The organism is Sneathiella sedimenti (assembly GCF_017313765.1).
Lineage (GTDB): Bacteria > Pseudomonadota > Alphaproteobacteria > Sneathiellales > Sneathiellaceae > Sneathiella > Sneathiella sedimenti.
Window position 1 is genome coordinate 57672 of sequence record NZ_JAFLNC010000002.1, and the last position, 461373, is coordinate 519044.

Consider the following 461373-nt stretch of genomic DNA (forward strand, 5'->3'; position numbering starts at 1 on the left):
CGAATGAACATGCTGCCGAGCTATTCGATATGTTGGCACAAACACCGGAGTTGTTTACGCGCCTTGAAAGTGCCGTACGTATTCGCGATCGGCGCTGGAACCTGGAATTCAAGAATGACGTAACAGTTCTACTTCCTGAAAAAGGGGCATCGCATGCCTGGAAGCAGCTCTATCAGATACAGAATGAGCAGAGGATTCTTGACAAGGATGTGGTCTCCATCGATTTGCGCGGAAAGGACCGCATGTATGTGCGCCTGAAGGATGAGGCGGCGAAACTTCGCCGTCTGGCGGGGAACGATACATGATCACCTGTTGGAAAAGCTGGACAGAACGAAAGACGGAGCGAGTGAAAAGGTAATGGCAGCGGGACGAAATGGACCATTGGCAGCACTGGATGTCGGCTCGACGAAAGTATGTTGTTTCGTCGCGACGGAAGAGGCTGGGCGTCTTCGGGTCACCGGTATCGGTCATCAGGTCTCCCGAGGTTTGCGGGCAGGCGGCATTACCAATATGGAAATGGCGGAAGAAGCCATTCGTTCCGCCGTTGATGCCGCAGAGCGCATGGCGGGAGAAACCGTAAGAGAGGTTTTTCTGGGAGTTTCGGCCGGTAAGCCGGCGTCGCAAACGGTAGATGTCGAGATGTCGATCGGCGGACAGGAAATTACCGAGAAGGACCTGCAGCGCACCTTGAAGGAAGCCCGTGCCAGCTATCAGCCCGAAGGACGCACCGTTATTCATGCGCTGCCCGTCGGCTATACCGTGGATGGGAACCGTGGCATTCGCGATCCGCGCGGGATGTATGGGGAAAGTCTCGGCGTCAGCATGCATATGGTTTCCCTGCAAAACAGCCATATGCGCAATATCGCCAACTGTGTTGAACGTTGTCATCTGGGGGTGGCGGGCATGGTTTCCGCGCCCTATGCCTCAGGCCTCGCCAGCCTGGTCGAAGATGAAATGGATCTTGGGGTAACCGTGATCGATATGGGCGGTGGCTCGACCTCCTTCGCCGTCTTCTATGATGGAGAAATGGTTTATAACGAGGTGATACCGGTCGGCGGCGGTCACGTCAGCAATGATATCGCGCGGGGATTGTCCACCACGCTTGCCAATGCGGAGCGGATGAAGACGCTCTATGGAAATGCCCTTGCGAGCCCGGCAGATGAAAAGGAAATCATCGATGTCCCGCTGATCGGGGAAATGGACCATGACGTCGCCAATCATGTGCCACGATCCATGCTCGTCGGCATCATCAAACCCCGCCTCGAAGAGATATTGGAACTGGTGAATGACCGGTTGACCGCCTCCGGGTTCAATAAGGTTGCCGGACGCCGTGCGGTGTTGTGCGGTGGCGCGGCGCAGCTATCCGGCGTGCAGGAACTCACGGCCCGTGTCCTCGATAAGCAGGTGCGCATGGGTAAACCTATCCGTGTTAAAGGACTCGCCGATGCGACGGACGGACCGGCCTTTACGACAGTTGCCGGATTACTGTCTTACGCCGTGCGCGAAAGATTCGATGAGGGCATCAAGATGTCGGTGGCGGAAAAGCCGCCGAAAAACCGACTTTTGCGGGTTGGAAACTGGTTCAAGGAGAATTTTTAGGCAGGAAAATGCAGAAAAATTGTCAATATAGTGAGAAGTAGGGTTTCATTAACCACAATATTTGGTATTAATTAGCTGTTCGTCAGCGTAGTAGAGGAGGAGAGTACCGTGACTATCAATTTGTCAGTGCCGGAGCAAACAGAGCTAAAACCGAAAATACTGGTATTAGGCGTTGGAGGGGCTGGCGGTAACGCGGTGAACAACATGATTAGCTCGGAGCTTCAAGGGGTGGAGTTCGTTGTCGCCAACACAGACGCGCAGGCCTTGAAGCAGAGTTTGGCGGAGCGCAGAATTCAACTTGGAGCTGAGCTGACCGAAGGGCTTGGCGCCGGATCAAAACCTCATATTGGCGCCGGAGCAGCGGAAGAAGCGCTCGACGAAATCATCGGCCATCTTGAAGGCGTGCATATGTGTTTCATCACGGCTGGTATGGGTGGTGGTACAGGAACAGGCGCGGCGCCAGTTGTGGCACGGGCGGCCCGTGAAAAAGGTATTCTGACGGTTGGCGTTGTCACAAAACCCTTCCAGTTTGAAGGCAATCACCGGATGCGGATTGCGGAAGCGGGTATCGAGGAGTTGCAGCGTTATGTGGATACGCTGATCATTATCCCGAACCAGAATCTCTTCCGAATTGCCAATGAGAAAACGACTTTCGCCGATGCGTTCAATATGGCCGATGAAGTCCTTCATTCCGGCGTTCGCGGCGTCACCGACCTGATGGTCATGCCGGGCCTGATCAATCTTGACTTTGCGGACGTGAACACGGTCATGAATGAGATGGGCAAGGCAATGATGGGCACGGGTGAGGCGAGCGGTGAAAACCGTGCGATCGAAGCAGCCGAGGCGGCCATCTCCAACCCGCTGCTTGATGATGTCTCCATGAAAGGCGCCCGGGGCGTTCTGATCAATATCACGGGCGGCATGGACCTCACCCTGTATGAACTGGATGAAGCCGCCAACCGGATCCGCAGTGAAGTCGACCCGGAAGCGAACATCATCGTCGGCTCTACTTTCGATACGGAGATGGAAGGCAGCATGCGGGTTTCCGTCGTTGCGACAGGTATCGATGCTTTGGAGGCTCAAAAAGCCAATTCTCCAAATGTAACGTCACTCCTTTCCGTGAAGGGTGAAAGCAGAGCCGCATCTTTCTCGGCCTCTGGCTCTAGCGATTCCGCACCCATGGTACCGGCAGCCGCAGATATTTCTGCATCCGGATTTGGCGCGACGGTACCTGGCGGCAACTTCTCTGGTCAGCCAGTGGCTCAGGCGGGAGATGCTAACTCTTCTTCGGAAAACCTTGAAATGGGGTCCACCTCATCGGATGCCGGTTATGTGAGTGGCAATCTTGCCGTTGATCAGGAGCGTGACCTTCTCTCCGATATTGATGAAGAGATGGAAGAAAGCGATCAGGGACCATCTGAAACGCAAGGGAAAGACAGCCCCTTCAAGGCACCTCCGGCGATTAAAGTCGATAAGAGCCCGGAAAAACTGGTAAATCCTGATGCGCACCATGCCTTGGCCGATGCGGCGGATCCAAAGTCCAAAAAACGCGGACCGAGCCTGTTTGAGCGGATGACCGGTGTCAGCCGGACCTTCCGGAAGGAAACGGCCCGGGAAGAAACACCGGCTCCGGTTCGCAAGGAACCGACAAGCGAACGGGTGGCACCAACTCCTGCCGCGCCCGCCCCGCAAAGCCCGACTGTTCGCAAGGAAGTCACGTCTTCGGTGAAGATTGACCAGAAACAGGAAGACGAGGACCTTCTCGATATCCCGGCTTTCCTTCGCCGGCAGGCAAACTAGGCGACTAGGTACTGAAAAAAAGAAAGGCGTGAAACCAATTGGTTTCACGCCTTTTATATGCGGTGGTCTCCCACCAGTAACATGTCTGTATTTTAATCCGTGTCGAGGGGAGAAGAGGTTTCGGAGTTAGAAACAGTCGCAGCCGTGACAAGGTTTCGCACCCATTGATGTGCTTGCCATATGAGCGCGCAAGCTCCTCAGTGCGTCTGCTATCAAAACCAAGATGCTATATCTGTATCTGACCATCGTCCTATTCCTCTAAAAGTCGCGATCACGAGACGATATTATAACGTCTTGACTCACTCTCCAAGAAAAAGAGGTGTGCGCAGCGTCACAGCCCAGTAACTTAAGGTAACTTACTTGCCATGCTAGGGCCATTTCACCTCAGGTGGCAGGGACATCAGAATGGCTTCCGTATTGCCCCCGGTCTTGAGGCCGAAAGTCGTTCCTCTGTCATATAGAAGGTTGAATTCGACATAACGCCCGCGCCGAACAAGCTGGTGTTCACGCTGTTCGGCTGTCCAGTCCCTATTCATATGACGGCGTACAATTTCCGGGTAGATATCGCGAAAGGCCCGGCCAACATCCTGGGTAAAGGCGAAATCCTTTTCCCAGTCGGTTTCCAGACGGTCATAGAAAATTCCGCCGACGCCGCGCGCCTCGTCGCGATGGGGCAGGAAGAAATAGTCATCGCACCATTTCTTGAAACGCGGATAGTAATCCGGATCATGGCGATCACAGGCTGTTTTTAATGCGGCGTGAAAGTCCTGTGTGTCTTGTACATCAGGATACATGGGGGTCAGGTCGGCTCCCCCACCGAACCAGTGGTTGGCGGTCACGATATGGCGGGTGTTCATATGTACAGCGGGAACCAGAGGTGACTGCATATGGGCGACAAGGGATATGCCGCTTGCCCAGAACGAGCCATCAGTCTCGGTGCCTGGAATGGATTTCCTGAATTCCTCGGAAAACTGGCCATGAACCGTCGAAATATTGACGCCCACTTTTTCGAACACCCGGCCTTTCATTACGGACATCTCTCCGCTGCCACCCCCGGCACGATCCCACTTCGTGACCTCGAACTGCCCCGGTTCCCGGTCGCTGAGTTGGCCCGATAATTCTTGCTCCAGCGCCTCGAAGCTTGCCCGTATTTCATCGCGCAAGGAACGAAACCATTCAGTGGCACGTTTTTTTTGAGAATCTGTCACACTATCTGTCATGAACTTACCGTCTTTAAAGAGAAGGGGAAGGTTTGGGAAAGCCCGCTGTCTGGCGAAGTGCTTCACCAAGTACCATAGCTGCGGAAAGCGCGACATTGATCGAACGCAATCCTTCTGTCATCGGGATCAGGAGCCGATGGTCCGCAGCATCATGGACGGTTTCGGGTACGCCGGCGCTCTCCCGTCCCACCAAAAGAATATCCGATTCTGTGAATGTAAAATCTGTGTAGGTAATATCTGCTTTTGTTGACAGTAAAATGAGGCGTTTTCCGCTTTTGTGCCGTGTGAACTCCTGCCAGGAAACATGGCGCGTAACATCAGCCGCAGCGGCATAATCCATCACGGCTCTTTTAAGGTCTTTCGCCCCGAATGGAAAGCCGCAAGGCTCGATAATATCGACCGGAACGCCAAGGCAGGCGCCCAATCTGAGCAGGGTTCCCACGTTGGGGGCTATATCTGGTTGGTAAAGTGCAAGTCGCATCTTGCTGTTGTAATGGGAGTGTTGTAACAAATACAGAAAAAATGCGCGCTTTATTGTCGCATTCGGCACGTTCGGGCTGGACATGTCGGCATTATGATGACAAAAAGCGGGCGCGGTAAAATTATTTTTATAGGCTTTGGGGAAAGTAAATGACGACAACCACCCCTGAAGAAGAGAACGGCGTAAAGCGCCGTGATTTTCTTTATATTGCTGCAGGCGGCCTTGGTGCCGTGGGGACGGCAGCGGCCATCTGGCCCTTTATTTCGCAAATGAACCCATCTGCGGATGTTCTTGCGCTGTCAACAACGGAAGTTGATCTTGATGGCATTGAAACCGGATCTGAAGTCACTGTCGTTTGGCAGGGCAAGCCGGTTTTTGTGAGGCATCGGACAGAAGAGGATATCGAGAGGGCCGAAGATGTCGACCTCGCCGATTTACCCGATCCACAACCTGATTCCGAGCGGGTAATCAATCCCGAATGGCTGATTATGGTCGGTATCTGCACTCATCTGGGCTGTGTCCCGCTTAAAGGGCAAGGTGATTTCGGGGGATGGTTCTGTCCCTGTCATGGATCGCATTACGATACGTCAGGACGTATCCGTAAGGGCCCGGCACCAGCGAATCTGGTCATTCCGCCTTACGAGTTCCTGAACGACAGCAATATCAAGATCGGGTAGGGGGCCCCAAGATGTCTTTTGAACCTAAAAATCCCGCTGTGAAGTGGTTAGAGGATCGGTTGCCGATTACAGGGATGCTTCATCATGCCCTGTATGAGTATCCGACACCTAAAAACCTGAGCTACTGGTGGACATTCGGCTCTCTGGCAGGCGTTATGCTGGTTGTTCAGATTGTCACCGGCATTGTTCTTGCCATGCATTACACGCCGCATGTGGACCTGGCCTTTACCAGCGTCGAACATATCATGCGCGACGTGAACTATGGTTGGCTGATCCGGTATATGCATGCCAATGGCGCCTCGATGTTCTTCATCGTCGTCTATCTCCATATTTTCCGGGGCCTATACTACGGTTCCTATAAGGCGCCGCGGGAACTCTTGTGGTGGCTTGGTCTGGTCATCTTCCTGTTGATGATGGCCACTGCCTTCATGGGGTACGTGCTTCCCTGGGGACAGATGAGCTTCTGGGGTGCAACGGTTATCACCAATCTGTTCAGCGCAATTCCGGTTGTGGGGGACAGCATTGTGACCTGGTTGTGGGGTGGTTTCGCGGTGGATAACCCAACGTTAAACCGGTTCTTCAGCCTCCATTATCTGCTGCCTTTTGTGATTGTCGGGATCGTCATCCTGCATATCTGGGCGCTGCATACCAACGGTTCCAACAACCCGACTGGTCTGGACCTGAAGAGCAAGCAGGACAGCATTCCGTTCCATCCTTATTATACGGTTAAGGATCTTTACGGGCTGGCGATCTTCCTGATTTTCTTCTCTGCCTTCCTGTTCTTCGCGCCAAACTATCTTGGGCACCCGGACAACTATATCCCGGCCAACCCGCTGGTTACGCCGGCGCATATCGTGCCCGAATGGTATTTCCTGCCCTTCTATGCAATCCTGCGTGCGGTTCCGGACAAGCTCGGTGGTGTTATGTTGATGTTCGGTGCGATCGCGGTTCTGTTTGCGCTTCCCTGGCTTGATAAAAGCCGGATCCGCTCCGCCCGCTTCCGTCCGATCTACAAGCAGCTCTTCTGGGTGTTTGTCGCGGATTGTATTTTGCTTACCTATATCGGTGGAAAGCCGCCGGAAGGGGCCTTCATCATCTGGGGTCGGATCGCGACGATTTATTACTTCGTTCACATCCTGATCTTGCTGCCACTGGTCGGCCTGTTTGAAAAGCCGAAACCTCTGCCTGCAAGTATCTCGGAGGATGTCCTGTCCAAGAAGCCCGCGAGTGAGGAGGCGGCCAATGCTTAAATTATTGACGTCTTTGAGCATTGCGGCTCTGGTTTCCCTGGCAAGCCTGGGTTCGGCCCAGGCTGCAGGGGATGCGGTTGAACTGAAATCCGTGGACTGGAAGCATGGCGGGATTTTCGGGACATACGATCGTGCATCCGCGCAGCGTGGCCTGCAGGTGTACCGCGAAGTCTGTGCCGGGTGTCATGGCCTTGGCTTGGTCGCATTCCGCACGCTTTCAGACCTTGGCTTCAGTGAAGAGGAAATCAAGGCGATTGCCGCGGAGTCCGAGTATCAGGATGGTCCTGACGGTGACGGCGAAATGTTTGATCGGCCGGGTAAGCCGTCAGACAGCTTTCCATCCCCGTTCCCGAACGAACAGGCGGCCCGTGCGTCCAATGGTGGTGCCTATCCGCCGGACCTCTCGCTGATGAGCAAGGCGCGCCCGAACGGAGATGATTATCTGTATTCATTGCTGACCGGGTACGAGGATGCGCCTGCTGATTTCAACCTAGCGGAAGGTATGGCTTACAACGCATACTTCCCGGGACATCAGATTGCCATGCCGTCTCCACTATCGGCGGACGCAGTTGAATATTCCGACGGCACACCGGCAACCGTGGACCAGATGGCGAAAGACGTGACCGTGTTTCTGGCCTGGGCAGCGGAACCCAAATTGGAGCAACGCAAGAGCATCGGCCTTCGGGTCATCCTGTTCCTGCTTATCCTGGCGGGTGTCTTCTACGCGGTGAAGCGGAAAGTCTGGTCAGACGTTCACTAGAATATTGAATATTTAAGAAAAAGGGCGCTTGTCGAAGCGCCCTTTTTTTATGGCATGTCATTAATTTCAAGGCTAAGTTTCCGCCAGTATCTAGTTGGAGGATGGAATGAGTTTATCAAGCGACAAGCCGGTTATCGGTGTGATCGGCGGAAGTGGTGTCTATGAGCTCGACGGGCTACAGGATACCCGTTGGAAATCGGTGGAGAGCCCATTCGGGGCGCCATCAGACGACCTGCTTTTTGGTACGCTCGATGGCACTCAAATGGTCTTTCTTCCCCGTCATGGAAGGGGGCATCGCATTCCGCCGGCTGAGGTAAACTATAGGGCCAATATAGATGCGCTCAAGCGCTCCGGGGTGACGGAGATTATTTCCGTGAGCGCCTGCGGTTCTTTTGAGGAAGAGCTCGCACCCGGCACCTTTGTGATTGTCGATCAGTTCATAGACCGGACAATTGACCGCAAGAAAAGCTTCTTTGGCACTGGACTTGTCGCCCATATCAGCATGGCGCGTCCGGTATGTTCCCGGCTTGGCGATGCATTGGAAGAAACCGCGCGGGCAAACGGGATTCCTGTCCACAGGGGAGGGACCTATCTGGCGATGGAGGGGCCGCAATTCTCGAGCCTTGCCGAATCCGAACTCTACCGAAGCTGGGGGTGCCAGGTCATCGGCATGACCAATATGCCCGAAGCCAAGCTCGCCCGAGAGGCGGAAATGTGTTACGCGACCGTCGCCATGGTAACCGATTATGATTGCTGGCACACAGAACATGACGCCGTCGATGTTACAACTGTCATCGAGGTGTTGATGAAAAACGCGGACAATGCGCGGCACCTTGTTAAGACAGTGGCCCCCAGTTTAAGCACCCGACAGGCTTCCTGTCCCGCCGGATGCCATCATGCGCTTGATAACGCCCTGATAACCGCGCCCGAGGCGCGTGACCCTGAAATCATGAAGAAACTTGCGGCTGTGGCAGGCCGTGTACTTTAGGCGAGAGGCCATTATGGATATAAAATCTGTCATTCGGACCATTCCTGATTACCCGAAAAAGGGAATCCTGTTCCGTGATATCACTACCCTATGGCAGGATGCCGGCGGCTTTCGGCACGTCGTGGACCAGCTGGTCTGGCCCTATGCCGGCGTCAGGATCGACAAGGTGGCGGGGATTGAAGCACGGGGATTTGTTCTTGGCGGTGCCATCGCCCACCAACTGAGCGTCGGTTTCGTTCCCGTTCGGAAAAAGGGCAAGCTGCCAGGTGCGGTCATCAGCGAGGAGTATGAGCTGGAATATGGGACCGATACCGTAGAAATTCATCAGGATGCCATAAAAGAAGGCGAGAATATACTGCTCGTTGACGACCTGATCGCGACGGGGGGGACGGCGGAGGCCGCCATCAATCTCATCCGACAGGCAGGGGGTGCCGTGATAGGTGCGGCCTTTGTGATTGACCTTCCGGATATCGGGGGTGCCAAACGAATAGCCGCAATGGGGGTTAGTGTCCGTACCCTCTGTGAGTTCGAAGGGCATTAATCATGCCTGTCGAGCGATGGCAAGATGACACCTACCTATTTCACCTATTCCTTCGGTGCTAATGTTGTACAATTTTAGAATGTAAGTTAGCCCTTAGTCATACAATTTTTGATTTTGAAGATGACTTCTCTTGTGCTGGCGGTAATAAATGTTGCAATCTGGGTTTAGAAGGCTGGAAAATTGGGTGAAAAATTCTAGAACCCATGTATTTCGATGGCTAGTAATCAGCTCGGTGCGGCTTTCTTGATAGGCGAAGTGTACGACGTACGGCGTAAAAGAGTTCATAGCCGATCATACAAAAAAATCGGAGTAGGGAATGCTACATAACATAACCGGAATTGATCATGTTTTGGTCGGGGTGGAAAAGCTTGAGGACGCCCGCGCGACTTACGAAAAACTTGGCTTTACGCCAACGCCAAGAGGATCGCATATCGGGTGGGGAACGGCAAATTACTGCATTATGTTTGACGAGGATTATATCGAGCTCCTTGGCATCGTGGATCCCTCCCTTGAGACCAATGGCCTTGACGTTGCCCTTGCAGAACGAGGTGAGGGGTTGCTCGGTGTAGCGCTGGCCAGCGACGATCCGGAAGCTGCCCATCAGTCACTTACTGAGGACGGGTTGGAACCATCCGAGATGTTAACGCTGAAACGCAAACTGGAACTGCCTGACGGAGATGTCCTGCCGGAGTTCACGCTGATCCGGCTTACATCGTCTGCGGGATTGACCGCCAAAAACCTTTTTATCTGCCATCACCTGACGCCGGAACTGGTACGTCAGCCTGACTGGATCAGCCATCCAAATGGCGCAAAATATATCAATTCTGTTGTTGTGGTGGTTGAAAACCCCGGCAATCTGGCTCCCTATTATCAGCGGCTGTGTGGGTCCATCAATGTTACCCTGACCGATAATACGCTAACTGTGCGCTTTGGGCGCGGGAGCCTGATTTTTGTAAACGACCGGGATATTGACCTGTTGTTTCCCGGATTGACAATTGCGGACGAAATGCCGGCCCTGCCGCATTTGATTGCCATGACAATCGCGGTTGATGATCTGGATCAGACCGCAGAGTTGCTAACTAAGAATGGTATCGCGCCGCAGAAAATTGCGAATGGCACCCTCCGGGTAAACCCCGCGAAAGCCTGCGGCCTATTGTTGGAATTTACAGCGGGATAGGCCGGGATCACGCCAGGAATTCAAGTGTGCGGTCAAGGGCGAGCTTGGCGGACGTCGCGTCATAGCTTGCACGATGATCGCAATTAAATCCGTGGCCGGCGGAATAGACATAGACGGGTATATCTGGCCGTTTCGCCTTTACCTCCTCGACAGCGGACATCGGGATTGACGCGTCCGCATCCCCGAAATGCAGAATGATAGGCACCTTCGGTTCTTCCTCGATAGTTTGAGGAATCTGTCCGCCATAGTAGCCTACTGCCCTGTTGATAGAGGAGAGGCGACAAGCAGCAAGGTAGGAGAGGCTGCCACCCCAACAATACCCGATCACGGCGGTATCACCGGCATCTGCTATGGCCTTTGCGGCCGCATCCACATCGGCAAGCGCATCGTCTTGGGTGACCTGCTTCATATATCCGAGACCCTGCTGAATATCGGACTGCTCGTAACCAAGGGTGATATTCGGGGCAACCCGGTCGAAGAGGGCAGGGGCTATCGCGACATAGCCCAGCTTGGCGTAACCGTCGCAGACCTCCTTGATGTGGCTGTTGACGCCAAATATCTCTTGCAGGATTACCACGCCGCCCTTTGGCTTGCCTGTTGGAATGACCTTATAGGCAGAACATTTATGGCCATCTGCGGCGGTCAGCTCAATTATTTCACCCATGATATCTCCGTTAGTTTTTTGTGACAGGCTCAACAATAAGAAGGGTCCCATCCACACCGGTTACGTTAACCACCTGTCCGGCCTCCATATCCGGCCCCTCAACTGACCACTGGGTGTCGTCCACATGGATTTTACCCCGGCCATTCTGAATGGGTTCTGTTAGGGTAAAATGACGACCGACATACTGGACGCCGCGTTGGTTGAGCGTAATGTTATCTTCAACGCCAGGGTGTTTCTTCAGGAACAGCCGCGAAACGGCGATGCTGCCGATGGCGATGACCGCGAAAAGTATCCATTGATACTCCCATCGCATATCTGGAACAATCCAGGCGATAACGCCAACGACGCCCGCGGATATCCCAAGCCAGAGGAAGATTGTACTGGGCGCAAATACCTCCAGGATAACAAGCACCAGACCGAGTATCCACCAGGACCAGAACTCAAGGCTACCAAGCCATGTTATGATTTGTTCCAGCATTATCTTTACTCAACCGTCGGGACAGAACCACTTGAACGGCGTGATCCGTTTCCGTCACTGTCCTTGCCAAAGACTTCTTTCGCAATGGCTCCGATCCCGCCGAGCGACCCGATCAGCGCGCTTGCCTCCATTGGCATAAGGACAACTTTTGAATTACGGGCCATGCCGATTTCTTTCATTGCTTCCGTATATTTCTGGGCAATAAAGTAATTGATCGATTGGATATCGCCTGCCGCGATCGCTTCAGATACATCATGGGTTGCCTTGGCTTCAGCCTCGGCCAGGCGCTCGCGGGCTTCAGCATCACGGAACGCTGCCTCTCTCCTGCCTTCCGCCTCCAGAATTGCGGCTTTCTTTTCTCCTTCCGCTTTCAGGATTTCTGACTGACGCACGCCTTCGGCTTCCAGAATAACAGCGCGTTTCAGGCGCTCTGCCTTCATCTGTCGTCCCATCGCCTCAACAAGGTCAATCGGCGGCGTGATGTCTTTGATTTCAACACGGGTAACCTTAAGGCCCCAGGGTGTGGATGCCTGGTCAATGACATTGAGAAGGCGAACGTTAATTGCATCGCGCTGACTCAGGGCTTCATCGAGGTCCATTGAGCCCAATACTGTTCTGAGGTTGGTTTGCGCCAAATTCTGAATAGCGCGCTCCAGGTCCCGAACTTCATAGGCGGACTTTGCCGCATCCAGAACCTGATAGAAAAGGACACCATCGACCTGCACCATAGCGTTATCACGGGAAATAACTTCTTGAGTCGGAATATCCAGAACCTGCTCCATCATATTGATCCTGCCGCCAATACGATCGATGAAAGGGAGGATGAGGCCAAGGCCCGGGTGCAGGCTTCGGGTATAACGGCCAAAGCGCTCAATGGTATATTGATAGCCTTGCGGGACGATGGTGACGCCCATAAAGACGATGACAATGGCCAGCAGAACCAGAACGACAACGAATATCGCGAAGCCAGACAAGAAAAAATCCATTTCACTACCCCTTGGATTGCCGGATTAATAACAGGCTTGTCGGACTATATAATGTAAAGTCGTTAGGCCTAAGTTAAAAATCCACCGGGCAGCGAAATCTGGGCGGCTTTATTCGGGCCGTGTCTTCACCATACCGATGGATTTCATGCTGAGGACGACGTCGTCATTCTGATTGTATAGCTTAACATCAGCGCGAACTATCCCCATGTCGGGCCGGGATTCGGACCTTCTGGTCTCGATGACGGTAGATTTATAGTAGAGGCTATCACCAGGCCGGACAGGCCGGATCCAACGCAAATCATCGAAACCCGGTGAACCGAGGCCAGCGCGATTATTCGTCATATTGTCAACGAGGAGTCGCATCAAGTTAGACCCGGTATGCCAGCCTGAAGCGATCAAGCCACCGTAGATGCTCTTTTTTGCGGCTTCTTCATCAAGGTGAAAAGGCTGCGGGTCATATTTACGGGCGAAGTCAATAATTTCCTCTTTCGTGACAGTCCTGCTATGCGAGGTTGTTTCGTCGCCAACAGCAATATCCTCGAAATAAATCTTGGTCATTGGGAGGCCTCCGTCGCGGAGTTTTCTGGATTTCGAAGGAACATGCCGCTCGAAATCATGGTCATCTTGGTATCGCCCTTCTGATTAAGGACGGTATGGGAAAATTTGACAAACCCGAGTTCCGGGCGACTTTTCGGCAGGCTGCGGTCAAGCACCTCCGCTTTTACATAAAGGGTTTCGCCGGGACGGACGGGCTGCTTCCAGCGAAGCTGCTCTATCCCCGGGGATCCCATGGAGGCGGAGTCGATGAGGTAGTTATCCACCATCATCCTCATGCACATCGAGCCTGTGTGCCATCCGCTGGCAATTAGGCCACCGAAAAAGTGCTCTTTTGCAGCCTCTTTATCAATGTGAAAAGATTGCGGATCGAACTCGGTCGCGAATTCTATGACTTCTTCTTCGGTCACTTCATATCCGCCGAATTCCATCACCATTCCGACGGTAAAATCTTCCCAGTATCGCATTGCTTTTTCACCTTCTGATCTTGTCACGATCGGTCATGCATTTATTGCTTCTTCAAGGTTTGGGGATGTTCCTAATTGGCAAATCTGAAATGTAGGACATCGCCATCGACGACGATATATTCCTTCCCCTCGAGCCGCATGAGGCCAGCTTCCTTCGCGCCACTTTCGCCGCCATGCTCCACATAGGCAGAATAAGCGATGGTTTCCGCGCGAATAAAGCCTTTTTCAAAATCCGTATGAATAACACCTGCCGCTTGCGGCGCCTTTGTCCCCTTAGTTAGCGTCCAGGCCCGGCATTCCTTCGGCCCGACCGTGAAATAGGTTATCAGGTCAAGTAATTCATAGCCCGCCCGAATAATACGGCCGAGGCCGGTTTCACTCAGTCCGAGATCCGAGAGAAATTCAGCTCGCTCTTCGGCGTCAAGCTGCGCCACTTCCGCCTCAATTGCCGCCGAGATCACGACGGTTCCCGCCTGTTCCGTAGCCGCCTTTTCGGCAACCTTGTCTGAGTAGGCGTTGCCCGTTGCGGCGCTTCCTTCATCAACATTGCAAACATAGAGAACCGGCTTCTGTGTCAGCAGTTGCAGACCACGGAACGGCTTTACCTCGTCATCGGAAAGCTCGACCATTCTGGCCGGATTACCCTCCCGCAAGGCCGCCAGCGCACGATCGATCAGTTCCGCCTGCTTTTTAGCCTCCTTGTCGCCGCCCCGGATTTTCTTGACCAGCGCTTCCGTGCGTTTCTCAAGACTTTCCAGATCGGCCAGCATCAACTCGGTCTCGATTGTTTCAATGTCAGAGAGCGGATCTATCTTGCCGTCTACGTGGGTAATGTCGTCATCCTCGAAGCAACGGACTACCTGGATAATGGCGTCCACCTCGCGAATATGCGCTAGAAATTTATTTCCGAGACCTTCCCCGCTTGCCGCACCGCGTACAAGCCCGGCGATATCGACGAAGGTCAGCTGTGTCGGGATTATTTCCTTAGACTTCGCGAGCCCGGCTAATTTCACCAGCCGATCGTCGGGGACGGGAACCTGACCAAGGTTCGGCTCAATCGTGCAGAAGGGATAGTTCTCTGCTGCGGCCTGAGCCGTTTGAGTGAGGGCATTGAACAGGGTTGACTTGCCGACATTGGGAAGGCCAACAATTCCACATTTAAACCCCATACTCAGTTTCCTTCTTTTTTATCCGCGCGTTCTTTTTTCGGCGGCGCGATGTCGAGGGCAATCTTGTTCATAAAGCTTGATGTATCTCCGCTCACGATGAGTTCCGTGTGACGTGCGATACTGTCGGTGATCTTTTCCACAACGGGCAATTCAGCCTTTGCAAAATCCTTGAGAACATGGCCGGAGACCAGGTGTTTTTCACCCGGGTGACCCACGCCTAGCCGAACTCTGCAAAAATCCGCGCCCATATGATCGATGATGGAACGAATGCCGTTATTTCCGCCATGCCCGCCGCCCGTTTTCACCCGGACTTTGCCAAGCGGTAAATCCAGCTCGTCATGGAAGACGATGATTTTCTCGAGAGGAATTTTGTAAAACCGCGCCGCTTCGCCGACGGATTGTCCGGACAGATTCATGTAGGTCGTGGGTTTTAGCGCAAGAATTTTCGTTCCGCCAATATTTCCCTCAGCGACCAGTCCCTGAAATCGAACGCGTTCCGGCATAAAGGAATGGCGGCGGACAATCTCATCCACCGCCATATATCCAAAATTATGCCGGTTGCCTGCATATCCCTTACCGGGATTCCCAAGGCCAACCAGCAAAATCATCATACCATCCCGATTAGTCTTCGGAAGACTCGGCTTCTTCGCCTGTATCCTCAGCATCTGCGTCGGCTTCACCGGCTTCTGCGCCTTCTTCCTCATCAGACGGTTCTGGCTCTACAGTCGGTGCGGCGATCGTTGCAATCGTGAAATCGCGATCCGTAATCGTCGGCTGCGTTCCCGCAGGCAGAGTTACCTCGGAAATATGAACACTGTCACCAATGTCAAAGTTCAGAAGGTCAATCTCAAGCGCTTCCGGTATATTGCCTGCCGGCACCATCATTTCAACTTCATGACGAACGATGTTCAGAACACCGCCGCGTTTCAGGCCAACGCATTCTTCTTCATTGAGGAAGCGAACGGCAACCATGACGGCAATCTGAGATTTGGCGGAAACGCGGAGGAAGTCCACGTGGACCGGCGTATCCTTGATCGGGTGAAGTTGCATGTCACGAGGCAGCACATTGTGCTTGGTCGATCCGACCTGCACGGTGAAGACTGTTGACAGGAAGCCACCGTGATTGATGGTCTTCACCAGTTCTTTAGTTTCCAGGGAAATGGAAATAGGGTCTTTTTTGTCACCATAGATGACGGCGGGTGTCCGTCCGTCACGACGCAATGCCCGAGAGGTCCCCTTTCCGACCCGGTCACGCGTTTCTGCAATTAGTACTGCATTTTCGCTCATTGTATATCTCCTACGTAACGAGCAACACCGGGACAAACCCGGTGCTAAAATGACGCGTGCCTCCAGGGGTGCCCGCGCCGCTGAATGCCTGATCGATTAGTCGAACAGGCTGGAAACTGACGTTTCCTTCGAAATTCTGTACATCGCTTCGCCAATCAGCGGAGCGACGGAAATCTGCCGCATCTTTTTGGACGCGCGGAACGCTTCCGTCTCCATGATGCTGTCGGTTGTAACCATCTCGTCCAGAGCAGAGTCGTTAATACGCGCAATCGCGCCTCCCGACAGGACACCATGGGTCACATAACCGGAAACACTTTTTGCGCCTTTTTCCATGAGTGCTTTGGCAGCATTGCAGAGCGTTCCAGCACTATCGACAATATCATCAACCAGGATGCACCGCTGATTCTTGACATCACCGATAATATTCATCACTTCAGATACACCCGCTTTTTCCCGGCGCTTATCCACGATTGCAAGGTCTGCGTCAAGTCTTTTGGCGTAGGCGCGGGCCCGAACAACACCGCCGACATCGGGAGAGACAATGGTGATATCGCTTCCTTTGCCGTAATGTTTCTCGATATCCGGAACGATTACCGGAGCAGAGAAGAGGTTATCAGTTGGAATATCAAAGAAACCCTGGATTTGCCCGGCGTGCAGATCCATGGTGAGAACCCTGTCCGCACCTGCGGTTGTAATGAGATTGGCGACCAGCTTCGCAGAGATGGGAGTCCGTGGTCCCGGCTTCCTGTCTTGCCGAGCATACCCAAAATAGGGCAGGACGGCCGTGATTCGCGATGCAGATGCTCTTTTCAGCGCATCAATGCAGACCAGGAGCTCCATCAAATGGTCGTTCGCGGGAAAAGAGGTCGGCTGAACCACGAAGACATCCTCGCCGCGCACATTTTCATGAATTTCAACAAAGACTTCCATGTCCGAAAATCGTCGAACATCTGCATCTGTGAGGGGGAGCTTCAGGTAGCCTGTAATGGCTTCCGCCAAAGGTCGATTGCCATTTCCCGAAAGCACTTTCATAGGGGCGGTCCTTTAGTCAGTAGAGGGCTTTTTCCAGTTAAAACACACTGCCCCTCGCGCGAAAATGAACGAGTTGGCGTCGGCGGGCGGAACTTACCAAGGGCCTCAAGTCCTGTAAACGCTTTAAACGCTCTTTTTTAACGGAAATTGAAAAATAACGTCATGATTTTGACTTAAAATAGTCTGGCTCACTTTTTTTCAGGAGGTCATAGACACCCCCGGCGCCTCCGCGGGCCGCCAGACGGGCAACATCGCCCCAAGCGCCGTTTAATGATCCGGCCCTGATTCTGTTGCGTTGCCGGATCTGGCCGACCTGTTCACCGTTGCGTCGTTCCAGGCTCCAGACAAGCTCGATGACCTGTGTCTCAAACTTGGGAGGTGTGATTTCTGCGCGCCCGCGGACAATAAAGTTCGCACCGGTTTCTGTCGGCAAAACATCAAGGCCCAGCCGGACAAGCTCATCCTGAATTGCCGCCGCCAGACTTTCGGAACCATCTCCGGGGGCGCCTTCAACAATCGGAACGAAGATAACGGGCTTGTTAAGGGTGGCGAAATTAATGCCATCACCGCCAAGCAGCTTGTCAATGTCGCTGGCAGATTTGATCGCGAGCATTTCAATTGTTTCCGGTGTTATATCCGCCGGATTTTCCGTCCCGGAAAGCTTTTCGAGAGTATAGAGGCCGGTATCGCGCTTTTGTGGGTCGAAAATCGCCCAGTTAAGATAGCGGCCGTCTTGCGTTTCTATAATGTTTCCCTGGACATAATAACGGTTCGGCACTGCGGTGCCGGGGAAGGCGGCAATGCCAAGTTCCTGCAGTTTCGTCGCAATAGCTTTCTCAATGCCCGCGGGACCGTCTTTTATCGGTTCTACATATAATGCTGCGCGGGGGCCGGGTGCAGCTCGCCAGGAAGACTTGGCTTCTGGTTGAAACGGCCGCTCCAGCGGCTGACAGCCGACAAGAACAATCGCCCATATCAACATCAAGGCCTTAATGACGAAACTATATCGCACAGGTTGCAAGCACTCCCAGCAGACAAATCACGATAAAGATGACCATATACGGCATTTTACCCTTCTTTCACAAGTGCGTTAGCTGTTCAGGGCGATGGCAGAAAGCTGCCGACCGTAATCAGCTTCCCCTCTTTTTACCATACGCCGGTAGCTGAAAAACAGGTCTTCCTCTGTGCAGGTGTCATTCCCGAGCAGGTCAATGCCGCCGATCTCAAGCTTCTCAAGTTCTGCCTTCACGAACCCGGTCAGATCAAACATGTGCCGCCCGGGAGTATCAGAGGGAACAAAAAACTTTCTTGCGGCAGCATCGCGCTTGAGAAAAGGTTCGGGGAATTCAGGGCCGACTTCATACGACTTCTGGGCGATTGCCGGACCGATCGCGGCCCGGATATTTTGTTTTCTCGCGCCGAGACTCGTCATTATATCAATCACAGATGCGCTGATATTGCCAAGTGCGCCCTTCCATCCAGAGTGTGCAGCGCCGATCACAGCATTTTCAGTATCCGCAAACAGGACCGGTACGCAATCCGCGGTTAAGATGCCAAGCGCAAGCCCGGGAACATTCGTCACCATGGCATCCGCCTTCGGCCGTGTGGCAAAGTCTGTTTGGTCCTCAATGACGAGGACCTCGGTACTATGAATCTGGTAAACAGTTCTCAGGGCATCAGCCGGTTTGCCGATCATGGCCATGGCCCGCGACCGGTTTTCGTTCACATGTGCCGGATCGTCCTGCGAGCCAGGTCCGCAATTGAGACCCCTGTAAAGCCCTTCGGATACGCCACCGTCCCGCGTAAAGAAACCATGTGCAAGAGAGTCATCTTCCAAAATACGGCTTTTCAGCATGTTAGCTCCCGAACCCTTCTGTTGAGGCGGACATATTATGGGATAAAGCCATGACTTTGAAAAGCGTTCCCATTTCGGACGCACTGGTCAGGCGGCGAAGCTGTGCGTCGAGCTTTTTCTTCTGCGCGTCGTCAGCCTTTTGGCGGAGCATGTGATGACGGGCCTCTATGCCGAGACGCTCCAGAAAACGTCCCTGTGACGTTGGGCCCTGAATCGTGATGCCTTGGGTAGCCGCAATTTTCTTTAAAATTGCAAACTTGACATGGGCTGTCAAATCCGCTTCGCCGGGGTTGTTTAAGGGATCAACATGTCCATGACCTTTGACTGCTTGAAAACTATCGCCAAGGATTGTGTCGGCAGCGCCATAATCAACTATCAGTGCCGCACCGCCATTCACGGAGAGAAGCTTGCTCAGTCGCCCAATGATTTCTTCACCGTCCGGGCAGGTCTCCAGAATATCGCCATCTGCGCAGGCGGGCACAAGGTCGAGAGACGTTGTCTCCGGTGACAGGGAAAAGGCGAATCCGTTATCGGCCGTTGATACGAGGCGTTCACGCCAGACGCCGTCCTGGTAGCAATATTGATGTATGGGAAGAGCGTCAAAAAACTCATTGGCAATCAAAATGATCGGCATGTCCTCAAGATCGGGGAACGTGTCATGCCAACAAACTTCATGATCAGATAAAGAGGTTGCCTGTTTAGCTCTTAGGCGAGGACTGTTTTCGACCAGCTGAATTTGTGCCGCCGCTAAAAAGGCGGGCGCGACGCGGGCGCTTCTCAATATATCCGCCATCAGGGTACCGTTGCCGGGACCGAGCTCCACCAAATTGAATTTGGCCGGGCTGCCAAGCTTGATCCAGGCATCGACCGCCCATAAACCGATGAGTTCGCCAAACATCTGGCTTATCTCTGGCGCGGTAATGAAATCACCCTGTTCCCCGAACGGCTCCTGTCGGGAATAATATCCGAACTCCGGATGGCTCAGCGACAGTTTCATGAAGTCGTAAAGCGAAATCGAGCCGGACTTCTCAATCATTGCCGCCAGGGTCTTACCTAGTTTGTTCATACGGCTTTGCGGGACGGGCGGAGCATGAAATACAGGCCAACAATCAGAATCGGCAGGGAAAGCAGCTGGCCCATCGTCAACCCGCCGATGAGGAAACCAAGGTAGGCATCCGGTTCACGGAAGAACTCGACGATGCTGCGGGCTATTGCGTATCCCGCGAAGAAGAGACCCATAATGAAGCCTGGCTTTTCCGCGTAGCGGGTCTTGCGGAAAACAAGCAGGATTACGAATAACACCGCTCCTTCAAGGATTGCTTCATATAGCTGGCTGGGGTGACGGGGCAAATCGCCACCGCCCGGGAAAATCATCCCCCAGGGGGCGTCCGTGGTCCGGCCATAAAGTTCGCCATTGATAAAATTGGCGATCCGCCCGAAGAAAAGCCCAACCGGCACAACCGTCGCCAAAAGGTCCCCGAACTCCAAAATAACAATTTTTTGAAAACGGCAATAAAGTATCGTTGCCAGGACGACGCCCAGAAAACCGCCATGAAACGACATGCCGCCCTGCCAGACCATGAAAATTTCCGCAGGGTTACTGATATAATAGTCCGGTTTGTAAAACAGGACGTAGCCAAGGCGCCCGCCAAGAATAACGCCCAGGGTCGCCCAGATCAGGAAATCATCAACCTGCTTCGAGGAAATGCGCGAATTCTCCGACCCGGCAAGCCGCATCATAAGGCGCCAGCCGATGATCAGGCCAGCAACGTAGGCGAGGGCGTACCAGCGTATGGCAAATGGCCCAATCTGAAAGATGACGGGGTCGATTTCGGGAAACGCGATCGCCGAGAAAAGGGTCGATAATATCATGCGGGCTACTATATAAAGTTCTTTAAAACATTCGCAAGCAAATCAAGGCAAAGAGGTTGCTTTCACCTCTGGCTGTCGCCATTATGGCTCTAGTAACTACAAGGATCCAACGCGATGCAGACGAACTCACGGCTTTTTGATGATCTGGCCCGCCTTGCGACAGGCGCTCTCGGAACAGCCCAGGGCGTAAAAACAGAGTGGGAAAACCTCTTTCACCAACGTATGGAACGCTTCATCAGCGAAATGGATCTTGTCCCGCGGGAGGAGTTTGACGCCGTCAAGGCAATGGCCACTCTGGCGCGGGAAGAAAACGACGCGTTAAAGGAGCGCCTTGCTGCGCTTGAGAAAAAGCTTGAAGATCTGACCAAGGCGCCCCGAACCCGCAAGGCGGCACCAGCGAAAGCTAAATCGAGCCCATCTGAAAAGTAGGTATTCAAGCGGCAGGAAACTGCAATTAACCCACATTTATCCACAAGAAATATACCCCTCAGGCATATTCTTTGTTGCGCCGCAACTCAAGGCAGACTACGCTAGATTTATGGTGCTGTGAAACTTGTAGCACCATATATGGCCTGTAGTAGATTTCCTTACCGGCTGAGCTTTGAGGTCAGCAACAGGGCGCCAGCCGGCGGGATGGTTCTGAAAGGAATGCCTCCATGACGTCCTTGTACCTCACGCGCGAAGAACTCGAAGATTCAAATCCCCTCGATCTCATAGAAAGTATCATCGCCGACAACGATTGGTCGTTTGATCGTCAGGGCAACAATGAACTTACTGTCGGTGTGGAGGGGAGCTGGTGCCAGTATCATCTCTGGTTTTCCTGGCGGTCTGATCTTCGGGCCATACATTTCTCCTGCGCCTATGACGTCAAGATACCTGAACGGCAATATGGATCTGTTTATGAACTGTTGGCGCGTGTGAATGAGCGTATGCCGGTTGGTCACTTTGACACCTGGCGGGAAGAGGGGATGATCCTGTTCCGTCATTCGTTGTTGCTAAGCGGTGCCTGTGTTGTCACAAACGAGCAAATTCAGACACTTGTCGAGATCGGTATGAGTGAGCTCGAAAAATTCTATCCAGCAATCCAGTTTTGTCTATGGGGCGGGAAAACCCCCGAAGACGCCATCGAGGCGGCAATGTTTGAAACGATGGGAGAGGCGTAAGAATGACCCTTTCCCTGTTGCTTGTCGGTTCCGGCAAGATGGGGCAGGCGATGCTGGGTGGCTGGATCGAGAACAAGATCGATCCGGCCAATATCATTGTCGTTGATCCTGATCTAAAGAACTTGAAAGTCGCGTCAGAACTTGGCTGCCGGGGCATCAGGGCTGCGTCCGAAATCCCGGGAGATTTTGAACCCGATGTCGTGGTCCTTGCCGTCAAGCCCCAGATAATATCGGATGTTCTGCCGACATTTCGGGCGTTTGCCGAAAAGGGCAGTCTGGTTGTGTCGATCGCGGCGGGAACTAGGATAGCGACGTTTGAGGCGACGTTTGGTGAAACAGCTGCCGTTATCCGGGCGATGCCAAATACGCCTGCTGCTGTTCATCAGGGGATGATTGTCTGTTGTCCCAATGAGAATGTCTCTGAGGCGCAGAGGGCACATTGTGATCGCCTTATGCAGGCCATAGGATCCGTTGCCTGGATTGACGATGAAGCATTGATGGATGCGGTAACCGGTCTTTCTGGATCGGGACCTGCCTATGTTTTCTACATGATCGAGGCGATGACCGCCGCTGGTGTAAAGGCGGGCTTGCCCGAGCCTCTGGCTGTCCAGCTTGCACAGGAGACCGTAGCCGGGGCAGGGGCTCTTGCGCGCCAATCCGGGGAGACCGCCGCCCAGCTTCGCAAGAATGTGACGAGCCCGAATGGCACGACGGCAGCGGGACTGGAAATACTGATGAACGAAAAGAGCGGTCTTGCTCCTCTACTGGAAAAGACGGTTGCGGCGGCTACCGCCAGGTCCAAAGAACTGGGGTAAATGGTTCAGTATTTAATTTATACTCTTTAAAGTTGCATTAAGTATATTATATACCTTCTATTCTCTCGAGGAGGATAGAGCCATGAACGATAAAACTGATTCCCAACAGTCAGATGCACCCACGGTTGCTGGAGGGCTGATTATTCCTGACCTCAGCGCAATCACAACAATGCAGAATGACAATATGCAGAAGATGACAGCAGCCGTGCAGGCCGCTTCCCAAGGGCTGCAGGACATCGTCGCAGCGCAACGCACGACCTTGCAACAGACGATCGGGAATTTGCAGAAGTCGCTTAACAGTTCTGTCGGTACGGCGAAGATAGGGCAGGACGCTACGCCGGATATACAGCCCGAGATCGACAACCTTAATCTAACTGTTGATAATTTGAGCAAGGCAGCGGATACGCTGACATCTTCGACCAGCAAGTCTTTCGATGCCATCAACAAGTCAATGGAGCAATCGCTCGCAACGATCGAGCAGGTAGCCCAAAAATTTTCTTCCGGTGGATGATTTTCCCGTCTATTTGCAATAGCATCTTTGAAACCAAGGAGATGCGACGAACATGTCAGAACTGATTACTTTTGATGATTTCATGAAAGTGGATATTCGGGTGGGAAAAGTGCTGGAGGCGACAGAGTTTCCGGAGGCACGCAAACCCGCCTATAAGTTAAAGATCGATTTTGGGGATGAGATAGGCATCCGGAAAAGCTCGGCACAGATAACGGTTCTCTACAATCCGGAAGAACTTGTAGGCCGCCGGGTGATGGCAGTGGTGAATTTTCCACCGCGGCAAATCGGCCCTTTCATGTCGGAGGTACTGGTATTGGGGTTCAGTGATGAGGAAGGGAATATCTCTCTTGCGGCCCCTGATCACGACGTTCCTGTCGGGGGCCGACTTCACTGATTTGAGAAACCTTGGTATGTACAGATGGCAGATGAAAATAATGACGAGATGCCGGTCCCGCCGGATCTGACATCGCTGTTTCAGCAACAGACACAACAGATAAACGAGGCTTGTGAGAATGCGAGCCAGGCTTTTGCCGTGTTTAAATCCCGCGATTCAGCCGTCGCCAGCCTGACACAAAGCCTGAACAGTGAAGTCAACGAGGTTTTTATGATGGCGGCGGCCGCAAAAACACCGCAGCTTGCCATGGCCACCATACCGCCAGTCCTTGCCCTCGCCAACATGACGTTTGCGAAAGTGCCGGTCACCGACCAGAAAACGGTCAGTGAAATTCAGCAGGCTTTTGCCCCTTTTGGGAAATAATTTTGCCCTAAAGCGGCAGTCGGATCTCAATCCGCAATCCCCCAACAGGAGAGTCGCCGAGTGAAATCTGTCCACCATGTCCATGGATGACATCACGGGCGATTGTCATTCCAAGGCCGCTACCGCCGGTTTCCATGTTGCGGGACGGGTCGAGGCGAAAGAACGGCCGGAACACATCTTTTCGTTTCTTTTCCGGGATGCCCGGGCCGTCATCATCAATGAGGATGATCATTTCCGTATCGCTCGCCTTGACGGTGATCCATATCTCCGTTGCGTAGCGCGCCGCATTGCTTATCAGGTTCGTAATGCAACGCTTGAAACTGCTGGGCCTTATTTCGGCGTGAAGGTTCTTTGGTGCTTCCAGTGATACAGCGGTCCCTTGGCGGCGCGCATTCATGACGGTATCCTGAAAAAGCTCCGTTATATTCGTTTCCTCAACCGCCTCGGCTTCTTGTCCGCGCGCAAAGGCCAGATATCCCTCGACCATTTTTTCCATATCGGCGACATCGCCTTCAAGACTGGCCTTGCTTTCATCGCTTTCCGGCATCATGGCGAGTTGCAGTTTCATGCGGGTCAGCGGTGTGCGTAGGTCATGACTTACGCCCGCGAGCATTTCTGTCCGCTGGGTAATCTGGCGAAGGATCCGATGTTTCATAACGTGAAAGGCGCGGGAGGCGGAGCGGATCTCCTGCGCGCCGCTCGGCTTGAAGTCTTCAACAAACTGCCCTTTACCGAATTGCTCCGCGGCGGTCGCCAATTGGCGGATCGGGCGCATCTGGTTGCGCAGGAAGAGGAGCGCGACTCCCAGCAGGACGAGGGAAATCGCGACCATCCACATCACAAATATATATGTCGTCGTGGAAAACAGCCGTTTGTCGCGAACGATAACCTGCAAAACCCCGTCCGGAAGCTGGATCAGGAGAATAACGGATTCGAGTTTCTTGTTGGTTGAAATATTAAAGGGTCGGGCGGGCAGGCTTTCCTTTAGCGCATTCACGAGATGGCTTTCCAGAAATCCATAGTTTTGTTGTTTGTCGCTGCCTTCTGGAAGCTGCGCACCCTCCTCGATACTCACGGCGAGGCGCATTTGCCCGCGCGCGATGTTCAGGATATCCGCCTCTGCCGTCGCACCGGGAAACCTATCGCGGAGAGAAATGACCGCCGCCACATCACCGGCAACGCCTTGAGCAAGGCGCCGCGCGACGTCATCCCAATGACGTTCATAAAAAATATAGGTGACCAGGATTTGTAGCAGCAGGATTGGCAATACAACGATCAGGATCGACCGGCCGAAAAGCGTCCGGGGCATCAGGTTCTTGATAAAACCCGCGGTGATCTGGTGGTAAATTTCCCGTATTATGGTTAGTCCGCCCATAAAACATATCCTTCGCCGCGCACGGTTTGTAGATGTCTGGGAGATTTCGGATCCTCTTCAATCTTCCGACGAAGACGCGTGATTTGGACATCGACAGCCCGGCCCTGGCTGCCGCTGGATACAGATAGGTCTTCACGGCTTATCGGAACGCCCGGCATCGCCGCGAGCGATTTCAAAAGGAGGGATTCACCGGACGTCAGATTGATGACCTTGCCATCCTTCAGCAATTCGCCGCGCTCCAGGTTGAAGGTAAAGGCCCCAAACTGCAACTCCTTCAGCTTTTCAGTTTTTGATCGCCGGAGAATGGCGTCAATACGCAGCAAAAGCTCCCGTGGTTCGAAGGGTTTGCTGAGATAGTCATCCACGCCGACTTCCAGCCCGAGAATGCGATCGTCCGCGTCCCCCATTGCCGTCAGCATCAATATGGGCATTTCCCGGCTCACACCCGAGCTTGCACGCATGCGGCGCACGAGGTCGAGACCATCGCCGCCCGGCATCATGCGGTCGAGTACGATCAGGTCAAAGAAAAACCCGATCATTTTTTCCTCGGCGGTTTCGGCGCTGGTCGCCGTTGAAATGCGGTACCCATTATCCATAAGATACTTTTTCAGGAGGGATAACAGCCGGGTATCGTCATCCACCACCAGAATATGAGGGGCGTTGTCCATCACCATGGGCTATCCGTTGCGCCTCTCTGTCATGTTTTCAATATCCGGTTCAACACTGTATCGCGATTTGTTTCGTCGATCAGGCCCGTAAGCACCTTTCGATAGCCGGCCACAGCTTCGCCTCCGGCCTCGCGAAAGGCATTGGCCACGAGTTCTCGCTGCACACGGCTTACTTTCTGCTCAAGCATCCGCCCTTCCTCTGTCAGATAGAGGCACCGTTGGCGCCGATCTTCCTCTCCTTGTCGCTGCTCAACAAATCCGCGTTTGATAAGATTGCTGAGAACGCGGTTCAGGCTTTGTTTCGTGATTCGCAATATATCGAGCAATTCTGACACCGTCATGCCCTCGTTGCGACCGACAAAGTGAATTACCCGGTGATGCGCCCGGCCAAAATTATAGTCTTTCAGGATCTCGTCTGGGCCCGCAGTGAAGTCGCGATAGGCAAAAAACAGGAGTTCTATCGCCTGGCGAAGCTCTTCCTCGCGAAGAAAAAGAGGATTATTTACCGATTTTACGTCAGTCATGTTGACATATATTTCTTATAATGTTACAAAATCACCATTCGATCCGACACAATCGAACTTATTTGTGGGAATATACGATATTATAATAACGCAAGGTGCTTCAAAATGGATACCTCCTCTTTTGCCGATCGTGATGGCTTTATCTGGTTGAATGGTAAACTCGTACCATGGCGGGATGCAAACATCCATGTCCTTACACATGGATTGCATTATGCCAGCAGTGTGTTTGAAGGGGAACGGGTCTATGAAGGCGAGATTTTCAAACTCGAAGAGCATACGGACCGCCTGATCGAATCCGCTCGCATTCTTGGCTTCACGCCGGAACAGACTGCAGAGGAAATCAACGAAGCATCGCGCCAAACAGTGTTGGCCAACAAGATTGTTGATGGATATGTCCGTCCGGTTGCCTGGCGGGGGTCTGAGATGATGGGCGTTTCTGCGCAAAACAATCGGATCAATCTGGCCATCGCAGCCTGGGTCTGGCCAAGCTATTTCTCACCCGAAGCCCGCATGAAAGGCATTCGGCTGAAACTGTCCAACTGGAAACGTCCGTCGCCCGAAACGATTCCGACAAAATCGAAGGCCGCTGGCCTTTACATGATTTGCACGCTCAGCAAGCACCAGGCGGAGGCCGAAGGTTTTGACGATGCGCTGATGCTTGACTATCGCGGCCGTATTGCCGAAGCGACGGGTGCAAATATCTTTTTTGTCAAAGGCGGCGAACTGCACACACCGACACCGGATTGCTTCCTGGACGGTATCACGCGGCGGACAGTAATCGATCTGGCAAAGGCACGAGGCATTAATGTTATTGAACGCGCGATCATGCCTGAGGAAATGGCTGATTTTGAGGAGTGCTTCCTCACGGGCACAGCGGCCGAGGTAACACCGGTCAGCAGCATCGACAAATATCAGTTTACGCCTGGTGATATCTGCGCACAGTTGATCAAGGACTATGATAGCTGCGTTCGCAGAAAAATTGCCGCATAATCCTGACAAAATAAGCTATACTGATTACCCGTCTTAACCATGTTAAGGCGGGTATTTTGATTTTTGCGTAATTTCGTCTAAAATGGCGCCAATATTCAGAGAAATTGATTAATCCGTAGAATTATCGGGGCACTAGATCATTATGAAGGCGACTCGTTTTTCACTGGCATTTGGGCTGGTTCTTCTCAACGCACAGGTTGTTCAGGCAAATTTTGAAAAAGGGCAGGAGGCCCTTGACCAGAATAATGCTTTGGCAGCGATTGAAGAATGGCAGCCGGTGGCAAAGCGCGGCGATGCGCGGGCGCAATTCGCACTGGGGCAAATTTTCGAAAAGGGAACCGAGGGAGTCGAGCCAGATCTGGTAGAGGCTTATACCTGGTTCAAGCTTGCCGCCGCACAGGGACATAAAGAGGCAGGTGAGACGATTGAACGGCTGCGCGCTATAATGTCTACGGATGACTTGCGCGATGCACAGGCGCGATCTTTTGCGGCGCTGGGATTCTGGTATCGCGATTTCACCGGTCAGGATGAAGCCGCTTTTCAGGAGGCTAAGGCGGCTGCAGTAGTACCTGAGCAATCGCCGTCTGTTACAGAGGAGACACTTGCCGAGCAACGGGCTGCCGCGCAGCGGGAGTTGATTGCACAACGCAAAGCGGAAGCGGAAGCGAAAGAGAAGGCGCTGGAAGAAAGTCGTCAAGCAGCCATCCTTGCGGCTCAGGTGGCGGCGGAAGAGGCAAAACGCCAGGCCGTAATCCGGGATAAAAAGATTGAAGAACAACGGAGCGCCATTGCTCAGAAGGACGCCCAGCAAAGCCAGTCCAGTCTTGATGAGGCAAAGGCCCGCCTTGCGGACCTGATGGCGAAACAGCAGGGCGGAGCTGCGGCGACAGGCGGATCCGCAATTGCAGCGCCAGTCGCGCTAGCGGCAACAGTTCCAAAGCCTGATGAGAAACCGCTGGCTCCTGAAACCAATATCGCCAGTACTCCTGTTTCTCCGGAGGCGACGGAGGTTATCGCCGCACCAAAAGTAACGCCAGCCCCACAGCAAGCGGCGCTTGCTGCGACTTCAGATGATGTTAAAAACCCGGTTACGGACAAGTCAGCGGAATCACCGCTAACGCAAACGAAGTTAGAGACTCTGACAGCGCTTAAATCGCTTGACGGGCTGAACAAGGAAGCGGTTGAGGAAATTTTCGAGCAGGCAAAAATTGCGGACCTGAACAATGCGGAAGCTCAATCCGAAATCGAGCGCTCGCTGGTTCGAATTGAGGCGCTGAAATGGTCACTTATTTCGGGCGCCAAGGGTGATAATGCCGCACCAAAACTGAACAAGGTTCTGATGTCCAAAATGTCACCGGTTCAGATCGCGGAGGCGAACCGCCTTGCGGGTGAATGGCTGATCGAAAGACAGAAGCAACTCTGATCCAAGAGGAAATTGTGCGTGTGACCTAGGCGTTGGTGGTCCAGCGTTTCGCGGCCTTCACATCGCTTTCGCGTTCCTTCACCCAGCTCGTGTCGCCATCTGCAGTCATTTCCTGTTTCCAGAATGGCGCTTTTGTCTTTAGCCAATCCATCAGAAAATGCGCCGCCTCGAACGCGTCATGGCGATGGGGGGACGCCGTAACCACCAGCACAATGGGTTCCCCGAGTGCCATCTCCCCATACCGGTGAATGATCAGGCTGGCTTGCAGGTCCCAGCGACTTCTCGCTTCTTTCTCAATCTTGGCAAGCTCCCGTTCCGTCATGCCGGGGTAATGCTCCAGACTGAGGCCGGTCACGTCATTTCCATCATTGATATCGCGGACAAGGCCAGTAAAGCTGACAACCGCGCCTATATCGGTCCGGCCGGTCGTCAGGGCCTCAATTTCCTCACCGATGTCGAAAATGTCGCGTTGGACACGGATCATGCTATCCTCCTGTCACCGGCGGAAAGAACGCTATTTCATCTTCTTTTCCAAGCGTGGTATTGCCGGTAATATACTCCTGATTTACCGCAATCCTGACGACCTCAAGGTCGCTGAAGACCTCCGCAAATGCCGGGCCGCGCGTTTTCATCCAGCGGACAAGACTGTCGGTATCACGGCAGTCCTCGGACCAGGAAATCGTCTCCTCCGTCATCTGCAATTTCGTTTTCAGCCAGGCAAAATAGAGAATTTTCATTTCATCAGCTCCGAATAGGGGAGAAATGTGACGAGATCCCCTTTCTCTATATAGGTGACATCATCCCCGATTTCGATCAAGCCATTTGCCCACACTGCGGACGAGAGAATGCCAGAGCCTTCTGTCGGGTATTTCTCCACTCTTCCGACACCGGTGCCAGAGAGACGATAGCGCCCCCGCAGCCATTCCGTCCGTCCGGGCTTCTTTTTCATGCCGAAATCCGCGGGAACCTTGAAGGAAAGGGGGGGCTCTAACGCAGCGCCGCTCAGGATTTTGATCAAAGGGCGGACAAACATTAAGGTGCAAACAAGGGCAGCGATAGGATTTCCAGGCAATCCGACAAAAGCGGTATTCCCGATCTGGCCAAGGGCCAGCGGTCGACCCGGCTTGATGGCAATACGCCAGAAATGCAAATGACCAATTTCACCAAGCGCCGATTTGACGTGATCCTCATCCCCCATGGAGACACCACCGGAAGTCAGCACCAGGTCATGGTCTCTTGCGGCGTTATCGAGGGCGGTACGGACAGTGTGAAGTCTGTCTTTGAGGATACCAAGATCAGTAACCGTGCATCCAAGCTTGGCTAGCAGACTGTTAAGGATCAATCGATTGCTGTCAAAGATGCTTGTAACGGAGCCCGGCTCCCCAGGGTTGGTCAATTCGTCCCCTGTAGAGAAAAGCGCCACCTTCAGTCGTCTGAAGACCTTCACTGAGCCCAGCCCGACTGAGGCAAGATAACCAAGTTCCTGTGGGCGAAGTGACGTGCCTTTTTCCAGAAGTACCTGGCCCTCCCGAATATCTTCTCCCATTTTGCGACAGTTTGCGCCGGTCTTCAGTCCGGCCGGCAGGATAACCTGATTTCCGTTTCGTGACACATCTTCTGCCATGGCGACGGTATCAAGCCCCTCCGGCATTATCGCGCCTGTGAGTATCTTGACAGCGGCATCGATCTCGGGCGTACCTACCCAGGGATGTCCCGCCTTGCTTTGCCCGACGATGTTGCGGGGCTTGTCAGGGGCTACTTCATAATCTGAGAATCGAAAGGCGTATCCATCAACGGCGGAGTTATCTGCTGGGGGCACATTGCGGGGGGCGATGATATCCTCTGCAAGGATACGGCCTTCGGACTCAAACAGGGTGACTTTCTCGGTGCGAACGATGGGCGCTGCGGCCGTCGAGATTTTTTCAAGCGCCTCTGTCGCGCTGATCATCTCTGATGCATTTGCAAAGCAATCGTTAGCCAGCCGTTCCATGAGCCGCCACCTCCAGATTGAAAAACTGAATAATAAACTCCGCGATGGCGTTTTCATCATTCAAGTCGAGAACAGGGACCGGTGTCATGAAAGAACGATCGGGCGTCGCGATCGCAATGATGCTGTTATCAGACGTGACTCTCGGCTCGGTACCACTTTCCGGGCGCCAGACCTCTATTTTTGGGAAATCCTCCGACTTGAATCCCTCGACCAGCAGAATATCAACGGGTGCCATCTTGGAGATGAGATCGTCAAGGCGTGCTTCTCCGCTGTCGTCGTTTTCATGCATCAGCGCCCAGCGGGTTGAAGACGAAATGAGCACTTCTGCGGCTCCGGCTTCCCGATGCCGATAGGAGTCCTTGCCCGGCCTGTCGATATCGAACTTGTGGTGGGCATGCTTGATTGTTGAAACCGTAAATCCTCGCGCGATCAGTGCCGGAATCAACCGGACAAGCAGGGTCGTCTTGCCGTTACCGCTCCAGCCTGAAATGCCAATTATATTCATGCGTCAATTGCCCAAATCCGCGTGATTATGAACCTTCTTCCATCATATGTTTCAGGCCGAGACGCAAATAGTCGTACCCGGTCCAAACCGTGAGGGATCCGGCGATCCAGAGTAAAACCTGGCCAACGAGAATGGCGTCGAACTGTCCCTCGACTGCCGGGCCGCCCAACAGGAAGCAGATCGCGAAAATCTGGGCAGTTGTTTTCCACTTCGCAAGTTTGCTGACCGGCATGCCGACACGCAGTTCCGCCAGATACTCACGCAATCCCGATACCAGAATTTCCCGGCATAAAATAATCGTCGCGGGAATTAGGTCCCATTCGCCAATGCGCCCGATCCCGACCAGAACGAGCAACACTGACGCAACAAGCAGTTTATCCGCGACAGGGTCCATAAACCGCCCCAAATTGGATGTTTGCCGATAGCGCCGCGCGAAATATCCGTCGAGGAAATCCGTTATCCCGGCCGCAATAAAAAGGCCAAGCGGCACCCAGCTTCCCAAATTTCCGGGCAGGTAAAGAGACGCCAGCAGCAGAGGAATGACAACGATACGAGAAAGTGTCAGTAAGTTAGGTAAGCTTGAGAGCATGGGTTATGTGACGCAGACGGCTGGTGAAAAAAACAGTATAGGCACCCGGCACGGTGAATTAAAGAGCAGAAATCAGCTTTCTTCATGGAAAAACTGATAGATGGTTTCCGCGGTCGTCCTGGAAATGCCTTCTACCGCCTGCAGATCGCTCAACGCGGCCTGTTCGACCCCTTTGGCGGAGCCAAACCGGTTGAGAAGGGCCTTCTTGCGTTTGGCGCCGATCCCGGGAATTTCATCCAGCGGAGAACGACCAATTGCGCGCGATCGTTTCGCCCGGTGCGTCGATATCGCGAAATGATGCACCTCGTCACGGAGCCTTTGCAGGAAATAGAGCGTAGGGTCCTTTTCGGGCAGGGAGAAGGGAGGTTTCCCGGTCATAAAGAACCGCTCCCGTCCGGCGTTCCGGTCAGGACCCTTGGCGATTCCGACCAGGGCGACATCAGTAACGCCAAGTTCATCAAATACCTCCTGCACGACGCTAAGCTGCCCCTGACCACCATCGATGAGGATCAGGTCCGGCCATTGTTCGCGCGATCCGGAAACGGAGGGGCCAGCCTTGTCCGGGTCCTCCTTTTGAAGGCGGGAGAACCGTCGCGTCAGGACTTCCCGCATCATGCCGTAGTCGTCCCCGGGCGCGAGGGCCGTGTTCTTGATATTGAACTTGCGGTAGGCCTTCTTCTCGAACCCTTCCGGTCCGGCGACCACCATCGCGCCAACAGAGTTCGTGCCTGAAATATGGCTGTTGTCATAGACCTCGATCCGTGAGGGCGGTTCCGCAAGCCCAAAGGCCGCCGCAACGCCCTCCAGATGTTTTCGCTGGGTCGCATTTTCCGCCATCCGTCGTGACAGTGCTCCCTTTGCATTCAGAAGCGCATGCTCGACCATTTCCCGCTTCGCACCCCGCTTGGGCGTTTCTATTTTGACGACGCGCTCAGAGGCGATTGACAAAGCCTCCCCGATAAGGTCGGCGTCCGGCAGCGAATGGCTTGTCCAGATACGCCGGGGCGCGCTGCGCCCATCGTAGAATTGGCCGATGAAAGCGCTCAGGACATCGGATGGATCGTCGTCCTTGTTGTGGGTCGGGTAGTGGGCGCGATTGCCGAAATTTTGCCCTGACCGGAGAAAAAATACCTGGACGCAGGTCTGCCCGCCCTCCTGATAGGCAGCGATGACATCGACCTCGTCGACACCCGGCAGGTTAATCGTCTGCTTCGACTGGATATGGGCCATTGCTTTCAACCGGTCGCGGAGGACAGCAGCTTGTTCGAAATCAAGCTTGTCGCTCGCGGTCTGCATCCGTCCTGCCAGTTTTTCCTGCAACATATGGCTCTTGCCCGACAGGAAGCTTCTCGCTTCGTCCACAACATCGAGATAATCCTCGGGGCTGATAAGTCCGACACAGGGTCCGGAGCAGCGCTTGATCTGATATTGCAGGCACGGGCGGGTGCGGTTCTGGAATTCCGAGTCCGAACAGGAGCGAAGCGGGAACAGCCGCTGAAACGTCGCCAAGGTTTCATTTACGGCGCCAGCGGATGCAAAGGGTCCGTAGTATTCGCCCTTGCGCGACCGCGCGCCGCGATGCTTGGTGATTTGCGGCCACTCGTGATCGCCGGTGATCAGGATATAGGGAAATGATTTGTCATCCCGCAGGATAATATTATAGCGCGGCTTCAGGTTCTTGATCAGGTTGGCTTCAAGAAGCAGCGCCTCGACCTCTGTATGTGTTGAGACAAATTCCATGGAGCGGGTAAGCGAGACCATGCGCATAATGCGTGTCGACTGGCCGGTCATCTTCACATAAGAGCTGACACGGTTTTTCAGGTTCTTGGCCTTGCCGACATAAAGAACCTGACCCGCGGAATCAATCATCCGGTAGACCCCCGGAGACGTCGGCAGGTTTTTTAGAAATCGCTCGATCACTGTTGCACCGCGGCGGAACGGTGATTCGCTATTGTTGTCGGTCGATTCTGGGCTTTGGTGCATCATTAATACTTATTGGTTCGCAAAAAGCAGTGATAGTTTAGTGGATGGACTTAAAACGATTTTCAGTAAAATACTCTAACCCCCTTATTCGTAAGAGACATTAGAGATCAAAAAAATCCCCTCTAATATTAGATGTTACAGTTTTTTTACACTATCCACGATTCCTGTGGAAAACTTTGTGAATAAGCCTCTGACTTACCGCTGCAGGGCATGGTAAACCTAGACTTTAACGACACTGCCTAATTTTTAGGCAAATTTGTAACTACATGAATTATATAGTATTTTTAAAAGTCAAGCCAGAGGTTCCAGGAAAATCGTAATTATTTTCGGGTATCCTAGGGGAACTGGCGGGTTTGCGTTGGAATGTGCACAACTATTGCTGAGATTTCGTCAAATTTTACGATTTTTATGTTTTCTTCGCCGGACTTAGGGTTTTCCTCGGATAATTTCAACGCCAACGCTGGAGGTGTTTTTTATGGCGTTGAGTTTTTCAACTTTCACCTGAACCAGCTTTACCCTTTCATTGTCGAGGCAAATTGCGGCAACTTTCTCGGCGAGCGTCTCAACAAGGTTTACATGCTCATTTTTCGCCATGCTGGTGATATGATTCGAGATTGTTTCGTAGCAAACCACATTCTTGTAATTGTCTGCGAGCGGGGTCGCGGAGTCCGTAACGGTCATCTCGATATTAAAGCGGACGGGTTGCGGTGTGGATTTTTCATGTGTGTAAACACCAATCAGCATGTCCACCATAAGGTCGCTGATAAAAACCTTATGCGTTGTGGTCGGCCGGGTCATTTCCCCGGGGTGCAGAACATTGGCTGTGGTTGGTTTATTCATACACGCCTTCTTTCGCCTCGCTTTGATATATTGGTAAATGCTGGCCGCCATCAAGTGAAACAAACTCTCCTGTCATCGATTTCGCCGCCATGATAAATTTGACTGCGAGGGCAATTTCCTCAGGAGTCGGACCATAGCCTAGGGGAACGGATTCTTGCTGCTGTTTGAATTGCGCCGCGGTCTGTCTCGTATTTGCCAGCGTAGGGCCGGGACCAATGGCATTGACCCGGATATGAGGCGCGAGCGCCATTGCAGTTGTTTGCGTCAAGGTCCAGAGACCGGTCTTGCTTAATGTGTAGGACATGAACTCCGGGCGCAGGTTAAAAACCCGCTGGTCGGCGATATTGACGATATTGCCCTGCACATTCTGGGGAAGTTGCTGGGCAAAGCTCTGGGTGAGCAGCATCGGCGCGAGTAAGTTCGTGTTGAGATGCGTATGGAAGCTTTCAGCGGTTGCATCCGCAATCGTGTCTTTCTCAAACACAGCAGCATTGTTTACCAGGCAATGTAACGGCCCAAGGGCCTTGACCGCTGAAGGAATGATTTTGGCAACATCGGTTGCGTCCGCAAGGTCAGCTTTGACCAGGACGACGCTCGCTCCAGCTGCAGAAATCTCTTCCTTTAAGGTTTCAGCTTCCGTTGCTGATTGGTGGTAATGCAGGGCAATGCCCCAGCCGTCATCGGCAAAGGCTTTGGCGATGGCGCGGCCGATACGTCGGCTCGCTCCCGTAATTAAGACGTTATTTGGCATTCACGCGATGTTCCGATTTTATTTTCTTAGTGCACCGGTGCGGCATAGACGCCAGACATACCATAAAACTGCGCCGTGATATAGGCGACATAGGCAAAGCAAAACGCCCCGCCCATAACCCGGCCGATGGGTTTTTTGGATATGAAAATCGGGATCATGAGGAGGGAAACGAACAGCATGATCCAGAGGTCAAAATGCAAGACCTGCGCGGGTGCCTGCATCGGCTCAACCATCGCGGTCACACCGATGATTCCGGTGATGTTAAACAGGTTCGAACCAAGAACATTACCGATGGCAACATCCCCATGACGGCGAAACGCCGCAATGATCGATGTGGCGAGCTCTGGGAGGGAGGTGCCGAGGGCAACCAGCGTAAGCCCGATGATTTCGTCGGAAACGCCGGCAATCCGTGCGATCATTTCTGCTCCCTGCACAAGCAAGTGGGATCCAAGTATCAGGCCGAAAAGTCCCATCAGAACAAACAGGATGCTGACATAAATATTTTTCGGCATATTCTGTTCGTATTCTTCCAACGCCTCTTCGGCGCCTTCGTCCCCCTCTTTGCGTGCGCGGAAATACGATCTCAGGACAACGGCCGCGAGGACGCCTACGAGTAATGCGCCCTGCCATAGCTGGATAGTACCGTTCCAGGCCAGAACCATAAAGAGGATGGAGGCAGACACCATAATAAGGCTGTCGCGCAATGCCGAGCGCGTGTCGCAGATCAGCGGGTAGATCAGGGCAGGAACGCCTAAGACCAGCAGGATATTGGCTATGTTACTGCCAATCACGTTGCCGAAGGCAATTCCGGGTACACCATCGATAGCGGCCTGAATACATACGACCAATTCCGGCGCAGATGTGCCGAATGCAATTACCGTAAAACCGATAACCAGCTTGGACACGCCCATCTGTTCGGCCAGGGCAACCGAGCCCCGGACAAGAAGTTCACCGCAAACCAGAAGGATTACCAGACCAGCAGCTACTTGTAGGTACATCATAAAGGGTTAACACCCCGGGACCAATTTCCCGTTACACTCATCCCGTCACCACTGTTCCTTGAAGACATCAGGTTGTTATATAGACATGGCGGGGTATCAGTAAAAGAGCTAATGGCACTAAATTCGTGTCTTTTCCGGATGGAATACCGGTTTGTTCCGGGGTATGACCGCTATGTCGCGGATAATTCGGGTATTCGCCGTCAATATTTCCGCTCGATGGCGTATCCTTTTTGCGTGAGCAGGGAGAGAACTCCCTCTTCTCCCGGAAGATGGAGGGCGCCAATCCCGACAAATACATTCCCCTGCGCCAATTCAGGCAGCATCCGTTCCACCATATGGCGGTTTCTGATGTAAATTAGATCCGTTGTCATGATCTTGTTAAGGGCGGCACTCATGCCGGTAAGGGTTTCCTCTAGATCACAGGCAATCCATCCGGTATTGCCCGCCAGATAATAGCTCGTCATTTTTTCGAGTTCTTCATCAATCTCCGAATGCTCCGTCATCGCCTGATCCAGATATTCAAGTTGAACGTTTGCGGGCATCGAATCGAAGATATCCAGCTGCTCCTTATTGCTTTCCAGGGCAATCACGCGCTTACCCGCTATTCGCGCTGACTTCTCAAGTTCCTTATCGAGCAGGGTCAGGGAGCGCCCGGATTCTCCTGCGTTGGGGACGGGCTGGCTGATAATCGTCGCGGCTGCCCAGACCTTGAGCCTGTCAAGTGTCGCAGGCGCCACGCCGTAGGGCGCGACCAGCCCTGCAAGCCGGTTGAAACGACTGGTGCCGATGAGTTCCTTCAGGCTTTCCCCCGGCTTAAGCAGAAGCTGTTGTTGATTGCGGGCAAGCTCGTCATCTTTGAGGGAGGTTTCGAAAATCGCCGTGCTGGAGGCAATAAAAACCTGCATGACGGCGCCGGGCAGATAAAGAATTCGGGGGTCCCGAGAATGCATGGTGCCAAAAATATAGCTTGGCGGGACACCTTCCCGGGAGACTTTCCAGAGTCGCCCTTCATCGAAAGGGCGGTCGGTGCAATTTTCCGGCGGAAGAGGTTTGGCAAGGCCTTGCAATGACAGCCCCTGCGATAGAACCAGAAAAATAAGGCCCAGGAAAAGCCTTGAAAGCATTGTCATTATAAGCCTCGTCGATTGCCAGCATTGCGGATTACCCCTAGACTATCACAACGTTCAGAATTTTCACGAAATAGCCGAAATAGGGGACAGGTTATTGATGGTATACGGATTTTCCCGGAAATTTTTCCTGCGAGTATTGCTGGCGCTAGTGCCGGCTTTTGTTTCTGTACCGGTCGTCCATGCGGCGGAAGACGATGTTGTTGTTTTTGCCGCGGCCAGTACTTCAGATGCCGTGTCCGCGCTCGGGTCTGCATTTGAAAAGCGGACCGGATTTCCGGTGATTGCCTCTTTCGCGGGGAGTGGAACACTCGCGCGGCAGATTAACGAGGGGGCGCCTGCCGATGTCTTCATTTCCGCGAATGTGTCATGGATGGCCTATCTGGATAAATCGGCATTGCTCGAACAGGGAAGCTTGGTGACAATCGCGTCCAATAATCTGACGCTAGTGGCGTCCAAGGATGCCAAAATCCCAGACCCCTTCAATATCGAGAACCTCCCAATTCTCCTTGGGGCGGGGCGGCTGGCAATCGGTAATCCGGCGCATGTCCCGGCAGGCACGTATGCGAAGGCGGCGCTGGAGACCCTTGGGTTATGGGATAAGGTAAAGGAAAATCTTGTTCTGCTGCCCAATGTCCGGGCGGTTCTGGCCTTGGTTGATCGGGGAGAGGCACCGTTCGCCATTATTTACGAAACGGATTTGCGGCTCGCCAAAAATACTCAGCTCGCCGCTGTTTTTCCGGCCGATTCCCATCCGCCAATCTCATATGCCATGGCAAAAATCAAAGGAAATGACGGCCATTCAACCGATCTTTTTTATAAATTTGTTCAATCCCGAGAGGGACAGGAAATTCTTCGTCAACACGGCTTTCTCGTGTTCGAGAACTAGCCTCTAACGGGACCGGCCTCCAAGGACATGGCCGTTGCCGGCCCGTCCTTTGCTTGATCGTCCTTGAGGTCGACCACTGTTCGGGCCACCGATGCCGAGCTCGCGGTCCTGCAGCTTCTTGATCTCGTCGCGAATGCGGGCGGCCTCTTCAAACTCCAGGTTCTCGGCAGCGGTGCGCATTGTCTTCTCAAGCGATTCAATATGCGCTTCAAGGTTATGGCCGATCATATGGCTCGCGTCGTCGAGACCCAGGTCAACATTATAATGATCCTGTTCATAGACGCTCTGCATGACATCGCCGATATTCTTCCGGATCGACATCGGGGTGATCCCATGCTCCGCGTTAAAGGCTTCCTGCTTGTCTTTGCGTCGTTTGGTCTCATCGAGCGCGAACTGCATACTTTTCGTTATCTTGTCCGCATAGAGAATGACGCGACCATCCACATTTCGTGCTGCACGGCCAATTGTCTGGATCAATGAGGTGGCGGATCGCAGGAACCCTTCCTTGTCCGCATCAAGAATGGCGACGAGCGCGCATTCGGGGATGTCCAGACCTTCACGAAGAAGGTTGATCCCGACCAGTACGTCAAAGGTGCCAAGTCGGAGGTCGCGGATAATCTCTATGCGTTCCAGCGTATCGATATCCGAATGGAGATACCGGACCTTGATCCCATTCTCATGGAAATACTCGGTCAGGTCCTCCGCCATTTTCTTGGTCAGTGTCGTGACCAGTACGCGCTCCCCTTTTGCGGCGCAGAGTTTACATTCGCGCATCAGGTCGTCCACCTGTTGATCGACAGGGCGGATGATGCAGTCCGGGTCCGTCAATCCTGTGGGGCGGATGACCTGCTCGACGAAGGCGCCGCCTGTTCGTTCCAACTCCCAGGGGCCGGGAGTGGCGGAAACAAAAACAGTCTGCGGTCGCATGGCCTCCCATTCCTCGAACTTGAGGGGCCGGTTATCCATGCAGGACGGCAGGCGGAAGCCATAATCCGAAAGGGTCGATTTGCGCCGAAAGTCGCCTTTGTACATGGCGCCGATCTGGCTGACGGTGACATGGCTTTCATCTACCATCAGCATCGCGTTGTCCGGCAAATATTCAAACAGGGTCGGCGGAGGCTGCCCCGGTCCACGGCCGGAGAGATAACGGGAGTAGTTCTCGATACCCGCGCAGGCGCCTGTGGCTTCCATCATTTCCAGATCGAACATCGTGCGTTGTTCGAGGCGTTGCGCCTCAAGGAGCTTGTTCTGCGCCTCGAACTCGACCAAACGTGACTTCAATTCCCGCTTAATCTGTGCCTGCGCCTGCTTTAAGGTCGGTTTTGGAGTCACATAATGGCTGTTTGCATAGACGCGTACTTCCGACAGGCTGCCCGCTTTCTCACCCGTCAGGGGGTCAAACTCGGTGATGCTTTCCAGTTCATCGCCGAAAAGGGACAGGCGCCAGGCGCGATCCTCCAAATGGGCCGGGAAAATTTCAATGGTGTCGCCGCGCACTCGGAAGGTGCCGCGGGTGAAGCTCGCATCGTTGCGCCGGTATTGAATTTCCACCAGCTGCCGTAGCAGGTTTTGACGATCGAATTCCTTGCCGACTTTCAGATCGAGCGTCATCTCGCTATAGGTCTCGACGGAGCCGATACCATAAATGCAGGAGACAGACGCAACAATGATAACGTCATCGCGCTCCAGGAGGGCGCGCGTGGCGGAGTGGCGAAGGCGGTCAATCTGCTCATTCACCGAGGCGTCTTTTTCAATATAGGTATCTGTCCGCGCGACATAGGCTTCTGGCTGATAATAGTCATAGTAGGAGACGAAATACTCGACAGCGTTGTTCGGAAAGAATGCCTTCATCTCACCATAGAGCTGCGCGGCCAGCGTCTTGTTATGAGCGAGAATGAGGGTAGGACGCTGCACTTTCTCAATGACCTTGGCCATCGTGAAGGTTTTACCGGAGCCAGTTACGCCGAGAAGAACCTGATCTTTTTCATGCTGCCTGATGCCCTCGACAAGGCTTTTGATAGCCTCGGGTTGATCACCGGCCGGTTCATATTCCGAGACAACCTCGAAGGCGATGCCACCTTCAGATTTCTCGGGCCGGAGAGGACGGTGCGGAATGAAGGGCGCCGAGGCGTCTTCCAATCCGGATGTTTCATTTTTGTTCTCAATCTGCATAGATTGGTTATAGGGTGCTTGCCCTGAAATTTCCATCTATATCTGAGTCAGCTTATGAAATTTTGAGGAATGAGGCCGCAGCCGATATCGGGGGCCTGAGGGGTGCCACCCGGACGTCCTTGGACAGGGGGAAGGGGACAATTCCGGGCGGCGGCTTGTCAGGGTTATGACTGCCAGAAAGACTTTGTGGTTTCCGTTTTTACGTCTAAATCGGAAAGTCCCATGTCGGTCAAAAATACTTTGTCCAGATCGGCAAGCTGGTGCCGCATGCTTTCCCGTTCCTGCCATTTAAAGATCGTTGCGATAAGGGTACCCATGATCCCGCTAGCGCCAACATGTTCTTTAACGGGGGCTAAGTGCAGCTTTCCGCCGTTTACATATGTTTTTGTTGCCATCTCTCTACTCCTTCACTTATGTGGAGATACCAACTTGCGGGCTTCTCCGGCTGTTCTGATGGAGTATATTTGTCAATTTTCGGACTTGATTACAAACGACAAATTCTAATAGTATGAGTTAGTTTTTCTAATCTGAAACGGGATATCATCATGCGCCTTCCTCCCCTAAAGGCATTGCGCAGCTTTGAGGCCGCGGCCCGGCATCTAAGCTTTTCCAAAGCAGCGGAAGAGCTGTTCGTGACTCCTGCCGCCGTAAGCCATCAGGTCAAGGCGCTGGAGGAATGGCTCGGTGTAACTTTATTCAAGCGATTAAACAGGGCGGTTATCCTGACGAATGAAGGACAGAACTTTGTCGTCAGCGTCCGAAACGGACTTGAGATAATTGGGGCGGCTGCCGAGAAGATCATGCGCCAGGATGCCTCCGGAGCGTTACATGTGGATACGCTGCCGTCATTTGCGGCGCGGTGGCTCCTGCCGCGCCTCAGCCGGTTTCGCGACGCCCACCCCGATATCGACGTCCGGCTCTCCGCGTCTGACCATCTTACGGATTTCAACCGTGAGGACGTGGATGTTGTCATCCGGTATGGCCATGGGAATTATCCCGGTCTTCGGGTGGACAAGATCCTGACTGAGGAGGTGATGTTCCCGGTTTGCAGTCCGAGTCTTCTTGAGGGGACGCACCCTTTACGTACGCCGGACGACCTGAAACATCATACTCTGCTGCATGATGATATGCGGATTGACTGGCAGGCCTGGCTCGCCATGGCGGGGGTGACGGATGTTGATCCCAAACGCGGGCCCAGTTTCAACGACAGCTCCATGCTGCTAACGGCGGCAATGGAGGGGCAAGGGGTGGCGCTTGGCCGGAGTACGCTCGCCGCGGATGATCTTCTTGCCGGTCGTCTGGTCCAGCCCTTTGACGTTCAGCCGATGAAAGCCCACCACGCCTATTACATTGTATGCCCGGAAGAGGTTGCGGACCGGCCGCGCATTGTCGCCTTCCGAAACTGGATACTGGAGGAGGCGTCGGTTAGTTCGGGGCGCTTTGAATCCCGTACGGAAATGACGAACTGAGAGATTCTCAACTTGATTCACTGATAATTTTCTGTAGCCCGGCGCCCCTTCAGGGTGATGTGCGATTATGACGACCACATCGTCGGTTTGACCCGGAACCCATCATCCTCACTGCGTTCATTTCATAATCGCCAATTCATGCCCATATCACTGAAGACAACAAAAACATAGGGAACAGGTTTCGCTTTCGGGTTTAGCGAATAATTAGCTTCTCCTGTTGAAAAACGGGTGGTCTCGGGGCGGAATAAGCGCTATAGACCAATTGGTTGTGGGCGCGAGGTTGCGCCTTGAATTTACCCTAGCCGAGAGAGATGGGAAGTTATGTCTATTATTGCGGAAAGTCTGGGACGCATTAAACCCTCAGTTACTATTGCTGTGACCACCAAAGCCGCCGAGCTCAAGGCAGCCGGCCGTGATGTGATTGGTCTTGGTGCGGGAGAGCCGGATTTTGATACGCCCGACAATATCAAGGAAGCGGCAATTCGAGCAATTAATGAGGGCAAGACGAAATATACGGCTGTGGATGGCATTCCGGAGCTGAAAAAGGCGATCTGCGAGAAATTCAAGCGTGACAATGGCCTCGATTATGAACCTTCGCAGGTGACAGTGGGGACCGGCGGCAAGCAGATCATCTATAACGCGCTGATCGCAACACTGAACCCAGGCGATGAAGTCCTGATCCCGGCACCCTACTGGGTATCCTACCCGGATATGGTTCTGTTGGGCGGGGGTGAGCCGGTTTTTGTGCCGACCACGGCCGCAAACGGTTTCAAGATGCAACCTGCGGATCTGGAAGCGGCGATTACGCCGAAGACGAAATGGCTGATTTTCAATTCGCCTTCCAACCCTTCTGGCGCAGGGTACAGCCATGATGAACTGAAAGCGCTGACCGATGTCCTGCTGCGTCATCCGCAAGTCTGGATCCTGACGGATGACATGTATGAACATCTGGTCTATGACGACTTCAAATTTGTCACCCCGGCGGAAGTGGAACCGGCGCTTTATCAGCGGACCCTGACCATGAACGGGGTTTCCAAATCCTACGCAATGACAGGATGGCGCATTGGGTATGGCGCGGGACCGGTTGAGTTGATCAAGGCAATGGCAAAGGTCCAGTCGCAAAGCACATCCAATCCTTGTTCAATCAGTCAGTACGCGGCTGTTGAGGCTCTAAATGGACCGCAGGATTTTATTGCGGAGCGGGCGAAGGTCTTTGAAGAACGGCGTGATCTTGTCGTTGGCATGCTCAACCAGGCGACTGGTTTAAGTTGTCCGATGCCCGAGGGTGCTTTTTATGTTTATCCGTCCTGTACTGGTTGTATCGGCAAGAAAACACCTGAGGGCAAGGTGATAGAGAACGACTTCGATTTCGTCTCGGCGCTGCTTGAAACAGAGGGCGTGGCAGTGGTGCATGGTGAGGCATTCGGCCTGTCGCCGCATTTCCGTGTTTCCTACGCCACCTCGACCGAGGCATTGACGGAAGCCTGTGAACGAATTCAGCGGTTCTGCGCCAGCCTGAGTTAGTCTGCAGTAAATATCTTCGAAAAGGCGGCCGATGATTCGGCCGCCTTTTTTTATGGCCTCGAGAAAGAAGAAAAAAATTAATGGCCGGGCCCGCAATTCTGCGCACTCCCGCGTCTTTGCAAAATTTTTCCTTGCGCCATTCAGGGCGGAGGAAGAACATTAGATTTATCTAACAAAGAAAGGAGGCACGTCATGGTCGTAGACAAGCCAAAGGGGCCTCGCAGCGTCGCGCTGGTAGGCCCCTATTCGAGCGGGAAAACAACTCTTCTGGAAGCCATTCTGCATATCTGCAATGAAACGGACAGAAAAGGAAGCGTGACGGCAGGTACATCTTGTGGAGACAGTTCCAAGGAGGCTCGGGAACGACAAATGGGCGTCGAGGTTAATGCCGCTCATGCCCAGTATCTGGGCGATGAATTCACGATATTGGATTGCCCCGGATCAATCGAGTTTTTCCAGGAAACGGAGAATGCACTCCTCGGGGTGGATGCCGCAGTCGTCGTATGTGAACCGGAGAGCGAACGCGCTTTAACGCTGTCGCCACTGTTGAAAAGCCTGCAGGAAAGAGGGCTGCCAACCTTTATCTTCGTGAATAAAATGGATAAGGCCTATGGCTCTGTCCAAGATCTGTTTAACTCCCTCCAGGCCGTGTCCGACCGCGCGCTCGTCCTGCGACAGGTGCCCATTTTCAGGGAAAATATAATCACCGGCTATGTCGATCTCGCCTCCGAACGGGCGTATGTATACAAAGAGGGGGAGGCATCCCGCATTATTGACCTGCCGCCCGAAATGGCGGAAGAAGAGGGAAATTCGCGGTTTGAGATGCTCGAAAAGCTGGCCGATTTTGATGATCACCTGATGGAAGAGCTGCTCGAGGATATCGAGCCGGAGCGAGAGGAAATATATTCGCTATTGCAGAATGATCTCCGCGAAGGGTTGGTGACTCCGGTTTTCCTTGGCTCTGCGGAAAATGAAAATGGCGTTCGCCGCCTCTTGAAAGCCTTGCGGCATGAAGTGCCAGAGGCCTCTGTCGCCGCGGCCCGTGCTGGATATGGTGACGAGTCAGATGCAGCGGTCGCACAGATTATTAAAACCTATATGTCCGCGCAAGGCGGCAAGCTTTCTCTCGCCCGAATCTGGTCGGGCAAAATTAATGATGGAGACAGCTTTGCTGTGGGACGAATAGGGGGTCTGTTCCGGTTGCAGGGTGGAAAGTATGACAAGTTGGAGAGCGCAGGAGCCGGGGAGATCGTGGCTTTCGGGCGTTTGGAAGCCGCGCAAACCGGTGACATCCTTCTGGCGGATAAAACGATCAGTTTGCTGCCGGATGCGGTTCTTGAACCGGTGTACAGCATAGCACTGGTGCCGGAAAATCGCGATGACGAGGTTAAGCTTTCGAGCGTCCTTAGTAAAATTCTCGAGGAGGACCCGTCGCTGAAACTGGAGCATAAGCAGGAGACACAGGAATTGCTGCTTCTGGGACAGGGAGAAATCCATCTCAACGTCGCCCTTGACAGGATGCGCAACAAATACGGTCTTGATGTCAAGGCGCGCCGCCCGAAAGTGGCCTATAAGGAGGCGATCCGGAAGGCGGCAAAACAACATGCCCGCTACAAGAAGCAAAGTGGTGGTCATGGACAGTTTGGTGACGTCCATATCGAGATCAAGCCGTTGCCCCGAGGGTCAGGGTTTAACTTCGAGGAGAAAATTGTCGGAGGATCGGTCCCGCGCCAGTATATTCCGGCTGTCGAGCATGGAGTGAAAGAGTACCTAGCCGAAGGCCCGCTCGGGTTTCCTGTGGTCGATGTGGCGGTGACTTTGTTCGATGGACAGTTTCACTCGGTCGATAGTTCCGAAAATTCCTTCCGCTCGGCCGCACGGATTGCCATGAGCGAAGGGATGCCCAAATGCGACCCGGTCCTGCTTGAGCCAATTTACAAGGTGGAGCTCTCCATGCCGTCGGAATATACATCGAAGGTCAACAGCATCGTCAGCGGTCGCCGCGGCCAGATCCTCGGATTTGACGCACGCGACGGATGGGACGGATGGGACATCCTTGTAGCGATGATCCCGGAATCTGAGGTGCATGATCTGATCGTTGATTTGCGGTCCGCTACACTCGGGGTGGGAACCTATCGCAGCGAGTTTGATCATCTTCAGGAGTTGACCGGCCATAATGCGGAGAAAGTGCTCCAAAACCGGGGTTGAAAAATAGCGTCGAGGAAACTCACAGACTGTTGACTTGTACTTGAAGCTGCGACGCCCGATTATTTCCTGTAATCTAAATTACGGAAGGAATCGGGCGCGTGTTGATTAAAATTCCAAAAAACTGGGAACTCCCTGAATCAAAGGCAACGCCGGAAAATGTTTATTTGAACCGGCGAACTGTTCTGAAGGGGATGGCCGGCGCCGGCTTGATTGCCTCTATTGGTTCGAACGCCGCCTTTCGTGAAGCATTTGCCGCAGGCGCCGCTGACCCGAGCGCAAGTCTTTACCCTGTCCCGCGCAATGACCTTTACAAAGTTTCCCGGGCGCTGACTCCCGAGAAAATTGCGACGACCTATAACAACTTTTATGAATTCGGGTCACACAAGGAGATATATGTAGCTGCTCAAGCGCTCGAGATTCGTCCCTGGACCGTGAAAATTGACGGCATGGTCGAAAAAGAGATGGAGATAGACATCGACGATCTTCTTGCAAAGATGCCTCTGGAAGAGCGGATCTATCGGCACCGCTGCGTGGAGGGGTGGTCGATGGTGGTGCCCTGGAGCGGGTTTCCAATGAAAGAGCTCGTCAAGCTGGCGGCGCCTACGTCTGGCGCAAAATATGTTGTCATGCAAACCTTCCAGGATAAATCCGTTGCCCCCGGTCAGCGGCAGTTCTGGTATCCCTGGCCCTATACCGATGGATTGACAATTGAGGAGGCGACGAATGACCTCACTTTCCTGGTGACCGGACTGTACGGAAAACCCCTGCCGAAGCAGAACGGCTCGCCCTTACGTTTGGCGGCACCGTGGAAATACGGCTTTAAACAAGTGAAATCAATTGTCCGTTTCTCCTTTACCGACAAACGTCCCGAGACATTTTGGGAAACACTGATCAGCAATGAATATGGGTTCTGGGCGAATATTAACCCGGAGGTGCCTCATCCCCGATGGTCACAGGCAGAGGAGCGGGATATTGGCACCGGCGAAAAGATTCCGACCCTCCTTTACAATGGCTACGGTGAGTATGTCTCCGATATGTATAAGGACATGAAGGGCGAACGCCTCTTTATGTGATCAAGCTTTCCATTTTGGGCGAGAAAGAAATTTCCGGTCGCGGCGGTTTGCGAGAGCCGTCGGTTCTGCTATCAATGGAGAACCTATGAGATTGGAATAATTCAAAACGACGCCAAGGAGGGCAATGCCATATGGCCAATGAAGGGTATCACGAGCCGATCGAGGAGCTTTCTGATGAAACACGGGATATGCATAGAGCGATCACCTCTTTGATGGAAGAACTCGAGGCCGTTGACTGGTATAACCAACGGGTCGATGCGTGCAAGGATGAAGAGCTGAAAAAAATTCTTGCCCATAACCGCGATGAAGAAAAAGAACATGCGGCGATGGTCCTTGAGTGGATTCGCCGAAGAGACCAGACCCTGGATAAGGAGCTTCGGGACTACCTCTTTAAGGACGGCAGTATCGGTCATCATGACTGAGTGTTGAGGGTAAAAAAAATGCCGGCCATGTGAATGGCCGGCAAGTCTGACAGGGAGGTACATCTAGCGAATAGATGTAAAGGGACAAGCAGGATAGGGAGGAAACCTCTCGCCCCTTGCCGGCAAATGCCAGCACCCAGATGATATATATTTCAATATCATCTTTTTTTTATATTGGGATTTTCCCCCCGATGTGAATACGTAAAACTACATATTGGGAAAGTTTTTCAAATCTGTTGCAAAAAAAAGACCGGCCTCAATGAAGAGGCCGGCTTAGTCTAACAGGGAGGTATTGCCTTTCGGCAACACAGATTACATGTGATTGGGAGGAATACATGTAATCAATATCAGCAGGGAGCTGATATAAAGTTAATGCTGCATCGCAACATCATGTAGTATAGATAGCCATTACTGCCCCTGATTTCCACCTATAATATTGCAGCGCACCCATGCAAAAAGTGCATAGCTCAAAAAATTCCTGTTGGAGGTGCTGAATCCTCTCACAGCGCTTATAGCGATAATTTTATTAAAAAAAATGCCGGCCAAATTAATGGCCGGCAAGTCTAACAGGGAGGTAATATGTCAAGAAGACATAAGTATTGCAAAAATCAGGGAGGAGATCTTGCAACATCACTCAGGTTCAACACCTTCATGAAAACGATTATTGCAATGCAACATCGTCTGCGGTCTTTCTATAAAATTAAGCGGTGTTAGAAAAGATCAATCTCGTCAATGCTACTATGCGCGACCTGCATAGCTATGCCAGTGATCCGCTAAAAAGAGTACTCATTGACTTTCTGAATAAGAAAATCACGAAAAATGGTCACTCTCTTGGATTTGCGCAATTCTTCCGGATAAACGTAATAGGAATCAAATGTCGGACCCCCAAGTTCAGGCAGGATACGTATGACGTTGCTATGGCCGTGGACGATATAGTCGGGCAGGCTGGCGATGCCTAGGCCGCTTTGCACGGCAAGCAGCAACCCATAGACATTGTTGACCTTGAAAACCGGCTCCTTCGTCCGGCCGGCCTTGTTCAGTTCCTTCAGTAACCAGTTCACATTGGAGATATTGGAAGGCGCTTCATCACCGTAAGTAATCAGGTTGCTATCAAGAACATCTTCCACACTCGTGGGTGTGCCATGCTTCTTCAGGTAGTCCGGAGAGGCATAGACATGATGGTTGACGGTCATCAATTTACGCTGGATGAGATCCGGCTGGACGGGTGCTCGCAGCCGAATGGCAATGTCGGCTTCCCGCATGCCCAGATCGAGCTCACGATCGGCAAGGATCAGATTTACAGTAATTTCCGGATATAGCTCAATGAACTCCCGAACGCGCGGCGTCAGCCAGTTGGCTCCGAGACCGACCGTTGCGGTTACTCTCAATTCCCCCGAAGGCTTTTCGTGTGCATCCATCAACTGGGCTTCCGTCATCGCCAGTTTTGCAAAGACCTCATGAGCCGTCTGAAAAAGCAGTTCGCCCTGCTCAGTCAGGAGGAGGCCCCGGGCATGGCGATGGAAGAGGGCGACCTTGAGGCTTTCCTCCAGAGCGCTGACCTGGCGGCTGACGGCGGATTGGCTAAGATGCAGCGTATCGCCGGCGCGTGTAAAGCTGCCGGCTTCAGCGACCGCATGGAATATGCGTAATTTGTCCCAATCCATATTGCTGCTCGCAGCCGCATCACGGTCTATCCGTCAGATGGCCTTGCGATCTCCCTATTCGGCGGCTTCCGCCGAGGCACTTTCATTCTCCGCAATAAATTTCTCCGCTTCCAGTGCCGCCATGCAGCCGGTACCTGCGGCGGTAACGGCTTGACGGTAAATTTTATCCTGGACGTCGCCACAGGCGAATATACCCGGAATATTTGTCGCGGTGGAATCGGGCGCGGTAATCAGATAACCTTCGTCATCCATGTCGAGCTTGCCTTTAAACAGCTCCGTGTTCGGTGAATGGCCGATGGCGATAAAGACGCCATGAACGGAAAGATCCTGTGTCGCGCCCGTTTTGACATTGCGAAGCCGTGCACCGGTTACGCCAAAGGGATCTGCTTCGCCGAGAATCTCTTCGAGGACATGGTCCCAGATAATCTCGATCTTTGGGTTCTTCTTCAGCCGTTCAATCAGAATTTTTTCCGCGCGTAGTTCGTCTCTACGATGAACCAGGGTCACTTTATCGGCGTGATTGGTAAGGTAGATGGCTTCCTCCACAGCAGTGTTGCCACCGCCGATGACCAAGACTTCCTTGCCACGATAGAAAAAGCCGTCGCAGGTTGCACAGGCGGAAACGCCAAAGCCCATGTATTTTTGCTCAGTCGGCAGGCCAAGCCATTTCGCAGCGGCACCGGTCGCTATAACAACAGACTGGGCAACATATTTGTTGCCTGAATCCGCGGTCGCAACAAATGGGCGTCGGTTGACATCCAGATCGACAATGTAGTCGTTGAAAATACGCGTGCCGACGTTGCGGGCCTGTGCCTCCATCTGCTCCATCAGCCACGGACCCTGTATGGCGTCCGCAAATCCCGGATAGTTTTCCACATCTGTGGTGATCGTCAGCTGGCCACCCGGCTGTAATCCATGGACAAGAATCGGGTCAAGGGACGCACGCGCCGCGTATATCGCTGCTGTATCCCCGGCAGGGCCGGAGCCGATGATAAGAACTTCCGTGTGGTGAATTTCCGCCATGTCGAACTCCGGGATAGATTCGCTCTCGTATCTAAGGTACAGGGTTATTTATATCCTGCGGAGAGGCCATGCAAGGGCCAGTAATAACTTTGGCCATTATGTCGCGGATTTTTGCCGTTTACCGTTGCGAAAAGTGCAGTTTCAGAAATTTCTCGACATTCCGGGCAATTTTCTGTGTCTCAAGGAGCGGAGGGTAGTTCCATTGTTCCAGCTTTCCGGTAAAGGGGCGGGTATATCCCTTCTCTCGCATGCTCTGATGAAAATGGTTGAACTTGGAATTGCCGCCCGGCAGATCGAAAATATGAACGGGTTTTCCCATAGAGCAGGCCTCGCAGACCATATTGACGGAATCACCCGTCACAATCAGTGCATCCGCGAGCGCGAGATAGCCAAAATACGGATTTTCACCTTCTCCGGTCCATAATTGATGCGGTACTCCCTCAAGCGCCGATTTAAGGATCGCTTCATTGTCAGTGCCAGTTCTCCGTGATGTGGTGACAAGAAAGCTGCAGCCGGTATCCCGATGCAATGCAGCCAGCTTATTGGCGAGATCGCGCATGACGTCTTCCGTCATATCGTAACAACGATTGCTCCCGCCGACGAGGACCGTGACACGCGGCTTGGCAAGATGCGCAACCTGATCTTCGAATTTCTCTCCTGCTTCATGCAGTTTTTCACGAGTGATCCGTCCAAGTGCGCCGAGACAGACAAGAACGTTCTCCCCCCGCAGCTTGTCATGTTCCGGCACGATCACCAGATCGAAATTCCCGGCATCGCAATTGGGTGTCTGGATATGAATGGTGAATGTTTTATCGCCACTTGCCTTTTTTATCGCCAAACTTAACGGGATCGACTGCCGCCCGCAGGTAATCAGAATATCCGGCCAGGGGGGCGTCAATAAATCTCCGCCCTTGTCGAGAGTTTTGAGAGGATTGATCCAAAGATATGGCGGTAACCAGCGCCAGGGCTTCGTGGTCTTGATTCTTTTGACTTTAAAATCAAGGCCTAAGGCTTCGGCAAGGCCGATGCACTGGATTTCCATGCCCGCGCTGCCGTCGGTGACAACCCAGCAGGAGGCGTGTCTTATTTTGTTGTCCGCGCTCATTTTGTTGGCATAGGCCCTGTGTCCGGCATGGGTCAAGTGTTTTGGTGCGGCGTTGGGTAATTTTCTTACTCTTTTGGCACGGTCCCTGCTTCTATCGCTTGGCGTCGCGCATTCTTTGTAATAATATTGCGCGCAACAGATAGTCGGAGGACATAATGCAACGCGTAAAGCTGGACGAAATCGATCGCCGTATTCTGCATGATTTGCAGGAAGATGGACGTATCACCAATGTAGAACTGGCGAAAAATGCCGGCATTTCCGCGCCTCCCTGCCTCAGGCGGGTACGGGCACTTGAAGAAGCCGGATATATTGAAGGCTATCATGCGCAACTGAACGCGGAGCATCTCGGTTTCGGGGTCACGGTATTTGCGCTTGTCGGGTTACAAAGCCAGGCGGAAACCGATCTTTCCGCTTTTGAGGGGCTGGTCAAGACATGGCCTCTGGTTCGGGAATGCTTCATGCTGGCCGGCGAAAATGATTTTATTCTGAAAGTCGTTGCGAAGGACTGGGATACCTACCAGCATTTTCTGACCCATGATCTGACAGCGGCACCTAATGTAGAGCATGTGAAGACGTCGCTCGGTATTCGGGTGTCGAAATTCCTTCCCGGAGTACCGGTAGAACTCGGTGATGACCGGAACGCGGCTGGCGGCGCCTAAACGACAATCTGGTACATACAGCTTTAGAAAAAGATTGGGAGACTCTTTTGACTAATAATCCATATCAGGCTGATCTCGATAGCAATCCGGCAAATTACGAACCGCTCACACCCTTGACGTTTTTGGCCCGGTCCGCGGAAGTGTATCCCGAAAAGACGGCAATCATTCATGGTGACCTCTCCTACAGCTACAGGGAATTTTATGCCCGTGCGCGCCAACTTGCGAGTGCACTTACAAAGCGGGGAATCGGGGAGGGGGACACGGTGTCGATGATGGCGCCGAATATCCCGTCGGTTCTAGAGGCACATTATGGCGTGCCCATGACGGGCGCCGTCCTCAATACGCTGAATACGCGTCTTGATGCGCAGTCGCTTGCGTTTATCCTGGATCATGCAGAGTGCAAACTGCTTTTGACGGATCGGGAGTATTCCTCCCTGATCAAGGAGGCTTTGTCGCTAACCAAGGTTAAGCCCATTGTAATTGATATTGACGATTCTCTCGCCGAGGGCGGTGAGTTGATTGGGGATATGGAATATGAGACTTTCCTTGCGACAGGAGATTCGGAATTCGACTGGCAGGAACCGGTGGATGAATGGCAGGCGATTTCACTGAATTATACCTCCGGGACCACCGGCGATCCCAAGGGAGTAGTCTATCATCATCGCGGCGCTTATCTCTCGGCGATGGGGAATGCAGTTTCCTGGAGCTTGCCGAAGCATCCGGTATATCTCTGGACCCTTCCGATGTTCCATTGCAACGGCTGGTGCTTCCCCTGGACATTGACGGCGGTTGGCGGCACCCATGTTTGTCTTCGAAAGATTGAGGCAAGCGCCATCTACAATGAGATGCAGCGATGCCAGGTCGATCATATGTGCGGTGCGCCGATCATTCTATCGATGCTGATTAATGCGTCGGATGAAGACAAGGCCAAGGCACCCTCCGGCGTGAAGTTCATGGTCGCCGCTGCGCCACCACCGGCGACAGTTCTTGCCGAAATGGACAGCATGGGATTCGATGTCACCCATGTGTACGGCCTGACGGAAACCTATGGCCCGTCTGTTCTCTGCGACTGGAACTCGGACTGGAACACGAAACCCGTGGAGGATCGGGCTGCGCTCAAGGCGCGCCAGGGCGTCCGCTATCATGCGCTGGCCGGTCTTGAAGTGATGGACCCCGAAACAATGACGCCGGTGCCACGCGATGGAGCCACTATGGGCGAGGTGATGCTGCGCGGTAATCTGATCATGAAGGGTTACCTAAAGAACCCCAAGACCACTCAGGCGTCCTTTAAAGACGGCTGGTTTCATTCCGGGGATCTTGGAGTCATTCATGAAGACGGGTATCTGGAGCTCCGGGACCGCTCCAAGGACATTATAATCTCAGGCGGCGAGAATATATCCACCATTGAAGTCGAAGGCGTGCTTTACAAGCATCCGGCTGTTCTGGAAGCAGCGGTGGTCGCGCGCCCTGATGAGAAATGGGGAGAAACGCCCTGTGCCTTTGTAACCTTGCGCAAGGGGAAAACCGTTTCTGAGAAGGAAATCATCCAGTTCTGCCGTGAGAATATGGCCCACTTCAAATGCCCGAAAACGGTCGTGTTTGAGGAACTGCCAAAAACATCCACCGGGAAAGTGCAGAAATTTGTTCTGCGTGAAAGGGCGAGGAATATCTAATCCATTTTTGCGATTAAACTCGGTTATCAAAATTTTAACCAAGAATAGGTCATATTGATCGCCAGATCCTGGTTTGGAGGGCATTAGTGTGACCCATTATTTGGTAACAGAAGAAAATCCTGAGGGTAAAAAACTCGAGGAAGTACTTTCAATGATCCGAAAGGATATCCTGGAGCGTTGTGGCTTGATCACAGATGATCAACGCGCCGAGGCAAAGGCGGTATTGAATAACAATATGCGGATCCTGAACCTACTGACGGATGCGGTATTGCTGGCAGAAGACAGCACTAACATACTTGATAAGGCATTTGGGCCAAGCCAGGCGTCAAAGGGCGGGCCGCCACGCATCGGACACCTGTAAGAACATTGAAATTACATCAGAATTAGTTGAGGGGGCTGCCATATCTGGCGCCCCCTCTATTTTTTGCCTCAACCTGTCAGACTTGCTTCTGATGTGGCGAATTAAAACTCTGAAATCGTAAAAGAGTCAAGAGTCTATGTTACAATTTTATAAAACACGGTTGGGGCATTCGCCAAAAAAAGAGCCGCCCTTTGAAAGGCGGCCCAAGTCAACAGGGAGGCGTCATAAAGACTGGAAAAGGGATCCCAGCCTTACGCAGCCCAAGACGGGCTACAGCTACCAACTTAACCATCATTTCTTAAATTACAATTAACGAATATATGATTTTAGGCATTTTATCCCAAAATACTCAATGATTCGCCTTTTAAGAGAATCGGGTGGCGCGTTATAACCCCTAGGTTTTGAAAAATCCCGCTGCGGCGTTCTGGGCGGCCTCTTTTTTGGCGATAATTTCTTTTGTTTTCTCAATTTCTTCATTTAGCGCAGCAATATATTCATGAAGATCTGCGATCGACATACTGTCGAAATTTACCGGATTTTTCCCAAGTGCGGGTTTGTCATCATCATCACTTGTCATCGTCATATTCCTCAATATGCTAGGCAACCATTTCGACAAGAATAATGAATCGTATCGTGACTGTCTGCGACTTTGCGCGGAACCGCCCTAAAAATACTGGAGAGTAAAATGACAAACATACCCGAGACTATGACAGCCATCGAAATCAAGGAGTTTGGTGGGCCGGAAGGGCTGGTGCCAGCAAGCCGCCCGGTTCCCAAGCCGGGTCATGATGAAATACTGATCAAGGTTGCCGCCGCGGGTGTGAATCGGCCGGACGTCCTTCAGCGTAAGGGAGGTTACGCGCCGCCTCCTGGTGCGTCAGATATTCCGGGTCTTGAAGTCTCCGGAACCGTCGCCGCGCTGGGCGCTGGGGTTACGAGATATAAAGTGGGCGATCAACTTTGTGCCCTCGTCGCGGGCGGCGGCTATGCGGAATACTGTGTCGCCCCGGAAGCGCAATGCCTGGATATCCCGCAAGGGTTTGATTTGGTGCAGGCCGCCGCGATTCCGGAAACCTTCTTCACTGTCTGGACGAATGTCTTCGACCGCGGCCGGCTGACCGGCGGAGAGACTTTTCTGGTGCATGGCGGGGCAAGCGGTATCGGTACAACGGCGATTCAGCTCGCCAAAGCTTTCGGCGCACGCGTATTCACCACAGCATCAACAGATGAAAAATGCCGTGCCGTGGAGAAGCTTGGCGCTGAACGCGGAATCAACTATAAAACCGAGGATTTCGTCTCGGTCGTTAAAGACCTCACTGACGGTAAGGGCGTTGATCTGGTCCTCGACATGGTGGGCGGAGATTATATCCAGCGCAACATTTCGGCGCTCGCGGTGGAAGGACGCCTTGTTTATATCGCCTTCCTCGGAGGCGCGGAGGTCAAGGTGAATTTCGCACCGATGATGTTGAAGCGGCTCACCATTACCGGGTCAACCCTGCGCCCGCAGTCCGTTCAGGCAAAAGCGGATATCGGCGAGCGGCTGAAGGCGAAAGTATGGCCACTGTTGTCTTCAGGTGCTGTTAAACCGGTAATGGACAGCACTTTTCCGTTGGCGGATGCGGCTGCGGCCCACCATCGCATCGACGACTCGTCCCATATCGGGAAAATCGTTTTGAAGGTTTAGGTGTAGACTTTGGGGCCGTTTTTCGCCATATACATACAAGAAATACATATAGGTTCGAATATTCAGTAATCGGACCGAAAAGGAGACTATATGGTAACGCCATTATTGCCAAAGGCGACGGCTGTTTGGCTCATTGACAATACATCTTTGTCATTTGGACAAATCGCGGATTTTTGCGGCCTGCATTCACTGGAAGTTCAGGGAATAGCTGATGGCGAGGTTGCTGTGGGTATCGTCGGGCTTGACCCGGTTGCCAACGGGCAGCTCACGCAGGAAGAGATCGATCGATGCCAAGGGGATCCGGCAGCGCGTCTTGAAATAAGCAAGCCTACAGGCGACGTCCCGCAGCCCCGCAGACGGGGAGGGCGCTATACGCCCGTTTCCCGTCGTGGTGATCGTCCGGATGCGATTTCCTGGCTGATCAAGTTCCATCCGGAGCTTACCGATGCACAGATTTCGAAGCTGGTTGGAACAACGAAGACGACAATTAACGCCGTGCGTGACCGGAGTCACTGGAATTCCCAGAACATCCGCCCCCGGGATCCCGTCAGCCTCGGTATCTGCACGCAGCTTGAACTGGATGAGGCTGTTAAAAAGTCCGCTCATCGCCGCACAGATGAAGACCGTGGTAAATTGATGGAAGAGGTTGCGGCGGCTGTTGCTGCAGAGGCGGCGGCTGTTCCGCTTACGCCATATGAGTTGAAGAAACAGCAGGTCCAGAAAGAAGAAGCCTATGATCCGCGTGCGGAAGCTGAGGCCGTATTCGGTAAATCTACTGCCAAGAAAAAGGAAGATGACGACAATAGGGCAGATACGGCAAGGAAACTTGACGATCTGTTTAAATCGTCCTCAGACGACTGATTAACAACCAGTGATAAAGATAGCCCGCGGAAATTATATTTCTCGCGGGCTTTTTGATGTCGCCTTTACCAGATGCGGCGCTTTGTCTCGCTTGTAGCTATTGACATCCTGACCTCACAGTTGTTTTTCTAGACTCAAATAATACAAATTCCGGGAGGCATTCAATGGCCAGCTATGAAGAAGATTACAGGCAGTCCTTGCAAGATCCAGAGACATTTTGGGCAACCGCTGCGCAGGAGATCAGCTGGAGCAAACCCTGGGATCGCGTGCTGAATTCGGATAATCCGCCCTTTTATCGCTGGTTCGAAGGGGCGGAGATGAATACCTGCTACAATTGTCTCGACCGGCATGTCGAAGATGGGCGCGGGGATCAGGACGCTCTGATTTACGACAGCCCGATGACCGGGCAGGTCAAGAAATTTACTTATCGGGAACTAACTGAAACGGTCGCGCGATTTGCTGGTGCGCTGGCAGGCCTGGGTATTACCAAAGGCGACCGGGTACTGCTTTATTTGCCGATGGTCCCTGAGGCCCTGGTCGCCATGCTGGCCTGTGCACGGATTGGGGCCATTCATTCCGTTGTTTTTGGCGGGTTTGCGCCCAAGGAACTGGCAACACGCATTGATGACGCCAAACCGGTTGCGATAATTGCGGCTTCCTGCGGATTGGAGCCGAACCGCACCATTGCCTATAAGCCCCTGATCGATGAGGCTATTGATATGTCGGTTCATAAACCGGCCAATTGCATTATCCTGCAGCGACCGGAATGCGAAGCGGAAATGAAGGAAGGGCGGGATCACGACTGGCGCGCGCTGGAAGCCGGGGCAGAACCTGCACCCTGTGTAGCTGTTGCGGCGACCGATCCGCTTTATATTCTCTATACCTCCGGCACAACCGGGGTCCCCAAAGGGGTGGTTCGCGATAATGGCGGGCATGCTGTCGCGCTTCGCTGGTCCATGAAGTATGTGTATGATATCGAGCCAGGAGAGGTTTTCTGGGCGGCATCTGACGTTGGTTGGGTGGTCGGCCATTCCTACATTGTCTATGCGCCGCTCCTGCATGGATGCACGACTATCCTGTTTGAGGGAAAGCCGATTGGAACACCGGATGCAGGTACCTTCTGGCGGGTGATCCAGGACCATAAAGTAAAAGCCCTTTTTACGGCGCCGACAGCGTTTCGCGCCATCCGGCAACAGGATCCTGATGGAAAATTCATCGCCAAATATGATCTGAGCAATTTCGTTACCTTGTTTCTCGCGGGAGAGCGGGCGGACCCCGACACGATTAGCTGGGCGCAAGATCAGCTTAAAGTTCCGGTCATCGATCATTGGTGGCAGACGGAAACCGGGTGGGCCATCGGCGCGAACTGCATGGGGTACGGCATGAAGCCGGTCAAGCTCGGCAGTCCGACATTTCCGGTCCCGGGCTATGATATCCGGATTATCAATGAAGCTGACGGTAAAACCGAAATGAAGCGCGGCGAAATTGGCGTGATCGCCGTTAAACTGCCGCTGCCACCCGGTTCATTGCCGACGCTCTGGCAGAATGACGAGGGGTATGTCAAAGCCTATATGGCGGAAATTCCGGGCTACTACAAGACGGGAGACGCGGGCTATATAGACGAGGATGGATATCTGTTTATCATGGCGCGAACCGACGACATTATCAATGTTGCAGGCCATCGCCTCTCCACTGGTGGCATGGAGGAAGTTCTCGCCAGTCACCGTGACGTGGCGGAATGTGCGGTGATGGGAGTCCACGATAACTTGAAAGGGCAGGTCCCTATGGGGTTCGTCGTCCTGAATGCCGGCGTAAATCGTCCTGAGGGGGATATCCAGAAAGAACTGGTAGCCCTTGTGCGGGAGAAGATAGGTCCTGTAGCGGCCTTCAAGCTTGCCCTTGTCGTTAAGCGGCTTCCCAAAACACGCTCAGGAAAAATCCTGCGCGGGGTTATGCGGAAAATTGCGGACGGTGAGACATACACGGCACCGGCCACGATTGATGATCCGGAAGTCCTGACAGAAATTGCGGATGCCCTTGCGAAAGTCGGATATCCAGCGGCAAGTTAGACGCGGGAGACTGGGGCGTTATTTTGGTTTTGCCTCTGCCAGAGCGGCGATGATAGGTGCGGCATTCGGGTCCGTGTCATTCTTGATCCGCTTTGCGGCTACGTAGGCCAGCAAATCCAGGTGAACCCGGATGAGGGCCAGGTTTAATTTCGATAATTCGATGTCATCGCTCGTCAGTGTGCAAATGCCTTCGCCAATAGTTCCCATTATCGGATAATCGAACGACCCGCCCATACCCTTCAGGTCATGACCCTGACGAAAGAGCGCTTCTTGCTCCGCTATTCCGCCCTTGCCTTTTTCAAGCTTGCTCAAGGCGGTGTCGATAATTTCAATCACGGCTGGGATGCTCGCAAGATATTGCTCCGTAAGGGCTGCCATTTTCTTGCCCATACGCTTTTCCATTTCTTCAAGGGTCAGTCCTCCCGATTTATCAACTTTAGTCTTTAAAGTGAACTTCGGGTGATGAATTTCATACCCCTCCATTTGGACAATTTTTGTCATAGGTAACCTCTAGTCGTGCAATTCTTCAGGATTGGAAATGTCAATTTTGTCATGTTATTTTCGTCTTTCCATGCCTTCATAACCACGCATCGCACGACGACGATCCGGACCTATGAATTCAGATGCCTTAATAAATACGCGAGGATTTTCAACCATCCAGACCAATCGGTCATAAAGCGACCCGACAGAAACCGGTTTTGCCAGGAATTCGGTTGCGCCTGCATCTCGTGCTTCGACGACATTACTCAGCTTGGTTTGACCCGATACTACCAGGATCGGCGTATATGCATCCACTCCGCGTTCACCCTGGCGGATACGACGTATCAAATCCAAACCATTCTCGGGGTTTAGCGACAGGTCCAATATTACAATATCGGCCGGATCTTCAAGCATTTTCGCTAAACAGCTTTTTGCATCATAGCAACCCCTCGCATTTACAATATTCATCGCGAGCAAAATGCTTTTCATGAGCATATGCATGTTTCTGTTATCATCGACAAAGATAACGCTGAGATTTCTGAAATTGTAATAATTCGTCATCAGTTCAACTTAACATCGCTTTTTCGCACTAATTACTGTTATTGTTAGACATTAATCAAAAATCCCTAATTTTTCTTAAAGTAAACATTAAGGATTAGTAACACCTTGAAGGCAGCGTATTGATTTGTTGCTGATGCAGGAAATACTTCAAACAAATGGTAAAAATATGCCTAAAGCCATCGATATAAATACTGTCCTCAATACATTGACCCCGCTTCGCAATCGCGATCTCGATACATCGGAAGAAGAAGCGAGTGCAGCCTTCGCCAATCTCCACAGTTTCAATAATGGCGCCGTTTTTACGGGTAGTTTTGATGGCGTCAGCCAATGGGAGCGGCATCGCGGAGGAGATGAACTTGTTCACATCCTCAAAGGTGAAACCAGTCTGACAATTCTGTCTGCCAAGTCGGAAGATATACTCAACTTGAAAGAAGGAATGATGACTGTTGTCCCACAGGGGTGCTGGCATCGATTTCATGCACCGGACGGCGTTACGGTTCTAACAGTAACACCACAGCCGACAGACCATTCCACAGAGAAAGATCCGCGCTAATATTTACGTTCTTTTCTGGAAGAGATCACCCATGGCGCCAGGCGCCACGGGCCGCTGTATTGGGGGAGGCTAACTAGCCTACATAGCTGACGTCGATTACTTCATAGGCCTTGGAACCGCCGGGTGTCATCACCTCGATGCTGTCGCCCTGTTCCTTGCCGATAAGAGCGCGCGCAAGCGGCGCCGATATGGAGAGACGGCCTTCTTCGATATTACTTTCGTCTTCACCAACGATCTGGTAGCTCGTCTCTTCATCGGTATCTTCGTCCGCCAGTAAAATCGTCGCGCCGAATTTGATTTGGCGTCCGGAAATGGATGACACATCAATAACTTCTGCGCGGCCAAGCTTATCCTGCAGTTCAGCGATGCGGCCTTCAATATGAGATTGCTGCTCCTTAGCCGCATGATACTCTGCGTTTTCGGACAAATCTCCATGCTCGCGCGCTGTCGAGATCGCTTGGATCACGGCCGGGCGCGCGGTCGATTTCAATTCCTTCAATTCTTGTTCAAGCCGCGCATATCCCGCAGCCGTCATTGGTAGTCTTTCCATTTGAAATCTCAATTACGTAGTTTGCCAATCGCAAAAGGTGCTTTGACTAAAGTCTCATACAAAGCTTGTCAAGGAATTAAGAATAAGATTGAAGGGATTTAACTTCAAGGGTGCCTGTTATAATTTTCTCAATTGCCTGAACCGTTGCATTGGCACCGGCGACTGTTGTTGAATAAGGAGTCTTCATAATCAGGGCCGTATGACGAATATCGTAACTGTCACGAAGTGCCTGTGCCCCTTCGGTCGTATTGAAGACAAGGGCGATATCGCCATTCTTCATGGTATCAACGATATTCGGCCGGCCCTCCATAACCTTGTTCACGCGCGTCACCTCAAGGCCCTCATCGGCCAGGTATTTTGCGGTCCCACCGGTGGAGACAATTTTAAAGCCGAGGTCTATCAGTTTGGCGACCGCATTCTTTATCGGTCCCTTGTCGAGATCCTTGACCGAGACGAAAACCGTGCCTTCAGTTGGCAATTTAACCCCGGCGGCGATCTGGGATTTCAAGAAGGCCGCGCCAAAATCCGTATCGATTCCCATGACTTCGCCCGTGGAACGCATCTCCGGCCCAAGCACAACATCAACGCCCGGAAAGCGGGAGAAAGGGAACACGGCTTCCTTGACCGTTACATGGTTAAGTTTGCGGTACTCAAGATTGAAGGTGCCAAGGCTTTCCCCCGCCATAACGCGCGCCGCGATCTTGGCAATGGGGTAGTTGATGCTCTTGGCGACAAAGGGGACAGTACGACTCGCGCGCGGATTGACTTCCAGAATATATATGACGTCGTCCTTGATCGCGAACTGGACATTCATCAAGCCAACGACATTGAGGGCAATTGCCAATGCCTCGGTTTGCCGCTTGATCTCCTCAATGAGCTGATCCGATAGAGTATGCGGCGGGAGCGCACAAGCGCTGTCTCCCGAATGAATGCCGGCTTCCTCGATATGCTCCATGATGCCGGCGACATAAACCGTTTTGCCGTCGCTGAGGCAGTCGACATCAACTTCGATTGCATTCTGAAGATATCCGTCAACCAGAACCGGGTCGTCACCGGACACAATTACCGCTTCGCGCATGTAACGATCAAGAGATTCCCCGTCACGCACGATTTCCATGCCGCGGCCGCCGAGAACGTACGAGGGGCGAACAACAACCGGGAATCCGATCCTTTGTGCAATATCGAATGCCTCAGGTACGGAGCGGGCAATGCCGTTCTCTGGTTGCTTGAGGTCGAGCTTGTGGAGAAGCTGCTGGAATCTCTCGCGATCTTCCGCGAGATCAATGGCGTCGGGAGATGTGCCGAGAATGGGTACCCCGGCAGCTTCCAGTCCTGCTGCTAATTTAAGCGGGGTCTGGCCGCCGAACTGAACAATGACGCCGTGGAGCGTACCATTTGACTGTTCCTTGCGGATGATCGCGAGGGTGTCTTCAACCGTTAAAGGCTCAAAATACAGCCGGTCCGACGTATCGTAATCGGTGGAAACCGTTTCCGGGTTGCAGTTGACCATGATTGTTTCATAGCCAGCCTCTGATAGGGCATAGGCAGCATGAACACAGCAGTAATCGAACTCGATACCCTGACCGATGCGATTGGGGCCGCCTCCCAGAATAACGACTTTTTTGGAGTCAGTCGGCTCGGCTTCGCAAACTGCCTCATCCCATTCGTTCCCTTCATATGTCGAATACATATAAGGGGTCTGGGACGGGAATTCGCCAGCGCAGGTATCGATGCGTTTATAGACCGGCTCAATGCCAAATTTCTGGCGGGCGGCAAGTACTAGCTCTTCGCGCGTTCCTGCAAGTTCGGCAAGGCGATGGTCGCTGAATCCCATGGATTTCAGTTTAAGGAGACCGCCCTTGGTTGTAGGAATGCCGTTTGCCCGCACAGCATTTTCCATTTCGACAATGGACTGGATTTGGGCAAGGAACCAGGGTTCGTACTTGCTGGCCGCCTTAACTTCCTCCAAGGTCAGCCCTTCACGGAAGGCCTGCGCGATATTCAGAAGGCGCTCTGGTGTCGGCTGGGCAAGAATGGCCTGGATGCGTTGCTTATCGGCATGGCGCTCGCCGGGGCCCGCGAAATTCTGTTCATTAAGGCCGGTCAAGCCGGTTTCCAGCGACCGCAGGGCTTTTTGCAGGCTTTCCTGGAATGTCCGCCCAATCGCCATGGCCTCACCCACGGATTTCATGGCCGTGCCGAGCTTTGCTTCGGCGCCGGCAAATTTCTCGAAGGTGAAGCGCGGTATCTTGGTGACCACATAGTCGATAGTTGGCTCAAACGATGCAGGCGTGACACCTGTGATGTCGTTGTCGAGTTCATCGAGCGTATAGCCGACGGCCAACTTCGCCGCGATCTTTGCAATTGGAAAGCCGGTCGCCTTGGAGGCCAGCGCGCTGGACCGGGAGACACGGGGGTTCATCTCGATAATAATCAGACGGCCATTTTCGGGATTGACCGCAAACTGCACATTGGAGCCGCCAGTCTCCACGCCGATTTCACGCAGCACGGCAATCGAGGCATTCCGCATGATCTGGTATTCTTTATCGGTCAGGGTCAGCGCCGGGGCGACCGTGATGGAATCGCCCGTATGTACGCCCATCGGATCGACATTCTCGATGGAACAGATGATGATGCAGTTATCCGCCTTGTCGCGGACAACCTCCATCTCGTATTCCTTCCAGCCAACGATACTTTCCTCGACCAGCACTTCCGTGGTGGGAGAGGCATCGAGACCGCCGGTCACGATTTCCTCGAACTCTTCACGGTTATAGGCAATCCCGCCGCCAGTACCGCCCATGGTATAGGAGGGGCGGATGATGCAGGGGAGCTTTACCTCCTCCAGTACCTTCCAGGCTTCTTCAAGAGTATGAGCGACGGCGCTTTTTGGCATGTCGAGGCCGATTTTCAGCATGGCGGTCCGGAACTGGTCGCGGTCCTCCGCTTTGGCGATGGCTTCTCTGTTGGCGCCGATCAGCTGGACGCCATACCGCTCAAGTGCCCCATTTTCGGCGAGCGCCAAGGCTGTATTCAGCGCGGTCTGTCCGCCCATGGTCGGCAGAATGGCGTCCGGCCGCTCTTTCTCGATGATTTTCTCAACGATTTCCGGGGTGATCGGTTCCACATAGGTGGCATCGGCCAGACCCGGATCGGTCATGATTGTCGCCGGGTTGGAGTTCACCAGAATGACGCGGTAGCCTTCTTCTTTCAGGGCCTTGCAGGCCTGAGTGCCGGAATAGTCAAATTCGCAGGCCTGGCCAATAATAATGGGCCCGGCGCCGATGATCAGGATGGATTGAATATCGGTACGTTTAGGCATTTTTTCTATCGACCAGATCTATAAACCGTTTGAAAAGATATTGGCTGTCCTGCGGCCCAGGGCTCGCTTCCGGATGGTATTGCACCGAAAAGACCGGCTTGCCATCAATCTGGAGCCCCTCGACAACACCGTCGAACAGGGATTTATGGGTTTCCGTCACCCCGTCGGGCAGGCTTTCACGCGTGACAACGAAGCCATGGTTTTGAGAGGTGATTTCAACCTTGCCGGTGGTCAGGTCCTTGACCGGCTGGTTGGCGCCGCGGTGCCCCTGATGCATCTTCATGGTTTTTGCGCCCAGTGCGAGGGCCAACATTTGATGACCGAGACAGATGCCAAATGTGGGGACGCCGCTATCGACACATTGCCGAATTACAGGTACCGCATATTCCCCGGTCGCAGCCGGGTCGCCGGGGCCGTTCGCCAGGAAAATTCCGTCGGGTTTCAGTGCCATGATTTCATCATAGGTCGCGGTTGCGGGCACGACCGTAATGCGACAGCCAAGGTCCGCGAGACAGCGGAGTATATTGCGCTTGACCCCGTAGTCGACGGCAACAATATGGCGCTTGGGTGTTTCCTGCTTACCGTAACCGCTTTGTATCTGCCAGCTCGCTTCCGTCCATTCATAGGGCTCCTTGCAGGATACTTCCTTTGCAAGATCCATCCCTTCAAGACCGGGCCAGCTCGCGGCTTTTTCCTTTAGGGCGGCAATGTCGAACTGACCATCCTTGCGATGGGCAATAACGCCATTGGGGGCGCCGGATTTGCGGATAAAATGAGTAAGGCGGCGCGTATCGACACCGGAGATGCCGACGAGGTTCCGGGTTTTCAGCCAATCGTCTAGCGGCCCGACGGCTCTCCAGTTGGCTGGATCCGTAATGTTGGCGCGGATAATCAATCCATTCGCGGCAATGCCGGAAGTTTCGATATCCTCGTCATTGAAACCGACGTTCCCGATATGGGGAAAGGTAAAGGTGATTAACTGTCCGGCGAAGGAGGGGTCAGTAAGGCTTTCCTGATAGCCTGTCATCGACGTGTTGAAACAGACTTCTCCGACTGTGTCACCTTCGGCCCCGATGCCGAAGCCGTGAAATACGGTGCCATCACCCAGCACAAGGACTGCTGTCGCCGTCCGTTCGCTGTTCAGGTCGACCGCGTCTCTGTTGTTTTCATAAGACATGATAATAGGGACCCTCTTGCGGTATTTCCGCTGAGCCGAAATTTCTCTGGCCTGGTAGCTGAATATTGCGCTGGAACATAAGCAGTTTGTGTGGGCGCGTCAAGTTTTTCGGCGTAAAAAATATTGTTTAAAATCAATAACTTAGCAATAAAAATTGGTTTGCCATAAACATAAGTTTCGGCTAGTATGGCGGCTTTCTTCAATATAGATTCGGATATTAATGTTACGAAACGAAATAAAAGAGTCGCTAAAAGAAGCAATGAAATCAAAGGATAAGAGACGGATTTCAACGTTGCGTCTTATCCTTGCGACTTTGCAGGACCGGGACCTCGCCGCGCGGGATAAAGGCGCGGAAGAGGGAATCACGGATGATGAAATTCTGCAGATGCTGACGACCATGGTTCGTCAGCGGAAGGACTCTATTGCAGCTTATGAAAAGGGCGGGCGGGTTGACCTCGCCAATTCTGAGCAAGAAGAAATCGACATCATTTCTGATTACCTTCCGAAGCAATTCGACGAGGCAGAAACCCGTGCGGCGGTTGAGGCTGTCATTGCGGACATTGGCGCGAATGGCCTTAAGGATATGGGGCGCACAATGGCTGAGTTGAAAACCCGGCATGCTGGTCAGATGGACTTTTCCAAAGCGAGCGCTATCGTAAAGGATACGCTCGGCGCTTGAGCCTGCCGGAAGTTTTTAACGGTAATTATTATTTAATAGTTTAACCGGTTAAATTATTAAATTGGGTTGGACGAAGAAATGGCCTTTCCGCCACATTTCATGGAAGAACTCAAGGCGCGCGTCAGTCTTGCGGATTTGATTGGGCGCCGGACAAAGCTGACAAAGAAGGGGCGTGAACATTCCGGCCTCTGCCCGTTTCATAACGAAAAAACCCCGTCCTTCACGGTCAATGAGGAAAAGGGCTTCTATCACTGCTTCGGTTGCGGTGCCAACGGCGACTTGATCGAGTTTGTAAAGCAGACGGAAGGGGTGGCTTTTCCGGAGGCGGTAGAACGGCTTGCGGCGCTTGCCGGCCTCGAGATGCCGGTTGAACGACCGGAGGAGAAAGCCCGTCAGCAACGCGCGGCAACCCTGCATGACGCCATGGAGCTTGCCGGCAAATGGTTTTCCTCTCAACTGGCTGGACAGGCGGGGGCATCTGCGCGGGCGTATCTCTCCCGCCGCCAGGTGTCCGAGGCGGCGGTGGCCTCCTTTCGGTTGGGTTATGCGTCGAACAGCCGGACTGCCTTGAAAGAAGCACTGATCGCCCGCGGCGTGACTGAGTCAACGCTGATCGAGGGCGGGCTTATCATCAAGCCCGACGATGGCCGCGAGAGCTATGACCGATTTCGCGATCGCCTGATGTTTCCCATCACCGATCAGCGGGGTCGCATTATCGCCTTTGGCGGCCGGGCGCTCGGTGATGCGCCGGCAAAGTATCTCAATTCCCCGGAAACACCGCTTTTTCATAAGGGGCATGTTCTTTACAATATGGCGTTGGCGCGCCAGAAGGCATATGACACCGGGACGATTATCGTTGCCGAAGGTTATATGGACGTGATTGCCTTAAGTGAGGCAGGGTTCACCCAATCGGTCGCGCCATTGGGAACAGCCATTACGGAGGATCAGCTGCAAATCTTGTGGAAGATGGCAGCGGAACCTATTTTGTGCCTGGATGGGGATACAGCGGGGTGGCGAGCCGCCTTGCGGACGTCCGAACGCGCACTGCCGCTATTAAAGCCCGGTCATTCATTAAGATTTGCACTCCTGCCAGCGGGACTAGATCCTGACGATCTAATCCGCAAGGAAGGGGCAGGAGCGATAAAAGACATTCTGGACAAGGCCCTGCCGCTTTCGGAAATCCTTTGGCGCAAGGAGACGGACGGCCGTTCCGTTGATACGCCGGAACGGAAAGCCGCCCTTGAAAAGGCTTTATACGGATTGTGCGATGAAATGCGCGATCCGGCCGTGCAGGGACATTATCGTAATTTTTTCAAGGACAAACTCTGGCAGGCTTTTCGACGCAAGCAGGAGGTTTCGGGACGGCCGGCTAACGGACGTTCAGACCATACCCGATTCGGCCGATTCGCGAATCGGTCGCGTGATTCGCAAAAATTGCCGTCCACCTCGCTTCGAAAGCCGTCCGTGCCGGATGGCGGCCGACGCGAGGAATTAATCCTGCTAACCGTGGTAAACCACCCGAAAATAATAGAAAATCACTTTGACACATTGGCGTCCCTGCAGCTTTCCAGCCCTCAACTTGACAGAGTGCGGCGGGCGATAATAGATATTGCAACGGTCGAATCATCACTTGACTATTCAGGCATGGCGCACCATCTAGCTAAGCGTAATTTGTCTGGACAGATAACGAGATTGCAAGGGCCGACAACAAAGTCACTGGACTGGTTCGTCGACCCTGCTGCGGCTTATGAGGACGCGCTGAACGCCTGGTTGCATATTGTGGCCCGCCACAAGTTAGAGGCGCTGCAGAAAGAACTTGAAGCAGCAGAACGTCAATTGGGAGAAAATGCGACAGCGGAAAATCTTGATCGATTGAAGATGGCGAAAAAAGCATTGGAGGATGCGTCGGGTAACGAGGCAAATCTTGACGGTTTCGGATTTGCGTCCGGCCGCAATACAATTGTTTAGACAAGCAAGATCCATTCGGACTCGCAGTGCGGGGCGGATACACCGGAATATTTCAGGAGTTAAATTTTATGGCGACAAAGAGTGCGGAAGCCGTTGATACGTCGGATCAGGGTGACGAAAGTCCCGATAGCCCACTAATTGATGCCTCGCAAGCAGCCGTTAAGAAGATGCTCGCGAAAGCGAAGGACAAAGGATATGTGACCTTCGACGAATTGAATGCGGTTCTGCCTCAGGACCAGATGTCGTCGGAGCAGATCGAGGACACGATGTCACTGCTTTCTGAAATGGGTATCAATGTTGTCGAAAACGACGAGGAGGGCTCGGATGACGCGCCTGCCGAAACGGCGGAAGATGATGACAGCGATGACGAAGTCGAGGAAAAAGCTGTAAAAGAGACGCCGGAAAAACCCGCGTCAACGGCTGGCGACCGCACGGACGATCCTGTCCGGATGTACTTGCGTGAAATGGGCACGGTGGAATTGCTCTCGCGCGAAGGCGAAATTGCCATCGCAAAACGGATCGAGGCAGGTCGCGGCAAGCTTATCGGCGCCATTTGTGAAAGCCCGCTTACCATCCGCGCCATTCTGAACTGGCGCGAATTGATGCTTCAGGAAAAACTTCTGCTTCGTGACGTGATCGACCTTGATGCGACATACGGCGCGGGAGCGGCCGCTGAAAAGGCACTGCAGGAAGGGTTCAGCGAAGATAGCGAGGACGACGACCTTCCAGCCAAGGGCCTGAGCGATGACGAAGAAGACTCTGATTCTGACGCCGAGGAGAGTGAGGGCGACAGCGAGGAGGAAGATGGCGAGGAAGGCAGCAGCCGGGACAAAGAGGATGACGACGAGGATGACGCCGAAGAGAACACGATGTCACTCGCGGCTCTTGAAGAGACTCTGAAGCCGGAAGTTTTCGAGCGCTTCGACGAAATCGCCAAGACATACAAAAAACTGCACAAGCTTCAGGAGGCCCGTCTGACGGCGGCGCTTGAAAATGAGGCTGTCCCCAGTTCACAGGAAAAGAAGTACGATAAGCTGAAACTTGAGCTGGTGAAGCTCATGGATGACGTCCATCTTACCAATAACCGGATCGAGGCGCTGGTTGACCAGCTGTACGGTATCAACCGCAGACTGATGAGCCTGGAAGGCAAGCTGTTGCGCCTTGCCGAACGTCACAAGGTTTCGCGCGCGAGTTTCCTCGAGAATTATTTCGGAAATGAACTTGACCCGGGCTGGGTCGACAAAATGGGAACCCTCAAGGCAAAGGGATGGAAAGATTTTGTCGTCAATGAGACGACTAATATTAGCGAAATCAGGAGCGAGATCATCAAGATCAGCTCTGAATTCGGCATGCCGATGAATGAATTCCGCCGCATTGTGAGTACGGTGCAGCAGGGCGAGCGGGAGGCAAGCCGGGCCAAGAAGGAAATGGTCGAAGCCAATCTTCGACTGGTTATCTCGATTGCCAAGAAATATACCAACCGTGGCCTGCAATTCCTCGACCTCATCCAGGAAGGGAATATCGGCCTGATGAAGGCGGTGGATAAGTTCGAGTATCGTCGCGGCTACAAATTCTCGACCTATGCGACCTGGTGGATTAGGCAAGCGATTACACGCTCAATCGCCGATCAGGCCCGCACCATCCGTATTCCAGTGCATATGATCGAGACGATCAACAAGCTGGTCCGGACGTCACGGCAGATGCTGCATGAAATCGGGCGCGAGCCGACACCGGAAGAACTGGCGGTCAAGCTCGGGATGCCGCTTGAAAAAGTCCGTAAGGTCATGAAGATCGCCAAGGAACCGATCAGTCTGGAAACGCCCATCGGGGATGAAGAGGACAGCCATCTCGGTGATTTCATTCAGGACGAAAATGCGGTGCAGCCGCTGGATGCGGCGATCCAGTCTAACCTGCGGGAAACGACAACCCGGGTCCTGGCATCGCTGACCCCGCGGGAAGAGCGTGTCTTGCGTATGCGTTTTGGTATCGGCATGAACACCGATCATACACTGGAGGAGGTCGGGCAGCAGTTTTCTGTTACCCGTGAACGTATCCGCCAGATTGAGGCAAAGGCACTTCGCAAGTTGAAGCATCCGAGCCGTTCCCGCAAACTGAGAAGCTTCCTTGATACCTGATTGAATGCGGACGCTCCGATAAAATTGGCGAAATTTCATTTCGCCAATTGCGTCCCTTTTCCGAACAGGCTAAATAGTCACGGATAAACGCTCTTCACGTCAGTTTCTATGGCGGAACATAATTCGGGCCTGTAGCTCAGCTGGTTAGAGCCGTCCGCTCATAACGGACTGGTCGTAGGTTCAAGTCCTACCGGGCCCACCACTCATTCATTGGCGAACCTGGATCAAGTCCAGGTTCGCCAATGAACCCCGCAGAACCGGGGCTTTTGAGGTTATGCTCTGATCTCAGAGAAGCTTGGAGTGACTCCATAAGACCGCAAATTCCCATTCGTCTCTGACGCCCTGTTTCAGGGTCCAGTTCATGGGATATTACGATGGACTATTGATGGAACCCGAGCCGTTTCCGCTGCTCATTCCAATCAGTTGGAAGAGGACTTATTCTGTTGAGATATTTAACATTCAACCTCTCCGGCAGATGACCGTTTAGAATATCCTCAATGATAGAGGCCGCCAGGAAGGCGAGGGGCAATGTCACATTAATTTCCTGTAGGCGCGAAGAAGCCGAAGTAGCAATATTTATGCAGTGGTACTTGCAGAATCCCAGACGGCAAATGCTTCAGCGCGACATTCCTTGAAATGAGACCGATTGATTAAGTGACGTTGTAGATAGAAATTGTTGTAAGTCGCTGAGTGAATATTGAGGAATTTCTGAGTCGATCCTGGTGATTTATACTTTTACATTTTTCGCTTTTTTCGCCGCACCGCGAGATGAGAGTTTTCCGCTCGATTGTTCGACCATTTGTTATCAATATGCTTGTCAGTTAAGCCAAGTTCTCGGAAGGCCTTGTGATAGGACTTCGGCTTATCTGTGACGATTTGTGTAGGCGCAAAACCTCGTTTCTTGAGTAGTTTGCGCATCAGCTTCAAGGCTGATTTCGTATTCCGCTTTGATTGTACGAGGAAATCCAAGACCTCTCCTTCACTATCAACAGCGCGCCAAAGCCAATATCGCTTTCCTCTAATAATGATGACCATTTCGTCCAAATGCCAGATATCATTGGGAGTAGGGCGGCAAGATCTCAGGTTTCTGGCGATTGGTTCGCCGAACTTCAGAAACCATCTTCTATCTGTTTCGTAGGAAATATCCAGACCACGTTAGGCCAAAAGATCTTCAATTTCCCGATAGCTCAGCGTAAATCGGGCATACAGCCAAACAGCATGTTGAATGATATGAGATGGAAATCGGTGCCGGGAATAGGAGATCTTTTGCATTAACTGAGATTAGCGCAGCATTAAATTACTCACCACAAAGTTAATGTGACAACACCGAAATACTACTACCAGCATATTAGTAAACATCGAGGTTTTTCGTCTAGAAAGTTAGTGTGACATCACCAAAAATGTGACAACGCGCAAGCTTGGTCACTGACACTAACGAATCTCAAAAAGGCTGCGTTTATTGCACTCGGCGATAATTGTTTCGCTTGACTCCATACCCATTAGTAGGTACGTAATAAACCAACTAGTAGGTATGGAGTCAATGACTGACGATTTTCATCCATCCAAGACGAAGCTGCTAGACGCGGCGCTGCAGGTCATCCGCGCAAAGGGGTATTCAACGACGCGGATCGAGGACATCTGCGCGGCGGCGGGGGTAACCAAGGGCAGCTTCTTCCATCACTTCAAGAGCAAGGAAGATCTGGCGCTGGCGGCGGCGGATTACTGGTCCTCGACGACCGCGGAGTTATTCGCCGGCGCGCCCTATCACGATCATGCCGACCCGCTCGACCGCGTGCTCGCTTATGTGGAGTTCCGCAAGTCGCTACTACAGGGCACGGTCGAGGAATTCACCTGTCTCGTTGGAACCATGGTGCAGGAGACCTTTGCGACCGACCCAGCGATCCGCGACGCTTGCGACGCCAGCATCTCGGGACATGCCGCGACCCTGGAAGACGACATCGCGGCGGCGATGACGCTCTACGGTGTCAAGGCGGACTGGACCGCGAAAAGTCTCGCGCTCCACACCCAGGCGGTGCTCCAGGGCGCCTTCATCCTCGCCAAGGCGAAGGGCGGACCCGCCGTTGCCATCGACAGTGTCGATCATCTGAAACGCTACATCAAATTGTTGTTCACGGCGGACAGCACGGCGGAACCTTCAGGATGACCTCCCGACCCAAACCTATCATTACCGTCTTCGAACGTTCGCCCGATGAAGGCAGGGGATTGGCGCGTGACATGCGCGTGCGCTGGGCGCTGGAGGAAGTCGGCCAGCCCTACGAAGTCCGTCCCGTCTCATTTGCCGCCATGAAGGAACCCGCCCACCGGACTCTTCATCCCTTCGGGCAGATCCCGACTTTCGAGGAAGGTGATCTCTGCCTTTTCGAGACGGGCGCGATCGTGTTCCACATCGCGAATAGCTACGCCGGCCTCCTTCCGGACGAAGCGAATGCAAGAGCACGCGCGATCACCTGGATGTTTGCGGCACTCAGTACGATCGAGCCGGTGATTGTCGACCGCGAAGTGGTCCACTATCTCGAACGGGATGAAACTTGGTTCGAGCGGCGCCTGCATACTGTCGAGGATCGTATCCGCGCAAAGCTGACCGATCTATCACGGTGTCTCGGCGATGCAGACTGGCTCGACGGTATGTTCAGCGCCGGCGATCTGATGACGGCCGATGTTCTACGCCGATTGGATGGATCGGGAATGCTCGAAGAACATCCCAACCTCTCGGCTTTCGTCGCTCGTGCCGAAGCGCGCCCGGCTTTCAGGCGGGCGTTCGAGGCACAACGCGCTTTCTTCAATGCCGCTGTATCGGTTTGAGCCATGGCAAGCCCTCACGACCACACATCAACACCAAAGGAGACATCAGAAATGGAACCGACAATATACCTGTTCTTCAAAGGGAACTGCCTTGAGGCGATGTCCCGCTATGCCGAAGTTCTCGGCGGCGAGATCATCGGAGTTTTCCGCAATGGCGACGTTCCTGATCCCGAAAGCCGCATGCCCGGCAGCGACGATATTGTGATGCATATGGCTATGAAGCTCGGCAGCACCACTGTGATGGCTTCCGACAATAGCGAAGAAATGTATGACAAGCCGCAGGGCTTCCGCGTTTCCATCGCACCGTCATCGCGCGCCGAATTCGACCGTATCTATGCCGCACTTGCGAAGGACGCTCAATCCGTCGAGATGGAACCGGGCGAGACATTCTGGGCCGAGCGATTTGCCATGTTCACCGACAGATACGGCACACCCTGGATGCTGAGTTTCGACGGCGCCAAGGCTCAGAACTGAAGGAGAAACCAGATGACGGAACTTGCTACATGTCTGTGGTTCGACCATGGCGAAGCACGCAAAGCCGCTGAATTTTATGCGGTGACATTTCCTGACAGCTATGTCGGCCGGATAAACTCGGCGCCCGGCGATTTTCCGGGCGGTCGGGAAGGGAGTGAACTGACCGTCGAATTTACCGTCCTGGGGCGTACATTTGTCGGGCTGAATGGCGGCCCTATTTTCACGCCGAATGAATCGGTCAGCTTCATGATTATCACCGAAAATCAGGAACAGACCGACCGCTACTGGAACGCAGTCATTACCAACGGTGGTATGGCGAGCGAATGCGGCTGGTGCAAGGACCGTTGGGGTTATTCCTGGCAGATTACGCCAAGACGGCTCATTGACCTGACGACCAGCGCCGACCGCGCACAGGCCAAGCGCGCCTTTAATGCGATGATGAAGATGCAGAAGATTGATATCGCAGCGCTCGACGCTGCGGTCGAAGAAAACTGAAGGAGATATGACATGAGTTACATCGACGGTTTCGTGATCGCTGTGCCGACCGCGAACAAGCAGAAATTTATCACCCGCGCCGAAATGGGCGACAGCGTTTTTGTTGACCTCGGCGCAACGCGAGTCACGGAATGCTGGGGTGATGATCTGCCGGTTGGCAAAGTCACGGATTTCCGCAAGGCCGTGCAGGCCAGAGACGATGAAACGGTCGTCTTTTCCTGGATCGAATGGCCCGACAAGGAAACCCGTGATGCGGCCATGAAAACGATGACCGGCTGGATGGAAAATCCGGAAAAGGGCGATCCGCGCATGAACCCGGAAAAGAATCCGATGCCGTTTGACGGTATGCGGCTGATCTATGGTGGCTTCACGCCGCTGGTCGTCGTCGGAAACAATGCGCAAGGAAAGGAGAAGTAACATGCTCGGCACCGTAACTTTGCACCGCGTTTTCACCGCCAAGCCAGAGAAGGTCTATCGCGCCTTTCTTGAGCCAGACGCGGTGGCAAGCTGGCTCCCACCTTTTGGTTTCACCTGTACAGTGCATGGGCATTGTCAGAGGAAAATCGCTGAGTAATAAAAGGGGGTAAGGTGTTGCCATTTAGGCGGCAAGCTGGCGCCATTCGGCAAGGCCCGCTTCACGTTTGAGCTTGAAGTTTTGACGACTTTGGAGATGACGTTCCTGATTTAAATGGTTGTGGACGGACGAATGAATTGAGACGAATTTTTGTAATGATTTTGTACTTCGGAATTTGGTCATTGCCCGCTCTCGTCGCCGGAAAGGTTGATGCGAATTTTCCGCTCGATTATTGAGCCAACGTCCAGTCTCTTGGCGGACTTCGTTACCAATCACTTTCATTGCTGCGCCGTAGGAACGGAGCTTATCTGTTACAATGATCTTTGGTGAACCATATCGCTTCATGGTTTTCTTCAAAAACCTCATCGCAGCCCTGCGATCCCGCCACTTCGTGACGAAAGCTTCTAGAACTTCTCCTTCGTTATCAACGGCGCGCCATAGATAATGCAATTCACCGTCGATCCGTACGAAAACCTCATTCAGATGCCATCTCTATTGTGGTGTGTTATGGAGGGAGGTAGCGCGGGTTTTTCTGATTTCTGCTGTAAATATTGGCCCGAACCGATTCCACCAAACGCGAACCGTTTCATAGCTAACATCGATGCCTCGTTCATGCAGAAGGTCTTCGACCTGACGTAATGACAATGGATATCGGACATACATCATGACGGCAAGGCGAATGATCTCGGGCGAATTCTTGAAATAACGGAATGGATTTTTCATAAGATGATCGTAGATTCCGGATCATCCTCGCTCAAGCCATTTTCCTCTGACAAAGCCACAGAGAAGCATTCAAACTTCAGAGAAATGCTGCACTGGCGTAGTGGCAGCAACTTAGTGCGGCATAACGGTATCACTTTTGTGCCATTTTATGCCATACAGAGACGACGTAGCATTCATCTGACAGCACCCTTTGAACTGATCCGGTCAGTCCCGGTTTCTTGATTTCAGAAAAAGGGCCAGTTGTCTGTCGTGACGGCTGATGGCAGATCGTCGGTCGTCATTCAGCCAGGCAGGCCATCTTGCGCCCTCGCCCGTTGGCTGATCCCCGACAACCGTGACCCGTTGAATGACGCGTTCTTCGGAAAAATCGTTCAACACATAATGCTGGGTGCACCGATTATCCCAGATTCCGATGGCGCCTTCCGACCAGCGGTATCGCACCGTGAAACGCGGATTCTGCACCCAGCCTGTCAGAAAGTCGAGTAAGACTGCACTTTCTGGCGCATTCATTTCGACGATACGCCGGGTAAAATGCTCATTCACATAGAGCGCTTTCCGGCCCGTTTCGGGGTGAATTCTGACGACCGGATGAATGGCCATCTGTTCGGGGTGATTATGCGGTAGCGCATCATGCAGTGCTGTCAATCCGGCACATAATTCTTGGATCGGCGGGGATAACGCATCGAACGCGGCACAAAGGTTTGCCCACATCGTATCGCCCCCGGTTGCGGGACATTTGACCATGTTCAGAATGGACATCAAAGACGGTTGTTCCTGAAATGTCAGGTCCGTGTGCCACTCATCGGCTACGCCGCCATTGCTTGCCGCCAGTTCAAAAACTTCCGGATGATCCAGATACGGGTTTTTCAGGTTTGGATGCCCCTCCAGTTTGCCGAAATGACGCCCAAGGGCGACGTGATCCTCAACAGAGAGATTTTGCTGCGGAAAAAACAGCACCATATGCTCGGCCAACAGACGCCGTATTTCCGCAATATCGTTGCTACTAACAGTCGCCAGATCGATGCCCTGTACTTCTGCGCCCAATGCACCGGACAGTCGGTTGATATCCCAGTTTTTCATGTCAGCCTCGATTTTTTTGTTTAATTGTAACCCCAATCCGCTGATTTGATAAATGTTTCTTTTCGTTGTTAAGGTTTGTGCATTCCTGAATTTAACGTTCGCTGTCCCCCGTCAGCAGACCTTTTCCGGCCCAACGTAATTGCTCTATTATGTTCCTGTAGTGGAAGTTTACAGAGTTCAAATTTCTCTAGCATACAAGACCACAAACGACCCCTAGGGGAAATTTGAGTGGTCGTTAGCTGACAACGCCCGTCAGCTCGTTACCTGAAAAGCATCGCATAATTCCTTTTTTTTATTTTAATCATTTTACTGTGACAACGCCCACCAGCAGTTTCTAGAGTGATGACTGATAAACTGTTCCCTGTTCTCGAAAATTATTTCCCTGATAGGAACTTAATTTTCCCTGATAATTTTCTTGCGGAAATTGAAGAAACATTAATAAAAATAGGGAGTTACCTCGGAGACACGGCTGATTTTGGGTCAAAATCGCCAAAAATCCCTGTTTTTTCCCTGTTAAACAGGGAAATTTGCAGAGACAGGTTCGCATGAGACTGCTACCTCCACCACTTATTCATAGGCGAACCTGGATCCAGTCCGGGTTCGCCCCTGAATCCCGCAGAACCAGGCCTTTCGGAGTTACCCGGGTATTGAAGGAATCGGCGCGGGTTGTTCGGATTTCTTCCCCAAACACTGGCCCGAACCGACGCCTCACGACGCACACCGTGTTATAGCAAATATCCGCACATTGTTGATTGGGAGGTTTTCGACCTAAAGCAATGACAGGCGACATTTTCAAGTGAAGCCTTGAAATGGTGGAAGGGATTTTTCATCGAAAAATCAGGAATTCAGACTGCTTATTACTCAAGATTTATGACTGGCAACACCAGGGTGTGCCGATAATTCACTGCATTATTTATGAGCATTTCAGTCTAGTAATTAATCAATAATCGCGTAATAGCAGTGACTTAAATGATAATTTCTATAAAAATGTAACTACTATAGTAGTAAATACGACATTGGCATGCTTCTTGCTGTGTTTTCCGGGATTGGCCGGCTGTCGCCGAGCTGACACTGGAAGGCATTTATCAGGAAGGATGGAGAAAATGGTGAAGGGGTTTTTAAATCGTCTCAAGTTGGCGACCGCCGCGGTGGGCGTGGTCACTCTCGGCTTGGTGACGCAAGGTGTAGCGGCGGATGGTGTTGTAAAGATCGGTGCTCCCTTGGCGCTTTCCGGTGGTCTCGCGGCGGAAGGGGCAAAACAGAAGCTCGCATATGATCTGTGGCTTGCGCGGGTTAATGCGGATAGCGGCATCAATGTCGGTGGCGTGAAGATGCCGGTGGAGCTGATCACTTATGACTATCAGACCGACGGCAAGCGGGCCAGCCAGCTGGCCGAGAAGCTGATTATTGATGATAAGGTTGACTTTTTAACCGCTCCATTCGGGTCCGGGCATTCCAAGATCACCGCTGGGGTGGCGGAACGATACGGCATTCCAATTATTGCAGTGGCATCTTCCGAGCCAGTCCATAACCAGGGCTTCAAGAACCTCTTTGGAACCCTCGCACCATCTGGTGGCCTAATTGACGGCATGCTGGATTTGTTCCTGAAAAAGAAACCAGACACAAAGAAAATCGCCATCTACGGCCGAGATGACGTTTTTCCAAAAATCATGGCGACCCTGATGTCGAAGGGGGCGACCGCACGCGGCCTTGAGGTCGTTTATGAGGAGCTGTACCCGGTCGGAACGCTGGATCACGCGACGGCTACGGTAGGTATGCGCTCCGCCGAGCCGGACTGGATTTATGTCACCGGATATACAGAAGATCTGGTGCTGGTCCGCAAGCAGATGGCAGAGCAGGGCGCCAGCGCGCCAATCATTACGATGATTACCGGCCCGGCATATCGTGAGTTTGTCGAAAACCTTGGTCCGCTTGCGGAAAACATCACGAGCGCAACATGGTGGCATTATTCCGCTGCCTATACCGGCGACGATGTGTTCGGTACGACACAGGCGTTCTATGATGCGGTTAAAGACGCCTCTGGTGAAGAGCCGGACTATGTTCACGCATCCTCTGCCGCTGCTATGATCGCCCTGCAAAAAGCAATTGAAACAGCAGGATCCCTGGACAGGGATGCGGTTCGCAAAGCACTTCAAGAGCTTAAAATCCAGACGTTCTATGGTCCCATAAGTTTTCGTGAAGACGGCCTGAACGATAACCGCAATCTTCCCATTATCCAGATTCAGGATGGCAAGCCAGTTATTTTGGCTCCTGCTGATCTTACAACGTCGGAAATGCGGTTGAACTAGTATCTCGAGATCAAGGATTACAATAATGAGTGGATACCTGACACCAGAGGAAGTGGCGGCTTTCGAGCGTGATGGATACTTTATGAAGAAGCGAGCAATTTCAGAAGCCCATGCGTTGGATTGCCGCCGCCGACTTGAGGCGATGGAAGAGAGCCTTCAGGAGGAATGCAACAAGCGCATGAAAATCAAAGCGCATGTTGTCTCCCCCTGGATGGTCGATTTGGCGCGTAACCCGATTATTCTGGATGCGGTTGAATCGCTTCTCGGTCCAAATATCATGCTATTTGGCTCTTCCATGTTTGCAAAGGCCGCGCAGAGCGACAGGTTCGTGTCCTGGCATCAGGATTCAGCCTACTATGGTTTATCGCCGAATGACTCGGTGACGGTCTGGCTTGCCTTTACGCCCAGTAATAAGGGAAATGGGGGGCTTCGCGTACTTCCAGGATCGCAGCAAGGCGATAATATGGAGCATGACGAAACCTATGACCCCAAGAACCTTCTTGCAAAAGGTCAGACAATTCGTGGCGTGGATGACGATAGAGCCGTTTATCTGGAATTGGAGCCGGGTGAGTTTTCCATCCATCATGTCAAGACAGCCCATGGCAGCCTTGGTAATTTTTCCGATGATCGCCGGATCGGATTGGCATTTTTCTATATCGGAGCTCATGTGGACTCTACACTCGGGCGACGCACCGCACTGCAGGTTCGCGGAGAGGATCAGTTTAATTACTGGGATGAGGATCCACTGCCACGCTATGACATGGATCCGGTCACCCTCGATTTCCTCACCAATATGTGGACGCAGTACCAAAGCAAGGAGGTCCAGCAAGCAGCGAAGGCTGGTAAACTCTAACTGCTTTTTACAGGGCATTTAATTGAATTAATTGCGCAAAACTTCCAATCAGAAGTACAGCGCTAAGCAACTACATAGCTGGATACGTTTATTCGGTGTTTGGGAAAAGTGGGCGGGTCGTACGACAGAAAACCGCCCACTTTTTTTGTGCGAAATTCGATTTCCTCCATCCCGACTTTCGTTGCTCATTTCATGATCATGCGAACAAAAAATGGCTAAAAATTAGACAAATTTCAATGCCTTAAAACCTCCTGTCTTAAAATTTCGGTTATGATAGTTGTAGTTACGACTTTGGCATATCTCTTGCTAGTTCTTGGGCGAGACACTGCCTTGGACACCGCCGTCCGGGGATTTATTAGGTAAGAAAGAAAGGGATGGTTATGGAAATGACACTCAAAAGAAGTTTGACGGTCGCCGCCGTGGCAATGGGTATGGCGATGGCCGGAAGCATGAGCGTCGCCGCTGCGGATGATGATACGCTGGTGATCGGTGCGCCCCTGGCCTTGACGGGTGGCTTGGCCGATGAAGGGAAGAAGCAGAAGGACGTCTGGAAGCTGTGGCTCGATAAAATCAATGCAGCCGGTGGTATCGATGTGGCCGGCAAGAAAATGCAGGTCAAATTCGTTGAATATGACTATCAGACGGATGGCAAACGCGCCGGACAGCTGGCTGAAAAACTGATTACCGATGATGGTGTGGATGTTCTGATGGCGCCTTTCGGCTCCGGTCACACGAAAATCATTGCCGCCGTGGCAGAACGTTATCAGGTCCCGATGCTGGCCTGCGTTGCTTCCTCCGTTTCCGTTTATGACCAGGGATTTAAATATCTCTTTGGAACCTTGGCGCCCAATACTGGCATGACGGAATCCATGGTCGAATTCTTTAAGGAGAAAAATCCAGACCTGAAGAAGGTCGCGGTTTATGGCCGGGATGACGTGTTCCCGAAATCCATGGCAACGGCCTTGGCGAACTCAGCAGAAACTGGCGGCCTCGATGTTGTGTATAACGAACTTTACGCCGTTGGTACAATGGATCACTCAGCGGCTATTTCTGCCATAAAATCGGCGGACCCGGATTGGGTTTACATGACCGGCTATACGCAGGACCTGATCCTGGGTCGCAAGCAGCTGGCTGATATGGGCGTAAGCGCCCCGATCGTCACCATGGTGACGGGGCCGGCCTATCGTGAATTCACTGAAGGCCTGGGGAAACTGGCCGACGGGATCACAAGTTCGACCTGGTGGCATCACTCAACAGCCTACACCGATGCAGTTGGGGCATGGAGCTCCACCGCTGATTTCTATGAAGACTTCACAGCCGCGTATAAATCTGATCCGGATTATATAGCTGCGTCATGTGCCGCAGCGGCGGACGTTCTTGTGAATGCTGTTAAGGTCGCGGGTTCCAAGGATAAACAGGCGGTGCGCGATGCTTTGGCAGCAACGGATATCCTGACATTCTATGGCCCAATTGACTTTGGCGACAACGGAATGAATCAGGGCCGGGAAATGCCCATCATTCAGGTGCAGGGAGAAGACATTAAAGTTCTCTACCCCGAGTCAATCGTGAACGCTGACATGAAAATGATCAAGTAAGCCTCGTCCAAATCTGACCGGTCGGGTAACGGAAAAGAAACCCCGACCGGTCTCACGACACAGTAATTTACTTCGCCCACCTGCGAGCATTTCTGGGAAACAATCACAGTGGACATCATACAAATACTACTCAACGGCATTGTACTGGGATCACTCTACGCCTGTATCGCCATCGGCTTTTCGCTGGTCTGGGGCGTGTTGAATATCATCAATATGCTGCATGGGTCTTTCATCATTCTCGGTGGATACCTCGCGTTTTTTGCGTGGCAATATTCGCACATAAACCCCATTTTCCTGCTGCCTATCATCGCCACGTTGCTGTTCGGCCTGGGTTACCTTTTACAATATTTTTTCATCAACAAGGTTGTCATGTCACCTGTGCTGACGACCCTGACGCTGACCTTTGGTCTCGACATGATCCTCTACAATCTGATGACCGTCTTTTTCACAGCCACTCCGCGAAGGGTAACCCTAGACCTCGGGTCATTGAACCTGGGGGATATGTACCTTCCCGTTGACCGTTTGATGGGCATGGGGCTGGCGCTGCTCCTGACCGGCTTGCTTTTCCTGGTGATGCGGGCGTCAAAAATCGGTCGGGCAATCGTCGCCGTCCGCATGGACCGGCAGGCCGCCACTTTGATGGGCATTCGCGTGAATAACGTTTATGCCATCACCTTTGGAATAGGGGCTTTCATGGCCGGTGCCGCGGGGGTCATCTTTTCCTTGGTTTTCCCGATCACGACGAACCTGACCGGCACCTTCCTTGGCAAGGCCTTTGTCATCTGCGTGATTGGCGGCCTTGGCAGTGTGCCCGGCGCCTTGATCGGCGGGATAGCCTTGGGCCTCATTGAGAGCTTCGCCGGCTACACGATCGGCCCGCAAAACGCGACGACGGTTGGCTTTGTCCTCATGTTATTTCTTTTGATTGTCCGGCCAACAGGTCTTGTTGGCGTTAAGGGATACGAGTAATGAAACAGTTCCTTTATTTTGGCGCCTTCGCGCTCTGGATCGTGATGATTGCGGCCACACCACTGTTGGCTGACAATTACACAATCCGGGTTGCTATCTCCATTGCCATGTTCTCGGCAATGGCGGTTTCCTGGAATTTTATCGGTGGCTTTACCGGTTATCCCTCCTTCTCGACGGCGGCCTTTTTCGGCCTTGGATGCTATGCTGGCGCCCTGGCGCAGCGGAACGGTGTTCCCTTGGTCCTGGCCTGGGTCTTTGCGACATTGTTTGTGGCAGTCTTTGCCGCGATGCTGGGGGCGATTATCCTGCGCCTGAAGGGGCATTATTTTGCTATCGGCTCTATCGCGATTGTCGACCTGACACGTTTGATAACTTCATCATGGGGAAGCTTGACAGGGGGCGGCGATGGATTGAATGTCCCGCTTTTGCAAGGCAATCCGCAGGAGGTTTCGGCACTTGTCCTGTACGTCATGCTGACCATTTTGATTATTGCCTTCCTGACGTCCATCTATGTGGATCGATCGCGGCTTGGCTTCGGGCTTAAATGCATCAGCCAGAATGAAGACGCGGCGGACATGGTCGGGGTCAATACGACCTCCTTCAAGATCGTTGCCTATACCTTGTCGGCCGTGTTCTGCGGTGCGATTGGGGCGGTCTATGCCTCCTGGGTGGGTTATATCGACCCAACTGACAGTTTCTCCATCCTGCTGACCCTGAAAGTGCCGGTTATGGTGTTGCTGGGCGGCGCAGGCACGTTGCTTGGTCCGGTTTTGGGCGCCGGCGTGTTCGTTCTGCTGGAAGAAGTCTTCTGGGCCAACTTCCTTGAATGGAACCGGGCGATCCTCGGTGGGATTATCGTATTCCTGATCTTCTTCCTGCCCAACGGTTTGCTGAAAATCCAGTATCGCGATCTGTTCAAAAAGCTGATGGACAAAATAGGTGATGCCCCCAAACAAGTGGAGAAGAGTTCATGACTGAAATTCTGAGACTGGAGAATGTCAGCAAAAGTTTTGGCGGTAACCTTGCAGTCAATGACGTCTCATTTAGCCTTGAGGAAGGCGAGATCATTGGCCTGATCGGTCCTAACGGTGCTGGCAAAACTACATTGGTCAACCTGATAACAGGCGTACACCCCCTTACCTCCGGCAAAGTGATTTTCGCGGGTGAGGATGTGAGTAATCAACAGGCATATCAGGCAGCAAGGCGAGGGCTGGCAAGAACTTTTCAAATTGTACAACCTTTTCCCAATATGACGGTTCTTGAGAATGTTGCCGCAGGCGCCTTGTTTGGCGGGGGTACCGGCTCGGTTCAGGAGGCTATGGCTTTGGCTCATGACGAATTGAAGTTCGTTGGCTTGGCTGCTGTTGCCGATACGCCGGCATCGTCACTGGCATTGCCCAACCGGAAGCGACTGGAACTTGCAAAGAGTCTGGCAATGCGTCCGAAGTTTCTTTTGCTGGACGAGGTCAATGCAGGCCTAAATGCCTCTGAAATTGACGGTGCTCTCGAATTGATCCGCAAGATCGCGGCAAGGGGGGTTACAATCCTGATTATCGAGCATCTGATGAAGGTCGTGCTGTCAATTTCCCAAAGAATTCTGGTGTTGCATCATGGGGAGCTGATCGCGCAAGGGGATCCGCGAACGGTCATTGAAGATCCTCAAGTGGTAGAAGCCTATCTGGGTTCCAAATTTGCAGCGCGCGTTAAAGCGGAGTCTCATCATGTCTGAGTCATTTCTTGAAGTTAATGGCGTTCAAGCCGGTTACGGTGACGTGCGCGTTCTGTGGGACATTTCCCTTTCGGTCAACAAGGGAGAAATTGCTTGTATCGTCGGCTCCAACGGAGCCGGCAAGACAACTCTGCTCAACACTATTTCCGGGATTGTAAAACCGACAGCGGGCAGTATCAAGCTGGAAGGGAAAGAGCTCGTTGGCGCACAGCCGGACGAAGTTTTGAGCACTGGCATCGCACATGTTCCGGAGGGGCGTCGTTTGTTCAAAGGGCTTTCGGTACAGGATAACCTGATGCTCGGGGCCTATTTGCGCAACGACCGGGAAGCGATCAAGGAAGATCTGGAGTTTGTCTATGAAATCTTTCCGAGATTGAAAGAACGGGCGACACAGGATGCAACGACAATGTCCGGCGGAGAACAGCAAATGTGCGCCATCGGACGGGGCATCATGTCCAGACCGCGCCTGTTGATGATCGACGAACTGTCTCTTGGGTTGGCGCCGCGACTTGTCGACCGTTTGAGCGAAACCCTGCTGGAAATCAATAAGGCCGGTCTCACCATCCTTCTGGTGGAGCAGGATGTGATGACAGCGTTTGAGATTGCGCAGCATGGCTTTGTTATCGAGACGGGTCGTGTTTCCATTTCCGACACGACAGAGGCCCTCGGCGATAATCCGAAGATCAAGGAAGCCTATATGGGAATTTAAGGATGATCGGTGTCAATTGTTTCGGCAATTGGCACCCATCCCTCGTCGGCGCGTTCAAACAGCGGCGCAGCAATAACACTTCTGACCTTGCTCGCCATTCCCGGCATTGCACTTTCCAGTTTGCTTTTCCACAAAACGCCCTGGCGCATCGCAACGAGTATTCCCACCACGTCACAATCAATGCGTTGAAGGAGCTTCAGAACAGATACGATGGTAGATCCGCTGGAAATAGCATCATCCACGATGACAACGCGTTTTTTCTTCAGCCGCGGCAGCATATTTGGGTCCAGGAAGATTTTCTTCGTCTTGTCCGGGCTGGTAATGGAATGAACCGGTTCCGCGAACTCATCTGCGTACCAGAATTTGCGGGAATACCCGAGGGGAATGAAGTTCTGCTGGCCAAGCCCATCGGCAATCATGGGTGCAAAGGCGAGACCCAGTGTCGGCAGGCCGACAATCTGGTCAGGGTCAAAGGACTTCGCGATCTCCACCATCGCTGCCGACAAGGAGTTTATGACCGGAAAACTTGCCTGATTGGCGATAAGGGAAGCAACGGCGCGATCCCCTTCGGGCAATTTGCGCAAGGGCAGCAACAACGCGCGTCCATCGGGCAGGGGGGCGGGGTACCCATACTGATACGGAGGCTCCTGTGGTATTTTTGGATCACCGGCGGGGATCAGTTCCTGCCAAAAGCCGGTTGTCGGCATGATATAGTCGGAAGAATTCGGCGGCTGTTGAGTCATCTGTAAAACTCTTCGTTAGGACATCGCGATAAAATGAAAAAAGAGACAGTTGAATGGCGAACAGTCGCTTCGATTGAGGACATAGCCGCCGATCGGCCCTTGGAGATTATCATCGATGAAACCTTCCTTCTCCTCGTGAAAGTAAAAGGCGACATCAAGACCTATCAGGGCTTGTGCCCCCATCAGTTTGCCAAACTATCCATGGGTACAATTTCCGAAGGTTTTATACATTGTCCGCGTCATAAAGCATGTTTTGATGCTTACAACGGCAAGTGTGGGCCCGGTTGGCAACTACCAGCGCTCCGCCAGTATCATATCCGTGTGGACGCAGGGGAGGTGGCCATTGCATATCCTCTGTCGGTGATATCTCCCGGTAGTGAATGAATTAGCCCTCCGGCCAGGGAGACACACCGCGCCCGATCAGGCCAGTCGTTCCGGTTCTCTCCACCATACCCAGATTGACCCCCAGGCATGTCCGGGGTCGCGTCAAGTCCAGACCGACCATTATGCTTTTATCCGACAGGGCAGGATGCGGGCCGATGAACGGGGCATGGGCGGCGGGGCTGAAAAAATCGGGATGAACATGGTCGCGATATCCTTCGGCCAGACTAGGCGTAGACCGGAGACAAGCCGCCCCAAAGCCAAGGGCGTCGATGACGGCACTATCGCCAATCGCGGGCAAGGCTTTGGCCATTTCCTGACCTTCGAATTTGACGCCCACGGGCGGTAGCGCCGGACGGGTAATCCAACTGTCTGGATTTGATGCCAGCTTATAGCCCATCTCCAAACCGTTACCGCCACAGGCAACAACCATATCACTATCGGCAATAGCCGCGCCGGCGCCAATCATCAGAGACGAAGCCGCCATAATGATATTCAGGGCGAACTGACCCGCCGACGCGAGATAATCGTTTGTTTCCGCATCATCGGTATCTGGAAACAGGGTGCGCACCTTTTCTTGCGCGGCGGCAACCTGACCATGCAGATCATCGCCATTTTTTAAACCGTGATCCAGTATCGGCAGCAACGCTATGGGCGTCGTGATCATGTCCGCCAGTTTCGGGCCAATATGTGTCGACAGACGGCGGAGCAGGGCAAGCCCCTCCGGATGCCCGTTTCCAAGCCGGAGCGCATAAGGCGCGGGCCCATCATTCAAGGGAGAAAAGCGGCGATTGCCGGGAGCAGCCTGATCCACAACTTCCAGACAATAAACACTGGGACCGACGATAAAGGCCAAGGGTGTCACCACGTCGAAATCCTGCGCTGGACGAAGGTGAAGATCGCCATTTTGTAGCTTGGCGAATACGTCTTCCTCGGATGTTGCCCAGCCTTCAAGGCTTGCCGTCGCGACAATCGAATGACGCATGGGTTTGGGTATATTATTAAAATCAGAGAAGGGAGGGCCAGCATGCAGCAAGGTCCGATCCGGCAACGTCGGGATAAGTTCTGCAAGTTTGGCAATACGCTGTAATATGGGTTCAACCGCAATCAGTTTTTGATAGGATTTCTGCGTGGTCGCAGAGGATTTTGAGATGCTCTCTGCACTTCTGTCGCCAGACGTCACAAACGGGATTTTTTGGTCACCGTTAGGCGTGTTCGCATTGATTATCTGGGTCATCATTTCGATAAGGCGAGTACGGTCCTCCGGTGCGAGGCTTTCAACTGTCCGTTCATGCGCGCGTTGCGCCTTTTCATCGAGAATATCGAGGATATGCTCCCCTTCTTCGGTAAGCGAGGTGAGGCGAACGCGTCTGTCGCTGTTGGAAACGCGACGCTTTATGAGACCCCGTCGTTTCAAACGATCCAGAATATCCGTCATGTTGGTCTTATCGATCGCAACGGCCTTGGCCAAAGTCGTTTGGTCCATGGCGCCGCCTTGCTGAAGCGCCGACAAGACAGAATACATCACTGGTGTAATGTTCTGATCACCGCATTCCAGCGCAAAAAGGGCCGTATGAATTTGATGTAATCGTCTAATCAGAACTCCCGGCCGCGATGTCAGGGATCCATTACGCCAAGGATCGGAGGAGGCAGTTTGTGTATTGTCATGGGTCATGAAATCGGCCGTTGCATTGTCATCATTGTCATTTTTTTCTTTAAGAGTGAAACAAAGTTAGCGAAACCTCAAGGTCCTTTTTATCCAGCCCATGAACACTGACGCCATCAGAGACAGGCCATTCAGATTGCGGGGCTGCGTTTCGTGGGGATCCTCCCCCTTGGCAAGGGCTTCGATTGAGGCGGCAACCTGATCCAGAATGCGATCTGCAATCTCTGCGACGAGCGCGGGCCGACTGAATTGTGAAAGCGGACCCGTCAGTTTGTAGACCATATCCAGTGTAAGTTCCGATCCCTTTTCCGGAAGGCCGGTCATTTTGAAATCAAGCATCCCATCCAGTTGCGAACGGCTGAGCCCATCCTTGCCACGACCGATAACATGACCGGACTTCTCGGCCTCATTCAGGTCCATCCTGGCGGTTCCGGCAAAGGCAGCCTTGATCGGGCCCATGGAAACGGCGCATTTTCCCTGCAACAGGTTGCCGTCCGTGATGCTGTCGAGTTGGCCGCCCGGAATGCAAGATACGATCTTTTCCGGGTCGGACACAATGGCCCAGATGTCAGACGCAGAGACATTGAAACGTATCGTTCGTGAGAGAGAGGGTGCACCCGCAAGGGACGACTTCGCTGGTATGCTGGCTGGGACGTTTCTTTCTGCCGCAGCAGGAGACGCAACGCCTGAAGCGGTCCCGATTGACCCAGCGGCACTTTTCTCGGTTTTCTGCGGGGTTCTTGCGTGAGGTTGCACTTTGGCCGCCGGAGGATTGTTTTCCAAAACATCCATAATCGCGGCCACAATGCCGGCATATCCTGTACAACGGCATAAATTGCCCGAGAGTTCCTTGCGGACACGTTCCGCATCCGCATCGGGCAGTCGCCTGACAATATCATAACCCGTCACCAGCATTCCGGGCGTGCAATAACCACATTGAAGGCCATGGTGTCGTTTGAATGCATCGCGCAGTGCTTTCATCAAGGGATCATCATCAAACCCTTCTACGCTTCGAACCTCGGCACCCTTGCAGGATGCAGCGAGAGTAATACAGGATCGTGTCGGACGTCCGTCAACAAATACGGTACAGGCGCCGCAAACGCCCTGTTCGCATCCCAGATGAGTCCCGCTCAGGAGCAGATCTTCCCGCAAAAAATCAGCCAGATGGGTCCGGGGTTCCGTGAGCTCGGAAACTGGCGCCCCATTGACGACAAGGTCGACTGTCGTTTCGGTCATGCTGAAAACTCCTTGGCTACTTTTATCTGCTCGAGGGCTCTGGAAAGCGCAACTGCATGGAGATGAAGCGCCGTTGCAGGCTGATCCGGAATTGCCACCGACAGGGCTTCCATCGGGGATTTGCTTCCGTCGAGAATAGTTTCGGGGTTCGAGATCAACGCGGGCTGACGGCCCAGTGCTCCAATGGTAATGCGGGTACGATTGTTTGCCGGGTCAATAAGTATAGCTGCGCTGGCTTTTGCAAATTCCCCGACTTGCCGAGTGTATTTCCAATAAGACCAGCGCGCGCCTTGACCCGGTTTCGGTACATCTATCGCCGTCAGAATGTCCTCTGGACCCAGCGCAGTGCTATAGGGGCCAGTGATGAATTCCTCCATCGGAATTGTGCGCAGTGTTGCGTCTGGGGCAGCCCCTTTTACAACAGCCATTGCACAAAGCCCGGTCATTACGATCACCCAGTCCGCTGCGGGATCCGCATGGGCAAGACTGCCACCAATTGTTCCGCGATTTCGGACGGCCCGATAGGCAATATTGGCTGCTGCATTACGCATCCAGTGACCTGTCGGGTCCGGAACCTCCCCGTCCTCAATTTCCGCATGGGTAACGGCGGCGCCAAATCGGACATAATTTTCATGTTCCTCAACTGCGCGTAATTCCGGCACTCGGGAGATATCAACCAGTCCGGCTGGTCGGGTCAATCGCAAGTTCAACATCGGCCCCAAAGATTGGTTTCCGGATACCAGCTTGTTCTGTCCCCCAAGAAGGGCGCTCTGGGCGTCGGAAAGGGATTGTGCAACCGCAAAGTCAAACAGTGCTGGCTTCATGCTACGTCTCCTTCAGTTGTTTTGGAGAATTCTGCCTGAGCAATTGCTGACAACACCCGCTCCGGCGTCATGGGAACCTCCGCTACTTCCGCTCCGATGAAGGAAAGGGCATCATTAACGGCATTTGCAATTGCCGCCGGCGGACCAATTGCCCCGCTTTCTCCAATACCTTTCTGACCAAACCTGCTCAGAGGGGAAGGGGTTTCCATATGCTCAATCCGGATGTTCGGCAGATCGGAGGCGAGCGGCAAATGATAATCCGCAAGGGTTGAGGCTAGCGGCTGGCCGGAGGCATCAAAGCACATCTCCTCGAACAGGGCCGTACCGATTCCCTGTGCGGCGCCGCCATAGACCTGACCATCCACAACCATCGGGTTGATCATCGTGCCGGCATCCTCAACAATGACATAGTCGAGCAATCGGATATGACCTAGATCCATATCAACCTCGACCTTCACCGCATGGCAGGCATAGGAAAAGGTGCCCGTATCCTTGGTGGTTTTATAACCTGCGACGACATCCAGACCTCTTGGATCGACATCATCGGGTAGTAACTGGGGTTTGAGGTACCAGGTTCGGGCTACCTCCTCAATACTGATGGTGCTCCTACCGGCAGATGCCATACCACCTTCGAGTTTGATATCCGCAGGATCAGCCTGCATTAAATGTCCCGCGATTTTACGGATACGCTCCCCCAGCAACTCACAGGCCGACCCGACCGCCCCGCCTGCCATGACAATGCAACGCGATCCCCAGGTGCCGGTGGAGTAGGGGGTATAAGCCGTATCCCCGTGAACAAGTTTGATTTTTTCCGGGTCAATTCCTATTTCAGTATTGGCGATTTGGGCCAGGGTGGTTTCCAGACTCTGACCGTGGCTGTGAACCCCAACCCGTAATTCAAGTCCACCGTCAGGCGTCAGACGGGCAGTGGCCTGCTCAAACCCCGGGACCATCGGAATTCCCCAGCCGTGATAGACTGAAGTTCCGTGTGCTCCTTGTTCGCAAAATATTGACAGACCGACGCCGATCCGGGTGCGTCCGGTTTGGCCCTTTTGCTCTTTGCGGATGCCGTCCAAATCGATTGCGGTAACAGCGCGTTTCAAGGCCTCTGGATAATCGCCACTATCGAAGAATTTGTTGGTTATATTGGTAAAGGGCATCTGTTCCGGCTGCACGAGATTGCGGGCTCGAATGGCTTCGGGCGTAATCTTTAACTCTCTTGCGATACCGTCCAGCAAAACCTCCAATGCAAAACACACCCCGGTCCGGGCGACGCCCCTAAAGGGTAGGATGGGCGGTTTGTTGGTTGCAACTGACCAGGTCTTGCAACGAAATCCCTTCATAACATAGGGGCCCGGTAATATGCTGGCGACCTGCGCAGCCTCAAGGCAGGCAGAGAAAGGATAGCTGGAATAAGCGCCGGAATCGACGATGGCCGTACAGTCCACAGCCAGCAATTCACCATCCGCTTTTGCATAGCCTGTAATTTCATAGCTATGTTCCCGGCAATTGGCTCCCGCGATCAAATGTTCACGCCGATCCTCAATCCATCGGATTGGGCGGTCGAGCTTCATGGCGAGGTAACAGGCGCAAACCTCTTCGGCAAGCAGGATGCCTTTATAACCGAATCCGCCCCCCACATCCGGCGCAATCACCCGAATTTGGCCATGATCCATATTCAGGCAATCCGCAAGGCCAGTGCGCACAATATGGGGCATTTGCGTTGCGGAGTAGAGAGTAAGGAGTTCCAGGTTCCTGTCCCAGACCGCGATAAGGCCGCGCCCTTCAATGGGCGCCATACATTGCCGTGCTGTCTTGAAGCTGCGCTTGATAATAACGTCAGCCTCTGCGATAGCCGCCTCAAAATTGATATCGGCGTTGCTTTCAAGGAAGGAATTTTCCTCCCAATCCTCATGCAGCAAGGGGCTCTCCTTGTCACGAGCTTTGGTCATGTCATGGACCGCCGGCAATTCATCAAAGACAACATCGATTTTTTCTGCCAGGTCTTCGGCTTTTGCTCTGCTATCGGCAAGACAGGCTGCAATTGGCTCGCCTACATGGCGAACTTTCTCATCTGCCAGTATGGGCTGGGTTGAAGGGCGAAAACCCGGCAGCCCGGATACGGCTCGAATCCCGGATACGCCGTCAAGATCCCGGCCAAAAAACACCCAGCTGTCCGTCTGGTCCGGTTTCGCTTGGGAGATTATTCGGGCGTGAGCAAGCGGGCTCCTTAAAAAGGCCAACTCCAGCATGCCCGGCATCCGTATATCGGCAACATAGCGCCCCTTGCCATTCAAATAGCGATCATCTTCTTTTCGCATAAGGCGTGCGCCGATACCCTTGCTGCGCTCTTTGACATCCTGACCGTCCGCCATATCAACCTTTCCCTTGCAAAAACCGGCACCCAACTGCCTAGAATTAACGCGATGCCCTGACGGGAGAGAGATGTCGGAGATCTTCTCAAACCCACAGATATTGCATTGCACAAAATCACATTAACGGAATTTAAAAAATAATTGTAGATATTATTTTAGCTATTACAACTTTTTTTCTTTTCCCATTATGCGCCGCGGGATATATTCCCTTTAACGCGTTGTCACAAAGTAAAAGGAAGCCATCGATGAGCAACATGAAACCCCTTGATGTCGTGCTGGAGAACGGCACATTAATTGATCCGGCAACTGGATTGAGCGGACAATATGACATCGGGATTCAGGACGGCATCATCACGGCAGTGAGCGAAAGCCTCAAATCCGTAGCGGCGGAAGAGCGGATGGATGTCACCGATCATCATGTCATTCCCGGAATGATCGACACCCACGCTCATGTGTATGAACATGTGACCGGAAAATTCGGTTTGTCACCCGATTTAGTCGGGGTCTATTCCGGCGTGACGACTCTGATCGATCAGGGTGGGCCGAGTTGCATGACGATAGGGGGTTTCCGCAAATTTATCGCGGAACCTTCGGCGAGCCGCGTCCTTGCCTTTATTTCAGCCTATCTTGTCGGCGGCCTTGAGGGTCATTTGTATCCTGATCTCTATGGACCGAACGGTGTCAATGCCGAGCATACTATCTCTGTGGCAAAGAAAAACCTCGATATCGTCAAAGGGATAAAAGCCCATGCGGAAATTGGCGGCCAGTCGCGTTGGGGCATGGAAGTCATCAAGATCGGACAGGAAATCGCGACCGCTGTTAATCTCCCGCTCTATATCCATCTAGGTCAGCTTTGGCCGACAGCCGACAGCGCGCCAATCCCGTCATCAGAGGAGCTTATTAGAGAATTGCTGCCGATCATGAAGGAAGGGGATGTGCTGGCGCATCCATTCACCCGTCATCCCGGAGGATTTGTTTCCGATGAAGGGGAGATCCATCCGATTTTGCTCGAAGCTGTGAAGCAGAAACAGATTCTGGTGGATGTCGGGCATGGCTCGCATTTCAGTTTTGAAGTCGCCCGCCGCATTCTGGATGCCGGTATCATACCTTATACGCTCGGAGCGGATATGCATGGCTATAATGTCGCTATTCCCGACGCTGCCGATAAATCTGAACGCGCTGCAAATCCGTTTTCCGGCGTTGCGCCGTTTAACCTGACGATTGCCATGTCGGAGCTCTTGCATCTCGGTGTTGCATTAGAACAAGTCATTGAGATGGTTACCTCTCATCCAGCAAAATTACTGCGAATGGAAGATGAACTCGGCAGCATTGCCGTGGGTCGAGAAGCGGATATCTCGGTCCTGAAAATTGAAACAGGACGCTTCAAGCTATCTGACAACAGCGGAGAAAGCGTGATCGCGGAAAAACTCATCAGGCCGACATTTTGCTTGCGTGCCGGTAAAAGATTTGATGCGACTTCAGTCTTTGTGCCTGAAGCTATTGTGGCATAAAACGGGTTCCAGCGCAGTGTTATGTGTCGGGCCCGTTACAACAATACGGAGGAGCGCGGCCCCTGGGTAGTCTAACCATCGGAACACTACTCAGAGGAACGGGCTTGATGGTCTGGCGCCGCTAATCCGCGTGGAGGAAATTTCGCCAGCCGCCATATTTGGTAATATCGGTGGCGCCTTCCAGGCCAGCGGGTTCGCAGATAAATCCATTAACTGTCGTCCCATCGGAAAGCAATACCGAGCCAATTCCCAGTGGCGACGGAATACCACGAAGGAATTCACCGAATTTCCTAGCGGGAATTGCCCAGATTTCCAGATCGATCATATTTCCAGTCTTCTCACGCATGAGGCCGGGGCGAAACGGCGGGCCGCCGGCAAGACTGTAGAGCCGATAATTCGGCGCGGTCTTTGCCTTCTTAAGAAACCGACCGCCAAGACTAACGAGTTCACCATTCAACGGTAAGCCGGACATATGTGCGCCGACCGCTGCGAGACAGATTTCATTCTCGGAAGTGACGGATTTGATCTCTGGAGGTAACAGTAGTGGCCAGTTAGTTGCGCCGAGACGAACCTCTGAGCGATAGTGCAGAAGCGCGGCAAGGCTGGCAACAAGTGAATCCTTGCCGGCTTTGGCGAGAAGTGTGACGCTTCCAGGTCGTCCATCTGTGCGGGCGGCGACAGGAACAGCAATCCCACAAAGATCGAGAAGATTTACGAAATTGGTATAGGTGCCAAGCCGCGCATTTGGCCCGATAGGGTCTTCTTCGAGATCCGCAAGCGAATAGAATGTCGGGATTGACGGGACGCAGAACATATCCACGGACTCGATGAGAGGGGCGACGATACGCTTCAGTTCCTGGAGCCTATACATTCCAAGAAATGCATCGGCCGCCGATAGATCATTCGCCTTGTTTATTATTGCCCGCGTTACAGGATGTACGGCTTCGGGATTTTCTTGCAGAAGATTGGCGATGACGGTGAAACGCTCCGCCACCCAGGCTCCTTCGTAGAGCATGTTCGCCACATCGTAGAAGGGGGTAAAATCAATCTCGACAATGTCACCGCCAAGCGCCCCGATGGAGACAATTGCGTCGTCGAACGAAGCGGACTGAATCGCATCACCGAAGAACTCTCGTGTTTCTCTTGTTGGTACACCAACGCGAAATGCCGGGGGTACTTCCTGCAGATCATTGACAGGCAATTCGCGTGAATAGGCATCACGCGGATCATACACGCTTGCCACCTGAAAGGCACGATAGGCATCCTCAACTGTCAGCGCGAAAATAGAAATTGTATCAAGGGTCCTGCAGGCAGGAACGACACCAGAAGCCGAGAGTGCGCCAAGGGTCGGTTTAAGGCCAACAATGTTATTCAGGGCGGCGGGTACCCGCCCGGAACCTGCTGTATCGGTGCCAAGTGAGAAGCTTACCAGCCCCCGGGCGACAGCCACGCTGGATCCCGAGCTTGATCCGCCGGGAACGATTTTCGGATCAACTGCATTTTTGGGCGGTGGGTAAGGTGAGCGAATACCCACCAGACCGGTCGCAAACTGATCAAGATTAGTCTTGCCAACCAGGATCGCTCCGGCCTTTCTAAGCTGGGCGACGACAAAGGCATCGGCATCGGCCTTATAATCATAAGCAGGACAGGCCGCTGTCGTCGGCATGTCGCCAACATCTATGTTGTCCTTGACGGCAAAGGGAATACCCCACAACGGTTTTGTAATCGGATTGAACGTACCGAGCTTTTTAGCGTCTTCCTGTGCCATATCAGGGTCGATCAACTGCAGGAAAATGCCGGGATCAGCCGCCTCCTCTATGCGTCGATAGCATTCGGAAATTATTTCGGATACATGCATTCCATTGCCATAGGCGCGGTGCAGGCTGGTTATATCAAAAGGTATATCAATCATCGGATTTAACACTTTCCGAAATTATCTCAGGGTCCTCGACAAAAACGACAGGCTGTTGCCATTGAATTAGAACGACGCAGCCTTCGTCGGACCAGACGGTATGTTCGCTGTCGTTGGGATTGGCTACATAAGTTCCTTTGGTATAGTGACCGTTCACATCGGATTGCGATCCATCCAGGACGAGAATGGTCTCCAAACCGGCATGGCGGTGCCTTGGAACCTTTGCGCCAGGTGCGTATTTCAGCAGGGCAACCCCTGGTTCGCCCTCAAGCAGCCAGCAGATTTCGACGCCTGGCTGAAAGGGTTCAAAAACATAATCTTTCCACCTGTCCGGAACGAGATCACTGAATATGGCTGGTTTAGTCACTCATTGCCTCCAACACTGTATCTGGTGCCGCCGTGCGACGTCATTGCCGCGACTGGCGCTGAAGCCGCCGGGTTTGACAGAGCTTCGATGCATATCAAGCGGAAAGTGAAGCGGTTCTGCATTGTGGATTTCATGCGTGATGGCCCGCCATGTATCGGCCGATCTCACCAACGTCAGCTTGTGCCGCAAGGGTCTCATAGGCAAGGCGACCCTCGGACATCACGATGATCCGGTCGGACAACTCGAGGATTTCATCGAGATCCTCGCTCATCAGCAACACCGCCGATCCAGAATTGCGCGCTGTGATAATACGAGAGCGGATTTCCGCCACGGCTGAGAAATCGAGCCCGAAACAGGGGTTTGAGATAACCAGAAGATCAACCTGTCCGGTAAGTTCTCGTGCCAGCACAGCGCGTTGGACATTACCGCCGGAGAGAGAGGAAATGAGGCTGTCCAATGAAGTTGTTTTTACCTTAAAAGCGGACACCAGGTCGGCCGCCCTATTTCGGATTTCTCGGTTATTGATCCAGAAGCGTGTACTGCCGCCATTTTTAACATCGAAATAGCGAAAGCCGATATTTTCTGCGACCGTCATATTGGCCACACAGGCATTGCGCAGAGGTTCTTCAGGCAATACGCGCACGCATAATTCCCGCGCTTCGGTGCGTGTCGCGGAATAGGATAACCCTTTAATTGAAATCGACCCTTCAGAATATTTTCGTTGACCGTTGAGGATCTCCATTAATTCCATCTGGCCGTTTCCGGAGATGCCGGCAATGCCGACGATTTCACCCGCACAGACATCAAGCTTGTCAATTTCGATCGACTTCAGACCAGACCGGTCGATGGCGCGGATACCCGAAACAGATAGAATTTTATGACCAGGCGATCCGGTTCTGTCGGAATTGCGTTCGGGCAGGTCTGCGCCGACCATCATTGACGCCATTTGATCCGTCGAGAGGTCACTGACTTTTCCGCCGCCGACCATGACGCCCCGACGTAGAACGGATACTTCGTCTGCGAACATTGTTACTTCCCGGAACTTATGGGAGATCATCAGGACGCTGATCTTCCCGGCCTTGCAAAGATTGCGCACCAGTCCGAGGACCTCATCAGCCTCGGCGGGCGTAAGAACCGAGGTCGGTTCGTCCAGGATCAGGAAGCGTCGGCCGAGATAAAGTTGTTTCAGAATTTCCAGTTTCTGCTTTTCTCCGGCAGCGAGACTCATTACCGGCTGATCGAGCGGGACCTTGAAGGGCATGGTGTTCAGAAAGTCGGCCAAGGCCTCGCGTTCTTTGCGCCAGTCTATGATGGCAGGCGCGTCATCGCGGCTGATGACAAGGTTTTCCGCCGCGGTCAAGGATGGAACAAGGGTGAAATGCTGATAGACCATCCCAAGACCGATGGCATGTGCCGCACGTGGGTCGGGTATCTCCACTTCATGATTATTGACCATAAGCTGGCCTTTGGTGGCGTGGTAAAATCCCATGATGCATTTGACCAGGGTAGATTTTCCGGCGCCATTCTCACCGAGCAGGGCATGGAAGCTGCCGGGCTTCACCTTGATCGACACGTCATCAAGGGCGGTGAAATTGCCAAACTGCATTGTCATGCCGACGGTTTCAATACCGATCGCATCGTCTGCTTTTACTTTATCGCCGGTCATGGCAATTGACTCACGAAAGTAGCGCTGTTGGAAACTGTGCCAAAAACGCCCCCCTGCATCTTGACCATTTTAACCGCGGCGGCGTGGTTGCCGGGGTCAGTCGCGGCGCAGCAATCCTCCAACAGCAGGCATTCAAACCCCCGGTCGTTGGCTTCGCGCATTGTCGTATGGACGCAGACATCGGTTGTGATACCCGTAAGTACCAGATTCTCGATCCCGCGGACCCGTAACATCAACTCAAGATCCGTGGCGCAGAAGGATCCCTTGCCAGGCTTGTCGATAATTGCTTCAGCAGGTTGCGGCGCCAGTTCATCAATGATTTCCCAGCCAGGCTCGCCTCGAACAAGGATCTTGCCGCAAGGACCCGGATCGCCGATACCCGCGCCAATTTGCCGGGATCGCCAACGCTTGTTGTCAGGAAGGTCGGCAAGGTCAGGTCGGTGGCCTTCCCGGGTGTGGAAGATATGATACCCCTTGGCGCGCATGGCGCTGAGGACGTTGGAAATGGGCTCAATCGGTGCTCTCGTCAGACTAAGATCATATCCCATCTGGTCGACATATCCGCCGACGCCGCAGAAGTCGGTCTGCATGTCGATGATAATTAAGGCTGTATTGTCGGGCCTCAGGTCGCCATTGTAGGGCCAGGGATAAGGATCTGCGTCTATAGTACTCATTCAATCACCTCCAATATTGATCCCGCTTTTGTCGTCTGCTTGCTCATTCCTGCCGCTATTTCGTTATGCTTAGTTCTGCAGGCGCACCGGTCATGGTTTTCGCGGCCGAGCTCGTAAAGATCATGACAACAAGCGTCAGCACATAAGGGGCGGCGTAGAAAAGATAATAACCTTGCGTCACTCCAACTGATTGCAGGGCTGGTCCCAATGCGCCCGCGCCACCAAAAAGGAGGGCTGCCCAGAAGCAGTAGATCGGGTTCCAGCGGGCAAAGATCACGAGCGCCACCGCCATCAGGCCTTGTCCGGACGAGATGCCCTCGTTCCAGCTTCCCGGATAATAAAGGGAAAGATAGGCACCGCCGACGCCGGCAAACGCACCACCGGCCGCAGTTGACAGAAGTTTCACTACGTTCGGACGCAGACCCATAGCGCGGGCGGCATCGGTGCTATCGCCAACAACGCGAATGCGCAGTCCGATTTTCGTATTTCGCAGCATCCACCAAAGCCCGAGCGAGGCAGCGATCCCGATCAGGAACAGGATATTCACCTTTAGCGCGGCTTGAACCTGTGGGTAATCCGACCAAAAGCCGAAACTGATTGCAGGCAAATCCGGTGCGACGGGCTGGATAAATGATTTGCCGAAAAAGAAGGCAAGACCCATTCCGAACAGCATCAACGCTATCCCGATGGCAATATCGTTGACTTTCGGAAGGCTGCAAATCCAGCCATGCAGGAGCCCGAAAATCGTGCCCGCGATCATCGCTGCCAGGACGCCCAGCCAGGGCGACCCGGTTTCATAAGCGATTGCATAAGCGGACATGGCGCCGAACACGAGCGTTCCTTCCAGCCCCAGATTGATCCGCCCGGACCGTTCCGTCAGACACTCTCCGAGGCTGACAAAAAGAAACGGGGTGGAGACGCGGATTGCGCCGCCGATAATTGCGAGAGGCACGCCCCACAGGCCGATATCTTCTCCCATTACGACCTCCATCCATCCGGATCAAAAATCCGGAGTTTTCCGTAAAAAGTTTCGCTGATCAGGATCGCAATGAAAATAAATCCCTGCATGACCAGGACGGTGGCATCCGGCAAATCCATGCGCCGCTGAATAAGGCCGCTGGACGCCTCGATACCACCGAGAAGGATGGCAACAGGAATAATCGCCAAAGGATTCTGCCGCGCGAGAAAGGCGATCAGGATGCCTGTATACCCAAACCCAGCAGCAATCGAGGCATTGGCCGCACCCTGCACAGCAGAAACCTCGAACATGCCCGCCAATCCTCCGAATGCGCCCCCTAGCGCCGTAAAGCCGACAATGAGCTTGCCGACGGGAAGCCCCTGGATCTGGGCCGCGCGCACATTTCCGCCAGCAATCCGCGCGGCAAATCCCCAGCTTGTCTTCTCGATGAGTATCCAGGAAAATACACAGGCGATGATCCCGGCTGCGAGGCCCCAATGGACATCCATTCCCGGCAAACTGCCTACCCGCAGATGTTCGGCAAGCGGCAGTGTCGACGGCTTGTTCAGGCTGGCCGGGTCACGAAGTGGGCCTTCGACAAGCTGGTTCATGATGGCAATAGCGATATAGGCCATTAGCAGGCTTGAGATGGTTTCATTGACGCCACGATAATGCCGCATGGCGCCGACTGCGCCAATCCAGACGGCGCCCGCCAACGCGCCGGCGGCCATCATTGTGGGGATCGCCAGAAGGGCGGGGGCATTCATCAACAGGGATGCACACGCACCTGTCGCGACACCGCCCAGAACGATTGCCCCTTCGCCACCGATAATGACCAGCCCGAGCCGTGCGGGCAGGGCGACGCACAGCGCCGCGAGCAGAAGCGGCGCGGAACGGGACAACGTGTTTTGCCAGGAGAAGGCTGTCCCGAAACCCGCTTTATAAATCAATTGGTAGAATTCAATCGGTGATTTGCCGACAACGAGCAGAAAGAGGCTGAAAGCGAGCAACCCACATAACAGGGCCGCGATCGGAATAACCACCCCCTCCGACCGCCGAACCGCTTTGGATAAGGGACCGGACGCCGCAGTTATGGGTAATTGAGCCAATGATTGCTCGGCCATTGCTCTGCCCGCCTAGTTGGTGGATCCGATGACGCCTTCAACGAGGTAGTTCATGCTTTCGAGCGCAACATCTGTTTCTACAAAGGATTGGCCTGCTGTAGCGATGACATTTCCTTTGTTGTCATTCAGCGGTCCCTTGATAGCCGCAAAGCCGCCCTTGAGGATTTCGGCTTGTGTTTCCTCAAATTGCTTGCGTCCGGCCTCTGGGACGGCAGGGCCGAGAGGGCTCATCTTGATAAAGCCTTCCTTAAGGCCGCCGCGGATGAAGTTATCGATGGTGCCGCCGTCCTTCATCGTATTCACCATATCCGTATAGACCTTTGCCCAGTTCCACTCTGCGCCGGTCAGATATTTATCCGGTGCGAGCGAGCTTTGGTTCGCGTGATAGCCGCAGACAAAGGCACCACGGCCAGCCGCCGTTTCCATAACCACCTTCGGTCCGTCGACATGGCAAGTGATGACATCTGCGCCCTGGTCTGCCAGGGCATTGGTCGCTTCCGCCTCCTTGACGGCGAGGGACCATTCCCCGGTGAAAATAACCTGACAGGTGATAGTCGGATCGACGGCCCGTGCTCCCAGCAGGAAGGAGTTGATATTGAGAAGAACCTGCGGGATCGGTTTCGCGGCAACAAAGCCAATTTTTTTGGTTTTCGTCGCGTGACCCGCGGCGATGCCATTCAGATATTGCCCCATGCCAATATAACCGAAATAGGAGCCGACATTCATGGGATGCTTGTCCGCCTGCCACATACCGCCAGCATGTTCAAAACGGACATCGGGATATTTCTTGGCCATAGTGAGAATATGCGGGTCGAAATAACCAAACGATGTTGGGAATATGAGAGAAGCACTGTCGAAATTGATCATCGACTCCATGGTTTTCTGGACGCTGACGTCTTCCGGAACATTTTCCTCTTCAACAACAGTTACACCTTCAATTGCCTTGACGGCGGCTGCGCCCTCCGCATGGGCCTGATTATAACCATAGTCATCCTTTGCGCCGACATAGATAAAGCCGACGGTCAAGTCGGCGGCAAAGGCCCGGTTCACCGGAAGGATTGAGCTCATTGTGGCCAAGCCGGCAAGACCGACCGTTGATTTTAGAAGGTTACGACGGGAGGTTTTGTTTTGGATGCTCATGGAATTTCTCCTGATATTGAGCGATCTGAAATTTTGAGTGCAGGGCGGGTCAACTGCTCTAAATCCAGCGCCGGAGCACAATCTTTCATCTCTGATAAATCTAATTTTGCAGGTGCGAGCGTCTCTGTCTTCTGCTATAAATTCATCAAGATGCTGCAAAAAATGCAGCAGTAGTTGCTCCGGGAGGGGCGTTTATGAAGCATCTGACCACAATACGTTATATCGATACAGTCGCCCGTGTCGGGTCGATCCGAAAGGCGGCAGACGTACTGGCGATAACGTCTACGGCTCTGAATCGCCGCATCCTGGCCATAGAAGAGGAGCTTGGCGTTCCTATTTTCGAGCGGCTGCCGCGTGGCGTACGGCTTAATAGCGCCGGGGAAATTCTCGTCCATCATATTCGCAATCAGCTCTCGGACATGGAACGGGTCAGGTCACAAATCGCCGATCTCTCAGGTATCCGGCGGGGGCATGTATCGATTGCCTGCAGTCAGGCTTTGCTTCCCTATTTCCTTCCGCAACAAATTGCCACTTACAGAAAAGAGCATCCGGCGGTGACATTTGGCGTTTACTTGCGTGACAGGGCCGCGGCCGAGCAGGCGCTTGTCGATCATACCGCCGACCTCGCGTTAGTGTTCGAACCCGTAAGGCTCGCGGAGTTTCAGACAATTCTTACCGTTCGTCAGCAAGTCTATGGTGTGATGTCCGATAGCCATCCGCTTGCCAGCCATGAAACACTGAGACTGCGGGACTGCCTTCAACACCCCATTGCCTTGCCGACCAATCCCTATGGTGTGAGGTATTTGTTGGAACTCGCGCTCGTGGATTCGCCCATTGTCTTGAATCCAGTTATTGAATCGGACAGTTTCGAGTTCCTGCGCAATCATACGCAGGCCGAAGGTGTCATATCGTTCCAGATTCCGATTGGCTTGCCGATGGAAGATATACCCAAAGGGTCTGTCGCGCGCCCGATTGACCTTCGTGATGTGCCTACTGGGCTGATTTATATTGGCCAGCTACGCGGCCGTACATTGCCTGTTGCCGTGGCGCGTTTCGCCGATCAAATAACCAAGTCACTTCAACTTCGCTACGAATAATGTGACCGGTCTTTCCATATTTATCCCCTGAAAATTTAGTCTGATGCATTTTTTGCAGCATTGGTGAAAAAAAATAGCAGCATACTGCACCGCTATATCCTGTTGTAGTGCTCCTTGAGTAATGGTCGCATGGAATTCTGTTCCCGCAGGCCGCTATACAAAAGACCTTGAGCTTAAAATCGACATGAGTTCTATCCAGGAGACGAAGCATGCGAAGAAGAGATTTTCTTAAAACAATGGGCGCCGCAGGTGGTGCCGCCGTCATTCCCTTTCTTAGATTTTTACCGGCCGAAGCGGCGGGGAGGGACGATACGCTTGTCGTCGTGAGCGGAAACGGTCCGAACAGCATGGATATTCAGCGTAAAGGCACAAACCGGCCAAGTTACCAGATCGCTGTCAATCTGTACGACCGATTAGTCGGGTATTCGACGAAGACGCTGGCCAATGGCACCTTGATGTATGACTATTCCAAATTGGAGCCGGAAGCCGCGGAATCATGGGTTGTATCGCCGGACGGAATGACGATTACCTTCAAGATGCGTAAGGGCGCAACCTTCTGGGACGGTGCCCCGATTACCGCCTATGACGTGAAGTGGTCGTTTGACAGGGCTGTAAGCCTTGGTGGTTTCCCGACAGTGCAGATGAAAGCCGGTTCGCTAGAAAAGCCTGAGCAGTTTGAAGCTATCGATGCGGATACTTTTGTCATTAAGCTGACGCGCCCGGATAAGATGACGCTGCCCGATCTGGGCGTGCCGGTGCCGATTATTTTTAACTCCGAGCTCGCAAAAAAACACGCGACGGCCGACGATCCCTGGGCAACCGAATATTTACATCGCACACCTGCAGGCAGTGGCGCCTTTATGCTGGAGCGCTGGGATCCAGGCCAGCAGGTAGTGTATAAGCGATTTGAGGAATGGAAAAACGGTGAGCTACCCGGCATATCGCGCGTGATTATCCGCGAAATCCCATCGGCCTCGACGCGCCGCGCGTTGCTTGAAAAAGGCGATGCGGATGTCTCCCTTGAAATGCCGCCAAAAGATTTCGCGGAACTAAATGCGTCCGGTAAGTACACAATCACCGGTGTGCCAATCGAAAACTCCATGATCTCCATCGGTCTGAATTTGAATTTTGAGCCTTTCGCCAACAAACTGGTCCGCCAGGCAATTGCCTACTCAGTGCCCTACGACCAGATTTTCAAGCAGGCAGCTTTTGAACGCGGAATTCCGTTATGGGGCGGCAAGTCCCTGACACCGGCGACAATCGAATGGCCACAACCGTTTCCGTATAATACGGATTACGACAAGGCGAAGGCTCTGTTGAAGGAAGCCGGTTATGAGCAGGGGTTTGAAGTCCCCCTATCTTTTAATCTTGGTCTCGCGCAATGGTCAGAGCCCATGTGTCTGCTGCTTCAGGAAAGTCTTGAGAAAGTTGGAATCAAGGCAACGATCGAGAAGATTCCGGGCGCAAACTGGCGAACGGCGGCATTGGTCGAAAAGAAACTGCCAATGCACATCAAGGACTTTGGCGGCTGGCTGAACTATCCAGACTATTATTCATTCTGGGTTTATCAGAAGGATCGGCTATTCAACTCGATGAATTACTCCAATCCGGAAGTCGAGAAAATTACGGATGCCACTTTGAAAATGGAAGTGAGTGATCCGCAATATGAGCCGAATATTAAAAAGCTCCTGAGTATCTTCTTTGAAGATGTTCCGTTGATCCCGGTATACCAGCCTTATCTTGACGTCGCGATGCAGAAAAACATCACGGGCTATGAGTATTATGCTCACCGGCAGCTTGATTGCCGCTCGTTCAACAAGGCGAGCGTATAAAGATCGTCGTTTAAATACCGTCAAGGCCGTGGGTTGGAAATATGAAACGCAGTGACAAGCTCCGCATAATCTTTGGACGCCTTATTCAGGCTATACCTTCGATAATTGGTATTATCATTGTGACCTTCATCCTGACCCGCGCCTTGCCAGGCGATCCGGCGGTGTATTTTGCAGGTCCTGCGGCTACCGAGAAGTCCATACAGGAAATCAGAACATCTCTCGGCTTAGACAAAAGTATGCTTGAACAGTTCTGGATTTACGCGAGCAATCTTGCCCGCGGAGACCTTGGCGTGTCGGTCAGCACAGGGCTGTCGGTCAAGGAGGAGTTAATCAGGCGGCTGCCAGCCTCCCTGGAGCTCACCTTTCTGGCCCTCCTGTTTTCGATTGGTGTGGCCCTTCCGCTCGGAATAGCGGCGGCGACACGGCCCAATAGCTGGGTTGACCAGTTTTGCCGGATTGTGGTGACCGCCGGCGTTTCCCTGCCGGTCTTTTTCACCGGCCTGTTTATGGTTTATCTGTTCTACTATATTCTCGGAATTGCTCCGGCTCCGTTAGGGCGCCTGGATATCATATACCTGTCACCTCCGTCGATAACCGGTTTTTATACTATCGATGCTCTACTTGACGGTGATTTCGAGACTTTTGGCGCGGCCCTGTCGCAAATGATACTTCCCGCCATTACGTTGGGCATTTTTACCCTCGCACCGCTCGCCCGGATGACCCGCGGCGCGATGCTGCAGGTTCTGTCGTCTGACTTTATTCGAACGGCACGCGCCTCAGGTCTCAAGCGCTCGACTGTTTTGTATACCTATGCGTTCCGAAATGCATTACTCCCCATCCTGACGACGTTGGGGATGGTGTTCTCCTTTATGCTGGGATCGAATGTTCTGGTGGAAAAAGTCTTTGCCTGGCCGGGCATCGGTTCCTTCGCCATTGAAGCATTGATCGTGTCCGACTATGCGGCGGTGCAGGGGTTTGTACTGGCAATGGCAATTCTTTATGTCCTGCTCAACCTAACGATCGATATCGTCTATACGCTGGTGGATCCACGCGTCGGCCTTGAAAGCTAAACCTCTACGATGAAAGAATTTATTAAACACCTCCGCTACGTTCTTACCGAGAATCCGGTAACTCTGATTGCGGGAGCCATGTTTGTACTGTTGATTATCGCCGCCGTTATCGGCCCATCAATCGTTCCATATGATCCGATGGCGAGCAACGCGTCGCAAAGTTTGAAAGCTCCTTCCTGGGACCATTGGTTCGGTACGGATCAACTGGGCCGGGATGTCTTCAGCCGGATCGTTGTCGCGACCCGTCTTGATCTCTCTATTGCCGTTTCGGCGGTCGCGATCTCCTTTATTTTCGGGAGTATTTTAGGGTCACTTGCCGGCTTCTTCGGGGGCTGGGTGGACCGTATTGTCGGCCGGATCACGGATACGATTATGGCCTTTCCTCTCTTCGTGCTTGCCATGGGGATCGTCGCGGCACTTGGCAATAGTGTGGAAAATATTGTTTACGCTACAGCTATCATCAACCTGCCATTTTACGCCCGGGTGTCGCGTACAGAGGTCAATGTCCGTCGCTCCGCGGATTTTGTGCTGGCGGCGCGCCTTGCCGGAAATTCGTCGCTCCGTCTGCTTGCCACGCATATATATCCGAACACCCTGCCGCCGTTGATGGTGCAGGTCTCGCTGAACATGGGGTGGGCGATCCTGAATGCGGCTGGCTTGTCCTTTATCGGGCTTGGCGTTCGTCCTCCAACCGCGGAATGGGGGATTATGGTCGCGGAGGGCGCCGGATACATCGTTTCAGGCGAGTGGTGGCTCGCTATCTTCCCGGGTCTTGCCCTGATGCTGGCTGTATTCACGTTTAACCTGCTTGGAGATGGATTGCGCGACCTTATCGATCCAAGGCGACGGACATGACGGAGAAAAAAATGTCGAATACCTTTCCCCTTCTGGATATCAAAAATCTGTCTGTCGAATTCCGTACCCGAAGTGGCGTTGTAAAGGCTCTTGAGGATGTCTCTCTGGAGGTGTTTCGCGGCGAGATTGTCGGTATCGTTGGTGAGAGTGGATCAGGTAAATCTGTTTCGGCACTCACGGCGATGGGAATTCTTGATCCTGCCGGCCATGTCACTGCGGGTTCGATTTCGCTCGGTGGGCTGGATGTCCTTGGTGCCGGTGAAGCAGTGTTGCAGACGATGCGAGGTCAACAGGCGTCGATGATTTTTCAAAGTCCCCGAACGTCTCTTAATCCCATCCGCACTGTAGGCAAGCAAATAGGCGATGTGCTGCACCGCCATAATATGGCTGACCGGCAGAACCTCCGCGAAAAAGTGATTAAGTCTCTGAAAACGGTGCGTATTCCCGATCCCGACCGCCGCTTCGATGCCTATCCTTTCGAGTTGTCGGGCGGTATGTGTCAGCGGATCATGATCGCTATGGCGCTGGCCTGCAGCCCGGAGCTGCTGATCGCGGACGAGCCGACGACCGGACTTGATGTCACGACGCAGGCGGCAATCATGGATTTGATCCGGGATCTATCGCGGGAACGAAATATGGCGACAGTTTTGATAACCCATGACCTGGCAATGGCGGCGGACTATTGCGACAGGATTATTGTCATGCATGCGGGCCATGTTGTGGAAAGCGGCTCCTCTCATGACCTGTTCACGTCGCCGCGTCATCCCTACACGGCCAAGCTCATGAAAGCGACGCCACACGGAGGCGGCAATCTGGACGATATTGCGTCAATCCCGGGCGGGTTGCCGGACCTGCGTGGCGTGCTCCCGCCTTGCCGCTTTTCGGGTCGCTGCGAAAGACATGAGGCAATCTGCGACTCATCCGCCATGATTAGCAAAGAAGTTTCGCCAAATCATTTCGTCAACTGTCAGAGGCCGCTATGAGCGCATTGCTGGAAGTATTTGACCTTAAAAAGTACTATACGCTTGGCGGCAAGGGCCTTTCCGATGGCTCCTTAGTATCGTGGATTAGAAACCGGTTCACCAATGCACCGAAAGATACCCAAGTGCTTCATGCGGTTGATGGTGTGAATTTTGTGATTTCCAAGGGCGAGAGTCTGGGTCTGGTCGGTGAATCCGGCTGTGGAAAATCGACATTGGTGGGCATGCTGGCCAGGCTTTCCGATAGCACGAGCGGATCAATCAAATTTGCAGGCAAGGATATCGGCTCGGTGCGGGCGAAACAGTTTCATGCTGAGCCTGAAAGAAGTGAGCTACAAATAGTTTTTCAGGATCCTCACGAAAGTCTGAACCCACGCTTTACGGCCTTTGATACCATTGCGGAACCGCTTCGCCGGTTGGCGGGCCTATCAAGCAAAGCGGAACTGCGGGCGCGTGTTGAGGCCGTTGCGACGCAGGTCGATCTTCCTCTGCAGTTGCTCGGCAGGTTTCCACACCAGCTTTCCGGTGGGCAGAAGGCGCGGGTGAATATCGCCCGGGCGATCGCCCTGTCTCCCAAATTGCTTATTCTCGATGAACCGACTTCCGCACTGGATGTCTCGGTTCAGGCTGTCATCCTGAAACTACTGGTGCGGCTGAAGCAGGAGCTCGGCATGAGTTATCTGTTCGTGTCACATGACCTTAACGTCGTGCGGTTGCTCTGTGACCGTGTAATTGTCATGTATCTGGGGCAGATTGTAGAGGAAGGGCCAGCAGAAGATATTTTCACAAAGCCATTGCACCCCTATACACGGGCTCTGACTTCAGCCATTCCCGGTCACAACAAAGAGGATGCCTCTGCGTTTCGCCTGGAAGGGGATCCGCTCAGTCCCGTCGATCCGAATCCGAATGCTTGCCGCTTCTACGGGCGATGCCCGAATGGCAGCGAACTCTGCATCAAAGCGGCACCACCGAAATTTTCATCGAGTTCTGATCATTATGCGGTTTGTCACTTCCCTGTGCAGCCACATTAGTTTCCAGTGGGGGAAATTCTCAGCGATACTTTAGAGCCAGCCCACTTGCATTCGTCCATTTGAACAACGCGAACACACCTATCGTTGACGTCGTCATAGCAGTTCCAGTTCGCTAAATTGCCGCCCGTTTATTTCAGTTTTCGGAATAGCTGGTGTAAATATCTGCATTATTGTTTTTTCATTTATTATCGCTGTTCTTTACAAGCGTGCATGTCAGTTTCAAAAGCAGCCAAGACGTTGCATTTTGACTGTGTAGGAAAGTTCAAAATTTCCCGTAAACATCACTTATACGCCCAAAAAAATACCGATTTTCAAGGCGGCGATTTAAGCGGCATTATTGAGTTCAAAAAGCCTGTGTTTCCGGAAATTCCGCATGACTACAATTTTTAGTTAATCACGCACGCGCAAGCCATTCAGGAAGATAGTGAGAAAACTCTCCCCGATCTCGGCGTAGGATTCACTGTTCCCGTTCAATCGCCAATGCGGCACCCAGTTGAAGGCACCGAAAAGAGCAGCCGTTGCAGTTCTGGGCTCGCACGGTGCGATTGAGCCGTCTTCAATACCTTTTTGCAGTAGGTCCCGCACAGCATGATCGAGCTTGCGCCGTCCGTCCCGAAGAAGCTTCTGGCTCTCTTTGGAAAGGACCGTATCCTTTGATAAAACTAGGCAGGCGCCGAAATCGTTGGAGAGCAATTCCATATAGTGCGTCATGATCATTGCAATGCGATCGAGGGGAGGGAGGTCATTGTTCTGGCTATTCGCCATGGTTTCCTGCATGAATTCAAGTGCCAGCCGATTGCACTCAAAGAGTATATCGTCTTTGTTCTTCACGTAATAATACAGCGTTCTTTTGGACACATTAAGTTCTGAAGCTATATCGTCCAGCGACGTCCTGTCGAAACCATGTTCATTGAATAATCTGGCGCCGGTTCGCAAAACAGCCATACGCTTTTGCTCCCGGAGATCATCCTGGTCAAATGTCACCTCGCTCCAAATATCCGATGCCATCTTTTGCGCCCTTACTTACTGTCTCAGGTCTCATCTAAACGACGTCTGTAGCATATGCAAGCTGCCACAGACAGGAGTATATATCATATAAATTGACATGTAACCCACTAGTGGGATACATATAGAAAACGAATATATAGGGCCGAAAACAGAGAAGAGAAAAAAACTATGGCAAATAAAATTGTGGTTGCGGGCGTCGGAATGACGCCGTTCGTAAAACCGGGCCAGAATGAGCCTTATACCGTCATGGGCGCTAAGGCGATTAACATGGCGCTTGCGGACGCCGGTATCGATTATGATAAAATTCAGCAGGCCTATGCGGGCTATGTTTATGGCGATAGCACCTGCGGTCAGAGAGTCCTGTATGAAGTCGGGATGTCCGGTATTCCGATTGTTAATGTAAATAACAACTGCTCGACCGGATCGTCTGCCCTTTTCCTGGCGCGTCAGGCGGTTGAATCTGGTGTGGTTGATTGTGCGCTGGCAGTCGGTTTCGAACAGATGACGCCAGGCGCCCTAGCCGACGTCTGGACAGATCGTCCAAGCCCTCTGGGTAAGTTCAATAGCATGACCGATGAACTGACACAGGATTTTACCTCGCCAATGGCGATCAAGATGTTTGGAGGGGCTGGCCTCGAGCATCAGAGGAAATACGGTACCAAGGGCGAAACTTTCGCCAAGATCCGGGCCAAGGCGAGCAGTCATGCGGTTCACAATGAGAAGGCCATATTCCGCAAGGAAATAACTGTCGAAGATGTGATGGAATCGCCGAGAATGACCACTCTTCTGACGCGTCTGCAATGCTGCCCGCCGACGTGTGGGGCGGGTGCCGCTATCGTTTGTTCCGAAGCATTCGCAAAAAAGCATGGCATTGACACCGGTGTCGTGATTGCCGGCCAGGCCATGACGACCGATTTCAGTTCTACATTCGACATGAACGACATGATGCGTATTGTTGGGTATGATATGACGGCCGCGGCCGCCCAGAAGGTTTATGAACAATCGGGAGTGGGACCTGAGGATGTCGATGTCGCAGAACTCCATGACTGCTTCACTGCAAATGAGCTCATCACTTACGAAGGTCTCGGTTTTGCGCCGGAAGGCGGTGCGGAGAAATTTATCTGGGATGCGGACAATACCTATGGCGGTCAGGTGGTGACAAATCCGTCCGGTGGATTGCTGTCAAAAGGACATCCGCTTGGCGCGACGGGGCTTGCCCAGTGTTATGAGCTCGTCAATCAGCTACGCGGAAATTCCGGAAAGAGACAGGTAGAGGGAGCCAAAATCGCCCTTCAACACAACCTTGGTCTTGGGGGAGCTTGCGTTGTAACCCTTTACCAGGCGGCTTAATTCCTTTTTCCACGGCATGTCTTGCGATAGCAAGGCATGCCATCAGTCTTTTTCGCAAGAGAAAATGAATATAAGTTTCCTAGGAATGGATATCCTGGATTATCTTTCATAATCATCGAGAAAAAATGTTTTATCCTTCCAGACTACTTCGAGCTGGCGTTGGTTTTTCTCGTTCATCATCGCATATGCCGTATAGGCATATCCTTTCGCGTTTTCGAATCCAACTTTTTGATAGGCCTGTTTCAGATAAGCTCTTTGGGTATCAATCACGCCGCGCCAGGCCGCACGACCTTTTTTCGTTAGATACAGATGTCGGCTGCGGCGATCTTTAAGGTCCTCTTTCTGCGTTATAAAGCCGTCCGCGATCAAGGTTTTGATGATCGGGCTAATTGATTGTTGGGTAATATTCAGAAAAGCAAGCACCTCCCTAACCGTCGCCCCGGGCTTACGCTGGATCACGTAAAGCACTCGGAAATGCGGACGGCGGAGGCCGATGGATTTGAGGTGTTCGTCTCCTACCTCAAGCATACTATTGTATCCTAGATACATGACCGAAAATAGCCAATGCGCGTGATCCTCCGGGCAAAGGTCGTCTTCATCCAATGACATACTGGCGCATACTCCTTAAACTGGGGGGGGCCGCTACGCTTGAGTGGCCCCATGTTATATCTATACGTTCTGTACCCGATGATAACCGTACATATCATACCTTACACAAAATCGAAAAAGTCTGTTGGCCAGTCCCTGACTTTCGAGGTGTAGTGTCGACTAAAAGAAATGGTTAAGCCAATTAATAGAATCATTGGCATACGAACCGGGTGCAATCCTCTAAAAGCGGTTTTATAACAGTATGACTTATTAGGTCAATTTCATTGTTATATTTTCTGGCCCAGTAATGACGACCGGAAGTCGGTTGCTCATGCAATTAGAGAGTCAAGTAAAAATATACTCTTATAAATAGTATATAATTTGACTTTACTGAGGTCAATATCTTCCGAAGAAAAGCCTCTCGTCATATATAACAAACAATTTGACTTAAACAGGTTAGCTGTTATATAATTTCAGGTATCTGAGGGGTCGTGCTGTGAAAAACGCATGCGCGATAAATATCAAGAAAATCGGACGGCGAAATCAGTCCGCAAACGAACCTTCTGTGTTCTTAAGGGAGACGTCATGAATATTGTTAAATCTACGATTCTAACGGCTGCTTGCGCTGCCGTGCTCGCTTTTACGGGCAGCAACTACGCAATGGCTGATGAGCCGGAATCCTTTAAAATTGGCGCTGTATTGCCATTTTCTGGGCCTTACGGAATTATTGGCAAGGGTATGAAACAGGGTGCCGAGCTTGCGATTGAGATGCGCGGCGGCAAGGTTCTCGGTAAACCTGTCGAGGTAACATGGGAAGATAGTGAAACGAAGCCGCAGCCGGCTGTTCAAAAAGCGACTCGCTTGATTTCCTCCGGGGCGCAAATGATTTTTGGGGCGGCGAGTTCCGCGTCAACAGCAGCATTGCAGGGTATTACAGAGCAGCGTAAAATTCCGCTTCTCGTGACCATTTCAGCGGATGACAAAATTACCCGTAAAAATGGTTATCGCTATACTTTTCGGACATCCAATACGCTCGGTATGGAGATCCGTATGGCGCTGGAATTCACCAAGGCAGCAGGCTTGAAGAAGGTCTATGGTGTCGGTGCCGACTATGCCGTGACCCGGGATGGTTGGGATGCTTATAAGGCTGCTGCGGAAGCGGCTGGCGTTGAGATTGTCGGTGTTGATTATCCCCCGCTCGGAAATCGTGACTATTCGGTCATCATCGATAAAATCTCTAAAACGGACGCTGATGGTGTCATCCTGATTGTAACCGGTAGTGACGGTGTTACCTTCCTTAAGCAGGCGGGTCAGGCCGGCCTTGGGAAAAACAAGGTCCTGTTCGGCCCGGTCTTGCAAGATGAGGTTCTTGCTGCGGCAGTTGGTCCCGACGCAATCGGGGCGGCTTCTGGTGTGCGGTATCACTACTCCCTGGATAATCCCGCTAACAAAGCATTTGTTGAAGCCTATCGCGCGAAATATAACGAATGGCCAGACAGCTTCGCCGGTGAGGCATTTGATGGCATGAGCTGGTTCCTTGATGCAGTGGACAGCACCAACTCCTGGGACCGGGAAGAATGGGTTAAAGCCTTTGAGGGAAGCGTCCGCGAAAATTCTGTCGAGGGCAGAAAAGAAATGCGGGCCTGTGATCATCAGGCGCTGCAGGTTGGTCTCTGGGGTGTCGTGGAAAAAGGCGAGGCGCCTTACCCTGATCTCAAGATGAAGATCACCAATATATTCCAGCCTGAGGTTCTCTTCCCGGAATGTGAAGAATAGGCGGACTTAAATAACGGGCGGTCGTGGGCTTGCCACGGCCGCTTTTATTTCCATTCCAGGTTAGGTGATACGGCTATGTCTACGATCGTGATAGGCCTGTCCATGGGTATGCTGCTGTTCCTGCTGGCGGCGGGGTTAACCCTTATTTTCGGCATGCTGCGTGTAATCAATTTTGCTCATGGATCGCTATATATGCTCGGCGCATATCTCGCTTTCCAGATGGTGAATGTTACAGGTAACTTCTGGGCGGGATTGGTCGCGGCCCCTATCATTGCGGCTGCTATCGGTGCGTTGATGGAGCGTGTCGCCCTTCGGCCAGTTTATAACCGAGATCATGTCTATCAGCTGTTGTTAACCTTTGGCTTTATTCTGGTGCTGGATGAAGCTGTTCGGATTATCTGGGGGCTGGAATACAAGCAGATGTATCCACCGGAATTATTCGCCGGCGCAATAGAGATGTTTGGCAGTTCGGTCCCGAGCTATCGCCTGTTTATTATCGGCTTTGGCGCCGCTGTCTCGGCGGCCCTGTTTTTCATTCTGGACCGCAGCCGGTACGGAATGATTATCCGCGCGGCCAGCGGCGATCCCGAAATGGTACGGACCCTAGGTATCAATGTTTCTTTGGTTCGTACGGGGGTTTTCTCCTTCGGCGCTGGCCTCGCGGCCCTTGGCGGTGCGGTTGCCGGACCCTTGTTCCCGATTGAGCTAGGCATGGGTTTCAATATCATCATCGACAGTTTTATTGTCGTGATCATTGGCGGCCTTGGGAATATTCGCGGAGCTGTATTGGCGGCACTCCTGATCGGGATGACTCGTGCGCTCGGCTATAGCTATGCGCCGAGCTGGGTCGATTTTCTTACCTTTATTCTGTTGATTGGAACACTCATCCTCCGGCCGGAAGGATTGTTCAGTCGCAAGGGGCGTACGGCATGAACGCGCAACGCTTAATGGCACTGATCGTCGCCATCGTAATTTCTGTGCCCTTGATGTTTCCGGAAGGGCACAGCATTGGCATGGTGAACGCCATACTCATTTGGTCGATATTCGCCATCGGGTTTGACTTGGTATTTGGTGTTGCCGGGATGCTCTCCTTCGGGCACGCGGCATTCTTCGGGGTCGGCGCCTATACCCTTTCCCTGCTGACAATGCGCATGGGATGGGATTTCCTTCCGGCACTAGGTGCGGCAGGCGTGATCGGTGGTGCATTGGCGTTGGTATTCAGCTATTTCGCGATCCGGGTGTCAGGGTTGTTCTTCGCACTTCTTACGCTCGCCCTGTCTCAGTTGATCTATATCATGGCGGGAACGAAGTTGCGAATGCTGACCGGTGGCGTCGACGGTATCGCGGGTGTGCCTCGTCCGGACCTGTTTGGTATCGATTTCTATGATGATGGCAATTATTACTTCTTTTTGCTGGCGCTCTTTGTCCTTGCGCTGTTGATCTCCGGTCTTATCCGTATTTCGCCACTGGGCCAGGCTCTGAAGGCAATTAAATCCAACGAAGTAAGGGCGGAGCAGATCGGTTTCAATGTCCAGCGACTGCAACGTTCGGTGTTCACGATTTCCGGCATTTATGCCGGGGTGAGCGGAGGCTTGCTTGCGTCACTGATTTTCTATGTCGGCCCGCAAATGCTGCACTGGAGCACGTCCGGGGACGTCGTGATCATGGTGCTGCTGGGCGGTATGGGCACCTTGTTTGGGCCCATTCTCGGCGTTGCCATCTTCGAGATCATGCGCGAATGGCTGTCGACCCAGACCTCTCACTGGTACGGCATTCTCGGCCTTATCTTCATCATTTCAACAATTGGAATGCCGAAGGGTATTGCGGGACTGATTCAACAGCTTTGGAACCGTATCATGCCGGGAGGGAAGTCATGAGCGGCATAGCTGAAAATAAATCCATACTGCGCTGTGAGGAAATCGAAGTTTCCTACGGCGCGTTCAAGGCCGTCACCAATGTCACTTATGAGTTTAAGCCCGGTTTTCTTTATGGCCTGATTGGCCCCAATGGTGCCGGGAAAACAACATTGATGAATGCGCTTTCGGGGCGTGCTCAGCTCAGCAAGGGACGCGTGTTTCTCAATGACCAGGAGATAACTGGTCAGTCGCCTCATGCACGCACATGGGCAGGGCTGGGCCGGAGTTTCCAGATCACACAGATTTTTGCCGAAATGACGGTCTTTGAGAATCTGCGACTTGCGGCACAGGCCCACCGTTTCAGGCTACAACCTTTTTGGCGACCGGTTGGCAAATTCAAGGAAATTGCCAATGACGCGGAACGTGTCCTTTCCGAGATCGGTCTGGAAGGGTTTGGGCATGTCAACGCCGGGAGCCTTTCGCATGGGGATCAGCGTGCACTCGAAATAGGTCTGGCACTGCTTAGTGAGCCGAAAGTTCTGCTGCTGGATGAGCCTCTCGCCGGAGTTGGACATGATGTTGCGGAGAAGGCTGTTGAATTGATCCGCAAGGTATCGCAAGGCCGGACTGTCTTGCTGATTGAGCATAACATGGATGTGGTTATGGAAATTTCCGACGAGATCATTGTCATGCTCGCGGGTGAGATTCTGGCATCTGGCGAGGCCGAAACGATCAAGCGTGATCCGCGCGTCCGCACAGCTTATCTGGGAGAGGAAGAATGAGCCTTCTGGAAATGCAGAATTGCGATGTATTCTACGGCAAGGCACAGGCGCTGCATGACGTCTCGATCACGGTGGGTGAGGGGGAAATCGTCTCCCTCATCGGTCGCAATGGCGCTGGTAAAAGTACATTGTTGAAGGCGATCATGGGGTTGAACCCGATCGCCTCCGGCAAGCGTATGTATGACGGCCGGGATGCAACCAGGGTTTCCACTGAAATGCTGGGTCGTTCGGGCATTGCCTTCGTGCCGGAGGACCGGCGGATATTTGCAACATTAAGCGTTGATGAAAACTTACGCATCGCAACGGTGATGGGCCGGAAAGGCGCATGGAACCTAGAGCGCGTATATGAACTGTTCCCGCGCCTGAAGGAGCGGATGACATCGCGCGGCGACACATTATCTGGAGGGGAGCAGCAAATGCTGGCCGTTGGGCGCGGCCTGCTGACCAATCCGAAACTGTTGCTGATGGACGAGCCGACAGAAGGTCTTGCGCCGCTTGTTGTCGAGGATCTTATCAAGGCCATGGCTTTGATCAATGCTGAGGGCGTGGCAATTCTTCTTGTAGAACAGAATTTGAAGGTGCCGCTCAAATTGGCGACACGACAGTACCTGATCGACAACGGGCATATCCGCTGGTCCGGCAAGACGGAAGACCTCTTGGCGGAACGGGAGAAAATCGAAGGACTTATAAGTCTCTAAAATTGGGAGTTAGACATATGTCAGACGCATATATCATCGGCATCGGAATGACGCAGTTTGGTAAGTTTTTGAACCGCTCCGTCAAGGATATGACGAGAGAGGTGGTTGCCGAGGCGCTGGAAGACGCCGGGTTGGACCGAGACAGCATTCAAGCAGCCTATTTTGCCAATGCCTCCCAGGCGGCAGTTGAGGCGCAGTATTTGGTGCCAGGGCAGATTGCCCTGCGATCTGCTGGATTCGAGGGGATTCCGATTACCAATATCGAGAATGCCTGCGCCAGTGCGAGTACTGCCCTCAACTCAGCCTGTGCCTTTGTCCAGTCAGGGCAGGGCGATATTGCGTTGGCAATCGGAACAGACAAGATGAACTCGACCGACCGAGCGCGATCCTTCGCTGTATTCGATGGCGGTTGGGACGTCCATACGGCAGACGAGTCTATTGCCCGGTTACAGGCTATGTCTAAAGACTTGCCGTTGCCGCCAGAAGCGGAAGACAATGGTGGACAACGCAGCGTCTTTATGGACGTCTACGCATCACTGGCGCGTAATCATATGAACGCATTCGGCATTACACAGGCCCAGATTGCGGCCGCCTGTGCAAAAAATCATACGCATTCCCAATATAACCCCAAGGCGCAATATCAGAACAAGATGACAGTGGAAGAAGTTCTGCAGGACCGGCCCGTTGCCTGGCCGCTGACACTTGCCATGTGCGCCCCGATCAGTGATGGCGCGGCAGCGGCTATTGTGGTTTCGGAAGAGAAAGCGCGCCAGCTTGGCTTGGGACGTGCCGTAAGGATCGCGGCGTCTGTCCTCCGGTCGGGCACCAACCGCAAGCATGACGAATTCAACAAGCAGATCACCCATCTGGCCGCAAATGCTGCCTATGAAAAGGCGGGCCTGTCCCCGAAAGATATGGACGTAGCCGAAGTCCATGATGCAACGGCTTTTGCGGAGCTGCTTCAGGTTGAAGCCTTGGGATTCTGTGAGTTTGGGGAAGGCGGTCGCCTGTCCGAAGAGGGTCATACAACGGTTGGCGGTCGCATTCCTGTTAATCCCTCCGGGGGGCTGGAATCCCGCGGGCATCCCATCGGGGCAACCGGCCTTGCGCAGGTTTATGAACTCGTCAAGCAGCTGCGCGGGGAGGCGGGCCCTCGTCAGGTGGATGGGGCGCGGACAGCCATCGCTGAAAACGGCGGCGGATTCCTTGGCTATGAGGAGGCCGCCGCCTGCATCACCATTCTGCAGAAGAATTAATAGACGACGGGAGAGAATTTCATGCGTGTAATTGATTACTTCGATCGCGGCGTTGCGCTGGACCCGGAAAGGATCTGCCTGAAAGACAGCAGCATTTCGCGCAGCTATGCGGAGGTGCAGGAACGCAACTACAGGATCGCCAATGCGCTGATCCGTCTGGGTGTGAAGCCTCAGGTGAAAGGCGCAGTTTTTAGTTCCAACGCCGTGCCGGCATTTGAATGTTGCCTAGGTATGTTACGCGCGGCCGTCGTATGGGTCCCACTCAACGCGAAAAATGAAGTCAAGGAAAACGCCTATATCCTTGATAACTGTGATGTTGAAGTTCTTTTCTATCATAGTGAGTTTGAAGAAAAAGCGGGTGAGTTCGCCAAACTCTGTCCGAAAATTAAGTATTTTGTCTGTATCGATAAGTCGGGTGGTCGCGGCGTTTATCTGGAAGACTGGATAAACGGCGAGGAGAGCACCGATCCGGACATCGCAAGCGATCAGGATACATTAGCTTCTATCTTTTCATCCGGTGGAACTACGGGCCTTCCAAAGGGTGTGCTCTGGACCAACCGTATATGGGATGCCATGATTACGGCCTTCTATACTACGATGCCGATGAAGAAGCCGCCGGTTCATCTGGTTGTTGCCCCGATGTCCCATGCGGCGGGTGTGCTTGCCATTCTCTCTATGGCGAATGGCGGAACTCAGGTCATCCTGCCGCAGTTTGATGCGGAAATGGTTGCGAAGACAATCGAGAGCGAAGGAGTCACGCATCTCTTCCTGCCGCCGACGGCGATCTATATGCTGCTGGCTCATCCGGACGTGAAAAAATATGACTACAGCAGCCTGGAGCATTTCATCTATGCGGCGGCGCCGATGTCAGTCGACAAGCTGAAGGAATGTCTGGAAATTTTTGGTCCGGTCATGAGCCAGTCTTTCGGGCAGGCCGAGGCCCCCATGTTCTGCACTTATCTTTCACCTCAAGATCATCTCGTAATAGGCAGTAATACAAAGGAAAAGCGTCTGGCAAGTTGCGGACGCCAAACCCTGCAAACCCGTGTCCGGATCATGGATGATGAAGGCAATCTTCTGCCGCCGAATGAACGCGGGGAAATTGTCGTTCAGGGCAATCTGGTTATGACGGGCTATTACAAGAACCCCGAAGCGACGGAAGAGGTCTCCACCTTCGGTTGGCACCATACCGGCGATATCGGCTATATCGATGAAGACGGGTATGTCTACATTGTCGACCGCAAGAAGGACATGATCATCACCGGTGGATTCAACGTCTACCCGAGTGAAATCGAGCAGGTGATCTGGGGCCACCCTTCCGTTCAGGATTGTGCCGTCATTGGTGCCCCCGATGAAAAATGGGGCGAGGCGGTAAAGGCGGTGATTGAGCTGAAACCAGGCTGCACACTAGAGGAAGAGGAGATTATCAGCCTCTGTAAGAAAACCCTTGGCAGTGTGAAGGCACCGAAGTCCGTTGAAATCTGGAAAAGCCTCCCCCGGACACCGGTTGGAAAAGTGCGCAAGAAAGATATTCGTGCGAGCTTCTGGACCGATAAAGAGCGGGCAATCTAGCCTCCCGAAGTGAGGGGCTGACGGTCGAAACATATGACCCTGAAACAGCAATAATAACTGGGGACGTAATGTAATGAATATTTCAGATTTTCTATCGCGTGTAGCACGGGTTTATGGCGATAAACCCGCCGTCTCCCTCGGGACGACACAGCTCCATACCTACAGCGAGTTTGCCGATCGTGTACAAGGCCTCGCGGGGGCTCTTCGCGGTGAGCTTGGGCTGGGCGTGGGGGATCGGGTTGGTCTCGCCATGTTGAACACGCCGCAGTATCTGGAAATTCTGGTGGCCTGCTGGCATGCGGGACTATGTGTCGTCCCCATGAATTCCAAACTCCACCCCAAGGAATTTGCCTATATTATTGATAATGCAGGCGTAAAAGTTTGCTTCGTCACTGGAAATCTGATTGACGGTATCAGCGAGTCTTTGGAAGCGATCGACGGGTTTGAGCGGATGTTATGCGTAAATGACGATGCATATGAAGCTCTGCTAAGACACCCCCCGATTGAGATGGTGGATGTCTCAGAGACGGACCCTGCCTGGATCTTCTATACAAGCGGAACGACGGGGCAACCGAAAGGGGCGACGCTCACACACCGGACTTTACTGGGTATGACACTCAGATATTACGCGGACGTCGATCAGCTTTCCCCGGAGGATACCTATTTTCACACGGCCCCGATGTCTCATGCGGATGGATTATATGCCATTCCACATCTAATCAAGGCGTCGCACCATGTCGTGCCGGAAAGTGGCGGTTTCGACGTAGAGGAAATTTTCGGGCTTCTTGAAACCTACAAAAATGCGACCTTCATGGCGGCACCGACAATGCTGACGCGGATGACGAACCATCCGAAGGCAGGCTCTGCCAAGTCTGAGAATATCAAGACAATCTACTACGGTGGCGCGCCGATGTATCTGGAGGATACCAAACGCGCCCTTGCGACATTTGGGCCCTGCCTGATCCAGATTTTCGGTCAGGGTGAGTCCCCGAATACGGGAACCAGTCTTAGCAAGGAACTTCACGCCGATAACAATAACCCGAAATATGAAAAGCGCCTCTCCAGCGTTGGTCTGCCACGCACAGGTGTGGAGGTCCGAATTGTCGATGAGGAGGACAATGAAGTTCCGACCGGAGAAATTGGCGAGATTGTCTTAAAGAGTGATGTCGTCATGGCGGGGTATTGGAACAATTCGGAGGCAACAAGCCAGGCGATCCGGGATGGATGGCTTCATACCGGGGATATAGGGTTTTTGGATGAAGATGGATTTCTCACCCTGAAAGACCGTTCGAAGGATATGATCATCAGCGGTGGGACTAACATATACCCCCGAGAAATTGAAGAAGTCCTGCTCATGGACAGCCGGCTGGATGAAGTCTCGGTGGTCGGGCGGCCGGAGCCAGACTGGGGAGAAGAAGTTGTCGCCTTTGTTGTCCTGAGGGAAGGGGCCTCGGCTACTCCGGAGGAGTTAGAAGAGCTCTGCCTGAACCATATTGCCAGGTTCAAGCGGCCGAAGGAGTATTTCTTCGTTGATGAATTGCCGAAAAGTAACTACGGAAAAATCCTGAAAACCGAACTCAGGAAACAGTTACTGGAAAAATGATCTTTCGCGTTTATTCGCCTTTAAACACCGCCGGTCGCTTTTCCAGAAATGCGGCGACCCCTTCTTTTGAGTCATATTTTTCCCGTAACTCCGCATTTACTTCCAGTTCCCGGCGAAACTGTGTCTTGAAATCGTTATGGGCACTTTCATCAACGGTCTTGCGGGTCATCTCAAGCGCGTAGGTAGGGCCACTCGCCAACTTGGCGGCGAGAGCCCTTGCCTCGTCCATGAGCTTGTCATCGTCATAGACGTCACTGACAAGACCCCAATCGAAGGCCTGATCTGCGGAGACAGGTTCATTGGTCATCATCATTCTCAATGCCCGTGCCCTGCCGATGGCCTGCGGCAACAGATAGGTTGACCCAAGATCAGGGCTGAGACCGATCCGGCTGAATACCTGGATGAATTTTGCCGATTTGCCGGCTATCAGAATGTCCCCGGCGAGCGCGAGAGAGAAGCCGCCACCGGCGGCTGCTCCGTTGACAGCAGTGATAACAGGCACCCGACAGATGCGGATGGCATTGATCGCGTCGAAATAGCAACCGGTGTATAATTCGACAATATCGCTTCCCTCGGGGGGGCGGTTGCGCAGATCCTGACCCGCACAGAAGCCGCGCCCGGAGCCCGTGAGGATAAGCGCGCGGATGCTCTTATCCTCGTCGATAATTTTCAACGCGTCCTGGATTTCATACATCAGCTCGAAGGTCATGGCGTTTAATGCCTCTGGCCTGTTCAAGGTGAGTGTTGCAACACTATTATCGACTTCAAAAATAATATTCTTGAAATTTTCCATCTTTGAACTCCGGAAACGTTGACGGTTATCGGGGGCGACCGGTTACGACTGTTGTGTGACCTTCTCTTCTATGAACTGACTGATTTCCGTTTCGGAATAGCCCGCTTCGCGAAGAATGTCGCTGCTTTGTTCCCCGAGGTGGGGGGGCAAGCTGCGAATGGTTGACGGCGTTTTTGAAAACCGGATAGGCGGGTCAACCATGCGCAAAGTACCCTCGGTCGGATGCTGTTCAAGGCGCCAGAAGCCCGTTGCATTCAATTGTTCGTCTTCCAGCAGCATTTCCTTTGTCATGACCGTTTGAACAGGAATATTCCGGGCGTCTAACTCTCGTTGCCACTCCGCGGAGGACCGGGTTGCAATAATATCAGCGAGCAGGCCATATATTTCCTGGGAATGGTCGACACGGGAGGCATGGCTTTCAAATCTGGGATCATTCTTGAGGTCGTCTCGTCCTGCGACGTCAAAGAGGTCCTGCCAGTTGCGGTCCGTGTAAGGCAGAACAGCGAGATATCCGTCCGTGGTTGCATAGGGTTTGCGCATGGTGTTCAGCAGTCGTTCGTATCCCATCTTGGCGATGGGGGGCTCGAAACAGGCGCCGTACAGATGTTCAACCATAACAAAATCGACCAGGGCCTCGAACATGGGCACTTCTATCGCCTGGCCGCCGCCGCCGCGCTCGCGACTTACGAGGCCGGCCAATATCGCCGATACAAGATTGAGCGAGGAGGCTTTGTCGGCAATGATCGTGGGCACATAGCGCGGTTGATCAGAGGTGATTGTCAAAAGGTCGGCGAGGCCAGACGCCGCCTGAATGATGTCATCATAGGCCGGCTTGTCCGCCATCGGGCCACCAGCCCTGAATCCATACGCGGCACAATAAACCAGATCGGGAAATTCATCCTTGAACTTGTCATATTCCAGACCAAGCTTTTTTGCGACTTTCGGACGTAGATTATGAACAAAGACGTCGGCGGTCTTGATCACCTTGAACAAGGCTTCGCGGCCAGACTCCTTGGTGAGGTCCAGAACAATGCTGCGCTTGTTGCGGTTCGTCGCGAGATACAGCGAGCCCATTCCGGGATTTTTTCTAGGTCCGGTATGGCGCGTTGTGTCGCCAGACGGCGTCTCCACCTTGATCACATCCGCTCCCATGTCGCCCAGCATCTGAGTGGCCCATGGACCTAGTATTACAGTGGTCAGTTCAACCACGCGTATACCGTCTAATACACCCGCCATTTCCTTGTAACATCCTTTTTATTATCCGCGTTACCGCGGTGTTTTTCTATAAGGCCGGGCTTATATGCGCCCGTAAAATATTGAGGCGACACAGGTCTACCCTGATGCCGCCCCGAATTAGCTAGTTCCTTGCTTTGATCTGCTCTGCGAGTGTTACCACATTTCGCGCCTGTTTCAAATGCGGCATATCCAGCATTTTCCCATCAAGACCAACAGTGCCAAGTCCCGGGTTCTGCTCAAAAACGTCAATGACTTTCTGGGCATAGGCGATGTCTTCATCCGACGGTGTGAAGGCGTCGTTGATGATTTCGCATTGCGCGGGATGAATGGCAATTTTGCCGATGAACCCCGACCGGCGATCCCGCAGGCAGTCTGCCTTTAACGCATCGAGTGCACGGTAATCAACAAAGACAACCCCGACCGGCTGGACATTAATGGCGCGCGCTGTCGCAAGGCAGAAGGATTTTGCGAGCAGGAACGGATCATCATACTCACCCGTTGTCGGATTGCGATTATCGCTGGCACCAAGAGCAGCAGCGAGATCTTCGCCGCCCCAGGTCATGCCGATCAGTCGGTCGCTGACATTGTCGAGGTAGGTGTGGAAGGTGAGTAGCGACGCGGCGGTTTCCGTGGCGACACACAGTATCTTCGTGGAACCCGGTTCAATGCCTTCGCGAACTTCCAAAACCGACAGGTATTTATCAAGCGTATTTACCTCTTCGGCCGAATATACCTTGGGAAGGACAATACCATTCGGCTTGCCTGGCATGACGGCTGTCAGGTCTGGCAGGGATAGCGGATTATCGAGGGGATTAATTCGCACCCAAAGCTGTTGACGCGACCGTTCCGTATTGGCTTTCAGAAAATCGCATACCATTCCCCGAGCGATTTCCTGCCGGTTATCGGCAACGGAATCCTCGAGGTCCAGAATGAGGGCATCTGCCGGATTTTCAAGACCCTTGCTGAGTTTTCGTTCGTTATCTCCTGGCACGAACAGCCATGACCGGATGATCATACCGGTTTCTTCTTCATGAGGCCCGTCCGCACAACATAGGCGACTTCCTCATCCCGCTGGTTGATGCCGATATGCTCGAACACCACGAGCCCGGTCGTCGGCCGGGACGCGCTCTCGCGCATTTCTTTGATGCGGGTAACCACGCGAATGGTGTCGCCATGGAAAACCGGGTTCTTGAACCGTATATCCGTCATGCCCAGATTTCCGAGCGTGGTTCCCAGGGTGGTGTCGGCCACTGTTACGCCAATGACCAGTCCCAATGTAAACAGGCTGTTGACGATCCGCTGACCGTACATGGTCTCCTTGCTATATTCCTCGTCAAGGTGAAGCGGTTGGGGGTTATGGGTCATGGCGCAGAACATGACGTTATCCATTTCCGTAACAGTTCTCCGCAGTGGGTGTTCAAATTCCATTCCTGGTTTGAATTCTTCGTAATAAAGACCTGACATGGTTCTTACTTTCTCCTGTTGAATTTAAATTTGTTAGTTTGTTGGGAGTGCAGTGATGCCCTTGTTTAAAAGGGATGAAATTTTCTCTTCGCTGTAGCCAATTTCGGCCAGTACTTCTGCGCTGTGCTCTCCAAGGCGCGGCGCTGGCCGCGTTGCGGAGGGCTGGGTTTCCGACCATTGACTAGGAACTTCCATGTCCAATAGTTTTCCTTCGCTTGGATGATCAATTGATTTGAAGAAATTTGTAGCTTTCAAATGCGGATCTTCCAGCAGGGTGTCCGGCGTATGCAATGGCATCGCCGGAATATCTGCATCATCGAAGAGTTTCAGCCATTCAGCAGTTGTACGGGTCGCAATTAACTTGGCCAGCTCCGCGTATATTTCTTTTATGTTTTCCGTGCGGGTGGTCATCGATTTAAAGCGTGGGTCGGCGTCGAGTTCAGCCTCCCGACCCAGCGCCTGATAGAATGAGCGCCAGTGACGATCGGTATAGATCATAACGCAGACATAGCTGTCCTTCGTCTGATACGGACGACGATCCGGGTTAATCATCCTGTCGTAACCGAGCGGTCCAATCGGTGGATCGAACGTATGTCCGGCCAGGTGGTCGGCGAGGACAAAGCTCGCCATAAATTCAAACATCGGCATATCAATTTGCTGACCCTTGCCCGTGCGGCTCTGATAGTAAAGGGCCGCGTTGATCTGGCCGACGGCCCACAGGCCGACCCCGCGATCGACAAGAGCTGTCGGCGCATAGGTCGGTTCGCTTCCATCCGCCATATGCGAGAGCCAGGGAATGGAAACAGCGCCCTGGATAAGATCATCAAAGGCTGGCTTCCTTTCGTACGGGCCGCCCTGTCCATACCCAAAAAGGCCTGCAAAAATAATACGCGGATTAACCTTTGCAACGCTCTCGTAAGAAAGGCCAAGGCGCGCCATCACCTGTGGGCGGCGATTATAGACCAGCACATCTGCATCCCGCATCAGATCAAGCGCGGCTGTCAAACCTTCCGGTTGTTTGAGGTCCAGAAGAATGCTGCGTTTGCTGCGATTGCAATTTAGAAAGATTGGCCCCATTTCCGAATGTCGAGAGGGGCCGATACCCCGGACAGGATCACCGCCCGGAGCCTCGATTTTTATGACATCTGCTCCCATATCGCCCAGAATCTGGGTTGTATAGGGAGCCATCAGCATATTGGACAGGTCAATAACCCTGACGCCGTCGAGTGGCCTGGTCATGAGGAAACTCCTTCGAGGATTATTTACAAAGCCGGAAAACAGGCAAGGATTGGTTTCCTTCGGTTTTCCGGAAAGTGACTTCGACAGCCTTGCCGATTTTGACGTCGTCGAAATCACTTTCAACAATGTTCGACATCATCGTTATCCCTTCATCAAGGGTCACATAGGCCATGACATAAGGAATCTCCGACCGTCGCATGATGGAATAGCTGTAAATCTTGCCTTTGCCGCTTGCTTCATACCATTCCGTATCGCTGCTCGAGCAAACAGGACAGATGGCGCGCGGGTAAAAATGGGTCTTGCCGCAGGAGTTGCATTTTTTCATTAGCAGCTTGCCATTTTTTGCCCCTTCCCAGTAGCGTTCGGTCTCCATGTTGATATCGGGGTCTTTATAAACTCTTTCCTGCTGGCTCATGCGTCGTTCCTTCCCAAAATAACGGTTCCTGCGCCTGTGCGCGTTGAGATCTGTCCGCCTGTGCCATGGGCGAGGGCGAGGGTGCAGTCTGGGACCTGGACCCTGGGGTGGGCTTCGCCGCGCAGTTGCCGGACAGCCTCGATTACCTTGGTCATGCCGCCGCGGTTACTCGGATGGTTGTTGCATAGACCGCCACCGTCTGTATTGAAGGGGAGTTTGCCGACACCGGAAATCAGGTTCCCGTCGGATACAAATTTACCACCCTGGCCTTTTTCGCAAAAGCCGAGATCTTCTATGGTTTCCAGAACCGTAATCGTAAAGCTGTCGTAGATTGAGGCATAATCGATATCTGCCGGCTTTACGTTGGCTTCGGCAAACGCAATCGGGCCGGATTTGGCGGCACCGGTATAGGTCAGGTCAAAATTGCCGCCGTTCAGGTGTTTTACCGCCTCGCCATGTCCAAGTACCTTAACGCAGCGATCCCCAAGAGATTTTGCGATTTCCGGGCTGACGACAATCAATGCGCCACCCCCATCACTGATAACGCAGCAGTCAAGACGGTGGAGCGGATCGGAAATCATGGGCGAGTTGACAACATCTTCCACGGTTACTACATCGCGCAACATGGCGTGCTCGTTATGCTGCGCATGATGAGAGGCAGCAACCTTTATCCAGGCAAGTTGTTCGCTGGTCGTTCCATATTCATACATGTGCCGCATCGCCGCCATGCCGTACATATTGGTTATGACCGGTGCATAAGGGATTTCAAATCCGCGCTCCGGCAATTCACCACCGCGATCCCGCGCGCCGAGCGTCGTGAGGCCTTCCGCCCGTGGCCGTCCGGCAAGGGTGATCAGGGCCACATTGCATTTGCCGGCGGCAATCGCTTCGACCGCATGTCCGACATGGACAACATAGGAGGACCCGCCTGTTTCGGTGGTATCCGTATAGGTTATGTTCAGGCCCATATACTCGGCCATTGACATGCCGCCCAAGCCGGGCGCATCTCCATCACAGAAATATCCGTCAACATCGTCTTTCGTCAGGCCCGCGTCTTTCAGCGCGCCAATGGCGACTTCGGCATGCAATTGGGGAATTGTCTTGTCGACTGCCTTGCGGGTTGGGTGCTCATATATACCCGCAATATAGGCCTTGCTCATTCGGCTCATGTTTTAACCTCTGTTTTTGTTTTATTTTAGGTCGTGGCTACTATTTCAGTATGATTTCGGGAGGTCCAGCGCATTTTCTGCAAGATAACTCAGAATTAGCTGCGGACTAATTGGCGCAAGGCGATGTATCAGGGATTCACGCAAATATCTTTCAACGTGAAATTCCTTGGCATATCCCATTCCACCGTGGGTCATGACGGCGTTTGTACATGATTTAAAGGTAGCTTCCGCCGCAAGATATTTTGCTGCGTTGGCCTGAAGGCCGCATTCCTTCCCCTCGTCATACATATTCGCTGCCTGGAAGGCCATGAGGTTAGCCGCTTCCAGTTCCGCCCAGGATTCGGCAAGGGGGTGCTGGATTGACTGGTTCATGCCAATTGGCCGTCCGAAAACCACGCGATCACGGGCATATTGCGCAGCTTTCTTGAGTGCCGCGCGCCCCAATCCAACCATAGAGGCGGCTATCAGGATTCTTTCTGCGTTCAATCCGTGCAGAAGGTACCGAAAACCCTTGCCTTCCTCACCAACCAGATGTTCTTTCGGGATACGGAGGCCGTCGATAAACATTTGATTGGAATCGACGCATTTCCGGCCCATTTTGTCGATAGGGCGAATTTCGACATAATCGCGATCAAGATCGGTATAGAAAAGGGAGAGACCATCTATGGGCCGTTCCGTTTCTTCTTCCCTTTTTGTCCGGGCAATGAGCAGCATTTTGTTGGCGCGAAGGGCAGTCGACGTCCAGATTTTCTCCCCCTTGACGACATAATCCTTCCCGTCCCAAACGGCGCGGGTTTTTAGTCTCGTCGTATCAAGGCCGGTGTTCGGTTCGGTCACAGCAAAACATGCGACGTCCTCCCGCTTGATGATAGGGGGCAGCCATTTTTGCTTCTGTTCTTCCGTGCCGAAAACCACGACGGGATTAAGACCGAAAATACCGATAATGAGCGCGGCAAAACCGGCATTCGCGGCGCCCGATTCCGTGATTGCCTGCGCCATGACTGCCGCATCCGCGATACCAAGTCCGCTGCCGCCGTATTTCTCCGGCATGGCAATCCCCATGAAGCCCTCATCAACAATAGCCTGACAGAACTCCTCGGGAAATTCTCCGTCCGTATCCCGTTGGAGCCAGTAATCATCTCCAAACGGCTTGCATATTCGTGCAATACTTTCCTTGATTTGCTCTTGTTCTGGTGTAAGTGCGAAACTCATTTCCTGTCCTTATATTTATTGTTTTTATTAGATCCGACGCGAGTGGGAGACTGCTTAAGACTATATTTCCAATTACGTCGGTAACGTTGAATCTATCGGAACGCCGCCGGTCGCAACTGTGCATTCCTTCGCCGCCCGAATTACAAGTTTTTCATTTTGTGCGGCGTTGGCGCGCATGCGCTCTGACGGTCCCGCGATTAATATTGCCGCGATAACCTCGCCTGTATTTGAGTAGATCGGTCCTGCCAGACCGCTGGATCCGTGAACTTGTTCATCCGATGTTCTGGCGATGCCTTCCTGCCGGATTTTCTCAAGTGCCGCCTTGATCTCGGACTTGCCGGTAAGCGTGGTCTCGGTATAGCGCTTGCGTTTATGTGAGCGCAGATAGGTCTCCAGCCGTTCGGACTCAAAAAACGCTAAAAGAAGCTTTCCCCCAACGGTACAATAAAGTTCGCGATTTTCCCCGATAGGGACGGAATAACGTATGGAATTTGTGCTTTCCACCTTATCAAGATAGGTCACCATATCGCCTTCATGGTTTAACGCCGCGATTACTGCCGTTTCCCCAGTTTCCCGCGCAAGGTCAACTAGAGTAGGGCGCGCCAGTTTCAGAAATTCCCGGCCTGAAACGGCTCGCATCGCGAGTGTAATGAACCGAGGGCCAAGATAGTATCGGCCGTTCTCATCACGGCTGACGCATCCCTCCTCGGTTAAGCCGGCGAGGAGGCCGACAAGGCTTGTTTTCGGTGCAGAGGCGGAAATAGCCAATTGAGACAGTGTCGCACCTGTATCCATGGAGGCGAGTGATTCGAGAATTGAAAATATCCGTCCTACCGACTGCGGACCGCCCCGTGACGCCGATTTTTCGGGCTTTCTGTTCTGGCCGTCAGGCGCCATATTTCAATTCTCCGTATAAGAGGCAGGCATAGAAGTATGACCCTGTGCCTGCCTCGAGATTCAACTAAACGCCAATCGTGTAACCGCCATTGACGGACAGATGCTGACCAGTGATATAGCTGGCAGCGGGCGAGAGCAGGAAGCAAACAGGTTGCGACACCTCGTCCGGCGTCGAGAAACGGCCCATGGGAACTTGTGCCATTACACCATCGCGGAATTTGTCCGAGCGGATCGTTTCGGTCATTTCAGTTTCGACGACACCGAAGCAAATCGTATTGACGCGGATCTGTTTTGCCGACCATTCACGTGCAGCGCTCATCGTCAGGCCCATAACACCTGATTTTGCGGCCCCGTAGTTGATTTGCCCGATAGTCCCGCGACGTCCTGCGTCGGAAGAAATATTGACGATCGAAGCAGGGCTCGTATCGCCATCCATCGCTCTTTGATACATGTGCCGACCTACGGCCTGCAAACAATAGAAGACGCCAGACAAGTTAACGTCGATAACCTGCTGCCAGGTCTCGATCGGCATTTTGGTGGCCATAGCAGCGCGGACAATGCCGGCATTATTGACGAGCCCATGGATTGCGCCATTGCGTGCGACCGCTTTTTCCACCATGTCCTGAACAAATCCCGGATCAGCAACGGAGCCGACGTAAACCTCCGCCTTGTCGCTTCCCAATTCATCGGCGATTGCATTCACCTTGTCTCCCTGCAGGTCGACCAAAATCGCCTTGCCACCGAGATCAACGACGAGTCTGGCAACGGCCTCGCCAATTCCCTGACCTGCACCGGTCACGATCACGTTCTGGTTTTCAAGTGACATTGGGTTTATCATTATTTTTCTTCTCCATTTATTGAAAAGCCTGTCGGCGCCGCCGATGCAATAGGCCATCTGAGTTTTGGCGATTATATTCATATGCGTAATGAATACGTATATCGATACAAACATAATGTGCGCCTGTCAATATCATTACGTTGGAATTTTGTACGGGCCGCCGCTGATCTCTCGCCAGTTAATTGAAGGATTTCAATCAAAAAAGCGGATTGACAGTTTAGATATATCAAATATTATATTCGCATAAATATATTATATACGCATATACGAACAAAAAAGATAGATAAATAAGTGCGTACTATTATAAGAAAAGGTGAGTAAACATGATCCCGCAAAAAGTTATCGATTACAGTTTTCCGGATACCGAGGTCAGTTATACAGAGCGTGACGTCATACTTTACGCTCTCGGTGTAAATGTTGGCTTGGATCCGATGAACGAGCGGGAGCTGAAATATCTTTTTGAGGACGGGCTGCAGGCATTGCCTTCCTATTCAATGGTCTTGGGGCACCCGGGATTCTGGCTGCGTGATCCCGCCTTGGAAGTTGATTGGGTCAAACTTTTGCATGCAGAGCAATTCCTCAGCATATCCCGGCCGTTGCCTGCAAAAGGAACGGTACTGGCCAGTCACAAAGTGCTGGGAATTACGGACAAAGGCGAGGGTAGGGGCGCCATTGTTTACTACGAGAAGCTGCTGTGTGATGCGAAAACCAAGGAAGAATTATGCCGCGTGACAACGGGTGTATTCTGTCGTGGAGATGGCGGCTGCGGGGATTATGGAGAGACGCCTGATGCCTTGGCGTCGCTGCCCGAGCAATCACCTGAAATCTCAGTGAGTAAAACCACCGACCTGCGGTCGGCGCTGATTTATCGCCTGAGCGGAGATTACAACCCCTTGCATATTATGCCCGATATCGCGCGTCAGGCGGGATACGACCGACCAATCCTGCATGGCTTGTGCAGCATGGGTATCGTCGGACTGATTTTGCAGGAAACGGTTGGCAAATCCGACCCGGCCCTTTTTGGCGGGTATGCCTGTCGATTTAGCAGGCCCGTCTTTCCGGGCGATACGCTGCGGGTCGATATCTGGCCTGATGATCAGGGGGGACGTTTTCGCGTTGTTGTTGAAGATCGAAACGAGGTTGTCCTTGATCGCGGTCATTTTAGTCTCAGGGCTCCTTAGGTCCTGACCAGTGAAAAGGAGAAAACACGCGTCGCCGTCGTGAATTTGTAGAAAGGAGCCCTGCCGTGATGGGCGACAAAGCCGGTGAAAAAAGCGAACGCAATATCAAAATTTTTTGTTGAAATCGGCAATAAAGCCGAAACTGAAGTCTAACAATAGGGGAGAAAAATGAATTATATAAGTAACTTAAAGACGCTCGTTTGTGCGGGGTTATTGACTGTAGCGGTTGCATTGCCGGCGAGTGCCACCAGAGTCCTGACATGGACCGATGGCAGTCCAAATCGTGGTACGCGTGCGGAAGCGGCGCAATGGTTTGCGGACGAGTTGGAAAAGCGCACCAATGGTGAACTGAAAATCGAATTTCATTGGGGCGGCGCGCTTCTGAAGCCAAAAGCTGCGGTCAAGGGTATCGGTGCGGGCGCTGCGGACATGGGGTTGGTGCTGGGTGTATATAACCCCAAACTGCATCAGGCCTATATTCTTGGCGATCTACCGACAGCTTATTCGGATCCGTGGGTGAGCACCCGTGCCATTTACGATCTGGTGCATCAGAACGAGGATATGCAGGCGGAATTCGCCAATTCGAACCTGCAATATATTACCAACGTGACCTCGACCGAAATTCAACTGATTTGTAAGGACAAGCCTGTCAAGACATTGGACGACGTCAAGGGGTTGAAGATCCGCGGTATTGGCGTCTATGGCAAGATTTTCAACGATTTTGGCGCGACGAATGTGGCAATGCCTGTTTATGAATCATATCAGGCGATTGACACAGGTCTTGTGAATTGTACGCAGATTTATGGCTATGCTATTCCGGCGTTCAAACTTCAGGAAGTTGCAAAAGATATTACCAAGCTTGATTGGGGTGCCTTGCTTGGTCTTGCCTATGTCATGAACAAGGATACCTATAACAGCCTGACCCCTGAGCAGCAGAAAATCATCAATGAACTCGGCGCTGAATCCATTGATTATTACGTTGAAAAAATGATGCTGGACAACGATGTCCTGACTAACAATCCAAACTCTGAAATTGATGGAACCAAAGTAAATATCTATGAGTTCTCGGATGCGGATAAAGCGCGCCTTCTGGAAGCGACCAATAAATATCTCGAGGAATGGCAGAAAAGTGCGACTGAAGCGGGGATCGATGCCGTCGCTTTGCAAAGTCAGTTTCATGACCTTCTGAAGAAGTATGACGACGAGCGGAAAGCCAAGGGCTATCCATGGAACCGCTAACCGGGAACTCCCCGGAGAGGCCGGGGCCTTGGATTTTGCAGAAACTGGAGGGGGTACTTGTAACCCTCTCCATCTGCTGCATTCTCGGCATTTGTGCCATTATCAACATCACCATTTTCGGTCGGTTTCTGTTCGGCGTCTCGATCCCCGATGATGTGATCATGGTGCGGGAGTTGATGATTGGCGCTGTGGTTCTGCCGCTCGCCTATGTCGCGGCGGAGCGAGCACATATCATGGTGGAGGTATTTACCAGCCATATGCCCGATCGTTGGCAACCGGGTCTGAACCTTCTGAGCTCGCTGGTCGGGAGCTTGATGCTCCTTCCCATCCTGTACGGAGGCTATCTCGACTTTGATAGCGTGACTTCTGACGGCGCCTATTTTTTTGGTGAGCTGAATTTGCCCGAATGGCCAGGGCGCCTGATTTTCCTGGTTGGTTATATCGTGTTTGTTTTGCGGCTGTTTGTGTTGACAGGCAAGGACGCCATGACCGTCGTCCGATCCTTTACGCACTCATCGTCTCCGCCTTCCGAAGAAAGCTAATTTCCCATGGATCCGTCAACTATTGGCCTGTTCGGCTTTATTATCACCCTTGTGCTTATCTGCCTGCGCGTGCCTATCGGATTTGCCCTCGCCGGCCTTGCCATCATCTGCACATATCTGTTCTTCGGGTTTAAGTCCGGCGATGAATTTCAGGCAGCAAAGGCGGTTTATCCGACGCTGGCGCTCATTTCCTCGAATGTGTTCGAGTTTCTGCATTCCTATCCGTTGAGCATGGTGCCCTTGTTTATCGCGCTCGGCCATATCGCCTACCACGCCGAGATTACCACGGATATCTACTATGCGGTGCGTGTCTGGCTGGCGCGGGTCCCGGGCGGACTTGCCATGGCCTCCGCAATCGGCTGTACAGGCTTTTCGGCCATCACCGGATCCAGCCTAGCCTGTGCGTCGGCGATGGGGCGGATTTGTATCCCGGAAATGATGCGCTTCAACTATAGCCCGCAGCTCGCCACCTCGACGGTGGCGATTGGCGGCACCCTCGGGGCGCTGATACCACCGAGTATCCTGTTCATCATGTACGGCCTGTTTACCGAGCAATCGATCAACAAGCTGTTTCTGGCGGGTATCATTCCCGGTCTCTTGTCACTAGGTGGTATCCTCACGGTCGTTTTTGTCTGGTCCAAGCTGAAGCCGCAGGATGCACCGACCGCCGACACGACCTATACGGCGCGTGAACGCTGGCGGGCGACCTTTCGGGCCTGGCCGGCCTTCTCGCTTTTCCTGATAATCATTGGCGGGATCTATGGCGGGATCTTTACCGCGACGGAAGCCGCAGCAGTTTCGATGTTTATCGCGTTGGCGTATGGAGTTCTGGCGCGCAAGCTGTCCTGGGCGCATTTCCTGCAAGCGATGAAGGACACAGCGGTGCAAAGTGCGACCATCTTCTTTATCGCTGTCTGTGCCAAGATGTTTGTCGCCTTTGTTTCCCTGACGGGCCTGACCCACGACCTCATCAGCCTCATTGAGTATTACCAGATGTCGGACTGGGCCATTCTCATAATGATTGCCTTGATCTATCTGGTGATGGGGATGTTCCTGGATCCGCTGGGAATCATGCTGTTGACCTTGCCGTTTGTCATCCCGTTGATTGAGGGAATGGGCTATGACCTGATCTGGTTCGGCGTTGTTGTTGTCAAGCTGCTGGAAATAGGTCTGATCACGCCACCTGTGGGCCTCAATGTCTTTATTATCAATAGTGTCGTCAACAATACCATACCGGTACACACCATATTCCGGGGCGTCATCAATTTCCTCGCCATGGACATCGTTGTCTTCGCGTTGATCCTGGCGTTCCCCATCCTCTCCCTATTTCTTCCAAATTCGCTATAGGCGCGGGAGCAACAGTAATGTCACGATAGTTTGCAACCTCTAAATTTTTTCGTTCTTATGATTGAGCTGAAAGCCATTCATTTTCGGCTCGATTATCAGCTGGCTTTCGATCATCATGCTTATCAGTACACACTGGGATTTGGGTAGTCTTGTGATAGGATTTCAGGTGTTTGAAATGGAGTAGTGAACGAAGCGATCTAATAAAAAGGTTGTAGTAATGGAGAATGAAAAGAAATTTCCCCCGCCGAAGATCGACACGCCGAGCGCATGGTATGGACATGAAATGGCGAAGAATACGGATATCTGGCTCACGGATCTCTCATCAATCGAGGTGTCGGAACTAGAAGATGCTGCTGAACGCTTTCAGGCACGTAATCTTGATCTGGTGCAGATATCGCCGGACAATTTCCCGCTTCCTCAGTTAGGGCCGAAATTGGCGCGATTGCGCAATGACTTGATGCATGGCATTGGCTTTGAACTTCTGCGTGGCCTGCCGGTGCAACAATACAGCCAGAAAATGGCGGCAACTATATTCTGCGGCATAGGATCCTATCTCGGCGCGGCGAGGTCGCAAAATGCCGCTGGTCATATCCTCGGCCATGTGCGGGATGTCGGCAGGGATATTAATGATGCCGGGACGCGGATTTACCAAACATCAAAGCGTCAGACATTTCACACGGACTCAACGGATGTCGTTGGTCTTATGTGCCTCCGTACGGCGAAGGAGGGAGGGCTTTCTCAACTGGTCAGCACAGCGACGATCTATAATGAGATGCAGCGGCAAAGACCGGATTTAGCCGCAGAGATGTTTAAACCTGTGGCAACTGATCGCCGAGGGGAGGTCCCTCCAGGCGAGAAACCCTATTTTGAAATTCCGGTTCTGAACTGGTGTCAGGGATACTTGACAGGTCTTTACCAACGGCAATATGTCAACAGTGCCCAGCGGTTTCCAGACGCGCCCCGGCTTACCGGCAAGCAGGTGGAGGCCCTTGATTTTTTTGATTCTCTTGCAAATGATCCTGAGCTTCATCTCTCGATGCAGCTGCAACCGGGAGATATGCAGTTCGTTTATAACCATGCACTTATGCATGATCGGACGGCGTTCGTCGACTGGCCTGAACAGGATAAAAAGCGCCACTTGCTGCGGTTATGGCTGTCGCTGCCGGGCGACCGACCACTGCCGGACTGTTTCCGGCAACGCTATGGCACTATCGAGATTGGCAATCGTGGCGGCATTATTGTTGAGGGAACGAAGCTGAATGTTCCGCTGGACGCATAGACAGGGCCTTGCTTAGGAAATGGCGGCAGTTCAAATGCGCGTCAATTGAAATCCATTGAGGGAATAGTTAAATGCCTTGTTAAAGGTTTGGTCTTTTCAAACCGTGGTGTTCTCTTGATGTTTGGAGGCCTTGATGAATGTGCTGAAAATTGCCGCTTTCTCTGATGGAGCTAAAGGCGGAAATCCAGCGGGAGTTGCCCTGAGCGATACGCTTCCCGCCCCGGAAAAAATGCAGGAGAGCGCTGCGGAAGTGGGGTTTTCAGAAACGGCTTTTGCGGCGCTGGAAAAGGATCAAAAAACATGGCGGGTCCGGTATTTTTCACCGGAATCTGAGGTGCCGTTTTGCGGTCACGCGACAATAGCGCTCGGGGCGGCACTGGCGGAAAAATTCGGTCCGGGAAAATATATGCTACGCCTTAATGACGCTGAAATTAGCGTCGAGGGGGAGAAATTGGAGGGTCGTTATGCTGCGGCCTTGCAGTCTCCGCCAACGAGAAGCGATCCATTGGGGCAATCGGAAATAGAGGCGACATTGGCTCTATTCGGATACTCTCACGACCAGCTGGATGACAGTATCCCGCCCGCGCGCATTCACGGTGGAGCAGATCATTATGTTTTCGCCCTTAAAAACCGGGATGATCTAAGGTCCATGAATTATGACCTGGATTCTGGTCGGCAGTTTATGAGAAGCCGGGATTTGATCACCATTATGCTTTTATGGCGCGAGGACGAAACAACCTTTCATGTCCGTAACGCGTTTGCCTCAGGCGGCGTGCTGGAGGATCCCGCGACCGGGGCGGCCGCGGCGGCGTTTTCCGGATACTTGAGGGACATTGCCTGGCCGCATGGTGGCAAGATAAACATCATACAGGGGGAAGATATGGGCGCCCGTTCCTTGATAACCGCTGAAATTGGCGATGAAGCCGGGAGTTCAATACGGGTCTCGGGAATGACCCGTAAGATGGATGATTGACAGGCTGCTCAAGCATCCCTGCATGTTCCTCTGTTAAGAAAGAAGGTCACGGCCCTGATAATGGCAACATCAGTCAGGAATGCGGAACAAGGTATTTTTTGAACTCATTCAGGTCCGGTTCCACGCCAAGACCGGGACTTTCTCTCAAGGTTGCCATGCCGTTGGAGCCCGATAGCATATCGCCAACAAGATCGGTACGAAGCGGGTTCAGGTTGGCATCTACTTCGAGCAGGCCATCGCCGCCCGCCGCCGCCAGAGCGTGAGCCGAGGCAACAAGACCGATGCCGCCGCCAAGATAATGTGGACAATAGCGGGCACCGGAGGCAATTATCCGCCGGGCCAGCGGGACGCATTTCGACAGGCCGCCCCATTTTGCAAGGTCCGGCTGAATCACGGAGAGGGCTTTGTGAGCAATCGCTGCATCGAAGACGTCATCGCCAGCCATGTTCTCACCGCCAGCCAACGGCATGGGCGCGACGCTTTCTAGCTGAGCCCATTCCTTTTCGCGTCTGTCAGCGGGAATGGCCTCTTCAAGCCAAGAAAGGCCATACTCCTCAAAACTGCTTGCGGCATAACAGGCTTCCTCGATGTTCCATGCCTGGTTCGCGTCGGTCATCAACTGCCTGTCAGGCCCCAGGAGATCCCGAAGTGTTCTTAAATTCCGATGGTCGAGTTCCAGTCCAAACCCAACCTTCAATTTGATTGCCGTATAGCCGTCATTTAGTGCTGCTTCTGCCAGCCGTTCCGGCCTGTCCGGGCTCAAGCCACTTGCGTAGATCGGAACCTGGTTTCGATCGCCACCCAGCCTTTTCCAGATCGGCAGGCCGTCCTTCTTGGCGGCTAAATCGTGCAGCGCGATATCAAGGCCCGCGATACATTGTGCAATTGGCCCGGCTTCCCCGGTTTGTATTGCAAGAATTCGTGTTAAACCGGTTAATTTATTAAAAGCGGATTCGGTGTCGTGAAATGTTTCGCGTAATAGTATCGGAGCAAAAACATCATCGACAAGCCGCGCGCGATGTTCCGCACCGACATTCGGAAAGTTGCACCATATCTCGCCCCAACCGGTGACGCCATCTGCATCACGGAGGCGGATAAGTACCATTGGCCGATCCCGCATTGTGCCGAAGGAGGTAACGACTGGTTCAGTAAGCGGGTAGCGAAAAACGAAGCACTCAACTGTCTTGATATCGATCATGGTTTCATATCCATGTCGAAGCGGATACAGTCCGCGCGGTAGATGACATCAGCAAGGTAAACAATTTCATTGTCTTCTTTCGTTAGAAGCCGCCGGACTTTGGCGACTGGATCTCCTATCGGGTATTCGAGTAGTTCAGCCGTTTCAATATCGCATTTTCCGATGGTCACCCGTTGCCGGGCGTTGGCGATATTCAGATTTTCCAAACTGTAAAGAACCGGGAGGACGAGTTGTGTGCGAAACTTTTCTTCTGCCCGTCTGAACACCGTCTCTTCGATGTAGAGGGAAATGATGCAGTATTTCATGTCCGAACGCATATGCGTGCGTTTCAGATGGTAATAAGAGGGGGCGAGAAGACCTTCCTCTTCCGAAATACTGGGCTGGATAAGGCCTTCCTCTATATTCTCGACATTTGGTTTATCGCCTTTGTAAATGTCGATCAGATCGGCCATTGTCGTCTCGACGCGCAATGGTCGCCGGGCAATCGCCTTCTGTGTCACGACCGTTCCACGTCCTCGTTCGGGCAGTAACAATCCTTCGTCACGCAGCAACCTGACGGCTTCTCTTATCGTAACACGGGCAACGGAAAACTCCGCCATCAGGCTATCGAGGGAGGGGAGAATGTCGCCGGGTTTCCATGTGCCGTCATATACCCGTTGCCGGAAAATTTCGGCCACCTGATGGTAAAGTGGAATGGCTCCCGTTCGAGAAAGTGGCGTATGTCGATTTTGTTCGGAGTTATCCATTTTTACCGTGTACCCTGACCCAGAACTGGAAGCTTTCTGTATATAGTTACTTGCCCAATTTGTCACTATATAGTACTAACTTATTAAAGGTCTATCTTTAGGATGTTTAAAGTGGACGGTTAGACGAAAAAATTGAGATTTCCGGCTTCTCCGATGCATATAGTCAGACGGGTGACGGCCAACCTTTCACGCCTTGAAAACCCAATTCTTATTATGAAAGCTTGAAATATGTCATACGAAGAACTTGCGCTGCTGATCGACGGGCGCTGGACACAGGGAACCTCCGGCAAGACGGAGACAGTAGTAAACCCGTCAACAAATGAAGCGTTGGGGGAGTTACCGCTCGCCTCCATTGCCGACCTGGATGAAGCGCTTGAGGCCAGTCAAAAAGGCTTTGACGTTTGGCGGAAAACGCCGGCCATTCAGCGGCAGACGATTATGGAGAAAACGGCGCGTCTGCTCGAGGAACGGATGGACGTCATCGCCGCCAACCTCACCCGCGAGATGGGGAAGCCTCTTAAGGAAGCGAGGATGGAACTTGGCGCGGCGATAGATGTGCTGCGCTGGTACGGGGAAGAGGGAAAGCGCGTCTACGGCCGCGTTGTTCCGTCGCGCATCACAGGCATGCGGCAGACAGTGAAGAAAGAACCTATCGGACCGGTTATTGCGTTTGTGGCGTGGAACTTCCCGGCCATCAATGTGATGCGTAAGGTGGCCGGCGCTATCGGCGCGGGATGTTCCATCACCATCAAGGCCAGCGAGGAGACTCCGGGCACCTGTATTGCGATCGGGCGGGCGTTTATGGACGCCGGACTGCCGGCGGGCGTCTTGAATATTGTCTTTGGCGATCCGGCAACCATATCCTCTCATCTTTGCGCGTCCGACATTCCGAGGAAACTGTCTTTCACCGGAAGCGTTCCGATTGGCAAGCATTTGCAGAAGCTGGCGGCCGACAAAATGATGCGCTGCACGATGGAACTGGGCGGACATGCCCCTGTCCTGGTATTCAGTGACGCGGACATCGACGCGGCTGTACGCAATTGCGTGGCCGGAAAATATCGCAATGCCGGTCAGGTCTGCGTCTCTCCCACACGGTTTCTTGTGCAGGAAGCTGTCTACGATAAATTCGCGACTGCCTTTCGGGATCAGGCGTCGAAACTTGTCGTCGGTGATGGACTTGCCGAGAAAACGGATATGGGCCCGCTCATTGCGGAGAGGCGGATTGAGGTCATGGAAAATTTCATGGCGGATGCGTTATCAAACGGCAGCAGCTTGCTGACCGGAGGTGAACGTCTTTCCAATAGCGGAAGTTTCTTCGCACCGACTGTTTTAGGAGACGTCACCGACGACGCCCTGATCATGAATGAGGAGCCTTTCGGACCCATCGCGCCTATTTCGAGATTTTCCACACTTGATGAGGCAATCGAACGAGCAAACCGTCTACCGTTCGGCCTGGCGGCCTATGCGTTCACCAAGAACGCAAAGACAGCAGCGGCATTAAGCTCGGAAATTCAGTCGGGCATGCTGGCGATCAATTCCCTGATGGTGGCGTCGGCCGAAACGCCGTTCGGCGGCATAAAGGACAGCGGCTATGGATCGGAAGGGTCGATTGAGGGAATGGAGACATTCCTGACGACACGTTTCGTAACTGAAATATTCTAACGTGATTAGCCCGGCAGGGGATGCCGGGCTAAAAATTCCTCGATAACCGCGTCGTCAATCTCGACAATGTTTTCGGGTGCTGGATATTCTCCGGACCTGATATCCGCCGCAAATTCCGAAAACGCGGCGATACGTTCCTTTTGCATATCCTGCCGCATTTTGTGAAAATCCCGGTAGATTTTGGCGTGGCGCGGGAAGGGACCTGGACCATCCCCCAGAATGTCCTGCGCGAACAGGAACTGAACATCGCCACCGTCACCGGATCCCAGGGATACGGTCACAAGGGACGTACGTTTTGTAAGCTCGCTCAGGATACGATGCGGAATGACTTCGCATTCAACCGACCACGCACCGGCTTGCTCCAGATTCTTGAAATCATTAAAAATACTTTCCGCTTCTGCGACAGTCTTGCCGACTGCCCTCAGCCCACCTGTCCAGGTGCTGCGCCGCGGTACCAATCCGGCATGTCCCTGTACAGGAATCCCCGCTTTTGCCATTGCTTCAATGAATTTCAGACTCCACGCGCAGTAAATGCCATCTCCGCCACCTTCCATGGCCTCAAAGCCAATTCGAAGGGCCTCCTGTTCACTCGTGCAGAGGGTCAGGGGCATGCAGAATGTGGTGAAGGTGCGCGGCGCGGCGTTACAAATCGCAAAGGATTCCCTCGGATCGAGAGGGTTCCAGCGAACATTGATCAGGTCGATGCCTGCAGCTTCGGCGGCCGCGGCCTCATCCGGCGTGAAGGCAAGGATTTGGGTCAGTTGCTTCTTGCCTTTCAGGTCCCGGATGTCCCGCACCGTATAGTTACGGAGGCAGACGTCGCCTGCCATTGTGACAACGCGCTTTAGGTCTTGGGGCGGACTGGACGTCTCACTTTGCTTTTCCATTGCGCTCTGTTTGTCCTTTCATTTATTGGGGGAATGCGGCTCAACGAAGCAGATTGGGTAGCCACAGGCTGATTTGCGGCAGCAACGTGATCACCACCAGCATGGCAAGCAAACCGAAGATGAAGGGAAGGACAGCGACAATCATCTTCTCGATCTTGATATTCGCAATCTGCGATGCGACGAAAAGATTGACCCCGAGAGGTGGTGTCAAGAAAGCGATTTCGATATTCAGGATCAGAATGATCCCAAAGTGAACCGGATCAATGCCGAAGGACAAAATCAGAGGGACCAGCACCGGACCCAGAATGATGATGGCAGACAGTGTTTCCATGAAACAACCGATGACAAGCAACAGGATATTGATCATCAGCAGGATAATCAGTGGATTTTCTGTGGCTTGTGAAAAGATCTCGACAAGGGTCTGCGGTATCCGCTCTAGTGTGATGACACGCGCAAACAGCGTTGAACTGGCAACCACGATCATAAGTGCGCCGGAGATGACATGTGTTCTCTCGAATGCTTCCTTCAGCTTTCGCAGAGTGAGGGTCCTGTATATGACGCCACCGACGAACAGGGCGTAGACAACCGCAACTACTGAGGCTTCGACCGGGGTGAAAATGCCCGTATAAATCCCGCCGAGGATAATAAACGGCATGGCAAGGGCCGCTTTACCCTCCCACAGGGTTTTCCAGATGCTTTGCTTTTCTTCTTCCGATTGGATGACGGGCTTAATACCGTGATATCGCGCGACGCCATAGGCGATCCCGGCCAGAACAATGCCGACCATGATTCCGGGTATCACGCCGGCGATAAACAGGTCGCGGATCGAGGTGTTGGCGATGATCCCATACAGGATGAGCGGATTGCTTGGCGGGATCAGGACACCCAGCGTTCCACCTGTCGCGGCAGTTGCGGCGGCGTAGGAGGGGGGGTATCTATCACGGATCATGGCGGGGATCAGGATCGCGCCGATGGCAGCGGTGGCACCCGGCCCGGATCCAGAAATCGCTGCAAAAAACATGCAGGAGAAAATGGTGACGATTCCAAGGCTGCCCGCGACATGGCCAATCATCTGACGGAAAATGCGGACAATCTGCTGGGTAATCCCACCCTGTTCCATCAGGTTACCGGCAAATATAAAGGCCGGAATGGCCAGTAGCGGAAATTTATCCAGACCGTTCAGAATGCTTTGGGCCGCAACCTCCACCGGAGTTCCGAGCACAAAGGCGCAGGCGAAGCCGACAAGACCCAGAGACACATAAATGGGGACGCCAAGGATGAGGAGGGCGGGAAAGGCGAAGGAAAGTATAAGCTCAACTGGCGTCACGATGTGATCTCCCCGGAACTAGGTGCTTGAAGGGCAGGAGGGTCAACAAACCGAGAAAGAATTGTGAATATGATAGCAGCGGAAAAGCCGATCGCGGGGGCCAAGAACAAGATATTTTCGTTGAAATTGAGAGTCGGGGACAAATTGGGGTAGCGGAAGCCCTCGATTAGATTCTCAATTGAATACCAGGTGAAAAGGACGTCGAAGGCAAGCACCGCACACCATTGCAGTTGCGAGACGATCCAACGGCTGCCCCGTCCCAACTTGGCGATCAATTCAGAGAAGAATTCGACCCGCAGATGCGCACCAGTTTGCGTCGCATAGCTGGCGGCGACGAAGATCATGGCAATAAAGGAGAACCGGGCGAGTTCTTCCGTCCAGTCGAGTTGCCAACGCATTTGTCGGGCAAGAACCTGAAAGAACAGGCTGCCAACCATGATGGTCAGGGTGATGTGGGCGGCCCAAAGTTGCGTTTGCCTGAGGAACTTGAAAATAGGGCCTGTAATGTTCGTGGTGCGCATGCCTGCCTCTTTAGCACGAAAATGTCGGGCCTCCCATACGGGAGGCCCATTGAGTATTTATCTCTTGTAACGTTATCCTCGTTACTTCATTTTCGCGCGGTATTCCTCAATGATCGCAACCGCTTTATTGGCGACCATTTCTCCATCCGGACCAATATTCTGATAGTAATCAGGCCAGATTTTGCGGGCCTTCTCAACCCACTCGGTCTCGTCCTCGATATCTGTTACGACGACATTTTGCTCTTTTGCTTTTTCCCACCAATGAGCCTCATCGATAGGCTGCCACCAGCGGATATAGTCGGTGGCTTCCTTGCCCGCGCGCAGAATTGCCTCCTGATGCTCTTTGGAGAGACCCTGGAACCAGCGTTCCGACACGATAATCGGGTGGGTGAGGATGGTATAATGGAAGCGGGTCATCCGGTTGATAACTTCGTAAAACTTCATTCCGATAACGTCGGTTACCGGATTGTCGCCACCGTCAACCACACCCTGTTGCAACGCGTTGTAAAGCTCTGTCCAGCCGAGTGGGACAGGATTGGCACCCCAAGCCTTATAGGTAGCAATCATCACAGGATTCGGCGGAACCCGCATTTTGAATTTGGCGAGATCTTCAGGTTTTTCGATCGGGTCGTCCGATTTATAGAAGAAAGCACGCCAGCCGCTATTCTCCCAGCCGACGATTCTGACACCTGCTTCTTCAATTACACGCGGCACCAGAAAAGGCGTCAAGTTGTCTTGAAGGTAGTTAACCTCTTCGGTGCTGGTTGCGATGTAAGGCAGGATAAAGACATTCAGGCTTGGTGCCATCGTTGCCAGGTTGTTTGTCGCCGGCAAGGAGACATGTATCTGTCCCTGACGGGTCTGCTTCGCCATTTCGCGTTCGCCGCCCAATTGGCCGCCCGGGAAAATTTCCCCGCGGATTTCATTGTTCGTATATATGGCAACAAGTTCAGTAAAGCGTTTTAGGGTCGCCGTGTGCGAACTCCATTCCATATTCACAGTGTGGGCGACTACCATTTTTATCTGGCCGTCCTTTTCTGGCAGGTTCTTGTACGTATACGGATTTTCTTCCGCATGTACAACCGGTGCTACCAGCATGGCCAGCGCAACGGCTACTCCCGAAAATAACAAACGTTTCATTTTTTTCTCTCCCTCTAGATTAATTGATTATTGTTTTTATTGGTACGCATGTACCGGCGAGGATACGCCGGATTTCGCTACTTACTGGGTATTGCAGATGTCATTTTTACCGCACTTGTCTGTTCCCTTGACGAGATAGAGACGCCGCTTGGAAAGATCCGGCACACCCATTTCCTCTACTTGCCTGCGGGCAAGCTCACGGTCAAAATGAGAGGTTGCGGGCATATAGCGGAAAACCAGCCCGCCGCGCCGTCGTCCGGAATTGTTGGGCTCGGCGCCGTGAACCAGATTGACGTCGTGGATTGAAAATTCCCCCGGCTTCAGAATGACATCTCTTGGAGGTTCAAAATCATACTTGCTGATATCAAGGGACTGGTTGAGGACTATCTTGTCACTGTCATCGCGGTCATGGTCATACAGAACCTGATCCTTGTGTGAACCTGGAATTACGCGCATGCAGCCGTTATCCACATTCACATCATCAATGGCGATCCAGGCTGTCACCGTCGCCAAGGGACGAATAGGCCAGTAATGACCATCCTGATGCCAGGGCGTCGCCTTTCCGCCAACACCTTTTTTGGCAAAGAGCGCCGAGCCCCAGACAATTATATCGGGGCCGATCAGGTCGGAAACGATATCGAGGATTTCCGGTGACTTTGCGTATTTGAGCCAGCCTTCGTCCTGATCGATGAGATTAGCCGCGTAATCCTGATCGATGCCAGGCTGGCGGGCGAAGAAAGTTTCCATCGCCTCATTTAGCTCTGCCACGGTTTCGGCCGACAGCTTCTTGGGCGAGGTTATCTGCCCATCTTCGTAGTACTTTGATATTTCAGCCGGCGTGAGCATTGATGTCTCCCTGTACAAATTTTGGCCGTTGTATATCCGGCTTTTGTTGTTGAGCGCCTTGCAGAACGAGTTCTGCGCCCTTTTCACCGATCATGAGCGAGGCGGCATTCGTATTCGCTGAGGTTACCTTGGGCATGATGGACGCATCAATTACCCGCAATCCTTCGACACCCCGCACCCTGAGTTCAGGATCGACCACCGCCAAGTCATCCGATCCCGCACGGCAGGTGCCGGTACAGTGGAAAACCGTGCCACCATGGTGCCGGGCAAAGTCAAGCAGTTCCTGATCTGTCGTGAGGTTGGCACCCGGGAGGATTTCCTTGTCCCACAGGGGCTTGAAGGCAGCCTGTTGATAAATTTCCCGTAACATCTTGATCCCGGCAACAATTGTCTTGCGATCAAGATCCTCCTTTAGATAATTCGGGGTAATCCGGGGAGAGGCGAATGGATCATTTGACTGTATATCGACGCGGCCTCGGGAAAGCGGATGGCATTGCCACACGGATGCCGTGAAGCCTGAAAACTTATGGAGTGGGTCGCCGGGCTTATCGACCGATAGGGGCATGACGTTAAATTGTATGTCGGGGCGTTTTCCATCCGAATATTCGGTGCAGGCCGCACCGCCGACTTGCCCCGCACCAACTGTCAGTGGGCCTGTTCCCTTGAACAACCATTCAAGGCCCATGGCCGCTAGGCTGATCGGATTGCGAACTGCGTCATTCAGGGATTGCGGATTGTTTAGGCGGACAATGGTCCGCGCCTGATAGTGATCCTGTAAATTGCCACCGACGTCCGGCGCATCCACTTCGACCTTGATGCCGTGTTGCTGAAGTAGATCGGCTGGGCCTATCCCGGATAGCTGGAGTAGCTGGGGTGATTGTAATGCACCGGCTGATAAAATGACCTCGCGATCTGTTTCCGCTGAGTGCTTCTCGTCATTATTCACCCATTCGACACCTGTTGCCCGCCCATTATAAATTTCTATGCGAGTGACCTGCGCGCCCGTGATCACCGTCAAGTTCGGCCTGGATAGAATTGGGTGCAGGAAGGCGACGGCTGAACTCTCCCGCCACCTTTTGCCGATGCTTAACTGGTAGTTTCCGACGCCGTAGGTCGATGCGCCATTGAAATCCTTGTTCAATGGCAGCCCAAGCTGTTGTGCGGCCTCAACCCATGCCTGGCAACTGGGATTGTCGTTGCGCAAATTTGAGACAGATAAATCTCCCTCATTTCCCCGGTACTGGTCGGGTTCAGCTGAATTATTCTCAAGCCGTCGGAAGTAAGGGAGGACTGAATTATATGCCCATCCCGTTGCGCCGAGCTTTTCCCAGTCGTCGAAATCATCCGCCTGCCCACGAATGAATATCAGGCCATTTATAGAGCTGGAACCGCCGATGACTCGTCCACGAGGCCAGATAATCCGGCGGCCTGCCGTACCTTCATCCGGTTCGGTCGGGAACTGTCTGGAATACCGTTGATCCAGCATCGATTTGAAATAACCGACCGGTAGACGGAGCCAGAAATTACGATCCCATCCTCCTGCCTCGAGCAATAGCACGCGGCAGTTCGGGTCCGCAGATAGCCGGTTGGCAAGGACGCACCCCGCCGAGCCGGCACCAACAATGATGAAATCATAACGTTCTACGCGCACAAGCCATTCTTCCTTCACATGGCATGAAAAAGCACCGCTAACCTGAAATCAGTGCTATTCGATTTAGTTATTGAACGGGTTGCGACATTCGATACGGCATTGCTGCAGTTGTTTGGTTATTTATAATATCACTAACGTCCTATATATAGGATGTTAGAAATTAGTGCCTTTGTCAACACCCTAGATGGGTTAGTAATCCAGCCCTTCGTCGGGAGCGGGATTCCCGCCTCAATCGCCGAAATTTCATTCATGATAAAATCTCTTGAGCGGGCTTTATCTGTATTGAACGGTAAGGTCGCTGTGCCTGCCGAGCCATTACCTCCTGACACAAAATACCAAGATGTTTCTGTGTGCGTTCACGAGTCCTTTGCCGGATAAGCTCATGGTTTTTCTGGGTAAATGTCCCTGACGTCCTCGTGAAATATAAGATATTGAAATATGATATATCAAATGACATAATTCACGACATGGCCGGTTAGGATGTGGCACACCAGGTCAGAGGAACAAACGTCACACATGCTCAGGAAGGATGCGATATGATAAGAAGTTCGATTTTTGCTGTTACGGTAGCGTTATGCTTTGGAACTGGTGGGGCGGCCAATGCGGCAGATCTGCTTGACGAAATTAAGGATCGCGGAGAATTGGTCTGCGGCACCCTGAACTACATCGCGGGAGTTGGCTTCCTCGATGACAAGGGGGAATGGAGTGGTTTTGACGTTGATTTCTGCAAGGCGGCAGGGGCGGCAATTCTTGGGGATCCAAAAAAAGTTAGATTTGTTGCAACAACCGGTGCGCAAAAATTTCCGGCCCTGCAATCAGGAGAAATCGACATCCTGTCCCGTAGTGTAACGGAAACCATTTCACGCGATACGACTCTCGGCTTCAGCTTTATCGGTCCCAATCATATGACCGGTCAGGGATTTATGGTCCATAAAGACACAGGTGTGACCGATGTTAAGCAGCTGGACGGTGCGTCGGTCTGTGTGCTTGCGGGCACCACAACCGAGCGGTATTTGGCCGACTGGTTCAAGGCAAACGGAATGTCATTCCAGCCTGTGGCTGCGGAGAACAGCGATCAGATGTACTCGATGTATTTTGACAAGCGGTGCGATGCGGTGACGATGGAACCACCCTATCTTGCTATCCGCCGTGCACGGGCCGCAAGTCCGGATGATCATGTGATTCTGGAGACACTTATTGCCAAATCATTTGAGGCTCCGGTTATCCGTGAAGGATCGCCCAAGTTTTTCAAGGTTTTGCAATGGATGCATTATGGAATGATCACTGCGGAAGAGCTCGGCATTACCCAGGCAAATGTTGATGAGGTCGCAAAGACGTCGACAAACCCTGTCGTGCTGCGCTTTCTCGGCGTTGAAGGGACGATTGGATCTGACATGGGCGTGCCTAACGACTGGATGGTCAAGGTCATCAAGGCTGTGGGTAACTATGGAGAATTCTACAACAACACTCTTGGCAAGAATTCCCACCTGCAGGTTCCGCGTGGTATGAATGCGCTTTGGCGTGATGGTGGCGCAATGGTCGCTCCTGGCTGGCAATGAGATCAGGCCCAGCCTTTCAAGACGTACCCGGGAGGGTACGTCTTGCACGCTTTGTTACTCGGCGGGAATTTCAGTCGCAGGCGCTGTTCATTGTCATAGCGGTTCTGTTGGTTTGGGGAGCAATTCAGGTCGCTGCCGATAATCTGGCGGAATCCTCCGGAAAGTCCGGATTTGCATTTCTGTGGCAGAAGGCTTCCTTCGAATTGGGGGAAAGCCTGATTCCCTACAGCGCCGGAGACACCTATTTCAAGGCCTTTGTCGTGGGCGTTTTGAACACGTTGAAGGTGGCTGCGCTTGGTATTGTTCTTTCAACATTTATTGGGTTGATCATTGCCCTGGGACAGCTTTCAAAAAGCGTGGTGATTGCGCGCTTGTGCCGTGGATATGTAGAAGTTGTGCGAAATGTCCCGTTGCTGCTGCAGCTTTTGTTTTGGCATACGTTTCTGTTGCGTGGTTTGCCGACGGTACGGCAGGCCCTGTCACCGGTTGACGGGGTTTATCTTACCAACCGCGGGCTTTATCTGCTGTCCCCGGTGGCGGAACCGTCCTTCTGGATTGTGATGCTGGCATTGGCAGGCGGGATTGCTCTTGCGGTTGGATTATGGTTCTGGCATCGCAAGACAAACGCCGCTTTCCGCCTGTGGCCATGGGGCCTGACTATCGCGGTATTGCCGGCCCTCCTGGCAGCCTATGTCGCGGGGGCGCCAATCACTTGGGAGATTCCACGGCTAACCGGTTTTAACTTTACCGGAGGGATGACGATCTCCCCGGAGTTTACCGCAATGTTGTTAGGGTTGAGCATTTACACGGGTGCGTTCAATGCGGAGATTATCCGCGCCGGTATTCTGGGCGTATCGAAAGGTCAAGTCGAAGCCGGCCTCTCCTTGGGCCTCCATCCGGGGCAGGTGATGCGGAAAATCGTCCTGCCGCAAGCGCTGCGCATTATTATTCCGCCTATCTCAAACTCCTATCTCAACCTTACCAAGGAGAGTTCCCTTGGTGTGGCGATCGGCTATCCCGAAGTAGTGCGAGTGGCCAATATCACGCTCGCTGAAACCAGCCAGTCACTGGAATGTGTTTCGATTATTATGCTCATTTATCTGATCCTCAGTCTGATCACATCGCTGATCCTGAATGTCATGAACGCCCAGACGTCGAGAGAGGAGCGATAATGTCGGAAGTTGTCTTACATCGACTCCCCTGGTGGCGAAGGCTGACCGCAGAACTGACCAAGTCGCCGGTATCGGCAGTCTTGAACATTGCTGCTTTGGTTGTATTTGTATTGATCGCAATCCCATTGGTTAACTGGGCCTTGATCGATGCGGTCTGGACGGGAGAGTCCGGGGACAGCTGTCCGCCAGGTTCCGGCGCATGTTGGGCTTTTATCGGCAGTAAGCTTCGGCTTATCCTGTTCGGGCGTTTTCCATATGATGAACAGTGGCGCGCCTTTGCAGGGACTGTTATTCTGGTCGCGCTGGTTGTGATCTCCCTTAATCCGGTGTTTTGGCGCAAATGGCTGCTGCCGGTCTGGATTGCCGGGCTTCTCTCCTACGGAATTCTGATGTGGGGAGGGGTTTTCGGGTTAAGCTTTGTGGAAAGCTCTCTATGGGGTGGATTGCCACTTACTATTTTGCTGACTGTTTTCGGTGTGGGATTCGGACTGGTGATCTCGGTGCCGATCGCCTTGGGACGACAATCAAAGCTGCCGGTCTTTCGACTGTCTGCGATTGTCTTTGTCGAGGCCGTCCGTGGTGTCCCATTAATCAGCGTCCTGTTTATGGCTTCCGTGTTGTTACCACTGATTATCCCTGACGGCTTTACGCCGGATGGTCTTGGCCGGGTGTTGATCGGGCTTGTTTTATTTCTTGCGGCGTATATGGCAGAGGTCCTGCGCGGCGGCCTTCAGGCGATCCCGAAAGGCCAATATGAGGCCTGCAGGTCCCTGGGAATTGCCTATTGGCCGATGATGCTGAAGGTCATCTTGCCACAAGCGTTCGAAACGGTATTGCCGGCAATGGTCAATCTTTTTATCGGGGCACTGAAAGGAACGTCACTGGTTGTTATCGTTGCCATGATGGATCTGCTCGGGGCGGCTCAGGCGGCACTCGCGGACCCGAAATGGATCGGGTTTTATGTCGAGACATATGTTTTTGCCGGCATAATTTATGCGCTAATGTGCGGAAGCATTTCGTGGTACGGGCGCCAGACCGAACGCTCCCTTCGTGAAATGCGGGAACAATCGAATGACCGGCGATAAAGAGGACAAGTTATAATGGTTTTGCAAACCGACAATCCAAAGGCAGACCCGGCGACCAAGGACTTGCTTGGCGTGGTGGACCGTGGTCCGTCCCTGACCGACCAGGTGTATGAAAAGCTGAGGCGCGGATTACTGATGGGTGTCTGGAGCCCCGGGGAAAAGCTGACTGCCCGAAAGCTGAGCAGGGACCTGGGTGTCAGTTTGACGCCTGCGCGTGAAGCGATTATGCGCCTCGTGAATGAAGGGGCGCTGGATGTATCGGAGAAACGGACATTCTCCACTGTTGACCTTAATTGTGAGCAATACAAGGAAGTCATGCGGCTTCGAGGTGCACTTGAACCGATCGCGATCGAGCTGGCCACACCACTGTTTTCAGAAGAGGAAATCACCCGCCTGATTGACCTGAACGAGCAGATGAAGGCGATGATCAGCGAAGAACGGTACAATGATGCCTTGCAGATCGATTCCGAATTTCACCTGTCGATTTGCGACCGCGCGGAACAGCCGCTCATGCGGAGTATTATCGATACCCTGTGGTTGCGGGCCGGACCGACACGAAACCGCTTGTCCTACAGCTATCGCAAACGCCTGATCGGGTATGAAAATCATAAACGTATAATTGCCGCCATCCAGTTGCGCGATGCCGCCGCCGCCGCCGCTGCGATAGAGCGCGATCTTTCCGAAGGCGCCGCTGTCATTGTTGCTGTGTTGAGTGGTGACCAGCCGGATAGCTAGCTTTCGACCCTTCCCATCCAGACGCTCAGTTTTTGAAAGGAATTCCCATGACAAATACAAGAAACGCATTTCCTAAAGGCGGCCGTGACTGGCCGGATCTTCAGCGTGATATTCGGGCACGTTGCGCTGATGATATTGACTGGCAGCATGGGCGAACTCCGTTATTTGTTTTTCGAAATGATCAGGAAACTTACGAAATTGGCCGGGAAGCCTTTTTTGAGTGCTTCAGCGAAAACGCCTTGGGCCGGAAAAGGGCATTCTTTGGAATTGGGTCCATGGAAAAGGAGGTTCTGGATTTCGGCCTCGATTTGTTCAGCGCTCCGGAAAGTGGCACAGGCGCGTTTACGTCTGGAGGAACAGAAAGCATTTTCATCGCCATCAAGGCCGCCCGCGAAGCGCATCGGGCCCGCAATCCGTCTCAGCGTGGTGACGTCTTGAACCTCGTCGTACCGATCACCGTTCATCCAGCTTTCGACAAGGCGGCGGAGGCGATGGACCTTGAAATGCTGCGGGCACCGCTCCGGGCTGATAAAAGGGTCGATCCAGCTGAAATGAAAAAGCTTATAAATGACCGGACGATTGCGATGGTCGGTTCGGCGCCCTGTTTTCCCCATGGGGTCATTGATCCGATCGATGAATTGAGCGCTATTGCCTTGGATGCGGGTATCTGGTTGCATGTGGATGCCTGTGTTGGCGGCTGGATTGCGCCCTTCTTTACGCGGATCGGGCGGCCAACCCCGCATTTTGATTTCCGGTTTGAGGGTGTTCGGTCCATTTCGGCGGACTTGCATAAATTCGGGTTCTGCCCGAAGCCGGCCTCGACAGTGTTTTACCGAGATGCGGCAGATCTTGAACGGGCGACGTTTAAATCCAATTCCTGGCCGAACGGGCCGTTTGAAACCCCTACTCTCGTTGGCACCAGGCCGGGCGGCGCGGTCGCGGGGGCCTGGGCGGTGCTCAATCATCTGGGTATAGAAGGCTATGAGGATGCCGCGCGGCGTCTGGCCAAGATGACGGATCAGTATTGCGAGGGGATTTGCGCCATCGAAGGGATGGAGCTGTTGGCCAAGCCCGATCTCTCGATCATCAATTACGGATCAACCGAGGTCGATATTTTTGTTGTTTCCGAGAATATGATGAACCGCGGATGGCTTTCCGGCCTGACCCGCGAACCCAAGGGCATGCATGCGATGATGTCCCTTTTGCATGACGGGGCTCGCGAGGAATTCCTGAAAGACTTGCGGGAATGTGTGGATCTGGCACGTAAATCCCCGAATGCTGAGGCCAAGATTCAGGCCAAGTATTGATTTCTGGCGGCGATGTCTTGGGCATCGCCGCTTCCCTCGACGCTGATGTGTATGCTTGTGGTGGCAATGTAACCGGATCGCGTTGCTCACCTTCTTTTTACATTATTTATACGGCAACAGCTTTTGACTCTTTGTGTGATCTTGTATAAGAACAAAACAGGAACACATAAGAGGATGCCATGCGGTATGAAACATTAAGAGAGCAGATTATTGCGTTGGAGCTGGGGCGAAGCGAACGCCAGCTTTTGCCTCTCGGGCTGGCCGCGATTGACGGTGCATTGCAAGGAGGGCTGGATCTAGGGGCCATACATGAAGTCACAGGTCCGGCGGCTGTTTTTTTTACTCAATTGATTATGCGGCATAAAGGAGGAGGGGCGTTCTGGCTGACAACCAGAAGCCCGAATGAGGAATATTACCCGCCGGGGATGGCGCAATATGGCGGCCGACCGGAAGATTTCATCGCGATCTGCCTGCCGGACACACGGGACTTGCTGAAGGTTGCCTATGAAGTATTGGCGGCAAATGTGGCGGGCTGTGTGCTGCTTGAGGTGCCAAAGCCGCTCACCCAGACGCAAATGCGAAAACTTCAGATTGCCGTGCAGAATACGGACACCCTGGGCCTTGTTACCAGGCTCGCTCATGCGGGGATGGCCTCCCCAGAGCAGGAAGGTTCATGTGGGTCCGCAATCACCCGCTGGTATGTGACGGTTGTGGACTGGTCCCATGAGAAAACGCAGATCGAGTTATATCTGGTAAAGAATCGACGCGGGTCTCCGTGTCGCTGGATCGTGGAGATTGACCATGCAACGCATGATTTGCATCTGGTTTCCGTTTCTTGAAAGTGAAAGACTGATCCGGCAAAACCATGATCTTGCACAGAGACCGTTTGCCCTGATCATGCGGGAGGCAAACCGTGCCTTCGTATCGGCATTGAGCCGGAATGCGGAAAATATGGGGTTTGCGCCGGGCATGAGCCTGGCTGATGTGCGCGCCGCCGCTCCCGATATGCTCTACTATGATGCAGACCCGATGCAGGATATCCGGTGCCTGCAGGGACTATTGCGCTGGACAAGCCGGTTTACGCCCCGTGTTTCGCGTGGTGGCGGACATAACCTGTATCTGGATATCGCCGGCGCGAGTCATCTGTTTGGTGGCGAAGACGCCCTTCTGGATACACTGGAAACACAGCTGAACGACTTTGGGTTTGCGGCCCGTCTTGCTTTGGCGGACAGTAAGGCCGCCGCCTGGGGGTTTGCCCATTTCGGGAAGAGTAAAAGCAATATTACCGCCGAGAAATTACAGGACGCAGCAAACGACCTGCCGGTCGAGGCACTACGGCTGTCCTATGCCTCCACTGCTCTCTGCCAGAGGCTGGGGTTGAGAAAAATCAGGGATTTGAGGGCGTTGCCCCGCGTGACCCTGACCAACAGGATTGGTCTGGAAGGAATAAACCGGCTTGACCATTTCTTTGGGCGCCGCGCTGAGGTGACAGAGTTTGCGCGTTATAAAAAGAGATTGATGGAAGAGGCGCAGTTTTTTGATCCTCTGGCGACAAATGCCGGTGTGGAGGCCGCGTTGGAAGAGCTGCTTGAAAAGTTATGTCATCGCCTGTCCGGGATGCAGCAGGGAATTCGCAAGGCGCGGCTGCAGTTGGAACGGGTTGACCATGGAACCATGTCTTTCTCCATTCAACTCACACGGCCGAGCATTGATGTAAACCTTTTGAAGCGACTGTTCCTGCATCATTTTGACCAGATTGACGTCGGGTTCGGCATAGATCGGCTGATCCTGATTGCGGAGCAGGCGGCACCGCTCACCCTGCATCAACTTTCCCTGGAAAATTCTAAAGTCCAGAACCGGGAACAGGATATGGAGCGTTTGATTACTGAACTGTCGAACATGGTCGGCTACCGGTATATTCATCGGTTCTTTCCGGCGGACAGCCATATCCCGGAGCGCGCCTTCAGTCGGGAGGCGGCGCTTTATGCATCCAGATCTCAACGCTGGATACGGTCATCCGGCAAACGACCACTTCGGATCCTGAAAAAGCCGGTCTCTGTTCTCCTGCATGACGGTATTGAAAAGAAGGCACCTGAAACGGTTTTCTGGCATGGCCATAAATGTCATCTGACGCCGCTGTCGGGGCCGGAGCGGATAGAGCCGGACTGGTGGCGGAATGACCCTGACTGGCGGAACGGGCCCCGTGATTACTGGTGGGCAAAGACACACTTCGGGGCGTTGTTCTGGCTTTACCGGGTGACCGATGGAATGAAGACACAATGGTTTGTTCATGGGTTGGGGAGTTAACCAATGCTCCGCTTTGCCGAACTGCATACAACAACAAATTTCACCTTTTTGGAAGGGGCCTCCCATCCGGAGGATTATGTCCGTCGGGCGAAGGAGCTGGATTTGGAAGCGGTCGCCATTACGGATAGCAATTCTCTCGCGGGTGTTGTCCGGGCCTATGCGGAAGCGAAAAAAATTGGCCAGCGGATTATTGTCGGCGCGGAACTGCTTTTGTCTGACGGGCAATGTCTGGTTGCCCTGCCGACAGACCGGAATGCTTATGGACGGCTGTGCCGTCTGATAAGCTGCGGGCGGCGGCGGGCCGAAAAGAGCCAGTGCCTGATCCACAAGGAAGATGTGCTGGAATGGGCGGAAGGGATGATTTTCATCTTGCAGCCACCGGAGGAAATCGACGGTCATTTCGAAGAATGTTTGCGCTACTGGGTTGCTGAATTGGGATCAGCCCTGTATCTGGCGGCAGAGAATTTACTGTTGGGCCATGATGAGTTGAGGCTGGCCCGACTGCATGAAGTCGCGCAGGCGCATAAGGTGCCGCTTGTTGCCAGCAATCATGCCGTGATGCATAGGCCGGAAAATCGCCCGGTCGCGGATATTCTGACCTGTATCCGTGAGCATTGCACCATTGATGAGGCCGGCACCCGCCTGCAGAAGAATGCGGAACGACATCTTAAAAGCACGGAAGAAATGCTGGAGCTTTTTACCGGATATGAGGAGGCAGTCCGCCAGAGCCAGCAAATCAGCCAGAAAATCAGCTTTTCCCTGGATGAGCTGAAATATGAGTATCCGGAAGAAGTGTCAAACGGGCAGGATCCGCAAACGGAACTGGAACGGCTTGTCATCCATCGGTTGCCCGCCCGATACCCGGCGCATTTATTCCCACACGGCGTTCCGGAGAAGGTAGCAGAGCTTATTCAGCGGGAGTTGTCTGTTATCAAGGAACTAAACTACGCCCCCTATTTCCTGACCATTTATGACATTGTCAAATTTGCGACGGAACAGGGAATCCTGTGTCAGGGAAGGGGCTCCGCGGCCAATTCGGTGGTTTGTTATATTCTGGGTATTACCTCCGTTTCGCCGGAACGGCTTGATATGGTGTTTGAGCGGTTCGTTTCCGTCGAGCGTAACGAGCCGCCGGATATTGATGTAGATTTCGAGCATGAGCGCCGTGAAGAGGTCATCCAGTATATCTATGAGAAATATGGCCGGCACCGCGCCGGTTTGTCGGCAACGGTGATCTGCTATCGTGCCCGTTCGGCCATTCGCGAAGTGGGCAAGGCGCTCGGCCTGTCGCAGGATACCTTGGCTTCCATGACGAGCCTTGTCTGGGGCTGGTCAATGTCGGACCGGGGTACAAGCCGCGCCCAGATAAAGGCGGCGGGCCTTGACCCGGATGACAGGCGACTGGCGCTTTGTGCGGAGTTGAGCCAGAAGATCATGGGCTATCCCCGTCATCTGTCCCAGCATGTGGGCGGCTTTATCATTACCAAGTCACGCCTTGACGAAATTGTCCCCGTCGAAAATGCGGCAATGGAAAACCGCACCGTTATTGAATGGGATAAGGATGACATCGATACATTGGGAATTTTGAAAGTTGATGTGCTGGGGTTGGGCATGCTGTCCTGCATTCGTCGGGCTTTTGCGCTATTGAAGAGCCATTACGGCATTTCCCACACGCTGGCCTCTCTGCCCGAGGGAGATACGGCGGTCTATGATATGCTGTGCAAGGCCGATAGCGTTGGGGTCTTTCAGGTGGAAAGCCGGGCCCAGATGTCCTTCCTGCCACGCATGAAACCGCGCAATTTTTATGATCTGGTGATTGAGGTTGCGATTGTCCGCCCCGGACCTATTCAGGGCGACATGGTGCATCCTTATATCCGCCGGAGGAATGGGGAGGAAAAAGCGGTTTATCCCTCAAAAGAACTTGAAGGTGTTTTGGGCAAGACACTTGGTGTGCCGCTTTTTCAGGAGCAGGCCATGCGGATTGCCATTGTCGGTGCCGGGTTCAGCCCCGGTGAGGCCGATCAGTTGCGTCGTGCCATGGCGACTTTCCGCAAGATGGGCACGATTAATTCATTCCGGGACAAGTTTATCCGGGGGATGGAAAGGAATGGCTATGATACTGAGTTTGCAGAACGATGCTTCAAGCAGATTGAGGGATTCGGTGAATATGGCTTCCCCGAAAGTCATGCGGCGTCATTCGCGTTACTTGTGTATGCCTCGGCCTGGCTGAAATGCCATCATCCGGATGTCTTTGCCTGCGCTTTGCTCAATTCCCAGCCGATGGGGTTTTATGCACCTGCACAGATTATCCGTGATGCCCGCGAGCATGGGGTGACGGTGAAGCCAGCAGACGTCAATTACTCGGCGTGGGACAGCATCCTGGAACCAGGAGAGAGCGGGTTGGTGCTGCGTCTGGGTCTGCGTCAGGTCAAAGGCATGAATGAGGGGGACGCGGACTGGATCGTTGCGGCAAGGCAGAACGGATATGTTACCGTGCGTGATTTATGGTTGAGGGCCGGCGTGAAGCCTGCGGTTCTCAAACGGCTGGCGGATGCGGACGCCTTTTCTTCCCTTCATCTGGATCGACGGGAAGCGCTGTGGCAGGCCAGCGGGATCAAGGGCGAGAAACCGTTGCCATTGTTTTCATATGCGAGAGAAGATGAGCAGGGGATGGAACCAGATGTAATTTTGCCAGAAATGCATGTCGGTGAGAATGTGTTGCAGGACTATCGTTCTCTTCGACTGAGCCTGCGGGATCACCCGATCAAGCTTCTCCGGCCGCAGTTTCCAGGCACAATGAAATCCAAATCCCTGCTGTCAGTTTCAGATAAGCAGCGCGTGAGTGTAGTGGGTCTTGTTCTCGCCCGTCAGCGACCAGGCACGTCCAAAGGGGTGGTTTTCATGACGCTCGAAGATGAGGATGGCAGCATTAATATTGTCGTCTGGCGCAAGGTATGTGAACGGTACCGACGAGCGGTGATGACCGGACGGCTGGTTCAGATTTCCGGGGTAATTGAACGCAAAGATATTGTGACCCACCTGATTGCAGATCGCATTACGGACTATTCATCCTATCTGGAAAAACTGGGTGATGAGAATTTCCTCAAAAAAGCATCCAGAGCCGAACCGGTGAAGAATCGCCCGGTGAGCCTGCATAAACACCCGCGTGATATGATAAAAGCCCTGTTTCCTTCAAGGGATTTTCATTAATCTGGAACACCGCTACTGTTTCTTGAGAAAAACAACGCCCGTCAATAATTTTATCAACCAACCAGTTGGATGATATTGACAAAATTTAGATTTATAAGTTAGCTTTGTGAAACGGTTAGGGGCAACAACAAAACATAACTGCGATAGGGGTAAACTGTGGCACCATTGCTTGAAGTAGACAGCCCGGCTCTGTTGATCGTTGATATGCAAAATGATTTCGTGCGTCCCGGCGCTCCCTTGGAAGTACCGGATGCCCGGACAACAATCGCGCCGCATCAATCTCTCATTTCCGCATTTCGTTCCGCCAAGCGCCCGATTTTTTACACCAAATTCCTTTCCACACCCTACAGGTCGCTGCTCTGGAACTGGTCCCCGGAATGTGAAGAAGACACGAAATGTTGCTGGAAAGGTCATCAACGGCTCTATGAAGATCGAAACGAGCCTCTTGAATGTACCGACATCATCAGTGAAATTTATCCAGAGGCCGGGGATCATATTATCGAGAAGTTCGGCTATGGCGCCTTCCATGGCACAGCCTTGGCAGACATGCTTCACTCGCTGGATATAAAATCGGTCATCGTCACCGGTACAGTCACACAAATATGTGTCGAGGAAACAGCCCGGGAATCCTTTCACCATGGCTTCAAAACGGTCATGGTTACGGATGCCGTTTCATCATTTGCCCCGAATCTGCAGGCCGCTACACTGGAAAATTTCGCCATGAAATTTGGCTGGGTCGCCACCGCCGAAGATGTACTGACACGGATGAAACATGCGTAGCCCGTTCACATCCTTACTCAGCAGCAAATACGGGATAATTGTCCTGTTGGGACTGACGGTGCTGTTCGCCTTTATATTCGTGCCGGAGTTCGGGACGGTAAATAACCTTACCAACATTGCCATCCAGTCCGCGCCGCTGGCGATCCTGGCAATTGGCCAGACGGTCGTTATCATTGCCGGCCTTATCGACCTCTCGGTCGGTATGCTGCTCGGCCTTATCGTCGTCATCATCGCAGACCTTATGCAAGGGGAGTCAAGCATGACGGTCGTTGCCATTCTGGCCGCCCTTGGACTGGGTGGTGGTGTCGGGATGATCAACGGCCTGCTCAATAACCTGCTTCGTATTCATCCGCTCATATTGACATTCGGGATGCTCAGCATCCTGCAAGGCTTGATCTTCGTTTATACGGACAGGAGTGTAGGGCAGGTATCGTCCGAGTTTTCCTGGATGGCTAACGGGACAGTCATAGGGGTGCCGTTTGCCATCATCTTGCTGATGTTTGTCGCGCTCCTCACTTCATTCCTGTTGTATAAAACACGCCTTGGCGCCCATATCTTTGCGGTCGGCGGCGGGGAAGAACAGGCCCGTCGCGCGGGCATCATGACGGGGCGGGTCAAGATTTGGGCCTTCATTATTTCCGGGGTATCCGCGGGCGTGGCCGGTATGCTGGTCGCGGGACGTCTCGGGACCGGATATCCCAATGCAGGTGTCGGATATGAACTTGACGCCATTGTTGCCGTTGTTTTGGGAGGCACCTCACTCGCTGGCGGCCGCGGCAGCATACTCGGGACCATTGCGGCGGTTTTTGTTCTCGGTGTTGCCAGCAACATATTGAATCTTATGGAAATATCGTCCTTTGTTCAGATTTTCGTTAAGGGTCTGATCGTCGTCATTGCCATACTCCTCAACCAGCCAAAAAGGATTATCGCGTCATGAGCGACAGAATGGGCGCCGAGATAGATGGGGTTCAGACGAAAATCTGGCGATGGGCCAGTTCCAACGCAATCTGGGTCGTTCTGGCCTTGCTGTTCGCGATTGCGGCGCTTCTTTCTGATGCATTTCTGCGCCCTGTCTATATTTTCAATGTCGTCCGTCAGGCGGCGCCGGTCGGGATTGCTGCTATCGGGGTGACCCTGGTGATGATCCTCGGGGGGGTTGATCTGTCGGTCGGGGCGGTTATTTCCCTGACGGCTGTCTTAACGGCTGTACTGATGGATGGCCAGGTAGCAAACATTCCTCTCGCCGTGACGGTCGCCCTCGCGGCCGGGGCCTGTATCGGTGGGATCAACGGGACCCTGATTGCCTATAACCGCATTTCGCCGTTCATTCTGACACTTGGAATGGCAGTCGTGGTGACGGGCATGACACAAATCTATTCCGGGGGAACAGCGCGAGGGATCGTCTCTCCTGGGTTCCGGGAATTCTTCAACTACAGGATTGGCGGAATCGTCCCCGTTCTTGCGCTCACCTTTCTTGGACTCGCGCTGCTGGGCGTAAGGTTACAGCAAACAACAAAATTCTGTCGCAATCTTTATCTTATCGGGAGTAACCCTCAGGCCGCGGAGCTTTCCGGGCTGCCCGTCAAAAGAATAACCATTTTCGCCTACGCCCTTTCCGGTCTGATGGGGGCAATGGCGGGCATCGCACTGCTGGCCCGTTCAGGGGTTTCGAGCACATTTGCTGGCCGCGGGCTGGAGTTTGATGTACTGGCCGCGGTCATCCTCGGCGGCACCACATTCCAAGGCGGCCGTGGCGGGATTGGCGGCACGATTGCCGCTGTATTTGTTCTGTTGATTGCGTTCAATTTAGTCAACATCGTTGGGCTTGATTACAACGCTCAACTTATCGTCAAGGGCGCCATAATCATTATCGCGTCTTCAGCATACATCTACTTTAAAAAAGTGCGCTAGGTATGCAGTGCACGTAACACAATAAGGGGAAGGCAATGAGAAAACTTATCACATTTGTCGGAAGCACCTTGGTCGCGATCGGGCTGTTGTCTGGTATGACAGTAGCTGCTGATGATGCCCGGGTTATGCAGGAAAAGCAGGCCGCCGAGATGGTTGATACGACTGCATATAAAAAGGATGGGCCCTACAAAATTGGTGTTGCTGCCGGATATATGGGCAACTCCTGGGTTGTGTTCACACTTCAGCATATCCGGTATGAGGCCTCGCTTCATGATGAAATTACCGAAGTGCTGGTAACGGACGCGGCCTTTAATCCGACCAAGCAGGTTGCGGATATCGAGGACCTGATCAGCAAGGGCGTTGACCTGATCCTGTATTGGCCGGTTGATGACAAGGCGATTGAAGGTGCGCTTCAAAAAGCGAAAGAAAAGGGCATCCCGACTATCAATACCGGTGGGGGTTTTGTCGACAGCCCGTCGGTGACGGCAAGTGTCTTCATCGATCAGTGGAACCTCGGAGAAATGGTGGCGCGTCGTCTATTCCAGGATATGGGCGGAAAGGGCAAGATTTTTGCCATGCTTCCCATTGCCGGAACGACAGCGGCGGTTGACCAACTCGCGGCACTTAAAGAAGTTATGAAGGAGTATCCAGATATCGAGCTGTTGACGGCCGAATATGGTGACTGGAACCGGGCGAAAGCCAAGCAGATTACTGAAAATCTCCTACAGAAATATCCTGAGATTGACGGTGTGTTCTCTCCGGCCGGACAGATGTCTATCGGTGTGGCCGAGGCGTTTGACGAAGCTGGCCGGCTCGGCGAAGTCGTTATGTCACCGGGAGATGAGTATAATGGCTGGCTGAAATGGGTTCGCGCAAATAACCAGGGCGGCGCCGTTACCTTCCCGACACGGGTTGGTCAGGAATCGCTGCGTCTGGGGATGCGGATTCTGCGTGGCGAAAGTGTCCGTAAGGGCATGAAGGTTCCGTCAGAATATATCTCACCGGGTGCGGCGGGTGTTTATGCGGAAATGGATCGTCCGGATGACTGGTGGGCCAGCGAGCTACCGGAAGAATGGAAACCGCAATAAGCGAGTAAAGCGCACACAAAGGGACGAATATGTTGCTTGAAATCAAAGGATTGACGAAGCGATTCCCTGGTGTGTTGGCACTGGAGGGCGTGGATTTTACTGCCGAGGCAGGCGAAGTCCACGCTCTTGTCGGTGCCAATGGTGCCGGAAAAAGCACCTTGATGAACCTGTTGTCCGGTGTCTTCCGGCCGACTGAAGGCGAAATAGCGATCGATGGTAAATCTGTCCAGCTCTCGTCACCAGGCGTGGCTGTCAGTTGCGGCGTCAGCACGGTTTACCAGGAATTCAGCTCGATCCCGCAATTAACGGTCGCCCAGAACATCTTTCTGGGGCGGGAACCATGCGGGAAATCCGGTATACTCAGTCATAAAAAGATGTGCGCAGACGCTCGCGCTATACTGGATAAATATAATCTTGGGCTGGATGAAACGAGTTTGGTCGAGGAATTGTCCGTCGCCAATTTGCAATTGGTTGAAATTGCACGGGCTCTGTCAGTGGAGTCCCGAATTCTCATTCTTGACGAGCCTACAGCGGTTCTATCGCTTCCCGAACAGGAAAATCTTTTCCGGATTATTGAACAGCTGAAACAGCAGGGAATGCTGATCCTCTATGTATCGCATCGCATGGAGGAAATATTCTCAATTTCCGATCGGGTTACCGTCCTGCGCGATGGCAGAAAAATTGATACTGTTCGGACGGCGGATATCTCGCCGGCGGATATCATCCGGATGATGATCGGTCATGATATAATCCAGTCCTCCGGCCTCGCCGCGGCGGCAGGGGGAGAGCCTATTCTGGAGGTCAAGTTTAAGGACAGCCGTCGTGGTTTCAAGGTCATAAAGGGCGAGATCCTTGGCGTCGCCGGCCTTGTCGGGGCAGGGCGCACCCGTCTCGCGCGGAAGCTTATCGGGCTTGAAGGCAATGATGAAATGGACATCATTCTGCACGGGAAGAAAGTTAATCCCGGTTCGCCGCAAGACGCTATTCAGCACGGCATTGTTTATCTGACCGAGAACAGGAAATATGACGGCCTGTTCGCCAACCTTTCGGTTCTAAAGAATACGACGGCGTCCGCACTGGAAAGATTTTCCTCGTTCGGCTTCCTGCAGCAGAAGAATGAAAGAGAGGCCGGCACCGAGATACTCGATCGGCTGCATCTTGTCGCAAGCTCTGTTGACGTTCCGATTAACGAACTTAGCGGGGGAAACCAGCAAAAGGCGATTTTCGGCCGTGCCTTGCTTTGTAATCCCAGTGTCCTGATATGCGATGAGCCGACCCGGGGGGTCGACGTCGGCGCCAAGGAAGAAATCTATCAATTGCTGGTCGGGCTCGCCGAACAGGGGGTTGCTATTATATTTATATCGTCTGAAATGAAGGAACTGTTTGCCGCGGCGCATCGCTTGCTGGTTCTGCATGAAGGTGACATCGTTGAGGATTTGCCGACCGATCAGCTGACCGAAGAGAAAGTGCTTCAGGCGGCCACCGGCACACTGAACTGAACATGACTGATTTATATTTTGAAGGGTCCGAAATGACTGAGGGTATCAAGCTGAAACTGGCTGTCGTGCAAATGGATTGCGCCGTTAGAGATGTCACGTCGAATTTGCAGAAAATTGACAGGTTCGCGCAGACAGCGGGCGCGCAGAATGTCAATCTCGCCATATTCCCCGAGTGTGCGACAACAGGGTATTTTATCTCCGAGGATCTGGCGGATCTTGCAGAGCCAACAGATGGACCCACGGATCAGAAGCTTTCTGAAATCGCGGCCAGGGCTGGCATTCATCTTGCGGTGGGGACGGTCGTTGCAGACGGTGGTAAGTTTTATAACGCGCAGGTAATTTTCTCGCCTTCCGGGAAACGGTTGGCCACATATTACAAGGCGCATTTATTCTCGACGGAACGTCTCTCTTATGAGCTTGGAAATACCCCGACAGTTGTCGATACCGATCTGGGGCGTATCGGCATGACGATTTGCTATGACATGATTTTTCCGGACTACTTTCGAACCCTCGTCAATAAGGGGGCGGAGATCGTGATTAACAGCACGAACTGGATCGGCGACTCTTACCAGCAGGATGTCTGGGGTTGGAGTGGGGTGACGACGCAAGGTATGGCGGCCACAAGAGCGTTGGAGAACGGCGTGATCGTTGCGATGGCCAACCGTACAGGTAACGAGATGGGTTTTGACAGCCTCGGCCATTCCTGCATTATCGCCCCTTCTGGCCATATCCTGGCCTCGATACCCAAGGGCGAAGATATCGCCATAGCAGATATTGATTTTAAGGGTGAAGACCTGGAGAAATGGCGCTCGATCGCGACCTATCGCCTGGACCGGCGACCGGAGCTCTACGACTGATATGCTTTCGCTGTACATCATAATTTTCTGACCACCTGCTGTCCCGACCTTTGACAATTTCCGGTATGAGGCGGCTACTGCCCGCGCATATACCTCGCAAAAATATTCTCGCTCAGACACTGCTATTCACCTAGAATTGAATAATCCGGGAACCTTTCCGTTTGCCTGTCGTCTAACAGGGCAAAAAGGAATGATTGATATGCCCCTGAAGCACGCTGAATTTGAAATGCTGGATGATGTCGAACTCGCACGCTATGCGGCAGCTCGAAACCCGCATGCGGTACGCACGATTACCACCCGCAATAACCAGCGACTGTTTCGAACGGCATGGAGCGTCCTTCGCAATCATGCGGATGCGGAAGAGGTGGTCCAGGAGGCTTACTTGAAAGCGTTTAATTCTCTTGAAACGTTCAATGGCAACTCGAGCCTGTCGACGTGGCTTACCCGTATTGTTTTCAACGCGGCAATAGATCGGAGGCGAGCCATACAGCGTCGTCATACCGAATATCTGCAGCAGGATATCGCCATATTGGAAGAATATCAGGCGCGATATGAGGCACAGTCTAGTCCTCGATCGCCGGAATCCGAGCTGCTACGCAAGCAGTTTTCCGAACTCCTGAAATCTGTCATTGCGCGCTTGCCTGACGAATTTCGCTCGGTCTTTGTTCTTCGGGATATCGAAGGATTGTCTGTAGCCGAAACGGCCGACGTGCTGCAGATAAAGGAAGCCACTGTCAAGTCGCGGCTTTTTAGAGCCCGCCGCGAACTTCGCAAGCACCTGGAACTCAAGTTCGAGACCATTGCCTCTGATGCAATCGCCTTCGCCGGTGCTGACTGTGATGCCATGACCAACCGTGTTCTAGCTGCCCTTAATATCTAGTTTCAACCCCCTACCAAGGAGTATTTCGATGTCAAATAACAGTATGATTCTGTCTTCCCGCCGCGCATTTCTCGGTGCAACTGGTAAAACATTGTCGGCGACGGCTCTCGCCATGGTTGTAGGAAGTAATATAAAAACGGCTGCCGCCGCCGATGCGTCGCAGGATATTGAAATTCTAAACGCGGCCATTGCCCTGGAGCATGAAGGCATTGCTGCCTATCAGATTGCCGCGACCAGTGGACTTTTGGACCCAGCCGTGGTCGATATCGGTGTAACATTTCAGGGGCATCACAAGGGCCATCGGGATGTCCTGGTGAAAGCTGTGGAAACGCTTGGCGGTAAGCCCGCGGAAGAAAAATCCCTTGGCGCCTATGCCGCAGATCTAAAGGCCTCTAGCCTTAAAAATCAGGTAGATGTGCTGCGTCTTGCCTTGGACCTGGAGCGTGGCGCGGCGAATGCCTATCTCGGACTGATCCCCTCTCTAGGCCCGGATTATCACCAGGTCGCCGCTCAAATGGCCGGAGATGAGGCTTTCCACGCGGCCATACTGGCGAATGCACTCGGTCAGCCTATCCCCAAGGCGGCGTTAATGTTCGGCTAAGTCAGCATTTCTTTCGATTAGACTTAAACATGAAAAAACTTTCAAATGTCATCCTGTGTTTCTCTGTGGTTCTGATATCCAGTAGCGTGGTTGCGAAAGATTCAGTCAACTCCTCCGGCCGAGAGATAACTCAGGTGACATCACAAGGAGACAGCGTTCCCCCTTACGCTGTCTCCGAACAACTCGTTGTCAAGGGCGAGGAGCTATACAAACGCCGTTGCGGCGGATGCCACTCCCTTGACAATAACCGGATCGGCCCCCGACATCGCGATGTATATGGGCGCAAGGCCGGTACTGTTGCGGATTATAAGTACAGTAAGGCACTCAGAAATCTGGATGTGATCTGGACGGATCAAACACTGGATGAATGGCTGGTAAACCCAACCGCCTTCGCAAAGGGAACCTCCATGGGGTTCCGCCTGAAAAAGGCCGATGAAAGACACGCCATTATTGAATATCTGAAATTCCTGTCATCTGCGTCGTCCGCCAACGCACAATAGGGGAGTGTGTCTGAAAGGGGTATCAGATCCTTTTAGCCCGACCTTCCCGGATGGTAATATAGGTCGTTGCCGCGATAATCATGCCGCCGCCAATCCAGAGGAAAATCCCCGGAACTTCTCCGAAGGCAAAAAAGGCAATCACGGAAATCCAGATCAGTCGGGAAAACTCGACAGGAAGAACAACCTGTGCCTCTCCAAATTTGAGTGCGTTCGCCATCGCGAACTGCCCGGCGCCACCCATGAGGCCAATCGCGATTAACCAGGCGAAATCATAAAGGGAAGGCGTGGTCCAGAAGAAGAGGGCCGGTATCAAGACAATCGGCGCCATAACCAGGGACATATAGGCCGTGATCGTTTCCGCGGATTCGGTGCGCCCTAAATCCTTGATGATCATCATGCAAACCGCCCAGCCGAACGCAGCGCCCAGGGTTACGATACTTTCGATCCCGATATCGGCGAATCCGGGACGGAGAATTACTATTGTGCCTAAAAACCCGACAAAAATCGCCGTCCAGCGGTTCAGGCCGACCTTTTCCTTGAAAATAAAGACGGCCAGAATAATTCCGAAAAGGGTCGCAGAAAAGCCGAGCGCTGTAACCTGTGCCAAGGGTCCAATCGAGAGGGCGTAAAAGAAACCCAGCATACAGCCCGCATTGACCACACCGCGAAGGCAAAGCATCGGTAATCTCTTGGTTTTCAGAACAGTGAAGCCGTGTCGATAGAAAAAAGGCGCCAGGGCAAAAAGGCCAAAGACCAGACGAAAAAAAGCGGTCTCGAACGGATGGACATTCTCCGAAACATGGCGGACCCCTGCATGCATTCCTGACATTGATATGGTGTAGATGAGCATCCACATAATTCCCGTCAGATTGTTTTTATGTTTCTCTGCGGCGCTGAGGTTGGATACTGTCACTGGACTGAACTCTCGGAGTGTTGGACTTGTTTGGTGTCGATAGCTGCAGATGGACCTTACAGCTACGTCATTTTCTGGGGGCGCTGAAATTCTTGTGCTTGTAACGGAATGACTGTCTAAAGTAGACCCAAGGTTAAACGGTCAGGTGATATAATAAATCGTTTTTTATCGGCTGTCCGAATTAACCTGCAAGACAATGCAAGAAAATGACGACGGCCAAAAACGCCATTTTGTTTCCCGGTTAAACTGCCGACTTCAGGAATCCAGCTTGGAGAACGCGTCCGAGAAAAAGCTTTCTGCACCAAAGTTTCCCGATTTTAACGCGAGTGCTATGTCTTGACCGTTGGATGTCGTATATGTCCAGGGTACGCCCGGGGCGATTTCATCTCCAATAGTCAGTTCGCTAACGCCGAGTGCCTTGACCACGGCGCCAGATGTTTCCCCTCCGGCAATAACAAATCGACGTCTGCCGTGATTTCTTGCATCAATAGCTAATTGTGCGAATGCGCTTTCGATGATTTCACCCGCCTTTTCAACGCCGAGTTTCTCCTGAGCCAGACGCACTTCGTCCGGTTCTGCTGTCGCATAGATCATTGGTGTGGAGGTTTTTGAGCGTGACGCTAACCAGTCGCGAGCTTGTTGCGGGCCGCTATCGGCAAGGTCCAGCGGTGACAGCTGAAAACAGTCTGCTTTCCTTGAAAAGGCCGCGACCTGCTTCCGTGTCATGGAAGAGCAGCTGCCGGAAAGGACAATCATGCCTCCTTCAATAAAGGGTGTGGATCTTGTCTCCGTGTCCTCCGACAACAGCCCATCGGCGGCATAAAGGGCGGGTAAAGGCATTGCCACGGCGCTGCCCCCTGTCATGAGGGGCATGTTACGACAGGCTTCGGCGATTGTGAGAAGATCGTCATTGGTCACGGCGTCAATAACAACATGAGCAATGCCATCTTTCTTCAGCTCGTTCAGCCGTGTTTGCAGGGAATTGTAACCTTGCGCAACGCAATGCCGGTTCGCCAGCCCGATAGGACGGGTCGTTTGAGGCGCCAACAACCGCATGAGATTGCTGTCTCGCATCGGGGTCAGCGGATGATCCTTCATCGGGCTTTCCGCCAAAGGTAACTCCCCTACAAACAAATTGCCCATGAAAACGGACCGGCCATTTTCCGGAAAAGCGGGGCAGTAGATGGTTTGATCTGTATTGAGGTCAGCCATCAAGGCTTCCGCCACAGGGCCGATATTGCCTTTATCCGTGCTGTCGAAAGTGGAGCAGTATTTCCAGAAAAAGCGCGTGGCGCCCGCCTTCTGCAACCATGCGAGTGCGGCGCCTGCCTCTGTAACGGCCTGATCAACGGGGGATGTCCGGGATTTTAACGCGATGACCTCGAATGCGGCAGTATTCTCCGGCGGGGAAGCAGGTGTGCCGATCCGTAAATTGACCTTGTATCCGGAGCGAGCCAGCAACCCTGCTAGATCCGACGCGCCGGTAAAATCGTCGGCAATACATCCTAAAACAGTTCCCAATTTTCTCCCCGTTTATTTGCCTAAACTGCGGTGCCCGAAGAAGATACTAGCAGTTTTTATTCAAACGCAGTCCTAAAATATTCCGGGATACTTTTTGTCTAAGTACCTGATCATTATACGAGAAAATATACATCCGTAGATGTGCGGGTCAAAGTGTAGGCGATCAAGAATTGAAGTAATTATATTTCGTATTTAACCGGTTAAATATTGTTAAAAAGAATTCAGCTTCATGGTTTAGAAGTCTGATCTTGTCGCGCCTTCCTGCATTCCGCCAATGCAATTTTCAGGTTTTTTCGTTCTTCAAATTCCTCCGTGACATCCCGCATGACTGCCGCAACGCCGATCAGTTTTCCGGAGTCATCAGATAGGCCCAGAATTGAGAACTGGGTTGAAAAGCGTTGCCCGTCCTTTCGGATCGCCGGGACTGACAGAAGGTCGCCCGCGCCATATTTGGTTTTGCCGGTTTTCATGGTTTCCGAGTAACCATCCCAATGCCTTTTGCGAAGGTTTGTTGGAATGATGATGTCAAGTGACTGTCCGATTGCCTCCGTAGCAGAAAATCCAAATAGTCGGGTCGCACCAGAATTCCAGAACCGGATGATACCGTCTGCATCGGACACGACGATTGCATCGGAGATATTTTGAACGAGCGTTTCCGGAAAGTTTTGAAGATCCATTTCAAGTACCCGAGAGGTTTGAGGTTCTGTTAGCAATAATGCTGGTTCTTTTTGTGCCATATCCTTGTTAATACGACGGGACTGCAACTTCAAGTGGTGCGCTATGTGGGCGGTCATTTTAATGGCGGTGCGGTACTTCCACGGATAGTTAAAGATGCGTTGGCCAATGAAGAATGAAGCAGATTTGTTGGCTTTTCTGATTCAATATGGTGCAGGAACCATAGCCCGCAAGTCGTAGCCAAATCCTCGATAGGCATACATATGGTTGTAAGACCCGGACCCCACCATTTGAACTCGGGATTATCGCCAAATCCCACTATGGAAATATCCTCCGGCGCAGACACGCCCCTTTGATGCAGGATTTCAAGGATAGCCTGCGTGACCCGGATCGTCCCTGTTATAAGAGCTGTGGGCGGCTCGGGACGGTTCAGGAGATCAATGACGGCGGTGGCGCCATATTGTGCCGAAGAGGGAGGTCCAAAAACTTCGATCGCGTTGTCAAAATCAACGCCCATTTCCGTAAAGGCGCGTCGAAACCCGGCCCTGCGTGCGTTCCCCGTCGATAGATCGCGCGACCCGCCAATGTAAGCGATACGTTGGTGCCCCAGATTGAGAAGGTGTTTTGTTCCCTCGCACAGGCAGTCTTCATCATTGATGCCGAACCATGCTGATTTATAGGAGTTGACACGACGCAGCAGCTGAACGTGGGGGAAGTTATTCAGCAGGTCACGGGTTTCCCGCTTCGGATTTGCGGTCGGGACAATGACAATTCCGGCGGCCCGCGCACTGATAAGCTCTGTTACATGGCGTGCCTCGGTTTCGGGATCGTTTGCAATCGAGAGGGCAAGTTGATATCCGTTTGAACTGCAGCATTCCGAGAGAGCCTCGGCAATAGTGGCATAAAAATAATTTCGGATGTCCGGCAGCATCAGGCCGATCAGATTGCTTTTTGCGCCACGCATTTGCCGGGCGGGCAGATTGCCGACATAACCGAGCTGGCCCGCGACCTCCCTCACGCGTGATTTTGTTTTTGCGCTTATCCTTGGATCGTCCGCCAGCGCGCGCCCGACAGTTGATACGGAAACCCCGGCTTTCTCTGCTACTTCTCTGGCTGTCGCCAATTTATAAGGTTGCTTCATATGTGTAGAAATTTGATCCAAAATCAGGCTGAATTTTAAAATAGCTTACTCAAGTAATAGGAAAATTAGCAAACTCTGTTTAAGATTGGCTTTCCTGTTGCTATCCTCCGGCAATTTTCCTCAATAACGTTAAGGCTTCTATCAAGAGTCTGCGGGGTAAGCCAAGCGATATGCGGTGTCATGACAACATTAGGGCATTTTGCCAGCATGCCTGGATTTGTCATAGGCTCGTGCCCAAACACATCCAGACCCGCGCCGGCAAGATGGCCGGAATTCAGCGCACCCGCAAGCGCTGCTTCGTCGACAAGCTCCCCTCTCGCTGTATTAACCAGTATAGCACCGGGTTTCATTTTTTGTATTGCCTCGGCATCAATAAGGTGGTGCGTTTCGGGCGTTGCCGGAACATGGAGGGAGAGGATATCGCTCGTCCGCAGTAATTCTTTGAATGGTAACGGCGATGCGATCGCATTAGGTCGGACAGTCCGGCTCCAATACTGAACCTTTGCCCCGAGTGCCGTAAGCTGTAATGCCAACCGCTCCGCAACAGCACCATAACCAACGAGACCTATGACACTGCCGTTGATCTCTCCAAGTGCCTCTGATTGGCTAGGCGGCAATTGCCACCCTTTTCCCTGTCGTGTCACCGTGTCGAACATGGGAATGCGGCGCAAAGTGGCCAGCATAAGGGAAAGCGTATGTTCCGCTACGGCGGCCGTGTTGGTTCCGGGCATATTGGCAACCGCGATGCCGGCCTTCCGGGCGGCTTCCAGGTCGATTGTATTGACGCCAACACCGATTTTTTGAATAAGTTTTAGCTTCGGGGCCATGGCGATCATTTGTGCGGTCACCGGCTTCAGGACATGCAGGAATACATCGCAATCGCGGATTTCACGCTGAAACCCCATCTCATCTGTTTCATCAATGACGACGATCTCCACGCCGTCGACAGAGGCAAGTTGAGCCTTCAGTCTTACAGTGGCGGAAAACTGCAACAATGCTTTCACGGGATGTTAGTCCTCTACAGGTTGAGAGTCAGGGGAGGGAGTAAAAACCAATCCGTCTCTACCGGCAAATTTGGCGCGGGATCCCAAGGATTCTTCGATCCTCAAGACTTCATTCCACTTTGCCATGCGCTCGGATCGTGAAAAGGAACCAACCTTGAATTGCCCTGCGTCCCATCCTGTCGCGAGATGAGCAATAATCACATCTTCCGACTCGCCGGAACGGGCAGAGACAATCGCCCCCAGGCCGTTGGCTTTCGCAGCCTCAAGGGCCTCGCGCGTTTCTGTTATGGTCCCGGCCTGGTTAGGCTTGATGAGAACGGCCGTCAGCGCCTTATCTTTCGCAGCCTTAACCACCCGGGCTGCATTGGTGACAAGATAGTCATCCCCGATGATCTGACATTTCGATCCGTATAGGCGCGTGAAAGTCTGGAATCCTTTCGTGTCATTCTCACCGAGCGGATCTTCAACCGATAGTATCGGATAATTGTCCAACCAGTTTCCAAGAATTGCGATCCATTCGTCTGTGTCATATTGCTTGTTTCCGAGCGCGAGTGTGTAAACGCTATTCTCTTCAAATTCGGATGCGGCAACATCAAGGGATATCCCGATATCGACGCCGGGCTTGAAACCGGCCCTCTCTATCGAGACCACAAGGCTTTCCAGAACTTCCTCGTTCGATCGGAAGGCGGGCCAGTATCCGCCTTCGTCGGCGACGCCCTGCAGGCTTCCCCGTTCTTTCATAAGCAGGCCAGCGTGACGATATACTTCCGCCGTCCAATCGAGAGCTTCCGCAAAGGACGATGCACCCGGACACATGATCATAAAATCCTGTATGTCCACCCGTCTTGCCGCATGGGCGCCGCCGCCAAAAATCTGAATTTCCGGAAGAGGCATGCGAATGTCACTTTCCTGAGCCAGAAATTTCCAGAGCGGGGTTTTGTCGGCCGCGGCGCGGGCTTGCAGGACGGCCATTGAAGTCGCAACAATTGCGTTGCCACCCAGTCTGCTGCGATTTGGTGTCCCGTCTAGCGTTGTCATGGCGCGATCGACTTCTTCCTGATTATCGGCATCCAACCCTGAAATCCTGGGGCCGACTTCCTCATTGACCGCCGCGACGGCCCGTCGCACATCGAGACCCCCGAAGGCATGGCCCCCATCACGGAGATCAACCGCTTCACCGCTTCCCATGGAGGCGCCGGCCGGGGCAATCGCCCGTCCGCGCGCACCGCAACAAAGCTGAACGTCAACCTCAACTGTTGGTCTACCGCGTGAGTCCCAGACCCGTCGTCCAAGAACAGAAGCAATCGTCGTATCAATCATTCGCTAAATTCCTTGCCCATGAGTTTTTGAACTCAGAGAGCTGACTCGTCGTCGTTTTAATGAAGGGGAGGGCCGTATTTCTCACAAGATCTTTGGCATCCTCAGACTGAATGTATTCAACAGGAGATTTGCCATCAATTCGGGCAAGAAACAGAGCGGGAAGCAATCTTGCTGTGCGCGCTTCAAGGTCCTTTACGGGCTCCCAATCGACTTTAGTAAAATAGGCAGTGTGGAGTGCGTCGAACGACGCGAGAAGCGCATCCTTCTTCTTTGGCACATGGACACACTTCAACAGCATGTGGTTCAAACAGAACGCAAGATCAAATGCAGGCTCCCCATACCAAGCACATTCCGCGTCGAGAAAAATAGGTCCGGCTGTCTCAACCAGAATATTCTTTGGGCTGACATCTCCGTGTACGAGTGCACGCTTGGCAGAGAGAGTATCCGACGCGAGCTGGAGAAGCTGTTCCGATACCGACGGCTGGGCTTTTGCTGTTGCCTTCAGGTAGGGCTCGACCCTGAGTGCGTCAAACGTTTCTGGCACCATAAATTTACTTGCGATCATGGCGGAATTAGCTGTCGCCTGATGTATCTTGCCGAGTGTTTCCCCGACTTTCGCGGCAAAGTAAATGTCCACGTCGCCACGCATCAACTGGTCTTTCCACGTCGGGCAATCCAGAAACTCCATGATGAACATTTTGGCGTCCGGTTCACAGTAAAGAATTTTCGGAACGGCATTCGGTGTGATTCCCGCAACTTCCCGGATCCAGTTGACCTCATTTACATTACGTGAGAGGGGGGCCTCCCAATGCTGCGACACTCTCAATTCCGGTAGCGCCTGCTTGAGAACAAATATTCGTGACTCCGTGTCTATTCTCCATATGTCTGAAGAGATACCTCCGGTGAGTTTTTCTGCCCGAATATTTGACTCATCGGTAATCAGTTTGCTGCGCGACAGGAATTGCCGGGTTTCTGTATCAAGCATTTGAATTTCCACTCCCCACTAGAACATTGTTTTTGGAAGAAGAAGAGATATGTCGGGAAACACGATTATCAGATAGAGGACAACCAGGTCCGCCAAAATGAAAATTGCAGCCCCTTTAAATATCTGGTTCAGATCAACACTATCACCAACAACCGACTTGATAACGAAAACATTTATGCCGACAGGGGGTGTTACTAATCCGACTTCGATCAATTTCACGATAACAATACCAAACCAGATCAAGTCATAACCAAGCGATTCAATGATGGGGACCGCAAGCGGAAGAGTCAGTAGAAGGATGCCGATCGCATCCAGGAAGGTTCCGAGGACGAGGTAGAGAACACAGATCATCAGCATAACGAGAGCCGGGGAGAAGTTCTGTTCGGTTGTCCAGATGACAAGGTCGCTTGCGATATTCGTAATGCCCACAAAGGAGACCATCAGCTTTGCACCGATGGCGAGCACAAAAATAATGGCGCATTGATAGGCCGTTTCCTGCAGAGCCTCTAAAAACGCCTCCAGAGACAGTCGTTTCAGCAAAAACCCGATAATGATAGCAATGGCGGCCGCGACTGCGGCTGATTCCGTTGCCGTGAGGAAACCGCTGTAAATTCCACCAATTACCACCACGGCAATCAGGGTAATTGGCCACATATTGAGGACGGCCTTTATCTGTTCGCTCGAGGTGCTGGTGATATGGTTCTCTGGAGCTGCGTTCGGCTTTATCCGGACCCACAGGAAAATAGTCACCACATACGCCAGCACACTGATGGCGCCGGGAATAATGCCTGCAACGAAAAGCTTCCCGATGGACTGCTCTGTAAAGACGCCGTAAATGACAAGCACCAGCGATGGCGGGATCAGGGAGCCGAGGGTGCCACCGGCGGCCACCGAGGCGGTCGCAAGAGACTTGCTGTATCCGAACTTTAGCATTTCTGGAACCGCAATTCTGCCCATCGCCGAAGCGCAGGCCATGCTGGATCCGGAGATTGAGGAGAAGCCGGCGCAACCGACGACGGAAGCAATCGCCAACCCGCCCGGCAACCGGGGAAGCAAAATGCGGATGGCGTAAAAGAGGTCCGTGGTGAAACGGGCACGATGCGCAACATGTCCCAACACGATGAACAGGGGGACCATCGTAAAGGTATAGGTTTTGATAAATGAAAATGGGTCCGTCCCGAGAAATGCCTGAACTGGGCGTAAGGCTCGGCCAGGGTTAAAGGGCTGTCCGGCGGGCCAGGCAAAGATCAGGAACATGCCGATAATGGCGACGGTGCATAAAGCAAATGCAATCGGTACACGCAGGAAAAGCAGGATCAGCAGCCCTACCAAGACGGCAATCGCAAGTGTAGTCGGGTCCATTTTTATTTTAACCTTTCTGGGACAGTTTCTCGGCTACGAGAGATGTTCGGAGGGTTGCTGGATTTCGGGGGCTTTTTTCAATCCAAGGTCTTCGCAAAGATTCATGAGGAGACGCAGGCAAAATAAGGCCAGGGCGATCACGAATACCAGCTTCGCGGGCCAGACCGGGAGGGCCAGTTCCCCTTCATAATATTGGCCGCTATCCAGATCTTTGAGGACGCCAATCCAGACACACCATAGAATGGCCGAGAAAATCAACAGGGCGAGCAAATGCGCAAACGCGCTCAAGGGTTTGAGGAACTGCTGCGGCAGCCAGGATGTGAAGACCTCCACCTCAATATGACCCCGCCGCGCCGTCGCATAGGCGAAGGGAAGGGCGACAATCACTGGCATGAGGTTTTCGGCCAGAACCACATCATCCGGGATCGGCCAGTTAAAGAAAGTTCGGCCCAGAACGGAGATGCAAATGAGGGCAAGGAGAATAACAATCGTCAGCATGGAGAACTTGAGAAATACCTGCTCAACACAGCCAACTGCTCGTTCGACAGGCGTGTTGCCTGCCGAACGACCGCTAAATCTGAAGCGAATCATCAATTGGTGCCTTTATTTGCTTCCCAAGGATAACCGTTTTTATCGAAATCAGCCTGATATTTTTCTATAAGAGCCTGATATTCATCCGCTACTTCCCGGGCGGGAAGCCCTTTCGCATTGACGGATTCAATCCACTCATCAGCAAGGCTGGCACCGTGTTTTTTGATCTGATCGAGCATTCCAGCAGGAGGGGCCGAGTAAATCACCTGATACTCTTTTTCATCACTGGAAAGCTTAGCCTTCGCTGAACCGACACGTGCAAGATGATCCGAAACAACCCGTGCATTTAGGTCATCGGCGACTTCCCGGATCAGCTTTCTTTGGTCTTCGGTCAAGTCGCCCCAGAGGTCCTTGTTCATAATGATGCCATAGGCCATGACCAGACCAAAATCGAGTTCAACGACATATTTGGCCACTTCGTACTGACGGAAGCCTTCAATCGCGAGATGATAGATCTGGTTACAGTCAACAAGACCTGTTGAAAGAGCCTGATAGACCTCCGTCTGTGGCATGGCAATCGTGGTTGCGCCCATACGCTTCAGCACGTCTGTGTAGGGTCCGCCCGTTCGAATTTTCAGGTCTTTCAGCTGATCAAGGGATGTAAGCGGGGCCTTGCAAATCAATTGAACAGCACCGGCATTGAAATTCCCGATATATTCAAGATTATTCTTCGCAAACTGCTGCTTAACGGCATCGTTGGTAGTCGCGAGTTCATAAATCGCCTGCTGGGCAACCCATAGGTTTGACGGGCCGACAAGCTGGTTTCCGACTTCATACAGATCCAATAAGCCAGGCGTATAGGAGGATACTATTGTCCCCATATCTGCGAGACCAGCGCCAACAACCCGGGGCACGTCCGCCGGGGCACCAAGTGATCCACCCCAGTGAATATCCAGTCGGATGTCGCCATTAGAACGGGTTTCTAGCTGATCTTTAAACCAGTTCATGTTGTCACCCATGCCGCCTCTATTGGCGCCAAAATGTGCGTACCGGATCGTTATCGGATCAGCTGTGGCCGCAGGGGCAAATGCTGTAAGCGTTACCGCGGCGCTGGCAATTCCTGCCGCCAGGCACAATGCCCGGTAAGAATTTTTCAATGACAAATCAATTTTCATCTGTAGTCCCCGTTAGTAGTTGATTATTTTTATGCAATTGTTAGCATAACAAAAAATTAGTTGTCAATCCGCTTTCCGGCCAAATATTAAGCCTAAAGCTATGAATATGGTCGCTGAAAAGAGGAACTGATTGACAAAACCAGATTAAGATGCATAAAAAATGCAAACGAAAGCATAATAATCGGGAGATATAAGAATGCATGCATCCACGCGCTATGCCCTTTGCACTATTCAAACAGACGAAGGTGCAACACCGGCAATTACAGTGGCCGGCAAGGTCTGGAAACTAAGCAAGGTCGCGCCGCAACTTGACCTTGAATCTAACGGCTTGATGAACCTGTTCGCGGATTGGGGGGCAAGTAAAAGTTTTCTGGCGCGTCTTGCTGATGATTTGGGTGCCGGCAAGCATGGGGGTGGAATTGAGGGGGCAGACCTGATCTATCTTACGCCTTTGCAATACCCGCCCAAAATCATATGCGCAGGCACCAATTATATCGACCATATTGAAGCGGTTGGATATTCAAGCTTCAGTAAGGAAGAGAATATACCTGCCATGTTTATGAAACCTCCGAGGACGGCTCTTGTCGGTGCCGGGAAGACTGTCAGATGTCCGACAGGTTCCAGCCAGTTTGACTGGGAGATCGAGCTCGGTGTCGTCATTGGAAAAACAGTTCCCGCAGGGTCGTCGATATCCAAAGATCTGGATATGGTGGCAGGCTATATGACTACATTGGACATGTCCGCGCGTGATTTTCAGCGCAATCCCAAGCATTTTGCAAAATCCGATTTGTTTTTAGGGAAGGCCTTCGATTCCAGCTGTCCGGCGGGTCCCTATTTTGTGTCGGCCGAGTTTATCGAAGATCCGCAAAATCTGTCGATGCAGCTTTGGCGCAATGGCAAGATCGAGCAGGATTCGAGCACTTCAAAAATGATCTGGTCGGTGTTCGAGTTGCTGGAGATTGCGACCAAGAACGTCACCCTAGAGCCTGGTGATCTCATTCTGACGGGTACGCCGGCCGGTACGGGCATCGAAAGCGGTGTGTATGCCAATGTCGGTGACGTTATCGAGGCTGAGATCGAGAATCTCGGGCGTCTCAAGGTCGAAATTTATTAAATCGAATGGATTAGTTCCTGATATGGAGAACATGATGAATCAGTCGCATGGCTGGGGGCCGGAGGGCGCGCGCGCCGCATTAAATATAACATTTGATAATTTGGGGGCCGTTGCCGAGGAAGAAATCGGTCTTCCCTCGATGATGGGTGAGGGGGGTGTTCACGCATCGATCGAGGTGCTGCCAGACCTGCTGCGGATCTTGAATGGGGTTAAGGTCACCTATTTCATCGAAGGCTGGAATTGTGGTGCCCATCCCGAAGAAATCAAATCGATTTGTCAGGCGGGTCATGAAGTAGCTGTGCATGGTTGGCGTCATGAAAACTGGGCGAACACGGCGGTTTCGACAAGGAAAGATGCGCTGAAGAAGGCTGTCGACGCATTTACGGCAATGGGTGTCGATGTGGCTGGATTTCGGCCGCCCGGGGGTAAGATTGATCTGGCGGAGCTAAAGGCTGAATGTCAGGCGGTCGGCTTGAGCTATGCGTCTCCATTGGGCGCGATTGGGGACGACAGGAACGATGGCGAGTTTATAACCTTTCCCTTCGCATGGCAGCATGTCGACGCATATATGCTCAATCCCGATCTCGGGGCACTGCGACAAACTTTCGGGGATCCGGAAGAGCCCTATAGCCTTGAACAGTGGGGCACGCTGATTGAAGAGCTTCTTGAAAAAATTAAGCAGGACGGCACACACGCAACCCTGATCTTTCACCCCTTCATGTTAAAGCAAAGCGAAAAAGCGCTGGAAATATTTGCGAAGCTAGTGAAGTCAGTGCGAGCGGATGATGATATCTGGACGCCCACATGCGGGGAACTGGCGGCCTGGATGCGGCGAAGTCAAGCAGCATAGCAAACTGATGCGAGGGCTTAAATCGCAGCTGCGGATCGAAAATTGTTGGATATGACAACCTGACCGTATGCTAGTACCGCAAAAAAAAGGCCAGCCGAATTTACTCCGGCTGGCCTTCTCTCGTTCAATGGTTTTGTTTTTTAATTGGCGGTCATCTTGATGTTTTTATCGAGATATTCATTCGTATAGGATTCTGCCGGATCAAACGGCTTTTCGACGCCGAAATAGGTTTCGATCAAATCATAGGTTTTCTGAATGCGATCCCCACTGAAAAAGCCGAGTCCCTCTGTCGTTGTGGTCTCGTCAGCCATGAGTTCCTTAACACGTGTCCATTGATCATCCATGGCTTCTTTATTCAGGCCGCTGGCCACATCCATGAGTGACTTGATGCATGGATCCGGGTTTTCGACGCAGGCATGAAAGGCGCGTTGGGTAACGGCGGCAAATTTCGCGACGACTTCCGGGTTTTCTTTCATATAGGAAGTGTTGACGATGAAAGAGTTGCCGTAAGGGTTAATGCCGACCTCGCTCCAGCGAAGGGAGGCTAGGTCATCGCCAAATGCAGCCAATTTCGCATCATGACCATTGTAGAATTCACTGATGATATCAACGCGGTCTGCGGCGAGGGAGGGGTTCTTCGCAGGCGGCGCAAGATTAACGAAGCTGACAGACCCATCTTCCAGTCCGACCGCTTTTGCAAAGGCTGGCCAAAGAACACGGGCCGCATCACCTGGAGGATTCCCCAATGTATGGCCCGCGAAATCCTTCGGGCCTTTCATGCCGGATGACTTCTTCCAGTAAAGGGTCAGGGGAGAGTTGGCGTAAAGCACCATGATTGCTGTAAGGTCGGCGCCCTTGGATTTGGCGACAAAGGCAGTGCCAAGTTCCGCTATCCCGAATTCAGAAGCGCCTGTCCCGACTGTCTGCGCCGCAAGGCCGGAGCCCTTTCCGCTATTTACCTTCAGGTCGATGCCGGCATCGGCATACCAGCCCTGATCAAGCGCATAATAAATTGGCGCATGATCTGCGCCTGGTGTCCAGTTAAGGATAAGACTTGCTTCTTCAGCAAAGCTGGCTGTCGCCGACAGGCTCAGCATGGCGGCGCCGGCGAACCAGGCTCCTAAAAGCTTCTTCATAACTCCCTCCTGTAAATTGAAAGATGTATTGACTTTTTCTAATTAATCTTTAGCCACCTGCTAAGATCAATTATATTTTCTACGGTCGATATAAGTTGTCAGATGGCGCAATAATGTTATCTATGTCATAATATAAGTCAATATATATCCAACTGGTTGGTTGATTTAGAGGGAAAATGGGCAGAGTCTCGACGAAGCAAAATGAGAAGCCGTTGGCAGGTGAAAAACAACCGAAGAAGCGTGTACCGGGCGCCGCACGACGCAAGCTGCTGGCCGCTGGTCGGAAGGAATTCGCCAATCGTGGGTTTGAGGGCGCCCGTGTTGATGAGATTGCAAAACGTGCAGGTGTGAACAAGCAGCTCGTCTATCACCACTTCGGAAACAAGGACGAGCTTTATCGTCATGTGCTTGAGAGCATTTACCAGGATATCCGCAAGCGGGAACTGGCGCTTAAACTGGATACTCTTCCCCCGCTCGAGGCGATAAAGAAGCTGGTTGAGTTTTCCTTTGATCATACGGCGAAGAACAGGGATTTTGCGTCAATTCTGATTGATGAGAATGTCCATAAGGGTCGCCATATGAAGGAGATCCAGGATTTGGAATCCTTGCATTCGCCCTTGATCGCTGCGATTAGCCAGATATTGGAAAGAGGGGAGAAGGAGGGGTTGTTCCGCAGCGGGCTTAATCCGGAACAGCTGTATATCTCCATCGCCGCCCTCGGCTTCTTCTACTTCAGTAATATTTATACATTGTCCGCAATTTTTGGGCATAAACTTGATGCGCGCGAGAATATCGCAGAGAGAAAAGCGCATGTCGTCAAGTTGATTACGGACGCGATCGTCAAGTGATGGAATGCGGGAAGCGACAGCCTTGATGTAAGCGACTAAGCCCTGACGTTCTGATATTGACAGCAGATATTTTTATGTTCAATAATCAACCAACTGTTTGGATGATATTACAGGTTGGCATAGGAAATATAGATGAGCGGACGAATGGAAAGTGCGACCCCGAAACCAGATGCCGAAGATAATATTGCCAGCGAACAACCTTCCGCTTCCTGGTTAGGCAAGCGGTGGTCGCAACTCGTTTCCAATCTGCCGAGATATTCCGTTGTCGTGTTTGTCCATATCCTCGTTATCGTGCTTTGGTATGCGGTAACGGCAACCGGCCTTGTTCATAAACTGATATTGCCGTCGCCGGGCGAAACCTTGTCGACCCTCACCCAACCGCAATATCAATGGATGGAAAATACGTTCGTCACCGCGTGGGAGATCGTGGCGGGTTATTGTTTGGCGGTGGTTGTTGGTGTCTTGCTCGCCCTGATGTTTTCCTGGTTCCGTAGTCTGCAGACAACATTATTTCCCTTGTTCGTGACCTTCAGCATGATCCCGAAAATCGCCTTGGGTCCGCTTCTGATCGTCTGGTTCGGTTATGGGATTGGAACGAACATATTCTTCGCGTTCATCTTATCATTCTTCCCGATCCTGATAACATCGGGGCGGGGTCTGCGGGAGGTGGAGCCGGATCTTCTCGATCTGGTTCGGGCGCTTAAGGGAACGCGCTGGCAGATTTTCCGGAAAATCCAGCTGCCGGGCGCTATGCCGTATATTTTCTCGTCCATGAAGGTGGGCGCTATCCTGGCGCTCGCCGGCGCTATCGTGGGTGAATTTGTAGCTTCTAGTCAGGGTCTTGGCTATTTGATGATTCAGGTTCAGTCGACGCTCGATACAGCGGCCATGTTCATGGCGGTGATATTGTTGAGTGTATTGGGGATTGGTCTTTTCGGGCTGGTTACCCTGCTTGAGTATATTTTTGTGCCAAGTGATGCCCGTCTGGACAATAAGACTTAAGGCCTGGGCGGCTAGTAAGTGTTCGCCGAAAAAGATGCCGGAGTTTGCAAAATGGGACGTAAAAAATTACCTGGGCAAAGGATCGGTGAATGACCGAAGAACTCGCCTTTAAATCCGCGCAAAGCCTTTCACGCTCATTTCGTTCTGGTGAGCTTTCGCCGATTGAGGTCGTGGAGAATCTTTTCTCTCGGATTGAAATGCTGGAGCCGATCCTCAACGCTTTTTGTGTGCTTGATCGGGATGCGGCAATGACAGCCGCCCGGGCTTCGGAGAAAAGATGGGCGATGGGCCGGCCATTAAGCCCCCTTGATGGAATTCCGGTCTCCGTAAAGGACATTATCCTCACCAAGGGGTGGCCGACCCTGCGGGGGTCTCTGACAATCGACCCGGATCAGGCCTGGGATGTCGATGGTCCGGCCGTAGCGCGCCTGCGTGAAGCCGGCGCGGTTATATTCGGCAAGACAACGACGCCTGAGTTTGCGTCCAAGCCGGTCACGAATAGCGCCTTGACCGGCATTACGCGAAACCCCTGGAATCCTGCTCTTACCCCGGGCGGATCGAGTGGTGGCGCGGCGGCGGCGGTGGCGTCCGGTCTGGGGCCGCTGGCGCTCGCCACGGATGCGGGGGGATCGATCAGGATACCGGCCAGCCTTTGTGGCGTGTTCGGCCATAAACCCAGTGGCGGCCGTGTACCGATGTTTCCGCCGACCCCTTACGCAAGTCTTGCCGGGTTCGGCCCGATTACGCGTACTGTCGGTGATGCGGCAATGATGTTGAGTGTGATTTCCCGTCCTGACCCCAGGGATTTCGGCAGCTTGCCCTATGACCCGGTTACCTATGAGGTTGAACTTGAACGCGCTGATCTTTCGACACTGAGAATTGCCTATAGCCCTACATTGGGCTACGCAAATGTGGATGCGGAAGTGGAAGGCGTCGTCCGAAAGGCAGTCGGTCTGCTTAAAGATGCCGGCACCCGGGTTGACGAGATTGACAAGGTCATGAACAGCCCGATCGAGTTGCTGGAGCGCCTGAAAAGAGGGTTCGCCGATTACGCCTTTCGTCATCTGGGGCCGGAGAAACTGGCAATGGTCGATCCGCAAATTGCCGCGGAGATTGAGGCGGCGCGGGGTGCAGATCTTGCTGAGCATTTTGACGCGGAAATGGAGCGTGCGGAACTGCATCGGCAAATGGCGGAATTTCACCAGACCTATGACATATTACTCTCTCCTGCTATTTCCGCTCAGGCTTTTCCCGCAGAATTGGATGCTCCAGAGGGTAGCGGTCGGTATGGCTGGATACCTTTTACGTCGCCCTTCAACTTGACGCGGCAGCCTGCTGCTTCAATCCCGTGCGGCTTTTCTGCGACGGGAATGCCGATCGGGATGCAGATTGTCGGACCGCAGTTTGCAGACAAGACGGTTCTGCAGGCGGCGCGGTTGTTTGAGAAAATTTTACCCTGGGCTGAGTTCAGGCCAGGTTTTGGAAAGTGAGATATTGAAACATGCAACTTGCAGTCAGGGTTCCCTATGAATGATGTAGAGGCATTGCGGTTTGATACTTTGACTCCGGCGGACATGCAGGGTGTCTTTGCGTTGTCGGAAGAGGCTGGGTGGACGCAGGTGGCTGATGACTGGGCGCTGATGATGAAGCAGGGTTCCTGCATCGGTTATCGCGATCCGTCGGGTCGACCGATTGCATCTGGCGTCGCCTTGCCGATGGACGATCAAATCGGCTGGGTCAGTATGGTGCTGGTAACAAAAAGCTGGCAGCGAAAGGGGCTGGCGACAAAGATTGTTGAAAAATGCTGCGAATGGCTAGAGGGGCAGGGAATTATTCCCTTGCTCGACGCTACCCCCGACGGCAGAACAGTCTATTCGCAGATGGGATTTCAGGATCAGCTTGCTATCACGCGGTGGCGAGTTGATACAGAAGTCCGTGGCAATGAAGCGTCGGTCGGCCCGGCACGAGCGGATGACCTGATCTGGATCGCCGACTATGACGAAGAAGTCTTTGGCGCGCGTCGAACACCTATACTCGGCGACCTGATAATGCGTGGACCCGCCTATGCCGCTGACGGCAATGCTGGATTTTTGCTTGGACGAGAGGGGCGGGGCGTTACCCAAATTGGTCCTCTTTCTGCAGAGAGCCTGTCGATTGCAATTAACCTTCTGGATGCTGCATTAGCGTCCCTCTCAGGTGCCGTTACGATTGATGCGTTTGATGCGCAGGCCGAGTTCACGGATCACCTCGCCGCACGGGGGTTCAAGGCGCAGCGAAGTTTCACCCGGATGATACGCGGACCTGTCAGAATAATCGGAGATGCTTCGCGCGCGTTTGCTGCTGCAGGTCCGGAGCTTGGGTGAGCCATGAAGGTTCTGAAGGGTAAAGTGATACTAGTTAAGCGAGGGAGTGGCGCTCTGGCCTGGGTGACTTCCTTCAACCTCCGCGCAGGGATATTTTCCCGCCAGTTATTGTAAATTCTTGAATTGAAAGCAGAAAGTATGACAACGGATACGATAATTAACCTTTCCGGTATCAAGAAAATCTACCGTACCAAGGAAAAGGAAACCATAGCCGTCTCCGACGTCAGTATGCAGATCAATACGGGTGACTTTATCTCTCTGGTCGGTCCGTCCGGTTGCGGTAAATCGACGATCCTGAAGATCATTGCCGACCTCATTCCCGCAGAAGGCGGGTCAATAGAAATTGGCAATGCAAATCGGCAGATAGACCGAAGCCGGGATATTGGCATGGTGTTTCAGCAAGCCCTGCTCCTGAAGTGGCGAAAAATTATCGACAACGTTCTATTGCCCGCCGAAATTCTCGGGCTGCCGATGAAGGAGGCGCGGGGGCGAGCGAAAGATCTTCTCGAGATGGTCGGTCTCCGGGGGTTTGAAGATGTCTATCCTTACGAGCTGTCCGGCGGTATGCAGCAACGCGCGGCAATTGCCCGATCTCTTGTGCATGATCCGGAAATTATTCTGATGGATGAACCGTTTGGTGCGCTTGATGCGCTCACTCGAGAGAAAATGAATACGGAACTTCACCAGATTTGGCGAAAATCGGGCAAGACGGTGCTTTTTGTCACTCACAGTATTCAGGAGGCCGTATTTCTCGGAACCCATTGCGCGGTTCTAACAGCGGGGCCGGCACGAATGGCCTCCTATTTTCCGATCGAGCTTGCGGTGCCGCGTCAAATTGCAATTAAGACCGAGCCGGAATTCGGTGCCTATACCCGAAAAATTTACGACCTGCTCGGTGTCGAATAGCCTCTCCATCTGCGGCTATTCTGCTTGTTTTATACAGCGTAGATTGGCTTTGACATAACGCTGGATGCCGTCCAGTAGCGGGCGGTACCGGCTGTTCGCCAGGAAAATCAGAGCTTGTGCCGAGTGGTTGTTTGCCGCAATCACGCGGTTTCCTGTGTCGATGACAAATACCTTCCCAGATTATATTTTCCCCAGCTGAAATGGCGGGAATGGGCATATGATTTACATAATCCCACTCTTTTTGCGCTTATTTAAGGGTGTAAATGGGCTGCCCATATTTGGCGACAAAATTGCCTAAAATATTGTTGACAATATTATCGGCAATGAATAACGTTCCTTCAACAGGGAAACAAAATCAGCAAAATTTGAAAATTTATGACGAAAAGAAATGTCACTAAACTAACGACGGTTACGTCCGGTCCTAAGTCCGGCGGTTCGGATACTGACAGGCTTGTCGATGAGTTGCGCCGACGTATCGTGACCAATCAAATGCCGCCCGGTTCACGCATTCGGGAAAATGAACTATCGGAAGAATTCGGCGTCTCCCGTTCCCGCGTTCGCGACGCGTTCGGAATTCTGGAAGAGCGGGGACTTATCGAGCGAATTCCGAATAAAGGCGCCGTCGTCATGCGCCTGGAAGCGGACAGTTTCCTCGAACTATTTGACGTTCGTGAGGTGCTGGAAGGGTTGATGGTGCGTCTAGCGACGCAAAATACCGAGCCTGAGTATTGGGATGACCTGATCAATCTATTCGGTGCGGATTTGGAAAAGGCTGTCGAGAATAATGATTTCAACGCCTATATGGCGGCGATTGCGCAGTTCCGCCAAACCTGCATCGAGGCAGCCGGTAGTGGCACCTTGCGCGGTTTGCTGGATGACATTTATGACCGCGTTCTGAGTATGACACGCCGCCTGATGCTGGTGCCCGGACGTGCGAGCGAAGGGTTCCGGCAGCATCAGGGAATCCTCCGGGCCATGCAGGAAGGCGATGCGGAAAAGGCCGAGCGCCTCAAACGAGAGAATATTCGAAGCGCGCGTCAATGGTTCCTTAAATACAACGACTTCCTCCTCTAACGATAGATCTGAGTATGACGGCCAAGAATAAAAACAAGAATGCCGGTGCCGGTCCTTTGAAGGGCATACGGGTCATAGAGTTGGGGTCGACCGTCGCCGGGCCATTTTGTGCGCGCCTGATGGCGGACTTCGGCGCCGATGTTATCAAGGTTGAACAGCCGGAAGGAGACGCGGTCCGGTCCATGGGCACACGACGCGACGGCCATTCTCTGTATGGCGCATCGATCTTTCGCAACAAACGACTTGTATCCGTCAACATGCGGCAGGAAGAGGGACGCCAGCTCGTCCGGCAGCTCTGCCTTGGGGCGGATATTGTTGTGGAAAATTTCCGCCCCGGTACACTCGAGCGCTGGGGTCTTGGTTATGAAGATTTGTCTGAAAAGAACCCGGGATTGGTCCTGGTGCGTATCAGTGGTTTTGGACAGACCGGGCCCTATAGCAGCCGAAGCGGATACGGGGTAGTTGGTGAGGCGGTCAGTGGACTTAGGGAGATAACTGGCGATCCCGACAGACCACCACCTCGCGTAGCAACGTCTCTCACGGATTATATAACCGGCCTGTATGGGGCGTTCGGTGCGATGATGGCGCTGGTGGAGCGCAATCGTACCGGCCTTGGGCAGGTCGTGGATTCCGCCTTGTATGAATCCGCTTTCAGTTTCATGGAGCCTCATGTCCCCGCCTATCAGCAGATGGGAATCATTGCGCAGCGCGCCGGTTCCCGCCTGCCGGGAAATACACCAAACTCGATCTATCCTACGGGCGATAAGCGATTTGTCGTTATCGCGGCCGCGTCCGATCCTGTTTTCCGGCGGCTCGCAAGCGTTATCGGTAAACCGGGATTGGCGGAAGACCCGAAATTTGTGACCGCAGTCGCTCGTGCAGAAAATGAAGATGATTGTGATGGCTTCATCACAGAGTGGACCCGGTCCAAATCGGTCGAAGAAATAGAAACCGAACTGCTGGCCGCCAATGTTCCCGCCGCGCGTATCTACACGATGGAAGATATTTTCGACGATCCGCAATTTCAGGCGCGGGACATGCTTGTCGATGTAGAGGACCCGACGCTTGGGGATATCACGGTGGCAGGGGTGGTGCCGAAACTTTCGGGCACCCCGGGAGAGATTTGGCGGGCCGGCGCTCAATGCGGAGAGGATACCAATGAGGTACTCGCTAAAGAGCTCGGCCTTTCACCGGATCAAATCAGTCAACTTGAGAGCAGGTCGATAATAAAGGGTCTGCAAAAGGCGCATGGCCAGACAAAAAGCAAAAACAAGAACCTGAAACAGCCAGCCGGAGCGTCGAAATGAACCAGAGTCAACTCCCTGAAACACTAGAGGAAAAGCTAGAGCAGCTGGGGCAGCGAGAAGAAACCGCACGTCAGATGGGCGGAAAAGACAAGATCGCCCGGCGGACGGCGGCGGGTATCATGAATGCGCGCAGCCGTATCGACGCGCTGCTTGACCCGGGAACCTTCTCGGAAACCGGATTGCTTGGCGTCTCCACTGTCTATGAAGAAGACCGTGATAAAACGCCGGCGGATGGCAAGGTGGCAGGGTTCGGTCTGATCGATAACAGGCGGGTGGGCGTTGTCTCCAACGATTTCACCGTTAAGGGCGCGTCGTCCAGCATGACCAATATGAAGAAGATCGGACATGTAAAACGGACGGCAACGGATCGGGGATTTCCGCTCATTTTCCTCGGTGAATCCTCAGGTGCGCGGATGCCGGACAATATGGGGTCTGAGGGTATGGGTACGATGCTCGGCAACGATCCGCATCAGTATGTCAGACATCGGGAAACACCCTGGGTGTCGGCTGTATTGGGACAGTGTTTTGGGTCGTCTGCCTGGTATTCCTGCCTCGCCGATTTCACGGTGATGCGGAAAGGAGCTGTGCTGGCGGTGGCAAGCCCGGCGCTCGCTTCTCTCGCCATCGGCCAGAAGGTCGCGCCCGAGGATTTGGGCGGTTGGAAGTTGCACAGCGAGGAAACCGGCCTCGTCGACCGGGTGGTGGAGACGGATGAAGAGGCACTTGCCGAAATACGTAAATTCCTCTCCTACATGCCGTCGCACAATGGTGAAACGCCACCGGTTGCCGAAGTGCACGAGGGCAGTGATGAAGCCGCCGAGTATATAACGCAAATCCTGCCGGACAGCCGCAAGCGTGGGTACGACGTTCGCAAAATCATCAACTGCATTGTCGATCTGGAAAGCTTTTTCGAGTTCAAGCCTCGCTTCGGCCGCACGGCGGTTACGGGGCTTGCCCGCCTGGATGGCAGGGTGGTCGGGATGGTCGCCAACAATCCGTTGGCCAAGGCCGGCGCGCTGGACGTCTCCGGGTGCGAGAAGGTCACGCGTTTTCTCGTGATGTGCGACTCCTTTAATATTCCAATCATTAACCTGGTTGACACGCCCGGTTTCGTTATCGGCATTGAAGGAGAGAAGAAGAAAGCGCCCGGTAAGATCATGAACTTCATGACGGCCTTGCAGATGTGCACGGTGCCAAAACTCTCCGTCATCATGCGCAAAAGCTATGGCCAGGCGTATCTGAATATGGGGGGAGGCCGGAACTCGGATTCTGTTGCCGTCTGGCCGACCGCGGAAGTCAGCTTTATGGACCCGCAGTACGCAACGGAAGTCGTTACCTGGGGTAAGGATGCTAGCGACGAGGAGAAGAGTGCCATTCGCGAGGAAATGGAGCGTAACAGCACTTACCTTGGACTCGCCCAGATATTCGCGGCCCAAAGTGTTATCGCCCCGCAGGATACGCGCAAATACCTCATCGAGGAGCTAAAGATTCAGCAGTTGCGACGCAGTGGCGGTATCGGCCGTCATAACATGGCCAGCTGGCCGACAACTTATTAACCGCCGTATTTGGAGATGCGTAAATGACAATAACGAATGTTGCTTCGGAAGTAATTGGGTCTGTCTGGAAGGTAGAGATGAACGTGGGGGACGCCGTCAAGGCCGGCGACACCATAATGATTTTGGAATCCATGAAAATGGAAATCCCGGTAGAAGCCCCGGTTGATGGCAAAATTACCGAATTCAAGGTGCAACCCGAGGATTCTGTCGATGAGGACCAGGTGCTATGCACAATCGAGAGTTAGGCTCCGAAATGAGTGACGCAGGTAAAAAAGACGTTGCGGAGACGCCGATCAACGAGGAGCTTTATTTCCGCCGTGTTGCTGCCCTGGAAATGGGCGGGAAGGAAGCGATTGAGCGCCAGCACGCGAATGGGCGCCTGACGGTGCGGGAACGCTTTTCCGAATTAACGGATAAAGAGAGTTTCCGGGAAGTTGGCACGCTTGCCGGTTCTGGCGAATATGATGAGAATAACAAATTGGTCCGGGTAACGCCTGCGCCCTATGTCGCGGGAATGGCTCGCGTAAACGGTCGTCCGGTTGCCATCGGTGGTGAAGATTTTACCGTTCGCGGCGGCACGACCTTCGGGGCAGCGCGTCGAAAAGGCGGGCAGGGCGGCTTTATCGAGGACCTGGCCCATTATTATAAAATTCCCCTGGTCAACCTGATTGACGGGGCCGGGGGAACGGTTACTTCAGCCAAGCGACGCGGCTATGTCGCGTTTCCGGGTGTGCATGGATTTGAACGCTCGGTTCAGCTGTTGGGTGAAGTGCCTGTCGTCTCCGCTGTGTTGGGAACTGCTGCCGGGGGGCCAGCGGGACGCGCAATTCTGTCGCACTTTTCGGTTATGGTTCGGGGAACGAGCCAGATTTTTGCAGCCGGTCCGCCTGTGGTGAAAAGATCGCTGGGACGCGACATCGATAAGGAAGAACTTGGTGGGGCGGCTACCGCTGTTGACAAGGCAGGAACCATTCACAACGCGGCGGATACGGAAGAGGAGGCGCTTGAACAGATTCGCCGCTTCCTAAGTTATATGCCGCAGAATGTATGGGAATTGCCGCCCGTTGTCCCGTGCGATGATCCGGTGGATCGATGTGAAGTGGCGCTTCGGGATATCGTGCCGGAAAAGCGTACGCAACCCTACAGCATGCATGATCTGATTGACCTGGTTGTGGATAAGGATTCCAGCTTTGAGATCCAGCCAACAAACGGCAAGTCGGTCATAACCACGCTCGCGCGGCTGGATGGTCGCGTGGTCGGCATTGTTGCCAATAACCCGAAGTTCTACTCCGGGGCCATGGATGCCTCCTCTGCCCATAAGCAGATCCGTTTTATGGAGCTTTGCGACACCTTTCATATTCCGCTGGTATTCCTTGTCGATGTGCCGGGCTTCATGGTCGGGTTGAAGGCTGAGCAGGAAGCAACTTTGCGCGAAGGCATGCGTGCTGTGTATGTGGCGGGTCAACTGACGGTTCCAACGATCACCCTTGTTATCCGGAAATGTTACGGCATGGCGGGCATGGCGACCTGCAACAAGAACGATATCGATTTGAAACTAAGTTGGCCTAGCGGTGAATGGGGCTCCCTGCCTGTGGAAGGGGGCGTCGCCGCCGCTTTCCGTCGCGATATAGCGAATTCCGACGACCCGAAGGCGCGTGAAAAGGAACTTGAAGCGGAACTGAGGGCCTATGCCTCGCCGTTCCGAACAGCAGAAGCGTTCGCGGTCGAAGAGATAATCGACCCGAGTGAAACCCGTCCAATCCTTTGTGAGTATATCGCGCTCGCAGAAGGTCGTCTCAGGGCCAATCTTGGCCCGAAAAGGAAGGCGGGCGTTTCACCCTGAAGGGTGTCCTATCGCTGTCGTTACTTGGAGGTGTTCGGCAGCGATTCTTGATGATTTATGAGGGAGGTAACTAAAATGATAATTCGTAACAGTATCGCGGCCGCTTGCGCCGTATTTATGCTTGCAGGCGGGGCAAATGCCGCCGACCGGATAGCATTTGGAACAACAGCGCTTAAATCAGTGCATTACACCTATGCGGCTTCTGCGGCAAAGGCCATCAATGAAAAATCGGGGGACAAGGTTGATATTACCGTCATATCGACCGGCGGCGCCGTTGATAACCTGAAACGTATCGGTCAGGGCCAGATCAATATGGGGCTCGGTACCTATGCAACGATCTATCAGGCTTACAAAGGCATTGGCAAATTTGAAGGCAATGCAATGCCTGAGCTTCGCGGACTATGGGTGCATGCCCCGGCTCTGCAGGCATGGGTTGTCCGGGAGGATTCCGGAATTAAGTCTATATCCGACCTGGCGGGAAAGGAATTCACCCCCGGTCAACGTGGTTCCGCGACTGAGCAACTTGCCATCCAGATGCTGGAAGCGGTTGACGTAAAACCGGATCTTTATCGCGCCAGCCTGGCGGATGCAGTGGCTGCCGTTAAGGACAATCGTTCTAATGGCTATGTAAAAGCGGGCGGTACAGCCGTTCTGGATGGGACGACGCTTGAACTGATGGCTTTTACACCAATAAGACTGCTCGGCTTCACCGATGACGAAGTGGCCAAAGTGAAAGAGAAATTCCCTTTTATCAACTTCCAGAAATATAAAGATAACGAAGTTGAAAATTTCCCTGCCTTTACGTCGCCGGTACAGGTGATTGGCCAGTTTGCGCTTGCCGATAGTCTGACGGACGAGCAGGTGATCGCCATTCTGGAAGGCGTGGTTGACAACCCGGGACCGCAGGTCGCGGCATTTCCATCCTTTGGCAAGCTTGATGTAATGCAGGATTCCCTGAATCTCATCACCATTCCTCTTCATAGCGGTGCCGTGAAGTTCTACCGCTCCCGCGGCCTTGAAGTGCCGGAACGTCTTATTCCACCGGAAATGAAATAGATGTCCTGATGAATGTAGCAGATGTGCCCGGTGCGCACCTCGCCTGCCGGACCCATCCGCATCGAAAAGATAATCGCAGTTACCAGAGAGGGATGGGCCGCCAGCGTCAACGTCGCCACCTTGGGCGTTGGTAACGATAAATCATCCAGTATTCAGCTCAAAATATCGGCAGGGACTAAACGACATGAGCGCGGGAGAATTATTGCAAGAAGAAGATGAAGAAAATGCCTTGGATGCATTACCCCGGCTTTATCGGCCGTTGATGTGGGTTTTGTGCATGGCACTCGTCTTTTTCCAGATCTACACCGCTGGCTTTGGACAGTTGCCGCCCTTGTCTCAACGGGCGGTTCACGTCGGGCTTGGACTTGCAATTGTCTTCCTCGGTTTTGTCCGATTTTACGGCACCATGGATACGCGGCAAAAGTTCTGGCGTGCAGGTGATGTTATCTTCGCAGCGTTGTCCGCTGCCACGACCATCTACATCCTGACTCAGGAAACAAGAATAACAGAGTCCTTTAATCTGGCGGTAATGCCGATAGATCTCATTTTGGGATCAATTCTTACCGTAATTCTGTTGATTGCCGCCTGGCGAACCACGGGACCGGCTCTTCCGATCCTCGCAATCATCATGCTGCTCTATACGTTGTTGGGGCAGCATATACCCGGCACATGGGGGCATCCGGGTTTTGATTTCCAGTACTTGGTTGAACATTTATATCTCGGGACTGAGGGGATATGGGGCACAGTTACGGGCCTATCCGCAAACCTTATCGCCATCTTCATAATCTTCGGGGCATTTTTGATGGCAACGGGGGCGGCCCAGACTTTTATGGATATGGCACTGATCGCCGCGGGGCGCTTTCCGGGCGGCGCGGCGAAGGTAGCGACAGTGTCCAGCGCGCTGTTTGGGATGTTAAATGGCGCGGCGGTTGCCAACGTTGCCAGCACGGGTGCCTTTACTATCCCGGCGATGAAGCGCCTCGGCTATAAATCAAGTTTTGCCGGCGCTGTTGAGGCAACAGCTTCCTCCGGTGGCCAGATTACGCCGCCCATTATGGGGGCGGGTGCATTCGTGATGGCGGAACTTCTTTCTGTCCCATATCTGGACATTGTGTATGCGGCCGTTATTCCGGCGTTTTTATTCTATGCCTGTGTCTGGATGTCGATTGATGTCGAGGCGCGGCGCGAAGATATGCGTTCTTTCGATGAATCAGAGCTTCCCACGCGCGCAGAAGTTCTTGCCATCGGGCGTATCGGGCCATTGGTTGTTACCCTTGCCGTCCTGCTCATCAGCATGTTTTCGGGAAATACGCCAACCCTTGCCGCCTTCTATGCAATTTGTACAAATGTCGGCCTTTACCTGCTGATCGGGCTCTTTCATGGGAAAGACGTGAAGCAGCGGATACTGAAGCTGCAAAAAGCGGTCATATCCGCTGCCTTTGGAATTACCGGCATCTTGGCCCTGCTTGTTACCGCGCAGGTGGCTTTATCGCTTATCGGGCTGACCGGTTCAGGGATCAAGCTTTCGGAAATGATCGTCAGCATTGGCGGCGGCCAATTGTTTGTTGGTGTCCTGTTGTCGATGATTGTCGCGCTGATCCTGGGAATGGGCATGCCGACAACCGCGGCTTATCTTTTGGCGGCCGCTGTCGCGGCGCCCGCCCTTATCAGCCTGAATGTCGATCCATTGGTCGCCCATTTCGTTGTGTTCTACTCGGCTTTGCTGTCGGCCTTAACACCGCCCGTTTGTACTGCTGTCTTCACGGCGGCGGTGATTGCCAAAACAGACTGGTGGTCTGTTTCACTTGTATCAATCCGCCTCGCTTTGATGAAGTATCTGATGCCATTGTTTTTCGTGTTTCGTCCGGCGGTATTGCTGGAAGCGAGTGCGATTGAAATTGTATGGTCGCTTGTTATGGGGCTTGTCGCATCGTTGTTGCTCGCGATTGGTGGGGGGCGGTTCTACCGCCAGCGAATATCACTCCCGATTGCCCTGTTCCTTGGAGCCATGGGCGCGTTGGTTGCGGCTAACGAATGGTGGATGGATGCCGCCGCCATATTGGTACTCGCCATCGTGGTGATCGGGCAACGCAGGGCAGTATGGCTTGGTAAAAAGGCGCAAACGTAATAGTCTGGTGCTGACGGTAATTCGTCGTAAACAAAGAAATAAGCTTTGAATAATAACAAACCGATCGAAAGAAAATCATGTCATCTGTTGAGAAATTGCTGATCGCGAATCGCGGTGAAATCGCCTGCCGTATCATTCGCACCTGTAACAACATGGGGATACCGACCGTAGCCGTTCATTCAGAAGCGGATCGGGAATCCCTGCACGTCGAAATGGCGGATGAGGCATATGAAATTGGACCGCCACCAGTAAATGAGAGCTATCTCGATATCGAGGCTATTTTGAAGGTGATGCAGGAAAGCGGCGCCAATGCGGTGCATCCGGGCTACGGCTTGCTGGCGGAAAATGCCGGGTTTGCCCGGGCTGTCCAGCAGGCCGGTCACATCTGGATCGGGCCAGATCCTGCGACAATTGATGCCATGGGTGATAAGGAACGCGCGCGGGAACTTGCGGTCAGCCTTGATGTACCGGTGCTGCCTGGCAGTGGCCGTTTTCGTCCCGGAGATGAGGGAGATCCCTCTGAGATTGCGGCAGAGATCGGGTACCCATTGCTTGTAAAGGCGGCTGCCGGGGGCGGAGGGATCGGCATGCGGGCGGTTGCCTCGGCAGAGAAGCTCCTGTCGCAGATTGAAACGACGCAGAAACTGGCAGAGCGCATTTTTGGCGATGCGTCCATCTTCCTGGAAAGATATGTTCCGAATGCCCGACATGTGGAAGTCCAGATTTTCGGCTTCGGCAATGGGGAAGGCATACATTTATTTGATCGGGACTGTACTATCCAGCGTCGCTTCCAGAAAATCATCGAGGAAGCGCCGGCCCCGTCTCTCTCGGAGGAAATTCGCGGCCGCATGCAGGCCGCGGCACTCAAGCTGGTAGCACATCAGTCCTATCTCGGGGCGGGAACTGTCGAGTTTATTTATGACTGCGACCGAGATGATTTCTATTTCCTTGAGATGAACACACGTATACAGGTGGAGCATGCGGTAACGGAAATGGTAACCGGGATTGATCTCGTAAAATGCCAGATCGAGGCGGCTACCGGTGATTTCGTTTCTGCAAAGCAAGATGATATAATTTTGACCGGCCACGCTCTGGAATGCCGGATATATGCGGAGCGTCCTGAGAAAAAATTCATGCCCTCTCCCGGAACGCTTAACATACTTGAATTTCCTGATAAAACTGAGGACTTACGTATTGATACGGGTGTTGTGCAAGGCGATACCATCACTCCTTATTATGATCCCATGATTGCGAAAGTCATTGCGTCCGGGGTCAACAGGGATGCCGCCATTGCGAGAATGCGTCAGGCCCTCTCCGAGATTAAGCTGGAGGGGGTTGGAAATAATATCGCATTTTTATCGGACGTGCTGTCAGACCCTGACTTTCAGAAGGTCGATATTACCACCAATTACATAGATAAACAGCAGAAATAATCTGTCGGGGCGGCATGTCGGCGGGTCTTCCGATCGCAGCATAGGGGTTTATGATTCGTGCCTTGGCGCGGGCTTTGAGCAATTTTCTTCTGCTCTTGGTCCGCACCGGAAGGCGCCGTATCCATTGAAAATCATGACCCTTTTGCCCGTGAAAAAGGGTTCTTGACAAGCTCGATGAATTGTCAATATCTTCTCATAAGTATCCAGCAGGTTACTTATTCCTACAGGGAGATAAAAAAATGAAATTCATCGTATCGATGCTTGCTGCCGTGGCGATGTTTGCCGCACCAGCGACAGCAGAAGAATATTCTTGGAAGCCGGACAAACCGGTCACAATCATTGTACCTTGGTCTGCCGGTGGCTCCACTGACAGCGTTACGCGCGTTCTTGCAGGTGAACTTGAAGAAGCGCTGGGACAGACCGTTGTTATCGTGAACCAGCCGGGTGCGGCAGGTTCTGTTGGGACAACAAACGCATGGCAGGCGGATCATGACGGCCTGACATGGGCCGCCGGGGCGGCAATTGACCTTGGCGCCTATCAGGTTCTCGGAATGCTTGACGTTCCGGTCACAGATTGGAAACTCTATCTTCATATCGCCAATGTTGCGGTTGTCGGCGCAAATCCCGATTCAGGATACAAGGATTTCGGTGATGTCCTCGCGGCAATGAAATCAGATCCGGACAGCGTTTCTGTCGCCACGGCCGGTGTGACTTCCGGTGGCCACAATGCCATGGAATCCATCGCCCAGACAGCTGGCGGCAAGTATAAGCATGTCAGCTATGACGGCGGAAAGCCGGCCGTGCTGGCCGCGGTTTCCGGTGAAACCAAGCTCACCACCCAGCTCGCATCAGAGCAGGCGGAAATGATCCGTGCCGGTCGGCTAGTTCCCCTTGCCGTGCTGGCTGATAAGCCGCTCGTTATCGAAGGTTATGGTGAAATCCCGTCCATCAAGCAGTGGATACCGGACATTCAGACGGCGAACAACTACTTCGGTATCTGGACGCCTGCAGACGTTCCGGCCAATGTAATCGAAACAATGGACAAGGTTTGGGCAAATGCCATTTCCAAGTCCAAGGCGATGGCGGAATATGCCGCCAACCGCGGTGCGATTATGGATCCGTCCTCTGGCGATGCAGCTCTGGCGGCGATTAAGCCGGCACTGACCCAGAATGTCTTCCTGCTGTATGATGGTGGCAAGACAAAGAATGATCCAACTAAATACGGTTTCACACGCCCATAGCGTTTGACCATCTGGTATCTCCCTTGGCGCCTGTTTGCGTCAAGGGGATGCCTTGATCTTGCCTTTTGACCCTGCCTGGAGCAGGGCATTGGATCCGGAAAGTTAATTCATGGACGGCCTCATTTCCTTTGCAAACTCCGTTGGTTCCATACTGACGAGCTGGTCAGCCGTTGATGTTGTGTGGGCTACGTTGCTGGGCATCATCGTTGGCATGTTACCTGGTCTCACAGCGACGCTTGGGGTTGCGCTGCTGACAACATTGACCTTCAAGATGGAAGCGGATCAGGCGATCCTTATTCTTGTCTGCATGTATGTTGGCGCAATTTACGGCGGAAGCCGAAGCGCAATCTTGCTGAATATTCCCGGCACCCCCGCAAATGCGGCGACCGCTCTTGACGGATTTCCTCTTGCACGGGCAGGTAAGGCGGGATCGGCCATGGCGATTGCGACAACGGGGTCGGTCTTCGGCGGGTTGATCGGGATGATTGCCCTCGCTGTCATTGCGCCAGTCCTCGCTGAATTTGCCCTGTCTTTTGGTGCCTTCGAATTTTTCTGGCTGGCGGTGTTTGGTGTCCTGATTTCCGGCCAGCTCACGTCACTTGATGACCCAATTAAGGGCTGGATAGCAGGTTTTCTGGGGCTTTTTATCGCGACAATCGGGCAGGAAGGCATCTACGCCGTGCCGCGTTTCTCCTATGGATCGACGGATCTCTCCGGGGGCATCGGGTTGCTGCCGGCCATGGTAGGGGCATTCGGTCTGGCCGAAATTCTGACCGTTATGCGCCATGAGGCCTTTGAAGCCGTCCGGGCGAAATCGGACAGTGTCTGGTCTGGCATCCGGGAAGCTTATAAGTATAAATTTACGGCCATTCGTTCAGGCCTAATCGGCACCCTCATGGGACTGATCCCGGGTGTCGGGGAAGATATGGGATCCTGGGCCTCCTACGCCGCGGCACGCCAGACGTCCAAAAACAAGGAAGAATTCGGCAAGGGCTCGGTTGAGGGATTGCTCGCCGCTGAGTCAGGCAATAACGCCGCAGTTCCAGGAGCGCTCATTCCGGTATTGACCTTGGCGGTCCCGGGATCGGCGCCGGCTGCCGTCCTGCTCGCGGCCATGGTTATTCACGGCATCCGTCCCGGGCCACTGATCATGATTGAATCGCCGGGCTTTGTTTATTCCGTTGTGGCGATGGTATTCCTGGCGACAATTGCCATGGGTGTTCTTGGGTTGCTTTTGACCCGTCCGCTTGTGCTGGTCCTTAAAGTGACGCGGGAACGCCTGATGCCCATCATCTTTGTCCTTTGTACTGTCGGGGCCTTTGCCATCGCCAGCCGGACTTTCGATGTCTGGGTGATGCTGTTTTTCGGTGTCTTCGGATTTATCCTTCGGGAACTTAAATATCCGATGGCTCCCCTTATTCTGGGGATCGTGCTTGGGGATATCCTTGACAAGAGCCTGCGGCGTGGACTGGTGTTGTCAGATGGCGAGCTAATGCAGTTCTTCAACCGACCGATCAGTATGGTGCTCTGGATTTCCGCATTGCTCTTTATCCTGTTGACGATGCCGTCGATCCGGAAACTGCTGGGCCGTTTGTTCAAGCAAAAAGCCAAGGGAGGCGTGCAATGAGCCACCAGTCCTCAATGAATAAGGCTGATTTTATCTCCTCCATTATTCTGACGCTTTTTGGAATAGGGGTAGTGGTCGAAAGCCTGCGTCTTCCGAGACTAGAAAATCTTAACGTCAATGCCTATACGGTGCCGGGCATCGTGCCGGGATTTCTCGGCCTGTTCCTGACAGTTGCTGGTCTGGCGATTTTTGTGCGCTCCATCCGGCGCGGGGGGTGGAAGCTCAGCCTGAACAAAGATGGAATGCGCCGCTGGCTTGGTTCCGCCATGGTCATGCGAACCGCCGTAACCGTTGTGATAACAATGGGCTATGCGATCTTGTTATTTCCGAATGTGCCATTCTGGATTGCGACACCGATTTTCATATTCGTATTTGTCGTCGCAACGGAAGCGATGAAATACGGTGGCTTGCCGGATCGTAAAAAGCTGCTGACGGCCCTGGTCCTCGCAATCATTGCGGGACTCCTAATCAACTATGTATTTCAGGACTTGTTCTTTGTCCGTCTGCCGGGAGGCTGAACCGATATGCTCCTTAGTCTATGCAATGAAGTGCTGCGGGATTATCCGTTCCCTGACCAGTGCAGGATCGCGGCAGCCCTGGGGTACAAGGGGCTGGAAGTGGCGCCCTTTACACTTGGCGATGACCCGATGGCGCTGACAGATGCGGATGCTGAGGAATGCCGTCGCATTGCTGAAGACCATGGCCTTGTTATAACCGGACTTCACTGGCTCCTGGTGGCGCCTCCCGGGTTGTCGATCACAACGGATGACTTGTCGGTCCGGACACAGACCTTGTCCCTCATGGAGCATCTGATCAGTTTGTGCGCGCGCATGAATGGATCTGTTCTTGTCCATGGATCTCCGGCGCAGCGCCTGCTTTCACAGGCGTCGTCCCCAGAGGTGGCGCGTGATAATGCGATGGATTGCTTTGGCAGGGTGGCAAGCTGGGCACGGGCAGCGGGAGTTACCTACTGCATCGAACCGCTTAGCCCGAACCAGACGGATTTTATCAACACTGTTGAAGAGGGTGCGGAGATTGTCACCGCCGTTAATTCTCCGGCATTCAAGACAATGATTGATACAGCCTCGGCTGGTCTTGCGGAGGAAGACCCGGTCGATGCGCTTATTCGTAAATGGTGGCCGGGGGGGAAGATCGGCCATATTCAAGTCAATGACACGAACCAGCGGGCACCGGGGCAGGGTGACGATGAATTCTCCCCGATATTTCAGGCATTGAAAGATGTCGGTCACGACGGCGTCGTTGCTGTTGAGCCTTTTGTTTACGAACCTGACGGTGCCACCACGGCTGCTGTTGCGGCGGGCTATATCCGCGGCGTAATGGAGAATTTAGTATGACCATCCCAAAACTTCGCGTTGTTGAAAGCCGCGTCGTCGTTCGTAACGCGTTCACGCGACTTCCGTTCCGATTTGGCGTGGTGACCATGGAAGCGGCGCCTGTCGGCATTTTGCAGGTTGTGGTGGAGTTTGAGAATGGCGCGCGGGCGTCCGGTGTTGCCAGTGACTTCCTGGCCTATAAATGGTTCGACAAATCGCCGGAGAAAACGCCTGCCGATAATGTTGCGGATCTGTTGCAGGCGATCCGGGATGCCCGTGCGGTTTATTCGGAGGCGGGATTTGGAACGCCCTTTGGATTATGGTTCTCGACCCGAGAGGAAATAGAAGCAAAATCACTTGCCCGCGGTTTCAATCGCCTCGGCGCGTCCTTCGCGAGCTCGATGATGGAACGTGCCGTTATCGATGCCGTCGGTCGCCATAGTGGACTAACCTTTGACCAGATGGTGCGAGAAAATAGCCTGTCAATTGATCCATCAGCGCTGCTGCCCGAAGTGGGCTACAGTGATATGCTTGGGGCATTGCCCGCGCGTCCGCTTGACGAGGTCGCCCTCCGGCATACTGTAGGGCTGGTTGATCCGATCTCCGCTGCCGATAAGGAAGAGGATGCCCCGAAGGACGGATTTCCAGTTACGCTGGAGGAATATCTGGCTATCGACAAGCTCCGGTACCTCAAGGTCAAGGTGGGTGGCCAGATCGAGGAGGATATCGATCGCTTAACGCAGATTGCCGAGGTTGTTAGGACTGCCGGCCAGCCAATTCAGATGACCTTCGATGGCAACGAGCAATATAAGAACCTGGAAGATTTTGTTGCGCTAGTAGAGCGGATCAAGGCGACACCAGCCCTTGAAGCTCTTTGGAAATCGGTTTTGTTTATTGAACAGCCGTTGCATCGGGATGTCGCCATGGCGGCCCCGCTCCCCGCCGATGCGGTTGCGGCAATCGGTAAACCCTTGCTGATTGATGAGGCCGACGGTTGGGCCGAGGCGTTCTATGATGCGATTGAACTTGGATATGAAGGTGTCAGCCACAAGAACTGCAAAGGAGTTTACCGGTCTCTGATAAATACCGGCCTCGCGGCAGTACGTAATCGTGCAAATAGTGATAAACATTATTTTCTGTCGGCCGAGGACCTGACCAACCTGGCAGTTGTACCGTTGCAGGCTGATCTTGCCGTTATTGCCACACTTGGAATCCCGCATGTCGAGCGTAACGGGCATCATTATTTCTGCGGCCTTGACCACCTGCCAGAGTCCGAATGGGCCGCAGCGTTAAAACAGCATGCCGGACTTTACGAACCGCATGGAAAATCGGGGGCGCTTCGTATCGACAATGGAATGCTCGATTTGCGTTCGTTGCAGGTGCCGGGACTCGGGGCTTCGGATCTTCCTGATCTGGATAACGGCGTGGCGGAAGAAGACTGGAAATTTGAGATGTTGGAGAATAAACCATGAGTGATCTGCCAGATCGATTTGAAAATGTAGCAGAGCTGGAAGAATTTATGACGCGGCCGCAAGACGGGCTTGCGGAAGATCTGGCGAATGCGCCGGGCGCCATCACGATTCTCGGCATTGGCGGTAAAATGGGGCCGACGCTTGCGCGCATGGCCAAGCGTGCGGACCCGGACCGCAGGATTATCGGCGTTGCCCGGTTCTCCGATCCGGCTGTCCGCAAGGAACTTGAAGCCACGGGCATTGAAACGGTTGCCTGCGATCTTCTGGATGAAGCCGCTGTTCGGCAACTTGAAGTGACCGAAAACGTGATTTTCATGGCGGGGATGAAATTTGGCGCCACCGGCAACGAGCCGCTTACCTGGGCAATGAACAGTCACGTGCCGGCCCTTGTTGCCAGCCATTTCACGACCAGCCGAATTGTCGCCTTCTCCACTGCCTGTATTTATCCCTTCGTTGATGTCCGTCATCAGGGCGCAACTGAGGATGTGTTGCCGACGCCACAGGGGGAGTACGCTAATTCCTGCGTTGGGCGGGAGCGAATATTCGAGTATTTTTCAGCGAAGCATAACACGCCGGGCCGTCTGTTCCGCTTGTCATATGCGATCGATATGCGATACGGCGTCCTTCATGATGTCGCTCAGGCGGTCATGCGCGGGGAACCGGTATCGCTTGCAATGGGGCATGTAAATGTGATTTGGCAGGGGGATGCGAATGCCTATGCACTTCGCTGTCTCGCCCATGCGGATACACCGATGACGCCGATAAATATTTCCGGCCCCGAAACCACGAGCATCCGTTCTGTCGCACAGCTTTTTGCAAGGAAATTCAACAAGCCTGCAATATTCGAGGGTGAAGAGGGCGAGACGGCCTGGCTGGTCAATACAAATCAGCAGCAGGACTTGTTCGGTTATCCGTCAGTGCCGCTTTCGAAACTTATTGACTGGACGGCCGATTGGGTCGCTCGCGGCCAGGCCAGCCTGGGGAAGCCAACGCATTTCGAAGTGAGTGACGGAAATTACTGATTAGCCATGGAAACCTCGCAACCACGCACCCGTAATCCCGAGCGGACCCGCAAGCAAATACTTGATGCGGCAACTGTGGAATTTACGAATAAGGGTATCGAAGGTGCCCGCACGGACGAGATTGCGCGGGCGGCAGGCGTTAGTAAACGCATGCTGTTTCACTATTTCAACAGTAAGGATGGCCTGTTTCAGGCGGTGCTGGAAAAGATATATCTTGATATCCGAAGCGCGGAGGAAAATCTGGACCTAACGGGTCGGGACCCGATTGAGGCCATGGCTGAGTTATGTATTTTCAGTTTTGAATGGTTTGCAAAGCATCCCGAATTCATGGCGATCCTGAACGAGGAAAACCTGCATGGGGCCGTCCATGCGAAAGCCAGTGACTCAGTCCTCACCCTGAACATGCCGTTGGTCGATATAATCTCGAAAGTCTTGAAAAAAGGGGAGAAGGAGGGTTTTTTCCGGCCAGATGTGGATCCGGTTGAACTCTATATCTCGATCGCGGGCGTTTCCTATCTCTACTTTTCGAACATGCATACCCTGTCAGAAATATTTGGTCGCGACCTGTCGTCACGTGAAGAGCTGGACAAGCGGCGCCAACATGTCGTGGAGGTCATTCTCGGATACCTTTGCCATCCGGAAACACGACCGTCCGTACCTAACGCCAAATCGAGGAAATAAAGAGATGCGAATTGATGATATTCCGGAAGAAACCTTGGCTGCCTTTCGTCGGGGAGGTGTTATCCCGGCGCAACCGCTCGCACTGAATAGCCAGCGGGAACTGGATGTCCGTCGGCAGCGCGCCCTCAGCCGCTATTACCTGGATGCAGGTTCAGTTGGCATCGCGGTGGGTGTCCATACAACCCAGTTCACCATTCGTGACGTCGGGCTTTATGAGCCGGTTTTGCGTCTGGCCGCTGAGGAGGCCGAAAGCTGGGTTGAAAGAACGCCTTTCATGGTTGCGGGTGTTGTTGGCAAAACCGATCAGGCGCTGTCCGAGGCGAAACTCGCCAAATCTTTGGGATATCATGCTGTTCTGCTTGGTCTGGCCGCGCTGAACGACGCAAGCGTCGATGAGTTGGTAGCGCATTGCAGAAAAGTGGCTGATGTTATGCCGGTCGTGGGCTTCTATCTTCAGCCGGCTGTCGGCGGTCGCAACCTGCCGTACGAATTCTGGAAGCAGTTTGCCGAAATCGAGAATGTTGTCGGTATCAAGCTTGCCCCTTTTAACCGCTATAAGACTCTCGATGTTGTCCGGGGAGTGGCTGATGCAGGCGCGAAAGACAGGATAACGCTCTATACCGGCAATGACGATCATATCGTGGGAGATTTGATCACGCCTTTTCCCGTCCAGATTAATGGCAGAACGGAAACGATCAATATTGTCGGCGGATTGCTCGGTCATTGGTCGGTTTGGACACGCAAGGCGGTCGAACTGATCGAAGAGGTTTCCGCCGTGCGAGGACAAGAGAAAATTTCCTCAACCTGGTGGACCCGCGATGCGGCGGTAACAGATAGCAACGGTGCCTTCTTCGATGCGGCAAATGACTATGTCGGTGTGATTGCCGGATTGCATGAAGTGTTGCGTCGGCAGGGGTTGCTGGAAGGCATATGGTGCCTCGATCCGGAAGAAACCCTGGGGCCGGGCCAACTTGCCGAAATCGACCGTGTTTACAACTCATACCCTGAACTGAATGACGATGACTTTGTGCGGCAAAATCTCGATAGATGGCTTGCGGATTGATGTACGAAGTTGCTTTGGAAATCACGAAAAAGAATTGAATAGACTGAAAGGATAATTTTGATGGAACGCAGGATTGGTATCATCATGCATGGAGTAACGGGCAGAATGGGGATGAACCAGCATCTGATCCGTTCCATCCTCGCCATTCGCGAAGAAAAGGGCATGCTTCTGCCCAATGGTGACAGGCTGATGCCCGACCCAATCTTGGTGGGCCGCAATGCCGAGAAAATAGAGTTTCTTGCGAAAGAACATGGTATTACGCGCTGGACGACCGACCTTGACAAGGCGCTTGCCAATCCCGATGACACCATATTTTTTGATGCCGGATCAACCCAGATGCGGGCAGAGCTTCTGAAAAAAGCTATCGCGGCAGGCAAGCATGTTTATTGTGAAAAGCCGATTGCGGATGATCTGGAAGTTGCCCTTGATCTCGCGAAAACGGCGGAGGCCGCCGGTGTGAAGAATGGTGCCGTTCAGGACAAGCTCTGGCTGCCGGGCCTGCTGAAACTCAAGCAGGCGATTGATAACGGTGCTCTTGGCCGGATCCTTGATGTTCGCATTGATTTTGGTTACTGGGTTTTTGAAGGGGACTGGACCCCGGCGCAGCGGCCGTCCTGGAACTATCGCAAGGAAGATGGCGGTGGCGTCATCCTCGATATGATGTGCCATTGGCGCTATGTCATCGACAATCTGTTTGGCGATGTGAGTTCAGTAGTTTGTCGGGGCGCCATCCATATACCGGAACGCTGGGACGAAAACGGCGAGCGCTATGATGCGACGGCGGACGATGCTGCTTATGCAATTGTCGAGCTAAAAAACGGGGCGATTGTCCAGATCGCCAGCAGCTGGTGTACGCGCGTTCGACGTGATGACCTGGTCACTTTCCATGTCAATGGGACGCATGGCTCAGCTGTTGCGGGCCTCACCGATTGCCGCATCCAGCCGCGCGAGACAACGCCGAAGCCGGTCTGGAACCCGGATGAGAAGCAAGCCATGAATTTCTTTGATGACTGGCAGTTAATCCCGGAACGTGAGCCGTTCAACAATGCCTTCAAGGCACAGTGGGAATTGTTCCTCAAGCATGTGGTTCTTGATACGCCTTTCCGCTGGACATTGCGCGAGGCGTGTAAAGGGGTGCAATTCGCCGAACTCGCCCTCAAGAGCTGGGACGAAAAGCGGTTTGTTGATGTTCCGGAAATGGAGAAATAAGCCGATGGCCAGCCTGATCCTGCCGACAATGGATGGAAAGACAGTGCGCTACGATCTTACGGGCACGCCGGTGCAGCAGCCAGCTATATCCGGCGCCCGTAACCGTATTGCCTATGCCGCCGCGCATGTGGTCGCCGATCCTTTTGCGGACAATGACCCCTGGTTAAAGCCGGCAATCGACTGGGATCGGACGATCGCCTATCGGCGGCATCTCTGGGATCTTGGCTTCGGCGTGGCGGAGGCCATGGATACAGCACAACGCGGTGGCGGCTTGCATTGGGCGGAAAGCCTGGATCTTGTCCGCCATGCGCTGGAAGCGGCCGGACCAGAAGACAAAATAGCCTGTGGTTGCGGAACCGATCATCTTGATCCGGCAGATGCGCGTTCACTTGACGACGTTATCGCCGCTTATGAGCACCAGATTGAAGCCATCGAAAAGCTCGGCGGTAAGTTGATCCTCATGGCGAGCCGGGCGTTGACGAAGGTTGCAAAAGGACCGGAGGACTACGCAAAAGTTTACGATCGGTTGCTCTCTCAGGTCCGCGAGCCTGTGATGATTCATTGGCTTGGGGATATGTTCGACCCAGCGCTGAAGGGTTATTGGGGGTCGGAAAATCTGGATACCGCAATGGAAACCTGTCTCGGTATTCTGGCGAACAACGCTGCGAAAGTGGAAGGGATTAAAATCTCGCTTCTTGATGATCAAAAGGAAATCAAGATGCGGCGGAAATTACCGGACGGTGTGCAGATGTATACGGGAGATGATTTCAATTACCCGGCGCTCATCAAGGGCGATGACCAGGGATACAGCCATGCGCTCCTTGGTATTTTTGATGTGATCGCGCCGGTTGCCGCGGCCGCGCTTGATCATCTCGCTGCGGAAGAGATGGCAGAATATGACAGGTTATTTGCACCGACCGTGCCGCTGTCGCGTCATATTTTCAAGGCGCCAACCAATTTTTATAAGACAGGTGTTGTTTTTATGGCCTATCTAAACGGCCATCAGGATCATTTTACCATGATAGGCGGCCAGGAAAGTGCCCGGTCAACGCAGCATCTGGCGGAACTGTTCCGGCTGGCCGATAAAGCCGGCCTGTTTGCCGACCCCGAAATGGCAGCGGCACGCTGCGCATCAGTAATGACGGTTCGGGGAATTTCACAATGATAAAAGCCCGCCCGATCACGGATTATTCCCGATTGTCGATCAATACGGCGACGACCCGTGGAAAATGGACACTGTCGCAGGCAATCGACGGATATGCCCGGGCGGGTATCGGTGGGATTTCGCCCTGGCGGGACCAGATCGCGGAAATGGGACTCGCCAACGCGGCAAAGGCCATTAGGGAGGCGGAACTCACGGTTACCGGTGTCTGTCGCGGCGGTATGTTCCCTTGGAAGGATGAGGCGGGCCGTCTGGCCATGCTCGATGACAATCGGCGAGCAATAGAAGAGGCGGCGACGTTAGATGCCGCGTGCCTGGTTCTTGTTGTGGGCGGTTTACCGGAAGGATCCAAGGATCTGGCCGGCGCCCATGCAATGGTGGAAGAGGCAATAAACACATTGTTGCCCGAAGCGCGCGCTGCGGGTGTGGCGATGGCAATTGAGCCCTTGCATCCCATGTATGCCGCGGATCGCGCCTGCGTCAATACCGTGCGACACGCGCTTGATATTTGCGATCGGGCGGGCGAGGGGATTGGCGTTGCGCTCGATGTCTATCATATCTGGTGGGACACGGAATTGCGAAGCCAGATCAAGCGGGCGGGCAAGGAACGGTTGCTGGCCTTCCATATCTGTGACTGGCTTGTTCCGACCCGGGACCTGCTAATGGATCGTGGGATGATGGGAGACGGTATTATCGACATCCCGTTGCTGCGGGGATGGGTTGAGGAATCAGGCTATGAGGGTTTTCACGAGGTTGAGATATTTTCCGAACTCGACTGGTGGAAACGCGATCCCGAGGAAGTCTTGGAAATCTGCAAAGAGCGTTCACTGACCGCCGTTTAAAGCATTCCCGGCGCCAGACTTTCAGTTCCAGAGCGTGAGGTATCTGGTGCGATACAAATTGGTGTATGGAATAGTTGGCCAATCCCTGTACTCAAGAAAAGCCATTTTAAGAAGTGGTCTCAAATACGCCAGCCCATAATTCGAATAGGTGAAAAATAATCTTGACAATTATATCGCTGCTCTTCAAATTTATAACTTAGCTATCTAAGAATAATTAACAGCGGCCGCGCCACCGATGGGCTATGCCGGGAAATCACGCAGAGTAATACGTGCGGATAAATCGGGCCGGGAACAGGGAAAATTATAACGATGAGATTGCTTTCAAAAACCTATTGGCATGGAACGCAAATTCGGTTTCGTGACCCAGTCGAGGATGTTACTGGTATTAGCGTCGCCCTGGATGCAGCGGATGGCACAAGACTTCGGGGTGTCTATTGGACATCTGATAATAATCCACGCCCAAAAGTGGCGGTCATTGCGGCACATCCAAGAGGTGACTTCTCGGAGCATCATGCCTTTCCGGCATTTTTGAAGGCCGGTTATGCCTGCATGGGTGCGAATATGCGCAACGTCAACAATGATTCTGATTGCCAGCATGAAAAGCTCGTCGTTGATATCGCTGCCTATATGCAGTGGCTCAAGGAAAATGGTGTGGAGAAAATTATCCTGCTCGGAAACTCGGGCGGGGGATCTCTGTTTTCCTTCTATCAGTCTCAGGCAAAAGCCGCACCGGATGACCGGATCAAATTCACCCCTGGCGGACGGCCAACCGGGTTGAACAAGATGGCGCTTATTCCGGGAGATGCAATAATTTACATGGCGGCCCATACAGGACAGGGTTTGATCATAAATGAAGTAATTGATCCGTCTGTCGTCGATGAGCATGACCCGCTTAAGACGAACCCTGAATTCGATATGTATGACCCGGAAAACGGCTTCAAACCCGCGCCTGAGTGGGTAAAGTATTCCCCGGAATTTATCGAGAAATTCAGGAAGGCTCAGCTGGCACGCGTCCAACGGCTCGATGCTGTTGCGCATGACTGGATCAATCTCTCGAAGGACGCCGCGAAAATTCATGGGAGCGAAGGCTTCGAGGATTTGCCGGCCGAAATACAGCGCCGTGTTATGGAGCGGGAAGCGTTCGAGCCCGTCATGGTTATTTATCGGACAATGGCGAACCTGCATTATGCCGATAATACGCTGGATCCATCTCCCCGCCCGTATGGCTCGCTAATCAGTCCGCGACCGGACCTAATGAATTTCCAGCGTTTCGGCTTTGCCCGCGTTATGACGCCGCATGGTTGGTTGTCAACCTGGTCAGGGCTGTCTTCAAATGCAAGCATTCCAAAAACGGGCCCGTCAATAACTGAACCGGCGGTCGTAATACAGGCCGGCAAGGACCTAGATGTCTTTCCGGAAACCCATTCAAAACTGACCTTCAACACCATTCAGTCGGCGGATAAGGAATATTGGGATATTCCCGAAGCGCTGCATTATTTCGAACCGGATGAAGGTGATAATGGAAATGAAACCCTGAACAGGGTCATGGAACGTCTCGTTGCGTGGGTTCGCGAACGTTTTCCAATCTAGGATCATGGGAATTTGAAATGGGTCGATTAGCAGGTAAAACAGCAATTATCACTGGCGCAGGGAGTGGAATTGGTTTCTCCACCGTAGCTCTCTTTGCAAATGAAGGTGCAAATGTTGTCATTTGTGATATCAGCGAAGAGAGCTGCGAGTGCGCGTATAAAGAAATTACTACGGCAAACGGCAGTGCTTTATCGCAGCCTATGGATGTGACTGAAGAAGGCGATTGGCATGACGTATTCGCGAGGGCGGTTGAAAAATTCGGTCAGGTGGATGTTGTCATGAACTGCGCGGGTGTCGGTGACCAGTCTCCTATCGAGGAGACAACGGTTGATATTTTCGACAAGGTTTGCGACGTCAATTTGAAAGGTGTTTTTCTCGGTTGCAAGCATGCAATCTTGCACATGAAGAACCGGCCGGCGGACCTTCCTTCCGCTTCCATAATCAATGTGTCTTCCACTGCCGGTTTCGTTGGTACAGCGCGGTCGGGAATTTATACCATGACCAAAGGGGGCGTCCGGCTTTTTTCGAAATCGGTGGCCGTGGAGGTGTCGGAGTTCGGGTATAATATCCGGTGCAATTCCCTGCATCCCGGCGGCACGGAAACACCGATGTTTGACAACTCGCTTGCGCAAAGAAATGTATCGAAAGAGGCATTCAGTGAAATTGTAAAGCGGCGGAATCTTCTGGGCCGTCGCGCCAAGCCTTTTGAAATTGCCTACGGTGCCTTGTTCCTTGCAAGTGATGAATCGTCATTCATGACAGGGACTGAATTGGCGCTCGATGGCGGGTATGCAGCACGATGATATAGCGTTTTCTAATAGGTCTATTGCGAGTTTGGCCCTCGACGGAATTTTTCTCCAGCCAGTATTTATTTTTTCCTCCCAGAATTATGAATATAGATGGCGTTATAAAAATTCTGTCGGGGGTCATTCATTTTATGCTTTGAAGTCATATAATTAGATATCTAACTTGACTATTATTAGATATCTAATTAATTTTTCCTTTATATAAAATATGCGCGTTGAACGCAGTAACCGGGGAGAAAATTTCATTATGGTTTATCAGCCAGTACTTCTGGAAAAGAAAGACGGCGTTGCTCTTGTCACACTGAACAGGCCCGATGCAGGAAACGCAAGTGATGCGGAAATGGCGAGAGAGCTCATTGCACTCTGGCCGACTCTGAAAGCGGATGAGGACGTTCGCGCTGTTGTTCTGACAGGTGCCGGTACACGCCATTTCTGTACCGGTGCAGACATGAAGCTGGCGTCTGACAAGGGGGATACGGGATTTGATGCTTGGGGAGATATTCCGGAAGATTTCTTTAAACCGGTGATTTGTGCCGTGAACGGCGTCGTTGCCGGTGGTGGCTGGCATTTCATGTGGCAGGCAGATTTCGCGATCGCATCGGAAAGCGCGACGTTTCTGGAACCCCATGTCAGCGTCGGCTGGGTACCTTTGCGTGAAATGCTGGGAATGGCCCTTCGCGTGCCGCAGGGGCCGATCCGCCGGATGGCTTACATGGGGACGGCGGAACGGATGGATGCAAAACGTGCCTATGAACTCGGGATTGTGACGGAAGTCGTTCCGGCGGATGAATTGGTCGATCATGCCATGGAGCTTGCGACAATCATTGCAAAGCAGGCGCCACTGGCGGTTCAAGCGACGAAAGAAACGTTTCAGCGTGCGTTTGACCTGCGTTATGCGTGGCGGCCCTTGTATGATCACATGCATGAAAAGCGTATCCAGGTTGACTGGGAAAGTGAGGATGGCAAGGAGGGGCCGCGTGCCTTTGCCGAAAAACGCGCTCCGGTCTGGAAGGGCCGGTAGGCATGGCGCGTGAGCTCCCAATGTCTGAAAATGCGGGCCTGCTTTCTAATTTGCGTGTTCTCGATATTTCCAGTTACATCGCAGCGCCCGCCGCGGCGATGATCTTGGGTGACTTTGGGGCGGATGTCATAAAAATAGAGCCTCCGGGTTCAGGCGATCCCTACCGTGTCTTTCAGAATTCCCCTGGCAATCCGGCAAGCGACATTGCCTATGGTTGGCAAATGGACAACCGCAACAAGCGAAGCCTGGCACTTGACCTGGCGGGGGGTGCTGGCCGGACGGCTTTTAAACGAATGGTCGGACTTGCAGATGTCGTCATTGTCAATATGCCGCTCAAAAGCCGGGCGAAGCTGTCACTGACTTATGAAGATTTGAAATGCCTTAACCCTCGGCTGATATACGCGTCCTTGACGGCCTATGGTGAGCAGGGTCCAGAAGCTGACCGGTCCGGATTTGATCATACTGCCTTATGGGCACGGACGGGCATGATGGACACTGTGAGGCCCGCTCCGGAATCACCGCCGTCCCGGTCTGCTCTTGGTATGGGGGACCATGCATCGGGCATGACATTATTCGGGGCCATCATGATGGCCTTATACAGACGAGAAATTACGGGAGAGGGATCATCGGTGCAGACCAACCTGATGGCGAACGGCCTCTGGTGCAACGCAGTGCAGGTGCAGGCCATGTTGTGCGGCGCTGAATATGCCTATCGGCCGGCACGTGAGCAGGCGGATAACGCCCTGCATAATCTTTACAAGACGTCCGATGACCGCTGGTTCCATCTTGTGGTCATACCCGAGGAAAAGCGCTGGCCGGTTCTGTTGCAGGTGATCGATCGGGAGGATCTCTCGACCGATACTCGGTTTGACACAGTCGCAAAACGGCACGCGAACGCCTCCGATTTGGTGAAGGTTCTGGATGAGGTTTTTCTCTGCCAGACGATGCAGCATTGGCAGGCAAAACTTGATGCGGCGGGCATCCCGCTAGGTGTTGTCCAGAGGCTGCGTGATATTCCCGAGGACCGGCAGATGAACGAGAGCGATGCCTTAACGCCCTTGCACGGACTTGAGGGGCAGACAGATCGCACCGTTAACAGCCCGATTTGGGTTGCAGAGATGCCGAAACGGCCCGCACAAAGAGCGCCGGAGCATGGGGAACATAGTGAAGATATTCTGGAAGAGTTTGGGTTCTCCCAGGACGAGATCAATGGATTGCTGCAAGACGGGGCGGTTCAGTCAATTAAGAAGCGGGAACAGGGCATCAGCTAGACCGGAAGGTTCCGCGATTGGGGAGTAAGGTGAGCATGGATTTGGGATGGACTGAGGAGCAGATGGCGATACGGGACGCTATCGATAGAAAGTGCCGCAAATACGGTGATAGCTATTGGCTGGACCGGGACAGGGATGGCCGGTTTCCGGAGGAGTTCGTAAAAGACATCGCGGAGGATGGCTGGCTCGGCATAGCCATGCCCGAAGAATTTGGCGGTGCCGGCCTGGGCCTGACAGAAGCCTGTATCATGATGCAGACCATCACCCAATCCGGGGCCGGCTATACGGGCGGTGGCGGCGTTCATATCAATATTTTCGGTCCCAGCCCGATCGTTGCCTATGGAACAACGGAGCAAAAGCAACGCATGCTGCCGCCCCTTATTCGAGGGGAAGACCGATGCTGCTTTGGGGTGACGGAGCCCAATGCCGGACTGGATACGTCATCTATCGAAACCCGCGCGGAATGGGACGGGGAAAAATATATCGTCAATGGTCGAAAAATGTGGACGTCCACCGCACAGACAGCGAATAAAATTCTGCTGCTAGCCCGGACGACGCCGCGCGACCAGGCAGATAAACCAACTGGCGGGATGTCGCTTTTTTATACAGATCTCGACCGGAATTATGTTGATGTCCAGCGTATCGAAAAAATGGGCAGGAAAGCTGTTGATTCCAATGCGGTCTTCATAGATGGATTGCCTGTTTCAAAAGATGATCTTATCGGCGAAGAAGGGAAGGGGTTTAAGTATATTCTTCACGGAATGAATGCGGAGCGCATACTTATCGGTGCGGAAACAGTCGGTTTCGGCCGTGCGGGATTACGCAAGGCGGTTGAATACGCGAAAGAGAGGGTGGTTTTTGGCAGGCCAATCGGCATGAACCAGGGAATTCAACATCCCTTGGCCGACGCGTGGGCACAGCTCGAGGCGGCAAATCTGATGTGTTTTCAGGCCGCCAAGCTCTACGATGCCGGAAAGCCTTGTGGCGCCGAAGCAAATGCGGCGAAATATCTTGCGGCTGAAGCAGGTTTTAAGGCCTGTGAGAGAGCGGTACTGACGCATGGGGGAATGGGTTACGCCAAAGAATTCCATGTTGAACGATACTTCCGGGAAATATTTCTTGCGCGCATAGCACCCGTTAGTCGGGAAATGATCTTGAACTACATCGGGGAGCATGTTCTGGGCCTGCCGAAGTCTTACTGAGCCAATCAGAAAGCGGGTTTAGAGTAACCTTGACAATAATTAGATATCTAATAATAATTTGATCGGGATGTCAGGAAATGGGGAATAAAACTGAGAAGCAACGGCGAATTTCGGGAGCAACAATAACCGCCCGCTCTTTGACGTGCCAACAAAACCAAGAGGGAGGAATTCTATGAAACTATTTAAAAAATGCTCGGTCGCCCTGGCGGCGCTCGCGATATCCGGCGCGGTTACACTTTCATCATCCGCCAAGGCAGAAACAATGCTGCGATGGTCTGATGGCCAACCGAACCGGGGCGTGAACTCTGAAACCTTGCAATGGATGGCGAGTGAGCTTGAAAAACGTAGTAATGGAGACCTCGGCGTTGAATTCCATTGGGGCGGGGCGTTGTTTAAATCGAAGTCTGCCGTCAAGGGCGTAGGGACCCGGTCCGCTGATATTGCGACCATTATTGCGGCATATACACCAAAAGAACTCGTCGCCTACAGTGTCGGGGATATTCCACTTCCAAACTCTGACGTCTGGGTCGGCATGCGGGCCATGTATGAACTGGCCACCACACACCCGGCTCTTAAAAAGATGTTTGATGATCTTAACCTGGTGTATCTAACAAATCTGTCGACCAGTGCGATTGAAATCCTGTGTAAAGACAAGTTCATCAATACTCTGGATGATTTAAAAGGTGTAAAAATGCGGGCTGTCGGCCCTTATGGTCGTATATTCAAGGACCTTGGTGCCGATGTCGCGCGGTTGAGTCAGGCGAAAGTCTATAACGCGCTGGACTCTGGAATTGTAGAGTGTAACCAGAACTATATGTACTCAATCGAAGTCTTCAAGCAGAATGACGTTGCAAAGAAGCTGACGAAGCTTGATTGGGGGCAACATCTTGCCTTTGGCGTGGTGATGAACAAGGAGACATACGAGGGATTATCCGACGCAAACCGTCAGGTGTTGCAGGAAGTATCCTCTGATTTCATTGATCAGTTTGCGCGTCGGATTCAGGAAGCGAATATCAAGGCACTTGAAAGAATGACGAGCGGGGATAGCCCGCTGGAAGTTGCGGAAATGGATCCGAATGAAAAGGCCAAGCTGGAAAAAATGGGATTTGATACTGTCCCGAACTGGATTGAACGGGCAAATGATGCCGGTCTTCCAGGGCAGGATATTTTCGATAGCTACATGGCACTAGTCGCGAAATATGAAAAAATTCGTGATGAAAAAGGCTATCCGTGGAACAACTAGATCTCCCGAATGAGCGATCGCAGGGCCATCGAGGTGTGGACCCTGCGTTCCTCGTCTGGCTTGAAAATGCCGGCGTGGTCGTCTCATCCATTACAATCGTCATACTGGCCGGTGTGATCACCACTTCCGTGGTCGGAAGAACTTTCTTCGGTTCCATGATTCCGGACGACCTGGTTATTTCCGGGGAGTTGATGGTGACACTGGTCGCTCTTCCATGGGCGTATATTACGGCGGAGCGCGGCCATATCGCCGTGGAATTGTTTACCAACTGGGTATCAGACCGGGCGCGTATAAAGCTGGACATTCTCGCCGCTGTTGTCGGGCTCGCGATGATAGGTCCGCTTACCTGGGCGACAGGAATCGCGCTTTGGCAGGCGATTGACTATGGCAGCTATTTTGACGGCGAGTTCTTCCTGCCTGAATGGCCAGGCCGGTCAATGTTCTTTCTTGGATTTTTTATGATGCTTATCAGGCTTTTCCTCATTCTGGCGGAAGACATTGCGCGCCTGATTTATAACGGCAAGACAGAAAAAGGGCGCAAGTAATGGATCCGTTCTTACTCGGCATTTGCGGTTTTGCGATTGTTATTATCCTGCTCGCGCTAAGGGTTCCGATTGCATTCTGCCTTGGCTCCGTCGCGGTAGCCTGTACGTTTTTGTTCTACGCTTGGCCTCATGGGGGTGAGTTCAACGGATCGGCGGGGTGGCGCTCTGCAACCACCATCCTGACATCTAACAGCTATGATTTTGTCCATTCGTTCGAGTTGACGATGGTGCCGTTGTTCATCCTTCTGAGCCAGGTCGCCTATCATGCCGGCATTACGACGGACATTTATAATTCCGCGCGTGTCTGGCTTGCGCGCGTGCCGGGCGGGTTGGCGATCGCGTCAATCCTTGGCTGTGGTGGGTTCTCGGCCATTACGGGGTCAAGTGTAGCCTGCGCGGCCGCGATGGGCAGGATTTGCACACCGGAGATGCTGAAAGCCGGATACGGTCAAAGGCTCGCGACCTCTTCTGTCGCAGTGGGGGGCACTCTGGGCTCTCTGATTCCACCAAGCGTGCCCTTTATTCTCTATGGAATATTCACAGAGACATCCATCAGCAAACTTTTCCTCGCCGGTATCTTGCCCGGTATAATTTCGCTGGTCGGCTATATTATCGTTGTATTGATCTGGGTTAAGATGAGCCCAAGCGAAGCCCCGCAGTTTTCTGAAGAAAAGAAACCTGGCGACCGCCGCCGCGCTGCGCTCAAGGCCTGGCCGGCCGTTCTCCTGTTTCTGATAATTGTCGTTGGTATTTATGGCGGTGTGTTTACAACAACGGAAGCCGCCGGCATTAGTGCCGTCACAGCCATATTTCTCGGTGTGATGATGCGACGGTTGTCTTTTGCCAGCTTTATCCTGTCGCTTCGTGAAACGGCCTATCAGACGGCAATGATTTTTATGATTGTCTTTGGCGCGAAAATTTTTGTTTCCTTCATATCGCTCACCGGTGTATCGCCCTGGTTGATTGCTCAGGTTCAGGCTGCCAATGTTTCCGACTGGATCGTAATCGCTATCCTGTGCCTTATGTTCCTGGTTCTGGGCATGTTTCTGGACCCGATCGGGATCTTGTTGCTGACCCTCCCGGTTTCGATCCCGCTGGTTGAGAATATGGGGCTGGATTTGATCTGGTTCGGCGTCATTGTCGTGAAACTGCTGGAAATAGGGCTGATAACGCCGCCCGTCGGCCTCAACGCCTTTATAATTAAAGCGGTAGGCGGGAAGGATATTCAGATACATTCCATTTTCGCCGGCATTTCAAGATTTTTGATCGTCGAAGTCGTGATCCTGGTGATGCTATTGCTTTTCCCGATACTGTCTTTGTTGATACCGAATACGATGTATTGACGGTTTGGAATTGAGCGGTATTTATCGTAATACATGGGTGTCGGAAACAGAGCAGTTTGGGGCGTAATTAATTGCCTCATATCCGTTTCAGTTCTATACACAACAAGGTTCGCCGCGTCGGGTTTTCAGTGCCCGACATTGAAGGCAGGGAAAACTTCGCGACCGTGTGAGACATGAATTCGCAACTTAAAGGCAATTATGGCCAAACAGAAAAAAGTGACAGTTGAGGCAGATGCAACAACCCGGGCTATTCTAGAGCATTGGGATCATATCAAGCCGAATGACCGGATTGCGCATCTCGTGCGGGATCTGGCGCGTGGATTTACGCGTTCTTTGCAAACCCGTTTGGCGGACCATGGGGTATCTTTCGGTCACTGGATTTTCCTTCGGGCCATGTGGCACAAGGACGGGGTGACACAGCGTGACCTGGCGGTACAAGTTGGGCTAACAGAGCCGACGACCCATACGGCCATTACGAAAATGGTTGAGCTCGGCTATGTCAGTCGTAGACGCAAGGCCGGCAACCTAAAAAAGCAATATATCTTCCTTACGAAGGAGGGGCGGGAGCTGGAAAACAAACTCGTACCTCTGGCCCAGGATGTGAACAAGGTTGCGCTCGAAGGCATTGATGATGAAACGCAAAAGATTGTCCGCAACAGCTTGTTGACAATGATCCACAATCTCGCAGTGGATGAAGCGCTTTCGCTTGCCGACGGGAAAAAAATCCCGTCGACACGAAGCCTTGGCATAAGAAGCTAGTTTGCGGAGCGTCGGGTTAGGACGCGGCCTTGTCCGTACTACTATTCAGCAATTTCCGTTCTATCTCTTTGGTTCCGAGAGTAAGCCAGTCTGTTCCCTTGGCGATGATGCCCTGATAGGAAGAAATTTCGACCTGTGGAATATGCGGGTTTGAAATTCCAATTGGACCCGCTTTGCCATCGCGAAACTGCTTGACGGCGTTGACCATCAGGCGACGGAACTCGACAACTGCAAAATCGCTCGCACCAAGCGTATCCCGACTGCGGTCAGCGATTTTCCCCATGCTCACCCACATAGCGATATCCTGATTAGGGATGCCGGGCAGGCCCGTGAAGCTACCATTTTTCATAAGTTCCCGATCCTGCTGGAAGTCATTTTCCAGGGTCCGTTTACTGTTATAGTTGCTGTCGATATCCTCTCCCATGACAAGGCGGTTGAATTGCCGCCACTGCTCCGTACCGACGCAGGCTTCTCCGCCCCAGGACAGAAAATAAAACCAGCTGCTCTCATCGTCTGCCGGCACAACGATGCTGGCGACGTTATACGATGAGTTCGGCGGGATCAGCGAGATGAACGGCGCAACATAAACCGTAACCCGCGCGTAATCATGTGTTCGCGCGTCCTTGATCGGCCGCCGAAGGGCGACATATCGAAATCCATAAGGGGTGACTTGCGTGATCATTCTGGGTGCTTTGTCGGTCGACGGGCGTGTCCAGTTCTTGTCGTTTGCGCCTGCGGATTCCACACGGGCCGGAACCATGTCCGTAGAGTGGAGGCTGGAAGAATGGGCGGAATCTATCTGCCCTTCCTGAATTTGCGCCCAGTTACAGGGAACCTTGACCTTGGCGATGGAGATCGGGGTTTCGTCGTCCGGTGCGAAAGGCGGGCGTTCAAATGCCGGCATTTCCTCTGGCGGTCCCATATAGGTCCAGACGAAGCCACCCGTTTCCTCGGTGGGGTAGGACTTGATCCTCGCCTTCTTTTTTAACGGGCTGTCTGCGGGCTCGGATGGCATTTCAACGACATTTCCCGCAACATCAAATTTCCAGCCATGATAGAGGCACCGCAAGCCGCATTGTTCATTCCGGCCATATACCAGTGACGGTCCACGATGCGGGCAGAATTCATCCAGCAAACCTACTTTTCCATCACTGTCACGGAACGCAACAAGATCCTCTCCCATGAGCCGAACGCGAACCGGTTTGCCGTCTGTGACGAGTTCTTCCGACATCAGGGCAGGGATCCAGTGGCGGCGCATCATTTGGCCCATTGGCGCATCGCCTTCAACACGGCACAGGAGATCATTCTCTTCGGGGGTCAGCATAAGTGCCTCCAATATTTCTTTATCTGCAACATGGGGGTTTATAGCCCTTGCAATTTTAAATTAGATATCTAATATTATTTTCCGAATATAGCCGGTAGGTCCTTATGAAGCAAACTGATTTTTTAAATGTCTTGATTACTGAAAAGAAGGTTATTGCGAATGATTACTGTGAATTGAAGCTGCGGTCGGCACATGGCGGCGACCTTCCTGAATTCAGCGCAGGGGCGCATATATCCGTGAAGACACCGCAAGGCGGAATGCGGCACTACTCTCTTGCAAACAGCCCGCGCGACCGGGATCACTATCTATTGGCGGTCAAGGCTGAAAAAGGGGGAAGGGGCGCGTCCCTCAGCCTTGTTGATGAGGTAAGTGTTGGCGATATATTGGAGATTTTACCACCAGAGAATAATTTTGAACTGGTGCCGGCGGAGGAGTATCTTTTTATCGCTGGGGGAATTGGTATTACGCCCATATTGGCGATGTGCCGTCAGCTCCAGTCCGAAGGGCGGTCAAATTTTCACCTGATTTATTGTACGCAATCACGCGAGACCACGGTTTTCGCCGATCAGCTGTCGGAAGCTGGGCTGGCCGACCATGTCACGCTTCATCATGATGAAGGCGAAATCTCCAACAATTACGATTTCTGGCCGCATTTTGAAACGCCCAGCCAGGCCCATGTCTATTGCTGCGGCCCGAAATCAATGATGGAAACGATCCGGGATATGTCGGGACACTGGCCTGAAAGCCAAATTCATTTTGAGGATTTTAACCCGGTTGAGGTGCTCCAAAAGGATGACGTTTCATTCACGGTCTTTCTGAAAAAATCCAACACCCGAATAACGGTTCCCGCCGATCAAACAATCCTCGAAACTCTTCGCAATCATGGCTATGACTTAAGATCGTCCTGCGAAAGCGGAACCTGCGGTTCGTGCAAGACTGGCCTGCTAGACGGTGAGATTGATCACCGGGATCTTGTCCTTAGCGATGCAGAGAAGGAAATTTTCGTGATGATCTGCGTTTCCCGCGCGAAGGGGGGAGAGATCACGCTTGACCTATAAAATGCAGGATAGACACACCGGAGCGATCGGGGTTGGTGTCGTCGGCCTGGGTCGAGCCTTTATGCTCATGCTGGCGGATTTAGAAAATGATCCGCGGTTCAATCTGGTCGCGGCCTGCGATACAAGGTCTAGCGCGCGGGAAAGCTTTTCGTCCCAGTATGCCGCCCCCACCTATTCAACTGTGAAGGCGTTGGCAGACGATCCATATGTTGAGGTGGTCTATATCGCGAGTCCGCATCAGCTTCACAAGGATCACGCCATCGCTGCTCTTGCGGCCGGCAAGCATGTTCTGATTGAAAAGCCCATTGCGATTGATCTTGCCTCAAGCCGTGCAATCATTGACGCGGCGGTGGGCAGTAAGGGCAACGTTATCGTTGGGCCAAGTCACAGTTTTGACCCGCAAATCGAGGCCTGCCTCCAGATCATCAAGTCCGGAAAATATGGGTCGCTCAGGATGATACGGACGAACTATTATACGGATTTTATGTACCGGCCACGCCGTCCGGAGGAATTGCGAACTGAGGAGGGGGGCGGTGTTGTTTTCAGTCAGGCGGCCCATCAGGTGGATGTCGTGCGCCTCCTCGCGGGGGGGCAGACAGCGCAGGTTTACGCCCACACGGGTGCATGGGACCGGAAAAGACCTTCCGAGGGGGCCTATACAGCTCTTCTGAAATTTGAAAACGGAATTTCTGCCAATCTCTTTTATTCGGGTTTTGCCCATTACGATACCGATGAGGAATTTCAGTGGATGTCGGAACTCGGAATCAAGAAAGATCCCGCGCAATATGGTGCGGCCAGAAGGCTGTTGCAGACCATTGACGATAAGACCGAGCAACGCCTTAAAAATCTGCGGGCCTTTGGGCCTGATATAAATTCTCAAAGTCCTGCCGGAAACGAACATTTCGGGGGCCTGGTACTGACATTCGATCAGGCGGATATCCGGGTGACCCCGCAGGCCTTATATATTTACGAGGATGAACAGATCCGGACCGAGCCTGTCCTGCCCGCCATAGCAGGGCGGAGAGGTGTTCTGAATGCGCTTTGGGCGCTGGTGAAGGATGGGGTGTCGCCGGTTCAGGATGGGCGATGGGGGCACGCAACGCTCGAAGTTTGCCGTGGCATTCTAACCTCCGGAAAGTCCGGCGACGTGCAAATTATGTGCGAACAGGTGCCCGTTCCAGGGTATCCGGACGTCAAATAACTAGGGAACAGATAAATGGGGAAATTACAGCTTTCAATCGCCATTGGGGATTATGATCGAAATCGCGCGTTGATCGACGGACGTGTGCAGATTGACGGGGTCGACCCGATATTCATGACTCTCACACCCGAGGAAATGTTCTTTCGTGCCTTTCGGCATCAGGATTTTGATATCTCGGAAGTTTCCTTTGCCAGCCAGGTCGTCAGTATTGCGCAAAACCGGTCAAAGTATCAGGCGTTGCCGATATTTCTGTCGAGGGCCTTTCGCCATAGCGCGATCTATATCCGGACAGATAAAGGCATTGAGAAGCCAGAGCAGTTAAAAGGAAAGAGAATTGGGATCGCGGAATACCAGCTCAGTGCAAATGTCTGGGCACGGGCTATTCTGGACGATGAATATGGCGTCAAGCCGTCCGATATTCATTGGGTGCGCGGAGGCATGAATTCTCCCGGGCGACCGGAAAAAATTGCCATCGAACTGCCCGAAGATGTCAAGATGACGACGGCGCCGGCGGATAAATCACTGAATGATCTCCTTGTCTCGGGGGAAATTGACGGCTTTATCGGTCCGCGCAGCCCGAAATGCTTCGATGAGCAACACCCGAGCGTTGGCCGGCTTTTCGGAAATACAGTCGATGCCGCAAGCACCTACTGGAGAAAAACCGGGATATTTCCGATCATGCATCTTCTCGGTGTCCGGCGGGAGCTTCTGGAGGCGCATCCATTTCTTGCCGGCGCTCTGATGAAAGCGTTCAGTGCGTCAAAAACGTCCGCCGAGGCCCTGTTGGCGGATACCTCCGCCACCAAGGTAACCATGCCGTTTGTGGAAGATTATTTAAACGAGGCGAAGAAATTGATGGGAAATAATTTCTGGTCCTATGGCATCAAAGGCAATGAGGCGACAATAAATACATTTCTCGATCACCACCATCGCCAGGGATTGTCATCGAGGCGGGTGACGATTGAGGAATTATTCCCGGAGAATGCGGCGGAAAGCTATAGCTTGTGACGGTCTCGTCCGCAAATGACAAAAAATTGCTTGGTTATTTCCCGGTAATCTAGAAAACTGGCGGTTCCGGACTTAGGCTGGCATGGCCGGTTTATCCGGGCGACAGGCTATTCTGGGAACATATTATTGCTGACAACGGAACTGAATGCCGGTTTTTTGATAGGAGCTGCCATCGGCTCTGGAAGCAATGCGCGGGCGGTTGAACATGGTGGCGCAGATTTTCTGCTTGCGATCAATGCGGGCCGTTTGCGCAATATGGGCGTTCCTTCCATTGCAAGCATGCTGCCGGTTCTGGACGCCAACAGCCTGACGGAAGGTTTCGCGCGGGAGGAGTTGCTCGCGTTATGCCGAAAGCCGGTTCTCCTCGGCGTTAATGTCTGGGGTCGTACGTTTAATCCGGAAGCCCAGGCGGCGGCCATAGGAGAGGCGGGTTTCGCCGGTGCCGTCAATTTTCCGAGTTGCATGCATTATTCGCGCCCAATGCAGCAGATTTTGTCCCGCGCCGGGCGAGGCATAGAGCAGGAAGTCGAGCTGCTCAAGGCCGTTCAGGATGCGGGCATGATGTCCATGTTTTACTGTTCTTCCAGGACACAGGCGCGGCTGGCAGCGGATGCGGGTCTTGATCTGGTCTGCCTGAACATCGGCTGGAACGTCGGTGGCGCCATGGGGCATCGCAGCCGTTCCACAATTGAGGAGGTCGCAATAGAGGCGCGGGAAATCGGCCGCCTGATCAAGCGCATCAGCCCAAAGACGCGCTTTTTGTTGGAAGGCGGGCCCATTGCTGCACCCGAAGATTTATCCCGTGTTTTAAGTCTGGCACCGCTTGACGGATATGTGGGCGGCTCCACCATTGACAGGTTGCCTTTGGAAGCTTCGGTTGCCAGCATGATTGACGGATTTCGCCGGGCAAGCATGCGTCCGACCAGGCTGGACGACGAAAGCCTAGGCCTTGTCAATTGGGCAAAGCAGTTCGGATTTGTCGGCCAGTCCGAAGTTCAACTGATGATGCTGAGACGATTGCGGGCCTTGTCGTCGGCAAATGATCCCGTTCTGATTGTCGCGGAACCGGGACAGAATTCTTTGCCGGCCGTTCGCGCGCTTGGCGCGATCAAGGCGAGAAGCCGGTCCCTGAATATGGTACAGATTGATGTCGCTGAACAGGATCTTCCGGCGCGGGCGCGTAACGTGTTGTTCGGGCGCCGCGATTCCAGTAGCGCACGACCCCCGATCCTTACCGACCCGACCGTGGAACTCGTGGTCATACGCGCTCCCGAACGCTTGACGCAGGCACTCCAGAGGCGGCTTGCCCGGGCTTTGCGAGACGGCGTCTTTCGCATGGCCGGGTCACGGCGCATGTTGAAAATAGAGCCGCGGATCGTCTTGCAGTGCGACGTCCAGGTGCAGGAAGATACTGTGGTCGAGGATTTGCTCGGCGCGGGCCTGGAGCCTGAGCTAGTTTCCCATATGGCGGGCTGGACACTGCGATTGCCGCCTCTCAGGGAGCGTATTTCCGACCTCGCAGTCCTGATCGAAACCGAGGCGGAAGGGGGGCATCTGGAGTTTTCATCCGGTGCCTTGCAAAGACTTCAGGCCCATGACTGGCCGGAAAATGAGGCCGAACTCCATACCGTTCTTGGGCGCCTTGCCGGACGCTCTTCCAGATTACCTGTGCAGGCAGACGAGTTGGAGCCACTATTGCGATCCGCGCCAAACAATGACCGGCGGCAAAAGACACGGTCCGAAAGAGATCTTATTGTCGATATCCTTTGGCGGAACGGCTTCAATCGGACAAAGGCGGCGGAAGCGCTCGGGATATCCCGAAAAACACTCTACAATAAGATCATGAAATACGGCCTGTCAGGCTAGGGAAGCTGGGGCTAGCTCCGGACGGCATATAAGACCATCCACGGCGTCGGGCCATTGCCGTTCGTGGGAAAGTTCACTGGATTCGCCAAGGCTCAATAACATTCCCGACCACCCAGTTTTCTTCAAGGCTTGAGATATCTCCTGGGTCATGGAACCACGCTGGTGGAGTGAAGGAAATCCGGCCGCAAAATCCACCACGCGCGGCAGCACGATAATGACGTCGGGTTCGATGGCAGACATAGCAACTGCCACCGGTACATCGGTAACAACGGCGGCTACTTTGAAACCGCGTGAACGGAGACTCGCCAGCATATCGCGCTCCCGCAGGTGATCCAGTCCAACATCTGACAACTGCTGCGAAATTTCCGTGTCCTGCTGCTCTGTGCTCGGTAAGTTGGTAATCCATTGAACACCGGCATTGGAAAGCCGCAAATGCTCCCGCGCCGGGTTCAGGAAAGGATCCGCGAGAAACAATCCCAGCATTGCGTCCCTGCATAAATCAGGGGTCTCAACCACCGCATCGATCAATCTTCGGGGTCCGTTGTTGGTTGGCAGCAACAAACCGACCTCGTTCGGCAGGTTTTCGTGACGGAACTGCGGGGCAACAGTCAGGACGGATGACGGTATTTCCGCCATTGTGGATTTTCTATCCGATCGCGGCACAATACGCCAGTTCATCAATTCAATCATTGTTGGTCCTGAGAACGCCATACATCCGCCTGCCCGTTAATTGAGCATATCATCCCGAACCGCCGCAAGATGTTCCCGCATTAATCGCTGGCAATCGACCGCATCCCGGCGTTCAATCGCCCACACCAGGTTTTTATGCTGGATGGAGTAGCGCCGTCGCCTCTGGTCATTCAGGGTCGCATCCTTCAATTTTCCCCAGACCGCATGCTCCCTGATCGCATTCACGGCATTAAACAGGGCCAGCAGCAGGGTGTTGCGTGCGGCTTCCGCCATCGCGCGATGCAATGCCCCGTCCCACATTTCATAGGTGGCGGTATCCTCGGCTGCCTCGCCTTTTTCAAGGCACTGCTTCATAAATTCAATATCATTGATTGTCGCACGATGAGCCGCAAGGTCGGCAATCTGCGGTTCTATTATCAAGCGAACTTCCATAACTTCGGCCGGGTTTGTCATATCGGCGGGCAGGGGGAACACTTCCATTCGTTCAGGCGGACGTTTGCCGACAAAAGTACCTCTGCCAACATGACGCCAGACCTCACCTTCGGCCTCTAGCGTACCCAGTGCCGCCCGCAAGGTGGAACGCGATACCTTCAGCTGTTCCGCAAGCTCTCTTTCCGAGGGCAATTTTGACTGCGGGGCGAAATAGGCAGTTCTGATTAGATTTCGTAATTCTGTGACGGTAGAAAGTTTTGATGACATGTCGGTAGATTCTCTTTTATCCATTTTTCGACCTCATAATATCATACCAATTTTCCTAATGGTATGTTTTTAAAGAAAATTAAGTATTTGAAAAATAATAAAGAATTTTTAATGTTTAAAAAAATTTGACACCAATTTCCGAAATTGGATTGTTTGTATATCAGGATTTAGGGTTGAGATGCGGGAGTTTTAAAGTTTCGGCGCAATTAACGCAAATTTGGGGATTAGTCTACGTATGATCGAAATAATTCCTCAAACCAGAGGACCTTTGCGTCACCGTGATTCGCGCAAACAGTTTAAAAATTACCCATTATTACCCAATGTATGAAAAATACCATATTGCAGGATTTGGTTCGACTAAGGCACTGTAAATTTAATGAAGGCGATAAAGCAGCACAGTAAAATTAACCCAATAAGCTGCATTCGCAAAAAAGAAGACAGGGAGTGCGCCTGATACTGGCGCGATGCGGGACAATAAATTGATGTACCGGTTTGACAAATCGTTTGGCTGTTCGCAGGCAAATTTCAGATGGCGTGAGTCATGAGAAACTTCATCGAGCGCCATACCTTCTGGGCGATAGTACTGTTGCTGGTCGTCGTCCTGTTTCTCTGGATGATCTTTGCCGTCTGGCCGGATTGGCTTGTTGAGGCGTTTGGTCGGAAGAAGACGTTCGTGAATACATTGCTGAACGGCGTCACCCTCGGCGGGCTTTATTTTCTGGTCGCGAGTGGGTTTACGCTGATTTTCGGTCTTATGCGAAATGTCAATCTGGCTCACGGGTCCATGTATCTCCTTGGGGCCTATATTGGTTATGAGGTGGCAGATAGAACCGGCAACTGGTTCCTCGGGCTTGCGGTCGCTTTTCTCGCTGTGGCGATCAGCGGGGTGTTGCTGCAGGTACTTATTTTCCGGCGAATGGCGAATGATGATTTGCGGCAGACCCTGGTTACGATCGGCATCTCGATCATTGCTGCGGATGCCATGTTGGCGATCTGGACGGGCACAACCTATCAATTCTCGCCGCCAGATTGGTTGTTCGGCGCTGCGGATCTGCCGATTATTTCAGTGATCAAGTCCTCCGGTGCGGCCGTTTACATAAAATATCCCGTATTCCGGCTGGTTGTCTTGGCGATTGCTGTCGCTGTTGGGATCGGTCTCTGGATTTTCCTCAATCGAACGCGCATCGGCATGATGATCCGCGCGGGTGTCAACGACCGGGAAATGTTGGCCGCGACCGGCGTAAATGTGCAGCTGGTGTTCGTGCTGGTGTTTGCAATCGGCGCGGGACTGGCCGGATTTGCAGGTGTGATTGGCGGTACCGCGCTCTCTGTCGCCCCGGGCGAGGATATCAGATATCTGCTGGCGTCCCTGGTCGTGGTGATTGTCGGCGGACTTGGATCGATCACCGGAGCGGCTGTCGGCGCGTTGATCATCGGGCTGGCCGAGCAATTTGGCCTCGCCTATTTCCCAACCTATGGTGTGGTGCTGACCTTCCTGATCATGGTCGTCGTTCTTGCCGTGCGGCCGCAAGGGCTGATGGGAGGGCGCGGATAATGGATTCCCGACGTCTTTTTTCCGGTTCCTTTTCACTCAAGAATATTCACCCGTCTGTGCTGATTACCGCCGTGTTCCTGGTTGCCTATCCAAGCTTTGCCACAGATTTCTTTATCTTTCAGATTGGCGCATACTCGCTCATTCTCGGGACGATCGCGCTATCGCTTATGATGCTCGCCGGATATGGCGGTATGGTGAGCCTTGCGCAATTGACTGTTGCCGGTTTGGCCGCATATTTGATGGCGATCCTAGGGGACAACAGCATGGGGGTAATGGGCCTGGGCTGGCCCTGGTGGCTGACTGTCATCGTTTCAGTCCTGGGAGCGGCGCTCTTCAGCACCTTTATCGGGGCAGTCTCCGTACGGACGGAGGGGATCTATACGATCATGATTACCCTCGCCGTCGCCGTCGCCTTTTTCTATTTTGTCCGCCAGAACTATGTGCTGTTCAATGGCTTTACCGGATTTGCGGGCGTGGAACCGCCGACTTTGTTCGGAGTTTACTGGCGCGACCCGGTTCCTTTTTACTATTTGAGCCTTGTTGTCGCCGTCGGCTTTTTTGCTGCCGTTTCCTATTGCGCGCGCTCAACATTCGGGCTCGGGCTCCAGGCAATTCGCGACAATCCTCGGCGTATGCGGGCGCTTGGCTACAATGTGACCCTGCACCGGATCGTTGCCTATTTCTTTTCCGGGATAGTGGCGGGCGTTGGCGGTGTGCTGCTCGTCTGGTTTAACGGCCGGGTGTCGCCTGGAACGGTCGGCGTCGATGTTGCCATCGATATCCTCGTCATCGCAGTGGTTGGTGGAATGCGACATCCTATCGGTCCGTTCCTCGGTGCCATCGCCTTTGTATTGCTAGAGAATTTTGCCATCGATCTGATCGACAGGGAGCGTTTCAACATGGTGATTGGCGCCGCGTTCCTGCTTGTTGTGCTGTTCTCACCAGATGGATTGCTAGGACTTTGGAACCGTGTCCGTGACAGGCTTCGGTTCAGAGGAAACGCGCAGTTGAGTGCTGAGCGCGTCAATAAGGATGATCCTGCCAGTTCCGGATCATTAGAAAAAAGCTGATTAACAGGAGGAATTAACGGCTATGGGAAAACTAAAACATGTATTGGCGGCGACATTGGCGCTGTCACTTGCCGGCCCTGCGATTGCCGCAGCGGATGATATTAAAATGGGGGCACTGGCGACGCTTGAAGGCGCGTTTACTGTTCTCGGTGAAGACGGGATGCGCGGCGTCAAGCTGGCGCTTCAGGAATTTGACTATACGGCGGGCGGCAAGAAGATTGAACTTGTTACCGGTTCTTCCGATGCGTCCCCCGATAGTGCCGTGCGCGCCGTCCGGAAACTGGTGGAGCAGGACGGTGTCCAGATTGTCATAGGTCCGCTTTCCGGTTCGGAAGGGCTGGCTGTAAAAGACTATGCGAAGACGCAACCTAATGTGACCTTCCTGAACGGCTCTTCCGCTGCACAGGATACGACGCTGCGGAGCCCGGCGGAAAACTTCTTCCGCTTCAGCACCGAGGGAGCACAATGGATGGCTGGTCTTGGCGAGTATGCCTATAATGAAAAAGGCTATCGCAAAGTCGCTGTCCTCGCGGAAGATTATTCTTTCCCCTATACGCAGGTATTCGGTTTCCTGGAGCCATTCTGCCGGCTCGGCGGAAAATCCCCAATTGATGCCCGTTTCTGGGTTCCGATCGGCAACAAGGATTATTCTTCCGTCATTGCGGCATTGCCGGATGATGTAGATGCCATCTTTGTTGCTCTTGGTGGTGCAGATGCGGTTAATTTCCTGACCCAGTATGAACAATCGGGCGGCGACCTTCCCCTTATTGGCGGGTCTATCACGGTTGACCAGTCTGTACTTGGCTCAAAAGGCAAGGCACGGAGTTTCGTTGTCGGGACACCTTCCGCCGGGCCGGTTTCAGATACATGGGATGACCCGCGCTGGAAAGAGTTCGTCGCAGCCTATAAAAAGGCATTCCCGGATGGATTCCCGTCACCCTCACTTTTCGCACATGCCTACTACATTAATTCCAAGGCGGCTCTGTTGGCGCTGAATGAAGTTAATGGCGATCTGTCTGATGGCGAGAAGAAGTTCCGCGAGGCGCTTTCCAACCTGTCGTTCGAAACACCCACAGGCATGGTCAGTGTGGATGAACGGCGGAATGCAATCGCAGACATTTTCCTGACAGAAGTGATCGAAGGGCCGGACGGCAACCTGATGAACAAGACCATCAAGGTTATCCCACAGGTTAACCAGACCCTCGGCGTTTCTTACGACAAGTTCCTGGAATATGGACAAGTCGGTCGTGAAAACCCGTCTTGTAGCTAAGGAAAGCTGACTAGAATGCCCGGAACCGACGCTCTCTCCCGACTACAAAGCACTGGCCAGTTCGCGCTGGAGCTGGAAGCTGTTAGCCGCCATTTCGGTGCGCTGGTGGCCTTGGCGGATGTCAATATGTCCGTCAAGGCGGGGGAGAGACGTGCGGTTCTGGGATCAAACGGTGCCGGTAAAACGACACTGTTTAATGCCATCACCGGAGATTTCCCGACGACAACAGGTCGGGTCCGGCTATTCGGCGAGGATGTGACGGATTTGCCCAGTCATGAGCGGATCCGTCGCGGCCTTCGTCGCACCTACCAGATTTCGCTATTGTTCAACGGCCTAACCGTTCTGGACAACACCTATTTGGCCTGCCGAGGGGTTTCGCGCGGACGGTTCTCGCTGCGACGGCCAAAACAAGACGACAGTTCAATGGAACTCGCGGAGTCTTTGCTCGAGGCGGTCCATCTTGACGATGTCAAGGACAAGCAGGTGGCTGAACTGAGCTACGGACAGCAACGACAGCTTGAAATTGCGCTCGCCCTTTCCGGCGCGCCGCGCCTCATTCTGTTCGATGAACCAGCTGCCGGCCTCTCCCCGACGGAGCGAACCCTGCTTGTTGAAATTCTGCAAAGTCTTCCGGCGCATATCGGATTTATCATTATTGAGCATGACATGGACGTCGCGCTGAAAGTCTCCGAGAAGGTGACGATGATGCATAACGGACGCATCTTTAAAGAGGGAACGCCTGAGGAAATCGAGAACGACGCCGAAGTGCAGGAACTCTACCTCGGTCACGGAGGCGGTCATGGCTGATCGCAACAATCGCCGCTCCACACCGTCGGCCGTCCTGCAGATTAAGGATCTGCATGTCTATTACGGACAATCCCACGCCTTGCAAGGGGTGAACCTCACACTTGATCATGGCGTTCATGCCGTGGTCGGGCGCAATGGCATGGGCAAGACAACTCTTTGCAACGCGATTATGGGCCTGCTGCCGATCCGGCGCGGATCCATCCGTTATCAGGGAGACGAAATTACCGGACTGCCGCCCTATAAAATCGCTTCCAGTGGCATCGGATACACACCGCAGGGGCGACGGCTCTGGACATCGCTGACTGTTCACGAACATCTGAAGTTATGCGAGGGGACGGGGGCATGGACCATTGACCGCATATACGACACATTCCCGCGGCTATTTGAACGTCGCCGCAATGGGGCCGGCCAGCTTTCCGGCGGGGAGCAGCAGATGCTCGCCATCTCGCGCGCCTTGTTACAGGACCCGCAACTGTTGATCCTGGACGAGCCGACCGAGGGTCTGGCCCCGGTCATTGTCGATCAGGTTGAAAAGCTGCTGGCGGAGCTTGCCGCCGACGCGGATGTTTCGATCCTGTTGATCGAGCAGAATATCTCGGTCGCCACTTCCATATCGGAAGATGTGGCGATTATGGCGAATGGTCGCATAAGCCGTGTGATGCCGGCAGGTGAACTCGCCGCGGACCGCGCACTGCAGGAACGCCTTCTTGGCGTTGGACGGCATTCTCATGATGAGATTGAAATTCCCCAATTGCCGGAAACATCGGCAGTCGGCGAACCGCCAAAAGAGGAACCGCGTGTTTCGGATGAAAAAGACACTCCGGTACCGGAAGAAAAAGAGCCAATTCGCAAGACAGTAGTCTACAAGTCGCCGACGCGCTGGTCCCGAACCGCGTGGGAGGAGAGGGTGTCGAAGCCGGACAACAGCCCGCAAGCGGCGCGCCCGTTCGATGTTGTCCCGGAGCCTCTCTTCAAGGAGCCGCCACTGTCTTTTGATGCAATGTCGGGAGATGATGTGCTGGTTGTCGGGACCTTTGACACCAAGGGAGTCGAGCTCTCCTATATTCGCGATAAGGTCGCCAGCCATGGCCTGCGGGTGAGGACGGTTGATCTTTCCACGACGCAAAAACCGTCCTCCGCAGATGTTCCGCCACATATGGTGGCGGCCTACCATCCAGGGGGAGCAAGTGCCGTCTTTACTGGCGACCGGGGAAAATCCGTGCGCGCAATGGCGGAGGCTTTTGAGAACTGGATCCGGCGTCAGCGAGGATTGGGCGGCATTATCTCCGCTGGCGGGTCAGGCGGCACGGCACTTGTAACGCCGGCCATGCGACAGCTTCCTGTGGGCATACCGAAAGTCATGATTTCCACGGTAGCCTCTGGTGAAGTTGGCCAGTATGTCGGACCAACGGATATCATGATGATGTATTCGGTGACGGATGTGCAGGGGCTGAACAAGATATCCCGCCGTGTTCTTGCCAATGGTGCCAACGCGATATCTGGCATGGTTATGGACGCGAAGAAGCACCCTGAAGCGAAGCTATCCAAAAATGACAAGCCTGGGCTGGGGCTGACGATGTTTGGCGTGACCACCCAGGCGATACAACAGCTGACCGCGGAATTGGAGGATCATTTTGAATGTATGGTCTTTCACGCGACCGGAACAGGCGGTCGCTCCATGGAAAAGCTGGTCGATAGCGGCATGCTTGAGGCGGCGATCGATCTCACGACCACCGAAATCTGCGACATGATGATGGGCGGATTCTTCGCCGCGACGGAAGATCGGTTTGATGCCTTTATCCGTACCCGCGTCCCATATGTCGGCTCTGTTGGGGCGTTGGACATGGTCAATTTTGGCGCAAGAAACACGGTACCGGAACGTTACCGTGACAGAAAGTTTGTCGAGCATAACCCGCAAATCACACTGATGCGGACAACGGCCGCAGAAAATGCCCGGATGGGAGAGTGGATTGCGGACAAGCTGAACCAGATGACAGGCCCGGTACGGTTCTTAATCCCGGAAGGCGGAGTCTCCGCGCTCGATGCGCCGGGACAGCCGTTCCATGATCCGGAAGCCAACCGCGCGCTTTTCGATGCGCTGACCTCCCGCTTCCGGGAGACAGCGCAACGCCGCCTGATCCGAACCCCTTATCATATTAACGAACCGGCCTTTACCCAGGCCGTTATTGCCGCACTCGAAGAAATTTACCCAATCGCAAGGAGCAAGCGTAATGCCGCGTATTGAACGAATGGAGTTGGTCAAGAAATTCCAGGATATGAAACGGCGGCGTGTCCCCATAATCGGCGGTGGCGCCGGTACCGGGCTTTCCGCAAAATGCGAGGAAGCGGGCGGGATCGATCTGATTGTTATTTATAATTCTGGTCGTTATCGCATGGCGGGCCGCGGGTCTCTCTCCGGCCTTCTGGCTTATGGCAATGCGAATGAAATTGTCATGGAAATGGCGCAAGAAGTCTTGCCGGTCGTCAAGCATACTCCCGTGCTGGCCGGGGTCAATGGAACCGACCCTTTCTGCCAGTTTGATAACTACCTCGATCAGGTCAAGGCGATCGGTTTTTCAGGCGTGCAAAACTTCCCGACAGTCGGTCTGATCGATGGAACTTTCCGTGCCAACCTAGAGGAAACGGGGATGTCCTATTCCCAGGAAGTGGAACTGATCCGTCTCGCCCACGAGAAAGACATGTTCACAACGCCTTATGTCTTCTGCGAGGAAGAGGCGGCGGCCATGGCCGCAGCAGGGGCGGATATCATCGTATGCCATATGGGGCTCACAACCGGGGGATCCATCGGCGCGGATACGGCACTTAAGCTGGAGGATTGTCCGGCATTGGTGGATCGGTGGGCCGCGGCGGCCCTCGATGTAAACCCCGAAGCCATTATCCTTGTGCATGGCGGACCGGTCTCAATGCCGAAGGATGCGCAATATGTCCTCGATAATGCGAAAATATGCCATGGATTCTACGGCGCCTCCTCAATGGAGCGTTTGCCGACAGAAGTGGCGATGACGAAACAGACAGAAGCCTTCAAGGCTTTGAGCTTAGGTTAAGGGAGGTTGAAGGAATGACAACCAGCGTGATTGGCTCGACAATTTTGTGGCTTATCATCGCGATCATAGTCATCGCGGTGATCGCCTATCTTCTACACTGGCTATACCACCGAACAACGAAGGAAGTGGCCTTCGTGCGCACAGGCTTCCGGGGGGAAACCGTTGTCATCAACGGCGGGGCGTTGGTTCTGCCGATTATTCACGAAGTAACCCCGGTCAACCTCAATGTGGTGCGGATACCTGTTACCCGCACGAAGGAAGAGGCCGTCATTACGAGAGACCGCATGCGCGTGGATATCGAAGCGGAATTTTTCGTCCGCGTTATCCAGGAGAAAAAGGCGGTCGCGGCCGCGGCATCCACTTTGGGACGAAAAACCATGTCCCCTGAAGCGCTTGCCGATCTTCTTTCGGGAAAGTTCGTCGGTGCACTGCGGTCTGTCGCGGCGGAAATGTCGCTCGATGAGATGCATGAAAAACGCGGCGAGTTCGTTGACCGTGTGAATGAACGTGCAGCGGACGTCCTGGCACGCAACGGACTGGAACTCGAGACAGTCGCCATCACCGACCTCGATCAGACGGAGCTGGAGTTTTTCAATCCCGCCAATCGATTTGACGCCGAGGGCCTCACCCAATTGATTGAGACGATCGAAACCCGCCGGAAACTTCGCAATGATATAGAGCAGTCTTCTGTGGTCGCCATACGCGCCCGCAATCTGGAGGCGGAGAAGGAAACCCTGAAGCTTGAACAGGAAAGCGAAAGCTCCCGCCTTAACCAGGAGCGTGAACTGGAAGCCTTGCGGGCCATGCAACGGGCCGAAATCACTCATACGCGGTCGGAAAAAGAAGCCGAAGCGGAAAAATCCCGCATTCTGAATGAGCAGAAAACCCGTGAAATTGAAATTGCCCGGCAGCGTGCCTTGCAGGCGGCGGAGATTAAGGCTCAGGAAGAAATCGAGAAAATGCGCGTGGCGCAGGATCAGGAACTTGAAGCTGTTCGTATTGATCGCGACCGGATGATCCGGGAGAAGCAGATACAGCAACGTCATGAAATCGACTCTGCCGAAATTTCTGCGAATGAAGATGTTGAACGGGCGCGGATTGTCTCCGAACGGTTGCTGCAGGAAGCCCGGATCATGGCTGAAGAGGAAACGGAAAATCGGGATATCGCCCGAAACCAGCAGATAGAAACGGCGAAGATTGCTGCACAGAAAGCCATCGAGTCATCGCGGATTGCGCAAGAGCAGATCCTCGACAAGGCCCGTATCGAACGTGACCGTGTTCTGCGGTCGCAGCAGATTTCCTTCCGCCAGCAGATTGAAGAGAACGAAATCTCGGCGCAGGAAGAACTTGAACGGGCGCGAATTGCTTCCGAACGCGGCCTCGACGAAGCCCGCATATTGAAGGAGCGTGACCTGAGACGGTTGGAAATTGAACGGGATCAGGCGCTTGAACTTGCGGAAATCGAGCGTCAGATACTGATCCTGAAAGAACAGGCGTCGGTCGCGGATACCCGTGTTGTAACGGAGGCGGCAGAAGCCAAGGCTGTTGAAGCAGCCGAGAAGGTTTCCACAATTCGGGAGACGGTTATCGCGGAGCGGATCGCCGCCGTCGATAGGTTGCTGGCCGAGAAGAACGCGGATACGGCCAGGATTGCGGCGGAAACCGACAAGATCACCGCCGCTGTCCAGGCGGAAGCGCAACGGTTGCAGAATGAGGCAGAAAACATTCTCAGCGAAGATGCACGGGCCGGACGCCTGAGGTCCAAGATGCTGGATCGCCTGGAAGGCATCGTGCGCGAGAGCGTCAAGCCGATGGAAAATATCGAAGGCATCAAGATACTGCATGTCGACGGGATGACCGGCGGGGGAGGCAACAGCCATCGTTCGCCAACCGACGAGGTCATCGAAAGTGCCCTCCGGTACAGGGCTCAGGCGCCATTGATCGACGAAATGATGCGCGAGATCGGTGTTGAAAATCCGGGTGTGACGAAAATGGGGGATATTTTCCGTTCCGCCAAGGATGCGCAGTCTCTCGCCAAGAACGCTAAATCGGACAAGAGTGAGGACGACTAGGAATGCCCAGCGTTTACACCTCGACTGTGATTCCGGCACCGGCAGACCGCGTCTGGTCAGTCATTCGTGACTTTAACGCGCTGCCGGACTGGACGCCATTTGTCGTAGATAGCCGGATAGAGGAGGGGTTGCCGTCTGATAAAATAGGCTGCGTGCGGGCCTTCCGTCTGAAAGATGGTGGTTTCATCCGGGAGAAACTGCTGGCGCTGTCCGATTTCGATTACAGCTTTTCCTACGCCATTTTGGAAAGCCCGATGGGTGTCGAGAATTATGTGTCGACGGTTAAGCTGATTCCGATCACCGATGGAGGTCATACCTTTGCAGAATGGTCAGCGGAGTTTGACTGCGCACCGGACCGGGAGCGGGAACTGATCAATCATATCGGCACAAATGTCTTTCTGGGCGGATTAACCTCGCTGAAGAGCCGGATAGGGGGCTAAATTGGTTTCCGTTCGCCGCAGCACAGTCATAGAGGCACCGATCGAGGCGGTCTGGGAGATCCTCAGGGATTTCAACGGCCATGATCGATGGCATCCGGCAGTCCGGCGGAGCCATCTGGACGGCGGAAAGAGAACCGATCAGGTGAGTGCCGTCCGGAATTTCGAGCTGACGGCAGGGGAACATCTGCGGGAGCAATTACTGTCGATGTCCGACGCCGACCACAGCTTCCAGTATGCGATTGTTGAAAGTGACATCCCGCTACAGAATTATATTGCGGAAGTCTCCCTGAGACCGGTGACGGACGGGAACCGCACATTCTGGTCTTGGACGTCTAAATTCGAAACGCCAAAAGGTCGGGAACAGGAACTCGCCAAACTGGTGGCCGAAGGGGTGTATGAAGCCGGGTTTGAGGCCGTTCGAACGCGCCTGACGAAAAGCCGGCCGTTATCGCAACAATCTTTTAAGTCCTCGCAACAATCAATGGCGGCTGCAAACAGTGCCGCTATTTCAGGGATGGCGGTCGGTATCAATCGTTATGGTGGACCAGAGGAACTGCATCCGATTGAGGTCAGGGCAGAAGCTCCGGGGCCGGGTGAGGTTCGCCTTCGGCAAACAGCCATTGGCGTTAATTACATCGATGTCTATTGCCGCTCGGGCTATTTTGATCTCCTTAAGCCCCCCGGTGTTCCCGGGATGGAAGCCGTCGGTATCGTCGAGTCGGTGGGTGAAGGCGTGCGTCATTTGTCGCCGGGTCAACGGGTTGGTTATGCCTGCCCGCCGGTCGGCGCTTATGCTTCTGTCCGGACCATGTGGGCAGATCTTGTCATCCCGATCCCTGATGACATTGATGACGTAAAGGCCGCGGCGGGCCTTCTGAAAGGAATGGCGGCAGAATTTCTTCTACATAGGGTGCATCAGGTCAAGAAGGGCGATAACGTTCTTGTCTATGCGCCGGCGGGGGGAATCGGCCGTATTCTTTGTCAATGGGCCAATAGCATTGGCGCAACCGTTATCGGCGCAACCTCCAGCGAGGAAAAAGCCCGTATTGCCCGGGCAGCTGGCGCGCATCATGTTGTCCTGCCCGGCCCACAAAGCCTGGAGGAACAGGTGATGAAAATCACGAAGGGCCATGGGGCGGATGTGATTTATGATGCCGTGGGAAAGGACAGCTTCGATCATTCCGTAGCAGCCCTCGCGACATGCGGACACCTGATCAGCTTCGGTCAGGCTTCGGGTGATATTGGCGCGCGTGACATCAGTTCCCTCGCGTCGAAGTCGGCAACGGTTTCACGCCCGAATTTTGGTCATTATACGGACACGCGTAAAAAGGTCATTGGCATCACCAATCGGCTATTCGACGCCATCAAGCGACATATCATTTCCATTGAAGTGGGACAGCAGTATCCGCTGTCCCGGGCCGCAGATGCACATCGCGCATTAGAAGGCCGTGAAACAACCGGATCAAGCGTATTAATTCCTGACGATTATCAGAAAGGTAAGTAATGAAATTCGCCGTTTTTAACTGGAAGGGCAAAACCTGTGTTGGGCGTGTCGTCGAAGATGATAGCGCGATAGAATGCTTCGACATTCCGGAGGCCTCGATCAGGACCGAAGGTGTTGTCGCCCTGATTGAGAAACCGTTGCCAAAGGCGATGGAAACGGTGCCGTTGTCCGAGGTCGAGCTATTGGCTCCGGTGCCGCGTCCGTCACGTAATATTTTCTGCGTCGGCAAGAACTATCATGAACATGCCAAGGAGTTCGCAGCGTCGGGATTCGATAGTTCTGCGGCGAAAGGCACAGTTCCCGAGGCGCCGATCGTGTTCTCGAAGCTGCCGGAAACGGTTGTGACAAACGGGGCGCCGATCCGTCTTGATGCCTCCGTATCCACGGCCATTGACTATGAAGCGGAGCTTGCGGTGATTATCGGCAAGGCTGGCCGGAACATTTCCAAGGAAGAGGCTTTGTCGCATGTCTGGGGATACACGGTAGTCAATGATGTAACGGCGCGAGATCTGCAGGGGCTTCACAGCCAGTGGCTAATCGGCAAATCGCAAGATACCTTCTGTCCCATGGGCCCTTGGGCGGTCACCGCGGATGAAATTGACCTGGCGGACACGTCGGTGAAATGCTGGGTCAATGATGAATTGCGGCAGGATTCCAATACCGGCCTGCTTATCTTTGATATTCCGACGATTATTGCGGCAATTTCCAACGGGATAACGCTGCAGCCGGGCGATATTATCGCAACCGGCACACCAGCGGGCGTCGGCATTGGCTTTAATCCACCGAAGTACCTCCAGCCCGGCGACAAGGTTCGCGTTGAAATCGGCGGAATCGGGACGCTGGAAAATCCGGTGGAGGCTTTCTAGTCCATGTCCGATATTTCAGTTGGCAGCATGAAAATCGAGGATCAGGGAGACGGTGTGGCCGTGGTGATGATTCACGGCCTTGGCGGAACGTCAAACAGCTTTCAGACCTTGATTTCGGCACTTGACGGGTATCGAGTCTTGCGCCCGGACCTCCCGGGGGCAGGGCGATCTTCTTTAAGACCGGGCCGGCCCGGCATAGCGGGGCTGGCAACAGCCGTTCAGGATTGTCTGAAGGCTGCGGGCATCGCAAAGGCGCATTTTGTCGGTCATTCCATGGGCACCATTGTGTGTCAGTATCTGGCGGTTGATCACCCGGAGATGGTGCAAAGCCTGACCTTGTTCGGACCAATCCTGGAGCCTCCGGCGGCGGCGCGCACCGGGTTAAATGAACGGGCGGCAACAGCGACACGGGAGGGGATGGCAGGAATAGCGGAAGCTGTTCACAAAGCGAGTGTCTCGGCAGGCAAGCCCGTTGCCGCTGCTTTTGTCAGGGAAAGTCTGCTGCGGCAGGATGCCAATGGATATGCAGCACATTGTCTTGCACTCAGTAGCGTAGAGGCGGCGGACCTTGCGAAAATAACCTGTTCCACCTTGCTTATCGCGGGGGAAACAGACCCCGTGGCACCTGTCGCGATGGCGGAACAAATGAAACAAAAATTACCCCGGGCACAATTAGAAATCATACCGGAGGTGGCCCATTGGATGATGATGGAAGCCCCGGCGCGTTCCGCTGAATTGCTCCGAGCCCATCTCGACGCCAACAGCATTAGTTAGGGAGACTAAATCATGGCTGAAAATATATTCACTGACTGGAGCGGCAGAAGTAACGGAAGTAACGGGAGTTCCGACATAACCTTCAGCAATGTCCGCATTCTGGATGGGACGGGGGAGGCGCCCTATTCAGGTGAAGTCACCGTGTCCGGCAACCGGATTAAGTCGATTAACCGGTCCGGCATGGGCTCGAGCTGGGGCGCTGTAAGTAGCAGCCAACGCATTGACGGTCGGGGCATGACATTGATGCCGGGCCTGATCGACTCGCATCTGCATTTAAGCTGGAACAACGCACCGGGTGTTGACCCGATCCAGATGATGCCGCTGGAAGAGCATGTCCTTGTTTGTGTCGAAATGGCCAAGATCGTTCTTGATGCGGGGTTCACGGCCGGGCGCGGCGCGGCGGCGGCCAAACCACGGCTCGATGTCGTCATTCGGGATGCCATCAATGCGGGCCGGTTCCCGGGTCCTCGCTATACGGCGGCAAGTCCTGAAATAACAACGACAGGCGGCCTTGGTGATGCCTCGCCGCCCCATATCCAGCATGAAGGCCTGAACCTCGGCATCGTAGTATCCGGCCCTGAGGAAGTCCGCCGAAAGGTGCGGGAGATGATCAAATGGGGCAACGACACGATCAAGCTCAACCTCTCGGGTGAGGAAGTCGCCGGTATGGGGGCGGAGGAAAACCAGATGTCGGATGAGGAAATTGCCATGGCGGTTTCTGAGACGAAACGGCGCGGCCGGTCACTCGCGGCGCATGCCCGTTCCGCCGAGTCGATCAAGCTTTGTGTCAAATACGGGATTGAAACGATCTATCATGCCTCCTTCACCGACGAGGAGGCGCTCGACATGCTGGAGGCCGCAAAAGACAAGCATATTGTTGCTCCGGGCCTTGCCTGGCTGATCAATACTGCGCGAAATGCGGGCGATTACGGCATCAAGCCGGGGACCCCGCTGACCATAGCCTATGAGCGGGAGCTGGAGCATGCCATTGAGAGCATGAAAAAAATGCATAAGCGCGGCATTCGCCTGGCGATCGGGGGGGATTACGGGTTTGCCTGGACGCCGATGGGAACGAACGCGAAAGACCTGGAGTATTTTGTCGACTTGCTTGGGTTCACGCCGATGGAGGCCATACTCGCGGCAACAAAAATCGGCGGCGAAATGATGAAAATGGGTAATGAACTCGGCATGATCCGTGAGGGGTATCTTGCGGATATGCTGCTGGTGGATGGGGATCCATCGCGGGACGTCAAGGTTCTTCAGGATAGGAAGCGTCTCGTAGCGATCATGAAGGACGGCAAGTTCCATAAGGCGCCGGAAAACATGGGCATGGGATTACGGGTAAGCGCGTAAGGATTGCGACCACTAAAAAGGGCGAAGCAACATTTTCCGCCGCTTCGCCCGAACCTGAAAGGTTTTATGTCTAGCTATCGAGACGTTCGATAATGATTGCAGGGGCCATGCCACCGGCCGCGCACATTGTCACCAGTCCGCGCTTTTTATCCTGCCGCTCAAGCTCATCGAGCAGCGTGCCAATCAGGATTGATCCCGTCGCACCGATGGGATGACCAAGGGCCATCGCCCCGCCATTCACATTCACCTTGCTCCGGTCAAGCTTCAAGTCGCGAATGAATTTTTCAGCGACGACCGCAAAAGCCTCATTAATTTCCCAGAGGTCAATGTCATCGGGTGTAAGGCCAGCCCTGGCGAGCACTTTCTTTGCGGCCGGAACCGGGGCATTCAGCATCAGTGTCGGGCAGTCTCCCATGTTGGCTGTCGCGATAATGCGGGCGCGCGGCTTCAGGTTATGCTTCTTGGCATAATCACCGGATGCAAGCAGAAGAGCAGCCGAGCCATCGACAACCCCCGAGGAGTTCCCCGCATGATGCACATGGTCAAACTCCTTGATTTGCGGGTATTTACGCGTAATCAGGCCGCCATAGGTATTCCCGGCTTCGTCGACTACAATATCGCGGAACATGTTAAAGACAGTCTTTAGTCCCGCCAGAGTTTCCATCGTGGTGCTGGGACGCGGAAATTCCTCGCGGTCAAGGGCAATCGAGCCGTCCTTGTTTTTCACGGGGATAATTGATTTGTCAAAACGTCCCTCCTGAATCGCCTTGTCAGCCCGTTTCTGGCTTTCAACGGCGAGTTCATCGACGGCTTTCCGGTCTATTCCTTCCAATGTCGCAATGGCGTCGGCGCAAACGCCCTGCTGTGACTGAGGATGGCTTTCACGAAGATCCAGATTTCCGCCGTCCAGCATTGCCGGATTATTGGGATCCGCAATTGAGGCGGTAAAGCTCATCATTTCGGTGCCGCCTGCGATGACCAGATCTTCCATGCCGGACATAATCTGGGCGGCGGCGAGGTTGACGGTGGTTATGCCTGAGCCGCAAAAACGGTCGAGTGTCATCCCGGAGGCTTTGATGTCGTAACCTGCCGACAGGGCTGACATCCGGCCGAGGTCATATCCTTGTTTGCCAACTTGCGTGGAGGTTCCCCAGATAATGTCATCGACATCAGCAGTATTGAAATCATTCCGTTCAGCAAGAGCACCAAGAACAGTTGCGCCAAGATGTTGGGGGTGAAGATGGGCGAGGGATCCCTTGCCAACCTTGCCGACACCGCGAGGGGTGCGGCAGGCATCTATAATATAGGCTTCAGTCATTTTTTTGATCCTTGTTATTGGTTGTCTTTATCGGGGAGCCATGCGGATGGCACCATCAAGGCGAACATCTTCGCCATTAAAATATCCATTCCGGCACATTTCAAGGGCAAGAGAGGCATATTCCTCCGGCTGTCCGAGTCGTGACGGGTTCGGGACCTGCGCCGCGAGAGCGGCCTTCACCTTCTCAGGCGCACCTTGCAGCAAGGGCGTATCGAACAGGCCCGGCAGGATCGTGTTGACCCGGATGTGCTCCTGCGCGAGGTCACGGGCAATGGGCAGTGTCATGCCGACAACCCCGCCTTTCGAGGCGGAATAGGAGGCCTGGCCAACCTGCCCGTCTTCTGCCGCAACCGAGGCCGTATTGATGATCACGCCGCGTTCCCCGTCGATTGGATCGAGGGTCATCATCCCGGCTGCGGACTTTGCAATACAACGGAAGGTGCCGATAAGATTGATCTGGATGATCATCTCGAACCTATCCATCGGGAAATGCTTTATTTCCCCGGTTTCCCTGTCCCGGCTCGCTGTTTTGAAGGCATTCCCTGTCCCGGCGCAGTTGACCAGAATTCTTTCCTGTCCGAGTTTTGCGCGAATAGATTTGAACCCTGCATCGACATCCTCGTCCGAGGTGACGTTTACTTTGGCAAAGGCACCCCCGATCTCACTTGCAACCGCGTTACCCTGTTCCTCGTTCAAGTCAAAAATGCCAACTTTCACACCGGCAGCCGCCAGCTTGCGCGCCGTTGCGGCACCAAGGCCGGAAGCCCCACCAGTGATAATCGCGGTTATTCCATCAAGTCTCATTGTCGCTCTATCTCCCTTCTTGATCTTCTTGTTCAGAGAATTTGGTCCCGCAGCGTATTAAACTTATAGTGTTATTGCCCCGGCACATTGGTTTAGTTTTATCTCACGCTAATTTAAGCAGAGAGATGTCATAAAGATAGAAAAAAGCGAAAGCTGCCACCGGGTAGATAGGGGCTTATCCATTCTGATCTGTAAATTTCCCTTATTGAGAATAATTCGCAAATAGCAGTTGACTCTTATCTTCGCTATTGATAATCATTCCTATAAACAAGCCAAGATACTGTAATATTTTACGAAAAGAACGGTCTAGAAATGTTGGATAATCAATCCGGTCGCAAAAGCAATAAGCGGATGATTATGCTTGAGGATGAAACCTTGCAAAGCGGTGATTTGTTCACAAGCAGCAAGGAACTCACGATCGCTCATAACGGTGAAACATACAAATTGCGGCTTACTGGAAATGGAAAACTGATCTTAACGAAATAAGCCATTAGCCCGCCACCCAGCCAACCGAAATTTTCGGCAGCCAGGCAGCAAGCAAACGCGACATAAACTGAAAGTTGTTGTTATGCGTCGAACTTTGCCGCTTGCCTGTCTGGGCGCGCTCCTCTCTACTACTTGTCTTACGTCCTCTTTTGCCACAGAGGTGGAAAATTCCCCGACCGTGTCGCTGGACGCGGTAACGGTTTATGCGACCCGTACGCCGCAATCCTCCTTCGAGGTGCCGGCAATGACGTCGAATATCGATACCGATGCGCCGGGAAATGCGTTGGCCGGGGATACCGGGGATCTGCTCGAATTCACTCCAGGTGTCGAAGTGGCGGGCGGGCCTCGCCGGAACGGGCAAACGGTTTCCATCCGTGGGTTTGATAACGAGGCAATTATCACCCTTATCGACGGTCGCCGCCAGAATTTCGAGGCGGCGCATGATGGCCGGTTTTTTATCGACCCGTCTCTCCTCAAGCGGGTGGAGATTGTGAAGGGTGCGTCCTCATCCATTTATGGCGGCGGAGCGATCGGCGGTGTGCTGGCCTTTGATACCAAGGATGCGGCCGACATGCTGAAGCCCGGCGAGGACTGGGGTGTTTACACGTCAATGGGATATCGAACGGCGAATGAGGAATATTCGCCAGTGGTCTCTGCCTACGGCCGGACCGGGGCCCTGGATATTATCGGTATCGCCGCCCTTCGAAATTCCGGGGATATCGAGCAGGGTGATGGCAATAAGCTGATTTCTGAAGACAACCTGATCTCGGGAACCTTCAAGGTCGGTTATAGTTTCAACGACTTTAACAGCCTGAAATTTATTTATCAGGGTCTCCATAATGACGGGCAAGAGCCGAATAATGGCGGCGGTGCTATCTCGACTTCCAACCCAGTGGTGGACAAGCGGGTCAACGACAATCAATTCGGTCTCAAATATGCGTTTGAGGATCCGGGCAATAGCTGGCTCAGCCCGAAACTTCATCTCTACTACAACACCACCGAAGTGCGTGAAGAAGATATCTCCGGAACGAATTTGGGGCGTGTGCAAACGCGCGACATGGATACCATCGGCTTTACGGCAGATAATCAGACTGTGTTGACGGCAAGCGAAACACAAAAACACACGCTCTCATACGGCTTTGAAATATATCATGATGATCAAACAGGTACGATCACGGGCGGTGGCACGCGTCCGGGGGTTCCCAATGCAGATGCCACCAATTACGGGTTCTACCTGCAGGATGAAGTCGATCTGATGACCTCTGCGGGTCGGTTCCTGATTATCCCGGCGGCACGTTTCGATTCCTACCGTAGCAGCGACGATGCCGGTAATTCCCAAAGCGAGCATAAGGTCTCCCCGAAAATATCGGCGAGCTATCTGCCGAATGAGAATGTGATGTTCTTTGGCAGTCTGGCGCAGGCATTCCGGGCCCCAAACCTCACGGAATTATACGCGTCTGGCCAACATTTTCCGGGCGTGCCGCCCTTCTTCCCGGCAAACTTTTTTGTGCCCAACCCGGACTTGCGGCCCGAAACGGTTGTGACCTTTGAAGTCGGCGCCGGCTTAAATTTCGACAACTTCGTTACGGACAATGACAAGGTGGCCGTGAAAGGATCATGGTTTATCAGCGAAGGGGACGATTTTATCACCCAGGTGGTGAATACTGCCGGCGGAACAACGCAGTATGTCAATATCCCGAATGCCCGCCTGTCCGGTTTCGAAGTGGATGCGCAGTATAATCTCCACCCGGTGACGACGAAACTCGGTCTTTCCTATGTTGAGGCGGAGAACAAGGACACAGGGGAATATCTATCCAATAATCTGCCGCTCACCCTAGTTGCCGACGTTTCTTACAGCGCTGATGAAATCGACAGTATTATCGGTCTTCGTGGACGATTTGCTGCGGCGAATGACAAGGTCTCCAGCTCGCAGGTGCCGACGGCCGGTTACTCCGTCTATGACGTCTATTATCGCTGGATCCCGACGGAGAAAGGCCTTGACACCCTGACCGTTGATCTCGGCGTTTCGAACATCCTCGATAAGGCTTACACGACAGCCTATGCCGGTCTTTACGAAGAGGGGCGCAGCTACAACGTGAGGGTGGCCTATAAATGGTAGGGGTGGCGTTCGCACATCCGGCGGATTGGGGCAAGAAATGGGTTGTCTTTCTTGGCCTGTCCGTCTGTGCGAACGCCTTTCTCCTGTCGCTGGTCCAGCCGATGCCGAAAATAGAGCCGGTCTTCACTGTACCTGCCCTGAAGGTAAATCTGATGACGCTGGCCCGGCCGGCGGTCTCCAGCCCGCCGGTTGAAACAAAGTTACAGCCAAATTCGGCCCCCTCAACAACAGCGGAGATGTTTCGTCCCAAACCTGTGGTCACGACCCCCTTCGCACAAGAGAAAGTTGCGGTCGTACACAAGCAACCGCAGCCGCAGGCCGAACCTGTACGGGAAGCGAAAATCCAGCCGGTTCCGCGTCCCAAGGTTCGGCCTGTCGCGACCAAGATAACGCCCGTGGAGACGAAAACGTTTCCGCCGGTTGATGTGACGAAGGTGGTTCCGGAAGTGATTGAAAGAGTTCCGGATAAGGTGATCGCTGAACAAGTGGCCATCAAGCCCGAAGTAAAACCTACGCCTCAGCCAGTGACTGTTGCGTCCCTTCCGGCGACCAGTGAAGACAGGGGAGAGGACAACGCAACCGTCATACATGAGGCGCGTTATCGTCAACAGGTGCCACCCTCCTATCCGCGCCGGGCGCTGGATCTTGGACAGCAGGGGACGGTGACGCTGCATGCGGAAGTCCTGCCGAACGGCGCCCCGAGGGAGCTGAAAATCGCCGAGTCATCAGGGCATCGCCTGCTTGATATGGCGGCCATGGCGGCCGTCAAGAAATGGAAATTCGAACCGACCAGCGTGGATGGGAATGCGGTGGTCAGCTGGGTTCGTGTTCCTGTCAATTTTGTTATCCATTAGGAGCCGAGAAGAAAGATGAGCAAAACAGGTCAAACCGCTGCAGAGCTAACGCCGGAGGAAATTCGAGCGGAGTATGAAAGACTTATAGAACAGAATGGGATGCGCGCACGGAACGCGGCCCGTGAAATGGGGATATCCGAAGGGCAGTTGGTGGCCGCTCGGGTCGGAGAAGAGGCTATCCGCTTAAGTGATGACGCCGAAGCTATCCTGAAATCTGCTGTCTCTCTAGGAGAGGTGATGGCGCTCACCCGGAATGAACATTGCGTCCATGAAAGAAAGGGCGTCTATGAGAATGCCAGCTTCTTTAAGCACGGTCCGATGACGACGGGTTTGTTCGTGAACCCCGACATCGACCTTCGCCTGTTCATGACGCATTGGAAACATGCCTTTGCCGTTACCGAAACCGGAAAGGCTGGCGCTCGCAAGAGCCTGCAGTTCTTCGACGGAATGGGCGAGGCCATCCATAAAATCTACCTCACCAATCATTCCAAAGAGGCCGCCTATGATGATCTGGTTGCAATGCATCGCCACGCTGAACAGGTTGCGTCAATCGAAATTGAAGGGGCAAAACCAAAACCGGAGGAACGCCCGGATTCAGAAGTCGACTGGGAAGGCTTCCGTTCCGCCTGGGAGAATCTGAAAGACACTCATGATTTCTTTCCCATGCTCCGGAAGTTCAAGGTGGGGCGCGTTCAGGCCTTGAAAAAGATCGGCACGGACTTCGCCGCTGAGCTTGATAACAGCGCAGCTCGGCTGGTGCTCGACCGGGCGCGGGACAGTGAATGCGAGATTATGGTCTTTGTCGGCAATAAGGGCTGCATCCAGATTCATACCGGCCCAGTCAACAAGCTGGTAGAGGCCGGGGGGTGGTTCAATGTCCTCGACCCCAAATTTAACCTGCATCTGGATGAGACCGGAATCAGCCACACTTGGGTTACGAAAAAACCATCCGCAGACGGGATAATCACCGCTGTTGAAGTTTTCGACAAGAACAACGAACTGATCGTGACCTTTTTTGGCAAGAGGAAGCCCGGCATACCGGAACTGGGCGGATGGCGTGAAATTGTCGAGAGCCTGCCGCGCCAGGAGGTATCGAATGTTGCCTGAATGGCTTTCATTCGCGCTTCCTTACTGGTTTTCCCAAATGGGAATAATGGCATGGCCGCTTGCCATATGCTCCATCCTGGCCGGTGCGGTCGGGTTGGAGCGGCTATTTTTCATTTTTCGGGCGGCGGTCAGGTCAAAAATTCGGTATGAACAACTCGCCGATTATCTGTGGGCAAACAAGAACCAGCCAAAGGTGGTGCGCGATGAACTCGTCGGCGTTGCGTTGAATGATTTCCGGCGTCCGTACTATAACGGGATCAAATTGCTACGGCTGATCGGCATGATCAGCCCGATCATTGGTCTGCTTGGGACCATTCTCGGCATTATCGCGGCGTTCAAGGTCATCTCCGTGCAGACGGGCCCTGTCTCTCCGGCGCTTATTGCCGACGGGCTGTGGGAAGCGATGCTGACCACGGCCGCAGGATTGATGATCGCCTTGCCCGCGCTGTTGATGGCGCATTTCTTCAGCGCGTTCAGTGACCGGCAGCTGGAAGGCTTTTGTCTGGAACTCAATCGTCTGTCGCTTTCCTTCGAGATGGCAAAGCATGAGCCCACGTCCGAGGTCGTTGCCCTGAAAACAGAGGCGCGGCGGTCATGATAACGCTTCAACCTGAAGATTCGCATGGGGGTACTCTGCGGGACTTGGCGCCTGACCTTACGCCGATGCTGGATATTCTGTTTATCCTTTTGGTGTTCTTCCTGCTGACAGTTGGAACGGTTCTGCGGTCGCTTGATCTGCAGCTTCCCTTGGCCGTGGAGGAGGAGTTGGAGCAGCTCAATGAACCGAAGCATATCATGCTGGAAATTCGGGAAAGCTCCTACGCTCTGGACGGGAAAGAGTTCGATCATTTCGTCGAACTGAAAGAAGCGATCAAGGAAAGCCGGGCCGCCCGACCGGAACATGAAATCATCGTTGCCGGGGATCGCCAGATTTCAATCGAAAAATTACTCAAGGTGCTCACATACCTGCAGTCGCAGGGGATTGAGGCCGCCAATATTCTTATGCAAAAAGAAACAAATCCATGATCAGAATTATTGTTTTTCTCTGCCTGTTTATTTCCACGGCGGCCCATGCGGATGCCCCGAAACGGATTGTCTCCATTGGGGGCGCACTCACGGAAACAATCTATGCGCTGGACGCCGGTGATCTGGTTGTTGGCAGTGATACCACAAGCTACTACCCGCCCGCCGCAGCCTCAGCGCCCAAGGTCGGCTATATGCGCGCCTTGAGCGCGGAGGGAATTCTCTCCCTCAGCCCGGATCTCGTTATCTTGTCTGAAGAATCCGGTCCTCCAACGGTTCTTGAACAGTTGAAATCTGCCGGTGTCACCATGCTGGTGCTCGAGGCCGGGCGAACGATTGGCGATGTGAAAAAGAACATCAAAATTCTTGCTGAAACCCTTGAAAAACAGGGGGAAGGGGAAAGTCTAATCTCTGAAATAGACGGCACAGTCTCGAAACTGCAGGAGGCGATTGCCGCGCAAGAATCTTCCAAGTCGGTCATGTTTATTCTGCAGCATAGCGGTGGCGCCCCGATGGTGGCCGGATCAAAAACCGCGGCGGACAGTATTATCAAGCTGGCCGGTGCTGAAAACGCCGTAACGGGGTATGACGGGTACAAACCACTCTCCCCGGAAGCGGCAACGAGTTTGGCTCCTGATATTCTCTTGGTGACAACGCAGGGGCTGGAGCAATCGGGGGGCGAAGCGGCGCTTCTGGCGGCTCCGGGAGTGTCGCTCACGCCAGCAGCGAAAAACGGGCATGTAGTTGCGATGGATGCCCTTTTGCTGCTCGGCTTCGGACCACGGACGGCCGAAGCTGCCCTCGAACTTAATGGCAGGCTGAATAGCCAATGAGCCTGAACGACAGAGCAGCCGGTGCGCCGTTTTCCTTCAGGAAAATGAAGATTTCGGTATTCCCGCTACTGGGCCTTCTTCTGCTGGTGGTTGCCTTGATATCCGCGTCCATCGGAGCTGTTTCAATCCCGCTTTCCGAGATTGTAAGTGGCTCCCTGACGGATCAGCAGATGGCGGTCCTGAATTCCATCCGGTTGCCGCGCGTGCTGCTTGCGGTGATTGTCGGTGGCGCGCTGGCCCTATCCGGTGCTGCCATGCAGGGGTTGTTCCGCAATCCTCTGGCGGATCCCGGTTTGATTGGCATCGCAACCAGCGCCGCGCTTGCCGTGGCAATAGTCATCGTGCTGGTCGGACCGATTGCCGGATATCTGGGGCTTTATGCCTTGAGCGTTGCCGCCTTCGCGGGCGCGCTCGTCGCCTGTTTTGTGATTTTTCGTTTTGCCAGGCTGACCGGCACTTTCTCCGTTACCTACATGTTGCTGACCGGCATTGCGATTAATGCGCTCTCGGGGGCAGGGGTGGGATTTCTGACCTATTTGAGTGATGATCAGCAGCTTCGGACCCTGACCTTCTGGACGATGGGCAGTCTCGGCGGTGCGTTGTGGATCTCCGTCATCGTTGCTGCGACAATTATCATTCCTTCTGCGGTTATCCTCGTCCGGAATGCACGAGAGCTAAACGTGCTGCTGCTGGGGGAGAGTGAAGCTCGATACCTCGGTGTCGAGGTGGAGAGGCTGAAGCGGACCATCGTCATCTGCACCGCGCTCTCTGTCGGTGCGGCGATTTCCGTCAGCGGGATCATCGGGTTTGTCGGTCTTGTGGTGCCGCATCTGGTCCGTTTGACACTGGGGCCGGATCACCGGCTTCTCATTCCGGCCTCCGCCTTTTTGGGGGCGATCCTGCTGTTGATCGCCGATACGTTCGCGCGAACTGTCGTGGCTCCCGCAGAGATGCCGGTCGGAATCCTGACCAGCATGATTGGCGGGCCATTCTTCCTCTGGCTGCTGGTGAAGCAATATTCCGGAAGGTTCGGCCTGTGATTGACGCAGAAAACATCGTCTATTCCATTGGCGGACAGCGCATTCTCGCGAATGTCTATGCGACGTTCAAACCGGGTGAGGTGACGGCCATCCTCGGGCCTAATGGTGCGGGGAAGTCAACTCTGCTTAAATGCCTGACCGGTGCGCTCAAGCCGGATGAGGGACGGGTGTTACTCGCGGGAAAGGATCTCAAGCATTTTTCCCTAACGGAGCTGTCACGGAAGCGCGCGGTTCTGTCCCAGGCCAACCCGATCAGCTTTCCCTTTACGGCGCATGAAATCGTCGTGATGGGGCGCAATCCCTATTCCTTGGAGAAAACCACTGCATCAAATGCCGAAATAGCCGATGAGGCGCTTAATCTTGTTGACGCCCGGCATCTTCGGGATCGATCCTATCCGACGCTTTCCGGCGGAGAGCAGCAACGCGTCCAGTTCGCGCGGGTGCTGTCGCAGATTTGGGAGCAGGAGGGAGCCTGCCTCTTTCTGGATGAGCCGACATCCGCCCTTGACTTGAGGCATCAGCATCAGTTGATGGACCTGGTGCAAAAGCTGGCTGCGGAGAAGAAGCTGACGGTCATCATTGTCATGCATGATCTCAATCTAGCCTATCACTGCACGGATCGTTGTTTCTTCATTCGCGAGGGTTGGATCCGTGGTGGCGGAACGTCCAAGGACCTGATCACTGCCGATACGATTGCCGAGATATTTGATCTTCCAATGAAATATGCCGCCATGAGGTTCGGCATGGATCTCGCCGGATAGCCTATCTGTCATTCTCCACTTTTGGGAAGGAGGACTTTGGACTAACATGCCTTGCCACTGGGTTGAGCGGGCTGTTGGAAGGGCGAAATGTCAGGTCAGGAAAAGAAAAGCCCGGAAGTCATCGTGATCGGGGCTGGAATAATCGGTATCACCTCCGCGATCGAGCTTCAGGCAAAGGGCGCTAACGTCACTGTTCTGGACAAGAGCGGTGTCGCGGCCGGTGCATCTCAAGGAAATGCAGGCGCCTTTGCCTTTTCCGATGCGTCGCCCGTTGCCTCCCCCGGCATTATACGGAAGGCGCCAAAATGGTTTCTGGATCCGCTGGGCCCGCTGTCCGTTCCGCTGCCCTATGCCATCCAGATTCTCCCCTGGATGTTGCGTTTTCTGCGGGCGAGCCGGCCTGAACAGGTGAAGACGGGGATAGAAGCACTAACAACATTGATGACCGTATCGCGCGAGCGGCTTGTTCCCTTCATGGAGCAGACGGGAACTCATAATATGCTGCGCCAGCACGGTAATTTGCAGCTTTATGAACATCGCAAATCATTCGAGGAGAATTTGCCTGTCTGGCACGCAAGGGAGGAGCGGGGGAGCAAATTCACGCCGCTAACCGACCCGGATCAGATCGCAGAATACCAACCCGGCATTGACAGGCGCTTTGTCGCCGCCATCGCGACAAATGACTGGTATGGCATTTCCGATCCGAAGGACTACACGGTTCAACTGGGTGAATTCTTTAAAGCAAAGGGCGGCGAGATTGTTATTGCGGAGGCAGTCGCGCTTAAGCACGGGGCGGTGAGCGTTTCCGTTGTGCTGAAAGATGGAAAAGAACTGTCGGCGGATCATATCGTCGTTTCCGCCGGAGCCTGGTCTCACCATCTGGCGAAAACAATTGGCGATCATATCCCGCTGGAGACGGAGCGGGGGTATAACACGACGCTCCCTGTCGACGCGTTTGATCTCAAGCGGCAGCTTTCCTTCGAGGAGCATGGATTTGTCGTGACTCCGTTATCGAGCGGTATTCGCGTCGGCGGTGCGGTGGAGCTCGGCGGGCTGAAACTGCCGCCAAACTATCGGCGGGCGGATGCTCTGCTCAACAAGGCGAAGGGTTTTCTTCCCGATCTTAAAATCGAGGGCGGACGGCAGTGGATGGGTTTCCGGCCCAGCCTGCCGGATTCGATCCCCGTTATCGGCCCTGCTAGTCGGTCCCGCCGCATCACCTATGCTTTCGGGCACGGCCATCTTGGTTTGACCCAGTCCGCAGGAACAGCGAAACTTGTGTCAGATCTGGTGATGGGGATTGAAAACGGCGTTGATCTCTCTTCATATTCGCCAAGTCGGTTCTAGGGGCGGCAGATGGCGCAATATACATTCCAATGCATAGATGGCCATACTTGCGGCAATCCGGTGCGGGTGGTGACGTCCGGCGGGCCAGAGCTTGAAGGCGAGACCATGCTCGCCCGCCGCGCGCATTTTATGCGGGATTTCGACTGGATCCGCACAGGCCTGATGTATGAACCGCGCGGTCATGACCAGATGTCGGGAACGATCCTTTATCCCTCCACCCGCGATGACTGCGACATTGCCGTCCTTTTTATTGAAACATCAGGCTGCCTGCCCATGTGCGGCCATGGCACCATCGGTACAGTCACCATCGCGATAGAGGAAGGGTTGGTCACCCCGAAAACACCTGGAAGACTTACCCTTGATACCCCGGCGGGGAAGGTCGTCGCGGAATTTCGTATGAAAGGTGAGTATGTTGAGGAGGTGCGAATTACCAACGTACCCTCCTTCCTTTATGCCACAGGTCTTAGCGCGACTTGCTCGCCTCTCGGTGAGATAACTGTCGATGTGGCATATGGCGGAAATTTCTATGCGATCGTCGAGCCGCAGGCGAATTTCAGTGATATAGCCGATTATTCCGTGTCAGATCTGATCCGATGGAGCCCGGAACTTCGATCCGCGCTCAATGAGAAATATGATTTTGTTCATCCTGAACAGCCCGATATTAAGGGTCTGACGCATATCATGTGGACCGGCAAGCCGACCGTGGCGAGTGCCACCGCGCGAAATGCGGTTTTCTACGGAGACAAGGCGATTGACCGCTCTCCCTGTGGTACGGGAACTTCGGCACGCATGGCGCAATGGTGCGCACGAGGCGACCTTGCTGTGGGGGATGATTTCATTCACGAGAGCATTATCGGTTCCCTCTTTAATGGTCGTGTGGAGGGGGACGCTAGAGTCGCAAACACTGATGCGATTATCCCGTCCATCGGGGGCTGGGCGCGCGTGACAGGATACAATAGGATCATCATTGATGAGCGGGATCCGTTTGCTCACGGCTTTGTCGTTAGATAAGGAGAAAAGCATGAGAATAACCGCGATAAAGGCCTGGCAGGTAGATCTCCCTCTTAAGGAAGGGCGTTATAGCTGGTCCAACGGCAATTTTGTTGAGGTGTTTGATAGTACGGTCGTCGCCATCGAGACGGATGAGGGCATAACCGGTTATGCGGAATGCTGTCCGCTAGGGTCGACTTATCTGCCGTCTTACGCGAAGGGAGTGCGCGCCGGCCTCGCCGAGATCGGCCCCCATCTGATCGGACAGAACCCGCTCGCCCTCCATGAGATCAATCGGGTTATGGACAGCAGCTTGCGAGGGCATCCCTATGCTAAGGCGCCGATTGATATCGCCTGCTGGGATATTCTTGGAAAGGCAACCGGACAGCCAGTCTATATGCTCCTTGGCGGAGCGATGCAGGAGGATGTCGCACTTTATCGGGCGATCTCGCAGGAAAGCCCGGAGCAGATGGCTGCGAAGATACAAGGCTACAGTGCGGAAGGGTACACGAAATTCCAGCTTAAAGTCGGGGGCGACGCGAATGAGGATATCGAACGGATCCATGCTACCCGTGCCATCCTGAAAAAGAGCGATATTCTGGTCGCGGATGCCAATACCGGCTGGACCCGGCATGAGGCGGCGCGAGTCGTCGGCGCAGTTGCCGACCTTGATGTCTATATCGAGCAACCTTGCCTGACTTATGAGGAATCGGTGTCGATCCGCCGGCGCACGGGGCTTCCCTTCGTGCTGGATGAGGTCATTGACGGCCCGGGCATTCTGGTGCGCGGGATTGCCGAGGATGCGATGGATGTCATCAATCTCAAGATTTCAAAAGTAGGCGGGCTGACGCGAGCGCGGCTAATGCGGGACCTTTGCGTTGCGTCCGGCATCCCCATGACGATTGAGGATACATGGGGCGGCGACATTACGACCGCGGCTATTGCCCATCTTGCACGGTCAACACCAGAGGAGTTCTGCTTCTCCGCTACTGACTTCAACTCGTATGGGACTGTGACAATCGCGGAAGGAGCGCCCAAGCGCGTCAATGGCCGGATGACGGCGTCCGATGCGCCGGGTCTCGGGGTTGCTCCCGATTTCGATGTATTGGGAGAGCTAGTTCTTGACATTTCCTGACGGGAACCCCTTGCAGAGTTCCGCGATAACCGCGTAGAAGTGACGTTATAACCAAGCAGTCGAAGACGCAGACTCAACAGAAAGAAGAGAAGAAATGTCGAAAATTTCCGCGAATGGGATTGAGATTGAATATGAAACTTGGGGGAATGCCTCGGCAGATCCTATCGTTCTTGTCGGCGGGGTTGGTGTACAGCTCACCTCCTGGAATGAAAGCTTCGTAAGCGCGCTTGTCGATGCGGGATTTTTTGTCATTGCCTATGATAATCGCGATGTCGGCTTGTCTACCAAGTTTTCTGATTGGGGACCGGCGGATATTCCTGCGGCCTTCGCTCAGGCTCGGGCCAAGGAGAAGGTCTCCGCTCCCTACATGTTGGAGGATATGGCCGATGATGCCGCAGAGCTGATTAAGGCGCTCGGGATTGAGAAGGCCCATATCCTCGGAAGTTCCAACGGTGGTGCCATCGCACAGACGCTTGCCTATCGGCGACCGGACTGTGTGAAAACCCTGATCTCTGTCATGGCGACGTCCGGACGGCGTGGATTGCCGCGTCCTACAGAAGCCGCCGCCAACTGGCTGAGCCAGCCACGTAACCCCGCCGGAACGCGAGAAGGGGCAATGGACGAAGCCATCGACACTGCAAAAACAATCGGTAGTCCGGCTTTTCCTGTCGACGATAAGATATTGCGGGAACGTGCCGCGGGCCTTTTTGATCGCTCCTTTTATCCGGAAGGGCACGGCCGCCATCTTCTCGCGAGCCTGGCCTCGGGCGATAGCCGCGTTGCGCATTTATCCGAGATTGCGGCGCCAACCCTTGTCATTCATGGGCGGGAAGACCCGCTCGTCCCGCTTGGCTGCGCGGAAGATGTGAAAAACTCCATCCCCGGCACCGAGATGATCGTGATAGACGGCATGGGCCACGACATTCCCGATGAAGCTGTACCAATCATGGTTGAGGCGATCGTGAAAAACGCGAAGCGGGCCAGCTAGTGGCAAGTCCTCCGGCGGATAGCGCGTATTTATCCGCCGGGCGCACTGTTGATGTGACAAGCCCGCTTGATTGACGTAAAATCCTCACGAACAGAGACATGAACGGGGAGGAAATTATGTCAACTGTGCAGGATAAGCACGCCGAAACGGCGCTGCAGGAGCCGTTTCAATCGGTTATCGCGCCGGTCCATAACCGCTCCTATGTCGCCGGGGAAAGATCGACTGCGCTCCGTCGCCAGACAATCCCTGACTTGCTGAAAGAGACGGTAGGGAAATTTGGATCGCGTGATGCGCTGATCTTCCCCAAGCAGGAAATGATCCTGACCTATGCAGAGTTCGATCGAAAAGTGGACAGGCTGGCGGCCGGCCTGCTCGCGTTGGGCCTGGAAAAAGGGGATCGAATAGGAATTTGGTCTCCGAACAATATTGAATGGATATTAACTCAATATGCGACCGCCCGGATCGGCCTGATCCTGGTCAATATCAATCCGGCCTACCGTCTCACGGAACTGGAATACGCGCTCAACAAGTCCGGCTGCAAGGCACTTGTCGCGGCGGACAAGTTCAAGACGTCGGATTACCTGAAGATGATCCGGACGCTGGCGCCGGAGCTGGAGAAATCCGAACCCGGACGGTTGAATTCCGCAAAACTGCCCGCCCTGAAAACCGTTATTGGTATTCATGAAAATCCTGGCGCCGGCATCTTTGCATTTTCGGATATTTCCGAGATGGGAAATTTGTCGGATCGGGAGCGGTTGGATGACATCACCGCGTCGCTGTCACCGGATGACCCTATCAATATCCAGTTTACCTCGGGAACGACCGGGGCCCCCAAAGGAGCGACCCTAACTCATTATAATATTGTCAATAATGCCGCCCATGTCGTTGGCCGCATGAATTTTACCGAGAAGGACAGGCTCTGTATCCCCGTGCCACTGTATCATTGTTTTGGGATGGTGATGGGGTCCCTAGGCTGCGTCAGTTCCGGGGCGGCAATGGTCTTTCCTGGAGAGGCGTTTGATCCGGAAGAAACATTGCGGGCGATTTCGCATGCGCACTGCACCGCGCTTTATGGGGTCCCGACAATGTTTGTTGCCATGGTTGGTCATCCACTGATTGCTGAGCTTGATCTTTCCAGTTTGCGCACCGGGGTCATGGCGGGCGCGCCCTGCCCAATTGAGGTGATGAAAAAGGTCATAGATCATATGCATATGTCGGAGGTGACGATTTGCTATGGGATGACGGAAACCTCTCCCGTTTCCTTCCAGAGCAATGTGGATGATCCACTTGAGAAGCGAGTCTCCACCGTGGGCCGTATTCATCCGCATGTCGAGGTTCGAATTGTCGATGAAAATGGCATGGATGTGCCCGTCGGCACGCGGGGGGAGCTGTGGACGCGCGGCTATTCCGTCATGCAGGGCTATTGGGATGATGAGGAGAAAACCCGAGAGGCGATTGTCGACGATGGGTGGATGCGGACCGGTGATCTCGCCGTTCTTGACGACGAAGGATATTGCCAGATTGTCGGCCGTCTGAAGGACATGATCATCCGGGGCGGCGAGAATATCTATCCGCGGGAGATTGAAGAATTCCTCTTTACTCATCCTGATATTCAGGAAGTGCAGGTCTTCGGTGTCCCGGATGAAAAGTTTGGAGAGGAGGTCTGTGCCTGGATCGTTGCCCGCGATGGGGCAACGTTGGATGCGGACGGGGTGAAGGCCTATTGCAAGGATCAGATCGCCCATTACAAGGTGCCGCGGCATGTGCGGTTCGTCTCTGAACTTCCGATGACGGTCACCGGAAAGCCGCAGAAATTTATTATGCGCGACGAAATGATGGCTATACTAAATTAGGATTTTTAACCGGTTAATTTGTATAAATTGGTATATTATTCTGGGTTAGAAAAACTAACCAATATATTGTTATTAAAGAATTAAATATAAAAACTAGTCCAGTTCTGATATTTTTTTCTTAAATATATCCTGGGCTCTGCCCCATACCCCGCGCTCTATATTAGAGAGTGCACGAAGAGACGGGAGAAGTTGTGCGGCATAATCCTCGCTGCTCTCCACCGGGAGCATGGAGGGGAGATTATCGATCGCCATCACATCGAGGGGAGGATTCCCGTCACCTGCCCGGATGACCGGATCATCAAAAGAGGTGGCATGATCATAGATCGGGATAGGATTATAGGGACTGCCGGGATCGCAGGATATGTCGGCAATGACCGAAAGCCGCCGCGGTGATTCCAGGGCCGACTTGGGCACGAAAACCGGCACGCCTTCATTTGCAAGGATACAGTTCACAAATATATCATGCGCGAGTATTTCCGGGAATGGCCCGCCATGGGCTGTTTCCGCCATATCCCATTTCGTCACCTTGAGGCCGAGTGCTTCAAGACAGTTGCTCGCGCCGGTGCCGACACGACCAAGAGCGCCGATCACGATTGCGTCGGGTTTTGAACGACCTGTCTCAAGCGCCTGCGCAAGATTCTCTTTCAGACTGTTGATCAGTTTATCACGCCCTGGATAGACATCTACCTTGTGTGGACCCGGCCCCTTGCCGAGTTGTTCCGCCGTCCAGACCATCAGGGCAATAGCGGCGCCTGCAAATCCCGCCCAATAGCCGAAGGCGGCGACCCGACGGCCCGTCTCGTCCGTCAGATATTCCAGATCATAGAGTGTGCCGCCTCCCGCCTTGAACCGACTGAGCAGGGCAGGTCCGTCCGCCTGTCCCTTGAAGGCATGACCGAACATGATATGACGATGCGGAAGCGGCGAGGTTCCCACGGGGAGTTCCTTGAGGCCGAAGATGATGGCATCTGCAGGGGCCTTGGGCCAACTTCCTTCTGCTGCTATCTCGCAGCCGGTAGCCCGATAGGCGGCGATAGGGAGGGCACGGCTGCTGCTTTCTTCGACCGTTACCCGAAATCCGTCGGCCATAAGCGACTGGACGCCTTCAGGTGTGATCCCGACTCGTTGCTCATTTCCGCGTTGTTCCGCGCGCACCCATAGGTGAGTCATATATCTGCTCTTGTCTAAATATCGAAAGAGACACCCTGGGCGAGGGGGAGTTCCTTGGAATAGTTGATGGTGTTGGTCGCGCGGCGCATATAGCCCTTCCACGCGTCCGATCCACTCTCGCGGCCGCCACCGGTTTCCTTCTCGCCACCGAAGGCACCGCCGATTTCTGCACCTGAAGTTGCGATGTTGACATTGGCGATGCCGCAGTCAGATCCGGCGGCGCTCAGGAACAGTTCTGCCTCCTGCATATCCAGGGTGAAGATGCAGGACGACAGACCAGCCCCCACCTCGTTATGCCAGTGAATTGCATCTTCCAGCCAGTCATATTTAACGACATAAAGAATGGGCGCAAAAGTCTCCTGCAGGACAATGCCCTCATGCTTTGGCATTTCCACCAGAGCCGGCCGGGCATAATAGGCGTTGGGATGCCCGTTCTCCACCCGTTCGCCGCCTGTAACCTCACCCCCGGCGTTCGTTGCGGCAGCAAGGGCCTTTTGCATCTGGTCAAAGGCCTGCTTGTCGATCAGGGGCCCGACAAGTGACTCGGTCGTCAGTGGGTTGCCGACGGAAACTGACTGGTAGGCTTTTTGGAGACCTGGTACCACCTTGTCATAAACGGAGGAATGCACGAACAGGCGCCGTAAAGTGGTGCAACGTTGTCCCGCCGTGCCCATCGCACCAAAGGCGACGGCGCGCAATGTCATGTCGATATCCGCGCTGGGGGTCACGATGCCGGCATTGTTTCCGCCGAGTTCCAGAATGACGCGACCAAATCTTTCGGCCACCTTGGGGCCGACAATCCGGCCCATCCGGGTTGAGCCAGTCGCGGAAATGAGGGCAACATCGGGGCTCTCGACTAGCGCTGCGCCAATATCTCCTGCGCCGATAATAAGGGAGAGAAGTCCGTCCGGGGCATCGTCGAAACGTTTCAGCGCGCGAGCCATGATGGCCATGCAGGCAAGGGCGGTCAACGGCGCCTTTTCAGAGGGTTTCCAGATCACCGGGTCGCCGCAGACAAGGGCGAGGGCCGTGTTCCAGGACCAGACGGCAACCGGGAAGTTAAAGGCGGAAATCACCCCAACCGGGCCCAGTGGATGCCATTGTTCCATCATCCGGTGGCCCGGGCGCTCCGTGGCGATCGTCAGGCCGTAAAGCTGCCGGGAAAGGCCGACGGCGAAATCACAGATATCTATCATCTCCTGAACTTCGCCCTCTCCCTCGGAGGGAATTTTGCCGACTTCGATCGACACGAGCCGGCCAAGATCCTGCTTTGATGTGCGCAATTCCTCGCCGAACAGCCGGACGAGTTCGCCGCGGTGCGGTGCGGGCACGGATCGCCAGATTGAAAAGGCCGCTTTTGCCTGTTTTATTTTCGCGGCGACATCTGCGGCGCTGTCGGTGGGGACGGCTGCAATTTGCTGCCCGGTCAGCGGGCTGGTGACGGCGAGATTTCCATTGGTAATGTCAGCATTGCTAACCCCTAGGCGCGCGAGTAGCTGGGTGGTTTCTTCAGCCATATGCATCGCATGTGTTCCTTCTTCAAAGCTGGACGTCAGGCGACCTTTGCGTCGCTTCCTGAATGTAGTTCTATCGTTTATTGGCGAGAGATTAAAGGGCGAGAATGGCTGGCGGCAATTTTTCGGAAATTACCGATGTCCTAGAATGGCACGGACAAGCTGATTGCACCAAATTCGTCGCTGCTGGTTTGGCCTTTGTATTCACGCGACCGAAAGACATGGGTGAAGGCAAGGCGCGCGGACTTGACTGTAAAGGCGACACCTACTTGCGCATCGGCGACGAGCGGTTCCTTGTCCACGCTGCGGCTGTCGGCCCATGTGTTGCCGTCCAGGAAGATATTTCTTGCAACCGCCCGCGCATCAAGGCCAGCGAAAAAATACAGCCCGAGATCGTTCTGTTGCTCAAAAAAACCGGAGCCGGGGAGGCCGGGCTGGATACGTGGCGGCCCATAATCATTGGGCAGGTTCCAGCCGAAGCGCATCGTGGCACCGGCGTTGGCATAGGTGTAGATATTTCCTAGAGCTCCGCCGATATGCGGCGTTGCATCAATGGAAAAGCCGTTGATTTCTGTCGACACGAGCGCTCGCCAGCTCCGTTGGTAGGTAAGGACCAGTCCGGGCTCATTTTTGAGTTGGGTATTCCAGCCTTGCGGTTCAGGGGAATGAACAATTTCATGAACGAATTTTTGGGTCTGCTCCGCGAAGGAGGCTGGGCCGACCATACCAAGCTGCAACTGGAGTTGATCGAGCTGCGTCTCGCCTGTTTCGACAACGATACCGACCGCGCCATAGAGCCAGCCCGCATAGGGGCGTTCATCCAGGGGCGGATCCTTGTCCGAGATATCATTTGGCGTGTACATATTCTGACCGATGGCATAGCTCGACCGGATCTTGCCATTCTCCGGGAAAAAGGGAAGAAGCCGCGCGGCCTTGAGGGCCCAAACCGGGGCATAATCCGGCTCAGACATCCAGGCTAACTGAATGCCATTCGTATAATCCCTGTCCAGCCCGAAAAACAAATCATTCTCAAGCACGAATGTAAATGTTCCGGAATCTGCTTCTTCTGCCTCGACTACGTCGTTGGCGACCGCCAGTGTGACTGGCGATGAGAGCAGGACAAGGGCAAATATGACGAGTCGGAGCGATTTCATACGCTGGTTTATCTTCAGATAATGGTTAGAATTTGTTCATATGGCTTCGCGCTTGTATCGAAGCCCCTTCACTTTGTCACGCAAAGAGATAGTCCGTCGTTATTTTGATCGTTCTGTCGCCGATGATTGGCCTATACTCCCAAAAAAAGCGCCGCGCGGTGCATGTAATCAAAAAAATAAAGCAAGAAAACGAAAGGACAGGGAATGGCTCAACTTACGATCGACCGACAGGACAACATCGGCATCATTCGATTCAGCAATCCGCCATATGGATATATGGATGGCGAGACGGAAAGTGAGCTCGATGCGGCTCTGACGGCCGTAGAAGACGATCCAGAGATACAGGCGGTTATCATCACCGGCGCCGACAAGGATGTCTTTATCCGTCATTATGACGTCGGGGTCCTTTACCAGCGGAGCAAGGCAATGGCGGACCGCGGCCTTACCTTTGATCCCGCGCGCCCCGTGCCGGAATCCACGATCCACAAATGCTATCGGCGAATTGAAGCCATGAGAAAGCCCTTTATTGCGGCGGTTAACGGCACGGCAATGGGCGGCGGTTTCGAGCTCGCGCTTGCCTGTGATATCCGGATTGTAAAGGATGGCCCCTATGATCTGGGATTGCCCGAGGTCAACCTCGGCATTCTGCCGGGTGCGGGCGGAACCCAGCGATTAACCAGGCTTGTCGGCAGGGCCAAGGCGTTGGAGCTTATGTTGCTGGGGCAAACCCTGACCCCAAAAGGGGCTTTGGAATTTGGCCTGGCCAGTTTTTGTGTAAAGGGAGATGTAATGAAGAAAGCGCTGGAAGTTGCATCCCTTTTAACTGCCCGCTCTTCCCGCGCTGTCGGGCATATCAAGGACCTGGTTCAGGGGATTGATAACCGGTCAATAGAAGAGGGCTTCGCAAGAGAGCGGACGCTGTTTTGCGACCTGATGGTCGATGCAAGGGGGCTGGAGGAAATGGGTAAAATGGCGACGGGGATACGCGATATTCGCGATCCGGCACTGGCGCATCTTAAAACAAATTGAGCCGGGATGTGGCAATAAGCTAAGCTATGGCAACAGTACAATAAGAACTAAGGCAACGTCAGTATGGGAGGTGACGATGGATTTGGGACAGTTCAACCGCGATTATACATCGGCGGTAAAGGATTATCATCTTGATATTCCAATTGATTTTAATTTCGCATTTGATGTTATCGACAAGAGGGGAGCGGGCAAGGATGGCGTTGCCGTCATTGCCGTGTCGCGCGACGGGGAAACGATAAAGGAAATTACCTATTCTGACTATGCTGCAGAGTCCGCACGTCTTGCCAATGCATTTCTGTCTCTGGGTATCACGAAAGGCGACTTCGGCTGCCTGGTAATAGGCCGAATCCCGGAATGGTATACCGTTCTGTTTGCCTGCATGAAAGTCGGGGCTATCTCGATGCCGGGGACAAATCTTCTGACTGCCAAGGATATTTCCTATCGGGTGCAGCGATCCAAAGCGCGCTTTGTGATCGTCACGCCGGAACATTGCGAGAAAGTGGAAGCTGTTCGCAGCGAGTGTCCGACCCTGGAGCATTTTATTGTCGTCGGTGGCACGCATCCGGGATGGCTATCGTTTGATGAATTGGTCGCAAACGCCTCGCCGATACTGGAACGCAAGGACGCGCCGCCGACCGTTGCCTCCGACATGATGATGGCCTATTTCACTTCCGGCACAACCTCCATGCCGAAAATGGTGCCGCGGGATTTTGGATATGCGTTGGCGCATGTGGCCACAGCGCTCTTCTGGATGGATCTGCGGGAAGGCGATGTGCACTGGACCTTAACGGATACGGGTTGGGCGAAGGCTGCATGGGGCCTGTTGTTTCCGCCGCTTCTCGCGGGCGCAAAAGTGGTGCTCTATGATGGGGAAGGGGCATTCGATGTTGATTTTCATCTAAAGATGATCAAGCGATTGAAGGTTTCCACATTCTGTGCGCCGCCGACTATCTATCGATTGTTCGCGCAACAGGAACTTGATGGATATGATTTGTCGTCGCTTCGCCGCTCCTTGGGCGCCGGGGAGCCGCTGAACCCCGAAGTCATACGCTACTGGCAGAAACATACCGGCAATGTTATCGCGGACGGCTATGGCCAGACTGAAACAATCAATATTGTGGGAAATTTTCCGGGGATGGAAACCCGTTTCGGGTCCATGGGAAAGCCGGTCCCGGGTTTTGATATTGATATCATTGATGATGACGGCAACCGCCAGCCCGATGGGGAGGTCGGCCATATCGCGATCCGTGCAACAGAAGGTGACTGGCCGCCCGGCCTGTTCGAGGGTTATTACACCGGCGGCGAGCCGGATACAGCATCGTTCCGTCATGGCTGGTATTTTACCGGGGATACGGCCCGACGCGATGCGGATGGCTATATCTGGTTTGAAGGGCGGGCGGATGACCTGATCAGTTCCGGTGCCTACCGGATCAGCCCGTTCGAGGTGGAGAGTGCCCTTCTGGAACATCCGCAAGTTGTCGAGAGTGCGGTGATAGGTATTCCGGATGAGACGCGCGGCCAGCTGGTCAAGGCCTATATCATCCTCAAAAACCCGGAGAAGGCGGGGCCCGATCTCGTTGCCGATATCCAGGATTTCTGCAAGAAGCTGACGGCCCCCTACAAATATCCCCGGCGCATCGAATTCGTGGACAGTTTACCGAAAACCATCTCTGGCAAGATACGCCGGGTTGAGCTTCGCGAAGAAAATTAAATTAAGTGGAGGTGGCGCAGGTTACTCCCGCGCCATTTCCGCCTTGCCCACGCCTTCACCATCGAGGGTTTGTGTTCCCATATGCACCGTCACCTTACGCAGGAAACCGTCAAACTCGAAGGGGGAGTTATAATCGCCAACCGGATTGCCGCGATCCCGCCCGATATCGAGGCCGGACCAGGAAATCAGCATGAAGAAGCCGAGATGGCTCTCGACCGATCCGGCATCCTCACCATCGATGGTGAGGGTATAGCGGCTTCGGCCCATTCCGGTGCCCATGCGCGGCTTTTCTTCCTTTGTCAGACGATCAACGCGAAGGCCAAGAAGATGCCGTCCTTTAGAGACTTTCCTGTCTGACTGGATTACGACATGTTCGCCGCCAATATTCAGGTCATGAACAAGATGGCCGTCCTTCATATAAAGACTGTAGCCTGATGTTGTATCGCCATGGGCAATCAGGACGCCGTTGCTCTTTTCATTCAGGATATCGGCATCCGCCTCGATCCGATAATCGCGACTGCGAAGATCCGGTGCAACGTCAGATGGGATATGACCAACCCCGCGATGGAATATCGCAATGTTTCTATCCCCCTGAAGGCGTTCTGCATTTTCCGCAAACCGCGGCGCGAAGCGGTCATCCAGCGGGAGGACTTGGTTCTTTTCCGCTTCCTCCCACCAGCTCGCAATCATTTTCTCCAACCGTTCTGGCTGTTCCTTGGCCAGGTCCCGGCTTTCGGAGAAATCCTCATCGAGGTTATAAAGTTCCCAAGTGTCGTTTTCGAACGGTGTGCCCATCGGATGAAATGCAACCGCTTTCCAGCCGTTCTGCCAGATCCCGCGATGACCGAACATCTCAAAATACTGCGGTTTATCACGCGATGGGGCATCCGGATTGAACAGGCTTTCCTTGAAACTTTGCCCTTCAATCGGTTGCTGTGCGATCCCGTTCACTTCCTTCGGCGGCTCGATATCCAGAAGTTCCAGCAGGGTGGGCACTACGTCAGAACAATGGGCGAACTGATGACGCAGTTCTCCGCGGGCGGGAATGGCCTTTGGCCAACTGATGATAAGCGGATCGCGAATGCCGCCGCCATGGGTATTCTGTTTGTATCGTTTAAGCGGGGTATTTGCCGCCATGGCCCAGCCATGTGGAAAATTCGTATGGGTATCGGGGCCACCAATATCCTCGATACGGGCGAGTTTTTCCGCCATTGGCTCAGGGCGGAGGTTAAACGGTCCCATTGCATTGATCAGGCCGTTTCGGCCGCCTTCCTGGCTGGCGCCGTTATCCGAGAGGACAAGGATCAAGGTATTGTCCATCTGGCCGGTTTCCTCCAGGAATTCAACGATCCGCGCAATATGCTGATCTGTATGATCGAGCATACCGGCATAGGCCGATTGCAACCGGGTAAAGAGACGGCGCTCCTCAGGTCCGAATTCATCCCAGGCCTTAACCCCGTCATTGCGCGGCGGCATTTCCGTGTTTTCCGGCACGATCCCGAGTTCTTTCTGGCGCGCGAGACGGCGCGCGCGCTCCTTGTCCCAACCGCCTTCAAACATCGGGTCATAGCTTTTGATAATATCCTTCGGTGCCTGATGGGGGGCATGACAGGCACCGAAGGCGCACCAGAGAAGCCAGGGGGTTTTCTCCGCACCCGCCTGATGTTCGGCGAGCATGCGGATCGACTGATCCACAAGATCCTCCGTGAGGTGATAGCCGCTTTCATAGGTGCCCGGTATATCAATATGGGTGTTATCCCGCACCAATTCCGGGGCGTACTGATCTGTCTCGGCATCGAGAAATCCGTAAAAGCGATCGAAACCGCGACTAAGCGGCCAGCCATCAAATGGACCTGTCGGTCCGCTTTCATGGAGCGGATTTACATGCCATTTTCCGATCATATAGTTGCGATAGCCATTCGGGCGTAGCATCTCGGCGAGTGTCCCCGCGGTCTTGGCGATCTTGCCGCGATATCCGGGATAGCCGCTGTCGAAATTGGCAAGGCAGCCGACGCCTACCGAATGATGGTTCCGCCCGGTCAGGAGCGCGGCCCGCGTGGTGGAGCACATGGCCGTTGTATGAAAGCCGGTGTAGCGCACGCCCTTTTCAGCGAGTTTATCAATGGTGGGAGTTTTGATAGGAGAGCCATAGCAGCCGAAATCTGAAAATCCCACATCATCAAAAAGAATAACAAGAATATTCGGCGCACCTTCCGGTGCTTTTGGTGGTTCTGGCCAAAAAGGTTTATAGTCTTCCATTGATTTACTCCCATTCGCTTTGCGCGTTGTTTGTTATAGGTCGGGGCGTAAGGCAGGTGCTAAATCCGCACTGTTCCTGTCTTGCCAATCTTATCCAATGTCTTCCGGGCAATGTTAAGCTGATGTATCTGGCTTGTGCCTTCATAGAGACGGAACAGCCGGACATCGCGGTAGAAACGTTCAATGCTGCTGTAATCAGCGACATAGCCCGACCCACCAAATATCTGCACCGCCCGGTCGGCAATCCGGCCGCACATCTCGGTTGCAAAATATTTGCACATGGAGGCTTCCAGCGTGATATCCAGCCCTTCGTCGCGTTTACGGGCCGTATCGAGAATAAGGTTCCGCGCCGCAGCAACATCCACATGACTGTCGGCGATCATTGCCTGGATAAGCTGGAAGTCGCCGATGGGATGCCCGAATTGCTTCCGTTCAAGCGAGTACTTCGCCGCATCATCCAGCATCCGCATGGCCGGGCCGGTACTCAGGGCGGAAAGGTGAATGCGCTGCTTGTTGAGCGCCTTCATCGCAGTTTTGAAACCGACGCCCTCTTCACCACCTAAAAGACGATCAGGGGTGATCTCGCAATTCTCGAAATGTACTTCCGAGACGGGAGAACCCGATTGCCCCATCATCGTATAGGCGGGTCCAACGGTGAGGCCAGGGGTGGCCTTGTCCACCAGAAAGGCACTGATGCCGCTATGGGTGTCATCACTCGGGTCAGTACGTGCGAATACCGTGAAGAGGTCGGAGATCGGCGCGTTGGTGATGAAGGCCTTCGAGCCGTTCATGACATAATGATTGCCCTTCTTGACCGCGGTTGTGGTAAGTGCCGTCGCCTGTGATCCAGCCTCCCGTTCGGTCAATGCGAAACAGCCAACAATCTCGCCCGAGGCCAGCTTTGGAAGATATTTTCTCTTCTGCTCTTCCGTGCCATCGACAATCAGGGACTCACTGCCGATGCCAGTATTGCTGCCAACCCGCGCGCGATAGGCAACGGAACAGTAGGACAGCTCAAACGCCATCAGGACAAGTTCCTCTGTTGTCAGGCCGAGCCCGCCATATTCTTCCGGGATCGCCCAGGAAAAATAGCCGCGGGCCTGCATGTCATCGACCAGGTCCTGCGGTACCTCGTTGAGTTCCGCGACCCGGTCTTCATTCGGAATGGCGACTTTCTCCACCCAGTCACGAACCTCTAGGCGCTGTTTTTCCAGTTTTTCTTTATCACGAATCATGTGCTTGTCTCTTTTGATGGGGAAATAGGTTTGCGGGTCTCATTACCCCGCCAGAAGATTGCTCATATTCTTTAGGGCCGCGTTGCTCTCGGACACGAGGCGTTGCATAATTTCTTCGACCGTCATGAGCTCATTGAACCAGGCAATGCTCTGGCCGGTTGCCTCATAGATCAGCGGTTCGACTTCATGCTCGTTTATTCCGGCAATGATGTCGGCAGTCAGAACCTGCTGATAGGGCATTTTAAGGGGCTTGGGCGCGTCCGGCCTGTCCCATTCATCTGACCAGGCGGACTTGATAAGACGGCAGGACTTGCCGCTATGGCTGAGGGAGATAGTGGTATCGAGACTATCCGCTTTGAGTAACTTGTTCAGCAACGCATCACAAAGTGCATGTTCTTTCGAGGCAAGCCACGCGGTCCCGAGCCATACCCCTTGCGCACCAAGACCGAAGGAGGCTGCGATATGCCGCCCATGGCCGACACCACCAGCCGCCAGAACAGGAATATCACCAGCAACATCAACAACCTGCGGGACGAGGGAAAAGGTACCAATCGGGCCGGTATGGCCCCCTGCGTCATATCCTTGCGCGACGATCACATCAACGCCCGCCGCTTTCGCCTTTTCCGCGTGTCGCGGCGCCCCAACAAGGGAGAAGGTAATCTTGCCGTACTTCTTGGCGCGCTTGATCATTTCCGCGGGCATGCCGACGGCGGAGGCAAAGCTATGGGCATCTGATTCGAGTGTTGCCGCCAGCTGTTCCTCGAACAACTGCTGCGACCGGATTTGCGAGGAAAAGAAGGTCGGCTTTGTCGCCGGCGGGACTTTGTACTTTTCCGTGAGTTCCTGAACGAACTTCTTATGCTCTTCGGGCAGGTTAGATTTCGTGCCATCGCGATCAGTATCGTCACCAACGGTAGTTGGCAGCATCAGGTCAATGCCGAAGGGAAGATCGCCAAGCTCTTCCTTCATGATGCGGGCAATTTCCGCGATTTCGTCGGGCATGCTGCGTGCCGCGCCGAAAACCGGATATCCACCCGCTTTACCCAGTGCCACCATGACATCAATATCATGAGCCAAACCAAAGATCGGATACCGGATTCCCATTTTTTCGCATATCGGTGACGTCAAGGCCATGATTTCATCCTTCTTTTTATTGTTGAATCAGGTTCCGAAGATGTTGAACTGACGCAGATTCTCCGCGACCGCCGCAAGACGCGGCGCGAGGTCATTCTCTATTTCATCCTTGCGCCCACGATAGGCGGGGATACCGCAGGAAATGGTAACGTCAAGTCCATCCGATGTCCGCCCAACGGGGGCGGACATTGCGTAGATAGTTTCGCGCCATTCCCCGTAAGAGGTACAGAAACCGTATTTTTGGCAATTCTCGATGGCGCTGTTTATTCTGTCTTTGCAGCGTTCCAGGGCACCGGGGTAGGCGCTTTCAACTTCGAGATATTTTTCAGCCCGTTCTTCGTCCGAGAGCAACGATAATAATGAGCGGCCTGTCGCCGAATCCGCAACCGGAACAGTCATCCCCATTTCCGGGACATGAGGAAAATTGGTGATATCGCCGATAGTCTGGATATAAACCGCGTCGGCACCGTTAAAGACCGCCAGAGAGACGTTACCTTTGGAAAAGTCCGCATAATCCTGCATCAGGTTGACGGCTTGTCGTCTCCATTTCATATGGGACAGTATGGGATAGGAAAGGGCAAGCAGTCCCGGAGCGAGCTTAAATCCGCCTTGCGGGTCACGCCTGAGGTAGCGCAACGCTATCAATGTCTTGCAAAGCCGTGACACCGTTGCCTTGTTAATGCCAATCCGGGTCGCGATTTGCGCGTTCGTGAGCGTTTGTGTCCCGTCGAGAAAACAGGCAAGGATATCCAGTCCCCGAATAAGGGTCGTTGAAAGTGAACTATCGCCATCGACCATTTCATCCACAGGAATGTGCCGTCTTTCGACGCGGTCAATCAGGTTAATGTGTTCACGGCTCATATAATGCCTCTTTCCCGGTAACTGTTGATTTCCTCTTTAGTCATGCCCAATAGTTTCTTGAAAACTGCGTCATTGTCCGCACCGAGTTCCTTTGCCGTCCATTTAACCTTCCCTGGATTCCGGACGAACTTTGGAACGACATTCTGCAGCCGGACGGAACCGAAATCCTCATCGGGAACGCTGGTTATCGCTTCACGCGCCTGATACTGAGGGTCATTGAATATCTGCTCAACAGAATAGATTGGCGCGATAGTGCCCTTGGCCTTGGAAAACGCATCCAATACTTCTTCGAGGGTATGGGAAGAGATAAAGCTACCAAATATTTTATCAAGTTCTTTAGCGTTTTGAACGCGCAGGCCGTTGTTGGCATAGCGGGGGTCATCGGCGAGTTCTGGCCGACCGACCGCAGTTGCATTTCCCTTAAAGGTAGCGTTCGTGCTGCCGGCAAGGGAAACGTATTTTTTGTCGCTCGTCAGATAGACATCCGACGGCGCAGAGTACTGATTGCGATTGCCGCTGCGTCCGCGTACGACGCCGAGCTGGTCATACTCAATGGCAAGGAAGTCGAGAAGCCGGAAGGTTGCTTCCGTGAGGGAGAGGTCAATCTCTTCACCCTTCGCCGATTCATCGCCCTTTATCTTATAAACTGCCGCCAATATGGCCATGGCACCGAACACGCCGCCAAAGGCATCTGAAATAGGATAACCGGTATGAACGGGCGGCCGGTCTTCATCCCCTGTAATATGGGTGAGGCCCCCCATCGCTTCAAAGATCCGCGCAAATCCAGGCTGGCCGATATAGGGGCCTGTCTGGCCAAAAGCGGTAGTCCGCAACACGACGAGTTTCGGATTGGCCTGCCAAAGCGTCTCGATATCAAGACCCCACCGGTCGAGGGTGCCGGGTTTGAAATTCTCGATCAGAACATCAAACTCAGGCAACATTTTTAGGAGAAGGTCCGCCCCTTCCTTTTTCCGCAAGTCCAGCGTGCCGAACTGCTTGCCACGGTTCGCCGCCTTCCACCAGAGAGACTTACCATCCTTGAATGGAGGAAATCCGCGCATGCCGTCGCCTATACCGGGCAGCTCCAACTTGACGACATCTGCGCCCATATCAGCAAGCAAGGTGCCAGCGAAGGGAGCGGCGATAATCGTCGCAATATCAAGAATACGCAAGCCAGTAAGAGGGCCGGTTGGAATAGTGTCTGTCATGTATGTTTCCGACTTTTGTTTTTATTTTTGTACCTATTGACATCATTTGTTACTATATATAAAACAATGTCGTCAAACATAAAAATAATTAAAACGACGGGGACTAATGAATTTTAATTTAAGCCCGGAAGCTGAAGACATCAGGCTGCGCGCAGAGGACTTCTTTTCACAGGAAGTGTTGCCGCGCCACAGGGAGTGGGTTCAGACTGTTTGTCATGAGCGCAAGCCCGCGCTTTTCATCAAAGAAATTCAAGATAAGGCGAAAGAGCAGGGGCTGTGGAATCTGGCCCTTCCTCAACTGGCGGAAGACGAGCCGGGAACACGGCTGACCAACCTGGAATTTGCGCCGATTGCGGAGATATTGGGGCGGCTTCCCTGGGGCTCGATGGTGTTTAACTGCCATGCGCCGGAAGTGCCGAATATGGCGATGCTGCAGGCTCTCGCCACGCCGGAACAGAAAGAAAAATGGCTGTGGCCTTTGCTCAATTCGGAGACCCGGTCGTCGTTCGCGATGACGGAACCGGATGTCGCTTCGTCCGATGCAACGAATATTGCGACTGAAATCCGTGAAGAAGGGGATGAGCTTGTTCTGAACGGCCGCAAATGGTTTGCGACCGGTGGCGCACATCCCGATTGTTCCTTCCTGATTGTGATGGGGATATCAGATCCTGATGCCGGCCGGACAGGGCAGCATAGTATGGTGATCGTGCCTATCGGAACGCCCGGCCTGACGTTGGTGCGTCACTTGCGCTTTATGGGTTGGGAGGATTTCGTCGCGCCGATCGGAGAGTTTGAACTCAAAAACGTCCGTGTTCCAAAGTCCAACCTGCTTGGTGAGCGGGGGCAAGGCTTCAAGGGGGCGCAAGTCCGGCTCGGTCCGGCACGCATACATCATGCCATGCGGTGCATTGGCATGGCGGAGATGGTACTCGCTCAAATGGTGGCGCGCGCCCATGAGCGGAGAACTTTTGGACGGCCGATTATCGAGTATGATACGGTCCAGAAATGGATAGCCGAAGCGCGCATTGATATCGATCTAAATCGCTTGTTTATCCATAAGGCGGCCTGGCTGCTGGATACCAGTCCGGACAGTAAAACCTGGCGAATTGTTTCGCAAGTAAAGGTATCTGTACCGCGCATGCTCCAGAAAGTGACGGATCGCGCGGTCCAGTTGTTTGGCGCCATGGGGGGGACGGATGATACCTTAATTCATCATGCCCATTCGTATGCTCGCTGGTTTCGTATCGGTGACGGCCCGGATGAGGTGCATCTGAGACAGATTTTCAAGACTGAGCCAGTTCCGGAATGGACAATTGCCGACTGCCCCTACATTGCTCCGGGCGGATTTTAGGAAAAGAGGAGAGTTTTGTGAGCTTGAATTTTAAATCCCTCGTTTCCTGGGCGGTCGCGCTGATAGGTGTCGTGCTCGCATTACAGGCAATCTATGTCGCGATTTCAGGTGGTTGGGACATTACTTACGGTCGGTCATGGATCCTGTGCGGAGCCGTGATTATCGCACTGCTTGGCAACCCGCTGGCGGAGCGAGTAACCCATATGCAAGGGGCGATGAGCCGACTCCCGGCGTGGTTTCTCTGGGGCATTGATCTGATCCTGATTGCTGTTTTCGTCTACGGGACGACGAAGTTTATTGATATTCAGATCCTCATCGAAGAAACCATATTCGAGTATGAATCGATAGATATCTGGGCCGCTTTTGCGGCCGTTGTTGTGCTGTTGGAGGCAACGCGCCGTCTTTTCGGCCTGCCAATCGTCATCATAGCTTCGCTCGGTATTCTATATTGTCTTTATGGCCAGTACCTGCCGGGCTTCCTTAATCATTCAGGCTTCAGCCTTAACCGATCCATGCAGACGATCTGGTATAGCTTCCAGGGGGTCTATGGCCTGCCGATGGGGGTTGTCCTTCAAGTAGTACTGATCTTCGTGGTCTTCGGGGTTATTCTGGAAAGCACGGGCGCGAGCGATGCGCTGATCCGCGCGTCCGTCGCACTGACCGGAAAAACGCGGGGAGGGCCCGCCCATTCCGCCGTTTTTGCCAGCGCCATCTTCGGCAGTATGTCGGGTAGTGTGACTGCAAATGTGGTCGGTACCGGATCCTTTACAATCCCCATGATCAAGCGCCGCGGTTTTTCGGCGCCTATGGCAGGTGGTATTGAGGCGGCAGCGTCGACCGGTGGCCAGATCGTCCCGCCCGTGATGGGCGCGGCCGCGTTCCTGATGGCGGACCTGACCGGAGAGGCCTATACAACGATCTGTATCGCAGCCCTTATTCCGGCATTGTTCTATTACGGATCACTGTTTGCTTCTATTACCATTCAGGCCGGCGCCGACGGCATCCAACCCTTGCCTGAGTCCGAACGGCCCCCATTGAACCGCAAAGACCTGCTGGCGTGCCTGATGTTTATCATACCAATTGGCATTATCGTCTTTGTGCTGGTGATGGGACGATCTCCGGCGCTTGCCGGGTTCTGGGCAATTGTTGCCGCCGTTATTTTGGGTTCCTTTAACAAGAAAAACCGGGAAAACCCCTCTGTTATCTGGATTGCACTAGTGAAAGCAGGGAGATCCTGCGCCTGGATTATCGTGGCCGTCGGTTGTATTGGCGTCATTATCGGCGTTTTGAACCTGACCGGGCTTGGTATTTCTTTTGCGTCCGTCGTTGCGGAGTTCAGTGAATTCTCATTGATGGCGGCCTTGATAACAACTGCGCTGGCGGCATTGGTTCTCGGGATGGGTATGCCGACCTTGCCGGCGTACCTGATTATTATCCTGGTCCTCGGGCCGGTCATGCAAAGAATGGGTGCAGAACTTCTGGCGGCGCATATGTTCGTCTTCTATTTCGGCGTACTGTCCGCCATAACACCGCCGGTGGCCATTGGTGCCTTTGCGGCGGCACCCATCGCAAACGCCCATCCTTTTACGACGGCTGTCTACGCCGTGCGACTGGCACTTGTTGGTTTCATTATCCCGTTTATCTTCATTTATGAACCTTCATTATTGCTGGTCGGCTCATTTGACTTAGTGAGCTTCATAAGGGTTGCCATATGCCTGGCTATTGCGATCTGGCTCATAAATACGGCGTTGATTGGGTATGAACGACAGGAACTGGCGAAGCCGGAAAGAATATTGCGAGGAATCGCGGGGGCCGGATTGCTCATCCAGATACCACCCTTGCAGATTGTCTTCCTGGTGATTGGCTTGTCGTTGATTACTTTCGGAACCCTCAGATCACGTCGTAAATTGCAAAGCTAGGAAGTGTTACCGTTTACCTAAAAGAAAAAAAAGGGAGAGAAGAATGAAAAGAAGAAACTTGCTTAAATCAATGGGGGTAGCCACCCTCGGCCTCGTGGCGACGCTATCGATTTCACATACCGCCAGCGCCGCGGAATCGTTTAAAATGGCATCACTCGGTGCTGCAAATTCAACGACGACATTCTCCATTGCGGCGATTGAAATTCTGAAAAAGGCCTATGGGTATAAAATCCAGCTTCAGACAGGTGCACCGGCGACACGTCAGGCTGTGGATGCGGCGAAGAAGGATCTTGATCTGTTCGTGACCGCTGTTTCGATCAACCATTTCATGAAAACCGGCACCAGAATGTATGCCAAAATGGAAGACTCGAAAGAGCTTTTCAGCGAACTTCGTGGTCTCCTGAACTATCCGATCGGGCCATATCATGCGGTTGTCTGGGCGGATTCCGGTATTAAATCGTTCGCGGATTTAAAGGGAAAGCGCGTCTTTACCGGTCCTCCTTCAGGTGCCGCACGGACTGTTTCTCAGCAGATTATTAAAGGTTCAACCGGCTATGAACCGAAAAAGGATTATGAGGCTATCAATCTAGACTTTAATTCTGCATTGCAGGCTTTCCAGGATAGGCAGGTTGACGCATATTTCGTTCCAACTTCTGTTCCGAGCCCGCAGATGGCCCAACTCGCGACAATCGCACCTATCCGGATTCTCGGTATTCCTGACTCAGCACTCGAGTCTGACGAGATGAAAGCTGCGTCGAGCTTGCCGGGTCGTGAGTTCATTATGTTGCCAAAGGGTTTGTATGAAAACCTCGTCAATGAAACCGACGTGCGTGTCCTGAACTCGCTGGTTGGTCTTGGTACCAACAAATGGATGAGCGAAGAGGATGCCTATAACATTACCAAGGCAATTCTCACGCATAATGCAGAATTGACACAGGCAGCTGCCTGGATGAAGGTCATTACTCCAGAAAATGCCTTGAGCCAGATGAATATGCCGCTGCATATCGGTGCATATAAATACTACAAAGAAATCGGCATCGATGTTCCGGAAGATATCATTCCGCCGGAAGCAAAGTAAGGTTTCTCCCAGGGATTGTGCCGTGCCGCTCTTGAGAGCAGCGGCACAATCCGTGCCTTTTCCTATTACCTGACATCCCAAGAAAGACAAATAATGCGTGCGCTAATCTGCTCTGAGTATAACGGACCCACTTCACTCCAGGTTGCGGAAGCGGATAGGCCGGTTGCCGGCAAAGGCGAAGTACTAATTCAGGTTATCGCCGCGGGGATCAGTTTCGTCGATGTATTGATGAGCAGAAACAAGCACCAAAACAAGCATGAACCTCCCTTTTCCACGGGTATGGAAGTGGTCGGTACAGTAGCGGCCCTGGGGCCGGAAGTGACAGGTTTCAGTGTCGGGGACAGGGTTGCCGCGCTGGTATATGACGGGGGCCACGCGGAATATGTCTGTGCGAAATCATTTGAGATGTTCCCCCTGCCGGAAGGATGCGATCCTGTGCAGGCCGCCGCGGTTTTGTCAGTAGCTCTGACCTCAGAGCTGGCGCTGGTCGAGAAAGGCCAGATACAGCCGGGAGAGACAGTATTGATTTCTGGCGCGGCCGGCGGAGTAGGGCTCACGGGTGTGCAGCTTGCGAAATATCACGGGGCCAAGGTGATTGCCGCCGTGAGTGATAGCGCAAAAGCCGATGCCGCGCGGGCGGCGGGCGCAGATGCCGCACTTATTTATGGTCCGGATTTGCGCGATCGCGTGAAAGAGGCCAATGAGGGACGGGACGTTGATATTGTCCTTGATCCGGTCGGTGGAGAGTTTGCCGAAACGGCGGCCCATTGTCTCGACTGGGACGGACAGTACCTGATTATTGGTTTCGCAGGCGGGGGAATCCCAACCTTCGCCGCCAACCGGCTGCTGGTCAAGAATAGATCCGTTCATGGCATGGTGCTTGGTTATTATCGCTGGCACAAGCCCGCCCGCCTCGCCCTTGCGGCAGAGGTTGTTCTTGACGCCGTCGCAAAAGGCGCCCTTAAAGTACCGACACAACCGCTTGATGATCTGGCGGCTGTCCCGGGCGCGCTCGAACAGATTGAAAATCGGGCGATGATCGGCAAGGCGGTTGTAAGGCTGTCCTAGGTCCAGCCTGTATCAGGCGGTCGACTGTAACGGTTTTTCTTCCGGCTTCACCGGTTCGCCCTCAAAATCAATGCCGTCATATCCTGAAGCCGCCACGGTCCGCAGACGGGCCATATATTTAGGCGCGCCGCCGTTGTAGACGAGATGGCGGATATGCCCGGCTTCATGTCCCACAACATTAGAGTTGTAACCGGTGAACCAGGATTTGGCTTTCCGCATTAGCATGATCTTATACATTTCCACGACTTCCGCAGTCCATTCCTGCTCGGCGGCTTGCGATGCTTCAGCGCGGACATATCCGTGGTCCCACATATACTGCAAAAAATCCATCAGCCAGTTGACGCCGCATTCAATGCCCCGCGGATAATTGGTCGAGGCCGAACCGCTTTGCGGCCCATTCGGCATCAGCAGATTGGGAAACCCGTTAATCATCATGCCAAGGAATGTGGATGGTGCTTCAAACCATTTGTCTTTCAACTTGGCGCCACCAACTCCTTCGATGTCTATGTGGTCGAACGCGCCGGTCATGGCGTCAAATCCTGTGGAATAGATGATGACATCCAGATCATAGTCGCGGGCCATCGTACGCAGACCGGTTTCGGTAACCCGCTGGAGGGGGTCTTCCTGAATATCCACCAAATGGACATTCTCCTTGTTATAGGCCTCGAAATAATTTGTTTCCAGGGGAACGCGCTGTACGCCGAAGCCATGGTCCTTCGGAATCAGCTTATCCGCCGTGACAGGATCTTTCACGCGCTGGCGGATGCGGTCGGCGATATAGTCGGAAAATTCCGCGTTGGCTTTTTCATCCATGAAAATTTCTCGGAAATTGGAAAGCCAAATTCCGAAACCGCGCTCGTCATAGAGCTTGTCCCAGAGCGCCAGCCGTTCTTCGCGTGATACTTCATAAAAAGAGCGCCGGTCCGGTCGATGCAGAAATCCGCCCGGGGATTCATCGCAGGCCTTGAATATGTCATCATAACGGGTCCGGATATCGGCCATTTCCTCCTCGGAAATCTCGTCGTTATTCAACGGTGCACTCCAGTTTGGACGACGCTGGAAGACATGGAGTTCTCCCGCTTGCTCCGCAATCACCGGAATGATCTGAATGGCCGTTGCGCCGGTCCCGATGATGCCGACTTTCTTGCCGGTCAGGTCGATTCCGTCATGGGGCCAGTAATAGGTATGAAATGACTCGCCCTTGAAATCATCCTGGCCTTCAAGGTTAGGTAATGTCGGTTGGGAAAGAAGGCCCACCGCCATGATAACGAAGCGGCAGGAAAGGACGCGGCCGTCACTCACCCGCAATCGCCAGATCGCGTTTTTCTTCTCAAATTTCGCAGCTTCAACCTTGCAATTGAACTGCATATGGTCTCGCAGCTTGAACTTGTCCGCGACAAAATTGAGGTAGCGTAGGTTTTCGGGCTGACTCGAAAAATGTTCTTTCCAGTGCCATTCCTCCAGTACTTCCTTCGAAAAGGAATAGCCGTATGTATAGCTTTCTGAATCAAAACGTGCGCCGGGATAGCGATTGTTATACCAGGTTCCGCCGAGATCGCCGCTTCCCTCGAGCACTGTTGCCTTGACGCCAATATCAATGAGACGCTTAATCTGATATATGCCGGCGACACCTGCGCCGATAACAATGACTTCATAATCCGTTGTGAGGCTCTGGACCATGTTTTGCTCCTGGTCTTGATTATTATTTTCTGGCCGGATCGCAATCAACGATAAGCAGTTTCTTATATTAAAGATCAATAGTTCGATTGTCACAAGTCACTTTCGAACATTTTCGCGTCCTCGTTGGGTTTATTGACAGTGACATTTGAAGGAAATAATCAGATAATGAGATGCTACTTAAAGCTTTGTCGCCGAAAAAAGGATTAATAATGAAGGCGCAACACAACCCGGTTCCGCCTGGGGCGGAAGAATTTCTTGACCCTGCGGAGTTTGTCGACAGCAATTCGCGCGAAGTACATGACTTTGTCGCGTCAGCGTTAGAAGGCGTGGCCACAACTGCCTCCGACACCGAAAAAGCCGTCCGCCTGTTTGAGGCGGTGCGGGACGGTCTGCGTTATGACCCCTATCAGATTTCCCTGGATCCGGATGCCTATCGTGCAAGTCAGATTGCACAAGGAAACTCGGGATACTGCATTCCCAAGGCCGTCCTCTTGACGGCCTGTTTGCGGGCCGCGGGAATTCCGGCGGCTCTCGGTTTCGCGGATGTTCGCAACCATATAAATACGCCGAAGCTAACCGAATTGATGGGAACGGACCTGTTCATTTATCACGGCTATGTACAGGTCTGGCTGGACGGAAAAAGCTACAAAATTACTCCGGCCTTCAATATGGAACTTTGCGAGCGCTTCGGCGTGAAGCCGCTTCATTTTGACGGCAAATCAGATGCGCTTTTTCATGAATTCGATCAGAAGAATCAGCGACATATGGAATATGTGAATGATCGGGGGGTGTTCAAGGATATGCCGATCGATCAGTTTCTTCGTGATTTCCGCGCAGCCTACCCAAACATGATCACATATATAGAACGGGGCGAAATTCCGACTGCACCGGATGCCTTCACAGAATAATATTATTAAAAAAAGAGGAAATATCGGGATGACCGACCGTTACGCCGCCTATCACAAATTGAAGTTTGACTATCCTGCACCACGTGTTCTCCGGATTACCTTCAACCGTCCCGAAACCTTCAACTCTGTTGATGCAGAAACCCACACCCAGATCACCGATGTCTGGCGGGATATCGATCGTGATCCGGATATCAATTCCGTGATTGTGACGGGGGCGGGCAAGGCGTTTTCCGCGGGGGGCGACTTCGACATGATCGAAAATATGACCGGTAATATGGATGCGATCATGCGGACCTGGAAAGAGGCGAAAGACCTCGTCTATAACATTATCAATTGCAATAAGCCGATCATTTCAGCCATCAATGGCCCGGCGGCGGGGGCAGGGCTTGTCGTCGGCATTCTTGCCGATATATCCATTGCCGGAAAATCAGCAAAAATTGTCGATGGGCATCCGCGCCTGGGGGTTGCCGCGGGTGATGTGGCGGCGATTATCTGGCCGCTCCTCTGTGGCATGGCGAAGTCGAAATATTATCTTTTGACCTGCAAGGCGGTCAGCGGGGAAGAGGCCGACCGGATCGGGCTCGTCTCGATGTGTGTGGAAGATGAGGAGTTGCAGGAGACGGCACTCACGATCGCGACGGATCTGGCCAACGGGTCGCAGGCGTCCATTCGCTGGACCAAATACACGCTGAATAACTGGCTGCGGCAGGCGGGCCCAATTTTCGATGCGTCAACGGCTTTTGAAATGCTGGGTTTCATGAGCGAGGACGTGAAGGAAGGCGTTGCTTCTCATAGGGAGAAACGAGCGCCTAACTTCCGAAAAGATTGTCCTTTATAGAAGGATTTTGGCTAGCCATGCATGGTCAGGCCGCCGGAAACGGAAATTGTCTGGCCCGTGATAAAGCCGGCATCATCAGAAGCGAGGAAACAGACGATCCCCGGAAAGTCTGATGGGTCGGCCAGACGGCGCATGGGGATGGCTCGCTTCAAGCCTTCCGCAATTTTTGCTCCCGTGTCGCCAACGGCAACGGCGGCGAAAAGCGGTGTATCTGTTGGGCCGGGGCAAACCACATTCACCTGAACGCCCGCCCGCGCAAGCTCGCGGGCGACGGTCTTGCTGAAGGAGATGATCCCGCCCTTGCAGGCGGAATAGACCGCCTCTCCGGAGGATCCGACACGTCCCGCGTCCGAACTGATATTGATGATCCGGCCGCCGCCATTTTTCACCATGCCCGGCAGAACGGCATGGTGCATATGTAGTGGGCCATAGAGATTGATATCGATGACTTTTTTCCAGAAGTCGACGTCAGTTTCCAGGAAGGTTACCATCCGGTCCCAACCGGCATTATTCACCAGAATGTCGACCGGACCGCCTTTTTCAAACGCGGCAACGGCCGTATCGATTTGCGCGCGATCTGAAATATCGACCTTGTACGCGGTGGCCTTGCCCTTCGCGTCCTTGATCATTTGGATGGTTTCCTCGCCGCCGTCTAGGTCCAGATCGAAGATCGCGACGTCCGCCCCTTCCTCCGCGAAACGAAGGGCGATGCTGCGCCCAATTCCGCTGCCGCCTCCGGTTAAGATGACACGCTTTCCTGAAAGTCCTCGCATTATTCTAGTTCCCTATTTTCACATAAGTTTTTTGTTATTCTTGATTGCACTTAGCGTCATGGCGACATAACGTTATCGTACTGGCTGGCAGACTGTCCAGTGTTCTCACTAACGTGGTATATTCAATCGATGAACTTGAAGGTGGAGGGCGGAAATGGCAGGAAGCGTGGCGGCCGGAAAGCAAATGGCACGCGCACAACCATTCTTGCAACCGCGGCGCGACATTTTTGCGAAAAAGGCTATGCCCATACCACGCTCAAGGAGATCGCAGCTGACGCGGGATTAGAGGCCAGCAGCATTTACTATCATTTCTCCTCAAAAGAAGACTTGCTTGATGATGTGTTTGATCTCGGCTGTCGTCAGGTCATTGATGTGGTGTCTTCGGTGTATAATGAGCATGAAGCGCGCGGTGCGAATTTCCGTGAGACATTTGCGGCCATGGTATATGCCCATCTGGACCAGGTCTTAGGTGGCAGTGAATTCACTGCCGCCATCATGCGCAACTTTTCAATGTTGTCCGCAGAAGCGCAGGTTCGGCACCGGCGTGTTTTCGGGAGTTACGGAAATCTCTGGACGAAGGCGTTTTCTAACGCTCAGAAAAACCACGAAATCAGGTCGGACGTGAGTGTCATGACGCTTCAGCAATTGATTGTCGGGGCCCTTAACTGGACGACGGAATGGTTCGACCGGAAGCGGTTTTCGGTTCGGGCATTCGCCAATAATACGGTTATCTTGCTTCTTGACGGTATTCTTGACCAGCGCTCTAAATGGAACGGGCGCATGATGGATGGCATGTCGATTGAGCCTATGTCGCCAAAAGTGGCCGGGCGGTCAAAAGCAGCGCAGACCCGGCTGCTTATACTGCTCTCCACGACGCAGGCGCTTCGCAAGAAAGGGTATGATGGTGTTACCTTGCGGCATATTGCTGATGTGGCGGGAATTGAGGCCGGTAGCATCTATTACCATTTTTCGTCAAAAGAGGAGATCATTGATGATGTCCTGTCGCGTGGGTTGAACGAAATCGTCGAAGGCGTCACTTACATTCTTGAAAACGAAACAGCGTTTCCTGACTATGTGGGACGGATCGCTGCCGCCATTCGAACGCATATGCTGTATCTGTTTGTGCGCAATGATTTTGTCGCCATGAATATACGCATCTATGGTCAGTTGCCCCAAGATGTAAGGGAAAAACATCGACCGATCAGACAACAATACACCTCCAGCTGGAGCAGGACCTTGGCGCGGGCGCAGGAACTTGGGGAAGTCCGTAAGGATGTTGACGTTGTCCAGATGCGACAGCTCATGCTGGGAGCCTTGAATTGGAGCGCTAACTGGTTTCATCCAAATTGGGATGACGAGGAGGACAAATCCCTGGATGATCTAATCAGGAATGTTTCGACGATTTTCCTCGACGGTATTGCATCAGATGTACAGGAAAGAAATTCATGCGAAAGTTGAACAGGCACTAGAAACTCTTGTCCTAGTTTCGAAAATCATAGCCGTTTGGATAGCTGTATTTCCAGACAGTTGCAGGCGGCAGGTTCCGGAATACCATCGCAGTTCGTTCTCCCCTTACGCCGAATCTGTTCGCCAGGGAGGGTGATATTGGCGCCTTCGCCGAATAGGTATACTGGACTAGAATGCCCCGCTGATCGAGTGTTGAGAAAATCTGTTCGAGAATTCTAATCTTATCCACCTCCTTCACGTTGAGGAGTGGAAGGCTGGAAATAACAATATCGAAGCAAGCACTGGCTTGCGGCTTGAGCACGTCGGCAATCGACCGCGCATCTCCATTGATCACCCGGACATCCGGGAATTTCGCCGTGAGATAGGCCGCCAGCTTGTCATCGCGCTCCAGAAGACAAAGCTGTTCGCGTGACGCACCTTCAGCTAGCAGAGCATTGGTGATAGCTCCGGTTCCAGGGCCGATTTCCAGAATTCTCTTGCCGGTCGGGGCCGCAGCAGATGCCATTGCCCGGGCCAGCGACTGCCCGCTTGGCACGACAGCGCCTATTTGCCGGGGATTGCGCAGCAGGGCCAGAACAAAGGGTTGGTTCACGTAACCGGGCCCTCCTACTGACCTGGTTGTTGTAAGGTTTACTCGCTTTCTCAAAGACTGTTTTAGATTAGATCATAAAGCTCTAATTTGTGAAAGGGGGTGTTAACATCTGCCATTTGAAGATTTGTTACGATTTTTCGGGGATTTATGGACTTTCATGTCATAGTAAACCGAAAAATCAAGGGGGATTACGATGGATCTTGGTCTTAACGGCAAGCAGGCGATTGTTACTGGTGGCTCCAAAGGGATAGGAGGCGCAGTGGCGCGTGCCCTGGCCGCAGAAGGATGCGCAGTGCATCTGGTGGCGCGGAGCAAGGACGTGCTTGCCACAACCGCATCGGAGATCGCGCGTGAGAGCGGAGCCCAGGTCACTTATTCTGCCCTGGACCTGAGCGACAGTAAGAGCATCGAGGCATTGATGGCAGCAACATCGCTCCCCGACATACTTGTTAACAACGCAGGCGCCATTCCGGCAGGAGATATTCTCTCCATTGATGAGGCGCGCTGGCGAGAGGCCTGGGATCTGAAAGTTTTCGGCTATATTAACCTTTGCCGCGCCTATTATGGGGCGATGCGGAGCCGCGGGTCCGGCGTAATCATTAATGTGACGGGTCTTGCTGCCGATCGCTTTGATGCTGGTTATGTCGCTGGGACGACGGGCAATGCGGGGCTTAATGCCTTCAGCCGGGCCGTGGGCGGACGTAGCCTCAATGATGGCATTAGGGTCTTGGCAGTCAGCCCCGGCGCGGTTGCGACGGAAAGAATCGAAACATTGATGCGGACCCGCGCACAAAATGAATTTGGCGATTCCGACAGATGGCAAAGCTATCTCGGCAATCTTCCCGCTGGCCGTGCCGCAAAGACGGAGGAAGTCGCCGATGTGGTAACATTTCTTGCCTCAGATCGCGCCGCCTTTGTCAGCGGCACCGTTATCAATGTCGATGGCGGCCACGGCGGTAATTTGGGAATTATTTCCTGAAACCCTGTGCGTTCAGGCGGCAACTCCGTTTCTTAACAATTTTCCGGGTAGGGCGTCCATGTTTACTGTTGTTTCATTCTGTTCAATCAGCATTTCACCATTCACGATCACCGCACGAATGCCGCTCGCGGGGGAAATTAACCGATCGGCGCCTGTCGGCAGGTCATGAACACGCTCCAGCCCGCCGGCCGCAATGGTGTTAGGGTCAAAAATCACCACATCAGCCATTGCGCCTTCGGCGAGAAGGCCACGATCTTTAATCCCGAATAGCTCCGCCGGTTTCTGCGTGAGCATATGGATGGCCTGTTCAAGTTTGAGCGTCCCCTTGTCGCGGACCCAGTAACCCAGAAGGTGGGTTGAGTAGCAGGCATCGCACAGCTGGCTTGCATGTGCACCCGCATCGGAAAGTCCGAGAATGAGATTGTCATCCTGCAGAAGTTCGGCGACTTCCTCCTCGTCATAGTTGACGATGGGGAAGCGGAAGCGGGCGACGAAATCCGTTTCCAGCGAGAGATCAAGCGCAAAATCAATCGGGTCTTTGCCGAGGCTTACCGCAACTTCCCGAAGCGGCTTTTCCTCCCATTCAGGGTTGTCGGGCGCCATGGAAATAACACAGCGCTCTATCCAGCCCGCAACAGCATTGCGCGCGTCGATTGCCGTATCTTCCCGGAACGCGGCTCGGAAGGTGGGATCGCGATAGATCGCCTTGCGACCCTCGCTGTCGGCCTCCATGATTTGTTTGAAGAGGGGGCGCATCTCGAACGGGAAGGGTTCGTTAAATTCGAAATCAAAGTTGATCGGACGACAGGCGACCTGCGGATGGATTTTTACCCCTTTTGCTCGGAGCTGGCGTGTCGTCTCCTGATGGCGGCGATGTGACCCGGGGCCGGACATGCCGGACAAAAGGGCCGTCCAGGTAACCGGAATATCATGCTTTTGTGAGAGCAGCGCGAGTTGATCGTGGAACAGGGTCGGTCCGACAGTTGCCTGTACGATTTTTGCGCCGCCTAGCCGCGCAGCAGCAACCAGACTGTCCATCTCGATCATATCTGCGAGACGGCTTGGGACTGGTTTGCCGCCATAGCCATGATGTGTCGTTGCCTGGGAGGTGGAAAAGCCGATAGCGCCCGCTTCCATAGCCTCGCGCACAATGTCTGCCATGCTGGATACTTCCGTATCGTCAGCGGTGCGTTCAACCGCGTCGGTACCCATGACGTAAGTGCGGATCGGGGTATGCCCGGCAAGGACCGCCAGATTGATGGCGCTGCCCCGGGTTTCAATTGCGTCCATGTAATCGGCGAAGGTCTCGAACGGCCAGTCACCTCCGAGGCCGTCGGCGAGCGCGTCATAGGACATTCCCTCAACTTTTTCCAGGGTCCGCATGATGCTGGTGCGATGCTCGGGCCGGGTTGGTGCGACACCAAAGCCGCAGTTGCCAATTACCGCCGTGGTCACTCCATGCCAGGGCGAGATGGAGAGCATCCGGTCCCAGATGACCTGTGCATCGTAATGGGTGTGAATATCAACAAATCCGGGGGAGATCACCAGCCCGGTTGCATCGATTTCGCGGGTTGCTTCCCCGTCGACCTGGCCGACAGAGACAATCCGGCCATCCTTAATGCCGACATCGCCAATATAACCGGGTGATCCGGTGCCGTCGATGATGGTGCCGTTTGTTAATTTCAGATCGAGTGACATCATTTTTCTCCCTGTTGCGGCAGGGCATCTGCGTGCCCTTAACCGCTCATGTGTCGCGTATCCCGCGGCTTTCTTGATTATTATGTCGGTCGGGTAGTCAGCCAGGGCCAAAGATCATCGGCCTCTAGTTCTAGTATATGTCCGCCAATCCAGTCCGCCCAATAGCTGTCTGAGCCGAACTCATCACGCCACGACCAAAGACGCCGTGTCCGGAAATGCAGGTCATGCTCGTAGGTGAAGCCGATGGCACCGTGGATCTGATGGGCATGGGACGTCACAACACCCGCTGTTTCGCTAATCCGTGTTTTTGCGGCAGCGATTTCGAAGGTGCTGTCGATATCTCCTTCTTCCGCCAAGTCAGCCGCCTGAAACGCGCCGAGCGCCGCTGCACCGGCGGCGGCCGCATGTCCGGCCATCTCAGCCATATTCTGCTGGATGGCCTGAAACTTGCCGAGCGGGCGTCCGAACTGTACCCGGTCATTGGCATATTGGACGCTCGCCTCCAGTATCCATTCGATGGCGCCTGTCATTTGAGACGCACGCATCATGGCACCGAGCGCGAAGATAGAATGAACAGTCATTCCTGAGGGAAGGTTGCCACTCGCCAAGGACTTCGTCCCTTTGAATTCGAGGGTATCGCGCGGTTCTGCCGCGATATTCTGGTTTTCGGTGAGGGAATAATCCTCTGCCTTGACCAGTGCAATTCCCTCTTCGGTGACCACGGCAACATGATCCGCCTTGCGTCCCCATGGAACCCGAGTCGCCGTTCCGGTGACAACCCCATCCTTCAGATGGACGGTTTCATTTTCCCGGACAGGGGCAAAGACGGTGATTCCGTCGGGCGGTGTAATCCCTGCGCCTGCAAGAAGATAGTTTGCAATAATCTGCTCGACAATGGGGAGTGGTACCGCATGGCGTCCAACGGCGCGGGCGATAACTTCCGCGTCAGCGAACTGGCCGCTGACACCGCCCATATTTTCCGGCACCAGTACATGCAAGAGACCGTTTTCAGCGATCGCCTGCGACAGTTTTTCCGGAAAGACGGCCGCTTCCGCCTGTTCCTTTAAGTTTTTTGTGACCTGATCGGAGAACAGCTTCTCGACCGTATCGGCCATAATCTGACGAAGTTCATTCATCGTAAGCCGAGCCCCCTTGCAATAATACCCCGTAAAATTTCCCGGGTTCCCCCGCGCAGCGAGAAGGAAACCGCGGCCTGAGTGATATAGGCGCGCACCTGTTCAAAATCGGTTGCAGCGGTCATGCTGGCCTCTGTTCGGGCAAATCGATGGGCGATCTCCGGCATTTCCTGTTCGTAGATAGCGCCGAGGTCCTTGACGACCGACGCTTCCAACGCCGGGTTAGAATGACTTTCAAGTTTTCCGGCAACGGAAATCGACATCCGCCGCAAGGTCGCGAGATGCGCAATCAAGCGGCCGATTTGTTCCTGGGCCTTCTTGCTGGGGTCGAGTTTCGCCTCGCGGATCAACTCGATCAACAGCTGGATAGAGGACATATAGCGTTCCGGGCCGGACCTTTCGAAGGCAAGTTCCGCAGTTACCTGCTGCCAACCGTCACCCTCTGCACCAATACGGTCTTCCTCAGGTACGAAGAAGTCCTCGAACACCACCATGTTAAAATGCTTTTCGCCCGCAAGATTCTGGATCGGGTCGATGGTGAGCCCCTTGGTCTGTTTCAGGTTGATCAGAAACTGGCTCATGCCGGCATGACGGTTTTCCGACGGGGGGCTTGTCCGGACGAGGGCAATCATCCAGTCACAATGATGGGCGCCAGTAGTCCAGACCTTGGTGCCGTTGATAAGATATCCGCCGTCAACCTTGTCCGCCTTGGTGCGAATGGAGGCGAGGTCGGATCCGCTGTCAGGTTCACTCATGCCGATGCAGAAGAAGGATTCTCCCTTGATGATACCGGGCAGAATGCGATGGCATTGCTCTTCAGTCCCGAAGCGAAGGATAGTTGGGCCACTTTGGCGATCTGCAATCCAGTGGCTGCCAACAGGAGCGCCATATGCAAGGAGTTCTTCCAGCAGGGCATAGCGCTCAAAAAAGGAGCGTTCACCGCCGCCGTATTTTTTCGGCCATGTCAGCCCGATCCATCCTTTTTCACCCATTTTGCGGGAGAAATCAGGGTCAAGGCCGGCCCAGGACCTGGACCGCAACACGGCCGGGTAGTCGGCCAATTCTTTGTGCAGGAACTCGCGCACTTCCTGTCGCAGCTCTTCCGCTTCCGGCGGCAGGCTGTAAGGGTCGAAATTAAAATACTGCATAGGAAATCTTTATCCCTTATCGATAGCCTTCATTCACTTGGCTATTTTCTTATTCTTGTTCGGGCCATTGTGGCCATATTTGCTATTTGTGGCAATGGCTATTCTGCCAAGGCCAGTTCCGTGGATTGCATCTTTTTGGGTTTTTTCAATAGCAGCAACAGAGGGGCCGCCGCAAGCATCACCCACATCATCAGTGTAAAATTGTTGAGAAAGGCAATTGTGGATGCCTGTCGCGTCACCTCATTATCCAATGCAGAGACGCCAGACGCCATATGCCAGTTCCAGGCATTTGGTAGCCACGGGGCATTCATCGCGTCACGAAATGGGGTCATTTGATCGGCAATGGCCGCATGATTGATCTGAGTATTGCGGCTCAACATTGTAAACACGATTGAAATCCCGATGCTGCTGCCAATGTTGCGCATCAGGCTGAACATGGCGGTGCCCTCATTTCGAAAATGTGCCGCGAGCGTCGAGAAGGTGAGGGTACTCAAGGGGATAAAGATAAACCCAAGACCCACACCTTGAACTATTCCCGTCCAGACAAGGGTTGCAACGGATACATCTGTCGTGAAGGCAGACATTTCCCACAGGGAGAAGGCAGTCAGGCTGATCCCGAAAAAAATCAGCAGGCGATTATCGATCTTGCCGATCAGTCGGCCGACAAAAACCATCGCCAGCATGGTGCCTATGCCGCGCGGTGCCAGCACATAGCCTGTCACCAGAACGGGAAAGCCCATGAGATGCTGCAGAAATGGAGGTAGCAGCGCCATGGTGGCGAGCAGAATGATGCCGACCATGAAAATCAGGAGAAGGCCAACGCTAAAATTGCGATCCTTGAACAGGCCCGGCTCGATAAAAGGCATCTTCGCGGTGAACATATGCACGAGGAACATATAAAAGCAGAGCCCGGCGACGACGGCTTCGATAATGATCTCGGTCGAGGCGAACCAGTCCTGCGATTCTCCGCGATCAAGCATCATCTGAAGGGCGCCGATGGCGAGGCTTAATAAGGCGAACCCGAAATAGTCAAAGTTACGGGCGCGCTCTTTTGCCGTCTCGGGCACGAAGGCGAGGATGCCGAGTAGCGCAAGAATGCCAAAAGGCAGGTTAATGAAGAAAACCCAGCGCCAGTTATAGGTTTCAGTCAGAAAACCGCCGAGAGTAGGGCCCAGGATCGGCCCGACCATCACCCCCATGCCCCACATGGCCATGGCTGATCCGTGTTTTTCCGTTGGATAGGTATCCAGCAGGACAGCCTGTGACAACGGGACCAATCCTGCACCGAAGGCGCCCTGAAGCAACCGGTAGAGCACGATCTCATCCAGTGTCGTCGCCGTTCCGCATAACATCGATGTAATGGTAAAACCGGTCACCATGACAATGAACAGCCGCTTGCGACCCAGGCGGGACGCGAGAAAGCCCGTAGGTGGCGTCATGATTGCGGCGGCGACAATATAAGACGTGAGAACCCAGGAAATCTGGTCCTGTGTTGCGGACATGGCCCCCTGCATATGGGGCAGGGCAACATTGGCAATGGTCATGTCCAGCGCCTGCATAATTGTAGCCAGCATAATGGAGACAGTGATCAGGCCGCGTTCAAGGGGAGTGCTAGGGGTGGCGGCTGCACTCATTTACCGTCGGCCGCCTCATTGGCTCTGGCGGAGGCAGGTATCCCGCCCAGCCAACTGAGCGCTGTATGCACAATCTCCGGCATCGGCCTGCTTTGCTCGGTATCTATTTCAACTGTCGTACTCATCCCGGCACGGAGCTGCGGGTCATCGTCCTTCCGGATCACCTTTATCCGGACGGGGATTCGCTGTACCACCTTCACCCAGTTCCCCGTGGCATTCTGTGGCGGAATAACCGAGAATTCTGCCCCCGTTGCCTGGCTGAGGCTATCAACGGTTCCCTGCCATTCCCGGTCCGGGTAGGTATCCACATGGATGGTTACCTTCTGGCCCGGCATGACATGGGTAAGGTCGGTTTCCTTAAAGTTGGCCTCAATCCAGATATCCTTGTTGGCGATCAGGCTCATGACCGGGCTGCTGAAAGCGCCGTTGCCGATGACCTGCTGGCCGATTTGCGGTGTGTTGCTGGCGATCCCGTCAAACGGCGCGTGCACAGTGGCTCGCTCCAGATTGAGTGTCGCCCGTTCCTTTGCCGCCAGAGCCGCCAGATAAAGGGCATGTTTTTCAACCGGAATATCCGGATTGCCGCCCAGTTGTGCGCTGATCTCCGCCAGTTCCTGATTGATAACAAGAACCTCCTGTTTCGCGATATCAAGATCATGACGCGTCGAATCGAGCTTGCTGCGAGAGACGGCACTGCTGGCAATCAGTTTTGTTTGTCGGTCATGTTCTTTCTGGGCAAAGGCAATATTCGTGCGTGCCAGCGCAAGCTCGCCCAATTTCTGGCGGTACGTGGCCTTAAGGCTGGCGATTTTGTCCCTGGCATTAGAAAGCCCGGCCTCTGCCTCCGCGATGGCAATTCGATAGGGTCGATCATCAATCTGGAACAGGATATCGCCTTTCGTGACCCGCTGGTTCTCCTTGACGGGAACAGCGGAGACAAGTCCCGATACTTCGGCGGCGATCATCACTTTAACCGCCTTGACATAGGCATTCTCCGTATCGACAAACCGGCCACCGGTAAAATAGATATAGGCGCCGGCCAATAGTACGAGAATGGGACCCAGGAGGAGGAGGGAAGTCCGAATCCAGCGGTGCCGACGTACTGGTTTCCTTGGGGAGGTAGAGGTAACGCTCAAAATGGCCGGAGCCTCTGCTTGCTTCGGATCGGATGTAGCCGGATTGCCAGAGGTTTCAGACTCTTTTTGCGACATTTTCGTTTCTTTCGATTTCCTCGACATCGCCGTCACATAGGCGATCCTCGGCGGACAGCAGGCTTTGTTTGGTCTGCTGCAGGGCCCTGATCAATTGATCCCGCGCAACCTCGGAAAGATCGGCCATCGCATCCTCATGTGTTTTCGTGGCGAGTTCCCACATTTGGTCCAGCAGTGGCTGGGCATGGGGCGTCAGGTAAAGCCGGATTGCCCGCCTGTCGTCAGGATCCGGGCGCCGCGCAACAAGTCCCGCTTCTTCCAGTCGATCGATGAGGCGGGCCAGCGTAATTGCCTGGATTTCGAGTGAATCAGCCAGCGTCACTTGTTTGACCCCTTCCTGCCGCGCAAGGAAAGCCAATGCGCGCCACTGGCCTAATGAAAGGCCCAGCCCCTGCGCGCGTCGATTGAAGTTTCGCCGCATCAGGCGAGCCACATCAGTAACCAGAAAACCAAGGCTTTCTTCCGGGAGTTTCATACCGCCTCCTTTGCTAGGGTACTTATATAATAAGTAAAGTATAGTAAATATCAATAGGCGTTGAGCGCACAAAAATAGCCCGCCGGAAGAGTTTCTCCTGACGGGCTTTAATTTATTATAAATCAAATAGTTATGTGGATTACATGTCTGCCTAGTTAAGGCATCCGAGCAATCGTGCCTTTTGCCGGACAAGGGAGGCAACCGTATCGATGGTGGGCGTTTCATGGCCGGTAATAGCGCCGAGTTCCTGCACAGCCGTCACCAAGGCATCAATCTCCATCGGGCGCCGGCTTTCCATATCGACCAGCATGGAAGTCTTGTGCGGGCCAACTTTCGACGACCCTTCAATGCGCTTGTCGACATCGATGGGATAATTGACCCCGAGGGATTCACCGATGGCTTGCGCTTCCAGCATCATTTTTCGGGCGACAGCACGGGTGTCCGGATCTCCGGTTATCTTGTCCAGCGTTTCGCCGGTCAAAGCGGAGATGGGATTGAAACTGAGATTGCCCCAGAGCTTGACCCAGATATCGGAACGGATATCGGTACGGACTGGCGCCTTGAGTCCGGCCCCGATCAGCAGCTTGGACAGGGTGGTGACTCGTTCAGTCCGTTCCCCTGTCGGTTCTCCAACTGGGAAGCGATCGCCGGCCATTTGGGCAATAACGCCGGGTTCCGTGACTTCCGCCGCCTGATATATAACCGCGCCAATGGCCCGTTCCGGGCCGATCCCGTCCCAGATTTTACCGTCCGGATCGACAGCCTTGACCCGCTGGTTTTCATTGTCACCCTTGATCCCGTAGAAATACCACCAGGGAACGCCGTTTTGCGCGGTGACGACTGCGGTATCGGGCCCGAGCAGCGGTTGCAACTTGTCCACTATGCCACCGATTGAATGAGCTTTCAGCGCAATGATGACATAGTCCTGCGGGCCGAGGTCCGCAGGATCATCCGTTGCCGTTATATTTTCGATGGTGAAACTTTCGTCCGGCCCGTTGATAGTCAGCCCTTTTTCGCGAATGGCCGCCAAATGCGGGCCGCGCGCGATGAGGGAGACGTCCGCATCACCTTTCCGTGCAAGCAAGGCACCGACCAGTCCACCAATTGCGCCTGCGCCATAGATACAAATTTTCATTACGCTAATCCTAGTTTTTCGGCCAGGCCGATCCGTTGAAGTTTTCCTGTTGCGCCTTTCGGAATTTCATCCAGCAGCGTGATGCTGCGTGGCACCTTGAAGGCGGCAAGGCTTTTTGCGGCGAAGTCCCGGAGTTCTGCTTCCGTCGCCTGTTGTCCGTCCCGTAATACGATGGCTGCGGCAACTTCCTCCCCGAGCTTTTCATGAGGAAGCGCGAAGGTCACGACCTGTTCCACCGCCGGATGGTTCATCAATACTTCATCAACTTCGCGCGGGGAAATTTTTTCGCCCCCGCGATTGATGATCTCCTTCAACCGGCCGGTGAGGGAGAGATATCCGTCCGCGGACATGATGCCCTGATCGCCGGTCCGGAACCAGCCATTGGTAAAGGCTTCCGCGTTGGCCTTCGGATTATTTTCATAACCCGTTGTAACATTCTCTCCGCGAATAACGATCTCCCCGGTTTCGCCAGCTTTTAGGAGAAGGCCATCTTCCGACATAATGGCAACCTCTGGTCCTGATGCGATACCGACACTTCCGGGGATGCGCCGGGCAGGGGGCAGCGGGTTGGCCGCCATCTGGTGCGAGGCTTCTGTCATGCCATAGGCCTCGATCACCGGGCAGTGCCACATTTCCTCCAGGGCCGCCATCACCTGCGGCGGCAGCGAGGCCGAGGAAGAGCGGATAAAGCGAAGCTTGGCAGCCTTGACGATTGCTTCATTGCGGGCCCCGCGCGCTAAGATAGCCTGATGCATGGTTGGAACCGCCGTGTACCAGCTCGGCTTTTCCTCATCAATCCATCCAAAAACCTTCAACGCGTTGAACCCCGGCGTACAGGTCACGCTTGCGCCGGCTTTCAGGGAGGAAAGTACCGCCGCAATGAGCCCGTGAATATGAAATAGCGGCATGATGTTGAGGCATTTATCCGTTGGCGTAAGGGCCAGCGAGTGGGCAATGTTCCGCGCAGATGCAGTAACATTCCGGTGGCTGAGCGGCACGATTTTGGGCCGCGACGTCGTGCCGGAAGTATGCAGGATGAGCGCAATATCTTCGGCCTCCGCTTTACCCGGCGAGCCAGCGTCCCCAACCGGGGCTCCTACCAGCTCAATAAGACCTGCGGGAGCATTTTCCGGCACAGTGAGCTCAATCAGGCTCACCCCGAGCTTTTTGGCGACATCAACCGCCGGGCTTTTGCTGCCTTTTTCGACGATCAGGGCCTTGGCTTTCAAATCTTCAAGGTAGAATTCAAACTCCTCGGCCTTGTAGTCGGGATTTAGCGGGGCCGTGGTCGCGGCGCAGGCGACCGTCACAAAGGCGCTGGCCATTTCCGGACCGTTTGGCAGGACAATCGCAACGCGATCACCGCGACCGATCCCAAGACTATTCAGTGTTTCTATAACATTGGCGCTCAGCTCCCGAAGGGCGGCATAGCTAAGCGCGTTTCGCTCGGGCGCACCGATGGCGGCGTCTTCGCCAGCACCGGCATTGATAAGATCGAGCATCGTCGTCGCATCTGTCATCCGTCTTCTTCTTTCCGGGTTAACCAGCTTTGGTTTCCGCGTCTATTGCTGGCAGTCTCTCCCTAAGTTCATTTTTGGCAATCTTCTCGAGAGTTGATCGCGGAAATTCATCAAGAACAATAACATCGCGGACAACCTTGAAGTCGGCAAGGTTCTTCTTGCAGGCACCGATAATTGCGTCCTTCAGATCGTCCGGCGCTCCCGGTTTCGGAATGACAAAGACAACCGGGACTTCGTCCAGCATGTAATGCTTTTGCCCGACAACCGCGCATTCTGCGATCCAGCCGGTTTCCATGACCACGGTTTCGATTTCCGATGCGGCAACATTCTCGGCACCGATCTTCAGCATGTCTTTCTCGCGATCCCCGAAAAACAGGTCGCCATTTTCATCCATGCGGACATAGTCGCCTGTTTCGAACCAGCCATCCGCATCGTAGGACTTCGCATTGGCGTCAGGATTACGGAAATATTCCTTGAACATGCTGACACCACGCACCCCGCGGATATAGAGCAAGCCCCGTTCGCCCGGCTTGACATGACGGCCCTCGGGATCGCGAATATCAATATTAAATCCGGGCGAGACACGTCCGATACCCACGGCAGGCCCTGCATGATCCATGTCACTGACGATGCCTTGCGTAATGGTCTCCGTCATGCCCCACCAGCCCAGGGTCTTTATCCCGTAGGTCTCTTCGACCTGTGGAATGCGGATGCCGGCTCCCCAGAACCGGAAATTATGGTCCGATGGCGGATCCTTTGCGAGCAGGGCACTCACACAAAAACGGATGATCGAGGCCCAGGTGCATTTGTTGCGCCGGGCCACATCCCAGAACCGGGAGGCCGAGAATTTCGGTTGAATAACGATGGTGCCGCCGATCCACAGGGTGCTCAGCATCGAGTAGGACTGGGCGTTCGTATGGAAGAGGGGGAGGAAAGCCATGCAGATATCCTCATGACGAAGCCGCATATGCGCGACATTCATCTGTGCCCCCCAAATCGCGTTGGCATGGGTCCAAAGGACGGCTTTCGGTCTTGACGTGGTGCCGGAGGTGAATTGCACACCGAGATCAGCAAACGGGTCCGCGGCACGGGCCGGGCAGGGGGCTGTCTCGGCGAGCAGGTCGGTGTAAGGAATATGGGGAATATCTGCGGGAACATCCGCGGGCGCGCCGGAATCGTTGTCGGTAACCGCCAGAAATTTGATGCCGGGCGCGGACTCATGCACGAGAGCGGCGAAGGAGGGCTGAGTAATTGCCGCGACTATCTCGGCGTGATCGGCGAAATAGGTCATGTCCCTGGCCACAGATCGGGTGTTGGTGGACACAGCTACCGCGCCAACGCGGGCACAGGCGAACCAGGAAATCAAAAATTCCGGGCTGTTGTCCAAGTGCAGCATGACCTTATCGCCAAATGCGACGCCATTTTTATGCAAAGCCGCGGCCACGCGTTCCACCTGCGCGCCAAATTCGCCGTAGGTGAAGGTTTGAGAATTTCCGTCAAATGGCTCCCAGATGATAAACGGCTTTTCCGGGCAGCGTTCGACCCATTGGCGCAACAACCAGGGAATATCACGACCTTCGATCATGGATTTATGGGATTGCGCGATGGTATCTATTAGCCTCATTACTCACCTGTCTTTTTTTATTTTCAAAATCATAAAAAGGAAACGCGACGAACGCCAGCGTCTCGTATCCGTTCGTCACCTTTTCCGCATTATGAAATGATCCAAACAGGCGCTTTCCTCGTATCAAGGGAAATATCTTGCGAAAAGGGGGCGTCGTGTGACCGGATATAAGTACTTCAGACATCTTTATTCAGGCTCCATTGGGTTGCAGGTTCTTTTTCTATTCTCAATGGCTGTTCTCACCAAGGACGTAGTGGCTTCACCAGAGGTGGCGGGAGACCCGCTTGGACTTTACGGACAAAGTCATGAATTCTCTGTACTCCGTGACGGTATCCCGGTCGGCCGGCACCTGTTGCTTTTTGAGCGCGAAGGTGACGCAGTTCGTGTGCAGAATGTTTTCAATATCGAGGTCAGTTTCCTTGGCATCTCGCTTTACCGGTTCGACTACCGGAGCAGGGCCCTTTGGGCGGCGGACGGGCTGCAGGCCATTGACATCACGATTAATGACGATGGCACCAACTCGGAGATAAGCGGGCGGCGTGAGACTACTGCCTTCAGGATAAGCGGCGAGAACATGGCAACCGTGGAAGGCACCGAAATCTACCCGACCAACCACTGGAACAGCGGTGCCCTGAGTCAGTCCCGGCTGTTCAATACCCTGACGGGGAAAATGAACAATGTCACCATTATCAATGCGGGAGAGGAGACCGTTGCTGTGCGCGGTGGCACCGTCCGTGCGACCCGCTATGTCTATGACGGGGAACTGAAGCTGGATTCCTGGTACGACAGGCGGGGACGCTGGGTCAAAATGGCTTTCAAGGCAAAGGATAATTCGGATATGGTCTATTTTTGCGAAACCTGTCCTGTGGAGGTCGGATCAAGCGAATGACAAACGACGCTATATGGATTGTCGGTGGGAGCAGCGGGATCGGCCGGGAAGTCGCCCTGCAATATGTGGACAAAGGCGTGAAAGTGATCATCAGCGCCCGCAGCGAGGAAAAGCTCGCAGAAATTGTCGCGCTCAACCCCGATATGATCGAATCATTGCCACTTGATGTCACTGATGAGTCCTCCGTCAAGCTGGCGACCTATAAGCTCTATGCCAATGGAAACGGACCCAGGACCGTTATTCTGAACGCCGGAACCTACGCGCCAATGTCCTTCGATCATTTCTCCGCTGAAAAAGCGATGCGGGTAATGGAAGTGAATTATTTTGGCGTAGTTCGGGTGATAGAGCGTATCCTGCCGCACTTAATTGTCGGTCAGGCGGGCAAAATCGTTGTCGTTGCATCCGTAGCCGGATATCAGGGACTACCGCTTTCGCTTGCCTACGGACCCTCCAAGGCGGCGCTGATTAATCTCTGTGAAGGTTTGCGGGTGGAACTGATGGGGAAGGGTGTGACGGTTCAGCTCGTGAGTCCGGGTTTCGTCAAGACACCGCTCACTGCAGGAAATAAATTCCCGATGCCCTTCCTGATGGAGGTGAAGGACGCGGCGGCCCGCATGATCCGCGGTATAGAGGGTGACGCATTTGAAGTCACCTTTCCGCGACGCTTCGCCTTTATCCTGAAATTCATCCGGATGCTCCCATACGCGATTTCCCTGCCGCTTATCCGGAAAGGAACAGGTGGATGACTGCCGCGAACACCAATCAAGCTGTACTTGACGCCTATATCCGTTATTTCGAGACCTTGAAGCCGGATACTGTCGATGATCTGGATAAATTGGCTTGCGAAGAGTTATATTTTGAAGATCCCTTTAACCAACTCGCCAACCGACGAGACGTGAAACGCCTGTTCCGTCAGATGTTTGTAGATATGGACGATCCTGCCTTCAAGATCAGCGCCAGTTTCTGGAGTGAAAATGGACAATCGGCTATTTTGAAATGGCGGTTTGCCGGAAACGCGCAGAAGATCGGCAGGCTCGACTTTGTAGGGGTATCGGAGATTCACTTTGACGAAAACGGCTTGATTGACAGCCATGTAGATTACTGGGATGCCGCGTCACGTTTCTATGAAAAGATTCCACTGATCGGTGCAGTCCTGCGGGTAGTCAGGAGGAAGCTTCGTCTTTCATGAAGAAGAGGGTTACCGTGCCAATGGTGAAGCCCCAACGCGTAACTGTCGCGCGATTGATGATTACGTCGCCAGGCTGGCGGAACAACCAGTCATCAAATGCCACTCGCCAGACGCTCTCACCTACCTTTAGATCCATGTCATAGCGCCAGTTGAGCGCATTTCCATAGCGAACGCCCTTTGCGGTGCCAACAACGTCGCCTGCCGTGCCTGAGTAGTGATGCTCTTTCTCTCGCTGGATGGTCCAGACACGCCTGTCAGTTTCGCCGTCCCGATAGACGAAATACTCATCCAGCGTCAGGGTCTCGCCCTCAACGGTGCCATTAATGGTTACTTCAAACTGGCGGCGGAGATTGCCGAAGCGGTCCTCGAAGATGCCCCAGGCCTTGGTCTCACCCTCAAAATAGTCGAAAAGCTCGAGAGGTGGGGTCGTTTCCGCAAATTGTTCCGCCTTCATCCCGCCGCATCCTGCTAAAATTACCAAGGTGATTGTTACCACTGCGCTTCTGATCATGCTGCCCTCTCCGGGTTCAACTGAGCGGCCGGTTGCGCCGCTGGAGCCGTCTATTTATTGCCTGCTGTTGACGGGCCGTCAGGGGGTACCCCCACATCAGCGCCACTGCCGTTATCTTTAATACGGCAGGAAGCCAGCCATAGATCACCGCGAGACGAAAAGGGTCGATTTCGGCATCCCCGGAAGGCTGTCCCAGGTCGCCCTGACCCAGGATTACGAAGGCACCGGCAACGCCAAGACCGAGAGAAAGTTTTGTTGCCATGCTCCAAAGTGCAAACAGGAAGGAGGAGCTGTCGCGGCGGTTAAGATAGTTGTCCCAGTCCGCGACATCGGATTGCATGGCTGGCGGCAAGGCGAGATCGGCACCGAGGGAAAACCCTGTAATCAGGCAGATGACGCCAAAAAACATAAGGTCACCAGCACCGATCAACGGCACGGTCAGAAAGGCAAGGCAGGCGATAACCATGGCAATGCCCCAGCTTCGATGCTTGCCGAGACGGCCGCTGAGCCAGATCCAGAGCGGAATTCCGAGGATACCGGACAGGAAATAGATAAACAGGAGGTATGAATTATACGCTTCCGGCAGTACGAGAACATGGGTGATGAAGAGCGGGAAGCACGCTGTGGCAATGCCAATGGAAAGCCCGCTGAGAAACCAGGCACTCAAGAGCCGGAAAAAGAGCCGGTTTCCGGATAGCCCGGAGAGGGATTTCAACAGTTTAAGCGGTGGCTGGTGAAGGCGGCCCGTCGGCAGGCTGAGCAGCAGCGGAAAAACAATGACACCGCAACCGACAACGAAAACGGCCGCATAGGCAAGCTGTTGTCGCGCACCGTAGTCGGCCGTAATAACAAGAAAAATACTCAGGGCCAGAATGCCGACAAGCCCCGAAAGCTCCCGCGTGGCGTTGAGGCTGACCCGCGCGTGATAGTCACTGGTAAGTTCCACTGTCCAGGCGAGATACGGGATCTGCACGATCGTCCAGCCAAGAAGCAACAGCCCATACCAGACAAAAAGATAGAGATCACCTGCCGACTCGGACGGTGTAAAAAGGGCGTAAAGCGCTGAGCCGCAAATGATCGCGCCAATGGCAATTTGAATCTTCTTCCCTAGCCGCCAGCGACGGAGATAATCGGAGAGCAAGCCAACAATAGGATCGCTGATGACATCGCTGATCCTGACGAGTAGCAGGATAAGTCCCGTCCGGACGAGACCGAGGCCAACCGTTTCCGCATAGAACGCCGGAAGGAGGACAAACGCCGGGATCAGCGGCATCGCCATAACGGCACCGGGCAGGGCATAACGCAATATTGCCTGGCGTGGGAACTCAGCGGAGTTCAAAGATGACGACATCAATAGATTTCTGGCGAAAGCCTGCTTCGCAATATTGCAGGTAAAATTCCCACATGCGCTTAAACCGCTGATCAAATCCCAGCGGTTCGATGTCACTCCACTTGGCGAGGAATTTCTCTTTCCATAGTTTTAGCGTGGTTGCGTAGTCGCCGCCAAATTCCTCCCGGATGCGTGCCGTCAATCCATTCCGAGCCGCCGCATTGATAAAAGCTGCTTTCGACGGGAGCTGCCCGCCTGGAAAAATATAGCGCTGAATAAAATCCGCAGATTTCCGGTAGTGGTTGTACCGCTTTTCATCAATGGTGATGACCTGGATCGCTGCGCGCCCGCCGGCCTTCAGGTTACGCTTGATGGCCGCGAAATAGCTGTCCCAGTTTTCCTGACCCACGGCTTCGAACATCTCAATGGAGACGATGCCATCGAAACGGCCCTCCTGGTCCCGGTAGTCCCGGAAGTGGAAATTCGTCTGATCCTGAAGCCCAGACTGTTTGGCCGTCGTTGTTGCGTAGGCGAGCTGTTCTTCAGAAAGCGTAATTCCGTCGACAGTTGCACCATATTCCTGCGCGGCGAGACGGGCAAAACCGCCCCAGCCACAGCCGATTTCAAGAATCTTCATGTTTTTTGAAACACCGGCAATTTCCGCGATGCGACGGTATTTCTCCTGCTGGGCGTCGGCGAGGGATTGATCGTCCTTGGTGAACAGGGCCGCTGAATAGGTCATGGTTTCATCCAGCCAGTGGCGATAAAAATCATTCCCGAGATCATAGTGATAGGCAATATTCCGCTGGCTGCCGGTCCGGCTGTTTCGGGCGCGTAAATGCCGGAGAAAATTCACGAAACCGGAGAGCCATTTACCGACCATCGCGGATTTGAGATTGTTTTCGTTGCACAAGGCAAGCTCTATCAACTCGGTAATGTCCGGGCTTGACCAGTCGCCATCCATATAGCTTTCGCCAAGGCCGATATCGCCGGATTTCAGGATGCGCCTGGCCGCCCGTTCATGATGCAGGCTGACTGTTGCAACGGGTTCTCCGGGGCGCGCCGGGCCAAATTCAAGTCTTTCCCCGGTCGGTAGAAAAACAGTCAACTGACCGACTGCCATCCGGGAAAGGCTGAGCGTCAGGGCTCTGAGCCAGGGGTCTGTAAGCTTCGGAAATGCCGCAATGAGATCCTTGGGATCACTGGCAATCAAGTCAGTTTGCGGGGTGACGTCCGTCATCTATTTCTCCTGATATTTTTCGATCATGGGCGGGGTGGTCGGCGCTGTGTTTCTTGCATTTGCATCTGGCCGCGGCACAAGTTTCATGCCTTTCAGCCAAAGTTTCAGCGCCTCCCAATGGATTCCGGCAATAACCTTTAGACTGTTGAACGGGAATTTCAGTATCGCCAGGCCGAGTGTGCGGCGGTTTAGAGGACTGAGTTGGCCAATAAAGGAGGCGTTCATTATTGGTTTATCGTCATGGAACTGGCGTATGGAAAGCGCGATGGATTCACCCGGCGGCAGAATAGAAAATTCATAACGGCAATCCATCGGCATAAACGGGGAAACGTACAATTCCTTGGGACAGGCATGTTTCATCAATCCTTTTGAATTGGCCGAACCTGCAGGGAGGATGTAGCTATGTCTTTCACCAAATGTATTGCTGACCTCATAGACCAAGGCGATCAGAGTGTCCTCGGCGTCATAACAATAGTAAGTGCTGAGCGGATTGAAGGCATACCCGAATATGCGCGGAATACAGAGCAATCGCACCGAGGCGATCTCTTCATCTATCCCCTGTTGTTTTAGCTGCGCAAGGACGCGTGCTTTTAAGTCTGTGGACGTGCCGTTCCCGAAGTCTTTCGTGAAAAAAGAAACAATATTGCGTTTATTGACCGATAGAAAAGGAATACGCCGTCCAAGGTCCGCCAGTTCATCAAGATCAATGAGCAGATAAAAAATCCGGTAGTCGAGATGGTGTCCGACGGGATTTAGTCGCCGGTGAGTAACCACTCCATTATATAAGGCGCTTTTTCGCATCAGCGTTAGGCAACCTCTGCAAAGGGCAAACCAGTTGCATCCTTCTGCAGGTAAATGCGTGATCGTGACGGGTCGACGTGCCAGGGGCGCGACTGACCACCCAACGCCTCCGCAACTGCAAGGCCGGATTGAATGCCGTCTTCATGAAAACCGTATCCGAAATAGCTACCACAAAACCAGAGGTTTTTTTGTCCCTGCAGGTTCCAGAGCATCTTTTGCGCCGCAATCGCCGAATTGTCGAACAACGGATGGTCATAGGGAAAGCTTCTTATAACCGCGCCCCGTTCAGGTTCGATTGCGGGGTTAAGGGACACGAAGTAGTCCTTGTTCGTATTCAGGTCCTGAAGCCGGTTCATCCAATAGGTAACGGAAAGCTCCTGTTGAGAGGTGGTTTCATGGTTGCCGGCAATATAGTTCCAACTCGCCCAGGCCTTACGTCGCTTCGGCATGATGGCTGGATCGGTGTGTAGAATTGCAAGATTTCTCTCGTATTTGAAGGCGCCCAGCAATTTTCTCTGAGCCGATGTCGGTTCCGCAATCAGGGAAAGCGCCTGATCAGCGTGGGTCGCTATGACAACATCGTCGAACTGTTGTACATGTCCGTCTCTGCACTCAACCAGTGTGCCGGATTTCTCGGTATGAATTTTGGCAACGGCGCTGTTAAGGCGAATGCGACCGGCAAGAACCTCTGCGATCTTGTTGACATACTGGCGACTGCCACCGGTCACTGTCCGCCACTCCGGTCGGTCCGATATCTGCAAGAGACCGTGGTTTTGGCAAAACCGTATGAACGCCGCGGCGGGGTAGTCGAGCATGTCTTCGGCAGGGGTTGACCATATGGCGGCACCCATAGGCAGCAGATGATGGTCGATAAAGCTCCGCCCATAACTGCCATAATCAAGCAGTTCGCGCAAAGTCCAATGTTCTGTCTCCGCGCGTTCCATAAATGTTGGCGCTTCACGATAAAATTTGAAGATATCACGGATCATTACCCAGAAGGCGGGCCGGAACAGATTTGATTTCTGAGCGAAAAGCGCCGCCAGAGACGTTCCCGCATACTCGATCTTGCCACTACCGACGGATACGCCGAAAGACATCTCGGTAGACTGGCTGGCAATGTTCAGATGCTCGAAAAATGCGACCAGATTGGGGTAGTTTACCTTGTTATAGACGATGAACCCGGTGTCGATAAATTGGCCGTCGACTTCAACAGTGTTGCTATGGCCGCCGAGGCGGTCATCCTTCTCGAATAGAGTCACTTCGTGATTCTGCGACAATAACCAAGCCGCTGACAACCCCGAAATACCGCTCCCGACTACAGCAATTTTTTTCATTCGTTCATCCATAGTTTTCCATCGAATATCCTGAGATACGAAGCGAAAACCGGGATGGATCACAAAAATCGGATCCGGAATGATCCAGTTACCAATATTCACCGTAATAGGTTAGACTAACGTGAGACACATTGTGGTTGTAACGATTTTTAAAGGCAAGCATGACCTCACCGGGCGGTATCAGGCAGGACAAAACGGGCGCGCGTGCGCTCCCGGACGATCTGGACAGGGATCTGACGGCTGTTGGGCTCGATCAGGATGCGACTGCGTTCCGGCGGTTGTTCGCAAACCTCGCGCCGCGGCTGAAATTTTTCCTGATCAAGGGCGGCATGATTGAAAGCGCCGCCGAGGACGTCATGCAGGAAACGATGATGAAAGTGTGGCGCAAGGCGGAGATGTACGACAGTTCCAAAGCTTCGGCTTCCACCTGGATCTACTCGATTGCGCGAAATGTGAAGATTGACCGGCTGCGTAAGGAGCATCGACCTGAACCTGATCCCGAAGATCCGTGCTTTGTTGCGGAAGATCCGGAAACCGGTGAGCAGGCAGTCAGCCGAAAACAGGACAGAGAACGCATACAGAAGGCTATGGCACTGCTGCCACCGGAACAGATGACAATTATTAAGATGTCCTTTTTTGAAGAAAGGTCGCACGGCGAAATTGCCGAGATGCTGGAAATTCCTCTTGGGACTGTAAAGTCCAGGATACGGTTGGCATTCGGAAAAATCCGTGCGGAATTGGAGGATTTGTAATGAGTATTCGACATCATATTGGCGATGATACGCTGATGGCATATGTCAATGGAACGCTCGTTGAACCACTATCAGTGGTTGTTGCTACCCATCTGGCAATTTGTCCCAGATGCCGCAAAAGCGCAGCGTTGATGGAGGATTTGGCCGGATTGTTGTTAATGGAAGCGGAAACAGCACCTCTTTCCCCGGCCGAAGAGGCAATGGCTGACATAATTCCAAGCAGCGCCTCTCCTGACGCTGGTAACGACGACCAGCCTCTGATAAAACCGGATTATTCAAATACCGGGGTGCCGATGCCGCTTGCCGAGCGCATGCCGGCGACGCTCGATGATATTCCCTGGCGGACGTTAATTCCCGGTATCAGCCATTATCCGTTACCGAAATCCGGTTCACAGAAGAACAAAGGTACGCTTCGTCTGCTGAAGATTGCGCCGGGCAAGACCATGCCAGAACATAGCCATACGGGGCAGGAGCTTACCCTGATCCTTCGTGGTTCCTATATCGATGACCTTGGTCGCTTTCAGACGGGCGATATCGCCGATCTGGATAGTGAAACCCTGCATCAGCCTGTCGCTGATACGGCGGAGGACTGCATCTGCCTGATCGCGACCGATGCCCCCCTCAAATTCTCCGGCTTTTTCAGCCGCCTGTTGCAGCCAGTTTTTGGAATTTAGCGTCGTTTTACCGGGCCTGTAGTTGACGACAGCATCATCAAGAAAGATGCTTTCCGGTTTAGTCTGTATAAAGCCATTAAAAGCGGCGATTATCCTGATAATTAAAGCTTTTACTTGCATTGGCCGGAATACGGATCGCGCGACAGGCAAGTCAGAAAGGTAGTTTTTTCTGACAAAGGCGGGTTAAGGATGTATAAGGAACACCTTAAGGTTAATGCCTTACCTTCAATACCGGTATACTGCAGGACTAATGGCAAACATTCGTATTTATCTCGCCGATCTGACCCACAACGGTCTGGTGCTCTCTTCCAACGTTTTTCCTCTTTCGATCGGTTTAGTGGCCGCCTATTTGCTGGAGAAAAAGCCAGACGGGGTCGATGTCGAACTTTTTAAATATCCCGAAGACCTGAGCGCTGCCCTGGACAAGGCTGTTCCGGATGTTATCGGTTTTGCCAACTATTCGTGGAACATGGATATCTCCCGTCAGTATGCCCGGGTGATCAAAAAACTTTGGCCAGAGACCGTCGTGGTTTTTGGCGGACCTAATTATGGTCTGTCGGATGGCGAAGTTTCGGAATTCTGGCGTAATAACCCGAATATCGATTTCCATGTCGTTCAAGAAGGCGAGGAAGCATTCGTTCGGCTGTTGGATACCCTCATTGACGCAGATTTCGACGTCGATGCCATCAAGGCTGAACGCCGCGAAATAGGCAATGTGCATTACAAGGTAGGTGATGAGGTGGTCAAGGGGGCTCCGCTCCCGAGACTCGATCTTGAGGATGTCCCGTCGCCCTATCTAATGGGCTTGATGGACAAATTCTTTGACGAGAATCTAGGTCCGATGATCCATACGACGCGCGGTTGCCCGTTCAAATGCGCCTTCTGCACGGAGGGGAGTAAATACTACAACCTTGTCAGTCAGCGCGAAGGGCAGCTTGAGCGGGAGATGCATTATATTTCCGCACGCGTGCGCGGCCCCCGTGACCTATACATTTCCGACGCTAATTTCGGCATGTTCAAGCAGGACTATGAAAAAGCGCGTATAATTGCCGATTGTCAGGAAAAGTATAACTATCCGAAATATGTCCATGTTTCGACCGGAAAGAACCAGAAGGAACGGGTGGTTGATATTGTCAAGAGACTGAACGGGGCGGTCAGCATGGCGGCGTCCCTGCAGTCGACGGACCCGACAGTTCTGGCCAATGTTGCGCGATCCAATATTTCTGTCGAGAAATTATCCGAAGCCGGAAAAATGGCGAACACCACTAATACTGGCACCTATTCCGAATTGATTTTAGGCCTTCCGGGAGATTCCTTGAAGGCGCATACGCAGTCTTTGCGTGATACCGTTGAAATGGGCTTTGATAATATCCGGATGTATCAGCTCATTATGCTGCCGCAGACAGCGCTCAACACGCCGGAGAACCGTCAGAAATATAACATGAAGACCAAATACCGGATCATGCCGCGGTCTTTTGGACGCTATGAGGTTGCCGGTGAGAGCTTTACGGCCGTTGAATCGGAGGAAATCCTGGTCTCCAACGAGACGCTGCCTTTCGATGACTATATTGCCTGCCGGGAACTGGACCTGACGATCGAGATCCTGCATAACGGCAAGGTGTTTGCTGAAATTCAGGGGCTTTGTAAGGCGCTCGGGCTGTCCTGGTTTGATTTCATCCTGCGCTTCTATGAAAACCGCCGAAATTTCTCCGATGCCATTACGGCCATGTATGATGATTTCAAATCCGGCACGTCGGAACGGCTTTGGGACAACGTGGATAGCCTTGCCGAACACGTTCACAGCAATATTGAAGAAATGCTCAACGATGAGCGCGGAACCAATGAAATGTCGACGGGGAAGGCGACCTCGTTCTTCCTGCTGCTGGACGACATGAACCGGGTCTTGTTCGCGCTCCTGAAAGACTGGCTTGAGGAACTGGATCGTCTTGATGATCTGATGATTGCCTATATCGCCGATCTGGAACGTTTCAGCTTGTTGCGCAAGCATCGTCTGCTGACATTGTTGGAGGATGAAAGCGATCATTTCTCCTTCGATCTGGTGGCGGCAGAGAAAGAATCGTTTCAGGTTTTGCCTGACCAGATAAAGGTCACGGACAAGGGACGATTTATCATGGCCCATCAGCCACATCAGCGTGAAATGATAGAAAACTACGCCGATGAATTCGGAGACAGCTTTGACGGGCTCGGCAAAATGCTGATGCGGTATCCGCATATACATCGATTATTCCGAAAACCCGTCGCGGTCCAGTAAAGCGGGCCCATGTCGACTACTGGGGAATATTTCAAAAGCAGGGTCCTGATTACAGGGGGGACAGCCGGGATCGGTCTCGCGACGGCAAAGCGCTTGCTCCTCGATGGCCATCAGGTGTTTATCTGTGGTCGAAGCGCGGAGAAACTGGCAGCCGCGCAAACTGAACTGGCGGGTATGGACGTGGCATCGTCGATAGAAGGCACGGTTTGTGATGTCCGTGATTCTGATGCTGTTTCGCGCATGGTGGATCAGGCCGCGAGTGTGATGGGTGGTCTCGATGCGCTGGTCAATAATGCGGGCGTCGGTCGTATCGCCGATGTAGAAGCGATGTCCGTCGAGTACTGGCGCGATATGATCGACATTAATCTGAACGGCGTGTTTTACTGCTGCAAGGCGGCGATCCCCTATCTTAAAAGCTCACCAAAAGGAAATATCATCAATATTGGAAGCCGGGCGGGGCGCTACGCATTTCCGGGTGGCACTGCCTATAACGCGACTAAATTCGGCCTTCAGGGTTTTTCCGAGGCGCTATTTCTCGATTTAAGCAAATACGGGATCGGTGTGAGCCTTGTCGCCCCCGGTGCGGTGGCAACGGGATTTGCGGGGGTTGAGGATGAGGATTGGCATTTGCAGCCGGATGACATTGCAAAGGTTATTGGTGATCTGCTGCGCAATGATCAGAGGGCTAATGTCAACTGGATCGAGATCCGCCCGGGTTTACGCGATCTTAGGTGAGGAACGGGATGAACGCTAAACGGCATCAGGACAAAGTCGCCTTGGTCACCGGTGGTGCACAGGGTATCGGCGCGGGTATAGTCAAGGTTCTGGTCAAGCGCGGCGCGCGAGTCGCCATTGTTGATAAAAATGCTGAGACAGCCGCCGCCTATGCCGCGACACTTTCCAACTCAGATCAGCATGTCGTCAGTATCCAGGCTGATATATCCACGGAAGAGGGGTGTCGTTCAGCCGTAAATGACGTGATTGCCAGCTTCGGTGCGCTGGATATGCTTGTCAATAATGCGGCGCCCGGTCGGAACAAGGCGCATATTGGGCGGCTTGACGGCCCGGACTGGCAAGCGCATGCCGAGGTTGTCCTACAGGGGGCTGCGAGGCTGGCTGAAGCATCTTTGCCGCATCTTCGCAAGGCGTCGATGCCCGCCATTGTTAATATCTCCTCTGTCACGGCTGCCGCAGTTGCCCCTGAGCAATGCAGTTGGCCCTATCATGTCTCGAAGGCAGGATTGGAGCAGATGACACGCTATCTCGCAAGCCAGTTCGGCGGTGATAATATTCGCGTGAATGCAGTTGCGCCCGGTCTCGTCGATCGCGAGGGCGGCATGAAAATAAGTGATAATCCAGAGAACAGGAAAATCATTGAGGCAATCGTCCCGCTGAAACGGGCGGCGACGGCAGAGGAAATTGGCGCCATTGTTTCCTTCCTCTGTTCCGAAGACGCTTCCTATATCACCGGTCAGGTTCTGGTCGCCGATGGGGGAATGGGCATTCGGGAAAATTTCGGCGCCAGCCTGCTTGCTCGCCAAGCGGATTAGGGCCAGTCGCGCGGCCTTTAGTCGCCCTTCCTTGCGTAGAGCCAGAAATCCGATTTTCCTGTGATCCGGTAGCCCGCTTCTTCCACCAGCCGTTTTTGCCAGTCGCCGACGGCCGCCGGAATACCAAGAGGGTTCAGTATATCAACCCGGTCGATCAGGATGAGGTCGGGTGCCTTCGCCGTGATTTCATCCCGTAGTGCCCGTTGAAAAGTGGATGTGCGCGCATAGGCAAAGGGATCGGCCCGACTTAAGGATGGCGCGATACCCGATAGCGTCGCTATTGTGAGAGGCGTGGCGCTGATCCAGATTGTATCGCCATTTTGGCTGCGGCTTCTTAATTCCGTAGCTTGTCCCTCTGCATAATCGCAGACTTCCTTCGGCGCGGTGAAGCCATTCAGGCAAGTCTCCGACGGCTGCAAGGTCCATGTCCGCTTGATGTTCTTCACGAATAATGTTGATTGCTCAAGATGTGACGGGGCAAGAACGCCGATGACAAACAACAACAGAAGCGCTTTTCCCAGAAAGGATTTGTCAGTCAACATCGGCAGGATAAGCAGCAGGTATAGCAGATACGGGACCCACATATTCTGCACATAGAAGCGATTGGTGACATAGGGCATGAACGCAATAATCATGCCGACGATGGCTATGGATTGAAAATCGGTTCCGGTAAAAACTCGTCCCTCTCGGGAACGGCGCAGCCAATCAAAAAAGAGGTAGAAAACATGCGCCATGATAATAAAGAAAGGCGCATACCAGTAAAATTCCTTGCCGCCATATCCCGCCGCGAAAAGATTGAGCAGGGAAGACATATCGGCGAGATCAAACTGACCGTTCACAGCCGATACTATTGCGAGGTAAGCCGTGCCGAGAAACGCGACAATAAAGAGTGCACCGCCGACAATAACGGTAAGGTAGCCCTTACCCATAGACCGGATAAAGAGGGCAAAACCAAGCCCAAGCATAACGACAAGCCCGGTTTCCAGGTTATAGGCCGCGGCGACGGCACCTAAAATCCCGGCGGCGACCCACCAGATAATCACCGGACCTCGCGCCATCAGAGGCACGAACATAAGGGCGACGGGAATGAAGATAAAGCGTAGCGTTGCCTGGTTTGGAACTTTCAAAGTGGAGGAGGCGGACGACAGCGTCGGCGCCATAATAAAAATAACAAGTAGAAAGGAGAGGATTGCGAGCGGCATATGCCGGGTGCCAAATCGCTGCGTCAGGATGATCAGCAGTAACAAAGCGAAGAGGATATTGACCGCTTGCAAAAATTTCATCATGCCGCCAAAGCCAGCAAAAAGCGTTATGCCGCTGACGGCGGAAACGAGCTTGTTCAGGTAAATCCCGTATTCGGGCAAGACCGGAGCCGAAACAGTCGGGAAAATATTTGCCAGCAACCCGTTGCCGATAACACCTGTCCAGTGATGATCAAGTCCCCAGAGATAGTCTTTCTGAACGACCAGTGTTGCTTTCAGGGGTAGCAGAAAAAAGAGGCAGAAAACGACCAGTGTGAAAATGGCGAGAATCCATATTCCCCTTGTCGATGTCGTACATCGCAGCAGAAAAGCGAATAACAACAGGCTCCCCAAAACGGCCCAGAAGGCACGCTTTTCCGTAATGCTTCCCAGATAGTTGTAGACTAGGGGGACAGCGAGGAGGAGGATCATCACCGCAACAAGGGTCTGGATGAGTAGCTGGTGTTCTTCACGAAAGCCCGAAAAATAATTGAAGGACGGATCCCAGCGGAAAATGGCTCCGACAAGTGCGGTGATAAAAAGAACGAACGCGTAGAGCATGTAGATGCGACGCTGGAAAGCCGTGTCGTCGAAGTCATAGAGCATCGCGTGCTCTATGGTGTAGACCGGTAGCGGGCCCGAAAACAGACTGGATGCCCATGCAACCAAGGCACAACCGAACAGCGCGTAAAACATGAAGAAGATGCGGCGTTGGTCGAGTGATTCAGTAAGACGCAACGGCAAATAGAAAACCGGCTGCACGACAATCAGGAAGAAAGCCGAGGTCTCGTAACCCTTGAATAAACGCCTGATCCTGTCCATGCTCGCCCCTTCGCCGACAGCCTATCGGCCGAAGTTGATTTTTGCCCGGTTAAGCGGTTGTTTTTCCGGCCGGTCAGGCTTCAGATTCAGTTCGACGACTAACATCAAAAAGACTTTCACGACCTCAACCAGATTGCGCAGCGTAACCGTCCCTCGTTTGGGTTCGTCCGCTTGCAGGTAAATAGGCACTTCAGCAAACTCGACCCCCTTGGTCAAAAGCTTGACATTCATTTCGGAGATAATTGAGAAGCGGTTGGAGATAAGCTTGAGCTCTTTAACCCTCGCAGTCGGCCAGACACCGGGTCCGTTCAGGTAACTCACTGATGTGCCAAAGAAAATATTATGCAATATTTGATAGGTGGCGGAGATGATCTGCCTCAGATTAGGCCGGGCTTCTTTATTAATCGGGACCGTCAGCACCATTTCCGCAGCGTCTTTGAAATGCAACATCAGGCTGAGTGAGGACGTGCTGATATCATTGTCACCGGGAACAATGATGAACTGCGGCATGCGGGCCTTGTGGATGCCATCGACAATAGAGCGGCCAAGTCCCATATTGACGGGGTGATAGATCGGCTCAATCCGAGGATCTTCGGTGGCAAGTGAGTTGAGGATGTCCTTGGAGTCGTCGGTACTGCCATCATCAATGGCAATAATTTCATAGTCATCGATATCATGCAGGCGGGTGACACTGCGGATGGTCTCGACCGTATCCGCAATAGCGCTGCCCTCATTAAAAGCCGGAACAATAAAACTGATCATTTTTCTTTCATTTTCAGTTAGTTATCCCGCCTTTTCACGCGTTTACATCACGGGCATGCCCGGCGAGCCATTGCATCGCATAATGCATGACAACCAGTTGACTGTCTTCGGAAACCTGCATGTCATCCAGTGCAAAATGAATGGGATAATCCGCGAGGTCCTTGGCTTTGCCGCCGTCATAGCCGAGGATTGCAAAGCTGGTTAACCCGTTGTCTTTCGCATATTCGAGTGCGCGAAGAATATTCGGCGAATTACCGCTGCCTGAAAGAACAACCAGTGTATCGCCGGCGTTGGCATAGACAGCCAGCTGTTTGGCAAAAATCTCTGCATAACCTTCATCATTGGCGAGGCAGGTCAGGATTGCCGTATTTGCCGGGAGGGCGTGGGCGCGTAACCCCTTGCCCGTTTTCCGATCAATCCCGTAGATCATGTCATTGGCAATATGGACGGCGTTGCCCGCACTACCGCCATTGCCGCAAAGAAAGAGCTGCCGTTTCTCCTTCCAGGCCGCGAGAAGGTGATCGCAAAGTGTGTTGATGTTTTCAGGATTTGCAGCGAGCAAAGCGCTGCTTAAGCGTGTGCTGTAATCGGAGAAGGAAAGGCTCATGAAATCCGTTCTTTTACTGAGGCGCTAGGCGCTTTTAGCCATATTCTCCATCCAGCGGAGATTGTACCAGCGATCTTCATCGCGCAGGTCCCGGCGCTGATAGGAGGCGATAACCTCTGTAATGGCGTCATTGACTGTCTTTTCCGGCGTGAATCCCGCAGCCAGGATGCGGTCTGAGTTCACCCGGTAGGACCGGGGATCATTCGACGGCGTCACTTCAATCTCGCACGGGATCTTCGCCGCGATCCGCTCTGCTATCTCGATGATTTTCAGATTTTCAAACCCGGCGTTATAAACGCCAGTGACTTCCGGATGATCAAGGAGGAAAATATAGAGCCGGGCAATATCGTCGATATGGATATTTGGGCGGACCTGCTCCCCGCCAAAGACCGTGATCTTGCCGTTAACCAGTGCCTGCATTGTCAGCATGTTGACGGAGACGTCGAGGCGCATCCGGGGGGACACCCCACAGACGGTCGCAGGACGGACAATCTGTACGCACATCTGGTCAGCGTAGCTCAGCACTACGCGCTCAGCGACCATCTTGGTTTTGTTGTACTCGGATATCGGCAGCAAGGTGAGGTCTTCCGTCACCTGTTCTTCCTCTTTCACGCCATAGACGCTTCCCGAAGAGGCATAGATAAAGCGCTTGATCCCGGCGCGGGCTGCGTTATCCGCAAGCTGCATGGTGGCGAGAGCGCTGATTTCCCAGGTTAATTTTGGGTCGAGATCACCGCAGGGGTCATTGGCAACTGACGCAAGGTGAATGATAGCATCGATACCGTCAAGCAGCGCCGTATCGAAGAAGCGGACATCCCCCTGAACAACGGTGAGGGCCTCATGCGCGGGCAGGAAACTGCCAAACCACTGGATATCGTAAGCCACTACTTCATGGCCTTCCGCAAGAAGTTTCGGAACCAGTACCGATCCCTTGTATCCGCAGGCCCCCGTTACCAATAGACGCATAAATCTAACCCTTCGAAGATCCTGACATGGCAGCAATAATTGCCGTTGTCGGTCTTTCTTTCCCCTACTTGTCAAAAGTTTCAAACTGTGTAACACAGGTCATAGTTAATGCAAATCGGAATGTCGGTTCCCCGTTGGAGCAGAGTGGCTGGCGGAGGGTTCTGGCCTGTCAGGGATCCGGTTCGCGATGCAGATAGGCTTGTTGGTGTGACGACTCCGAAAACAGTATTTATTGCGGCAATTTCAAGTGACATCGGCAGGGAATTGGCGACGCTCTATCTTGCGGCGGGATACCAGGTGATCGGTACATACCGCCAGCCCGAACATCTTGGCGAACTGGCTGATCGAGACGATGTTTTTCTGATCACCTGCGACATCGCGAAGGAGAAAGAAGTCCTTGATGTAGTGGCCTTTCTCGCGGAGCGGGGCCTTTTTTGGGATGAGTATATCTCCGCTGTAGGCTTGTTGGAGCCAATCGGTCATTTCGTCGACCTCCCGGCGAGCAGCTGGCGTCAATCCATCATGATCAATTCATTGCACCAGTTGGAATTGCTCCACCATCTGTATCCTTATCGTCGACCGACGGCGTCAGGCAAGGTTGCGTTTCTGGTGGGCGGTGCCATTAATCGCGCCTTTGCAAATTATTCGGCCTATTCCCTGGGGAAGGTGATGCTGGTGAAGTTCTGTGAACTTATCAGTGATGAAACGCCGGACCTCCATTGCGTTGCAATCGGTACGGGTTGGGTTGCCAGCAAGATACATGAGCAGACGCTTGCGGCCGGTGATGCGGCCGGCGATAATCTGGCGGCAACCCGGTCCTTCGTCGCGGCGCAGGAGCGGGGGACACCCATTTCCGATATATTTGACCTGATCCAATGGTGTTTTGTTCGGCCAGAGACGGCCGGGCGAAACTTTTCCGTCGTCCATGATGATTGGCGAAACGGCGGCGAAAAGCTTGCTAGTTCGCTTCAGCAGGATCAAGACATGTTCCGGTTGCGGCGCTCCGGCAATCAGCATAAAAGCGAATGAAAAGTTGAGACAGGTTCGATGAAACTATCTTCTTATGTCATAGATTTTCTTGCCAGCAAGGGCGTCACCCAGGTTTTCGGCATGTCCGGCGGGGCGGCCGTGCATCTGTTGGATTCCGTCTCAAAACACCCGAACATAGATTTCACCTGTTCCCAGCATGAGCAGAGCGCCGCGATATCCGCCGATGGTTACGCACGGCGGACCGGAAAGCTGGGAGTTGCAATTACAACAAGCGGGCCTGGCGCCACGAATCTCCTGACCGGAACCTGTTGTTCCTTCTATGACAGCGTACCAACCCTGATGTTGACGGGACAGGTGGCCTCGCACCGCTTAAAGGGTGATCTTGATATTCGTCAGCGTGGATTTCAGGAAACGGATGTCGTCTCCATTTTCGAGACAGTGACTAAATATGCGGTGCAAATCAAGAAGCCAGAGGAAATCCGCTATTGCCTCGAAAAAGCCTATTATATGGCGTTTGAGGGGCGACCGGGCACGGTTCTGATTGATATCCCGGATGATTTTCAGCGCGCCGAGATTGACCCCGGTACACTCGCGGGATTTACACCGGAAGCTTTACCTGCACCGGACATTGAAGCGCCCCTTCATAGCGTCATGGAGAGGTTTTTCGCGGCCGAACGCCCGGCGGTTATTCTGGGCGGTGGTTTGAAAACCCCTGAATGCGGCCATGATCTTGCGGCTTTATGCGACAGGCTTGGCGCGCCAGTTCTTTCAAGTTGGGCTGCCGTTGATCTTCTGCCCCATAACCACCCCCTTAAAATCGGCAGTTTTGGAGTCTATGCGCCGCGCATCGGGAATTATGTCGTGCAGAACGCAGACTTTTTGCTGTGCCTGGGTTCGCGCCTTTCCCAGAATTTGACGGGCGGGATCCTGCCGTCTTTCGCACGCGCCGCCGAAATTGCCATGGTAGATGTCAGCGTCGGCGAAATGGACAAGTTTGATGGATTTGGCATTGCGGTCTCCCACCGGGTTGCCGCCCGCATGGAGGATGCCCTGCCGATTATCGACGAATATGCAACGCATAAATCACCGGCATTTACCGGATGGCACAGCCAGATCGCTCAGTGGAAAGATCGTTTTGGCGGTGAGAATTATGATCCGGAACCAAAGCCGGGAAGTGTCAATGCCTACCAGTTTATTGATGCATTGTCCGGGTTCGTGCCCGCAGGCGAGACGATTTTTGCCGATACGGGGGGCAACCTGACCTGGACCTGTAATGCCTTCCAGTTCAAGCACGGCCAGCGTCTTCACAGCGCCTGGAACAATACGCCCATGGGATATTCCCTACCTGCGGCCATTGGTGCGGCGGCGGCGGAGCCTGATGAGGCGTTCACTTGCCTGATCGGAGATGGGGGACTGATGATCTGCCTGCCCGAGCTGGCAACGGTCGTCAAACATCAGATGAAACTCCGGATATTCCTTTTTAATAATCATGGGCACGGGATCCAGAAACAGACGCTGGAGACGTGGCTCGGCGCCAATTACGTCGGCGTGCATGGACCGTCCGGCCTTGCCTTTACCGATTTCCCTGCCGTTGCCAGCTCCATGGGGCTGAAGACCGTCACCATTGACGATCCGGCGCAAATGCAGTCGCAGCTTCGGCAGGTATATGCGGAAACGGGTCCCGTTTTTGTCAATGTCGAGATCAATCCGGACCAGCGGCTTTATCCGGTATTGAAATTCGGCGCGGCCCTTGAAGATCAGCTTCCGGCCCTGGATGAAAAAGTTCTGGAAGAAGAGATGGTCATCCCGAGATATTCCGGATAAAGATGGCACCCTCCGATAATTCGTTAAACGGGAAAGCATGCGATGAACCTAGCGGAAAATAATCTATTCGAAGCCTTGCAGACTACCTCCGCTCTGCATGCACGGACCAGCCCTCTCTATAAGCTGCTGGATGCCTGTTGCCTTGATTTTATCAAGAATTCCGCCTTTACGTCAGCAGACGGAGAGCCGGTCCCGTTCGGGCCATTCGGGAATCTGATGATGCCTTATCAGAAAATGGGTGCAATCGACTCCCTTGATCTCTTCGGGCTGGACGAGCTGATTTTGTTCAGCTTCTATCATGCAAATAAGGATCGCTATAAAACGACCGTTGATATCGGTGCAAATCTGGGTTTGCATTCGATCCTTATGGCGAAGCTTGGCTTCGCGGTCACGAGCTATGAGCCGGACGACAGGCATTTTGACTGGTTGAAAGGCCGGCTGGAAGTAAATGGGGTTACCGGGAACGTGACTCCGGTCAAGGCGGCTGTTTCCGATACCAACGGGCAGGCGGAGTTTATCCGGGTTGAGGGCAATACAACAGGTAGCCACCTGGCGGGTGCAAAGAGCAATCCCTATGGCGATCTCACGAAATATATGGTCGAGGTCAAAGCCGCTTCAGATGTTTTCAAGGGGGCGGAATTTGCGAAAATCGATGCGGAAGGCCATGAAACGGTTATCCTGAAAGCCATTCCGGCAGATTACTGGCAGGCTCTTGATGCTATTGTCGAGGTCGGTACACCAGAAAATGCCGTTGAGATATATGAGTATTTCAGCGGTCTTGGGGTGAATCTCTTCTCCCAGAAGAAGGGATGGCAGAAAGCGGACGGTCTGGAAGACATTCCGACGTCCTATAAGGAAGGCAGCCTCTTTATCTCCAGCAAATCACGCATGTTCTGGGGATAGGCTGGAATGCCCCAAATTATACGTCAAACTGGCTTCGCCGGTTTAACAGGAGCCGCTTGAGGGCCGTAAAGAAATGTGCGGCTTTCTCCAACTTTCCGGAATTGAGATGATGCCGCCCGTCTTTCAGGCGCACGGCGCCGCCATCTTCAAGACGTTTGAGGCGAATGCGGATCAGGCGATCGTCATTGTAGATTAATTTGAGCTTATCGATGTCGACTGAGCCTCCCTCGGCGTCTATTTCCCGAAGCATGCGGATGCGCAGGGAAGACTCCACTGCCTGCGCCAGATTGAGATAGATGAACCACCACATCAGGGCGATCCCGAGTGCGACGACGATCGCATAAATATCAACGGGTGAGATGACTGAGGCGAGGACCAGGGGAAGCCCGATCAGCGTGATCAGAAAGCTAGCCATATAGCCGAGCAGCCGTTTGCCGCTCAAACGGGCGATCAGTAGATCACATATAGCCGCGATGATGAGAATGATGACTATAGCCATAAAAATTGTCATCATGACCTAACCCCTTTCACGGTCGATACGCAAAAGCCGGGTATAGACGGAGAGGATCCGGACTATCCATTGGGATCGGGTTGTCAGGGAAATAACTCCCTCCCGTACGACAACATCACCGGTGGTTTGCAGCGCCTCCAGCCGTGCTCCAACAAACGGATGGGCCTTGATAAAGCTATCCAACTCCTGATCAGACAGCCCTTTCGGGCCAGCCGCCATCAGGGCCTTCACAATGGCGAGGGTAGGGGAGTCATGCACGACACCGATCAGGATCAGGCAATAGACCGCGACAAAGCTTTCGATGAACACCACCGCGATAACGAGATGCTCAAAAGTGAGGTCGATGCCGGTCAAAAGAAACAGGCAGGTCATCGTGAAAAGGCTGCCATTCAGCAGCAGAATGGCCATTTGATAGATGCCTTTACCATGGCGTCGCCGACTGGAAAAGACATGCAGACACAGCCCGGTCACAATCGACAAGATCAGCAGGAAAAAGACATTCTGGTACATGGTTAGGCGCCGCCCTGCTGTAGTTTATCCTTCTCGCGGGTAACGGCATTTACCGCATCGCGATAGAGAAGGAAGGGGATAACGCCGAATACGGCCGTGAGCAGAGTCAATGTTCGCATCAGCAGGAAGACGGAGCTATAGGCCGTGTTTGTGGCTTGATCCTCCAGCAGATGGGCGATCTGACCAAATGCAGCCTCGCCGATGCCCAGGCCGCCGGGGGAAATGGGAATGGCGTTGGCGAACAGGCCGGCGACACCGGATACAATATAGCCGATCCAGGAAAGACCCGTGATGTCCATAGCGCCGCCCAGCAAATGCAAGGATTCGAGGACCAGTACATACTGGAAGACGGAGAGTGCGACCGCCGCAACAAGATCCATTTTGCGGTTCCAGTATTTTTCAAGCGCACCAACGACAGTTTTGAAAATCCGCATCAGAATCCGTTCCACCGGCCCCGGCATGAGGCGTATCAGGGAAATAAATATTCCCTGGAATTTTACGGCGGCAACCAGGCCAAAAAAAGCGAGGGCCAGACCGGTAACGACAATAACCCCGATCCAGAACTGAAATTGTGATGGGATCAGCGCCAGTACCGCGAGTGAAATGACGAGGAGGCCGACAAGGCCGGTCAAGCGATCGACAAGGCTGCTCATCATGATCGCACCGAGCTTGTCCTTGTGCAGACGATAGGCGAGGCCACCGCGCACGAAATCCCCGCCATAGGCCCCGGGCAGGAAGACGTTAAAAAACTGGCCAATAAAAGTGAAGTTCAGGGATTGCAGATAGCCGATTTCGGCGTGCAGGGCGCGCATCAGGATCTGCCACCTAAGCGCGCCGATAAAGACAGTAATAAGCAGGCAGGCAAACGCGAAGAGAACCACCCCAGGTGCAGAGAGCGCGTTGGCTAGCAGACTAAAATCGATAAAATCGAAATGGATCAGGGCGATAATGCAGCCAATTCCAATGACGACTTTGAGAATTGTAAAAATCAATCTGCCCGTTTCCTTTCCCGCCTATGCGAGCCCTTAAAACGGGCCGGTAAACCAGTTTCCCGGTACGTCGTGGGCGGCCCCCCGGGCATTTAAAATCGGCTCGATCGACACATCCCGATCCGTCATGTCCCCAATTCTGGCCGCGATATGCTCGGCCCGTATATGGTAGTCTTTTGTCAGCGCCGGACTGGTCGACTCCGAATAATCCGGTGCCGTTAAGCGAGCAGGGGGGAGCGTCAGGTCCCTGAAGCAGGTCTCCGTGATATGCGCCATGATTTCGGCCGCAATGCCGAAGCTCTTGAAACCCGTGTCCAGCACCAACAGCTTACCTGTCTTCTTCACTGATTTCTCGATCTTCGGCCAATCGATGGGCGAAATGCTTCTCAGGTCAATCAGGTCGCAGGAAATGCCTTGCTCTTTCAAGACATCGACGGCATGCAGCGCCTCAATCGTCATGTAGGAGACGGAGACAACGGTCACAGCGTCTCCTTCCCGCAGAAGGTTAGCCTCGCCGAGCGGAATAGGCTTGTTGGTATCGGCAGCTTCCGTCTGGGCGTTATGGAGCCAGCGATGCTCTAGGAAGATAACCGGGTTGGGATCGAATATGCTGGAAAGAAGCAAGCCCTTTGCGTCAGATGCGAGCGCCGGCATGACTACCTTCAATCCCGGAATATGGGCAAACCAGGATTGCAGGTTTTGGGAGTGGGTCGGACCCTGACCCCAGCCGCGCCCCAGGATCATCCGGATGGTGATCGGGACACTGCGCTTGCCGCCAAACATGAAATGCCATTTGGCCGCATTATTGACCAGCTGGTCCATGGAAAGAAGCGCAAAATCGAGCCTTTGGTGGGTCAGAACAGGCTTGAAACCGCCGAGTGCGGCACCAATGGCAATGCCGGTCATGGCATTTTCTGAGGTTGGCATGTCAAAGACACGCTTTTCCCCGTACTTTTCCTGTAGATCCAGAGTTGTCCCGAAAACGCCTTTCGGGTCAGGAACACCAAGACCGAAGACAAGAACGCCGGGATCCTCGGCAAGCGCCTGATCCAATCCGTCACGAATTTCATTGGCAAAGCTGCGCATAGTTTAGAGCGGGCCTCCCGTCATTTGGTCTGCGAAGACATGCATGTCAGCCTCTTCGGCGGGCGGAAATTCAGAAGATCGCGCAAAGTCAAAGGCGGCGTTCACTTCCGTATCAATTTCCTGTTGCATTGCGTCAATTTCGCCCTGAATTAATCGACCGTCAGCGAGGGCCTTGCCCTCAAAGAGCGAGATCGGATCACGTGCGGTCCATTCTTCTATCATCGGATCAGGGCGATAGCCGAGATCATCATCATAATTCGGCCCGCAATGTTCCCGCCAGCGGAAGGTCGAGAATTCAAGAAAGGCAGGTCCGCCGCCAGCCCGGATTTTCGTTATTGCATCAGACATGACTGCATGAACCGCTGCAACGTCATTACCGTCTCCCGATGCCGTATGAATACCGTAGCCGGCGATCTTCTCATGGATTTCCCGCGCTGTAGGCTGGCGGACTTCGAGCGGGGAATAGACGGAGTAGAAATTGTTTTCGCAGATAAACAGTACCGGCAGGTTTTTCAGGGTCGCAAAGTTGAGGGCCTCGTGAAACACGCCAGTCTCGACAACGGCATCACCCAGGAAAATACAGGCGATATCATCTCCGCCCTTTATCATCAGGCTATAGCCGAGGCCAACCCCTACGGGCACCGTGCCGCCGACAATCGCTGTTGAGCCCATAAAACCAACGGCCTCGTCAATCAGATGCATGGAGCCGCCCTTGCCACGGGCGCAGCCGGTCACGCGGCCATAAATTTCGGCAATCATCGCGTTCAGGCTTCCGCCTTTTGCGAGATAATGCGCATGTGCCCGGTGACCGCTGACGGCAAGATCGCTGTGTCGCAGAAGCGCCCCAGCAGCGGCAGAGACAGCCTCTTGTCCACTGGAAAGATGGGTCGGGCAACGCATTTCCTGCTCGCTGTAGCGCGCGGCGATGGTTTCCTCAACAGTGCGGATACGGCGCATGCCATGGGCCAGTGATTTGGTCAGCTCTGGTGTCATGGGATAAACCAGTAGTAGTCGCCTGTGTAGCCGATCTCTTTGAAAAAGGCCTTCCACCCATCGACATGGAGGATTGTCTTGGCTGTCAGGTTCCAGGCCTGCATGCGTTCATATTCCTCATCCGTGCGATAGGCATCTACCGTGATGAAGGATTTACCGCGAGACACCCGCTCAATCTCCTGCAGGGCTTTTCCACAGTCCTCTTTTTCGAGATTGTGAACCGTGTTGACGGAAACAACGACATCGAAGCTGTTATCCTCGAAGGGCAATTTCCGTGCGTCGGCGACGGATACGAAATCACGAACGCTCTCGATGCTGTTCTCAATGGCATAGCCAGACACATCAATGCCGCGCACCGTAATGCCTGGGATGAGCGTCATCAGGTCATGAAGCATGAAACCCTTTGCGCAGCCCACATCCAGAAGGCTGGAAGAGCCCGTAAGGCCGAAATGTTCCTGAAAGGTCGGCACGACGGGCTGCCAGAACCGCGCATTATACGAAAAACCGCCGTAGCCGTGGCGCCTGTCTCCATCGAAAAAAGCCTTGCCGAACTGTCGGGCGATGGCGCGATCTTCTTCGGTCTTTTCATTTCCCCGCTGTGTTAAGTCCCGCTTTGTCTTCGGGTAATTTACCAGCAGATCGATTTCCTGTCCCATCGTTGACCTTGTTTCCTTATCTCATCAAATTTGAGTGTGTTACGGCTTATGAATATAGGATTGCGGCAGCTGTTTCAGTGCCTCAAGATTATTCCTGACCCACTCGACGGTCTCGGAAATTCCGTCGTCGAGCGAGATTTCGTCAGACCAGTTCAAGGAGTCACGAAGCTTGGAATCATCCAGACTATAGGTTTGGTCCTTGCCTTGGCGTTCGCCGACGACCTCGATCATGTCGGCCGGATCTACGCCGAGGGCAACACAGATCTTTTCCACCAGATTGCGGATACTAATCAATTCAGGGGTGGAGATGTGGTAACACTCGCCTAGCTTTCCATTGAGGGCAATTTTTAGGGTCGCGCTTGAAACGTCATCGATATGAATAAAAGAGCGTTCCGAATGTCCGCCGCCATGAAGCTGAAGCTTCTGACCGGTGAGCGCATAAAGGATTGTGCGCGGAATAATGCGATAGAGCTGCTGCCCGGGGCCATAAACATTGGCCGCCCGGGTATAGGTGACCGGAAAGTCGTAGGCCTTGAAAAAGCTGTTGAGGCTCATATCCGCCGCCGCGCGGGAGACGGCATAAGGCGTGCTCGGGTTCAGGACGTGATCTTCCCTGACAAAGCCAGAGGTGCTGCCATACACCTCCGGTGTCGAGATATGAACATATTTTTCGAGGGTATCGAGTTTACGAAGGGCATCATGCAGCAATACGGTGGAAAGCGCGTTGGTACGGAACCAGTCCCCGGGATTTGCCCAGCTTTCTCCCACCATGCTTTGGGAGGCGAAATTCACCACATGGGAGATATCTTCCGCCACGACAAGGTCGACGATCTTTTCGAGATCGTTGTTCAGGTCAAGCTGGTGAAACTGGAAATTGTCTGCCTTACCGGACCATTTATAGGGAAGGAAGGCGTCATGGGGCTCGGCAGATCGGCTCGCGCCCTGCACGGTAAAACCGGATTTCAAGAGATGGGCGACGAAGCTTGCGCCGGAAAAGGAATTGCTGCCAAGGACAAGAAAATTCTGGGTCATGAAAAACTACCGGTCTGTCTGGCGTGGTTCCTGTGAATACGCGGGCCATAAAAAATCATTTATTAACTACATCTTTGAGGAGGGGACGTCCATTCCTTTTGGCCCTATTTTTCCGTCATGAGTGTTATGGCCGCCGCATCAACCGACGTCGTCGCCAGGCATGCTTGGAATTGACGAAGACGCAATTGCCGGGTCTCCTCCATCGACCAATAGGAGGGCACCGCCGAGATAAGCGCCTGTGCCTGTGGCCTGTCGCGGATTTCCTTCTGTGCATCGGCAAGCGCCGTCACATTGCCGATATCCCGATGATACAGGTGATTGTGAAAGCTGTTCATATGACCAACGAAATGCGGCAGGATCTCAGTACTGAAATCCGTGATTTCCGGATCTGTCTTCAAGATCCTGTCTATTGCGGCGATATCCATTATATAGACCGCGCCATTGGCTAACCGGCCGATATCCGTTTTTGGCTTCTCAACGAAATCGATGACCCGCTTTTCCTTATCAAGGGTTACGATGCCACAACTTTGCGGGTCATCTGTCTCAAAGGTCATCATGGTGAGCGCGCAGTCTTTTGGTCGATTTTCAAAAGAACGTCGAAATTCCCTGACATCAAAGAGGGTGAGATTGTCTGCGTGCGCCATAAGCAACGCATTATCGGAATATTCCTTGCGGAATGTCTTCAGCGTACCTGCAGTCCCTAATAGTTCGGGTTCCTCGAGAAACCGGACATGGCGTGCATAAGGGCTGGTTGAGACATACTCGCGGACGAGTGGTGCCAGATAATGAAGATTGATAAAAATTCGATCAATGCCACCGGAAATCAGCATCTCCAGCCAGAGTCCAAGCAAGGGACGTCCATGAATTGGCATCAGGCATTTCGGCAACTCCGATGTGAGCGGCTGCAATCGGGTGCCGAGTCCGGCGGCGAGTAATAGTGCCTCCATCCTCCCGCCTTCCGTTAGAGTACGCCGAGTTCGTGGCGGATTTCATCAACGCTGAGCGGACGGTTGCCGACCGTCGCCACCTGACATCCCGACGCGACGGAGCCGATGTAGGCGGCTTCCCATATGGATGCGCCGCTGGCCAGCGCAAGCGAGGCGGAGACCAGCATGGCATCACCTGCACCCGCAGGGTCCTTTGGCGAGGAGCACAACGCCGGAAGACGGTCTGTCATCCATTTGCTGTTGTCCGGATGGGTCGTCTGAATCAGCGTTCCTTCCGCACCGAGTGTGAGGAGAATATGCTCCGGCTGGCATTTGTGGGCAAGCGCCTCGGCGACGGCAACAAGCCCGATATCATGATCCTGTATGGCGAGCCGTGCCTCGATCTCGGTGGGTTTGAGCAGAAGCATCTTCTCAAAGCGGGCGATATTGCCGATCTGGGAGGAAGACTGGCTGTCGGCCACCATGGGAATTCGTTTCTCCAGGCAGTAGGCAGATATACGATTGACCAGGCTTTGCGGTAAAACCCCGTAATTGAAGTCAGAAAATATCAGCAGGTCCAGATTGCTTGCCATAGCCTTGAAGTGATCGAAAATCTGGTCTTGCAGAACCTGATCGATGGCGTGTTGTTTAAGCTTGGAAACACGGAGCAGTGTCTTACCGGCACTCCGGAACCGTTGCTTGAGTGTCGTTGTACGGCTTGGGTCGCGGGCGATTATGACATCGACGCCATAGTCTTCCAGCTTCTTCTGGCTGTCGGTTGCCTCATGATCGTCGCCGCAGACCGTGAGATAACTGGTTTTTGCCCCAAGCCCCTTTGCATGACTGGCGACGATTCCGGCTCCGCCGATAAATTTCTGCTCCAGCACCGGTGTGACAACAACGGTTGGATCCTCGCGGGAGAGGCCGAGCACATCGCAGGTAATATATTCGTCAACAATCAGGTCGCCAATGACCAGCACACTCAAATCATTAAACCGGTCGAGAATGGCAGAGAAATCCTCTCCCTTTATATTGTGTCGATTCAAATAGTTAGCTGATGATTTTAAATTAAAGTTTGAGGTTGGTCGCTCACTCTCCGCTTGAATGAGGTCAATTGAGGAAAAGACTGCATCACCGGCGCTGAAGAGGAGCTTGCCGCCATAAACCGCCAACGCATCACGCTCCGGATTATGAAATTCCTGATGTTCTTTGCCCTTTACGACGAGGTCCGGGCGGATCGCATCAATGGCCGTCGCAAGGTCATCTTCAATTATAAAGGAATAGTCGACATAGCTGATTGCGGCAATATTCTCGAGCCGGAGATGCGCCGGCACCAAGACGCCCAGCCTGTCGTCCGCATTCACGGCGACCACAAGGATGTCACAACAATCTGCCGCGAATTTTAACAGCCGGAGATGTCCCGGATGGACAACATTGAAATTGCCGCTGACCATGCCGACTTTGCTGTTTGAACCATGTTCTGCGCGTAATGCGGCGATCCGGGAGGCGTGGTCATTCAGGCTTGCTGTCATCTTATTCCCCAAGGGATGGATTGATTTCCAATAGGGGGCGCATGACGCGGCCTGCCTCCAAGTCATCCAATGCGACATTGACATTGTCAAGGCTGTAGCGCTTGGTAATCATATTGTTGAGTGGCAGATTCTGATCTACCGCCATTTGGTAAAAGCGCGGAACGTCCTGGTCGGGCCGGGTTCCGCCGCCCCAGCTGCCCTGAATCTGCTTGCCATTGACCAATTCGAACGGATCTATGGAAATTTTCTGGCCAGCTGCGGGGTGAGAGGCAAAAACGCAGCGGCCGCCATTGCGCCGCACAGCATTGAAAGCAAGCTCGATAGTTGCCGTATGTCCCGCAGCATCGAGAGCGTAGTCCGCCCCTGTTGAATCGGTCAGCGCCATGACTTGTTCCAGGATATCGGAATCGCTGCCGTTGAGCGCATGTGTCGCGCCGAGCTTTAGCGCGGCCTCGCGTTTTTCCTCTTTCACGTCGATAGCGATCAGCTTTTTTGGCCTGTGGCAGCGGGCGTACATGAGTGCTATGGCGCCAATACCGCCAATGCCAATGACCACAACCGTATCGTCCGGTGAAATGTCAATCTCGTTGAGCGCCAGACCGGCGCCCGTCGGAATCGCACAGCCGAATAGCACGCCGAGATCCATGGAGAGGCCTTTCGGAAGGGGAGTGATCCGATTCTCCGCGATAATGGCGCGTTCATTGAAGGTGGTGATGCCGCCGGAATTGATGACCTGACCGCGCCAGTTATACAGGGCGCCCGGCGCGTCCATTCCCGTTCCGCGAATCCAGCCGAGAATGACCTTGTCACCGATCGCTACTTTGCTGACACCGTTTCCCGTTGCCCGAACAATGCCGGTGGCTTCATGCCCGAGCAGGTGAGGCAGATATCTGTCTTCCCCGCGTTTGCCGCGGACTTCCATAAGCTGGCTGTGGCAGACCCCGCTATAGGCAATCTCGACTTCAACCTGACCGGGGAGGGGAGCGGGGATATCAATTCCGTCGATTAAACGCAAGGGTTTTCCGGTTTCGAAAAGAACAGCGGCCTTCATGTCGACTGGTTTTAAACCTTTTTATTTCAATCAAATTTGGTCCGGAGGCGAGATCGCGATGACAATAACAGCAGTCCGCCAAGATTGAAACCTACTCTATACGCTAACAGGGATTGTAATTGATACAATAAAGTCAGTTTCGCTCTGGCAATTAAATCGCAGTGATTGTAAATCTTTAAGGAACCGGAATGCCCGGCCGGAGAATCGGGCAATGAGTTTGTAGTCTTTGGAAGGACGAGTGTGATGAAACAATTTTTCTATCTGGCGATGGTCGCGACCTTGGCCCTGTTTATCAGCGCCTGTGATACCCGTTTGCAGCCGGTTTACAACGCAGAATCGATCGCGATACCGGTAAAATTGCAGGAAGGTCCCATTGGCAATATTGAGGCAATTATCAAAACCGCCGCGATTAACCGTGGTTGGAGCGTGTCGGACGCCGGTCCGGGCGTAATCAAGGCGACGTTGAAAAACCGCACCCATGTAGCTGTTGTCGATATTCGTTATACCAAAGAGAGTTATTCAATTAACTACGTCTCCAGCGTGGACCTTTTGTATAATGGGGAGAAAATTCATCGGAACTACAATAAATGGATTCGTACCCTAGAAAATGATATCAACAAGAGCCTGAACGTCGCCGCCCTTAAAGCTTAAGGTTGTTTTGATGGAAACGGGAATTTCATTTTCGGTTCGGCAATGGTCTGCCTGGGCGCCGTCACTTGATAGTCCAGAGGCATGGCGTCTCTGGGCTGACGGGGACACAGATATTCCCAAAGGGGAGGCAGTACCGGATGTGCGGGACCTGCCGGCAGGACAGCGCCGGCGCCTTTCCCGGCTGGGTAAAATTGCCCTTCGGGTCGCTATGGATGTCGAGGCCGAAGAAACTCCCCGCGTCGTTTTCAGTTCCCGCAATGGCAATGTCACGGAGATGCTGTCGTTGCTGAAAAGCCTTGCGGTGGAGGACCCAGTCTCTCCCACCGGATTTGGCATGTCAGTGCATAATTCCCTCGCCGGAATGCTGTCCATCGTCAGCAAAAACCGAGAGTCGCATACGGCGATTGCCGCCGGCGGGGAAAGCCTGTGCCTGGGACTGATAGAGGCGATTACCTCTTTGAAGGAAGACCCGACTTCGCCGGTATTGCTGTTGCATGCCGATGAGACGCTTCCTGATTTCTACGCACCGTTTCAGGAGACGGATATGCCCGTTTGCGCCCTGGCGCTGCTTGTCGGAGGAGCGAAGCCTGGGGAAGAGGCGTACTCGCTCGGGTTTTCCGGGATCCAGACACGGGTTAAAAAGGGAGATCCATTGAAGAGCTTTATCCGGTTTTTGCTGCGAGGGGACGCTGACTGGAACTGGTCTGGTGCGGAAGGCGATTGGTGGTGCAGACGTCATGCTTGAACGGATGAATTATGTCTGGCGGTTGATCGGGACGGGGCTCGCGTTTACCTTTTTCGGTCTCGGCGGCATATTTATGACCGTTTTTGTCTTTACGTCCATTGCTCTCTTTACCAGAGATGAAACAACCCGTATCCGGCGGGTGAGAAAAACCATCTATTATGCCTTCCGTGTTTTTGTCTATCTGCTGCGGGTTGGCGGTATTATCGATTCCCGATTTCACGATACGGAAAGGCTGCAAAACGTCCGGGGCGCCCTTATTGTCGCCAATCATCCCTCCCTGCTGGATACGGTCTTTCTCATGTCCCGGATGCCGGATGTCCAATGTATCGTCAAGCATGAGTTATGGGACAACATCTACCTTGGCGGTGTAATGCGTGCGGCGGGTTATATCCGCAATGATGGTGATGCGGAAAAGATGATGGCCCAATGCGAGAAGACATTGAAAAATGGGCAAAATATTCTGGTTTTCCCGGAAGGGACCCGCTCGGTACCGGGGCAGGCGCTTAAATTCCAGCGGGGGTTCGCGAATATCGCGATGCATTTCAGCGCCCCGATCCAGCTCGTTACCATAATCTGCAAGCCGTCAACCTTAACGAAAGGAAGTCCATGGTACGCTATCCCGTCGCGCCAGGCCCGCTTTGATATAACCTTTAACGAACAACTGGACATGGCCGATTATCTGAGGCATGAACCGAGATCATTGAAAGTACGCAAGCTGACGCGCGAGCTGGAGCAGTATTATATTGGAAAACTCTGCAATGAATGATTTTGAATTGGAAATTAAGAAGCTGGTGGTCAAGACCCTGAACCTCGAGGATATCACACCCGAGGAGATTGACAGTGAAGAGCGCCTGTTCGTTGATGGGTTGGGCCTTGATTCGATCGACGCACTTGAACTTGGTGTCGCTATTCAGAAAACCTACGGCATTAAAATTAACGCCAAAAATGATGATTTGAAGGAGCATTTCGCTTCCGTGCGCAGTCTCGCCCGCTTCATTACATCCGAAAGGAAGGAACTGGGGGCATGACCCGCGACGAGATTTACGAAAAACTCCGCGAATATCTGGAAGATATGTTCGAGGTGCCGCCGGAACTGATTACCGAGGATGCCCAGCTTTATGAAGACCTGGATCTGGACAGCATTGACGCGGTGGATCTGGTGGTCAAGCTGCAGGATCTGACGGGGAAGAAAATCCCGCCGGACGAGTTTCGGACAGTACGCTCCGTGGGTGATGTGGTGGACCGGGTTCATGCCCTCTTGGCGGCGTAAAACAAGACCGCTGGACCTACTGCTCGTCCTGATCAGTATTGCCTACCCCTTCATCGTCTATTTCGGGCTGATGAAATTCTCTCCTTTGGTTGTCGGGTTGGCGCTTGTCGCTTTCTTGATCCTGCGTCTATTGTTGCACAGGAGACGGCACCCGCGTAAGTCGGAATTCTGGATTTATCTGGCCGTTCTGGGCGCGGTTGCGGCCCTGTTGGCGATCAATGAAATGTTGGCGATCAAGGCCTATCCGGTACTGATCAGCCTTTCATTCGCGGCCGTCTTTGGGTATTCCCTGATCTATCCGCCGCCAATCATTGAACGGATTGCGCGAATGATGGAGGGCGAGCTCGATCCACAGGCTCTATGCTATACACGCCACGTAACGGAAGCCTGGGTCATATTCTTCCTGGTAAATGCTTCCATCTCGCTGTGGACCGCACTCTATGCCGACCTCGCTACATGGACGCTTTATAACGGGTTTATTTCCTACCTGTTGATTGGACTGATGTTTGGAGGCGAGTATCTCCTCCGTCGCCTCGTCAAACGTAAAAAAGTGAGTTGACCGTTGTTTATCCCGTTTTCGAAGTTGTTATCCTCTGATCGTGACGGCGAAACGCCCGTCGCACAAACCTCCTCAGGACTGAAAACATTTGACGATTTGCGCCGTGAAACTGCAGATCTTTACGTCCGGTTAAAGGAACAGAATATCCGCGAGGTGGTCCTCGCCTCGACAAGCAGTTATGCCTTCGCCACGGGATTTCTGGCCGCGCTGCACGCGGATTGTCATATTATCGTGCCGCCCAATGCCCTGCCGGGAATGCTGGCACATTTCGTGGGCAGAGACTGTCCATTGCTCTCCGATATCGAGGGGGCAGGAGGCGCTTACCAGTTCCTGATTGATGGATCAATCGGAAGGGCTGTTGACTTCTCGGACCTTGATCCCGCTCGCGCATGTCTCGATTTTTATACCTCCGGCTCCACCGGCGCGCCAAAACGGGTCCCCAAGAAACTGTCTCAGGTCGAGAATGAGTTACTTGTCCTTGATCAGCGATGGGGAGGCGCGCTTCAAGGGTCCGCAACACTTGGTACCGTCAGCCACCAGCATATATTCGGGCTCTATTTCAAGCTCCTGCTCCCGTTGTGCGAGGGGCGTCTGTTCTTCCCGGATACGTTCGAGATTTGGGAGGAATTGCTCGCGGCGGCACCTCCCGGCGCCTGCTTGGTGTCGAGCCCCGCACATCTGACGCGAATACCGCCGTTCGATCCATTGCCGGATGCGGAAAAATCGCCGGTAATCTTCACAGCTGGCGGACCGCTGCCATTTGAGGCTGCACAGGATGCGCGCGCGAAATTCGGGCCGTTGCCGACGGAAGTTTTCGGCAGTACGGAGACCGGCGGTATCGCATCTCGACAGCAGAAAGATCCGCGCACGCCGTTTACACCACTTCCTGGTATGCAGACCCGGATCGATGGGCAAGGGCTGCTCAGTGTAAAATCGAACTACACTGATGATGAAGACTGGGATGCTACCAACGATATCGTTGAACTGCTTGAAGACAGCAGCTTTATACTGGCTGGGCGCGCCAACCAGTTCGTCAAGATAGAAGGCAAGCGCATTTCGCTTGCCGAGGTGGAAAAATACCTGACCCGGTCAGAATTTGTGACGGATAGCGCGGTGTTTATCCTCAAGGACGGGAAGGAAACTCTAGTCGCTGTCGTTGAGTTGAGTGTGTCCGGCTGGCAAACGCATCAGGAAATCGGAGCCTTTCGCCTGAGCCGGGCCCTTCGGCGCGAACTTTCTCCAAACCTCGAGAATGCGGCGCTGCCGCGACGCTGGCGCTTTGTGAAACGATTGCCTGTTAATGCACAAGGCAAGCGTCAGCAGGCGGCAATGAACGAACTATTTGCCGGTCCCGGCGGGGCGAACTAGACTGTGCCGATCATGACTGTACATTCCGAAACAAAATGGTCCGACGGCCGCAATTTCCCTGAAATTCGTGCAGAGCGGCGAGACGGCAATATCATTGAGTTCGACCTGTTTGTGGGCGCGAATCTATTCCAGTTCCAGGGCCATTTTCCGAACGAGCCGGTGCTGCCCGGGGTTGCCCAGATTGATTGGGCGGCACGGCTTGGGCAACAGCATTTCGGGATTAATGGGCCGATTGCGCGTTTGGGCCAGCTTAAGTTTTCGCGGCTTGTCGGGGCAGACAGTCTTCTCCACCTCCGTCTGGAATGGAACAACGAAAAGCAGCGTCTTCTCTTCTCCTATCGGGAAGGGGATGAAACCTGCTCTTCGGGTTATTTTGAACTGTCGACGCAATGAGTTTTTCTCTCGCGGCCATTGTGCCGAGCTATAATCATTATCGTCATATCGGCAGGGTGATTGAGGCCCTGCAGGCGCAGAGTCTTCGCATTTTCATCATCGACGACGGCAGTCAGGAGCCGGCGAAATCTGCGCTCGAAAAATTTCATGATCCGGCGCGGGGTGTTACCCTCCATAGTCAGCCTGAAAATGGCGGAAAAGGTGCCGCTGTGATGGCGGGATTTAATCTTGCCGCGGCCGAGGGCTTTACTCACGCCCTGCAGATCGATGCAGATGGGCAGCATGACATTGACGCCCTGCCGGCCCTCATCCAGCTTGCGACAGTCCATCCCGACTCGCTCATCAGCGGCCAGCCGATCTATGACGAGACAATCCCCGCATCCCGGAAGTTTGCCCGCTGGATTACGCATATCTGGGTCTGGATCGAGACGCTTTCGACGACCATCACGGACAGTATGTGCGGATATCGTATTTATCCGCTGGCCGCTGCGACCGAGGTTATCAATCGTGAACAAGTCGGGCATTATATGGACTTCGATACGGAGATCATGGTGCGGATGAACTGGCGCGGCACCCCGGTCCGGATGCTGCCGATCCATGTAACCTATCCCGAGGACAATATTTCCAATTTTCGTCTCGGGGCAGATAACTGGCTGATCACCAAGATGCATACGCGGCTTGTGTTCGGCATGCTCTGGAGATTACCGGAGATTCTACGCAACCGACGACGTGGTCCGAAGGAGCCGCGCCATTGGGGCCGAGTTAATGAGCGGGGCGCCACACTCGGCCTGAAATTACTCTTTGCGTTTTATCGTATAGCTGGTCGACGGTTTTGCTGGTATGCGATGCAGCCCGTGCTGCTGTATTTTTTTGTGACCAGCCGGGAACAGCGGAACGCTTCCCGCATTTACTGGCGGCGTCTATTTGCCACGCGAGGGAAAGCGGAGGAGCCAAGCCTGCATCAACTCTGGCGGCATTATCGCTCCTTCGGGTCAATGGCACTCGATAAGCTGGCGGCCTGGCTCGGCGATATTCGCAGCACCGATATTTTGGACGATAATCTGGGCGAACTCGACAGGCTGGCAGTGCGTAAACCCGGCATCCTTGTGGTGACGTCGCATTTAGGCAATGTGGATATCCTGCGCGCGGTCGGCGCTGCACGCGGGATTGATAATATTACCGTTTTTGCCCATACGCGTAACGCCGTCCGGTTTAATCACATCCTCAGTAAGGCTAATCCGGCAGCGACCGTCGATATCATGGAGGTTCAGGATATTGGCCCCGCTACATTGATCGAGCTTGAAGAGAAATTGGCGGCCGGTAACTGGATAGTCATTGCCGGCGACCGGATACCGCTGGAAGGCGGCAAACGCATCCGCAATCTGGATTTTCTGGGGGCACCGGCCCCTTTTTCGGAGGGGGCGTGGATTATTGCCGCCTTGCTGGGCTGTCCGGTTTATGGGCTTCATTGTCTTCGGGATGGAAAGAAGTACCGCATCCTGTTTGAGAAGATTACCGATCGTGTCATTCGGCGGCGGGCGCCAAATGACGGTCTGGAGGCACCGATGACGGAATATGCGCGGATCTTGCAGGAAAATTGCCAAGAATATCCGGAACAATGGTACAATTTCTATGACTTCTGGGCCATTCCGAAGCAACAAATTGAAACAGATAAGAATCTCAAGGAAACAATATGATATCCGCAGATATTATCCTGAAATGTCAATTTTATGATCTCGATCCGATGGGGATTGTCTGGCATGGAAATTATGCGCGGTATTTCGAGCAGGCACGCTGCGCGCTTCTGGACAAACTGGATTACAATTATGTGCAGATGAGTGAAAGCGGCTTTGCCTGGCCAATTGTCGATATGCGCATCAAATATATCCGTCCCATCCGCTTCGGCCAGGAAGTGCGGGTGGCGGCTGATCTCGCTGAATATGAAAACCGTCTCAAAATCAACTACGAGATTACAGACCTGCTTACAGGAGAGAGGTTGACCCGGGGATTTACAATTCAGGTGGCGATTGATAAGAACTCGGAGGAAATGTTGTTCCAGTCACCGCCAATTCTGTATCAAAAAGTTGACGCTCTGTTGTGTTAAAAACGCTCCGCCTGTTCATATTTGCCCTAGTTATTGTGGCCGCGATCCCGGCCCAATCGGCCCCGTTGACACTGAATGACGGGGAAGCCGTAATGGGCCGATTTGAGCAGGCCCGGTATTTGCGTGGCTTCGACAAGCCGATTCTATCAGAAGGGGAATTTTTTCTGCTGCCGCGATCGGCGCTCATCTGGCAGACGGAAAAGCCGTTTTTCAGTCGGATGATCATTGATGAAGAGGGGCTCAGTCAGGCTATAAAAGGCGCAGAAGTGACGCGGCTCAGCTTCAAGCAGTTTCCGGGGTTTAAGTTGCTGCGCGATACTCTCGAAAACAGCCTGAGTGGGAACTGGGCGCCCCTTGAAGAAATTGCCGGAACGAAGCTTCTCCCCGCGGATGGGAAATATTCACTCCGTTTCTCGCCAAAAACCAGCGGCCTGACACTGCCCTTTGCTTACCTTAATTTCGAGATAGGTGATTTTCTGGAGTCGGTGGAGATCGTGAAAAGCAATGGCGACCGTGATGTGATCACCTTTTCAGAGCAACAAGTGGCGCCGGCGGCGGACGTCAGGGCGAAGGCTGAAAGCAGCAAGGAAAAACAGCCGTGAACCGCGCGGGCCTGTTGATTTATCTCGCCTTGCTATGCAGCGCCGTGGCGATAATCGGCTGGCGTTTGCAGGATGGACTGCCGCTAGATACCAATATCGTAGCGATGCTTCCCCAGTCGGAGGATGCGGAGTGGGTCACCCGGGCCGAAGCGGCGGAACGGTCTCAAGGGTCAAACCAGTTGATCGTCCTTGTCGGTCATCAGGACTTTGAAACCGCCCGTTCTGCGGCGCTAGACCTCGGCAAGATGCTGGAAGAAAACAGCATCGTCAAATTGATCCAGGACCAGCCGCAGCAGTCGACACTGACAAGCTTGAACGAGTTACTTTTTCCCCATCGCACAGGATTGCTTGGGGAGGGGGATCGCCGTCTGCTTGCCGCCGGGCAAGAGCAGGTTCTCATTGATCGGGCGCTAGTACAGATACTGTCCCCGCTTTCCCTGGCAGATGCGGAATTGATCCGGCGCGATCCCTTTTTGCTGCTGCCCAACTACATTGCCGCGAGTACGGAAAACAGGTCTAAACTCCTCAGTCGCGCTAATGTTCTGGCCATTCAAGAGAGCGGAAAATGGTTTGTTCTGGTCCGGGGAAATCTCGTTGGAAATCCGTTTGACAAGGGATTTCAGTCGCGTGCGCGCAGTGTCTTTGATGACGCGGGAGGCAAACTAGAGAAACGCTACGGAGATATTCAGCTCCTGAAAACAGGCGCTGTTTTTTATGGCGAGCATGCCTATCGGCAAGCGGAGGACGAGGCCGGCTTTATCGGCATGATTTCCCTGATTGGCATCGTTATTCTGAACTTCCTCGTTTTCCGGAGCTTTCAGCCTCTCGCGCTCAGCCTTCTGGCCATCGCCTCAGGCATCGCGGGGGGGCTGGCCGTCACACTCCTGTTCTTCGGGACCTTGCAGCTTCTGGCGCTGGTATTCGGCGCAGGATTGATCGGCATTTCCGTGGATTATGCGTTCCATTATTTTTGCGAACGCTTCAATCAGGCGTCATCTGTCCCGGCAGCACGCGCACGGGCAATCCGCTCCGGCCTGACATTGGGGCTTGTGAGTTCGGTTTTGGGCTTCATCACGCTCGCCCTTACGCCTTTTCCGGGGCTACAGCAGATTGCCCTGTTTTCCGCCTCCGGCCTGACGCTTGCCTATCTGACCGTTCTTTATGCCTTTCCCTATCTCGATCGCTCGGCACCCTTTCGTCATGGCGAGAAGTATCTCAAATTTTCGATGTTGCTTCATGATTTCTGGTGGCGGGCAGAGACCCGGAAATGGAGATGGCTGTTCGTGGCGCTTCTATTGACCGCGGGGGGGCTTGGCGCGATGCAGATTACCGTCGATGATGATGTTCGCCGGCTGCAATCGCTGCCGACAGATCTTCAGGCGGAAGAACAGGCGATCCGCCATCTCGCCGGTATTGAAAACCAGACCCACCGGTTCTTCGTGCGCGGGTCCAATCCGGAAGAGGTCTTGCAGGCCGAAGAGGCGCTTGCGCTGGACCTGGAGGCATTGCGGGCCAGCGGGGCTATCGGCAGCTATCGGATGATTTCCCAATTCGTACCCTCGAAGACGCGGCAGCTTGAAAACCAGGCGTTGGTCGATGATGTATTGATGCCGCGTCTTGCCGAACATATGGCGGCAATCGGGCTGTCCGGCGCATCACCCTATCAGCAAGCCGAAAATGTCCTGACTGTAGATCAATTCACGGACGCCAATATGCCCGGGCTGTTCTCCCGCCTGCGGGTCTATAAAACACCAGGAATTGTGGTTCACGCGGTGTCGCTTTCGGGGGTCAAGGATACAGCGCGGCTCGCAAAGCTTGCCGAAAAGTCCGAGAATGTGGCCCTGATCAGCCAGGCCGATAGTCTCAGCAAGACATTTGGCGCCTATCGACTGCGGGCCCTGATTATGCTTGCGGTTGCCTATGTCGTCGTCTGGGTGTTCCTGTCGTTGCGCTACGGTTTTATCGGCGCGTTCAAGGTCATGATCCCGTCGATGGCGGCGGTTGCCCTTGCGCCCTGTCTGATTGCCCTGATGGGGGAGCCGTTTACCTTCTTCAATGCCATGTCCTTGATGTTAATTTTCGCCATCGGTCTTGACTACGCGCTCTTTAACCGCGAAGCCACAGGGGATCGCCAACGGCGTGCCATGCTGGCTAACGGACTGTCGACAATCTCGACCCTGCTGGCATTCGGCCTTCTGGCGTTGAGCGAGACCTTTGCGATCCATGCCTTCGGGATCACGATCCTTGTCGGGATCACCCTGGCGTATATTCTGGCGCCGCGCGCCGCCGATCTTGAGCATCCAATGACGGAGCCTTTGTAACATGACAGTCAACACCGATCATTTTGATGTAATCGTTATTGGGGCGGGTCCGGCAGGGGCGCTGGCGTCTATACGTCTGGCACAGGAAGGACTTAAGGTTTGTATCCTGGAGAAAAGTACGTTTCCCCGGTTCGTCATCGGCGAGAGCTTGTTACCGCAGTCCATGGTGTTTATGGAAAAAGCCGGCTTGTTGCCGCGGTTGGAAGCCGCGGGATTTCAGTACAAGGACGGTGCCAACTTCTCTGACGACAGGCGGTTTAGCTCGATCAAATTCTCTGATAAATTCTCTGAAGGACCGGCCAGCACCTATCAGGTGGAGCGGGAAAAATTTGATGCCCTTCTTGCTGATGCCGCCGTCGACGCAGGCGCTGACCTTCGGTTTCAACAGGATGTGAGAAGTGTTGAATTCGATCAGGCGGGCGCGGTGATCGCCGGGGAGGGGCCGGACAGCGCCTTTCGCCATACGGCGCGATTTCTTGTAGATGCCAGCGGGTATGGCCGGGTTCTGCCGCGACTGTTGAAGCTGGACGCGCCGTCGGACTTTCCGGTACGTCATGCGTTGTTCACCCATGTCGAGGAACAGTTGTCAGACCGTCCTTTCGATCGCAACAAAATCCTGATCACGGTTCATCCTACTTGCCGAGACATCTGGTTCTGGCTGATCCCGTTCGCGAACGGTAAATCCTCGGTGGGTGCGGTCGTGCCTCCGGAGGAACTTCAGAAATATCCCGGCAGTGCCTCGGACAAGCTCTGGGCCATAATTAACGAGACGACGGAATTACAGGATCTTCTGCAGGGGGCGAAGGAATTGCGACCCGTTGGTGAGATTTCGGGATATTCGTCGAAAGTATCCCGACTTGCCGGACCGCAGTTTGCGCTCCTTGGCAATGCCGGGGAGTTTCTCGATCCGGTGTTTTCCTCCGGCGTGACGGTAGCCTTTAAATCGGCGGACCTGTTGATAGACCCGTTGATGCGCCAGTTAAACGGCGAAACCGTGGATTGGGAAGCAGACTTCGCCCAGCCGCTTCAGCTCGGGGTGGATTGTTTCCGTGTTTTCGTGGAAGCCTGGTATCGGGGCGATCTGCAGGATATCATTTTCAATCCGCCAAGCGATGAAAACCCGATCAAGCAGATGATTGTTTCCATATTGGCAGGATATGCCTGGGATGAGAGAAACCCCTTCGTGACGCAGGGCCGACGGTATTTGGACATGGTGGCACAACAATGCGCGTAAGATATTTCCTGCTCCTCTTCCTGATCGGCGTGACGGCCTGCGCGGCAGCACCGGAGCATGAGGCCGATTTCGCGCCCTGGCAGTTGCCGGACGGACAGCCACGTGAAGTTGTCCAGATATTGAGCGGTCGTTATGGGGAGACCCCGTTCAGCTTGCAGGTTCGCATGAGCCTGACAGAGGAGAAGATGCAGATTGCCGGGTTGGATCAATTGGGACGGCGGGCTTTTGACATCCTCTGGGATGAGAAGGGCGTGCGGACCGGCAAGGCGGAATGGGTGTCAGAAGATCTGAACGCCATCGATATCCTGAAAGTCATTGTTGCCACCTACTGGCCGGAGAATGACCCGATGCAGACGCGGGTGGCGGACCGCGCGGCAAATCTTGAGACAACATATCAGAGCGTTCGCGAAAACGCCTGGAATGAAACGGTGCAAATCCGAGACCCGTCGGCGGATTATGAATTGACTATCGTTTCCTATGAGTTGGCACAATGACGGAACGTTATTATCTCAATGCGCTCGGCATGATCAACTCGCTCGGTTCAGGAAAGGTGGCAGTTAAATCTCATCTTTTCGCCGGAGATACCTCCGGGATGCAGCGTCAAGGTGGCTTCCTGCATGATGAGACGGTTATGGCAGGCGCGGTATCATGTCCTTTACCGGCGATTCCGGAAGAACTTGCCGGATATGACAGCCGCAATAACCGCATGCTACTGGCCGCACTGCAAGAGATTGAAGACGAAATACGCGCGGCTATCGACAAGTTCGGCCCGGACAGGGTCGCGGTCATTCTCGGGACCAGTACGTCCGGTATCAGTGATAACGAGCCCGGCATCGCCGAAAAAGTCCGAACCGGACATTTCCCGGAGGGCTTTGATTATCACCGGCAGGATAATGCCTCTCTCGCCCTGTTTGCGCGGTCCTACTTCGGCCTGTCGGGGCTGGCCATGACAATTTCCACGGCCTGCACCTCAAGTGCGAAGACGCTAGCCTCGGCCCGGCGGATGATGGCCGCGGGTCTTTGTGATGCGGCGATCGTGGGGGGCGCAGACACGCTGTGCCGCCTGACGATGAACGGTTTTGCCTCACTCGACCTGCTGTCTCCGGTTCTGTGTAATCCGTTCAGCAAAAACCGCAATGGCATCAATATTGGAGAGGGTGCCGCCGTGTTCCTGATGAGCCGGGAGCCGTCGCCAGTAGGTCTTGCAGGGATCGGGGAGACGTCTGACGCGTATCATATGAGTACCCCGGATCCGGAAGGGCTGGGCGCCTTTACGGCCATGCGAGATGCGCTGGATCAAAGTGGCCTCGCGCCCGAGGATATCGCCTATCTCAATCTTCATGGCACGGCAACGCAATTGAATGACAGTGTTGAGGCGAAAGCTGTCTATGAACTTTTAGGCGCGGTGCCTTGCAGTTCAACCAAGCCATTGACGGGCCACACGCTGGGCGCGGCTGGCAGTACGGAACTCGGCTTCCTGTGGCTGGCGCTGCAAGCGGAGGAAGGGATTTTGCCGCCTCATATCTGGGATCATGGGGTTGATCCCGATTTGCCGCCGTTAAATCTTGTGGAAACGGGAACGAATGTTCCCGATGCGCGTGCGATGATGACAAATTCCTTTGCTTTCGGCGGGAACAATATTAGCGTCATCCTCAGTAAAGAGATGGAATGATGCAAGCTTGCCCCTACGACATAACGGAAATTCTCTATCATGCGCCGCCGATGATCCTGATTGACGGGGTGGAAGCCTATGATGACAACACGGTTGCGTCCGTTGTGGAGATCACGGCGGATAGCCCGTTTCTAGAGAATGGCTCTGTCCCCTCCTATGTCGGAATAGAGTATATGGCGCAATCCATCGCCGCCTACAGTGGTATCAAGGCGCGCAACGCAGGTGAGGAAGTAAAAATCGGCTATCTGGTGAGTAGCCGGAGTATGACGCTTGCCTGCCCGGCATTTTCGATTGGCGACAGGCTTCAAATAAAAGTTGAGCTGGTTTATGACGAGACGCCTATGGCGGTCTTTGACGGAACGATCCACAGGGCGGAAAAAATTGTCGCCCAAGCTCGCCTTAATGTATATCAACCCTGAAAATTTCGCGTGAGAATGAATGCAGAAAAGATTTCTAGTGACAGGAGCGAGTGGCGGGATCGGCCGGGCGATTGCGCTTAAGCTGGCTCAGGACGGCTTTGAGATTGTCGCCCATTGCGGTCGCAATCATGACGCCGGTCTGGGGACCGTTGATTTGATCGAAGCGGCTGGCGGCCAAGCCCGATTGGTTCAGTTTGATATTTCTGACCGCGATCAATGCCGCGATATCCTGGAGGCGGAAGTCGAGGAATTCGGCGCCTTTTACGGCGCAGTGCTGAATGCGGGCATAACCCGAGATACGGCCTTTCCCGCGATGACCGATGATGAATGGGATGCCGTTATCCACACCAATCTTGACGGATTTTACAATGTGCTGAAACCGATCACGATGCCGATGGTGTCGGCTCGAAAGGGTGGGCGTATTGTTGTTATCTCCTCAGTTTCGGGGGAAATGGGCAATCGCGGGCAGGTCAATTACAGTGCGTCTAAAGCGGGCCTGATTGGCGCGGCGAAATCGCTCGCGCTGGAGCTTGCAAAACGGGAAATCACGGTCAACTGCGTGGCGCCGGGGCTGATAGAATCGGCGATGACGGACGACCTGCCGATTGAGGAGATTATGAAGATGATCCCACTCCGTCGTTTGGGAGATGTAGATGAGGTGGCGGCAACTGTCTCCTTTCTCTGTTCAGATGGCGCGGCCTATATTACGCGTCAGGTTATCTCCGTAAACGGAGGGATGGCATAATGCAGCGAGTTGTCGTGACAGGTATGGGCGGGGTTACTTCCCTTGGTGAGGACTGGCCTGCGATCTCCGCGAAGATGCGCGCCGGGGAGACGGGAATCCGGCGGATGGAAAGCTGGGATTTCTATGATGGCCTCAATACCCGTCTTGCAGGCCCCGTGGAGGGGTTCGATATCGATAAGCGCTATTCGAGAAAGGCGCTTCGCAGTATGGGCCCTGTCTCGAAGATGGCGGTCTATGCCACCGAACGGGCGCTGGAAATGGCGGGCCTTCTGGAAGATCCGGTCCTGAAATCCGGAAAAATGGGGGTTGCCTATGGATCCTCCTTCGGGAGTACGAAACCAGTTGTCGCCTTTACCGATTTGATGCGGGATGGGCATTCCCGCGATTTGTCCGCAACCAGCTATGTCAAGATGATGAGCCATACAACAGCCGTCAATATCGGTGTCTTCTACGGGCTTTCGGGGCGGGTTATCCCGACATCAAGTGCCTGTACGTCGGGCAGCCAGGGAATTGGCTATGCCTATGAGGCGATCAAGTATGGATTGCAGGATCTGATGGTGGCAGGCGGTGCAGAGGAACTTTGCCCAACCATGGCGGCGGTTTTCGATACGCTTTATGCGACCAGTATCAAGAATGATACGCCACATCTGTCACCGCGCCCGTTTGACAAGGACCGCGATGGCCTGGTGATTGGAGAGGGGGCGGCGACCCTGGTGCTGGAATCCTATGATCATGCGGTAGCACGCGGTGCGACGATACTGGCCGAGATTGTCGGTTTTTCAACAAATTCCGATGGCCGTCATATTACCAACCCGACACAGGCAACGATGGAAGTCGCCATGCAGGGTGCGCTTGATAATGCCGGCCTGTCTGCGTCGGACATTGATTTTATCAGCGGTCACGGCACGGCGACGGAACAGGGGGATATTGCAGAATCCCATGCCACAAAGAACGTTATGGGCAACAATATCCCGATTCATTCGCTGAAAAGCTATTTCGGGCATAGCCTCGGTGCTTGTGGCGCGATTGAGGCGTGGCTCGGCATCGAGATGATGCAGGAGGGCTGGTTTGCGCCGACGGTCAATCTCGACACGGTCGATGATGCCTGCGGCGATATCGATTATGTGATGGGACAAGGACGCAATGTTGCCGTCCGTCATTTGATGAGCAATAATTTCGCGTTTGGCGGGATCAACAGTTCCCTGATTTTCAGGAATGCCGCAGAACTTTGAGCTAGTGAACCGGATTGGGATCGAGTGAGATGCCGGGTAACGCCGTATTCACGGTGTTATAGATAAATTCCGGCGGATCAACAAAACTCAGCCCCACGATATGGCCGTTCTGCCAGACAAGCGTGCAGTTGAAGGCGCCAAAGCGAGGGACTTCGAGAATAACGTCATTGGTCGGCCGGAAATCCTGTTTGGTCTGGAACCTCGCGCCCGTCACCGACATATCCCGCACGACGCCTGGCACCGTCTGCTCGTTGCCCATCAGGCGGGCACCCCACAGGAGGGACAGCTTGCCATTCCACATGACCGTTTTGCGTTTATATCTCCGTTTTTCTGCCCCGGATTCCCCGGCGTCATTTAAATCAGAAATCGTTCCACCCAATCCACTGCTACCTGTGAAATTACTATAACGAGAAGCCAGTAAATCGAAAAGAGATTAATATGGATTAAAAAACTCGCCTCAATTTAAGCCAAAACTGCGGCAATTTTAATCCAGAATTACCGTGACTTGGCGGCCGGAGACGTCATATTCGCCCTTCACGAACTCCTTGTTTGCATCGAACCAGAGTTTGGCTTCCCAGTCGCCGGTAAAGGTGAATTTCTCCGTCTTGACATCCTTGCCTCCGATTTTGATTGTGTCTGCCACTTTGGCGATCTTGACTTTCAAAAGGTCGAAATCGACGATGTTGAAAAGGAGGGTATTGTCGGTGATGTTGTAGTGCCAGGGGGAGGTGGGAAAAGCGTTTAACGGTAGGGTCAGGTCCTTGCCGTTATAGGTCGCCTGGAAATCTTCCGCGTTGCGGTTAAGAGAGATTTCATGGGTCGTGCCATTGTCGTCGGTTTGGCCTTTCATTTTCTGAAGTTCACCGCCTGTCCATGTTTCATTCAGGTTCTGGGTAAACCCATAGACCTCCATACCGAGGAATGAGACAGAGGCGTTGGCGCGCATTTCCTCGATTTCACCCTGCTCATTGCGAATGGTCGTCAGATGCACCTGACCGATCTTGTCAGATTTAAGATAAACGGAGGCGAATTGGCTTTTTTGAGTCTGATCGGCGACTGCTGCGGCGGGTGCCAGGGCGATCAAAACCAAAAGTGTTAAAGTGGCGCGCAACATTATCCTTCTCCTTAATTGGCAACAGCATTATACAGGACGGCGACGTTTTTCCCTTTGGAATCGGTGAATACTAATATTGTATATCAATGCCTGGGATTTCTACTAAACCATAGGCTGAAAATATTGTTGTTTCCCTTCTTTTCCGCGCTTTTTATTGGGCCGTGACCTAGACTCTGTGACAGCGGGACATTAGGTTAAAGATAACAGATTATGTCGCAAAGAACGAGCTTTGACCCATACCCGGGGCGCATTTCCGGGCTATTTCCGAGAATTTGACACTTGTCTCTCAGCCATATCAAATATGTTTGTTTGTTGATCCTGATGGTAATCGCGCTGCCGATGGCGGGTGCGAAACCGATGGCCGCGGCCGAGACTGTAACTACGTCCCCCGGTGAATTGGACCTAACCTATGACGTCAAGATAAATGGCGCGCCCACAGATTCCATCTTGGATCTGATGGAGCAATCCTCTCGCCTAAAGCAGCTCTCAGACAAACTTCCACCGAGTTACGCCGCGTTGCGCCGTCGTGCGGAAGTCGATGTTGAGGGATTTGAGAAGGTTCTCCGGTCGGAGGGATACTACGCCAATGAAGTGGAACTGAGGATTGACAACAATCAGCAGCCAATCGCGATCACCTTCGATATCACGCCGGGACCGCTTTTTCGGATTACGAAGTTCGATATTCATTTCTCGCAAGGCAAAGACATTCCCACCGCGCCAACGCTGTCTGATCTTGGTATCGAGATCGGGATGCCAGCTCGTTCGGAGCCTGTTGTCGATGCGGGCACACAAATAGTAGTCGATCTTGCCAACCGCGGATATCCCGACGCAACGGTTGCGAAGCAGGATGCCATCGTTGATTTTGCAACAGATGCCATGGAGGTCACGCTGACCATTGATGCGGGACCCCGCCTGTATATGGGAGAACTCGAACTGGAAGGACTCGAGAAGGTCGATCAGGAATATATCCGCCGGCTTGCCGAGTGGCAGCCGGGCAAGCTCTATGATAACCGTGTTATTGATAACCTCCGGCGGCGTTATCTGCGAAGCGGTCTGTTCGACAGCGTCCGCGTAAAATCCCGAGAGAAAGACCAGCCCGACAGCACCGTTCCAATCACTCTTGTCTTTGTCGAGAGGGACCGGCGATCGGTAGGCCTGGGCGCAAGTTACTCGACCAGTGAAGGGTTCGGCACACAGTACTACTGGGAAAACCGCAATTATTTCGGAGAAGGGGAGAAGATTCGCGCTGACCTTACGATCGCGGAAATCCGCCGCGAACTGAAACTTACCTTTGTGAAGCCCAACTTCGTCAAGATCGACCAGAATTTGAACGCGAATTTCGACATCCGTAACGAAACGACCGATGCCTATGACGAAGAGGCGGTCTCCGCCTTTATCGGGCTGGACCGGCGTTGGCGTAAAAAGTGGGTTGTGGGTGCCGGCGTTTCCGTTGAATATGCAAAAATCGACGATAGCGGCGTGACCGAAAACTATGCTCTTGGCGGCCTGCCGCTCACGGCGCGCTATAATTCAACGAATGACCTTCTTGACCCGACGAAAGGGCGGCGCTTTGGGGCGTCGCTGGTGCCTTACCTCGGACTTAATGAGAACACGCCCGACTTCATCAGGTTCGAGATGGATGGCTCCACCTACTATTCCGTACTGGAGAATGATCGCCTCGTTCTCGCGGCTCGGGGCAAGCTCGGCCTGATGGCAGGCGACAGTGCCGGGGCAATCCCGGCAAACAAGCGCTTTTATTCTGGCGGTGGCGGTTCTGTACGGGGCTATCAATATCAGACAGTCGGCCCTCTTGATGCCAGCAATGATCCCATCGGCGGGCGGTCGCTTCTTGAGGTGGGTTTCGAGGCGCGAACCCGCATCACCGACAGCATTGGAATTGTTCCCTTTATTGAAGGCGGCAATGTCTATGAAAGCATGGCACCTGATTTTTCCGGAGAGTTTCTCTGGGGCGCCGGGCTTGGGTTCCGCTACTATACGGCAATCGGGCCGATCCGTTTTGACGTTGCGGTACCGCTGAACCCGCGCAAGAATGTCGATGATCCCTATCAGTTTTATATCAGTATCGGTCAGGCATTCTGATGACGCGCAAAAAGCTTATCGCGGCGGTGTTTTTCACGCCCTTCCTGATCCTGATTCTCGCGATTGCAGGTGTTTACGCGTTCTTGCAAATGGACAGCGGTCGCGCGCTGCTGATCGCACAGATAGAGAAGGCAGCCTCAACGCCCGGCGAGTTTGAGCTGCAACTGGGGCCGCTTGAGGGCAATATTTTCAGCGACTTTTCCCTGCAGGCGGTGCGTTTTCGTGATGCGAAAGGGGAATGGTTGAGCGCGGAAAATATTGCAGTCTCCTGGTCGCCGCTCGATCTCATTTCAGGCACTCTCTCCATTCACGCGGTAACCGCGAAAACTCTTGCTGTGGACCGACAGCCGGAATTTCCGCCGCCCGCAGATGAAAGTGAGAGCCCGGCGGGCATGCCGTCACTGCCTGTTGATATCCGCCTGTCGCGGTTTGAGGTTGCCGAGATTAAAATCGCGGAACCTGTTGTCGGGCAAGCGGCAGACCTTGCCCTGCTGATGAATTTCAACGCCAAAATCGACGATGTTATTCACAGCGAGATCAAGCTGACCGAATTGAACGGGCCCGGCACCCTTCTAGCCGGTGGGGTGGATTTCGACCCTGTACGTGACACTCTGTCGCTGGACGTCAAGCTGGACGAACCTGAAGGCGGGATTATTTCGCGCCTTCTGGCTTTGCCCGGCTACCCGGCGATTAAGGTTGACCTCGTAGGTAACGGTATTCTCAATGCCTGGCGGGGACAGTTGAGCGCGAGTGCAGGCAGGCTGTTTGACGCTGATTTCGCCATTGCGACGCAAGGCGCGGAGAAAATAAATATCGAGCTAAAAGGGGGCGGCGCGCTGGATCAATCGCTCGCCGCTGATATCCCGCTGGTCGATGACTCCCGGATTTCTGTTATTGCTTCGCTGATCTTCGATACGGTAACGACCGAAGTAACCCTGTCCTCCGCGAATATAGAAAATGCGGTCTTGCAAGTGCAGGCAAGTGGCACGGTCGACCCCTCCAGCGAGGCCGTCGATCTTGCGGTGAAAACAACATTGCGCGATACAGTGCCCCTGAACGATTTGATTGCGCCTGCCGCCATTAAATCCGGAACGCTCGATCTTGATATCGTTGGGACCTTTGACAAGGTAACAGCCAGTGCGATATTGACCGCGCGCGATCTTGATATCGATAATAGCCTTGCCGCGAAGTCGCTAACAGGTACTTTCACTTCCGAACTTGATCTTGCCCAGTTGACGACTGTGCCCCTTACCGGCTCAGCGGCGCTTGTCAGCCTATCCAAGCTTCCGGAGGAGGTTGTTGGCCTTGTCGGTGAAAATCTCGATATTGATTTCGAACTGGATTATGGCGTTGAAAATGAAAAGCTCACCATTCATTCGCTGCGCCTCCTTGGCAAGCATATCAACGCGCAGAGCCGCGGCGAGTTAAGTCTGGCGGATCTCGGCGCAAGTGCCGATATCTCACTTAAGCTGGATGATCTTTCGCGTATCGCACCCATGAAAGGGGAGCTGCGGGCTGACCTAGCCCTTTCAAGTGCGGATGTTAGTAAATCGCTGACTGGTCAACTGAAAGCCCAGACGGTCAATCTTGACTTGGGAGAACCGAACGTCACATCCCTTGTCGGAACCGGACCAACGCTGGCGCTTCTGGCAGATCTGGATCTTGCGACGGAAATGCTGTCCTTTTCAGATATCAAGCTTGTAACAAAAGCTGGTGACGTTACAGGGAACGCGACTCTGCCGCTCGCCTTTGACGCGCTCAATGCGGAACTGACGGCCAATCTGCCGAAACTGGCCAGTTTAAGTGACCTTGCGGGTTCGCCACTTGCCGGAAATGCGAAACTCACGGCGCGGCTGTCGGGCGCACCGGAGAATCCGTCCATAAAGGGAAATATTAAAGCGGCTGATCTCAAGGTTGACGGCACCTCGTTAGGGGTTTTTGAAGCAACCTACCAGGCTTCTGCGCTGGCGACATCACCGGTCGGGGATTTCACCGCACAGCTCCGTCATGAGCGTTTGACGGCGGATGCGGCCGCAAAGTTTTCGTTGCCCGACTATAACCGTTTGGAACTTGTCGATATCGTTCTGTCTGAGCAGAAAAACCGGATCACCGGCAACGTTGCCATTCCCTTTGACGGCACACCAATCGAAGGTACTGTGAAAGGAGAGATCCCGGATCTTGCCCCGGTTGCGGCGCTGATAGGGGAGAGCGCTTCGGGGTCGGTCAATCTTGACGCAATTCTTGAGAATGGCGGGGGAAAACAGTCTGTCCAGGCCTCGGTGACCGCAAAAAACCTTAACTCGGTGACGGCTGATCTCAGTATTGAAGCCGTCTCGGCCGACCTTGTCGTAACAGATGCACTTGGTACACCGGCTTTCACGGCCAATGCCAAGGCCGGCACTATCTCTGTCGCCGGGCAGAGCCTGAAAGAATTGACGGTTAACGCGACGGGAGACTTATCCGGCCTCGATTATCAGTTTGATCTGATGCGTGAACAGGAACCGGAATTGAAACTTGCCGGGAATGGCACGCTGGGCATCACTGAGGCTATGACCAAGTTGCGTCTGGTGTCGCTGGACGGGGTCTTGGCCGACAGAAAGATTGAGCTGACCACGCCTTTTTCTCTCGAACTGGAGGGAGAGAATATCTATCTTGAAAATTTTGCGCTTTTACTTGGTACCGGGAAAATCAGCGGGTCGGGGCAGTTAAAAGCCGATACGGCGCGCGCGGATTTAAGCATTAGCGATCTTCCTGTCGATCTGGTGACCCTTGTTGATCCGTCGTTCGCCTTTTCCGGCGGTCTCGATGGTGACGTTACGTTGCGGGTCGCAAAAGGATCCCCGGCAGAGGGGGATATTTCCATAAAGGCGAAAGACATAACGCTTGTCGGGGAAGACTATGCGGAATTGCCGACCTTCGAGAGTATGGTGACGGCGAAGCTGAACGCAGGGCAATTGAGCTTTCAGGGGGATGTCAAGGGCCTGGAGGCGACGAGCATTGATGTGTCCGGCCAGTTCCCGTTCAATATTTCACTTGAAAACAGAAATATACTGGTTAATGAAAATGAACCGGTCAAGGTGAATTTAAAAATAGATAGTGATATCAACAAGATATGGCCTCTTCTTGCATTAGATACACAAGTAATGAAGGGGCGCCTTATTGCAAATGCCACTGTAGGCGGGACTATTGGCGCGCCTGAAATAGCCGGAGAGGCGCGCGTGAGTGATGGCTATTTTGAAGAAGTTGAACAGGGCACGATCCTGAGAAAAATTGACCTGAAGGCGGAGATATCCGACGCCGATACGCTCAAACTGGACGTAAGTGCGGCTGACAGTCAGGGCGGGACCGTGACGTCATCGGGTACCATTGATTTTGCCAAGCTGACAGAGCCGGAAATCGACCTCAATGTCGCGCTTTCCAGTCTTCTGGCCGTTAACCGGGATGATTTTTCACTCATTACAGATGGAAATATCGATATCAAGGGCAATCCCCAGCGCCTTACCGTGGAAGGTGAGGCAACAACACGGGAGGTTGAGATCAATATTGGCGGCTCCGTTGCGCCGAATGTCGTTGACCTGAAGTATGAGGCAATTAACAAGCCTGGCGAGACGGTCAAAGAAAAAGTTAAAGACGCTGAGCCGTCAAAAATTGCCCTTAAACTGGGACTCGATTTACCGGGCCGGGTGTTTATTCGCGGCCGCGGTCTTGATTCTGAGTGGAAGGGCAATTTCAAGATCCGCGGCACGGCGGACAAACCGGTTATCGAGGGATTTGTGAGTCCGGTGCGGGGCCAGTTCACATTTGCAGGCAAGAGCTTCAAGCTGACGGAGGGCGAGATTTCGCTGGTGGGCGGGGAAACCATCAACCCTGAACTGTCCCTGAAGGCGGTATATACCGGGCCAAATGTCACCGCTGTGGTAACGATTTCCGGCACGGCCTCCAACCCGAAGATAAGCTTTTCTTCACCCGACGGACTGCCTCAGGATGAAGTGCTCGCCCAGGTACTGTTCGGGAAATCTTCCGGCAAGTTGTCGGCGGTGGAGGCAGTGCAACTGGCGGAGACGATTGCCGCTCTCTCGGGTAAGCTCGGGAGCGGGGGCGGAATTACAGGATTTGTGCGCGACACCTTGGGTGTCGATGTGGTGAGCGCCAGCACGAATGAACAGACCGGCGAAGCCGAAGTGAGTGTCGGGAAATATGTCACGGATAATATCTATGTTGGCGTTGATCAGGGAACTCAATCCGGCGGCACTCGCGCCAAGGTCCAGATTGAGCTGACGCCCAATATCTCGGTGGAAAGCGAGATGGGGCAGTCGACGGACAGCAGTGTCGGCATCTTCTGGAAATGGGACTACTAGTCTTGGCGGACTAACGATACTGCCCGGATTAAACCATATTTCAATTTTATTCTTGGTTGTTACGGTAACAACAAGCTTTTGCGGGGTTTTATCATGACGAAAAGAAGCGCGGCGAAAACTCAATGGCAGCCGGGCAAAACTGCGTTGGTTTGCATTCTGGCACTCGGGTTTGCCGTTGTCGACATTGTGCCGGTCAAAGCCGATCCGCCGCCCTGGGCACCGGCGCATGGTTATCGCAACAAGCATAAAAACAAGAACAAGGGAAAGAACAAGACTTATGTCGTTGCACCCGTGCCCTTTGGAATCGATACGGGTAAATGTAATCGCGAACTTCTGGGCAGCGTGCTTGGCGCGGCCGCGGGGGGAGCGGCTGGCTCTCAAATTGGCAAGGGGGACGGCAAGCTCGTGGCGATCGCGGGCGGCACCATCATTGGCTATCTATTGGGGGGCGCCATCGGTCGGAGCATGGATGAAGTTGACCAGAATTGTATCGGCCAGATCATGGAGCATGCCGAGGATGGGCAGGACATTATCTGGAACAATCCGCAAAATGGGGCTGTCTATGAAGTGAGTCCTGAACGTACCTACCAGCAGAATAACGGCGAGTATTGCCGTGAATATATTGCGGAGTCAGATATCGGTGGCAAGAAGCAAACGACCTATGGCACCGCCTGTCGACAGGTTGACGGGAGCTGGAAAATCAAAAGCTAAGGCACCGTGACCGTTTTTCACTAGGTATCTTTTCTCTGGTTGCTATGATGGTGAAAAATAAAAATAACCAGACTGAGAAGAGGGACTTCATGAGTTACGAATTCATTTCCGTCACGACGGAAAACCATGTCACGCGGATCACTTTTGAACGGCCGGAGGTGCTGAATGCCATCCACAAGCCAATGCATGATGAAATGCAACGCGCGCTGGATAGCTTCGCCCAGGACGACGATCAGTATATCTGCGTCCTGAAAGGACGCGGGGACCGGGCCTTTTGCGCGGGCAGCGACCTGAAGGCGATCGCCGCGAGCAAGGATCCGAAGGCGCGGCAATATCCCAAGAATGGCTATGCGGGCCTGATAGAACGGTTCGATCTGAGCAAGCCCGTTATTGCCGCCGTTGACGGGGTGGCGTATGGCGGCGGGTTCGAGATCGCGCTTGCCTGCGACATCATCATCGCGACGGAAAATTCCCGTTTCGCTCTGCCTGAACCGCTGGTCGGTGCGGTGGCGCTTGGCGGCGGCCTTCACCGGCTCGCCCGACAGATCGGCCTGAAAAAGGCAATGGGGATGATCTTAAGCTCCGACAGCGTGGATGCCATGAAGGGGGAGGAACTCGGCTTCGTGAATGAGGTGGTGGCGCCCTACGCGATGGAGGAGGCGATTGACCGCTGGTGCGCACTGATCCTCCGCGGTAGCCCGCATGCCATCCGTGCCTCCAAGGAGACGGTAATGCGCAGTCTGGACGAGCCGTCCCTGGAAGCGGCGATGCTAAACCAGAAGTCTTATCCGGCATTCAGCGCGTGGTATGAATCCGATGACCGGATCGAGGGACCGCGCGCCTTTGCCGAAAAGAGGAAACCTGACTGGAAAGGCAAGTAACGGCTCACAGGTTGGGTGAGGGGGGGGCTTTAGCCCTCCGCCCGTTCCCACAGCAGGTGATGCTCATAGGTGTTGCCCGAGGAGGTCGTTTCCGGCTTGGTCTTGAGCAGGACATTTTCCCCCTGTAGAACCACGGTCCGGATCAAGGGCCCGTCAATCCAGTAAGGGACCGTCGCCACGTCAACGTCATGAATGACCTGGTCGCCTTCAATGCGGAAGTTACCGCCATAGGCAAGGCAGATATCGGGGCTGGCGGCTGTTTCCCGGGGCTGGTTCGCGAAATCGCGCCGCATCAGAAAGCCACTCATCCGGCCTTCGTTGGTGTAGATGATCTGGCCCTTCGCATCCTCGCCCATCGGATAGCCGGCGGGTTTTCCATTCTTGAGGCTCTGCCAGCTTTTTAGGATCCAGGTACCAATCAGGTCATCACGGGTAATCATTAGAAATTTCCTTTTCTTGTTATTATCTAAGCAAGGTAGCAGTTTGGTGCGCGTGGCAAAAGCTGTAATATCACATCTCAACAACCGGGAGTGCGACATGTTCAAAATCAAGCATATTGATCATCTGGTCCTGCGGGTGCGGGACATCGAGAAGATGATGGATTTCTATATCAAGGCGCTTGGCTGCACATTGGAGAAAACCCAGGAAGACATCGGGCTGTACCAGCTTCGCGCCGGATCCTCCCTGATCGATCTGGTGCCTGTTGACGGCACGCTGGGCCGTATGGGCGGGGCGGCCCCGGGAAAGGAGGCGCGCAATCTAGATCATTTCTGCCTTTCCATCGAGAATTTTGAGGAGGAAGCCATCCGCGCCCATCTCAACGCCCATGGCATTGACCCCGGTGAACTCAAGAGCCGCTATGGCGCCGACGGGCAGGGACCATCCTTCTATATGAGTGATCCCGAAGGGAATGTGGTGGAACTGAAAGGCCCAGCGGAGGCGACGTAAACATGCGGCCCTCCTTCTTTGAGATGCAAGGCGATATCTGGGCACCCAAATCGATAGGGAGCTCGCCCTCCTCGGCGCCATCCTCGCCCTATAGCTGCTCTCACGGCTGCATGATCGGCAATTAAAGAGGGTGGGGTAAAATCAAGAAATAATTAGTAGAATATATTCAATTGAAAATACAATTAATAATAGTGTATTTTCGAATGGTATTGAACTACTAGGATTTGAGTTACATGGCAGCACCAAAACTATTTATTTCATACAGTTGGTCGAACGTAGAACATGAGAAGCGTGTATTAGGTTTGGCTGCCGGATTAGTGGAATCTGGTGTCGACGTAATTCTGGATAAGTGGGACCTAAAAGAAGGCCATGACGCAGTGGCATTTATGGAGAAAATGGTTACCGATAAATCTATTAAAAAAGTCGCCATCATAACTGACAAAACTTACGCGGCGAAGGCTGATGGAAGAGCAGGAGGCGTCGGTACAGAAACGCAAATAATCTCTAAAGAAGTATATGACAAGCAAAACCAAGGCAAATTTGTTGCTGTCGTCATGGAAAAAGATGACGATGGGAATCCGTTTGTCCCTACTTATTATAAATCGAGAATATTTATAGATTTAAGTGAACCGGAAATTTACGCTGAGAACTTCGAAAAATTATTACGCTGGATTTTTGATAAACCGTTACACGTTAAGCCAGAGTTGGGAAAGAAACCTAAATTTCTCGATGAACCAGAAGATTTATCACTAGGAACGACTGTTGCATTTCGTCGCGCGGTTTCTGCCATTAAAGATAACAAGCCTTTCGCGTTAGGTGCATTGGATGAATATTTTACGATATTCTCGGCAAATTTAGAAAATTTTAGGCTAACAAATGTTCAGGGAGAGTTTGACGACGCTGTTGTGGATAATATCGAAAGTTTTATCCCTTATCGCAATGAATTAATCCAAGTTCTTCTGACAATTGCTCACTATTGTCCTGCTGAAGAGTATATAAAAAAAGTTTATCGTTTTTTCGAATTGCTAATTCCCTATCTAAGTGTTCCTAAAGATGTCGGATCTTGGAAGGAATGGGATTTTGATAATTTCAAATTCATCATCCATGAAATGTTTTTGTATACGATAGCAATTTTCATCAAAACTGAAAATTATGCGTTGGCAAATTACCTTCTAAATAACGAGTATTATGTTTCATACCATTCGAGCCGTGGTAGCTCAGTAATGGTTAAGTTTACTGAATTTCGGAATTATTTAAGGTCACTGGATTACCGAAATAATAGATTAAAATTGAATAGAATTTCTGTACATGCTGATTTATTGCATGAACGATCAAACGGTACAGGAATAGAGTTCAATGATCTTATTCAAGCCGATTTCGTATTGCTATTGAGAGGCGATCATGATGCTTCTGATAGTTATGATAGGTGGTGGCCGGAGACTTTAGTTTATTCTGAAAGATTCCGAGGTCCATTTGAAATATTCTCTAGGTCGAAATCGAAATCATATTTCGCATTAATAAAACCGATGCTGGGCATAAATAACATTGAGGAATTGAGAGCGCAGCTAGATGAGTATAAAAAAGGCAACATAAAATTACCAAGCTGGAGCTATTTGAGACTTGAACCAACGGAGTTAGTTGGTTTAGAAAATCTTGAGACGATACCTTAAAAAAACTACCCTAGTCCCCCAAATGCATCCGCATAGATAACCAGCGCGACGGTCGCTTTTCCTGCATCCAGTTCCAGGGCCATAAAATAGTCGCCGGCGTATTCACACTCATACGGCGCGGCGGTCTCGACATTAAAGCCGAAGCGGGTGTAGTAGGCGGGATCACCAAGGACGAAGATCAGCGCTTCGCCGTCCACACTGGCGCGGGCGATGGCCTCCCGGATCAGGGCGCCGCCGATTTCCTCTCCCTGACGGGCGGGAGCGACGGAGACCGGCGCAAGGGCGAGGGATTCCGCCGGGGATTTGAGCCGCGAGAGCGCGATATGGCCGACGATTTCCCTCTTTGCCTCTGCCACCAGCGAGAGCCAGAGATCCCCGTCCCGCCGGAGCGCATCGACGAGAATGGCCTCGTCCTCCTGTCCAAAAGCGGCGGTGATGAGCGCGTGAATGGCGGGCCCATCTTCCCGTCGTTCGGGCCGGATGGCGATGCTCACGGGCTTAACGGATTGCGCGCGTCGCTTAGCAGCTTGCCGCCGATGGCGATAAAGCAGGCGCCGGCGGTCCGCTCGATCCAGTGGCGGGTCTTGGCGAAGCGGTTCATCACCGGTTTTGAGGACATGAACAGGCTGACGATCGTGTACCAGAGGAGGGAGCTGGCAAAGACGAGTGTGATCATCAGGAAGAGAAGCCAGCCTGGTGTCTCCGCCGTCACCGCCGTTGCGAACACGCTGGTGAACAGCACCACCGCCTTGGGGTTGGTGAGTGTGACCATAAAGCCGAAGAGGAGTGCGTTCCCGGCGGGCTTGCGGGGCGTTGCGGCGATCTCCGTTGCGTCGGGCTTCACAAACAGCAAGCGGATGCCAAGATAGATCAGGTATCCCGCGCCGGCGACCCGAACTGCCCAGGCAAGCCATTCATACTGTGTGAGAATGGCGGACAGGCCGAGGAGGCTGAGGCTCGCATACATCAACAGACCGAGCGAGACACCAAGGGTTGTCAGCAGGCCGCTTTTCGTGCCGCCGGTCATGGAGGAGCGGACAACGCCGATAAAGTCAGGCCCTGGCAGCATCAGTGCCGGAATAAAGATGCCGAAAACAGAAAGCAGGACGAATGTCGTGTCCATATCAGTCTCCTAAAGTCCCATCAAGCTGAGCTGGGCGCGGGTGAGGGGATCGTTGGCCTTGTGCAGACGATCCGTGATATCGAAATGATTGTCAGTGCCGAGCTCTAGATATTCACAAGGAAGGCCCGCTGTCCGGCATTTTTCGGCAAATTCCCTTGACTGCCGGTGAAAGGACGCGCTTTCCCCGCCGCCGACCGCGCAGATAACCGGGCATGTGGTCGTGAGGGGGAGATATTGCGGGCTATTGGCCGCGGCCTCTTCTGCGCTGAGACGGATATCCGCCTGTAACTCCGTGTGGCGATGCGGCTCGATATCAAAGAGGCCGCTCAACGGTGTGGCGCCCTTCAGGAGGGTGCTGGGCAGGTTCATGGCTTGCCAGTCTGTCGTCATCATCATGCCGGTGAGATGTCCGCCCGCTGAATGGCCGGAAAGGTAGATTTTGTCCGGATCGCCATTAAACTGCGCGATATTCGTATAAACCCAGGCGAGCGCCTCTCTTACCTGCTGGACAATATCCGTGATCGTGACAACGGGGCAGAGGTCGTAATTGGGAAGGACAACAGTGGCACCGGCGTTGACAAAGGGCTCCGCGATTTCGCTATAGGTGCGTTTGTCCTGCGCCCGCCAGTAGCCACCGTGGATAAACACAAAGACCGGCGCATCGGGAGAGGCAGCAGGAAAAACATCGACGCATTGCAATGCCGTATCGCCATAGGGAATATCATAATGGCCGGCCAGCCGATCGCGTGCTTCGGCACTCCGACGGGCGGCCTCATCAAAATAACGCTGCATATCCGGGACCGTATGGCGCGGCAGATACTCGATGTTCAACTCATCAATCTCGCGTGCTGTCAAACCTTCAAATGCCATGTCGAATCTTTGCCTTGATCTTATTTTATAATGTTTACCGCTCATTAATTCGTCGATGCTACCATTTGGGGAAATAGGCATATGACGTAAACGGATTGTGAAAATAAAGCACAAAACTCGAGGTAATTAAAGGACAGGGGACTATGCGGTTCAATTTTGCACGTGTTGTTGTCACGTGCGTGATATTGTTTGGGACCAGTTTTCCGGCAATGGCGGAAGAGATGACCCTGTTCCGGATCGGGACCGGGGGAGTCGGCGGGACCTATTACCCCATCGGCAAGGCAATGGCCCGGACAATCTCAAATCCTTTAAATAAGACGGATTGCACACCGGACCCCTGTGGTGTGCCGTATCTTCTGGCCGTCGCCCAAACAGCGAATGGATCCGTTTCGAACATCGAAGACATCCAGACCGGAAAAATTGAAAGCGGTCTGTCGCAGTCCGATATCGCTTACTGGGCCCAGTCAGGCACCGGAATTTTCAGGGACCGCGGGCCGTTTCAGGATATCGCCGCAATCGCCAGCCTGTATCAGGAGGATATCCATCTTGTAGCCAGAAAGGGCTCTGGGATCGAGAGCGTCAGTGACCTGCGGGGACGGCGCGTATCTCTTGACGATCCGGGCTCTGGGACACTGGTTGACGCACGGGTGATCCTTGACGCATTTGGTGTCCGGGAGAGCGAATTTGAGGCGCAGTATGTCAAGGCCGCCGATGCCATCAAGAAAATGCGGGCAGGGGAACTGGATGCCTTTTTTCTCGTTGCAGGCAGCCCGTCAAAAGCAATCACGGAACTCAGTGATGAAAACCTGATAACACTGGTGCCGATTGACGGACCGGTTGCGACGATGCTGACACGTGAAAACACTTTCTTCTCGACCACGGTGATTCCGTCCGACAGTTATCATGGTATCGATGCTGTGCGCACTCTGGGAGTTTCCGCGCTCTGGATCGTCAACAAGAAACAAAGTGAAGACGAGGTTTATGAAATCACCAAAAGATTCTGGCGGAACCTGCCGGAAATCCAAAAAATGAACCTTCATCCAAAATTATCCAAAATTTCTCTTAATTCCGCATTTGCCTCTATGAGTGTTCCGTTACACCCGGGCGCCCTGAAATTCTATCGTGAAATTCGGGATGCGGTCGCAAATGCAGATTCCAACTAAGGGCAACTGGAAATGTTAGCTCGCTTAAAATCACAATTAACTGAAAAAATAAATTTCAAAAGCCTGCTTAAGCGGCAGAACAGCTATGTGATTGCGATCCTGGCGCTGACTCTGTTCGTAATCGGTACAATCCGTTATGTGCAAGAGACGCTTTCCAATATCGAAGAGTCGATTCCCCTTCAGGTTATCGAGGATTCGCAGGCAATGGCGTCCATCCTTTTCGATATTGAGGAAATCGTTCAGATTGTGACCGTCGCGAAACTTGCGGACGCGGAAGAGCGCGAGAAAAATATTGCGACTGTTCAGAAAAAACTGCTCGAAGTGAGCATTGTTCTTGAGCAAAAGCGTGTCAAATACGGGTTTGATAACCTCATTGGAACAGCGGCCATTTACGGCGTCTTGCGTCCCGCATTATTTGATCTTGAAGGATGGTTGCAAAATGGGATTGGCGGGTTGCCGCCAAGTTCCGATATCGTCCTGACTGCTGCATTGGACAGAGGCCGCACCGCCTTGGCAAAAGCGGATAGTCTGCATGCGCACTCTAATAGTGCCGCCGTTGATCTTCTTCGGATACAGGCCGATAAGATAAATGTTTTCCGTGATGCCGTCCTGTTGGTGTTAATCGGTCTCGCTGGCCTTGCCGCCGTGTTGATCTACTACATCTATAGTCGTAGGGCATCAGCTGTTGCGCTGGAACAGAGTGAACTCAAGCACAGAAGAATATTTGAAAACGCCACCGAAGGTATTTTTCAGGCCTTTGGCGACGGGAAACTCTTGGATGCCAATCCTGCGCTGGCCTTCTTCCTTGGCTACAGTTCGGCCGAGGAAATGAAACAAGCCGTATCAACTTTGCAGGACGATGTGTATCTCGATCCGGAAATTGCCCGCAAACATTATATGCTGATCTGCAAACGGCAGTATCTAATTGATGAAATCTATGAGTGGCGACGCAAGGACGGGTCCCTAACCTGGGGCGCGATTAACGCTCATGGCGTTTTTGACGATAATGGTAAACTGCTCTACCTTGAAGGCACGCTGACGGATATGAACGACCGCGTGCGTGCAGAAATCAACCTGCGCAAGGCAAAGGAAATGGCGGAGCTTGCGAACCGAGCCAAGTCGGAATTCCTTGCCAATATGAGCCACGAACTACGGACACCGTTGAATGCCATCATCGGGTTTTCAGAACTCTTGACATCAGAGGCCTTTGGGCAACTCGGACATCCCAACTACAAGGAATATGCAGTCGATATTCATGGGGCGGGGCGGCATCTTCTCGGCCTGATCAATGACGTGCTGGATGTTGCCAAGATCGAGGCGGGCCAGTTGCAGCTATCAGAGCGGAAAATTGATCTCGCAGCAGTGATACAGTCCTGCTTCCGCATGCTATCGGTCCGGGCCGCGGAAGCCGGGGTCAGCCTGCAGACAGAACTTCCCAAGAATCTGCCGGTGTTTATCGGGGACGAAACCCGGATCAAGCAAATACTTGCAAATCTTGTCTCTAACGCCGTCAAATTCACAAACCAGGACGGCAAGGTGACTGTTGCAGTTGAAATTCGCCAGGACAACGGACTCAATCTACGGATTGAAGATACCGGCATCGGGATTGAGGAAAAAGATCTGCCACGGGTGCTGGACCGGTTTGGCCAGGTACAGACAAACTATGCCCGTAACAACGATGGAACCGGCCTGGGCCTGACCCTTGTCCAGATGTTGGTCGAGGTTCACGGTGGCCGCTTTACCCTGGAAAGTGAGGTCGGGGTTGGCACGGTGTGCACGGTTATTTTTCCGCCCGAACGGACGCTGCGCCTCGCAGAAGCAGTTTAAGCCGGCAGAGAGGCGAGCAAGGGCTGTAGAACATCCGCCTGAAACAAGGCAAGGCCGACGGCTACCACCATCAGCAGGGCCAGCGCAACGTTGATTGCCCGTAAAATTTGATGCGATGTAACCAGTCGCCGCAGCAAATTGCCGCCATAGCACCAGAGCGAATTGAACGGCAGGCTGACCACTAGAAATATCAGGATGATAGTCAGGACCTGGGTCGTGTAACTCTCCCCGGGCGAGATAAACTGCGAATAGGCTGCGACAACCGTTACCCATGCCTTCGGGTTGAGCGGATGCAGGATCAGGCCGGCAAGATAGCCCGGCCGGTCTGAACTCTCCGTCATTGTCGGATTTGCCGTTGCCACCCGATAGGCGAGATACAGAATGTAGAAAAGCGATGCGCCGAGGAAGACAAGCTGTAAGACGGGGGAGGTCGTAAACAACGTGCCGAGCCCCAGCGCAGTCGCCATGCAGACAAGCAAAAATCCCGATATGCTGCCGATCAGGAAGGGAAACGACCGTCGGTAACCAAAATTGGCTCCGGAGGCCATCAGAAGCATATTCACAGGACCCGGTGACCCCACCATCGAAATGGCGAACAGCGTAACCAAAGCCATTTTTCCGTAGTCCATCGTGAGTACCTTGCGAGCTGCGAACAGAATAGTAAGACAATTTACATTGTCTCAATATTGTTATATTAATATCTTCGTCAAATGCTATATTGTCTCAATGACAATTTAACGGAGCCTGGATGAAGAAATTCGAGGAAATTGTTGCCCTGTTTGTGCAAAAGATCAAGGAAGGGGAGTACCAGCCCGGTGACCGGCTACCCACCCATCGGGATCTTGCCTATGACTATGGCTGCTCCATCGGAACCGCCAGCCGGGCCTATGCCGAACTGGAAAGGCGTGGGATCTGCTATGGGCGGATCGGGCAGGGAACCTTTGTCTATGGGACATCGCGTGACGAGGCGGCGGTCGGCAAGGGTGCCATATTTCCGGAGGAAAGCTGGAGTGAGGGCCAGCGCGGTCTGACCGACCTGTCAAAGAACAGCTATTTCCATAAAGACACGGAAAGCCGGTTGAAGGACGCGGCGCAACGCCTTTTTCGGCGGAATGAGCCGGGCACGTATTTTTCCTATTCGGATAGCCGCGGGCGATTGCGCGACCGGGAAGTGGCCGGCGCCTGGCTGTCTACCCTGGTTGAATTCGTTGAATTTGAGAATATCATCATTACACAAGGCGCCCAGTCGGGCCTTTATCTGGCGATGGCAACCCTTGCGAATGCCGGAGAGACAGTGGTGACGGAGGCCCTCGGGTATCCCGGTATCCGCGCGGCGGCGTATGAACAGGACCTGCGCCTCGCGCCGCTGGCGATGGATTCGGAAGGCATCATTCCGGACGCCTTTGCCGACATTTGCCGGCGCGGCAATGTGAAAATGCTGGTGACTGTACCGACCAACCATAATCCGACAGGGGCAACGCAGCCGCTATCCCGGCGGCGGCAGATAATCGAGATTGCACGTCGCCATGGCGTTACCATTGTTGAGGATGGGGTCTATGCCCCGTTGCAAAACTGGGGAATTCCATCCTATCGCGACCTCGCGCCGGATATTTCTGTCTTCCTGACCACCATGTCAAAAGTAATGAGCCCGGCGCTTCGACTGGGTTACATGATCGCGCCCGACAATCTGGTGCCGCGCCTGGCGACGAAAATGACAACCATGAACTGGATGACGTCACCCCTGATTCTGGATATGGCTAATTTCCTTCTTCAGTCCGGCCAGGTTGCCGAACAGGGACGGCGCCTGGTTGAAATCTGTCACAGCCGCGAAAAACTGGCGCATGACATTTTGGACCGGTGGCTTGACCGGCCGCTTTCCCCGCCTCACTCGCCGCTATCCCATATTTGGGTCAGGCTGCCGGAAGCCCAATCGATGTCTGGCTTTGTTTCATGCGCAAGAAGAGAGAATATCGTCGTCGTGGCAGGCGACAGCTTCGCCGTGAACCGGTCAGTCGACGTAAATCATGTGCGGGTTTGCCTGATGGCTGAACCGCGCGAGGATAGGCTGGTAAAGGCGCTGGAACGTCTGGCGACATTGCTGTCGCATGAAAACTCCCCGGTCATGATGGTCTGAGTATAGGGATCCTTAAGGGGTCTCTTTTTCCCGCGGACGGCTGGGTCGGGACAGGATGAATCCGGCGCCGATCCCCATCAGGAGTATCATTGCGCCCAAAGCATACCATGGCGTACTGGAATATATAATGACGAGTGTCGCACTGATCGCCATGGTCGCCAGCGCGACAATTTTGGCGCGAAGCGGTATCACTCCGTATTTCGACCAGTCTTGCAGGGGTGGCCCAAATATCCGGTGATTATAGAGCCAGTCATGAAATCGCTCGGAGCTTTGCGAGAAGGCCCAAAGGGAGATCAACAGGAAGGGAGTTGTCGGCAGAACAGGCAGGAAAATTCCGATTCCGCCAATAAAAACGAAAAGCCAGCCTATCAGCAACAGGACAATTTTCTTCGTATGGGCTGTCATCCGATAGGCTTTCTTTCCAGAATCGTTTTATCTTAGTGTGTTCATACACATTTTTTCAGAGAATATAGCTGAAATAATGACTGGCAGATTAAAAATTCACGTTAAGACTGAACTGAGGATTATTCACTGAATCCTTGAAATATTTAATCCTATTCAGTTGCCTAACGCGTATACTTCACTCGGTAAACCCATTAAAACCACTATATATTTGGTTTAGATAATATTTAACTGGTTCCCCTTCATTGCGCGCAAGCGAGGGTTGAGAGATCGGCAGGCACTATTTCGATTGGGCGGTAAATTCCAATTTTTTCGTTGATCTTACAGACAATCTAAGCTTTCATAACAAGCGAAAGAAGGCATTAAGCCGCACTTTTGGCGCTACTACGCGCAATATAAATAATAAAAAAAGGAACGTGGTGGCGACGTAACATATAGCTCAATTTAGTTCTGGGAGGATAAATTGAAACTCAAAACCACGATACTTATAAGTGCGGCGGTTGCTGCGCTGACAGCGTTTACTGCGCAAGCCGCAGATACCATCAAAATTGCATTTATTGATCCATTGTCCGGTCCATTTGCCGCGACAGGAACCAGCGGTTTCAAACAGGCGCAGTTTGCGGCAGATATGCTGGTCAACCAAAAGGGCGGTGTCATTGACGGCAAGATGTTCGAGATTGTCGGCTTCGACAACAAGATCAGCCCGAAAGAAAGCCTGGTTCAATTGAAACGGGCGATTGGTGAAGGCATTCACTACATTATGCAGGGTAACAGCTCGGGCGTCGCAAATGCCCTGACCGATGCCGTGAAAAAGCATAACGACCGGAATCCGGATGACCTTGTTCTGTTCATGAACTATTCGGCCGTCGACCCGGCTTTGACAAACGAAAAATGCAACTTCTGGCATTTCCGCTTTGACGCCAACGCGAATATCAAGATGAATGCGTTGACGGACGTGATCGCCGCAGATGACTCGATCAAGAAGGTCTATATCATCGGGCAGGACTATTCCTTCGGTAAAGCTGTTGCCGCTGGTGCCGTGAAATATCTTGGCGAAAAGCGTCCGGATATAGAAATTGTCGGCAATGAACTCCACCCGATCGGCAAGGTGAAGGATTTCACACCTTACGCGACAAAGATTCGGGCGTCGGAAGCTGATGCCATTATTACCGGTAACTGGGGCGCGGATATGGTCGGTCTTGCCAAGGCAATTGGCGATGCGGGCATTGAGTCCCCCGTTTACACCTACTACGCGGCAAATGATGGTATTACAAAAACCATCGGCGCATCGGGTAAGGACAAGATTCGGCTGGTTCATGAAGGCCGTGTAAACCCACCGCCGACGGATGAATACAAGGCCTACCACATGGCCTTTAAAGAGAAGTATCCGGAAGCTGATATTTCCCAGTTCCGTATTGCGAACGCGCTGGTCATGCTGGCCAATGCGATGAACCAGACCAAAAGCACCGATCCGGCGAAAGTCGCGATGGCTCTGGAAGGCATGGAGTATACGACTATCCAGGGTGACAAGGTTGTCATGCGAGCTGAAGATCATCAGTTGATGCAGCCGATCAGCATCTCCGTTCACACGGACGAGAATATCATACTGGATGCGGATAATTCAGGTTATGGCCTGGTGACCGAAAAGACAATTTCGGCGGCGGATGCGGATATTCCGCCAAGTGGTTGCAACATGGAACGTCCAGCCAGCTAGGCGACATTCTGAACGAAATACTGGCCGGGCATTTGTCCGGCCAGATAGTTTCGAGCCGGATTACATCTGGCCAACAACCAAAATTCACTGTGTAAAAAGAGATTCAGCCGATGCTCGAATTGATCTTCTTTTCCCTGTTGAACGGCGTGGTTACAGGACTGTTGCTGTTCATGCTGGCAAGCGGACTCACGCTTATTTTCTCGATGATGGGTGTGCTTAACTTCGCTCATGCCAGCTTTTATATGCTGGGTGCCTATTTCGCCTATACCATCAGTATCTATCTTGGATTCTGGGTCGGCTTGATTGTGGCGCCCATTCTGGTTGGCCTGTTGGGGGCGGTGGTAGAGCGATATGGTCTTCGCTACGTTCATCGCTGGGGCCATGTGGCGGAGCTTATCTTCACCTTTGGTCTGGCCTTCCTGATTGAGGAAGTGGTGCAGTTCATTTGGGGCAAGGACACCAAGGCCTATCATGAGCCTGAAATCCTGCAATTTCCGCTCTTCACCTTTTTCGGGCAGAATTTTCCGGCCTACAAAGCGTTCATGCTGGTGATTTCGATTGGTATCTTCATCCTGTTGCTTTTGATCCTGACCCGGTCACGTGTCGGATTGATTATTCAGGCGGCTATTCACAAGCCGAACATGACGGCCATGTTGGGCCATAACGTGCCGTTGGTCTTTATGGGCGTGTTCGGTGTTGGCTGTGCGCTGGCCGGGCTGGCCGGGGTTATAGCCGGGCCGGCCCTCGGGACTTTTCCCGGTATGGCATTCGTCCTTGGCAGCATTGTCTTTGTGATCGTCGTTGTCGGCGGATTGGGATCCTTGACGGGCGCTTTCGTCGCCTCCCTTCTTATCGGGCTATTGCAGACTTTCGCGATCGCCCTTGATTACTCGGTCAATGACCTGCTCCAGCTCTTTAACATCTCGTTCGATGCGGATAGTGCTCTCCGCGACCTCTGGACGCTGTCGCTTCCGCAGATCGCGCCGATTTTGCCCTATCTGTTGTTGATCCTGATCCTTATTTTCCGCCCGACGGGCCTGTTCGGGAATCGTGAAACATGAGTGAAATTTCCAAAACTGCATCGCCGGCAACGGCCCGGCCCCTGATGAAAACCCTTTTGCCCTGGATTGGCTTTTTTATCCTGCTTCTGGCGTTGCCGAATATTTTCTCGTCAAACGTCGGGCTTTATACGATGAACCTGATGGGTATCTTCGTCATCTTCGCCCTGTCTTATAATATGCTGCTTGGACAGGGTGGCATGCTGTCCTTTGGCCATGCTGTCTATTTTGGTCTGGGCGGGTTCATGTCCGTTCATTTCATGAATTATATCGAGGACGGAGATTTCACCTTCCCGATGTATCTGATCCCGATATTCGGCGGATTGATCGGCTTGGTCTTCGGGATCATCATCGGCAGCTTCTCGACCCGACGGGCCGGGACGGTCTTTGCGATGATCTCCCTCGGCGTCGGGGAATTGATGGCGGCCAGCTCCCTTATCTTCGTTGCCTTTTTCGGCGGCGAGGAAGGGGTGAGCGGGGACCGCACCACCGGACCCGACCTGATGGGGATCAATTTCGGGCAGGATATCCATATTTATTACCTGATTGCCGGCTGGGTCTTCGTAACCGTCGCCCTGATGTATCTGTTCTCGCGCACGCCGGCCGGGCGGATGGCCAACGCGGTTCGCGACAATGCGGAGCGGGCGGAATTTGTCGGCTACAGCCAACGCAAAGTGCGTTTCGTCTCCTTCTGCGCCTCCGGCTTTTTCGCGGGGATTGCGGGCGGATTGTTTGCACTGAATTTTGAAATCGTGACAGAAGAGAACCTGAATGCCCTGACATCGGGCACGGTATTGCTGATGGCCTATATTGGCGGCGTCGGGTTCTTCATCGGTCCGATTGTCGGCGCGGTAATCTTTACACTCCTGCAAAGCATCCTCAGCAATTATACCGATATCTGGCAGCTCTATGTCGGTATTTTGTTTGTTCTGACGGTCATGTACGTGCCGCAGGGGTTGACCGGAATTTTCATGATGCATACGGCAGCGTGGCGGATGAGGCGGGTAGGCTCCCTCATATTGCCGTATCTGCGCGCCGGCGTTCCGGCACTTGCCATGCTGACGGGCATTGCCGCCTTTCTGGAGACCATCCATCATATGCGCAGCTCTGTTGAGGGGGAAACAGCGATGAGCATGATGGGTGTCGATTTTGACAGCCACAGCTTCGTCGCCTGGATCGTCATTCTGGCCCTGGTCGTCGTTGGAGGGTATCTCACCCGTAGCCAGCTGCCACAGCTTAAGGAAGCCTGGGAGATGGCGAACAAACCGCCGGCCCAGAGGGAAGGAGCCGGATCATGACAGCCGCCATTGAACTTCAGGACCTGCGCAAAAGCTTCGGTCCGACGGAAATTATCCGCGGTGTCAACCTGTCGATTGCCGACGGGGAACGACATGCGATTATTGGCCCCAATGGCGCCGGAAAATCCACGCTGTTTCACCTGATCAGTGGCCGGTATAATGTCAGCGGTGGAACGGTCAGCCTGCATGGGGAGAACATCAGCAACCTGCCGCCTTACGAGATTTACCGCAAAGGTCTGTCCCGCAGCTTTCAGGTCACCAATATTTTTCCGAACATGAGCGTGTTCGAGAATGTCCGCTGTGGCCTGATGTGGGTCCATGACTATAAATATTCCTTCTGGCACCTCATTGACCGGCAAAAAGAGCTTAACGAGAGAACGGCGGAGGTCATTGAGGAAATTGGCCTGACATCCCGCCAGCATATTCCGGCGGGTGTCTTGACCTATGCGGAGCAACGGGCACTGGAGATTGGCATCGCGGCCGCAGGCGGTGCCGATGTCATCATGCTCGATGAGCCGACAGCGGGAATGAGCCATAGCGAGACCGACCAGGCAATCGCGCTGATCCGAAAGATAACGGAAGGAAGAACACTGGTCATGGTGGAACATGATATGGGCGTTGTCTTCGATCTCGCGGACCGGATTTCCGTTCTGGTTTATGGAGAAATCATAGCCAGTGACACGCCGGAGAATATCCGGAATTCCAAGGCAGTCCAGGAAGCCTATCTCGGCGCGGAGGCAGAAGAGTGATGCTAGAAGTAACAGATTTACATGCCTTCTATGGGAAGAGCCATATTCTGCAGGGCGTGAACTTCCATGTCGGAGAGGGGGAGATCGTCTCGCTTCTTGGCCGGAATGGCGTTGGCCGCTCGACCACTATCAAGGCGATTATGGGCGAAGTGCCGCCGCACGGGTCCATCAAGTTCCGCGGGGAGGAGATATCCGGATTGAAGGAGCATGAGATCGCCCATCGCGGCCTTGGCTATGTCCCCGAAAACCGGGATGTCTTTCCGGGAATGACAGTGCGCCAGAACCTGATCATGGGCATCAAGGACATGAAGAAGCAGGGACGTTGGGCGATGGAGGATATGTTCAAGATGTTCCCGAATCTGCGGGAACGTGCTGACGTCGATGCGGGGGTGCTCTCCGGCGGGGAGCAACAGATGCTGACCATGTGCCGGACGTTGATGGGGGACCCGGATCTGGTGATGATCGATGAGCCAACGGAAGGCCTGGCCCCCAAGATTGTGGCGCAGGTAGGGGATTTACTCAGCGAAATTGCCAAGCGCGGCGTCTCCATCCTTCTTGTGGAGCAAAAACTCGCCATTGCATTACGCATATCTCACCGCTTGTATGTCATGGGCCATGGGCATATGGTATATGAAGGAACCCCGGATGAGTTGAAAGCCAACGAACAGATCCGCAAGGAGTGGCTGGAAGTCTAGGCGGCTCCATCTGACAAAATGATCCCGGGGCGCGGGAGAACAAGAAAAATGAGTGAAGCGGCAAAAATCAGTCTTGATGACAAATATGAGCTTGAAACCGGGCAGGTCTTTATCACCGGCACGCAGGCGCTTGTACGCATCCCGATCATGCAGCGTCAGCGCGATGCAGCTGCGGGACTGAAGACGGGCGGATTTATCTCCGGCTATCGCGGCTCGCCACTTGGGCTTTATGATCAGAGTCTCTGGAAAGCCAAGCCCTTTCTTAAAAACAACGACATTCATTTTCAGCCGGGGGTGAACGAGGATCTGGCGGCGACCAGCATCTGGGGCACGCAGCAGCTTCCCATGTTCGGCAAGACCGATTTCGATGGCGTGTTCGGCATCTGGTACGGCAAGGGGCCGGGCGTTGACCGTTCCGGTGACGTCTTCAAGCATGGCAATATGGCCGGTACATCGGAACATGGCGGTGTCCTTGTCCTGATGGGCGATGACCATATGGCAAAATCATCGACGGTGGCGCATCAGAGTGAACAGGCGCTGGTCTCGGCGATGATTCCCGTTCTCAATCCCGCAACGGTTCAGGAATATCTCGATTACGGGCTTTATGGTATCGCCCTCTCACGCTATAGCGGCGCCTGGGTTGGCATGAAATGCCTTACCGATACGGTTGAAAGTTCAGCGACGGCCTATGTCGGACCGGATCGGGTAGACATTGTCATTCCCGATGATATCGATCCGCCGGCCGACGGCGTTCATATCCGCTGGCCCGATAACTCCCTCGCGCAGGAAACGCGGCTGATGCGGCATAAGATCCCATTGGTCAAGGCCTTCGTTCGCGCCAACAAGCTCGACCGGATAACCCATGATTCGACGGAGCGGCGGTTTGGTATTGTCACAACGGGCAAATCCTGGCTGGACGTGGAACAGGCGCTTGGGGACCTCGGAATCCATGAGAAGGAAATCGAGGAAATTGGGCTGTCGGTTTACAAGGTCGCCTGTCCATGGCCGTTAGAGCCTGAAGGGCTGGTTGAATTTGCCGTTGGGCTCGATGAAATTCTCGTCGTTGAGGAAAAGCGCAGCCTGATCGAGGATCAGATCGCGAAAATCCTCTATGGCATGGAAATGCACCCGATGCTCGTTGGTAAAGAGGATGAGGAAGGGGAGATGTTGCTCCCGTCCGATGGGGAACTGACGCCGGCTCTTGTCGCGCGGGCGATTGCTTCCCGCCTGAAACTTCGCGATCTGTCTGAAAGTGTGATGGAAGGGATCAGCGTGGCCGAGGCGCGCGAAAGTGGCAATGCCATGCCCGCTGCTCCAGTCACACGCTCGCCGTGGTTCTGCTCGGGATGTCCGCATAACTCCTCCACCAATGTACCGGAAGGAAGCCGGGCCATGGCCGGGATCGGCTGCCATACGATGGCGGTCTATATGCCGAACCGGCGCACCGAAACCTATACCCACATGGGCGCGGAGGGGGCGAACTGGATTGGCCAGGCTCCCTTTACCAACGAGAAACATATCTTCCAGAATCTGGGTGACGGTACCTACTATCACTCCGGCTTGCTGGCAATCCGGGCTGCCTGCGCGGCAGATGTGAATATCACCTACAAGATCCTGTTCAATGATGCTGTCGCCATGACGGGCGGCCAGCCGTTTGACGGGCCACTCTCGCCCTGGCTGATCAGTCAGCAGGTGCATGCCGAGGGTGTGAAGAAGATCGTCGTCGTGACGGACGAGCCCGATAAATACGCTAGCGATACGAAATGGGCGCCGGGTGTGAAGATTTTCCACCGTGACGACCTGGATAAGGTCCAGCGGGACTTACGGGAAGTTGAGGGTGTGTCGGCCCTGATCTACGACCAGACATGTGCCGCCGAGAAACGCCGCCGGCGCAAGCGGGGCGCGTTCCCCGATCCGGCGAAGCGCGCTTTCATCAATGAGCTGGTCTGCGAAGGCTGTGGTGATTGCGGCGTTGTCTCAAACTGCGTTTCCGTGAAACCGCTGGAGACTGAATTCGGGCGGAAGCGCGTGATTGACCAGTCCAGTTGTAACAAGGATTTTTCCTGCGTGAAGGGTTTCTGCCCGAGCTTTGTCACCGTCGAGGGCGGCGGACTTAAAAAGCCGGAGAAGCGGGAAGTCTCCTCAAGCGATATCGATATCATGAACCCGGCGGCAGGGCTGCCGGAACCCGCGGCCCCAGCCATTAACGGCACCTATAATATTCTGGTGACAGGCATTGGCGGTACAGGGGTGATCACTGTTGGTGCACTGCTTGGGATGGCGGCGCATGTGGAAGGGAAGGGAGCTTCGATCCTCGACCAGACGGGCCTCGCGCAGAAGAACGGCGCGGTGATGAGCCATGTGCGCATCGCGAACTCCGCGTCCGAGCTTGCCGGTACCCGTATCCCGAGCCGCCAGACCGACGTGGTTGTCGGCTGCGATCTTGTGGTCGCCGCGAGCCAGGACGCGTTACAGACGTACGATCTTGGCCGGACCAAGGCGATTATCAATGATTATGTCGTCCCTGTTGCAGCATTCACCCTGACACCGGACCTCGCCATGGACCGGGATACGTTGACCGATCTGCTGAGCCAGAGCCTTGGGCGGGAGCAGGCTGACTTTATCGACAGCACGACACTCGCGACCGCGCTGATGGGGGATTCCATCGCGGCGAACCTGTTTCTGTTGGGGTACGCCTTTCAGCAGGGCACCATTCCGCTGTCGCTCAAATCCATTGAGACGGCGATAGAGCTTAACGGCATCGCGGTTGACGCCAACAAGCGAAGCTTCGCCTGGGGCCGAAAGGCCGCCGCCAGCCGAAAAGAGGTCGAGAAAATCGCCTTGCCGGAATCCTCGGCAGACGTTATCGAGATTGAGACGCTGGACAGCATGATTGAAAAGCGCAGTGATTTTCTGAAAGGCTATCAGAATAGCCGCTATGCCAAACGCTATCTGAAGCTGATCGAGACGGTCGGCAAGGCGGAGGCGGCAGTTCAGCCCGGCTCCACGATGTTGACCGAGGCTGTTGCGCGGTATTACTTCAAGCTGATGGCCTATAAGGATGAGTATGAGGTTGCGCGGCTCTATACGGATGGCAGCTTTACCAAAAAGCTGAATGACCAGTTTGAGGGGGACTTCAAGCTCAAGTTCCATCTGGCCCCGCCGATTTTCGCGAAGAAAAATCCTGAAAACGGCCATCTCATCAAGCAGGAGTTTGGCCCATGGATGATGAAGGCTTTCGGCCTGCTGGCTAAGTTCAAGGGGTTGCGCGGGACCCCGCTTGATCCTTTCGGCAAGACCGAGGAACGTAAAACGGAGCGCGCGCTGATCACGGAATATGCCGACACGATGACCGAAATCGCCGCGAAGCTCACCAAGGACAATCTTGCGCTTGCCGTCGAGATTGCGTCTGTGCCGGAGCATATTCGCGGCTTTGGCCATGTGAAGGAGCAGCATCTGAAAACCGCGAAAGCCGAGCGGGAAAGCCTGCTCGATCGCTTTGAAAAAGGGGATGTGGAAACCCTCGCCGCGGAATAAGGGTTTAGGAATTAGTCCTGCCTGCTGTAAAAGCCGGGCAGGACTATTAGTACAACAACAGGGTAGGCGTTAAATGGCCGAAATTGCCGGGCTTGTATTTCCCCTTTTCGGGCTGATCCTGCTCGGATATCTCACGGCGCGGATCACAAAGCAGCCAGCCGAAGCCATGGGCTGGCTCAATACCTTTATCATCTATGTCGCGCTGCCCTGCCTGTTCTTCAAGCTGCTCTCAAAAACGCCAATCGAAAAGCTAACAAGCTGGGAGTTTATCACCACCAACGTCTCTACCACCTTTGTGATCTTCCTGATCGTCTATGCCATCGCCCGGCTGTTGGTGAAGGCAACCACACCGGAGGCAACCATTCAGGGCCTCGCCGGTGCCTATGGCAATATCGGCTATATGGGGCCGGGGATTGCGCTGCTGACCTTCGGGGAGGCGGCCGCCGTCCCCCTCGCACTGATCTTCTGTTTCGAGAATGTCCTGCATTTTATCGTCGCCCCGACGATGATGGCGCTTTCGGGCGGGAAGGAGCGGCATGTCGCAGCGCTGCTCGGGCAGATCGCGAAGAAGGTCTTCCTGCATCCCTTTATCATTGCGACCATTGTCGGTGTGGCGGCGGCGATCATAGAGTTCACGCCGCCGACGCCGATTGAGCGATTGATCGATTATCTCGCCCAGGCCGCCGCGCCCTGCGCCCTTTTCGCGATGGGGGTAACGCTGGCCCTCCGGCCGCTCAAGCGTGTACCTGTGGAACTCACCTTTATCATCCCCTTTAACCTCGTGGTGCATCCAGTGCTGATGTATCTAAGTTTAAGCTGGTTCGGGGATTTTGACCCCATCTGGGTCTATACCGCTGTCCTGCTGGCGGCGCTGCCAACGGCGACGAATGTCTTTGTCATTGCCCAGCAATATGGCGTCTGGGTCGAGCGTGCCTCGGCCACCATCCTGCTCACCACCATGCTCTCGGTCCTGACCGTCACGCTGTTACTGTATGCGATGACCACCGGCCTGATGCCCGCGGATTTATTTGTGGGGTGAGGGAGTTGGCTTTGAATCAGTGTGTATTTATGCGCAAAAAAGGCAAAATTGACTACCAGAACAGGGATATTGAATGTTAGAAGAGGAATGAAATCCATATTTTCTAGTAATAGGGGTGGAGGATAATGAGATATCTCACAGTTTTATTTATATTCATTCTCGGCATCACAAGCCTCCCCTCGATGGTAAATGGGACGATGCTTGAGAGCTGTAAAAAAAATCCCAGTGCAGACGCGCGAAAATATCACAAATTAGAAATTCAATTTTATACTCTTTGTCTTGAATTAACCGAGATTTCGGATAAAGAGCGAGCCACGTATCTTAGAAAAAGGGGCATGGCGTATGGGTATCAAAAGAAATTTTCGGTTGCGTTGGATGATTTGAATTCAGCTATAAAACTAGACCCGAACAATGCTCTTTTGTTTGTTAGCAAGGGATTGATTTACGTTGAAAAAAGAGACTTTAAATCCGCTTTTCGTGAATTTGCGGAGGCGTTGGATAGAGATCCAAACAATCATCAGGCCCTTTTAAGCAGGGGACTCCTTTATGAAAAACTTAACAATGATGAAAACGCAAAAGAAGATTTCCAGAACGCAATAAATGCAGGAGCGCAACATCCCTATCTGTTGCAAAAAGCGAGACAATACGGTTTGCTATTGGGTGGAGGAGTTAATAGGCCTGGGACACACATTCTTTTTGAAATTCCCAATACATTTACCTTGATTTTAAAAGATCAGACCCTTCGCAGTTCTATTTTGAAATACATCCCCAAGGCTGAGAGGTTAGATAATTGGTCAGAAATTATTCAGGTAACAACTACAGGCTTTAAAGAACCTAGAACAGATTTTGCCGGTCAGTATTGGGCCGAACGCCTTAAAGCTTATGCAAAAACATGTAAGAAATCAGAATTTCGCGACTATAACTTTCCCAACAGTTCTTTTACCTATCCGAAAGAAAGTCCGGACTATCCAGGTCACTTTTTAGTTGAGTCTGATCGCGTACGTGCGGGTATGTTGTTTTGCGATGGATTGGATACAACCGGTATGTATAATACACTGAGTCCAAAACTCAATGTATTTTTCTTTGTCAAAGTAATTGAGACCCCATATCGAAAGTATGTATTTCAATATATGTGGAGAAATGCCGATAAGTTCGCCAATTTTGTGGAACTATCTGGCAAGTTGGAAAATTTTATCATTCCAACTATGATGGGGGCGCAGGTTTACTTAGAAAAAATACCGTGATGTGAGCCATATACGACTAATACTTTTTATCTACTGCTATGCACTTGATAGCTATTCAAGAAACCGCTCCTCATCTCATCACAACAATTGCGTTCCTCACGTCCCTTCGCTAAAAGGGGCGCAGCGAATTATTTGTGGATCAGGAGCGGAAATCCCTATGGCGTCTTATCAGTATATTTATGTGATGAATGGTTTGTCGAAGACCTATCCGGGCGGCAAGCAGGTGTTGAAAGACATCCGGCTTTCCTTCTTCCCGGGCGCGAAAATTGGCGTGCTTGGCCTCAACGGCGCGGGTAAGTCGACGCTCCTTAAAATCATGGCGGGGATCGAGACCGAGTTCACCGGCGAGGCCTGGGCTGCCGACGGGGTCAAGGTCGGCTATCTCGCGCAGGAGCCGGAGCTGGACCCGGCAAAGGACGTGCTTGGCAATGTCATGGATGGGGTGGCCGAGAAGAAGGCGCTCCTCGATAAATTCAACGAGATTTCCGCCCGTTTCGCCGAGGACCTCACCGATGATGAGATGAATGACCTGATCGCGGAGCAGGGCGAGCTGCAGGAGCAGATCGATGCGCAGAACCTCTGGGATCTCGACCGCGAGGTGGAGATTGCCATGGACGCGCTGCGTTGTCCGCCAGGCGACGCCGATGTCACCAAGCTCTCGGGCGGGGAACGTCGCCGCGTTGCACTGTGCCGCTTGCTGCTGTCGCAGCCGGATATGCTGCTGCTCGACGAGCCGACCAACCATCTCGATGCCGAGAGTGTCGCCTGGCTGGAGCGCTTCCTGCATGACTATTCCGGCACCGTCGTCGCCGTGACCCATGATCGTTATTTCCTCGACAACGTGGCGGGCTGGATATTAGAGCTTGACCGTGGCCACGGCATTCCGTGGGAAGGCAACTATTCAAGCTGGCTGGAGCAGAAGGAGAAACGCCTCGCGCAGGAAGGCAAGGCCGAGGATGCACGGCGGAAAACGCTGGATCGGGAGCTGGAATGGATCCGGCAGGGGCCAAAGGGCCGCCAAACCAAATCCAAGGCCCGTATCAGTGCCTATGAGGATTTGCTGGCCGAGCAGAATTCCAAGCAGGCCGATGCGATGCAGATTTATATCCCGGCGGGTCAGCGTCTTGGCGATCTGGTGGTCGAGGCGGAGAACGTCTCCAAGGCGTTCGGTGATAAACTGCTGATCGACGGCTTGGACTTTAAGCTCCCGGCAGGGGCGATCGTTGGCGTGATCGGGCCGAACGGCGCCGGTAAAACGACCCTTTTCAAACTGCTGACAGGCCAGGAAAAGCCGGATACCGGCAGCTTCAAGGTCGGCCCGACAGTACAGCTCGGCTATGTCGATCAGGATCGTGACACGCTCGATCCCAACAAGAATGTGTGGGAGGAAATTTCCGAAGGGAACGAGATCATCTATCTCGGCAAGAAGGAGATCAACAGCCGCGCCTATGTGTCAGGCTTTAACTTCAAGGGCTCGGACCAGCAGAAGAAGGTCGGCCAGCTTTCGGGCGGGGAACGCAACCGCGTCAACCTCGCGAAAATGCTGAAGGCCGGCAGCAACTTCCTCCTCCTCGACGAGCCGACCAACGACCTCGACGTTGATACCCTCCGGGCGCTGGAAGAGGCGCTGCTACAGTTCGCCGGTTGCGCCGTGGTCATCAGCCATGATCGCTGGTTCCTCGACCGGATTGCCACCCATATCCTCGCCTATGAGGGCGACAGCCATGTGGAATGGTTCGAGGGCAATTTCGAGGCCTATGAGGAAGACAAACGCAAACGCCTCGGCAAGGAAGCGACCGAACCGCACCGCATTAAATACAAGCCGATCAAGCGCTAGGGACTAGGCTGTGTGTAGCGCCAGCGCGCGCTGCACAGCCGGGCGCTCCATCATACGGGCAAAATGCGCCTCAATTTTCGGGAAATCCGCGATGTTGACACCGTCGCCTTCGAGCCAGCGGCTCACCGTGAAGAGATAGGGGTCAGCGACGCTGTAGTCGTCCCCCATTACCCAGGGACCCTTAAACATTTCTGACTGAATAAGGGCGAAGCAATCTTCCATATTGCTTTTCACTTTGCGGCCCATATCCTCGATAGAGGATTTTTCAGTCACCCAGCGGGTGCCGCGTCTGCGATGAGCGTGGTTCACATGTGCTGTTGAACTGAGGTAGCTGTTGATGGACTGCATCTTGCCAAGTTGAAACACATCATCCAGCGGCGCAAGTTTGGCATCTGGATGCTTTTGCGCGAGATAGAGGAGGATGGCCGGCGTCTCGGTCAGGATGCCCTGCTCGGTGATCAGCGCGGGAACGCGCCCCTTTGGATTGATTTTGAGATAATCCGGTTTCGTCTGCTCGCCATCTGCGAAATTGACCCGGATGGCGTCGAATGACGCTCCGATCTCTTCCAGGACAATATGGGGTGTCAGGGCAATGGTGCCGGGGGAATAGAATAGTTTGTACATGATAATCCCTGTTGTTTTCTATGAACCATACCCTGAATTTGCGAGCCTAGGATAGACAAAAGTTCTCATCTCGGCGTGGGGCATTTAATGGATGAAGATATACAAAAGCGCTTTATACTGTTGGGATAGCAATTGCTATCTGAGGCGACATGAAATCGTTTGTTTTCCTGATCATGATAATGGCCTTGGCCGCCTGTGCCGGCACTGGGCGGCAGGCGGCTCACAATGTCTGGCCCTCGGACCCGGAAGAGCGGTCAGCGGCGGAACGAGTCTATGCAAAGACGCTAGGCAGGCCAGTCGGCGTGATGCCTCCGGGTCTGGATTTTACGTTTCGCGAGATTGTGGAGAAGCAAATACTGGATCATTTTGACTATCGGCTTGACCAGCTCGATGGCGCCGACCTGTTGAATGCTGTCCGGGAAAATGTAGCCAGCAACTTTATCGATGACCTGAGCCTCAGCGCGTGTCGGGATCCTGATATTCGGTTTTTGCTGAACAACGGTTTTGACTATGAATTCCGAATGAGAATCTTTGGCAGCAAAGGGACGAGCACGGCGTCGAACAAAATGGACAAGGGATTTTGCGTTGCCAGCGACTTGCCGCTTGCCAATCAGAATGCCATTGAGTCTCGCTTTGAAAAAGTCCGGCACTGGCCGAACGGTGATCGTGTTGATCCACGGTTGGTGGAGCGGGTCATGGGATTGTTTCAGGTGGCGGCCGCCAAACATGAACCGCCTGATGTGGACGGACTAGCCCTGAAGACTACTAATCTAGAGGCCGAAGGGCTTATGTTGTCTTTTTACGTGGCCAAAGAACAAAAAAATACCATAAAGCAAAGTAAGTATTGGCCTCAGAATTTTAAGGGGCGGATTCTTGCGAAGCGCTGTACAAGCAAGGCGTCGCTTGCGGCGATAACAGTGGGGGCAGTTTTCAGATACTCGATCGAGTTCCTGTCAAACAAAGAAGTTTTGGAGCACGTCGTTTTTACGGTTAGCTATCCGGACTGTTTACTTTATAACAAAAAACCGTGATGAAGGTGTTCCGGGGTTCCCGGAAGCGTAGTGTTTAAGGACGTGACTGAGCATGCAGATTGAAGAGACGGCGATTAAAGACGTACAAATCCTGTGTCCGAAAAAGTTCGGGGATGACAGGGGGTTTTTCTCCGAAGTCTGGAACGCTCAGACGCTGAAAGAAGCGGGGCTAGACCTTACCTTCGTGCAGGACAATCATGCCTATAACGCCGAGGCAGGTGTCGTGCGGGGGTTGCACTACCAACTGGATCCGAAGGCGCAAGGCAAGCTGGTGCGGGTCCTCCGTGGCGCGGTTATCGATGTCGCGGTGGATATCCGGGTGGGCTCCCCGACCTTCGGTCAACATGTGGCGGTGGAATTGTCGGCGGACAACTGGCGTCAGCTTTGGGTGCCGGCTGGCTTTGCCCATGGCTATTGCACATTGGAACCGGATACGGAAATTGTTTACAAGGTAACGGATTATTACAGCCCGGAGCATGACTGCGGTATTTTCTGGAATGATCCGGATTTGAATATTAATTGGTCCGTATCGACGGAAAAGGCGATTCTTTCAGAAAAAGATAAGATTTTGCCTCTATTAAAAGATCAGACAAGATTATTCGAATTCAAGGAAACCAGATGACTGTTTTTGTCACAGGAGGAGCGGGCTTTATCGGATCCGCCCTTGCCCGCGACCTGATCGACCAGGGCAAGGAAGATGTTTTGATTATCGACAAGCTGACCTATGCCGGATCGCTCGAAAGCCTGAAACCCGTCAGCAACAGCCCGCATTATCACTTTTCACAAACTGACATCTGCGATCGGGATGGAATTGGTGCACTGTTCACCAAATACAAGCCAAGCGCGGTCTATCATCTGGCGGCGGAGTCCCATGTCGACCGGTCGATCGATGGTCCGGCGGATTTTGTCCAGACAAACCTCGTCGGTACCTTCACCATGCTGGATGCGGCTTACCACTATTGGCGCGCCCTGGAGGGAGCTACAAAGGAAAGTTTCCGTTTCCTGCATGTCTCGACGGATGAAGTCTATGGCGAACTTGGCCCGGAAGGATTGTTCTCGGAAACGAGCCCTTATGATCCCAACTCACCCTATTCAGCGAGCAAGGCGGGGTCCGATCATCTGGCGCGAGCCTGGCACCGTACCTATGGCCTGCCGGTGCTGGTGACCAACTGTTCCAACAACTACGGACCCTATCAGTTCCCTGAAAAACTTCTGCCGGTGATTATCCTGAACTGCCTGAAAAGCAAGGAACTGCCGGTTTACGGCAAGGGAGAGAACATCCGCGACTGGCTCTATGTGGAGGATCATGCCGCCGCCCTGCAACAGGTAGTGGCCTCCGGTGAAATCGGGGAGACCTACATGATTGGCGGCCGGGCCGAGCGGACAAATATCGATATGGTCCGCAGCATCTGCAAGATAATGGACAAGAAATTCCCGGAAAAAGCACCGCACGAGGACTTGATCCGTTTCGTGACCGACCGACCGGGACATGACGCCCGCTACGCGGTGGACTGCTCGAAAATAGAGGCGGAACTCGGCTGGTCGCAATCCCTGGATCTGGAAACCGGCCTTGAGAAAACCGTCGACTGGTATCTCGAAAACCTTGATTGGGTGAAGGCGGTTGCCGCAGATTATACACAGGAACGCCTTGGCCTCGGAACAACAGGCCAATGAAGGTACTGGTCACCGGGGCTGGCGGCCAGGTAGGGCAGGCGCTGCAGAAACTTGCGCCGTCTCATAAGATCGACGTCATTGCGCTCGACCGTCAGGCGCTCGACATTACGGACCTGTCCGCCGTTCAGACGCGAGTTGGCGAAATCTCTCCCGATATAGTGATCAACGCTGCCGCCTATACGGCCGTAGACAGGGCGGAAGAGGAGGGGGAGGCGGCCTTCGCCATTAACGCCCAGGGGACGGAAAACCTGGCACTTGCCTGTGCGAAAAAGGATATCCCGTTCCTGCATATCTCGACGGATTTTGTATTCAATGGCAGGAAAGACGGTGCCTATCTGGAGGATGATCCTGTCGCGCCGCTCAGTATCTATGGGGAAAGCAAGGCGGAGGGGGAAGCCCGCACCGCCGCGGTATCACAAAAATACATCATTCTGCGGACAGCGTGGGTCTTCGGCGGCGCACAGAATTTTGTCAACACCATGCTCCGGTTGGCGGAAAGTCATAAGGAACTCAACATTGTCGATGACCAGACCGGCGGACCGACCGCGGCGGATGATATCGCGACAAGCCTGTTGCGAATTGCCGGAGCTGTCCGGCAGCCGGGATTTAAAGACTGGGGCATTTTCCATTATTGCGGCGCGCCGGCCGTGACCTGGTATGGCTTTGCACAGGCCATATTTGCCCGGCATGCGGAGGCGCCCGTCCTCAATCCCATCCCGACGGAGGATTTTCCTGTTCCTGCGGAGCGTCCCAAGAATTCCGTGCTTGATTGTTCAAAGATTAAACGGGTTTTTGGCATTGACCAGCCGGATTGGCAAAAGGCATTATCCGGAATATTGGCGAAACAAGAAAAATAGAGATAACCCAATGGCCCGTCAGGAATTTCACTTTTTTCATCCTTTTCGTGTGCGCTACTCCGAGATCGACGCACAGAGCGTTGTTTTCAATGCTCATTACCTGACCTATTTTGATACGGCCATTACGGAATTTTTCCGTCATCTGGGCTATAACCATCAGGACTATGTGAAACGGACCGGGAAGGATTTCCACCTCGTGAAATCGCTGGTCCTGTATGAAAAGCCGATCTTGTTCGACGCTGAGATTGAGGTCGGTGTCCGGATTGAGAAAATAGGCCGATCCTCCATCACTTTCGCTCTGGCCATTTTTGCAAAAGGCGAGGAAACCCGTTATTGCACAGGGGAGATCGTCTGGGTCAACACCGACCAGACCACCCATAAACCCGAACCCGTCGATAACGAATTCCTTGAATTGTTCGAGACGTTCGAGACTGTAAAGAAATAGCGCGTTTGCGCAGCCTTATCATTCTTCTGTCAATTTGTTTTCTGCATCCGCATACTGATAACACCGTGGCACTGGCCATAGTGCCCGCCGCCGCTGGGTGACTCCGCCCGGAAAAACTTGTCCGGGCCGTCGAGAACGAAACGCTCGGTCCATCGCCACAGAGTCCCGCCAGCCGGCACGTTTATTTGTAAATCTACATGACCGGGATTGTTTTCACCATTCAGATGGAGAGCGGTTCGTCCGCTATAGACCGCTTTTGAGATAATTCCCCGATGGAAATCCAGAGGAAAACTCCAATTGACATTTTGAATGCAGGACGCCGACGCCCCGCTGGATGATTTATAATTGGCAAAAACCTGCCAGGTACCTGTTGGATCAAATCCATTGTAGTTTTCACTAACTTGGCCGGAGGCACCTGATATGTCGCCGACTGTATCAGCTTTCTTCATATGGAGTTTCATTATTCCCGGGCAAGCTCCATTTGCACTTGCTTCAAACCATTCCTCGTCGCTGTTTATTTTAAATCTATCCTTCCATTCAAATTCACCTGAATTAAGTGGACCGTTCAGTTTTAAATCGACAAAATCATCATAATTTTCGCCGGTTAGATAGAGCGGAAGGTTGCCATCCCAATAAGTATTTGAGAACTTTCCTCGTCTGAAATCGAGGATGAAACTCCACCGGGCGCTTTTCGGGCAGGCACTAATATTATCAGGCCCTCTTTGATATCGAACTATAACCTGCCAGTTACCGGTCGGATCAAAAGTCTTTACCCCGCTTACGCGTCGCTGCGCCAAAAGGTCAAGTCGATCCTGTGCAGGCCCTATAAAGGGGCCGTCGCTGTAGGTGTCCATAAACTCCTGTATTGGCAGAGGGTCATTGCTGTTTTGCACGCGTTTCCAGGCTTCCAACATTGTTTTATCGTCAGACGACAATTTTTCGTTCTTTGTGGTGTTTGCAAGAGTCAATAGCTTCACATTGATTGCCGCTTCAAGATCACGGATCCATTGATTGTAGTTGCGATGGATCCCGTATCCGTTAGCCAGTAAATTGACACTTGAAGCATAGGTAATGGAGTAGCTGATCAATGAATAATCAATTCGAACATCGGCCTGATGATTTCGAATTCTAAGCACGCCTTCGATCTTGCCGGGGCCGGTGTCTTTCATTTTCCAATTCTTGCTGGCACCGGCCTGTTTGATTGCCTTGCCAACCTCTTCAAGTGACGTAAAGACAAGGCCTTGTGGAACTGGGACATTCTCAGAATTGTAGACCGGCTGTATCCGTTCCTGGCAGCCGCTGGCGAGGAAGACAACAAAGACGAGAGTTAGGACGCGAAAGTATGGTTTCAATAGACTTATCCCGAAACAACTGAGGGTTAAGTCGTTAAAATAGCGAACTCCCGTAAATTGATAAAGTCCTAAGCGTCTATTATTACGTGATGTCTGTCGGGGTGTTTGTCAGGATATAGAGGCCGACGCCGATCAGCAGGAAGGGCAGGATTTTCGGCGCATAGCGTTCCAGCAGTGATCTAGCTCGCCGATGGCCAATGGCCTTCTGCGCGCCAAAGGTGAATGCGGTGGCGGCCAGCAGGACACTTGCGACCATCCAGCCGATCAAACCAGGGCGGGTATCTGAGAGGAGCGGGGCCAGCACGGCAATGGAATCCCAGCTATGAGCGATCATAATCAGCGTTATGGTAAGAAAGCTGCCGCCCGCCTTGGGGATGACATCAGACGAAGCGCGCGCCGTTGATTTATGAGGGCGGACGAGGTGCCACAGCTCGTAAAGGCCAACTCCCAGCGGGACAAACCCGATATAGGGAATGATTTCGGCGGGTAGTTTCTGGATGCCATGGGCGAAAATCAGGCAAATGCCGATCATGAGAAGGACAGCCAGAAGATACCCCTGCCGCACCTTGGCAACGCCGTACTTCGGATGCAGTGACAAGGTGACAAGCAGGAAAAGATTATCAAAACTGGTTGAGAGAAAGGCCATGAAGCTGACGGCAACGGCAAGGAGAATATCATCCATTATCGGTTTCCCAGCTCGACCCTAACAACGCTACTCAGCTTTTTTCTTCGCCTTGCCCGATATGAAACAGGCAATCCCCGCGCACGACCCGTGCCGGCTGCCGCTTGGCGAGGATGACCCCGTCTGCCTCGAAAAACAGCTCAATCGGTTCCCGGCCGGGAGTCTCCGTGCGATGAATGAGTGCCGCCGGCTGTCCCTTCCTGACGTCTTCGCCGGGATCGGCAAGCGGTTCATAGACGCCGGGTTCCGTTGCGAAAATACTGCCTTCCTCATTGAAGATACGGCCCTTCTTGGGCGAGGATTCCGGTGCGGTGGTTATCACGCCAATTCGGTGGAGAGAGCGCAATAGACCGTCTCCGGCAAGTTTCGGAAGGCCCTTTGAGACAGTGCCACCGCCCGCCAGTTCGGTCAGGATGCTGCACACGCCTTTGCGAAACGCGGCCGCCGACGAGAAACTTCCGGCATCGCTTCGTTGAAAATACAGCGTATGCGGCAGGCTGAAGGCGTCGGCGATTTCCCGCTTCAGTGATAAGTGAGGATCGTCCTCCGACACGGAAAACAGCAGAGTCGGTGTGTAAAATAGGGAACTGCCGCCGGAATGGAGGTCAAACAGGTAATCCGCGCGCTCGAGCAGGGTATGCTCGATATAATGGGCGATCTGTTGGGTCGGCGTCCCGGTATCGCTGCCGGGAAAGGAGCGGTTAAGGTTCCCCTGGTCGAGCGGGGAGGTGCGCAGGCCCGCCTCGGCCGCCGGGAAATTCGCCATCGGCAGGATGATTAACTGCCCGCGTATCTGTTCGAGAGGCAGGGTCCGGATCAGGGTAGAGAGGATCACCTGGCCTTCATACTCGTCTCCGTGGTTTCCCGCCATCAGAAGGACGGTCGGGCCATCCCCGTTCTTCATGCTGGCAATAGGGATCGGGATATATCCATAGGCCGACCGGTGTACGGAATGCAGCAATTGCAGATATCCATGCTGAATACCGTCTTTATCGAAATCAACTTTGGTGGAGATAAGTGAGGACATGGGCTGGGCACCTGAAACTATTAAAACTTTTTCCCAATAATATATCTGTCCTTGTCGGTGGGCGCCATGAATGAATTGTCAAATTGCGCCGTAAGAATAATAGCCCGCCGGAGGGGCGGGCTATCTCTGGTTGGTAAGTCGCCGGATTAGGCGGCTTTGCTCTCGATGAGCTTACCTTTATTGATCTCGATTGTGCGGGGTTTCAGTTCCTCAGGAATTTCCCGGACGAGATCTATATGGAGAAGGCCATTTTCCATAGACGCGCCGACCACCTTGATCGTTTCGGCAAGCTCGAAATTCTGCACAAAGGACCGGGCTGCAAGGCCGCGATGCAGATATTCGACTTCTTCCTTTTCTTCCAGGGATTTGCCGCTGATTTTCAGGCTGTTCTGGTTGGCGACCAGTTCGAGTTGATCCTCCGTAAAGCCGGCGACGGCCATTGTGATCCGGTAATGGTCAGCATCCGTTTTCACAATATTGTAAGGCGGGAAGCTGTTGTCCGCTGTCGCGCGTTCCAGGCCGCGGAAAAGTTGCTCTATCCGGTCGAAACCGACGGTTGAACGCATCAGGGGTGAAAAATCATAAGTACGCATGGTTATATCCTCCTGTGAAGCAATATATATGCGGGCCGCCCAAAGAGGGCCAAACCCTTGTTATCAGACCCAAAATTGGCATCCGATGACCCTTATATGTGACGCTTTTCAGGAGTTTCAAGAGCTGAAAATATGGAAAATTAACTTTTGGGCGCTAGTTTTTTTCAGCAAATCCGGAGTAATTTCCGTTCATTTACACAGCAAAGGACAGCCGATGGGCGTCAGCAATGATGATGGAGCGCAATCAGGGGCGAATACCATCTTTTTTACCCGGACATATGATGAGGCGCTGGATCTGGTGAAGGAGGCGCGTGCCTATCTTGCGGGTCCGGGGCAGACGGCAGCTCGGGCCATGCCGGCGGAGGCCAGTTTCGTCTATGCGGCTGAATCATTGCGGCTGACGACAAGACTTACGGAAAGCATGTCCTGGCTTATGTTCCAGCGGGCATTGCAGGAAGGGGAGATCACGCTGGAAGAATCGCAGGAAGACGAATGCCATCTCCAGCATCTGGATATCTGCCTCGTCGACAAGCCATTGTCCGGCCGGGAACTATTGCCGGAGGGGTTGCTTTACCTGCTGGAACGGAGCGAACACCTGTATCAGAGGCTGGTCCGTCTGGATGAGCAGGGCAAGCACGCCTTTCAGCGTGCCAGGCAATAGCCTCATGGTCCGGATATTCAAAATCCGGCGACAAAAAAGGCGCTCAAATTGAGCGCCTGATCCGGGAACCCTTGCAGGTTCAGATTTTCGTTAGCTGGCTTTGATGCCGAAGTTAGCGAAACGCTTGTTGAACTTCGCAACCTGGCCATCATCACGTAGATGCTGCTGACCACCGGTCCATGCCGGATGCGTTTTCACGTCGATGTCCAGTTTCAAAACATCGCCTTCTTTGCCGTAAGTCGAGCGGGTTTCAAAGGTAGTTCCATCGGTCATTTCGACAGTGATCGTGTGGTAATCGGGATGTATATCTTTTTTCATGTCGGTTCACCCTTTGGGGGACGCTAAAATTCGTTCAGCGGGCCTTATATTAAAGCTTGGGCATTATGGCAAGCAAAGATATGTTTTTTGGCATTTTTTCTTGCATTCCTGGCTATGACCGTTACACCCAAGAGCTGGTTTTTATGACAGAACAATGGCAGGAATTGCTGCGTGACTGATGTAAACGGAATCGCCACCGATGCGGATAAAAAGGAAAAGTCTAAACAGGTGGTGACTCGCCTTTGGCAGCTCTGGCGATTCGTCAAGCCCTATAAGCTGCAGGTTTTCGGTGCCCTGATCGCGCTTATTGTCGCGGCCGGCACCACCTTGTGGATCGGGCAGGCAATACGCGATCTTCTGGACAAGGGATTTACCGCCGGGGCGGGAAGCCTCGACCGTGTGTTTATCGAGCTGATGGGGGTGGTCGCCTTGCTCGCCGTCGCCACGTTCAGCCGTTATTTTCTGGTGTCCTGGATTGGCGAGCGGGTCATTTCCGATCTCCGTAAAGCGGTATTCAATCATGTCCTGACTCTGAACCCCGCATTTTTCGAAGTTACCCGGACGGGGGAAGTTCTGTCGCGCCTGACAACCGATACGACCCTGATCCAGACTGTCATCGGATCCTCGATTTCGGTGGCGCTCCGCAATTTCCTGCTTTTCATCGGGGGCCTTGCGTTCCTTATCTATACGAGCCCCGCCCTTTCGGGGATGGTGCTGCTGGTTGTGCCTCTCGTGCTGGTGCCGATCATTGTCTTTGGACGGATGGTACGCAAGCTCAGCCGGGCGAATCAGGACAGCATCGCCGCCGTCAGTTCCCGCGCCGATGAAACCTTGCGTGCCATACAAACATCCCAGGCCTATACCCATGAGGATCATGACCGGGCGCAGTTCAGTGCGGATGTCGAGACCAGCTTTCGCATCGCCATCAGGCGCATCACCGCGCGCGCCTGGCTAACCGCCCTCGTCATCCTTCTAATTTTCGGCGCGATCGATTTTGTTCTCTGGAGCGGCGCGACCGCTGTTGTCGACGGCAGTATGTCCGCAGGCACATTGGGCGCCTTCGTCTTTTACGCGGTTATCGTCGCGGGTTCCATGGGTTCGCTCAGTGAAGTCTGGGGCGAGTTGCAGCGGGCAGCGGGTGCCTCGGAACGGTTGCTGGAACTGCTGGCGGAAGAGCCAACGGTCTCCATTCCGACAGCCCCCCTGCCAATTGGATCGTCAATAGAGAAAAATATCCATTTCGACAATGTCACCTTTCACTATCCTTCGCGGCCGGATCAGGCGGCGCTGAATGACTTCTCGCTCGAAATTCAAAAAGGCGAGACTGTCGCCCTTGTCGGGCCGAGCGGGGCGGGCAAGACGACAATCTTCCAGCTTCTACTGCGCTTTTATGATCCGCAGTCGGGACGCGTTACCATCGATGGGATCAATATAGCTGAGGTGGATCCGGTCCGTCTTCGCGCGCTGATGGGTCTGGTGCCGCAGGATGCGGTGATCTTCGCCGATACCGCCATGGAAAATATCCGCTATGGCCGGCCGGAGGCGAGCGATGCCGAGGTGCGCGCCGCGGCCGAGGCCGCCGTCGCTACCGAGTTTATCGATGCCATGCCGGACGGGTTTCACACCGAGTTTGGTGAGCGGGGGATCAAACTGTCCGGTGGCCAGAAGCAGCGGATCGCTATCGCCCGCGCCATCCTGCGGGACCCAGAAATCCTATTGCTGGATGAGGCAACCTCCGCTCTTGACGCGGAAAGCGAACGGCAGGTGCAGATCGCCCTTGAGCATCTTATGCAAAACCGGACGACACTGGTCATCGCCCATCGGCTTGCGACCGTGCTAAATGCCGATCGGATTATCGTGCTGGAAAATGGGCGTATCGTTAATCAGGGCACCCATGTGGAACTGATGGCTGAAGGGGGACTTTACGCCAAGCTGGCCAAGCTCCAGTTCGACGTGGGCCGAAGCGCGTTATCCGCCTAGAACGTCGTTGAGTACGCCTGCCAGCTGGCCATGAATGGTTTGCTGGCTGAAATGTTGCTCATAATAGGCCCGTGCGGCGGCGCCAGAGGACTCAAGCTCTGTCCGGGCCAGGGTGAGTTGCCGGACGCGATCGGCAAGCGCCTTGGGGTCTCCTGGCGGGATTTCGATAAGCCCTGTGTTCTTTGGTGCGGGATAGGCTGTCGATTCACGTGTTATCACTGTCCGGCCACAAGCTAGCGCCTGATAGACTTTGTTGGGGATCACCCGTGCCGCCTTGTCAGTTGTCCCAAAAACGCCAAGCAGGATTCCCGCCTCATGGATGCGTGCCGGCAATTTCTCATACGGCAGATAGTCTTCGAAGGTGATCGACGGATGACCGGCGGCTGCGGCCTCGCATACGGCCTTTCGCGGACCGTCCCCAAGTAAGGTCCAGCGGAGCGGGAGGTCGTCACACAGCTTCGCCGCCTCGACAATTATCTCCGGTGCCTGCAGACCGATAAAACTCCCATAGAAAAGGACTTCCAGCGGTTCCTCAGATGCTTTCTCAGCCAGTGGGGCGGGGGTAAACAGCTTTTCTTCCGCGCCGACCGCAATGACGTGGATTTTATCCGGCTCGAGTCCGAAAGTATCGGCAAAGAAGGCCGCATGGCCGGCGGTATCGGCAATGATCCGATCAGCTTTTGAGAAGATCCTACGTTCTTTTTCAAGAAGGTCTTTCGCTTTGCGGCTTTTCTCCGCAAACTTCCGCCGTTCGAACACCTGCTTGTCATAGGCAGATATCATCGGATCGAAGAGGAGCGGAACGCCGTGCCGACGGGCCCATTTCGCCGCGGCTGCCATATCCCGCTGACGAAAAGCGGGAAGCCAGAGGAGATCAGGTTTTTTAACGCCATTTATCGTCGCCTCTAATTTTCCAAGGGGACTGATATGGGGGCGAAAATCGTTAATCCGCCAGCCAAGGGCCCGAAATGCCTGCCGGAGGATTCTGTTGCGGGAATACTCCGGATCAAACCGGCCCCACCAGAGGACGGATTTTGCCGTTTCGCTCATGTCCCGAGATCCAGCTCACCAATTACCTTCTCAAGCGAAAGGTCGGCGAGATCATCCTCGCGCAGAACCCGGACGTCCCGGCCGCGAGGGCGAGACATGTTGGGGTCGGACGCGCGAGAGAAGAGAACGACCGTCTTGCAGCCAACGGCGGAAATCAGGTGCAGGGGGCCGGTGTCATTTCCCACTGCCAGAACGGCGCCCGCGCCAAGAGAGGCAATATCACCAAAGTCCGTTTTTGAAGAAAGATCGAGGGCCGTGGGACAGGCGTCCTTGATTGTTGCAATTGCCTCGGCCTCCGCCTTGCCGCCGATCAGGGCGGGCGTAATACCCTGTTCATGCAGATAGGTGGCGAGCTCGGCGAAGCGGATCGCAGGCCAGCGTTTCTCCGGCCGATGAGCGGAGCCGCCAGGGACTAATAAGGCATATTTCGCGGGCAGGCTGAACCTCGAGATATCGGTCATTGCCCAGGAAAAATCGACGGGCGGGATAGTGTCGATGCCGGCCACCTTCAACTGGTCAATATGCCGCTCGATCGTGTGTATCTTGGTGCGAAGCGGGCTGTCATGGGGGTGGGAACACCCTTTGGCGACACCGCACCATTCCGGCTTCCGCCGTTTTGGAAAGAAACTGAAGTAAGAATTCGTGCGGGTAGAGGTCTGAAGATCGTACACCCGGTCAAACTTCCCCCGGCGCAGTTTCCGGATTAGCGGTATGAGTTTGGACAACTGCCAGATTTTCGGACGCTCATCGATCCAGATTTCATCGAACAGGCCGGATTTCTCAAGAAAAGTGGCGAAGGGGCGGGTTGTCAGCAACACTATCCGCGCGTCGCCATGATGGGCACGGATCGCCTGAAATGGCCCCTGCGCTAGGATTACGTCGCCAAGCGCGCCATGCTTGATGACAAGAATATTCCGACCCTTGCCCGCCACCGGCTAGCGTTCCGTCAGCTTGAGTTCGATCCGCCGGTTCCGAAGATAGCCGATCTCGTCATCGCGGGTATCGATTGGCTGGAACTCGCCAAAGCCGGTTGGGGCCAGCCGCTTTGGCGGGACACCCTGACTAATCAGGAATTTCGTTACGGAAAGGGCGCGGGCGACGGATAGTTCCCAGTTGGACGGGAAGCGCGCCGTGCTGATGGGCTGGCTGTCCGTATGGCCGTCAACCCGCAGGATCCAGTCAATTTCCTTCGGAATATCCTTGGCGATTTCCAGCAGCGTGGCCGCGAATTTCGCCATATCCTGTTTGCCTTCCGGTCCCAGTTCCGCCTGACCCGCATCAAAGAGGACTTCCGACTGGAAGACGAAGCGGTCGCCGACGATACTGATGCCCGGCCGGTTTTTCAGCACCTCCCGCAGTCTCCCGAAAAACTCGGACCGGTATTGCTGCAGTTCCTGCACCTTGGCCGCAAGCGCCTGATTAAGCCGTTTGCCGAGATCGGCGATTTGCGCGTTTTGCTCTACATCCTTCGCCTCACTTGCCTCAAGAGCCTGATTGAGCTTGGCGAGTTCATTTCGAAGGGTATTGATCTGGGCATTGAGGGCCGCGACCTGCGATCGCGCGGCGGCGGAAAGGGCCTCTTCCTCGGTCAGCTTGTCCTGTGTCTGGAGATAGAGGGTCTGAAGCTCGGCAAGGCGGATTTCGCGTTCCTCGATATCCTTCTGGGCCAGAACAGTGCGTTCCTGTTCATCGGCGAGGTTGGTTTCCAGCTCCTTGCTGCGATCACGCAGATTACCTATTACCGTATCTTTTTCCTCGATCGTGGCGGCGAGTTTGCCGACCTCCTCCTCAAGATTCTTGCGTGTTTCTTCCAGCGCGGCAATATCCCGCTTGAGGCTTTCAAGTTCGGCGAGATTGGCTTTCAGGCTTGCCTCGCTTACGTCCAGTTTTTCCTCCATCGCCGCGGTTTTGTCCTTTTCCTCGCGGAGCAGGACTGTCAGGCGATCCCGGTCTTCCTCGGCAGAAAGGGCGCGGCTGGTCAGGGTATCAAGCTGGATAATGACGTTGTCCCGTTCCTCCGCGAGTTTTGTCATATCAATGTTGAGCTGGGTGATCTGGTTTTCAAGGTTTGCACTGGTTCGTCGCTCGATCGCCAGGAGGTCGGCCAGTTCATTGACCTGCTGGTTGAGCTTTTCAAGCGCCGCGTCGCGTCCCGACAGGGCCTGGGAGAGAAAAAATTGCGCCAGCACAAAGACCACCAGCAGGAAGATGATCACCAGCAGCAGGGTGGTCAATGCATCAACAAAGCCTGGCCAAATCTCGTATGGGGCGCGTTGTCCGCGGCGTCTACGAGCCATAGCTCACTCCGTCTTTTACAGCGGGCATTGTCTCAACCACGGCGGCTTTCTTCTGCGATAGCGGCGATTGTCCGGGTCAGCAGTTTGATGTCGCTGCGGATTTCCTGAACGACCTGTTCACGGCCATCCGCGCTTTCCTCCAACATTCTGACCATATGCACATCCAGATTGCGAAGATGATTGCGGCTTGACTGGTCAAGTCCGGCACTTTCTGCCGATTTGGCAAGCCGTTCAAAAAGGGGCTTCAGTTCCGTCTGCCCTTCGGCAAGCTTGACCAGCAGGTCCTGTTCCGTCCGCATCTGGTCGGTGAGCGCGGCCAGACGTTCGCTCAGGTTGATGAGGGAGTTTTCCGCCGACCCGCGCTTGTCCTCATTGCGGGCGAGGGTGCGTTGAAGATTGTTCAGGCTTTCCGCCGTTTGTTCGAGAAGGGCCTGAACATAAGCGGGAACACTCTGGTCGCTGTCGGCGATGACGGCAGAGCCGGAGCTGCTGAAACGGGTGATGGATGTCAGCCATTCCTCGAGGTCGCCGTAAAAACGGTTCTGCGCCTGGCCGGCCTGCATATCGAGGAAACCCAGAACCAATGATCCTGACAGCCCGAAGAGGGAGGACGAAAAGGCAATCGACATGCCCGACAGTGGTTTTTCAAGTCCAAGCTTCAACTCATCGAAAATAGCGACGAAATCACCGCCGCCACCGACATTGAGCGTGGAAATGGCATCCCCCACAGACGCCACCGTCTCCAGCAACCCCCAGAAAGTGCCGAGCAGGCCCAAGAAAACCAGAACGTTGATCAGATAGCGTGAAATATCGCGCCCTTCATCAAGACGCGCGCTGACACTGTCCAGCAACGTATTCATCGTCACGGCGCTTAACCGGATTGGCCCGTTGCTGTCACTGAAAATGGTATAGAGGGGTGCCAGCAGGCGCGGCGGCCGCACCGTGGGTTGCGACGATTCAAGACGGCGCAGACTGTGGGTCCAGTTAATCTCCCCGGTCAGCATCAAGACTTGGCGGAAAATGAACAGGATACCAAACAGCAGGACCAGAATGATAAGGCCGTTCAGGAGAGGATTGGCGAAAAAAGCGGTCTGGAGTTGTGGATAGAGAAAGGCGGAGATCGCAACTGCAACGCCGATAAAAATGGTCATTCGGATCAGATAGCGCCGGGGTTTCTTTATGTTCGGCGTACCAGCCAGGCTGTGGGTTTCGACATTGGAAATTGTTGACATGGTTACCTTGTAATCATTAGGAGATCAACGCGGTCTGACGGTCCGTCGCCTTTCGGCTCACCAAGTGCCCGTACTTCAATCTGCCTGTTATTGACACCAAGTTCCATCAGTTTGGAGCGAATTGCGAGCGCCCGGCCAAGCGAAAGACGGCGTGCGGCGCTGACGCTGTTTCCGCTACCATAGGCGAGGAGCTGGACATTGCGCCGGTCGCCATCCTTGAACTGGTCGGCGATGACCTGCAGGGTGGTTTGCGCCTCTGTCGGCAGGTCTGCAACGCCTTCGGCGAACAGGATTCGCGTGATATTGTCATTAACGCCTGATGATGTAGTTGACGCAGCTGTACCCGCGTCGGGCGCGATGGCAGCGAGCTTGACCTCCTCCTCCGCCAGTGTCTTGGTCTGCTTTTCCGCCGTGTCGGCCTGCGTTGCCGCCATAGTCTCCGTCGATGTCTGGGGAGCTTCTACTGGTTCCTCTTTTACTTGCACCGGCGCTGTATCGGCTGATTCTACAAGCTTATCCGTCGCTAATGTCGCGACATCGCTTTTTGTCTCTTCCGCAACGTCAGGGGTCGGGATCGGCGCTGTGTCCATCTTGACGACAGGGGTGGCGACATCCTCAAACTTCGCCTTTTCTGCCGGTTCTGGCAGCTTCGCGGGATTGAGCGGAGGGACAGGGACGGGAGGAGCGGCTGCGACAGTTGTTTCCGGAAGTGAAAGAGCCGGCTTTATGAGCGGTGTGACGATTTCTTGAGCCGGTGCAGAAGAGGTATTTTTCTTCATCGACGGCGGCGTCAGGATAATCACCGACTCACCATCAATAATCCGGGTCGGGACATTCAGCAGCGGGTTTGAGTATTTTAGTGCTTGCAGGTTTACTTCTACCGCCGGCCGCGCAGAAGCGCCGGTATCCGCATGCGCTGACACTGAAATGAAACCGGACAGGGGGATGGCAAGTGCCAGGGAAGAAAGCAGGGATATGGAGTATCTCGTCGCCGGCAATCTGGTCATTGGCTCCCGTCCTTTCCCCTCAGAGGTCAACAAATACGCGCGAAATTCACTTTCAGCGTTCATATCTGCCAATTGAAAATGTCAACTTTGCGGCAGGTAGCTGAACCGTTTTTGCACCATAACTTAGGCGGCGCGTGCCCACAATCCCTTAGTTTACATCCAAAGCGGCCAGTCGACACTATTTGCGACGGTTTTTTGTCATTTAGTTTTGTGAAAGGATTTTATGCTATTCATGATTTACTCGGTGATCAATGTATACAATTTAACAGAGATTTTTGGATGAAGGGTCTGGTTTCATGAAGCTTGATACGATAGCACTGATACTGGCTGTTTTTGGAGGTCTGGCGTACCTGTTGTTCTTAATATTTGCAGGTGCAACTTCCCCCTTTCCTATCGGGACTGTCCTTTTTATCGTCCTGGCGATTTTCATATACCTGCTGGTTCGCGTGCTTTTACAGCGCTACGGTAACGCCGAAGACGATTTCTATGAGCAGAATATCGACCAGTGAGAGTAAAAATGATTGTCACTACTACAGATGAGATCAGCGGCCAGGAAATTGCCGAAGTGATAGGGCTGGTGCGGGGCAACGTGATCCGTGCGAAACATATCGGGACGGACATCATCGCCGCGTTGCGTAATCTTGTCGGCGGCGAAGTTCGGGAATACACCAAGATGATGGCGGAAGCCCGTGAACAGGCAGCAGATCGGATGATTGCCGAAGCGAGGCTGAAAGGCGCGGATGCCATTGTCGGCATGCGCTTTACAACGTCCATGGTCCTGGCTGGGTCGGCGGAAATTCTCGCATATGGCACGGCGGTGCGGCTGATTCCGGGAAAACAACCTGCTACCGCCGTCGACTAAAGCCGGTTAGTAGTCTTCTTCACTCATTTCGATGACGCATTTGCCGTCAACCTTCCGGTCGATCACGGCGTCCAGCGCGTCAACGAACTGCGAGAGCGGGAATCGGGCGCCGATCTCGGGGTTTATTTTCCCGTCCCTGTAGAGACCAAGCACGCCCGCAGCCATTTCGTCCAGCGCGTCGATATATTGCGCCCGGCTGCCGCCCGGTGACCAGCCGAAGAAATGCCCGAGGTTGAAACCCAGCGCGGAGGCATTTTTTAAAAGCAGGGTATTGGCGGCAATCTTGGGGATCTCGCCGCAGGCATAACCAATTGTCAGCAGCCGCCCTTCCCACGCCAGCGAGCGGATAGACTGGATTGTCACGTCACCCCCGATGCTGTCATAGACAAGATCAACGCCGCGACCATTCGTGATATCCATGACGACATCGCGGAAATTCGCCTGCCGATGGTCAATCACATGATCGGCCCCGTGACGGCGGGCCGTCTCGCAATGCTTTTCCCCGCCGGCGACAGCAATAACGGTCGCACCCAGGGCCTTGCCGATTTCGACAGCGGCCATTCCGACGGCGCCAGCCGCTCCGTGAACCAGCAGGGTCTCGCCGCTTTGCAGGTTGGCGCGGCGGGTCAGGGCGCCATAGGAGGTGTTGTAGGAGGTGATCAAGGCGGATCCAACCGCGAAATCCATATCCTCAGGGATTTTATGGCAGGCAACATCCTCGATCTTGCAGAAACCGGCGGCGCCTCCATGATCGACGCTGCACATGACGTGGTCGCCCACGGCGACGCGGGTTACATTCTCGCCCACGGCATGAACGATGCCGGCTGATTCTGTTGCCGGAATATAGGGGAGGGGGGCCTTGCGCTGATATTTGCCGGCGATGTTGAGGGATGCGGCGAAGCTTACGCCCGCCGCTTTGTTGCGGACAACCACTTCCCCTGGTCCGGGTTCGGGTATGGGAAGGGTTTCGAGCTTGGCAACGTCTTGATAGTTACCGAATTTATGGACGACGATAGCACGCATGTCACGTTGATCCTGACTTATTATTGGTTGAAAAACAGGGCTTTACTATAGCCGAGCCATTCGCGGGAACAAGCCGGGATCGTGTATTTTTTACTTTCCGAGACGGATTTTCCGAAACATTTCCAGCATGGAGCTGTTGATTCCGCTGTTGGTGGCGAGGATATCGCCTTTTTCCAGCATTTTCTCGCCGCCATCGAGCTGCGAGACGAGTGCTCCGGCTTCGCGGGCAATGATGATACCGGCGGCAATATCCCATTCAGCGAGATTTCGTTCCCAGTAACCGTCATATCGACCGGCGGCGACATAGGCTAGATCAAGGGCCGCGGAGCCAAAACGGCGCACACCCGCGGAAATTGACATCACATGCTCAAGTTCCTTCAGGAACTTTCCGTGATCTGCCTTGCCTGTAAAGGGAATGCCGGTCGCCAGAATACAGTCGGTCATCTTGGTACGGCTGGACACCCGGAGGCGACGGTCATTCATATAGGCGCCGCCGCCTTTTTCCGCCCAGAACAGCTCGTCCTTTACCGGATCGAGGATGATGCCGGCAATAATCTCCTTGCCCGCCTTGACGCCGATTGAAATGGCAAAATGCGGCAGGCCGTGAAGGAAATTTGTTGTCCCGTCGAGGGGATCAACAACCCAGTTATGGATTCCGTCCTTCGACTCGATCACGCCGCCTTCTTCGAGAATAAAGCCGAATTCCGGACGCAGCCGGCCAAGTTCCTCCCGCAGGGTCGCCTCGCAGGTCAGGTCCGCCTGGGAGACAAAATCCGCCGGGCCCTTGCGCGATACCTGCAAATGCTCAACCTCGTTGAAGTCACGGAGGAGCTTGCGGGCAGCTTTTCGTGCAGAAAGCTCCATTGCGTTAATGATTGCGGATTTTCTCGCCATCGGCCTATGCCTTACTTTCAGTCAGGGTGCGGGGATTTATACGGCGCTTAGTCCGCCCGCTTGAGATACTCGGATGTTTCCGTGTTGACAACGATTTTCTCGCCCGTGCCGCAAAATGGGGGCACCATCACCCGCATCCCGTTCTCCAGGATTGCCGGTTTGTAGGAAGAGGCCGCTGTCTGTCCTTTCACGGTAGGCTCGGTTTCGGTGATCTCGAGGATGACCTGCTCCGGCAGGATCACGGTGAGCGGGCTTTCCTCGTGAAACTCGATCTCGACATCCATGCCGTCCTGCAGGAAAGCGGCGCGCTCGCCGACCATATCCTTGGAAATCGACACCTGCTCATAGGTGCTTGTATCCATGAAGGTCAGCAACTCGCCATCCTCAAACAGGAACTGGTGCGGCTTTTGTTCCAGGCGAACCCGTTCTACGGACTCGGAGGCGCGAAAGCGCTCGTTCAACTTGGTGCCATCGCGGAGGTTCTTGAGTTCCACCTGCAGATAGGCACCGCCTTTGCCGGGCTGAGTATGCTGAATTTTTACAGCGACCCACAGGCCCCCTTTATGCTCGATCACATTGCCCGGGCGGACAGCATTTCCGTTAATTTTCATGATTTTTCTATGCTCTTGTCAAATAATTCTGGGCGGAACCTACCAGTTTGCCACAACCTTATCAATCATCCGATTGAATGCGGCGACAGCCTCTTTCGGTCCCTCCTTATATTCCCAGACGCCGGCGGCAACCGCGAGGAAATCCGCGCCGTTTTGCAGCAGGACTTCAGCATTGTCGATCGTAATGCCGCCGATGGCGACAGCCGGGATCAGGGTTGTCTCAGACCACCAGGTGAGAATGTCCGGTTCGGTTTTTACGGTATCGGACTTGGTGGAGGAGGGGAAGAAGGCCCCGAAAGCTACATAATCCGCACCGGCTTCGCCGGCCTCCATGGCCAGGTGCCGGGAATTCTTGCAGGTCACGCCGATAATGGCGTCTGGCCCCAGGATTCTCCGCGCCTCTTCATAAGGCATGTCATCCTGGCCGACATGGACGCCGTCAACATCAAGGTCCCTGGCAAGTTCCGCATCGTCATTGAGCAGAAATGCGACACCGGCGTCTTGAGCGATCGGCAGAAGACATTTCGTCGCCGCGATAATTTCTTCGGCCGGACGGTCTTTCAGGCGAAGCTGGAAACAGGCAACGTCGCCACCGGCAAGAGCATTCCGAAAGGCCATTTCGAAAGTATCAAGATCAATGACCGGCGGTGAAATCAGGTAGAGACGGGGACGTTCCCGTCCTTCTTCAGGCGCTGTCCCCATAAAGTGCTATTCCATATCCGGGCTGTATTCGCCATCGCGGGCGGCGCTGGTCAGTTTGGCGCGGTGCAGGAAGGCGGCCTGTGCGGCCTCCTCATTTTCCTTCTTGCCCTGCCAGGCGGCAAGGGCAGAGGCCTGGAGCGCCCGACCGAAGGAATAGCTGATTTCCCAAGGATAGGTTCCCATCTGGTTCATGGCGTTGAGATGTTCTGTCGCCTTTTGCTCGCTCTGGCCGCCGGAAAGGAAGACTATTCCCGGTACAGCGGCAGGTACGGTCTGCTCGAAGCAATAAAGGGTCTTCGTTGCAACTTCCTCGACACCGGCCTGTTCCGGGCAGGACATCCCGGAGACCACCATATTGGGTTTCAACAGCATCTGTTCGAGAACCACGCGCTGTTTATAGAGTTCGTCAAAGACGGTTTTCAATGTGGTTTCCGTGACCGCATAGCATTCGTCAATATTGTGATCGCCATCCATCAGCACTTCCGGCTCCACGATCGGGACAATGCCGGCCTCCTGACAAAGTGCCGCATAGCGGGCGAGAGCATGGGCGTTGGTATCGATGCAATACTGGCTGGGCGCACTTTCCCCAATGGAAATCACGGCGCGCCATTTGGCGAACCGTGCGCCGAGTTTGTGATATTCCGCCAGACGATCGCGGAGGCCGTCCAGCCCTTCAGTTACCAGTTCCCCTTCGGAAAAGGCGAGGGGCTTTGCGCCGGTGTCGACCTTGATGCCGGGAATGATACCCTGACCGTTGATAAGGTCCGTGAGCTGGCGGCCGTCTTTCGCCTTCTGGCGGATGGTTTCATCATAGAGGATCACGCCGCTGATATAATCGCCTGCGCCCTTGGTGGAGAGCAACAGTTCGCGGTAATCGCGGCGGGTTTCTTCCGTGCTTGGTGTATTGATGGTATCGAGGCGTTTCTTGATGGTCCCGGTGCTTTCATCGGCTGCCAGGATGCCCTTGCTGGGGGCGACAAGTGCTTTTGCGATATCTTCTAGTTCCATGTCATCCATTTCTTCACCTCCCGTAAATTCTACCTGATCAGCGGCTGAGCGCGGCAACGCCCGGCAGTGTCTTGCCTTCCATCCATTCGAGGAAGGCGCCACCGGCAGTCGAGATATAGGTAAGGCCATCCGTGACACCGGCTTTTGCCAGCGCCGACACCGTGTCACCGCCACCGGCAACGGAAATCAGCTCGCCCGCTCTGGTCAGCTTCTCGACTTCCTTGGCGACGGCGACCGTGCCGGCGTCGAAAGGGTCAATCTCGAAGGCGCCAAACGGGCCGTTCCATATTAATGTTTTTACCGTCGCGAGACGTTCTTTGAGCAGGGTAACAGATTCCGGTGCGACATCGAGAATCATTTCGTCCGCCTGCACGTCATCGACGCTTGCCGTCCGGTTTGTGGCACCCGCCTTGAATTCCTTGGCCAGCACAACATGCGCGGGAAGGAGGACGTCACAGCCGACCTTCTCTGCCTTGGCCAGAATCTCCGAAGCTGTCCCGGCGAGATCATGCTCGCACAGGGAGGCCCCGACATTCACGCCCTTGGCATTGAGGAAGGTGTTCGCCATGCCGCCGCCAATTACCAGGATATCCACCTTCTCGATCAGGTTGAAGAGAAGGTCGAGTTTGCTGGAGATCTTTGCTCCACCAACAACCGCCATGACCGGACGTGCCGGCTTTTCCAGCGCCTTGGAAAGGGCCGTCAGTTCGGCTTCCATATTCCGGCCGGCATAGGCGGGCAGAAGATGGGCCAGCGCCTCGGTCGAGGCATGGGCGCGATGGGAGCAGGAAAAGGCGTCATTCACATAGGCATCGCCAACGGCGGCGAGTTCCTTTGCGAAACCGGTATCGTTCTTTTCTTCGCCTGCGTGAAAGCGGACATTTTCCGCCAGCAGGACATCGCCCGCCGACGCAGAGGAAACGGCTTTCGCAACAGGTTCGCCAATGCAGTCCTCAATAAAAGTGACCGGCCGCTTAATATGCGCGGCCAGGCCCTCGGCAATGGGACGGAGGGACATGTCCGGGACGACCTTGCCTTTTGGCCGCCCGAAATGGCTGAGAAGAAGGACTTTCGCACCTTTATCGGCGAGTTCATTCAACGTCGGCAGGATCCGGTCAATACGGGTGAAGTCGGCAATCTTGCCATCCTCCACCGGTACATTCAGGTCCACCCGCACCAGAACGGTCTTGCCGCTGACATCAAGATCATCGAGAGTCTTGAATTCAACCATACTCTTACTCCGTCCCCGATCGCACGTTATTTGGCGTTGGCCATGGCGAGCGCCGTGTCGCTCATCCGGTTGGAGAAGCCCCACTCATTGTCGTACCAGCTCAGGACACGAACGAAGGTGCCGTCGATCACCTGTGTCTGGGTCAGGTCAAAGGTGGAAGACGCCGGGTTGTGGTTGAAGTCGATGGAGACAACCGGATCGCTGTTGGCGTCGAGAACGCCTTTCAGGCGACCGTTTGCAGCCTCGGTAATGGCGGCGTTGATCTCTTCCTTGGACGTGGAACGACCGGCGACGAATGTCAGGTCGATCATGGAGACGTTTGGTGTCGGAACGCGAACTGATGTACCGTCGAGCTTGCCGGCAAGCTCCGGCAGAACCAATCCAACAGCCTTGGCGGCACCGGTAGAAGTCGGGATCATCGACATGGCCGCAGCACGGGCGCGACGAAGGTCGGAATGGAGCGTATCCAGAACCGGCTGGTCACCTGTAAAGGCATGAACCGTTGTCATGAAGCCGTGAACAAGTCCAACGGATTCGTTGAGCACCTGGGCGACCGGCGCGAGGCAGTTGGTCGTGCAGGAGGCGTTGGAGACAACCGTGTGGTCCTTCGTCAGCTTGTCATGGTTGACGCCGTAAACAACGGTCAGGTCAACGTCTGTACCAGGAGCGGAGATCAGGACTTTCTTGGCACCTGCTTCCAGATGCTTGGCGGCCGCGTCACGCTTGGTGAAGATACCGGTGCATTCAAAGGCGATATCGACGTTGAGGTCGCCCCAGGGCAGATCGGCCGGATTGCGTTCCGCGGTTACCTTGATCGGGCCGCGGCCGAGGTCAATGGTGTCTCCATCAACCGTTACCGTGCCGGGGTAGCGGCCATGAACGCTGTCATATTTCAGAAGATGAGCGTTGGCTTCAACAGATCCCAGGTCATTGATGCCGACAACTTCAATATCGGTACGGCCGGACTCATAGATTGCCCGAAGGATATTCCGTCCAATCCGTCCAAAACCGTTAATTGCTACACGAACAGTCATTTCTTCTACTCCTGATTGCCGGGTTCTTATTTCTGCCGGCCATTTTCTCTTAAGTTAAAGCCTGTCTTTTGCCGATGCGACGATTGCCTCGGCGGTGATGCCAAAATGTTTATAAAGATCGCCTGCCGGAGCGGAGGCGCCGAAACTGTCAATGCCGATAAAGCCGCCATCCGTGCCGGTGTATCTTTCCCAGCCCATGGAGCAGCCTGCCTCAACAGCAATTCTCACAGTATCCTCTTGAAGTGTTTCTTTTTTGTAAGCATCTTCCTGTTTTTCGAAGAGTTCCCAACAGGGCATGGAAACGACCCGCGTGCCGATGCCTTCGCTTTCCAGCATCTTCTGCGCTTTCAGGGCAATGGATACTTCAGAGCCAGTTGCAATCAGGGTGACTTTCGCCTCCAGATTGGATGGGGCCAATTCGTAACCACCCTTGGCACAGAGGTTCTCAGTGGAATGGGTTTTCCGGGCCAAGTCCAGCCCCTGCCGGCTGAGTGACAGGATGGAGGGGGTCGATTTGGATTGCAGGGCAAGCTGCCAGCATTCCGCCGTTTCGACCGCGTCCGCCGGGCGGAAGACGTTGACGTTTGGCATTGCCCGCAGGGCAGCCAGATGCTCCACTGGTTGATGGGTCGGGCCGTCTTCACCAAGACCGATGGAATCATGGGTCATGACATAGATAACCCGCTGTTCCATCAGGGCGGAGAGGCGGATCGCCGGACGCGCATAATCGGTGAAGACCATGAAGGTACCGCCATAGGGAATAAAGCCCTTATGCAGCGCCATGCCGTTCATGATGGCAGCCATACCGAATTCGCGCACGCCGTAATAGATGTACCGGCCGGAGAAATCTTCCGCGGTGACCGGTTTCATCTGGGGCGTCTGCGTCAGGTTCGATCCTGTCAGGTCGGCGGAGCCGCCGACAGTGTTGTCAACCTTGTCATTAATGACTTTCAGCACTTCCTGGCTTGATTTCCGTGTTGCCCAGGCCGGAGCATCCTCGCTGAGTTGCCGCTTATATTCCAGCAGCGCATCCTCAAGATCCGACGGGAGGTCTCCCCGCAGGCTGCTCTTGAACTCCGACCGTGTGTCTGCCGGAAGGGCTTTCAGGCTTTCTTCCCACGCTGCGGAGTGGCGGGCGCCCATAGTGCCGACACAGCGCCATTTATCAAGGATATCGTTGGGGATATCAAATGGTGCATGCGGCCAACCCAATTCCTTGCGGGCGAGGGCGATTTCATCCTCGCCAAGGGGCGCGCCATGAACACCGGACGTGCCCTGTTTATTCGGGGCGCCAAAACCGATGGTCGTGCGGCAGGCAATCATGGACGGCTTGTCCGAGAGTTTCGCCGCAGCGATTGCCTTTTCAATTTCCGCCGCATCATGGCCATTGACCGCCTGAACGTCCCAGCCGTGGGCTTCAAAGCGTTTCGCCTGGTCATCGGAAACCGCGAGGTCGGTCGAACCGTCGATGCTGATGGAGTTATCGTCCCACAGCACGATCAGCTTGTTCAGCTTGAGATGGCCGGCGAAGGAGATCGCTTCGTGGCTGATCCCTTCCATCAGGCAACCGTCGCCGGCAATCACATAGGTATAGTGATCGACAATTTCCTTGAACCGTGCGGCCTGCATCTTTTCGGCAAGTGCCATGCCAACGGCCATGGCAAGGCCCTGTCCGAGCGGTCCGGTTGTCGTTTCGATGCCGTCTGCATGTCCGAATTCAGGGTGACCTGCGGTTTTCGACCCCAATTGGCGGAAATTCTTGATTTCCTCCAGGGTCATGTCCTTGTAGCCAGTCAGGTACAGCAGCGAATACAGCAGCATGGAACCATGGCCGGCCGACAATATAAAGCGATCACGGTCGGGCCAGTTCGGCTTCGCCGGATCAAACTTCAGGAATTTGGAAAAAAGGACGGTCGCAACATCGGCCATTCCCATCGGCATGCCAGGGTGTCCAGAGTTTGCTGCCTGAACGGCATCCATGGACAGCGCCCGGATGGCGTTTGCCATGTCATCATGCTTGCTTGAGTTCGGTGACGACTTAAGCCCGATCTTGTTCATACTTGGCTCATCTCCATCCACCAGGCGTTCTTTATATCTCCTCACCCCATGCGTTATGCATGATTGAAAGGAGCAAGTGCACAGGGTGCGCTTTCAGATTGCTGGTGCCCGTCTTCGGGTTGGTTTCAAAATGTATCCGTTCGTCAGATCATTCCGGTATTATGCCGAACTTCGCGCAATGACGCGCCGGCGTCCGGAATGCAAAGCCAAAAGGGTTTCCTTTCGGAATCGGGGGGAAGATGCCGCCCAAACATCGGTACGTCAACCGCTTAGTTCAAGGAAATAGTGCGAATCCATTCAAAATGTGCCACAACCAATAAGGTTGACGAGTGTTACGGCATGATCGTATTGTCAAAGGTGAGAGATTTCCGGTAACTGACCATAAACAGTGTGGAATAGTCTGATGGGGAACGAGCAGGACAGCGAATCAAGGATGGAGGCGGCCATTGCCCGGCTGGAGAAAGCCGCCACTACCCTTGCGCGGGAGAAGCAGCAGGGGGAATTTGGCTCGGGCGGCGTTGCCGTCGGATCCGATCTTGCCGCTGAGAATGAAGCGCTGAAAAGCGAGCTTGAAGCATTGCGCGGCAAGTATGAGGCACTGAAGAGGAAGACTCAGGCGGTCTCTGGCCGCCTTGATCAATCAATCGATCAGCTCAGCATGATATTGGAGCAGTAACATGGGATCTCTGACAGTCAACGTGAACGGACGGTCATACCCGATCATCTGCGGTGATGGGGAAGAACCGCATCTTGAATATCTGGCGGAATTTGTCGATAAAAAGGTTCAGGACCTGATGGAGTCGGTTGGCAGCGCGAGCGAGGGCCAGCTGCTGTTGATGGCTAGCCTGCTGATTGCGGATGACTTGTCGCAGGCATATGAAACGATCGAGAAACTCCGGGAAGAGATTGAGGCCACCGGGAGCAGCTCCGCGGAGGATGCCTGGGCAGAAAAAATTGAGTCTATTGCACAAACGCTCGAAAATGCTTAAATGGACGGTGTTGCACTGACTTGTGCGTTAGACGAATGATTTCCTGGGGCCAATAACGAAATCCTGGGAGCTGATCCCTGACTGGACCGTGGTCCTACTATATCGGCGCCCACCTGACTTGTCAGGCCACAGCGATTTCCACGCGTCGACGGCTATGCTGGTGCAACAGTGCCCTATTTCCGGATCCTGCCGAAAAGCTGCCTGTGACACAAACTTGCAGAAACCAAAAACAGCAACAGCGTGATGCCGCTTTTGCGCGCCGGGCATCAATTGTCGCGGAAGATGCGGGTGCACGCGCCGCGCGCCGGTTTCTGGATGCATTTCCGGCGCTGGATGACAAGACAATCTCCCTTTACTGGCCGCTTGGCAGCGAGCTGGACACGAGACCGCTTCTGCAGGCTCTCCATGACCTTGGTGTCGCCTGCGCCTTGCCGGTTGTGGAACGTAAGGACCACCCCTTGGCCTTTCGTCGCTGGACACCGGAAACGGTGCTGGAGCCGGGCGCCTTCAACGTGCTGGTCCCGGCCAAGACCGCGGACTATGTCACCCCCGATTTTGTGATTACGCCGATGCTTGCCTTTGACGCGGCGGGCTATAGACTGGGCTATGGCGGCGGGTTTTACGACCGTACCCTGGAAAAACTTCGAGATGGTGTCGAGTGCTGTGCTATCGGTTTTGCCTACGCCGCGCAGGAAGTGGCGAGGGTGGTGACCGACAGTTATGATCAGCGCCTCGACTATATTGTGACAGAAAAAGAACTAAGGAAAATAACGTGAAAATTCTGTATTTCGGGGATGTGGTGGGCCGTTCGGGTCGGGACGTGCTGGTCGCGCAACTGCCGAAAATTCGCGAGCGGCTGTCCCCCGATTTTATTGTCGTCAATGGCGAGAATGCAGCGGGCGGCTTTGGTATCACCGAGAAAATTGCCGAAGAATTCTATACTGCCGGTACGGACTGCATTGTCCTTGGCAATCACAGCTTCGACCAGAAGGAAATTATGCCCTTCCTTGAGAAGGACGCCCGGATGCTGCGTCCCATCAATTATCCGAAAGATACGCCGGGGCGCGGGGCAAGCGTGTTCAAGACCCGTCGCGGCAAGAGTATTCTGGTGGTGCAGGTGATGGCGCGTCTGTTCATGGATCCGCTCGATGATCCCTTTGCGGCTGTTGATAAAATGCTTGCCGGCAATCCGCTTGGCCGGAAATATGACGCCATTCTGGTTGATATTCACGGGGAGATCACCTCCGAGAAAATGTCCATGGGACATTTTTGCGATGGCCGGGTTTCCATGGTGGTGGGCAGCCATACCCATGTCCCGACCGCGGACGCCCAGATTTTTCCGGGCGGAACCGCCTACCAGACGGATGCCGGCATGTGCGGCGACTATAACTCCGTGATCGGCATGGACAAGGAAGAGCCGCTCCGTCGCTTCACCCGGAAAATTCCGGGCGGGCGCTTTACGCCGGCACTGGGCGAGGGGACAGCCTGCGGAGTTTTTGTCCAGACAGACGATAAAACGGGCCTTGCGAGCTATATTTCGCCCTTGCGCGTCGGTGGTCGCCTGATAGAGATATGGCCAGAGGGTTCCTGAAGCTCTTCGGAGATATAAAAAGGACGTGCCTCTTTTATGCGGATCGGGTACAAACGGCGAAACAGTAACCATTAACCATTGAGACCAAGAGACGAACTATGGCGGGACATTCACAATTTAAGAACATCATGCACCGCAAGGGCGCGCAGGATAAGAAGCGGGCGAAGATTTTCGCCAAGCATATCCGTGAATTGACGGTGGCGGCGAAAACCGGCTTGCCGGACCCGGCCATGAATCCGCGCCTCAGGAGCGCGATATCCGCCGCCCGCAGCGATAATATGCCGAACGACAATATCGATCGTGCGATCAAGCGTGCCTCCGGCGAGGCCGGTGCCGATAATTACGAGGAAATGCGTTATGAGGGCTATGGTCCCGGGGGCGTTGCCATTATCGTCGAGACCTTGACGGATAACCGCAACCGCACCGCCGCTGACGTGCGCGCTGCCTTCGCCAAGGCCGGCGGCGCGATGGGCGAGACGGGCTCCGTTGCCTTCATGTTCGACCGGATTGGGCAGGTTATCTATGCCGCTGATGCGATAGACGCCGATGAAATGTTTGAAGCGGCGCTGGAAGCAGGTGCGGAGAATGTCGAAAGCGATACCCAGATCCATGACATAACCTGCGCGATGGAGGATTTTAACGACGTGCGCGATGCGCTGGAAGAGAAATTCGGCACACCTCAGGAAGCGGGCATCGTCTGGAAGCCACAGAACTCGATCCCGGTGGAAACGGAGGATCTGGCCAACTCCCTCTTCAAGCTGGTGGATGTGCTCGAAGACAATGACGATGTGCAGAAGGTTTCGGCCAATTTTGATATTCCCGAAGAAATCATGGAGAAAATTGGCGGCTAACTCTTAAGTAAGGACAGTATTTTTATCATGCGTTTATTAGGGCTGGATCCGGGACTTCGCCATACCGGCTGGGGGATCATAGAGGCAGAGGGCAATACCCTCCGGCATCTGGCCAATGGCGCAATATCCTCTGATGGCGATCTCAGCCTCTCTGAGCGCCTTGTTCAGCTCTATGACGGAATCAGCAAGGTTATTCTGGACTGGCAGCCCGCCGAGGCGGCGGTTGAGGAAACCTTCGTCAACAAGAACCCGGTCTCGACCCTGAAGCTCGGACAAGCGCGTGGAATTTCCCTGTTGGTTCCGTCGCTCAATGGTCTCCCGGTTGAGGAATATGCCCCCAACAAGATCAAGAAGTCGGTGGTTGGCGCGGGCCATGCCGGAAAAGAGCAGATCCACGCCATGGTCGGCATGCTGCTGCCCGGATGCAATATTGCCAACGAACATGCCGCTGATGCGCTTGCCGTGGCCATTTGCCATGCCCATTATGCGAGCAGCAACCGCAACCTTCGAAAGGCCACGATGATGGCAGGGCGGGCACCATGATCGCGAAACTGACCGGCAAGCTGGACGAAATCGGCGACGACTGGGTTATCGTAGACGTGGGGGGCGTCGGTTATCTTGTGTTCTGTTCCGGACGGTCGCTCCGGAACCTGCCGGAGAAAGGCGGGATCGTCTCCCTGCACATCGAAACCCATGTGCGGGAAGATCATATCCATCTCTATGGCTTTGAAAGCGTCGCCGCGCGGTCCTGGTTCAACCTGCTGCAGACGGTGCAGGGGGTAGGGGCCAAGGTCGCCCTCGGTATTCTCTCTCTCTATTCCGGGGATGAACTGACGCAGATCGTCGCCGCCGGGGACAAGACGGCGCTGACCCGGGTGTCGGGGGTCGGACCGAAGGTCGCAGGCCGGATCACGGCTGAGCTGAAAGACAAGGTCGCGAAAATGGATCTCGGACCCGTTGCCTTTAGTGCGGAAGTATCAGCGACGGCTTCGAAACCGGCGCAGACCGCCGCCGGGGATGCGGTGTCGGCGCTTGTCAACCTCGGCTATGGCCGGGCGGATGCCTTTGGCGCGGTCGCCGCTGCCGCCCGAACTCTCGGGCCCGAGGCCTCTGTTGAGGCCCTGATAACCACCGGGTTGAAGGAGCTTGCCGCATGAGTGACGAGAGGCTTGTCAGCACTGCCGCAAATGATCAGGAGGAAATGGAGACCCAGTTCCGCCCGCAGGTCCTTGATGATTTTATCGGCCAGAAGCAGGTCCGTGAAAATTTAAGCGTCTTCATCCAGGCGGCGAAAGCACGCGGCGAAGCTCTTGATCATGTGATGTTTTTTGGACCTCCGGGTCTTGGAAAAACAACCCTCTCGCAGATCGTCGCCCGCGAACTTGGGGTGAATTTCCGGGCAACCGCCGGACCGGTGATCACCAAGGCAGGGGATCTCGCGGCCCTTCTCACCAACCTTGAAAAGAATGATGTGCTCTTTATCGATGAAATTCATCGCCTGAGCCCCGCGGTGGAGGAAATTCTCTATCCGGCGATGGAGGATTTCCATCTGGATCTCATCATCGGGGAGGGGCCGGCAGCGCGTTCCGTCCGCATTGATCTGCCGCCGTTTACGCTTGTCGGGGCAACGACCCGCTCGGGCCTGATCACCACCCCGCTTCGGGAGCGGTTCGGTATTCCCCTCCGCATGAATTTCTATGAGCCGGATGAACTCAAGCTTATTGTGGCGCGCGGCGCACGGGTTCTGGGCCTCAATCTCAGTGAAGACGGCGCGATCGAGATCGCCAGACGCAGTCGCGGTACGCCGCGCGTTGCCGGCCGTCTTCTGCGCCGAGTACGGGATTTCGCCGCTGTTGCCGGGGCTGATCTTGTCGATGCAGTCAAGGCAGATGCCGCCCTCAACCGGCTGGAAGTCGATAAACGCGGGCTCGACAGCATGGACCGGCGTTATCTTGGCCGCATTGCCGAGGACTTCGGCGGCGGCCCGGTCGGTGTGGAGACCCTCTCCGCCGCCTTGTCAGAGCCGCGCGATGCCATCGAGGATATTATCGAGCCGTACCTGATCCAGCAGGGTTTTCTGCAGCGGACTCCGCGCGGACGCATGCTGACAAAGGCGGCATTTGATCATCTGGGTTTGGCCTTTCCGAAGACCATGTCGGAACAGCTGTCCCTGATCGATGAAGAGAGACGGGATGAGTAACGTCAAAATGCTCGGCCGGTTTGAGGCAGGGGATCAAGGGACGCGGCATGTATTTCCGCTTTCCGTCTATTGGGAGGATACGGACGCAGGCGGCATTGTCTATTACGCCAACTACCTCAAATTCACGGAGCGGGCGCGAACGGACATGCTGCGGGGCCTCGGCATCAATCAGCAGGCGATGATGGAGGAAGACGGCGCGAATTTTGTCGTCCGCGCCTGTGAAATCGAATATCTTAAGCCGGCAAGAATGGAAGACGAGCTTGAAATCGTGACCTCGGTGACCGATCTGCGAGGGGCGTCTCTCAGGATGGCGCAGAATATTTATCGCGGCGGAGAACTCCTCGTGGAGACGAAGGTACGGGTCGCCTGCCTTGACAGAGAAGGAAAACCGCAGCGTCTTTCTTCTGCCATAAATGACAAGTTTAATGCGATTTTGGGCGATTCGGCTTTACATGCGAAGACTTTAGCCAGGGAAGAGTAAATGGAAAATGATGCTATTGTCGTCACCCAGATGGGCGGCGGTGCTCACGATTTATCAATGGTCGGCCTGTTTGTTCAGGCAGATATTGTTGTTCAGATAGTGATGATCGTTCTGGTACTGGCCTCCTTCTGGAGTTGGGCGATCATTATTGACAAGATCCTGCGGTTTCGCCGGATCACGGCCGATGCGGACGAATTCGAGAATGAATTCTGGTCCGGCGGCAATCTGGAGGATCTGCAGCGTCGCGTCGGGTCGAGCCCGGACAATCCGCTGGCCATGCTGTTCGCTGCCGCCATGAAGGAATGGTCCCGCTCGACCGAGAAGGGGATTGGCAAGCATTCGCATACGGGTCTGCAGGCACGTATCCATCAGGTCATGCGGGTAACCATTGACCGTGAAGTGGAGCGGCTTGAAAAGTATCTCGGATTTCTCGCGACAGTCGGCTCGACAGCAACATTCCTTGGCCTTTTCGGCACGGTATGGGGGATCATGAACAGCTTTCAGTCCATCGCCGCCACCAAGGACACCAGCCTTGCGGTCGTCGCCCCAGGTATCGCAGAGGCGTTGTTTGCGACCGCGCTCGGCCTTGTCGCTGCCATCCCGGCGGTTGTCGCCTATAACAAATTCTCTAATGACCTGCAGCGGATCATTACCCGTCTGGAAGGTTTCGCCGGCGAGTTTTCCGCCATCCTGTCCCGCCAGCTTGATTTGAGCGACTGATCATGGACGCCAACCATTATAAAGCCTTTACCGGCAAAGGCAGACGCCGCCGCCATACCCAGATGTCGGAGATTAACGTCACACCGTTCGTCGACGTTATGCTGGTGCTGCTAATCGTCTTCATGGTGACCGCACCATTGCTGACCGTTGGCGTGCCGCTGGAACTGCCCAACAGCAAGGCGGCGACCGTACAGGGCAATGACGAACCGCTGGTGATCAGCGTCGACGGGGAAGGGCGACTCTATCTCGAGGATGTCGAGATTGAACTTGAAAACCTGGTACCCAAGCTCCGCGCTGTGACCGGCGCGAAGCAGGATCAGCGTATTTTCGTGCGCGGCGACACCAATGTGAATTATGGGCGCGTCCTTTCGGTGATGGGGGAAATTCATAACGCGGGCTTCAACCGTGTCGCGATGGTCTCCGCCGGTCCCGGCAAGGCGACAACCGGCGCGAACAAAGACAGTAACCAGTAAGGGGTCCTCCGACCGATGAGAGTGCCTGCCCTAGCTTCGGCCGTACTGCATTTGCTGATCCTCGTGATCATGTACACCGGCTTGCCGTTGTTCACGGACCCGAAGCTGTTTGAGCCGCCGGTTGTCATCAATGTGGAAATTGTCGATGTCGCGGAGATCACCAATTTGCCGAAACCCGCACCGGAGCCGGAAAAAGTCGAGAAGCCGGAACCTGAACCCAAGCCGGAACCGAAGCCCGAGCCCGCGCCCAAGCCCGAGCCAAAACCGGAACCCGAGCCCGAGCCCGAGCCGGTGAAGAAGCCGGACCCGGAACCCGCGCCTGAACCCAAACCGGAGCCTGAACCCAAGCCCGAACCTGAACCTGAACCAAAACCGGAACCCAAGCCGGAGCCAAAGGTAGAGCCGAAGCCGGTTCCCAAGCCACCGGTCTTGCCGAAACCGAAGTCCACGCCCAAACCAAAACCGGAACCCAAGCCCGAGCCGAAAAAGCCCGAGCCCAAAAAGCCGGCCTTTGACATGAACCAGATGAAGGCGTTGCTTGATAAAAAGAAGAAGGAGCAGGCCGCGAAATCGCAGGAAACAGCCGACATAAAAAAGCCCAATTCTGCTGAAAAGGTGCCGAACTCGTCAAGCAAGGCAATGGACAGCTCCCTCCCACTGACTCTGAGCGAAGAGGACGCCCTAAGGCAGCAGGTCCAGAAATGCTGGAACGTGCCGACAGGGGCGGTAGACGCGGAAGAAATGGTTGTTTCTATTGAGATGCAGTTTAATCAGGACGGGACATTGAACGGCTATCCGAAAATTGTAAACGAAGGTAGTTTCAAGAATGACTATGAAAGAGCGGCAGCGGAAAGTGCGCGGCGCGCTGTTCTTCAGTGTCAGCCCTATAAGCTGCCGGTGGCAAAATATGAACGCTGGCGCGAGGTCACGATGAACTTCAACCCGAAGGACATGTTCTAGGTGATAGGAAGAATGATGGTTGGTAGAGTACAGAAAATCTTTGCATTCATGACGGGCTTGATGCTGGTCATGTCGGTCATGAGCGCTGCTCGTGCAGAACTGGTTATTGATATCACGCAAGGCAATATCGAGCCGATGCCGATTGCAGTAACGGATTTCTATGCTGATAACGAGGCAACGGCGAAAATCGGCAAGCAGATGGCCGATGTCATTCGCGCCGACCTCGAACGCTCCGGTCTGTTCACGCCCATTGATCCTCGCGCCTACCTACAACAACCGAAGGATCTGCAGGCGGTTCCGGTTTTCGCCAACTGGCGCAAGATTGCTGCCCAGGCACTTTCAACGGGACTTGTTCAGGCTCTTGGTGACGGCCAGATCAATGTGCAATTCCGCCTTTGGGATGTCTTCGCGGAACAATATTTGACGGGTATCCAGTATACAACTCCGCCGTCAAACTGGCGTCTGACGGCGCATCTGATTGCCGATGAAATTTACAAACGCCTGACCGGGGAGGATGGATATTTCTCCACGCGCGTCGTTTATGTCTCGGAAAGCGGTCCGGCAGACCGGCGGGTCAAGCGCCTCGCGATCATGGATCAGGATGGGGAGAACCACCAGTTCCTGACCAGCGGGAACGAGCTGGTGTTGACCCCCCGTTATTCGCCGACGCAGCAGGTGCTCACCTATCTGTCCTACTTCAACAGCAAGCCGCGGGTGTATCTCTACAACCTTGATACGGGGCAGCAGGAAATTCTCGGAGAGTTTCCGGGCATGACCTTCGCACCGCGCTTCTCGCCTTCGGGGAACCAGGTGGTGATGAGCATGGCACAGGATGGCAACTCTGAAATATATTTGATGGATTTGCGGACCCGCGAAATGAAGCGTCTGACCAATCATCCGGGGATCGATACCGCGCCGTCCTTCTCGCCTGACGGCACGAAAATCACCTTTGAATCGGATCGCGGGGGACGCCAGCAGATCTATGTCATGGGCGCGGACGGGTCAGATGTGAAGCGGATCAGCTTCGGTAGTGGCAATTATGGCACACCGGTCTGGTCTCCGCGCGGCGACCTGATCGCCTTCACCAAGCTTACCGGCGGGCAGTTTTCCATCGGCGTTATGCGCACTGATGGCTCGCAGGAACGGATTTTGACCGAAGGCTTTCATAATGAAGGGCCTACTTGGGCGCCTAACGGACGTGTTCTGATGTTTTTCCGCCAGATTCCGGGAAAAAATGATGGCACCGGTGATAAAGTTCGCTTGTGGTCAGTAGACCTTACAGGATATAACGAACGGGAGGTTATTACGCCTGGTGACGGGTCCGATCCGGCGTGGTCGCCACCGTATAACTTGAATAGGTGACATCAAACCACTATAGTTTGCGAGATTACAATTTTAGGGGGACCATCTTTACACGTTTCTCATAGATACATTTCGTATCCATGCTTGACGCGAGATACCCAAAGTTCAGAGATTTCCAGAGGATGGGAGTTAAGTAAATGCGGCTCAATCTAGGCCTTAAAACCTTAAGTATTTTCACAGCGTTGCTGCTGGTTGCAGCTTGTGAAACGGCACCTACGGAAACCGGTGACAGCTCAGGTGGGGGCGCGACTACCCAGACGAGCGGAACCTCCGGTTCCTCAACCACCGTTGTTTCGGGAACAACGACGACTACGGTTAAACCCGGCAGCCAGGAAGACCTGGTTCTTAATGTCGGCGACCGCGTCTTCTTCGGGTTCGATAAGTACGACCTGTCAAACGAAGCGCAGGCCACGTTGCAGCGGCAGGCTGCCTGGTTGAAGGCGAACCCAACGGTTACGCTTGTAATCGAAGGCAACACCGACGAACGCGGTACACGTGAATACAACCTTGCCCTCGGCGAACGTCGGGCGACAGCGGTAAAGAATTACCTGGTAACTCTGGGTATTTCGGCTGACCGTCTGTCCACGATTTCCTATGGTAAGGAACGCCCGGTTGCTCTCGGCCATAACGAGGCTGCCTGGGCTCAGAACAGACGTTCGGTTTCGGTTGTAAATTAATCGCGACCAACATTTCGACGCCCGTTGCCGTGCTAACATGTTTAGTGACGGGAACGGGCGTTTTTTTTGAATATTGCAGTTCGCCCCGATACGGAGCGGTCGGACATTGACCATAAAATTGCCAATATTTCGAACAAGTTTGGTTTCTATGAGAAAAGACCCCACGGATCGAGGAAAGGGCGCGCCGCGATGATTTGGACTGTATCAAAGACCGGGACTGGAAAGTCAGAGCTTTCTGGAAATGGGAAAATTTTGATTTCCTGCCTGATTTTGGCGATGGCAACGTTCCTTTTACCGGCTTTGGCGCAGGCCCAGAGCAGCGGCGAGATCCGCGCCCTGGTCGATCGGATCAATCGGCTGGAGCAAGATATCACCGACATGCAACGCTCGGTCTACAGCGGCGGCGCCCCGGCGCCCCGGCCTGCCGCCCCAACCAGTTCCACACTTCCCGCGACAACTGGTGGCAGCGTCAGCCAGGACGGGCTTGCACTCCTGTTACAGCGTATCAGCGCCCTTGAAGATGAGCAACGCCGTTTGACCGGCGCGCAGGAAGAAGCCAGCTTCAAGATCAATCAGATGACGACGCGGCTTGATAAGCTGGTGAAAGATGTCGATTTTCGCCTGACCGATATTGAACGCCGTCTTGGTGGCTCCGGTGCCGCGACCGGTGGCCTTGGGGCGAACGCTACTTCGGGCGCAACCGGGTCTCCCGCTCCGCTAGCCGGGGCAGGAACGTCTGCCTCGGGAACGAGTGGAAACACGGCGACCGGACCTGTCGTCGTTGGCGGGGAAAGCCTGTCCGAAGGCAGCAAGGTTCTTGGGACGCTCCCGGCAAACAGCAACACCACGGCCGGGACTTCGGCCGCAGCGGGTACGGCTGTTGCCGCCACTACGACCGGCGGCGGTTTGCCAGCGGGTTCCGCGTCCGATCAGTATAACTATGCCATTTCCCTAATTCGGGAAGATCGCTATGACGATGCCGAGGCGGCCTTTACCGAGTTTCTCAAGCTTCACAAGGACAGTGATCTCGCCGGGAACGCACAATACTGGCTGGGCGAAACCTTCTATGTTCGCGGCGATTTCCCAAATGCCGCCTCGGCTTTTTTTGAGGGCTACCAGAACTATCCTGACAGCACCAAGGCGGCGGACAACCTTTTGAAGCTTGCCATGACCCTTGGTCGGATGGACCAGAAGGAGGAGGCCTGCGCCACCTTTGCCCAGATGAACAAGCAGTTCAATCAGATACCTGCCAGATTGCGGCAGACTGCGGATCGCGAAAAGCAGAAATTCGGCTGCAAATGATGCGCCGCCGTGCCTGATCCGCTGACTGTTTCCCGGCTCCCCGACTATTTTAGTGAAACCATGCAGGCGCTGCTGCCAGAGGGCCCGCCGGGCCGGTTGGCATTGGCGGTTTCCGGCGGATCGGACAGCATGGCGCTGGCGCTGCTGACCAAAGACTGGGCGGAGCGGAACGGGATCGCTCTGACCGCTCTGTCAGTCAACCACGGTCTGCGGGCATCGGCCGCCGATGAAGCAAAACAAGTCAAGCAATGGCTCGAGGGGCGAGGCCTGCCGACGCACATTCTTGACTGGGCGGGGCCTCACCCCAAAACTGGCATTCAGGAGGCCGCCCGAAATGCCCGCTATCACCTGATGGAGGAAGCCTGCGAAGAGGCAGGGATCGGGGACCTATTGCTCGGCCATCAACTGGAAGATCAGCTTGAAACATTATTGATGCGACTTTCGAAGGGAAGCGGACTGGACGGCCTTGCCGCCATGCAGGGCGTCGGGGATCTGGGGCGACTTCGGTTGCTTCGGCCGCTGCTCTCGGTTCGCCGGCAGTTATTGCGTGACTATCTTCAGGCGAAGGATCAGGTCTGGATAGACGATCCGAGCAACGAAAACCCCCTCTATACCCGCACCCGCGTAGGCGCGGTGCTGACCGAGATGCAGCAATTGCCCGGAAGCAGCATGGAGGCGATTGCCCTTTCCCTTGCCCGGTTGCAGCGCGCGTCCAATGGTCTTGATGACCTAGCACAACAAAAAATTCAGTCGCTTTGCGAGGTCAGCCTGTTTGGTTTTATCAGGATGCGTGAAGATGCGCTTGATGACTGCCCGGACGAACTTGCGCTCCGTATTCTGTCTGCGGCCCTGCGCGGCGCTGGTGGCGGACAACGGATCAAGATGACCGCGCTGGAGCAGATTCTTCAGCGGCTTTTCAGGGAGCGGACGGGGAAAAGTGCCACGCTTTCCGGCGCACAAATTCAGAAATCCGGGAAAAGCTGGTTGTTCTGCCGGGAGCCGGGGCGAGCGGGTCTTCCGATGCTTGCGCTTGCGCCAGTACAGCGGGAATGGATTTGGGATAACCGCTTTGTTGTGATCGATACAATGCCCGAAACGACCTTGCCTGGCGGATTGTCCGTTGGCGCGCTTGGTGTGGAAGGGGGACGGCAGCTGCGGAAATATGCTGATTCCGAGATCATTTCGGCGCTCCCCGCCAAAGTTCGCCATTGCCTGCCAGCGATCTGGTCTGATGGGAAAATAGTCGCGGCCCCCCTTTTATTGACCGGTGAATCTGCGGATTTCAGCCTTAATCGGCGATTTGCTATGGAATTTCGGGCATTTTACTGGATGAAAGAGTCGAATTTGTGATAATTATCGGCGATTGACTAAATGCCCTATTGGAACTTGATGTTAACAGATTATATCTAGAACTAATCCAAAGTAGCGGTTGCATCTTCAGACGGACGGATCGGACGCATGTCCGAAATGGGAAGGAAATTATTTCGTGAATCTTTTTGGCAAAAACATAGTGCTCTGGGTAATTATTGCATTACTCGTTGTGGCGCTTTTCAATATTTTCAATGATCCTTCCCCGCGCAATGCCGGACTGTCGATGCCTTATTCGACATTTCTCGATGAAGTTGAAAACGGTCGGGTGAAAAATGTCACCATTCAGGGCCCGAATATCAAGGGCGTTACGGATGATGGCCGCGCCTTCACCACATATGCGCCCGAAGACAGCACGCTGGTCAACAAGCTGAGTGAACATGGTGTTGTCATCAATGCCGCTCCGCAGGAAGAGGGCAGCATGCTGATGGCAACGCTGCTTTCCTGGTTCCCAATGCTGCTTCTGATCGGTGTCTGGATCTTCTTTATGCGCCAGATGCAAGGCGGTGGCGGCAAGGCCATGGGATTCGGCAAGTCAAAAGCCAAGCTCCTGACCGAGAAGCACGGCCGCGTCACCTTTGAAGACGTTGCCGGAATCGAGGAAGCAAAGGACGAGCTAGAAGAGGTCGTTGACTTCCTCAAAAGCCCGCAGAAATATCAGCGTCTGGGGGGCAAGATCCCGAAAGGTGTTCTGCTGATCGGCCCTCCGGGTACAGGTAAGACGCTGCTGGCCCGCTCCGTGGCCGGTGAGGCGAACGTTCCTTTCTTCACCATTTCAGGTTCCGATTTCGTTGAAATGTTCGTTGGCGTCGGCGCAAGCCGTGTCCGCGATATGTTTGAACAGGGCAAGAAGAACGCCCCCTGCATCATCTTCATTGACGAAATCGATGCGGTTGGCCGTCATCGCGGCGCCGGACTTGGCGGCGGTAATGACGAGCGGGAACAGACCCTCAACCAGATGCTCGTGGAGATGGATGGTTTCGAGACCAACGAAGGCGTGATCCTGCTGGCGGCCACCAACCGTCCGGACGTGCTTGATCCGGCACTTCTGCGTCCCGGTCGTTTCGACCGTCAGGTCGTGGTGCCGAACCCGGATATCGTCGGACGTGAGAAAATCCTGAAGGTGCATATGCGTAAAGTTCCGCTCGCGCAGGACGTAGACGCCCGCACCATCGCCCGTGGCACACCCGGTTTCTCCGGCGCGGACCTTGCCAACCTTGTGAACGAGGCGGCACTTCTCGCCGCGCGTAAGTCTCGCCGGTTGGTCACCCAGCAGGAGTTTGAGGAAGCGAAAGACAAGGTCATGATGGGGACCGAGCGCCGGTCCATGGTGATGTCTGAGGACGAGAAGAAACTCACCGCCTATCATGAAGGTGGCCATGCGCTTGTCGGCATGCATATGAAGGCATCCGACCCGGTGCATAAGGCGACGATTATTCCGCGTGGACGCGCCCTCGGCATGGTCATGCGCCTGCCCGAAAAGGACAGCTATTCCCTGCGCCGTGATCAATGCCTCGCGCATCTTGCCGTCGCTATGGGTGGCCGTGTCGCCGAGGAGATGATCTTCGGTCATGATGCGGTGACAACCGGTGCGTCGGGCGATATCAAGATGGCAACCGACATGGCTCGCAAGATGGTTACTGAATGGGGCCTCTCTGACAAGCTCGGGCCGCTGCTTTACGGCGCAAACCAGGAAGAAGTCTTCCTTGGTCATTCCGTTTCACAGCAGAAAAACATGTCGGATTCGACCGCGCAGCTAATTGATCAGGAAGTGCGCCGTTTCGTCGAGGAAGGCGAGGCAACAGCCCGCAAAATCCTAAACGAGCATGTAGATCAATTGCACCGGATTGCGAAGGGCCTGCTTGAATATGAAACGCTCAGCGGCGACGAGATCAAGATTCTGATGGATGGCGGTGATATTAACCGTCCGGATGATGTTGATGCGCCTGTCGACAAGGGACCGAGTTCTACCGTACCAGAGGCCGACGGTCACAAGAAACCCGGTGGACCGGGTCTGGAGCCGGAACCTCAACCCGGCTCCTGAGGACGGTTTCATGAGCGAGACGATCAAGGGCTCCGCTTCATTGCGGGGCCTTTCTTCTATGACAGGGGGCAGGATGTCAAACTGGGTGCGCCCCAGCATAATGGGGATTGTGAATGTCACGCCGGACAGTTTTTCTGACGGCGGGCGACATGACAATACCAACACGGCGATTGCTCATGCCCGGCAGCTCGCGGCGGACGGGGCGGATATCCTCGATATCGGGGGGGAAAGCACCCGCCCGGGCGCGGACGCCATCAGTGTGGAAGAGGAATGCGCGCGCGTCGTTCCAGTGATTGAAGGCTGCCGTGATCTTGGCGTGACGATCTCCATTGATAGCCGGAAAAAGGCGGTGATGGCGGCGGCGGTAGCGGCCGGGGCGACCCTGATCAATGATGTCAGCGCCCTTGAATATGATCCTGCCAGTCTCGACTTCGTGGCCGAAAGCGGGCTGCCCGTCTGCCTGATGCATAGCCTCGCGGACCCGAAGGTCATGCAGGAAAATCCCGTCTATGAAAATGTGGTCACCGATGTGATGGCTTACCTGCGCGGGCGGATCGACCTGTGTGAGGCGGCGGGGATATCACGCGACAGGATTATCGTCGATCCGGGTATCGGCTTTGGCAAGACCGTGGCGCATAATCTGGCGCTTATCAGGGGCCTTCCGGAGTTTCAGTCGTTTGGCTGTGATATTCTGCTCGGCGCCTCCCGGAAAGCCTTTATCGGCCAGGTTACCCACGAGCCGGAGGCGTCGAAACGTGTTGTGGGATCGGTTGCCGTGGCGCTTCACGGGGCCCGCTCTGGCGCCCGGATTCTGCGCGTTCATGACGTTAAGGAAACCCGCCAGGCCCTTGAAATGTGGCAGGCAATTGAAGCCGCCTCTTTTTAGACATGTTTTAAGGGTTTTCTGTTAGGGTGTTGTCAAATTTTTAGGCAGAGACAGAGCTATGACACGGAAATATTTTGGAACCGACGGTATTCGCGGCACGGCGAACAAGGAGCCGATGACGGCGGAAATCGCCTTGAAAGTAGGCAAATCCGCGGGCAAGAAATTTGCCGGGCGTGGCGATTTTCGCCATCGTGTCGTGATTGGTAAGGATACGCGCCTTTCTGGCTATATGGTCGAGCCCGCATTGACGGCCGGGTTCACCTCTGTCGGGATGGATGTCATTCTGGTTGGGCCGATGCCGACACCGGCCATCGCCATGTTGACCCGCTCGCTCCGGGCCGATCTCGGGGTGATGATTTCCGCTTCTCATAACTCTTTTGAGGACAATGGCATCAAGCTTTTCGGTCCCGACGGCTACAAGCTCTCCGACGAGGTGGAAAAAAGCATCGAGGCCGACCTGATTGACGACAGCAATATTGTACTGGCGGATCCGGCCAAGCTCGGTCGGGCACAGCGCCTGGATGACGCGCGCGGACGCTATATCGAGTTCGCCAAGAGCAGCTTCCCCCGCAATCAGCTCCTGAAAGGGCTGAAAATTGTAGTCGATTGTGCGAATGGTGCGGCCTATAAGGTGGCGCCGACAGTGCTCTGGGAGTTGGAGGCCGAGGTCATCTCCATGGGCGTCTCGCCGAACGGGTTTAATATCAACGATGGCTGCGGGTCCACATCGACAGGCGCCATGTGCGCCCGCGTTGTGGAGGAGGGGGCCGATCTCGGGATTGCCCTCGATGGAGATGCGGACCGGTTGCTGATCTGTGATGAGAAAGGCCGCATGATCGACGGCGATCAGTTGATGGCGCTAATTGCCCGGACCTGGCAGAGCCGCGAGAAACTGCGCGGTGGGGGCATCGTCTCGACGGTCATGTCGAACATGGGGCTCGAGAAATTTCTGGAAGGGCACGGCCTGACCCTCGCGCGAACCAATGTCGGCGACCGCTACGTGGTGGAGCATATGCGTGAGCATGGCTTTAACGTTGGCGGGGAACAGTCCGGCCATATCGTCCTGTCCGATTACAGCACAACGGGGGACGGCCTGATCGCCGCGCTGCAGGTTCTGTCGGTGATTGTCGAAAGGGGCCGCCCGGTCAGTGAGGTGTGCCATAACTTCGATCCCTGGCCGCAGATCCTCAAGAATGTCCGTTTTGAGACAGGGGATCCACTTGCAGGCTCCGCCGTGCAGAAGGCCATCCGGGACGGCGAAATCCGCCTTGGCAAGGAAGGGCGCCTGTTGATCCGGAAATCCGGGACAGAACCGTTAATCCGCGTAATGGGCGAGGGAACGAACGACAGCCTGGTGAATGAGATTGTCGATAACATCGTCAACGAGGTTACTGCCTCGGTTGGCTGAGTAGAAGTTTAAGGGGTAGTTATGCAGGGGCGTGTATTGATTATCGCCGGGTCGGATTCCGGCGGTGGTGCAGGTATTCAGGCGGACATAAAGACAGTAACGGCACTTGGCGGCTATGCCGCCACCGCGATAACGGCGCTTACGGCGCAGAACACGCTTGGCGTAGAGGCGATCGAGGAAGTATCCGCGCCTTTTGTCGCGCAGCAAATTGACGTTGTTCTTAAAGATATCGGCGCCGACGCCATCAAGATTGGCATGCTCCATCGCAAGGAAGTGATCGAAACCGTTGCCGAGCTGTTCGAACAGCTCGATAGATTGCCGCCGGTCGTTCTCGATCCGGTAATGATTGCCAAAGGCGGCGCTAGCCTGATCGCGGCGGAAGCGAGCGAGGCTATCAAGTCTCGATTGATCGCCCCTCATACACATGTGCTGACCCCGAATATCCCGGAGGCAGAACAGCTGACCGGCATGAAAATCAATAGTCTTGCCGATATGGAGAAAGCAGGTCGCTTCCTGCTTGATATGGGACCAAAGGCCGTGCTGATGAAGGGCGGGCATAGCGAAGGCGCGGAAATCATCGACCTTCTTGTCACTGCGGAAGGCATACATACCTATTCGCACCCGCGAATTGATACCCCCCATACCCATGGTACAGGTTGTACGCTCTCCTCGGCAATCGCGACTGGCCTTGCGCAGGGACTAACCATCCCGGACGCGGTCGCGCGGGCCATTCGCTACGTGGAGAACGCGATCTTTGAGGCGCCCGGCCTCGGCGCCGGTCACGGCCCGCTCAATCACGGGCATACGGTGGGACCGTTTGTCTGAGCGTGCTATAGTTCGTTCAACATCTCAATAAGCCGGTCGATTTCCTCTTCCGTATTATAATAATGAAAAGAGGCTCTTACCATGGCCTCTATGCCCCGTTTCTCAAGATCGAAGCGGGTGCTGGATAGGCCGGTGACAGACACATTGATATTATGTGTCGCGAGGTGAGCCTTGATCTCTTCCGCGCTTTTTGAGGCGTGATCGAAGGTGACGATCCCACCCTTTCTTGCGCCAATATCCCGAACAGAAATACCCGGAACCTGTGCGAGCTTTTCCCGCGCGGTTGCGGCTAGTTCGCAAAGCCGGGCTGATGTTTCCTCAATCCCGAGATCCAGCAGGTAATCAACAGCGACACCAAGGCCAATGACGCCGGAAACATTGAATTCCCAATTCTCGAACCGGCGGGTGTCGGGGCGCATCTCATATCCGTCCATCGACGTCCATTCCGCGCCATGCATATCGAGAAACGGCGGCTCCAGCTTGTCCATGAAGTCGCTGCGGACAAAGAGAAAACCTGTCCCGCGGGGCCCGCGCAGGTATTTCCGTCCCGTCACCGAGAGCATATCGCAGCCGATTTTCGCCACATCCACCGGGATTTGTCCGACCGACTGGCAAGCGTCCAGCAAATAGGGAATGTCATGTTTCCGGGCGATCCTGCCGATTTCCACAGCCGGATTGATGAGGCCCCCATTCGTCGGGACATGGGTGACGGAGATCAACTTCACCCTGTCGTCGATCATGCTGTCCAGCGCCGCCACATCCATCTGGCCACTCTCATCGCTCGGCACGAAGTCGATCTTGACCCCGGTCTGTTTCGCAACCTGTAGGTAGGCGATGACATTGGCGGCATATTCCGCTTCTGCCGTCAGGATGCGGTCGCCGGGTTCAAATTGCATCCCATGGAAAGCCATCTGCCAGCCCACGGTCGCATTCTCGACAAGGGCGATTTCGCGGCGGTCACAGTTGATCAACTCGGCAATAGCGTCATAGGTCCGCTCGAACGCGGCCCGCGCGCGGGCATGTGCCTCATAGCCACCGATCGCCAGCTCCAGATCGAAATGATCCTTCACCGCCTCGTAAACTGGGGCTGGCATCAGGGCCGCACCCGCATTGTTTAGATGAATGCGATTCCGGGTCCCCGGTGTCTCTGCCCTGAGCCTGTCGATATCCAGTGTCATATTACAACCTCAGCGGTGGCCGGCGACGGCGTGGGGAATGTAGGCCTCGTTCAGCCGCGCGAGTTCCTCCACATCCAGAGAGATATCCAGCGCGGCAACCGCTTCCTCCAGCTGGTACATCTTGCTGGCCCCGATGATCGGGGCTGTGACAGCCGGGCTGTGATGCACCCAGGCAAGGGCGATCTGTGCCGGCGTGACCCCGCGTGCCTTGGCAATATCCTGTACAACGGCGAGGACATCGTAATCGGCATCCTGCCCGATCCGCATGGAATTAATCATCGCATCGGAGCGGGACCGGGTTGTGTCGCCTTCCGCACCTTTCTTCTTGTTCCCGGCAAGAAAGCCGCGCGCCAGCGGTGACCAGGGGATCACGCCAATGCCCTGATCCGCGCAGAGGGGGAGCATTTCGCGTTCCTCCTCCCGATAGACGAGGTTATAGACATTCTGCATAGAGACGAAACGCGCCCAGCCGTTCTTCTCGGATATGGACAGCGCCTTCATGAATTGCCAGGCGAACATGGAGGAGGCACCGATATAACGGGCCTTGCCGGCGCGTACTACATCATTGAGGGCGTCCAGCGTTTCCTCGATAGGAGTGTCATAATCCCAGCGGTGAATCTGGTAGAGATCGACGTAATCAGTGCCGAGCCGTCGCAGGGAATCATCAATGGAATGCATGATATGCTTGCGCGAGAGACCGCCGGTGAGCGGACTTTTCCCCATACGATTGAAGACCTTCGTCGCGATGACGACCTCCTCGCGCTTTGCGAAGTCCTTGAGCGCCCTGCCGACGATTTCTTCGGACACGCCAACGGAGTACATATCTGCGGTATCGAAGAAATTGATGCCAAGCTCGAGCGCGCGCTTGATAAAGGGGCGACTCTCGTCCTCGGGCAGCACCCAGTCCCGCCATTTCGGGTCGCCATAGGTCATGGTGCCGAGGCAAAGCTCGCTTACTTTTAGGCCGGTGTTGCCCAGTCGCTTGAGGTTCATTTTTCTCTCCGTTACAGGATGTTTTCCAGCGCCGCGAGCAGTCTATCGCTATCCGCCTCATTATTGAAGAGGTGAGGGGTAATCCGCATGCTCGACCCCCGGACCGAGACCAGAATATTCTCGCTCCGCAGCCGGTCGAGCAGGTCTTTCGGCAGGCCGCCATCACGCCGGAGACCGAGAAAATGCCCGGCGCGCATGTCATCGGGCAGGGAAGTCAGGCCCAGTCCGGCGCACCTCGCGGCGATGTCGCGGGTTTTCTGCGTCAGCGTTTCCTGGATATCGGCGACACCCCAGTCCAGTATCTGTTCAAGCGCCGCCACCGCGACAGGCATCAGGGCAAAATTCGCCCGCTCCCCCATGTCGTAGCGGCGCGCGCCCTGCTGATATACATCCACATAGTCAACCAGCCCGGCGAAATCCTCCGAACCCTTGCGGTTGAGCCAGTTATATTCCAGCGGGTCGCCGTCCTGATGCGCCGGGGCGACATACAGGAACCCGACGCTATAGGGACCGAGCAGCCATTTATAGGCGGCGGCGATTAGGAAATCGGGCCTAACCTTCTCAAGATCGAGGGGCAACGCACCGAGCGACTGCGTCACATCGAGGACAAGCTTCCCGCCATTGGACCGCAGTTTTGCGCCAATCGCCTCAAGATCGAGGCGCGCACCATCTGTCCAGTGGATGTGGGGGAGGGCGGCAATCGCGACCCTCTCATCAAGGGCGTTCAGGACGGCGGATGTCCAGTCACGGTCGGCAGGGGTGGAAACCGTCACAATTTCGGCGCCGCATTCTTTCGCTCGTTCCTGCCAGCAATAAACGTTCGACGGGAACTGGTCCTCGATAAGGAGGATCTTCTCGCCTGCCTCGAGGGGGAGGTTCCGTGCGGCGATGGCTAGGCCGTAAGAGGCACTCGGGATAATCGCGATATTATCCGCCGCCGTGCCGACCAGCGTCGCAAACAAGCTGCGTGCCTGTTCCGATTCGGTGAAGAAATCAGACGGAGCAACCGTCCAGGGCAGGGATTTACGGTCAATACCCCCATGGCCGGCGGCCCGCGCTGTTTTTGTCAGCGGCCCCATATAGGCACAGTTGAAATAGGCGATGTCGTCTGGAATATCGAACAGGTGGCGTTGGCTGGGGATCATGATTTAGGCCTCGGGAAGTTGTTTCCAGCCGTATTTTCGTGATCCCCGCCTCCTTTGACCAGCCCTTTATTGTCGCAAGGACAATATTGGACGCCGCCGGATCAACGGGCAGCCTCGATCCGGAACTGATAACAGTTGTTTGTCGCCGAACGGGCATGCACATAGGCGACGTCTTTCGTCGCCAGTATGGCTGTTGCCGTGTCTACGAGCCTGTCCGGCGGAACCGCCTGGCCTGTGCCATAGACAAGTCGATCGTCGCGGCTGTATCCGCGGAGCAGGACGGCGTTCCATTCCTTGACCATGGCGGGATAGCTGCCCTTTTCATCAAAGGCCGGGCATTCCTTTGCATGGAGAAAAATCGGCCCTTGCTCCGCAAAGGGCTGTTCTGCCGGGAAGGGTCTATAGGACAGGAGCAGATATTCCTCACCCGCCGCGATATGTGACAGGCAATGGCGACAGGAAAGTCCCGAGCCGTCCGAAATAAATCTCTCGGGGGCATTCCCATGGGCATCCATCCCGCCGTTCTGTATAGCGCGGACCCTGTCCGTCGGTAGCGGAAAATAGGCAAGTTTCGTCATTTTTTAGTGTCTCCAAAATTGAATATGCGAGAACATTAGACTGAGGAATGCCTCCGAAATATCCAAACCCCGCGATCCAATTTCAGGCTTGATTCTGTCCTTTTCAGAAAAATCACTGTCGCTATCAAGATACTCTCGCGCAGAACGGGCAAATCCAACATGGAAATCCGGCAAAATGTCGCAGTGCAAAAAATCCCGTTGACATCGCCCTCGAAATTTTGTCTATGAACAGCGGGCCACATCCCCCCACCGGGATGCTCTAGACTGGAAGGTTTAGTTTATTATGACAGTACAAATGCGTCCGGAGAGACGCCCTAACTCTCCCCTGTTTTCATCCGGCCCTTGCGCAAAGCGCCCCGGATGGTCCCTCCAAAATCTTGAAAATGCGTTTCTGGGTCGGTCTCATCGTGCCGGTGAAGGCAAGGCCAGGCTTAAAGCCGTGATCGATCAGCATCGTGCGCTGCTTGGCATTCCCGATGACTACAAGGTCGGTATCGTGCCGGGCTCTGACACCGGTGCCGTGGAAATGGCGCTCTGGTCAATGCTGGGCGCGCGCCCGGTCACCATGTTGGCGTGGGAAAGCTTTGGTTCCGGCTGGGCCACCGATGTGGTCAAGCAGCTGAAGCTGAAAGACGCCGAAGTGATCACCGCCGAATATGGCGAGATCCCGGACCTCGCCGCGACTGACTGGTCCCGCGACACGGTCTTTACCTGGAACGGCACAACCTCCGGCGTTCGTGTCCCGAATGGTGACTGGATCTCGGACGACCGCGAAGGTCTTGCCATTTGCGATGCGACCTCCGCCGTTTTCGCCATGGAACTCCCATGGGAAAAACTCGATGTCGTGACCTGGTCCTGGCAGAAAGTGCTGGGCGGGGAGGCGGCTCATGGCATGCTGGTCCTGAGCCCGCGCGCTGTTGAGCGGCTGGAAAGCTACACCCCCGCATGGCCCCTCCCGAAGGTCTTCCGCATGACCAAGGGCGGCAAGCTCATTGACGGTATCTTCAAGGGGGAAACGATCAATACTCCCTCCATGCTGGCAGTCGAGGACGCGCTGGACGCGCTTAACTGGGCGAAAAGCATTGGCGGCGGCAAGGGCATGATCGCCCGCACGGATGCCAACGCAAAGGTCATCTCTGACTGGGTCGCGAAAACCGACTGGGTCGACTATCTAGCAAGCGATCCGGCCATCCGCTCCACCACATCGGTCTGTCTCAAGATCACCGATGACTGGTTTACCGCGCTCTCCGAAGAGGATCAGCCAAAGGCAGCGAAAGAACTTGTTGCCATCCTCGAGAAGGAAGGCGCGGCGCTGGATATCGGGCATTACCGGGACGCACCGGCGGGTCTTCGGATCTGGGCGGGGGCGACGGTGGAAACGGCCGATCTTGAAGCCCTGATGCCCTGGCTCGACTGGGGCTACGCGACGCTAAAAAACACATTCCAGAAATAATCCTTAAGAAGGATCGATAAAATGGTCAAAGTCCTTATCTCTGACAAGATGAGCCCGCGCGCTGCTGAAATTTTTCGGGAACGTGGCGTAGAAGTAGACGAACTAACCGGCATGACGCCGGAGGAACTGAAAGCCTGCATTGGCGAATATGACGGCCTGGCTGTCCGCTCCGCCACCAAGGCAACCGCCGAGATTATTGCGGCGGCAACCAACCTGAAAGTCATCGGCCGCGCCGGTATCGGTGTGGACAATGTCGATATCCCGGCGGCAACGGCAGCCGGTATCTGCGTGATGAATACGCCCTTCGGCAATGCCATCACGACGGCCGAGCACGCCATCGCCATGATGTTCTCTCTCTCCCGGCATATCCCGGCGGCGAACGCCTCCACCCAGGCCGGTAAATGGGAGAAATCGAAATTCATGGGTGTCGAGTTGTATGGCAAGACGCTTGGTGTCATTGGCTGCGGCAATATCGGTTCGATCGTCGCCGATCGCGCCGTTGGCCTTAAGATGAAGGTGGTTGCCTATGATCCGTTCCTGTCTCCCGAACGGGCGTTGGAACTTGGTGTTGAGAAGCTGGAGCTGGACGATCTGTTCGCCCGTGCCGATTATATCTCGCTTCATACCCCGATCACCGACAGCACCCGCAATATCATCAATGCGAAGAATATCGCCAAGATGAAGCCGGGTGTCCGGCTGATCAACTGCGCACGTGGCGGCCTGGTCGTCGAGCAAGACCTGAAGGAAGCGCTGGAATCCGGGCAGGTTGCCGGGGCGGCACTTGACGTTTTCGCCGAGGAACCGGCCAAGGAAAATATCCTCTTTGGTATGGAGAATGTGGTGACAACGCCGCATCTCGGGGCCTCAACAGATGAGGCACAGGTCAATGTTGCCATCCAGGTTGCCGAGCAGATGTCCGATTATCTATTGGTCGGGTCCGTTACCAACGCCCTCAACATGCCGTCGGTCACAGCGGAAGAGGCACCGAAGCTCAAACCCTATATGGAGTTGGCTTCCCAGCTTGGTGGCTTCGCCGGGCAGGTCACGGAAAGCGGCATCAAGTCCGTTCGCATCGACTATGAAGGCGCCGCAGCAGCCCTCAATACCAAACCGCTCACCTCGATCATCATCCAGAGCCTGCTGGCCCCGCTGATGGACAGCATCAACATGGTCAATGCTCCGGTGGTCGCGAAGGAACGCGGTATAGACGTGACCGAGAGCTATAATGACCGCGAGGAGGATTACCAGACATTGATCCGTCTCTCGATCACGACCGAGCACCAGACACGCGATATCGCCGGCACACTGTTTGGAGATGACCGTCCGCGTATCGTCAATATCAAGGGCATCAATATGGAAGCTGAAATCGGGCCCCATATGCTCTATGTCACCAACAAGGACAAGCCTGGCTTTATCGGTGCCCTCGGTTCTGTTCTCGGGGATGCCAACGTCAATATCGCGACATTCCATCTTGGTCGCCACAAGGGGGCGGGTGAGGCGATCGCCCTGATCGAGATAGATTCGGAATTGTCGAAAGAGACGCTGGATACAGTGCGGAAACTTCCGCATGTGGATCAGGTCAAGCCGTTGAATTTCTAGTCCCTTCATGTTAAAAAGTCGCACCTTCGGGTGCTTGCGGAAAAGCGGCGGTTAAAAACTGCCGCTTTTTTGCTGTTCCTGTTGGCGACAGCGGGGAAATATGCTTTATAGGCCCACGTAATGAATGACTATTCCGAAAAAGGCCTGCTGCCCGCCGGTTTGGCAGATATGCTCCCGCCCGCAGCTGCACGCGAAGCGCGGATCAACCGTACCCTGATGGATGTATTCGCAGGCAATGGTTACCTGCAGGTCAAGCCGCCGCTGATCGAGTTTGAGGAGCATCTTCTGGAAGGCTCCGGCGCCGCACTTGCCTCCAAGATGTTTCGCGTGATGGACCCGGTCTCGCACCGGATGATGGGCATTCGGACGGATATCACTTTGCAGATCGCCCGCGTTGCGACCACCCGCATGAAACAGGACCCGCGCCCCCTGCGGCTTTCCTATTCCGGGCAGGTTTTGCGGGTGCATGGGTCCCAGCTCCGCCCCGAACGGCAGTTTGCCCAGACCGGTGTCGAACTGATCGGCCCGTCGGAGACTTCTGCCGACGCGGAACTGATCCTGCTCGCGGCTGAAGCCCTTAATGCGCTAGAGGTTGAGAATTTCTCGATTGACCTGACGCTGCCGACGCTTGTCCCTACCATTTGCCGCGAACTGGGCATTGACGAGAAGACAGCGGTGTCGGCGCGGGAATCGCTAGATCACAAGGACGCGGCGGCGCTTGATGACTATGACGCCCCGCTGAGCCAGATTCTCATCACCCTTCTGAAGGCCGCAGGTCCCGCAAGCACCGCAATAGAAGCGCTGGAAAAGATCAAGCTTCCGGACGCGGCGGCGGCACAGGTCGACGCGTTGAAAAAGGTGGTTGCGCAGCTGCGGCAATCCGCGCCGGACCTGAAACTGACCATCGATCCGGGTGAATACCGTGGGTTTGAATATCAGACCGGCCTCAGCTTTACGGTCTTTGGTCGTGGCGTGCGCGGGGAACTTGGCCGTGGCGGGCGTTATCGACTGATGGACGGGGAATCTGCGTCCGGTTTTACACTTTTTCTAGATAGCCTGATGCGCGCGGTGCCCCGGCGGCCCGCCGATGACCGGCTGTACCTTCCCTTTGGAACCGGCCTTGATCAAGGATATGCCTTGCGTCAGGAAGGCTGGAAAACAGTTGCAGGTCTTGCGCCTGAGGATAATGTCGAAGCGGAGGCAAAGCGCCTCCAATGCGGTCAGTTTCTCGGGCCGGATGGTATTACGAAACTCTCCTGATCAAAATTTTACATTCAAGGACTGAGGATTATGGCGAACGTAGCGGTGGTTGGCTCCCAATGGGGTGACGAGGGCAAAGGCAAGATTGTTGACTGGCTGTCCGAGCGTGCAGATGTCGTTGTGCGCTTCCAGGGCGGGCATAATGCCGGCCATACGCTCGTTGTGGATGGCAAGGTTTACAAGCTCAGCCTGCTTCCGTCCGGCATTGTCCGCGGCGGCAAGATATCGGTCATTGGCAACGGTGTTGTTGTCGATCCCTGGGCGTTGGTCAAGGAGATCGACACCGTGCGTGAGCAGGGGGTTACCGTTGACCATAACAGCCTCAAGATTGCGGAAAATGCGACTCTGATTCTGCCCCTGCATGGCGAACTTGACGCGCTTCGGGAAGATGCCAGCTCGGCCGTGAAAATTGGCACGACACGCCGCGGCATTGGCCCGGCCTATGAAGACAAGATAGCCCGCCGCGCGATTCGCGTTTGCGACCTGACGGATGCGGACCTGCTGAAGCGGAAAATCGCGACCTTGCTCGATCACCATAACGCCCTGCGCAAAGGTCTTGGCGCACCGCTTGTGGACGGGGACAAATTGCTTGCGCAACTCCTTGAAATTGCACCGAAAGTTTTGGAATTTTCCGATATCGTCTGGCGCCGGCTGGATGAGGCCAAGAAGGCTCGCAAGCGGGTCCTGTTCGAAGGGGCGCAAGGGGCCATGCTGGATAATGACCACGGCACCTATCCGTTCGTGACCTCTTCCAACACACTTGCCGGACAGGCGGCGGTGGGGAGCGGCGTTGGACCCGGGTCCGTCAATTATGTTCTTGGCATTACCAAGGCCTACACAACCCGTGTCGGGGAAGGGCCGTTCCCGACGGAACTGTTTGATAAGGTTGGCGAGGGACTGGGCGAGCGAGGCCGGGAATTTGGCGTCGTCACCGGTCGCAAGCGCCGTTGTGGCTGGTTCGATGCGGTAATGGTGCGTCAGGCCGTGAAAACCGGCGGAATCACGGGTATCGCGCTGACGAAGCTTGATGTGCTGGACGGCATGGATGAGCTCAAAATCTGTGTCGGCTATGAACTGAACGGCAAGCAGATTGACTATTTCCCGTCGAACATGGCGGATCAGGCGGCGGTCAAACCGGTCTATGAAACCATGGACGGCTGGAGCGAGAGCACCTTCGGCGCCCGCAGCTGGGCCGATCTTCCGGCGGCGGCGGTCAAATATATCCGCCATGTGGAGGAACTGATCGAGGCGCCGGTCGCTCTTCTGTCCACAAGCCCGGAACGTGAAGACACCATCCTCGTGCGGGACCCGTTCGAAGATTAATCCATAACGGACGAAAAAGAGGCTCCCCGCCCGTTAATCTGCGTGCTAAGGTTTCGACATGACGAAATCTTCCGGACGCATGGGGCGGCTCGCTGTCGGAGGGCTGCTGGCCCTTGCCGTCGGCCTGGGTATTAGCCGCTTTGTCTATACCCCGATATTACCATTTATGGAAATTGGCCTAGGCGTCAGCAAGTCTGACGCAGGGCTGATTGCCTCTGCAAACTATCTCGGATATCTGCTGGGAGCCCTGCTCGGGATCCGGCAAAGCCTGCCAGGTAGTACGCGGAGCCTGTTCCTGTTGTCGCTGATAGTCTGTGCCGTGACCACCATCGCCATGGGACTGACCGACAGTTTCGAGCTGTTCCTGCTGATCCGGCTCCTCAGCGGCGCGGCCTCTGCCTTTGTGATGGTGTTCGGGTCTGCACTGGTGTTGAGCCGACTGGCGGCGGAAGGCCGATCACGGCTATCTGCGCTTTATTTCGCGGGAGTCGGTGTAGGGATATCGGTGTCTTCCCTGCTGATCATCGCGCTGGAGAATATGGGTATCGGCTCGCAAGGCATGTGGATTGCTTCCGGTTTCCTCTCCCTTCTCTTTACGATTCCGGTGTTCCTGTTTGTCCCGGCCGCGCCCGAGCCAAGTGGCGGGGAGGCGGCCAGTTTGCCGCTGCAGTACAGCCAAACCCTGAAAGCCCTGATCCTGTCATACTTCCTGTTTGGCTTTGGATATATCATCACGGCAACCTTTATCTCCACCTTGGTGCGTCAGATACCGGAAGTGCAATGGATGCAATCCATTATCTGGCTGGTCGTCGGGCTTGGGGCCATACCCTCCGTGGCGCTCTGGAGTGGAATTGCCTCCCGTCTCGGCAACAGCCGGACCTATGCAATTGCAAATCTTATCTTGGCTATCGGCGTTACCGGTAGCGTGATGGGGGAGCATCCGCTTATCCTCATCTTGGCGGCAGTCCTGCTTGGTAACACGGTTATCGGTCTTACTGCCCTTGGCCTTGTTGAGGCGCGCGAAATGGCTCCCCATCATGGCCGGCAAATTCTGGCGGTAATGACCCTGGCCTTCGGCATCGGGCAAACGATTGGGCCGGGCTTCGCCGGGTTTCTCTACGACTATTTCGGCAATTTTATTGTGGCATCGCTCCTGGCCGCGGCAGGTCTCGTCATCGCCTGTCTGCTGACATGGGGGTTGGACGGGAAAAAGCAGGGTAACCTCGCGCCGCCATCTGATTGAATTTAACGGCATATTAACGCTGGATTGCGATAATCCGAGCCAGAATTCGACCAGATGGACAGTAATCGCGCGCAGATGACAGTTGCCGAAAAAATAGATATGCCTGAAGAAGCGACGGCGGGTCCCGCGGGTCCCGTCCTAGACGGGCGTTTCAGCATTCACCTGTCGCAGCGCCTCAGCGATTTTGAAAGTGGCGTTAATATGGTCGTCCAGGCGACGGACCTGCAGGATACCTCTGCTGAATATTTCGCCGTTGTTTCAAACCCTTACAGCGATTTTCGCTACCCTTACGCGCAGCTTTTGAAAGAGAACCGGCTTCCGGGCATGATTGAGCTGATGGCGCATGGGAAAGTGCGGTTTTCGGAGACGGATATCTGTTATGTCTCCGTTTTCGACAAGCCGCGTGGTGGCCCCATTTATCGTGAAGGAGAGGCCCCACTTCAGGAAAGCCTGGTGCTGAACCTGGTTGTACCGACCGTGGCGGGTTGCCTTAAATTCTTGCATAAAAGTGGCATGGCCCATCGGGGTATACGCGCTGACAACATTTTCTTCTCCGACAAGAAACAACGTAGTCTCGTGCTGGGTGAAGCCGTAACCACCGCACCGGGATCGGCCCAGCCGGCAGTCTATGAACCACTGGAAACGGCCATGGCGCATCCCATGGGGCGGGGGGATGGAAAACCGGCAGACGATATCTATGCCGTCGGCGTCCTGATATTGCATCTGTTGGGAGGCAAACTTCCGGCCTCAGACCTGAGCGCTGACGAGATATACAAGAAGAAGCTGGAAATGGGTAGCTTCGCGGCCCTTACCGAGGATCTGACCCTGTCGTCGCTGGTGATTGATGTGCTTGCCGGGCTTTTGCATGATGATCCAACAAAACGCTGGGATGCCAAGACGCTCCTGAACTGGCGAGAGGAAATTACCTCTGCTCCCAGGCGTGGCCGGGGAGACAGCCTTGCTTTCGGCAAGATTCTGTTCCAGTCCGAGGAATACAGCTCACCCAGAATTCTCGCCCATGCGATGATGCGTAAGCCGAAGGCCGCGCTGGAAATAATAGAGAATGGCCGGCTGGTAAAATGGGTCAAAAGCGCGGTTCGGGACGAGGAAGCAGCGGCAAAAATTGCGCAAATTCAGGCATCCGTCAATTCATCTCGAAGTGACAAGAATGCGGGCACCGCTGCCGTTACACAGGCAATTCGCCTGCTCGATCCGGACGGGGTTTTCTGGTATCGCGATGTGTCCTTTTGTCGTGGGGCACTCGGCCCGATGTTGCAATGGGCGTTTCAGAAAGACGACACTGAAATGAAGAAAACCCTGGCGGAGCTGCTGTCGAGTAGCCTATTGCAAACCGTAACGGCCGAGGAAATGCGCGGCAGCGCGGAAAGGCGGGCGGAATGGGTTCCGGAAATTGTTCTCAATAGCTGTTATGATCATATGAAGAGCAAGCAGGATATCGGGTGCGGGCTGGAGCGTTGTCTGTACGAGTTGAACCCGAAGGCCCCCTGTCTCAGTCCTCTGGTGTTGGGGTCACATGTCAGCAACCTTTCCGAATATGTTGAAATTGCTGAGAAAAAGATGAGTTCGTCCAATGGTCAGGTAAATCCACTGGATAGGCATGCCGCAGCCTTTATCATGTGCAAATCCAAGGGGCTTAGAAAGTATCTCAAAACGCTTTCTTCGAATGCGCCGGGCACGGCGGACAATGCGCTGGCGCAGATAAAAATCTTCGCAAAGTTACAGGCCAGTGCTTATCCGAAACCGCTTCCTGGTTTTTGTCGATGGATGGAGGAAATGCAAAAGCCGATCCTGGCGAAAATCCGCTCCCGTCTGCGACAGGAGTTCGTCAGCAAGAAGTTCCAGGAGGCGAAGAAAACCGGCAGTTTGGGGACGATCCTCAAATTGACGGATATCGAACGGCAATTGGCTGTGGATTCCCGCGAGTATGACAATGCGCTTGCGACTGCCGAAGAGGCAGAGCGGATCGCTGCCTATCTTGAGGGGGCGAGCCAGCAACGCAAAGTTGATGCCGCCCGTTACGGCACCTGGATCACGTCGGTCCTCGCGATTACGTCGCTTGTGACCAGCATGATTGTTTCTGCCCTTTATTTTGTGGGATAGAGCAATGGCAAAGAAATCTCAAAAAGGCGCAGACTCCAGCTCAAACCAGAGTTTCGCAATGTTCTGGATACTTATTTTATCAGGTCTTGGCATTGTTTTCATACCACCGACCATGCTGGTTCTCATTGCGGGCATGATCCCGAGCTTTGTGGCGTTGCTCCTGAATACCGACCGGACCGCGGGACTGGCGGCGATGCTGGCCTTCAACCTGGCCGGGGTGATCCCAGTGATCGGTATCCTGTGGGAACGTGGCCAGACATTTCATGAGGCCTTCAGGATTCTTTCGGACGTCTACATGTGGCTTGCCATGCTGGGCGGTGCCGGTATTGCCGTTTTCCTGGCCTGGGCAATCCCGATCGTCGTCTTTGCGGCCTATGACCTGCAGGCGAAGGCAACGTTGGTGCGGCTCCAGAAGCAGCGGTCCAAACTGATCGAGGAATGGGGCGGTCAATTCGTATCGGATGTTAAAGACCTGGACCAGAAGCAGTAGTAAACCGATCTCCTGAAATCACCGCATAATTACTGGAAATAAAACGGTGTCTTGGGCATAGTGCCATCCTCACAGAAACAGAAATAAGGAAGAATAAGAATGACAGGGCATGTCTACTGGATGTTTGATCTTGAGATCAAAGACGGTGAGTATGAGACGTTTGAGGCGCTGATGAAAGAGATGGTCGCGGCGACGGAGGCCAATGAGCCGGGTGCGCTTGACTATGAATGGTCGGTAAGCGAAGACAAGAAAACCTGCCATATCCTTGAACGCTATGCGGATTCCGCCGCGACGATGGTTCATATGGGCAATTTCGGCAAGAATTTCGGTCGCCGCTTTATGGCGGTTCTCAAGCCCCGCTCCGTGACCCTGTATGGCAACCCCTCCGAGGAGGTTGTAAAGGCGCTCGGCGCGATGAGCCCTGTCGTCATGACCCCGGTCGGCGGCTTTTCCCGCTGACAAAAAAGGCGCTGTTTTCAAACAGCGCCTTTTTAACCTGCTAATCGCAAGGGTACGTTAGTTGAGGCGTTCTTCCATGACTTTCGCCTTCATCGCCCGTTGCAGCTTCTCGAATGCCCGCACTTCAATCTGCCGCACGCGTTCGCGGCTGATGTCGTAATGCTGGCTCAGTTCCTCCAACGTTTTCGGTTCCTCACTCAGGCGGCGCTCGGTCAGGATATGGCGTTCCCGTTCATTGAGAACCTCCATCGCCTTTGTGAGCATCGCACGGCGGCTTTTCAGCTCCTCACTCTCCGCGTAGACGGTTTCCTGGTTCGGTGTCTCATCTTCCAGCCAGTCCATCCACTCGCCTTCGCTTTCGGCGCGCATCGGAGCGTTGAGGCTGTGATCCGGTGCCGTCAGGCGACGGTTCATGTTGATGACCTCGTCTTCGGAGACGCCAAGCTTCTTGGAGATCGTCTTGACCTGGTCCGACGTCATGTCGCCCTCGTCAATGGCCTCGATCTGACCTTTTATCTTGCGAAGATTGAAGAACAGCTTTTTCTGTGCGGCGGTCGTCCCCATTTTCACGAGGGACCAGGTCCGCAGGATATATTCCTGAATGGCCGCGCGGATCCACCACATGGCGTAGGTGGACAAGCGGAAGCCTTTCTCAGGCTCGAATCTTTTCACCGCCTGCATCATCCCGACATTACCTTCCGAGATCAATTCGGCGATCGGCAGGCCGTAGCCGCGATAGCCCATGGCGATTTTCGCGACCAGCCGGAGATGGCTCGTCACCATTTTGTGGGCCGCCTCGGTGTCGCCGTGATCCTTCCAGGCTTTCGCCAGCATATATTCCTCATCTGGCTCCAGCATGGGGAATTTGCGGATTTCCTGCAAATACCGGGACAGGCCGCCTTCCGGCGTCAATACGGGTAAAGTAGATGTACTCATTTCAGGACCCTCTCTATTCATGGCACCCGGATTTTGTCGCATTATACGCCCAAAAAACGGGCCCGGATTACATTCCTGTCTACTAAAGAACCGTGGCAATTCTATGATGTTGGGCGTTATCCCCTGAATGCCTTGGTCAGTTCCCTTAAGTCAGATGGGAAATCTACCTCAAATTTCAAGAGTTTGTCTGTGACGGGGTGCACAAAACCGAGGGTTTCGGCGTGGAGCGCCTGACGATTGAACGAGAGGATGGTTTTTTGCCGTTCTTCGGGTAAGGCGCTCACGCGGCTGCGCTTCGCCCGGCTGTAGAGCGGGTCACCGACCAGGGGGTGGCCGATATGGGTCATATGCACCCTGATCTGGTGCGTGCGCCCCGTTTCAAGCTCACAGGACACGAGCCCGGCGATATCGCTGAAATTTTCCACCAGCTGATAGCGGGTGAGGGCGGTCTTGCCCCCTTTCGTCACCATTGCCATGCGCTTGCGGTTGTGGGGATCGCGGCCAACGCTCCCTTCGATTTCGCCACTTGCTGGATAGATCCGGCCCCAGACGATGGCCTTGTAGCGCCGTTCGATATCATGGGCGGCGAAGAGGGCGGCAAGCCCCTGATGCGCGGCGTCGCTTTTCGCCACAACCATCAGGCCGCTGGTATCCTTGTCGATGCGGTGGACGATGCCGGGGCGCTTGACCCCACCGATCCCGGACAGGCTGTCCCGGCAATGATGGAGAAGCGCATTCACGAGCGTTCCTGACCAGTTGCCGGCCGCCGGATGCACCACCATACCGGCTGGCTTGTTGATGACGATCAGATGCTCATCCTCAAATTCGATGCTGAGCGGGATGTTTTCGGGTTCCGGCTCGCTCTCCACCGCCTCTGGTACGGTAATCTCATAGACCTCTCCTGCGCGCACCTTTTGGGACGGGTTGAGCGCCGGTGCTCCGTTCAGCAGAACAAGACCCTCCTTGATCAGGGGCTTGATGCGGTTGCGCGACAAGTCGTCGAGCGATGCCGCCAGCAACCGGTCGAGCCGAGTGCCGTCGTCTGCAACTGAAACTTCAACTTGAAGTGAACCCTCATTGGATGGCATACAAATGAACCAGAACCGTTTGTTAAAAGAGGGCGATCATATGTCGGAAAAGCCATCCGAAAATTCCGGACCCAATCTCACCTTGCTGAAATGGATCGTTGGTGTCCTCGGTGCGCTGATCATCCTGTTCGCCACTGTCATAGCGGTTACCATATATAAGCGCATGACGGCAATGGAAACAAAGTCCGAACCGGCACAGCAGGAAAAGACGATTTCGGTATCCGGCAAGATGTCGCTTGCCAAATTCGGGGACATCCGCCTGCCAATCCCCGATGATATGGATGTGATCAGCCTGACACCGTCGAGCGAGCGGCTGTTCGTCACCGTCGGCACCGAGGGGGCTGCGCGCCTGATCCTCGTGGTCAGCCTGGAGGACGGGAGCGTTCTGGGCAGCTTCAACCTGGAAAAAGATGGCATACAACAATGAAGGGGTTTTCCCGTTCCGGACCAGACCGGACGGCGCGGGATAAGCTGGGGGACTGATGGTGAAGAACGGAACACTCGTCAATTTTGCAAGTGACAACTCGGCGCCGGTCGCGCCAAAAATTCTCACCGCCCTGCACAAGGCCAACGCCGGCCCGATGCCAAGCTACGGTAACGACCCCTTCACCAGGAGGGTGGAGGAAAGGCTGAAGGAGATATTTGAATGCGATCTCCGGGCGTATCCCGTCGCCACGGGAACGGCTGCCAATGTCCTCGGCCTGAGTGTGATGACCCCGCCTTTTGGGGCCATCTACTGTCACCGCCTTGCCCATATCGAACAGGATGAATGCGGCGCACCGGAATTTTATACCCATGGGGCGAAACTGGTTAAGCTTGATGGCGCGGGCGGAAAGCTGCAGGCGACAGAGTTGGAGGTCGCCTTGAAGCGGTCAGGCGCCGGCAATGTCCATCATGTGCAACCCGCGGTCGTCGACATTACTCAGGCATCCGAGAACGGGACCACCTACCGGCCCGAGGAAATTGCCGAGATCGGTTTGGTCGCGCAGAAATATGGCCTTGGCGTTCATATGGACGGGGCCCGCTTCGCCAATGCGGTGTCCTTCCTGGGATGCGCGCCGGCAGACATCACCTGGCGTGCCGGGGTGGATATCCTGTCGTTCGGGGCGACGAAAAACGGCGCGATGGGCACGGAGGCAGTTGTTTTCTTCAACCTGGAAAAGGCGCGCGAGTTTGAATACCGACGCAAGCGCGGGGCGCATCTCTTTTCGAAAATGCGCTATCTGTCGGCGCAGCTCGACGCGTATCTCACGGACAATCTCTGGCTTGATCTGGCAGGCCATGCCAACCGGATGGCGCGGGACGCGGCAGAGAGGATCTCCGCTATTCCGGGCGCGGAGGTTCTTTATCCGGTGGAGGCCAACATGATTTTTGCGCGCCTGCCGGAGGTTTCCCTGGAGTGCCTGGCCGTGTCCGATATCCTGTATTACCGGAACGGGGAGGAATCTGCCGGTGAAGTGCGGCTCGTCACCTCCTGGAATACGAGTGAGCAGGACGTTAACCACCTGCTCAAGGTCATTGCCTGAACTTGGCTGATCCGATGATTTTTTCCCGCATGGTTTGATTTCAGGGTCGTCACCCGCTATTCAAGGCAACAAAACAGTGTAACGCGACGAATGGGATAGGCAGATAGTGCAGAATTTCTGGGATTTTTGGGAAATTGTCAAAGAAGTCTGGCGCGAGGGATATGCCGGCATTGATTTCAGCTCTCTGATAATCGCCCTCGGTATCCTGCTGGCAGCCTTGCTGATCCGCGGTGTATTCACCAAATTCGTGATCAATCGCCTGATCCGGTTCGCTGAGAGGTCGGAGAGCAAGATCGATGATCACCTCATTACCGCCCTTCGGGGGCCGATTCGCTTTATCCCGGTCGTAATCGGCATTTACTTGGCCCTTGAAATTCCCGGGTTCGGCGGGGAAGAGGGATTTTCCGCGGCGGCGGGAAAAATTGTTCGTTCCCTCATCGTCTTCAATCTTTTCTGGGCCATCTACTGCGCCATCAGCCCACTGACCTTCCTGCTTGGTAAGCTGGAGGAGCTGTTCTCGGCGGAGATGGTCGAGTTTCTCGTCAAGATCATGAAAGGGCTGGTTGTCGGCCTCGGCGCGGCAACAGTGCTGCAACTCTGGGGGATACAGGTGGGGCCGGTTATCGCCGGTTTCGGTATTGTCGGTGTCGCCGTCGCCCTCGGTGCGCAGGACCTGTTCAAGAACCTGATCAGCGGCTTTCTGATCCTCGCCGAGAAACGCTTCAAGGCAGGGGACTGGGTGCTTGTCGATACAGTGGTTGAGGGAACGGTTGAGAAAATCGGATTTCGCTCCACGGTGATCCGCCGCTTTGACAAGGCGATCACCATTGTGCCCAACGCGGTCTTTGCGGATCGGGCGGTGACCAACTTCTCCGAAATGACGTATCGTCGCATCTATTGGAAAATAGGTCTGGAATATTCAACAACTGTCGAGCAGCTTCAGCAGATTACGGAGAAAATTCAGGACTATCTGGTCGGGAACGAGGATTTTGCACAGCCCGGTGAAGCGCTGACCTTTGTCGTGACGGACAGTTTCAATGACAGCAGCATCGATATCATGATCTATTGCTTTACCAGGACGACTGTGTGGGGTGAATGGCTCGATATCAAGCAGGATTTCGCCTATGCAATCAAGGGGATAGTCGAGCAGACGGGCACCGGCTTTGCCTTCCCGTCCGTGTCAGTCTACCGCGGTATTGGTGCGGCGGAGCCTGATCCGTTCGTACCGCCATCCGGATACAAGGACGGACATGGAAAAGGGGTCAGCGTTGACCGGCCAAAGCAATAAGGGCTGCTAAGGCGTTGGTGTCTTGACGATGATATACTCGAACAGGCCATCCGTTTCGCGCATGGTTTCAAGAAGATAGCCGCTAACCGCGCAATAATGCCGAAAATCGATGGTCGAGGCCGGGTCGGTCGCATGCACTTTCAGCCGCTCGCCATCCTTGAGCGTCTTCATCGCCTTTTTTGCCTTCAGGACGGGCAGCGGACAATTAAGGCCCGTGGTATCGAGGAAATGCGGTTCGTCTGCCATTAAATCTTCATTTCTGCGGTTCTTGATCCTGAATTCCGTCGCAAAATAGCGCTCCTGCGGACCGGGTGCAACTGATGAATTTCTGCGGGGTACGGGCATCTATCCGGCCATCGGATTAACCTTTTCTACACTCTATTCTGACAAAATCCGCTGTTAGGGTTCGCCCTTTAAAATTAGAAAACTGGTGGTTGCTGTTGAAGATATGGTGAAGATGCGGAACCAAATTGGACATCGGTCGGAAATTAGTCCCGACTATTTTGACCAAGGCAGACTTGTGGGAGAACAAAAACTAGGTTCTGCCGCCGGTGAAGTGAAGCATTATGAAATCGGTGAGGCGACCAGCTTTTTGAGGCCGTTCGGCAAGACCTATCAGGAAGCCCTTGAAAATCTGATTACCGGCAGCATCCAGATTATCGGCCTCGATGAAGTGAAGGCGCAGTATGCCGAGCAGTGGGGCAGCATCAAGAAAAACGTGATGGAAATTGCGGATGCCTATATCAGTCGCAAGCTGGACCGCCACGACATATTTGTCCCTCTGGATGACGGGCACTTTGCCCTTCTGTTCGCGGAAGCCACGCGGGAGGAGGCGCTGGAACGCTCCCGGGTTATTGCCCATGATCTGGTCAACAAGCTGTTCGGGGAACTTCCGGGCGCAGAGTTGATTTCGGTTGAGGCCGCGATGTTACGGATCGAGGACTTTGATGGGCTGGACAGAATCCGTTCCCTCGACGGGCTCGTCAAATGTTTCCGCGCTGCTATCGTCAAGGCGCAGGACCGGGAAACACGCGATTTCCAGGAGCGTGAAACCGAGCTCAACGTCCGGTTCCGCCCGCTGATCAACCGGCGCAAGGGTTTCGTCGGCATGTATGAAACTGTCAGCATGACCAATGCCGATGGCGAGCTGGCGGACGTGACGGCAAATGATCCGCTCTTTAACGAATCGCCGCGCCTGCGCGCCGAGATGGATTGTGTGATTTTGCGCGAGGCGGGAATTGTATGCAAGAAACTCGGGGGGGCAGGGAACAAGCCTGTTATTTTCCTGTCCGTCCATTTCGAGACCCTGGCGAACAGCTATTTCAGGAGCAAATACGCCCGCACGCTCGCCTCTCTCCCTGATTATACGGAACGGCATCTTGTCCTGAATGTGCAGGATATTGCATCAGGCGTGCCGAACAGCCGATATCGCCAGATTTTTACGTCGCTGCGCCAGCTGGTGCTGGGGTTCACGTTTGAAGTGGGGCCGCATTGGAATGATTTTAACGCCATTCGGGACCTTCCCATCCTCGCCATGACGCTCGCGGGGCACGAAAGCCTGGAGCTGTCGCAGATCGAGGCGTTCTTCAAGCGGTCCAAGCAGAACAAGAAGAAATGTATCTGGCGGTCTGTCGACAACGACGCACTGGCCCGCGCTGCCTTCAAGATGAAGGTGGATTATGTGAGCGGGCCGATATTTGGCGCCCTGCAGAAAGCGCCGGCGACGCCCTTTTCCCTGCCGAAGTAATCCGTTAGTCCCGTTTCAGCACTGCCGCCATTTCAACATGTGGCGAGAAGAGAAACTGATCCACCGGCAGCACGTCACCCAGCTGATAGCCGCCATCAATCAGTGTCCTGACATCCCGCGCAAAAGTGACCGGATTGCAGGAGATCGCCACAACGACAGGAATGTCGCATTTCGCGATTTCCTCGGCTTGCGCTTTCGCACCGGCGCGGGGCGGATCAAAAACTAGGCCGTCGTAGGCATTCAGTTCATCCGTCAGCAGCGGGCGGTGATAAAGATCGCGGGTTTCGGAGGTGACGGGCAGGATCGCGCGGTTTGCGGCCGCCTGCAGGCCGGCGACAAGCTCTGTATCTCCTTCCACCGCATGGACACGGGCCCCAGCCGCCAGCGGGAAAGTGAAGCTGCCGACCCCGGCAAAGAGATCCGTGATCGTTTTTGCGTCGCCGAGAGCGCTCTTTGCAAACTCCGCGAGCGATGTCTCACCCGCTTTGCTCGCCTGCAGGAAACTCCCGGGCGGAAGGGTAACCGGGACATCATTCAGCCTCACAACGGCGGGCAGGCGGGCGGCGATAGCTTCCGGGATTTCCTTCGCACTTTGCTGCCAGGCGATCCGGGCGAGCTGCTGTTCCTCGGTAAAGGCGGCCAGTGCCTCGCGGGTTTCCAGGTCAAGCTCCTTCTTCGCCGTAATCAGCAGGTCAGGACCGTTTTCCGAGACAGTTGCCATAATCTTTGCTTCGCTGTTGCGTTTCAACAGGGAAGGCAGCAGGGCGCGCAGCGGCTTTACCAGGGCGAGGAGCGTCGCATCGATCACCGGGCAGTCGCCAACATCGAATATCTGGTGACTGCGGCGCAGGTGAAAGCCGACCATCACGCCTTTCTTGCGCTTGGCGGCTATAAACTCGACCCGACGGCGGCTTCCCAGGGGGCTTGTCAGCGTTTCCAGAACGTTCGCCCCGTCGATGCCCGCCATGGACAGGCAATCGATAATGCGCTGTCGTTTCCAGTCGGCGGTAAAGGCCGGCGTGAGATGTTGGAGTGAACAGCCGCCGCATGTACCGAAATGACGGCAGGTCGGGTCGATGCGATCCGGTCCGGGGGTAAAAATCTCATCAATCGCGGCAACACTGCCGTTGCCCCGCTCTTCCAGTACAGAGGCACGCAGCCAGTCACCCGGGGCGGTGAAGGGGACATAGTAGCTTTTGCCGTCCTTCTCCGCGACGCCGTCCCCGGCCGAGCCGATATGATCAATAGCAAGTTCAACCGTCATAACGGGCTCCCATTAGAAATTCGCGATTGCCGTCACTGCCATGGATGGGGCTGTCGACCGTGCCAAGAGAAGTCCAGCCGGGCAGGCCACTGATCCAGTCTTCCATCTCCAGCGGGACGGCGGCGGCAAGCGCCTCATCACGGACAATGCCGCCCTTGCCGACATTTCCCTTGCCCACCTCGAACTGCGGCTTGACGAGCGCAATCAGGTGCGCGCCGGAGGCTGCGAGCGCGAGCGCGGCGGGCAGCGCCTTTTTCAGCGAGATAAAACTCACATCCGCAACAATAAGGTCCAGCGGCATCGGTATAAGTGCCTTGTCGAGGTCGCGGGCGTTAGTCTTTTCGAGATTGATCAGGCGACTATCCTCCGCGACAACCGGGTCAAGCTGGCCATGTCCCACATCCACGGCATAAATGCGGACCACCCCACGTTCCAGCAGGACCTGGCTGAAACCGCCCGTGGAGGCACCGATATCGGCGGCGGTTCTCCCCGCAACATCAACGGCGAAATGATCGAGCGCGTGAAGGAGCTTTTTCGCGCCGCGTCCGACCCAGTCAATCTCCGGCGTGGTGACAGTGATTTCCATCTCGGCCGTGATTTTTCGGGTTGGCTTTGTCGTAACAATACCATCGACGGAAACCCGTCCCTCCGCAATTAGGCTCTGCGCTTTTGCGCGGCTCTTCACGAGATCACGGGCGACGAGCGCGAGATCAAGCCGTTGCGGGGACTCTGTCATGTTAAATGCCTAGATGGCGGAAATATTCCGCTGTTTCGCTTTTCCTGTGCCGAGGGCGGAGAGGGCCGCCTCAACAATCTGTCCGTGATTGATACCGGCCTCTTCATACATGTCCTCAATTTTCTGCTGATCGATGTAGATATCTTTCATGCACAGCGGCCGGACCTTGAGCCCGTCATCGAGCAGGCCGTTCATGGCGAGGAACTGCATCACATGGCTGCCGAAGCCGCCGATCGCGCCTTCCTCGACGGTAATCAGCGCCTCATGGTGCGCAGCGAGATCGCGGATCATCTCTTCATCCAGCGGCTTGCAGAATCGCGCATCTGCGACCGTGGTGGAAATGCCCTTGGCCTCCAGCTCCTCTGCCGCGATTAGCGCTTCCTTCAGCCGCGTGCCGAAGGACAGGATGGCGACCTTGTCGCCCTGCTTGATCATCCGGCCCTTGCCAATTTCCAGTACCTCACCTTTTTCCGGCATATCGACGCCGATGCCTTCACCGCGGGGATAGCGAAACGCGCAGGGCCCGTCATCATAGGCGGCGGCGGTCGCGACCATATGTTTGAGTTCCGCCTCATCCGCCGGGGCCATCACCATCATGTTGGGCAGCGTGGCAAGATAGGTAATATCGAAGGAGCCCGCATGGGTCGCGCCGTCTGCGCCGACCAGGCCGGCCCGGTCCATGGCGAACCGCACCGGCAGGTTCTGGATCGACACGTCATGCACCACCTGGTCATAGGCGCGCTGCAGGAAGGTCGAGTAGATTGCGACGAACGGCTTCAACCCCTCCGTCGCCATCCCGGCGGCGAAGGTGACTGCATGCTGCTCGGCAATCCCGACATCGAAGCAGCGGTCGGCAAATTCCTTGGCGAACTGGTCAAGGCCCGTACCATCCGGCATCGCGGCGGTCACAGCGACGATCTTGTCATCCTGTCTGGCTTCCTCGATCAGGCTCTGGGCGAAAACCTTGGTGTAGGAGGGCGCGTTCGGTTTAGCTTTCGCCTGCGCGCCGGTAACAACATCGAATTTCGAGACGCCGTGATATTTGTCTGGCGCGGCCTCGGCCGGCGGGTAGCCCTTGCCCTTTTGCGTGACGCAATGGATCAGGATCGGCCCGTGCTTTGATTCCCGCGCGTTCTTCAGGACCGGGATCAGATGTTCGAGGTTATGGCCATTAATCGGACCGACATAGTAAAAGCCGAGTTCCTCAAACAGTGTACCTCCGGTGACCATGCCACGGGCGAATTCCTCTGCGCGCCGTGCCGTGCGTTCCAGCGGATCGGGGAGGAGGGAGGCGACCTGTTTCGCCAGTTCGCGCAGGCTGCGATAAGGCTTGCCGGAAAGCAGGCGCGAAAGATAAGCGCTCATCGCACCAACCGGAGGAGCGATGGACATGTCATTATCATTAAGAATAACGATCTGGCGCGCATCCATGGCGCCGGCATTATTCATCGCCTCATAAGCCATTCCGGCGCTCAAGGCGCCGTCGCCGATAACGGACACAACATTATTGTGCCGCCCCTGCAGATCGCGCCCGACAGCCATGCCGAGACCGGCAGAAATCGAGGTCGAGGAATGGGCCGCGCCGAAGGGATCATACTCGCTCTCGGCCCGCTTGGTGAAACCGGAAAGGCCACCCGGCTGGCGCAGGGTGCGGATGCGATCGCGCCGCCCGGTCAGGATCTTGTGGGGATAGCATTGATGACCGACATCCCAGATCAGTCGGTCTGTCGGGGTGTTAAAGACATGATGAAGCGCCACCGTCAACTCGACAACACCCAGACCTGCGCCCAGATGACCGCCGGTCACCGAGACGGCACTGATTGTCTCCTGGCGCAACTCATCGGCCAGCTGCAACAGCTGGGGCAGCGTCAGGTCGCGCATATCCCTCGGATAGGCAATGGTGTCCAGTAATGGCGTTTCCGGTCTCGTCGTCAAAATATTCACCCGTCTTCAGTTGCGGCGTTTAATCGCGAAGCGCGCCGCATGTCTTAACAGATCGGCCTTGGGTCCGAAAGGCTCAAGATGCTCAATCGCCTGATCAACCAGCATGGCGGCATGAATCTTTGCCTCCTCCAGCCCCATGAGCGAAACAAATGTCGCCTTGCCCGCGGCTTCGTCCTTACCGGTTGCCTTGCCCATTTCTTCCGGGCTGCCCTCAGTATCCAATATGTCATCCGCAATCTGAAAGGCCAGTCCTAAATCATGTGCGTAGGCCCTGAGCGCCTGCACCTGTGGCGGAGATGCATGCCCGAGGATGGCGCCCGCCTCACAGGCATAGGTGATAAGCGCGCCGGTCTTGAGCTGTTGCAGCCGGGTAATGGTGACAATATCGATATCATTGTTGCCGGCATAGATATCCATTGTCTGACCGCCGACCATGCCGCGCACCCCGACGGCGCGGGCCAGTGTCGACACCAGCTTTATGCGCACTTCGGCGGAGGAATGGGTTAGGGGGTCACCGATAATCTCGAAGGCGAGAGACTGCAGCGCATCGCCCGCAAGCACAGCCGTCGCCTCGTCAAACTCCTTATGCACGGTCGGCATGCCACGGCGCATGTCATCGTCATCCATGCAGGGAAGATCGTCATGAATGAGGGAATAGCTATGAATAATTTCAATTGCCGAGGCAACCCGCGTTGAATGCAGACGTGGTACGCCAAACAGGTCCGCGGCCTGGATGACCAGAAAAGCGCGCAGGCGCTTGCCGCCCGAGAGAACCGAATAACGCATCGCATTATACAGCTGCTTCTCCAGCCCCTCGTTCTGGGGCAGGAATTCGCGAAGTTCCCGGTCCATCAGCTCTGCTGTCTGACGGAGGGCCTTGCCGAAATCATCTTCCATATTAATGTCTCAATCCGCGGTATTCATGTCTATTCAACATTTGCCGGTTCGACTGACAGGTTGCCGTTCTTGCCGACGATCTTGTCGACCCGCTCCTGCGCGTTCCGGAGCTTGGCGTCGCAATGCTGTTTCAACAGGGAACCGCGGGTATAGATATCGATGGACTGATCGAGATCGACCTGGCCGGAATCAAGTTTTTCAACAATTTGCTCCAGCTCCCTCAAAGCTTCTTCAAAGCTCATTTTGGCGATATCGGCGGGGATTTCCTGGCTATTTGGGTCAGACATGATTTCTCCTTTGCCGTCTTATACTCTTCTCTTAATCCCGGAGCAATGCTTTCACATGGGCATGGGAACCATCGGCTAGGCCCTCGAGATCATATCCGCCCTCGAGGGCGGAGACAACGCGACCGGACGCATGTTTGTCCGCGAGGACCATCAGTTTCTTTGTTAGCCAGCTATAATCGGCACCAGTCAGTTTGTGATTGCCAATAGGGTCCTTTTCATGGCCGTCGAAGCCCGCGGAAATAATCACCAGTTCGGGGCGGAAGGCCTCCAGTGCCGGAAGGATCACTGTGTCATAGGCTTCGCGAAAGGCGCGGGAGCCCGATCCGGCGGCGAGCGGAACATTGACGATATTGCCAACGCCCGTTTCACTGGCATCGCCCGTCCCGGGATAGAAGGGCGCCTGATGGGTGGACGCGTAGAACATCCCCGGATCTCTCTCGAAAATCGCCTGGGTGCCATTGCCGTGATGCACATCGAAATCGACGACAGCGATCCGCTCAAGGCCGTATTTCTTCCGCGCGTAATAGGCCCCGACAGCGACATTGTTATAAAGGCAAAAGCCCATGGCGCGATTTGCCTCCGCATGATGACCGGGCGGGCGGATCGCGCAAAAGGCGCTGGACTGCGGCGTCTCCATCACGGCGTCGATGGCTGCAACAACCGCGCCTGCGGCATACAGGGCCGCTGTTTGCGAGCCTGGCGACATCTTTGTATCGGGGTCGAGATCAATTATCCCGGCGACCGGCGCCCGCGCCGTGAGATGATCCAGATGGGCTTGCGTATGGGCAAGGGCCAGCTGTTCCCGCGAGGCGAGCGGGGCTTCCCGTCGCACCAACGTCGGGAAATTTTCCGGGTCCAGCTGATGCAGGACAGCGCGTAGACGATCCGCCCGCTCCGGATGCCCGGTACCGGTGTCATGAAACAGACAATCACGATGTGTAAAAAGATAAGTCGTCATGCGCAGCCAATCCTGTTTTTCCAAAATTGATCAATTTTATGTATGTGCAGATATTTTTGTTGCTTTTCAAGCAATTCAGCCTCATTTCTGTTAAGATGCGTGCAGAGTGAAATGTAATACAAATGAACAAAACAGCACAATTCGCCATCATAGTGGTAATTGCCGCGCTGGGCTATGGCGCCTGGCACTATCAGGACCAGCTCCCCTTTATTGGCGGCGGGAACGGTGAAGCACAGGCTACCAAGAAGCCCCAGCGACCACCCCAGAAGGTTATTGTTTCTGCAGTTACCAACATGGCTTTGCCCCGTACTATCACAGCGATCGGGACAGCGAAAGCCAATGAATCAGTTGTTATAACGTCGAAAGTCTCGGGAAAAATAAACAAGCTTGATTTCGGAGAAGGCCAGAAGGTGAAGGTTGGTAAGCTGCTGGTCCAGTTGGACGATACGGAGCTTCGGGCCAACCTGACCGAATCGGAAGCGGCGCGCGACAACGCGCAGAAGCTTTATGACCGGGCGCTCAAGCTTTATGCCACCCGCAATGTGGCAAAGGCCCAGGTTGACCTGCTTCTGTCCGAACTGCAGGCGACTGAGGCCGCCGTCTCGGCCGACAAGGCGCGGATCAGCGACTACCGGATTGTGGCGCCATTCTCCGGAATTCTGGGATTTCGGGAGGTGAGTGTCGGCTCGCTTGTACAGCCCGGCGATGTCATTACAACGCTGGACGATATGGATACGATCAAGGTCGATTTCGAGCTGCCGGAAAGCTTTATCGCGGATGTCAGCCCGGGCCTGAAATTTACGGCGAAAAGTGTGGCCTATCGCGATCGGGTGTTTGAGGGCGAGGTAAACACCATTTCCACCCGCGTGAATGAATTCACCCGCGCCGTCCGGATACGAGGTTCCGTTCCGAATGAGGACGGGCTGTTGAAACCGGGGATGTTCCTTTCCGTCGATCTGCAGATCAGTGTCGATGAAGAAGCCCTGGTGGTATCCGAAGAAGCAGTTATCCTGACCATTGCCGGTCCGATCGTGTATCGGGTGGTTGACGGGAAAGCCGTGCGAACGCCAATTAAAATTGGTCGGCGTATCAGAGGGTTCGCAGAAGTTCTTGATGGCCTGGATGAAGGCAGTGAGGTCATTATCGAGGGGCTCCAGAAAGTTAAGGATGGTGCGCCGGTTCAAGCCAGTGCGGCAATTGCTACTTCTGAGGCGTCGTAATGCGGTTACCCGATCTCGCCATTAAACGTCCGGTTCTGGCCATCGTTTTTTCGGCGGTTCTGGTCCTTTTCGGCCTGTTTTCCTATCAATCCCTGAGCGTTCGTGAATATCCGGATATCGACAGCCCGAACGTCTCGATCCAGACCGGTTATCGGGGCGCGTCGGCGGAAATTATCGAAAGCCAGATAACCCAGGTGATCGAGGATGCGGTTGCCGGAATCAGCGGTGTTGAGCGTATTTCCTCCACCAGTCGCGAGGAATATTCGACAGTCAATGTGGAGTTTGCGCTCAGTCGGGATATCGAATCTGCAACGAACGATGTGCGTGACCGGATTTCCCGCGTTGTCAACCAACTGCCTGAAGAGGCAGATTCCCCGCGCATCTCAAAGTCCGAGAGTGACGCCCGGCCGATCCTCTGGTTGTCGCTGACCAGCAACCGGTTGAACCAGCTGGAACTGACCGATTATGCGGAGCGGAACCTTGTCGATCCCCTGTCGACCGTGGATGGTGTCGCGCAGATTCGTATCGGCGGGGCCCGCCGCTATGCCATGCGAATATGGCTCAATACGTCGGCCATGGCGGCGCGCGGCATAACGATTTCCGATATTGAATATGCCATTCGCGAACAGAATGTCCAGATTCCCTCCGGCCGGATTGAATCGAACATGCGTGAATTCAGCATCAAGACGCAGTCCGACCTGAGAACGCCCGAGGAATTCCGCCAGATCATCGTCTATGATTATGGGGAAGGGCGGGTGCGGCTCGGGGACGTGGCCGAGGTTGAGGTCGCCGCGGAGAATGACCGCACAAACCTTCGGGTGAACGGACAATCGGCTATTGGCCTCGGCGTGATCCGGCAATCCGGCGCCAATGTGCTGGAAGTTGCCAATGGGGCGAAAAAGATTGTCGCGCAGTTGCAGAACAATCTCCCCCCTGGCCTGAATATCAAGGTGTCCTACGACCAGTCGGTCTTTATCAGCCAGTCAATCAAGGAAGTGTTCTTTGCCCTCGGCATTGCCATGGTGCTGGTTATCCTGGTCATTTTCTTCTTTTTGCGATCAATTGCGGCGACCTTTATCCCGGCCGTCGCCATTCCGGTGTCGATCATTGCCACGCTGACCATCCTTGGCGCGCTCGATTATTCGGTGAATGTGCTGACTTTGCTCGCCCTGGTGCTGGCAATCGGCCTTGTCGTGGATGACGCGATTGTCGTGTTGGAGAATATTCACCGCCGTATCGAGGAGGGGGAGCCGCCGCTTCTCGCCGCGAGCCGGGGGGCGAAGCAGGTGGCGTTCGCCGTGGTAGCGACGACGATCGTCTTGATCGCTGTCTTTATCCCGATATCCTTTCTTGATGGCACGACGGGCCGTCTGTTCCGGGAATTCGGTGTTGCCGTTGCCGCCGCAGTGATGTTTTCCTCCTTCGTTGCGTTGACCCTGACACCGATGCTCTGCTCGAAGCTGCTGGTAGAGGCGAACAAGGAAGGCTGGTTCTATAAGTCAACTGAACGGCTTTTTACTGGCCTCGCTAGAATGTACGGAAGCGCTCTGAAATGGACGCTGAAAATACCGTTTGTGATCGTGGCGATCGCCATCGGATTCTCGGCGTTGGCCTTTAATTTTTATGAGATTATCCCCAAGGAGTTTGCTCCGACGGAAGATCGCGGTGTCTTTTACATGCCCGTGAAGGGCCCTGAAGGGGCCACCATGGAGTATACGCGCAATAACGTCGACAAGGTGGAGGCTGTCCTGAAACCTCTCCAGGAAAGCGGGGAGGCGTCTCGGCTTTTTGCCTTCCTTGGCACTTTCCGCCAGCCGGGACCCGTGAATGAGGCGTTCATGCTGGTCGGGCTCGTCCCCTGGGAAAAGCGGGAACGCTCACAGCAGGAAATCGTCAATGAGGTATTTCCCAAGCTGCTCGCCATCCCCGGCGTCCGGGTTTATGCGATCAATCCGGCCAGTCTCGGCCAGCGGGGATTTTCCGCGCCGGTCCAGGTTATTGTGGGAGGTCCGTCCTATGACGTGATCAATGAGTGGGTGGATCGGGTGATTGCGCGTGCGGAGGAGAATCCGCAACTGCTTAACGTCGACAAGGATTTTGAGGAAACCCAGCCGCAGATTCATGTGGAAATTGACCGGGCCCGTGCCTCCAATCTCGGAGTCACCATCGAGACCATTGGCCGGACGCTGGAAACCCTGATGGGCGCGCGGAACGTCACCACCTATGATCAGGGGGGCAAGCAGTATGAAGTGATCGTTCAGGCCCGAAAAGAGGACCGCAGCAGCCGGGATGATCTGTCAAACGTCTATGTCCGCTCCGAGGTGGCTGACAAGCTCATTCCGATTTCGGGGTTCGTGACTTTGAGTGAGGAGGCAGGGCCGGGTGAACTTAATCGCACGGACCGGTTGCGCACGGTCCAGATTTCGGCATCGCTTGGACCCGACTATACGCTGGAAGAGGCCCTTAACTACCTGGAGACCATCATCCGGGAAGAAGCCGGGGAAGACGCGAAAATCTCCTATGGCGGACTCAGCCGATCCTACAAGGATTCCAACCAGGCGCTGATCTTTACCTTTGTCACCGCACTTCTGGTGGTGTTTCTAGCCCTTGCCGCGCAGTTCGAAAGCTTCATCCATCCGATGATCATCATGACGACGGTGCCTCTGGCGATTACGGGGGCGCTCGGCTCGATCCTGCTGGCCGGATTGACGCTCAATATCTACAGCCAGATCGGGATGATCATGCTGATCGGGTTGACGGCGAAAAACGCGATCCTGATTGTCGAGTTCGCCAACCAGCTCCGGGATGAGGGCGCCGATATCCTCTCTGCAATTCAGGAAGCAGCGATTATCCGGCTCCGGCCCATCCTGATGACGACGATTTCAACGGCGCTGGGGGCAGTGCCGCTTGCCGTTGCGACCGGTGCGGGCGCGGAAAGCCGGGAGGCGATCGGCATTGTCATCATCGGTGGCATGATATTCTCGACCATTCTGTCGCTGTTCGTGGTGCCGGTGGTGTATATCCTGTTGGCCCGGTTCAGCCGCCCCTCCGGGTACCTCGCGGCCAAGCTCAACGAGCTTGAAACCGCTCATTCCGATGTTCATAAGTAAGCACATAAAACAGGGCAGCCCGATACTATTCTGCGATGGGCGGTAATCACTGTTCCATCGCGGGCCCTGCGCGGGTATGATAGGCGGGGCCTTAAACTTTGGGCTCCTTAATTATTCAAGGAACGGATTACATGTCGGACAAGGGGAAAGTTCTTTTGCTGACCGGCGCGAGCCGGGGAATTGGCCACGCTACGGTCAAACGTTTTAGTGCCGCGGGGTGGCGAGTGCTAACGGTGTCGCGCCAGGAATTTTCCGAATATTGCCCTTGGGAAGGCGGCGAGAAGGACCATTTGCAGATCGATCTGTCTGATATTGCCGCCTTGCCGACTGCAATCGAGGAAATCCGTGAAAAGCTGGCGGGCTCTCCCTTGCATGCGCTGGTGAATAACGCAGGAGTGTCGCCAAAGGGGCCAGACGGAGCGCGGTTCAATACGCTCAACTCCTCTTACGCCGACTGGCTGCATGTCTACAATGTCAATCTTTTCGCGCCGCTTATGCTGGCACAGGGGTTGTTTGACGAACTGGTTGCCGCCAAAGGCGCGATTGTCAATGTGACCTCGATCGCAGGCGGGCGGGTCCATCCCTTTGCAGGCTCGGCCTATGGCACATCGAAAGCGGCCCTTTCCGCGCTCACGCGGGAAATGGCGGCGGATTTCGGTCCCCATGGGGTGCGGGTCAATGCCATTGCGCCCGGCGAGATTGACACGTCGATCCTGTCTCCGGGTACGGAGGACATGATTGAGGATATCCCGCTCCGGCGTCTGGGAAAACCGGAGGAAGTCGCCTCCACCATTTATTTCCTCTGCGATGCGCCCTCATCCTATGTCACCGGCGCGGAAGTCCATATCAACGGCGGCCAGCATGTATAGCCGGGAATGAGACGTTGAAAAGTCCTGAAAACTATCTGACACGGTTGATCGAGCGGTTCTATCATGAGGCATGGAACGCGAAGGACGAGGACTGCGCGCGCGAGATTTTGCACAAGGATTTCGATTTCCGGGGGTCGCTGGGGCCGGTTCGGACCGGGCCGGAAGGGTTTATCCAGTATATGCACGAGCTGTGGGTCGGCCTTCCCGATTTCCGGTGCGATATCGAGGATGTGGTGGACGCGGGTGATAGCGCCGCCGCCCGGATGAGATTTTCCGGCACCCATAAGGGCATGTTCTACGGCGTTCCCGGTTCGGGCAAGACAATCATCTGGGCGGGCGGTGCCTTCTTCAAGGGCGATGGGAAGCAGATCACGGCGCTTTGGGTGCTCGGCGATATTGACTCCATAAAGCGGCAGCTTGGCCCGTCGGCCAGCTCAGACTTTGTCTGATCCCGAGGCGCCTCGCGACCGTCTTTAGGCGTTAAAGGCTTTAAGTGCCGTCATCGCGATATGCGGGTTGTCAATGATGGCCTGGTCAGTGAAGCGGCCGTTCTTGATATGGACGAACCCGGGGATCTTGGCCAGATCGTCCGCATTGACCGCGCGATACCCCATCGACCAGCCCGGAAAGTTGCGCTTTTCTGTTTTGCCCTTGCGCAGCAGGATAAGCCCCTCATGGCGGGGATCCTGCCCGATCCGGGCATAGGTCATTTCGATAGCTTCCGCACGCCCTTCCAGCACCTGCATGAAGCTCCCCCCCTTGTAGAGCAACATGCCGGTGATATTGTCGGCGGTATTGCGGGACCGACTTTTTTCCAGGATCGCCATCAGCTCCGCCTCATTCAAAAGATGGCGGGCTGTACTCACATAAACGAGATAGTGCATGTTCACGCTCCTCTCGTGGCGGCGGGATAGAAAAGCTTAGACTTCCTGCCAGTTCTCCCTGAACGCCATCGCGGCGACGTCGTCAAGGCCCTTGGTAAAGCGGTCGAACATCTCGTCGATTTCGCTTTCCGTGATGATCAGTGGCGGACAGAGCGCGAGGTTGTCGCCGGCGACGGCCCGACTGATAACGCCGGCGTCCTGCATGGCCTGTGCGGTTTTCGGGCCCGCCTTGTATTTCGGATCGAAGGACCGCTTTGTCTTCTTGTCGGCCACCAGCTCGATCGCGCCGATCAGGCCCATTGAGCGGACTTCCCCGACAAGCGGATGATCGGCAAGGGCATTGAACCGTTCGTTAAAGCGTTTGGAGACATGGCGCACATGGCCAAGGATATTGCGTTCCTCCATCAGCTCCATGGTCCGCATGCCGACAGCCGCCGGCACTGGATGGCCGGAATAGGTGAAGCCATGGGCGAAGGCACCATGCTTCTCGCTCTGCTTAACCATTCCATCGAATATATCCTGCGATACCATCACCGCCGAAATTGGCAGGTACGCGCTGGAAAGGGCTTTCGCGCAGGACAGGATATCCGGCTGTATATCGAAGGTCTGCGATCCCCACATCTGTCCCGTCCGGCCAAAGCCGCAGATCACTTCATCCGCGATCATCAGGACGTCATACTTGCGCAGCACTGCCTGGATCTTCTCGAAATAGGTGGCAGGCGGGATGATCACGCCCCCGGCGCCCATGATCGGCTCGGCGATAAAGGCGGCGACAGTGTCCGGCCCTTCCTTCAGGATCAGCTGTTCGAGGTCATCGGCGCAGCGGGCGGCGAATTCCTCCTCCGTCTCGCCATCCTTGCCATAGCGGTAGTAATGCGGGCAGGAGGTATGCAGGATATTCTTTATCGGCAGGTCGAAGTCATTATGCAGCGGCGGCAGGCCGGTCAGACTCGCCGCGGCGACGGTGACGCCGTGATAAGCCTTCTGGCGGGAGATGATCTTCTTTTTCTCCGGCAGACCGCGGCTGTTGTTGTAATACCAGACCAGCTTTACGACCGTGTCGTTCGCTTCCGATCCGGAATTGGCGAAAAAGACTTTCGAGAAGGGGGCCGGGGCAATCTCGAGCAGTTTTTCCGCGAGGCGGATTCCGGGCTGCGTCGATTTGCTGGCGAAGGAATGATAGAAGGGCAGCTTGCGCATCTGCTGGATGGCGGCTTCGATCAGTTCTTCCTCGCCGAAACCGAAGGAGGCGCACCACAGACCGGCCAGCCCCTCGATATACTCCTTGCCGTTTTCATCGAAGACATTGATGCCCTTGCCCGTCTCGATAATCAGCGGGCCATCGGTGAGATGGGTGGAAAGGTTTGTATAGGCATGGATCAGGCTTTTCGCATCGCGGGCGGCAAGCGAATTTCCCTGAAGAAGGCTAGGGCTGGTCATCACAAAGTCCTCAGTTAAGAATTAGGAACGTTGTTATATTTGTAGAGCTAATATCAAGCTGCTGTCAAAGGACGTTTACAACTATCTTGTCTCCCTTTCCGGTCCATGGCTTAATAGGCGAAATAATCGGGGAAGTGGTCGTATGAGTGAGTATTTTACCTATTCCGGTGCAGACGGGCTGCCCATCCATGTGTACCGATGGATGGGCGAGAAGAAACCAAAGGCGATTGTACAGATTGCACATGGCATGGCGGAACATGGGGCCCGTTATGAGCGTTTCGCCCAGGCCCTGAATGAATTCGGATATATTGTCTATGCCAATGACCATCGCGGCCATGGCCATACAATCCCAGAGGGGGACGCGCCGGGTCATATGGGCGATCAGGATGGCTGGAACAAGGCGGTGGAGGATCTCTATCTGCTCAACCGGAATATCGCGGTGGAACATCCGGGTCTGCCCATCCTGATGCTCGGTCATTCGATGGGCTCCTTCATGGTGCAGCAATATATGAGGCAACATGGCGAGACGATCGCTGGCGCCGCGCTCTCCGCCACCAACGGGCCACCGGGGGCGCTGGGGCGGATCGGCCAGCTCGTTACCCGGTTTGAGAGGCTGCGGGTGAGCGCCAGGGGACACAGCCCGGTTATGGCGGGAATGACCTTCAAGGCCTTTAACAAGCCCTTCGCGCCCAACCGGACGGAATTCGACTGGCTCTCCCGCGATGAGGCAGAGGTGGATAAATATGTCGACGACCCGCTCTGCGGCTTTGATTGTACTGTAGCTACTTGGCTCGGGCTGCTGGATGCGCTGACGCGGGTTGCAAGCCCGGCCGCGATGAAGAAGATGAACAGGCAGATGCCGATATTTGTCTTCAGCGGCAGTGAGGATCCGGTAGGGGAGAACACGACCGGCGTGAAGCGACTGCTCGCGGCCTATCATCGGCACGGCTTTACGCGGGTCACGCATAAATTCTATATCGGCGGACGGCATGAGATGCTGAACGAAACCAACCGCGATGAAGTGACGACGGATTTTATCGCCTGGGCCAACAGCGTCATCGGCTGATACATTTCGCCTATATCGTGTTGTTTGTTGCGCTGGACAGTGATTGATCGATGCCATAAAGTTTTTCCGCCCTCAATAAACAAGGAAAAACAATATGAGCGGACAGACCCAGGATCGTTACACCCTCATTGGCGGCAACGCCTCTCCCTATTCGCTGAAAATGCGTTCCCATATGCATTATCGGCGACTGCCTTTTAACTGGATTCTCCGGACCACGGAAAATGATCACCTTCTGGAGGGATTGCGTCCGGTACTCGTGCCGGTATTGCAACTGCCGGAGGATGGCAGCCTGCATCTCGACAGCACGCGGCTCATCTACATGCTGGAGGAACGGCACCCGGATGGCCGCTCCGTCATTCCCGATCATCCCGCCCATGCCTTCCTTGCGCATCTGGTTGAGGATTTGGCGGATGAGTGGGTCACCAAGATGATGTTCCATTACCGCTGGACCTATGACGCGGATATCCATTACGCCAGCCGCTGGATCGCCGATGATCGGTCCCCCGGCGATACAGAGGAGGAGCGGGAGAAATTCGCGGCATTCTTCGCCGACCGTCAGATCGGTCGTATGCCGCTTGTTGGCTGCACCCCGGAAAACGCCCCGGTCATCGAGGCGGGCTTCCATCATATCCTGGCGCTGCTGCATGCGGATGTCGGCCAGTATAAATATCTGTTCGGGACGCGACCTTCCATTGCCGAGTTTGGGCTCTATGGGCAGCTACGGACGCTCTCCATCGACCCAACCCCGATGTCGATTATGCGGAAAGAGGCGCAGCGGGCGGAAAGTTGGCTGAGACAGCTCGATGACGCGTCGGGCATTGAAGGGGACTGGTATGCTGTTGGGGACCTGCCGCCGATGACGAAGGGGCTGATCACCTATAGCGCGGAGGTTTATCTGCCGTTCCTCGCTGCCAATGCGGCTGCTATCGGACGGGACGAGGAAACCTTCTCGGTCGAGCTTGATGGCAGGACCTATTCGCAAGGGGTCTTTAGATATCAGGTGAAATGCCTTGGCGAATTGAAGGCGCGTTATAAAGCGCTCCCCGAGGAGGCCAAAGACATTGTGGGTGACCTGATCGGGGAGGCGGGCATTAAAATTCTCAGCTAGGCTCTAAATTGAGAAGCCGCCAAGCTTGGTTTCAAGATATTCCATGATCCCTTCCTTGGCGCCTTCACGACCAAGCCCGCTGTCCTTCATGCCGCCGAAGGGGGCAGCGGCGCTGGTCGGGTTGATATCGTTAATGCCGATGATCCCGAACCGAAGCCCTTCGAACATCCGCATGGCGCGGGAGATGTCGCGGGTATAGACATAGGCCGCGAGGCCGTATTCCGTATCATTCGCCTTTTCCAGCACTTCGGCCTCACTCTCGAAGCGGATGATCGGCGCGACGGGGCCGAAGGTTTCCTCGCGATAGATCAGCATGTCTTCCGTGACATTGGCGAGCACGGTCGGTGCATAGAAATAGCCCTTATCGAGATTGTTCGATTTGAGTGCGACACCGCCGGTCACCAGCTCGGCGCCTTTGCTGATGGCGTCCTGCACCTGCCGGTCCACCTTGTCGATGGCGGCCTGATTGACGAGCGGGCCGATGGCGACCCCATCCTCGAACCCGCTGCCGGCTTTCATCTTGGAGACCCGCTCCTCGAACGTGGCGACGAACTGGTCGTAGGAACCGTTCTGCACGAAGAAGCGGTTCGGGCTGATGCAGGCCTGTCCGGTGTTGAGGAACTTGACGAGGGAGCCGCCTTTGGCCGCATGGGCCGGGTCCACATCCTCGAACACCACAAACGGCGCATGACCGCCGAGTTCGGCCGAGACGCGCTTCATGTTGGCGCTGGCCTGCCCGGCAAGCATCTTGCCGACATTGGTGGAGCCGGTGAAGGTGAGCTTGCGGACGGACGGATGGCTGGTGAACACCTCACCAATCGGTTTCGGGTCCGCTGTGGTCACGAGATTAACCACCCCTGGCGGAAGGCCCGCAGCCTCGAAAATCTCGAACATGGCGATGGCGCAGAGCGGTGTGGCTTCAGCCGGTTTCAGGACGATGGTACAGCCAGCCGCAAGCGCCGGGCCGGCTTTGCGGGTAATCATGGAGATCGGGTAGTTCCAGGGGGTCACTGCCGCCACCACGCCGACCGGCTGATGCAGCACCATGAACCGCTGATCCCCGCGAGAGGAGGGGAGGATTTCGCCGTTCACGCGCTTGGCTTCCTCGGCATACCAGAGCAGGAAATCGGCGCCATACTGTACTTCATTGCGGGCAGCTTTCAGTGGCTTGCCCTGTTCCTCGGTCATGATGCGGGCAAGATCCTCTTTCCGCTCGATCATGATCTGGTAGGCTTTATAGAGATAGGCGCTGCGCTGGTAGGCGGTGGTTTTCGACCAGTCCCGGAAGGCCGCATCGGCGGCCTCAACGGCGCGGGTTGCTTCGGCGGCGCCACCATCGGCCACGGACTTGATCACCTCTCCCGTTGCGGGATTAAAAACATCGAAGCTGTTGCCGCTGTCCGCCGCAATCCATTTTCCATCAATATACATATTATCCTGAGACCTTTCGCATCGGCAGGGAACTTGTGTGGTTGAATTTTCGCGCAGTCTAATGATTTATCCGCGCCAGTAAAGCATATCAATCTGCGGCATCAGCCGTTTGCCCCGCCAGTCGTATCCGCTCGCGCTCCTTGATCATCCGGGAGGTGAGGCGGGAGCCATCCTCGCTCCAGCCGGGCGGACCAAAGATATACATAAAGGCGGCCTTGAAGCTCTTTGCATGGAAAAGATCGCTGAATATCCCGACCCATTCATGAAAGGCGATGATCAGCGGGTTAAAACTCGCGATCTGCTTGACAATACCATAGCGGCAGGGCTCGGCCTTGTCTTCGGGGACGAAGCTGCCGAACAGCTTGTCCCAGATGATGAAAATGCCGGCGTAGTTTGCGTCGAGATATTTCGGGTTGGTCGCGTGATGTACCCGGTGGTGGGACGGTGTGTTCATCACGGCCTCAACCGGTTTCCACATCCTGTCGATGGCCTCGGTATGGATCCAGAACTGGTAGACGAGGCTGATCCCCTTCTGGAAAAGGATCAGCGCGAGTGGAAAGCCGATGAAGGATAGCAGCAGCCAGGGTATCCAGGTGCCGATAAATGCGCCGGTCCATGTCTGGCGGAGGGCTGTGGTCAGATTGTAATATTGCGAGGAATGATGATTGATATGCGCCGCCCACCAGATGCGATGCTCATGGCTGAGACGGTGGAACCAGTAATAGACGAAATCCTCGGCGAACAGGATCAGCACAAAGGCCCACCAGTGATAGCCGATGTCAAACAGGCGATACTGATAGACCCAGAGCGCCACCGCCCCGACAATCCCGAAATTCACGAGCCCTATGGCGAAATTGCCGAGGCCCATCAGGAGGGAAGCGGCGGAATCGTGCATCTCGTAATTGGATTTCTTTGGTGCATAGCGACCGATCGCTGTCTCGATCAGGATCAGCAGGACAAAGGCCGGGATGGCGAAGGTGACCGGGTCAGGCAGCTGCATCTTTTTCCCCCTTTAAATAGTCCTTCACCATCTGGCGGTCTGCTTCCCCGACCGCGAATTTCACCGGCGGAAAGGCAAACCCTTGCCGCGGGATTGAGAGGATGGTCGTGCCCTCACGCCAGTCGCATTTTAAAAGCATATCCTGTCCCAGCATCTGCAGCACCATCTTGGCTCCGAAACTGCGGATGAGTCCGATCCCCTTACCATTCTGCCATTCGACGAGCGCGTAACGCCTATCCTCGCTGATAACGAAACTGACAATTTTCTCGCCAGGTTCCTGCCCGGCAAGAAATTGCGCCAATGTTTCGGGCGCCAGTTCAGCCTCCCGCCGCCCTGCAATCAGCCGGATGGCAATGATCAGCAATAGCACGGCGCCTGCCGCCGCAGGCAGAAGGATCAGCGGATCAATGGCCATTCCCGGTGTCCCATGATTCTTGGTTTTCGGCGCTATTGTTACAAAAATTACAGCGGTTTGACAAAATTCGCGAGACCAGGCTGACGAAAGCTCGCCAATCCCCTACGTAAACCTGTCCGGCCGGCGGTGAATCCTCGCGAATCTCAAAGAGCCTTTACCTGACGCGAGTGCGGTTTTATGCTGACTTTATAGTCTAACAAAAACAAACATGGGATGAACTTAATGCTAGGTCTTATTCAGGATCGGCCGCTGCTGATTTCTTCTTTAATCGAATACTCCGGTCTTAATCATGGCGACGTGGAAATTGTCTCGCGTTCGGTTGAGGGGCCTATCCATCGCACCAATTACCGCAATGTGAACCTGCGGGCAAAAAAGCTGGCGCAGGCCCTGGGGAAACTCGGTGTGGAGATTGGCGACCGGATCGGTACGATTGCCTGGAATGGCTACCGCCATATAGAGATTTACTTCGGTGTATCCGGTATGGGCGCCGTTTGCCATACAATCAATCCGCGCCTGTTTCCCGAGCAGATTGCCTATATCGTCAATCATGCCGAGGATAAGTATATCTTCGTCGATTTGACCTTCATTCCGCTGATCGAGGCACTGAAGGAGCATCTCAAGAATGTGAAGGGCTTTATCGTGATGACCGATGAGGCCCATATGCCCGACAGCAGCCTTGATAACCTGCTCTGCTACGAAACTCTGGTCGGGGCGGAGGACGGCGATTATGCCTGGCCGCAGTTTGACGAGATGACGGCCTCCTCGCTCTGCTATACCTCGGGCACGACGGGCAATCCGAAGGGCGTGCTCTATGCCAACCGCTCGACCGTACTGCATAGCTATTGTGTCTGCGCCAATGACGGGCTTGGCGTCAGCAACCGGGATTCCATCCTGGCCGTGGTGCCGATGTTTCATGCCAATGCTTGGGGCCTGCCCTATGCGGCGGCAATGTGCGGTGCGAAAATGGTGATGCCGGGCGCCGCCATGGACGGCGCCTCGCTCTATGAACTGATGGAAGCGGAAGGCGTGACGCTCTCCGCCGGAGTGCCGACCATCTGGATGATGCTGCTGGGTCATGTGAAGGAGAATAACCTCAAATTCTCAACCATGCAGCGGACGGTGATTGGCGGGTCCGCCGCGCCACGCTCGATGATCGAGACCTTTGTCGAGGGTCATGGGGTCGAGGTAATCCATGCCTGGGGCATGACCGAAACAAGCCCGCTCGGCACGACGGGTAACCTCCTCAAGAAGCATGAAAACCTCTCCGAGAAAAAGAAAACCGATATCCGCGTCAAACAGGGCCGGATTGTCTTTGGGGTCGAGCTCAAAATCACCGGGGATGACGGAAAGGAACTGCCACGCGACGGTGTTGCCTTCGGTGATCTCAAGGTGCGCGGGCCCTGGATCACCAATGGTTATTTCAAGGGTGAGGGGGGGAACGTTCTTGATGAGGATGGCTGGTTCACCACCGGTGATGTCGGCACCATTGATCCCGATGGCTATATGCAGATCACCGACCGCTCCAAGGATGTGATCAAGTCCGGTGGCGAGTGGATTTCCTCCATCGATGTGGAGAATGAGGCGCTCGGCTGCCCCGGCATTGTCGAGGCGGCGGTGATCGCCATTCCCCATCCGAAGTGGGATGAGCGCCCGCTGGTCATCGCGGTGAAGGAAAAGGGCCATCCGGTGAGCCGCGACGACGTGATCAGGCATCTGGAAAGCACACTCGCCAAATGGCAGCTTCCCGATGACGTGGTTTTCGTCGATGAACTGCCGCATACGGCGACGGGCAAGCTCCTGAAGACCAAGCTCCGCGAGGACTTCAAGGACTACAAGCTGCCAACGGCCTGACACTGCCGCAATCTTTTGAAAAGCCGGGATTTCCCGGCTTTTCTTTTTGATTAACGGCTTCAGGCAGTTTTACATACTCAATGTGTTGATTGTTCGGGCGAGACGATTTAATATCTCGAAAAAATAGATTTGGGTGTCGTCCAATGTTACTTTCTCGGGTTTTATCTCTTTTTATAGCTTTTACTCTTCCTATCATGGTATCCGCCTGCGCGCCTACCTTTACCGAAAGCAAGACCGCGAGTGGCGGAAGTGCGGGTACGGTCGCCGCGACGTCTAATGGAGAAACGCCGTCCCTTTCTGACATTCGTGATATGAATGAAGGGTCCGCGCCGACAATTCAACCTGCAAAAGAAGTGACGGAGGGCGAAATAGGAGCCGGTAACGAAATTCGTATCAAGATGCTGCCAGGATTTGGCAAAGAGACCTGGTTATGTGATGCGGACGGAGACTGTGCGCCGGTTCATGTTAATGCCGCGACGAATGCCAATGACATTTCTGGTGAACGCAAGCCCGGGACCAGTGCCAGACCAGCAGACAATATCATCGGAGACGTAGAACTTAGCGATGAAACATTGAAACTTGTCGGCAAGAAGATAGACGGCGGGTTGAACGGGAAAAAGATCCTGATCATGACGCCTGATGTGGAACTGAGCCTGCTCACTGCCGGCGGGTTGACAGAGCCGCATGCTCTTTGGACGTCGGCGGCCAAGGGCTACGTCACCGAATTCATGGCGCAGTATTTTACGGATATGGGCTATGGCGTGGCCATCCACTCCGACGACGCGCAGCTTGTCTCGACGGAGATTGCGCAGGACCTGATTGATCTGCATGAAGATGTTGGAAAATCAATCTTTCTGTATCAGTACAACACGCTCTTTCAACTGCCGACAAAAAAGGATGGTAGTTTTAACTGGAAGCTGGGCAAAACGGCGCAGGAACTGAAAAAGGCCTACGGGGCGGATCTTGGCGTCTTCGTTTATATGCGCGATTCCTATTCCAGCGGATCGCGCGTTGCCGCACAATTTCTGGCGGCTGCTATTCTGGGGGTAGGGATACAGGGGGGTCAGCAAGTCGGGTTTATCTCGCTGGTCGATCTCGAGACCGGTAATATCCTGTGGTATAACCGTCTGGTCTCGGGCGGCGGTGATCTTCGCACCTTTGAGCCCGCTTTCGATGCGACGGAGAATCTATTGGAAGATATTCCTTTATGAGACTTGGCAAGGCCGCTGTTGGGTTGAGTTTACTGGTTTCGGCATGTGCGGGTACGGGCCCGGTCGGTGACGTAAAACCGGGTGACGAGCCGGAGCTGACCACAGTAGAGGCCGGCCTGCGCATGAAGATGGATGAGGCGGAACGAAGTTTCGCCGCCAGTGCCTTGATTATCAAGGATCCTGAACTGCAGGACTATCTCGACGGGATTGTCTGCCGACTGGCAGAGAAAATTTGCCCGGATATCCGTCTCTATATTGTCAAAATCCCCTACTTCAACGCGTCCATGGCGCCGAATGGCGTTATGCAGGTCTGGACTGGACTGTTGTTGCGGGCGGAAAACGAGGCGCAACTCGCGACGGTTCTCGCGCATGAATTGGCTCATTACAAAAAACGCCATTCCATCAAGATGTGGAACAGCACCCGGAATACGACGGATTTTCTGGCCTTTTTTTCGATCGCCACGGGCGGTATCGGATATGGCTTTGTAGGCCTTGCCGCGGGTCTTGGCGCCGCCGGGTCCATTCAGGCTTATTCGCGGGATCTGGAAAATGAAGCGGATGAAATCGGTCAGGATTACCTTTATGACGCCGGTTACGATCCGGTGGAGGCAGGCCAGCTTTGGGAGAAGATAAAAGGTGAGGCGGACGCAGGAGATCGTGAGTCTACGGCCATTTTCTTTGCGTCACACCCGCCGGCCGAGGATCGGATAGAGAATCTGAAGTCAAGAGCGGAAGCCTACCCGGCGCGCCCGCTTCAGGCGCAGCAGAGAGCTGACGAAAAGTTTCGCAAACTTGTTGATGCCCGCTGGCAAGGCTGGGTTGAGGACTTGATCGATACGGGATCATATGAAGAGACGCTGTTTGTCATCGACAATCTGGAAAAGCGGGAGTTCAGCCCGGCGGCACTTGATTTCTACCGCGGCGATGTATACCGCCGGCGGAGCAATGAGGGCGATCTCGACAAGGCGAAGGAAGCCTACCTCACGGCAGCGAAATCGCCTGAAGCACCCGCCAAAACATATAAAAACCTTGGCCTTGTTGCCAAGCGTCAGAAGGAAGATGGCAAGGCCATCGAGTATTTCGAAATTTACCTCGCTCGCTATCCGGAAGCATCAGATCGCTTTTTGGTCGAGTCATACATCAAGCAATTGAGGCAATCATGAGACATTTTTTCATCCTGCTGCTTACCCTGACGATCGCCAGCTGCGCACCGACGTTCCAGCTCAAACAAACCGGTCATAGTTCCATGTGGAACAGCTATTCCGTGGCGACATCGGAATATATCAATGAACTGAAGACTGATAAATCCGTCATGTGGACGCAGGACGGGCCCATACTGGAAAGAGTGGAATTTTGGGCCCCGATATCGGATGGGGGGAAATTGCCATTTATCTTTATTGCCGGGAATGAGGAGCGCGCGGAAACCTTCCGTTCCGATATGACACCGGAAGAGATTGTCGAACTGGTTCGGAACGGTTTCTCCCTGACGCCGTCAACACCCACCTTCATCGGTAATCTCCAGCCGGCACCGTTCGGTAATAAGCAGGGATATATGATAGACCTCAATCTATCGTCCAAGGACGGATCGGACTTTAAGGGAAATCTCCTGTTCGCGACAATAAACGGCAAGTTAATGGCGGTCTTTTTCGCGGCCCGGGAAACGCATTACTATGAAGCACGGCGCCCTTATTTTGACAGCGTTGTCCAATCCATAAAAGTGAGCGGCGACGCTTAATCTATTACAAGGGGCAAGCAGGAAAGCCGGGATTTCCCGGCTTTTCTTTTTAGGGGCGACGTTGCTTGTTTTCTGTGGTTGTATCCATATCTGTTAGAAGCGCAGATTACACATACAGAAAATGACGGGAAATGACATGTCGACTATGAACAAGCAATATCGTCTTGCCGCACGTCCGGTGGGCGTCCCGAAAGACAGTGACTGGCAATTTGCAAGCGAAGCCCTTCCCGAAATCGGCGCCGATGAGGTGCTGGTAAAAAATCATTATGCGTCCCTCGATCCGGCCATGCGCGGTTGGATGAATGAGGGAAGATCCTATATTCCGCCGGTCAAGATCGGCGAAGTGATGCGCGCCGGCACGGTGGGTGAGGTGGTTGCTTCCAACAGTCCGGATTTCAAGGCCGGTGATTTTGTGAGCGGGATGCTCGGCATCCAGCAATATGGCAAGGCGCTGGCGAAGGACCTGACGCGGATCGATCCCAATCTCGCGCCAATCGAAACCTATCTCGGAGGTCTCGGCATGCCGGGACTGACCGCTTATTTCGGCTTGCTCGATGTGGGCGCGGTGAAAGAAGGCGACACGGTGCTTGTTTCCGGCGCGGCCGGCGCTGTCGGCTCGGTTGTCGGGCAGATCGCCAAGATCAAGGGCGCCCGGGCCGTCGGTATCGCGGGCGGAGCCGAGAAATGCGCCTATGTGGTCGATGACCTCGGCTTTGACGCCTGCCTCGACTACAAGTCGGAGTCCTTCCTCAAGGATCTGAAGGAACCGCTCAAGACCGGTGTCGATGTCTACTTCGATAATGTTGGTGGCGAGATCCTGGATATCGCGCTGGCGCGCATCAATCGCCACGCGCGGATCGTGATTTGCGGCGCCATCTCGCAATATAACAATACGACGCCCATGCGCGGCCCGCAGAACTATATCAATCTGCTGGTGCATCATGCCCGCATGGAAGGCTTCGTCGTCTTCGACTATATCAAGCGCTATGGCGAAGGGGTCCAGGAACTGGCGAAATGGTATTCCGAAGGCAAACTCAAGTTCCGCACCCAGGAAGAGACCGGCATTGAAAATTTCCCCTCGGTTCTTTTGAAACTGTTCAAGGGCGAAAATACCGGAAAATTAGTCCTGAAGCTCCTAGACGACTGACAAAAAAGAGTTTTTACACTATGATAGAGGTGTCGTCGATTTCCGGCGGCACCTTTTCTCTATAAGCTGTTCCAGAGATGTTGCGTCGCGTAGTATGAAAGTTGGTTGATGGAGTCACTCGAGCTAATCCTCATATTGGTATCCTTCCTTTTCCTGATCGGTTGTCTGCTGACACCCGTCGCCGACCGGTTGGGCGCGCCATTCCTGCTTCTTTTCCTCTGTATCGGCATGCTTATGGGCGAGGATGGCATCGGCGGGGTTAGCTTCGATGATTTCAACCTTGCCTACAGTATCGGGTCCATCGCGCTTGCCCTGATCCTTTTTTCCGGCGGTCTCGATACCAGCCGGGAGATCTTCCGAAAAGCGGCCGCACCCGCAATGGCTCTGGCCACTTTTGGGGTGGTGGCTACCACGGTCATTGTCGGCGTCCTGATCCATGTCCTCTTTGATTTGCCGATGGCCATTGCCCTGCTGTTGGGCGCGGTGGTCGGCTCGACCGATGCGGCGGCGACCTTCCTTCTGCTCAGGCAGCGAAATATCAAGCTGAAAAACGGTCTTGGCGAAACCCTGATGGTGGAGGCGGGGATCAACGATCCGATGGCTATCTTCCTGACCATTACCATGGTGGCGATCGTTGATAACGACCTGCCGATCGATCTGCCGACGCTGATCAGTTTTCTGCCGGAACTTGCCCGGCAACTCGGCTTTGGTCTTGTCGCGGGCATTATCGGCGGCTTCGTAACGGCGTTCCTGATCAACCGGGTCAAGATGCCGGTCAGTCTGTTCGCCCCCTTCGCCATGGCGGCGGCCCTGTTGCTGTTCAACCTGACTGCCCTTGGCGGCGGAAGCGGGTTCCTCGCTGTCTATATCTGCGGCGCCGTCCTGCGTGACCGGATGACCCACCAGACCGAGCGGGTGCGGCAGTTCCATGATGGTCTTTCCTGGATATGCCAGATCGTCCTCTTCCTGATGCTGGGGCTGCTTGTCTCGCCGACCGAGGTTCTGTCCCAGGTTCCACTCGGGCTGGGCGTTGCCGCCCTGTTGATTTTCGTTGCCCGGCCGCTGGCGACGACCCTCTCGCTG

At 54.0% G+C, this 461373-nt stretch carries 434 protein-coding genes, 1 tRNA gene, 1 other RNA gene and 3 pseudogenes (2 of these 439 running past the window's edge); 265 read left to right on the plus strand and 174 right to left on the minus strand.

The window, feature by feature from the left end:
- The 3 genes from J0X12_RS05410 to ftsZ all read left to right on the plus strand — a co-directional run.
- On the plus strand, nucleotides 1–305 hold the final stretch of the coding sequence (locus tag J0X12_RS05410) for a cell division protein FtsQ/DivIB (RefSeq protein WP_207043059.1). The gene continues 751 nt to the left of window position 1, outside the view; only the last 305 of its 1056 coding nucleotides appear in the window; the start codon falls outside the window, past its left edge; it ends in the stop codon at nucleotides 303–305.
- A gap of 52 nt (nucleotides 306–357) precedes the next feature.
- Nucleotides 358–1599, plus strand: coding sequence for a cell division protein FtsA (ftsA, locus tag J0X12_RS05415; RefSeq protein WP_207043060.1), 1242 nt, complete (start codon nucleotides 358–360; stop codon nucleotides 1597–1599).
- A gap of 108 nt (nucleotides 1600–1707) precedes the next feature.
- Nucleotides 1708–3399, plus strand: coding sequence for a cell division protein FtsZ (gene ftsZ / locus J0X12_RS05420; protein ID WP_207043061.1), 1692 nt, complete (start codon nucleotides 1708–1710; stop codon nucleotides 3397–3399).
- A 368-nt stretch (nucleotides 3400–3767) separates the two neighbouring features.
- On the opposite strand, the gene hemF is transcribed toward ftsZ, so the two are convergent.
- Nucleotides 3768–4619 carry an oxygen-dependent coproporphyrinogen oxidase gene (gene hemF / locus J0X12_RS05425; RefSeq protein ID WP_237688023.1) on the minus strand — a complete coding sequence of 284 codons (852 nt, stop codon included), beginning with the start codon at nucleotides 4617–4619 and terminating at the stop codon, nucleotides 3768–3770.
- Between the two features lie 13 nt (nucleotides 4620–4632).
- Nucleotides 4633–5100, minus strand: coding sequence for a tRNA (cytidine(34)-2'-O)-methyltransferase (locus J0X12_RS05430; RefSeq protein WP_207043063.1), 468 nt, complete (start codon nucleotides 5098–5100; stop codon nucleotides 4633–4635).
- A 149-nt stretch (nucleotides 5101–5249) separates the two neighbouring features.
- On the opposite strand from J0X12_RS05430, the gene petA reads away from it, so the two are divergent.
- The 6 genes from petA to J0X12_RS05460 all read left to right on the plus strand — a co-directional run bounded on the left by petA (nucleotide 5250) and on the right by J0X12_RS05460 (nucleotide 10493).
- Nucleotides 5250–5777, plus strand: coding sequence for a ubiquinol-cytochrome c reductase iron-sulfur subunit (gene petA / locus J0X12_RS05435; protein WP_207043064.1), 528 nt, complete (start codon nucleotides 5250–5252; stop codon nucleotides 5775–5777).
- 11 nt (nucleotides 5778–5788) lie between these two features.
- Complete coding sequence (locus tag J0X12_RS05440; RefSeq protein WP_207043065.1) at nucleotides 5789–7027, plus strand: cytochrome b; 1239 nt, start codon at nucleotides 5789–5791, stop codon at nucleotides 7025–7027.
- On the plus strand, nucleotides 7020–7787 hold the full coding sequence (locus tag J0X12_RS05445) for a cytochrome c1 (RefSeq protein WP_207043067.1): 768 nt from the start codon (nucleotides 7020–7022) through the stop codon (nucleotides 7785–7787). Before J0X12_RS05440 ends, J0X12_RS05445 begins: the two co-directional genes overlap by 8 nt.
- A gap of 106 nt (nucleotides 7788–7893) precedes the next feature.
- Entirely contained in the window at nucleotides 7894–8775 is an 882-nt protein-coding gene (locus tag J0X12_RS05450; protein ID WP_207043069.1) for an S-methyl-5'-thioadenosine phosphorylase, read from the plus strand.
- A 13-nt stretch (nucleotides 8776–8788) separates the two neighbouring features.
- Nucleotides 8789–9316 (plus strand): adenine phosphoribosyltransferase, encoded by a 528-nt coding sequence (locus J0X12_RS05455; RefSeq protein ID WP_207043071.1) that lies wholly within the window; start codon nucleotides 8789–8791, stop codon nucleotides 9314–9316.
- Between the two features lie 316 nt (nucleotides 9317–9632).
- Nucleotides 9633–10493, plus strand: a complete 861-nt coding sequence (locus tag J0X12_RS05460) for a VOC family protein (protein ID WP_207043072.1) — start codon at nucleotides 9633–9635, stop codon at nucleotides 10491–10493.
- Between the two features lie 7 nt (nucleotides 10494–10500).
- Here J0X12_RS05460 and J0X12_RS05465 read toward each other — a convergent pair whose 3' ends face one another.
- The 13 genes from J0X12_RS05465 to lgt all read right to left on the minus strand — a co-directional run bounded on the left by J0X12_RS05465 (nucleotide 10501) and on the right by lgt (nucleotide 20858).
- Nucleotides 10501–11157 carry a dienelactone hydrolase family protein gene (locus tag J0X12_RS05465; protein WP_207043074.1) on the minus strand — a complete coding sequence of 219 codons (657 nt, stop codon included), beginning with the start codon at nucleotides 11155–11157 and terminating at the stop codon, nucleotides 10501–10503.
- Between the two features lie 10 nt (nucleotides 11158–11167).
- Nucleotides 11168–11635 carry an NfeD family protein gene (locus tag J0X12_RS05470; protein WP_207043082.1) on the minus strand — a complete coding sequence of 156 codons (468 nt, stop codon included), beginning with the start codon at nucleotides 11633–11635 and terminating at the stop codon, nucleotides 11168–11170.
- 5 nt (nucleotides 11636–11640) lie between these two features.
- Nucleotides 11641–12621: an SPFH domain-containing protein gene (locus J0X12_RS05475; RefSeq protein ID WP_207043083.1), complete on the minus strand. Its 981-nt coding sequence runs from the start codon at nucleotides 12619–12621 to the stop codon at nucleotides 11641–11643.
- Between the two features lie 108 nt (nucleotides 12622–12729).
- On the minus strand, nucleotides 12730–13179 hold the full coding sequence (locus J0X12_RS05480; protein ID WP_207043084.1) for a MaoC family dehydratase: 450 nt from the start codon (nucleotides 13177–13179) through the stop codon (nucleotides 12730–12732).
- The gene (locus J0X12_RS05485; RefSeq protein WP_207043085.1) at nucleotides 13176–13643 is read right to left on the minus strand and encodes a MaoC family dehydratase; all 468 of its coding nucleotides are present in this window, start codon (nucleotides 13641–13643) and stop codon (nucleotides 13176–13178) included. Before J0X12_RS05485 ends, J0X12_RS05480 begins: the two co-directional genes overlap by 4 nt.
- Before the next feature lie 71 nt (nucleotides 13644–13714).
- Nucleotides 13715–14812: a redox-regulated ATPase YchF gene (ychF, locus tag J0X12_RS05490; RefSeq protein ID WP_207043086.1), complete on the minus strand. Its 1098-nt coding sequence runs from the start codon at nucleotides 14810–14812 to the stop codon at nucleotides 13715–13717.
- Nucleotides 14813–14814: 2 nt separating this feature from the next.
- Complete coding sequence (gene pth / locus J0X12_RS05495) at nucleotides 14815–15420, minus strand: aminoacyl-tRNA hydrolase (RefSeq protein WP_207043087.1); 606 nt, start codon at nucleotides 15418–15420, stop codon at nucleotides 14815–14817.
- Between the two features lie 13 nt (nucleotides 15421–15433).
- Nucleotides 15434–16099, minus strand: a complete 666-nt coding sequence (locus J0X12_RS05500) for a 50S ribosomal protein L25/general stress protein Ctc (RefSeq protein ID WP_207043088.1) — start codon at nucleotides 16097–16099, stop codon at nucleotides 15434–15436.
- Between the two features lie 96 nt (nucleotides 16100–16195).
- A complete protein-coding gene (locus J0X12_RS05505; RefSeq protein WP_207043089.1) occupies nucleotides 16196–17131 on the minus strand; it encodes a ribose-phosphate pyrophosphokinase in 936 nt (311 codons plus the stop codon).
- Between the two features lie 160 nt (nucleotides 17132–17291).
- Nucleotides 17292–18143, minus strand: a complete 852-nt coding sequence (locus J0X12_RS05510; RefSeq protein WP_207043091.1) for a hypothetical protein — start codon at nucleotides 18141–18143, stop codon at nucleotides 17292–17294.
- 78 nt (nucleotides 18144–18221) lie between these two features.
- Nucleotides 18222–18986, minus strand: coding sequence for a peptidoglycan editing factor PgeF (gene pgeF / locus J0X12_RS05515; RefSeq protein ID WP_207043094.1), 765 nt, complete (start codon nucleotides 18984–18986; stop codon nucleotides 18222–18224).
- 1 nt (nucleotide 18987) lies between these two features.
- A complete protein-coding gene (locus J0X12_RS05520; RefSeq protein WP_207043103.1) occupies nucleotides 18988–20052 on the minus strand; it encodes a class I SAM-dependent methyltransferase in 1065 nt (354 codons plus the stop codon).
- Nucleotides 20049–20858 carry a prolipoprotein diacylglyceryl transferase gene (lgt, locus tag J0X12_RS05525; RefSeq protein WP_207043105.1) on the minus strand — a complete coding sequence of 270 codons (810 nt, stop codon included), beginning with the start codon at nucleotides 20856–20858 and terminating at the stop codon, nucleotides 20049–20051. Before lgt ends, J0X12_RS05520 begins: the two co-directional genes overlap by 4 nt.
- Before the next feature lie 114 nt (nucleotides 20859–20972).
- Between lgt and J0X12_RS05530 the strand changes: the two genes are divergently transcribed.
- The 6 genes from J0X12_RS05530 to J0X12_RS05555 all read left to right on the plus strand — a co-directional run bounded on the left by J0X12_RS05530 (nucleotide 20973) and on the right by J0X12_RS05555 (nucleotide 24104).
- Nucleotides 20973–21287: an accessory factor UbiK family protein gene (locus J0X12_RS05530; protein WP_207043107.1), complete on the plus strand. Its 315-nt coding sequence runs from the start codon at nucleotides 20973–20975 to the stop codon at nucleotides 21285–21287.
- Between the two features lie 227 nt (nucleotides 21288–21514).
- Nucleotides 21515–22021, plus strand: a complete 507-nt coding sequence (locus J0X12_RS05535; protein WP_207043109.1) for a type III secretion system chaperone family protein — start codon at nucleotides 21515–21517, stop codon at nucleotides 22019–22021.
- Between the two features lie 2 nt (nucleotides 22022–22023).
- Nucleotides 22024–22836 (plus strand): pyrroline-5-carboxylate reductase, encoded by an 813-nt coding sequence (gene proC / locus J0X12_RS05540; RefSeq protein ID WP_207043111.1) that lies wholly within the window; start codon nucleotides 22024–22026, stop codon nucleotides 22834–22836.
- An 82-nt stretch (nucleotides 22837–22918) separates the two neighbouring features.
- Complete coding sequence (locus J0X12_RS05545) at nucleotides 22919–23347, plus strand: hypothetical protein (RefSeq protein ID WP_207043113.1); 429 nt, start codon at nucleotides 22919–22921, stop codon at nucleotides 23345–23347.
- 52 nt (nucleotides 23348–23399) lie between these two features.
- Nucleotides 23400–23741, plus strand: coding sequence for a tRNA-binding protein (locus tag J0X12_RS05550; RefSeq protein WP_207043115.1), 342 nt, complete (start codon nucleotides 23400–23402; stop codon nucleotides 23739–23741).
- A 24-nt stretch (nucleotides 23742–23765) separates the two neighbouring features.
- Nucleotides 23766–24104 carry a hypothetical protein gene (locus J0X12_RS05555; RefSeq protein ID WP_207043117.1) on the plus strand — a complete coding sequence of 113 codons (339 nt, stop codon included), beginning with the start codon at nucleotides 23766–23768 and terminating at the stop codon, nucleotides 24102–24104.
- Nucleotides 24105–24111: 7 nt separating this feature from the next.
- Here J0X12_RS05555 and J0X12_RS05560 read toward each other — a convergent pair whose 3' ends face one another.
- Genes J0X12_RS05560 through J0X12_RS05570 form a run of 3 tightly spaced genes read right to left on the minus strand, consistent with a single transcriptional unit; the run spans nucleotide 24112 to nucleotide 26671 of the window.
- Nucleotides 24112–25479, minus strand: coding sequence for an ATP-binding protein (locus J0X12_RS05560; RefSeq protein WP_207043119.1), 1368 nt, complete (start codon nucleotides 25477–25479; stop codon nucleotides 24112–24114).
- Nucleotides 25467–26153 carry a response regulator gene (locus J0X12_RS05565; RefSeq protein ID WP_237688025.1) on the minus strand — a complete coding sequence of 229 codons (687 nt, stop codon included), beginning with the start codon at nucleotides 26151–26153 and terminating at the stop codon, nucleotides 25467–25469. The genes J0X12_RS05560 and J0X12_RS05565 overlap by 13 nt, the downstream gene beginning before the upstream one ends.
- Nucleotides 26154–26176: 23 nt before the next feature.
- Entirely contained in the window at nucleotides 26177–26671 is a 495-nt protein-coding gene (locus tag J0X12_RS05570) for a MarR family winged helix-turn-helix transcriptional regulator (RefSeq protein ID WP_207043121.1), read from the minus strand.
- Between the two features lie 105 nt (nucleotides 26672–26776).
- Between J0X12_RS05570 and J0X12_RS05575 the strand changes: the two genes are divergently transcribed.
- A complete protein-coding gene (locus J0X12_RS05575) occupies nucleotides 26777–27661 on the plus strand; it encodes a branched-chain amino acid aminotransferase (protein ID WP_207043123.1) in 885 nt (294 codons plus the stop codon).
- 142 nt (nucleotides 27662–27803) lie between these two features.
- Complete coding sequence (locus J0X12_RS05580) at nucleotides 27804–29084, plus strand: tetratricopeptide repeat protein (protein ID WP_207043124.1); 1281 nt, start codon at nucleotides 27804–27806, stop codon at nucleotides 29082–29084.
- Nucleotides 29085–29109: 25 nt separating this feature from the next.
- Here the strand turns inward: J0X12_RS05580 and moaE are convergent, their stop codons facing one another.
- The 10 genes from moaE to J0X12_RS05630 form a co-directional block, all read right to left on the minus strand.
- Complete coding sequence (gene moaE, locus J0X12_RS05585; RefSeq protein WP_207043126.1) at nucleotides 29110–29568, minus strand: molybdopterin synthase catalytic subunit MoaE; 459 nt, start codon at nucleotides 29566–29568, stop codon at nucleotides 29110–29112.
- 1 nt (nucleotide 29569) lies between these two features.
- Nucleotides 29570–29821 (minus strand): molybdopterin converting factor subunit 1, encoded by a 252-nt coding sequence (moaD, locus tag J0X12_RS05590; RefSeq protein WP_207043128.1) that lies wholly within the window; start codon nucleotides 29819–29821, stop codon nucleotides 29570–29572.
- Entirely contained in the window at nucleotides 29818–31074 is a 1257-nt protein-coding gene (gene moeA, locus J0X12_RS05595) for a molybdopterin molybdotransferase MoeA (protein WP_207043129.1), read from the minus strand. Before moeA ends, moaD begins: the two co-directional genes overlap by 4 nt.
- Nucleotides 31058–31579, minus strand: coding sequence for a molybdopterin-guanine dinucleotide biosynthesis protein B (gene mobB, locus J0X12_RS05600; protein ID WP_207043130.1), 522 nt, complete (start codon nucleotides 31577–31579; stop codon nucleotides 31058–31060). Before mobB ends, moeA begins: the two co-directional genes overlap by 17 nt.
- Before the next feature lie 25 nt (nucleotides 31580–31604).
- A complete protein-coding gene (pgsA, locus tag J0X12_RS05605; protein ID WP_207043131.1) occupies nucleotides 31605–32168 on the minus strand; it encodes a CDP-diacylglycerol--glycerol-3-phosphate 3-phosphatidyltransferase in 564 nt (187 codons plus the stop codon).
- A 72-nt stretch (nucleotides 32169–32240) separates the two neighbouring features.
- Nucleotides 32241–34154, minus strand: a complete 1914-nt coding sequence (gene uvrC, locus J0X12_RS05610) for an excinuclease ABC subunit UvrC (protein ID WP_207043132.1) — start codon at nucleotides 34152–34154, stop codon at nucleotides 32241–32243.
- Between the two features lie 423 nt (nucleotides 34155–34577).
- Complete coding sequence (folB, locus tag J0X12_RS05615; protein ID WP_207043133.1) at nucleotides 34578–34991, minus strand: dihydroneopterin aldolase; 414 nt, start codon at nucleotides 34989–34991, stop codon at nucleotides 34578–34580.
- On the minus strand, nucleotides 34984–35742 hold the full coding sequence (locus J0X12_RS05620; RefSeq protein ID WP_207043134.1) for an SDR family oxidoreductase: 759 nt from the start codon (nucleotides 35740–35742) through the stop codon (nucleotides 34984–34986). The genes folB and J0X12_RS05620 overlap by 8 nt, the downstream gene beginning before the upstream one ends.
- A gap of 26 nt (nucleotides 35743–35768) precedes the next feature.
- On the minus strand, nucleotides 35769–36743 hold the full coding sequence (locus J0X12_RS05625) for a calcium/sodium antiporter (RefSeq protein WP_207043136.1): 975 nt from the start codon (nucleotides 36741–36743) through the stop codon (nucleotides 35769–35771).
- Between the two features lie 200 nt (nucleotides 36744–36943).
- Nucleotides 36944–37873 carry a TraB/GumN family protein gene (locus J0X12_RS05630; RefSeq protein ID WP_207043138.1) on the minus strand — a complete coding sequence of 310 codons (930 nt, stop codon included), beginning with the start codon at nucleotides 37871–37873 and terminating at the stop codon, nucleotides 36944–36946.
- A 97-nt stretch (nucleotides 37874–37970) separates the two neighbouring features.
- On the opposite strand from J0X12_RS05630, the gene modA reads away from it, so the two are divergent.
- A complete protein-coding gene (gene modA / locus J0X12_RS05635) occupies nucleotides 37971–38759 on the plus strand; it encodes a molybdate ABC transporter substrate-binding protein (protein ID WP_207043140.1) in 789 nt (262 codons plus the stop codon).
- Nucleotides 38760–38762: 3 nt separating this feature from the next.
- Here the strand turns inward: modA and uvrB are convergent, their stop codons facing one another.
- Together uvrB and J0X12_RS05645 are read right to left on the minus strand one after the other, a co-directional pair.
- Complete coding sequence (gene uvrB, locus J0X12_RS05640; RefSeq protein ID WP_207043141.1) at nucleotides 38763–40931, minus strand: excinuclease ABC subunit UvrB; 2169 nt, start codon at nucleotides 40929–40931, stop codon at nucleotides 38763–38765.
- 164 nt (nucleotides 40932–41095) lie between these two features.
- Entirely contained in the window at nucleotides 41096–41326 is a 231-nt protein-coding gene (locus tag J0X12_RS05645) for a DUF1127 domain-containing protein (RefSeq protein WP_207043142.1), read from the minus strand.
- 144 nt (nucleotides 41327–41470) lie between these two features.
- Here J0X12_RS05645 and J0X12_RS05650 point away from each other — a divergent pair, with 144 nt between their 5' ends.
- The 5 genes from J0X12_RS05650 to J0X12_RS05670 all read left to right on the plus strand — a co-directional run bounded on the left by J0X12_RS05650 (nucleotide 41471) and on the right by J0X12_RS05670 (nucleotide 47627).
- Complete coding sequence (locus J0X12_RS05650) at nucleotides 41471–42400, plus strand: transcriptional regulator GcvA (RefSeq protein WP_207044715.1); 930 nt, start codon at nucleotides 41471–41473, stop codon at nucleotides 42398–42400.
- Between the two features lie 321 nt (nucleotides 42401–42721).
- Nucleotides 42722–43924, plus strand: a complete 1203-nt coding sequence (locus J0X12_RS05655) for a pyridoxal phosphate-dependent aminotransferase (RefSeq protein ID WP_207043143.1) — start codon at nucleotides 42722–42724, stop codon at nucleotides 43922–43924.
- A 192-nt stretch (nucleotides 43925–44116) separates the two neighbouring features.
- Entirely contained in the window at nucleotides 44117–46132 is a 2016-nt protein-coding gene (locus tag J0X12_RS05660; protein ID WP_207043144.1) for an elongation factor G, read from the plus strand.
- Nucleotides 46133–46230: 98 nt separating this feature from the next.
- A complete protein-coding gene (gene msrP, locus J0X12_RS05665) occupies nucleotides 46231–47205 on the plus strand; it encodes a protein-methionine-sulfoxide reductase catalytic subunit MsrP (RefSeq protein WP_207043145.1) in 975 nt (324 codons plus the stop codon).
- Between the two features lie 131 nt (nucleotides 47206–47336).
- The gene (locus J0X12_RS05670; RefSeq protein ID WP_207043146.1) at nucleotides 47337–47627 is read left to right on the plus strand and encodes an encapsulin-associated ferritin-like protein; all 291 of its coding nucleotides are present in this window, start codon (nucleotides 47337–47339) and stop codon (nucleotides 47625–47627) included.
- 773 nt (nucleotides 47628–48400) lie between these two features.
- On the opposite strand, the gene J0X12_RS05675 is transcribed toward J0X12_RS05670, so the two are convergent.
- From J0X12_RS05675 to J0X12_RS05685, 3 genes are all read right to left on the minus strand, one after another.
- Nucleotides 48401–49291: a LysR family transcriptional regulator gene (locus J0X12_RS05675; protein ID WP_207043147.1), complete on the minus strand. Its 891-nt coding sequence runs from the start codon at nucleotides 49289–49291 to the stop codon at nucleotides 48401–48403.
- Between the two features lie 54 nt (nucleotides 49292–49345).
- Entirely contained in the window at nucleotides 49346–50314 is a 969-nt protein-coding gene (gene trxB / locus J0X12_RS05680; protein ID WP_207043148.1) for a thioredoxin-disulfide reductase, read from the minus strand.
- Nucleotides 50315–50432: 118 nt separating this feature from the next.
- Nucleotides 50433–51419 carry a mitochondrial fission ELM1 family protein gene (locus J0X12_RS05685; protein WP_207043150.1) on the minus strand — a complete coding sequence of 329 codons (987 nt, stop codon included), beginning with the start codon at nucleotides 51417–51419 and terminating at the stop codon, nucleotides 50433–50435.
- 155 nt (nucleotides 51420–51574) lie between these two features.
- Between J0X12_RS05685 and J0X12_RS05690 the strand changes: the two genes are divergently transcribed.
- The 3 genes from J0X12_RS05690 to J0X12_RS05700 all read left to right on the plus strand — a co-directional run bounded on the left by J0X12_RS05690 (nucleotide 51575) and on the right by J0X12_RS05700 (nucleotide 54112).
- The gene (locus tag J0X12_RS05690; protein WP_207043151.1) at nucleotides 51575–52078 is read left to right on the plus strand and encodes an Lrp/AsnC family transcriptional regulator; all 504 of its coding nucleotides are present in this window, start codon (nucleotides 51575–51577) and stop codon (nucleotides 52076–52078) included.
- Nucleotides 52079–52125: 47 nt separating this feature from the next.
- Nucleotides 52126–53751, plus strand: coding sequence for an acyl-CoA synthetase (locus J0X12_RS05695; protein WP_207043152.1), 1626 nt, complete (start codon nucleotides 52126–52128; stop codon nucleotides 53749–53751).
- Between the two features lie 88 nt (nucleotides 53752–53839).
- Nucleotides 53840–54112 (plus strand): hypothetical protein, encoded by a 273-nt coding sequence (locus J0X12_RS05700; RefSeq protein ID WP_207043153.1) that lies wholly within the window; start codon nucleotides 53840–53842, stop codon nucleotides 54110–54112.
- 394 nt (nucleotides 54113–54506) lie between these two features.
- Here J0X12_RS05700 and J0X12_RS05705 read toward each other — a convergent pair whose 3' ends face one another.
- The gene (locus tag J0X12_RS05705) at nucleotides 54507–54689 is read right to left on the minus strand and encodes a DUF1192 domain-containing protein (RefSeq protein ID WP_207043154.1); all 183 of its coding nucleotides are present in this window, start codon (nucleotides 54687–54689) and stop codon (nucleotides 54507–54509) included.
- Nucleotides 54690–54797: 108 nt separating this feature from the next.
- Here J0X12_RS05705 and J0X12_RS05710 point away from each other — a divergent pair, with 108 nt between their 5' ends.
- The 3 genes from J0X12_RS05710 to J0X12_RS05720 all read left to right on the plus strand — a co-directional run bounded on the left by J0X12_RS05710 (nucleotide 54798) and on the right by J0X12_RS05720 (nucleotide 58726).
- Nucleotides 54798–55796, plus strand: coding sequence for an NAD(P)H-quinone oxidoreductase (locus J0X12_RS05710; RefSeq protein WP_207043155.1), 999 nt, complete (start codon nucleotides 54798–54800; stop codon nucleotides 55794–55796).
- Nucleotides 55797–55886: 90 nt separating this feature from the next.
- The gene (locus J0X12_RS05715; RefSeq protein WP_207043156.1) at nucleotides 55887–56657 is read left to right on the plus strand and encodes a DUF1013 domain-containing protein; all 771 of its coding nucleotides are present in this window, start codon (nucleotides 55887–55889) and stop codon (nucleotides 56655–56657) included.
- Between the two features lie 164 nt (nucleotides 56658–56821).
- Nucleotides 56822–58726 carry a propionyl-CoA synthetase gene (locus J0X12_RS05720; protein WP_207043157.1) on the plus strand — a complete coding sequence of 635 codons (1905 nt, stop codon included), beginning with the start codon at nucleotides 56822–56824 and terminating at the stop codon, nucleotides 58724–58726.
- An 18-nt stretch (nucleotides 58727–58744) separates the two neighbouring features.
- Here J0X12_RS05720 and J0X12_RS05725 read toward each other — a convergent pair whose 3' ends face one another.
- A complete protein-coding gene (locus J0X12_RS05725) occupies nucleotides 58745–59227 on the minus strand; it encodes an Hpt domain-containing protein (RefSeq protein WP_207043160.1) in 483 nt (160 codons plus the stop codon).
- Between the two features lie 54 nt (nucleotides 59228–59281).
- A complete protein-coding gene (locus J0X12_RS05730) occupies nucleotides 59282–59767 on the minus strand; it encodes a response regulator (RefSeq protein WP_207043162.1) in 486 nt (161 codons plus the stop codon).
- Between the two features lie 166 nt (nucleotides 59768–59933).
- Between J0X12_RS05730 and J0X12_RS05735 the strand changes: the two genes are divergently transcribed.
- Nucleotides 59934–60320 (plus strand): cupin domain-containing protein, encoded by a 387-nt coding sequence (locus J0X12_RS05735; protein WP_207043163.1) that lies wholly within the window; start codon nucleotides 59934–59936, stop codon nucleotides 60318–60320.
- Between the two features lie 73 nt (nucleotides 60321–60393).
- Here J0X12_RS05735 and greA read toward each other — a convergent pair whose 3' ends face one another.
- From greA to carA, 3 genes are all read right to left on the minus strand, one after another.
- Nucleotides 60394–60870 carry a transcription elongation factor GreA gene (gene greA, locus J0X12_RS05740; protein WP_207043165.1) on the minus strand — a complete coding sequence of 159 codons (477 nt, stop codon included), beginning with the start codon at nucleotides 60868–60870 and terminating at the stop codon, nucleotides 60394–60396.
- A 76-nt stretch (nucleotides 60871–60946) separates the two neighbouring features.
- Nucleotides 60947–64189: a carbamoyl-phosphate synthase large subunit gene (gene carB, locus J0X12_RS05745; RefSeq protein WP_207043168.1), complete on the minus strand. Its 3243-nt coding sequence runs from the start codon at nucleotides 64187–64189 to the stop codon at nucleotides 60947–60949.
- A complete protein-coding gene (carA, locus tag J0X12_RS05750) occupies nucleotides 64182–65366 on the minus strand; it encodes a glutamine-hydrolyzing carbamoyl-phosphate synthase small subunit (RefSeq protein ID WP_207043176.1) in 1185 nt (394 codons plus the stop codon). Before carA ends, carB begins: the two co-directional genes overlap by 8 nt.
- Before the next feature lie 220 nt (nucleotides 65367–65586).
- Between carA and J0X12_RS05755 the strand changes: the two genes are divergently transcribed.
- The 4 genes from J0X12_RS05755 to J0X12_RS05770 all read left to right on the plus strand — a co-directional run bounded on the left by J0X12_RS05755 (nucleotide 65587) and on the right by J0X12_RS05770 (nucleotide 70350).
- Nucleotides 65587–66045, plus strand: coding sequence for a GatB/YqeY domain-containing protein (locus J0X12_RS05755; RefSeq protein ID WP_207043177.1), 459 nt, complete (start codon nucleotides 65587–65589; stop codon nucleotides 66043–66045).
- A 78-nt stretch (nucleotides 66046–66123) separates the two neighbouring features.
- The gene (dnaG, locus tag J0X12_RS05760) at nucleotides 66124–68013 is read left to right on the plus strand and encodes a DNA primase (protein WP_207043179.1); all 1890 of its coding nucleotides are present in this window, start codon (nucleotides 66124–66126) and stop codon (nucleotides 68011–68013) included.
- 68 nt (nucleotides 68014–68081) lie between these two features.
- Entirely contained in the window at nucleotides 68082–70148 is a 2067-nt protein-coding gene (gene rpoD / locus J0X12_RS05765; protein ID WP_207043181.1) for an RNA polymerase sigma factor RpoD, read from the plus strand.
- 125 nt (nucleotides 70149–70273) lie between these two features.
- Nucleotides 70274–70350, plus strand: a tRNA-Ile gene (locus J0X12_RS05770).
- A gap of 374 nt (nucleotides 70351–70724) precedes the next feature.
- Here the strand turns inward: J0X12_RS05770 and J0X12_RS05775 are convergent.
- A pseudogene (locus J0X12_RS05775) lies at nucleotides 70725–71420 on the minus strand (IS6 family transposase).
- A 259-nt stretch (nucleotides 71421–71679) separates the two neighbouring features.
- Here J0X12_RS05775 and J0X12_RS05780 point away from each other — a divergent pair.
- From J0X12_RS05780 to J0X12_RS05805, 6 genes and pseudogenes are all read left to right on the plus strand, one after another.
- A complete protein-coding gene (locus J0X12_RS05780) occupies nucleotides 71680–72312 on the plus strand; it encodes a TetR/AcrR family transcriptional regulator (RefSeq protein WP_207043183.1) in 633 nt (210 codons plus the stop codon).
- Nucleotides 72309–72971: a glutathione S-transferase family protein gene (locus J0X12_RS05785; protein ID WP_207043184.1), complete on the plus strand. Its 663-nt coding sequence runs from the start codon at nucleotides 72309–72311 to the stop codon at nucleotides 72969–72971. The genes J0X12_RS05780 and J0X12_RS05785 overlap by 4 nt, the downstream gene beginning before the upstream one ends.
- Nucleotides 72972–73022: 51 nt before the next feature.
- The gene (locus tag J0X12_RS05790; protein ID WP_207043185.1) at nucleotides 73023–73445 is read left to right on the plus strand and encodes a VOC family protein; all 423 of its coding nucleotides are present in this window, start codon (nucleotides 73023–73025) and stop codon (nucleotides 73443–73445) included.
- Between the two features lie 12 nt (nucleotides 73446–73457).
- Nucleotides 73458–73940, plus strand: coding sequence for a VOC family protein (locus J0X12_RS05795; protein ID WP_207043189.1), 483 nt, complete (start codon nucleotides 73458–73460; stop codon nucleotides 73938–73940).
- A gap of 12 nt (nucleotides 73941–73952) precedes the next feature.
- On the plus strand, nucleotides 73953–74357 hold the full coding sequence (locus J0X12_RS05800) for a DUF1428 domain-containing protein (protein WP_207043191.1): 405 nt from the start codon (nucleotides 73953–73955) through the stop codon (nucleotides 74355–74357).
- 1 nt (nucleotide 74358) lies between these two features.
- A pseudogene (locus tag J0X12_RS05805) lies at nucleotides 74359–74484 on the plus strand (polyketide cyclase); the annotation flags it as partial.
- A 54-nt stretch (nucleotides 74485–74538) separates the two neighbouring features.
- Here J0X12_RS05805 and J0X12_RS05810 read toward each other — a convergent pair.
- Both J0X12_RS05810 and J0X12_RS05820 read right to left on the minus strand, forming a co-directional pair.
- A pseudogene (locus tag J0X12_RS05810) lies at nucleotides 74539–75237 on the minus strand (IS6 family transposase).
- Nucleotides 75238–75441: 204 nt separating this feature from the next.
- A complete protein-coding gene (locus tag J0X12_RS05820) occupies nucleotides 75442–76317 on the minus strand; it encodes a TauD/TfdA dioxygenase family protein (RefSeq protein WP_207043197.1) in 876 nt (291 codons plus the stop codon).
- A gap of 1103 nt (nucleotides 76318–77420) precedes the next feature.
- On the opposite strand from J0X12_RS05820, the gene J0X12_RS05825 reads away from it, so the two are divergent.
- The 7 genes from J0X12_RS05825 to J0X12_RS05855 all read left to right on the plus strand — a co-directional run bounded on the left by J0X12_RS05825 (nucleotide 77421) and on the right by J0X12_RS05855 (nucleotide 84481).
- Complete coding sequence (locus J0X12_RS05825) at nucleotides 77421–78626, plus strand: amino acid ABC transporter substrate-binding protein (protein ID WP_207043198.1); 1206 nt, start codon at nucleotides 77421–77423, stop codon at nucleotides 78624–78626.
- Nucleotides 78627–78651: 25 nt separating this feature from the next.
- Nucleotides 78652–79479, plus strand: a complete 828-nt coding sequence (locus tag J0X12_RS05830; RefSeq protein WP_207043199.1) for a phytanoyl-CoA dioxygenase family protein — start codon at nucleotides 78652–78654, stop codon at nucleotides 79477–79479.
- A 386-nt stretch (nucleotides 79480–79865) separates the two neighbouring features.
- Nucleotides 79866–81074: an amino acid ABC transporter substrate-binding protein gene (locus tag J0X12_RS05835; protein ID WP_207043200.1), complete on the plus strand. Its 1209-nt coding sequence runs from the start codon at nucleotides 79866–79868 to the stop codon at nucleotides 81072–81074.
- Between the two features lie 108 nt (nucleotides 81075–81182).
- Nucleotides 81183–82043: an ABC transporter permease subunit gene (locus tag J0X12_RS05840; protein ID WP_207043201.1), complete on the plus strand. Its 861-nt coding sequence runs from the start codon at nucleotides 81183–81185 to the stop codon at nucleotides 82041–82043.
- Nucleotides 82043–83017, plus strand: a complete 975-nt coding sequence (locus J0X12_RS05845) for a branched-chain amino acid ABC transporter permease (RefSeq protein ID WP_207043202.1) — start codon at nucleotides 82043–82045, stop codon at nucleotides 83015–83017. The genes J0X12_RS05840 and J0X12_RS05845 overlap by 1 nt, the downstream gene beginning before the upstream one ends.
- Entirely contained in the window at nucleotides 83014–83772 is a 759-nt protein-coding gene (locus J0X12_RS05850) for an ABC transporter ATP-binding protein (protein ID WP_207044718.1), read from the plus strand. The genes J0X12_RS05845 and J0X12_RS05850 overlap by 4 nt, the downstream gene beginning before the upstream one ends.
- Nucleotides 83765–84481: an ABC transporter ATP-binding protein gene (locus tag J0X12_RS05855; protein WP_207043205.1), complete on the plus strand. Its 717-nt coding sequence runs from the start codon at nucleotides 83765–83767 to the stop codon at nucleotides 84479–84481. Before J0X12_RS05850 ends, J0X12_RS05855 begins: the two co-directional genes overlap by 8 nt.
- On the opposite strand, the gene J0X12_RS05860 is transcribed toward J0X12_RS05855, so the two are convergent.
- A complete protein-coding gene (locus J0X12_RS05860) occupies nucleotides 84478–85224 on the minus strand; it encodes a phosphoribosyltransferase (protein ID WP_207043206.1) in 747 nt (248 codons plus the stop codon). The genes J0X12_RS05855 and J0X12_RS05860 overlap by 4 nt on opposite strands.
- Nucleotides 85225–85257: 33 nt before the next feature.
- Between J0X12_RS05860 and J0X12_RS05865 the strand changes: the two genes are divergently transcribed.
- Nucleotides 85258–85608, plus strand: a complete 351-nt coding sequence (locus J0X12_RS05865) for a Rieske (2Fe-2S) protein (protein WP_207043217.1) — start codon at nucleotides 85258–85260, stop codon at nucleotides 85606–85608.
- Between the two features lies 1 nt (nucleotide 85609).
- On the opposite strand, the gene J0X12_RS05870 is transcribed toward J0X12_RS05865, so the two are convergent.
- The 4 genes from J0X12_RS05870 to J0X12_RS05885 are packed head-to-tail and all read right to left on the minus strand — an operon-like array spanning nucleotide 85610 to nucleotide 91706.
- Complete coding sequence (locus J0X12_RS05870; protein ID WP_207043225.1) at nucleotides 85610–87280, minus strand: oxamate carbamoyltransferase subunit AllG family protein; 1671 nt, start codon at nucleotides 87278–87280, stop codon at nucleotides 85610–85612.
- Between the two features lie 57 nt (nucleotides 87281–87337).
- Nucleotides 87338–88507, minus strand: coding sequence for a 2Fe-2S iron-sulfur cluster-binding protein (locus tag J0X12_RS05875; protein WP_207043227.1), 1170 nt, complete (start codon nucleotides 88505–88507; stop codon nucleotides 87338–87340).
- Nucleotides 88504–89331 carry an FAD binding domain-containing protein gene (locus J0X12_RS05880; protein ID WP_207043228.1) on the minus strand — a complete coding sequence of 276 codons (828 nt, stop codon included), beginning with the start codon at nucleotides 89329–89331 and terminating at the stop codon, nucleotides 88504–88506. Before J0X12_RS05880 ends, J0X12_RS05875 begins: the two co-directional genes overlap by 4 nt.
- Nucleotides 89328–91706, minus strand: coding sequence for a xanthine dehydrogenase family protein molybdopterin-binding subunit (locus tag J0X12_RS05885; RefSeq protein WP_207043229.1), 2379 nt, complete (start codon nucleotides 91704–91706; stop codon nucleotides 89328–89330). The genes J0X12_RS05880 and J0X12_RS05885 overlap by 4 nt, the downstream gene beginning before the upstream one ends.
- Before the next feature lie 245 nt (nucleotides 91707–91951).
- Between J0X12_RS05885 and J0X12_RS05890 the strand changes: the two genes are divergently transcribed.
- Entirely contained in the window at nucleotides 91952–93217 is a 1266-nt protein-coding gene (locus J0X12_RS05890; RefSeq protein ID WP_207043230.1) for an amidohydrolase/deacetylase family metallohydrolase, read from the plus strand.
- Between the two features lie 121 nt (nucleotides 93218–93338).
- Here the strand turns inward: J0X12_RS05890 and atzF are convergent, their stop codons facing one another.
- From atzF to J0X12_RS05925, 7 genes are all read right to left on the minus strand, one after another.
- Entirely contained in the window at nucleotides 93339–95129 is a 1791-nt protein-coding gene (gene atzF, locus J0X12_RS05895; RefSeq protein ID WP_207043235.1) for an allophanate hydrolase, read from the minus strand.
- The gene (locus J0X12_RS05900) at nucleotides 95122–95496 is read right to left on the minus strand and encodes a cupin domain-containing protein (protein WP_207043237.1); all 375 of its coding nucleotides are present in this window, start codon (nucleotides 95494–95496) and stop codon (nucleotides 95122–95124) included. Before J0X12_RS05900 ends, atzF begins: the two co-directional genes overlap by 8 nt.
- A gap of 130 nt (nucleotides 95497–95626) precedes the next feature.
- On the minus strand, nucleotides 95627–97162 hold the full coding sequence (locus J0X12_RS05905) for an ABC transporter ATP-binding protein (protein ID WP_207043239.1): 1536 nt from the start codon (nucleotides 97160–97162) through the stop codon (nucleotides 95627–95629).
- The gene (gene biuH, locus J0X12_RS05910; RefSeq protein ID WP_207043241.1) at nucleotides 97159–97836 is read right to left on the minus strand and encodes a biuret amidohydrolase; all 678 of its coding nucleotides are present in this window, start codon (nucleotides 97834–97836) and stop codon (nucleotides 97159–97161) included. Before biuH ends, J0X12_RS05905 begins: the two co-directional genes overlap by 4 nt.
- Nucleotides 97837–97891: 55 nt before the next feature.
- Complete coding sequence (locus tag J0X12_RS05915) at nucleotides 97892–98815, minus strand: ABC transporter permease (RefSeq protein WP_207043243.1); 924 nt, start codon at nucleotides 98813–98815, stop codon at nucleotides 97892–97894.
- Entirely contained in the window at nucleotides 98815–99918 is a 1104-nt protein-coding gene (locus tag J0X12_RS05920; RefSeq protein WP_207043245.1) for an ABC transporter permease, read from the minus strand. The genes J0X12_RS05915 and J0X12_RS05920 overlap by 1 nt, the downstream gene beginning before the upstream one ends.
- Nucleotides 99919–99930: 12 nt before the next feature.
- On the minus strand, nucleotides 99931–101058 hold the full coding sequence (locus tag J0X12_RS05925) for a BMP family ABC transporter substrate-binding protein (protein WP_207043248.1): 1128 nt from the start codon (nucleotides 101056–101058) through the stop codon (nucleotides 99931–99933).
- Here J0X12_RS05925 and J0X12_RS05930 point away from each other — a divergent pair.
- The 7 genes from J0X12_RS05930 (at nucleotide 101047) to J0X12_RS05960 (ending at nucleotide 107923) form a co-directional block, all read left to right on the plus strand.
- Complete coding sequence (locus tag J0X12_RS05930) at nucleotides 101047–101232, plus strand: hypothetical protein (protein WP_207043249.1); 186 nt, start codon at nucleotides 101047–101049, stop codon at nucleotides 101230–101232. The two genes, J0X12_RS05925 and J0X12_RS05930, sit on opposite strands and share 12 nt — an antisense overlap.
- A gap of 20 nt (nucleotides 101233–101252) precedes the next feature.
- The gene (locus tag J0X12_RS05935; protein WP_207043251.1) at nucleotides 101253–102155 is read left to right on the plus strand and encodes a LysR family transcriptional regulator; all 903 of its coding nucleotides are present in this window, start codon (nucleotides 101253–101255) and stop codon (nucleotides 102153–102155) included.
- Between the two features lie 209 nt (nucleotides 102156–102364).
- A complete protein-coding gene (locus tag J0X12_RS05940) occupies nucleotides 102365–103987 on the plus strand; it encodes an ABC transporter substrate-binding protein (RefSeq protein WP_207043253.1) in 1623 nt (540 codons plus the stop codon).
- Nucleotides 103988–104028: 41 nt separating this feature from the next.
- The gene (locus J0X12_RS05945; protein ID WP_207043255.1) at nucleotides 104029–105057 is read left to right on the plus strand and encodes an ABC transporter permease; all 1029 of its coding nucleotides are present in this window, start codon (nucleotides 104029–104031) and stop codon (nucleotides 105055–105057) included.
- A 9-nt stretch (nucleotides 105058–105066) separates the two neighbouring features.
- On the plus strand, nucleotides 105067–105912 hold the full coding sequence (locus tag J0X12_RS05950) for an ABC transporter permease (RefSeq protein ID WP_207043257.1): 846 nt from the start codon (nucleotides 105067–105069) through the stop codon (nucleotides 105910–105912).
- Nucleotides 105909–106895 (plus strand): ABC transporter ATP-binding protein, encoded by a 987-nt coding sequence (locus J0X12_RS05955; RefSeq protein ID WP_207043259.1) that lies wholly within the window; start codon nucleotides 105909–105911, stop codon nucleotides 106893–106895. The genes J0X12_RS05950 and J0X12_RS05955 overlap by 4 nt, the downstream gene beginning before the upstream one ends.
- Nucleotides 106892–107923, plus strand: a complete 1032-nt coding sequence (locus J0X12_RS05960; protein ID WP_207043261.1) for an oligopeptide/dipeptide ABC transporter ATP-binding protein — start codon at nucleotides 106892–106894, stop codon at nucleotides 107921–107923. The genes J0X12_RS05955 and J0X12_RS05960 overlap by 4 nt, the downstream gene beginning before the upstream one ends.
- 390 nt (nucleotides 107924–108313) lie before the next feature.
- Here the strand turns inward: J0X12_RS05960 and J0X12_RS05965 are convergent, their stop codons facing one another.
- Entirely contained in the window at nucleotides 108314–108931 is a 618-nt protein-coding gene (locus J0X12_RS05965; RefSeq protein WP_207043263.1) for a TetR/AcrR family transcriptional regulator, read from the minus strand.
- 168 nt (nucleotides 108932–109099) lie between these two features.
- Between J0X12_RS05965 and J0X12_RS05970 the strand changes: the two genes are divergently transcribed.
- On the plus strand, nucleotides 109100–110281 hold the full coding sequence (locus J0X12_RS05970) for a lipid-transfer protein (RefSeq protein ID WP_207043265.1): 1182 nt from the start codon (nucleotides 109100–109102) through the stop codon (nucleotides 110279–110281).
- 99 nt (nucleotides 110282–110380) lie between these two features.
- On the opposite strand, the gene J0X12_RS05975 is transcribed toward J0X12_RS05970, so the two are convergent.
- Nucleotides 110381–110890, minus strand: coding sequence for a MarR family winged helix-turn-helix transcriptional regulator (locus J0X12_RS05975; protein ID WP_207043266.1), 510 nt, complete (start codon nucleotides 110888–110890; stop codon nucleotides 110381–110383).
- 564 nt (nucleotides 110891–111454) lie between these two features.
- Between J0X12_RS05975 and J0X12_RS05980 the strand changes: the two genes are divergently transcribed.
- From J0X12_RS05980 to J0X12_RS06015, 8 genes are all read left to right on the plus strand, one after another.
- On the plus strand, nucleotides 111455–112645 hold the full coding sequence (locus tag J0X12_RS05980) for an ABC transporter substrate-binding protein (protein ID WP_207043267.1): 1191 nt from the start codon (nucleotides 111455–111457) through the stop codon (nucleotides 112643–112645).
- 75 nt (nucleotides 112646–112720) lie between these two features.
- The gene (locus J0X12_RS05985) at nucleotides 112721–113578 is read left to right on the plus strand and encodes a branched-chain amino acid ABC transporter permease (protein ID WP_207043268.1); all 858 of its coding nucleotides are present in this window, start codon (nucleotides 112721–112723) and stop codon (nucleotides 113576–113578) included.
- Nucleotides 113575–114522: a branched-chain amino acid ABC transporter permease gene (locus tag J0X12_RS05990; RefSeq protein ID WP_207043269.1), complete on the plus strand. Its 948-nt coding sequence runs from the start codon at nucleotides 113575–113577 to the stop codon at nucleotides 114520–114522. The genes J0X12_RS05985 and J0X12_RS05990 overlap by 4 nt, the downstream gene beginning before the upstream one ends.
- A complete protein-coding gene (locus tag J0X12_RS05995; protein ID WP_207043270.1) occupies nucleotides 114519–115283 on the plus strand; it encodes an ABC transporter ATP-binding protein in 765 nt (254 codons plus the stop codon). The genes J0X12_RS05990 and J0X12_RS05995 overlap by 4 nt, the downstream gene beginning before the upstream one ends.
- Complete coding sequence (locus J0X12_RS06000) at nucleotides 115280–115981, plus strand: ABC transporter ATP-binding protein (RefSeq protein WP_207043271.1); 702 nt, start codon at nucleotides 115280–115282, stop codon at nucleotides 115979–115981. Before J0X12_RS05995 ends, J0X12_RS06000 begins: the two co-directional genes overlap by 4 nt.
- Nucleotides 115982–115998: 17 nt before the next feature.
- A complete protein-coding gene (locus J0X12_RS06005) occupies nucleotides 115999–117237 on the plus strand; it encodes a thiolase family protein (RefSeq protein WP_207043272.1) in 1239 nt (412 codons plus the stop codon).
- Between the two features lie 21 nt (nucleotides 117238–117258).
- Nucleotides 117259–118809, plus strand: coding sequence for a class I adenylate-forming enzyme family protein (locus tag J0X12_RS06010; protein ID WP_207043273.1), 1551 nt, complete (start codon nucleotides 117259–117261; stop codon nucleotides 118807–118809).
- 73 nt (nucleotides 118810–118882) lie between these two features.
- A complete protein-coding gene (locus tag J0X12_RS06015; protein WP_207043274.1) occupies nucleotides 118883–120412 on the plus strand; it encodes an AMP-binding protein in 1530 nt (509 codons plus the stop codon).
- Nucleotides 120413–120422: 10 nt separating this feature from the next.
- Here the strand turns inward: J0X12_RS06015 and J0X12_RS06020 are convergent, their stop codons facing one another.
- The 10 genes from J0X12_RS06020 to J0X12_RS06065 form a co-directional block, all read right to left on the minus strand.
- A complete protein-coding gene (locus tag J0X12_RS06020) occupies nucleotides 120423–121205 on the minus strand; it encodes an enoyl-CoA hydratase-related protein (protein WP_207043276.1) in 783 nt (260 codons plus the stop codon).
- A 42-nt stretch (nucleotides 121206–121247) separates the two neighbouring features.
- Nucleotides 121248–122441, minus strand: a complete 1194-nt coding sequence (locus J0X12_RS06025) for a CaiB/BaiF CoA transferase family protein (protein WP_207043279.1) — start codon at nucleotides 122439–122441, stop codon at nucleotides 121248–121250.
- Nucleotides 122442–122562: 121 nt separating this feature from the next.
- Nucleotides 122563–123456 (minus strand): HpcH/HpaI aldolase/citrate lyase family protein, encoded by an 894-nt coding sequence (locus J0X12_RS06030; protein ID WP_207043281.1) that lies wholly within the window; start codon nucleotides 123454–123456, stop codon nucleotides 122563–122565.
- The gene (locus J0X12_RS06035) at nucleotides 123453–123905 is read right to left on the minus strand and encodes a MaoC family dehydratase (RefSeq protein ID WP_207043283.1); all 453 of its coding nucleotides are present in this window, start codon (nucleotides 123903–123905) and stop codon (nucleotides 123453–123455) included. The genes J0X12_RS06030 and J0X12_RS06035 overlap by 4 nt, the downstream gene beginning before the upstream one ends.
- A 33-nt stretch (nucleotides 123906–123938) precedes the next feature.
- Complete coding sequence (locus J0X12_RS06040) at nucleotides 123939–125144, minus strand: CaiB/BaiF CoA transferase family protein (protein WP_207043286.1); 1206 nt, start codon at nucleotides 125142–125144, stop codon at nucleotides 123939–123941.
- A gap of 19 nt (nucleotides 125145–125163) precedes the next feature.
- Complete coding sequence (locus tag J0X12_RS06045) at nucleotides 125164–125559, minus strand: Zn-ribbon domain-containing OB-fold protein (protein WP_207043288.1); 396 nt, start codon at nucleotides 125557–125559, stop codon at nucleotides 125164–125166.
- Nucleotides 125556–126728 carry a thiolase domain-containing protein gene (locus J0X12_RS06050; RefSeq protein WP_207043289.1) on the minus strand — a complete coding sequence of 391 codons (1173 nt, stop codon included), beginning with the start codon at nucleotides 126726–126728 and terminating at the stop codon, nucleotides 125556–125558. Before J0X12_RS06050 ends, J0X12_RS06045 begins: the two co-directional genes overlap by 4 nt.
- A 45-nt stretch (nucleotides 126729–126773) precedes the next feature.
- Nucleotides 126774–127940, minus strand: coding sequence for an acyl-CoA dehydrogenase family protein (locus J0X12_RS06055; RefSeq protein WP_207043292.1), 1167 nt, complete (start codon nucleotides 127938–127940; stop codon nucleotides 126774–126776).
- Nucleotides 127941–128012: 72 nt separating this feature from the next.
- A complete protein-coding gene (locus J0X12_RS06060; RefSeq protein WP_207043293.1) occupies nucleotides 128013–128837 on the minus strand; it encodes an IclR family transcriptional regulator in 825 nt (274 codons plus the stop codon).
- A 64-nt stretch (nucleotides 128838–128901) separates the two neighbouring features.
- Nucleotides 128902–129675 (minus strand): SDR family NAD(P)-dependent oxidoreductase, encoded by a 774-nt coding sequence (locus J0X12_RS06065; protein WP_288902943.1) that lies wholly within the window; start codon nucleotides 129673–129675, stop codon nucleotides 128902–128904.
- Nucleotides 129676–129998: 323 nt separating this feature from the next.
- Between J0X12_RS06065 and J0X12_RS06070 the strand changes: the two genes are divergently transcribed.
- The 6 genes from J0X12_RS06070 to J0X12_RS06095 all read left to right on the plus strand — a co-directional run bounded on the left by J0X12_RS06070 (nucleotide 129999) and on the right by J0X12_RS06095 (nucleotide 136236).
- On the plus strand, nucleotides 129999–130856 hold the full coding sequence (locus tag J0X12_RS06070; protein ID WP_207043295.1) for a MaoC/PaaZ C-terminal domain-containing protein: 858 nt from the start codon (nucleotides 129999–130001) through the stop codon (nucleotides 130854–130856).
- 168 nt (nucleotides 130857–131024) lie between these two features.
- Nucleotides 131025–132095 carry a C4-dicarboxylate TRAP transporter substrate-binding protein gene (locus J0X12_RS06075; RefSeq protein ID WP_207043296.1) on the plus strand — a complete coding sequence of 357 codons (1071 nt, stop codon included), beginning with the start codon at nucleotides 131025–131027 and terminating at the stop codon, nucleotides 132093–132095.
- Entirely contained in the window at nucleotides 132083–132637 is a 555-nt protein-coding gene (locus J0X12_RS06080; RefSeq protein WP_207043297.1) for a TRAP transporter small permease, read from the plus strand. The genes J0X12_RS06075 and J0X12_RS06080 overlap by 13 nt, the downstream gene beginning before the upstream one ends.
- A gap of 6 nt (nucleotides 132638–132643) precedes the next feature.
- Nucleotides 132644–133984: a TRAP transporter large permease gene (locus J0X12_RS06085; protein WP_207043298.1), complete on the plus strand. Its 1341-nt coding sequence runs from the start codon at nucleotides 132644–132646 to the stop codon at nucleotides 133982–133984.
- A gap of 217 nt (nucleotides 133985–134201) precedes the next feature.
- Nucleotides 134202–135263 carry a TauD/TfdA family dioxygenase gene (locus J0X12_RS06090; protein ID WP_207043299.1) on the plus strand — a complete coding sequence of 354 codons (1062 nt, stop codon included), beginning with the start codon at nucleotides 134202–134204 and terminating at the stop codon, nucleotides 135261–135263.
- A 133-nt stretch (nucleotides 135264–135396) separates the two neighbouring features.
- Nucleotides 135397–136236, plus strand: coding sequence for a PhzF family phenazine biosynthesis protein (locus tag J0X12_RS06095; protein ID WP_207043300.1), 840 nt, complete (start codon nucleotides 135397–135399; stop codon nucleotides 136234–136236).
- A gap of 73 nt (nucleotides 136237–136309) precedes the next feature.
- Here J0X12_RS06095 and J0X12_RS06100 read toward each other — a convergent pair whose 3' ends face one another.
- Both J0X12_RS06100 and J0X12_RS06105 read right to left on the minus strand, forming a co-directional pair.
- Nucleotides 136310–137434 (minus strand): mandelate racemase/muconate lactonizing enzyme family protein, encoded by a 1125-nt coding sequence (locus tag J0X12_RS06100; RefSeq protein ID WP_207043301.1) that lies wholly within the window; start codon nucleotides 137432–137434, stop codon nucleotides 136310–136312.
- The gene (locus tag J0X12_RS06105) at nucleotides 137431–138180 is read right to left on the minus strand and encodes a GntR family transcriptional regulator (RefSeq protein ID WP_207043302.1); all 750 of its coding nucleotides are present in this window, start codon (nucleotides 138178–138180) and stop codon (nucleotides 137431–137433) included. Before J0X12_RS06105 ends, J0X12_RS06100 begins: the two co-directional genes overlap by 4 nt.
- A gap of 228 nt (nucleotides 138181–138408) precedes the next feature.
- Here J0X12_RS06105 and J0X12_RS06110 point away from each other — a divergent pair, with 228 nt between their 5' ends.
- On the plus strand, nucleotides 138409–139842 hold the full coding sequence (locus J0X12_RS06110; protein ID WP_207043303.1) for an NAD-dependent succinate-semialdehyde dehydrogenase: 1434 nt from the start codon (nucleotides 138409–138411) through the stop codon (nucleotides 139840–139842).
- A gap of 5 nt (nucleotides 139843–139847) precedes the next feature.
- Here J0X12_RS06110 and J0X12_RS06115 read toward each other — a convergent pair whose 3' ends face one another.
- The 6 genes from J0X12_RS06115 to J0X12_RS17570 form a co-directional block, all read right to left on the minus strand.
- Nucleotides 139848–140729 (minus strand): 3-methyl-2-oxobutanoate hydroxymethyltransferase, encoded by an 882-nt coding sequence (locus J0X12_RS06115; protein WP_207043304.1) that lies wholly within the window; start codon nucleotides 140727–140729, stop codon nucleotides 139848–139850.
- A 40-nt stretch (nucleotides 140730–140769) separates the two neighbouring features.
- Entirely contained in the window at nucleotides 140770–142056 is a 1287-nt protein-coding gene (locus J0X12_RS06120) for a TRAP transporter large permease (RefSeq protein ID WP_207043305.1), read from the minus strand.
- Nucleotides 142053–142577 (minus strand): TRAP transporter small permease, encoded by a 525-nt coding sequence (locus J0X12_RS06125; RefSeq protein WP_207043308.1) that lies wholly within the window; start codon nucleotides 142575–142577, stop codon nucleotides 142053–142055. The genes J0X12_RS06120 and J0X12_RS06125 overlap by 4 nt, the downstream gene beginning before the upstream one ends.
- A gap of 81 nt (nucleotides 142578–142658) precedes the next feature.
- A complete protein-coding gene (locus J0X12_RS06130; protein WP_207043310.1) occupies nucleotides 142659–143717 on the minus strand; it encodes a TRAP transporter substrate-binding protein in 1059 nt (352 codons plus the stop codon).
- 81 nt (nucleotides 143718–143798) lie between these two features.
- Nucleotides 143799–144563 (minus strand): phytanoyl-CoA dioxygenase family protein, encoded by a 765-nt coding sequence (locus J0X12_RS06135; protein ID WP_207043312.1) that lies wholly within the window; start codon nucleotides 144561–144563, stop codon nucleotides 143799–143801.
- Complete coding sequence (locus tag J0X12_RS17570) at nucleotides 144547–146214, minus strand: GMC family oxidoreductase N-terminal domain-containing protein (RefSeq protein ID WP_207043313.1); 1668 nt, start codon at nucleotides 146212–146214, stop codon at nucleotides 144547–144549. The genes J0X12_RS06135 and J0X12_RS17570 overlap by 17 nt, the downstream gene beginning before the upstream one ends.
- Before the next feature lie 536 nt (nucleotides 146215–146750).
- Here J0X12_RS17570 and J0X12_RS06145 point away from each other — a divergent pair.
- The 17 genes from J0X12_RS06145 to J0X12_RS06225 all read left to right on the plus strand — a co-directional run bounded on the left by J0X12_RS06145 (nucleotide 146751) and on the right by J0X12_RS06225 (nucleotide 165705).
- On the plus strand, nucleotides 146751–147773 hold the full coding sequence (locus J0X12_RS06145; protein WP_207043314.1) for an amino acid ABC transporter substrate-binding protein: 1023 nt from the start codon (nucleotides 146751–146753) through the stop codon (nucleotides 147771–147773).
- Nucleotides 147774–147880: 107 nt separating this feature from the next.
- Nucleotides 147881–148945, plus strand: coding sequence for an amino acid ABC transporter permease (locus J0X12_RS06150; RefSeq protein ID WP_207043315.1), 1065 nt, complete (start codon nucleotides 147881–147883; stop codon nucleotides 148943–148945).
- Complete coding sequence (locus J0X12_RS06155; RefSeq protein WP_207043316.1) at nucleotides 148945–150030, plus strand: amino acid ABC transporter permease; 1086 nt, start codon at nucleotides 148945–148947, stop codon at nucleotides 150028–150030. The genes J0X12_RS06150 and J0X12_RS06155 overlap by 1 nt, the downstream gene beginning before the upstream one ends.
- Before the next feature lie 15 nt (nucleotides 150031–150045).
- Complete coding sequence (locus J0X12_RS06160) at nucleotides 150046–150765, plus strand: GntR family transcriptional regulator (protein WP_207043317.1); 720 nt, start codon at nucleotides 150046–150048, stop codon at nucleotides 150763–150765.
- A 47-nt stretch (nucleotides 150766–150812) separates the two neighbouring features.
- The gene (locus J0X12_RS06165; protein ID WP_207043319.1) at nucleotides 150813–152072 is read left to right on the plus strand and encodes a pyridoxal phosphate-dependent decarboxylase family protein; all 1260 of its coding nucleotides are present in this window, start codon (nucleotides 150813–150815) and stop codon (nucleotides 152070–152072) included.
- A 179-nt stretch (nucleotides 152073–152251) separates the two neighbouring features.
- Complete coding sequence (locus tag J0X12_RS06170; protein ID WP_207043320.1) at nucleotides 152252–152911, plus strand: ImuA family protein; 660 nt, start codon at nucleotides 152252–152254, stop codon at nucleotides 152909–152911.
- Nucleotides 152874–154379: a Y-family DNA polymerase gene (locus J0X12_RS06175; protein ID WP_207043321.1), complete on the plus strand. Its 1506-nt coding sequence runs from the start codon at nucleotides 152874–152876 to the stop codon at nucleotides 154377–154379. Before J0X12_RS06170 ends, J0X12_RS06175 begins: the two co-directional genes overlap by 38 nt.
- Nucleotides 154380–154382: 3 nt before the next feature.
- Nucleotides 154383–157589, plus strand: a complete 3207-nt coding sequence (locus tag J0X12_RS06180) for an error-prone DNA polymerase (protein WP_207043322.1) — start codon at nucleotides 154383–154385, stop codon at nucleotides 157587–157589.
- A gap of 156 nt (nucleotides 157590–157745) precedes the next feature.
- Complete coding sequence (locus J0X12_RS06185; RefSeq protein WP_207043323.1) at nucleotides 157746–158369, plus strand: isochorismatase family protein; 624 nt, start codon at nucleotides 157746–157748, stop codon at nucleotides 158367–158369.
- Nucleotides 158362–159306, plus strand: a complete 945-nt coding sequence (locus J0X12_RS06190) for an ABC transporter permease (protein ID WP_207043324.1) — start codon at nucleotides 158362–158364, stop codon at nucleotides 159304–159306. Before J0X12_RS06185 ends, J0X12_RS06190 begins: the two co-directional genes overlap by 8 nt.
- Nucleotides 159303–160280 carry an ABC transporter permease gene (locus tag J0X12_RS06195; protein WP_207043325.1) on the plus strand — a complete coding sequence of 326 codons (978 nt, stop codon included), beginning with the start codon at nucleotides 159303–159305 and terminating at the stop codon, nucleotides 160278–160280. The genes J0X12_RS06190 and J0X12_RS06195 overlap by 4 nt, the downstream gene beginning before the upstream one ends.
- Before the next feature lie 35 nt (nucleotides 160281–160315).
- A complete protein-coding gene (locus J0X12_RS06200) occupies nucleotides 160316–161368 on the plus strand; it encodes a substrate-binding domain-containing protein (protein ID WP_207043327.1) in 1053 nt (350 codons plus the stop codon).
- Nucleotides 161369–161397: 29 nt separating this feature from the next.
- On the plus strand, nucleotides 161398–162867 hold the full coding sequence (locus tag J0X12_RS06205; protein WP_207043334.1) for a sugar ABC transporter ATP-binding protein: 1470 nt from the start codon (nucleotides 161398–161400) through the stop codon (nucleotides 162865–162867).
- 32 nt (nucleotides 162868–162899) lie between these two features.
- A complete protein-coding gene (locus J0X12_RS06210; protein ID WP_207043335.1) occupies nucleotides 162900–163724 on the plus strand; it encodes a carbon-nitrogen hydrolase family protein in 825 nt (274 codons plus the stop codon).
- A 190-nt stretch (nucleotides 163725–163914) separates the two neighbouring features.
- A complete protein-coding gene (locus J0X12_RS06215; protein WP_207043336.1) occupies nucleotides 163915–164604 on the plus strand; it encodes an RNA polymerase sigma factor in 690 nt (229 codons plus the stop codon).
- Between the two features lie 28 nt (nucleotides 164605–164632).
- Nucleotides 164633–165205 (plus strand): ferritin-like domain-containing protein, encoded by a 573-nt coding sequence (locus tag J0X12_RS06220; protein WP_207043337.1) that lies wholly within the window; start codon nucleotides 164633–164635, stop codon nucleotides 165203–165205.
- Between the two features lie 134 nt (nucleotides 165206–165339).
- Entirely contained in the window at nucleotides 165340–165705 is a 366-nt protein-coding gene (locus J0X12_RS06225) for a c-type cytochrome (RefSeq protein ID WP_207043338.1), read from the plus strand.
- Nucleotides 165706–165727: 22 nt separating this feature from the next.
- Here J0X12_RS06225 and J0X12_RS06230 read toward each other — a convergent pair whose 3' ends face one another.
- The 10 genes from J0X12_RS06230 to J0X12_RS06275 all read right to left on the minus strand — a co-directional run bounded on the left by J0X12_RS06230 (nucleotide 165728) and on the right by J0X12_RS06275 (nucleotide 176332).
- Nucleotides 165728–166618, minus strand: coding sequence for an EamA family transporter (locus J0X12_RS06230; protein WP_207043339.1), 891 nt, complete (start codon nucleotides 166616–166618; stop codon nucleotides 165728–165730).
- 255 nt (nucleotides 166619–166873) lie between these two features.
- Complete coding sequence (otnK, locus tag J0X12_RS06235) at nucleotides 166874–168139, minus strand: 3-oxo-tetronate kinase (RefSeq protein WP_207043340.1); 1266 nt, start codon at nucleotides 168137–168139, stop codon at nucleotides 166874–166876.
- 227 nt (nucleotides 168140–168366) lie between these two features.
- Nucleotides 168367–168816: a PAS domain-containing protein gene (locus J0X12_RS06240; protein WP_207043342.1), complete on the minus strand. Its 450-nt coding sequence runs from the start codon at nucleotides 168814–168816 to the stop codon at nucleotides 168367–168369.
- A gap of 113 nt (nucleotides 168817–168929) precedes the next feature.
- Nucleotides 168930–169937 (minus strand): LacI family DNA-binding transcriptional regulator, encoded by a 1008-nt coding sequence (locus tag J0X12_RS06245; protein WP_207043344.1) that lies wholly within the window; start codon nucleotides 169935–169937, stop codon nucleotides 168930–168932.
- 83 nt (nucleotides 169938–170020) lie between these two features.
- Complete coding sequence (locus tag J0X12_RS06250; RefSeq protein ID WP_207043345.1) at nucleotides 170021–170959, minus strand: NAD(P)-dependent oxidoreductase; 939 nt, start codon at nucleotides 170957–170959, stop codon at nucleotides 170021–170023.
- Between the two features lie 6 nt (nucleotides 170960–170965).
- Entirely contained in the window at nucleotides 170966–172279 is a 1314-nt protein-coding gene (eno, locus tag J0X12_RS06255) for a phosphopyruvate hydratase (RefSeq protein ID WP_207043346.1), read from the minus strand.
- The gene (locus tag J0X12_RS06260) at nucleotides 172272–173264 is read right to left on the minus strand and encodes a phosphotransferase family protein (RefSeq protein ID WP_207043347.1); all 993 of its coding nucleotides are present in this window, start codon (nucleotides 173262–173264) and stop codon (nucleotides 172272–172274) included. The genes eno and J0X12_RS06260 overlap by 8 nt, the downstream gene beginning before the upstream one ends.
- An 18-nt stretch (nucleotides 173265–173282) precedes the next feature.
- Nucleotides 173283–174626, minus strand: coding sequence for a TRAP transporter large permease (locus J0X12_RS06265; RefSeq protein WP_207043348.1), 1344 nt, complete (start codon nucleotides 174624–174626; stop codon nucleotides 173283–173285).
- Between the two features lie 33 nt (nucleotides 174627–174659).
- On the minus strand, nucleotides 174660–175217 hold the full coding sequence (locus tag J0X12_RS06270) for a TRAP transporter small permease (RefSeq protein WP_207043349.1): 558 nt from the start codon (nucleotides 175215–175217) through the stop codon (nucleotides 174660–174662).
- Nucleotides 175217–176332 (minus strand): C4-dicarboxylate TRAP transporter substrate-binding protein, encoded by a 1116-nt coding sequence (locus tag J0X12_RS06275; protein WP_207043350.1) that lies wholly within the window; start codon nucleotides 176330–176332, stop codon nucleotides 175217–175219. Before J0X12_RS06275 ends, J0X12_RS06270 begins: the two co-directional genes overlap by 1 nt.
- A 196-nt stretch (nucleotides 176333–176528) precedes the next feature.
- Between J0X12_RS06275 and J0X12_RS06280 the strand changes: the two genes are divergently transcribed.
- Together J0X12_RS06280 and J0X12_RS06285 are read left to right on the plus strand one after the other, a co-directional pair.
- Nucleotides 176529–177446, plus strand: a complete 918-nt coding sequence (locus J0X12_RS06280) for a fumarylacetoacetate hydrolase family protein (protein WP_207043351.1) — start codon at nucleotides 176529–176531, stop codon at nucleotides 177444–177446.
- A 34-nt stretch (nucleotides 177447–177480) separates the two neighbouring features.
- Nucleotides 177481–178296: a polysaccharide deacetylase family protein gene (locus J0X12_RS06285; RefSeq protein WP_207043355.1), complete on the plus strand. Its 816-nt coding sequence runs from the start codon at nucleotides 177481–177483 to the stop codon at nucleotides 178294–178296.
- 140 nt (nucleotides 178297–178436) lie between these two features.
- Here J0X12_RS06285 and J0X12_RS06290 read toward each other — a convergent pair whose 3' ends face one another.
- Nucleotides 178437–179432: an ABC transporter substrate-binding protein gene (locus J0X12_RS06290; RefSeq protein ID WP_207043356.1), complete on the minus strand. Its 996-nt coding sequence runs from the start codon at nucleotides 179430–179432 to the stop codon at nucleotides 178437–178439.
- A 176-nt stretch (nucleotides 179433–179608) separates the two neighbouring features.
- On the opposite strand from J0X12_RS06290, the gene J0X12_RS06295 reads away from it, so the two are divergent.
- From J0X12_RS06295 to J0X12_RS06455, 33 genes are all read left to right on the plus strand, one after another.
- Nucleotides 179609–180280, plus strand: a complete 672-nt coding sequence (locus J0X12_RS06295) for a TetR/AcrR family transcriptional regulator (protein WP_207043357.1) — start codon at nucleotides 179609–179611, stop codon at nucleotides 180278–180280.
- Between the two features lie 132 nt (nucleotides 180281–180412).
- Nucleotides 180413–181282, plus strand: a complete 870-nt coding sequence (locus J0X12_RS06300; RefSeq protein WP_207043359.1) for an ABC transporter permease — start codon at nucleotides 180413–180415, stop codon at nucleotides 181280–181282.
- 89 nt (nucleotides 181283–181371) lie between these two features.
- Nucleotides 181372–182772, plus strand: coding sequence for an amidase (locus tag J0X12_RS06305; RefSeq protein ID WP_207043361.1), 1401 nt, complete (start codon nucleotides 181372–181374; stop codon nucleotides 182770–182772).
- Nucleotides 182773–182808: 36 nt separating this feature from the next.
- Nucleotides 182809–183645 carry a GNAT family N-acetyltransferase gene (locus J0X12_RS06310; RefSeq protein ID WP_207043364.1) on the plus strand — a complete coding sequence of 279 codons (837 nt, stop codon included), beginning with the start codon at nucleotides 182809–182811 and terminating at the stop codon, nucleotides 183643–183645.
- Nucleotides 183646–183783: 138 nt separating this feature from the next.
- Complete coding sequence (locus J0X12_RS06315) at nucleotides 183784–184551, plus strand: ABC transporter ATP-binding protein (RefSeq protein WP_207043365.1); 768 nt, start codon at nucleotides 183784–183786, stop codon at nucleotides 184549–184551.
- A gap of 375 nt (nucleotides 184552–184926) precedes the next feature.
- On the plus strand, nucleotides 184927–185625 hold the full coding sequence (locus tag J0X12_RS06320; protein WP_207043366.1) for a GntR family transcriptional regulator: 699 nt from the start codon (nucleotides 184927–184929) through the stop codon (nucleotides 185623–185625).
- Between the two features lie 14 nt (nucleotides 185626–185639).
- The gene (locus J0X12_RS06325; RefSeq protein ID WP_207043367.1) at nucleotides 185640–186932 is read left to right on the plus strand and encodes a CaiB/BaiF CoA transferase family protein; all 1293 of its coding nucleotides are present in this window, start codon (nucleotides 185640–185642) and stop codon (nucleotides 186930–186932) included.
- Nucleotides 186929–188488 (plus strand): acyl-CoA carboxylase subunit beta, encoded by a 1560-nt coding sequence (locus J0X12_RS06330; RefSeq protein WP_207043368.1) that lies wholly within the window; start codon nucleotides 186929–186931, stop codon nucleotides 188486–188488. The genes J0X12_RS06325 and J0X12_RS06330 overlap by 4 nt, the downstream gene beginning before the upstream one ends.
- A gap of 23 nt (nucleotides 188489–188511) precedes the next feature.
- Nucleotides 188512–188733 (plus strand): acyl-CoA carboxylase biotin carboxyl carrier protein subunit, encoded by a 222-nt coding sequence (locus J0X12_RS06335; RefSeq protein WP_207043369.1) that lies wholly within the window; start codon nucleotides 188512–188514, stop codon nucleotides 188731–188733.
- Between the two features lie 8 nt (nucleotides 188734–188741).
- A complete protein-coding gene (locus J0X12_RS06340; protein WP_207043370.1) occupies nucleotides 188742–190331 on the plus strand; it encodes an acyl-CoA carboxylase subunit beta in 1590 nt (529 codons plus the stop codon).
- A gap of 75 nt (nucleotides 190332–190406) precedes the next feature.
- Nucleotides 190407–191387: a TAXI family TRAP transporter solute-binding subunit gene (locus tag J0X12_RS06345; RefSeq protein ID WP_207043371.1), complete on the plus strand. Its 981-nt coding sequence runs from the start codon at nucleotides 190407–190409 to the stop codon at nucleotides 191385–191387.
- A 184-nt stretch (nucleotides 191388–191571) separates the two neighbouring features.
- A complete protein-coding gene (locus J0X12_RS06350) occupies nucleotides 191572–193515 on the plus strand; it encodes a TRAP transporter permease (protein ID WP_207043372.1) in 1944 nt (647 codons plus the stop codon).
- Nucleotides 193516–193592: 77 nt separating this feature from the next.
- Nucleotides 193593–194948, plus strand: coding sequence for an acetyl-CoA carboxylase biotin carboxylase subunit (locus tag J0X12_RS06355; RefSeq protein WP_207043374.1), 1356 nt, complete (start codon nucleotides 193593–193595; stop codon nucleotides 194946–194948).
- A 239-nt stretch (nucleotides 194949–195187) separates the two neighbouring features.
- Nucleotides 195188–196189 carry a Bug family tripartite tricarboxylate transporter substrate binding protein gene (locus tag J0X12_RS06360; protein WP_207043377.1) on the plus strand — a complete coding sequence of 334 codons (1002 nt, stop codon included), beginning with the start codon at nucleotides 195188–195190 and terminating at the stop codon, nucleotides 196187–196189.
- Between the two features lie 109 nt (nucleotides 196190–196298).
- Entirely contained in the window at nucleotides 196299–197816 is a 1518-nt protein-coding gene (locus tag J0X12_RS06365) for a tripartite tricarboxylate transporter permease (RefSeq protein WP_207043379.1), read from the plus strand.
- Nucleotides 197813–198334: a tripartite tricarboxylate transporter TctB family protein gene (locus J0X12_RS06370; protein WP_207043380.1), complete on the plus strand. Its 522-nt coding sequence runs from the start codon at nucleotides 197813–197815 to the stop codon at nucleotides 198332–198334. Before J0X12_RS06365 ends, J0X12_RS06370 begins: the two co-directional genes overlap by 4 nt.
- Before the next feature lie 6 nt (nucleotides 198335–198340).
- Complete coding sequence (locus tag J0X12_RS06375; RefSeq protein WP_207043382.1) at nucleotides 198341–199171, plus strand: sugar phosphate isomerase/epimerase family protein; 831 nt, start codon at nucleotides 198341–198343, stop codon at nucleotides 199169–199171.
- A complete protein-coding gene (locus J0X12_RS06380; RefSeq protein WP_207043384.1) occupies nucleotides 199168–200622 on the plus strand; it encodes an enolase-like domain-containing protein in 1455 nt (484 codons plus the stop codon). The genes J0X12_RS06375 and J0X12_RS06380 overlap by 4 nt, the downstream gene beginning before the upstream one ends.
- Nucleotides 200619–201644 carry an NAD-dependent epimerase/dehydratase family protein gene (locus tag J0X12_RS06385; RefSeq protein ID WP_207043385.1) on the plus strand — a complete coding sequence of 342 codons (1026 nt, stop codon included), beginning with the start codon at nucleotides 200619–200621 and terminating at the stop codon, nucleotides 201642–201644. Before J0X12_RS06380 ends, J0X12_RS06385 begins: the two co-directional genes overlap by 4 nt.
- 6 nt (nucleotides 201645–201650) lie before the next feature.
- Nucleotides 201651–202325, plus strand: coding sequence for a TetR/AcrR family transcriptional regulator (locus tag J0X12_RS06390; RefSeq protein WP_207043387.1), 675 nt, complete (start codon nucleotides 201651–201653; stop codon nucleotides 202323–202325).
- A 4-nt stretch (nucleotides 202326–202329) separates the two neighbouring features.
- Complete coding sequence (locus J0X12_RS06395) at nucleotides 202330–203388, plus strand: dihydrodipicolinate synthase family protein (protein WP_207043389.1); 1059 nt, start codon at nucleotides 202330–202332, stop codon at nucleotides 203386–203388.
- A 57-nt stretch (nucleotides 203389–203445) separates the two neighbouring features.
- Nucleotides 203446–204597 (plus strand): Gfo/Idh/MocA family protein, encoded by a 1152-nt coding sequence (locus J0X12_RS06400; RefSeq protein WP_207043390.1) that lies wholly within the window; start codon nucleotides 203446–203448, stop codon nucleotides 204595–204597.
- A 4-nt stretch (nucleotides 204598–204601) separates the two neighbouring features.
- A complete protein-coding gene (locus tag J0X12_RS06405) occupies nucleotides 204602–205762 on the plus strand; it encodes a dihydrodipicolinate synthase family protein (protein ID WP_207043391.1) in 1161 nt (386 codons plus the stop codon).
- Complete coding sequence (locus J0X12_RS06410; protein WP_207043392.1) at nucleotides 205759–206601, plus strand: sugar phosphate isomerase/epimerase family protein; 843 nt, start codon at nucleotides 205759–205761, stop codon at nucleotides 206599–206601. Before J0X12_RS06405 ends, J0X12_RS06410 begins: the two co-directional genes overlap by 4 nt.
- A gap of 309 nt (nucleotides 206602–206910) precedes the next feature.
- On the plus strand, nucleotides 206911–208191 hold the full coding sequence (locus J0X12_RS06415) for an alpha/beta hydrolase (RefSeq protein ID WP_207043393.1): 1281 nt from the start codon (nucleotides 206911–206913) through the stop codon (nucleotides 208189–208191).
- Between the two features lie 17 nt (nucleotides 208192–208208).
- The gene (locus J0X12_RS06420) at nucleotides 208209–208994 is read left to right on the plus strand and encodes an SDR family NAD(P)-dependent oxidoreductase (RefSeq protein WP_207043394.1); all 786 of its coding nucleotides are present in this window, start codon (nucleotides 208209–208211) and stop codon (nucleotides 208992–208994) included.
- A gap of 250 nt (nucleotides 208995–209244) precedes the next feature.
- Nucleotides 209245–210018, plus strand: a complete 774-nt coding sequence (locus J0X12_RS06425) for an enoyl-CoA hydratase/isomerase family protein (RefSeq protein WP_207043395.1) — start codon at nucleotides 209245–209247, stop codon at nucleotides 210016–210018.
- A 20-nt stretch (nucleotides 210019–210038) separates the two neighbouring features.
- A complete protein-coding gene (locus J0X12_RS06430; protein WP_207043396.1) occupies nucleotides 210039–211289 on the plus strand; it encodes a CaiB/BaiF CoA transferase family protein in 1251 nt (416 codons plus the stop codon).
- Nucleotides 211290–211324: 35 nt separating this feature from the next.
- On the plus strand, nucleotides 211325–212491 hold the full coding sequence (locus J0X12_RS06435; RefSeq protein WP_237688054.1) for an acyl-CoA dehydrogenase family protein: 1167 nt from the start codon (nucleotides 211325–211327) through the stop codon (nucleotides 212489–212491).
- Nucleotides 212492–212663: 172 nt separating this feature from the next.
- On the plus strand, nucleotides 212664–213734 hold the full coding sequence (locus tag J0X12_RS06440; protein WP_207043399.1) for a C4-dicarboxylate TRAP transporter substrate-binding protein: 1071 nt from the start codon (nucleotides 212664–212666) through the stop codon (nucleotides 213732–213734).
- Entirely contained in the window at nucleotides 213722–214279 is a 558-nt protein-coding gene (locus tag J0X12_RS06445) for a TRAP transporter small permease (protein WP_207043400.1), read from the plus strand. Before J0X12_RS06440 ends, J0X12_RS06445 begins: the two co-directional genes overlap by 13 nt.
- A complete protein-coding gene (locus J0X12_RS06450; protein WP_207043401.1) occupies nucleotides 214279–215622 on the plus strand; it encodes a TRAP transporter large permease in 1344 nt (447 codons plus the stop codon). The genes J0X12_RS06445 and J0X12_RS06450 overlap by 1 nt, the downstream gene beginning before the upstream one ends.
- A gap of 198 nt (nucleotides 215623–215820) precedes the next feature.
- The gene (locus J0X12_RS06455) at nucleotides 215821–216381 is read left to right on the plus strand and encodes a MarR family winged helix-turn-helix transcriptional regulator (RefSeq protein ID WP_207043402.1); all 561 of its coding nucleotides are present in this window, start codon (nucleotides 215821–215823) and stop codon (nucleotides 216379–216381) included.
- Nucleotides 216382–216397: 16 nt separating this feature from the next.
- On the opposite strand, the gene J0X12_RS06460 is transcribed toward J0X12_RS06455, so the two are convergent.
- Complete coding sequence (locus tag J0X12_RS06460) at nucleotides 216398–217705, minus strand: Rieske 2Fe-2S domain-containing protein (protein ID WP_207043407.1); 1308 nt, start codon at nucleotides 217703–217705, stop codon at nucleotides 216398–216400.
- Between the two features lie 104 nt (nucleotides 217706–217809).
- On the opposite strand from J0X12_RS06460, the gene J0X12_RS06465 reads away from it, so the two are divergent.
- The 4 genes from J0X12_RS06465 (at nucleotide 217810) to J0X12_RS06480 (ending at nucleotide 222838) form a co-directional block, all read left to right on the plus strand.
- Nucleotides 217810–218763 carry a PDR/VanB family oxidoreductase gene (locus J0X12_RS06465; protein WP_207043409.1) on the plus strand — a complete coding sequence of 318 codons (954 nt, stop codon included), beginning with the start codon at nucleotides 217810–217812 and terminating at the stop codon, nucleotides 218761–218763.
- A complete protein-coding gene (locus J0X12_RS06470) occupies nucleotides 218753–219964 on the plus strand; it encodes a Gfo/Idh/MocA family protein (RefSeq protein ID WP_237688031.1) in 1212 nt (403 codons plus the stop codon). Before J0X12_RS06465 ends, J0X12_RS06470 begins: the two co-directional genes overlap by 11 nt.
- A gap of 15 nt (nucleotides 219965–219979) precedes the next feature.
- Nucleotides 219980–220972 carry a PhnD/SsuA/transferrin family substrate-binding protein gene (locus tag J0X12_RS06475; RefSeq protein WP_207043412.1) on the plus strand — a complete coding sequence of 331 codons (993 nt, stop codon included), beginning with the start codon at nucleotides 219980–219982 and terminating at the stop codon, nucleotides 220970–220972.
- Between the two features lie 126 nt (nucleotides 220973–221098).
- Nucleotides 221099–222838: a phosphoenolpyruvate hydrolase family protein gene (locus J0X12_RS06480; RefSeq protein WP_207043413.1), complete on the plus strand. Its 1740-nt coding sequence runs from the start codon at nucleotides 221099–221101 to the stop codon at nucleotides 222836–222838.
- On the opposite strand, the gene J0X12_RS06485 is transcribed toward J0X12_RS06480, so the two are convergent.
- Together J0X12_RS06485 and J0X12_RS17485 are read right to left on the minus strand one after the other, a co-directional pair.
- A complete protein-coding gene (locus J0X12_RS06485; protein WP_207043415.1) occupies nucleotides 222830–223528 on the minus strand; it encodes a hypothetical protein in 699 nt (232 codons plus the stop codon). The genes J0X12_RS06480 and J0X12_RS06485 overlap by 9 nt on opposite strands.
- A 36-nt stretch (nucleotides 223529–223564) precedes the next feature.
- Complete coding sequence (locus J0X12_RS17485; protein WP_273543389.1) at nucleotides 223565–224227, minus strand: FadR/GntR family transcriptional regulator; 663 nt, start codon at nucleotides 224225–224227, stop codon at nucleotides 223565–223567.
- 541 nt (nucleotides 224228–224768) lie between these two features.
- Here J0X12_RS17485 and J0X12_RS06495 point away from each other — a divergent pair.
- Genes J0X12_RS06495 through J0X12_RS06550 form a run of 12 tightly spaced genes read left to right on the plus strand, consistent with a single transcriptional unit; the run spans nucleotide 224769 to nucleotide 239003 of the window.
- Nucleotides 224769–225782 (plus strand): branched-chain amino acid ABC transporter permease, encoded by a 1014-nt coding sequence (locus J0X12_RS06495; RefSeq protein WP_207043419.1) that lies wholly within the window; start codon nucleotides 224769–224771, stop codon nucleotides 225780–225782.
- The gene (locus tag J0X12_RS06500) at nucleotides 225782–226852 is read left to right on the plus strand and encodes a branched-chain amino acid ABC transporter permease (RefSeq protein ID WP_207043421.1); all 1071 of its coding nucleotides are present in this window, start codon (nucleotides 225782–225784) and stop codon (nucleotides 226850–226852) included. Before J0X12_RS06495 ends, J0X12_RS06500 begins: the two co-directional genes overlap by 1 nt.
- 22 nt (nucleotides 226853–226874) lie before the next feature.
- Nucleotides 226875–228122, plus strand: a complete 1248-nt coding sequence (locus J0X12_RS06505; RefSeq protein WP_207043422.1) for an ABC transporter substrate-binding protein — start codon at nucleotides 226875–226877, stop codon at nucleotides 228120–228122.
- A gap of 15 nt (nucleotides 228123–228137) precedes the next feature.
- Nucleotides 228138–228929 carry an ABC transporter ATP-binding protein gene (locus tag J0X12_RS06510; protein WP_207044724.1) on the plus strand — a complete coding sequence of 264 codons (792 nt, stop codon included), beginning with the start codon at nucleotides 228138–228140 and terminating at the stop codon, nucleotides 228927–228929.
- Nucleotides 228922–231174: a Tm-1-like ATP-binding domain-containing protein gene (locus tag J0X12_RS06515; protein ID WP_207043423.1), complete on the plus strand. Its 2253-nt coding sequence runs from the start codon at nucleotides 228922–228924 to the stop codon at nucleotides 231172–231174. The genes J0X12_RS06510 and J0X12_RS06515 overlap by 8 nt, the downstream gene beginning before the upstream one ends.
- Nucleotides 231161–231994: a phosphoenolpyruvate hydrolase family protein gene (locus J0X12_RS06520; protein ID WP_207043424.1), complete on the plus strand. Its 834-nt coding sequence runs from the start codon at nucleotides 231161–231163 to the stop codon at nucleotides 231992–231994. Before J0X12_RS06515 ends, J0X12_RS06520 begins: the two co-directional genes overlap by 14 nt.
- A gap of 14 nt (nucleotides 231995–232008) precedes the next feature.
- The gene (locus J0X12_RS06525) at nucleotides 232009–234066 is read left to right on the plus strand and encodes a flotillin family protein (protein WP_207043425.1); all 2058 of its coding nucleotides are present in this window, start codon (nucleotides 232009–232011) and stop codon (nucleotides 234064–234066) included.
- A gap of 2 nt (nucleotides 234067–234068) precedes the next feature.
- Nucleotides 234069–234506, plus strand: coding sequence for an SRPBCC family protein (locus J0X12_RS06530; protein WP_207043427.1), 438 nt, complete (start codon nucleotides 234069–234071; stop codon nucleotides 234504–234506).
- Between the two features lies 1 nt (nucleotide 234507).
- Complete coding sequence (locus tag J0X12_RS06535; protein ID WP_207043429.1) at nucleotides 234508–236010, plus strand: SRPBCC family protein; 1503 nt, start codon at nucleotides 234508–234510, stop codon at nucleotides 236008–236010.
- Nucleotides 236010–236876 carry a fumarylacetoacetate hydrolase family protein gene (locus tag J0X12_RS06540; RefSeq protein ID WP_207043436.1) on the plus strand — a complete coding sequence of 289 codons (867 nt, stop codon included), beginning with the start codon at nucleotides 236010–236012 and terminating at the stop codon, nucleotides 236874–236876. The genes J0X12_RS06535 and J0X12_RS06540 overlap by 1 nt, the downstream gene beginning before the upstream one ends.
- Nucleotides 236877–236879: 3 nt before the next feature.
- Entirely contained in the window at nucleotides 236880–237650 is a 771-nt protein-coding gene (locus tag J0X12_RS06545) for an alpha/beta fold hydrolase (protein WP_207043438.1), read from the plus strand.
- Between the two features lie 12 nt (nucleotides 237651–237662).
- Nucleotides 237663–239003, plus strand: a complete 1341-nt coding sequence (locus tag J0X12_RS06550; protein WP_207043440.1) for a metal-dependent hydrolase family protein — start codon at nucleotides 237663–237665, stop codon at nucleotides 239001–239003.
- A 70-nt stretch (nucleotides 239004–239073) separates the two neighbouring features.
- On the opposite strand, the gene J0X12_RS06555 is transcribed toward J0X12_RS06550, so the two are convergent.
- Both J0X12_RS06555 and J0X12_RS06560 read right to left on the minus strand, forming a co-directional pair.
- Nucleotides 239074–240321, minus strand: a complete 1248-nt coding sequence (locus tag J0X12_RS06555) for an acetyl-CoA C-acetyltransferase (protein ID WP_207043442.1) — start codon at nucleotides 240319–240321, stop codon at nucleotides 239074–239076.
- 27 nt (nucleotides 240322–240348) lie between these two features.
- Entirely contained in the window at nucleotides 240349–241125 is a 777-nt protein-coding gene (locus tag J0X12_RS06560) for an SDR family NAD(P)-dependent oxidoreductase (protein ID WP_207043444.1), read from the minus strand.
- 357 nt (nucleotides 241126–241482) lie between these two features.
- On the opposite strand from J0X12_RS06560, the gene hemP reads away from it, so the two are divergent.
- The 14 genes from hemP to J0X12_RS06630 all read left to right on the plus strand — a co-directional run bounded on the left by hemP (nucleotide 241483) and on the right by J0X12_RS06630 (nucleotide 255661).
- Nucleotides 241483–241611: a hemin uptake protein HemP gene (gene hemP / locus J0X12_RS17575; protein WP_420497059.1), complete on the plus strand. Its 129-nt coding sequence runs from the start codon at nucleotides 241483–241485 to the stop codon at nucleotides 241609–241611.
- Nucleotides 241612–241693: 82 nt separating this feature from the next.
- Entirely contained in the window at nucleotides 241694–243730 is a 2037-nt protein-coding gene (locus J0X12_RS06570) for a TonB-dependent hemoglobin/transferrin/lactoferrin family receptor (protein WP_207043445.1), read from the plus strand.
- Complete coding sequence (locus J0X12_RS06575) at nucleotides 243724–244584, plus strand: energy transducer TonB (protein ID WP_207043448.1); 861 nt, start codon at nucleotides 243724–243726, stop codon at nucleotides 244582–244584. Before J0X12_RS06570 ends, J0X12_RS06575 begins: the two co-directional genes overlap by 7 nt.
- Nucleotides 244585–244599: 15 nt before the next feature.
- Complete coding sequence (locus J0X12_RS06580; protein ID WP_207043450.1) at nucleotides 244600–245691, plus strand: hemin-degrading factor; 1092 nt, start codon at nucleotides 244600–244602, stop codon at nucleotides 245689–245691.
- Nucleotides 245681–246289: a MotA/TolQ/ExbB proton channel family protein gene (locus tag J0X12_RS06585; protein ID WP_207043452.1), complete on the plus strand. Its 609-nt coding sequence runs from the start codon at nucleotides 245681–245683 to the stop codon at nucleotides 246287–246289. Before J0X12_RS06580 ends, J0X12_RS06585 begins: the two co-directional genes overlap by 11 nt.
- A complete protein-coding gene (locus J0X12_RS06590; RefSeq protein WP_207043454.1) occupies nucleotides 246286–246717 on the plus strand; it encodes an ExbD/TolR family protein in 432 nt (143 codons plus the stop codon). Before J0X12_RS06585 ends, J0X12_RS06590 begins: the two co-directional genes overlap by 4 nt.
- On the plus strand, nucleotides 246714–247547 hold the full coding sequence (locus J0X12_RS06595; protein ID WP_207043456.1) for a heme/hemin ABC transporter substrate-binding protein: 834 nt from the start codon (nucleotides 246714–246716) through the stop codon (nucleotides 247545–247547). The genes J0X12_RS06590 and J0X12_RS06595 overlap by 4 nt, the downstream gene beginning before the upstream one ends.
- A gap of 44 nt (nucleotides 247548–247591) precedes the next feature.
- Entirely contained in the window at nucleotides 247592–248587 is a 996-nt protein-coding gene (locus J0X12_RS06600) for a FecCD family ABC transporter permease (protein WP_207044729.1), read from the plus strand.
- The gene (locus J0X12_RS06605) at nucleotides 248584–249348 is read left to right on the plus strand and encodes a heme ABC transporter ATP-binding protein (protein WP_207043458.1); all 765 of its coding nucleotides are present in this window, start codon (nucleotides 248584–248586) and stop codon (nucleotides 249346–249348) included. Before J0X12_RS06600 ends, J0X12_RS06605 begins: the two co-directional genes overlap by 4 nt.
- Nucleotides 249349–249435: 87 nt before the next feature.
- Complete coding sequence (locus J0X12_RS06610; RefSeq protein ID WP_207043460.1) at nucleotides 249436–250695, plus strand: NAD(P)/FAD-dependent oxidoreductase; 1260 nt, start codon at nucleotides 249436–249438, stop codon at nucleotides 250693–250695.
- 9 nt (nucleotides 250696–250704) lie between these two features.
- On the plus strand, nucleotides 250705–251706 hold the full coding sequence (locus tag J0X12_RS06615; RefSeq protein ID WP_207043462.1) for a 4-hydroxyproline epimerase: 1002 nt from the start codon (nucleotides 250705–250707) through the stop codon (nucleotides 251704–251706).
- Between the two features lie 10 nt (nucleotides 251707–251716).
- The gene (locus J0X12_RS06620; protein WP_207043464.1) at nucleotides 251717–252820 is read left to right on the plus strand and encodes a cis-3-hydroxy-L-proline dehydratase; all 1104 of its coding nucleotides are present in this window, start codon (nucleotides 251717–251719) and stop codon (nucleotides 252818–252820) included.
- A gap of 94 nt (nucleotides 252821–252914) precedes the next feature.
- On the plus strand, nucleotides 252915–253808 hold the full coding sequence (locus J0X12_RS06625; protein ID WP_207043466.1) for an alpha/beta fold hydrolase: 894 nt from the start codon (nucleotides 252915–252917) through the stop codon (nucleotides 253806–253808).
- 116 nt (nucleotides 253809–253924) lie between these two features.
- On the plus strand, nucleotides 253925–255661 hold the full coding sequence (locus J0X12_RS06630; protein WP_207043468.1) for an AMP-binding protein: 1737 nt from the start codon (nucleotides 253925–253927) through the stop codon (nucleotides 255659–255661).
- 93 nt (nucleotides 255662–255754) lie between these two features.
- Here the strand turns inward: J0X12_RS06630 and J0X12_RS06635 are convergent, their stop codons facing one another.
- The 3 genes from J0X12_RS06635 to J0X12_RS06645 form a co-directional block, all read right to left on the minus strand.
- Complete coding sequence (locus J0X12_RS06635) at nucleotides 255755–256831, minus strand: saccharopine dehydrogenase (protein WP_207043470.1); 1077 nt, start codon at nucleotides 256829–256831, stop codon at nucleotides 255755–255757.
- A 14-nt stretch (nucleotides 256832–256845) separates the two neighbouring features.
- Nucleotides 256846–258354 (minus strand): L-piperidine-6-carboxylate dehydrogenase, encoded by a 1509-nt coding sequence (gene amaB / locus J0X12_RS06640; protein ID WP_207043472.1) that lies wholly within the window; start codon nucleotides 258352–258354, stop codon nucleotides 256846–256848.
- 134 nt (nucleotides 258355–258488) lie between these two features.
- Nucleotides 258489–259499 carry a lipid A deacylase LpxR family protein gene (locus tag J0X12_RS06645; protein WP_207043474.1) on the minus strand — a complete coding sequence of 337 codons (1011 nt, stop codon included), beginning with the start codon at nucleotides 259497–259499 and terminating at the stop codon, nucleotides 258489–258491.
- A gap of 204 nt (nucleotides 259500–259703) precedes the next feature.
- On the opposite strand from J0X12_RS06645, the gene J0X12_RS06650 reads away from it, so the two are divergent.
- Nucleotides 259704–260528 (plus strand): enoyl-CoA hydratase/isomerase family protein, encoded by an 825-nt coding sequence (locus tag J0X12_RS06650; protein WP_207043477.1) that lies wholly within the window; start codon nucleotides 259704–259706, stop codon nucleotides 260526–260528.
- Nucleotides 260529–260604: 76 nt separating this feature from the next.
- Nucleotides 260605–262239: an acetate--CoA ligase gene (locus J0X12_RS06655; RefSeq protein WP_207043478.1), complete on the plus strand. Its 1635-nt coding sequence runs from the start codon at nucleotides 260605–260607 to the stop codon at nucleotides 262237–262239.
- Nucleotides 262240–262260: 21 nt separating this feature from the next.
- Here J0X12_RS06655 and J0X12_RS06660 read toward each other — a convergent pair whose 3' ends face one another.
- From J0X12_RS06660 to J0X12_RS06680, 5 genes are read right to left on the minus strand one after another with little or no spacing between them, the layout of a single operon-like run.
- Nucleotides 262261–264498 carry an arylsulfatase gene (locus tag J0X12_RS06660; protein WP_207043480.1) on the minus strand — a complete coding sequence of 746 codons (2238 nt, stop codon included), beginning with the start codon at nucleotides 264496–264498 and terminating at the stop codon, nucleotides 262261–262263.
- 59 nt (nucleotides 264499–264557) lie between these two features.
- Nucleotides 264558–265733, minus strand: a complete 1176-nt coding sequence (locus tag J0X12_RS06665) for an acyl-CoA dehydrogenase family protein (RefSeq protein WP_207043481.1) — start codon at nucleotides 265731–265733, stop codon at nucleotides 264558–264560.
- 42 nt (nucleotides 265734–265775) lie between these two features.
- The gene (locus tag J0X12_RS06670) at nucleotides 265776–266867 is read right to left on the minus strand and encodes an NAD(P)H-dependent flavin oxidoreductase (RefSeq protein ID WP_207043482.1); all 1092 of its coding nucleotides are present in this window, start codon (nucleotides 266865–266867) and stop codon (nucleotides 265776–265778) included.
- Nucleotides 266868–266894: 27 nt separating this feature from the next.
- On the minus strand, nucleotides 266895–267728 hold the full coding sequence (locus J0X12_RS06675) for an IclR family transcriptional regulator (protein WP_207043483.1): 834 nt from the start codon (nucleotides 267726–267728) through the stop codon (nucleotides 266895–266897).
- Nucleotides 267725–268936, minus strand: a complete 1212-nt coding sequence (locus tag J0X12_RS06680) for a CaiB/BaiF CoA transferase family protein (RefSeq protein ID WP_207043484.1) — start codon at nucleotides 268934–268936, stop codon at nucleotides 267725–267727. The genes J0X12_RS06675 and J0X12_RS06680 overlap by 4 nt, the downstream gene beginning before the upstream one ends.
- Before the next feature lie 106 nt (nucleotides 268937–269042).
- On the opposite strand from J0X12_RS06680, the gene J0X12_RS06685 reads away from it, so the two are divergent.
- The 4 genes from J0X12_RS06685 to J0X12_RS06700 all read left to right on the plus strand — a co-directional run bounded on the left by J0X12_RS06685 (nucleotide 269043) and on the right by J0X12_RS06700 (nucleotide 274352).
- The gene (locus J0X12_RS06685; protein WP_207043486.1) at nucleotides 269043–270287 is read left to right on the plus strand and encodes an acyl-CoA dehydrogenase family protein; all 1245 of its coding nucleotides are present in this window, start codon (nucleotides 269043–269045) and stop codon (nucleotides 270285–270287) included.
- A 17-nt stretch (nucleotides 270288–270304) separates the two neighbouring features.
- On the plus strand, nucleotides 270305–272206 hold the full coding sequence (locus tag J0X12_RS06690) for a TRAP transporter permease (protein WP_207043487.1): 1902 nt from the start codon (nucleotides 270305–270307) through the stop codon (nucleotides 272204–272206).
- Between the two features lie 43 nt (nucleotides 272207–272249).
- Nucleotides 272250–273284, plus strand: coding sequence for a TAXI family TRAP transporter solute-binding subunit (locus J0X12_RS06695; RefSeq protein WP_207043488.1), 1035 nt, complete (start codon nucleotides 272250–272252; stop codon nucleotides 273282–273284).
- A 93-nt stretch (nucleotides 273285–273377) separates the two neighbouring features.
- Nucleotides 273378–274352, plus strand: a complete 975-nt coding sequence (locus J0X12_RS06700) for an NADPH:quinone oxidoreductase family protein (RefSeq protein ID WP_207043489.1) — start codon at nucleotides 273378–273380, stop codon at nucleotides 274350–274352.
- A 12-nt stretch (nucleotides 274353–274364) separates the two neighbouring features.
- On the opposite strand, the gene J0X12_RS06705 is transcribed toward J0X12_RS06700, so the two are convergent.
- A complete protein-coding gene (locus tag J0X12_RS06705) occupies nucleotides 274365–276032 on the minus strand; it encodes a flavin-containing monooxygenase (protein ID WP_207043490.1) in 1668 nt (555 codons plus the stop codon).
- A gap of 209 nt (nucleotides 276033–276241) precedes the next feature.
- On the opposite strand from J0X12_RS06705, the gene J0X12_RS06710 reads away from it, so the two are divergent.
- Complete coding sequence (locus J0X12_RS06710) at nucleotides 276242–276940, plus strand: transglutaminase-like domain-containing protein (protein WP_207043491.1); 699 nt, start codon at nucleotides 276242–276244, stop codon at nucleotides 276938–276940.
- 28 nt (nucleotides 276941–276968) lie between these two features.
- Entirely contained in the window at nucleotides 276969–277778 is an 810-nt protein-coding gene (locus J0X12_RS06715; protein WP_207043493.1) for an enoyl-CoA hydratase/isomerase family protein, read from the plus strand.
- An 11-nt stretch (nucleotides 277779–277789) separates the two neighbouring features.
- Here the strand turns inward: J0X12_RS06715 and J0X12_RS06720 are convergent, their stop codons facing one another.
- Nucleotides 277790–278551 carry a glucose 1-dehydrogenase gene (locus tag J0X12_RS06720; RefSeq protein ID WP_207043495.1) on the minus strand — a complete coding sequence of 254 codons (762 nt, stop codon included), beginning with the start codon at nucleotides 278549–278551 and terminating at the stop codon, nucleotides 277790–277792.
- A 129-nt stretch (nucleotides 278552–278680) separates the two neighbouring features.
- Here J0X12_RS06720 and J0X12_RS06725 point away from each other — a divergent pair, with 129 nt between their 5' ends.
- Nucleotides 278681–280009, plus strand: coding sequence for a TetR/AcrR family transcriptional regulator (locus J0X12_RS06725; protein ID WP_207043496.1), 1329 nt, complete (start codon nucleotides 278681–278683; stop codon nucleotides 280007–280009).
- Nucleotides 280010–280031: 22 nt separating this feature from the next.
- Here the strand turns inward: J0X12_RS06725 and J0X12_RS06730 are convergent, their stop codons facing one another.
- Entirely contained in the window at nucleotides 280032–280610 is a 579-nt protein-coding gene (locus J0X12_RS06730) for a methyltransferase domain-containing protein (RefSeq protein ID WP_207043498.1), read from the minus strand.
- 193 nt (nucleotides 280611–280803) lie between these two features.
- Between J0X12_RS06730 and J0X12_RS06735 the strand changes: the two genes are divergently transcribed.
- On the plus strand, nucleotides 280804–281589 hold the full coding sequence (locus J0X12_RS06735; protein WP_207043500.1) for a short-chain dehydrogenase/reductase: 786 nt from the start codon (nucleotides 280804–280806) through the stop codon (nucleotides 281587–281589).
- Nucleotides 281590–281601: 12 nt separating this feature from the next.
- On the opposite strand, the gene J0X12_RS06740 is transcribed toward J0X12_RS06735, so the two are convergent.
- From J0X12_RS06740 to J0X12_RS06780, 9 genes are all read right to left on the minus strand, one after another.
- On the minus strand, nucleotides 281602–283290 hold the full coding sequence (locus J0X12_RS06740) for an N-acyl-D-amino-acid deacylase family protein (RefSeq protein WP_207043502.1): 1689 nt from the start codon (nucleotides 283288–283290) through the stop codon (nucleotides 281602–281604).
- 77 nt (nucleotides 283291–283367) lie between these two features.
- On the minus strand, nucleotides 283368–284423 hold the full coding sequence (locus J0X12_RS06745) for an acyl-CoA dehydrogenase family protein (protein ID WP_207043504.1): 1056 nt from the start codon (nucleotides 284421–284423) through the stop codon (nucleotides 283368–283370).
- Nucleotides 284420–285571 (minus strand): acyl-CoA dehydrogenase family protein, encoded by a 1152-nt coding sequence (locus tag J0X12_RS06750; protein WP_207043506.1) that lies wholly within the window; start codon nucleotides 285569–285571, stop codon nucleotides 284420–284422. Before J0X12_RS06750 ends, J0X12_RS06745 begins: the two co-directional genes overlap by 4 nt.
- A gap of 98 nt (nucleotides 285572–285669) precedes the next feature.
- Nucleotides 285670–287205, minus strand: coding sequence for a DHA2 family efflux MFS transporter permease subunit (locus J0X12_RS06755; RefSeq protein WP_207043508.1), 1536 nt, complete (start codon nucleotides 287203–287205; stop codon nucleotides 285670–285672).
- On the minus strand, nucleotides 287202–288416 hold the full coding sequence (locus J0X12_RS06760; RefSeq protein ID WP_207043510.1) for an HlyD family secretion protein: 1215 nt from the start codon (nucleotides 288414–288416) through the stop codon (nucleotides 287202–287204). Before J0X12_RS06760 ends, J0X12_RS06755 begins: the two co-directional genes overlap by 4 nt.
- Nucleotides 288397–288891, minus strand: coding sequence for a MarR family winged helix-turn-helix transcriptional regulator (locus J0X12_RS06765; RefSeq protein ID WP_207043512.1), 495 nt, complete (start codon nucleotides 288889–288891; stop codon nucleotides 288397–288399). Before J0X12_RS06765 ends, J0X12_RS06760 begins: the two co-directional genes overlap by 20 nt.
- A 151-nt stretch (nucleotides 288892–289042) precedes the next feature.
- Nucleotides 289043–290026, minus strand: a complete 984-nt coding sequence (locus J0X12_RS06770) for a 2-dehydropantoate 2-reductase (protein WP_207043514.1) — start codon at nucleotides 290024–290026, stop codon at nucleotides 289043–289045.
- Entirely contained in the window at nucleotides 290026–291546 is a 1521-nt protein-coding gene (locus J0X12_RS06775) for an acyl--CoA ligase (protein WP_207043516.1), read from the minus strand. The genes J0X12_RS06770 and J0X12_RS06775 overlap by 1 nt, the downstream gene beginning before the upstream one ends.
- A gap of 19 nt (nucleotides 291547–291565) precedes the next feature.
- Nucleotides 291566–293170, minus strand: a complete 1605-nt coding sequence (locus J0X12_RS06780) for an AMP-binding protein (RefSeq protein ID WP_207043518.1) — start codon at nucleotides 293168–293170, stop codon at nucleotides 291566–291568.
- Nucleotides 293171–293327: 157 nt separating this feature from the next.
- Between J0X12_RS06780 and J0X12_RS06785 the strand changes: the two genes are divergently transcribed.
- From J0X12_RS06785 to J0X12_RS06795, 3 genes are read left to right on the plus strand one after another with little or no spacing between them, the layout of a single operon-like run.
- Nucleotides 293328–294059, plus strand: a complete 732-nt coding sequence (locus J0X12_RS06785; protein WP_207043520.1) for a DUF6134 family protein — start codon at nucleotides 293328–293330, stop codon at nucleotides 294057–294059.
- Nucleotides 294056–294805 carry an SDR family NAD(P)-dependent oxidoreductase gene (locus J0X12_RS06790; protein ID WP_207043522.1) on the plus strand — a complete coding sequence of 250 codons (750 nt, stop codon included), beginning with the start codon at nucleotides 294056–294058 and terminating at the stop codon, nucleotides 294803–294805. The genes J0X12_RS06785 and J0X12_RS06790 overlap by 4 nt, the downstream gene beginning before the upstream one ends.
- On the plus strand, nucleotides 294802–295248 hold the full coding sequence (locus J0X12_RS06795; protein WP_207043524.1) for a nuclear transport factor 2 family protein: 447 nt from the start codon (nucleotides 294802–294804) through the stop codon (nucleotides 295246–295248). The genes J0X12_RS06790 and J0X12_RS06795 overlap by 4 nt, the downstream gene beginning before the upstream one ends.
- Here the strand turns inward: J0X12_RS06795 and J0X12_RS06800 are convergent.
- The 5 genes from J0X12_RS06800 to J0X12_RS06820 are packed head-to-tail and all read right to left on the minus strand — an operon-like array spanning nucleotide 295223 to nucleotide 300464.
- Nucleotides 295223–295759, minus strand: a complete 537-nt coding sequence (locus tag J0X12_RS06800; RefSeq protein WP_207043526.1) for a DUF3833 domain-containing protein — start codon at nucleotides 295757–295759, stop codon at nucleotides 295223–295225. The two genes, J0X12_RS06795 and J0X12_RS06800, sit on opposite strands and share 26 nt — an antisense overlap.
- Before the next feature lie 16 nt (nucleotides 295760–295775).
- Nucleotides 295776–297110 carry an MFS transporter gene (locus J0X12_RS06805; RefSeq protein ID WP_207043528.1) on the minus strand — a complete coding sequence of 445 codons (1335 nt, stop codon included), beginning with the start codon at nucleotides 297108–297110 and terminating at the stop codon, nucleotides 295776–295778.
- The gene (locus J0X12_RS06810) at nucleotides 297085–298329 is read right to left on the minus strand and encodes an SAM-dependent methyltransferase (protein WP_207043529.1); all 1245 of its coding nucleotides are present in this window, start codon (nucleotides 298327–298329) and stop codon (nucleotides 297085–297087) included. The genes J0X12_RS06805 and J0X12_RS06810 overlap by 26 nt, the downstream gene beginning before the upstream one ends.
- Nucleotides 298330–299130, minus strand: a complete 801-nt coding sequence (locus tag J0X12_RS06815; RefSeq protein WP_207043530.1) for a DUF1365 domain-containing protein — start codon at nucleotides 299128–299130, stop codon at nucleotides 298330–298332.
- Between the two features lie 5 nt (nucleotides 299131–299135).
- Nucleotides 299136–300464 carry an NAD(P)/FAD-dependent oxidoreductase gene (locus tag J0X12_RS06820; protein WP_207043531.1) on the minus strand — a complete coding sequence of 443 codons (1329 nt, stop codon included), beginning with the start codon at nucleotides 300462–300464 and terminating at the stop codon, nucleotides 299136–299138.
- Between the two features lie 161 nt (nucleotides 300465–300625).
- Between J0X12_RS06820 and J0X12_RS06825 the strand changes: the two genes are divergently transcribed.
- The 5 genes from J0X12_RS06825 (at nucleotide 300626) to J0X12_RS06845 (ending at nucleotide 305712) form a co-directional block, all read left to right on the plus strand.
- Nucleotides 300626–301216: a sigma-70 family RNA polymerase sigma factor gene (locus J0X12_RS06825; protein WP_207043532.1), complete on the plus strand. Its 591-nt coding sequence runs from the start codon at nucleotides 300626–300628 to the stop codon at nucleotides 301214–301216.
- The gene (locus J0X12_RS06830) at nucleotides 301216–301890 is read left to right on the plus strand and encodes a ChrR family anti-sigma-E factor (RefSeq protein WP_207043533.1); all 675 of its coding nucleotides are present in this window, start codon (nucleotides 301216–301218) and stop codon (nucleotides 301888–301890) included. Before J0X12_RS06825 ends, J0X12_RS06830 begins: the two co-directional genes overlap by 1 nt.
- 250 nt (nucleotides 301891–302140) lie before the next feature.
- Nucleotides 302141–304162, plus strand: coding sequence for a B12-binding domain-containing radical SAM protein (locus tag J0X12_RS06835; protein WP_207043534.1), 2022 nt, complete (start codon nucleotides 302141–302143; stop codon nucleotides 304160–304162).
- A gap of 9 nt (nucleotides 304163–304171) precedes the next feature.
- Nucleotides 304172–304897, plus strand: coding sequence for an SDR family NAD(P)-dependent oxidoreductase (locus J0X12_RS06840; protein ID WP_207043535.1), 726 nt, complete (start codon nucleotides 304172–304174; stop codon nucleotides 304895–304897).
- Nucleotides 304898–304905: 8 nt separating this feature from the next.
- Nucleotides 304906–305712 carry an SDR family NAD(P)-dependent oxidoreductase gene (locus J0X12_RS06845; protein WP_207043537.1) on the plus strand — a complete coding sequence of 269 codons (807 nt, stop codon included), beginning with the start codon at nucleotides 304906–304908 and terminating at the stop codon, nucleotides 305710–305712.
- Between the two features lie 17 nt (nucleotides 305713–305729).
- On the opposite strand, the gene J0X12_RS06850 is transcribed toward J0X12_RS06845, so the two are convergent.
- From J0X12_RS06850 to J0X12_RS06865, 4 genes are read right to left on the minus strand one after another with little or no spacing between them, the layout of a single operon-like run.
- Nucleotides 305730–307775 carry a hypothetical protein gene (locus J0X12_RS06850; RefSeq protein ID WP_207043540.1) on the minus strand — a complete coding sequence of 682 codons (2046 nt, stop codon included), beginning with the start codon at nucleotides 307773–307775 and terminating at the stop codon, nucleotides 305730–305732.
- Nucleotides 307776–307796: 21 nt separating this feature from the next.
- Nucleotides 307797–308537: a glycosyltransferase family 2 protein gene (locus J0X12_RS06855; RefSeq protein WP_207043542.1), complete on the minus strand. Its 741-nt coding sequence runs from the start codon at nucleotides 308535–308537 to the stop codon at nucleotides 307797–307799.
- 34 nt (nucleotides 308538–308571) lie between these two features.
- The gene (locus J0X12_RS06860; protein WP_207043544.1) at nucleotides 308572–309144 is read right to left on the minus strand and encodes an SIS domain-containing protein; all 573 of its coding nucleotides are present in this window, start codon (nucleotides 309142–309144) and stop codon (nucleotides 308572–308574) included.
- 24 nt (nucleotides 309145–309168) lie between these two features.
- Nucleotides 309169–310110, minus strand: coding sequence for an NAD-dependent epimerase/dehydratase family protein (locus J0X12_RS06865; protein WP_207043546.1), 942 nt, complete (start codon nucleotides 310108–310110; stop codon nucleotides 309169–309171).
- A 120-nt stretch (nucleotides 310111–310230) separates the two neighbouring features.
- Here J0X12_RS06865 and J0X12_RS06870 point away from each other — a divergent pair, with 120 nt between their 5' ends.
- From J0X12_RS06870 to J0X12_RS06880, 3 genes are read left to right on the plus strand one after another with little or no spacing between them, the layout of a single operon-like run.
- Nucleotides 310231–311139: an SDR family NAD(P)-dependent oxidoreductase gene (locus J0X12_RS06870; RefSeq protein WP_207043548.1), complete on the plus strand. Its 909-nt coding sequence runs from the start codon at nucleotides 310231–310233 to the stop codon at nucleotides 311137–311139.
- A gap of 18 nt (nucleotides 311140–311157) precedes the next feature.
- Entirely contained in the window at nucleotides 311158–312924 is a 1767-nt protein-coding gene (locus J0X12_RS06875) for a thiamine pyrophosphate-binding protein (protein WP_207043550.1), read from the plus strand.
- A 42-nt stretch (nucleotides 312925–312966) separates the two neighbouring features.
- Nucleotides 312967–313827, plus strand: coding sequence for an FkbM family methyltransferase (locus tag J0X12_RS06880; protein ID WP_207043552.1), 861 nt, complete (start codon nucleotides 312967–312969; stop codon nucleotides 313825–313827).
- 16 nt (nucleotides 313828–313843) lie between these two features.
- On the opposite strand, the gene J0X12_RS06885 is transcribed toward J0X12_RS06880, so the two are convergent.
- From J0X12_RS06885 to J0X12_RS06930, 10 genes are all read right to left on the minus strand, one after another.
- The gene (locus J0X12_RS06885) at nucleotides 313844–314341 is read right to left on the minus strand and encodes a hypothetical protein (protein ID WP_207043554.1); all 498 of its coding nucleotides are present in this window, start codon (nucleotides 314339–314341) and stop codon (nucleotides 313844–313846) included.
- 3 nt (nucleotides 314342–314344) lie between these two features.
- Nucleotides 314345–314848, minus strand: coding sequence for a hypothetical protein (locus tag J0X12_RS06890; RefSeq protein ID WP_207043556.1), 504 nt, complete (start codon nucleotides 314846–314848; stop codon nucleotides 314345–314347).
- 2 nt (nucleotides 314849–314850) lie between these two features.
- Nucleotides 314851–315840 carry a lysylphosphatidylglycerol synthase transmembrane domain-containing protein gene (locus tag J0X12_RS06895; RefSeq protein WP_207043558.1) on the minus strand — a complete coding sequence of 330 codons (990 nt, stop codon included), beginning with the start codon at nucleotides 315838–315840 and terminating at the stop codon, nucleotides 314851–314853.
- Nucleotides 315841–315873: 33 nt separating this feature from the next.
- Entirely contained in the window at nucleotides 315874–316923 is a 1050-nt protein-coding gene (locus J0X12_RS06900; RefSeq protein WP_207043560.1) for an alpha-ketoacid dehydrogenase subunit beta, read from the minus strand.
- 3 nt (nucleotides 316924–316926) lie between these two features.
- On the minus strand, nucleotides 316927–317916 hold the full coding sequence (locus tag J0X12_RS06905; protein WP_207043562.1) for a thiamine pyrophosphate-dependent dehydrogenase E1 component subunit alpha: 990 nt from the start codon (nucleotides 317914–317916) through the stop codon (nucleotides 316927–316929).
- A complete protein-coding gene (locus J0X12_RS06910; RefSeq protein WP_207043565.1) occupies nucleotides 317913–318572 on the minus strand; it encodes a class I SAM-dependent methyltransferase in 660 nt (219 codons plus the stop codon). The genes J0X12_RS06905 and J0X12_RS06910 overlap by 4 nt, the downstream gene beginning before the upstream one ends.
- 39 nt (nucleotides 318573–318611) lie before the next feature.
- Nucleotides 318612–319604, minus strand: a complete 993-nt coding sequence (locus J0X12_RS06915; RefSeq protein WP_207043567.1) for a GDP-mannose 4,6-dehydratase — start codon at nucleotides 319602–319604, stop codon at nucleotides 318612–318614.
- Nucleotides 319605–319708: 104 nt separating this feature from the next.
- Nucleotides 319709–320551, minus strand: a complete 843-nt coding sequence (locus J0X12_RS06920; RefSeq protein WP_207043569.1) for a nucleotidyltransferase family protein — start codon at nucleotides 320549–320551, stop codon at nucleotides 319709–319711.
- 14 nt (nucleotides 320552–320565) lie between these two features.
- Complete coding sequence (locus tag J0X12_RS06925) at nucleotides 320566–322062, minus strand: PfkB family carbohydrate kinase (protein WP_207043571.1); 1497 nt, start codon at nucleotides 322060–322062, stop codon at nucleotides 320566–320568.
- Nucleotide 322063: 1 nt separating this feature from the next.
- On the minus strand, nucleotides 322064–323077 hold the full coding sequence (locus J0X12_RS06930) for a zinc-binding dehydrogenase (RefSeq protein ID WP_207043573.1): 1014 nt from the start codon (nucleotides 323075–323077) through the stop codon (nucleotides 322064–322066).
- A 279-nt stretch (nucleotides 323078–323356) separates the two neighbouring features.
- Here J0X12_RS06930 and J0X12_RS06935 point away from each other — a divergent pair, with 279 nt between their 5' ends.
- The 18 genes from J0X12_RS06935 (at nucleotide 323357) to J0X12_RS07020 (ending at nucleotide 338428) form a co-directional block, all read left to right on the plus strand.
- Entirely contained in the window at nucleotides 323357–323764 is a 408-nt protein-coding gene (locus tag J0X12_RS06935; protein ID WP_207043575.1) for a hypothetical protein, read from the plus strand.
- 10 nt (nucleotides 323765–323774) lie between these two features.
- Nucleotides 323775–324509, plus strand: a complete 735-nt coding sequence (locus J0X12_RS06940) for a beta-ketoacyl synthase chain length factor (RefSeq protein WP_207043577.1) — start codon at nucleotides 323775–323777, stop codon at nucleotides 324507–324509.
- Nucleotides 324472–325275: a 1-acyl-sn-glycerol-3-phosphate acyltransferase gene (locus J0X12_RS06945; RefSeq protein ID WP_207043578.1), complete on the plus strand. Its 804-nt coding sequence runs from the start codon at nucleotides 324472–324474 to the stop codon at nucleotides 325273–325275. The genes J0X12_RS06940 and J0X12_RS06945 overlap by 38 nt, the downstream gene beginning before the upstream one ends.
- Nucleotides 325268–325537 (plus strand): phosphopantetheine-binding protein, encoded by a 270-nt coding sequence (locus J0X12_RS06950; protein ID WP_207043580.1) that lies wholly within the window; start codon nucleotides 325268–325270, stop codon nucleotides 325535–325537. Before J0X12_RS06945 ends, J0X12_RS06950 begins: the two co-directional genes overlap by 8 nt.
- Nucleotides 325534–325779, plus strand: a complete 246-nt coding sequence (locus tag J0X12_RS06955; RefSeq protein ID WP_207043582.1) for an acyl carrier protein — start codon at nucleotides 325534–325536, stop codon at nucleotides 325777–325779. Before J0X12_RS06950 ends, J0X12_RS06955 begins: the two co-directional genes overlap by 4 nt.
- Nucleotides 325760–326338, plus strand: a complete 579-nt coding sequence (locus tag J0X12_RS06960) for a COG4648 family protein (protein WP_207043583.1) — start codon at nucleotides 325760–325762, stop codon at nucleotides 326336–326338. The genes J0X12_RS06955 and J0X12_RS06960 overlap by 20 nt, the downstream gene beginning before the upstream one ends.
- A 24-nt stretch (nucleotides 326339–326362) precedes the next feature.
- A complete protein-coding gene (locus tag J0X12_RS06965) occupies nucleotides 326363–327706 on the plus strand; it encodes an AMP-binding protein (protein ID WP_207043584.1) in 1344 nt (447 codons plus the stop codon).
- A gap of 12 nt (nucleotides 327707–327718) precedes the next feature.
- Nucleotides 327719–328099 (plus strand): ApeI family dehydratase, encoded by a 381-nt coding sequence (locus tag J0X12_RS06970; protein WP_207043585.1) that lies wholly within the window; start codon nucleotides 327719–327721, stop codon nucleotides 328097–328099.
- Complete coding sequence (locus J0X12_RS06975; protein ID WP_207043587.1) at nucleotides 328096–329796, plus strand: glycosyltransferase family 2 protein; 1701 nt, start codon at nucleotides 328096–328098, stop codon at nucleotides 329794–329796. Before J0X12_RS06970 ends, J0X12_RS06975 begins: the two co-directional genes overlap by 4 nt.
- Nucleotides 329793–330203, plus strand: a complete 411-nt coding sequence (locus tag J0X12_RS06980; RefSeq protein ID WP_207043589.1) for an acyl-CoA thioesterase — start codon at nucleotides 329793–329795, stop codon at nucleotides 330201–330203. The genes J0X12_RS06975 and J0X12_RS06980 overlap by 4 nt, the downstream gene beginning before the upstream one ends.
- A 92-nt stretch (nucleotides 330204–330295) precedes the next feature.
- A complete protein-coding gene (locus tag J0X12_RS06985; protein WP_207043591.1) occupies nucleotides 330296–330805 on the plus strand; it encodes a LolA family protein in 510 nt (169 codons plus the stop codon).
- Complete coding sequence (locus J0X12_RS06990) at nucleotides 330802–333126, plus strand: MMPL family transporter (protein WP_207043592.1); 2325 nt, start codon at nucleotides 330802–330804, stop codon at nucleotides 333124–333126. The genes J0X12_RS06985 and J0X12_RS06990 overlap by 4 nt, the downstream gene beginning before the upstream one ends.
- Before the next feature lies 1 nt (nucleotide 333127).
- The gene (locus J0X12_RS06995; RefSeq protein ID WP_207043593.1) at nucleotides 333128–334360 is read left to right on the plus strand and encodes an NAD(P)/FAD-dependent oxidoreductase; all 1233 of its coding nucleotides are present in this window, start codon (nucleotides 333128–333130) and stop codon (nucleotides 334358–334360) included.
- Nucleotides 334351–334854, plus strand: coding sequence for a DUF3261 domain-containing protein (locus tag J0X12_RS07000; protein WP_207043594.1), 504 nt, complete (start codon nucleotides 334351–334353; stop codon nucleotides 334852–334854). Before J0X12_RS06995 ends, J0X12_RS07000 begins: the two co-directional genes overlap by 10 nt.
- A complete protein-coding gene (locus J0X12_RS07005) occupies nucleotides 334851–336032 on the plus strand; it encodes a beta-ketoacyl-[acyl-carrier-protein] synthase family protein (protein ID WP_207043595.1) in 1182 nt (393 codons plus the stop codon). The genes J0X12_RS07000 and J0X12_RS07005 overlap by 4 nt, the downstream gene beginning before the upstream one ends.
- Nucleotides 336029–336451, plus strand: coding sequence for a hotdog family protein (locus tag J0X12_RS07010; protein ID WP_207043596.1), 423 nt, complete (start codon nucleotides 336029–336031; stop codon nucleotides 336449–336451). Before J0X12_RS07005 ends, J0X12_RS07010 begins: the two co-directional genes overlap by 4 nt.
- A gap of 19 nt (nucleotides 336452–336470) precedes the next feature.
- Nucleotides 336471–337196, plus strand: coding sequence for a 3-oxoacyl-ACP reductase FabG (gene fabG, locus J0X12_RS07015; RefSeq protein ID WP_207043597.1), 726 nt, complete (start codon nucleotides 336471–336473; stop codon nucleotides 337194–337196).
- Nucleotides 337196–338428 carry a beta-ketoacyl-ACP synthase gene (locus tag J0X12_RS07020; protein ID WP_237688033.1) on the plus strand — a complete coding sequence of 411 codons (1233 nt, stop codon included), beginning with the start codon at nucleotides 337196–337198 and terminating at the stop codon, nucleotides 338426–338428. The genes fabG and J0X12_RS07020 overlap by 1 nt, the downstream gene beginning before the upstream one ends.
- A gap of 1 nt (nucleotide 338429) precedes the next feature.
- Here the strand turns inward: J0X12_RS07020 and J0X12_RS07025 are convergent, their stop codons facing one another.
- Nucleotides 338430–338807, minus strand: a complete 378-nt coding sequence (locus J0X12_RS07025) for a PilZ domain-containing protein (RefSeq protein ID WP_207043598.1) — start codon at nucleotides 338805–338807, stop codon at nucleotides 338430–338432.
- Between the two features lie 105 nt (nucleotides 338808–338912).
- A complete protein-coding gene (locus tag J0X12_RS07030; protein WP_207043600.1) occupies nucleotides 338913–339542 on the minus strand; it encodes a DUF6134 family protein in 630 nt (209 codons plus the stop codon).
- Between the two features lie 279 nt (nucleotides 339543–339821).
- Between J0X12_RS07030 and J0X12_RS07035 the strand changes: the two genes are divergently transcribed.
- The 4 genes from J0X12_RS07035 to J0X12_RS07050 all read left to right on the plus strand — a co-directional run bounded on the left by J0X12_RS07035 (nucleotide 339822) and on the right by J0X12_RS07050 (nucleotide 347592).
- Nucleotides 339822–341642, plus strand: a complete 1821-nt coding sequence (locus J0X12_RS07035) for an autotransporter assembly complex protein TamA (protein ID WP_207043602.1) — start codon at nucleotides 339822–339824, stop codon at nucleotides 341640–341642.
- Nucleotides 341642–346000 (plus strand): translocation/assembly module TamB domain-containing protein, encoded by a 4359-nt coding sequence (locus tag J0X12_RS07040; RefSeq protein ID WP_207043606.1) that lies wholly within the window; start codon nucleotides 341642–341644, stop codon nucleotides 345998–346000. Before J0X12_RS07035 ends, J0X12_RS07040 begins: the two co-directional genes overlap by 1 nt.
- Nucleotides 346001–346093: 93 nt before the next feature.
- The gene (locus J0X12_RS07045; RefSeq protein ID WP_207043607.1) at nucleotides 346094–346711 is read left to right on the plus strand and encodes an RT0821/Lpp0805 family surface protein; all 618 of its coding nucleotides are present in this window, start codon (nucleotides 346094–346096) and stop codon (nucleotides 346709–346711) included.
- A gap of 89 nt (nucleotides 346712–346800) precedes the next feature.
- Nucleotides 346801–347592 (plus strand): enoyl-CoA hydratase-related protein, encoded by a 792-nt coding sequence (locus J0X12_RS07050; protein WP_207043608.1) that lies wholly within the window; start codon nucleotides 346801–346803, stop codon nucleotides 347590–347592.
- Nucleotides 347593–347621: 29 nt separating this feature from the next.
- Here the strand turns inward: J0X12_RS07050 and J0X12_RS07055 are convergent, their stop codons facing one another.
- Complete coding sequence (locus J0X12_RS07055; RefSeq protein WP_207043609.1) at nucleotides 347622–348032, minus strand: lipocalin-like domain-containing protein; 411 nt, start codon at nucleotides 348030–348032, stop codon at nucleotides 347622–347624.
- Nucleotides 348033–348129: 97 nt separating this feature from the next.
- Between J0X12_RS07055 and J0X12_RS07060 the strand changes: the two genes are divergently transcribed.
- Together J0X12_RS07060 and J0X12_RS07065 are read left to right on the plus strand one after the other, a co-directional pair.
- Nucleotides 348130–348540 (plus strand): VOC family protein, encoded by a 411-nt coding sequence (locus J0X12_RS07060; protein ID WP_207043610.1) that lies wholly within the window; start codon nucleotides 348130–348132, stop codon nucleotides 348538–348540.
- Between the two features lie 233 nt (nucleotides 348541–348773).
- Entirely contained in the window at nucleotides 348774–350210 is a 1437-nt protein-coding gene (locus tag J0X12_RS07065) for an SEFIR domain-containing protein (protein WP_207043611.1), read from the plus strand.
- A gap of 5 nt (nucleotides 350211–350215) precedes the next feature.
- Here J0X12_RS07065 and J0X12_RS07070 read toward each other — a convergent pair whose 3' ends face one another.
- From J0X12_RS07070 to J0X12_RS07080, 3 genes are read right to left on the minus strand one after another with little or no spacing between them, the layout of a single operon-like run.
- Entirely contained in the window at nucleotides 350216–350704 is a 489-nt protein-coding gene (locus J0X12_RS07070; RefSeq protein WP_207043612.1) for a GNAT family N-acetyltransferase, read from the minus strand.
- Nucleotides 350701–351333, minus strand: a complete 633-nt coding sequence (locus tag J0X12_RS07075) for a LysE family translocator (RefSeq protein WP_207043616.1) — start codon at nucleotides 351331–351333, stop codon at nucleotides 350701–350703. The genes J0X12_RS07070 and J0X12_RS07075 overlap by 4 nt, the downstream gene beginning before the upstream one ends.
- Before the next feature lie 9 nt (nucleotides 351334–351342).
- A complete protein-coding gene (locus J0X12_RS07080; protein WP_207043618.1) occupies nucleotides 351343–352203 on the minus strand; it encodes an alpha/beta hydrolase in 861 nt (286 codons plus the stop codon).
- Between the two features lie 143 nt (nucleotides 352204–352346).
- Between J0X12_RS07080 and J0X12_RS07085 the strand changes: the two genes are divergently transcribed.
- Together J0X12_RS07085 and J0X12_RS07090 are read left to right on the plus strand one after the other, a co-directional pair.
- The gene (locus J0X12_RS07085) at nucleotides 352347–353366 is read left to right on the plus strand and encodes a TAXI family TRAP transporter solute-binding subunit (RefSeq protein WP_207043620.1); all 1020 of its coding nucleotides are present in this window, start codon (nucleotides 352347–352349) and stop codon (nucleotides 353364–353366) included.
- A 12-nt stretch (nucleotides 353367–353378) separates the two neighbouring features.
- Nucleotides 353379–355193, plus strand: a complete 1815-nt coding sequence (locus tag J0X12_RS07090; RefSeq protein WP_207043622.1) for a sensor histidine kinase — start codon at nucleotides 353379–353381, stop codon at nucleotides 355191–355193.
- Here the strand turns inward: J0X12_RS07090 and J0X12_RS07095 are convergent.
- Entirely contained in the window at nucleotides 355190–355807 is a 618-nt protein-coding gene (locus tag J0X12_RS07095; RefSeq protein WP_207043624.1) for a LysE family translocator, read from the minus strand. The two genes, J0X12_RS07090 and J0X12_RS07095, sit on opposite strands and share 4 nt — an antisense overlap.
- A 134-nt stretch (nucleotides 355808–355941) precedes the next feature.
- On the opposite strand from J0X12_RS07095, the gene J0X12_RS07100 reads away from it, so the two are divergent.
- A complete protein-coding gene (locus J0X12_RS07100; RefSeq protein ID WP_207043626.1) occupies nucleotides 355942–357327 on the plus strand; it encodes an aminotransferase-like domain-containing protein in 1386 nt (461 codons plus the stop codon).
- A 12-nt stretch (nucleotides 357328–357339) separates the two neighbouring features.
- On the opposite strand, the gene J0X12_RS07105 is transcribed toward J0X12_RS07100, so the two are convergent.
- Nucleotides 357340–357732 (minus strand): YbaN family protein, encoded by a 393-nt coding sequence (locus tag J0X12_RS07105; RefSeq protein WP_207043628.1) that lies wholly within the window; start codon nucleotides 357730–357732, stop codon nucleotides 357340–357342.
- Nucleotides 357733–358192: 460 nt separating this feature from the next.
- Here J0X12_RS07105 and J0X12_RS07110 point away from each other — a divergent pair, with 460 nt between their 5' ends.
- The 9 genes from J0X12_RS07110 to ettA all read left to right on the plus strand — a co-directional run bounded on the left by J0X12_RS07110 (nucleotide 358193) and on the right by ettA (nucleotide 370900).
- Nucleotides 358193–359443, plus strand: coding sequence for a branched-chain amino acid ABC transporter substrate-binding protein (locus J0X12_RS07110; protein WP_207043630.1), 1251 nt, complete (start codon nucleotides 358193–358195; stop codon nucleotides 359441–359443).
- Nucleotides 359444–359553: 110 nt separating this feature from the next.
- Entirely contained in the window at nucleotides 359554–360504 is a 951-nt protein-coding gene (locus tag J0X12_RS07115; RefSeq protein ID WP_207043632.1) for a branched-chain amino acid ABC transporter permease, read from the plus strand.
- The gene (locus J0X12_RS07120) at nucleotides 360501–361799 is read left to right on the plus strand and encodes a branched-chain amino acid ABC transporter permease (protein ID WP_207043634.1); all 1299 of its coding nucleotides are present in this window, start codon (nucleotides 360501–360503) and stop codon (nucleotides 361797–361799) included. The genes J0X12_RS07115 and J0X12_RS07120 overlap by 4 nt, the downstream gene beginning before the upstream one ends.
- Nucleotides 361796–362548: an ABC transporter ATP-binding protein gene (locus tag J0X12_RS07125; protein WP_207044735.1), complete on the plus strand. Its 753-nt coding sequence runs from the start codon at nucleotides 361796–361798 to the stop codon at nucleotides 362546–362548. The genes J0X12_RS07120 and J0X12_RS07125 overlap by 4 nt, the downstream gene beginning before the upstream one ends.
- Nucleotides 362548–363243 carry an ABC transporter ATP-binding protein gene (locus J0X12_RS07130; RefSeq protein ID WP_207043636.1) on the plus strand — a complete coding sequence of 232 codons (696 nt, stop codon included), beginning with the start codon at nucleotides 362548–362550 and terminating at the stop codon, nucleotides 363241–363243. Before J0X12_RS07125 ends, J0X12_RS07130 begins: the two co-directional genes overlap by 1 nt.
- 48 nt (nucleotides 363244–363291) lie before the next feature.
- Nucleotides 363292–366780 carry an indolepyruvate ferredoxin oxidoreductase family protein gene (locus J0X12_RS07135; RefSeq protein ID WP_207043638.1) on the plus strand — a complete coding sequence of 1163 codons (3489 nt, stop codon included), beginning with the start codon at nucleotides 363292–363294 and terminating at the stop codon, nucleotides 366778–366780.
- A 73-nt stretch (nucleotides 366781–366853) separates the two neighbouring features.
- Nucleotides 366854–367819, plus strand: coding sequence for an AEC family transporter (locus J0X12_RS07140; RefSeq protein WP_207043641.1), 966 nt, complete (start codon nucleotides 366854–366856; stop codon nucleotides 367817–367819).
- A 125-nt stretch (nucleotides 367820–367944) separates the two neighbouring features.
- A complete protein-coding gene (locus J0X12_RS07145; protein WP_207043643.1) occupies nucleotides 367945–369063 on the plus strand; it encodes a tetratricopeptide repeat protein in 1119 nt (372 codons plus the stop codon).
- A gap of 157 nt (nucleotides 369064–369220) precedes the next feature.
- Nucleotides 369221–370900 carry an energy-dependent translational throttle protein EttA gene (gene ettA, locus J0X12_RS07150; protein WP_207043645.1) on the plus strand — a complete coding sequence of 560 codons (1680 nt, stop codon included), beginning with the start codon at nucleotides 369221–369223 and terminating at the stop codon, nucleotides 370898–370900.
- A gap of 3 nt (nucleotides 370901–370903) precedes the next feature.
- On the opposite strand, the gene J0X12_RS07155 is transcribed toward ettA, so the two are convergent.
- Nucleotides 370904–371524: a glutathione S-transferase family protein gene (locus J0X12_RS07155; protein WP_207043647.1), complete on the minus strand. Its 621-nt coding sequence runs from the start codon at nucleotides 371522–371524 to the stop codon at nucleotides 370904–370906.
- Between the two features lie 179 nt (nucleotides 371525–371703).
- Between J0X12_RS07155 and J0X12_RS07160 the strand changes: the two genes are divergently transcribed.
- Genes J0X12_RS07160 through J0X12_RS07180 form a run of 5 tightly spaced genes read left to right on the plus strand, consistent with a single transcriptional unit; the run spans nucleotide 371704 to nucleotide 375531 of the window.
- The gene (locus J0X12_RS07160; RefSeq protein ID WP_207043649.1) at nucleotides 371704–372555 is read left to right on the plus strand and encodes a hypothetical protein; all 852 of its coding nucleotides are present in this window, start codon (nucleotides 371704–371706) and stop codon (nucleotides 372553–372555) included.
- A gap of 52 nt (nucleotides 372556–372607) precedes the next feature.
- Nucleotides 372608–373177: a dTDP-4-dehydrorhamnose 3,5-epimerase gene (rfbC, locus tag J0X12_RS07165; protein ID WP_207043651.1), complete on the plus strand. Its 570-nt coding sequence runs from the start codon at nucleotides 372608–372610 to the stop codon at nucleotides 373175–373177.
- Complete coding sequence (rfbB, locus tag J0X12_RS07170) at nucleotides 373174–374229, plus strand: dTDP-glucose 4,6-dehydratase (protein ID WP_207043654.1); 1056 nt, start codon at nucleotides 373174–373176, stop codon at nucleotides 374227–374229. The genes rfbC and rfbB overlap by 4 nt, the downstream gene beginning before the upstream one ends.
- Nucleotides 374226–375086 carry a dTDP-4-dehydrorhamnose reductase gene (gene rfbD / locus J0X12_RS07175; RefSeq protein ID WP_207043656.1) on the plus strand — a complete coding sequence of 287 codons (861 nt, stop codon included), beginning with the start codon at nucleotides 374226–374228 and terminating at the stop codon, nucleotides 375084–375086. Before rfbB ends, rfbD begins: the two co-directional genes overlap by 4 nt.
- Nucleotides 375087–375096: 10 nt before the next feature.
- Complete coding sequence (locus tag J0X12_RS07180) at nucleotides 375097–375531, plus strand: acyl-CoA thioesterase (protein WP_207043658.1); 435 nt, start codon at nucleotides 375097–375099, stop codon at nucleotides 375529–375531.
- A gap of 29 nt (nucleotides 375532–375560) precedes the next feature.
- On the opposite strand, the gene J0X12_RS07185 is transcribed toward J0X12_RS07180, so the two are convergent.
- The 4 genes from J0X12_RS07185 to J0X12_RS07200 all read right to left on the minus strand — a co-directional run bounded on the left by J0X12_RS07185 (nucleotide 375561) and on the right by J0X12_RS07200 (nucleotide 379185).
- Nucleotides 375561–376883: a hypothetical protein gene (locus J0X12_RS07185; RefSeq protein WP_207043660.1), complete on the minus strand. Its 1323-nt coding sequence runs from the start codon at nucleotides 376881–376883 to the stop codon at nucleotides 375561–375563.
- An 82-nt stretch (nucleotides 376884–376965) separates the two neighbouring features.
- Complete coding sequence (locus tag J0X12_RS07190; protein ID WP_207043663.1) at nucleotides 376966–377565, minus strand: cadmium resistance transporter; 600 nt, start codon at nucleotides 377563–377565, stop codon at nucleotides 376966–376968.
- Nucleotides 377566–377599: 34 nt separating this feature from the next.
- A complete protein-coding gene (locus J0X12_RS07195) occupies nucleotides 377600–378592 on the minus strand; it encodes a succinylglutamate desuccinylase/aspartoacylase family protein (protein ID WP_207043665.1) in 993 nt (330 codons plus the stop codon).
- Between the two features lie 146 nt (nucleotides 378593–378738).
- The gene (locus J0X12_RS07200; protein ID WP_207043667.1) at nucleotides 378739–379185 is read right to left on the minus strand and encodes an Hsp20 family protein; all 447 of its coding nucleotides are present in this window, start codon (nucleotides 379183–379185) and stop codon (nucleotides 378739–378741) included.
- A gap of 214 nt (nucleotides 379186–379399) precedes the next feature.
- Here J0X12_RS07200 and J0X12_RS07205 point away from each other — a divergent pair, with 214 nt between their 5' ends.
- On the plus strand, nucleotides 379400–379846 hold the full coding sequence (locus J0X12_RS07205) for a DUF1465 family protein (RefSeq protein ID WP_207043669.1): 447 nt from the start codon (nucleotides 379400–379402) through the stop codon (nucleotides 379844–379846).
- A 90-nt stretch (nucleotides 379847–379936) separates the two neighbouring features.
- Here the strand turns inward: J0X12_RS07205 and rpmE are convergent, their stop codons facing one another.
- On the minus strand, nucleotides 379937–380164 hold the full coding sequence (gene rpmE / locus J0X12_RS07210; RefSeq protein ID WP_207043671.1) for a 50S ribosomal protein L31: 228 nt from the start codon (nucleotides 380162–380164) through the stop codon (nucleotides 379937–379939).
- Nucleotides 380165–380335: 171 nt separating this feature from the next.
- On the opposite strand from rpmE, the gene J0X12_RS07215 reads away from it, so the two are divergent.
- Nucleotides 380336–382144, plus strand: a complete 1809-nt coding sequence (locus J0X12_RS07215; RefSeq protein WP_207043678.1) for an ABC transporter transmembrane domain-containing protein — start codon at nucleotides 380336–380338, stop codon at nucleotides 382142–382144.
- On the opposite strand, the gene J0X12_RS07220 is transcribed toward J0X12_RS07215, so the two are convergent.
- Genes J0X12_RS07220 through J0X12_RS07240 form a run of 5 tightly spaced genes read right to left on the minus strand, consistent with a single transcriptional unit; the run spans nucleotide 382133 to nucleotide 387730 of the window.
- Nucleotides 382133–383194: a glycosyltransferase gene (locus J0X12_RS07220; protein WP_207043681.1), complete on the minus strand. Its 1062-nt coding sequence runs from the start codon at nucleotides 383192–383194 to the stop codon at nucleotides 382133–382135. The two genes, J0X12_RS07215 and J0X12_RS07220, sit on opposite strands and share 12 nt — an antisense overlap.
- On the minus strand, nucleotides 383191–384126 hold the full coding sequence (locus J0X12_RS07225; RefSeq protein WP_207043683.1) for a glycosyltransferase family 9 protein: 936 nt from the start codon (nucleotides 384124–384126) through the stop codon (nucleotides 383191–383193). Before J0X12_RS07225 ends, J0X12_RS07220 begins: the two co-directional genes overlap by 4 nt.
- A gap of 3 nt (nucleotides 384127–384129) precedes the next feature.
- The gene (locus tag J0X12_RS07230) at nucleotides 384130–385491 is read right to left on the minus strand and encodes a peptidoglycan -binding protein (protein WP_207043685.1); all 1362 of its coding nucleotides are present in this window, start codon (nucleotides 385489–385491) and stop codon (nucleotides 384130–384132) included.
- Between the two features lie 32 nt (nucleotides 385492–385523).
- Nucleotides 385524–386723 carry a hypothetical protein gene (locus J0X12_RS07235; RefSeq protein ID WP_207043687.1) on the minus strand — a complete coding sequence of 400 codons (1200 nt, stop codon included), beginning with the start codon at nucleotides 386721–386723 and terminating at the stop codon, nucleotides 385524–385526.
- A gap of 2 nt (nucleotides 386724–386725) precedes the next feature.
- Nucleotides 386726–387730: an OmpA family protein gene (locus tag J0X12_RS07240; RefSeq protein ID WP_207043690.1), complete on the minus strand. Its 1005-nt coding sequence runs from the start codon at nucleotides 387728–387730 to the stop codon at nucleotides 386726–386728.
- 296 nt (nucleotides 387731–388026) lie between these two features.
- On the opposite strand from J0X12_RS07240, the gene J0X12_RS07245 reads away from it, so the two are divergent.
- Together J0X12_RS07245 and J0X12_RS07250 are read left to right on the plus strand one after the other, a co-directional pair.
- Nucleotides 388027–388239: a hypothetical protein gene (locus tag J0X12_RS07245; protein WP_207043691.1), complete on the plus strand. Its 213-nt coding sequence runs from the start codon at nucleotides 388027–388029 to the stop codon at nucleotides 388237–388239.
- An 8-nt stretch (nucleotides 388240–388247) separates the two neighbouring features.
- Nucleotides 388248–388592 (plus strand): heavy metal-binding domain-containing protein, encoded by a 345-nt coding sequence (locus tag J0X12_RS07250; RefSeq protein ID WP_207043693.1) that lies wholly within the window; start codon nucleotides 388248–388250, stop codon nucleotides 388590–388592.
- A gap of 6 nt (nucleotides 388593–388598) precedes the next feature.
- Here the strand turns inward: J0X12_RS07250 and J0X12_RS07255 are convergent, their stop codons facing one another.
- The 8 genes from J0X12_RS07255 to tkt form a co-directional block, all read right to left on the minus strand.
- Complete coding sequence (locus J0X12_RS07255; protein WP_207043694.1) at nucleotides 388599–389615, minus strand: NADPH:quinone oxidoreductase family protein; 1017 nt, start codon at nucleotides 389613–389615, stop codon at nucleotides 388599–388601.
- A 90-nt stretch (nucleotides 389616–389705) separates the two neighbouring features.
- A complete protein-coding gene (locus tag J0X12_RS07260; RefSeq protein ID WP_207043695.1) occupies nucleotides 389706–390509 on the minus strand; it encodes an inositol monophosphatase family protein in 804 nt (267 codons plus the stop codon).
- Between the two features lie 47 nt (nucleotides 390510–390556).
- Nucleotides 390557–391120, minus strand: a complete 564-nt coding sequence (efp, locus tag J0X12_RS07265; protein ID WP_237688034.1) for an elongation factor P — start codon at nucleotides 391118–391120, stop codon at nucleotides 390557–390559.
- A gap of 39 nt (nucleotides 391121–391159) precedes the next feature.
- The gene (gene thiE / locus J0X12_RS07270) at nucleotides 391160–391822 is read right to left on the minus strand and encodes a thiamine phosphate synthase (protein WP_207043696.1); all 663 of its coding nucleotides are present in this window, start codon (nucleotides 391820–391822) and stop codon (nucleotides 391160–391162) included.
- A 6-nt stretch (nucleotides 391823–391828) separates the two neighbouring features.
- Entirely contained in the window at nucleotides 391829–392839 is a 1011-nt protein-coding gene (locus J0X12_RS07275; protein WP_207043697.1) for a class I fructose-bisphosphate aldolase, read from the minus strand.
- A 28-nt stretch (nucleotides 392840–392867) separates the two neighbouring features.
- Nucleotides 392868–394061, minus strand: a complete 1194-nt coding sequence (locus J0X12_RS07280) for a phosphoglycerate kinase (protein WP_207043698.1) — start codon at nucleotides 394059–394061, stop codon at nucleotides 392868–392870.
- Between the two features lie 26 nt (nucleotides 394062–394087).
- Nucleotides 394088–395095: a type I glyceraldehyde-3-phosphate dehydrogenase gene (gene gap, locus J0X12_RS07285; RefSeq protein WP_207043706.1), complete on the minus strand. Its 1008-nt coding sequence runs from the start codon at nucleotides 395093–395095 to the stop codon at nucleotides 394088–394090.
- Nucleotides 395096–395149: 54 nt separating this feature from the next.
- A complete protein-coding gene (gene tkt / locus J0X12_RS07290; protein ID WP_207043707.1) occupies nucleotides 395150–397153 on the minus strand; it encodes a transketolase in 2004 nt (667 codons plus the stop codon).
- Nucleotides 397154–397556: 403 nt separating this feature from the next.
- Between tkt and J0X12_RS07295 the strand changes: the two genes are divergently transcribed.
- From J0X12_RS07295 to thiD, 21 genes are all read left to right on the plus strand, one after another.
- Entirely contained in the window at nucleotides 397557–397829 is a 273-nt protein-coding gene (locus J0X12_RS07295) for a hypothetical protein (protein ID WP_207043708.1), read from the plus strand.
- A 1-nt stretch (nucleotide 397830) separates the two neighbouring features.
- The gene (locus J0X12_RS07300; protein WP_207043709.1) at nucleotides 397831–398142 is read left to right on the plus strand and encodes a cell division protein ZapA; all 312 of its coding nucleotides are present in this window, start codon (nucleotides 397831–397833) and stop codon (nucleotides 398140–398142) included.
- A gap of 9 nt (nucleotides 398143–398151) precedes the next feature.
- Nucleotides 398152–398310: non-coding RNA, 6S RNA (ssrS, locus tag J0X12_RS07305), on the plus strand.
- Nucleotides 398311–398345: 35 nt separating this feature from the next.
- Nucleotides 398346–398918 (plus strand): 5-formyltetrahydrofolate cyclo-ligase, encoded by a 573-nt coding sequence (locus tag J0X12_RS07310; protein ID WP_207043710.1) that lies wholly within the window; start codon nucleotides 398346–398348, stop codon nucleotides 398916–398918.
- On the plus strand, nucleotides 398915–399733 hold the full coding sequence (locus J0X12_RS07315; protein ID WP_207043711.1) for a YmdB family metallophosphoesterase: 819 nt from the start codon (nucleotides 398915–398917) through the stop codon (nucleotides 399731–399733). Before J0X12_RS07310 ends, J0X12_RS07315 begins: the two co-directional genes overlap by 4 nt.
- 98 nt (nucleotides 399734–399831) lie before the next feature.
- Nucleotides 399832–400584, plus strand: coding sequence for a YebC/PmpR family DNA-binding transcriptional regulator (locus J0X12_RS07320; protein WP_207043713.1), 753 nt, complete (start codon nucleotides 399832–399834; stop codon nucleotides 400582–400584).
- A 27-nt stretch (nucleotides 400585–400611) separates the two neighbouring features.
- Nucleotides 400612–401127 (plus strand): crossover junction endodeoxyribonuclease RuvC, encoded by a 516-nt coding sequence (gene ruvC, locus J0X12_RS07325; protein ID WP_207043715.1) that lies wholly within the window; start codon nucleotides 400612–400614, stop codon nucleotides 401125–401127.
- Nucleotides 401124–401741 (plus strand): Holliday junction branch migration protein RuvA, encoded by a 618-nt coding sequence (gene ruvA, locus J0X12_RS07330; RefSeq protein ID WP_207043717.1) that lies wholly within the window; start codon nucleotides 401124–401126, stop codon nucleotides 401739–401741. The genes ruvC and ruvA overlap by 4 nt, the downstream gene beginning before the upstream one ends.
- Nucleotides 401738–402784 (plus strand): Holliday junction branch migration DNA helicase RuvB, encoded by a 1047-nt coding sequence (gene ruvB / locus J0X12_RS07335; RefSeq protein WP_207043719.1) that lies wholly within the window; start codon nucleotides 401738–401740, stop codon nucleotides 402782–402784. Before ruvA ends, ruvB begins: the two co-directional genes overlap by 4 nt.
- Entirely contained in the window at nucleotides 402777–403265 is a 489-nt protein-coding gene (gene ybgC / locus J0X12_RS07340; RefSeq protein ID WP_207043721.1) for a tol-pal system-associated acyl-CoA thioesterase, read from the plus strand. The genes ruvB and ybgC overlap by 8 nt, the downstream gene beginning before the upstream one ends.
- On the plus strand, nucleotides 403266–403985 hold the full coding sequence (tolQ, locus tag J0X12_RS07345) for a protein TolQ (protein WP_237688035.1): 720 nt from the start codon (nucleotides 403266–403268) through the stop codon (nucleotides 403983–403985). It abuts the gene before it with no gap.
- A 2-nt stretch (nucleotides 403986–403987) separates the two neighbouring features.
- Nucleotides 403988–404458, plus strand: a complete 471-nt coding sequence (gene tolR, locus J0X12_RS07350) for a protein TolR (protein ID WP_207043723.1) — start codon at nucleotides 403988–403990, stop codon at nucleotides 404456–404458.
- A 15-nt stretch (nucleotides 404459–404473) separates the two neighbouring features.
- Nucleotides 404474–405418 carry a hypothetical protein gene (locus J0X12_RS07355; RefSeq protein ID WP_207043725.1) on the plus strand — a complete coding sequence of 315 codons (945 nt, stop codon included), beginning with the start codon at nucleotides 404474–404476 and terminating at the stop codon, nucleotides 405416–405418.
- 12 nt (nucleotides 405419–405430) lie between these two features.
- The gene (tolB, locus tag J0X12_RS07360) at nucleotides 405431–406780 is read left to right on the plus strand and encodes a Tol-Pal system beta propeller repeat protein TolB (protein ID WP_207043727.1); all 1350 of its coding nucleotides are present in this window, start codon (nucleotides 405431–405433) and stop codon (nucleotides 406778–406780) included.
- Nucleotides 406781–406917: 137 nt separating this feature from the next.
- Nucleotides 406918–407457 carry a peptidoglycan-associated lipoprotein Pal gene (pal, locus tag J0X12_RS07365; RefSeq protein ID WP_207043729.1) on the plus strand — a complete coding sequence of 180 codons (540 nt, stop codon included), beginning with the start codon at nucleotides 406918–406920 and terminating at the stop codon, nucleotides 407455–407457.
- Nucleotides 407458–407646: 189 nt separating this feature from the next.
- Entirely contained in the window at nucleotides 407647–408759 is a 1113-nt protein-coding gene (gene ybgF / locus J0X12_RS07370) for a tol-pal system protein YbgF (protein WP_207043731.1), read from the plus strand.
- A gap of 9 nt (nucleotides 408760–408768) precedes the next feature.
- A complete protein-coding gene (tilS, locus tag J0X12_RS07375; protein ID WP_207043739.1) occupies nucleotides 408769–410109 on the plus strand; it encodes a tRNA lysidine(34) synthetase TilS in 1341 nt (446 codons plus the stop codon).
- Between the two features lie 136 nt (nucleotides 410110–410245).
- Nucleotides 410246–412171 carry an ATP-dependent zinc metalloprotease FtsH gene (gene ftsH, locus J0X12_RS07380; protein WP_207043741.1) on the plus strand — a complete coding sequence of 642 codons (1926 nt, stop codon included), beginning with the start codon at nucleotides 410246–410248 and terminating at the stop codon, nucleotides 412169–412171.
- Between the two features lie 10 nt (nucleotides 412172–412181).
- Complete coding sequence (folP, locus tag J0X12_RS07385) at nucleotides 412182–413057, plus strand: dihydropteroate synthase (RefSeq protein WP_207043743.1); 876 nt, start codon at nucleotides 412182–412184, stop codon at nucleotides 413055–413057.
- A gap of 58 nt (nucleotides 413058–413115) precedes the next feature.
- Nucleotides 413116–414465 (plus strand): phosphoglucosamine mutase, encoded by a 1350-nt coding sequence (gene glmM, locus J0X12_RS07390; protein ID WP_207043745.1) that lies wholly within the window; start codon nucleotides 413116–413118, stop codon nucleotides 414463–414465.
- 21 nt (nucleotides 414466–414486) lie between these two features.
- Nucleotides 414487–415290, plus strand: coding sequence for a bifunctional hydroxymethylpyrimidine kinase/phosphomethylpyrimidine kinase (thiD, locus tag J0X12_RS07395; protein WP_207043747.1), 804 nt, complete (start codon nucleotides 414487–414489; stop codon nucleotides 415288–415290).
- Nucleotides 415291–415295: 5 nt separating this feature from the next.
- On the opposite strand, the gene J0X12_RS07400 is transcribed toward thiD, so the two are convergent.
- The 4 genes from J0X12_RS07400 to J0X12_RS07415 form a co-directional block, all read right to left on the minus strand.
- The gene (locus J0X12_RS07400; RefSeq protein ID WP_207043750.1) at nucleotides 415296–416468 is read right to left on the minus strand and encodes an aminotransferase class V-fold PLP-dependent enzyme; all 1173 of its coding nucleotides are present in this window, start codon (nucleotides 416466–416468) and stop codon (nucleotides 415296–415298) included.
- Between the two features lie 9 nt (nucleotides 416469–416477).
- Complete coding sequence (locus J0X12_RS07405; protein WP_207043752.1) at nucleotides 416478–417461, minus strand: aldo/keto reductase; 984 nt, start codon at nucleotides 417459–417461, stop codon at nucleotides 416478–416480.
- Nucleotides 417462–417472: 11 nt separating this feature from the next.
- A complete protein-coding gene (locus J0X12_RS07410) occupies nucleotides 417473–418606 on the minus strand; it encodes an aminotransferase class V-fold PLP-dependent enzyme (RefSeq protein ID WP_207043755.1) in 1134 nt (377 codons plus the stop codon).
- A 101-nt stretch (nucleotides 418607–418707) separates the two neighbouring features.
- Nucleotides 418708–419184, minus strand: coding sequence for a DUF1203 domain-containing protein (locus J0X12_RS07415; protein WP_207043757.1), 477 nt, complete (start codon nucleotides 419182–419184; stop codon nucleotides 418708–418710).
- 283 nt (nucleotides 419185–419467) lie between these two features.
- Here J0X12_RS07415 and J0X12_RS07420 point away from each other — a divergent pair, with 283 nt between their 5' ends.
- The 8 genes from J0X12_RS07420 to J0X12_RS07455 all read left to right on the plus strand — a co-directional run bounded on the left by J0X12_RS07420 (nucleotide 419468) and on the right by J0X12_RS07455 (nucleotide 429132).
- A complete protein-coding gene (locus J0X12_RS07420) occupies nucleotides 419468–420637 on the plus strand; it encodes a phosphoserine transaminase (protein WP_207043759.1) in 1170 nt (389 codons plus the stop codon).
- Nucleotides 420638–420658: 21 nt separating this feature from the next.
- A complete protein-coding gene (serA, locus tag J0X12_RS07425; protein WP_207043761.1) occupies nucleotides 420659–422236 on the plus strand; it encodes a phosphoglycerate dehydrogenase in 1578 nt (525 codons plus the stop codon).
- A 120-nt stretch (nucleotides 422237–422356) separates the two neighbouring features.
- Entirely contained in the window at nucleotides 422357–423496 is a 1140-nt protein-coding gene (locus J0X12_RS07430; protein WP_207043763.1) for an ATP phosphoribosyltransferase regulatory subunit, read from the plus strand.
- Nucleotides 423497–423526: 30 nt separating this feature from the next.
- On the plus strand, nucleotides 423527–424819 hold the full coding sequence (locus J0X12_RS07435) for an adenylosuccinate synthase (protein ID WP_273543391.1): 1293 nt from the start codon (nucleotides 423527–423529) through the stop codon (nucleotides 424817–424819).
- A 58-nt stretch (nucleotides 424820–424877) separates the two neighbouring features.
- On the plus strand, nucleotides 424878–426062 hold the full coding sequence (locus J0X12_RS07440; protein ID WP_207043765.1) for a YbfB/YjiJ family MFS transporter: 1185 nt from the start codon (nucleotides 424878–424880) through the stop codon (nucleotides 426060–426062).
- Between the two features lie 54 nt (nucleotides 426063–426116).
- The gene (locus J0X12_RS07445) at nucleotides 426117–428183 is read left to right on the plus strand and encodes a protein kinase domain-containing protein (protein ID WP_207043772.1); all 2067 of its coding nucleotides are present in this window, start codon (nucleotides 426117–426119) and stop codon (nucleotides 428181–428183) included.
- A gap of 4 nt (nucleotides 428184–428187) precedes the next feature.
- Entirely contained in the window at nucleotides 428188–428673 is a 486-nt protein-coding gene (locus J0X12_RS07450; protein ID WP_207043774.1) for a hypothetical protein, read from the plus strand.
- A gap of 99 nt (nucleotides 428674–428772) precedes the next feature.
- Nucleotides 428773–429132 carry a putative quinol monooxygenase gene (locus J0X12_RS07455; RefSeq protein ID WP_207043776.1) on the plus strand — a complete coding sequence of 120 codons (360 nt, stop codon included), beginning with the start codon at nucleotides 428773–428775 and terminating at the stop codon, nucleotides 429130–429132.
- 57 nt (nucleotides 429133–429189) lie between these two features.
- On the opposite strand, the gene rpoH is transcribed toward J0X12_RS07455, so the two are convergent.
- Together rpoH and J0X12_RS07465 are read right to left on the minus strand one after the other, a co-directional pair.
- Nucleotides 429190–430068: an RNA polymerase sigma factor RpoH gene (gene rpoH, locus J0X12_RS07460; protein WP_207043777.1), complete on the minus strand. Its 879-nt coding sequence runs from the start codon at nucleotides 430066–430068 to the stop codon at nucleotides 429190–429192.
- Between the two features lie 116 nt (nucleotides 430069–430184).
- Entirely contained in the window at nucleotides 430185–431156 is a 972-nt protein-coding gene (locus J0X12_RS07465; protein ID WP_207043778.1) for an RluA family pseudouridine synthase, read from the minus strand.
- A gap of 4 nt (nucleotides 431157–431160) precedes the next feature.
- On the opposite strand from J0X12_RS07465, the gene J0X12_RS07470 reads away from it, so the two are divergent.
- The 3 genes from J0X12_RS07470 to J0X12_RS17580 all read left to right on the plus strand — a co-directional run bounded on the left by J0X12_RS07470 (nucleotide 431161) and on the right by J0X12_RS17580 (nucleotide 433970).
- A complete protein-coding gene (locus tag J0X12_RS07470; protein WP_207043779.1) occupies nucleotides 431161–431583 on the plus strand; it encodes a hypothetical protein in 423 nt (140 codons plus the stop codon).
- 55 nt (nucleotides 431584–431638) lie between these two features.
- Complete coding sequence (locus J0X12_RS07475) at nucleotides 431639–432682, plus strand: threonine aldolase family protein (RefSeq protein WP_207043780.1); 1044 nt, start codon at nucleotides 431639–431641, stop codon at nucleotides 432680–432682.
- A 106-nt stretch (nucleotides 432683–432788) separates the two neighbouring features.
- On the plus strand, nucleotides 432789–433970 hold the full coding sequence (locus tag J0X12_RS17580) for a mechanosensitive ion channel domain-containing protein (protein ID WP_207043781.1): 1182 nt from the start codon (nucleotides 432789–432791) through the stop codon (nucleotides 433968–433970).
- 6 nt (nucleotides 433971–433976) lie between these two features.
- Here the strand turns inward: J0X12_RS17580 and J0X12_RS07485 are convergent, their stop codons facing one another.
- On the minus strand, nucleotides 433977–434216 hold the full coding sequence (locus J0X12_RS07485; protein ID WP_207043783.1) for a sulfurtransferase TusA family protein: 240 nt from the start codon (nucleotides 434214–434216) through the stop codon (nucleotides 433977–433979).
- A gap of 274 nt (nucleotides 434217–434490) precedes the next feature.
- On the opposite strand from J0X12_RS07485, the gene J0X12_RS07490 reads away from it, so the two are divergent.
- Nucleotides 434491–435717 carry a hypothetical protein gene (locus J0X12_RS07490; RefSeq protein ID WP_207043785.1) on the plus strand — a complete coding sequence of 409 codons (1227 nt, stop codon included), beginning with the start codon at nucleotides 434491–434493 and terminating at the stop codon, nucleotides 435715–435717.
- Between the two features lie 4 nt (nucleotides 435718–435721).
- On the opposite strand, the gene rlmD is transcribed toward J0X12_RS07490, so the two are convergent.
- Genes rlmD through J0X12_RS07520 form a run of 6 tightly spaced genes read right to left on the minus strand, consistent with a single transcriptional unit; the run spans nucleotide 435722 to nucleotide 441803 of the window.
- Nucleotides 435722–436981, minus strand: coding sequence for a 23S rRNA (uracil(1939)-C(5))-methyltransferase RlmD (gene rlmD / locus J0X12_RS07495; protein WP_207043787.1), 1260 nt, complete (start codon nucleotides 436979–436981; stop codon nucleotides 435722–435724).
- Nucleotides 436971–437717, minus strand: coding sequence for a TlyA family RNA methyltransferase (locus tag J0X12_RS07500; RefSeq protein WP_207043788.1), 747 nt, complete (start codon nucleotides 437715–437717; stop codon nucleotides 436971–436973). The genes rlmD and J0X12_RS07500 overlap by 11 nt, the downstream gene beginning before the upstream one ends.
- A 9-nt stretch (nucleotides 437718–437726) precedes the next feature.
- On the minus strand, nucleotides 437727–439652 hold the full coding sequence (gene dxs / locus J0X12_RS07505; protein ID WP_237688036.1) for a 1-deoxy-D-xylulose-5-phosphate synthase: 1926 nt from the start codon (nucleotides 439650–439652) through the stop codon (nucleotides 437727–437729).
- A gap of 15 nt (nucleotides 439653–439667) precedes the next feature.
- Nucleotides 439668–440558, minus strand: coding sequence for a polyprenyl synthetase family protein (locus tag J0X12_RS07510; protein ID WP_207043791.1), 891 nt, complete (start codon nucleotides 440556–440558; stop codon nucleotides 439668–439670).
- Between the two features lie 29 nt (nucleotides 440559–440587).
- On the minus strand, nucleotides 440588–440845 hold the full coding sequence (locus J0X12_RS07515; protein WP_207043793.1) for an exodeoxyribonuclease VII small subunit: 258 nt from the start codon (nucleotides 440843–440845) through the stop codon (nucleotides 440588–440590).
- Between the two features lie 31 nt (nucleotides 440846–440876).
- Nucleotides 440877–441803: a histone deacetylase family protein gene (locus tag J0X12_RS07520; RefSeq protein ID WP_207043795.1), complete on the minus strand. Its 927-nt coding sequence runs from the start codon at nucleotides 441801–441803 to the stop codon at nucleotides 440877–440879.
- 122 nt (nucleotides 441804–441925) lie between these two features.
- On the opposite strand from J0X12_RS07520, the gene J0X12_RS07525 reads away from it, so the two are divergent.
- From J0X12_RS07525 to J0X12_RS07540, 4 genes are all read left to right on the plus strand, one after another.
- On the plus strand, nucleotides 441926–443023 hold the full coding sequence (locus tag J0X12_RS07525) for an efflux RND transporter periplasmic adaptor subunit (protein WP_207043797.1): 1098 nt from the start codon (nucleotides 441926–441928) through the stop codon (nucleotides 443021–443023).
- Nucleotides 443023–446133, plus strand: coding sequence for an efflux RND transporter permease subunit (locus J0X12_RS07530; RefSeq protein ID WP_207043799.1), 3111 nt, complete (start codon nucleotides 443023–443025; stop codon nucleotides 446131–446133). Before J0X12_RS07525 ends, J0X12_RS07530 begins: the two co-directional genes overlap by 1 nt.
- 131 nt (nucleotides 446134–446264) lie before the next feature.
- Nucleotides 446265–447002, plus strand: a complete 738-nt coding sequence (locus J0X12_RS07535) for an SDR family NAD(P)-dependent oxidoreductase (RefSeq protein ID WP_207043801.1) — start codon at nucleotides 446265–446267, stop codon at nucleotides 447000–447002.
- A gap of 14 nt (nucleotides 447003–447016) precedes the next feature.
- Nucleotides 447017–447451, plus strand: a complete 435-nt coding sequence (locus J0X12_RS07540; RefSeq protein WP_207043804.1) for an ester cyclase — start codon at nucleotides 447017–447019, stop codon at nucleotides 447449–447451.
- 24 nt (nucleotides 447452–447475) lie between these two features.
- Here J0X12_RS07540 and J0X12_RS07545 read toward each other — a convergent pair whose 3' ends face one another.
- Nucleotides 447476–447886, minus strand: coding sequence for a BLUF domain-containing protein (locus J0X12_RS07545; protein ID WP_207043806.1), 411 nt, complete (start codon nucleotides 447884–447886; stop codon nucleotides 447476–447478).
- 36 nt (nucleotides 447887–447922) lie between these two features.
- Entirely contained in the window at nucleotides 447923–449326 is a 1404-nt protein-coding gene (locus J0X12_RS07550; RefSeq protein WP_207043808.1) for an aspartate aminotransferase family protein, read from the minus strand.
- Between the two features lie 142 nt (nucleotides 449327–449468).
- On the opposite strand from J0X12_RS07550, the gene J0X12_RS07555 reads away from it, so the two are divergent.
- Nucleotides 449469–450392 (plus strand): alpha/beta hydrolase, encoded by a 924-nt coding sequence (locus J0X12_RS07555; RefSeq protein ID WP_207043810.1) that lies wholly within the window; start codon nucleotides 449469–449471, stop codon nucleotides 450390–450392.
- 94 nt (nucleotides 450393–450486) lie between these two features.
- Nucleotides 450487–451500, plus strand: a complete 1014-nt coding sequence (locus J0X12_RS07560; RefSeq protein ID WP_207043811.1) for a glutathione S-transferase N-terminal domain-containing protein — start codon at nucleotides 450487–450489, stop codon at nucleotides 451498–451500.
- A gap of 3 nt (nucleotides 451501–451503) precedes the next feature.
- Here J0X12_RS07560 and J0X12_RS07565 read toward each other — a convergent pair whose 3' ends face one another.
- From J0X12_RS07565 to J0X12_RS07575, 3 genes are all read right to left on the minus strand, one after another.
- On the minus strand, nucleotides 451504–452931 hold the full coding sequence (locus J0X12_RS07565) for an NAD-dependent succinate-semialdehyde dehydrogenase (protein WP_207043812.1): 1428 nt from the start codon (nucleotides 452929–452931) through the stop codon (nucleotides 451504–451506).
- Nucleotides 452932–453019: 88 nt separating this feature from the next.
- Nucleotides 453020–453931 (minus strand): sterol desaturase family protein, encoded by a 912-nt coding sequence (locus J0X12_RS07570; RefSeq protein WP_207043813.1) that lies wholly within the window; start codon nucleotides 453929–453931, stop codon nucleotides 453020–453022.
- Nucleotides 453918–454346, minus strand: a complete 429-nt coding sequence (locus J0X12_RS07575; RefSeq protein ID WP_207043814.1) for a hypothetical protein — start codon at nucleotides 454344–454346, stop codon at nucleotides 453918–453920. The genes J0X12_RS07570 and J0X12_RS07575 overlap by 14 nt, the downstream gene beginning before the upstream one ends.
- 222 nt (nucleotides 454347–454568) lie before the next feature.
- Here J0X12_RS07575 and J0X12_RS07580 point away from each other — a divergent pair, with 222 nt between their 5' ends.
- The 6 genes from J0X12_RS07580 to J0X12_RS07605 form a co-directional block, all read left to right on the plus strand.
- Nucleotides 454569–456197, plus strand: coding sequence for a 3-(methylthio)propionyl-CoA ligase (locus tag J0X12_RS07580; RefSeq protein ID WP_207043815.1), 1629 nt, complete (start codon nucleotides 454569–454571; stop codon nucleotides 456195–456197).
- A 143-nt stretch (nucleotides 456198–456340) separates the two neighbouring features.
- The gene (locus tag J0X12_RS07585) at nucleotides 456341–457408 is read left to right on the plus strand and encodes a hypothetical protein (RefSeq protein ID WP_207043816.1); all 1068 of its coding nucleotides are present in this window, start codon (nucleotides 456341–456343) and stop codon (nucleotides 457406–457408) included.
- Nucleotides 457405–458571 (plus strand): M48 family metallopeptidase, encoded by a 1167-nt coding sequence (locus tag J0X12_RS07590; protein WP_207043817.1) that lies wholly within the window; start codon nucleotides 457405–457407, stop codon nucleotides 458569–458571. Before J0X12_RS07585 ends, J0X12_RS07590 begins: the two co-directional genes overlap by 4 nt.
- Nucleotides 458568–459143, plus strand: a complete 576-nt coding sequence (locus J0X12_RS07595; protein WP_207043819.1) for a hypothetical protein — start codon at nucleotides 458568–458570, stop codon at nucleotides 459141–459143. The genes J0X12_RS07590 and J0X12_RS07595 overlap by 4 nt, the downstream gene beginning before the upstream one ends.
- A 136-nt stretch (nucleotides 459144–459279) precedes the next feature.
- The gene (locus tag J0X12_RS07600; protein WP_207043821.1) at nucleotides 459280–460290 is read left to right on the plus strand and encodes an NADP-dependent oxidoreductase; all 1011 of its coding nucleotides are present in this window, start codon (nucleotides 459280–459282) and stop codon (nucleotides 460288–460290) included.
- Nucleotides 460291–460398: 108 nt separating this feature from the next.
- Nucleotides 460399–461373 carry the 5' portion of a potassium/proton antiporter gene (locus J0X12_RS07605; RefSeq protein ID WP_207043823.1) on the plus strand. Its footprint extends 261 nt past the window's final position, so only the first 975 of its 1236 coding nucleotides appear in the window; it begins with the start codon at nucleotides 460399–460401; the stop codon falls past the right edge of the window.

Bases quoted from the DNA above. Each gene is read 5' to 3' on its own strand.
- ftsA (WP_207043060.1), top strand. From the start codon at position 358: ATGGCAGCGGGACGAAATGGACCATTGGCAGCACTGGATGTCGGCTCG.
- hemF (WP_237688023.1), bottom strand. From the start codon at position 4,619: ATGACAGATAGTGTGACAGATTCTCAAAAAAAACGTGCCACTGAATGG.
- J0X12_RS05430 (WP_207043063.1), bottom strand. From the start codon at position 5,100: ATGCGACTTGCACTTTACCAACCAGATATAGCCCCCAACGTGGGAACC.
- petA (WP_207043064.1), top strand. From the start codon at position 5,250: ATGACGACAACCACCCCTGAAGAAGAGAACGGCGTAAAGCGCCGTGAT.
- J0X12_RS05440 (WP_207043065.1), top strand. From the start codon at position 5,789: ATGTCTTTTGAACCTAAAAATCCCGCTGTGAAGTGGTTAGAGGATCGG.
- J0X12_RS05445 (WP_207043067.1), top strand. From the start codon at position 7,020: ATGCTTAAATTATTGACGTCTTTGAGCATTGCGGCTCTGGTTTCCCTG.
- J0X12_RS05450 (WP_207043069.1), top strand. From the start codon at position 7,894: ATGAGTTTATCAAGCGACAAGCCGGTTATCGGTGTGATCGGCGGAAGT.
- J0X12_RS05455 (WP_207043071.1), top strand. From the start codon at position 8,789: ATGGATATAAAATCTGTCATTCGGACCATTCCTGATTACCCGAAAAAG.
- J0X12_RS05460 (WP_207043072.1), top strand. From the start codon at position 9,633: ATGCTACATAACATAACCGGAATTGATCATGTTTTGGTCGGGGTGGAA.
- J0X12_RS05465 (WP_207043074.1), bottom strand. From the start codon at position 11,157: ATGGGTGAAATAATTGAGCTGACCGCCGCAGATGGCCATAAATGTTCT.
- J0X12_RS05470 (WP_207043082.1), bottom strand. From the start codon at position 11,635: ATGCTGGAACAAATCATAACATGGCTTGGTAGCCTTGAGTTCTGGTCC.
- J0X12_RS05475 (WP_207043083.1), bottom strand. From the start codon at position 12,621: ATGGATTTTTTCTTGTCTGGCTTCGCGATATTCGTTGTCGTTCTGGTT.
- J0X12_RS05480 (WP_207043084.1), bottom strand. From the start codon at position 13,179: ATGACCAAGATTTATTTCGAGGATATTGCTGTTGGCGACGAAACAACC.
- J0X12_RS05485 (WP_207043085.1), bottom strand. From the start codon at position 13,643: ATGCGATACTGGGAAGATTTTACCGTCGGAATGGTGATGGAATTCGGC.
- ychF (WP_207043086.1), bottom strand. From the start codon at position 14,812: ATGGGGTTTAAATGTGGAATTGTTGGCCTTCCCAATGTCGGCAAGTCA.
- pth (WP_207043087.1), bottom strand. From the start codon at position 15,420: ATGATTTTGCTGGTTGGCCTTGGGAATCCCGGTAAGGGATATGCAGGC.
- J0X12_RS05500 (WP_207043088.1), bottom strand. From the start codon at position 16,099: ATGAGCGAAAATGCAGTACTAATTGCAGAAACGCGTGACCGGGTCGGA.
- J0X12_RS05505 (WP_207043089.1), bottom strand. From the start codon at position 17,131: ATGAAAGTGCTTTCGGGAAATGGCAATCGACCTTTGGCGGAAGCCATT.
- pgeF (WP_207043094.1), bottom strand. From the start codon at position 18,986: ATGCTGAAAAGCCGTATTTTGGAAGATGACTCTCTTGCACATGGTTTC.
- J0X12_RS05520 (WP_207043103.1), bottom strand. From the start codon at position 20,052: ATGAACAAACTAGGTAAGACCCTGGCGGCAATGATTGAGAAGTCCGGC.
- lgt (WP_207043105.1), bottom strand. From the start codon at position 20,858: ATGATATTATCGACCCTTTTCTCGGCGATCGCGTTTCCCGAAATCGAC.
- J0X12_RS05530 (WP_207043107.1), top strand. From the start codon at position 20,973: ATGCAGACGAACTCACGGCTTTTTGATGATCTGGCCCGCCTTGCGACA.
- J0X12_RS05535 (WP_207043109.1), top strand. From the start codon at position 21,515: ATGACGTCCTTGTACCTCACGCGCGAAGAACTCGAAGATTCAAATCCC.
- proC (WP_207043111.1), top strand. From the start codon at position 22,024: ATGACCCTTTCCCTGTTGCTTGTCGGTTCCGGCAAGATGGGGCAGGCG.
- J0X12_RS05545 (WP_207043113.1), top strand. From the start codon at position 22,919: ATGAACGATAAAACTGATTCCCAACAGTCAGATGCACCCACGGTTGCT.
- J0X12_RS05550 (WP_207043115.1), top strand. From the start codon at position 23,400: ATGTCAGAACTGATTACTTTTGATGATTTCATGAAAGTGGATATTCGG.
- J0X12_RS05555 (WP_207043117.1), top strand. From the start codon at position 23,766: ATGGCAGATGAAAATAATGACGAGATGCCGGTCCCGCCGGATCTGACA.
- J0X12_RS05560 (WP_207043119.1), bottom strand. From the start codon at position 25,479: ATGGGCGGACTAACCATAATACGGGAAATTTACCACCAGATCACCGCG.
- J0X12_RS05565 (WP_237688025.1), bottom strand. From the start codon at position 26,153: ATGGTGATGGACAACGCCCCTCATATTCTGGTGGTGGATGACGATACC.
- J0X12_RS05570 (WP_207043121.1), bottom strand. From the start codon at position 26,671: ATGACTGACGTAAAATCGGTAAATAATCCTCTTTTTCTTCGCGAGGAA.
- J0X12_RS05575 (WP_207043123.1), top strand. From the start codon at position 26,777: ATGGATACCTCCTCTTTTGCCGATCGTGATGGCTTTATCTGGTTGAAT.
- J0X12_RS05580 (WP_207043124.1), top strand. From the start codon at position 27,804: ATGAAGGCGACTCGTTTTTCACTGGCATTTGGGCTGGTTCTTCTCAAC.
- moaE (WP_207043126.1), bottom strand. From the start codon at position 29,568: ATGATCCGTGTCCAACGCGACATTTTCGACATCGGTGAGGAAATTGAG.
- moaD (WP_207043128.1), bottom strand. From the start codon at position 29,821: ATGAAAATTCTCTATTTTGCCTGGCTGAAAACGAAATTGCAGATGACG.
- moeA (WP_207043129.1), bottom strand. From the start codon at position 31,074: ATGGAACGGCTGGCTAACGATTGCTTTGCAAATGCATCAGAGATGATC.
- mobB (WP_207043130.1), bottom strand. From the start codon at position 31,579: ATGAATATAATTGGCATTTCAGGCTGGAGCGGTAACGGCAAGACGACC.
- pgsA (WP_207043131.1), bottom strand. From the start codon at position 32,168: ATGCTCTCAAGCTTACCTAACTTACTGACACTTTCTCGTATCGTTGTC.
- uvrC (WP_207043132.1), bottom strand. From the start codon at position 34,154: ATGATGCACCAAAGCCCAGAATCGACCGACAACAATAGCGAATCACCG.
- folB (WP_207043133.1), bottom strand. From the start codon at position 34,991: ATGAATAAACCAACCACAGCCAATGTTCTGCACCCCGGGGAAATGACC.
- J0X12_RS05620 (WP_207043134.1), bottom strand. From the start codon at position 35,742: ATGCCAAATAACGTCTTAATTACGGGAGCGAGCCGACGTATCGGCCGC.
- J0X12_RS05625 (WP_207043136.1), bottom strand. From the start codon at position 36,743: ATGATGTACCTACAAGTAGCTGCTGGTCTGGTAATCCTTCTGGTTTGC.
- J0X12_RS05630 (WP_207043138.1), bottom strand. From the start codon at position 37,873: ATGACAATGCTTTCAAGGCTTTTCCTGGGCCTTATTTTTCTGGTTCTA.
- modA (WP_207043140.1), top strand. From the start codon at position 37,971: ATGGTATACGGATTTTCCCGGAAATTTTTCCTGCGAGTATTGCTGGCG.
- uvrB (WP_207043141.1), bottom strand. From the start codon at position 40,931: ATGCAGATTGAGAACAAAAATGAAACATCCGGATTGGAAGACGCCTCG.
- J0X12_RS05645 (WP_207043142.1), bottom strand. From the start codon at position 41,326: ATGGCAACAAAAACATATGTAAACGGCGGAAAGCTGCACTTAGCCCCC.
- J0X12_RS05655 (WP_207043143.1), top strand. From the start codon at position 42,722: ATGTCTATTATTGCGGAAAGTCTGGGACGCATTAAACCCTCAGTTACT.
- J0X12_RS05660 (WP_207043144.1), top strand. From the start codon at position 44,117: ATGGTCGTAGACAAGCCAAAGGGGCCTCGCAGCGTCGCGCTGGTAGGC.
- J0X12_RS05670 (WP_207043146.1), top strand. From the start codon at position 47,337: ATGGCCAATGAAGGGTATCACGAGCCGATCGAGGAGCTTTCTGATGAA.
- J0X12_RS05675 (WP_207043147.1), bottom strand. From the start codon at position 49,291: ATGGATTGGGACAAATTACGCATATTCCATGCGGTCGCTGAAGCCGGC.
- trxB (WP_207043148.1), bottom strand. From the start codon at position 50,314: ATGGCGGAAATTCACCACACGGAAGTTCTTATCATCGGCTCCGGCCCT.
- J0X12_RS05685 (WP_207043150.1), bottom strand. From the start codon at position 51,419: ATGAGCGCGGACAACAAAATAAGACACGCCTCCTGCTGGGTTGTCACC.
- J0X12_RS05690 (WP_207043151.1), top strand. From the start codon at position 51,575: ATGCAACGCGTAAAGCTGGACGAAATCGATCGCCGTATTCTGCATGAT.
- J0X12_RS05705 (WP_207043154.1), bottom strand. From the start codon at position 54,689: ATGACAAGTGATGATGATGACAAACCCGCACTTGGGAAAAATCCGGTA.
- J0X12_RS05710 (WP_207043155.1), top strand. From the start codon at position 54,798: ATGACAAACATACCCGAGACTATGACAGCCATCGAAATCAAGGAGTTT.
- J0X12_RS05715 (WP_207043156.1), top strand. From the start codon at position 55,887: ATGGTAACGCCATTATTGCCAAAGGCGACGGCTGTTTGGCTCATTGAC.
- J0X12_RS05720 (WP_207043157.1), top strand. From the start codon at position 56,822: ATGGCCAGCTATGAAGAAGATTACAGGCAGTCCTTGCAAGATCCAGAG.
- J0X12_RS05725 (WP_207043160.1), bottom strand. From the start codon at position 59,227: ATGACAAAAATTGTCCAAATGGAGGGGTATGAAATTCATCACCCGAAG.
- J0X12_RS05730 (WP_207043162.1), bottom strand. From the start codon at position 59,767: ATGACGAATTATTACAATTTCAGAAATCTCAGCGTTATCTTTGTCGAT.
- J0X12_RS05735 (WP_207043163.1), top strand. From the start codon at position 59,934: ATGCCTAAAGCCATCGATATAAATACTGTCCTCAATACATTGACCCCG.
- greA (WP_207043165.1), bottom strand. From the start codon at position 60,870: ATGGAAAGACTACCAATGACGGCTGCGGGATATGCGCGGCTTGAACAA.
- carB (WP_207043168.1), bottom strand. From the start codon at position 64,189: ATGCCTAAACGTACCGATATTCAATCCATCCTGATCATCGGCGCCGGG.
- carA (WP_207043176.1), bottom strand. From the start codon at position 65,366: ATGTCTTATGAAAACAACAGAGACGCGGTCGACCTGAACAGCGAACGG.
- J0X12_RS05755 (WP_207043177.1), top strand. From the start codon at position 65,587: ATGTTACGAAACGAAATAAAAGAGTCGCTAAAAGAAGCAATGAAATCA.
- dnaG (WP_207043179.1), top strand. From the start codon at position 66,124: ATGGCCTTTCCGCCACATTTCATGGAAGAACTCAAGGCGCGCGTCAGT.
- rpoD (WP_207043181.1), top strand. From the start codon at position 68,082: ATGGCGACAAAGAGTGCGGAAGCCGTTGATACGTCGGATCAGGGTGAC.
- J0X12_RS05780 (WP_207043183.1), top strand. From the start codon at position 71,680: ATGGAGTCAATGACTGACGATTTTCATCCATCCAAGACGAAGCTGCTA.
- J0X12_RS05785 (WP_207043184.1), top strand. From the start codon at position 72,309: ATGACCTCCCGACCCAAACCTATCATTACCGTCTTCGAACGTTCGCCC.
- J0X12_RS05790 (WP_207043185.1), top strand. From the start codon at position 73,023: ATGGAACCGACAATATACCTGTTCTTCAAAGGGAACTGCCTTGAGGCG.
- J0X12_RS05795 (WP_207043189.1), top strand. From the start codon at position 73,458: ATGACGGAACTTGCTACATGTCTGTGGTTCGACCATGGCGAAGCACGC.
- J0X12_RS05800 (WP_207043191.1), top strand. From the start codon at position 73,953: ATGAGTTACATCGACGGTTTCGTGATCGCTGTGCCGACCGCGAACAAG.
- J0X12_RS05820 (WP_207043197.1), bottom strand. From the start codon at position 76,317: ATGAAAAACTGGGATATCAACCGACTGTCCGGTGCATTGGGCGCAGAA.
- J0X12_RS05825 (WP_207043198.1), top strand. From the start codon at position 77,421: ATGGTGAAGGGGTTTTTAAATCGTCTCAAGTTGGCGACCGCCGCGGTG.
- J0X12_RS05830 (WP_207043199.1), top strand. From the start codon at position 78,652: ATGAGTGGATACCTGACACCAGAGGAAGTGGCGGCTTTCGAGCGTGAT.
- J0X12_RS05835 (WP_207043200.1), top strand. From the start codon at position 79,866: ATGACACTCAAAAGAAGTTTGACGGTCGCCGCCGTGGCAATGGGTATG.
- J0X12_RS05845 (WP_207043202.1), top strand. From the start codon at position 82,043: ATGAAACAGTTCCTTTATTTTGGCGCCTTCGCGCTCTGGATCGTGATG.
- J0X12_RS05850 (WP_207044718.1), top strand. From the start codon at position 83,014: ATGACTGAAATTCTGAGACTGGAGAATGTCAGCAAAAGTTTTGGCGGT.
- J0X12_RS05855 (WP_207043205.1), top strand. From the start codon at position 83,765: ATGTCTGAGTCATTTCTTGAAGTTAATGGCGTTCAAGCCGGTTACGGT.
- J0X12_RS05860 (WP_207043206.1), bottom strand. From the start codon at position 85,224: ATGACTCAACAGCCGCCGAATTCTTCCGACTATATCATGCCGACAACC.
- J0X12_RS05865 (WP_207043217.1), top strand. From the start codon at position 85,258: ATGAAAAAAGAGACAGTTGAATGGCGAACAGTCGCTTCGATTGAGGAC.
- J0X12_RS05870 (WP_207043225.1), bottom strand. From the start codon at position 87,280: ATGACCCATGACAATACACAAACTGCCTCCTCCGATCCTTGGCGTAAT.
- J0X12_RS05875 (WP_207043227.1), bottom strand. From the start codon at position 88,507: ATGACCGAAACGACAGTCGACCTTGTCGTCAATGGGGCGCCAGTTTCC.
- J0X12_RS05880 (WP_207043228.1), bottom strand. From the start codon at position 89,331: ATGAAGCCAGCACTGTTTGACTTTGCGGTTGCACAATCCCTTTCCGAC.
- J0X12_RS05885 (WP_207043229.1), bottom strand. From the start codon at position 91,706: ATGGCGGACGGTCAGGATGTCAAAGAGCGCAGCAAGGGTATCGGCGCA.
- J0X12_RS05890 (WP_207043230.1), top strand. From the start codon at position 91,952: ATGAGCAACATGAAACCCCTTGATGTCGTGCTGGAGAACGGCACATTA.
- atzF (WP_207043235.1), bottom strand. From the start codon at position 95,129: ATGATTGATATACCTTTTGATATAACCAGCCTGCACCGCGCCTATGGC.
- J0X12_RS05905 (WP_207043239.1), bottom strand. From the start codon at position 97,162: ATGACCGGCGATAAAGTAAAAGCAGACGATGCGATCGGTATTGAAACC.
- biuH (WP_207043241.1), bottom strand. From the start codon at position 97,836: ATGAGTACTATAGACGCAGATCCTTATCCCTGGCCCTACAATGGCGAC.
- J0X12_RS05915 (WP_207043243.1), bottom strand. From the start codon at position 98,815: ATGGGAGAAGATATCGGCCTGTGGGGCGTGCCTCTCGCAATTATCGGC.
- J0X12_RS05920 (WP_207043245.1), bottom strand. From the start codon at position 99,918: ATGGCCGAGCAATCATTGGCTCAATTACCCATAACTGCGGCGTCCGGT.
- J0X12_RS05925 (WP_207043248.1), bottom strand. From the start codon at position 101,058: ATGAGCATCCAAAACAAAACCTCCCGTCGTAACCTTCTAAAATCAACG.
- J0X12_RS05935 (WP_207043251.1), top strand. From the start codon at position 101,253: ATGAAGCATCTGACCACAATACGTTATATCGATACAGTCGCCCGTGTC.
- J0X12_RS05940 (WP_207043253.1), top strand. From the start codon at position 102,365: ATGCGAAGAAGAGATTTTCTTAAAACAATGGGCGCCGCAGGTGGTGCC.
- J0X12_RS05945 (WP_207043255.1), top strand. From the start codon at position 104,029: ATGAAACGCAGTGACAAGCTCCGCATAATCTTTGGACGCCTTATTCAG.
- J0X12_RS05950 (WP_207043257.1), top strand. From the start codon at position 105,067: ATGAAAGAATTTATTAAACACCTCCGCTACGTTCTTACCGAGAATCCG.
- J0X12_RS05955 (WP_207043259.1), top strand. From the start codon at position 105,909: ATGACGGAGAAAAAAATGTCGAATACCTTTCCCCTTCTGGATATCAAA.
- J0X12_RS05960 (WP_207043261.1), top strand. From the start codon at position 106,892: ATGAGCGCATTGCTGGAAGTATTTGACCTTAAAAAGTACTATACGCTT.
- J0X12_RS05965 (WP_207043263.1), bottom strand. From the start codon at position 108,931: ATGGCATCGGATATTTGGAGCGAGGTGACATTTGACCAGGATGATCTC.
- J0X12_RS05970 (WP_207043265.1), top strand. From the start codon at position 109,100: ATGGCAAATAAAATTGTGGTTGCGGGCGTCGGAATGACGCCGTTCGTA.
- J0X12_RS05975 (WP_207043266.1), bottom strand. From the start codon at position 110,890: ATGTCATTGGATGAAGACGACCTTTGCCCGGAGGATCACGCGCATTGG.
- J0X12_RS05980 (WP_207043267.1), top strand. From the start codon at position 111,455: ATGAATATTGTTAAATCTACGATTCTAACGGCTGCTTGCGCTGCCGTG.
- J0X12_RS05985 (WP_207043268.1), top strand. From the start codon at position 112,721: ATGTCTACGATCGTGATAGGCCTGTCCATGGGTATGCTGCTGTTCCTG.
- J0X12_RS05990 (WP_207043269.1), top strand. From the start codon at position 113,575: ATGAACGCGCAACGCTTAATGGCACTGATCGTCGCCATCGTAATTTCT.
- J0X12_RS05995 (WP_207043270.1), top strand. From the start codon at position 114,519: ATGAGCGGCATAGCTGAAAATAAATCCATACTGCGCTGTGAGGAAATC.
- J0X12_RS06000 (WP_207043271.1), top strand. From the start codon at position 115,280: ATGAGCCTTCTGGAAATGCAGAATTGCGATGTATTCTACGGCAAGGCA.
- J0X12_RS06005 (WP_207043272.1), top strand. From the start codon at position 115,999: ATGTCAGACGCATATATCATCGGCATCGGAATGACGCAGTTTGGTAAG.
- J0X12_RS06010 (WP_207043273.1), top strand. From the start codon at position 117,259: ATGCGTGTAATTGATTACTTCGATCGCGGCGTTGCGCTGGACCCGGAA.
- J0X12_RS06015 (WP_207043274.1), top strand. From the start codon at position 118,883: ATGAATATTTCAGATTTTCTATCGCGTGTAGCACGGGTTTATGGCGAT.
- J0X12_RS06020 (WP_207043276.1), bottom strand. From the start codon at position 121,205: ATGGAAAATTTCAAGAATATTATTTTTGAAGTCGATAATAGTGTTGCA.
- J0X12_RS06025 (WP_207043279.1), bottom strand. From the start codon at position 122,441: ATGGCGGGTGTATTAGACGGTATACGCGTGGTTGAACTGACCACTGTA.
- J0X12_RS06030 (WP_207043281.1), bottom strand. From the start codon at position 123,456: ATGATCATCCGGTCATGGCTGTTCGTGCCAGGAGATAACGAACGAAAA.
- J0X12_RS06035 (WP_207043283.1), bottom strand. From the start codon at position 123,905: ATGTCAGGTCTTTATTACGAAGAATTCAAACCAGGAATGGAATTTGAA.
- J0X12_RS06040 (WP_207043286.1), bottom strand. From the start codon at position 125,144: ATGACCAGGCCACTCGACGGCGTCAGGGTTATTGACCTGTCCAATATG.
- J0X12_RS06045 (WP_207043288.1), bottom strand. From the start codon at position 125,559: ATGAGCCAGCAGGAAAGAGTTTATAAAGACCCCGATATCAACATGGAG.
- J0X12_RS06050 (WP_207043289.1), bottom strand. From the start codon at position 126,728: ATGAGCCGAATGAGCAAGGCCTATATTGCGGGTATATATGAGCACCCA.
- J0X12_RS06055 (WP_207043292.1), bottom strand. From the start codon at position 127,940: ATGAGTTTCGCACTTACACCAGAACAAGAGCAAATCAAGGAAAGTATT.
- J0X12_RS06060 (WP_207043293.1), bottom strand. From the start codon at position 128,837: ATGGCGCCTGACGGCCAGAACAGAAAGCCCGAAAAATCGGCGTCACGG.
- J0X12_RS06065 (WP_288902943.1), bottom strand. From the start codon at position 129,675: ATGATAAACCCAATGTCACTTGAAAACCAGAACGTGATCGTGACCGGT.
- J0X12_RS06070 (WP_207043295.1), top strand. From the start codon at position 129,999: ATGATCCCGCAAAAAGTTATCGATTACAGTTTTCCGGATACCGAGGTC.
- J0X12_RS06075 (WP_207043296.1), top strand. From the start codon at position 131,025: ATGAATTATATAAGTAACTTAAAGACGCTCGTTTGTGCGGGGTTATTG.
- J0X12_RS06080 (WP_207043297.1), top strand. From the start codon at position 132,083: ATGGAACCGCTAACCGGGAACTCCCCGGAGAGGCCGGGGCCTTGGATT.
- J0X12_RS06085 (WP_207043298.1), top strand. From the start codon at position 132,644: ATGGATCCGTCAACTATTGGCCTGTTCGGCTTTATTATCACCCTTGTG.
- J0X12_RS06090 (WP_207043299.1), top strand. From the start codon at position 134,202: ATGGAGAATGAAAAGAAATTTCCCCCGCCGAAGATCGACACGCCGAGC.
- J0X12_RS06095 (WP_207043300.1), top strand. From the start codon at position 135,397: ATGAATGTGCTGAAAATTGCCGCTTTCTCTGATGGAGCTAAAGGCGGA.
- J0X12_RS06100 (WP_207043301.1), bottom strand. From the start codon at position 137,434: ATGATCGATATCAAGACAGTTGAGTGCTTCGTTTTTCGCTACCCGCTT.
- J0X12_RS06105 (WP_207043302.1), bottom strand. From the start codon at position 138,180: ATGGATAACTCCGAACAAAATCGACATACGCCACTTTCTCGAACGGGA.
- J0X12_RS06110 (WP_207043303.1), top strand. From the start codon at position 138,409: ATGTCATACGAAGAACTTGCGCTGCTGATCGACGGGCGCTGGACACAG.
- J0X12_RS06115 (WP_207043304.1), bottom strand. From the start codon at position 140,729: ATGGAAAAGCAAAGTGAGACGTCCAGTCCGCCCCAAGACCTAAAGCGC.
- J0X12_RS06125 (WP_207043308.1), bottom strand. From the start codon at position 142,577: ATGCGCACCACGAACATTACAGGCCCTATTTTCAAGTTCCTCAGGCAA.
- J0X12_RS06130 (WP_207043310.1), bottom strand. From the start codon at position 143,717: ATGAAACGTTTGTTATTTTCGGGAGTAGCCGTTGCGCTGGCCATGCTG.
- J0X12_RS06135 (WP_207043312.1), bottom strand. From the start codon at position 144,563: ATGCTCACGCCGGCTGAAATATCAAAGTACTACGAAGATGGGCAGATA.
- J0X12_RS06145 (WP_207043314.1), top strand. From the start codon at position 146,751: ATGATAAGAAGTTCGATTTTTGCTGTTACGGTAGCGTTATGCTTTGGA.
- J0X12_RS06155 (WP_207043316.1), top strand. From the start codon at position 148,945: ATGTCGGAAGTTGTCTTACATCGACTCCCCTGGTGGCGAAGGCTGACC.
- J0X12_RS06160 (WP_207043317.1), top strand. From the start codon at position 150,046: ATGGTTTTGCAAACCGACAATCCAAAGGCAGACCCGGCGACCAAGGAC.
- J0X12_RS06165 (WP_207043319.1), top strand. From the start codon at position 150,813: ATGACAAATACAAGAAACGCATTTCCTAAAGGCGGCCGTGACTGGCCG.
- J0X12_RS06170 (WP_207043320.1), top strand. From the start codon at position 152,252: ATGCGGTATGAAACATTAAGAGAGCAGATTATTGCGTTGGAGCTGGGG.
- J0X12_RS06175 (WP_207043321.1), top strand. From the start codon at position 152,874: ATGCAACGCATGATTTGCATCTGGTTTCCGTTTCTTGAAAGTGAAAGA.
- J0X12_RS06180 (WP_207043322.1), top strand. From the start codon at position 154,383: ATGCTCCGCTTTGCCGAACTGCATACAACAACAAATTTCACCTTTTTG.
- J0X12_RS06190 (WP_207043324.1), top strand. From the start codon at position 158,362: ATGCGTAGCCCGTTCACATCCTTACTCAGCAGCAAATACGGGATAATT.
- J0X12_RS06195 (WP_207043325.1), top strand. From the start codon at position 159,303: ATGAGCGACAGAATGGGCGCCGAGATAGATGGGGTTCAGACGAAAATC.
- J0X12_RS06200 (WP_207043327.1), top strand. From the start codon at position 160,316: ATGAGAAAACTTATCACATTTGTCGGAAGCACCTTGGTCGCGATCGGG.
- J0X12_RS06205 (WP_207043334.1), top strand. From the start codon at position 161,398: ATGTTGCTTGAAATCAAAGGATTGACGAAGCGATTCCCTGGTGTGTTG.
- J0X12_RS06210 (WP_207043335.1), top strand. From the start codon at position 162,900: ATGACTGAGGGTATCAAGCTGAAACTGGCTGTCGTGCAAATGGATTGC.
- J0X12_RS06215 (WP_207043336.1), top strand. From the start codon at position 163,915: ATGATTGATATGCCCCTGAAGCACGCTGAATTTGAAATGCTGGATGAT.
- J0X12_RS06220 (WP_207043337.1), top strand. From the start codon at position 164,633: ATGTCAAATAACAGTATGATTCTGTCTTCCCGCCGCGCATTTCTCGGT.
- J0X12_RS06240 (WP_207043342.1), bottom strand. From the start codon at position 168,816: ATGGATCTTCAAAACTTTCCGGAAACGCTCGTTCAAAATATCTCCGAT.
- eno (WP_207043346.1), bottom strand. From the start codon at position 172,279: ATGATTGATACGACGATTGCTTCTGTTCTTGGACGACGGGTCTGGGAC.
- J0X12_RS06260 (WP_207043347.1), bottom strand. From the start codon at position 173,264: ATGCTTGATACAGAAACCCGGCAATTCCTGTCGCGCAGCAAACTGATT.
- J0X12_RS06265 (WP_207043348.1), bottom strand. From the start codon at position 174,626: ATGGACCCGACTACACTTGCGATTGCCGTCTTGGTAGGGCTGCTGATC.
- J0X12_RS06270 (WP_207043349.1), bottom strand. From the start codon at position 175,217: ATGATTCGCTTCAGATTTAGCGGTCGTTCGGCAGGCAACACGCCTGTC.
- J0X12_RS06275 (WP_207043350.1), bottom strand. From the start codon at position 176,332: ATGAAAATTGATTTGTCATTGAAAAATTCTTACCGGGCATTGTGCCTG.
- J0X12_RS06280 (WP_207043351.1), top strand. From the start codon at position 176,529: ATGCATGCATCCACGCGCTATGCCCTTTGCACTATTCAAACAGACGAA.
- J0X12_RS06285 (WP_207043355.1), top strand. From the start codon at position 177,481: ATGAATCAGTCGCATGGCTGGGGGCCGGAGGGCGCGCGCGCCGCATTA.
- J0X12_RS06290 (WP_207043356.1), bottom strand. From the start codon at position 179,432: ATGAAGAAGCTTTTAGGAGCCTGGTTCGCCGGCGCCGCCATGCTGAGC.
- J0X12_RS06295 (WP_207043357.1), top strand. From the start codon at position 179,609: ATGGGCAGAGTCTCGACGAAGCAAAATGAGAAGCCGTTGGCAGGTGAA.
- J0X12_RS06300 (WP_207043359.1), top strand. From the start codon at position 180,413: ATGAGCGGACGAATGGAAAGTGCGACCCCGAAACCAGATGCCGAAGAT.
- J0X12_RS06305 (WP_207043361.1), top strand. From the start codon at position 181,372: ATGACCGAAGAACTCGCCTTTAAATCCGCGCAAAGCCTTTCACGCTCA.
- J0X12_RS06310 (WP_207043364.1), top strand. From the start codon at position 182,809: ATGAATGATGTAGAGGCATTGCGGTTTGATACTTTGACTCCGGCGGAC.
- J0X12_RS06315 (WP_207043365.1), top strand. From the start codon at position 183,784: ATGACAACGGATACGATAATTAACCTTTCCGGTATCAAGAAAATCTAC.
- J0X12_RS06320 (WP_207043366.1), top strand. From the start codon at position 184,927: ATGACGAAAAGAAATGTCACTAAACTAACGACGGTTACGTCCGGTCCT.
- J0X12_RS06325 (WP_207043367.1), top strand. From the start codon at position 185,640: ATGACGGCCAAGAATAAAAACAAGAATGCCGGTGCCGGTCCTTTGAAG.
- J0X12_RS06330 (WP_207043368.1), top strand. From the start codon at position 186,929: ATGAACCAGAGTCAACTCCCTGAAACACTAGAGGAAAAGCTAGAGCAG.
- J0X12_RS06335 (WP_207043369.1), top strand. From the start codon at position 188,512: ATGACAATAACGAATGTTGCTTCGGAAGTAATTGGGTCTGTCTGGAAG.
- J0X12_RS06340 (WP_207043370.1), top strand. From the start codon at position 188,742: ATGAGTGACGCAGGTAAAAAAGACGTTGCGGAGACGCCGATCAACGAG.
- J0X12_RS06345 (WP_207043371.1), top strand. From the start codon at position 190,407: ATGATAATTCGTAACAGTATCGCGGCCGCTTGCGCCGTATTTATGCTT.
- J0X12_RS06350 (WP_207043372.1), top strand. From the start codon at position 191,572: ATGAGCGCGGGAGAATTATTGCAAGAAGAAGATGAAGAAAATGCCTTG.
- J0X12_RS06355 (WP_207043374.1), top strand. From the start codon at position 193,593: ATGTCATCTGTTGAGAAATTGCTGATCGCGAATCGCGGTGAAATCGCC.
- J0X12_RS06360 (WP_207043377.1), top strand. From the start codon at position 195,188: ATGAAATTCATCGTATCGATGCTTGCTGCCGTGGCGATGTTTGCCGCA.
- J0X12_RS06365 (WP_207043379.1), top strand. From the start codon at position 196,299: ATGGACGGCCTCATTTCCTTTGCAAACTCCGTTGGTTCCATACTGACG.
- J0X12_RS06370 (WP_207043380.1), top strand. From the start codon at position 197,813: ATGAGCCACCAGTCCTCAATGAATAAGGCTGATTTTATCTCCTCCATT.
- J0X12_RS06375 (WP_207043382.1), top strand. From the start codon at position 198,341: ATGCTCCTTAGTCTATGCAATGAAGTGCTGCGGGATTATCCGTTCCCT.
- J0X12_RS06380 (WP_207043384.1), top strand. From the start codon at position 199,168: ATGACCATCCCAAAACTTCGCGTTGTTGAAAGCCGCGTCGTCGTTCGT.
- J0X12_RS06385 (WP_207043385.1), top strand. From the start codon at position 200,619: ATGAGTGATCTGCCAGATCGATTTGAAAATGTAGCAGAGCTGGAAGAA.
- J0X12_RS06390 (WP_207043387.1), top strand. From the start codon at position 201,651: ATGGAAACCTCGCAACCACGCACCCGTAATCCCGAGCGGACCCGCAAG.
- J0X12_RS06395 (WP_207043389.1), top strand. From the start codon at position 202,330: ATGCGAATTGATGATATTCCGGAAGAAACCTTGGCTGCCTTTCGTCGG.
- J0X12_RS06405 (WP_207043391.1), top strand. From the start codon at position 204,602: ATGGCCAGCCTGATCCTGCCGACAATGGATGGAAAGACAGTGCGCTAC.
- J0X12_RS06410 (WP_207043392.1), top strand. From the start codon at position 205,759: ATGATAAAAGCCCGCCCGATCACGGATTATTCCCGATTGTCGATCAAT.
- J0X12_RS06415 (WP_207043393.1), top strand. From the start codon at position 206,911: ATGAGATTGCTTTCAAAAACCTATTGGCATGGAACGCAAATTCGGTTT.
- J0X12_RS06420 (WP_207043394.1), top strand. From the start codon at position 208,209: ATGGGTCGATTAGCAGGTAAAACAGCAATTATCACTGGCGCAGGGAGT.
- J0X12_RS06425 (WP_207043395.1), top strand. From the start codon at position 209,245: ATGGTTTATCAGCCAGTACTTCTGGAAAAGAAAGACGGCGTTGCTCTT.
- J0X12_RS06430 (WP_207043396.1), top strand. From the start codon at position 210,039: ATGTCTGAAAATGCGGGCCTGCTTTCTAATTTGCGTGTTCTCGATATT.
- J0X12_RS06435 (WP_237688054.1), top strand. From the start codon at position 211,325: ATGGATTTGGGATGGACTGAGGAGCAGATGGCGATACGGGACGCTATC.
- J0X12_RS06440 (WP_207043399.1), top strand. From the start codon at position 212,664: ATGAAACTATTTAAAAAATGCTCGGTCGCCCTGGCGGCGCTCGCGATA.
- J0X12_RS06450 (WP_207043401.1), top strand. From the start codon at position 214,279: ATGGATCCGTTCTTACTCGGCATTTGCGGTTTTGCGATTGTTATTATC.
- J0X12_RS06455 (WP_207043402.1), top strand. From the start codon at position 215,821: ATGGCCAAACAGAAAAAAGTGACAGTTGAGGCAGATGCAACAACCCGG.
- J0X12_RS06460 (WP_207043407.1), bottom strand. From the start codon at position 217,705: ATGCTGACCCCCGAAGAGAATGATCTCCTGTGCCGTGTTGAAGGCGAT.
- J0X12_RS06465 (WP_207043409.1), top strand. From the start codon at position 217,810: ATGAAGCAAACTGATTTTTTAAATGTCTTGATTACTGAAAAGAAGGTT.
- J0X12_RS06475 (WP_207043412.1), top strand. From the start codon at position 219,980: ATGGGGAAATTACAGCTTTCAATCGCCATTGGGGATTATGATCGAAAT.
- J0X12_RS06485 (WP_207043415.1), bottom strand. From the start codon at position 223,528: ATGATTGAATTGATGAACTGGCGTATTGTGCCGCGATCGGATAGAAAA.
- J0X12_RS17485 (WP_273543389.1), bottom strand. From the start codon at position 224,227: ATGTCATCAAAACTTTCTACCGTCACAGAATTACGAAATCTAATCAGA.
- J0X12_RS06495 (WP_207043419.1), top strand. From the start codon at position 224,769: ATGAGAAACTTCATCGAGCGCCATACCTTCTGGGCGATAGTACTGTTG.
- J0X12_RS06500 (WP_207043421.1), top strand. From the start codon at position 225,782: ATGGATTCCCGACGTCTTTTTTCCGGTTCCTTTTCACTCAAGAATATT.
- J0X12_RS06505 (WP_207043422.1), top strand. From the start codon at position 226,875: ATGGGAAAACTAAAACATGTATTGGCGGCGACATTGGCGCTGTCACTT.
- J0X12_RS06510 (WP_207044724.1), top strand. From the start codon at position 228,138: ATGCCCGGAACCGACGCTCTCTCCCGACTACAAAGCACTGGCCAGTTC.
- J0X12_RS06515 (WP_207043423.1), top strand. From the start codon at position 228,922: ATGGCTGATCGCAACAATCGCCGCTCCACACCGTCGGCCGTCCTGCAG.
- J0X12_RS06520 (WP_207043424.1), top strand. From the start codon at position 231,161: ATGCCGCGTATTGAACGAATGGAGTTGGTCAAGAAATTCCAGGATATG.
- J0X12_RS06525 (WP_207043425.1), top strand. From the start codon at position 232,009: ATGACAACCAGCGTGATTGGCTCGACAATTTTGTGGCTTATCATCGCG.
- J0X12_RS06530 (WP_207043427.1), top strand. From the start codon at position 234,069: ATGCCCAGCGTTTACACCTCGACTGTGATTCCGGCACCGGCAGACCGC.
- J0X12_RS06540 (WP_207043436.1), top strand. From the start codon at position 236,010: ATGAAATTCGCCGTTTTTAACTGGAAGGGCAAAACCTGTGTTGGGCGT.
- J0X12_RS06545 (WP_207043438.1), top strand. From the start codon at position 236,880: ATGTCCGATATTTCAGTTGGCAGCATGAAAATCGAGGATCAGGGAGAC.
- J0X12_RS06550 (WP_207043440.1), top strand. From the start codon at position 237,663: ATGGCTGAAAATATATTCACTGACTGGAGCGGCAGAAGTAACGGAAGT.
- J0X12_RS06555 (WP_207043442.1), bottom strand. From the start codon at position 240,321: ATGACTGAAGCCTATATTATAGATGCCTGCCGCACCCCTCGCGGTGTC.
- J0X12_RS06560 (WP_207043444.1), bottom strand. From the start codon at position 241,125: ATGAGACTTGATGGAATAACCGCGATTATCACTGGTGGGGCTTCCGGC.
- hemP (WP_420497059.1), top strand. From the start codon at position 241,483: ATGCTTGAGGATGAAACCTTGCAAAGCGGTGATTTGTTCACAAGCAGC.
- J0X12_RS06570 (WP_207043445.1), top strand. From the start codon at position 241,694: ATGCGTCGAACTTTGCCGCTTGCCTGTCTGGGCGCGCTCCTCTCTACT.
- J0X12_RS06575 (WP_207043448.1), top strand. From the start codon at position 243,724: ATGGTAGGGGTGGCGTTCGCACATCCGGCGGATTGGGGCAAGAAATGG.
- J0X12_RS06580 (WP_207043450.1), top strand. From the start codon at position 244,600: ATGAGCAAAACAGGTCAAACCGCTGCAGAGCTAACGCCGGAGGAAATT.
- J0X12_RS06585 (WP_207043452.1), top strand. From the start codon at position 245,681: ATGTTGCCTGAATGGCTTTCATTCGCGCTTCCTTACTGGTTTTCCCAA.
- J0X12_RS06590 (WP_207043454.1), top strand. From the start codon at position 246,286: ATGATAACGCTTCAACCTGAAGATTCGCATGGGGGTACTCTGCGGGAC.
- J0X12_RS06595 (WP_207043456.1), top strand. From the start codon at position 246,714: ATGATCAGAATTATTGTTTTTCTCTGCCTGTTTATTTCCACGGCGGCC.
- J0X12_RS06600 (WP_207044729.1), top strand. From the start codon at position 247,592: ATGAAGATTTCGGTATTCCCGCTACTGGGCCTTCTTCTGCTGGTGGTT.
- J0X12_RS06610 (WP_207043460.1), top strand. From the start codon at position 249,436: ATGTCAGGTCAGGAAAAGAAAAGCCCGGAAGTCATCGTGATCGGGGCT.
- J0X12_RS06615 (WP_207043462.1), top strand. From the start codon at position 250,705: ATGGCGCAATATACATTCCAATGCATAGATGGCCATACTTGCGGCAAT.
- J0X12_RS06620 (WP_207043464.1), top strand. From the start codon at position 251,717: ATGAGAATAACCGCGATAAAGGCCTGGCAGGTAGATCTCCCTCTTAAG.
- J0X12_RS06625 (WP_207043466.1), top strand. From the start codon at position 252,915: ATGTCGAAAATTTCCGCGAATGGGATTGAGATTGAATATGAAACTTGG.
- J0X12_RS06630 (WP_207043468.1), top strand. From the start codon at position 253,925: ATGTCAACTGTGCAGGATAAGCACGCCGAAACGGCGCTGCAGGAGCCG.
- J0X12_RS06635 (WP_207043470.1), bottom strand. From the start codon at position 256,831: ATGACTCACCTATGGGTGCGCGCGGAACAACGCGGAAATGAGCAACGA.
- amaB (WP_207043472.1), bottom strand. From the start codon at position 258,354: ATGCATATGGCTGAAGAAACCACCCAGCTACTCGCGCGCCTAGGGGTT.
- J0X12_RS06645 (WP_207043474.1), bottom strand. From the start codon at position 259,499: ATGAAATCGCTCCGACTCGTCATATTTGCCCTTGTCCTGCTCTCATCG.
- J0X12_RS06650 (WP_207043477.1), top strand. From the start codon at position 259,704: ATGGCTCAACTTACGATCGACCGACAGGACAACATCGGCATCATTCGA.
- J0X12_RS06655 (WP_207043478.1), top strand. From the start codon at position 260,605: ATGGATTTGGGACAGTTCAACCGCGATTATACATCGGCGGTAAAGGAT.
- J0X12_RS06660 (WP_207043480.1), bottom strand. From the start codon at position 264,498: ATGGAAGACTATAAACCTTTTTGGCCAGAACCACCAAAAGCACCGGAA.
- J0X12_RS06665 (WP_207043481.1), bottom strand. From the start codon at position 265,733: ATGATTCGTGATAAAGAAAAACTGGAAAAACAGCGCCTAGAGGTTCGT.
- J0X12_RS06670 (WP_207043482.1), bottom strand. From the start codon at position 266,867: ATGGCCTTGACGTCACCGATATGCGAAAAAATGGGAATCCGGTATCCG.
- J0X12_RS06675 (WP_207043483.1), bottom strand. From the start codon at position 267,728: ATGAGCCGTGAACACATTAACCTGATTGACCGCGTCGAAAGACGGCAC.
- J0X12_RS06680 (WP_207043484.1), bottom strand. From the start codon at position 268,936: ATGACAGACACTATTCCAACCGGCCCTCTTACTGGCTTGCGTATTCTT.
- J0X12_RS06685 (WP_207043486.1), top strand. From the start codon at position 269,043: ATGAATTTTAATTTAAGCCCGGAAGCTGAAGACATCAGGCTGCGCGCA.
- J0X12_RS06695 (WP_207043488.1), top strand. From the start codon at position 272,250: ATGAAAAGAAGAAACTTGCTTAAATCAATGGGGGTAGCCACCCTCGGC.
- J0X12_RS06700 (WP_207043489.1), top strand. From the start codon at position 273,378: ATGCGTGCGCTAATCTGCTCTGAGTATAACGGACCCACTTCACTCCAG.
- J0X12_RS06705 (WP_207043490.1), bottom strand. From the start codon at position 276,032: ATGGTCCAGAGCCTCACAACGGATTATGAAGTCATTGTTATCGGCGCA.
- J0X12_RS06710 (WP_207043491.1), top strand. From the start codon at position 276,242: ATGAAGGCGCAACACAACCCGGTTCCGCCTGGGGCGGAAGAATTTCTT.
- J0X12_RS06715 (WP_207043493.1), top strand. From the start codon at position 276,969: ATGACCGACCGTTACGCCGCCTATCACAAATTGAAGTTTGACTATCCT.
- J0X12_RS06720 (WP_207043495.1), bottom strand. From the start codon at position 278,551: ATGCGAGGACTTTCAGGAAAGCGTGTCATCTTAACCGGAGGCGGCAGC.
- J0X12_RS06725 (WP_207043496.1), top strand. From the start codon at position 278,681: ATGAACTTGAAGGTGGAGGGCGGAAATGGCAGGAAGCGTGGCGGCCGG.
- J0X12_RS06735 (WP_207043500.1), top strand. From the start codon at position 280,804: ATGGATCTTGGTCTTAACGGCAAGCAGGCGATTGTTACTGGTGGCTCC.
- J0X12_RS06740 (WP_207043502.1), bottom strand. From the start codon at position 283,290: ATGATGTCACTCGATCTGAAATTAACAAACGGCACCATCATCGACGGC.
- J0X12_RS06745 (WP_207043504.1), bottom strand. From the start codon at position 284,423: ATGAATGAACTTCGTCAGATTATGGCCGATACGGTCGAGAAGCTGTTC.
- J0X12_RS06750 (WP_207043506.1), bottom strand. From the start codon at position 285,571: ATGCAGTATTTTAATTTCGACCCTTACAGCCTGCCGCCGGAAGCGGAA.
- J0X12_RS06755 (WP_207043508.1), bottom strand. From the start codon at position 287,205: ATGAGTGCAGCCGCCACCCCTAGCACTCCCCTTGAACGCGGCCTGATC.
- J0X12_RS06760 (WP_207043510.1), bottom strand. From the start codon at position 288,416: ATGTCGCAAAAAGAGTCTGAAACCTCTGGCAATCCGGCTACATCCGAT.
- J0X12_RS06765 (WP_207043512.1), bottom strand. From the start codon at position 288,891: ATGAAACTCCCGGAAGAAAGCCTTGGTTTTCTGGTTACTGATGTGGCT.
- J0X12_RS06770 (WP_207043514.1), bottom strand. From the start codon at position 290,026: ATGAAAATTTGTATCTATGGCGCAGGCGCAATTGGTGGACTGGTCGGT.
- J0X12_RS06775 (WP_207043516.1), bottom strand. From the start codon at position 291,546: ATGACAGATGCGACGACGATGCTCGATCTTATCAATGCCGGTGCTGGC.
- J0X12_RS06780 (WP_207043518.1), bottom strand. From the start codon at position 293,170: ATGAGGCTAATAGATACCATCGCGCAATCCCATAAATCCATGATCGAA.
- J0X12_RS06790 (WP_207043522.1), top strand. From the start codon at position 294,056: ATGACAAACGACGCTATATGGATTGTCGGTGGGAGCAGCGGGATCGGC.
- J0X12_RS06795 (WP_207043524.1), top strand. From the start codon at position 294,802: ATGACTGCCGCGAACACCAATCAAGCTGTACTTGACGCCTATATCCGT.
- J0X12_RS06800 (WP_207043526.1), bottom strand. From the start codon at position 295,759: ATGATCAGAAGCGCAGTGGTAACAATCACCTTGGTAATTTTAGCAGGA.
- J0X12_RS06805 (WP_207043528.1), bottom strand. From the start codon at position 297,110: ATGTCGTCATCTTTGAACTCCGCTGAGTTCCCACGCCAGGCAATATTG.
- J0X12_RS06810 (WP_207043529.1), bottom strand. From the start codon at position 298,329: ATGACGGACGTCACCCCGCAAACTGACTTGATTGCCAGTGATCCCAAG.
- J0X12_RS06815 (WP_207043530.1), bottom strand. From the start codon at position 299,130: ATGCGAAAAAGCGCCTTATATAATGGAGTGGTTACTCACCGGCGACTA.
- J0X12_RS06820 (WP_207043531.1), bottom strand. From the start codon at position 300,464: ATGAAAAAAATTGCTGTAGTCGGGAGCGGTATTTCGGGGTTGTCAGCG.
- J0X12_RS06825 (WP_207043532.1), top strand. From the start codon at position 300,626: ATGACCTCACCGGGCGGTATCAGGCAGGACAAAACGGGCGCGCGTGCG.
- J0X12_RS06830 (WP_207043533.1), top strand. From the start codon at position 301,216: ATGAGTATTCGACATCATATTGGCGATGATACGCTGATGGCATATGTC.
- J0X12_RS06835 (WP_207043534.1), top strand. From the start codon at position 302,141: ATGGCAAACATTCGTATTTATCTCGCCGATCTGACCCACAACGGTCTG.
- J0X12_RS06840 (WP_207043535.1), top strand. From the start codon at position 304,172: ATGTCGACTACTGGGGAATATTTCAAAAGCAGGGTCCTGATTACAGGG.
- J0X12_RS06845 (WP_207043537.1), top strand. From the start codon at position 304,906: ATGAACGCTAAACGGCATCAGGACAAAGTCGCCTTGGTCACCGGTGGT.
- J0X12_RS06850 (WP_207043540.1), bottom strand. From the start codon at position 307,775: ATGGACAGGATCAGGCGTTTATTCAAGGGTTACGAGACCTCGGCTTTC.
- J0X12_RS06855 (WP_207043542.1), bottom strand. From the start codon at position 308,537: ATGATCAGTTTTATTGTTCCGGCTTTTAATGAGGGCAGCGCTATTGCG.
- J0X12_RS06860 (WP_207043544.1), bottom strand. From the start codon at position 309,144: ATGAGCCTTTCCTTCTCCGATTACAGCACACGCTTAAGCAGCGCTTTG.
- J0X12_RS06865 (WP_207043546.1), bottom strand. From the start codon at position 310,110: ATGCGTCTATTGGTAACGGGGGCCTGCGGATACAAGGGATCGGTACTG.
- J0X12_RS06870 (WP_207043548.1), top strand. From the start codon at position 310,231: ATGTCGGTTCCCCGTTGGAGCAGAGTGGCTGGCGGAGGGTTCTGGCCT.
- J0X12_RS06875 (WP_207043550.1), top strand. From the start codon at position 311,158: ATGAAACTATCTTCTTATGTCATAGATTTTCTTGCCAGCAAGGGCGTC.
- J0X12_RS06880 (WP_207043552.1), top strand. From the start codon at position 312,967: ATGAACCTAGCGGAAAATAATCTATTCGAAGCCTTGCAGACTACCTCC.
- J0X12_RS06885 (WP_207043554.1), bottom strand. From the start codon at position 314,341: ATGATGACAATTTTTATGGCTATAGTCATCATTCTCATCATCGCGGCT.
- J0X12_RS06890 (WP_207043556.1), bottom strand. From the start codon at position 314,848: ATGTACCAGAATGTCTTTTTCCTGCTGATCTTGTCGATTGTGACCGGG.
- J0X12_RS06900 (WP_207043560.1), bottom strand. From the start codon at position 316,923: ATGCGCAGCTTTGCCAATGAAATTCGTGACGGATTGGATCAGGCGCTT.
- J0X12_RS06905 (WP_207043562.1), bottom strand. From the start codon at position 317,916: ATGACACCAGAGCTGACCAAATCACTGGCCCATGGCATGCGCCGTATC.
- J0X12_RS06910 (WP_207043565.1), bottom strand. From the start codon at position 318,572: ATGGGACAGGAAATCGATCTGCTGGTAAATTACCCGAAGACAAAGCGG.
- J0X12_RS06915 (WP_207043567.1), bottom strand. From the start codon at position 319,604: ATGACCCAGAATTTTCTTGTCCTTGGCAGCAATTCCTTTTCCGGCGCA.
- J0X12_RS06920 (WP_207043569.1), bottom strand. From the start codon at position 320,551: ATGGAGGCACTATTACTCGCCGCCGGACTCGGCACCCGATTGCAGCCG.
- J0X12_RS06925 (WP_207043571.1), bottom strand. From the start codon at position 322,062: ATGACAGCAAGCCTGAATGACCACGCCTCCCGGATCGCCGCATTACGC.
- J0X12_RS06935 (WP_207043575.1), top strand. From the start codon at position 323,357: ATGAAACAATTTTTCTATCTGGCGATGGTCGCGACCTTGGCCCTGTTT.
- J0X12_RS06940 (WP_207043577.1), top strand. From the start codon at position 323,775: ATGGAAACGGGAATTTCATTTTCGGTTCGGCAATGGTCTGCCTGGGCG.
- J0X12_RS06950 (WP_207043580.1), top strand. From the start codon at position 325,268: ATGAATGATTTTGAATTGGAAATTAAGAAGCTGGTGGTCAAGACCCTG.
- J0X12_RS06955 (WP_207043582.1), top strand. From the start codon at position 325,534: ATGACCCGCGACGAGATTTACGAAAAACTCCGCGAATATCTGGAAGAT.
- J0X12_RS06960 (WP_207043583.1), top strand. From the start codon at position 325,760: ATGCCCTCTTGGCGGCGTAAAACAAGACCGCTGGACCTACTGCTCGTC.
- J0X12_RS06970 (WP_207043585.1), top strand. From the start codon at position 327,719: ATGACTGTACATTCCGAAACAAAATGGTCCGACGGCCGCAATTTCCCT.
- J0X12_RS06975 (WP_207043587.1), top strand. From the start codon at position 328,096: ATGAGTTTTTCTCTCGCGGCCATTGTGCCGAGCTATAATCATTATCGT.
- J0X12_RS06980 (WP_207043589.1), top strand. From the start codon at position 329,793: ATGATATCCGCAGATATTATCCTGAAATGTCAATTTTATGATCTCGAT.
- J0X12_RS06985 (WP_207043591.1), top strand. From the start codon at position 330,296: ATGGGCCGATTTGAGCAGGCCCGGTATTTGCGTGGCTTCGACAAGCCG.
- J0X12_RS06995 (WP_207043593.1), top strand. From the start codon at position 333,128: ATGACAGTCAACACCGATCATTTTGATGTAATCGTTATTGGGGCGGGT.
- J0X12_RS07000 (WP_207043594.1), top strand. From the start codon at position 334,351: ATGCGCGTAAGATATTTCCTGCTCCTCTTCCTGATCGGCGTGACGGCC.
- J0X12_RS07005 (WP_207043595.1), top strand. From the start codon at position 334,851: ATGACGGAACGTTATTATCTCAATGCGCTCGGCATGATCAACTCGCTC.
- J0X12_RS07010 (WP_207043596.1), top strand. From the start codon at position 336,029: ATGATGCAAGCTTGCCCCTACGACATAACGGAAATTCTCTATCATGCG.
- fabG (WP_207043597.1), top strand. From the start codon at position 336,471: ATGCAGAAAAGATTTCTAGTGACAGGAGCGAGTGGCGGGATCGGCCGG.
- J0X12_RS07020 (WP_237688033.1), top strand. From the start codon at position 337,196: ATGCAGCGAGTTGTCGTGACAGGTATGGGCGGGGTTACTTCCCTTGGT.
- J0X12_RS07030 (WP_207043600.1), bottom strand. From the start codon at position 339,542: ATGTTGCGCGCCACTTTAACACTTTTGGTTTTGATCGCCCTGGCACCC.
- J0X12_RS07040 (WP_207043606.1), top strand. From the start codon at position 341,642: ATGACGCGCAAAAAGCTTATCGCGGCGGTGTTTTTCACGCCCTTCCTG.
- J0X12_RS07045 (WP_207043607.1), top strand. From the start codon at position 346,094: ATGACGAAAAGAAGCGCGGCGAAAACTCAATGGCAGCCGGGCAAAACT.
- J0X12_RS07050 (WP_207043608.1), top strand. From the start codon at position 346,801: ATGAGTTACGAATTCATTTCCGTCACGACGGAAAACCATGTCACGCGG.
- J0X12_RS07055 (WP_207043609.1), bottom strand. From the start codon at position 348,032: ATGATTACCCGTGATGACCTGATTGGTACCTGGATCCTAAAAAGCTGG.
- J0X12_RS07060 (WP_207043610.1), top strand. From the start codon at position 348,130: ATGTTCAAAATCAAGCATATTGATCATCTGGTCCTGCGGGTGCGGGAC.
- J0X12_RS07065 (WP_207043611.1), top strand. From the start codon at position 348,774: ATGGCAGCACCAAAACTATTTATTTCATACAGTTGGTCGAACGTAGAA.
- J0X12_RS07075 (WP_207043616.1), bottom strand. From the start codon at position 351,333: ATGGACACGACATTCGTCCTGCTTTCTGTTTTCGGCATCTTTATTCCG.
- J0X12_RS07080 (WP_207043618.1), bottom strand. From the start codon at position 352,203: ATGGCATTTGAAGGTTTGACAGCACGCGAGATTGATGAGTTGAACATC.
- J0X12_RS07085 (WP_207043620.1), top strand. From the start codon at position 352,347: ATGCGGTTCAATTTTGCACGTGTTGTTGTCACGTGCGTGATATTGTTT.
- J0X12_RS07090 (WP_207043622.1), top strand. From the start codon at position 353,379: ATGTTAGCTCGCTTAAAATCACAATTAACTGAAAAAATAAATTTCAAA.
- J0X12_RS07095 (WP_207043624.1), bottom strand. From the start codon at position 355,807: ATGGCTTTGGTTACGCTGTTCGCCATTTCGATGGTGGGGTCACCGGGT.
- J0X12_RS07100 (WP_207043626.1), top strand. From the start codon at position 355,942: ATGAAGAAATTCGAGGAAATTGTTGCCCTGTTTGTGCAAAAGATCAAG.
- J0X12_RS07105 (WP_207043628.1), bottom strand. From the start codon at position 357,732: ATGACAGCCCATACGAAGAAAATTGTCCTGTTGCTGATAGGCTGGCTT.
- J0X12_RS07115 (WP_207043632.1), top strand. From the start codon at position 359,554: ATGCTCGAATTGATCTTCTTTTCCCTGTTGAACGGCGTGGTTACAGGA.
- J0X12_RS07120 (WP_207043634.1), top strand. From the start codon at position 360,501: ATGAGTGAAATTTCCAAAACTGCATCGCCGGCAACGGCCCGGCCCCTG.
- J0X12_RS07125 (WP_207044735.1), top strand. From the start codon at position 361,796: ATGACAGCCGCCATTGAACTTCAGGACCTGCGCAAAAGCTTCGGTCCG.
- J0X12_RS07130 (WP_207043636.1), top strand. From the start codon at position 362,548: ATGCTAGAAGTAACAGATTTACATGCCTTCTATGGGAAGAGCCATATT.
- J0X12_RS07135 (WP_207043638.1), top strand. From the start codon at position 363,292: ATGAGTGAAGCGGCAAAAATCAGTCTTGATGACAAATATGAGCTTGAA.
- J0X12_RS07140 (WP_207043641.1), top strand. From the start codon at position 366,854: ATGGCCGAAATTGCCGGGCTTGTATTTCCCCTTTTCGGGCTGATCCTG.
- J0X12_RS07145 (WP_207043643.1), top strand. From the start codon at position 367,945: ATGAGATATCTCACAGTTTTATTTATATTCATTCTCGGCATCACAAGC.
- ettA (WP_207043645.1), top strand. From the start codon at position 369,221: ATGGCGTCTTATCAGTATATTTATGTGATGAATGGTTTGTCGAAGACC.
- J0X12_RS07155 (WP_207043647.1), bottom strand. From the start codon at position 371,524: ATGTACAAACTATTCTATTCCCCCGGCACCATTGCCCTGACACCCCAT.
- J0X12_RS07160 (WP_207043649.1), top strand. From the start codon at position 371,704: ATGGCCTTGGCCGCCTGTGCCGGCACTGGGCGGCAGGCGGCTCACAAT.
- rfbC (WP_207043651.1), top strand. From the start codon at position 372,608: ATGCAGATTGAAGAGACGGCGATTAAAGACGTACAAATCCTGTGTCCG.
- rfbB (WP_207043654.1), top strand. From the start codon at position 373,174: ATGACTGTTTTTGTCACAGGAGGAGCGGGCTTTATCGGATCCGCCCTT.
- rfbD (WP_207043656.1), top strand. From the start codon at position 374,226: ATGAAGGTACTGGTCACCGGGGCTGGCGGCCAGGTAGGGCAGGCGCTG.
- J0X12_RS07180 (WP_207043658.1), top strand. From the start codon at position 375,097: ATGGCCCGTCAGGAATTTCACTTTTTTCATCCTTTTCGTGTGCGCTAC.
- J0X12_RS07190 (WP_207043663.1), bottom strand. From the start codon at position 377,565: ATGGATGATATTCTCCTTGCCGTTGCCGTCAGCTTCATGGCCTTTCTC.
- J0X12_RS07195 (WP_207043665.1), bottom strand. From the start codon at position 378,592: ATGTCCTCACTTATCTCCACCAAAGTTGATTTCGATAAAGACGGTATT.
- J0X12_RS07200 (WP_207043667.1), bottom strand. From the start codon at position 379,185: ATGCGTACTTATGATTTTTCACCCCTGATGCGTTCAACCGTCGGTTTC.
- J0X12_RS07205 (WP_207043669.1), top strand. From the start codon at position 379,400: ATGGGCGTCAGCAATGATGATGGAGCGCAATCAGGGGCGAATACCATC.
- rpmE (WP_207043671.1), bottom strand. From the start codon at position 380,164: ATGAAAAAAGATATACATCCCGATTACCACACGATCACTGTCGAAATG.
- J0X12_RS07220 (WP_207043681.1), bottom strand. From the start codon at position 383,194: ATGAGCGAAACGGCAAAATCCGTCCTCTGGTGGGGCCGGTTTGATCCG.
- J0X12_RS07230 (WP_207043685.1), bottom strand. From the start codon at position 385,491: ATGGCTCGTAGACGCCGCGGACAACGCGCCCCATACGAGATTTGGCCA.
- J0X12_RS07235 (WP_207043687.1), bottom strand. From the start codon at position 386,723: ATGTCAACAATTTCCAATGTCGAAACCCACAGCCTGGCTGGTACGCCG.
- J0X12_RS07240 (WP_207043690.1), bottom strand. From the start codon at position 387,730: ATGACCAGATTGCCGGCGACGAGATACTCCATATCCCTGCTTTCTTCC.
- J0X12_RS07245 (WP_207043691.1), top strand. From the start codon at position 388,027: ATGAAGCTTGATACGATAGCACTGATACTGGCTGTTTTTGGAGGTCTG.
- J0X12_RS07250 (WP_207043693.1), top strand. From the start codon at position 388,248: ATGATTGTCACTACTACAGATGAGATCAGCGGCCAGGAAATTGCCGAA.
- J0X12_RS07255 (WP_207043694.1), bottom strand. From the start codon at position 389,615: ATGCGTGCTATCGTCGTCCATAAATTCGGTAACTATCAAGACGTTGCC.
- J0X12_RS07260 (WP_207043695.1), bottom strand. From the start codon at position 390,509: ATGGCGAGAAAATCCGCAATCATTAACGCAATGGAGCTTTCTGCACGA.
- efp (WP_237688034.1), bottom strand. From the start codon at position 391,120: ATGAAAATTAACGGAAATGCTGTCCGCCCGGGCAATGTGATCGAGCAT.
- thiE (WP_207043696.1), bottom strand. From the start codon at position 391,822: ATGGGGACAGCGCCTGAAGAAGGACGGGAACGTCCCCGTCTCTACCTG.
- J0X12_RS07275 (WP_207043697.1), bottom strand. From the start codon at position 392,839: ATGGATGACATGGAACTAGAAGATATCGCAAAAGCACTTGTCGCCCCC.
- J0X12_RS07280 (WP_207043698.1), bottom strand. From the start codon at position 394,061: ATGGTTGAATTCAAGACTCTCGATGATCTTGATGTCAGCGGCAAGACC.
- gap (WP_207043706.1), bottom strand. From the start codon at position 395,095: ATGACTGTTCGTGTAGCAATTAACGGTTTTGGACGGATTGGACGGAAT.
- tkt (WP_207043707.1), bottom strand. From the start codon at position 397,153: ATGAACAAGATCGGGCTTAAGTCGTCACCGAACTCAAGCAAGCATGAT.
- J0X12_RS07295 (WP_207043708.1), top strand. From the start codon at position 397,557: ATGGGGAACGAGCAGGACAGCGAATCAAGGATGGAGGCGGCCATTGCC.
- J0X12_RS07300 (WP_207043709.1), top strand. From the start codon at position 397,831: ATGGGATCTCTGACAGTCAACGTGAACGGACGGTCATACCCGATCATC.
- J0X12_RS07320 (WP_207043713.1), top strand. From the start codon at position 399,832: ATGGCGGGACATTCACAATTTAAGAACATCATGCACCGCAAGGGCGCG.
- ruvC (WP_207043715.1), top strand. From the start codon at position 400,612: ATGCGTTTATTAGGGCTGGATCCGGGACTTCGCCATACCGGCTGGGGG.
- ruvA (WP_207043717.1), top strand. From the start codon at position 401,124: ATGATCGCGAAACTGACCGGCAAGCTGGACGAAATCGGCGACGACTGG.
- ruvB (WP_207043719.1), top strand. From the start codon at position 401,738: ATGAGTGACGAGAGGCTTGTCAGCACTGCCGCAAATGATCAGGAGGAA.
- ybgC (WP_207043721.1), top strand. From the start codon at position 402,777: ATGAGTAACGTCAAAATGCTCGGCCGGTTTGAGGCAGGGGATCAAGGG.
- tolQ (WP_237688035.1), top strand. From the start codon at position 403,266: ATGGAAAATGATGCTATTGTCGTCACCCAGATGGGCGGCGGTGCTCAC.
- tolR (WP_207043723.1), top strand. From the start codon at position 403,988: ATGGACGCCAACCATTATAAAGCCTTTACCGGCAAAGGCAGACGCCGC.
- J0X12_RS07355 (WP_207043725.1), top strand. From the start codon at position 404,474: ATGAGAGTGCCTGCCCTAGCTTCGGCCGTACTGCATTTGCTGATCCTC.
- tolB (WP_207043727.1), top strand. From the start codon at position 405,431: ATGATGGTTGGTAGAGTACAGAAAATCTTTGCATTCATGACGGGCTTG.
- pal (WP_207043729.1), top strand. From the start codon at position 406,918: ATGCGGCTCAATCTAGGCCTTAAAACCTTAAGTATTTTCACAGCGTTG.
- ybgF (WP_207043731.1), top strand. From the start codon at position 407,647: ATGATTTGGACTGTATCAAAGACCGGGACTGGAAAGTCAGAGCTTTCT.
- folP (WP_207043743.1), top strand. From the start codon at position 412,182: ATGAGCGAGACGATCAAGGGCTCCGCTTCATTGCGGGGCCTTTCTTCT.
- glmM (WP_207043745.1), top strand. From the start codon at position 413,116: ATGACACGGAAATATTTTGGAACCGACGGTATTCGCGGCACGGCGAAC.
- thiD (WP_207043747.1), top strand. From the start codon at position 414,487: ATGCAGGGGCGTGTATTGATTATCGCCGGGTCGGATTCCGGCGGTGGT.
- J0X12_RS07400 (WP_207043750.1), bottom strand. From the start codon at position 416,468: ATGACACTGGATATCGACAGGCTCAGGGCAGAGACACCGGGGACCCGG.
- J0X12_RS07405 (WP_207043752.1), bottom strand. From the start codon at position 417,461: ATGAACCTCAAGCGACTGGGCAACACCGGCCTAAAAGTAAGCGAGCTT.
- J0X12_RS07410 (WP_207043755.1), bottom strand. From the start codon at position 418,606: ATGATCCCCAGCCAACGCCACCTGTTCGATATTCCAGACGACATCGCC.
- J0X12_RS07415 (WP_207043757.1), bottom strand. From the start codon at position 419,184: ATGACGAAACTTGCCTATTTTCCGCTACCGACGGACAGGGTCCGCGCT.
- J0X12_RS07420 (WP_207043759.1), top strand. From the start codon at position 419,468: ATGACAGTACAAATGCGTCCGGAGAGACGCCCTAACTCTCCCCTGTTT.
- serA (WP_207043761.1), top strand. From the start codon at position 420,659: ATGGTCAAAGTCCTTATCTCTGACAAGATGAGCCCGCGCGCTGCTGAA.
- J0X12_RS07430 (WP_207043763.1), top strand. From the start codon at position 422,357: ATGAATGACTATTCCGAAAAAGGCCTGCTGCCCGCCGGTTTGGCAGAT.
- J0X12_RS07435 (WP_273543391.1), top strand. From the start codon at position 423,527: ATGGCGAACGTAGCGGTGGTTGGCTCCCAATGGGGTGACGAGGGCAAA.
- J0X12_RS07440 (WP_207043765.1), top strand. From the start codon at position 424,878: ATGACGAAATCTTCCGGACGCATGGGGCGGCTCGCTGTCGGAGGGCTG.
- J0X12_RS07445 (WP_207043772.1), top strand. From the start codon at position 426,117: ATGGACAGTAATCGCGCGCAGATGACAGTTGCCGAAAAAATAGATATG.
- J0X12_RS07450 (WP_207043774.1), top strand. From the start codon at position 428,188: ATGGCAAAGAAATCTCAAAAAGGCGCAGACTCCAGCTCAAACCAGAGT.
- J0X12_RS07455 (WP_207043776.1), top strand. From the start codon at position 428,773: ATGACAGGGCATGTCTACTGGATGTTTGATCTTGAGATCAAAGACGGT.
- rpoH (WP_207043777.1), bottom strand. From the start codon at position 430,068: ATGAGTACATCTACTTTACCCGTATTGACGCCGGAAGGCGGCCTGTCC.
- J0X12_RS07465 (WP_207043778.1), bottom strand. From the start codon at position 431,156: ATGCCATCCAATGAGGGTTCACTTCAAGTTGAAGTTTCAGTTGCAGAC.
- J0X12_RS07470 (WP_207043779.1), top strand. From the start codon at position 431,161: ATGAACCAGAACCGTTTGTTAAAAGAGGGCGATCATATGTCGGAAAAG.
- J0X12_RS07475 (WP_207043780.1), top strand. From the start codon at position 431,639: ATGGTGAAGAACGGAACACTCGTCAATTTTGCAAGTGACAACTCGGCG.
- J0X12_RS07485 (WP_207043783.1), bottom strand. From the start codon at position 434,216: ATGGCAGACGAACCGCATTTCCTCGATACCACGGGCCTTAATTGTCCG.
- rlmD (WP_207043787.1), bottom strand. From the start codon at position 436,981: ATGACGGTTGAACTTGCTATTGATCATATCGGCTCGGCCGGGGACGGC.
- J0X12_RS07500 (WP_207043788.1), bottom strand. From the start codon at position 437,717: ATGACAGAGTCCCCGCAACGGCTTGATCTCGCGCTCGTCGCCCGTGAT.
- J0X12_RS07510 (WP_207043791.1), bottom strand. From the start codon at position 440,558: ATGGAAGATGATTTCGGCAAGGCCCTCCGTCAGACAGCAGAGCTGATG.
- J0X12_RS07515 (WP_207043793.1), bottom strand. From the start codon at position 440,845: ATGTCTGACCCAAATAGCCAGGAAATCCCCGCCGATATCGCCAAAATG.
- J0X12_RS07520 (WP_207043795.1), bottom strand. From the start codon at position 441,803: ATGACGACTTATCTTTTTACACATCGTGATTGTCTGTTTCATGACACC.
- J0X12_RS07525 (WP_207043797.1), top strand. From the start codon at position 441,926: ATGAACAAAACAGCACAATTCGCCATCATAGTGGTAATTGCCGCGCTG.
- J0X12_RS07530 (WP_207043799.1), top strand. From the start codon at position 443,023: ATGCGGTTACCCGATCTCGCCATTAAACGTCCGGTTCTGGCCATCGTT.
- J0X12_RS07535 (WP_207043801.1), top strand. From the start codon at position 446,265: ATGTCGGACAAGGGGAAAGTTCTTTTGCTGACCGGCGCGAGCCGGGGA.
- J0X12_RS07545 (WP_207043806.1), bottom strand. From the start codon at position 447,886: ATGCACTATCTCGTTTATGTGAGTACAGCCCGCCATCTTTTGAATGAG.
- J0X12_RS07550 (WP_207043808.1), bottom strand. From the start codon at position 449,326: ATGACCAGCCCTAGCCTTCTTCAGGGAAATTCGCTTGCCGCCCGCGAT.
- J0X12_RS07555 (WP_207043810.1), top strand. From the start codon at position 449,469: ATGAGTGAGTATTTTACCTATTCCGGTGCAGACGGGCTGCCCATCCAT.
- J0X12_RS07560 (WP_207043811.1), top strand. From the start codon at position 450,487: ATGAGCGGACAGACCCAGGATCGTTACACCCTCATTGGCGGCAACGCC.
- J0X12_RS07565 (WP_207043812.1), bottom strand. From the start codon at position 452,931: ATGTATATTGATGGAAAATGGATTGCGGCGGACAGCGGCAACAGCTTC.
- J0X12_RS07570 (WP_207043813.1), bottom strand. From the start codon at position 453,931: ATGCAGCTGCCTGACCCGGTCACCTTCGCCATCCCGGCCTTTGTCCTG.
- J0X12_RS07575 (WP_207043814.1), bottom strand. From the start codon at position 454,346: ATGGCCATTGATCCGCTGATCCTTCTGCCTGCGGCGGCAGGCGCCGTG.
- J0X12_RS07580 (WP_207043815.1), top strand. From the start codon at position 454,569: ATGCTAGGTCTTATTCAGGATCGGCCGCTGCTGATTTCTTCTTTAATC.
- J0X12_RS07585 (WP_207043816.1), top strand. From the start codon at position 456,341: ATGTTACTTTCTCGGGTTTTATCTCTTTTTATAGCTTTTACTCTTCCT.
- J0X12_RS07590 (WP_207043817.1), top strand. From the start codon at position 457,405: ATGAGACTTGGCAAGGCCGCTGTTGGGTTGAGTTTACTGGTTTCGGCA.
- J0X12_RS07595 (WP_207043819.1), top strand. From the start codon at position 458,568: ATGAGACATTTTTTCATCCTGCTGCTTACCCTGACGATCGCCAGCTGC.
- J0X12_RS07600 (WP_207043821.1), top strand. From the start codon at position 459,280: ATGTCGACTATGAACAAGCAATATCGTCTTGCCGCACGTCCGGTGGGC.